Source organism: Salinibacillus kushneri (assembly GCF_900111405.1).
Taxonomy (GTDB): domain Bacteria; phylum Bacillota; class Bacilli; order Bacillales; family Alkalibacillaceae; genus Salinibacillus; species Salinibacillus kushneri.
Genome location: NZ_FOHJ01000001.1, coordinates 57,672 through 519,044 on the forward strand (window position 1 = coordinate 57,672; position 461,373 = coordinate 519,044).

The 461,373-nt window shown below is 38.5% G+C and carries 428 protein-coding genes, 2 tRNA genes, 1 other RNA gene, 11 pseudogenes and 5 riboswitches (2 of these 447 running past the window's edge); of the genes and pseudogenes, 86 read left to right on the plus strand and 356 right to left on the minus strand.

Annotated elements, in window-relative coordinates; translation table 11 throughout:
* The 3 genes from BMX63_RS00280 to BMX63_RS00290 all read right to left on the minus strand — a co-directional run.
* Positions 1 to 120, minus strand: partial view of a 3D domain-containing protein gene (locus BMX63_RS00280; RefSeq protein WP_093131605.1) — the start only. It extends 576 nt beyond the left edge of the window; only the first 120 of its 696 coding nucleotides appear in the window; it begins with the start codon at positions 118 to 120; its stop codon lies beyond the left edge, outside the window.
* A gap of 118 nt (positions 121 to 238) precedes the next feature.
* Positions 239 to 565 carry a YuiB family protein gene (locus BMX63_RS00285; RefSeq protein WP_281242697.1) on the minus strand — a complete coding sequence of 109 codons (327 nt, stop codon included), beginning with the start codon at positions 563 to 565 and terminating at the stop codon, positions 239 to 241.
* 107 nt (positions 566 to 672) lie between these two features.
* The gene (locus BMX63_RS00290; RefSeq protein WP_093130806.1) at positions 673 to 1,893 is read right to left on the minus strand and encodes an NAD(P)/FAD-dependent oxidoreductase; all 1,221 of its coding nucleotides are present in this window, start codon (positions 1,891 to 1,893) and stop codon (positions 673 to 675) included.
* A 378-nt stretch (positions 1,894 to 2,271) separates the two neighbouring features.
* On the opposite strand from BMX63_RS00290, the gene BMX63_RS00295 reads away from it, so the two are divergent.
* Complete coding sequence (locus BMX63_RS00295) at positions 2,272 to 3,261, plus strand: NAD(P)/FAD-dependent oxidoreductase (RefSeq protein ID WP_093130808.1); 990 nt, start codon at positions 2,272 to 2,274, stop codon at positions 3,259 to 3,261.
* 455 nt (positions 3,262 to 3,716) lie between these two features.
* On the opposite strand, the gene BMX63_RS00300 is transcribed toward BMX63_RS00295, so the two are convergent.
* The 4 genes from BMX63_RS00300 to BMX63_RS00315 all read right to left on the minus strand — a co-directional run bounded on the left by BMX63_RS00300 (position 3,717) and on the right by BMX63_RS00315 (position 7,151).
* Positions 3,717 to 4,946 (minus strand): dicarboxylate/amino acid:cation symporter, encoded by a 1,230-nt coding sequence (locus tag BMX63_RS00300; protein ID WP_093130810.1) that lies wholly within the window; start codon positions 4,944 to 4,946, stop codon positions 3,717 to 3,719.
* Positions 4,947 to 5,467: 521 nt separating this feature from the next.
* A complete protein-coding gene (locus tag BMX63_RS00305) occupies positions 5,468 to 5,824 on the minus strand; it encodes a HesB/IscA family protein (protein WP_093130812.1) in 357 nt (118 codons plus the stop codon).
* Positions 5,825 to 5,919: 95 nt separating this feature from the next.
* The gene (gene dapF, locus BMX63_RS00310) at positions 5,920 to 6,780 is read right to left on the minus strand and encodes a diaminopimelate epimerase (RefSeq protein WP_093130814.1); all 861 of its coding nucleotides are present in this window, start codon (positions 6,778 to 6,780) and stop codon (positions 5,920 to 5,922) included.
* Positions 6,781 to 6,824: 44 nt separating this feature from the next.
* Positions 6,825 to 7,151: a YuzD family protein gene (locus BMX63_RS00315; RefSeq protein WP_093130816.1), complete on the minus strand. Its 327-nt coding sequence runs from the start codon at positions 7,149 to 7,151 to the stop codon at positions 6,825 to 6,827.
* 167 nt (positions 7,152 to 7,318) lie between these two features.
* Between BMX63_RS00315 and BMX63_RS00320 the strand changes: the two genes are divergently transcribed.
* Positions 7,319 to 7,540: a NifU family protein gene (locus tag BMX63_RS00320; RefSeq protein WP_044163291.1), complete on the plus strand. Its 222-nt coding sequence runs from the start codon at positions 7,319 to 7,321 to the stop codon at positions 7,538 to 7,540.
* A 52-nt stretch (positions 7,541 to 7,592) separates the two neighbouring features.
* Here BMX63_RS00320 and thrB read toward each other — a convergent pair whose 3' ends face one another.
* The 4 genes from thrB to BMX63_RS00340 all read right to left on the minus strand — a co-directional run bounded on the left by thrB (position 7,593) and on the right by BMX63_RS00340 (position 12,021).
* The gene (gene thrB, locus BMX63_RS00325) at positions 7,593 to 8,498 is read right to left on the minus strand and encodes a homoserine kinase (protein ID WP_093130818.1); all 906 of its coding nucleotides are present in this window, start codon (positions 8,496 to 8,498) and stop codon (positions 7,593 to 7,595) included.
* Positions 8,495 to 9,559 carry a threonine synthase gene (gene thrC, locus BMX63_RS00330; RefSeq protein WP_093130820.1) on the minus strand — a complete coding sequence of 355 codons (1,065 nt, stop codon included), beginning with the start codon at positions 9,557 to 9,559 and terminating at the stop codon, positions 8,495 to 8,497. The genes thrB and thrC overlap by 4 nt, the downstream gene beginning before the upstream one ends.
* Positions 9,560 to 10,023: 464 nt before the next feature.
* Positions 10,024 to 10,989, minus strand: a complete 966-nt coding sequence (locus BMX63_RS00335) for a 2-hydroxyacid dehydrogenase (RefSeq protein ID WP_093130822.1) — start codon at positions 10,987 to 10,989, stop codon at positions 10,024 to 10,026.
* A gap of 30 nt (positions 10,990 to 11,019) precedes the next feature.
* On the minus strand, positions 11,020 to 12,021 hold the full coding sequence (locus BMX63_RS00340; RefSeq protein ID WP_093130824.1) for a protein kinase family protein: 1,002 nt from the start codon (positions 12,019 to 12,021) through the stop codon (positions 11,020 to 11,022).
* Positions 12,022 to 12,141: 120 nt separating this feature from the next.
* On the opposite strand from BMX63_RS00340, the gene BMX63_RS00345 reads away from it, so the two are divergent.
* Positions 12,142 to 12,651 carry a phosphatidylglycerophosphatase A family protein gene (locus tag BMX63_RS00345; protein ID WP_177167106.1) on the plus strand — a complete coding sequence of 170 codons (510 nt, stop codon included), beginning with the start codon at positions 12,142 to 12,144 and terminating at the stop codon, positions 12,649 to 12,651.
* A gap of 231 nt (positions 12,652 to 12,882) precedes the next feature.
* Here the strand turns inward: BMX63_RS00345 and BMX63_RS00355 are convergent, their stop codons facing one another.
* Together BMX63_RS00355 and hepT are read right to left on the minus strand one after the other, a co-directional pair.
* Complete coding sequence (locus tag BMX63_RS00355) at positions 12,883 to 13,653, minus strand: TIGR01457 family HAD-type hydrolase (protein ID WP_093130828.1); 771 nt, start codon at positions 13,651 to 13,653, stop codon at positions 12,883 to 12,885.
* 13 nt (positions 13,654 to 13,666) lie between these two features.
* Entirely contained in the window at positions 13,667 to 14,125 is a 459-nt protein-coding gene (hepT, locus tag BMX63_RS00360) for a type VII toxin-antitoxin system HepT family RNase toxin (protein WP_093130830.1), read from the minus strand.
* 157 nt (positions 14,126 to 14,282) lie between these two features.
* Between hepT and BMX63_RS00365 the strand changes: the two genes are divergently transcribed.
* Complete coding sequence (locus BMX63_RS00365) at positions 14,283 to 14,552, plus strand: DUF3055 domain-containing protein (RefSeq protein WP_093130832.1); 270 nt, start codon at positions 14,283 to 14,285, stop codon at positions 14,550 to 14,552.
* A 56-nt stretch (positions 14,553 to 14,608) separates the two neighbouring features.
* Positions 14,609 to 14,872 (plus strand): hypothetical protein, encoded by a 264-nt coding sequence (locus BMX63_RS00370; protein WP_093130834.1) that lies wholly within the window; start codon positions 14,609 to 14,611, stop codon positions 14,870 to 14,872.
* Between the two features lie 153 nt (positions 14,873 to 15,025).
* Here BMX63_RS00370 and BMX63_RS00375 read toward each other — a convergent pair whose 3' ends face one another.
* Complete coding sequence (locus tag BMX63_RS00375) at positions 15,026 to 15,301, minus strand: YutD family protein (RefSeq protein WP_093130836.1); 276 nt, start codon at positions 15,299 to 15,301, stop codon at positions 15,026 to 15,028.
* A 153-nt stretch (positions 15,302 to 15,454) separates the two neighbouring features.
* Here BMX63_RS00375 and BMX63_RS00380 point away from each other — a divergent pair, with 153 nt between their 5' ends.
* Positions 15,455 to 16,036, plus strand: a complete 582-nt coding sequence (locus BMX63_RS00380; RefSeq protein ID WP_093130838.1) for a YhcN/YlaJ family sporulation lipoprotein — start codon at positions 15,455 to 15,457, stop codon at positions 16,034 to 16,036.
* Between the two features lie 135 nt (positions 16,037 to 16,171).
* Positions 16,172 to 17,146 carry a M23 family metallopeptidase gene (locus BMX63_RS00385; protein ID WP_093130840.1) on the plus strand — a complete coding sequence of 325 codons (975 nt, stop codon included), beginning with the start codon at positions 16,172 to 16,174 and terminating at the stop codon, positions 17,144 to 17,146.
* Between the two features lie 173 nt (positions 17,147 to 17,319).
* On the opposite strand, the gene BMX63_RS17650 is transcribed toward BMX63_RS00385, so the two are convergent.
* From BMX63_RS17650 to BMX63_RS00490, 23 genes are all read right to left on the minus strand, one after another.
* On the minus strand, positions 17,320 to 17,430 hold the full coding sequence (locus tag BMX63_RS17650; RefSeq protein WP_143060098.1) for a MetS family NSS transporter small subunit: 111 nt from the start codon (positions 17,428 to 17,430) through the stop codon (positions 17,320 to 17,322).
* A complete protein-coding gene (locus BMX63_RS00390) occupies positions 17,430 to 18,965 on the minus strand; it encodes a sodium-dependent transporter (protein WP_093130843.1) in 1,536 nt (511 codons plus the stop codon). Before BMX63_RS00390 ends, BMX63_RS17650 begins: the two co-directional genes overlap by 1 nt.
* Before the next feature lie 189 nt (positions 18,966 to 19,154).
* The gene (locus tag BMX63_RS00395; protein WP_093130845.1) at positions 19,155 to 20,696 is read right to left on the minus strand and encodes a Na+/H+ antiporter NhaC family protein; all 1,542 of its coding nucleotides are present in this window, start codon (positions 20,694 to 20,696) and stop codon (positions 19,155 to 19,157) included.
* A gap of 113 nt (positions 20,697 to 20,809) precedes the next feature.
* A riboswitch (Lysine riboswitch) is annotated at positions 20,810 to 20,993 on the minus strand.
* Positions 20,994 to 21,055: 62 nt separating this feature from the next.
* Positions 21,056 to 21,850 (minus strand): sporulation protein YunB, encoded by a 795-nt coding sequence (gene yunB, locus BMX63_RS00400; RefSeq protein ID WP_177167107.1) that lies wholly within the window; start codon positions 21,848 to 21,850, stop codon positions 21,056 to 21,058.
* A 131-nt stretch (positions 21,851 to 21,981) separates the two neighbouring features.
* Positions 21,982 to 22,284, minus strand: coding sequence for a YunC family protein (locus BMX63_RS00405; RefSeq protein WP_093131613.1), 303 nt, complete (start codon positions 22,282 to 22,284; stop codon positions 21,982 to 21,984).
* Between the two features lie 55 nt (positions 22,285 to 22,339).
* The gene (locus BMX63_RS00410; RefSeq protein ID WP_093130849.1) at positions 22,340 to 23,722 is read right to left on the minus strand and encodes a bifunctional metallophosphatase/5'-nucleotidase; all 1,383 of its coding nucleotides are present in this window, start codon (positions 23,720 to 23,722) and stop codon (positions 22,340 to 22,342) included.
* A gap of 69 nt (positions 23,723 to 23,791) precedes the next feature.
* Positions 23,792 to 24,601 carry a sulfite exporter TauE/SafE family protein gene (locus BMX63_RS00415; RefSeq protein WP_245732658.1) on the minus strand — a complete coding sequence of 270 codons (810 nt, stop codon included), beginning with the start codon at positions 24,599 to 24,601 and terminating at the stop codon, positions 23,792 to 23,794.
* A 193-nt stretch (positions 24,602 to 24,794) separates the two neighbouring features.
* Positions 24,795 to 26,192 (minus strand): Fe-S cluster assembly protein SufB, encoded by a 1,398-nt coding sequence (gene sufB, locus BMX63_RS00420; RefSeq protein ID WP_093130853.1) that lies wholly within the window; start codon positions 26,190 to 26,192, stop codon positions 24,795 to 24,797.
* A 77-nt stretch (positions 26,193 to 26,269) separates the two neighbouring features.
* Entirely contained in the window at positions 26,270 to 26,716 is a 447-nt protein-coding gene (gene sufU, locus BMX63_RS00425) for a Fe-S cluster assembly sulfur transfer protein SufU (protein WP_093130855.1), read from the minus strand.
* Complete coding sequence (locus BMX63_RS00430) at positions 26,706 to 27,926, minus strand: cysteine desulfurase (protein ID WP_093130857.1); 1,221 nt, start codon at positions 27,924 to 27,926, stop codon at positions 26,706 to 26,708. The genes sufU and BMX63_RS00430 overlap by 11 nt, the downstream gene beginning before the upstream one ends.
* Positions 27,926 to 29,227 carry a Fe-S cluster assembly protein SufD gene (gene sufD / locus BMX63_RS00435; RefSeq protein ID WP_093130859.1) on the minus strand — a complete coding sequence of 434 codons (1,302 nt, stop codon included), beginning with the start codon at positions 29,225 to 29,227 and terminating at the stop codon, positions 27,926 to 27,928. The genes BMX63_RS00430 and sufD overlap by 1 nt, the downstream gene beginning before the upstream one ends.
* A gap of 18 nt (positions 29,228 to 29,245) precedes the next feature.
* Positions 29,246 to 30,031 (minus strand): Fe-S cluster assembly ATPase SufC, encoded by a 786-nt coding sequence (gene sufC / locus BMX63_RS00440; protein ID WP_093130861.1) that lies wholly within the window; start codon positions 30,029 to 30,031, stop codon positions 29,246 to 29,248.
* A gap of 319 nt (positions 30,032 to 30,350) precedes the next feature.
* Positions 30,351 to 30,503: a YuzK family famiily protein gene (locus BMX63_RS18890; RefSeq protein WP_177167108.1), complete on the minus strand. Its 153-nt coding sequence runs from the start codon at positions 30,501 to 30,503 to the stop codon at positions 30,351 to 30,353.
* A 226-nt stretch (positions 30,504 to 30,729) separates the two neighbouring features.
* The gene (locus tag BMX63_RS00445) at positions 30,730 to 31,605 is read right to left on the minus strand and encodes a MetQ/NlpA family ABC transporter substrate-binding protein (protein WP_093130863.1); all 876 of its coding nucleotides are present in this window, start codon (positions 31,603 to 31,605) and stop codon (positions 30,730 to 30,732) included.
* 13 nt (positions 31,606 to 31,618) lie between these two features.
* Positions 31,619 to 32,284, minus strand: a complete 666-nt coding sequence (locus BMX63_RS00450) for a methionine ABC transporter permease (protein ID WP_093130865.1) — start codon at positions 32,282 to 32,284, stop codon at positions 31,619 to 31,621.
* Positions 32,277 to 33,305, minus strand: a complete 1,029-nt coding sequence (locus tag BMX63_RS00455) for a methionine ABC transporter ATP-binding protein (RefSeq protein ID WP_093130867.1) — start codon at positions 33,303 to 33,305, stop codon at positions 32,277 to 32,279. Before BMX63_RS00455 ends, BMX63_RS00450 begins: the two co-directional genes overlap by 8 nt.
* 103 nt (positions 33,306 to 33,408) lie before the next feature.
* Positions 33,409 to 33,518: riboswitch (SAM riboswitch) on the minus strand.
* Positions 33,519 to 33,615: 97 nt separating this feature from the next.
* Positions 33,616 to 33,735: riboswitch (SAM riboswitch) on the minus strand.
* 127 nt (positions 33,736 to 33,862) lie between these two features.
* The gene (locus BMX63_RS00460; protein WP_093130869.1) at positions 33,863 to 34,180 is read right to left on the minus strand and encodes a thioredoxin family protein; all 318 of its coding nucleotides are present in this window, start codon (positions 34,178 to 34,180) and stop codon (positions 33,863 to 33,865) included.
* The gene (locus tag BMX63_RS00465) at positions 34,167 to 34,565 is read right to left on the minus strand and encodes a toprim domain-containing protein (protein ID WP_093130871.1); all 399 of its coding nucleotides are present in this window, start codon (positions 34,563 to 34,565) and stop codon (positions 34,167 to 34,169) included. Before BMX63_RS00465 ends, BMX63_RS00460 begins: the two co-directional genes overlap by 14 nt.
* A 247-nt stretch (positions 34,566 to 34,812) precedes the next feature.
* Positions 34,813 to 35,199, minus strand: coding sequence for a glycine cleavage system protein GcvH (gene gcvH / locus BMX63_RS00470; protein WP_093130873.1), 387 nt, complete (start codon positions 35,197 to 35,199; stop codon positions 34,813 to 34,815).
* A gap of 24 nt (positions 35,200 to 35,223) precedes the next feature.
* Complete coding sequence (locus BMX63_RS00475) at positions 35,224 to 35,583, minus strand: arsenate reductase family protein (RefSeq protein WP_093130875.1); 360 nt, start codon at positions 35,581 to 35,583, stop codon at positions 35,224 to 35,226.
* Positions 35,584 to 35,707: 124 nt separating this feature from the next.
* Positions 35,708 to 37,492, minus strand: coding sequence for an acyl-CoA dehydrogenase family protein (locus BMX63_RS00480; protein WP_093130877.1), 1,785 nt, complete (start codon positions 37,490 to 37,492; stop codon positions 35,708 to 35,710).
* A gap of 17 nt (positions 37,493 to 37,509) precedes the next feature.
* Positions 37,510 to 38,685: an acetyl-CoA C-acetyltransferase gene (locus BMX63_RS00485; RefSeq protein ID WP_093130879.1), complete on the minus strand. Its 1,176-nt coding sequence runs from the start codon at positions 38,683 to 38,685 to the stop codon at positions 37,510 to 37,512.
* Positions 38,686 to 38,723: 38 nt separating this feature from the next.
* Complete coding sequence (locus BMX63_RS00490; protein WP_093130881.1) at positions 38,724 to 41,123, minus strand: 3-hydroxyacyl-CoA dehydrogenase/enoyl-CoA hydratase family protein; 2,400 nt, start codon at positions 41,121 to 41,123, stop codon at positions 38,724 to 38,726.
* A 181-nt stretch (positions 41,124 to 41,304) separates the two neighbouring features.
* Here BMX63_RS00490 and BMX63_RS00495 point away from each other — a divergent pair, with 181 nt between their 5' ends.
* Both BMX63_RS00495 and BMX63_RS00500 read left to right on the plus strand, forming a co-directional pair.
* Positions 41,305 to 41,574 (plus strand): hypothetical protein, encoded by a 270-nt coding sequence (locus tag BMX63_RS00495; RefSeq protein ID WP_093130883.1) that lies wholly within the window; start codon positions 41,305 to 41,307, stop codon positions 41,572 to 41,574.
* A gap of 335 nt (positions 41,575 to 41,909) precedes the next feature.
* Complete coding sequence (locus tag BMX63_RS00500) at positions 41,910 to 42,179, plus strand: spore coat protein (RefSeq protein WP_245732681.1); 270 nt, start codon at positions 41,910 to 41,912, stop codon at positions 42,177 to 42,179.
* A gap of 384 nt (positions 42,180 to 42,563) precedes the next feature.
* Here BMX63_RS00500 and BMX63_RS00505 read toward each other — a convergent pair whose 3' ends face one another.
* Positions 42,564 to 43,430 (minus strand): DMT family transporter, encoded by an 867-nt coding sequence (locus BMX63_RS00505; protein ID WP_425441441.1) that lies wholly within the window; start codon positions 43,428 to 43,430, stop codon positions 42,564 to 42,566.
* Positions 43,431 to 43,775: 345 nt separating this feature from the next.
* Entirely contained in the window at positions 43,776 to 44,390 is a 615-nt protein-coding gene (locus BMX63_RS00510) for a metal-dependent hydrolase (RefSeq protein WP_093130889.1), read from the minus strand.
* Positions 44,391 to 44,971: 581 nt separating this feature from the next.
* Here BMX63_RS00510 and BMX63_RS00515 point away from each other — a divergent pair.
* Genes BMX63_RS00515 through BMX63_RS00530 form a run of 4 tightly spaced genes read left to right on the plus strand, consistent with a single transcriptional unit; the run spans position 44,972 to position 47,310 of the window.
* The gene (locus BMX63_RS00515; RefSeq protein ID WP_093131615.1) at positions 44,972 to 45,733 is read left to right on the plus strand and encodes a metal ABC transporter ATP-binding protein; all 762 of its coding nucleotides are present in this window, start codon (positions 44,972 to 44,974) and stop codon (positions 45,731 to 45,733) included.
* A 14-nt stretch (positions 45,734 to 45,747) separates the two neighbouring features.
* A complete protein-coding gene (locus tag BMX63_RS00520; RefSeq protein ID WP_093130891.1) occupies positions 45,748 to 46,575 on the plus strand; it encodes a metal ABC transporter permease in 828 nt (275 codons plus the stop codon).
* Positions 46,576 to 46,597: 22 nt separating this feature from the next.
* Positions 46,598 to 46,975, plus strand: a complete 378-nt coding sequence (locus BMX63_RS00525) for a fluoride efflux transporter FluC (RefSeq protein ID WP_177167109.1) — start codon at positions 46,598 to 46,600, stop codon at positions 46,973 to 46,975.
* Complete coding sequence (locus BMX63_RS00530; RefSeq protein WP_093130895.1) at positions 46,972 to 47,310, plus strand: fluoride efflux transporter FluC; 339 nt, start codon at positions 46,972 to 46,974, stop codon at positions 47,308 to 47,310. Before BMX63_RS00525 ends, BMX63_RS00530 begins: the two co-directional genes overlap by 4 nt.
* Positions 47,311 to 47,331: 21 nt before the next feature.
* Here BMX63_RS00530 and BMX63_RS17800 read toward each other — a convergent pair whose 3' ends face one another.
* Genes BMX63_RS17800 through BMX63_RS00550 form a run of 5 tightly spaced genes read right to left on the minus strand, consistent with a single transcriptional unit; the run spans position 47,332 to position 52,415 of the window.
* Positions 47,332 to 47,478 (minus strand): hypothetical protein, encoded by a 147-nt coding sequence (locus tag BMX63_RS17800; RefSeq protein ID WP_177167110.1) that lies wholly within the window; start codon positions 47,476 to 47,478, stop codon positions 47,332 to 47,334.
* 59 nt (positions 47,479 to 47,537) lie between these two features.
* Complete coding sequence (locus BMX63_RS00535; RefSeq protein ID WP_093130897.1) at positions 47,538 to 48,563, minus strand: hypothetical protein; 1,026 nt, start codon at positions 48,561 to 48,563, stop codon at positions 47,538 to 47,540.
* Entirely contained in the window at positions 48,556 to 49,746 is a 1,191-nt protein-coding gene (locus tag BMX63_RS00540) for a DUF58 domain-containing protein (RefSeq protein ID WP_093130899.1), read from the minus strand. Before BMX63_RS00540 ends, BMX63_RS00535 begins: the two co-directional genes overlap by 8 nt.
* Before the next feature lies 1 nt (position 49,747).
* Positions 49,748 to 50,677: an AAA family ATPase gene (locus BMX63_RS00545; RefSeq protein WP_093130901.1), complete on the minus strand. Its 930-nt coding sequence runs from the start codon at positions 50,675 to 50,677 to the stop codon at positions 49,748 to 49,750.
* A gap of 31 nt (positions 50,678 to 50,708) precedes the next feature.
* Positions 50,709 to 52,415: a PucR family transcriptional regulator gene (locus tag BMX63_RS00550; RefSeq protein ID WP_177167111.1), complete on the minus strand. Its 1,707-nt coding sequence runs from the start codon at positions 52,413 to 52,415 to the stop codon at positions 50,709 to 50,711.
* 198 nt (positions 52,416 to 52,613) lie between these two features.
* Here BMX63_RS00550 and BMX63_RS00555 point away from each other — a divergent pair, with 198 nt between their 5' ends.
* The 6 genes from BMX63_RS00555 (at position 52,614) to BMX63_RS00580 (ending at position 59,928) form a co-directional block, all read left to right on the plus strand.
* A complete protein-coding gene (locus BMX63_RS00555) occupies positions 52,614 to 53,810 on the plus strand; it encodes a cystathionine gamma-synthase family protein (protein ID WP_093130905.1) in 1,197 nt (398 codons plus the stop codon).
* Between the two features lie 31 nt (positions 53,811 to 53,841).
* On the plus strand, positions 53,842 to 55,050 hold the full coding sequence (locus tag BMX63_RS00560; RefSeq protein ID WP_245732659.1) for a M20 metallopeptidase family protein: 1,209 nt from the start codon (positions 53,842 to 53,844) through the stop codon (positions 55,048 to 55,050).
* 14 nt (positions 55,051 to 55,064) lie between these two features.
* A complete protein-coding gene (locus tag BMX63_RS00565) occupies positions 55,065 to 56,108 on the plus strand; it encodes a homoserine dehydrogenase (protein WP_093130909.1) in 1,044 nt (347 codons plus the stop codon).
* 172 nt (positions 56,109 to 56,280) lie between these two features.
* The gene (locus BMX63_RS00570; RefSeq protein WP_093130911.1) at positions 56,281 to 57,717 is read left to right on the plus strand and encodes an aldehyde dehydrogenase family protein; all 1,437 of its coding nucleotides are present in this window, start codon (positions 56,281 to 56,283) and stop codon (positions 57,715 to 57,717) included.
* A 49-nt stretch (positions 57,718 to 57,766) separates the two neighbouring features.
* Positions 57,767 to 58,978, plus strand: coding sequence for a M24 family metallopeptidase (locus BMX63_RS00575; protein WP_093130913.1), 1,212 nt, complete (start codon positions 57,767 to 57,769; stop codon positions 58,976 to 58,978).
* A 473-nt stretch (positions 58,979 to 59,451) separates the two neighbouring features.
* On the plus strand, positions 59,452 to 59,928 hold the full coding sequence (locus BMX63_RS00580; protein ID WP_093130915.1) for an SRPBCC family protein: 477 nt from the start codon (positions 59,452 to 59,454) through the stop codon (positions 59,926 to 59,928).
* A 483-nt stretch (positions 59,929 to 60,411) separates the two neighbouring features.
* On the opposite strand, the gene BMX63_RS00585 is transcribed toward BMX63_RS00580, so the two are convergent.
* Genes BMX63_RS00585 through BMX63_RS00595 form a run of 3 tightly spaced genes read right to left on the minus strand, consistent with a single transcriptional unit; the run spans position 60,412 to position 62,648 of the window.
* Positions 60,412 to 61,392, minus strand: coding sequence for a hypothetical protein (locus BMX63_RS00585; RefSeq protein WP_093130917.1), 981 nt, complete (start codon positions 61,390 to 61,392; stop codon positions 60,412 to 60,414).
* Entirely contained in the window at positions 61,382 to 62,260 is an 879-nt protein-coding gene (locus BMX63_RS00590; RefSeq protein WP_093130919.1) for an ABC transporter ATP-binding protein, read from the minus strand. The genes BMX63_RS00585 and BMX63_RS00590 overlap by 11 nt, the downstream gene beginning before the upstream one ends.
* A complete protein-coding gene (locus tag BMX63_RS00595; RefSeq protein WP_245732660.1) occupies positions 62,253 to 62,648 on the minus strand; it encodes a GntR family transcriptional regulator in 396 nt (131 codons plus the stop codon). Before BMX63_RS00595 ends, BMX63_RS00590 begins: the two co-directional genes overlap by 8 nt.
* A 227-nt stretch (positions 62,649 to 62,875) precedes the next feature.
* Here BMX63_RS00595 and BMX63_RS00600 point away from each other — a divergent pair, with 227 nt between their 5' ends.
* Both BMX63_RS00600 and BMX63_RS00605 read left to right on the plus strand, forming a co-directional pair.
* Complete coding sequence (locus BMX63_RS00600) at positions 62,876 to 63,811, plus strand: ATP-binding cassette domain-containing protein (RefSeq protein WP_093130921.1); 936 nt, start codon at positions 62,876 to 62,878, stop codon at positions 63,809 to 63,811.
* 11 nt (positions 63,812 to 63,822) lie between these two features.
* On the plus strand, positions 63,823 to 64,650 hold the full coding sequence (locus BMX63_RS00605; protein WP_093130923.1) for an ABC transporter permease: 828 nt from the start codon (positions 63,823 to 63,825) through the stop codon (positions 64,648 to 64,650).
* 67 nt (positions 64,651 to 64,717) lie between these two features.
* On the opposite strand, the gene BMX63_RS00610 is transcribed toward BMX63_RS00605, so the two are convergent.
* The 3 genes from BMX63_RS00610 to BMX63_RS00615 all read right to left on the minus strand — a co-directional run bounded on the left by BMX63_RS00610 (position 64,718) and on the right by BMX63_RS00615 (position 67,081).
* Complete coding sequence (locus BMX63_RS00610) at positions 64,718 to 65,878, minus strand: acyl-CoA dehydrogenase family protein (protein WP_093130925.1); 1,161 nt, start codon at positions 65,876 to 65,878, stop codon at positions 64,718 to 64,720.
* 119 nt (positions 65,879 to 65,997) lie between these two features.
* A complete protein-coding gene (locus tag BMX63_RS18330) occupies positions 65,998 to 66,210 on the minus strand; it encodes a PQQ-dependent sugar dehydrogenase (protein WP_245732661.1) in 213 nt (70 codons plus the stop codon).
* Position 66,211: 1 nt separating this feature from the next.
* Complete coding sequence (locus BMX63_RS00615) at positions 66,212 to 67,081, minus strand: PQQ-dependent sugar dehydrogenase (RefSeq protein WP_245732662.1); 870 nt, start codon at positions 67,079 to 67,081, stop codon at positions 66,212 to 66,214.
* A gap of 164 nt (positions 67,082 to 67,245) precedes the next feature.
* Between BMX63_RS00615 and BMX63_RS00620 the strand changes: the two genes are divergently transcribed.
* Positions 67,246 to 68,124 carry an SDR family oxidoreductase gene (locus BMX63_RS00620; RefSeq protein WP_093130927.1) on the plus strand — a complete coding sequence of 293 codons (879 nt, stop codon included), beginning with the start codon at positions 67,246 to 67,248 and terminating at the stop codon, positions 68,122 to 68,124.
* Between the two features lie 28 nt (positions 68,125 to 68,152).
* Here BMX63_RS00620 and BMX63_RS00625 read toward each other — a convergent pair whose 3' ends face one another.
* From BMX63_RS00625 to BMX63_RS00655, 7 genes are all read right to left on the minus strand, one after another.
* Complete coding sequence (locus BMX63_RS00625; protein WP_093130929.1) at positions 68,153 to 69,136, minus strand: acyltransferase family protein; 984 nt, start codon at positions 69,134 to 69,136, stop codon at positions 68,153 to 68,155.
* A 297-nt stretch (positions 69,137 to 69,433) separates the two neighbouring features.
* Positions 69,434 to 70,117, minus strand: a complete 684-nt coding sequence (locus BMX63_RS00630) for a SurA N-terminal domain-containing protein (protein WP_093130931.1) — start codon at positions 70,115 to 70,117, stop codon at positions 69,434 to 69,436.
* A gap of 215 nt (positions 70,118 to 70,332) precedes the next feature.
* On the minus strand, positions 70,333 to 71,268 hold the full coding sequence (locus BMX63_RS00635) for a siderophore ABC transporter substrate-binding protein (protein ID WP_093130933.1): 936 nt from the start codon (positions 71,266 to 71,268) through the stop codon (positions 70,333 to 70,335).
* A 19-nt stretch (positions 71,269 to 71,287) separates the two neighbouring features.
* Entirely contained in the window at positions 71,288 to 72,046 is a 759-nt protein-coding gene (locus BMX63_RS00640; protein WP_093130935.1) for an iron ABC transporter ATP-binding protein, read from the minus strand.
* A complete protein-coding gene (locus tag BMX63_RS00645; RefSeq protein ID WP_093130937.1) occupies positions 72,040 to 72,990 on the minus strand; it encodes an iron chelate uptake ABC transporter family permease subunit in 951 nt (316 codons plus the stop codon). Before BMX63_RS00645 ends, BMX63_RS00640 begins: the two co-directional genes overlap by 7 nt.
* Positions 72,980 to 73,933 carry an ABC transporter permease gene (locus BMX63_RS00650; protein ID WP_093130939.1) on the minus strand — a complete coding sequence of 318 codons (954 nt, stop codon included), beginning with the start codon at positions 73,931 to 73,933 and terminating at the stop codon, positions 72,980 to 72,982. Before BMX63_RS00650 ends, BMX63_RS00645 begins: the two co-directional genes overlap by 11 nt.
* A gap of 544 nt (positions 73,934 to 74,477) precedes the next feature.
* Positions 74,478 to 75,839: a GntP family permease gene (locus tag BMX63_RS00655; RefSeq protein ID WP_093130941.1), complete on the minus strand. Its 1,362-nt coding sequence runs from the start codon at positions 75,837 to 75,839 to the stop codon at positions 74,478 to 74,480.
* 349 nt (positions 75,840 to 76,188) lie between these two features.
* Between BMX63_RS00655 and BMX63_RS00660 the strand changes: the two genes are divergently transcribed.
* The 3 genes and pseudogenes from BMX63_RS00660 to BMX63_RS18790 all read left to right on the plus strand — a co-directional run bounded on the left by BMX63_RS00660 (position 76,189) and on the right by BMX63_RS18790 (position 78,901).
* Positions 76,189 to 77,331, plus strand: coding sequence for a conserved virulence factor C family protein (locus BMX63_RS00660; RefSeq protein WP_093130943.1), 1,143 nt, complete (start codon positions 76,189 to 76,191; stop codon positions 77,329 to 77,331).
* Positions 77,332 to 77,593: 262 nt separating this feature from the next.
* Positions 77,594 to 78,139, plus strand: a pseudogene (locus tag BMX63_RS18785) (protoglobin domain-containing protein); the annotation flags it as partial.
* Between the two features lie 270 nt (positions 78,140 to 78,409).
* Complete coding sequence (locus BMX63_RS18790) at positions 78,410 to 78,901, plus strand: methyl-accepting chemotaxis protein (protein WP_425441442.1); 492 nt, start codon at positions 78,410 to 78,412, stop codon at positions 78,899 to 78,901.
* A 305-nt stretch (positions 78,902 to 79,206) separates the two neighbouring features.
* On the opposite strand, the gene BMX63_RS00670 is transcribed toward BMX63_RS18790, so the two are convergent.
* The 8 genes from BMX63_RS00670 to BMX63_RS00705 form a co-directional block, all read right to left on the minus strand.
* Complete coding sequence (locus BMX63_RS00670; RefSeq protein ID WP_220083793.1) at positions 79,207 to 80,421, minus strand: multidrug effflux MFS transporter; 1,215 nt, start codon at positions 80,419 to 80,421, stop codon at positions 79,207 to 79,209.
* 255 nt (positions 80,422 to 80,676) lie between these two features.
* Positions 80,677 to 81,750, minus strand: coding sequence for an NAD(P)H-dependent flavin oxidoreductase (locus BMX63_RS00675; protein ID WP_093130949.1), 1,074 nt, complete (start codon positions 81,748 to 81,750; stop codon positions 80,677 to 80,679).
* A gap of 408 nt (positions 81,751 to 82,158) precedes the next feature.
* Positions 82,159 to 82,950: an SDR family oxidoreductase gene (locus BMX63_RS00680; protein WP_093130951.1), complete on the minus strand. Its 792-nt coding sequence runs from the start codon at positions 82,948 to 82,950 to the stop codon at positions 82,159 to 82,161.
* A 94-nt stretch (positions 82,951 to 83,044) separates the two neighbouring features.
* Entirely contained in the window at positions 83,045 to 85,213 is a 2,169-nt protein-coding gene (locus BMX63_RS00685; protein WP_245732663.1) for a TRAP transporter permease, read from the minus strand.
* Positions 85,214 to 85,230: 17 nt separating this feature from the next.
* Entirely contained in the window at positions 85,231 to 85,704 is a 474-nt protein-coding gene (locus BMX63_RS00690) for a DUF1850 domain-containing protein (protein WP_093130955.1), read from the minus strand.
* Between the two features lie 42 nt (positions 85,705 to 85,746).
* Positions 85,747 to 86,763, minus strand: coding sequence for a TAXI family TRAP transporter solute-binding subunit (locus BMX63_RS00695; protein WP_093130957.1), 1,017 nt, complete (start codon positions 86,761 to 86,763; stop codon positions 85,747 to 85,749).
* A gap of 141 nt (positions 86,764 to 86,904) precedes the next feature.
* Complete coding sequence (locus BMX63_RS00700) at positions 86,905 to 87,633, minus strand: response regulator (RefSeq protein WP_093130959.1); 729 nt, start codon at positions 87,631 to 87,633, stop codon at positions 86,905 to 86,907.
* Complete coding sequence (locus BMX63_RS00705; RefSeq protein WP_093130961.1) at positions 87,599 to 89,233, minus strand: ATP-binding protein; 1,635 nt, start codon at positions 89,231 to 89,233, stop codon at positions 87,599 to 87,601. Before BMX63_RS00705 ends, BMX63_RS00700 begins: the two co-directional genes overlap by 35 nt.
* Before the next feature lie 120 nt (positions 89,234 to 89,353).
* Between BMX63_RS00705 and BMX63_RS00710 the strand changes: the two genes are divergently transcribed.
* A complete protein-coding gene (locus BMX63_RS00710; protein ID WP_093130963.1) occupies positions 89,354 to 90,415 on the plus strand; it encodes a DctP family TRAP transporter solute-binding subunit in 1,062 nt (353 codons plus the stop codon).
* 33 nt (positions 90,416 to 90,448) lie between these two features.
* On the opposite strand, the gene BMX63_RS00715 is transcribed toward BMX63_RS00710, so the two are convergent.
* From BMX63_RS00715 to BMX63_RS00740, 6 genes are all read right to left on the minus strand, one after another.
* A complete protein-coding gene (locus BMX63_RS00715) occupies positions 90,449 to 90,703 on the minus strand; it encodes an alpha/beta-type small acid-soluble spore protein (protein ID WP_093130966.1) in 255 nt (84 codons plus the stop codon).
* A 99-nt stretch (positions 90,704 to 90,802) separates the two neighbouring features.
* Positions 90,803 to 91,105 (minus strand): heme biosynthesis protein HemY, encoded by a 303-nt coding sequence (locus tag BMX63_RS00720; RefSeq protein WP_093130968.1) that lies wholly within the window; start codon positions 91,103 to 91,105, stop codon positions 90,803 to 90,805.
* Between the two features lie 120 nt (positions 91,106 to 91,225).
* A complete protein-coding gene (locus BMX63_RS00725; protein ID WP_093130971.1) occupies positions 91,226 to 91,831 on the minus strand; it encodes a serine/threonine protein kinase in 606 nt (201 codons plus the stop codon).
* 108 nt (positions 91,832 to 91,939) lie between these two features.
* Positions 91,940 to 93,562, minus strand: a complete 1,623-nt coding sequence (locus tag BMX63_RS00730) for a long-chain fatty acid--CoA ligase (RefSeq protein WP_093130973.1) — start codon at positions 93,560 to 93,562, stop codon at positions 91,940 to 91,942.
* Positions 93,563 to 93,776: 214 nt separating this feature from the next.
* The gene (locus tag BMX63_RS00735) at positions 93,777 to 94,727 is read right to left on the minus strand and encodes an alpha/beta hydrolase (protein ID WP_093130976.1); all 951 of its coding nucleotides are present in this window, start codon (positions 94,725 to 94,727) and stop codon (positions 93,777 to 93,779) included.
* 23 nt (positions 94,728 to 94,750) lie between these two features.
* The gene (locus BMX63_RS00740) at positions 94,751 to 95,332 is read right to left on the minus strand and encodes a DUF1836 domain-containing protein (RefSeq protein WP_093130979.1); all 582 of its coding nucleotides are present in this window, start codon (positions 95,330 to 95,332) and stop codon (positions 94,751 to 94,753) included.
* A gap of 139 nt (positions 95,333 to 95,471) precedes the next feature.
* Here BMX63_RS00740 and trhA point away from each other — a divergent pair, with 139 nt between their 5' ends.
* A complete protein-coding gene (gene trhA / locus BMX63_RS00745) occupies positions 95,472 to 96,119 on the plus strand; it encodes a PAQR family membrane homeostasis protein TrhA (protein ID WP_093130981.1) in 648 nt (215 codons plus the stop codon).
* A 22-nt stretch (positions 96,120 to 96,141) separates the two neighbouring features.
* Here trhA and BMX63_RS00750 read toward each other — a convergent pair whose 3' ends face one another.
* Together BMX63_RS00750 and BMX63_RS00755 are read right to left on the minus strand one after the other, a co-directional pair.
* Positions 96,142 to 97,101, minus strand: coding sequence for an alpha/beta hydrolase (locus BMX63_RS00750; protein WP_093130983.1), 960 nt, complete (start codon positions 97,099 to 97,101; stop codon positions 96,142 to 96,144).
* Positions 97,102 to 97,146: 45 nt separating this feature from the next.
* Positions 97,147 to 98,163 carry an NADP-dependent oxidoreductase gene (locus BMX63_RS00755; protein WP_093130985.1) on the minus strand — a complete coding sequence of 339 codons (1,017 nt, stop codon included), beginning with the start codon at positions 98,161 to 98,163 and terminating at the stop codon, positions 97,147 to 97,149.
* Positions 98,164 to 98,383: 220 nt separating this feature from the next.
* Between BMX63_RS00755 and BMX63_RS00760 the strand changes: the two genes are divergently transcribed.
* Positions 98,384 to 100,042, plus strand: coding sequence for an FAD-binding dehydrogenase (locus BMX63_RS00760; protein WP_093130987.1), 1,659 nt, complete (start codon positions 98,384 to 98,386; stop codon positions 100,040 to 100,042).
* Positions 100,043 to 100,530: 488 nt separating this feature from the next.
* Here the strand turns inward: BMX63_RS00760 and copZ are convergent, their stop codons facing one another.
* The 14 genes from copZ to gltB form a co-directional block, all read right to left on the minus strand.
* On the minus strand, positions 100,531 to 100,737 hold the full coding sequence (gene copZ, locus BMX63_RS00765; protein ID WP_093130989.1) for a copper chaperone CopZ: 207 nt from the start codon (positions 100,735 to 100,737) through the stop codon (positions 100,531 to 100,533).
* Positions 100,738 to 100,765: 28 nt separating this feature from the next.
* A complete protein-coding gene (locus BMX63_RS00770) occupies positions 100,766 to 103,150 on the minus strand; it encodes a heavy metal translocating P-type ATPase (RefSeq protein WP_093130991.1) in 2,385 nt (794 codons plus the stop codon).
* Between the two features lie 48 nt (positions 103,151 to 103,198).
* Entirely contained in the window at positions 103,199 to 103,501 is a 303-nt protein-coding gene (locus BMX63_RS00775) for a metal-sensing transcriptional repressor (RefSeq protein WP_093130993.1), read from the minus strand.
* 443 nt (positions 103,502 to 103,944) lie between these two features.
* A complete protein-coding gene (locus BMX63_RS00780; protein WP_093130995.1) occupies positions 103,945 to 105,315 on the minus strand; it encodes an aldehyde dehydrogenase in 1,371 nt (456 codons plus the stop codon).
* Positions 105,316 to 105,327: 12 nt separating this feature from the next.
* The gene (locus BMX63_RS00785) at positions 105,328 to 106,527 is read right to left on the minus strand and encodes an iron-containing alcohol dehydrogenase (RefSeq protein ID WP_093130997.1); all 1,200 of its coding nucleotides are present in this window, start codon (positions 106,525 to 106,527) and stop codon (positions 105,328 to 105,330) included.
* A gap of 355 nt (positions 106,528 to 106,882) precedes the next feature.
* Positions 106,883 to 107,212 carry a chaperone CsaA gene (csaA, locus tag BMX63_RS00790; protein ID WP_093130999.1) on the minus strand — a complete coding sequence of 110 codons (330 nt, stop codon included), beginning with the start codon at positions 107,210 to 107,212 and terminating at the stop codon, positions 106,883 to 106,885.
* A 204-nt stretch (positions 107,213 to 107,416) separates the two neighbouring features.
* Complete coding sequence (locus tag BMX63_RS00795) at positions 107,417 to 108,007, minus strand: polysaccharide deacetylase family protein (RefSeq protein ID WP_093131001.1); 591 nt, start codon at positions 108,005 to 108,007, stop codon at positions 107,417 to 107,419.
* A gap of 77 nt (positions 108,008 to 108,084) precedes the next feature.
* Positions 108,085 to 108,837 (minus strand): phosphonate ABC transporter ATP-binding protein, encoded by a 753-nt coding sequence (gene phnC, locus BMX63_RS00800; protein WP_093131003.1) that lies wholly within the window; start codon positions 108,835 to 108,837, stop codon positions 108,085 to 108,087.
* 12 nt (positions 108,838 to 108,849) lie between these two features.
* Positions 108,850 to 109,605 (minus strand): phosphonate ABC transporter, permease protein PhnE, encoded by a 756-nt coding sequence (gene phnE, locus BMX63_RS00805; protein WP_093131005.1) that lies wholly within the window; start codon positions 109,603 to 109,605, stop codon positions 108,850 to 108,852.
* Positions 109,606 to 109,775: 170 nt separating this feature from the next.
* On the minus strand, positions 109,776 to 110,762 hold the full coding sequence (locus BMX63_RS00810) for a glycosyltransferase family 4 protein (RefSeq protein ID WP_093131007.1): 987 nt from the start codon (positions 110,760 to 110,762) through the stop codon (positions 109,776 to 109,778).
* A gap of 124 nt (positions 110,763 to 110,886) precedes the next feature.
* Positions 110,887 to 110,983, minus strand: a tRNA-Sec gene (locus BMX63_RS17805).
* Between the two features lie 226 nt (positions 110,984 to 111,209).
* Complete coding sequence (locus tag BMX63_RS00815; RefSeq protein WP_093131009.1) at positions 111,210 to 112,034, minus strand: aldo/keto reductase; 825 nt, start codon at positions 112,032 to 112,034, stop codon at positions 111,210 to 111,212.
* Between the two features lie 184 nt (positions 112,035 to 112,218).
* Positions 112,219 to 113,706 carry a glutamate synthase subunit beta gene (locus BMX63_RS00820; RefSeq protein WP_093131011.1) on the minus strand — a complete coding sequence of 496 codons (1,488 nt, stop codon included), beginning with the start codon at positions 113,704 to 113,706 and terminating at the stop codon, positions 112,219 to 112,221.
* 24 nt (positions 113,707 to 113,730) lie between these two features.
* Positions 113,731 to 118,245 carry a glutamate synthase large subunit gene (gene gltB, locus BMX63_RS00825; protein ID WP_093131013.1) on the minus strand — a complete coding sequence of 1,505 codons (4,515 nt, stop codon included), beginning with the start codon at positions 118,243 to 118,245 and terminating at the stop codon, positions 113,731 to 113,733.
* A gap of 339 nt (positions 118,246 to 118,584) precedes the next feature.
* On the opposite strand from gltB, the gene gltC reads away from it, so the two are divergent.
* Positions 118,585 to 119,490, plus strand: coding sequence for a glutamate biosynthesis transcriptional regulator GltC (gltC, locus tag BMX63_RS00830; protein ID WP_093131015.1), 906 nt, complete (start codon positions 118,585 to 118,587; stop codon positions 119,488 to 119,490).
* Positions 119,491 to 119,926: 436 nt separating this feature from the next.
* Here the strand turns inward: gltC and BMX63_RS00835 are convergent, their stop codons facing one another.
* Positions 119,927 to 120,487, minus strand: coding sequence for a nitroreductase family protein (locus tag BMX63_RS00835; protein ID WP_093131017.1), 561 nt, complete (start codon positions 120,485 to 120,487; stop codon positions 119,927 to 119,929).
* Between the two features lie 228 nt (positions 120,488 to 120,715).
* Between BMX63_RS00835 and BMX63_RS00840 the strand changes: the two genes are divergently transcribed.
* Positions 120,716 to 121,771, plus strand: a complete 1,056-nt coding sequence (locus BMX63_RS00840; protein WP_093131019.1) for a DNA glycosylase AlkZ-like family protein — start codon at positions 120,716 to 120,718, stop codon at positions 121,769 to 121,771.
* Between the two features lie 1,488 nt (positions 121,772 to 123,259).
* Here BMX63_RS00840 and BMX63_RS17810 read toward each other — a convergent pair.
* From BMX63_RS17810 to BMX63_RS00910, 14 genes and pseudogenes are all read right to left on the minus strand, one after another.
* Positions 123,260 to 123,439: a hypothetical protein gene (locus tag BMX63_RS17810; protein WP_093131021.1), complete on the minus strand. Its 180-nt coding sequence runs from the start codon at positions 123,437 to 123,439 to the stop codon at positions 123,260 to 123,262.
* 209 nt (positions 123,440 to 123,648) lie between these two features.
* Positions 123,649 to 124,032, minus strand: a complete 384-nt coding sequence (locus tag BMX63_RS00850; RefSeq protein ID WP_093131024.1) for a DUF302 domain-containing protein — start codon at positions 124,030 to 124,032, stop codon at positions 123,649 to 123,651.
* Positions 124,033 to 124,052: 20 nt separating this feature from the next.
* Positions 124,053 to 124,385 (minus strand): rhodanese-like domain-containing protein, encoded by a 333-nt coding sequence (locus BMX63_RS00855; RefSeq protein ID WP_093131026.1) that lies wholly within the window; start codon positions 124,383 to 124,385, stop codon positions 124,053 to 124,055.
* 92 nt (positions 124,386 to 124,477) lie between these two features.
* Positions 124,478 to 124,999: a class I SAM-dependent methyltransferase gene (locus tag BMX63_RS00860; RefSeq protein WP_177167113.1), complete on the minus strand. Its 522-nt coding sequence runs from the start codon at positions 124,997 to 124,999 to the stop codon at positions 124,478 to 124,480.
* 133 nt (positions 125,000 to 125,132) lie between these two features.
* Entirely contained in the window at positions 125,133 to 125,444 is a 312-nt protein-coding gene (locus BMX63_RS00865; RefSeq protein WP_342730824.1) for a rhodanese-like domain-containing protein, read from the minus strand.
* A 26-nt stretch (positions 125,445 to 125,470) separates the two neighbouring features.
* Positions 125,471 to 126,256, minus strand: coding sequence for a sulfite exporter TauE/SafE family protein (locus BMX63_RS00870; protein ID WP_093131030.1), 786 nt, complete (start codon positions 126,254 to 126,256; stop codon positions 125,471 to 125,473).
* A gap of 48 nt (positions 126,257 to 126,304) precedes the next feature.
* Positions 126,305 to 126,532: a sulfurtransferase TusA family protein gene (locus BMX63_RS00875; protein ID WP_093131032.1), complete on the minus strand. Its 228-nt coding sequence runs from the start codon at positions 126,530 to 126,532 to the stop codon at positions 126,305 to 126,307.
* Between the two features lie 19 nt (positions 126,533 to 126,551).
* On the minus strand, positions 126,552 to 127,685 hold the full coding sequence (locus tag BMX63_RS00880) for an MBL fold metallo-hydrolase (RefSeq protein ID WP_093131034.1): 1,134 nt from the start codon (positions 127,683 to 127,685) through the stop codon (positions 126,552 to 126,554).
* A gap of 19 nt (positions 127,686 to 127,704) precedes the next feature.
* Positions 127,705 to 128,102, minus strand: a pseudogene (locus BMX63_RS00885) (DsrE/DsrF/DrsH-like family protein).
* A gap of 18 nt (positions 128,103 to 128,120) precedes the next feature.
* Positions 128,121 to 128,639: a sulfurtransferase TusA family protein gene (locus BMX63_RS00890; RefSeq protein ID WP_425441443.1), complete on the minus strand. Its 519-nt coding sequence runs from the start codon at positions 128,637 to 128,639 to the stop codon at positions 128,121 to 128,123.
* A 67-nt stretch (positions 128,640 to 128,706) separates the two neighbouring features.
* Positions 128,707 to 129,006: a rhodanese-like domain-containing protein gene (locus BMX63_RS00895; protein WP_093131038.1), complete on the minus strand. Its 300-nt coding sequence runs from the start codon at positions 129,004 to 129,006 to the stop codon at positions 128,707 to 128,709.
* A 100-nt stretch (positions 129,007 to 129,106) separates the two neighbouring features.
* Positions 129,107 to 129,586 (minus strand): DsrE/DsrF/DrsH-like family protein, encoded by a 480-nt coding sequence (locus tag BMX63_RS00900; protein ID WP_093131040.1) that lies wholly within the window; start codon positions 129,584 to 129,586, stop codon positions 129,107 to 129,109.
* 21 nt (positions 129,587 to 129,607) lie between these two features.
* A pseudogene (locus BMX63_RS00905) lies at positions 129,608 to 129,814 on the minus strand (sulfurtransferase TusA family protein); the annotation flags it as partial.
* Between the two features lie 153 nt (positions 129,815 to 129,967).
* Positions 129,968 to 130,228 carry a metal-sensitive transcriptional regulator gene (locus tag BMX63_RS00910; RefSeq protein WP_093131044.1) on the minus strand — a complete coding sequence of 87 codons (261 nt, stop codon included), beginning with the start codon at positions 130,226 to 130,228 and terminating at the stop codon, positions 129,968 to 129,970.
* Positions 130,229 to 130,537: 309 nt separating this feature from the next.
* Here BMX63_RS00910 and BMX63_RS00915 point away from each other — a divergent pair, with 309 nt between their 5' ends.
* Positions 130,538 to 130,927, plus strand: a complete 390-nt coding sequence (locus BMX63_RS00915; RefSeq protein WP_093131046.1) for a hypothetical protein — start codon at positions 130,538 to 130,540, stop codon at positions 130,925 to 130,927.
* Positions 130,928 to 131,625: 698 nt separating this feature from the next.
* Here the strand turns inward: BMX63_RS00915 and BMX63_RS00925 are convergent.
* The 3 genes from BMX63_RS00925 to smpB form a co-directional block, all read right to left on the minus strand.
* Positions 131,626 to 131,898, minus strand: a complete 273-nt coding sequence (locus BMX63_RS00925) for a hypothetical protein (RefSeq protein WP_093131048.1) — start codon at positions 131,896 to 131,898, stop codon at positions 131,626 to 131,628.
* Between the two features lie 276 nt (positions 131,899 to 132,174).
* Positions 132,175 to 132,535: a transfer-messenger RNA gene (ssrA, locus tag BMX63_RS00930) on the minus strand.
* Positions 132,536 to 132,647: 112 nt separating this feature from the next.
* Positions 132,648 to 133,109, minus strand: coding sequence for an SsrA-binding protein SmpB (gene smpB / locus BMX63_RS00935; protein ID WP_093131049.1), 462 nt, complete (start codon positions 133,107 to 133,109; stop codon positions 132,648 to 132,650).
* Positions 133,110 to 133,294: 185 nt separating this feature from the next.
* Between smpB and BMX63_RS00940 the strand changes: the two genes are divergently transcribed.
* Complete coding sequence (locus BMX63_RS00940; protein ID WP_093131051.1) at positions 133,295 to 134,176, plus strand: GNAT family N-acetyltransferase; 882 nt, start codon at positions 133,295 to 133,297, stop codon at positions 134,174 to 134,176.
* Between the two features lie 48 nt (positions 134,177 to 134,224).
* Here the strand turns inward: BMX63_RS00940 and rnr are convergent, their stop codons facing one another.
* The 4 genes from rnr to secG all read right to left on the minus strand — a co-directional run bounded on the left by rnr (position 134,225) and on the right by secG (position 138,201).
* Entirely contained in the window at positions 134,225 to 136,516 is a 2,292-nt protein-coding gene (gene rnr, locus BMX63_RS00945) for a ribonuclease R (protein WP_093131053.1), read from the minus strand.
* A gap of 71 nt (positions 136,517 to 136,587) precedes the next feature.
* A complete protein-coding gene (locus tag BMX63_RS18235; protein WP_220083794.1) occupies positions 136,588 to 136,761 on the minus strand; it encodes a hypothetical protein in 174 nt (57 codons plus the stop codon).
* A 383-nt stretch (positions 136,762 to 137,144) separates the two neighbouring features.
* A complete protein-coding gene (locus BMX63_RS00950) occupies positions 137,145 to 137,891 on the minus strand; it encodes an alpha/beta hydrolase (RefSeq protein WP_093131055.1) in 747 nt (248 codons plus the stop codon).
* A gap of 76 nt (positions 137,892 to 137,967) precedes the next feature.
* Entirely contained in the window at positions 137,968 to 138,201 is a 234-nt protein-coding gene (gene secG, locus BMX63_RS00955; RefSeq protein ID WP_093131056.1) for a preprotein translocase subunit SecG, read from the minus strand.
* A gap of 421 nt (positions 138,202 to 138,622) precedes the next feature.
* On the opposite strand from secG, the gene BMX63_RS00960 reads away from it, so the two are divergent.
* Complete coding sequence (locus BMX63_RS00960) at positions 138,623 to 138,889, plus strand: phosphocarrier protein HPr (RefSeq protein WP_093131057.1); 267 nt, start codon at positions 138,623 to 138,625, stop codon at positions 138,887 to 138,889.
* A gap of 4 nt (positions 138,890 to 138,893) precedes the next feature.
* The gene (gene ptsP / locus BMX63_RS00965; protein WP_093131059.1) at positions 138,894 to 140,612 is read left to right on the plus strand and encodes a phosphoenolpyruvate--protein phosphotransferase; all 1,719 of its coding nucleotides are present in this window, start codon (positions 138,894 to 138,896) and stop codon (positions 140,610 to 140,612) included.
* Positions 140,613 to 140,855: 243 nt separating this feature from the next.
* On the opposite strand, the gene eno is transcribed toward ptsP, so the two are convergent.
* From eno to BMX63_RS01020, 13 genes are all read right to left on the minus strand, one after another.
* Complete coding sequence (gene eno, locus BMX63_RS00970) at positions 140,856 to 142,139, minus strand: phosphopyruvate hydratase (protein ID WP_093131061.1); 1,284 nt, start codon at positions 142,137 to 142,139, stop codon at positions 140,856 to 140,858.
* A gap of 95 nt (positions 142,140 to 142,234) precedes the next feature.
* Positions 142,235 to 143,776 carry a 2,3-bisphosphoglycerate-independent phosphoglycerate mutase gene (gene gpmI, locus BMX63_RS00975; RefSeq protein WP_093131063.1) on the minus strand — a complete coding sequence of 514 codons (1,542 nt, stop codon included), beginning with the start codon at positions 143,774 to 143,776 and terminating at the stop codon, positions 142,235 to 142,237.
* Positions 143,769 to 144,530, minus strand: a complete 762-nt coding sequence (tpiA, locus tag BMX63_RS00980; RefSeq protein ID WP_093131065.1) for a triose-phosphate isomerase — start codon at positions 144,528 to 144,530, stop codon at positions 143,769 to 143,771. The genes gpmI and tpiA overlap by 8 nt, the downstream gene beginning before the upstream one ends.
* 36 nt (positions 144,531 to 144,566) lie before the next feature.
* Entirely contained in the window at positions 144,567 to 145,751 is a 1,185-nt protein-coding gene (locus tag BMX63_RS00985; protein ID WP_093131067.1) for a phosphoglycerate kinase, read from the minus strand.
* Between the two features lie 142 nt (positions 145,752 to 145,893).
* Positions 145,894 to 146,898 (minus strand): type I glyceraldehyde-3-phosphate dehydrogenase, encoded by a 1,005-nt coding sequence (gap, locus tag BMX63_RS00990; protein ID WP_093131069.1) that lies wholly within the window; start codon positions 146,896 to 146,898, stop codon positions 145,894 to 145,896.
* A 46-nt stretch (positions 146,899 to 146,944) separates the two neighbouring features.
* Positions 146,945 to 147,961, minus strand: coding sequence for a sugar-binding transcriptional regulator (locus BMX63_RS00995; RefSeq protein WP_093131071.1), 1,017 nt, complete (start codon positions 147,959 to 147,961; stop codon positions 146,945 to 146,947).
* Positions 147,962 to 148,089: 128 nt separating this feature from the next.
* Positions 148,090 to 148,338: a glutaredoxin family protein gene (locus tag BMX63_RS01000; protein WP_093131073.1), complete on the minus strand. Its 249-nt coding sequence runs from the start codon at positions 148,336 to 148,338 to the stop codon at positions 148,090 to 148,092.
* A complete protein-coding gene (rpoN, locus tag BMX63_RS01005) occupies positions 148,331 to 149,626 on the minus strand; it encodes an RNA polymerase factor sigma-54 (RefSeq protein WP_177167115.1) in 1,296 nt (431 codons plus the stop codon). The genes BMX63_RS01000 and rpoN overlap by 8 nt, the downstream gene beginning before the upstream one ends.
* Positions 149,627 to 149,852: 226 nt before the next feature.
* Positions 149,853 to 150,002 carry a hypothetical protein gene (locus tag BMX63_RS18240; protein WP_220083795.1) on the minus strand — a complete coding sequence of 50 codons (150 nt, stop codon included), beginning with the start codon at positions 150,000 to 150,002 and terminating at the stop codon, positions 149,853 to 149,855.
* Entirely contained in the window at positions 149,980 to 150,198 is a 219-nt protein-coding gene (locus BMX63_RS01010; RefSeq protein WP_093131078.1) for a hypothetical protein, read from the minus strand. Before BMX63_RS01010 ends, BMX63_RS18240 begins: the two co-directional genes overlap by 23 nt.
* 26 nt (positions 150,199 to 150,224) lie before the next feature.
* Positions 150,225 to 150,404 carry a hypothetical protein gene (locus BMX63_RS17815; RefSeq protein WP_093131080.1) on the minus strand — a complete coding sequence of 60 codons (180 nt, stop codon included), beginning with the start codon at positions 150,402 to 150,404 and terminating at the stop codon, positions 150,225 to 150,227.
* The gene (locus tag BMX63_RS18595; RefSeq protein ID WP_281242703.1) at positions 150,367 to 150,501 is read right to left on the minus strand and encodes a hypothetical protein; all 135 of its coding nucleotides are present in this window, start codon (positions 150,499 to 150,501) and stop codon (positions 150,367 to 150,369) included. Before BMX63_RS18595 ends, BMX63_RS17815 begins: the two co-directional genes overlap by 38 nt.
* A 172-nt stretch (positions 150,502 to 150,673) precedes the next feature.
* Positions 150,674 to 150,745 (minus strand) — tRNA-Arg (locus tag BMX63_RS01020).
* A gap of 377 nt (positions 150,746 to 151,122) precedes the next feature.
* Between BMX63_RS01020 and clpP the strand changes: the two genes are divergently transcribed.
* From clpP to BMX63_RS01035, 3 genes and pseudogenes are all read left to right on the plus strand, one after another.
* Positions 151,123 to 151,710 (plus strand): ATP-dependent Clp endopeptidase proteolytic subunit ClpP, encoded by a 588-nt coding sequence (gene clpP, locus BMX63_RS01025; protein WP_093131082.1) that lies wholly within the window; start codon positions 151,123 to 151,125, stop codon positions 151,708 to 151,710.
* Between the two features lie 292 nt (positions 151,711 to 152,002).
* Positions 152,003 to 152,504: pseudogene (locus BMX63_RS18705) on the plus strand (DUF2798 domain-containing protein).
* 240 nt (positions 152,505 to 152,744) lie between these two features.
* Positions 152,745 to 153,041, plus strand: coding sequence for a hypothetical protein (locus tag BMX63_RS01035; RefSeq protein WP_093131083.1), 297 nt, complete (start codon positions 152,745 to 152,747; stop codon positions 153,039 to 153,041).
* 138 nt (positions 153,042 to 153,179) lie between these two features.
* Here the strand turns inward: BMX63_RS01035 and BMX63_RS01040 are convergent, their stop codons facing one another.
* From BMX63_RS01040 to BMX63_RS01075, 7 genes are all read right to left on the minus strand, one after another.
* A complete protein-coding gene (locus BMX63_RS01040; protein WP_093131085.1) occupies positions 153,180 to 153,434 on the minus strand; it encodes an HPr family phosphocarrier protein in 255 nt (84 codons plus the stop codon).
* 253 nt (positions 153,435 to 153,687) lie between these two features.
* Positions 153,688 to 154,635 (minus strand): DNA-binding protein WhiA, encoded by a 948-nt coding sequence (gene whiA, locus BMX63_RS01045; protein ID WP_093131087.1) that lies wholly within the window; start codon positions 154,633 to 154,635, stop codon positions 153,688 to 153,690.
* Positions 154,636 to 154,653: 18 nt separating this feature from the next.
* Positions 154,654 to 155,616: a gluconeogenesis factor YvcK family protein gene (locus BMX63_RS01050; protein WP_093131089.1), complete on the minus strand. Its 963-nt coding sequence runs from the start codon at positions 155,614 to 155,616 to the stop codon at positions 154,654 to 154,656.
* Between the two features lie 9 nt (positions 155,617 to 155,625).
* Positions 155,626 to 156,507 (minus strand): RNase adapter RapZ, encoded by an 882-nt coding sequence (rapZ, locus tag BMX63_RS01055; RefSeq protein WP_093131091.1) that lies wholly within the window; start codon positions 156,505 to 156,507, stop codon positions 155,626 to 155,628.
* Positions 156,508 to 156,527: 20 nt separating this feature from the next.
* Positions 156,528 to 156,986 (minus strand): NUDIX hydrolase, encoded by a 459-nt coding sequence (locus BMX63_RS01060; protein WP_342730874.1) that lies wholly within the window; start codon positions 156,984 to 156,986, stop codon positions 156,528 to 156,530.
* 791 nt (positions 156,987 to 157,777) lie between these two features.
* Positions 157,778 to 158,731 carry a thioredoxin-disulfide reductase gene (gene trxB / locus BMX63_RS01070; RefSeq protein ID WP_245732666.1) on the minus strand — a complete coding sequence of 318 codons (954 nt, stop codon included), beginning with the start codon at positions 158,729 to 158,731 and terminating at the stop codon, positions 157,778 to 157,780.
* Positions 158,732 to 158,812: 81 nt separating this feature from the next.
* Positions 158,813 to 159,841: a tetratricopeptide repeat protein gene (locus BMX63_RS01075; protein WP_093131099.1), complete on the minus strand. Its 1,029-nt coding sequence runs from the start codon at positions 159,839 to 159,841 to the stop codon at positions 158,813 to 158,815.
* Between the two features lie 176 nt (positions 159,842 to 160,017).
* Here BMX63_RS01075 and BMX63_RS01080 point away from each other — a divergent pair, with 176 nt between their 5' ends.
* Entirely contained in the window at positions 160,018 to 162,027 is a 2,010-nt protein-coding gene (locus BMX63_RS01080; protein ID WP_093131101.1) for a penicillin-binding transpeptidase domain-containing protein, read from the plus strand.
* Positions 162,028 to 162,468: 441 nt separating this feature from the next.
* Here BMX63_RS01080 and BMX63_RS01085 read toward each other — a convergent pair whose 3' ends face one another.
* From BMX63_RS01085 to flaG, 41 genes and pseudogenes are all read right to left on the minus strand, one after another.
* Positions 162,469 to 164,130: a glycerol-3-phosphate dehydrogenase/oxidase gene (locus BMX63_RS01085; protein WP_093131103.1), complete on the minus strand. Its 1,662-nt coding sequence runs from the start codon at positions 164,128 to 164,130 to the stop codon at positions 162,469 to 162,471.
* Between the two features lie 276 nt (positions 164,131 to 164,406).
* Entirely contained in the window at positions 164,407 to 165,897 is a 1,491-nt protein-coding gene (gene glpK / locus BMX63_RS01090) for a glycerol kinase GlpK (protein WP_093131105.1), read from the minus strand.
* A gap of 13 nt (positions 165,898 to 165,910) precedes the next feature.
* Positions 165,911 to 166,744 carry an MIP/aquaporin family protein gene (locus BMX63_RS01095; protein ID WP_093131107.1) on the minus strand — a complete coding sequence of 278 codons (834 nt, stop codon included), beginning with the start codon at positions 166,742 to 166,744 and terminating at the stop codon, positions 165,911 to 165,913.
* Between the two features lie 230 nt (positions 166,745 to 166,974).
* Positions 166,975 to 167,517, minus strand: a complete 543-nt coding sequence (locus BMX63_RS01100; RefSeq protein ID WP_093131619.1) for a glycerol-3-phosphate responsive antiterminator — start codon at positions 167,515 to 167,517, stop codon at positions 166,975 to 166,977.
* A 142-nt stretch (positions 167,518 to 167,659) separates the two neighbouring features.
* The gene (gene dhaM / locus BMX63_RS01105; RefSeq protein ID WP_093131109.1) at positions 167,660 to 168,040 is read right to left on the minus strand and encodes a dihydroxyacetone kinase phosphoryl donor subunit DhaM; all 381 of its coding nucleotides are present in this window, start codon (positions 168,038 to 168,040) and stop codon (positions 167,660 to 167,662) included.
* 7 nt (positions 168,041 to 168,047) lie between these two features.
* Positions 168,048 to 168,668, minus strand: coding sequence for a dihydroxyacetone kinase subunit DhaL (gene dhaL, locus BMX63_RS01110; RefSeq protein WP_093131111.1), 621 nt, complete (start codon positions 168,666 to 168,668; stop codon positions 168,048 to 168,050).
* 17 nt (positions 168,669 to 168,685) lie between these two features.
* Positions 168,686 to 169,681 carry a dihydroxyacetone kinase subunit DhaK gene (gene dhaK, locus BMX63_RS01115; RefSeq protein ID WP_093131621.1) on the minus strand — a complete coding sequence of 332 codons (996 nt, stop codon included), beginning with the start codon at positions 169,679 to 169,681 and terminating at the stop codon, positions 168,686 to 168,688.
* A gap of 273 nt (positions 169,682 to 169,954) precedes the next feature.
* Positions 169,955 to 170,492 (minus strand): annotated as a pseudogene (locus tag BMX63_RS01120) (acyltransferase).
* Between the two features lie 4 nt (positions 170,493 to 170,496).
* Entirely contained in the window at positions 170,497 to 171,135 is a 639-nt protein-coding gene (ppaX, locus tag BMX63_RS01125) for a pyrophosphatase PpaX (RefSeq protein WP_093131113.1), read from the minus strand.
* Positions 171,110 to 172,072 (minus strand): nucleoside recognition domain-containing protein, encoded by a 963-nt coding sequence (locus BMX63_RS01130; RefSeq protein ID WP_093131115.1) that lies wholly within the window; start codon positions 172,070 to 172,072, stop codon positions 171,110 to 171,112. Before BMX63_RS01130 ends, ppaX begins: the two co-directional genes overlap by 26 nt.
* A gap of 11 nt (positions 172,073 to 172,083) precedes the next feature.
* Positions 172,084 to 172,923 (minus strand): prolipoprotein diacylglyceryl transferase, encoded by an 840-nt coding sequence (lgt, locus tag BMX63_RS01135; protein ID WP_093131117.1) that lies wholly within the window; start codon positions 172,921 to 172,923, stop codon positions 172,084 to 172,086.
* A 12-nt stretch (positions 172,924 to 172,935) separates the two neighbouring features.
* Positions 172,936 to 173,874, minus strand: a complete 939-nt coding sequence (gene hprK / locus BMX63_RS01140; protein WP_093131119.1) for an HPr(Ser) kinase/phosphatase — start codon at positions 173,872 to 173,874, stop codon at positions 172,936 to 172,938.
* A 417-nt stretch (positions 173,875 to 174,291) separates the two neighbouring features.
* Positions 174,292 to 174,651, minus strand: coding sequence for a phage holin family protein (locus BMX63_RS01145; protein ID WP_093131121.1), 360 nt, complete (start codon positions 174,649 to 174,651; stop codon positions 174,292 to 174,294).
* 19 nt (positions 174,652 to 174,670) lie between these two features.
* Complete coding sequence (locus BMX63_RS01150; protein WP_177167117.1) at positions 174,671 to 175,777, minus strand: DUF4097 family beta strand repeat-containing protein; 1,107 nt, start codon at positions 175,775 to 175,777, stop codon at positions 174,671 to 174,673.
* A 197-nt stretch (positions 175,778 to 175,974) separates the two neighbouring features.
* Positions 175,975 to 176,643: a bacillithiol biosynthesis deacetylase BshB2 gene (gene bshB2, locus BMX63_RS01155; protein WP_093131125.1), complete on the minus strand. Its 669-nt coding sequence runs from the start codon at positions 176,641 to 176,643 to the stop codon at positions 175,975 to 175,977.
* Positions 176,644 to 176,666: 23 nt separating this feature from the next.
* Positions 176,667 to 177,017: a YojF family protein gene (locus BMX63_RS01160; protein ID WP_093131127.1), complete on the minus strand. Its 351-nt coding sequence runs from the start codon at positions 177,015 to 177,017 to the stop codon at positions 176,667 to 176,669.
* A gap of 37 nt (positions 177,018 to 177,054) precedes the next feature.
* Positions 177,055 to 179,925, minus strand: coding sequence for an excinuclease ABC subunit UvrA (gene uvrA, locus BMX63_RS01165; protein WP_093131129.1), 2,871 nt, complete (start codon positions 179,923 to 179,925; stop codon positions 177,055 to 177,057).
* 7 nt (positions 179,926 to 179,932) lie between these two features.
* Positions 179,933 to 181,915 carry an excinuclease ABC subunit UvrB gene (gene uvrB / locus BMX63_RS01170; RefSeq protein ID WP_281242704.1) on the minus strand — a complete coding sequence of 661 codons (1,983 nt, stop codon included), beginning with the start codon at positions 181,913 to 181,915 and terminating at the stop codon, positions 179,933 to 179,935.
* A 650-nt stretch (positions 181,916 to 182,565) separates the two neighbouring features.
* Complete coding sequence (locus BMX63_RS01175) at positions 182,566 to 183,063, minus strand: helix-turn-helix domain-containing protein (protein ID WP_093131133.1); 498 nt, start codon at positions 183,061 to 183,063, stop codon at positions 182,566 to 182,568.
* A 25-nt stretch (positions 183,064 to 183,088) separates the two neighbouring features.
* A complete protein-coding gene (locus tag BMX63_RS01180) occupies positions 183,089 to 184,576 on the minus strand; it encodes an AAA family ATPase (protein ID WP_177167118.1) in 1,488 nt (495 codons plus the stop codon).
* Positions 184,577 to 184,632: 56 nt separating this feature from the next.
* Positions 184,633 to 184,818, minus strand: a complete 186-nt coding sequence (locus BMX63_RS17820; RefSeq protein WP_220083796.1) for a hypothetical protein — start codon at positions 184,816 to 184,818, stop codon at positions 184,633 to 184,635.
* 10 nt (positions 184,819 to 184,828) lie between these two features.
* Entirely contained in the window at positions 184,829 to 185,545 is a 717-nt protein-coding gene (treR, locus tag BMX63_RS01185; protein ID WP_093131137.1) for a trehalose operon repressor, read from the minus strand.
* 10 nt (positions 185,546 to 185,555) lie between these two features.
* Entirely contained in the window at positions 185,556 to 187,217 is a 1,662-nt protein-coding gene (gene treC, locus BMX63_RS01190) for an alpha,alpha-phosphotrehalase (protein WP_093131139.1), read from the minus strand.
* A 24-nt stretch (positions 187,218 to 187,241) separates the two neighbouring features.
* Entirely contained in the window at positions 187,242 to 189,173 is a 1,932-nt protein-coding gene (gene treP / locus BMX63_RS01195) for a PTS system trehalose-specific EIIBC component (RefSeq protein WP_245732667.1), read from the minus strand.
* Between the two features lie 350 nt (positions 189,174 to 189,523).
* Complete coding sequence (locus BMX63_RS01200; RefSeq protein ID WP_093131141.1) at positions 189,524 to 190,123, minus strand: hypothetical protein; 600 nt, start codon at positions 190,121 to 190,123, stop codon at positions 189,524 to 189,526.
* 170 nt (positions 190,124 to 190,293) lie between these two features.
* Complete coding sequence (locus BMX63_RS01205; protein WP_093131143.1) at positions 190,294 to 191,508, minus strand: PDZ domain-containing protein; 1,215 nt, start codon at positions 191,506 to 191,508, stop codon at positions 190,294 to 190,296.
* A gap of 358 nt (positions 191,509 to 191,866) precedes the next feature.
* Complete coding sequence (locus BMX63_RS01210; RefSeq protein WP_093131145.1) at positions 191,867 to 193,348, minus strand: S41 family peptidase; 1,482 nt, start codon at positions 193,346 to 193,348, stop codon at positions 191,867 to 191,869.
* Positions 193,349 to 193,492: 144 nt separating this feature from the next.
* A complete protein-coding gene (locus tag BMX63_RS01215) occupies positions 193,493 to 194,752 on the minus strand; it encodes a murein hydrolase activator EnvC family protein (protein ID WP_093131147.1) in 1,260 nt (419 codons plus the stop codon).
* Between the two features lie 35 nt (positions 194,753 to 194,787).
* Positions 194,788 to 195,681 (minus strand): permease-like cell division protein FtsX, encoded by an 894-nt coding sequence (gene ftsX / locus BMX63_RS01220; RefSeq protein ID WP_093131149.1) that lies wholly within the window; start codon positions 195,679 to 195,681, stop codon positions 194,788 to 194,790.
* Positions 195,671 to 196,357, minus strand: coding sequence for a cell division ATP-binding protein FtsE (gene ftsE, locus BMX63_RS01225; RefSeq protein WP_093131151.1), 687 nt, complete (start codon positions 196,355 to 196,357; stop codon positions 195,671 to 195,673). Before ftsE ends, ftsX begins: the two co-directional genes overlap by 11 nt.
* A gap of 343 nt (positions 196,358 to 196,700) precedes the next feature.
* Positions 196,701 to 197,123 (minus strand): cytochrome c551, encoded by a 423-nt coding sequence (gene cccB / locus BMX63_RS01230; protein WP_093131153.1) that lies wholly within the window; start codon positions 197,121 to 197,123, stop codon positions 196,701 to 196,703.
* Positions 197,124 to 197,192: 69 nt separating this feature from the next.
* Positions 197,193 to 198,047: a YitT family protein gene (locus BMX63_RS01235; protein WP_093131155.1), complete on the minus strand. Its 855-nt coding sequence runs from the start codon at positions 198,045 to 198,047 to the stop codon at positions 197,193 to 197,195.
* A gap of 309 nt (positions 198,048 to 198,356) precedes the next feature.
* Positions 198,357 to 199,455, minus strand: a protein-coding gene (gene prfB, locus BMX63_RS01240) for a peptide chain release factor 2 (RefSeq protein WP_177167120.1) whose coding sequence is annotated in 2 segments (ribosomal slippage) — positions 198,357 to 199,391 and positions 199,393 to 199,455 — 1,098 coding nt in all. Because the reading frame shifts where the segments join, the coding sequence is not laid out codon by codon here.
* Between the two features lie 100 nt (positions 199,456 to 199,555).
* Positions 199,556 to 202,066, minus strand: coding sequence for a preprotein translocase subunit SecA (gene secA / locus BMX63_RS01245; protein WP_093131157.1), 2,511 nt, complete (start codon positions 202,064 to 202,066; stop codon positions 199,556 to 199,558).
* Positions 202,067 to 202,451: 385 nt separating this feature from the next.
* Entirely contained in the window at positions 202,452 to 202,598 is a 147-nt protein-coding gene (locus BMX63_RS17825) for a hypothetical protein (RefSeq protein WP_177167121.1), read from the minus strand.
* Positions 202,599 to 203,213: 615 nt separating this feature from the next.
* Positions 203,214 to 203,771, minus strand: coding sequence for a ribosome hibernation-promoting factor, HPF/YfiA family (hpf, locus tag BMX63_RS01250; RefSeq protein ID WP_093131159.1), 558 nt, complete (start codon positions 203,769 to 203,771; stop codon positions 203,214 to 203,216).
* A gap of 187 nt (positions 203,772 to 203,958) precedes the next feature.
* Positions 203,959 to 204,324, minus strand: a complete 366-nt coding sequence (locus BMX63_RS01255) for a DUF8042 domain-containing protein (RefSeq protein WP_220083797.1) — start codon at positions 204,322 to 204,324, stop codon at positions 203,959 to 203,961.
* 5 nt (positions 204,325 to 204,329) lie between these two features.
* Positions 204,330 to 204,683, minus strand: a complete 354-nt coding sequence (gene fliT / locus BMX63_RS01260; protein ID WP_093131163.1) for a flagellar protein FliT — start codon at positions 204,681 to 204,683, stop codon at positions 204,330 to 204,332.
* Complete coding sequence (fliS, locus tag BMX63_RS01265; protein WP_093131165.1) at positions 204,683 to 205,090, minus strand: flagellar export chaperone FliS; 408 nt, start codon at positions 205,088 to 205,090, stop codon at positions 204,683 to 204,685. Before fliS ends, fliT begins: the two co-directional genes overlap by 1 nt.
* 21 nt (positions 205,091 to 205,111) lie before the next feature.
* A complete protein-coding gene (gene fliD / locus BMX63_RS01270) occupies positions 205,112 to 206,959 on the minus strand; it encodes a flagellar filament capping protein FliD (RefSeq protein WP_093131167.1) in 1,848 nt (615 codons plus the stop codon).
* Between the two features lie 15 nt (positions 206,960 to 206,974).
* Positions 206,975 to 207,346, minus strand: coding sequence for a flagellar protein FlaG (gene flaG, locus BMX63_RS01275; RefSeq protein WP_093131169.1), 372 nt, complete (start codon positions 207,344 to 207,346; stop codon positions 206,975 to 206,977).
* Positions 207,347 to 207,581: 235 nt separating this feature from the next.
* On the opposite strand from flaG, the gene BMX63_RS01280 reads away from it, so the two are divergent.
* From BMX63_RS01280 to BMX63_RS17830, 3 genes are all read left to right on the plus strand, one after another.
* Positions 207,582 to 209,288: a methyl-accepting chemotaxis protein gene (locus tag BMX63_RS01280; protein WP_281242707.1), complete on the plus strand. Its 1,707-nt coding sequence runs from the start codon at positions 207,582 to 207,584 to the stop codon at positions 209,286 to 209,288.
* A gap of 214 nt (positions 209,289 to 209,502) precedes the next feature.
* Positions 209,503 to 209,703 (plus strand): YjfB family protein, encoded by a 201-nt coding sequence (locus BMX63_RS01285; protein WP_093131173.1) that lies wholly within the window; start codon positions 209,503 to 209,505, stop codon positions 209,701 to 209,703.
* Positions 209,704 to 209,999: 296 nt separating this feature from the next.
* Positions 210,000 to 210,167, plus strand: a complete 168-nt coding sequence (locus tag BMX63_RS17830) for a hypothetical protein (protein ID WP_177167123.1) — start codon at positions 210,000 to 210,002, stop codon at positions 210,165 to 210,167.
* A 417-nt stretch (positions 210,168 to 210,584) separates the two neighbouring features.
* On the opposite strand, the gene BMX63_RS17660 is transcribed toward BMX63_RS17830, so the two are convergent.
* The 17 genes from BMX63_RS17660 to BMX63_RS01365 form a co-directional block, all read right to left on the minus strand.
* The gene (locus tag BMX63_RS17660) at positions 210,585 to 210,701 is read right to left on the minus strand and encodes a sulfotransferase (RefSeq protein WP_143060100.1); all 117 of its coding nucleotides are present in this window, start codon (positions 210,699 to 210,701) and stop codon (positions 210,585 to 210,587) included.
* A 245-nt stretch (positions 210,702 to 210,946) separates the two neighbouring features.
* Positions 210,947 to 211,927, minus strand: a complete 981-nt coding sequence (locus BMX63_RS01290) for a sulfotransferase domain-containing protein (RefSeq protein ID WP_093131175.1) — start codon at positions 211,925 to 211,927, stop codon at positions 210,947 to 210,949.
* 90 nt (positions 211,928 to 212,017) lie between these two features.
* Positions 212,018 to 215,146, minus strand: a complete 3,129-nt coding sequence (locus tag BMX63_RS01295; RefSeq protein WP_093131177.1) for a sulfotransferase — start codon at positions 215,144 to 215,146, stop codon at positions 212,018 to 212,020.
* Positions 215,147 to 215,289: 143 nt separating this feature from the next.
* Positions 215,290 to 216,501 carry a flagellin N-terminal helical domain-containing protein gene (locus BMX63_RS01300; RefSeq protein WP_093131179.1) on the minus strand — a complete coding sequence of 404 codons (1,212 nt, stop codon included), beginning with the start codon at positions 216,499 to 216,501 and terminating at the stop codon, positions 215,290 to 215,292.
* A 224-nt stretch (positions 216,502 to 216,725) separates the two neighbouring features.
* A complete protein-coding gene (gene csrA / locus BMX63_RS01305; RefSeq protein WP_093131181.1) occupies positions 216,726 to 216,944 on the minus strand; it encodes a carbon storage regulator CsrA in 219 nt (72 codons plus the stop codon).
* The gene (gene fliW, locus BMX63_RS01310) at positions 216,916 to 217,383 is read right to left on the minus strand and encodes a flagellar assembly protein FliW (protein ID WP_093131183.1); all 468 of its coding nucleotides are present in this window, start codon (positions 217,381 to 217,383) and stop codon (positions 216,916 to 216,918) included. Before fliW ends, csrA begins: the two co-directional genes overlap by 29 nt.
* Before the next feature lie 46 nt (positions 217,384 to 217,429).
* Complete coding sequence (locus tag BMX63_RS01315) at positions 217,430 to 217,993, minus strand: DUF6470 family protein (protein WP_093131185.1); 564 nt, start codon at positions 217,991 to 217,993, stop codon at positions 217,430 to 217,432.
* A gap of 60 nt (positions 217,994 to 218,053) precedes the next feature.
* Positions 218,054 to 218,944: a flagellar hook-associated protein FlgL gene (gene flgL, locus BMX63_RS01320; protein ID WP_093131187.1), complete on the minus strand. Its 891-nt coding sequence runs from the start codon at positions 218,942 to 218,944 to the stop codon at positions 218,054 to 218,056.
* Between the two features lie 10 nt (positions 218,945 to 218,954).
* Positions 218,955 to 220,601, minus strand: a complete 1,647-nt coding sequence (gene flgK / locus BMX63_RS01325) for a flagellar hook-associated protein FlgK (protein ID WP_093131189.1) — start codon at positions 220,599 to 220,601, stop codon at positions 218,955 to 218,957.
* 12 nt (positions 220,602 to 220,613) lie between these two features.
* Positions 220,614 to 221,108, minus strand: coding sequence for a flagellar protein FlgN (locus BMX63_RS01330; protein ID WP_093131191.1), 495 nt, complete (start codon positions 221,106 to 221,108; stop codon positions 220,614 to 220,616).
* Positions 221,109 to 221,121: 13 nt separating this feature from the next.
* A complete protein-coding gene (gene flgM, locus BMX63_RS01335) occupies positions 221,122 to 221,388 on the minus strand; it encodes a flagellar biosynthesis anti-sigma factor FlgM (RefSeq protein WP_093131193.1) in 267 nt (88 codons plus the stop codon).
* A gap of 71 nt (positions 221,389 to 221,459) precedes the next feature.
* Positions 221,460 to 221,882 carry a TIGR03826 family flagellar region protein gene (locus tag BMX63_RS01340; protein ID WP_093131195.1) on the minus strand — a complete coding sequence of 141 codons (423 nt, stop codon included), beginning with the start codon at positions 221,880 to 221,882 and terminating at the stop codon, positions 221,460 to 221,462.
* A gap of 70 nt (positions 221,883 to 221,952) precedes the next feature.
* Positions 221,953 to 222,636, minus strand: coding sequence for a ComFC family protein (locus tag BMX63_RS01345; protein ID WP_093131197.1), 684 nt, complete (start codon positions 222,634 to 222,636; stop codon positions 221,953 to 221,955).
* A 1-nt stretch (position 222,637) separates the two neighbouring features.
* Entirely contained in the window at positions 222,638 to 223,882 is a 1,245-nt protein-coding gene (locus BMX63_RS01350) for an ATP-dependent helicase ComFA (protein WP_245732668.1), read from the minus strand.
* Between the two features lie 242 nt (positions 223,883 to 224,124).
* On the minus strand, positions 224,125 to 224,967 hold the full coding sequence (locus BMX63_RS01355) for a DegV family protein (protein WP_093131626.1): 843 nt from the start codon (positions 224,965 to 224,967) through the stop codon (positions 224,125 to 224,127).
* 271 nt (positions 224,968 to 225,238) lie between these two features.
* Positions 225,239 to 225,919 carry a response regulator gene (locus BMX63_RS01360; RefSeq protein ID WP_093131199.1) on the minus strand — a complete coding sequence of 227 codons (681 nt, stop codon included), beginning with the start codon at positions 225,917 to 225,919 and terminating at the stop codon, positions 225,239 to 225,241.
* Positions 225,920 to 226,056: 137 nt separating this feature from the next.
* The gene (locus tag BMX63_RS01365) at positions 226,057 to 227,196 is read right to left on the minus strand and encodes a sensor histidine kinase (RefSeq protein WP_093131201.1); all 1,140 of its coding nucleotides are present in this window, start codon (positions 227,194 to 227,196) and stop codon (positions 226,057 to 226,059) included.
* A 364-nt stretch (positions 227,197 to 227,560) separates the two neighbouring features.
* Between BMX63_RS01365 and BMX63_RS01375 the strand changes: the two genes are divergently transcribed.
* Complete coding sequence (locus BMX63_RS01375; protein WP_093131205.1) at positions 227,561 to 228,193, plus strand: YigZ family protein; 633 nt, start codon at positions 227,561 to 227,563, stop codon at positions 228,191 to 228,193.
* A gap of 344 nt (positions 228,194 to 228,537) precedes the next feature.
* Here BMX63_RS01375 and BMX63_RS01380 read toward each other — a convergent pair whose 3' ends face one another.
* A complete protein-coding gene (locus BMX63_RS01380; RefSeq protein WP_093131207.1) occupies positions 228,538 to 229,044 on the minus strand; it encodes a VanZ family protein in 507 nt (168 codons plus the stop codon).
* Positions 229,045 to 229,230: 186 nt separating this feature from the next.
* Here BMX63_RS01380 and BMX63_RS01385 point away from each other — a divergent pair, with 186 nt between their 5' ends.
* Complete coding sequence (locus BMX63_RS01385; RefSeq protein ID WP_093131209.1) at positions 229,231 to 229,794, plus strand: hypothetical protein; 564 nt, start codon at positions 229,231 to 229,233, stop codon at positions 229,792 to 229,794.
* A gap of 32 nt (positions 229,795 to 229,826) precedes the next feature.
* Here the strand turns inward: BMX63_RS01385 and BMX63_RS01390 are convergent, their stop codons facing one another.
* From BMX63_RS01390 to BMX63_RS01400, 3 genes are all read right to left on the minus strand, one after another.
* Entirely contained in the window at positions 229,827 to 230,801 is a 975-nt protein-coding gene (locus BMX63_RS01390; RefSeq protein ID WP_093131211.1) for an LCP family glycopolymer transferase, read from the minus strand.
* A 220-nt stretch (positions 230,802 to 231,021) separates the two neighbouring features.
* Positions 231,022 to 231,984 carry an LCP family glycopolymer transferase gene (locus BMX63_RS01395; protein ID WP_093131213.1) on the minus strand — a complete coding sequence of 321 codons (963 nt, stop codon included), beginning with the start codon at positions 231,982 to 231,984 and terminating at the stop codon, positions 231,022 to 231,024.
* 201 nt (positions 231,985 to 232,185) lie between these two features.
* Positions 232,186 to 233,139, minus strand: coding sequence for an LCP family glycopolymer transferase (locus BMX63_RS01400; RefSeq protein ID WP_093131215.1), 954 nt, complete (start codon positions 233,137 to 233,139; stop codon positions 232,186 to 232,188).
* 203 nt (positions 233,140 to 233,342) lie between these two features.
* Here BMX63_RS01400 and BMX63_RS01405 point away from each other — a divergent pair, with 203 nt between their 5' ends.
* On the plus strand, positions 233,343 to 233,939 hold the full coding sequence (locus BMX63_RS01405; RefSeq protein ID WP_177167125.1) for an REP-associated tyrosine transposase: 597 nt from the start codon (positions 233,343 to 233,345) through the stop codon (positions 233,937 to 233,939).
* An 89-nt stretch (positions 233,940 to 234,028) separates the two neighbouring features.
* Here the strand turns inward: BMX63_RS01405 and BMX63_RS01410 are convergent, their stop codons facing one another.
* Positions 234,029 to 234,997: a sugar phosphate isomerase/epimerase family protein gene (locus tag BMX63_RS01410; protein WP_093131219.1), complete on the minus strand. Its 969-nt coding sequence runs from the start codon at positions 234,995 to 234,997 to the stop codon at positions 234,029 to 234,031.
* A gap of 377 nt (positions 234,998 to 235,374) precedes the next feature.
* Between BMX63_RS01410 and BMX63_RS01415 the strand changes: the two genes are divergently transcribed.
* From BMX63_RS01415 to BMX63_RS01435, 5 genes are all read left to right on the plus strand, one after another.
* Complete coding sequence (locus BMX63_RS01415; RefSeq protein WP_093131221.1) at positions 235,375 to 236,364, plus strand: LacI family DNA-binding transcriptional regulator; 990 nt, start codon at positions 235,375 to 235,377, stop codon at positions 236,362 to 236,364.
* A gap of 111 nt (positions 236,365 to 236,475) precedes the next feature.
* Positions 236,476 to 237,435 (plus strand): substrate-binding domain-containing protein, encoded by a 960-nt coding sequence (locus BMX63_RS01420; RefSeq protein ID WP_093131223.1) that lies wholly within the window; start codon positions 236,476 to 236,478, stop codon positions 237,433 to 237,435.
* Between the two features lie 439 nt (positions 237,436 to 237,874).
* Positions 237,875 to 239,389 carry a sugar ABC transporter ATP-binding protein gene (locus tag BMX63_RS01425; RefSeq protein ID WP_093131225.1) on the plus strand — a complete coding sequence of 505 codons (1,515 nt, stop codon included), beginning with the start codon at positions 237,875 to 237,877 and terminating at the stop codon, positions 239,387 to 239,389.
* The gene (locus tag BMX63_RS01430; protein WP_245732669.1) at positions 239,382 to 240,356 is read left to right on the plus strand and encodes an ABC transporter permease; all 975 of its coding nucleotides are present in this window, start codon (positions 239,382 to 239,384) and stop codon (positions 240,354 to 240,356) included. The genes BMX63_RS01425 and BMX63_RS01430 overlap by 8 nt, the downstream gene beginning before the upstream one ends.
* A gap of 11 nt (positions 240,357 to 240,367) precedes the next feature.
* Positions 240,368 to 241,375, plus strand: coding sequence for a Gfo/Idh/MocA family protein (locus BMX63_RS01435; RefSeq protein WP_093131229.1), 1,008 nt, complete (start codon positions 240,368 to 240,370; stop codon positions 241,373 to 241,375).
* A 98-nt stretch (positions 241,376 to 241,473) separates the two neighbouring features.
* On the opposite strand, the gene BMX63_RS01440 is transcribed toward BMX63_RS01435, so the two are convergent.
* From BMX63_RS01440 to BMX63_RS01490, 11 genes are all read right to left on the minus strand, one after another.
* The gene (locus BMX63_RS01440; protein WP_093131231.1) at positions 241,474 to 242,301 is read right to left on the minus strand and encodes a carbohydrate ABC transporter permease; all 828 of its coding nucleotides are present in this window, start codon (positions 242,299 to 242,301) and stop codon (positions 241,474 to 241,476) included.
* A complete protein-coding gene (locus tag BMX63_RS01445; RefSeq protein WP_093131233.1) occupies positions 242,301 to 243,233 on the minus strand; it encodes a carbohydrate ABC transporter permease in 933 nt (310 codons plus the stop codon). The genes BMX63_RS01440 and BMX63_RS01445 overlap by 1 nt, the downstream gene beginning before the upstream one ends.
* A 133-nt stretch (positions 243,234 to 243,366) precedes the next feature.
* Positions 243,367 to 244,680 carry an ABC transporter substrate-binding protein gene (locus BMX63_RS01450; protein WP_093131235.1) on the minus strand — a complete coding sequence of 438 codons (1,314 nt, stop codon included), beginning with the start codon at positions 244,678 to 244,680 and terminating at the stop codon, positions 243,367 to 243,369.
* A gap of 91 nt (positions 244,681 to 244,771) precedes the next feature.
* The gene (locus tag BMX63_RS01455; protein WP_093131237.1) at positions 244,772 to 246,187 is read right to left on the minus strand and encodes a response regulator; all 1,416 of its coding nucleotides are present in this window, start codon (positions 246,185 to 246,187) and stop codon (positions 244,772 to 244,774) included.
* A complete protein-coding gene (locus BMX63_RS01460; protein ID WP_093131239.1) occupies positions 246,184 to 247,635 on the minus strand; it encodes a sensor histidine kinase in 1,452 nt (483 codons plus the stop codon). The genes BMX63_RS01455 and BMX63_RS01460 overlap by 4 nt, the downstream gene beginning before the upstream one ends.
* Positions 247,632 to 248,636 (minus strand): sugar-binding protein, encoded by a 1,005-nt coding sequence (locus tag BMX63_RS01465; RefSeq protein ID WP_143060101.1) that lies wholly within the window; start codon positions 248,634 to 248,636, stop codon positions 247,632 to 247,634. Before BMX63_RS01465 ends, BMX63_RS01460 begins: the two co-directional genes overlap by 4 nt.
* Before the next feature lie 14 nt (positions 248,637 to 248,650).
* The gene (galT, locus tag BMX63_RS01470; RefSeq protein ID WP_093131628.1) at positions 248,651 to 250,159 is read right to left on the minus strand and encodes a UDP-glucose--hexose-1-phosphate uridylyltransferase; all 1,509 of its coding nucleotides are present in this window, start codon (positions 250,157 to 250,159) and stop codon (positions 248,651 to 248,653) included.
* A gap of 350 nt (positions 250,160 to 250,509) precedes the next feature.
* A complete protein-coding gene (gene galE, locus BMX63_RS01475) occupies positions 250,510 to 251,499 on the minus strand; it encodes a UDP-glucose 4-epimerase GalE (protein WP_093131244.1) in 990 nt (329 codons plus the stop codon).
* Between the two features lie 60 nt (positions 251,500 to 251,559).
* A complete protein-coding gene (locus BMX63_RS01480) occupies positions 251,560 to 252,726 on the minus strand; it encodes a galactokinase (protein WP_093131246.1) in 1,167 nt (388 codons plus the stop codon).
* Between the two features lie 95 nt (positions 252,727 to 252,821).
* A complete protein-coding gene (locus tag BMX63_RS01485; RefSeq protein WP_093131248.1) occupies positions 252,822 to 253,922 on the minus strand; it encodes an ABC transporter ATP-binding protein in 1,101 nt (366 codons plus the stop codon).
* A gap of 573 nt (positions 253,923 to 254,495) precedes the next feature.
* The gene (locus BMX63_RS01490; protein WP_093131250.1) at positions 254,496 to 255,386 is read right to left on the minus strand and encodes a PucR family transcriptional regulator; all 891 of its coding nucleotides are present in this window, start codon (positions 255,384 to 255,386) and stop codon (positions 254,496 to 254,498) included.
* A 264-nt stretch (positions 255,387 to 255,650) separates the two neighbouring features.
* On the opposite strand from BMX63_RS01490, the gene recQ reads away from it, so the two are divergent.
* Positions 255,651 to 257,804, plus strand: coding sequence for a DNA helicase RecQ (gene recQ, locus BMX63_RS01495; RefSeq protein WP_093131252.1), 2,154 nt, complete (start codon positions 255,651 to 255,653; stop codon positions 257,802 to 257,804).
* 184 nt (positions 257,805 to 257,988) lie between these two features.
* On the opposite strand, the gene nagB is transcribed toward recQ, so the two are convergent.
* Both nagB and nagA read right to left on the minus strand, forming a co-directional pair.
* On the minus strand, positions 257,989 to 258,732 hold the full coding sequence (gene nagB / locus BMX63_RS01500; protein WP_093131254.1) for a glucosamine-6-phosphate deaminase: 744 nt from the start codon (positions 258,730 to 258,732) through the stop codon (positions 257,989 to 257,991).
* A 3-nt stretch (positions 258,733 to 258,735) separates the two neighbouring features.
* Positions 258,736 to 259,908, minus strand: a complete 1,173-nt coding sequence (gene nagA, locus BMX63_RS01505) for an N-acetylglucosamine-6-phosphate deacetylase (protein WP_093131630.1) — start codon at positions 259,906 to 259,908, stop codon at positions 258,736 to 258,738.
* 113 nt (positions 259,909 to 260,021) lie between these two features.
* On the opposite strand from nagA, the gene BMX63_RS01510 reads away from it, so the two are divergent.
* Positions 260,022 to 260,753: a GntR family transcriptional regulator gene (locus tag BMX63_RS01510; protein ID WP_093131256.1), complete on the plus strand. Its 732-nt coding sequence runs from the start codon at positions 260,022 to 260,024 to the stop codon at positions 260,751 to 260,753.
* Between the two features lie 369 nt (positions 260,754 to 261,122).
* Here the strand turns inward: BMX63_RS01510 and BMX63_RS01515 are convergent, their stop codons facing one another.
* From BMX63_RS01515 to BMX63_RS01540, 6 genes and pseudogenes are all read right to left on the minus strand, one after another.
* Positions 261,123 to 261,302: a PTS sugar transporter subunit IIB gene (locus BMX63_RS01515; protein WP_093131258.1), complete on the minus strand. Its 180-nt coding sequence runs from the start codon at positions 261,300 to 261,302 to the stop codon at positions 261,123 to 261,125.
* Between the two features lie 13 nt (positions 261,303 to 261,315).
* A pseudogene (locus tag BMX63_RS01520) lies at positions 261,316 to 261,780 on the minus strand (PTS transporter subunit EIIC); the annotation flags it as partial.
* Between the two features lie 326 nt (positions 261,781 to 262,106).
* A complete protein-coding gene (locus BMX63_RS01525) occupies positions 262,107 to 263,756 on the minus strand; it encodes a M4 family metallopeptidase (protein ID WP_093131260.1) in 1,650 nt (549 codons plus the stop codon).
* 271 nt (positions 263,757 to 264,027) lie between these two features.
* Complete coding sequence (locus BMX63_RS01530) at positions 264,028 to 264,363, minus strand: DUF779 domain-containing protein (RefSeq protein ID WP_093131263.1); 336 nt, start codon at positions 264,361 to 264,363, stop codon at positions 264,028 to 264,030.
* 442 nt (positions 264,364 to 264,805) lie between these two features.
* Positions 264,806 to 266,326: an acetaldehyde dehydrogenase ExaC gene (exaC, locus tag BMX63_RS01535; protein WP_093131265.1), complete on the minus strand. Its 1,521-nt coding sequence runs from the start codon at positions 266,324 to 266,326 to the stop codon at positions 264,806 to 264,808.
* Between the two features lie 296 nt (positions 266,327 to 266,622).
* Complete coding sequence (locus BMX63_RS01540; protein ID WP_093131267.1) at positions 266,623 to 268,329, minus strand: phospho-sugar mutase; 1,707 nt, start codon at positions 268,327 to 268,329, stop codon at positions 266,623 to 266,625.
* 205 nt (positions 268,330 to 268,534) lie between these two features.
* Here BMX63_RS01540 and BMX63_RS01545 point away from each other — a divergent pair, with 205 nt between their 5' ends.
* Positions 268,535 to 269,914, plus strand: a complete 1,380-nt coding sequence (locus BMX63_RS01545; protein WP_093131269.1) for a Glu/Leu/Phe/Val family dehydrogenase — start codon at positions 268,535 to 268,537, stop codon at positions 269,912 to 269,914.
* 94 nt (positions 269,915 to 270,008) lie between these two features.
* Entirely contained in the window at positions 270,009 to 270,596 is a 588-nt protein-coding gene (locus BMX63_RS01550) for a class D sortase (protein ID WP_093131272.1), read from the plus strand.
* A gap of 33 nt (positions 270,597 to 270,629) precedes the next feature.
* On the opposite strand, the gene BMX63_RS01555 is transcribed toward BMX63_RS01550, so the two are convergent.
* From BMX63_RS01555 to BMX63_RS01770, 45 genes and pseudogenes are all read right to left on the minus strand, one after another.
* Positions 270,630 to 271,499: a fumarylacetoacetate hydrolase family protein gene (locus tag BMX63_RS01555; protein WP_093131274.1), complete on the minus strand. Its 870-nt coding sequence runs from the start codon at positions 271,497 to 271,499 to the stop codon at positions 270,630 to 270,632.
* 31 nt (positions 271,500 to 271,530) lie between these two features.
* A pseudogene (lhgO, locus tag BMX63_RS01560) lies at positions 271,531 to 272,730 on the minus strand (L-2-hydroxyglutarate oxidase).
* Between the two features lie 27 nt (positions 272,731 to 272,757).
* Positions 272,758 to 273,150: an acyl-CoA thioesterase gene (locus BMX63_RS01565; RefSeq protein WP_093131276.1), complete on the minus strand. Its 393-nt coding sequence runs from the start codon at positions 273,148 to 273,150 to the stop codon at positions 272,758 to 272,760.
* A gap of 140 nt (positions 273,151 to 273,290) precedes the next feature.
* Positions 273,291 to 274,190, minus strand: a complete 900-nt coding sequence (gene prpB / locus BMX63_RS01570; RefSeq protein ID WP_093131278.1) for a methylisocitrate lyase — start codon at positions 274,188 to 274,190, stop codon at positions 273,291 to 273,293.
* A gap of 157 nt (positions 274,191 to 274,347) precedes the next feature.
* A complete protein-coding gene (locus BMX63_RS01575; protein ID WP_245732684.1) occupies positions 274,348 to 275,766 on the minus strand; it encodes a bifunctional 2-methylcitrate dehydratase/aconitate hydratase in 1,419 nt (472 codons plus the stop codon).
* 39 nt (positions 275,767 to 275,805) lie between these two features.
* Complete coding sequence (locus tag BMX63_RS01580) at positions 275,806 to 277,242, minus strand: SLC13 family permease (protein ID WP_093131282.1); 1,437 nt, start codon at positions 277,240 to 277,242, stop codon at positions 275,806 to 275,808.
* Complete coding sequence (locus tag BMX63_RS01585) at positions 277,223 to 278,737, minus strand: tripartite tricarboxylate transporter permease (protein ID WP_093131284.1); 1,515 nt, start codon at positions 278,735 to 278,737, stop codon at positions 277,223 to 277,225. The genes BMX63_RS01580 and BMX63_RS01585 overlap by 20 nt, the downstream gene beginning before the upstream one ends.
* A gap of 12 nt (positions 278,738 to 278,749) precedes the next feature.
* Positions 278,750 to 279,208: a tripartite tricarboxylate transporter TctB family protein gene (locus BMX63_RS01590; protein ID WP_093131286.1), complete on the minus strand. Its 459-nt coding sequence runs from the start codon at positions 279,206 to 279,208 to the stop codon at positions 278,750 to 278,752.
* A gap of 87 nt (positions 279,209 to 279,295) precedes the next feature.
* Positions 279,296 to 280,318, minus strand: coding sequence for a tripartite tricarboxylate transporter substrate binding protein (locus tag BMX63_RS01595; RefSeq protein ID WP_425441444.1), 1,023 nt, complete (start codon positions 280,316 to 280,318; stop codon positions 279,296 to 279,298).
* A gap of 235 nt (positions 280,319 to 280,553) precedes the next feature.
* Positions 280,554 to 281,240, minus strand: coding sequence for a response regulator (locus BMX63_RS01600; protein WP_093131290.1), 687 nt, complete (start codon positions 281,238 to 281,240; stop codon positions 280,554 to 280,556).
* Positions 281,241 to 281,292: 52 nt separating this feature from the next.
* Complete coding sequence (locus BMX63_RS01605) at positions 281,293 to 282,870, minus strand: ATP-binding protein (RefSeq protein WP_093131292.1); 1,578 nt, start codon at positions 282,868 to 282,870, stop codon at positions 281,293 to 281,295.
* 403 nt (positions 282,871 to 283,273) lie between these two features.
* Complete coding sequence (locus BMX63_RS18350) at positions 283,274 to 283,438, minus strand: hypothetical protein (protein ID WP_245732670.1); 165 nt, start codon at positions 283,436 to 283,438, stop codon at positions 283,274 to 283,276.
* On the minus strand, positions 283,435 to 283,887 hold the full coding sequence (locus BMX63_RS01610) for an RraA family protein (protein ID WP_245732671.1): 453 nt from the start codon (positions 283,885 to 283,887) through the stop codon (positions 283,435 to 283,437). Before BMX63_RS01610 ends, BMX63_RS18350 begins: the two co-directional genes overlap by 4 nt.
* A 569-nt stretch (positions 283,888 to 284,456) precedes the next feature.
* A pseudogene (locus tag BMX63_RS18355) lies at positions 284,457 to 284,978 on the minus strand (peptidoglycan recognition protein family protein); the annotation flags it as partial.
* A gap of 76 nt (positions 284,979 to 285,054) precedes the next feature.
* The gene (locus BMX63_RS01620; protein WP_093131296.1) at positions 285,055 to 285,324 is read right to left on the minus strand and encodes an acylphosphatase; all 270 of its coding nucleotides are present in this window, start codon (positions 285,322 to 285,324) and stop codon (positions 285,055 to 285,057) included.
* A gap of 97 nt (positions 285,325 to 285,421) precedes the next feature.
* The gene (locus tag BMX63_RS01625) at positions 285,422 to 285,724 is read right to left on the minus strand and encodes a hypothetical protein (protein ID WP_245732672.1); all 303 of its coding nucleotides are present in this window, start codon (positions 285,722 to 285,724) and stop codon (positions 285,422 to 285,424) included.
* A 237-nt stretch (positions 285,725 to 285,961) separates the two neighbouring features.
* Positions 285,962 to 286,354: an NUDIX hydrolase gene (locus BMX63_RS01630; RefSeq protein WP_093131298.1), complete on the minus strand. Its 393-nt coding sequence runs from the start codon at positions 286,352 to 286,354 to the stop codon at positions 285,962 to 285,964.
* 480 nt (positions 286,355 to 286,834) lie between these two features.
* On the minus strand, positions 286,835 to 287,665 hold the full coding sequence (locus BMX63_RS01635; protein WP_093131300.1) for an enoyl-CoA hydratase-related protein: 831 nt from the start codon (positions 287,663 to 287,665) through the stop codon (positions 286,835 to 286,837).
* Positions 287,666 to 287,870: 205 nt separating this feature from the next.
* Positions 287,871 to 288,776, minus strand: a complete 906-nt coding sequence (locus BMX63_RS01640) for a phosphotriesterase family protein (RefSeq protein WP_342730982.1) — start codon at positions 288,774 to 288,776, stop codon at positions 287,871 to 287,873.
* Between the two features lie 12 nt (positions 288,777 to 288,788).
* On the minus strand, positions 288,789 to 290,408 hold the full coding sequence (locus BMX63_RS01645; protein WP_093131302.1) for a class I adenylate-forming enzyme family protein: 1,620 nt from the start codon (positions 290,406 to 290,408) through the stop codon (positions 288,789 to 288,791).
* A gap of 545 nt (positions 290,409 to 290,953) precedes the next feature.
* Entirely contained in the window at positions 290,954 to 291,268 is a 315-nt protein-coding gene (gene rhaM / locus BMX63_RS01650) for an L-rhamnose mutarotase (protein WP_093131304.1), read from the minus strand.
* A gap of 63 nt (positions 291,269 to 291,331) precedes the next feature.
* A complete protein-coding gene (locus BMX63_RS01655; RefSeq protein ID WP_093131306.1) occupies positions 291,332 to 292,639 on the minus strand; it encodes a TRAP transporter large permease in 1,308 nt (435 codons plus the stop codon).
* Positions 292,630 to 293,142, minus strand: coding sequence for a TRAP transporter small permease (locus BMX63_RS01660; protein WP_093131308.1), 513 nt, complete (start codon positions 293,140 to 293,142; stop codon positions 292,630 to 292,632). Before BMX63_RS01660 ends, BMX63_RS01655 begins: the two co-directional genes overlap by 10 nt.
* Before the next feature lie 25 nt (positions 293,143 to 293,167).
* Entirely contained in the window at positions 293,168 to 294,193 is a 1,026-nt protein-coding gene (locus tag BMX63_RS01665) for a TRAP transporter substrate-binding protein (RefSeq protein WP_093131310.1), read from the minus strand.
* Positions 294,194 to 294,360: 167 nt separating this feature from the next.
* Positions 294,361 to 295,551, minus strand: a complete 1,191-nt coding sequence (locus BMX63_RS01670) for a Gfo/Idh/MocA family protein (protein ID WP_093131312.1) — start codon at positions 295,549 to 295,551, stop codon at positions 294,361 to 294,363.
* Positions 295,548 to 296,648 (minus strand): Gfo/Idh/MocA family protein, encoded by a 1,101-nt coding sequence (locus BMX63_RS01675; protein ID WP_245732673.1) that lies wholly within the window; start codon positions 296,646 to 296,648, stop codon positions 295,548 to 295,550. Before BMX63_RS01675 ends, BMX63_RS01670 begins: the two co-directional genes overlap by 4 nt.
* Before the next feature lie 85 nt (positions 296,649 to 296,733).
* The gene (locus BMX63_RS01680) at positions 296,734 to 297,555 is read right to left on the minus strand and encodes a sugar phosphate isomerase/epimerase family protein (protein WP_093131314.1); all 822 of its coding nucleotides are present in this window, start codon (positions 297,553 to 297,555) and stop codon (positions 296,734 to 296,736) included.
* Positions 297,552 to 298,736, minus strand: coding sequence for a dihydrodipicolinate synthase family protein (locus tag BMX63_RS01685; RefSeq protein WP_093131316.1), 1,185 nt, complete (start codon positions 298,734 to 298,736; stop codon positions 297,552 to 297,554). The genes BMX63_RS01680 and BMX63_RS01685 overlap by 4 nt, the downstream gene beginning before the upstream one ends.
* Positions 298,733 to 299,899: a Gfo/Idh/MocA family protein gene (locus BMX63_RS01690; RefSeq protein ID WP_093131318.1), complete on the minus strand. Its 1,167-nt coding sequence runs from the start codon at positions 299,897 to 299,899 to the stop codon at positions 298,733 to 298,735. The genes BMX63_RS01685 and BMX63_RS01690 overlap by 4 nt, the downstream gene beginning before the upstream one ends.
* A gap of 124 nt (positions 299,900 to 300,023) precedes the next feature.
* Positions 300,024 to 300,842, minus strand: coding sequence for an AraC family transcriptional regulator (locus BMX63_RS01695; RefSeq protein WP_245732674.1), 819 nt, complete (start codon positions 300,840 to 300,842; stop codon positions 300,024 to 300,026).
* 295 nt (positions 300,843 to 301,137) lie between these two features.
* A complete protein-coding gene (locus BMX63_RS01700; RefSeq protein ID WP_093131320.1) occupies positions 301,138 to 301,839 on the minus strand; it encodes a LutC/YkgG family protein in 702 nt (233 codons plus the stop codon).
* On the minus strand, positions 301,839 to 303,263 hold the full coding sequence (locus BMX63_RS01705) for a LutB/LldF family L-lactate oxidation iron-sulfur protein (protein WP_093131323.1): 1,425 nt from the start codon (positions 303,261 to 303,263) through the stop codon (positions 301,839 to 301,841). Before BMX63_RS01705 ends, BMX63_RS01700 begins: the two co-directional genes overlap by 1 nt.
* A 20-nt stretch (positions 303,264 to 303,283) precedes the next feature.
* Positions 303,284 to 304,003, minus strand: a complete 720-nt coding sequence (locus BMX63_RS01710) for a (Fe-S)-binding protein (RefSeq protein WP_093131325.1) — start codon at positions 304,001 to 304,003, stop codon at positions 303,284 to 303,286.
* A 44-nt stretch (positions 304,004 to 304,047) separates the two neighbouring features.
* On the minus strand, positions 304,048 to 305,721 hold the full coding sequence (locus BMX63_RS01715) for a ribulokinase (RefSeq protein WP_093131327.1): 1,674 nt from the start codon (positions 305,719 to 305,721) through the stop codon (positions 304,048 to 304,050).
* A 173-nt stretch (positions 305,722 to 305,894) separates the two neighbouring features.
* Positions 305,895 to 306,938, minus strand: coding sequence for an autoinducer 2 ABC transporter substrate-binding protein (locus BMX63_RS01720; RefSeq protein ID WP_093131329.1), 1,044 nt, complete (start codon positions 306,936 to 306,938; stop codon positions 305,895 to 305,897).
* Positions 306,939 to 307,092: 154 nt separating this feature from the next.
* Entirely contained in the window at positions 307,093 to 308,052 is a 960-nt protein-coding gene (locus BMX63_RS01725; protein ID WP_093131331.1) for an ABC transporter permease, read from the minus strand.
* A gap of 15 nt (positions 308,053 to 308,067) precedes the next feature.
* Complete coding sequence (locus BMX63_RS01730) at positions 308,068 to 309,051, minus strand: ABC transporter permease (protein ID WP_093131333.1); 984 nt, start codon at positions 309,049 to 309,051, stop codon at positions 308,068 to 308,070.
* Between the two features lie 3 nt (positions 309,052 to 309,054).
* Positions 309,055 to 310,611: a sugar ABC transporter ATP-binding protein gene (locus BMX63_RS01735; protein ID WP_220083799.1), complete on the minus strand. Its 1,557-nt coding sequence runs from the start codon at positions 310,609 to 310,611 to the stop codon at positions 309,055 to 309,057.
* An 18-nt stretch (positions 310,612 to 310,629) separates the two neighbouring features.
* Complete coding sequence (gene rbsK / locus BMX63_RS01740; protein WP_093131335.1) at positions 310,630 to 311,577, minus strand: ribokinase; 948 nt, start codon at positions 311,575 to 311,577, stop codon at positions 310,630 to 310,632.
* A 27-nt stretch (positions 311,578 to 311,604) separates the two neighbouring features.
* Positions 311,605 to 312,291 (minus strand): ribulose-phosphate 3-epimerase, encoded by a 687-nt coding sequence (rpe, locus tag BMX63_RS01745; RefSeq protein WP_093131337.1) that lies wholly within the window; start codon positions 312,289 to 312,291, stop codon positions 311,605 to 311,607.
* A 333-nt stretch (positions 312,292 to 312,624) separates the two neighbouring features.
* Positions 312,625 to 313,422, minus strand: coding sequence for a DeoR/GlpR family DNA-binding transcription regulator (locus BMX63_RS01750; protein WP_093131339.1), 798 nt, complete (start codon positions 313,420 to 313,422; stop codon positions 312,625 to 312,627).
* Positions 313,423 to 313,718: 296 nt separating this feature from the next.
* Positions 313,719 to 314,483, minus strand: coding sequence for a DeoR/GlpR family DNA-binding transcription regulator (locus BMX63_RS01755; RefSeq protein ID WP_093131341.1), 765 nt, complete (start codon positions 314,481 to 314,483; stop codon positions 313,719 to 313,721).
* Between the two features lie 2 nt (positions 314,484 to 314,485).
* The gene (locus BMX63_RS01760) at positions 314,486 to 315,979 is read right to left on the minus strand and encodes a rhamnulokinase (RefSeq protein WP_093131343.1); all 1,494 of its coding nucleotides are present in this window, start codon (positions 315,977 to 315,979) and stop codon (positions 314,486 to 314,488) included.
* A complete protein-coding gene (gene rhaI / locus BMX63_RS01765; RefSeq protein WP_093131345.1) occupies positions 315,976 to 317,196 on the minus strand; it encodes an L-rhamnose isomerase in 1,221 nt (406 codons plus the stop codon). The genes BMX63_RS01760 and rhaI overlap by 4 nt, the downstream gene beginning before the upstream one ends.
* An 89-nt stretch (positions 317,197 to 317,285) precedes the next feature.
* The gene (locus BMX63_RS01770; protein ID WP_093131347.1) at positions 317,286 to 319,352 is read right to left on the minus strand and encodes a bifunctional aldolase/short-chain dehydrogenase; all 2,067 of its coding nucleotides are present in this window, start codon (positions 319,350 to 319,352) and stop codon (positions 317,286 to 317,288) included.
* A gap of 217 nt (positions 319,353 to 319,569) precedes the next feature.
* Here BMX63_RS01770 and BMX63_RS01775 point away from each other — a divergent pair, with 217 nt between their 5' ends.
* A complete protein-coding gene (locus tag BMX63_RS01775; protein WP_093131349.1) occupies positions 319,570 to 320,583 on the plus strand; it encodes a substrate-binding domain-containing protein in 1,014 nt (337 codons plus the stop codon).
* Between the two features lie 47 nt (positions 320,584 to 320,630).
* Here BMX63_RS01775 and BMX63_RS01780 read toward each other — a convergent pair whose 3' ends face one another.
* The 14 genes from BMX63_RS01780 to BMX63_RS01845 form a co-directional block, all read right to left on the minus strand.
* The gene (locus tag BMX63_RS01780; protein WP_093131351.1) at positions 320,631 to 322,418 is read right to left on the minus strand and encodes an L-fucose isomerase; all 1,788 of its coding nucleotides are present in this window, start codon (positions 322,416 to 322,418) and stop codon (positions 320,631 to 320,633) included.
* Positions 322,415 to 323,902 carry a rhamnulokinase gene (locus BMX63_RS01785; RefSeq protein ID WP_093131353.1) on the minus strand — a complete coding sequence of 496 codons (1,488 nt, stop codon included), beginning with the start codon at positions 323,900 to 323,902 and terminating at the stop codon, positions 322,415 to 322,417. Before BMX63_RS01785 ends, BMX63_RS01780 begins: the two co-directional genes overlap by 4 nt.
* Before the next feature lie 25 nt (positions 323,903 to 323,927).
* Positions 323,928 to 324,578: a class II aldolase/adducin family protein gene (locus BMX63_RS01790; RefSeq protein WP_093131355.1), complete on the minus strand. Its 651-nt coding sequence runs from the start codon at positions 324,576 to 324,578 to the stop codon at positions 323,928 to 323,930.
* Between the two features lie 108 nt (positions 324,579 to 324,686).
* A complete protein-coding gene (locus BMX63_RS01795; RefSeq protein WP_425441437.1) occupies positions 324,687 to 325,676 on the minus strand; it encodes an ABC transporter substrate-binding protein in 990 nt (329 codons plus the stop codon).
* Positions 325,677 to 325,736: 60 nt separating this feature from the next.
* Complete coding sequence (locus BMX63_RS01800; protein ID WP_093131359.1) at positions 325,737 to 326,735, minus strand: ABC transporter permease; 999 nt, start codon at positions 326,733 to 326,735, stop codon at positions 325,737 to 325,739.
* Positions 326,736 to 326,768: 33 nt separating this feature from the next.
* A complete protein-coding gene (locus tag BMX63_RS01805) occupies positions 326,769 to 328,250 on the minus strand; it encodes a sugar ABC transporter ATP-binding protein (protein ID WP_177167144.1) in 1,482 nt (493 codons plus the stop codon).
* A gap of 249 nt (positions 328,251 to 328,499) precedes the next feature.
* Complete coding sequence (locus tag BMX63_RS01810) at positions 328,500 to 329,150, minus strand: transaldolase family protein (RefSeq protein WP_093131361.1); 651 nt, start codon at positions 329,148 to 329,150, stop codon at positions 328,500 to 328,502.
* A 23-nt stretch (positions 329,151 to 329,173) separates the two neighbouring features.
* Positions 329,174 to 330,694, minus strand: coding sequence for a xylulokinase (gene xylB / locus BMX63_RS01815; RefSeq protein ID WP_093131363.1), 1,521 nt, complete (start codon positions 330,692 to 330,694; stop codon positions 329,174 to 329,176).
* A gap of 30 nt (positions 330,695 to 330,724) precedes the next feature.
* Positions 330,725 to 331,174 (minus strand): RbsD/FucU family protein, encoded by a 450-nt coding sequence (locus BMX63_RS01820; protein WP_093131365.1) that lies wholly within the window; start codon positions 331,172 to 331,174, stop codon positions 330,725 to 330,727.
* 464 nt (positions 331,175 to 331,638) lie between these two features.
* Positions 331,639 to 332,418, minus strand: a complete 780-nt coding sequence (gene argB, locus BMX63_RS01825) for an acetylglutamate kinase (protein ID WP_093131367.1) — start codon at positions 332,416 to 332,418, stop codon at positions 331,639 to 331,641.
* A gap of 12 nt (positions 332,419 to 332,430) precedes the next feature.
* Entirely contained in the window at positions 332,431 to 333,675 is a 1,245-nt protein-coding gene (gene argJ / locus BMX63_RS01830; protein WP_245732675.1) for a bifunctional ornithine acetyltransferase/N-acetylglutamate synthase, read from the minus strand.
* 50 nt (positions 333,676 to 333,725) lie between these two features.
* Positions 333,726 to 334,766, minus strand: a complete 1,041-nt coding sequence (argC, locus tag BMX63_RS01835; protein ID WP_177167145.1) for an N-acetyl-gamma-glutamyl-phosphate reductase — start codon at positions 334,764 to 334,766, stop codon at positions 333,726 to 333,728.
* A gap of 175 nt (positions 334,767 to 334,941) precedes the next feature.
* A complete protein-coding gene (locus tag BMX63_RS01840) occupies positions 334,942 to 335,919 on the minus strand; it encodes a 2-hydroxyacid dehydrogenase (protein ID WP_093131371.1) in 978 nt (325 codons plus the stop codon).
* A 417-nt stretch (positions 335,920 to 336,336) separates the two neighbouring features.
* Complete coding sequence (locus tag BMX63_RS01845) at positions 336,337 to 337,743, minus strand: APC family permease (RefSeq protein WP_093131372.1); 1,407 nt, start codon at positions 337,741 to 337,743, stop codon at positions 336,337 to 336,339.
* Positions 337,744 to 338,028: 285 nt separating this feature from the next.
* Between BMX63_RS01845 and BMX63_RS01850 the strand changes: the two genes are divergently transcribed.
* Complete coding sequence (locus BMX63_RS01850) at positions 338,029 to 339,387, plus strand: aspartate aminotransferase family protein (protein WP_093131374.1); 1,359 nt, start codon at positions 338,029 to 338,031, stop codon at positions 339,385 to 339,387.
* A 257-nt stretch (positions 339,388 to 339,644) separates the two neighbouring features.
* Here the strand turns inward: BMX63_RS01850 and BMX63_RS01855 are convergent, their stop codons facing one another.
* From BMX63_RS01855 to sat, 4 genes are all read right to left on the minus strand, one after another.
* Complete coding sequence (locus BMX63_RS01855) at positions 339,645 to 340,958, minus strand: M14 family zinc carboxypeptidase (RefSeq protein ID WP_093131376.1); 1,314 nt, start codon at positions 340,956 to 340,958, stop codon at positions 339,645 to 339,647.
* Positions 340,959 to 341,231: 273 nt separating this feature from the next.
* Positions 341,232 to 341,777, minus strand: coding sequence for a DUF6241 domain-containing protein (locus BMX63_RS01860; RefSeq protein ID WP_093131378.1), 546 nt, complete (start codon positions 341,775 to 341,777; stop codon positions 341,232 to 341,234).
* A 265-nt stretch (positions 341,778 to 342,042) separates the two neighbouring features.
* On the minus strand, positions 342,043 to 342,672 hold the full coding sequence (locus BMX63_RS01865; protein WP_093131380.1) for an acetyltransferase: 630 nt from the start codon (positions 342,670 to 342,672) through the stop codon (positions 342,043 to 342,045).
* Between the two features lie 959 nt (positions 342,673 to 343,631).
* Positions 343,632 to 344,780: a sulfate adenylyltransferase gene (gene sat, locus BMX63_RS01870; protein WP_093131382.1), complete on the minus strand. Its 1,149-nt coding sequence runs from the start codon at positions 344,778 to 344,780 to the stop codon at positions 343,632 to 343,634.
* A 332-nt stretch (positions 344,781 to 345,112) separates the two neighbouring features.
* On the opposite strand from sat, the gene BMX63_RS01875 reads away from it, so the two are divergent.
* Positions 345,113 to 345,679: a competence protein ComK gene (locus BMX63_RS01875; RefSeq protein WP_177167128.1), complete on the plus strand. Its 567-nt coding sequence runs from the start codon at positions 345,113 to 345,115 to the stop codon at positions 345,677 to 345,679.
* A 193-nt stretch (positions 345,680 to 345,872) separates the two neighbouring features.
* Here BMX63_RS01875 and BMX63_RS01880 read toward each other — a convergent pair whose 3' ends face one another.
* Positions 345,873 to 346,586, minus strand: a complete 714-nt coding sequence (locus tag BMX63_RS01880) for a metallophosphoesterase family protein (protein ID WP_093131387.1) — start codon at positions 346,584 to 346,586, stop codon at positions 345,873 to 345,875.
* Between the two features lie 168 nt (positions 346,587 to 346,754).
* On the opposite strand from BMX63_RS01880, the gene cax reads away from it, so the two are divergent.
* Positions 346,755 to 347,819 (plus strand): calcium/proton exchanger, encoded by a 1,065-nt coding sequence (gene cax, locus BMX63_RS01885; RefSeq protein ID WP_093131389.1) that lies wholly within the window; start codon positions 346,755 to 346,757, stop codon positions 347,817 to 347,819.
* Between the two features lie 99 nt (positions 347,820 to 347,918).
* Here cax and BMX63_RS01890 read toward each other — a convergent pair whose 3' ends face one another.
* From BMX63_RS01890 to BMX63_RS01905, 4 genes and pseudogenes are all read right to left on the minus strand, one after another.
* The gene (locus BMX63_RS01890) at positions 347,919 to 348,311 is read right to left on the minus strand and encodes a reverse transcriptase-like protein (protein ID WP_093131391.1); all 393 of its coding nucleotides are present in this window, start codon (positions 348,309 to 348,311) and stop codon (positions 347,919 to 347,921) included.
* Positions 348,312 to 348,424: 113 nt separating this feature from the next.
* Positions 348,425 to 348,661, minus strand: a complete 237-nt coding sequence (locus BMX63_RS01895) for a DUF1841 family protein (protein WP_093131393.1) — start codon at positions 348,659 to 348,661, stop codon at positions 348,425 to 348,427.
* Between the two features lie 70 nt (positions 348,662 to 348,731).
* Positions 348,732 to 350,150 (minus strand): annotated as a pseudogene (gene abc-f / locus BMX63_RS01900) (ribosomal protection-like ABC-F family protein); the annotation flags it as partial.
* Positions 350,151 to 350,357: 207 nt separating this feature from the next.
* On the minus strand, positions 350,358 to 350,543 hold the full coding sequence (locus BMX63_RS01905; RefSeq protein ID WP_093131398.1) for an ATP-binding cassette domain-containing protein: 186 nt from the start codon (positions 350,541 to 350,543) through the stop codon (positions 350,358 to 350,360).
* Between the two features lie 508 nt (positions 350,544 to 351,051).
* Here BMX63_RS01905 and BMX63_RS01910 point away from each other — a divergent pair.
* The 6 genes from BMX63_RS01910 (at position 351,052) to BMX63_RS01935 (ending at position 357,298) form a co-directional block, all read left to right on the plus strand.
* Entirely contained in the window at positions 351,052 to 351,813 is a 762-nt protein-coding gene (locus tag BMX63_RS01910; protein WP_093131400.1) for an SDR family oxidoreductase, read from the plus strand.
* Positions 351,814 to 352,191: 378 nt separating this feature from the next.
* On the plus strand, positions 352,192 to 353,427 hold the full coding sequence (fabF, locus tag BMX63_RS01915) for a beta-ketoacyl-ACP synthase II (protein ID WP_093131402.1): 1,236 nt from the start codon (positions 352,192 to 352,194) through the stop codon (positions 353,425 to 353,427).
* A 26-nt stretch (positions 353,428 to 353,453) separates the two neighbouring features.
* A complete protein-coding gene (locus tag BMX63_RS01920) occupies positions 353,454 to 355,217 on the plus strand; it encodes a class I adenylate-forming enzyme family protein (protein ID WP_093131404.1) in 1,764 nt (587 codons plus the stop codon).
* Positions 355,214 to 355,702: an acyl-CoA thioesterase gene (locus BMX63_RS01925; protein WP_093131406.1), complete on the plus strand. Its 489-nt coding sequence runs from the start codon at positions 355,214 to 355,216 to the stop codon at positions 355,700 to 355,702. Before BMX63_RS01920 ends, BMX63_RS01925 begins: the two co-directional genes overlap by 4 nt.
* A 149-nt stretch (positions 355,703 to 355,851) precedes the next feature.
* Positions 355,852 to 356,193: a hypothetical protein gene (locus BMX63_RS01930; RefSeq protein WP_093131408.1), complete on the plus strand. Its 342-nt coding sequence runs from the start codon at positions 355,852 to 355,854 to the stop codon at positions 356,191 to 356,193.
* Between the two features lie 121 nt (positions 356,194 to 356,314).
* Entirely contained in the window at positions 356,315 to 357,298 is a 984-nt protein-coding gene (locus tag BMX63_RS01935; protein WP_093131410.1) for a ketoacyl-ACP synthase III, read from the plus strand.
* A gap of 108 nt (positions 357,299 to 357,406) precedes the next feature.
* Here BMX63_RS01935 and BMX63_RS01940 read toward each other — a convergent pair whose 3' ends face one another.
* From BMX63_RS01940 to BMX63_RS18800, 6 genes are all read right to left on the minus strand, one after another.
* Positions 357,407 to 359,074, minus strand: coding sequence for a methyl-accepting chemotaxis protein (locus BMX63_RS01940; RefSeq protein WP_245732676.1), 1,668 nt, complete (start codon positions 359,072 to 359,074; stop codon positions 357,407 to 357,409).
* Between the two features lie 964 nt (positions 359,075 to 360,038).
* On the minus strand, positions 360,039 to 360,836 hold the full coding sequence (cysQ, locus tag BMX63_RS01945) for a 3'(2'),5'-bisphosphate nucleotidase CysQ (RefSeq protein ID WP_093131412.1): 798 nt from the start codon (positions 360,834 to 360,836) through the stop codon (positions 360,039 to 360,041).
* Positions 360,837 to 360,925: 89 nt separating this feature from the next.
* Positions 360,926 to 361,519 (minus strand): adenylyl-sulfate kinase, encoded by a 594-nt coding sequence (gene cysC, locus BMX63_RS01950; RefSeq protein WP_093131414.1) that lies wholly within the window; start codon positions 361,517 to 361,519, stop codon positions 360,926 to 360,928.
* A gap of 13 nt (positions 361,520 to 361,532) precedes the next feature.
* Positions 361,533 to 363,311 (minus strand): SLC13 family permease, encoded by a 1,779-nt coding sequence (locus BMX63_RS01955; RefSeq protein ID WP_093131416.1) that lies wholly within the window; start codon positions 363,309 to 363,311, stop codon positions 361,533 to 361,535.
* Positions 363,312 to 363,736: 425 nt separating this feature from the next.
* Positions 363,737 to 363,799: a hypothetical protein gene (locus BMX63_RS18795; protein ID WP_425441445.1), complete on the minus strand. Its 63-nt coding sequence runs from the start codon at positions 363,797 to 363,799 to the stop codon at positions 363,737 to 363,739.
* A gap of 17 nt (positions 363,800 to 363,816) precedes the next feature.
* Complete coding sequence (locus tag BMX63_RS18800; protein WP_425441439.1) at positions 363,817 to 364,029, minus strand: hypothetical protein; 213 nt, start codon at positions 364,027 to 364,029, stop codon at positions 363,817 to 363,819.
* Positions 364,030 to 364,145: 116 nt separating this feature from the next.
* Between BMX63_RS18800 and BMX63_RS01970 the strand changes: the two genes are divergently transcribed.
* Together BMX63_RS01970 and BMX63_RS01975 are read left to right on the plus strand one after the other, a co-directional pair.
* Positions 364,146 to 364,466 carry a hypothetical protein gene (locus BMX63_RS01970; protein ID WP_093131420.1) on the plus strand — a complete coding sequence of 107 codons (321 nt, stop codon included), beginning with the start codon at positions 364,146 to 364,148 and terminating at the stop codon, positions 364,464 to 364,466.
* 345 nt (positions 364,467 to 364,811) lie between these two features.
* Entirely contained in the window at positions 364,812 to 366,284 is a 1,473-nt protein-coding gene (locus BMX63_RS01975; protein WP_093131422.1) for a Na+/H+ antiporter NhaC family protein, read from the plus strand.
* A gap of 233 nt (positions 366,285 to 366,517) precedes the next feature.
* Here BMX63_RS01975 and BMX63_RS01980 read toward each other — a convergent pair whose 3' ends face one another.
* The 4 genes from BMX63_RS01980 to BMX63_RS01995 form a co-directional block, all read right to left on the minus strand.
* On the minus strand, positions 366,518 to 367,723 hold the full coding sequence (locus BMX63_RS01980; protein WP_093131424.1) for a threonine synthase: 1,206 nt from the start codon (positions 367,721 to 367,723) through the stop codon (positions 366,518 to 366,520).
* A 76-nt stretch (positions 367,724 to 367,799) separates the two neighbouring features.
* Complete coding sequence (locus BMX63_RS01985) at positions 367,800 to 369,977, minus strand: ATP-dependent helicase (RefSeq protein WP_093131426.1); 2,178 nt, start codon at positions 369,975 to 369,977, stop codon at positions 367,800 to 367,802.
* A 114-nt stretch (positions 369,978 to 370,091) separates the two neighbouring features.
* Positions 370,092 to 370,865: a TerC family protein gene (locus BMX63_RS01990; RefSeq protein WP_093131428.1), complete on the minus strand. Its 774-nt coding sequence runs from the start codon at positions 370,863 to 370,865 to the stop codon at positions 370,092 to 370,094.
* Positions 370,866 to 371,082: 217 nt separating this feature from the next.
* The gene (locus tag BMX63_RS01995; protein ID WP_342731034.1) at positions 371,083 to 372,198 is read right to left on the minus strand and encodes an ATP-binding cassette domain-containing protein; all 1,116 of its coding nucleotides are present in this window, start codon (positions 372,196 to 372,198) and stop codon (positions 371,083 to 371,085) included.
* A gap of 23 nt (positions 372,199 to 372,221) precedes the next feature.
* On the opposite strand from BMX63_RS01995, the gene BMX63_RS17835 reads away from it, so the two are divergent.
* From BMX63_RS17835 to BMX63_RS02010, 4 genes are all read left to right on the plus strand, one after another.
* Positions 372,222 to 372,362, plus strand: a complete 141-nt coding sequence (locus BMX63_RS17835; RefSeq protein WP_177167129.1) for a hypothetical protein — start codon at positions 372,222 to 372,224, stop codon at positions 372,360 to 372,362.
* A 17-nt stretch (positions 372,363 to 372,379) separates the two neighbouring features.
* A complete protein-coding gene (locus tag BMX63_RS02000) occupies positions 372,380 to 372,631 on the plus strand; it encodes a hypothetical protein (RefSeq protein ID WP_093131432.1) in 252 nt (83 codons plus the stop codon).
* 49 nt (positions 372,632 to 372,680) lie between these two features.
* A complete protein-coding gene (locus BMX63_RS02005) occupies positions 372,681 to 373,046 on the plus strand; it encodes an RNA-binding protein (protein ID WP_093131434.1) in 366 nt (121 codons plus the stop codon).
* Between the two features lie 63 nt (positions 373,047 to 373,109).
* Positions 373,110 to 373,307, plus strand: a complete 198-nt coding sequence (locus BMX63_RS02010) for a hypothetical protein (protein WP_093131436.1) — start codon at positions 373,110 to 373,112, stop codon at positions 373,305 to 373,307.
* A gap of 470 nt (positions 373,308 to 373,777) precedes the next feature.
* On the opposite strand, the gene BMX63_RS17840 is transcribed toward BMX63_RS02010, so the two are convergent.
* The 6 genes and pseudogenes from BMX63_RS17840 to BMX63_RS18605 form a co-directional block, all read right to left on the minus strand.
* The gene (locus tag BMX63_RS17840; protein ID WP_220083800.1) at positions 373,778 to 373,933 is read right to left on the minus strand and encodes a hypothetical protein; all 156 of its coding nucleotides are present in this window, start codon (positions 373,931 to 373,933) and stop codon (positions 373,778 to 373,780) included.
* A gap of 31 nt (positions 373,934 to 373,964) precedes the next feature.
* Complete coding sequence (locus BMX63_RS02015; protein WP_093131438.1) at positions 373,965 to 374,666, minus strand: hypothetical protein; 702 nt, start codon at positions 374,664 to 374,666, stop codon at positions 373,965 to 373,967.
* Positions 374,667 to 374,828: 162 nt separating this feature from the next.
* Positions 374,829 to 375,246 (minus strand): annotated as a pseudogene (gene ssb / locus BMX63_RS02020) (single-stranded DNA-binding protein).
* Positions 375,247 to 375,290: 44 nt separating this feature from the next.
* Entirely contained in the window at positions 375,291 to 375,572 is a 282-nt protein-coding gene (locus BMX63_RS18245; RefSeq protein ID WP_220083805.1) for a DUF6018 family natural product bioysynthesis protein, read from the minus strand.
* Between the two features lie 31 nt (positions 375,573 to 375,603).
* On the minus strand, positions 375,604 to 376,383 hold the full coding sequence (locus BMX63_RS02030; RefSeq protein WP_093131442.1) for an ATP-binding cassette domain-containing protein: 780 nt from the start codon (positions 376,381 to 376,383) through the stop codon (positions 375,604 to 375,606).
* 217 nt (positions 376,384 to 376,600) lie between these two features.
* Positions 376,601 to 376,729, minus strand: coding sequence for an RAxF-45 family protein (locus tag BMX63_RS18605; protein WP_281242705.1), 129 nt, complete (start codon positions 376,727 to 376,729; stop codon positions 376,601 to 376,603).
* Positions 376,730 to 376,944: 215 nt separating this feature from the next.
* On the opposite strand from BMX63_RS18605, the gene BMX63_RS02035 reads away from it, so the two are divergent.
* Positions 376,945 to 377,712: a hypothetical protein gene (locus tag BMX63_RS02035; protein WP_093131444.1), complete on the plus strand. Its 768-nt coding sequence runs from the start codon at positions 376,945 to 376,947 to the stop codon at positions 377,710 to 377,712.
* Here BMX63_RS02035 and BMX63_RS02040 read toward each other — a convergent pair.
* From BMX63_RS02040 to BMX63_RS17850, 19 genes are all read right to left on the minus strand, one after another.
* Entirely contained in the window at positions 377,709 to 378,278 is a 570-nt protein-coding gene (locus BMX63_RS02040; protein ID WP_093131446.1) for a transposase, read from the minus strand. The genes BMX63_RS02035 and BMX63_RS02040 overlap by 4 nt on opposite strands.
* A gap of 270 nt (positions 378,279 to 378,548) precedes the next feature.
* The gene (locus tag BMX63_RS02045; RefSeq protein WP_093131448.1) at positions 378,549 to 379,988 is read right to left on the minus strand and encodes a CoA-acylating methylmalonate-semialdehyde dehydrogenase; all 1,440 of its coding nucleotides are present in this window, start codon (positions 379,986 to 379,988) and stop codon (positions 378,549 to 378,551) included.
* Positions 379,989 to 380,131: 143 nt separating this feature from the next.
* Positions 380,132 to 381,643 (minus strand): sodium:solute symporter family protein, encoded by a 1,512-nt coding sequence (locus BMX63_RS02050; protein WP_093131450.1) that lies wholly within the window; start codon positions 381,641 to 381,643, stop codon positions 380,132 to 380,134.
* Positions 381,644 to 381,670: 27 nt separating this feature from the next.
* Positions 381,671 to 383,041 (minus strand): LLM class flavin-dependent oxidoreductase, encoded by a 1,371-nt coding sequence (locus BMX63_RS02055; protein ID WP_093131452.1) that lies wholly within the window; start codon positions 383,039 to 383,041, stop codon positions 381,671 to 381,673.
* A gap of 46 nt (positions 383,042 to 383,087) precedes the next feature.
* Positions 383,088 to 383,756: a carboxymuconolactone decarboxylase family protein gene (locus tag BMX63_RS02060; protein ID WP_093131454.1), complete on the minus strand. Its 669-nt coding sequence runs from the start codon at positions 383,754 to 383,756 to the stop codon at positions 383,088 to 383,090.
* Between the two features lie 176 nt (positions 383,757 to 383,932).
* A riboswitch (SAM riboswitch) is annotated at positions 383,933 to 384,038 on the minus strand.
* 105 nt (positions 384,039 to 384,143) lie between these two features.
* Positions 384,144 to 384,899, minus strand: coding sequence for an IclR family transcriptional regulator (locus BMX63_RS02065; RefSeq protein ID WP_177167131.1), 756 nt, complete (start codon positions 384,897 to 384,899; stop codon positions 384,144 to 384,146).
* A gap of 377 nt (positions 384,900 to 385,276) precedes the next feature.
* A complete protein-coding gene (locus BMX63_RS02070; RefSeq protein ID WP_093131642.1) occupies positions 385,277 to 386,341 on the minus strand; it encodes a tartrate dehydrogenase in 1,065 nt (354 codons plus the stop codon).
* A 98-nt stretch (positions 386,342 to 386,439) separates the two neighbouring features.
* A complete protein-coding gene (locus tag BMX63_RS02075) occupies positions 386,440 to 387,444 on the minus strand; it encodes an NAD(P)-dependent oxidoreductase (RefSeq protein ID WP_093131458.1) in 1,005 nt (334 codons plus the stop codon).
* 94 nt (positions 387,445 to 387,538) lie between these two features.
* The gene (locus BMX63_RS02080) at positions 387,539 to 388,732 is read right to left on the minus strand and encodes a thiolase family protein (protein ID WP_093131460.1); all 1,194 of its coding nucleotides are present in this window, start codon (positions 388,730 to 388,732) and stop codon (positions 387,539 to 387,541) included.
* 1 nt (position 388,733) lies between these two features.
* Positions 388,734 to 389,894: an acyl-CoA dehydrogenase family protein gene (locus tag BMX63_RS02085; protein ID WP_093131462.1), complete on the minus strand. Its 1,161-nt coding sequence runs from the start codon at positions 389,892 to 389,894 to the stop codon at positions 388,734 to 388,736.
* Positions 389,895 to 389,912: 18 nt separating this feature from the next.
* Entirely contained in the window at positions 389,913 to 390,695 is a 783-nt protein-coding gene (locus BMX63_RS02090; RefSeq protein WP_093131464.1) for an enoyl-CoA hydratase/isomerase family protein, read from the minus strand.
* An 18-nt stretch (positions 390,696 to 390,713) separates the two neighbouring features.
* On the minus strand, positions 390,714 to 391,559 hold the full coding sequence (locus tag BMX63_RS02095) for a 3-hydroxyacyl-CoA dehydrogenase (RefSeq protein ID WP_093131466.1): 846 nt from the start codon (positions 391,557 to 391,559) through the stop codon (positions 390,714 to 390,716).
* Complete coding sequence (locus tag BMX63_RS02100; protein WP_093131468.1) at positions 391,559 to 393,523, minus strand: TRAP transporter permease; 1,965 nt, start codon at positions 393,521 to 393,523, stop codon at positions 391,559 to 391,561. Before BMX63_RS02100 ends, BMX63_RS02095 begins: the two co-directional genes overlap by 1 nt.
* A gap of 34 nt (positions 393,524 to 393,557) precedes the next feature.
* Complete coding sequence (locus BMX63_RS02105; RefSeq protein WP_093131470.1) at positions 393,558 to 394,568, minus strand: TAXI family TRAP transporter solute-binding subunit; 1,011 nt, start codon at positions 394,566 to 394,568, stop codon at positions 393,558 to 393,560.
* A 23-nt stretch (positions 394,569 to 394,591) separates the two neighbouring features.
* Positions 394,592 to 395,233 (minus strand): 3-oxoacid CoA-transferase subunit B, encoded by a 642-nt coding sequence (locus tag BMX63_RS02110; protein WP_093131472.1) that lies wholly within the window; start codon positions 395,231 to 395,233, stop codon positions 394,592 to 394,594.
* Positions 395,220 to 395,906, minus strand: coding sequence for a CoA transferase subunit A (locus BMX63_RS02115; RefSeq protein ID WP_093131474.1), 687 nt, complete (start codon positions 395,904 to 395,906; stop codon positions 395,220 to 395,222). Before BMX63_RS02115 ends, BMX63_RS02110 begins: the two co-directional genes overlap by 14 nt.
* Before the next feature lie 326 nt (positions 395,907 to 396,232).
* On the minus strand, positions 396,233 to 396,988 hold the full coding sequence (locus tag BMX63_RS02120) for a triose-phosphate isomerase (RefSeq protein WP_093131476.1): 756 nt from the start codon (positions 396,986 to 396,988) through the stop codon (positions 396,233 to 396,235).
* Positions 396,981 to 397,649, minus strand: coding sequence for a dihydroxyacetone kinase subunit DhaL (gene dhaL / locus BMX63_RS17845; protein WP_177167132.1), 669 nt, complete (start codon positions 397,647 to 397,649; stop codon positions 396,981 to 396,983). Before dhaL (BMX63_RS17845) ends, BMX63_RS02120 begins: the two co-directional genes overlap by 8 nt.
* 44 nt (positions 397,650 to 397,693) lie before the next feature.
* Positions 397,694 to 398,683 (minus strand): dihydroxyacetone kinase subunit DhaK, encoded by a 990-nt coding sequence (locus BMX63_RS17850; RefSeq protein WP_177167133.1) that lies wholly within the window; start codon positions 398,681 to 398,683, stop codon positions 397,694 to 397,696.
* Between the two features lie 505 nt (positions 398,684 to 399,188).
* Here BMX63_RS17850 and BMX63_RS02130 point away from each other — a divergent pair.
* The gene (locus tag BMX63_RS02130) at positions 399,189 to 400,079 is read left to right on the plus strand and encodes a 2-hydroxy-3-oxopropionate reductase (protein WP_093131478.1); all 891 of its coding nucleotides are present in this window, start codon (positions 399,189 to 399,191) and stop codon (positions 400,077 to 400,079) included.
* A 313-nt stretch (positions 400,080 to 400,392) separates the two neighbouring features.
* Here the strand turns inward: BMX63_RS02130 and dhaK (BMX63_RS02135) are convergent, their stop codons facing one another.
* The 8 genes from dhaK (BMX63_RS02135) to rpiB all read right to left on the minus strand — a co-directional run bounded on the left by dhaK (BMX63_RS02135) (position 400,393) and on the right by rpiB (position 409,575).
* Positions 400,393 to 401,394: a dihydroxyacetone kinase subunit DhaK gene (gene dhaK, locus BMX63_RS02135; RefSeq protein WP_093131480.1), complete on the minus strand. Its 1,002-nt coding sequence runs from the start codon at positions 401,392 to 401,394 to the stop codon at positions 400,393 to 400,395.
* Positions 401,395 to 401,510: 116 nt separating this feature from the next.
* Positions 401,511 to 402,329 carry a sugar phosphate isomerase/epimerase family protein gene (locus BMX63_RS02140; protein ID WP_093131482.1) on the minus strand — a complete coding sequence of 273 codons (819 nt, stop codon included), beginning with the start codon at positions 402,327 to 402,329 and terminating at the stop codon, positions 401,511 to 401,513.
* 113 nt (positions 402,330 to 402,442) lie between these two features.
* Complete coding sequence (locus tag BMX63_RS02145) at positions 402,443 to 403,813, minus strand: GntP family permease (protein ID WP_093131484.1); 1,371 nt, start codon at positions 403,811 to 403,813, stop codon at positions 402,443 to 402,445.
* Positions 403,814 to 404,031: 218 nt separating this feature from the next.
* Positions 404,032 to 404,994: a 3-hydroxyacyl-CoA dehydrogenase family protein gene (locus BMX63_RS02150; protein WP_177167134.1), complete on the minus strand. Its 963-nt coding sequence runs from the start codon at positions 404,992 to 404,994 to the stop codon at positions 404,032 to 404,034.
* Positions 404,995 to 405,302: 308 nt separating this feature from the next.
* Entirely contained in the window at positions 405,303 to 407,321 is a 2,019-nt protein-coding gene (gene tkt / locus BMX63_RS02155; protein ID WP_093131486.1) for a transketolase, read from the minus strand.
* 118 nt (positions 407,322 to 407,439) lie between these two features.
* Positions 407,440 to 408,084, minus strand: a complete 645-nt coding sequence (fsa, locus tag BMX63_RS02160; RefSeq protein ID WP_093131488.1) for a fructose-6-phosphate aldolase — start codon at positions 408,082 to 408,084, stop codon at positions 407,440 to 407,442.
* A 12-nt stretch (positions 408,085 to 408,096) separates the two neighbouring features.
* Positions 408,097 to 409,056 (minus strand): class II fructose-bisphosphatase, encoded by a 960-nt coding sequence (glpX, locus tag BMX63_RS02165; protein ID WP_093131490.1) that lies wholly within the window; start codon positions 409,054 to 409,056, stop codon positions 408,097 to 408,099.
* A gap of 27 nt (positions 409,057 to 409,083) precedes the next feature.
* Positions 409,084 to 409,575, minus strand: coding sequence for a ribose 5-phosphate isomerase B (rpiB, locus tag BMX63_RS02170; RefSeq protein WP_093131492.1), 492 nt, complete (start codon positions 409,573 to 409,575; stop codon positions 409,084 to 409,086).
* Positions 409,576 to 409,929: 354 nt separating this feature from the next.
* Between rpiB and BMX63_RS02175 the strand changes: the two genes are divergently transcribed.
* Positions 409,930 to 410,706, plus strand: coding sequence for a DeoR/GlpR family DNA-binding transcription regulator (locus tag BMX63_RS02175; protein WP_093131494.1), 777 nt, complete (start codon positions 409,930 to 409,932; stop codon positions 410,704 to 410,706).
* 141 nt (positions 410,707 to 410,847) lie between these two features.
* On the opposite strand, the gene BMX63_RS02180 is transcribed toward BMX63_RS02175, so the two are convergent.
* Complete coding sequence (locus BMX63_RS02180) at positions 410,848 to 412,473, minus strand: AMP-binding protein (RefSeq protein WP_093131496.1); 1,626 nt, start codon at positions 412,471 to 412,473, stop codon at positions 410,848 to 410,850.
* An 898-nt stretch (positions 412,474 to 413,371) separates the two neighbouring features.
* Here BMX63_RS02180 and BMX63_RS02185 point away from each other — a divergent pair.
* Positions 413,372 to 413,905, plus strand: a complete 534-nt coding sequence (locus BMX63_RS02185) for a hypothetical protein (protein ID WP_093131498.1) — start codon at positions 413,372 to 413,374, stop codon at positions 413,903 to 413,905.
* Positions 413,906 to 414,312: 407 nt separating this feature from the next.
* Here the strand turns inward: BMX63_RS02185 and BMX63_RS02190 are convergent, their stop codons facing one another.
* The 5 genes from BMX63_RS02190 to BMX63_RS02210 form a co-directional block, all read right to left on the minus strand.
* Positions 414,313 to 415,491, minus strand: coding sequence for an MFS transporter (locus BMX63_RS02190; RefSeq protein WP_093131646.1), 1,179 nt, complete (start codon positions 415,489 to 415,491; stop codon positions 414,313 to 414,315).
* 182 nt (positions 415,492 to 415,673) lie between these two features.
* Entirely contained in the window at positions 415,674 to 417,161 is a 1,488-nt protein-coding gene (locus tag BMX63_RS02195; protein WP_093131500.1) for a sodium:solute symporter family protein, read from the minus strand.
* Between the two features lie 3 nt (positions 417,162 to 417,164).
* On the minus strand, positions 417,165 to 417,413 hold the full coding sequence (locus BMX63_RS02200; RefSeq protein ID WP_093131502.1) for a hypothetical protein: 249 nt from the start codon (positions 417,411 to 417,413) through the stop codon (positions 417,165 to 417,167).
* A 396-nt stretch (positions 417,414 to 417,809) separates the two neighbouring features.
* Positions 417,810 to 418,715 carry a hydroxymethylglutaryl-CoA lyase gene (locus BMX63_RS02205; protein WP_220083802.1) on the minus strand — a complete coding sequence of 302 codons (906 nt, stop codon included), beginning with the start codon at positions 418,713 to 418,715 and terminating at the stop codon, positions 417,810 to 417,812.
* A 14-nt stretch (positions 418,716 to 418,729) separates the two neighbouring features.
* Positions 418,730 to 419,926 carry a CaiB/BaiF CoA transferase family protein gene (locus BMX63_RS02210; protein ID WP_093131506.1) on the minus strand — a complete coding sequence of 399 codons (1,197 nt, stop codon included), beginning with the start codon at positions 419,924 to 419,926 and terminating at the stop codon, positions 418,730 to 418,732.
* A gap of 314 nt (positions 419,927 to 420,240) precedes the next feature.
* Here BMX63_RS02210 and BMX63_RS02215 point away from each other — a divergent pair, with 314 nt between their 5' ends.
* The gene (locus BMX63_RS02215) at positions 420,241 to 420,900 is read left to right on the plus strand and encodes a GntR family transcriptional regulator (protein WP_093131508.1); all 660 of its coding nucleotides are present in this window, start codon (positions 420,241 to 420,243) and stop codon (positions 420,898 to 420,900) included.
* 135 nt (positions 420,901 to 421,035) lie between these two features.
* Here BMX63_RS02215 and BMX63_RS02220 read toward each other — a convergent pair whose 3' ends face one another.
* Positions 421,036 to 422,658, minus strand: coding sequence for a PucR family transcriptional regulator (locus tag BMX63_RS02220; RefSeq protein ID WP_093131510.1), 1,623 nt, complete (start codon positions 422,656 to 422,658; stop codon positions 421,036 to 421,038).
* Between the two features lie 249 nt (positions 422,659 to 422,907).
* On the opposite strand from BMX63_RS02220, the gene BMX63_RS02225 reads away from it, so the two are divergent.
* The 5 genes from BMX63_RS02225 (at position 422,908) to BMX63_RS02240 (ending at position 428,105) form a co-directional block, all read left to right on the plus strand.
* Positions 422,908 to 424,434 (plus strand): CoA-acylating methylmalonate-semialdehyde dehydrogenase, encoded by a 1,527-nt coding sequence (locus BMX63_RS02225; RefSeq protein WP_093131512.1) that lies wholly within the window; start codon positions 422,908 to 422,910, stop codon positions 424,432 to 424,434.
* A gap of 117 nt (positions 424,435 to 424,551) precedes the next feature.
* Positions 424,552 to 424,677 (plus strand): hypothetical protein, encoded by a 126-nt coding sequence (locus tag BMX63_RS18610; RefSeq protein ID WP_281242706.1) that lies wholly within the window; start codon positions 424,552 to 424,554, stop codon positions 424,675 to 424,677.
* A gap of 17 nt (positions 424,678 to 424,694) precedes the next feature.
* On the plus strand, positions 424,695 to 426,260 hold the full coding sequence (locus tag BMX63_RS02230; RefSeq protein ID WP_093131514.1) for a sodium/proline symporter: 1,566 nt from the start codon (positions 424,695 to 424,697) through the stop codon (positions 426,258 to 426,260).
* An 11-nt stretch (positions 426,261 to 426,271) separates the two neighbouring features.
* Positions 426,272 to 426,748 (plus strand): hypothetical protein, encoded by a 477-nt coding sequence (locus BMX63_RS02235; RefSeq protein WP_093131516.1) that lies wholly within the window; start codon positions 426,272 to 426,274, stop codon positions 426,746 to 426,748.
* Positions 426,749 to 426,770: 22 nt separating this feature from the next.
* Entirely contained in the window at positions 426,771 to 428,105 is a 1,335-nt protein-coding gene (locus BMX63_RS02240) for an aspartate aminotransferase family protein (protein WP_093131518.1), read from the plus strand.
* Between the two features lie 130 nt (positions 428,106 to 428,235).
* On the opposite strand, the gene BMX63_RS02245 is transcribed toward BMX63_RS02240, so the two are convergent.
* Genes BMX63_RS02245 through BMX63_RS02270 form a run of 6 tightly spaced genes read right to left on the minus strand, consistent with a single transcriptional unit; the run spans position 428,236 to position 434,514 of the window.
* Positions 428,236 to 429,672, minus strand: a complete 1,437-nt coding sequence (locus BMX63_RS02245) for an aldehyde dehydrogenase family protein (RefSeq protein WP_093131520.1) — start codon at positions 429,670 to 429,672, stop codon at positions 428,236 to 428,238.
* A gap of 25 nt (positions 429,673 to 429,697) precedes the next feature.
* A complete protein-coding gene (locus tag BMX63_RS02250) occupies positions 429,698 to 430,447 on the minus strand; it encodes an SDR family NAD(P)-dependent oxidoreductase (RefSeq protein ID WP_093131648.1) in 750 nt (249 codons plus the stop codon).
* Positions 430,448 to 430,460: 13 nt separating this feature from the next.
* A complete protein-coding gene (locus tag BMX63_RS02255) occupies positions 430,461 to 431,510 on the minus strand; it encodes an isocitrate/isopropylmalate dehydrogenase family protein (RefSeq protein WP_093131522.1) in 1,050 nt (349 codons plus the stop codon).
* Positions 431,503 to 432,732, minus strand: coding sequence for a M20 family metallopeptidase (locus tag BMX63_RS02260; protein ID WP_093131524.1), 1,230 nt, complete (start codon positions 432,730 to 432,732; stop codon positions 431,503 to 431,505). Before BMX63_RS02260 ends, BMX63_RS02255 begins: the two co-directional genes overlap by 8 nt.
* A gap of 13 nt (positions 432,733 to 432,745) precedes the next feature.
* Entirely contained in the window at positions 432,746 to 434,221 is a 1,476-nt protein-coding gene (gene panF / locus BMX63_RS02265) for a sodium/pantothenate symporter (protein WP_093131526.1), read from the minus strand.
* Positions 434,218 to 434,514 (minus strand): YhdT family protein, encoded by a 297-nt coding sequence (locus BMX63_RS02270; RefSeq protein ID WP_093131529.1) that lies wholly within the window; start codon positions 434,512 to 434,514, stop codon positions 434,218 to 434,220. Before BMX63_RS02270 ends, panF begins: the two co-directional genes overlap by 4 nt.
* A gap of 347 nt (positions 434,515 to 434,861) precedes the next feature.
* Here BMX63_RS02270 and BMX63_RS02275 point away from each other — a divergent pair, with 347 nt between their 5' ends.
* Positions 434,862 to 435,491 carry a MurR/RpiR family transcriptional regulator gene (locus BMX63_RS02275; protein ID WP_093131531.1) on the plus strand — a complete coding sequence of 210 codons (630 nt, stop codon included), beginning with the start codon at positions 434,862 to 434,864 and terminating at the stop codon, positions 435,489 to 435,491.
* On the opposite strand, the gene BMX63_RS02280 is transcribed toward BMX63_RS02275, so the two are convergent.
* From BMX63_RS02280 to BMX63_RS02315, 8 genes are all read right to left on the minus strand, one after another.
* A complete protein-coding gene (locus BMX63_RS02280) occupies positions 435,454 to 436,248 on the minus strand; it encodes a TRAP transporter large permease subunit (RefSeq protein ID WP_093131533.1) in 795 nt (264 codons plus the stop codon). The genes BMX63_RS02275 and BMX63_RS02280 overlap by 38 nt on opposite strands.
* An 861-nt stretch (positions 436,249 to 437,109) precedes the next feature.
* Positions 437,110 to 438,042 (minus strand): ketopantoate reductase family protein, encoded by a 933-nt coding sequence (locus BMX63_RS02285; protein WP_177167135.1) that lies wholly within the window; start codon positions 438,040 to 438,042, stop codon positions 437,110 to 437,112.
* Between the two features lie 834 nt (positions 438,043 to 438,876).
* Positions 438,877 to 439,788: a sugar-binding transcriptional regulator gene (locus BMX63_RS02290; protein ID WP_245732678.1), complete on the minus strand. Its 912-nt coding sequence runs from the start codon at positions 439,786 to 439,788 to the stop codon at positions 438,877 to 438,879.
* A gap of 183 nt (positions 439,789 to 439,971) precedes the next feature.
* Positions 439,972 to 440,328 carry a PTS glucitol/sorbitol transporter subunit IIA gene (locus BMX63_RS02295; RefSeq protein ID WP_093131540.1) on the minus strand — a complete coding sequence of 119 codons (357 nt, stop codon included), beginning with the start codon at positions 440,326 to 440,328 and terminating at the stop codon, positions 439,972 to 439,974.
* Between the two features lie 21 nt (positions 440,329 to 440,349).
* On the minus strand, positions 440,350 to 441,384 hold the full coding sequence (srlE, locus tag BMX63_RS02300; RefSeq protein ID WP_093131542.1) for a PTS glucitol/sorbitol transporter subunit IIB: 1,035 nt from the start codon (positions 441,382 to 441,384) through the stop codon (positions 440,350 to 440,352).
* A gap of 30 nt (positions 441,385 to 441,414) precedes the next feature.
* The gene (gene srlA, locus BMX63_RS02305) at positions 441,415 to 441,930 is read right to left on the minus strand and encodes a PTS glucitol/sorbitol transporter subunit IIC (RefSeq protein WP_093131544.1); all 516 of its coding nucleotides are present in this window, start codon (positions 441,928 to 441,930) and stop codon (positions 441,415 to 441,417) included.
* A 176-nt stretch (positions 441,931 to 442,106) separates the two neighbouring features.
* Positions 442,107 to 442,532, minus strand: coding sequence for a transcriptional regulator GutM (locus BMX63_RS02310; RefSeq protein WP_245732679.1), 426 nt, complete (start codon positions 442,530 to 442,532; stop codon positions 442,107 to 442,109).
* Between the two features lie 29 nt (positions 442,533 to 442,561).
* On the minus strand, positions 442,562 to 443,848 hold the full coding sequence (locus BMX63_RS02315; protein WP_093131650.1) for an NAD(P)H-dependent oxidoreductase: 1,287 nt from the start codon (positions 443,846 to 443,848) through the stop codon (positions 442,562 to 442,564).
* Between the two features lie 534 nt (positions 443,849 to 444,382).
* Here BMX63_RS02315 and BMX63_RS17855 point away from each other — a divergent pair.
* The 4 genes from BMX63_RS17855 to BMX63_RS02330 all read left to right on the plus strand — a co-directional run bounded on the left by BMX63_RS17855 (position 444,383) and on the right by BMX63_RS02330 (position 446,839).
* On the plus strand, positions 444,383 to 444,556 hold the full coding sequence (locus BMX63_RS17855) for a hypothetical protein (protein WP_177167136.1): 174 nt from the start codon (positions 444,383 to 444,385) through the stop codon (positions 444,554 to 444,556).
* A 464-nt stretch (positions 444,557 to 445,020) separates the two neighbouring features.
* Entirely contained in the window at positions 445,021 to 445,419 is a 399-nt protein-coding gene (locus BMX63_RS02320; protein ID WP_143060103.1) for a helix-turn-helix domain-containing protein, read from the plus strand.
* Between the two features lie 84 nt (positions 445,420 to 445,503).
* Positions 445,504 to 446,049 (plus strand): competence protein ComK, encoded by a 546-nt coding sequence (locus BMX63_RS02325; RefSeq protein WP_093131550.1) that lies wholly within the window; start codon positions 445,504 to 445,506, stop codon positions 446,047 to 446,049.
* On the plus strand, positions 446,027 to 446,839 hold the full coding sequence (locus BMX63_RS02330; RefSeq protein WP_177167137.1) for a DnaD domain-containing protein: 813 nt from the start codon (positions 446,027 to 446,029) through the stop codon (positions 446,837 to 446,839). The genes BMX63_RS02325 and BMX63_RS02330 overlap by 23 nt, the downstream gene beginning before the upstream one ends.
* Before the next feature lie 241 nt (positions 446,840 to 447,080).
* On the opposite strand, the gene BMX63_RS02335 is transcribed toward BMX63_RS02330, so the two are convergent.
* The 7 genes and pseudogenes from BMX63_RS02335 to BMX63_RS02365 form a co-directional block, all read right to left on the minus strand.
* Positions 447,081 to 448,097, minus strand: a complete 1,017-nt coding sequence (locus BMX63_RS02335) for a reverse transcriptase family protein (protein ID WP_093131554.1) — start codon at positions 448,095 to 448,097, stop codon at positions 447,081 to 447,083.
* Positions 448,091 to 448,348 carry a hypothetical protein gene (locus BMX63_RS02340; RefSeq protein WP_093131556.1) on the minus strand — a complete coding sequence of 86 codons (258 nt, stop codon included), beginning with the start codon at positions 448,346 to 448,348 and terminating at the stop codon, positions 448,091 to 448,093. Before BMX63_RS02340 ends, BMX63_RS02335 begins: the two co-directional genes overlap by 7 nt.
* Before the next feature lie 754 nt (positions 448,349 to 449,102).
* Complete coding sequence (locus BMX63_RS02345; RefSeq protein ID WP_245732680.1) at positions 449,103 to 449,741, minus strand: hypothetical protein; 639 nt, start codon at positions 449,739 to 449,741, stop codon at positions 449,103 to 449,105.
* A gap of 86 nt (positions 449,742 to 449,827) precedes the next feature.
* Positions 449,828 to 450,802: a hypothetical protein gene (locus BMX63_RS02350; RefSeq protein WP_177167139.1), complete on the minus strand. Its 975-nt coding sequence runs from the start codon at positions 450,800 to 450,802 to the stop codon at positions 449,828 to 449,830.
* A gap of 950 nt (positions 450,803 to 451,752) precedes the next feature.
* A complete protein-coding gene (locus BMX63_RS02355) occupies positions 451,753 to 452,346 on the minus strand; it encodes a hypothetical protein (RefSeq protein WP_093131560.1) in 594 nt (197 codons plus the stop codon).
* A gap of 44 nt (positions 452,347 to 452,390) precedes the next feature.
* Positions 452,391 to 452,825 carry a glycosyltransferase family protein gene (locus BMX63_RS02360; RefSeq protein WP_093131562.1) on the minus strand — a complete coding sequence of 145 codons (435 nt, stop codon included), beginning with the start codon at positions 452,823 to 452,825 and terminating at the stop codon, positions 452,391 to 452,393.
* A 9-nt stretch (positions 452,826 to 452,834) separates the two neighbouring features.
* A pseudogene (locus tag BMX63_RS02365) lies at positions 452,835 to 453,393 on the minus strand (phosphomannose isomerase type II C-terminal cupin domain); the annotation flags it as partial.
* Between the two features lie 95 nt (positions 453,394 to 453,488).
* Here BMX63_RS02365 and BMX63_RS02370 point away from each other — a divergent pair.
* A complete protein-coding gene (locus BMX63_RS02370) occupies positions 453,489 to 453,974 on the plus strand; it encodes a 2-hydroxycarboxylate transporter family protein (protein WP_093131564.1) in 486 nt (161 codons plus the stop codon).
* A 622-nt stretch (positions 453,975 to 454,596) separates the two neighbouring features.
* On the opposite strand, the gene BMX63_RS02375 is transcribed toward BMX63_RS02370, so the two are convergent.
* Positions 454,597 to 455,388 carry a carbon-nitrogen family hydrolase gene (locus BMX63_RS02375; protein WP_093131566.1) on the minus strand — a complete coding sequence of 264 codons (792 nt, stop codon included), beginning with the start codon at positions 455,386 to 455,388 and terminating at the stop codon, positions 454,597 to 454,599.
* Between the two features lie 19 nt (positions 455,389 to 455,407).
* A complete protein-coding gene (locus tag BMX63_RS02380) occupies positions 455,408 to 456,505 on the minus strand; it encodes an iron-containing alcohol dehydrogenase family protein (RefSeq protein ID WP_093131568.1) in 1,098 nt (365 codons plus the stop codon).
* Between the two features lie 97 nt (positions 456,506 to 456,602).
* Positions 456,603 to 456,705: riboswitch (SAM riboswitch) on the minus strand.
* A 159-nt stretch (positions 456,706 to 456,864) separates the two neighbouring features.
* Between BMX63_RS02380 and BMX63_RS02385 the strand changes: the two genes are divergently transcribed.
* Positions 456,865 to 458,028, plus strand: a complete 1,164-nt coding sequence (locus BMX63_RS02385; protein ID WP_093131570.1) for a pyridoxal phosphate-dependent aminotransferase — start codon at positions 456,865 to 456,867, stop codon at positions 458,026 to 458,028.
* 242 nt (positions 458,029 to 458,270) lie between these two features.
* Here BMX63_RS02385 and BMX63_RS02390 read toward each other — a convergent pair whose 3' ends face one another.
* From BMX63_RS02390 to BMX63_RS02405, 4 genes are all read right to left on the minus strand, one after another.
* Entirely contained in the window at positions 458,271 to 459,401 is a 1,131-nt protein-coding gene (locus tag BMX63_RS02390) for an alpha-hydroxy-acid oxidizing protein (RefSeq protein WP_093131572.1), read from the minus strand.
* Positions 459,402 to 459,410: 9 nt separating this feature from the next.
* Positions 459,411 to 460,082 carry a methionine ABC transporter permease gene (locus BMX63_RS02395; RefSeq protein WP_093131574.1) on the minus strand — a complete coding sequence of 224 codons (672 nt, stop codon included), beginning with the start codon at positions 460,080 to 460,082 and terminating at the stop codon, positions 459,411 to 459,413.
* Positions 460,057 to 461,094, minus strand: coding sequence for a methionine ABC transporter ATP-binding protein (locus BMX63_RS02400; RefSeq protein WP_093131576.1), 1,038 nt, complete (start codon positions 461,092 to 461,094; stop codon positions 460,057 to 460,059). Before BMX63_RS02400 ends, BMX63_RS02395 begins: the two co-directional genes overlap by 26 nt.
* Positions 461,095 to 461,240: 146 nt before the next feature.
* A protein-coding gene (locus tag BMX63_RS02405) for a MetQ/NlpA family ABC transporter substrate-binding protein (RefSeq protein ID WP_093131578.1) crosses the window boundary here: on the minus strand, positions 461,241 to 461,373 show its final stretch. The gene runs 677 nt beyond the window's last position; the window shows 133 of its 810 coding nt (coding positions 678-810); its start codon lies off the right edge, out of view — the gene reads right to left on this strand; its stop codon occupies positions 461,241 to 461,243.

The following is a 461,373-nucleotide window of genomic DNA, read 5'->3' on the forward strand; positions in this document are numbered from 1 at the left end:
ATTTTGGAACCATACTTTTAAATCTTCTGCAGATAGATTAGCAACGTTCATATACGTTGTAAATAAAGCACTCAACAGAAGTATCCCCGTAATCGTTCCTCTAATAATCTTCCTTTTCATGATAACACCTCTCTCAGATGTCATCATGTCCACTTCTCATTATTTTATACTAAAACAGCAAAACATTTATTCGTAAAAAACTCCGCTAAATCATTCTTAGCGAAGTTCTGTTCAGTGATTAAAACATTTGATACCCACGAGATCTGAGCGTCCTGATTACAATCCCCGAAACGATTGTACCAGCAAAGCCCATCGTTAAAATGACAATATCCATCATCTTTAATTGGATTAAATTTGATCCCAATTGCTTTATTGCCCAGCCTGTATTGGAGAAATAGTTTCCAAATTTGAAATCATCTACAATAAGCAAAACAATAAAGGGATAGATAAAGGCCATTACCCACGTTTTTCTTAACAGCATATTTAAAATAAAAGCAACGCCAAAAAATAACACAAAAAACAGTAGCGAGCCTATAATTAAATGCAGAATATTAAACTCACTCAATGTGTCCTCCCCCTCTATTCCTAACGCATTATGTACAGTATAAAGATACCACAAAAAAATAGCAAAGGTATCTAAAAGCCTTTGCTATATCACCTAATGAGTATGCTTTAATGGAAAAACTTAAACTTTCCTTTTTTCAATAACAGACCCATTCCGCCTAATTTTAAAAGGTAACGGTTATCAATGACTTTCTTCATCACAGATGCTGTCCAGCCATAAAGTTTTTTGTCTCCAAACACGACTCCTATTGCATCACGTTGTCCTAGTGATGCAACCGTTCCTCGATTATTAAATTCAAAGGATTCGAGTTCACTTCCATCGCGAACGAGTTCCTTAAGGTTGTGAGCAATCACTTCTGCCTCTTGCATAGCAATTTGTGCAGTTGGTGGATATGGACGACCTGTTTCTTCATTCATAATAAGCGCACAATCTCCAACAACAAATACATTATCATAGTCAGGTGCACGCATATCATCACGTACTTCAACTTTTCCACGATTTACTTCAAATCCGGATTCTTGTACGATGGAATTTGCTTTAACGCCTGCTGCCCATATAAAGTTCTTCGTTTTAATTTCTTCTTCCTGGCCATCTTTTTCAACAATAATTCCGTCTTCAGTAGCTTCTTTTACCGGTGTTCCAATTAGGAACTCGACTCCTTTTGCTTCAAGACGATTCATTGCATACTCTACAAGCTCTTCATCAAAACCTGCTAAAGCGGTAGGACCAGCCTCAACGGTTATAATACGCACTTTTTCCCGAGGTATATCATATTCTTTACATAATTCCGGAACACGGTTTGCAAGCTCACCAACAAACTCTATACCAGTGAAACCAGCTCCACCTACAGCAATCGTAATTAAGTCATCACGTTCTCCTGGCTCATTATTATAGCGTGAAAAATTATATTCAATATGTTCACGAATTAAACGGGCATTATTAATATTACTAATCATTAATGCATTCTCTTCTAATCCTTTAATACCAAACGTTGCTGTCTCGAATCCTAGTCCAATCACTAGATAATCGTATTCTAATTCGCCATTTTCCAATTGCACTTTTTGAGCTTTTGGATCAATGGATTGTACGGTATCTTGGACAAAATTGACTTTGTTAAAATCAACGACATCTTTGATTTGGATTCTTGTTTGGTCATGATGCAATGTACCAGCGGAGTTCTCATGCAACCAGGTTGTTTGATAGTGGTAGTCATGCTTATTTACTAGAGTGATATCCACTTCATTTGTACCTACCATCTTTTGAAATTTAACGGTTGTCATCATTCCGCCATATCCGGCACCTAAAATCACAACTTTAGGGTTCTTCATTTTATCACTTCCATTTGCTAATTTTGTTTTACTATATACACACCATTAGTCTTATACATACGCTTGTGACATAATTCACTTATGTAAGTATAAATATGAAGACAGAAGCGTTGTCACAAAGGTATTATAAAAATTTTCCCATGACAATAATAGAACTTTTTCATTTTATTTTCAACCTTTTTCTAGTTCAATTTTCGTGTTGAAATTCTTCTGATTTTTCAGATTCAGTATAGGATCATTTTTTAGTCATAGGGACATGTGAAAGGAATTCATTCCACCAATATGCTACAATAATGATGGAAACTCAAAATGTAATAAACTTATCCTGCATAGGTTTATAGTAATACACTTGAATTTTTGAAATAGGGGGAAATCTAGATGTCAGATCAAGTTTATGATATAACCATAATTGGCGCTGGCCCTGTGGGCTTATTCACTGCGTTTTACGGGGGAATGCGCCAGGCGAGCGTAAAAATCATTGAAAGTTTACCTCATGTTGGAGGACAGCTTTCTGCTTTATATCCGGAAAAATACATATATGATGTTGCGGGATTCCCGAAAGTTCGTGCCCAAAAGTTAGTTGATGACCTTCTGGAGCAGGCAAATCAGTTTGACCCTGAAATTGTCCTTGAACAATCTGTTGAAGCAGTAGGACAATTGGAGGATGGTACGATCAAACTAGTTACCAACAAAGAAGTCCATTATACAAAAACCATCATCATAACAGCAGGAAATGGTGCCTTCCAGCCTCGCCGGTTAAAAATTGAGGATAGCGAAAAATTTGAAGAAACGAACCTTCATTATCACGTACCTAATATGGACGCCTTTAAGGACAGGGAAGTGATGATTTGTGGAGGAGGGGATTCTGCTGTGGATTGGGCATTAATGTTAGAAAACATTGCCAAAAAAGTTACACTTGTTCATCGCAGAGATAAGTTCCGCGCCCATGAACATAGTGTAGAAAAACTCATGAACTCTTCAGTAGAAATTAAAACACCCTATGCGCCGGATGAATTAATTGGTAATGATAAAATTGAAAAGGTTATTCTTCAAAAGGCAAAATCAGAAGAAACAGAAACCATTTCAGTTGATGATATGATTATAAACTATGGATTTATATCCTCATTAGGACCGATTAAGGACTGGGAACTTGAAATAGAAAAGAACAGCATTGTGGTTAATTCTAAGATGGAAACGAACATTCCAGGTATTTATGCAGCAGGTGATATTTGTACATATCCTGGTAAAGTAAATCTCATTGCTTCAGGATTCGGCGAAGGCCCAACCGCAGTCAACAATGCCAAACAATACATGGATCCAAAAGCAAAAATCCAGCCAAAACACTCCACAAGCATGTTCCCGCAGTAGGAAGAAAAGCGAAGGCGACTGGATAGGTCTGGTGGTATAAGCAAAAGACATGGAGTGGCAGGGGGTTTAGCCACGGAATGGCTTTTGCTTATGTCCACCACGACCTAGGAGCCGCAGCTGGACAATAGAAAAGCAAAGGCGACTGGTTAGGTCCGACAGCATAAGCAAAATTCACGGAGTGGCATGCTCTTGGCCACGCAGTGGATTTCGCTTATGTCTGCTTGGACCTAGGAGCCGCAGCTGGACAGTGAAAAGCGAAGGCGACTGGTTAGGTCCGACAGTATAAAACAATATCTACAATTTCATATAAAAAGTTAAGAAAACCCCACTCCACATTTTAAATGTGGAGTGGGGTTTTACTGTTCATCAAAAAGCGTTTAGATTTTATTCTGCACGATTCATTAAAATAAATTCTTTAACACTATCCATCAGTCTACAGGAAATAATCGTTTTGATTATGCATTCAAACTGTGTTCAAGTTCCTGATCTTCGGTATGATTCTTTTCCGTACGATCTACAAGAACTGCCCCAGCGGCGTCACCAATTACATTTATAGAGGTACGGAACATATCCAAAATACGATCCACACCTGCAATGAGGGCAATTCCTTCAAGTGGTAAACCGATATTCGTGAGCACAAGAGTAAGCATAATCATCCCCGCTCCTGGTATACCTGCTGTTCCAATAGAGGCCAACGTAGCAATAAGCACAACAGATAATAATTGCGAAACACTTAATTCAATTCCATAAAATTGAGCAATAAAGAGTACTGCAACCCCTTGGTAAATGGCCGTTCCATCCATATTTATCGTAGCACCCAGGGGAAGAACACAGCTACTGGTTTTCTGTGTTACACCTAAATTTTCCTGTGAATTTTTCATGGTTAACGGCAACGTACCAGCACTACTCGCAGAGCTGAAAGCAAATAATCCGGCAGGAGCGATTCCTTTAAAGAAAACCAGCGGGCTGATTTTACCGAATGATTTAACAACTATGGAGTATGTAATCACTGCATGAAGAAGACAGGCAACCAGCACACCTAAAATAACCTTTAATAAAGGAAGAAGGACTCCTATACCATATTCACCTACTACAGGGGCAATCAGGCCAAAAACTCCAATAGGCGCCAGCTGAATGACAATTCCCGTTATTTTGTACATAACCTCCGCAAATCCCTCAAAAAAGCGATAAACCGTTTGCGCTTTTTCACCAACCAAGGAAATTGCTATACCTATAAATAGAGCAAAAAAGATAATCTGAAGGGTCTCTCCCTCAACTAGGGCCTGGAATGGGTTTTGAGGAATAATATTTAATAGTGTCTCAATTACATTCTGTTCTTCAGCAACCGGCTCTTCTCCAATAGATTCTGTAGGTATATCAACTCCCGATCCGGGCTGAAAAGCGAAACCAATGCCTAATCCTATAGTGATAGCAATGGCCGAGGTGACAAGGTAGTATAAAATCGTCTTTCCACCCATACGTCCCAGTTTCTTAATATTTCCTGTACCTGCTACACCAACTACTAGTGTAGACAAAATCAAAGGAACAATAATGAATTGAATCATTCGCAGGAATAGATCTCCTAGAGGTTGAACAACCTCAATACTTGGGCCAACGATTGCGCCTAAAACAATCGCAATGACAAACGCTACTAAAATTTGTGTTAACAAACCCGGTCTTTTCATAAAAAACAAACTCCTCTCCAATTTAATGGTATGAAAACACCTCCAAAACCTGATGTCAGAGAAGCTTTCAATGGTTACAAATTAATGGATATCCTATACTTAACCATACTTAGGAAAAGTTATCTTCGTCAAGCTTATTGTTAAAACATCAGACATTTATCACCACCATTTCCATCCCTGGCATATTCTTGTTTCGATTGCTCTTGCCCCTTTCTAAAAAATATTTTGAACATACGTAAATTATTCGGGAAGGGGTTGTCCGTTCCTTTTGTCATTATCCTATATAGTAACGTCTTTTAAAAGTTTCGATAAATCCTGTACATTTTTTACTGTACGTTTTAATCGAATTCTGTTTCCTGCCTCACGTTCCTCACCCTGCCCGATGTAAATATGCACCAAAACTCATGCTGGGTGCTGGAGCAAACGTTGCTATTCCGCAATTTTTAATCACAGAAACTCCTGAACCAAAAAAATCTGCCTAAATGCATATTGCATTTAGACAGACTTTTCAATAGCATGTATTAGCATTTTTCAGGTGATCCGGCTTTTGTTTTCGTTTTAAATGAAGAACCACATCCGCATGATACGATGGCATTTGGATTATCAATGGTAAATCCTCCACCCATCATATTCTGTTTAAAGTCAATGGTTGTTCCTTCAATAATGGGAATATCCTCTTTGCGAATCGCAACCGCAATTCCATTTATATCCATTTTTTCATCTTCATCGGTAATATCATAATCGAAGCCCAGCGCATAGGATAACCCACTACAGCCTCCACCTTTTACACCAAAGCGTAGATTTACTTTTTCCTGATCTTCTTGCTTCATCATTTCATGAATCTGTAATTTTGCATTTTCCGTGATGGTTAAAGTCATTCACTAAAACCTCCTTTTCTTGTCAGTATATTAACATGTTTACTTCTTTACTTCAATTTTTTGGTTTTCTCTATCATAAAATAAATATAAGAAGATTAGTGTTGAGACCAGTAATATTCTCCATTAGCTATCGTTTCAGCTGGTCCTCTCATCCATACGTGTCCATCACTAGCCCACTTAATCCATAAGTCTCCCCCTGTCAAATGAACACAAATTTCTTCATCTTTACGACTGTACCCATTAAGAATAGACGCCACGACTGAAGCACAGGCTCCTGAACCACAGGCTTGAGTGACACCAGATCCTCTTTCCCACACGCGAAAGTTAATTTCATTTGGATTGATCACTTCAATAAACTCGCAATTAACTCCCTCGGGGAATCGATTATCGGTTGATATGATCGATCCTAATTCATATAGTGGGCTTTTTTGAATGTCATCAACAAAAAAGACAGCATGGGGATTTCCCATAGATACAGCGGTAAGGCTTAGACTTTCTGCACCTAATTCAAAGGGCTCTGATATAACCTTCTCCTGTTCAGCTCCAATCATCGGAATGTTACTTCTATTAAGTACTGGAATCCCCATATCAACGGTAATCGAGTTTACTTCCCCATCACTTAACTCTACATAGGCCTCAACAATTCCTGCTTTTGTTTCAATGGTAAAATGAGTTGTATGAACGAATTGTTTCTCGTAAACATACTTAGCTACACATCTTAGACCATTTCCACAGGTTTTTCCTTCTGATCCATCTTTATTAAAAATTCGCATACCTATTTCAGCATTTTCTGATGGAGTAATTAGAATCAGCCCATCTGATCCAACGCCTGTATGAATATCGGATACATCCCTTGCAATCATAGGTATATCCTTTTCACTCAATGTTTCCTGAAACATATCAATATAAATGTAATTATTCCCTAGTCCATGCATTTTGGTGAATTCTATCTTCACAACACCCACTCCATCCTTACGTTAAACTAAAAGTTATTCTTATATTACATTTCTGGTTGCAGTCCTTTTTCTTCCAGTATAGAATAAATGGTTTTTAAACGGGGATTCCCTTCTCCAGCAATTTCATCATCGACTATTACTAATGGATAAAAGAATTCCTCTTCTACCACACGCCCTGCCAGCTCTTGTATTTTTTTATTTTCCGGAGGTGAAAATATATCGACATAAGAATACTTAATATTAGCGTTACCAAATTTACGAGAAATCGCAGCCTGAAGCCACTCATACGTATCCTTTGATCCTGGTGCATTTACACAGCTCGCGCAAATCTGATCGGCACCATATACCGTAACTTTAATTGGCTCTTCCATGAATGGTCCCCTCCCATAATCCATGCTATTTTTATTTTACAAAATACGCAAGAAAAGTTAAAATGATAATAATTCTCAAGTAAATAAATATTCTTCATCACATGAATAGATTTTTTTAGGTAAACGTTTTATAATAAAGATAAGAGTACGAAAGGAGAAGATGGTTGATGTTTGAAGAAGTAAATGAAGTAATTGGCAAACTCCGTCCATTCTTACTTCGCGACGGCGGGGATGTGGAACTTGTCGATGTGGAAGATGGAATTGTACGTCTACGTTTAATGGGAGCATGTGGTAGCTGCCCAAGTTCAACCATTACCTTAAAAGCTGGTATTGAACGTGCCTTAACAGCAGAAGTACCAGGAATTCGTGAAGTTGAACAAGTATTCTAAAGCGTAAACATCATAAACATAAACTAAAGCTGGTGCTAATAATTGCACCAGCCTATTTTTTTTCAACCATAACTCCTTGATCTTCAACCTTTAATATTCTCCATTCAAAATCAGGATAGACTCGATTCCATTCTTGTTCCCTATTTGCAGGCAACCCTCTCTCGCAGATACTCATCATCGTTGGACCTGCACCACTTAGAAAAGTTCCATAAGCCCCTTCATTTTTCATATATTCCGTCATTTCATGGTAATGAGGAATAAATTTTTTCCGGTAGTTTTGATGAAATAAGTCCTTTTCCATCACTTTTCCCAGTAATGCATAATCCTCCTGAAAAATGGCAGCTGTACAAACATTACCAATAGCACTTCCTTGAATCCCCTGCATAAACGGAAGTTCTTCCGGTAGTATTTCGCGGGCCATCTTCGTTCTTAATTCAAACGAAGGAATCATCGCAACAAAATCAACTTTCTCCATCCCTGTTTTTCCTATATAGTACAGATTTTCTTCATTATAGTAGGCGACAACACATCCACCTGCAATAGAAGGAGTAACGTTGTCCGGATGCCCTTCCAATTCAGAAGCGATGAGCATTTTATCCTTTAGCGATAAATCCAGATTCAGGATCTGATTAGCCAATTCAATACCAGCAACCGTAATAGCTCCACTGCTCCCCAGTCCCCGGGCAATCGGAATCTCACTGTCCACTTCCACTCGGTAAGGGGGCAATTGATCATAGCCGAACTTTTGTGCCGCAAATCGGGCACATTCATATAATAAATTGTCCTTTCCGGTTGGCAAGTGCTGATCTGAGCTATTTTTTTGCACGAACAACCATTCATCACTTTCTTCACAATGGACGGTTAAATAAAGATTTAACGCAACACCAATGGAATCAAAACCTGGCCCTATATTTGACGTACTTCCGGGTACTCTGATTTCAAATTGTTTTTTATTCATGATGTCACACGCTTTCTGATATTTTCGTAAATAACATCGGGGTCATTCGGCAATACGTTAGGCTCAAATTGATTGGTTTCAACTGCTGTATCAGGATCCTTTAAGCCATTTCCTGTTAACACACATGTTATCGTAGACCCTGGTTCAATACGTCCTTTGTTATAAGCCTTAAATAAACCAGCTATTGAAGCACAGGAAGCAGGTTCCGCAAATATCCCTTCATTTTTGGCTAACCAATGGTAAGCCTCTACAATTTCATCATCTGAAACCTCATCAATCCTACCGCCTGATTCCTGATAGGCATTGACTGCCATATTCCAGCTTGCTGGGTTACCAATTCGAATAGCTGTAGCAATGGTCTCTGGGTTTTCAATTACCTGATTACGTACGATAGCTGCTGCACCGCTGGACTCAAACCCCATCATTTGAGGCAGAGCATAGTCATATTTTTCATTGAATTCCTTAAATCCTTTCCAATAAGCTGATATATTGCCTGCATTACCAACTGGTATACATAAATAGTCTGGTGCTTTGCCCAATTGTTCACACACTTCAAAAGCAGCTGTCTTTTGACCTTCGATTCGGTAAGGATTAATCGAGTTTACCAGGGTAATAGGTTCCATTTCACTCACTTTTCGGACAATGTTCAGGGCCTCATCAAAGTTACCTTCAATGGAAACAATCTCAGCGCCATGCATTACCGCCTGAGCCAGCTTTCCTTGAGCAATTTTCCCGTTCGGAATGACAATGATACATTTTAAGCCTACCCTGGCTGCATAGGCTGCCGCCGAAGCCGAAGTATTTCCAGTTGATGCGCAAATCACTGCCCTTGATCCTTCTTCCAATGCTTTAGCAATGGCCAGCACCATTCCACGATCTTTGAATGAGCCAGTTGGATTTAATCCTTCTATTTTTGTATAAACTTTTGCATTCAGCTGTTTTGACAAACGATTAAGCTTTACTAAAGGTGTGTTTCCTTCATGAAGTGTATAGACTGGTGTATCTGTTCCAATAGGTAATAATGCTTTATATTCCTGTAGTAGACCTTTCCATATAGCCATTTTTATTCCCCCCTAATCCTGATGCATACATTTCAAAAATACATTTGTATATATATGATAGACATTATAACGTGAATGGAACAATGTATCAATAAGAAAAGTGTGAATTTTTTAAATATCAGCGTTTTCATTATCCAGGAAAACTTAAAGTAAGAAATGAAAGAGGAAATGATATATAAGAAGCATTGTTAATTAAGGCGTTTTTCGCATCGTTTGTTCCTTTGTCCTGTCGCAGGTGAAAAACAATACGCTTTGCACGATTGAGCGGTAAGTCTTCTCCGCATACGCCTGTGGCTGGAGAGGAAATCAACATCTTTGTTTAACAGACCAAACTTTTAAAAACAACAATCTTAATAATGAGGAAAAAACAGAAGAGAATGTGCCTTTAAAACATTTTAGGAATGAAGGAGGGTAAGAGCTGCTTATTTTATAAGCAAGCTCCTTTTCCTAATAAAAGATTCCCCTTACAGAATAGGGGTTATCGGTTTGTTCCCTTTCAATACCTGGTTGATATTATGTAAACATAACGTAATCATCTTTGACCGTGTTTCATACGTAGCCGATCCAATATGAGGTAAAGCCGTTACATTTTCTAATTGTAACAGGGGATGATGTTCATCAATCGGTTCATTCTGAAAAACATCCAGGCCTGCCGCTTGAATGTCTTTCTTTTTTAAGGCATTATATAAGTCTTCTTCATTAACAACACCACCTCTGGAAGTATTAATAAAGATGGCCGATGATTTCATTTTCTTAAATTCTTCCGCCTGAAACATATTTTCAGTGTCCTCTGTTAAAGGCGTCATACAAACAACAAAATCGGATGTTGTAATAAGCTCATCAAAGGATGAGTATAGCGCTCCTATTTCCTGCTCTACTTTCTCTTTACGACTACGGTTATGATATAAAATCTTCATGTCAAAACCACGTGCCCGTCTTGCAATTGCTTCACCTATTCGGCCCATTCCTACGATTCCTATTGTCTTATGATGAATATCTGCACCTGCAAGTAGAAACGGGGCCCAGTTTGTCCACTTTCCATCTTTAATAAATTGTTCTGCCTCCACTATTCTTCTTGCCGTCGCCATAAGAAGAGCAAACGTTAAGTCTGCTGTTGTTTCACTTAATACATCTGGTGTATTCGTCACAACAATCCCTTTTTCTTTGGCATATTCAACATCGATATTGTCATAGCCCACTGCTAAATTCGCAATCACTTTCAGATTTTTTGCCTGATCAAGGGCTTCACGATCCACTCGTTCTGTTAAAGTAGTAAATAAGGCATCTGCTTTTTGGACATGCTTAAGAAAAACGTCACGATCCACAACCTGAGTCTCTTCATGCCACATTTCTACGTTCCAATCGTTTTGATAAGGCTCAAAAAACTCATTAGGTATTTTTCTGGATACATATATTGTTGGCTTCATCATCATAACCTCCCTATCCTAATCCTAGCACATTCATCGGTTATTAAAAATCCAATCCATGACCTCCAAATCCATTCCTAAGCTTCTTTCCATTTCCTGAGCAGCAAACTGAAGTCCTTCCTCATAGTGATATTGATTGGCTAATCGCTTTTGGAATTCCTCATAATCGTCTTGTGTAATTTTTTCTTTTGTTAAAACTTTCTCTGTATAATCAATAAAATGAATGGGAAACGCTAATCTGGAAAATAATAGCCTCCACCCAAAAACACTAATGGGGCGCTTATTCTGATAAACATCTAACATATTAGAAATAATGGGAAAACCCTTGGCCCCTTTTTCCATTATGTAGTAACGCATCATCTCTGATAAATCACGGGATGGATGGTCATGAATGATGCGATTAGGAAAGATTACCTCTTGATGAGGAAAAGGAGAAATCCTTTCAAAGGTAAAAACAGGCTGATCATATTGATTATAAAGATTCTCCTGTTCACTTTCCTGGAGAAACTGTATAGCATTTTCTCCCATTCCTATAAAGTAAAAACAACTTTCCAGCCATAAACGTTCCCAATCCGTAATATAGGGCTTTTCTATAATCATGTTCCGAATCCATTCCAGCTGATCGATAATTTGTTCCCAATTCGTTTTCCATTGACCATACCGGTTTAAATTAATTGGTGAATACGGAAAGCCATGACCTGCCTGATGAAAGGATGTTAAAAAGGAAATGAATTGTTGGGGATCTTCACTGGATGATGGAACTGATTGAACATGACAGGTATAAATCGATGATTCTTCATTAATAGGTACAATAAATTTTCCTTCATTGGAATACAAAGGCTTTGCTACATGGGTAAAGCCGGATTGATTTAAATAATCTGCAATGACATATTGCTCTGTTATAAAATCTTCATCTATATAATCAGCGGGTATTACAATGGCATATCCATCAGAACCTTTATAAGCTGGAAAACCTAACAACTTGGTTTCATACTGTCCGTAAAATAAAAATTTTTCCTTTAAAAGCTCCCTCATATTCATTCTCCTTTATAAATAACAAATATTTCATGGCTAAAAGTGAACAAATTTTTGTTCTATCTGACTATACTAACTATATGCGATGAAATTTTTATCAATGTGTAAGGTGGGTAAAAAATGAACAAAAAACAGATGAAACCTTTAGAGAAGAAAGCAAGAACCTGGTTGGAAGAAAGAGGAGTGACAATACAGGACATCAGTGAATTGGTCCATTACCTGCAGTCACCTTATCATCAGGAATTAACGAGAGAAGAATGTGAACACCATATTGATCACGTGTTAACCAAGCGGGAAATCCAAAATGCCATCGTAACAGGGATACAATTAGATAAATTAGCAGAGGAAAATAAACTTGAGCAACCCTTACAGGATATTATCGAACGGGATGAAGGTCTATATGGAGTAGATGAAATAATTGCATTCTCCATTATAAATGTGTATGGCTCAATCGGATTCACTAATTATGGTTATATAGACAAACAAAAGCCCGGAATCCTAAAAAAGCTTAATGACAAATCCTCTGGAGAATGTCACACCTTCTTAGACGATATTGTAGGTGCCATTGCAGCTGCAGCGTCCAGTCGCCTCGCCCACACCTACGAGGATGAAGTAAATCTGGATGATTAAAAAGAGTGGAAACGCTCGTTTTGCGTCGTACGGACTAAACGACAACCTGGAAGATAAAGGCAACACGACAAACAGAGTCCAGTCAATCTTTATCTGTCATATAGAGGAAAAGGAAGTCTCACTTTGTGACCGGACACTGAAGGTCCATTGGGCCACTTCTGATGTTTTTTTATACCATAAAAAAGAAGGTCAGTACCCACTATTGGGGATACTGACCTTCAACTCTTTTAGTTACATATAATCTATCCATTCCTTTAGATTATTTACCACATACGTTGGCTGTTGATCAACGTTTTGTAAATCTTCTTTCTTCGTTACGCCTGTTAGGACAAGTAGAGTGTCTAAACCTGCTGTCATGCCCGCCTTAATATCTGTCGGATAATTATCTCCTACCATTAATGTTTCTTCTTTAGCTAGTCCTAATTTAGCTAAAGCCTGTTGCATGATAATGGGTTCTGGTTTCCCTATAAATGTAGGCTTTTGACCAGTCGCCACTTCGAGTACGGCGGTTAACGAACCATTTCCAGGAAGAAAGCCTCTTTCAGTCGGAATTGTGACATCAGCATTAGTCGAAATATATTGTGCGCCTTGATTAAGATTTAAACAGCCCTTCGCCAGTTTTTCATAAGTAATATCCCGATCAATACCTACTACAACAAAATCTGCCCCTTCATCTACAAGCTCTAACTGTTGATCACTTATAGCATCCAAAAGTCCAACTTCCCCAATAGCGTAAACGTTAGCGTTTTGCTTTTTTTGAGCCATAAATGTTGCTGTAGCCATGCTCGTTGTAAAGACTTGATCCGATTCAGCCGGAATATCCATTTCACGCAGTTTTTCTGCTACCTGATCTGGTCGTTTGGACGAATTATTCGTCACAAACAGGTGGGGAATATTTTTTTCATTTAATGCTGCAATAAACTCTTGTGCATAGGGGATTTTTTCCTTACCGAGATACATGGTTCCATCTAAATCAATTAAATATCCTTTATAATTTTTCATATAAATCTCCTTATCATACGTCTGATTGATCATCTGCTTTTCTAGAAAATGCTGTTACTGGCCCCAATTCATTTTCTAAATATGTACGAACTCTATCACTAAATGTGCTTAAAGAAGTCAAATTTTCCCTTATAATTCTTTCCATTTTTTCATGGTCGACGTTTAAATACTCTCTTACCAGTGTTTTTCTTAATTGAAATACTTCTTTATACTGATTCTGTTCTTCAGCTGGCAGAACCTTTTCATCAACTAAAATATCTATAATGTCCTCATAGCTTCCAGGATCACGCATAATAAAACCATCTATCATCATATTCCCAACGTCAATGATAGCCTCTATAACAGTTTGTGTCATACGTTCCAGAGCCATTTTCTCCACAAATGTTTCATACTGATTTTGTTGAAATTGTTGCAGAACACCTTCTACATAGAGTAATGTTCGTTCTATTTTATCCCGATCAACAAAATACATGGTAAACCCCCTCCATATCAATGGTTACCTAAAGATATATTTCCATAACATCTTATCATAAATTTATTTTGATGTTGAATCAGAACTTTTATTTAACTAATCTCTAGAATTTGCTATGATAAGGAACAAAATAGGAAGAAATAAGGAGTGTTCGAACATGCCGGAGGAAAGATTTTTTTTATATGATGAAAAAGAACAGGCAGATATACGCTATGTAAGTTTTATGGGACAGGATAGCCGCTATGATTTAGCCATTATAACAACTGATCGGTACTATGGAAAAAAACTCATCATGGACCTTCTGGGAAGTCGATTTGCTATTATTGGCGAAGATGATTTGAAAGAGGAAGGATATTTAGAGCATGCCTTCAATCTGAGTGAAATTGAAGCAGAGGAATTAAGGGAGTTTTTATTTGAAGTCATTTAGCTCCTAATGAAATCTTCCTTCATTGGCCATAATAAGATGGCAAAGGAGGTTTTTTAGTGAGCTATAAACGGCGTGAACGTGAAAAAGTTGACTATCAGGATTTTTCCAATGCTGAAGTTCAGAGAGAATATGCGGTACCCGAAGAATTACCGGATGGTCCTTATGGATCAGCGATAAATAAGCATACAAAAGTTGAAAATAAGGATGCCGTAAAAGGACAACGGCACTACACCCCTTTTAACTACGAAAATAAACACTTACATGAAGATTTACCAAGACAATTCCCAAATGCACATCCAACTCATGATGAAGAAGACTAATTAGAGAAAATAAAAACACCTGTTGACAGTTCATTGGACTGATTGCAGACTCATGCGCTAAAGCCTTAAAAATGACTCCATGCTAAGTATATAAGGGAATAGCTGCAACTTATATGTGACAAACGAAAACCCGTTGGAATTTTACCAACGGGTTTATACATCCTGCTTTTTCATCACAAAATATGCACACCCAAAATTACAATACTCATACAAATAGTCCTCTAAAGTAGAAATTTTAGTATCAAAGGAGGCTTTTGGATTTTGATCATCGTAAAAGCCTCTCATTCTCAGTTGCCCATAACCCCAATCGCCAACGATAAAATCATATTTTGCTAAAATATCACTAAATCTTTCCTTTACTGTATCCTCGTGAAAGCCGTCTCTATAATTATCTAGAACCTCGTATAATTTTCCGTGAAATTCTAACATCTTTATCACCTACTTATAGTGTATCATATTTTCCATTTTGCAGGAGAACATAATTTTTAGCATGAAGATATTTTTTTGATACAAGCTAAAAATAAGATCTAAGATAAATGACTTGGCTTAAGACCAGTAATTTTTATACAGGAGGTTTTATATATGAAAAAGGCTATTTTGCATAGTTGCTTAACTATTGCTTTACTTATTATTGCAGGTTGTGGTCAGCAGCAGGGTGCAGATAATGGGACATTGAAAGGAAAAACACCTGATAATATGAATACGCGAACCTCAGAAAAACAGCAGGATACCCAATACGGATATGTCCGTTATAACGAAAAACAGCTGGATATGAACAGAGAGGAAAATTTCGAGCCTAAAATAGACCGAGAGCAAATGGCGAATATGATAACCAAAACATTGCTTAAAATGCCATCGGTTGAAGAAGCAGCAACTTTAATTACAGATAATCATACTTTTATTGCCTATACGCCTTCTGAAGAGTCCGAAGATACTGGGAATACTACTGATCAAGTAAAAAAGACCGTCATGTCCTTCTTACCTCGATGGTACAATATTTATATTTCTACGGAATCACGGACATACGATGAGCTGCAAAGTTTAAGTAACAATACAACAACCGAGGATGGGACGAACCGGGCTGTTCAACGATTGATTGACTTAATTAAAGAAGAGGATCCAGAGGGTGGTATTCACGAAACCGAAAATCAAATAACAGATTAATCCTCAAAATGGTAAATAAGTACCCTTGTCATTGTAATCGGACAGGGGACTTCTTTTGGGATAATAATACCAATTATGTTTTCCTTTAACTATCAAACAATAGACATATGATTTGATATTATTTGGGGTGAAAGTATGAAAATCGTGCTTAAATGTTTTGCTCTCATAGGAGCTCTGGTGATTCTTCCACATATATCCTTCGCAGAAAGTGATGAATTAACTGATGAAGAAATAAAAAATATGCGCATGGCTCTCTATCAGAAAGCAGAGGCAATCTCACAGATCCCCTGGTACTATTATGCTGCAATTGATCAATATGAGCGAAATATTCATGATGAGTATGCGTCAAACACTGGGATTATAGGTATTACTTTTCCTAAAGAAATGTGGAACGGTATAACCAATCCAAACCTTAATGATAAGCAGCATCAAACAAGCACCGGCCTATTTAATGGAAAGGGTGCAGATGGTGATGGTGATAACATTACCGACAGAACGAATGATGAAGATATCATTCAAGCGATGGTAAACTGGATGACCCAACAAGGTCTATCAAAACAGGATTTAAAAATTGCCCTTTGGAAATATTTTAAACGTGAATTATCCGTACAGACCATTATGAATATGGCTAAGGTATACAAGGCCTTTCAGACACTTGAACTCGAAAATAATGCCTTTCCATTACCTAAAGGTTATAATTACAGTTATCGAAATACGTGGGGAGATCCTCGTGGTTTTGGCGGAAGACGAATTCATGAAGGTACAGATATTTTCGCTAATTATGGAGTCCCAGTACGTTCCACCTCTTATGGTGTAGTCGAATTAAAAGGCTGGAATCGGTATGGAGGATGGCGTATAGGTATTCGGGATATACACAACATTTATCATTATTATGCCCACTTAAATGGTTATGAAAAAGATATAAAGGTAGGAAAGGTTGTAAAACCAGGAGATGTTATTGGTTATGTGGGAGCTACAGGCTATGGGCCAAAAGGTACATCCGGCAAATTTCCGCCTCATCTGCACTACGGAATGTACAAAGACAATGGAGAAACCGAATACTCCTTCGATCCCTATCCTTATTTAAGGAGAGCGGAGGCGAATCATTAGCCTCGAATGTATTAGGAAGTCCCACGAAGTGACATGACTTTTGTCACGAAGTGGGATTTTCTTATGACAGCAAGGGACTGAAAGCCGCTAGTTTGCCAATAGAAGAGGCAGAGGCTACTGCTTACATGACATAAAAATGCTGCCCCACTTTAAGTGGGACAGCTAAAATTACGTTATTCTCCTTTTGATTTGGCAGCCTTTTTTGCATGAAACACACTCCAGAGCAGGCCGCCCCAAATAATTACTCCTCCAATAACGAACATTGTAATGGCGCTTGCTGTCATTATTGCGCCACCTCCTTGTCATCTGTTGTGCTTACTGATGATTCACGTTTATAATCCAGATCATGATTAGGCCATCTCTTGAGGCTGATAACAGCTCCGAGCATCATTGCCCCTAATGCGACAATCCAGCCAAAGTTAAACAGGAATTCAATTGGATAGCCTTCATATGGGTCTTCAACAACTTCATTACGGATATTTTGTAACATCATAGAGCCTAATACGATTGGAGTAATAACTCCAAGGCAGAAACGCCACCATCCGCCAAGCTGAATATCTGACACTGAATTAGCATGATTTTGCAGGTCCTTAAGTCCTCTTGCAAACCATGCAACTGCAACAACTTCAAATAGTCCAGCCAAAGCTATACCATAGTTATTAATAAAGTAGTCCACAGTATCAAGTAAAACGAGACCTCCCTGACTTGCATATGCAATCGAAATTACAGCTGCAAGACCGCCACCTACAAGTACTGAAGCGGTTCTGGAAACATTGAACTTTTCCTGAATCCCTGCAACATACGTTTCAGAAATGGAAATAAGTGATGACAACCCGGCTAACGTTAAGGAAATAAAGAATAAGAAGCCAAATAAACCTGACATCACCGGCATTTCGTTAACAATTTGCGGGAATACGGAAAACGCCAGCATAACTCCGTCTTGAACCACTTCCGTAAATTCTTGCCCGGTTGACTGGGCCATAAAACCTAAAGCACCAAATACACCAATACCAGCTAATAATTCAAAGGATGAATTTCCAAAACCAGTAATAAATGCGTTATTGGTGATATCTGATTTTTTGTGTAGATATGAAGAATAAGTAATCATAATAGCGAAACCAATGGATAAACTAAAGAAGATTTGTCCATATGCAGCTACCCATACTGATCCATTCATAATCTCACTCCAGTTTGGCTGGAAGAATTCATTTAATCCTTGAGCCGCTCCTGGAAGGGTTACAGCACGAATAACAATAATTAAGAATAAGACGGCCAGTAGAGGAATAAAGATTTTATTTGCAAGCTCAATCCCTTTCTTAACCCCAGCAAGAAGAATACCTAAAACAAACAGCCAAATAATAACAAGTGGGATTAAGATGGTTGGAACTAAACCTCCAAATGCTCCTGGATCAGTCATTTGTAGGAAATCTCCCATAAAGAATGCTGTGGTATCGTCTCCCCACGCTTGCCCAAAAGAATAATAAGAATACATAATTGCCCAGGCAATAATGGCTCCGTAATAAGTAGAGATAACGAAAGATACTAACACCTGCCACCATCCAATCCATTCAAAACCTTTACTTACGCGTCCAAGTGACCTTGGGGCAGATCCACGATACTTATGACCTATCGTATATTCCATGATAAGTAGTGGTATACCAGCCGTTAAGAGTGCGAATAAGTACGGAATAAAAAATGCGCCTCCCCCATTTTCATAAGCTGTTGCGGGAAAACGCCAGATGTTACCAAGTCCAATGGCTGAACCCATTGCGGCTAACAGGAACCCTAATCTTGTTCCCCACTGTGAACGATTTTCCATTGATAGAACCTCCTTTGTATAAATAATTACCTTTTGTCAGATAATTTTAACTTGTCTGTATTATACAATAAATAGTCCTAGTGTCAATGGATTATTTTTAAGTATTGCGATTTTAGTGTCGATTTTTCTAAAAAAATGACGAATATCATACAAAAAAAGAGCAAAACCGAAGCTTTGCTCCTTAATATATTATTGAACTATCCGTTTTAGTACCAATACAATGAATAATAATAAAAGTATAGAGGCAAATAAGGAAATCCATACATACCCTGTGAAACCTAAAATAAGATATCCAACTACTGTTACTAAAGCTGCAATAATGGCATAAGGAATTTGAGTAATAACATGATCAATATGATGTGAGCCTGCTCCAGTCGATGATAAAATCGTTGTGTCAGATATAGGTGAACAATGATCCCCAAACACAGAACCTGCTAATACAGCTGCAAGTGCTGGTAAAAACATCTCAACATCAGTCGTAACAGCAATCTGCCCTGCAATTGGAAGCATAATACCAAATGTTCCCCAGGAAGAACCTGTAGCAAAGGCCATAAATCCACAAACTAAGAAAATAATTAATGGTAAATAGGATAAACTTAACTGGGATTCTTGTACAACCTGTGCCAAATACTTACCTGTCTGGAGATTTTCAATTATCGTACCAATCATCCAGGCCAAAATTAAAATATAAATGGCTGGCAGCATGGATTTTGTACCTTCAGCAAAAACTTTTAGTGATGGTGACTTGGGCTCTCTCTGAAATATATAAAATAAAAATGCAATTAACACAGCAAGCAGTCCACCACAGAATAAGGATAAATTCACATTTGTATTTTCAAAAATCGTTAGTAATGTAGCTCCTGCTTCACTACTTTGTATCCCGGTAGTAATCATGGCTGTAACGGTACCAAGAACTAAAACAACAATTGGTACTAAGAGATGAGAAATACGTCCCGACTGAACTTCCTTAAATTGATCCTTTAAATCTCCTGGAATATCCGTTCGACTTGGATCGACTAATTCCCCGGTTTCTTCAGCACGCTTCTCATGTTTTTTCATAGCTCCAAAATCAAGTTTAAAAACAGTAACGAAGAAAACAGAAACGATAGCCACAATCGCATAAATGTTCATTGGAATCATGTGAATAAAAGAACCAAGTGCTTGAAAATTCGTTAACTCATGATCTGTAATAATGATTCCAATGGTTCCAATAATATAAGCTCCCCAGCTTGATACAGGTGATAAAACAGCCATAGGAGCAGATGTTGAATCAATTAAATAAGCAAGCTTAGCACGGGAAACCTTATGACGGTCTGTAAGTGGACGGGAAACTTGTCCAACAGCAAGACTATTAAAATAATCATCAATAAAAATGATAATTCCTAAAATAGACGGCAAAAATTGTGCACCTTTTTTCGTCTTCACTTTTGTACTCGCCCATGCCCCAAATGCCCTTGTTCCACCTGATGCTGTCATAAATGCAGTCATCATACCAAGAAAGATTAAAAACAATAGTAAATAAAGATTCCCTATATTAAGGGTACTGTCATCAATAAAAATTCCATAAAACGAATTCCAAACGGCCTTAATGGAATCAGGAACATTAAATTGATGAATAAAGAGTGCTCCAACAATGATTCCTGCTCCTAAAGACAGCAGAACCTTTCTTGTTAGTAACACTAAAACAATCATAATAAGTGGTGGAATTAATGAATAAATCGTACCTGTCATGGTGTGTTCTCTCCCTTCAATTGATAGGATTGATGAAGGAAGCTTACTGAGCATAAAAAAGGGGTAATGATTAGCAACCAATCATTACCCTGTAATAATATGTTGTCCTAATCACGATCAGTAGCGCTTCATGCAATCCGCTTTCTTTTGCATGACAGTGTAATTCCTATTCAGAAATACACCAGCGAAAATTTGGTGACCCTCATTTTCACTTCGGCAGTATTTCCCTTTCCCCAATGATCATTGTTTGTCATCCTCACATTGAGTACTGATGAAAACTGCACCTCTACCTCATCGTACTGATAAGGTTAAAGTCATTATCCACTTTTACATCTATAAATTTTATCATGACCTTAGGACTATTGCAAGGAGTCGTATGGAACGGTAACATCCGGACTGCTGCCTTCACCTCCACTTCCTCCACCATAAAATTGAGGGACGTCTCCATGAATGACACGTCTGTCTACTAATACTTTTTGGGTAAGTTTAGCTGTGTCTGTTGAAAAAGGTACTACAATACGGACTGAAACCCGCAACTCTACATATAAACTTAGAATAGCACCATTTATACCTAATGGTTCTGATTCGTCAACAATATCCGATTGAACATCACCTAAAATCATAAAATGTACAGGAATTCTTGGCCCTAAGTTAGCAAGAATGGTATTGTTTGTTGCTTGCCCAAGTGGAATTTCAGCAATGGCTGGATGCTCATCAATGTTGTCCGTATTCAAACTATCTTCTCCCTCCTGCTGGGCTTCCACATCTAGTGACTGCTCTGGGGTTACTTCTCCATTCTCCACCTTTTTCAAAAAGTTTTGTACTCTAATTGTAGTGTTTCGATGTACTTCATTTACTAATTCTGAATTCCAGCCAGCTCCTACAATATTTCCTTCGTCATCTTTCTGATATTCCACTAAATTTTCATTTTCTAATTCATCTGCTGTCCTTTTGTCTACAGCTTCATTGATGGCCCATCTGGCAACTTGTCTCGTTTTCGTTTCTGCAATATCCATTAGTGTTGGTTCAATTCCCTTGTCAATAATCCACAAACTAAAAAAAACAGTAGAAAAAAATACAATTAACGTTAAAATAAAAACTTGACCCACACGAGGCGGTCCAGTTCTACGGTGCTTGTTAATTTTCCTTTTCACGAAAAAACCCCCTCTGAAAAAATATATATGCACAATCTTCAGAGGGATTGACCACAAGTTTTAAAAAAACCATGTTGCCTGATTATATCGTATTTCTATAAAGCAATTCCTTAGGTTTTCTATAAAACAAATTATAAACGTAACAAAGCTTCTTTTGCGTTCATACCTTCTTCCCAGCCATACTTCTCTTTAGAAGCAATCGTTACCTTTTCAAGAGGTGCTTCTAGTAGCTGATTAATCGTCTTTACACCAAGAGCTCTTCCTGCAACTATTTCTCTTTCGTATAATCGATCACTTAACAAATCAACATCCAGCGCGCCACACATAATGTATCCGACTTCATTTGAAACAACTAATAAATTTGTTTTAGGTAATTTTACTTGAACTGCTGTAAAAGGTTTATCCTGAATCCATAATGGTTCAACGGTTACCAACATGCATCACGCTCCTTTCTGCTACAATGTATGTGAAAGGAGCAATAAGGTGAACCTAATTATTTAATTTTTTTACCGTTTCCCCTAAAAGATCCCGCATGAATTCGGGTAGGTAATATTCTTTATATGAGGCAGATGCTAATGGAGGAAGCAGCTTTCCAAGTGTAAACATATCCGCTGTTGCCACATCATACTCCCTTTTCTTTTCCAGTGGTAAACCATTTATCAACACTTCTTTAATATAAGACTGTTGATCGGCTACTACTTCAATACCTGAAAAAATCATCTCTCCAATGACTTCACCACGAAAACCTAAACCCTTTAATTGGAACTCCTTAAACCTTTTAGTACGTACCATTCGAATCATCTCCATAATCTCTTCACCGGTTATACGTACCTTACATGGATTGATAGGATGAGGACAAATACGGTGAAGATCACCACGAGTTATCTCTCCTTTGGGAATTCCTTCTAGAATAATCCCTGCATTAAGCATCGCAAAATCTGCATGCGTCCAAGCTTTAAGTGTATCTACAAGATGTACCATTAATTCTGTTTCCTGAAACCATTGGATATCATAAGTTTTTTGCATCGAAGCAATGGGTTTCTTTAAAATTTCTGCTGCTTTACAAGAATAGCTTGCAATCATGTTGGCAGTATCAGGATCATCATCCATATCATGAACATCAATCGCAAAGCCTTCCTTTTTCGTTAATCGTCTTTCCTGATGACTCCACACTAAATCTTTTCGCCCTACATATCGACCAAATTTACCTACTGCTCCTAATAACGTATTTTGTATTTTTTTACCATTCTTAAAAAGATGATGGGTATGTCCTCCTACAATCAAATCAATTTCCTGATAGTTCATACTAATATATTCATCTTCATTTAAACCCAAATGGGAAAGGAGCAATATCATATCACACTTTGCACTTAATTCAGGAAGGTATTGATTAAGGGCTTCATAAGGCGATCTTACATACCAGCCTAATTCCTCATAGTAAAGATTAAAGGGAGCTGTTAATCCTAATATCCCTAATTTAATTCCGCTTTCTGTTGTGAGAATCGTATAAGGTTTAAGCCAGTTGGGCACTTTCTGATCTTGTTTATGTAAATTTGCACATACGACATCGAATTGAGCCTGATTATAGAGGTTAAATAAATCCTCAGCAGGCAAAGTAATTCCTTCATTATTTCCAACTGTAACTGCATCAAACTGAGCTTCATTTAGTAAATCTACATTTGCACTTCCTAAGAATGCTTCTGTAATTGGATGGACACGGTCTAAATGATCGCCATTATCCAGGATAAAGTAAGCTTCTCCCCTTCGTTTATGTCGCTTCACTTGTTCCTTTAAATAACGGACAATCTTAGGCCAATGGCCAAAATAACTGTGTAAATCACTTGTAAAATACAAATAAAGTTGTTCTTTCATCCGAGCATTCTCCTAACATTCAAATAAAACCATCTATCATTTTCTCTTGTATGGAAAACACCTAGTTACTTACAGATTCGCATATCCATCCCATATAAGACGAGCACCAATGATTATCATTAATATGCGTAAAATCCACTCAATAGTGCTCCCTCTTAACCGTTGGCTTACAATAGCTCCAGCTGTACCTCCAATCCACGCCCCTGGTATAAAGAACCACACATACTCCCAAACAATATGACCAAGAGATATATGCGCAATAGAACTGACACTGCTGGAAATAAAAATCATAAACATGGACGTAGGTGCAGCAACCTTAGCAGGAAATCCAAATAACAGAATCATAGCTGGTACCATTAGAGAGCCTCCACCAATCCCAAATAAACCTGAGCAAAGCCCTACTGCATAAGAGATTATAAGAGCAGGTGAAATCGGATAACGATAACTGAATGGGACGTTATTTAAGTAAAAAACACGTTTGATACCTTTATTCGTTTTTAACAGAGGATTCATTTCATTCTGCTTAACAAAAAACATGAGAGATATGACAACCATTAAAATCCCAAAGTAAAGCTGGAATGAATCTTCCTGGAGATATCGATTGATGAACACACCTGTTAATGAGCCAGGAATACTTCCCGTTAAAAATAACGCACCACTTTTTAAATCGACACGTTTATATTTAAGATATGTATATGTAGATGAAAAGCCCGTAAATATCATAACTAACAGAGACATGCCTACAACGTTCTGGGGAGTAACCCAGGAAAAGAATGACAACGTTTCTGCAAGCAATAATACACCGGGAACAAAAATAATTCCCCCGCCTAAACCAGCAATACTTCCTATAAAAGACGAGAAAAATCCAATGACTAACATAGCTATATATACCAAATTTCATCCCTGCTTCTATATGTATAATAATATACCTTTATACTGTCCAACTGAATAGCTCAGATACTTCTGCTTCTCTGTTTACAGTTTACACGAAACAAATCCTTAAGGAAAAGAAAAACCCGTTTCGATTAGGTAACCAGAAACGGGTTCTTCTTCATTATGATATGGGAGGGGATTAGCCAATAGACCCTTCCATTTCAAATTTGATAAGACGGTTCATTTCAACTGCATATTCCATTGGAAGTTCTTTTGTAAATGGCTCAATGAAGCCCATTACAATCATTTCTGTTGCTTCTTCTTCGGAAATACCACGGCTCATTAGATAGAAGAGCTGTTCTTCAGAAACTTTGGAAACCTTAGCTTCATGCTCAAGGGAAATATTTTCATTTAAGATTTCATTATAAGGGATTGTATCTGAAGTAGACTCCTTATCCATAATGAGTGTATCACACTCTACATTTGAACGAGCCCCATCTGCCTTTTTACCAAAGTGTACAATTCCACGATAGGTTACTTTCCCACCGTTTTTGGAAATGGACTTCGATACAATCGTTGAAGAAGTGTTTGGAGCCAAGTGCATCATTTTAGCACCAGCATCTTGAAGCTGCCCTTCACCGGCAAAGGCAATTGATAGGGTATTACCCCGGGCACCCTCGCCTTTCAGATGTACAGATGGGTACTTCATGGTTAATTTAGAACCTAAGTTTCCATCAATCCATTCCATAGTTGCATTTTCATGGGCCTCTGCACGTTTCGTTACTAAGTTATAAACATTGTTTGCCCAGTTTTGAATGGTTGTATAACGGCAATAAGCATCTTTCTTCACATAGATTTCAACAACCGCACTATGCAAGGAGTTAGTGGTATAAACTGGTGCTGTACATCCTTCAACATATTGAACAGAAGCACCTTCATCCACAATAATTAATGTACGCTCAAATTGTCCCATATTTTCTGAGTTTATACGGAAATAAGCTTGCAATGGTGTATCCGTTTTTACACCCTTTGGTACATAGATAAAGGATCCTCCAGACCAAACAGCAGAGTTCAGTGCAGCAAACTTATTGTCTGAATAAGGAATAACTTTACCAAAGTACTCCTTAAATAAATCTTCATTTTCTTGAAGTGCAGTGTCTGTATCCTTAAATACAATTCCTAGTTTCTCAAGTTCTTCCTTCATGTTATGATAAACCACTTCTGATTCATACTGAGCAGATACACCTGCTAGGTACTTTTGCTCTGCCTCAGGAATACCAAGTTTATCAAATGTCTGCTTAATTTCATCTGGTACTTCATCCCATGAACGCTCTGTATTTTCAGATGGTTTAACGTAATAGGTAATCTCATCGAAATCAAGTTCGCTTAAATCTCCACCCCATTGTGGCATTGGTCTTGAATAAAAATGTTCCAATGCTTTCAAGCGATATTCAAGCATCCATTCGGGCTCTTCCTTCATTCTAGAAATTTCGCGAACAACATTTTCGGTTAGACCGCGCTCAGTACGGAAAATAGAAACGTCCCGATCCCGAAACCCGTATTTGTAATCACCTATCTCTGGTGCCTTCTTAGCCATGTTTCATACCTCCTTTAATTTAGAAAACCTCACTCCTAAAAGCAGCAAGAAAAACTAAAAACTCCATTATCTAATCCTTATTCCTTACTTTCCTCTCCTACACCTTTCTCCATTGCTTTCCAAGCTAAGGTTGCACATTTAACTCGTGCAGGAAATTTAGATACTCCTTCTAATGCCTGAATATCACCTATATTTAAACCTTCTGTATCTACTTTTTTTCCTTGAATCATATCGGAAAATAAGTTAGATAGCTTTACTGCTTCATCAATCGTTTTACCTTTAATAGCCTGAGTCATCATAGAAGCAGATGACATACTAATGGAACAGCCTTCACCTTCAAACCTTGCGTCCGTCACTTTTCCATCCTCTACCTGTAACTGCAGGTGAATACGATCACCACATGTAGGATTGTTCATATCCACACTTAAATAATCTTCACCATCAAAGGTACCGCGATTACGCGGGTTTTTATAATGATCCATAATGACCTGCCTATATAGTGTGTCAAGGTTATTAAAAGACATCACCAAAAAACTCCTTTGTTTTTTGAAGTCCTGTTACTAGTATATCAATATCTTCCTTGGTGTTGTAAAGGTAAAAACTTGCTCTGGCTGTCGCCGTTACATTCAACCATTTCATTAGTGGCTGAGCACAGTGATGACCAGCACGAACAGCAATGCCTTCCTGATCTAAAACTGTAGCTACATCATGTGGATGTATACCATCTAAATTGAACGTTACCAGACCAGCTCTATCTTTAGGTCCATACACCTCGGCACCATCAATCGTTTGAAATTGTTCCAGAGCATATGCTGCAAGCTCTTGTTCGTGTTTATCAATATTTTCAAGACCAATGTCTTCGAGATAGTCAATCGCTGCACCTAAACCAATAGCACCAGCAATAATAGGAGTTCCGCCTTCAAACTTCCAAGGAAGCTCTTTCCAGGTGGAATCATAAAGGCCAACAAAGTCAATCATTTCTCCACCAAATTCAACAGGCTCCATGTTTTCCAAAAACTCTTTTTTTCCGTAAAGAACACCGACACCACTTGGTCCGCACATCTTATGACCTGAAAACGTATAAAAATCACAATCTAAATCCTGGACATCTATCCTTTTATGCGGCGTACTTTGAGCACCATCTACAAGGATGATGGCTCCATTACGGTGCGCAATTTCAGCTACTTCCTTTATAGGATTAATTGTGCCCAGAACATTTGACACATGCCCCATCGCTACAATTTTGGTTCGATCCGAAATCGTTTTTTCAACAGCATCTAAACTTATCGTACCATCAGATTGTAAAGGAAGATACTTTAATTGTGCTCCGACAGCTTTAGCTGTCTGTTGCCAAGGAATGATATTACTATGGTGTTCCATTGGTGTAAGGACAATTTCATCGCCTTCAGTAAGGTTTGTGCGTGCATAACTATAGGCAACGGTATTAATGGATGTTGTGGTACCTCTCGTGAAGATAATTTCCTTTGTACTCTTAGCATGAATGAATCTTCTAACCTTCTCACGCGCACCTTCATATCCTTCAGTAGCTCGATTACCTAGTGTATGAACACCTCTATGCACGTTTGAATTGTGCATAGAGTAATATTCATTCAGTTTTTCAATAACAGGTAACGGCTTTTGTGATGTTGCAGCACTGTCGAGATAAACTAAAGGATGGCCATTGATTTCCTGATTTAATATCGGGAAATCTTTCTGAATTTCTTTTACATCCATTAGTAAACTTTCCTTTCGATAACTTCCGTAAGCTGATTCTTAACGGACTCTATAGGAAGCTGATTAACGACTGGAGCGAGGAATCCGTGTATAATAAGTCTTTCTGCTTCAGTCTTAGAAATTCCACGGCTCATAAGATAATACAATTGAATTGGATCCACACGTCCAACTGATGCTGCGTGTCCTGCCTCTACATCATCCTCATCTATGAGTAAAATCGGGTTAGCATCACCACGGGCGCCATGGTCTAACATAAGAACACGAGACTCCTGCTCAGCATTTGATTTGGAACCGCCATACTCAATTTTTCCAATTCCACTAAAGATGGAACTTGCTTCATCCTTCATAACACCATGCTGTAGAATATATCCTTCTGTAAATTTGCCATAGTGTGTAATGTTCGTTGCGAAATCCTGTTTTTGTTTTCCGCGGCCTACAGAAACGGATTTAGCTTCGGAATAGGAATTGTCACCCATTAAATAAGTGAGGTTTTCCGACACCGTATTTCCATCGTTCATTTGTCCCAATGCCCATTCAATTTTAGCATCACGATAAGCAACACCGCGACGATTTATATAAGTTGTCGTTCCCTGGGCAAAATTATCAACAGCACCATATAATACTTTGGATTGTTCAAGAGCAATCACTTCAGAAATAATATTAGAAACAGCCTGCTTATCATTGTTTTGAGAAATATAATTCTCAACATACGTTACTTCACTACCCTGATCAGCAACTAACAGAACATGATTAAACAGACCGGCTTCATTATCCTCCTGCCAAAATATCGTTTGTAATGGTTCTTCTATCACTACATTTTTTGGTACATAAATGAAGACACCACCATTTAACAGGGCAGCATGAAGTGCAGTTAAACGATTTTGATCCACTTTAATGGCATCATTCATGTAATATTTTTGTACCAATTCTGGATATTCAGTCAATGCAGTGCGAATATCAGTGAAAATAACGCCCTTTTCTTTTAGAGATTCAGCAACAGATGAAAATGCTGCATTGCCATTTCTTTGGATAATAACATTTTCGGGATCCTGATCTAAAAATACTTTGATATCTTCTGGTAATTCATCAATAGAATTTACTTTTTCTCCAGAAACATCATGCTCGAAGTTTGTGAAATTCCAGTTCTTAATTCTCGTTTTTTCCGGTTTAGGCATTGGAAGATTTTCTGCCTGTTCCAATGCTTCTAAACGAAAATTCTTCATCCAATCTGGCTCTCCACGTCCTTCAGAAAATTGGTTCACATACTGTTTATCGTATGGTAATTTCGTTTCTACGGCCATGATACCCCTCCTAACTAATTACGCATTTTGTTCTACAGTTTCGTTTTCAATGCCTAAGTCTTTTTTAATCCAATCGTATCCTTCTTCTTCTAGACGTTGTGCTAGTTCTGGACCGCCAGATTTAACAACACGACCTTGCATCATAACATGCACTTTATCTGGAGTGATGTAATTAAGTAAACGTTGATAGTGGGTAATCATTAAGCAGCCAAAGTTATCACTGCGTAATTTATTAATTCCTTTTGCAACGACTTTTAAGGCGTCGATATCAAGGCCAGAGTCAATTTCATCCAAGATGGCAATCTCTGGTTTTAACATTAGTAATTGTAAAATTTCGTTACGTTTTTTCTCACCACCAGAGAATCCTTCATTTAAGTAGCGTTGTGCCATGTTTTTATCTATTTCAAGATAGTCCAAAGCTTCGTCCATTTCTTTAATGAACTGCATTAATGGAATTTCATCACCTTCATCACGTTTCACATTGATTGCTGAACGTAGAAAGTCAGATGTTGTAACTCCACTGATCTCACTTGGATATTGCATAGCAAGGAACAGACCTGCTTTTGCGCGTTCATCAACTTCCATCTCAAGTACGTCTTTTCCATCAAGAGTTACACTGCCTTGTGTAATTTCATAATGTGGGTGACCCATAATAGAGGATGCTAATGTGGATTTACCTGTACCATTAGGACCCATTACCGCATGAAACTCTCCACCATTTATCGTAAGGTTAACCCCTTTCAAAATCTCTTTTCCTTCAATTTCTACATGAAGATCCTTGATTTCTAAAGTTGAACCTGCCATAACGATACCTCCATTTATTGTATTTAATAAAAAATGACTTTTATTCTCAATCTATTCTCATTACAATCTTATAACAAATAGTATCTGGATTCAACAATGAACAACTGCTTTATTTTGTAAGAATGTAAGTATTTTAAGTGTAGTAAAACTTGTCCTATTTTTCCCATATACACATATAGAAATTGAGAATTACATCTTTAATAACTATAACACTTTTTAACTGGAATTAAAAAATATTTAAAGAATATAAAGGATATAAAAAAAGGGCTAAGACCCAATGTTAGCTACCATTGATCCTCAACCCTTTATTTCTATTTAATTATCTAAATACTTGGCGATCCATCTCTGCAATGACCTGACGACTCTTTTGATAGCTTTGCTCTCTACGTTTTTCAACCAGTAATCTTTTGTCAAGCTTTCGGCTATACTCCATGTATCCCATTCCATGAGATTGCTGCATAGCCTTTTCCATTTCCCCAGTGTACTGTAAACCTAAACTGTCAGAAGTAATAAACCCATCATCCCTTTCTAAAATTTATGTAAGAAATTATAACATTTGATTTCTAATGAAAACAAAACGTATATTTTAATCTCTAGACATGTTAAAAGAGATGTAACTTCACTAAAGGAAATTACATCTCTCTACTTGATAAAAAACCTATCATTCTCTTGATTGCTCTCATATGCTTTTTATTATTTTATTCGTTTACAGGTACAATTGCTCCATTGTATTCTTCTTCCATATAGGTTTGAATTTCTTCAGAACGGAGAACTTCTACCAGTGTTTGAAGAGCTTCATTATCTTTATTTTCACTTGTTGTTACAACAAGGTTTGCATATGGTGATTCTGATCCCTCTAAAATCAGTGCATCTTCAGTTGGGTTCAATCCACCCTCAATTGCATAGTTCGTATTAATGGCCACAAGCACATCCTCTTCACGATCGTAATATTGCGGAAGCATAGCTGGATCATATTTTGCATCAAATTCCAAATCTTTTGGATTCTCAACAATGTCATCTATAGTTGCTGATTGTGGATCCACACCTTCTTTAAAGGAAATAAGTCCTTCACGTTCAAATAAAGCTAAAATTCGTCCATGCTCTGCAACAGAATTACTTAAAAGGACAGTTGTGCCTTCTGGAATTTCCTCTACACTTGAGATATTTTTGGAATACACACCGATAGGTTCAATGTGAATCCCGCCCAGACTTACGAAATCATAATCAAATTCTTCTATTTGCTGATCTAAATATGGCTTGTGCTGATAATAGTTTGCATCAATACGGCCCTCTGATAAATCACGATTCGGTAAAACATATTCATCATACGTTTCAATCTTCAGCTCAATACCTTTTTCCTTTAGCAGTGGTTTAGCTTTCTCTAAAACTTCTGAATGCGGTACAGCAGTAGCACCTACGGTAATTGTTGTAGTCTCTTCAGATTGTTCTGCTGAATTTTCCTCTGTCTGGTTCTCATCTGAACTTGTATCTTCCTGTGTATCATCTCCAGTTCCACATGCAGCTAATGCGAATACAAACAAGGATACAAATAATAAGGTAACAATTTTTTTCATTTTTCTCTCTCCTTTATCTCTTATCAATTTTTTTGGATAGAAAATCACCTATAAATTGGAATATAAACACAATAATCACAATGAGTATGGTGCAAGCAAACACAACGTCAAAGTCCCAGGCCTGGAAACCTTTTCGGTAAGCCAAATCCCCTAAACCGCCTGCTCCGATCGCACCAGCCATTGCTGTATAGCTTATTAAATTGATAGCTGTTACGGTGATTCCTGAAATTAAAGCTGGCATAGATTCTGGTAATAACACTTTAAATATAATGTGTCTGGTTTTTGCGCCCATCGCTCTCGCTGCTTCAACAACCCCTTTGTCCACCTCCTTTAAAGCAATTTCTACAAGCCTTGCATAGAATGGTGCAGCCCCAATAATTAGGGCAGGTAAAGCAGCTTTAGGTCCTCTAATGGTTCCCATTAACCAATCAGTAAATGGGAATAAGAGGAGAATTAATATAATAAACGGTATCGCACGAAAGACATTTACAATGGTTGCTGTAATAAAATTCAATATTTTGTAGGTTTTGCCCTGGCGATCCGTTAAAAACAACATTAAACCAAGTAAAATTCCAATAATTAATGTTCCCAGCACTGATATTCCAGTCATATAAAAGGTTTCATTTGCTGCTACTTTTAAATCTTCAATAACAACATTCGGAAATAACTCTCTAAGCATGATCTTCTACCTCCAGTTCCACTGAGGTTTGGTGAATATAATGAATAGCATTCTGAATTTCTTCCTTATTTCCATCCATATGAACATATAGGGTGCCATAGGCTCCATCTTTGGTTTGTGTAATGTTACCTTGCAAAATATTAATTTCAACATTAAATGTTTTTACTAATTTGCTAATTAAGGCTTGATTAGCCGTTTCTCCAACAAAGTGCAGGCGAAGCACCTTACCAGATTGATAGTTTTTCACAAAATAATGAATAGGGCTTTGTTCCTCTTGATCACCCATCACTTGCTGAACAAAACGCCGTGTTGTTTTTTCTTTTGGATGCATAAATACATCAAGTACTTCCCCTTGTTCAATAACCTTACCATTATCCATTACTGCAACACGTTGACAGATTTTCTTGATGACATGCATCTCGTGAGTAATCACTATAATAGTAAGTCCCAGTTTGCGATTGATATTAACAAGCAAGTCTAAGATATCGTCAGTGGTTTGTGGATCCAGTGCAGATGTTGCTTCGTCACATAAGAGCACTTTAGGATCATTAGCAAGTGCCCTTGCAATCCCTACTCTTTGTTTTTGACCTCCACTTAATTGTGATGGATAGTAATTTTCTCTTCCTGTAAGCCCTACAAGCTGTATGAGTTCATTAACCTTATCTTTCCGTTCATCCTTTGCCACACCTGCAATTTCAAGCGGAAAAGCGATATTGTCAAAAACAGTTCTTGACCATAATAAATTGAAATGCTGAAAAATCATACCGATTTTTTGCCTTTCGTTTCTTAATGACTGATTATTTAAAGAAGTCATGTCTTTATTGTCCATGACAATTTCCCCGCCTGTTGGCTCTTCAAGTCGGTTCAACAGACGAATAAAAGTACTTTTACCTGCTCCACTATATCCAATTACACCGAAAATTTCTCCTTTATTAATGGAGAGATTAAGGTTATCAACAGCAGTTACATCCATCTTATCTTTACTTTTATATATCTTTGAAAGGTTTTTAATCGAAATCAATGTTCTATTCACCCTCTTCAACTTTTCATCATGACATTTCATCTAAAAAACAAAAATTCTTCTGTTCTGGAAGAGAACAGAAGAGCTTGATATACTTTCCGTTCTCTCATCTGCCAAAGCCATAAGCCTTGCAGGATTTGGCACCTTGTCAAACAATTGTTTGATGGTTGCCGGGCTTCATCAGGCCAGTCCCTCCGCCTCTCTTGATAAGAGATTATTTATTTATATATTTCTATTCCTATGTGGCTTTACAACCAAATAAAAACCCTCTTCCATAAGAAGAGGGATAAACACAAACTGATTATCTCTCTTCTTATCTTTCAAAGTCAGCTTCCTAACTTTGAAGGAATTGGCACCGTTTCAGATTTTTTAACATCTGAAGGGTTGCCGGGCTTCATCAGGCCAGTCCCTCCGCCTCTCTTGATAAGATGAGATACATATATTATTGAAACAACTGCTATACTAGCACAAAGTGCCCAGAAACGTCAATATATTTTTTTAGCTATCTATCTGGAGTTTTCCCTTGCTATATTTCCCAGGAAATATAGCGGATTTTGTCAGATAGAATTAGTGATCGATAATAACTTTTGATACATAAATGGTACAGAATGGAAAGCATAGGTTTTATCTAAAATTTCTCCATCCTGAATAATGATTAAACAAGGAACACTTTCGATTTGATAATTCTGCATGAAATCAGGAAACAATGATGCATTCATAGTTTGAAAGTTTGGCAGGTTTTCCATACTTTCCAAAGTCTCTAACATTTTTCCAGCTACTTTACAAGTCCCACAAAAGGGTGTGTATATAAAAACATATTGTTTATAATGACTTTCCAGAATAATAGATAAGTCTTTTGGATTAATTTCCTTCATGATGATGATACCCCTTTAAAAAGTTAGAATGAGTTTTCAGGTTAGCAGAGGCTAAAATGGAAGCAAGCTCATTATCTGGCGTAGCTTCAACTTCACGAAAGGAACGATCCACATATAGATGAATAGCATGGGGCAATTCTTGTGTCAATTGTCTACGTAATCTTTTTCCCGAATCATCTTCGTCTACCAAAATATAGACATCTTTTTCATCAAGCATATGGCTATCTACAAGTTCTTCTAATTTATCCATACCTATCGTTCCATTTGTATAGAGAATCTGAAGGGGCTCGTTAAGAATTCGCTTTACCTTCTTATAATCGGAGCGGCCCTCTACTATTATAATTTTATCAAATTCATTCATTACAATCACCACATTAATGGACATTAAAGAGAGACAATAAGTTTATAGTTAAAGCTGTTTCATGCTTTTCTACTGGAATCTCCCTTTTTTAAATGTATAAAGAGTCTTTTTAATTAGGCTCTGTTAAAGACAGGTGTTGATTTCCTCTCCAATAAAATCGCTTTTCCGCGGGCGGTTTATTTCCTCTGCGGCAACAAACCATGTAAAAACCGCCTAATTTAAAAAAGGCAGTGTTTAAGCACTGCCTGTCTTTTCCGATTTGAATATAAATTTATTCTTCTTCATTTACCATTTTTTCATACGCATCAGCAGACATTAAATGATTAAGATCTGGTTTTCCATCGGGTTCTATTACAATCATCCAAGCCTTGTCATAAGGAGATTCATTCACAAATTCCGGACTATCATCCAAGTCCTCATTGATTTCTACTACTTTTCCACTCACAGGAGCATAAAGCTCGGAAACAGTTTTCACCGATTCAACACTTCCAAATGGCTCATCTGCTTCAACTTCATCGCCAACTTCAGGGAGTTCGACAAAGACTACATCACCTAATTCAGACTGGGCAAATTCGGTGATTCCGATTCGGACTTTATCCCCCTCAACTTTTACCCATTCATGCTCTTCTGAATAATATAAATCCGCTGGTAAACTCATTTCAATCCCTCCGTTTTTTCTATTTTATGCATTCCATGTTTGTTCGAATAAATCTTCTTTAAAGCCTATAGTAACCTGCTCTCCATCTGTTACTACCGGCCTTTTGATTAACATTCCATCTGAGGCCAGCCAATCAATCATTTCTTCCTCTGTTGCATCTTTTATTTTATCTTTCATACCGGATTCACGATACTTTTTTCCACTTGTATTAAAGAACTTCTTAGCGGGCAGACCACTTTTTTCAATAAGTGAAGCAAGTTCATCTTTAGAAGGTGGATTTTCAACAATATGTATGGACTCATAATTTATATCATGTTCATCCAGCCATTTTAAAGCCTTTTTACAGGTACCACATTTGGGATACTGATACACTTTTAATGACATACGATAACTCCCTTCTCCTTAATTATCAATAGTTTAACATATTCTTATTGTGATTATCACTTTTCATGAACAAAAAGTAAGCCCTCGCTACTTATAACAAGGGCTTACTATCATTTAATTGAAGTTAAACCGTGTATTTTTCTTCCTTAATAGAAAATTCAGCGATTTCACGTTTTTTCGCAATCACATTTGTAGGATCATGACGTGTGAGCTTTCTTAAAGCGGAAAGCATCATACGTAATTGGTCACCGGTTTCACTTGCTACTAGTGTTTCTTTTGCATGACTTTCAATACGATTAAAGGCTTCCTGTACAAACACTTGAGTGTAGAGAAGCTTTAGTTTGTTTTGTTCTTCACCTGTTTTATTGATGGCTTTTTCCGTACGTAGGATCGCTGACTCCATGTTGTAGATTTCTGATGCCATATTCGCGATATTAGCAAGAATTTCTTGTTCGTTTTCAAGTTTTTCACCATACTTCTGTGCCGCAACTCCTGCTGCAAGCAAACCAATCTTCTTGGCATTCGTTAGTAGATATTTCTCTTGTTCAAGGGTTTCATCTCCTACTTGTTCTGGCATCATTGTCATGATTTCTTCTTGAAGAGCAGTAGCCTTTTGTAATAGTGGGAGTTCACCTTTCATCGCTTTCTTAAGCAATGTCCCTGGAACAATTAGACGGTTGATTTCATTGGTACCTTCAAAAATACGGTTAATACGGGAATCGCGGTATGCGCGCTCCACTTCATATTCCTGCATAAAGCCATACCCACCATGAATTTGTACAGCTTCATCCACTACATAGTCAAGCATTTCTGAAGCACTATATTTGTTCATGGAACATTCGATAGCATATTCCGCAATTCCTTGAGCTACCTTTCCACCATCATTTAATTCTTCCTGGCTTAAATTTCCTAAACGCTGTTCGAATAATCCAACCGTACGATACACGGAACTTTCGTTGGCATATATTTCTGATGCCATTGTACCGAATTTTTCTTTTGTTAATGAAAAGCCTGAAATAGGTGTCTTAAATTGCTTACGTTCATTTGCATACTTAACAGCTACTTCAAATGCTCGCTTAGCTCCACCTACACCGCCAATAGCCAGCTTATAACGTCCAACATTTAAGATATTAAAGGCAATAACATGTCCTCTTCCTACTTCACCAAGCACGTTTTCTACTGGAACTTCAACATCCTCTAAAATCAGTGTACGGGTCGAGGAAGATTTAATTCCCATTTTCTTCTCTTCTGGTCCAGTAGATACTCCAGGAAACTCTCTTTCAACGATAAATGCCGTAAACTTATCACCATCAATTTTTGCATATACCACAAAAACATCTGCAAATGCGGAATTCGTAATCCATTGCTTTTCACCATTTAAAATATAATGAGTACCAGCTTCATTTAACTTTGCGGTTGTTTTTGCACCAAGAGCATCAGAACCAGATCCTGGCTCTGTTAATGCATATGCAGCCAGCTTTTCACCTGTAGCCAAGGCAGGAAGATACTTTTTCTTTTGCTCCTCGTTACCAAAAAATACGATAGGAAGTGAGCCAATTCCTACATGTCCCCCATGGGAAATAGAGAAACCACCAGCACGGGACATCTTTTCAGTAATGAGTGAAGAACTAATCTTATCAAGCCCAAGACCACCATATTCCTCTGGTACATCTGCACCTAGTAAACCAAGCTCACCTGCTTGCTTTAGTAGATTTACAGATACATCAAATTCGTGATTTTCCAAATTATCAATTTTCGGTACTACTTCACCTTCTACAAAGTCTTCTGTTGTTTTGGCAATCATTAAATGCTCTTCTGAAAAGTCCTCAGGGGTAATAATATCTTCACCCTCTAAATCTTCTACTAAAAAGCCTCCACCTTTAAATAACTTTTCTTTTGTTTCACTCATGTCTTACTTCCTCCCCATTATAATAGTTCAAATACACCAGCAGCTCCCATACCGCCGCCGATACACATCGTAACAACACCAAACTGTTCATTTCTGCGCTTCATTTCATGGATTAACGATAATGTTAGTTTTGTTCCTGTGCATCCCAATGGGTGCCCTAGTGCAATAGCCCCACCATTTACGTTCACTTTATCTTCATCCAATCCCAGTTCTCGAATCACACGTAAGGATTGGGACGCAAATGCTTCATTTAATTCAAATAGTCCGATATCAGAAAGATTTAAACCTGCAATATCCAGCGCTTTCGGTACAGCTTTTATTGGACCTACTCCCATGATTTCAGGTTCTACTCCTGCCACTGCAAAGGAATGAAACTTAGCGAGCGGTTCCAGTCCCTCAGAATTTGCTTTTTCACGGTCCATAACCAACACACTTGCTGCTCCATCACTCATTTGTGAGGAGTTACCTGCTGTAACAGTACCGTTAACGGAAAAGGCTGGTTTAAGCTTTGCTAACACATCCGTCGTAGTTCCTGAACGCACACCTTCATCCTGATTTAACGTAAAAGATTTCTCTTGAACTTTGTTATCCTCTCCCAGTTCACGAACGGTGACATCAACAGGAACCGTTTCTTCATCAAACTTACCTTCTTCCAAAGCTTTTGCAGCTCTCTCATGACTTCTTACAGCAAAGGCGTCCTGATCTTCACGGGATATTTCAAAGCGCTTTGCCACTTCTTCCGCTGTGTGGCCCATTGACATATAATAGCCAGGAGCATTTTCTACCAAATCCAAGTTAGGTTTAATCACATGTCCGCCCATTGGGATTAGACTCATAGATTCAGCCCCACCGGCAATAATCGTATCACTATGTCCTAACATAATACGTTCAGCAGCATAAGCGATGCTTTGGAGTCCTGATGAGCAATAACGGTTAATGGTGATGCCTGGTGTATCAATGGATAAACCAGCAAGACCACCAATATTTCGAGCCATGTTCATTCCTTGTTCAGCCTCTGGCATAGCGCATCCAATGACAATGTCATCTATATTACCCTCATAATGATTCGCACGCTTCAGTGTTTCTTTCACAGTCAGTGCTGCCAAATCATCGGGGCGTGTATTGGCTAGTGACCCTTTTTTCGCTCTTCCGACAGGTGTACGGGCACCTGATACAATAACAGCTTCTTTCACACTTTTTCCCCCTCTTCTTATTGGAGTATTTTTATTGACTAATTACGAAGCGGTTTTCCTTTCATGAGCATATGCTGCATTCTTTCTTGGGTTTTTGGTTCTCCTATTAAACTTAAGAAAGCTTCACGCTCTAAATCTAGTAAATATTCTTCATCTACCAGTGTTCCTTCTTTCAATCGTCCACCCGCTAATACAAATGCCAATTTTTCTGCAATCTTCAAATCATGCTCAGATGCATATCCGCCAATTTGGAGTTGCTTAGCTCCAAGGAGCATTGTCGCATAACCGGCTTCTCCTACAATTGGAACTTTATTGCGTTCAGGTGCCTTATATCCTTCTTTATCTAAAGCTAAGACTTTCTGTTTCGCATCATAAATAAGATGGTCGGGATTTCTGCTAATCGAGTCATTTTGGCTAAGGATTCCATTTTCTCTAGCTTCCTCTGCAGATGTAGAAACCTTTGCCATTGCAATTTTCTCAAACACATCATTTGCAATTTTTTGCAAGTCCAGATCTACACCTTGAGGAAGTCCTTTCAATTGTTGAATATAGTATTCTTTATTACCGCCTCCACCTGGGATAAGGCCAACACCAACTTCAACAAGCCCCATATAAGATTCAGGAGACGCTTGAACAGAGCTTGCTGGCAGGCATACTTCTGTTCCTCCACCAAGTGTCATACCAAATGGTGCTGCCACTACAGGCTTTTCACTATATTTAATATTTAGCATCGCATTTTGGAATTGCTTTACGATCATGCCCAATTCCATAAAATTGAAATCCTGTGCTTCCATGAGCATCATGCCTAAGTTTGCACCAACACAGAAGTTCTTCCCCTGGTTTCCTATCACTAGACCACGGTAGTTGTTTTCCACTTCTTCAAGAGACTTATTAATCATTTGGATAATGTCTAATCCGATGGAATTACTTTGAGAATGAAATTCCAACAAAGCAACGTCATCCCCAAGGTCAATTAAACTTGCACCTCTATTTTTCTTAATCACACCTGCTTTTTCTTTGTGTAATTTGAGATTGACTTCCTTTTTATTCACTTGTTTTTCTTTATATTCACCCTGATCGTAATAATAAATCTTACCATTTTCCTTTTTATAGAAGGATTCGTAACCATTCTCCAACATTTCTTCTATCCATTGTGGAACTTGAGCGCCTTCTTCTTTCATTCGCTCAACAGATTTTTTCACACCGATTCCGTCCCACATTTCAAATGGACCAAGTTCCCAGCCGAATCCCCATTTCATAGCGTCATCAATAGCTGTTAAATCATCTGCTATTTCTCCTAAAAGCTCAGCCGAATAGATGAGGGCTGGTTTTGTAATGGACCAGATTAAGTCTCCTGCACGGTCTCCCTTAGCAGACACAAGCGCTTTCAATTTACGTTTCGATCCTTTCTCCTGCTTAGCTGCTTCCGTTGCAGAGGTTTTTAATTTTTTACGTTCTTCATATTCTAATGTTTCAGGATTTAATTCGTAAATTTTACTTCCGTCTTTTCCTTTCTTTTTAAGGAAGAAGCCCTGGCCCGATTTTGCTCCTAACCAGCCTTTGTTCAGCATTGAATGAATGAATTCAGGAATTTCAAAAACTTCCTTTTCTTCACCTTCCACCTGGTCATAAACGTTTTTAGCAACATGTGCAAATGTGTCGAGACCAACAACATCTAATGTGCGAAAGGTTGCACTCTTTGGACGGCCAATTAACGGACCGGTTACTGAATCCACTTCTCCAATGCTAAACCCGCCTTTTTGCATTTCTCTAACCGTAACAAGAAGTCCATAGGTACCAATTCTGTTGGCGATAAAGTTTGGCGTATCCTTAGCTTCTACGACTCCTTTTCCTAGTACATCTTCTCCAAAAGTCTTCATAAAGGATAGAACATGTGGGTCTGTTTCTTTATTCGGAATCACTTCTAAAAGCTTCAAATAACGTGGCGGGTTGAAAAAGTGTGTACCCATAAAGTGCTTTTTAAAGTCTTCGGAGCGTCCTTCAGCCATCGCCTCAATAGAAATACCAGAAGTATTTGAGCTTACTACCGTACCCTCTTTTCGATATTTTTCAACCTGGGCAAAGACTTTTTTCTTAATATCCAAGTTTTCAACAACAACTTCAATAATCCAGTCCACATCTTGTAATTTTTCCATGTCATCTTGCATATTCCCAACTTCAATAAGGTCAAGACTTTTTTTGCTGGTAATTGGTGATGGTTTTTGCTTTAAGAGTTGCTTTTTACTCGATTCACTCATTCGATTTCTGACTTTAGGGTCTTCAAGGGTTAACCCCTTCTTTTTCTCCCCTTCTGTTAACTCACGAGGTACAATATCGAGCATTAATGTTGGTATTCCTAAATTAGCCAAGTGTGCAGCAATTCCAGATCCCATTACGCCTGACCCCAATACTGCTGCGCGCTTGATTGTTCGCTCCATGCTAGTTCCCCCTATCTCTTTTGAATGAACACTCATTCATTTTCGCTACGAAAAAAATAGATAGTTACCTATCTAAGTCTTAATTTCACTATAAAATATATTCAGATTTTTCGCAACGGTTTTTTTCTCAAAAAAATGTGACATCCTATAAAGAGAAAAGCTTTAGAAGGAGGAATTTTAAATGGCACAGGAACAGCAGAATAATCAATACCAGCAAACCAATGCCATGCCTGCACCCCCAAATATGATTAGTACAAAAGATCATGTTTATTTATCGGATATGCTGTCATGGAATTTAATTGCTAGTAAAAAGGCACATTTTTTTGCCCAGCAATGTCAAAATCAAGAAGTTAAGACTGCTCTGGAAGCAGCTGGGGAAATGCATCAACGTCATTACGAGAAGATATTGCAGTACTTAAATCAAAATCCAAGTCCACAAGTGAATCACTGAGAAATATGCCAGGTGGGCTGAAATAATATACTCGATGGCTGTTGGAAGGATTATTGTTCTCCTCTTTTACAAGTAAAAATCAGCAAATAAGTAAATTTATCACTTATACACTTAGAATGTTTTACATGTTTTTTAACGAACAAAAGGGTCTTCTTTCATATGAAGTGAATGAATCCAGGTAATTTAACTTGGAGAACAGCATAAAAGAAAGGATGGTATATATGACAAATGAGAATCAGCTAAAGCAGCAGGCCCAAAGAAATTTGCAAATTCAAAGCCAGCAGCAAAGTCAAACCATTTCCAACCAGGAAACTCAGGTACCAAAAACCCCCCAAATGAATGAACGGGACTTTGTCAATGATATGCTTGCCACCGAAAAATACATGACCGCTTCCTATAACACCGCCATGAATGAAGTCAGTAATCAAGGTCTATATCAGGATGTTTCACTAATTTTCAAAGAAACGCAAGACTGTCAGCGCAACCTGTTCGACCTCATGTTTAAAAATGGATGGTATAGCCTGGAAGTTGCAGATCAGCAGAAAATGCAACAATCCTATCAACAATACGCAGGCGACAAAAACCAATTCCCTTATTTGCAATAAGAAAAGCGGAAGGGCCTTGATCAGCCCCAATCGTATAAGTAATCCCATGGAATGGTGGTTTTACCATGTAATGGGGTTGCTTATATCGACTAGGGGCTAGGCCCTGGAGCTGGACATAGAAAAGCGGATGCGACTGGTTAGGTCCTACAGCATAAGCAGAATTCACGGAGTGGCACGCTTTTCGCCACACAGTGGATTCTGCTTATGTCTGCTTGGACCTAGGAGCCGTAGCTGGACAATAAGAAAAGCGGAAGAGCCTTGATCAGCCCCAATCGTATAGGTAATCCCCATGGAACTTGCCTACAGAATAGAATAATTTAATGATAGTAAATAACCGCTCAGGAATTTGAGCGGTTTTTCCTTTTATTTATATTCTTAAAGCCTTTACTTTATTTCTACAGGCTTACTCTTTTGCACTTGTATCTTTTTCCTTCCTTTGTAATTCACCACAATAATGCCCAACGCAACCATAGCAATAGCCATTAATATATACATATTCAACTGCTCCTCTGGTATAAAGATTGAAGACAGAACAGTACCTGCAACTGGAACAATAAACTTATACATACTGATAATACCTGCGTTGTTATACTTAAGGAGTGAATACCATAGCGCAAAGGCTATAGCCGAAAGAAAAGCAGAATAAATAAGTAATCCCCAGCCAAAGGAAGTAAATACTATAGCTCCCTCCGATAATTGGGGAACTCCTATTAATAACATAAGAATGGAGCCTAAAGACAACTGCCAGCCCGTTACAGCAAATGGATGTATTCCGACAGCCAATTCTTTTGCCATAATCGTTGCAATGGCACTTGTGAATCCGGATAAAATCATAAAGCCCTCACCGTTCCATTGAAAGCTAAGCTGAAACTCCTGACCCCAGTTGGCAATAATGATGCCTGAAAATCCTGCAACCAGTCCGATAGCCTTTTTCCAATTTAAACGATCACTTTTATAATAAAAATGTGCCAGGAGTACGGTAAGAAACGTTCCGCTTGAGCTGAGAATCGCTCCTTGCATTCCTGAAACGTTTGCTAATCCATTATAAAAGAAAAAATATTGAAGTGCTGTCTGTACAATACCCAGAATAATCAATATCAAAAATTGTTTACGCGAGACCAAAATACTTTTAGGATTCATTACTACTAAAAATAATAATACAATAAGACCTGCTAATAAAAAGCGCATTCCCGCAAAAACAATTTTGGCAATAATATCATCGGCAGCCATTTGCATTTCCGTATAGCTTATTTTGAGAACAGGAAATGCACTGCCCCAAAGAATGGAACAAAAAACGGCTATGCCTATAACAGACCATTTTGTTTGAAATAAGCCTTTCATGCTGTCATCTCCTCTTAATCTATTAAGTCAAATAAAGTAATCTTATGACATGAAAAGGATGTAAGCAAGAAATATGTTTGTCCATTAGAAAAACACGTGCGAAAAGGTATTCACACGCGTTCACCCATCCTTAGTCTATGTACTCCCCAATCCAATAACGGGATTTCCAAGCCATTATCTTCTCTAAATTGCCGTTTCCTTATCTACAGAAATCTGGCTTATTTCCTAAAGGAAGGGGCTAAGTTTTCATTCCATCTACACTTGAGTAAACAATAACCAAATATTAGCCAAAACTAATGAAAAAACGATGCCCCTCTCAGCTTGGGATCCCGTGTGGAAAGTAAATAAAAAGCGATAATATTTACGATGAAGCGGATAAAAAAGGGGTACACCACGTTTAGTGATAAAATCACCAAAAATATGTGATAAAACTCCTATTCCACACCCCATCTGTAAATAAAGGGGTATAGTAAACCAAATAGATAGAAGCTGAAAATAGATTCCCAGCATCGCTACAAATAGTAAGGAGTGTGTCCATGTACGATGACTGCTAAAGACAAAGAAAACTGGAATAATAAGCGCTAATAAAAAGATTGCCTCTGCATTTATCCACGACCAGAATCTTTCTGAATCTACTAAAAAGAAGCCAATCAAACCTATAACCAATATCGAAGCGATTGAATACATGTATCTCCCCATTTTAGATTTCATCGAATCCATATCTGGGAGCAATGAACCTATCATGATAGCAAAAAAATATCCGATATACTCTTTTTCACTTTGAAGGGAAAAAGGTAACGTACTGGATATTGCTGTTATGGAGGCAACTCCCCAAGTAATTCCCATAGCTTGATGTCCGCTTGCTAGCATTTCTCATACATTCCTTTCTAACATAAGCACCTACGCAGGATTATATTCTGACATTATGTTTTTTTCAATGTCAGAAACTCTCAGAAAGAATACCGGACCTTCTCTATTGGATTAGATCCTGTATCCTTCTACACTTCATAATGAACTCCCTCTCCCCTATCAACACGGATTAAATCTTGCTAAACGATTGTTCCCCTTATGTATTTTGCCTTACGGGCTTATCAGCAAATAATAAATATACTCACTGTATCTCCAGCTACTGTAACTCCTGAGGTCATAAGAAGAATCCATTTGTCAAAAAATATATTACTCAGCGGATTCTATTTAGGAGTTGAGAGCTGATCAGCAGCCTATGCTTTTAAACAAATCGTAATCATTATGATTTACAAATTGGATGGAGTTCGTTAAAATAAAAAAAGTTTTATAATGAATGATATATCGTTACGTTGATTAGGATAGAGTTAGACTTAGATCATAACGAGGAATGAATCAGGAATGTTTCCATCACTTATTTTTCTCCCGACTATTCTTTAATATAGGGTGGATGATAACGGATGAATGCTAAAAATGGAGGAATAGGAATGGACTCAACAGCCCCTGTACTATCAGTAAATCAATTAGATTATAAGTACGAACAACAAAATGTGCTTGAAGGTGTAACCTTCTCAATTCAAAAAGGATCTTTTGCAGGTCTGGTTGGGCCTAATGGATCCGGGAAAACCACACTTATTCAACTAATCCTGGGTCTCTTACGGTTACAGGAGGGAAACATAGAACTATTCGGAACCCCTATTCAGAAGTTTAAAAACTGGAATAAAATCAGCTTTGTTTCTCAAAAAGCTAATACATTTAATCGGGGATTCCCAGCTACTGTGTATGAAGTAGTGGCAATGGGCCTAACCGGAAATATCGGGTATTTTCGTTTTTTTAATCGATTACATAAAAAACAAATTTACCAGGCAATTGAAAATGTAGGAATGAGTGATTATGTCCATCGTAATATTGGAGATTTATCTGGTGGTCAACAGCAAAGAGTATTTATTGCAAGGTCCCTCGTAAGTCAACCTGAACTCCTTATATTAGATGAGCCAACTGTTGGGGTTGATACTGAAAATGTGGAGCGCTTTTACAAGATGCTTGCCCGGTTAAATAAACAGGAAGGCATTACACTTTTGTTAGTCTCTCACGATATTGGCACAATTACTTCCTATGTAACAGATTTATTATGTCTGAACAAAACCATCCATTATCATGGAAACCCCTCTGAATTTTATCAAAAATCCGATGAGGAAATTTCAAAATTTTACGGTCACTCCATGCACGCTATATCTCATGACCATTAACAGGAGGAACAGGAATGTTAGAAACCTTTTTAGAATTTGAATTTTTACGCAATACCTTTTATACGGGTTTATTAATTGGGCTCATTGCACCTCTTCTGGGAACCTTTATAGTCGTGCGACGTTTATCCTTAATCGCAGATGGACTATCGCATGTAACGCTTTCAGGAATTGCCTTTGGTCTATTTTTAGAGAAGAAAATTGCATTGTTAGCCATATCACCGTATTACGCAGGAATTGGATTTTCAATTATTGGGGCAATGATTATTGAATATTTACGCAGTATTTATCAATCTTTTCAGGAAATAGCTATTCCGATTATTTTATCCGTAGGGGTTGGGCTGAGTGTTATTTTTATTTCCTTAGCAGATGGTTTTAATACCGATTTATACGCTTATCTATTTGGTTCCGTTGCGGCAGTTAGTCGCCACGATTTATACTTTATTTTGGGAATTACATTATTTATAGTTGCTGCTGTATTCTTTTTTTACAAGGAATTATTTGCTGTTTCCTTTGATGAGGAATATGCCAAGGTTGCTGGCATACATGCAAAATATGTTCACTTATTATTTATTCTGTTAACAGCACTTACGATTTCAGCTTCTATTAGAATTGTTGGAGTATTACTCGTTTCAGCACTCATGACGCTACCTGTAGCTTCGAGTATTCGAGTGGCTAAAAGCTTTAAACAAGCGATATTTTATAGTATTATTTTTGGAGAAATTTCCGTTATTGCCGGACTCATTAGCGGCTATTATTTTGAAATCCCTCCTGGTGGTACAATTGTTGTATCGTTGGCGATTATTTTAGGGATTACATTACTCTTTAAATCAAGAAAATCTTAGCTGTCCGGAAGGTGTGTTACATGTGTCAAAGCTAATTTGGATAGGCATTTCAATAGGAGGAGGAATCGGTGCAAGTTTACGCTATGCGCTGTCTTTAATCATTGATTATTCAGCATTTCCGTGGGCGACACTAATTACGAATTACATTGGGTGTTTATTATTACCATTCATTCTTTTGCTTCCCACTTTAGATCCCAATCTAAAAAAAGTGATTGGAACAGGAATGATTGGTTCCTTTACAACCTTTTCTACCTTCTCTACTGAAAGTATAGAGCTGCTTCAAAGTGGTCATAGTCTATTGTTTTTTCTATATATTTTCGTAAGTATAGCGGGGGGATTATTTTTTAGTGGAATAAGTTATACATGGATGTCAAAACAGTTTGGAAGTGAGCGGTCATGATGGGAGTTTTTCTAGGAGGATGCTTTGGAGCCTTCTCACGTGCCTGGATAAGTCATTGGCTAAACCAAAACGATTTTCCCTGGGGGACCTGGATTGTCAATATCTTAGGATCCATTTTACTAGGTTTCATTCTTGCTTTTGATTTTCAAAATCACTGGTTACATATCTTTGGTATTGGTTTTTGCGGTGCGTTTACCACTTATTCAACCTTTAGTTTAGAAACGATTAAGCTAATTGAACAAAAAAAATGGATACAATCCTTTGTTTACCTGGGTACGTCTATTGGAGTAAGCCTTATTATTGTGATGAGTATATTTTATTTCTTTACGACATAAAAAAAGGAAGACAGGGTATCACTAGTCACCCTCTTCCTCTTTCACTCTGCTTTTCAGTTGTTGTCTTTTGGCATCCAAATCTTCTTTTAACTGTTTGACCTCCTTCAGTGAAATATCTTCTTCCCCATATCTGACCCTTTGATACAAATCCACATCAGATAAAGTCAAATCAACACGGTAAAACCAATCCTCTATCGTCTCATAAGGCTTGCGTCCGTACCCTGACTTTATCGCAAATTGTTCAAATTGATAAAATAATCGGCGTGCCAGGTGATTCGGCTTTCTGGAAAAACGCTGAAAAAGGGAGCGACGCAAACGATCCCGATTGTCACCATCTCCGTAATCAGAAAAATAAACGTCAGTCTGCTTTTGTTTTGCCTTATAGCCAACGAGCTCCCGTTAAAAAACTTCTTTGTAAGATATAGCGCCGTGACAACCAACAGAAAAAAACCAATCCAAATCAGCACATTTACAGACTGATTGATAACTGCTTGTGCATCTTCACCTAAAAACTGATACTGATTTTGATTCATATTTTCGTCTATTTTACTCATGGAAGACTGTTCAGATGGCTCTACATCTATATTGGTAATTCCTGTTAAATCAATTCCAAACCCAACTACCCTTAAAATGTATGTTAGAAATACCGCTAACCAATGAAGTAGCGTTTTAAAAATAGACCGAACAGGTTCAAAGAATAATAGAAATAGAAAGCTTATAAACAAAAAGATTAGAGAAAGCAGTCCAGGAATCTTTATCATCTGAGTAAAGGTCAACTCTTGTTCTGTCTTTTGTTGATGGGATATATAATGTCTGGTATAAAAGCCTATAAACAGAAGAAAAAATTGTACCATGGCCACCCAGATTACATCAGGATTTGAGAAAATAAGTGCTTCTGCAACTGCCAATAAAAAGGTCGTAAGCAGGATTGCTGTCTCCTTTTCAGTACTTCCTTCTTTCAATTGGTGAATGAATACAAAAATAAGTGTAAAGCCAAGTACAATGGCAACAAACCACGAAAGCTTGAAAAAATACATACAAACAAAGATGACAATTGGAATCAATAATATATATGGAGCATAGGTCGTAACCCTTTGTCTAATTTCAGCCAACAATACACCTAACAAGAAGACAGCAATTATGTATTCAGGAAATAGCAAAGGGGCATTTATAAGGTAATTAATCGGCATAAAGATAAGATAAATGATGATTGTGACCTGAAGAAATGAAAGGACTTGGTTCCATTTATCCATACTGCTCACCTGCTTTAAGTACTGGTACCATATATGCCCCTGATTGAGTTTCCTTTACATGGTAGACTTTCACACCCTGGTTCTGCCATTTTAATAGATAGGACTGGTTTTCTTCATATAAATCCCCAAAGCAGACAACAGTTTGTGGCTGTTCTAAACGTTGATCTACCCGAAGAAATAATCGAGAGGTATGAATAAGGTTCTGATTATTCGATACCTTTGCCAGCATTTCCATAGCTTTTTTCAAATGCTCTTTACCTTCTCCGGATTGAAGGTTGCCTTGATTGGTATTTAAATATAGTTCAAATGAAACACCCTTATTCGTCAAATACTGACAGACATAGGCGATATAGGATAATCGGTTTTCCATACTTTCATCCCAATAAATATTACCTAATCGAGTCCTGGCACTGAGATTAACAATCAAAACCCAGGAATGGTCCCTCGTCTTTTCATACACCTTTGTCTGCAGGGATTGTCTTTTGGCTGAAGCCTTCCAATGAATTCGTTTAAAAGGATCTGTTGGTTGATAATCCCTTGTTCCCACTGGTTGCAACACATCCTCGAAGGGTGAAAATCGCACCCTTTGTTCCCCTATCGTCTCATAGTTTGTTTCCTCTATCCCATAAACAGGTAAAGACGATGGATAAACAAGAATTTCTGTTTGATAAAAAGGGCGAAACCTTAAACTAATCGACCGAAAATTAATAAGATGAGGATATTGATAGTGAATATTGGTAATTTGTGTAACCCCTCGTTTATAAGCTTTTATTGGGATTATTAGCTTAGTCTCACCTCTCGAGAGAATAGATAAGGGTATTTCATAATGATCTTTTCCCTTCACTTTAGTAGCCTTGAATCTCAAAATATCTATTATATCGTGAATCAGGAAAGAGAACGTACCATTAACCACAGGAAGTAAGGAGTGGTGAGTAAAATTAAAATCAATAGTCGTTTCTTGTCCAGGAAAAAGGCGAATTTGTTTTTTTGAATGGTTTAATACTAAGGATTTGCCTGCTATCCGGTGATATCGCCTACTTAGGATAATAAAGATTATTAACAAGCCAACAAGTAAAAATAATAGGGACTGCTTGAAAATTAAGCTAATCAAAAAGGTGATTATACTGATAATGGCGAGAAGTTCATAATACTTACTTTGGTTGAATTGCTTTTCCCATTGCATATTAATCTCTTTCTCCAATCTCTACTGGAACTTCAATGAACTCCAATATATCAGCAACCACTTGTCCTGAATTTTTCTGCAGCGATGCTTCCATTGACAAAACAAGACGATGAGCAAAAACATAAGGAGCCATTTCCTTTACATCCTCAGGTCTCACATAGTTTCTTCCTCTTATAAGAGCAAGTGCTCCTCTTGTACTTATTCCCAACTCAATGTCAGCATGCTGCCGTGTTTGTCGTACAATATTTAACAGATACTCTGTTACAGTTTCCCCCAGCCGAATCTTTTTGACTTCCTCTTGCATAATGAAAATCTCATCCTTTAACAGACTTGGCGATGTAATATCATTTAAAGGATCATCCATCCTGTACTTATCTAAAATTTTCTTCTCAATATCCAAAGAAGGATAATCCATATTTATTTTCAGCAAAAATCGGTCCAATTGCGCTTCAGGAAGAGGAAAGGTACCCTGGTTTGATTCAATTGGATTCTGGGTAGCAATCACCATGAAGGGAGGATCCAAAAAGAAAGTCTCCCCATCTATAGTTGTCTGGTTTTCTTCCATTACCTCTAATAGACTGGACTGGGTTTTGGGTGTAGCCCGGTTGATTTCATCGGCTAATAATATATTGGTCATCACCGGACCTACTCTTAATTCAAATTCCTGTGTCTTTGGATTATAAAATTGAAGACCTGTAACATCACCAGGCAGAACATCCGGAGTGAATTGCACCCGCCCATATTGACCAACCACCACTTGCGCAAAGCTCTTTGCAAGCTTCGTTTTTCCAGAACCAGGCACACTTTCTAAAAGCACATGACCATTTGCTAATAGGGCAGTAAATAATAATTCAATCGCTTCATCCTGCCCCATGATAACATTTTTTATCGTATCCATACTTTGAGTTATTTTTGCTTGAATTGAATCCATAATAGCCTATCCCCCTGCTCTTCTATATCATTTAAATGACTTCATTTCGGTTATCCAAAATCCCTAAAGTCCAAAGCCTTATACAAAGATTAATCAGAAACATATCATCAGGTTTATCCAAATCACAATCTGTTAACGATTCAATTTTTCTTAGACGATATAGTAAAGATTGCCTGTGTAAGTTTAATTCTCTGGCAGTTTGACTCACATTCCCCCGGTTTTTATTGTAAACCGAAAAGGTATACACAAGATTAATTCCCCGCTCCTGGTCATATTTTAATAAAGTTCCAATCGTCTGATCTGTAATATTCCTAAGCTCTTCATCATGAACAAGATTCATTAGTGCCCGGTCCACTCGTGTATCCGCGTACATATTTTGAAATCCGGGCCCTTTCTGACGACGACCAATTTCTAAGGCCTTCTGAGCCTCCTGATAGCTCTCATAAAAACAGCGAAGTCCAGCGGTTTTACTTATCCCCCAGCTGAAAATAAGCTCCGGCATAAATTGATTTAAGCGTTTCTCCAGATGGTAAAAGAATTGGTCCACCGTTTCTGTGACTTGATGGTGACTAATTTCCAAAAAGATAATAAAATGATCACGCTGAAAGGTAATCATCGTTTGACTGGCAATCGATTTTCCAGAATAATAGATTTCATCTTCTATTCTTCTTGTAATCGTCTGTTCCCAATGCTCATAAGTAGATTGGTCCAGATTTTTTTGAAACACTTCCATAAAGTTTTCAGGATAACCAATCACACATACATAAGGCAGATTGACGTTATACTTTAAGGATTTCGCCCTCGAAAGCACCTGATCCCAGGAAGTATCCTTTTCCTTTGCCAAACTCCACACAAAATCGTCTCTTAGCTTTAGTTCAGTCTCAATAATGGTATTTTCCTTTAAAAAGCAAAGGGCTATCGCTGTAACAGCATGCTCCAGTAAATGAACAGTCTGCTGTCCTAATAAATAATCCACGTCATCATCAGTTAAGCCCTCAACAATGACAAATCCCTGTATTTCACTGGCTGATTGGACCAGAAATTGTAATATATTTTTACCTTCAATCGACATCACCCGCGCATTTGGAGAGGTACTATATTGATTGTTGTTTTCAAAAGAAGTAACCATATAACTATAATCCTCTGATTGCAAAAATTCTGTCCATGTTCTCTCCAGTTTAGCTGCACCTTTGCTTTTTCCTTTCACACGTCCCCTAGTATCAGTAATGATAACTCCTTTATCCAGCTTCTTTTCAATATAATCGGAAACATCATAAAAGCTGCCATTTTTTAAAATAAGGTTAAGCAATTCCTGTTGAATTTCTTTATTCTGCTCAACCAAACGTTCTTCTTCCTGCTTTAACGCATTAAGTACGATTTGTATAATGTCAGCGAAGCGAATTTCCCAGGGTAATAAAATAATCGGAAAATCATGGTCATTGGCAAAATCAATCATCCGTGTCGGCAATTCATGAATGTAACGGCCAATCGCAATGGCAAGACCTGACGCCTCGGATTCAATCACTTCTCTTACAAATTGAAATAATAATTCCTCATCATCTTTACAGCCTACTCCTGTTGTTAAGACGAATTCATTTTTTCTTACAAAGTTTTCAACAGGCATTTCAATTACAGAAATCCATTCAACAATGGAATCACTGATGGTATGATTCGCTGTTATAACCTTACCCTTATTAAGCAAATCCAGCTGAAAAATCTCTTCCATCGCAAGTCTCACTGGGATACCTCCCATCTTCTTTTATAAAAATGACAAAAGAAAAAAGAATAATTTCATACAAATTTGCGAATATTCATTTTTTTCTTTGTATAATATCATAAAAATATATCGATTTATAGATAAAAAGCATTTAACAAACACGTTAAACACTTTTTATAAAATCTTTTCATTCACAAATATGAAAGGAGAGGTTGACTCATGACAAAGATTCATAACCTGACAAATGCAACAAAAACCGTATGGGCTGGTGAAAGAGATTACCTGGCTCATGGAGCAACACAAGTTCCAGTTGTTCACAGTGTTTCCTTTGGCTATGAAGATGTAGATGAATGGTTTGAAGTAGCTATTGGGGAAAAAGAAGGACATATTTACGGCAGAAATACAAATCCGACCGTGCAGGCTTTCGAGGATAAAGTAAAAATTTTGGAAGGAGCAGAAAGTGCTACCAGTTTTTCAACAGGGATGGCAGCCATTAGTAACTCCTTATCTACTTTTTTAAAGCCTGGTGACCGGGTTGTATCAATTAAGGATACTTATGGTGGAACAAACAAAATCTTCTCGGAATTTTTGCCTAAGCTTAATATTGATGTCGAACTATGCGAAACAGCTAATCATGAGCAAATGGAAACAGAAATTGCTAAAGGCTGTAATCTTCTTTATCTTGAAACACCTACAAACCCAACCGTTAAAATCACGGATATTAAGCGAATGGTAAAAGCCGCTAAAGCTGTAGATGCCCTTGTGTTTGTGGATAATACCTTTGCCACACCAATGAACCAGAATCCACTGGCTTTAGGGGCTGATCTGGTCATTCATAGTGCAACGAAGTTTTTAGGTGGGCACGCCGATGCTCTTGGCGGAGTCGTGTGCGGCAGTGAAGACTTAGTAGAACAAATCTATCATTATCGTGAAATTAATGGAGCCACACTTGACCCTATGGCTGCTTATCTGCTACTACGAGGAATGAAGACTCTTCATTTACGTAATGAACGTCAATCGGCCAGTGCGATGAAAATAGCCAACTATTTAAAACAGCATGAAGCTATTGATGCGGTCTTTTATCCAGGGCTTGAGACCCATCCAAATCATGATATTGCCAAAAAACAAATGAAATATTTCGGTGGCATGTTGAGTTTCTCCCTTAAGGAAGGACTCGATGGTGTAAGAGAATTCTTACCCAGACTTCAATATGCCAATCGGGCTGCAAACTTAGGATCCGTTGAAACAGTTGTTGGTCCAGCCCGTACAACAAGTCACGTCGAATGTACACCAGAAGAACGTAAAGCACTCGGTATTCCAGAAGGCTTAGTTCGATACTCCGTAGGAATTGAAGATGTGGATGATTTACTAGCAGATTTAGAAAATGCTTTATCCTACATTGCCGTAAAAAACTAAATCAACCGTACTTCAAGGAGTGATGTGCTACATGAGTCTATTAACAGAAGCACAAGCCATTAAAGATGAATTAATCGATATTAGACGAAAGCTGCACCAGTATCCAGAATTGAGCTTTCAAGAATACGAGACGACAGCCTATATTAAAAACGTTTTAAACACCATTAAAGGAATAACAGTTCAAACAGGTAAAGACGAAATCGGACTAAATACAGGCGTAGTCGGCTCCATTTCCAGTGGAAGCGGACCGACCATCGCCATTCGTGCTGATATTGATGCTTTACCCATATTAGAAGAAAATCAGCTAGCCTATCGTTCACAAAATAAGGGTGTTATGCATGCATGTGGCCATGATGCTCATACGACAATCGCCCTGGGTACAGCTAAAATACTCGCCCAAAAAATGAGGCAGGGAGAACTTTCTGGTAAAATCATATTTATTTTTCAACCTGCTGAGGAAGATACAGATGATCATGGGTTCACAGGAGCCCCTTACCTGATGAAGGCAGGTGTATTAGAAAATGTCGATGCAGCTATTGCCCTGCATATGAATCCTGAAGAGTCCGTCAGTACAGTAACTTTAAGCGAAGGGTACAGCATGGCAAGTGTCGATACCTTTCGAGCCGCGATTAAAGGTTCGGGTGGGCATGCTGCATATCCTCACCTTGTTAAGGACCCGATTAGAATGTTAGGCAGTATTTTACCTGCCATCCAGAGTATTACAGCTCGAACCATTTCACCACTGGAATCTTCAGTTATATCTGTAACCCATATCGGAACGACTCCATCCTATAACGTCATACCAAATGAGGTTATACTCCAAGGAACCATACGAAGCTATCATCCTGCTATTCGTAAGCAATTAAAAATAGAACTGGAAGATACACTAAAAATCTCGGAATCTATGGGTGGAAGTTATGAGTTAAACATCAATCATGGGGAGCCTGTACTCTATAATCATCCTGCTATTACAAACTGGTATGAGCAAACGATCCAAAGTCTTCTCCCTTCTTTTACCATTAAGCACGAGCCATTTGGTATGGCTGGAGAAGATTTTAGTCATATGGCTGAGACTGTTCCAAGTGCAATGCTATTTCTTGGAGCCAAAAAAGACAGCCTGCCAAACCGCGGGCTTCACATGCCTGAATTTGATATTGATGAAGAGGCACTTATTTACGGTGTAACCATTCTATCCGAAACAGTGTGCCGGTTTTTAAAAGGTGAATATTCACTTGAATAGAGGGAGGGAATAACATGAGCCATAAAATTGCCTTTATCGGATTTGGTGGAGTCGGTCAAGGATTGATGAACATATTAATAAATAAGGGAAAACAGCTAAATGAAGGTTTAGGCCTGGATATCGAAGTAGTGTCCATATCGGATATGAAAAAAGGAGCGATTCACCATCCTAATGGCCTCGATTTAGCTAAAATCGCCAGCATTATGGATAACTCAGGCCAGTTAGAGGATTATCCAGATACGGAAGGACTTATAAAAGGCTGGGATAGTTTAACGACGATTGAAAAGTCTAATGCAGATACCATTGTCGAAATCACCTATACCGATGTTCAAACAGGTCAACCAGCCATTGATCATTGTAAAGCTGCTTTCGAAAATGGGAAAAATGTCGTGATGAGCAACAAAGGACCGGTTGCGATTGCTCATGATGAACTGAGTGAGCTTGCAAAAGAAAAAGGAGTGCATTGGGGTTTTGAAGGTACGGTCATGAGTGGAACACCTGCACTTCGAATGCCCCTTGTCTCCTTAACAGGAAATGAAATTCAGGAAATACGAGGGATTTTGAACGGAACAACCAATTACATTCTTACACAAATGGAAGCCGGGAAGACGTACGAAGACGCTTTAAAACAAGCTCAAGAGTTAGGATATGCAGAAGCAGATCCTACCAGTGACGTAGAAGGATATGATGCTCTTTATAAAGTCGTTATTTTGGCCAATGTAATTATGGATATTCCATTAACAAAGGAAGATGTTATCTGTGAAGGAATTTCAAGCCTGACAATTGATGATATTGAGCAGGCAAAGCAGGAAAATAAACGTTGGAAAATGCTTGGTCGAATTACCAAACAGGATGATCAGGTCTACGCATCTGTAAAACCAGAAACAGTAGATATGACAGACCCTCTTGCTGGTGTTCAAGGAGCCATTAATGCCATTACCTATGAATGTGATTTATCAGGCCCTATTACCTTGATGGGGGCTGGTGCTGGAATTATCGAAACAGGATACTCCCTTTTAATTGATCTCATTAATATCGAACGAAATGTGATTCAATAACCTTCAATCAGTGGGAGGATTCACTCATTAGCAGGAGACCTATTAGCATGATACTGGCCGTCTTCTACTACTCCTTCTTATCATGAATTCTCTTAGATTTACGGCCAGTTCACATGATAAAAATAATGTTTAGTGTATAGATGAAGGTTTTTTAAGAAAGGAGTGTCAAATCATGAAAGCACAAGTTCAGCAAGTCAAAATGTGTATCGGTGGAGAATGGGTAAATCGTAATCAAAAGATTGACGTATTGAATCCCCAAAATAATGAACTTATTGCAAGTGTACCTTCAGCAAGTAAAGAAGACATGATCAACACTATAGAAGAAGCCAAAAAAGGAGTAAAGATTGCTGCAGAGATTCCCGTTCACAAACGCATTTCCATCTTAAACCGTGCCGCCAGCCTTTTATCAGAACGAAAGATTGAATTTGCAGAAACCATTGCAAAAGAAGGAAGTAAAACCATTCGAGAAGCAGAGGGAGAAGTCAACAGAGCAATTGAAACACTGCAAATCAGCGCTGAGGAAGCAAGACGGATTAAAGGAGAAACCATATCTTTTGATCAGCGGCCTGGTAGTGAAAATCGTGTTGGTTATTACTACCGTTTTCCAATCGGACTCATTGCCGCCATCACTCCTTTTAATGACCCTTTAAATCTTGTTGCCCACAAAGTTGGCCCTGCTGTAGCAAGCGGGAATGCATTAATTGTAAAGCCAGCCTCTACCACTCCATTAAGCGCACTAAAACTTGCTGCATTGATGGAAGAAGCCGGTTTACCAAAGAAAGTACTCAGTGTTATAACCGGTCGCGGAAGTGAAATTGGGGATTTACTAATTGAAAATGAAGACATTCGAATGATTTCTTTTACCGGTGGAGTTGAAACAGGTCAGGATATTACCGCTAAATCTGGTGTGAAAAAGCTTGGTATGGAGCTGGGTTCAAATTCTCCGGCTATTGTGTTAAGTGATTCCGACTTAGATCAGGCTGTTGAGTCAACTATTTCCGGATCCTATGCTGCAGCCGGCCAAAACTGTATTGGTGTTCAACGTATATATGTGGAGGAAGATATTTATGAAGACTTTAAAACCAAATTTGTTGAACGGACAAAAAATTATGTAATAGGAGATAAACTTTCACCAGACACGGACATGGGGCCTCTCATTACAGAAAAAGAAGCATTGAGAGTTGAAAACTGGGTAAATGATGCGGTTGAAAATGGAGCACATTTACTCTGTGGGGGAAAGCGTAGTGGTGCCTTTTATGATCCTACTGTGTTAGAACAACTGCCTGAACACTGCATTCTTGCTACGGAAGAAGTATTTGGTCCCGTAGTCATCTTATACGCTGTATCGGACTTAAACGAGGCGATTGAAAAGTCAAATAATGTTGATTTTGGTCTGCAGGCTGGAATTTTCACAAAAAATCTGGAACGCGCTTTCCAAGCGATTCATAAACTAAATGTAGGCGGAGTTATGGTCAATGATAGTAGTGATTATCGAATTGATGCCATGCCATTCGGAGGTGTAAAAAACTCAGGTATTGGCCGGGAAGGAATTCAATTTGCTATCAATGAAATGACAGATCCTAAGGTGGTTTGCTTCAATTTATCTTAAACTTTGGCCATATAAGGTCTCTTTAAGCTACAGGAAAGGAGTGACGAGGATGTTTAAGGTGGAAGAATACAAAGAAAGAATGCATCAAACAAAGCAAAGAATGAATGAGCAAGGAATCGAAGTCTTATTACTGGTTAACCCTTCAAATATGAATTATTTAACTGGATATGACGCTTGGTCCTTTTATGTTCATCAAATGGTTATTGTGATGATTGATGAAGAGCAGCCGATTTGGATCGGCAGAGAAATGGATGTCAATAGTGCCCGTATCTCGACGTGGATAAACAATGATAATATTATACCTTATCCCGATGACTATATACAATCCGACGAAAAGCATCCTATGGAGTTTGTAGCAGATATTTTAAAGGAAATTGGGCAGGCCAACCGACATATAGGTGTAGAAATGGAAACCCATTATTTCAGTGCTCTTTCCTATCTAAAACTGGTCCATGAATTACCTAATGCAACTTTTAAAGATGCTAATCAGCTTGTCAATTGGGTGAGATGCATTAAATCTCCACAGGAAATTGCCTATATGAAACAAGCAGCTCAAAATGCTGAATTAGCCATGCAAAGAGCCTATGAAACGATTGATGCCAATGTAAGAGAATGTGATGTTGCCGCAAATATATTTCAAGCACAATTAAGCGGGAATGCAGAGCATGGGGGTGATTATCCAGCTATTGTTCCGATGATTCCATCTGGACGAAAAACCGCTGCTCCACATTTTACTTGGACTGATGATCGTTATCAACAAAATGATCCTGTGATTATTGAGCTTGCGGGTTGTTATAATCGCTATCACTCACCTCTGGCTCGAACGATGGTTATTGGTGAACCACCACAGCAATTAGCAGAAACCTCAAAAGTGATTGTGGACGCTCTTAAGCAAACGTTAGATTTTATTAAACCAGGTGTTACAAGTGAGGAAATTGAAAACGTTTGGCAAAGTGAAATCGCCAAACACGGGTTTCATAAACGTTCCCGTCTAGGTTACTCTGTCGGCTTAAGTTATCCGCCTGATTGGGGAGAGCATACCATCAGTATTCGCCCTGGAGATCAAACCGTCATTCAACCCAATATGACATTACATTTAATTCCTGGATTATGGTATGAAAAATTCGGAGTTGAAATTAGTGAGGCCATTCGGATTACGGACAACGGCTGCGAAACTCTGGCGAACTTTCCGAGAGAACTGTACGTAAAAAATCCAACTCCTCCCCTTTATGTCAACGGAACTACTCTGCCAAAATATTAGAGGTGAGACATACACCTAACCGGTTCCGTTTCAAAGGAAATCACACACTATTTCGCACGTGAATTCACAATCGAATTCACGTGTTTTTTATTTCACTTTGAAATCAATAAATACAGGAAATTCCACTTGATGATAGCACTATAGATTACATTACTATTCACAGGGTCGGACATAAATAGTGCGGTGGGTGTAAATTGCTTGTCATTTTCGTGTGAATTTTTATTTAATCCAAGGTTAAATGGGGATTTAAGGTAAAATCAATAGAAGACTACTAACGTTGAGAAATTGTACTTAAAGTACGGGCCGTTTAGGTTAACAAGGAAATCAACTATACTATATTTATTATATATAAATTTACATATTATCAGGATATGGATTAAAATGGAAAAGGTAACACCATTTTTAATGTTCAAGAAGGGTACGCAGATAAAGCGATGAAAATGTAATACATTTTAAAATAGGAGGTAATATTCGTGAGTAACGATGGTAGGCTCCATGAAAAAGAAGGAAGACAAGTTTTGGTTTTTGAACGTAAATATCCATTTAGTCCCGAAAAAGTATTTCGTATGATAACGGACCCTGATTACTTCACTCAGTGGTATCCATTTGCAACTGGAGAGATGGATCTTAGTGTTGGTGGAAAGATAAAGTTCGATGATGGTGAGGGAGCAACCTATGAGGCAGTTATTACCGAATTAAATCCCCCATATTCCTTTCGTTTTCGGGAAATTGATGACTTGTTAGATATAAGCATACATACAACAGATCAAGGATGCACCTTGACATTTAGTCATACGTTTGATGATCGAGCAATGGCGATATATATAGCTGCAGGATGGCATAGATGCTTAGATGTCCTTGGTCAATTAATCCATGGTCGTACAATAGAATGGGAAGATAATGCACTTGAATTACGTGAATACTACAAAAAAAGGTTTAATAAAACATAAGCATTTTTTAGTTCCCTCACATGTTAGCCTGATTGCACGATAAGTAATACGATTAACAATAGTTGGTTGTTTATATGTTTTTGGAATTTACACATGTAGATTGAAGAGCTTATTCAAAGCTATAATCCCACAATCGTTATTGTTGGGCATGTCCATGCATCGCAAAAATAGTTACAACAATATAGTTAACTTAACTATGAAGCATGGAAGATAGAATCAGTACATTTGTTTATTGAACAAACGGGTAACGTTAGTTGAAGAAGCAATAACACACAGGACTTCCTTAATAAATTGGAAGTTCTGTTTTGTTGTCGAAGACAGTTTTTCAAAGTGAATTCGTTGATCGCTGTCATACTAACAGTTGAAATACACAGAGCCTCCCGCAGAAAGCCTAGTGTATTTCAACTGCGACAAGGCAGAGTAACAAACTTTACGAAATCTGCTTTGTCTAAAAATCAACATGAAACTTTAACTGAGCCTTTTTTAAGAAGCTCTGACAAGCAGTCGTTTCGTAATAATCCATGAAAAAACTAAGGCAACAAGTGCTCCAATCCAATAAAAGATTAAATGTATGCCTTCACTTGCATGATATGGAACAATACCGGACAATAGAAAACCTCCAAGTAATGCTGAACAAACGGGAATCCCTATTTTAAATACTGGGTGCAGTCCGTAAAAAACAAGAAATTGACCACTATGCTCGGCAGGTACCCTTTCAAATAATTTTAAACCTGCAAAAAAGAAAATGATACCTCCCATTACAGGATAAAGGAGTTCCACCCATTCCATTGTCGTTCCTGTTAGATAAGTTGGCCAGAAAACATGCATAATCTCTTTAGGAAAATCGAAGTGACCTAGATGATGAATTTCCCAGAATTGCGACAATATGTACATAACCCCAACTGGGAAAAATAGAAAAATAATACTAAGGGCAACCTGTGATTTCATCTCTCCAGCAATAGTCCCAATAAACATGGCAAATGTAAATAATACAAAATAAGCCAGGAAAGGGGCTACAAAAGTTGATAATAAATCAAGTTCATTTAACATATAGGAAAATTCAGAATTCCAGATCATAAAATATCCAATCCAAAAGCTAATCACATACGATACTAAAACACTTACTAAACCTAAAAACGTTTTCGTTAAGAACATGGATGGTTTTGAGTACGGAAGAGCAAGGGAAAAATCATGCCTTTTTGAATTTCGCTCCAATCCTACCAAAACCCCGGCTAATATGAAAATAAGTCCAACAGAAATTACAATCAAAAAATTACCTGTAAAGGCAGAAGTAATTTCATAATCCATTCGGTTTTGAAAGAAGCTTTCATATTGATAGTCTTTCCATTCTTCCATTTTCATACTAATAAAAACCGGAAACTGTATTAAATAGACTACCAGAATAGCCCAAATAATTACTTTAGCATGTTTCCATTCCTTTATAAGCAGGGCTTTAGGAAGCATATGCATCACCTCCGAGTTTGGCTACAAAAATATCTTCTAATGATAAAGGCAGTTCTTCAAATAATAGAGGTTCCTCATTTAAAAGCTGCTCAACAAGAATATCATCAGCCTGTTTAACTAATAGTACATAGACCCGACCTGATTTGCTCAAAATCTGCACTTGTTCTTTGAGCTGATCAGGTATGTCATATTCATAGGCTACTTGAATTTTTCGATATTGTTGTTTTAATTGATCCATTTCCATTTCTGTTTCTACACTGCCGCCTTTTAAGACAACAATATGGTCAGCCAGTGCCTCTAATTCGTCCAAACGATGAGAAGAAATGACCACTGACACTTCACTCTCTGCCACTTCACCAGCAATAAATCGCAGGATTTCCTTTTTCACAATTACGTCAAGTCCATCAGTTGGTTCATCTAAGAGGATATATGCAGCTTTTGTAGCAAACGCTAAAATCAACGAAAATAAAGCCTTTTGTCCCTTTGATAAATTTCTAATCTTACCTGTATTTTTCATCGAGAAACGGTTCAATAATTCATAGAAATAGACTTCATCAAATTTAGGATATATTTTTTTGTATAATTTCACAATTTCTTTACTATTGTATTGCTTTAATGCATCACTGGTATCTGGTACAAACACTAAATCCTGTTTAACATCAGGGTTCAATAAAACATTTTGCTCATTCAATAAAATACTCCCTTCTGAAGGTTTAAGAATTCCCGCCATTGTACGTAGAAGAGTAGTTTTTCCTACACCATTACGCCCAACAATTCCCGTAATGGTTCCCGGTTTTACTTGAAGCTGGATATGATTAAGTACCTTTTCACTTCCAATCCTTTTTGTTAAGCCCTCAATTTTAAGCATCCCGATGTCCCCCCATTTCCTTATAATATTCCTCCACCCATTTTGTTATCTCATGCAATTGAATACCAGCATAAATACTATCAATGACAACTTTTTTTACTTTTTCTTTTACGTGATGTTTTTCCTGATTGCCAATCATCTGGTCCAGACGATTATTAATATAAGTTCCATAACCCTGATAAGTTTCAAATATCCCAAGCTTTTCCAGCTCCTTGTAAGCTTTACTTACAGTATTTGGATTGATCATTAACTCCTTGGATAAACTCCTTATGGAAGGGATTTTTTCACCTGGTTTCAAAATCCCCTGAGCAATATGCTCACGAACTTGTTGGATAATTTGCTCATAAAGGGGAGTATTGCTCCTTGGGTCTAATAAAAGGTGCAACATATTCACCTCCAAATGCGTAATAAGTGTACTATGATATATAATACACTTACTTAATAAAAGTATGACATACCTGTATAAACTATTCAATAATCAAATAAATACTAAGCTGCTCCTCATTTTTTACTTATGATGTCATGTCTCCCCCTGAGGTGTTTTATATTTTGACTTCTTTCCTGATAAAGTAGATAATGTTTAATAGTTATTTTTTCCATATGGAGGTCATTAATTTGGAATCTATTATTTCCGTCCACAACTTAACCAAAAGCTATAAGAATGTTGAAGCGGTGAAAGGAATCAATTTTGAAGTAGAGGAAGGAGAGATTTTTGGTTTTCTTGGGCCTAATGGTGCCGGAAAAAGTACAACGATTAATATGATTTGTACCATGTTGAAGCCTACCTCAGGCAATATTGTGATTAACGGGTACGATGTAAGCAAGGATAAAGACGCTGTCCGTGGAAGTATCGGGATTATTTTTCAGGAAAATACCCTTGATGAAAAACTGACCGCCCATGAAAATCTCATGCTTCACTGCCGGTTTTATAATGTACCTAAAGACAAACGAGAAGAACGAATTCAGGAAGTATTGGAAATCGTAGACCTGGTTGAAGAAAAAAGTCAGCGTGTCGAAACCTTTTCAGGTGGGATGAAGCGTCGCTTGGAAATCGCACGTGGCCTTCTTCATTATCCGAAAGTTTTATTCCTGGATGAGCCAACAGTAGGATTAGATCCACAAACCCGGGCTCACTTATGGGAATATATTTTGCGTTTAAAAGAAAAAGAAGGCATTACGATGTTCCTTACCACACACTACCTGGATGAAGCTGAAATCAGCGATCGTGTCGCCATTATGGACCAGGGAGACATCATTGCCATCGATTCCCCAACTGCTTTAAAAGATCAGCTTGGTGGCGATATTATTGAACTATCCACGGAAGACAACGAACAGGCATTAAAAGAGATTCATGAGAAAGTAAAAGAAGCTGAAGTAACCGTGGATGAAGATACGATTCATCTGAAAGTTGCAAGCAGTGATGCATTTATTTCATCTTTTATCAAAACATTAAATATTCCGATTACCAGATTAAATATTCGGAAACCAACATTAAATGATGTATTCTTAGCGTTTACAGGTCGAAAAATAGGCGAAACGGTGAAAGAATAGGAGAGGATAGAATGGAAGGAATTATTGCCATTTGGCAAAGAGATTTACTTAAGTTTTTTCGCGATAAGGCACGATTATTTGGATCTTTTACCATGCCCATATTATTTTTATTAATTTTTGGTGGAGGAATGAGCGGCTCCATGGAAACGATGATGGCAGGAAGTATGCCAGAAGGTGCCGGAGAGTTTAACTATGTAGAATTCGTATTCCCTGGAATTGTTGCCATGACACTTCTTATGACCTCAATCTTTTCAGCTATGTCTGTTATAGAGGATAAAGATTTTGGGTATATGAAAGAAATTATGGTATCGCCTATTTCAAGAGTCAGCATTGCAGTTGGGAAAATGCTTGGTTCAGCGACAATTGCCACCATACAGGGAATTATGCTCTTTTTACTTATCCCTTTATTGGGACTATCCTATGATATTATGGCGTTAATTCAGGTAATACCCTTCATGTTTCTATTAGGATGTGCTTTGTCTTCACTTGGATTGTTATTTTCAAGTTTAATTAACTCGACCCAGGGCTTTCAGTTAACTGTACAAATTCTGGTCATGCCCATGATTTTCTTATCAGGTGCCCTTTTTCCTGTTAGTAATATGCCAGCATGGATGGATTTTATCGTCAAAATCAATCCTGTAACCTACGGTGTCGATGTGATGAAAAAGGTGATGGTAGACATTGAGAATATGTCTTCTACTGTAATGGATGCAATGGGGCTTAATCTTACTTTATTCGGAAGGCAGCTAACCATTTTTGAGGAAGTTATATTCATTGTGATTTTTGCCTTTATTCTTGTCTTCCTTGCAACCGTAAGCTTTAAACGGGCAAATGCATAAACGAAAAAATCAAACACAAATCCCGTATCCTCTTATTTTAAAAGGATACGGGATTTGTGTTTGGACGTTATTTAGCATCAATAGCCTTTCTTGCCAGCATCTGAATCACAGCGTCTTCCATCGGGGGATTGTGTAAACCTGCCCGTACATCCCGATAATAACGTTCAAAATTGAAATGCTTAGACAATCCTCGTCCTCCTACAATTCTCATCGCTAAATCTACCACTTTACTTGCCGCGTTTGTTGCCGCTACTTTGACTGCAGATAGTTCCGGACCAAGTTCCATTTGTTTTTCTGGGAATTGATCCCATTTTTCCGCTACAGCATACATAAATTGACGAGCTCTTAAAAGCTCAAAGTCCATTTCTCCAATCTTTTGTTGAATGTGGGGAACCTCGGAAATAGGTGTGTTTAAGCTGTTTGGCTGATAACTTTTGGCAAATTCAATGGCCTCATTCCGTGCAGCAATAGCAATCCCTAAATAGCATGCCGGGATATGCAACAACCAGCCTTTTGGCTTTTTCGATTGCTGTTTCATTTCCACCAATTGATCCTGATGTACCCTCACATCCTCTAAGAGCAAATCATCACTAGCTGTGCCCCGCATACCTAATGTATCCCATGTATGCTTCACATTCACTCCCGGAGTTATAGCAGGAATAAGAAAGGATCCAATCTCTTCCTGATCCTCAACGTAAGCAGTCACAATATAATAATCCAGAACACCAGCCATTGTGGCAAAATTTTTATGTCCATTTATGATATAGTTATCACCATCTCTAACAGCACGTGTCTCTGGAATTCCTCCTCTTGATGGACTTCCGGTAGCAGGCTCTGAAGCGATACGATTTACAATTTTCTTTTCTTCGCTAACTTCTTTAGCAAAACGGTCAAATACCGATTCATCCCAGAGGTCATCTTCTGCCAGTTCTTTTACAACACCTAAATGCCAGCCCATTGATAATGCAGCAGACCCATCCCCTTCGGCTAACTTTTCCTGAACGAGAAGCAATTCATAAATAGAAATTTCCTTGCCACCATATTTTTTCGGCAATGTTAACGTAACATAGTCTGTTTCCTTCAGATCTCGTAAATTTTCCTTAGAAAAAGCGGCTTGTTCATCTGTTTCTTTTGCTCTTTCCTTAACTCGTAGTGCTAACTTTTCTGCCAGCTTATACAATTCATTCTGTTTTTCTGTTTTAATAAATGGAGAAAATAAGTCTGACAATTGGATTCCTCCCTCAAAAGGTATTGGAGTTCATTTTATTCCGATTGGTTTAGTTTGAATTACAATTTCTATTTTAAATGATGTTATGAAAAGGCACAACTTCTTATCATTTTATTGTGTTAACTTTCTGTTTCCATTTGCAATTGAATGAGTTTATCGTCACCTTCTTTTGGAGTTCCCCGGCCATCCCTGTTATTTGTAATCGTATAAATCGAATCGTTAAGGATAAAGATATCACGAAGTCTGTCCCTTCTATCGTATATGACACGCTCCTCCTTCGTTCGTAAATCAAATTCAATTAAATGGGACCCTCTTAATGTAGCGATATACAATTTATCCTCTCTGATGGCTATTCCAGATGGAGCCCAGGTTGTGTTCCCTGTGTTGATAATAAGGGGTTATCATACTTGGTTCTTCTTCATCCCCCTGAATCACCGGCCACCCGTAGTTATTACCTGCTTCAATCAAATTGAGTTCATCATGAGCCGTTTGTCCATGCTCTGTGCTAAAAAGCTCTCCATCCTCATTCCAAGCGAGACCTTGAGGATTTCGGTGTCCATAAGAATATACATAGGAATTTTGAAAAGGATTATCACTCGGTATGCTTCCATCTACATTCATTCTTAAAATTTTGCCAGCCAGAGAATCGAGATTCTGAGCATAATCGGCATTACCAGCATCCCCTGTAGTTACATACAGGTTCTGGTCCGGGCCTATTTTTAGACGACCACCATTATGTATCGAGCCACCTGGAATATCATCAAGTAAAACATCCATTTCCACCCATGCATCATCCTGCAATTGTAATCGAATCACTCGATTCCGAAGTCTCCCGTCCTCCTGATATGTATGATAAGCAAAAGCTTCGTTTGTCGTATCAAAGTCGGGGAGTAAAATAAATCCTAACAGCCCTCCTTCACCTTCATGAACAATCTCTTTTGTTACGTTAAGGGGCTGTAACGTCACCTCTCCGGTTATTGCATCAATTCTTTGGATAGAACCTTCACGTTGACTTAAATAAAACGTGCCCTTATGCTTCGTAATGTTCCATGGGATGTTTAAATTTTCTGCGATGACTTCTATATTAGAAAGCTTATTCGTCTCAACAGCTTCCTCATTATCCTTAAGGGTTTGCGGGGGTTCTTCTTCATTTTCACAAGCTGTTAACATCATGATGAGAAGAACTATAGCCATTCTTTTCATACATGAAACCCACCTTCTTCATAAAAGTTTTCTACAAGTATAATTAGGCAAAGACACAAAAAAATCCTTTAATCCCACATGCTCTTACACATACTACTAAGAGGATTACCCAAAACATTGATTTAAATCCTAGCATAAAACTTCAAAAGGAAGGATGAAACAACATGGATCAATCTTCACAAAACCAGCCAAATGCATTTCCGCCTCAGCACCAGCCTCAGCAGCCCGGTATTGAATCCTTAATGGTCCCAAGTCCGATTATAGAAGATGTTCAATATCAGGGATCTGGTAAATTAAAAGATAAAGTGGCCATTATTACAGGAGGAGATAGTGGAATTGGAGCAGCTGTTGCCATCGCTTTTGCCAAGGAAGGTGCTCATGTGGTGATTCCTTATATTTCAGACGATGAGAATGAAGATGCTCAGCGAACGAGGAAACGAGTTGAAGAGATTGGGAGAGAATGTCTACTAATTACCGGGGACTTAAAGGATGAAGCCCAATGTCAAAAGGCCATCAGCCAAACGATGAATCATTTTGATCATATCGACATTTTAGTTAATAACCATGCCGTTCAGTTCCCGCAAAAAAACTTTCTTGATATCACAGCAGAGCAGTGGGATTTAACCTTTAAAACGAACATTTATCCTTTTTTTTACTTAACAAAAGCTGCTCTTCCTTCTATGCAAAAGGGAGCTAAAATTATTAATACTACATCTGTTGTGGCGTATGAGGGAAATGAACAACTCATTGATTATACGGCAACCAAAGGGGCAATTTTAGGTTTTACAAGAGCCCTTTCACAAAATCTGGCTAAGCAGGGAATTCATGTTAATGCTGTTGCACCAGGGCCTATTTGGACTCCACTTATTCCATCCAGTTTCACTGAGCAGGATGTCACAACCTTTGGCCAAAATGTTCCACTCAGTCATGCTGGACAGCCGTATCAATTAGCTCCGGCCTATGTATACTTAGCTTCTGATGATTCTTCCTATGTATCCGGCCAGGTCATTCACGTAAACGGTGGGAAAATGGTTAGTTCTTAAAAAAGTGGGTAGACTTTGAGCTACCCACTTAGTTATTAAAGATTCGATATGGTTCTATAAGAGGTTTCGTTGATTTCGTTACAGGGCGTGAACCCAGCAGAATCGTTAAGGTAATCGAAAGGACTAAAAAGAGCCATAGCTGTCCCGTCTGTGTTATTCTTTCAAAAATAGGTGTTAAATCAAGTATTTTGATTACTAAACCATGCAATAAATAGATATAAAGTGTTCTTCCTCCGAGATCGGTAAAGGCAAATCTCCGGTTTGGGATCAAGGAAAGCACACTAAAGGTTGATAAAAAGACAACTCCATATATAAACAGACGCATCCACACGCCGTAGGTCTCATCTACACCAATATCTGTATAGGAGGATGAAGCTAATAACCAATCCGTAGTTAAGTCACTAAGAATGGTATGATAAGAAATAAATAATCCGATTAAAAGGAAAAGGGCAGCTTTTTGATAAGTCGGGTCTCTTAAAGCTGCAAAATGCTCTTTTTTCAGTTTATACCCCAGTAGAAAAATCGGGAAAAATACAAAGGTTCTAGATAAGCTTAAATACGTTCCAACCATTGGAACCATGCCAATAAATAATCCTATAAGCAAAGCTATAGTCAGTGCATATGGTATTCTTGCAAAGACAAGTAATAAAAGATGCCATCCTAATAGGCTTAATAAAAACCATAAGGTCCATTCTGGATCAAATAGGGTAAATCCTTCTTCTCCTTCAACCACAACAAAAAAGCAGGAAAAAATTACTTGGAAAATGAGATAGGGTAACAGTAATTTTTTTGTGAGTTTTTGTATATACCCTTTTTTAAATACATTCTTCGCAAAATAACCGGCAATCAGGATGAATCCAGGCATATGAAAAGTATAAATAAATTTATAAATGGTATTTAAAAGCTGATTATCGTGGCGATAAGGACTAATCATATGACCTATCACCACAAGGAAAATCAGAATAAAACGTGCGTTATCAAAATAAGGATCACGCTTTGTGTGGGTCCCCATCACTCTCACCTCATTAATGTTAAAATTAAGGTTCCTATATAATCTACGTTAAAAAGGCTAAATCAGATAGGGTTCAAGCCTTTACACTTCTATTACATGCTAATTAATTCCCGGTTACATTTTAATCCAAACGGGTTTAAGCAAAATTAAGAAATAAGCCCATTTTGACTGCTTCAAAATGTGACCTTTATAGTATGACTAGAATGATCAGGTTCTTCCTAATCGTATGCCAAAAGGTTTATATTATATTTGAGGTCGGTTAAAAGCGGAAAAAGTATGGGAGGATATCCCATACTTTTATAGTAATAGTTCGACGTCATTTTTTTCTTTTAATTGTTCAACAAGTTTACTAACTTTCTCATTTTGCTTTTGCTGCTTCAACTGTGTTACGATACTGTCTTTCACATCTTCAAGTTTTACTTCTTCTTGTGACATCTGTTTCATTTGTTCAAAGTAATCTTGAATTTCTTTCTCTGTCGGTTCACTTGTTTCTACTTCTTCATTGATATATTTATCAACAGCTAATTGTTCTGAAAGGTTATTTTTTAACTGTTCTTCTGTCAAATTATTCTCTTTCATAGCCTTTTGAAAAGCTTCTTCATTATCAAAATTAGACTTATACTGCTTGTCAAATTGTTCGTTAATTTCTTTTTTGGTTGGTTTAAAGCCTTGATTCTGTGCCTCTTGTAATAAGAGTTCCTGTCCAACTAATTGGTCTAATGTTGCCTTTTTCATTTGATCTTCAGAGATATCCTGGCCTTGATAAACTGAGGAAATTTGCTCATAAATCATATTAAAGTCTTTTCCTTTTAGTTCTTCCCCATTAACTTTTGCTACTGTTTTATCTTCATCAACCTGTTTTGTTGCATTTTCTTCCTGGTTATTATTTTTATTCTCTTCATTCTCTCCGCCTGAACACGCTGCTAGAAAAACGAGAAGAATCGCTGCTAAGCTTACTAATGCTTTTTTCATCAAAATCATATTCACTCCTCTTTTTAGTTTGCAAACCCTATTCAATCATGTTTGCACGCACGAATCAAGTCACGTAAAATTCAGAAAAGATGGGGAATAGCATCATGACGCCCTGGACAGGCGTTATTTACAAATGTTTTACATCTATGTATCAAATCATTAAAAAAGGACTGTTTTAGCTTATGTATCCTTCCTGAAGCCAAACAGCCCTTTTATTTTCCTTTTTACTCTAAACTGCTTTTAATTTCCGATATCATTTCAGAAACAGACATCAATCCACCACCTGATAAATACCAGTAGTTTGGATCTAAGTATGTGATTTTGTCATTTTGATACGCTCTTGTCTTTTTCACAAGCTCATTATCTAATGCTTCCTTTGCCATCACATCTCCACCAATAGCTGCCGTGCGATCAATAACATAAAGATGCTCTGGATCTTTTTCTACTAGATACTCAAAGCTTATACTTTGCCCATGTGTAGATACCTCAATGTCCTCCGCTACTGCTGGAAGGCCAAATACATCATGAATGATTCCAAAACGCGATTCTGGACCGTATGCACTAAGGCTTCCTTCATTTGATAGCACGATAAGGGAATTTTCGACACTTTTAGCTGATTCTTTTAATTGACTTATGGAATCTTCTATTTTGGCAAGTTCTTCTGAAATAAACTCTTCTTGTTCAAAGACTTTCCCTAATACATTCATATTTTCTTTGAAGGACTCCATGTATCTGGTTGTATCTACACCTAAGTAAATCGTAGGCGAAATATCACTTAATTTTTCATATAAATCCTGCTGCCTTCCTGAAATAATAATCAGGTCCGGGTTGATTTCTGCGATCTTCTCAAAATCTGGCTCCTTTAAGCTTCCTACATTCTCATAATCGTCAGACTCATATTTAGATAGATAAGGTGGCAGGCTAGCTTGAGGTACACCGGCTACCTCCACACCCATTTTGCCCAGGGAGTCTAAAATTCCATAATCAAATACAACCACTTTTTCCGGATTTTTCGGAACATCTGTATTTCCCAGTTTGTGTTCAACCGTCATCGTATCCGATTCTGATGCCTGAGTAGAATCGGAATCATTCCCCCCACATGCCGCCAGAAAAAGAATTGACATAAAAAGAATCAGTAAACCAACTTTTCTTATATTCATACATCATCCTCCTCACTATTTATGAAAAATATACACATATCTTATTTCCATCTATGTTTTCAATCGTAAAGTCCATTCCATATACTTCTTTTAAAACAGATGGTTCAATCATCTCATCTGTTGTTCCTTCTTTGACCAGCTTTCCGTCTTTCAAAGCTACAATGTAGTCTGAATAACAGGAAGCAAAATTAATATCGTGTATAACAATGACAATCGTTTTTCCCAAATCATTGACCAGTTTTCTTAGCGTTTTCATAATTTGTACGGAATGCTTCATGTCCAGGTTATTTAAGGGTTCATCTAAAATGATATATTCTGTATCCTGCGCAAGCACCATCGCTATGTAAGCCCGCTGCTTTTGACCACCACTCAATTGATGTAAATACTTATCCTGCATATCCTCTAAACCCATGTAGGCAATCGCGTCATCAACAAACTTCCAGTCCTCTTTTGTTAAACGTCCTTTTGAATATGGAAAACGGCCAAAGGATACGAGCTCCTTCACACGTAAGCGAATATTAATAAAATTGGATTGCTTTAAAATGGCGATTTTTTTGGCGAGATCATTGCTTTTACAACGACTAATTTCCATTCCATCAATATAGACCTCACCCTCATCTCTTGCTATTAATCGAGAAATCATGGATACAAGTGTACTTTTTCCTGCCCCATTTGGACCAATAAAGGAGGTGATTTTTCCCTTTTGAATGGTTAATGAGACATCTTCAACAACCGGTTTATCTCCGTACTCTTTTAAAAGATTTTTTAACTCTACCATTTTTTACTCTCCTTTAACAAAAGATAGATAAAATAAACACCGCCAACAAAATTCACAATCACACTTAAGGTTGTGGAGAATGTAAAGACTCTTTCCACCAGTAATTGGCCGCCGATTAACGCAATGAAGCTAATCAAAATAGCTCCCGAAATCAAATAATTGTGGCGATAGGTTCGCATAAACTCATGGGCAACATTGGCTACAAGTAACCCCAAAAATGTAATGGGGCCTACAAGAGCTGTTGAAATCGAAACCAAAACTGCAATAACAATGAGTAAACGTTTGATAACATAATCATAATTCACACCAAGATTAATAGCCTGATCTCTTCCCAGGGATAGAACATCTAAATACCTTAAAAATTTCATTCCATACAAAGTCATGACCACAAGTCCAATGCCAGCTAAGATTAAAACATCCTCATTGACATTGTTAAAGCTTGCAAACATCCGGTCCTGAACAACTAAAAATTCATTAGGATCCAGTAATACCTGCATAAAGGTTGAAAGACTTTCAAATAATGTGCCAATCACAAGCCCAATTAAAAGAAGAAAGTAAATAGTCTGTTGTTCTCCCTTAAATAGAAGTTTGTATAATAGGCCTGCAAAGACAACCATAACCCCCACAGAAAGGATGAAATTCATATTTTGATTAAGCATGGTTAGATTCATAGAGCCGAATGCAAAAATAAGAAAGGTTTGTATCAGCATATAAAGCGAATCTAATCCAAGAATACTGGGGGTTAGAATTCTATTATTGGTGATCGTTTGAAAGACGACTGTTGAAAATGCAATCGCAGCTCCTGTTAAAACAATCGCTACTAGTTTGATAACTCTCCTTGATAAAATATAGCTCCAATTTCCAGAGATATCTGTAAATAAGAATATGGAAATAAGCATCATGCTTAGTCCAGCTAAAACGGAGATCTTTGTTTTATAGCCCATATGTCTTTCTCCTAACTAGTAAGTAAACAAATATTGCACTTCCAACGACACCTACTGTAAGTCCTATAGCAATTTCATAAGGATAGATAATCAAGCGACTTAAAATGTCACATGCCAGAACAAATATCGCTCCTAGCAAGGCTGTATGCGGAAGATTGTTTTTTAAATGATCTCCCCGAGAAATCGTCACACTATTCGGTATAACAAGACCGAGGAAAGGAATCATTCCCACTGTCAGTACAACTACAGCGCTTACCATCGCAACAATGGCTAATCCTATATTTACGACTTGCCGGTAATGTAACCCTAAATTTTTAGCAAATTCCTCCCCCATTCCAGCAATGGTAAATCGATTGGCAAAAAAGTAAGCAATTAACAGTAGTGGAATACTGAGAAATAATAATTCATATCGACCTTGAATAATTAAGGAAAAATCTCCTTGCAGCCAAGAAGACATATTTTGTATTAAATCGTTTTTATAAGCAAAAAAAGTTGATAATGAACTCACGATATTTCCAAACATCAAGCCTACTAATGGAATAAAAATCGTATCCTTAAATTTGACTTTGTCCAGGATTTTCATGAATATAAAGGTTCCTAACAGGGCAAATACAAATGCAACAAGCATTTTCTGCAACGGACTGGCTGAGGTAAATACCATCATTGATATAAGAATTCCAAAGCGGGCAGAATCCATCGTTCCCGCTGTTGTTGGTGATACAAATCGGTTTCTTGTTAGCTGCATCATAATTAATCCCGCAACACTTAAACTCATGCCGGCAATAAGAATACTAATTAAGCGTGGGATTCTACTAACATATAAGATTTGTATCTCTTCACTATGTAGTCTGAATAGATCTAATGGTGATACCTCAGATACCCCGATAAACAGCGATATTACGGACAGGATTAGAAGTACAATTAGTAAATATCTCTTTTTCATATAAATTCCTCATTATAAATGAATTAAAATCATTGTAATCTAGATTACATGTAACGCCATTTTGTTTCGCCCACATTAGAATGGTTTTAAATAATGAAAATGAGATTCATTATCAATTAGACACCCTCATTATAGCTCATTGAGAATGATTGTCAATACCGATTCAGGGGAATATTTTTGGTTATTTTGTCGGATGAAGCTCCGCACGAGAGGTTATGGGAATGATTTGAGAAGGTAGGGTACAAGGAGATTGGGATGATTAATTCCCGGTTATCCGGCTCCATTTTTTTATGTAGAATTAAATTCTTACAGATTGAATTCGTGTATTATAGAATGAATGGATAAATTTCACGATTAATCTTTTTGCAATCAAGTTTAATTCGCTTTTTCAGAAGCTCAATAGCAAAGTGTTTATGGACAATTAGTGAAAAAGAAGCTTACTTATCTAATGAAGCCAATATTCCAGAACCACCTTCCTCCCAAAATAAAAAAGCTTCCAAAAATCCATACCATTGGAAGCTCAAACTTATCGATTTTTAAGCGTTTACAGAAAGATTAACCATAAAATAAAGGTAAACACAAAAGCTACGATTCCTTGTAATAATGTAGCTGCTGTTTGTGCTTTATAGGCTTGTGTTACACTCATTCCGCTGAACTCTTTTACCACCCAGAAATAACTGTCATTCACATGGGAAACGACCATCGCCCCTGCCCCAATAGCCATAACAACCAGTGCAAGCGGAACAGCCCCTGCTATACCAATCTCGACAAGTATAGGAGCTACGAGCGTTGACGTAATGACAATGGCAGCAGTCGATGAACCTTGTGCCGACTTTAACCCAGCAGCTATCAGGAACGGAATAAACAAGAACATAGCTCCCGAGAAGAAGGCATTTTCCCCCAATCCTTGTATATATTCAGCAACAGAGGTCGAACTGATCACATTCCCAAAGGCACCACCAGCACCTGTTATAAGCAGAATCGGAGCTGCTTCTTTTAAACCAATTCCTATCCATTCAGAAAGGGTCTCTTCATCAAATTTAGGTAATAATAGAAACGCAAATAGTACACCCGCCAATAAAGCAACCACAGGAGAACCTAAAAATAAGAAAATATCAAAGATCGTACCAGACCATCCAGCAAATGTAATAACAGACCCAAATCCAATTAACAGAATGGGCACCACAATGGGGGTAAATGATTTTGCTGCTGAAGGCATCTCCCCAAATTGGTTGATAATGGTCTGATAATCATATGCAGCTTGTTCCTTATCTTCTCCTTCAATTTTAATTTTTGTACCGACTTTAACTGACCAAATATATCCGGTAATTATGGTTGGAATCGCAATAAGAAGCCCCATTAAAATAATGGTTCCCAGATAATTTTCCGCACCAATATTACCTGCTGCAGCTATCGGTCCTGGTGTAGGTGGTACGAGTGTATGCGTAGCAAATAAACCCGTTGCTAATGCAACCGCCATGGATGCAACTGCAACCTTTGCTCTTTTTGCTAATGCTTTTTTAAGAGAGGATAAAATGACGTAGCCCGAATCACAAAAAACAGGGATACTAACAATCGAACCAATCAAACTCATGGCCAGTTGAGGGCGCTTCTCTCCCACCAGCCTCAAAACTACTTCAGCCATTCGAAGTGCGGCACCTGATTTTTCTAAAATAATTCCGATAACCGTCCCAAAAACAATGACCAGACCAATACTGCTCATTAATCCACCAAATCCACCATTCACAGCCTCTACAACATCTAGTAAAGGTAACCCAGCTAGAAGACCAATACCAAAAGAAGCCAGTATGAGTGATATAAACGGATGTAGCTTCCATTTGGCAGTAGCAAAGATGATAAATAAAACGCCTAATACGATCAATACAATAAGACCAAATCCTCCCATGCAAATCCCCCCTTCTTATTTTGTAAATGAATATGTTTATTCCTAGTATTATATTCTATGTTTCTCCTATCGGCAGTCATAAGCAAAAGCTATTATACGGCTAAGGGCATACCACTCCATACCTTTTACTTATACGGCAGTACCTAACCGGTCGCCTCCGCTTTTTTTGTCTAGCTGCGGCTCCTAGGCCCAAGCAGTCATAAGCATCATCCTCTCCGTGGCGAAAAGGCATGCCACTCCGTGTATTCTGCTTATGCTGTAGGGCCTGAACAGTCGCCTCCGCTTTTCTTTGTCCTCTTAATCGTTTACAATAATGGGAAAGGAGAAGTCACTAGAAGGTGGTATGGAAATGAAGATTATATCTATTGAACCGACACCGAGTCCCAATTCCATGAAGATTATATTGAGCGAACCTTTACCTGAAGGAGAGACGCATAACTATAGACCTGATGATGATTTAGGAGACGCTCCAGCCTTTATACAGGAATTGTTTAAAATTGAAGGGGTAAAAAATGTTTACCATGTGGCTGATTTTCTTGCGCTTGACCGGAAACCAAAGCTGTCATGGGAAGAAATTTTACCACAAGTACGTGAAGTATTTGGAGAATCTGACACGGTTGAACAATCCGAGCAGGAAGATGCTATAAATCGAGAACCATTTGGTGAAATCAGCGTATTTATTCAAATGTTCCGTGCTATACCGATGCAGGTGAAGATTGAAGACGGGCATGAGGAAAAACGATTTGGTTTACCTGAACGATTTATGAATGCTGTAATGAAGGCTTCTGCTGACAGTCCGAATTTTGTTATGGAAAGAAAATGGGTGGAGCAAAATCCACGCTATGGTGCTCCTGAAGAAGTCGGAGAAGATGTAGTAGAAGAATTATCAGCCAGTTATGACGAAGAACGCTTGGAGGAACTTGCCGAACAGGCTCTTAACCCAACACCGAAAGATGAGGCAACTGAGACCATAAAGAAAAACAAAGTATCCTTAGAAACCCTTGATGATCCGGATTGGAAAGTACGTTATGCTGCTTTAGACCGGATGGATGATCCTACGGTTGAAGATTTACCGGTTTTAAATAAAGCACTTGATGATGAAAAAATGTCTGTCCGGAGAATCGCAACAGCATACTTAGGCATGATTGAAGAACGTGAAGCCCTTCCTTATCTATATAAAGCACTAAAGGATAAAGTCGTTACGGTTCGTCGTACAGCTGGGGATTGCCTATCAGATCTTGGATTTAAGGAAGCGATTCCGGAAATGATAACAACATTAAAAGATCCTAGTAAAATAGTAAGATGGAGAGCAGCTATGTTTTTATATGAAGTAGGTGATGAATCAGCACTTCCTGCCTTGAGAGAGGCAGCTGATGATTCCGAGTTTGAAGTACGCCTGCAAATCAACATGGCGATTGAACGTATTGAAGGTGGTCATGAAGCGAAGGGTTCCGTATGGCATCAAATGACCCAGGCAACAAATAAAAAGTAAGCATCACCAACAACGAAAATAAACCATAATAAAAGCGATGCTTAATCACAAGCATCGCTTTTATTAATTTCTCAGTAAATTACTCCAGTATAATAGTAGATTTAAATTATTTTACGGTTCATGACAGTCTTAAAGGTCTTAAGCCAATATTTATATTCGAATGATTTGTTAAACATTCCATCGACAAAACCGATGAATAAGGATGGGAGGCTTCATAGGAAAAATGAATCAAACTTATACATAGTAGAAATGAGGAAAAAGAATGATTAAGCAACTTTTTACAGCACAAAGTAAAGAAACTGCAACTGCCTTTGAATTTAGAGATGATTTTCAAGGTACTATTCAAGTCCAAAAAAATAGTGATTTGGATAAGCAATTAAAAATGATTGATTTTGGGACAGAGGATTTATCGACTTTAAAATCTTTACAGCCTATTATTGAACAACATGTGGACGAGATTGTTACACAATTTTATAAAAATTTAGAGCATGAACAATCTTTAATGTCAATCATAAATAATAATAGTTCAGTAGACCGCTTAAAAAAAACCTTAACGACACATATTGTCGAAATGTTCGACGGCAAAATAGACCAATCTTTTGTTGAAAAACGAAATAAGATCGCCTATATTCACGTTAAAATCGGACTAAAATCAAAGTGGTACATGTGCGCATTCCAAGACCTCTTACTCTCATTAATGAGCATAATCGAAACCTACATCCAGGATCGAGATTCCTACATAAGAGCCGTAAAAGCGACAATAAAAATGTTAAATATCGAACAACAGTTAGTGTTAGAGGCATTTGAAGATGAAAGTGAACGTATTCGACAGGAAGAGGAAGACAAAAAGAATGAATTATTGGAAGATATTGATAACACAGCTAAGTCACTAGCATCCGTATCTCAACAAACCAATGCTTCAACCGAAGAGCTTTCATCAAAATCAGAACAAATTTTATCTGTTTCTACAAAAGGTGCGGAAATTTCCCATCAGGTCCAGAGTCAGTCATTAGAAGGAAAAAATGAGCTAGAATCGCAGCAACAGCAATTAAATGATATTCAGAGCAGTATCAGTCAAATGCTAGAAGAAATGAGTAAATTAACAGAGATATCAGACGAAATCCGTAACATTGTCGATATCGTGACAGGTATTGCAGAACAAACAAACCTTTTAGCCTTAAACGCAGCGATAGAGGCAGCACGTGCTGGTGAGCATGGAAAAGGATTCGCAGTTGTTGCAGATGAGGTAAGAAAATTAGCCGAACAAACTAAGGAATCAGTATCGAACGTATCCGAACTTATCCAAACAACCAATCACCAAATTGAAAGTGTCTCCCATAATGCAACAGATATTGACCACTTAATTTCAAACAGCACAGAAAACATGGAGGAAATCAACCAATCGTTTGATAAGATTGTTTCAGCGATGACTCAAAATAATGACTATAATACAGCTATCGAAAAGGAACTTGAGAATTTCACTCATATTATTCAGGATATGAACAGTGCCATCACGAATGTCGCTGAGTCATCAAACCAACTTCATAACTTGACGGATAAAACAAAATAAGAACAAAAACACAGATCCCCGGGTAAACCTAGTTTAAGTAAACTATCTACAAGCTACAGGCGCAGACAGAAGCATGGTTAGACTTGTAAAAATGTATCCGAAGCAATTGGATTCAATGAATTATTGTACGGAGAATGGTGAAAAGGATAATCGCCTGTCATGCCAAGTAAAGACTCCAATCTGATCCACTTCGGTTACGTTCAAGCTCTTTCGACTTTAGACATTAAAGAAAGCTCCCATGACTTTAAAAAGAGATGAGAGCTTTTTTTAGATAATGTCACATAACGGAAATAATCTGTGCGGCTTTACGCTATCTTTTTTTGGCCAACCAACAGAAAATAAAATCCTGTACCGAGCAATGCACATATGACGATTAAAATGCCCATCGGTACCGCCGTTGTACTGCCCGCTATGCCGACGAAGGGAGCCACAATCCCAGCACATGCAAATCGAGTCACGCCAAGCAAAGCGGAAGCGCCCCCTGCATGCTGAGATTGATCCTGCATCGCTAGTGAGAATCCGGCCGTGTTGACGATACCCATGCTCGAAACCACAAAAAACAGAAACACACATACAAGGGCAAGACCGGTACCGGCAAGAATGACTCCCAACAAACAGAGACTGCTGATGACAGCCAACACCAGGCCAGCGATTAAAAGGCGCGTATCACTCACATGCCCAGAAAGGAAACCGGTAATCTGAGTGGCCAGCACAATACCGACACCGTTGACGGCAAAAATAATACTGAACATCTGAGGGGAAGCACCAAAAACCCCCTCCACGATAAAAGAGCCGCCAGAGATGTAAGAAAACATCATCGCAAAGATGAAGGATTGAGATAGGACATAGCCCATGAATTTACGGTTGGTCAGTAGCTTTCCAAAGGTACGGACCATTTCCCGAATTCCGCCAGTGTTCCGTTTTTCCGATGCCAGTGTTTCAGGAAGAGAAATCGTAATAATCAAAAACAGTAGAAAACCGACCCCTCCCAACACATAAAAAATCCCATTCCAGTCAGTTACTCGCAATATCTGGCCGCCGATTATCGGGGCAAACACCGGGGCCGCCCCGTTGATCATCATTAACAGCGAGAAAAATTTGGTCATCTCAGAGCCATCAAACAAATCGCGCACGACTGCACGAGAAATGACAACACCCGCTGCCCCCATCATCCCTTGCAGGAACCGCATCACAATCAAAACCCAGATGGAAGGGGAAAGTCCGCTCAAAGCCGAAACTGCAGCATAGCAGAAAAGAGTGAACACCAGCGGCGTGCGTCGTCCTTTGGCGTCGCTGAGAGAACCGAAAATCACCTGTCCGATCGCGAGTCCGAAAAGGCAAGCCGTTAAACTCGCCTGACCGAGAGAAGTAGCGGCCTGCATATCCCTGGTCAATGTCGGCAAAGCAGGTAAATACATATCAATCGATAAAGGGCCGAGCGCTGTCAAGGCTCCCAATAATAAAGCCATCCCGAAACGGGCTGACTTTTTATCCATATTTAATGACGTTGTCTGTTCCATTTTTATATCTTGCATATCAACACCCTTATAGGTTTTCGCACCTGCCACATTGGCTTCGTTTCGAAATCCGTTCGGGTTACCGGAGCCTCCTTTACCATATAAACTTTTCTGAATTATAATTAGGAAACAAGTTTAAACTAGCCGATTCTATTTTTCAACTATTCTGCTCTCTTTCACTTTTATTACTGGCGAGAATATTTCAGCCCCCATTCATTTCACCAATCCCAGTGTTAATAAGTATTAAAAATACACTCTCTAACTATTAAGATCCTCTGCTTCTTTGATCACTTTCTTCATAAGTGATTTCACTGTTAGGTTTGTCGCAAGCCTTGGACTCTGCCCAGACCAGAGAGACATATAATTACGATTTTGTTGCAAAGCTGATGCTTTTCTAATTCCTTTTGTCAACGTATTTTGAACAGGAAATCCCGGTAATGATGCTTCCTTTGCCTTCATTTCTGATATGTATTTATTTTGTATTCCTCTTGCCCATTTTCCCGAAAATGAACGGGTCAAAACGATTTGATCTTCCCGGGCATGACGAATTTCTTCTTTATGTATCTCTTTAGCGCCACTTTCAACACAACTTAAAAAAGCCGTTCCCATCTGTACACCTTTAGCTCCTAAGCATATAGAAGCCATCAATCCTCTACCATCCATAATTCCTCCTGCAGCAATCACTGGAATACGAACGTGATCAACAACCTGCGGGATAAGTGCCATCAAACCAATTAAACTTTCCATATGATCCGTGATAAAGTTCCCACGATGTCCGCCTGCTTCACTCCCTTGTACAATAACGATATCCAATCCACTTTTCTCAATTTCCATGGCTTCTTTAACCGTTGTAGCTGTACCTGCTAATATAATTCCCTGTTTTTTTAGACTCTTAATAACATCCTTCGAAGGAATACCAAATGTAAAAGAACAAATGGGTACTTTATCTTCCATAATCACATTTATTTGTTCGTGAAACGATTCTAAAATATTATTAAATGACGGGACTTCAACGTTATCCTCACCACCAATATTTAATTGATCACGAATAGGTTGCAGGGCGTGTTTTGAGGATTCTATTTCATTATGTGTAACAGTAAATTCAGCTGGAACAAATAGATTTATTCCAAAAGGACTGGATGTTAAATTCCTGATTTCTCTAATTTGTTCTCTCATTTGAACAGGGGTCATATACCCTGCCCCTATCATCCCTAATCCCCCGGCATTGGAAACCTCCGCTACCAAATCAGAAGTTGTTACTCCGCCTGCCATCGGTGCTTGTATAACCGGGTATTGAATACCTAAACGTTTCGTAACTTCATTTTTTAACATTTTACCACCTCGATATTTGTGGATTTATTTTAATTCTTATACCTATTCTTCACAAACAAAATGGATTCTTCTTTTTATGCATACAATCAGCCGCAGTATTTCAATAGAAGAATGTAATTCGGAACCTGTTGAGTTTTTATATAAAGGACTCACCTTCTGCATCATCTAAATGTCGCATAAAAAATCTGGATCATCATTTTTTTAAATTATGGATGACTTTCTCTATTTTGGATATTTCTGCTTTAAAATCTCCCTTACTTGATTAATCCATTTTGTACGTCTATAACAAGTAATCCTTTCAATTTCTTCACCTACGATCCCAAATAGAAAAGCTGGCAATCAATCTTTTGACCAACTACCAGCATTTTAAGCGTTATATCATAAAGTTGTAAAAATTTTTAAAACTATCTATAGTGCCTTCACTAACCCGCCATCAATTACCAGTGACTGCCCCGTCATATATGTATTTGCTTCAGATCCAAGAAAGACAATCGCTTTTGCAAATTCATCCGGTTCACCGTATCTTTCCATTGGAATGGCTTTCTCCATCCTCACTCTTTGTTCTTCGACGGATATCCCTTGTTTATCTGCGTTAACTTGATCTAAATGGGTTACGCGGTCGGTTGCGATTCGACCAGGTCCAACCGTGTTAATGAGAATATGATATGGGGCAAGCTCCTGGGATAAGCTTTTTGATAGTCCTACAATACCTGCGCGGAAAGTATTCGATAATATCAGGTTATTTAAGGTTTGTTTAATGGATGAAGAGGCAAAATTGATGATTCGTCCACTTCTCTGCTCCTTCATATAAGGGAGAACTTCTCTTATCGCACGGATAAAGCTTAAAAGATTTAATTCAAAGGCCTGTTGCCAATCTGTATCATCAAATGCTTCAAATGTTCCAGCAGGTGGTCCTCCGGCATTATTTATTAAAACATCAATCGTTCCACTCGTCTGGGCAGAGTTTTTAACCAAATGCTGTATCTCATCTGGTTGGGTGATATCACAAACCGTGGCGTACACATGGTCATTCCCTGTCTCTTCCTGAATATACTTTTTCGTTTCTTCAAGCGCATCCGGATTGCGACTGGAAATATGAACATGAGCCCCTTCCCGTGCAAATTCTAATGCAGTAGCCCTACCTAAACCTTTACTGGCTGCCAAAACTAATACTGATTTTCCCTTTAAACCAAAATCCATCACAGTATCTCCTTTCACTTATCCTTTAAAAGGGCAATCGAAGCCATAATAAGCTAAGTTGCCCCTCACATTTATCGTAGCATATATCTATAACCTATTGCCCTGATGAAATCGCAGACTGGTAATCAACATTTCTTCGGTTATATCGATTGGTTAACAGAATCAATAGAAACACCAGTACACCAATTAAGTCGGTGAGAATACCTGGATAAATCAGAAGAAGCGCTGCTATACCGGAAATACATCTCATCCAAACAGGTACCGTATGGTAGATGAAACCTTCCATCATGACAGATAATAGAAACACGCCTAAAATAGATGTAATGGTGATAATGATGATATTTAAAAAGGTAGCATCAATCATCAGCATTTCATGAGAAAAGACGAACATAAACGGCACAATAAATCCTGCTATCGCCAGCCGCATAGCCTGAAAACCAGTTTTGTTCGGCTTCCCGCCAGCAATTCCAGCACCAGCAAAGGCAGCGAGCGCAACAGGTGGAGTGATATTAGCAAAAATCCCAAAGTAAAACACAAACATATGGGCAACAAATACGCCTACCTCATTTGATCCGGCTAATTCCTGATATAAAGGAAGCTGTAAAAGAATAGGTGCTGCCATAGTACTGGTAATAATATAAGTAGGAATACTAGGTAAACCCATCCCTAAAATAATGGATGTAAGCATCGTCAGAACCAATGTTATACTTAATTGAATAATCGGACTTCCTACCATTTCTCCAATACTTACTATACTATTGGCAATCTCTATTGCAACACCTGTTAGGGATGCCACTCCAACAATAATTCCGACAGCCCCGCAGGCAATACCGACGGGAATCGTTGTACGAGCCCCATCTTCTAGAGCCTGAACGCACTCTTTGACACCCACTTCTTCAGCTTCAATTTTCAAATGCTTCCTCCATAAATTAATGCATATCGGAACAGCAACAATAATTAATAACTCCCACCAGTTTTCTCTTAAATTTGGCAGACCATTACCAGTCAGAATAGCAGTTATTTGCGGCCGGAAAATTAAAAATAAGGATAGGAGTCCGATAATCCCTGTCATCTTTTTCGTTCCGGAAATCGCAATGGTAGCTATAATGGACCAAAAAGCTGCGTAAAATGGCGTTTTTCCAGAAAACAATAAATAAAGTAAGAAAAACATCGGTATTAATAAATGGCCTCGTGCCATCAGCACTTGTTTTAATCCTGGCAGCTTACTTTTCGGCATTCCTGTTAATCCTCGTTTAGAGGCGCGAAAATGAATTTGCAGAAGAATCCCTAAGTAAAATAAAAAAGCTGGAATAATTCCTGCCAAGATAATATCTGTATAAGGCATAGATAAGTTTTCAGCCATGATAAAAGCTGCTGCCCCCATTATTGGAGGTAATATTTGACCACCGACACTCGCAGCAGATTCCACAGCACCGGAAAATTCTTTGTTATAGCCAATTCTTTTCATTAAAGGGATGGTAAAAGATCCTGTTGTCACCACATTTGCAATGGCCGAGCCATTAATCGAGCCCAAAAAACCACTGGACAAAACGGCTACTTTTGCTGGTCCGCCCTTTGTATGCCCCGCAATAGCAAGTGCTAAATCATTAAACATTTGTCCCATACCGGATCTGGAAAGGAAGGCTCCGAATAAAATGAATAAAATAATATAACTAGCAGAAACACCAATTGCGGTTCCTATAACCCCTTCAGTAATAAAAACAAGATGAGAGATAATTTGCTTGGATACCGACTCAATTACGGGTGCAGTTAGCTGAGGATAGATAGCCAATTTTACATAAAATCCATATATTAAAAACCCTAAACATAATGTAGCTAATCCCCAGCCTGTTACCCGTCTGGTCATATCAAATAACAGTAAAAGAATGACAATCCCGACGATAAAATCAAGGCTGGTAATTTGACCACCTGATTCAATAATACGATCAGCGGTTACAAGCATATAGACAACAACTGCTAACGATACAGCTGCTGTTATATAATCATAAAAAGGTATGCCCTTCTTTTTCCCTTTTTTACGAAAAGGATATAACAGAAACCCTAATGCCATTAAACTATATAAGTGGATGCTCCTTTGCCGTATATCAACCAGGGAACCTGCAAAAGAAGTATATAGGTGAAACAAGGATAACAAAACCGCCAAAATCGTAATAAACAGTAAAATAGGCTTAGCGATAGAAGTTCGGGTATTACTTTCACGATCATAATCCTGAATATTGTTATTTTCAGTTTCCGGACTCACACTCTCACCTCTTTCCATTATCTCATCATAAGAAAAATTGCTTTACTAAAACTGACTTTGTCTGTTTGGATATGATAGGATGTTTGAGCATCTAACTTCAGACGGTCATTATGATACTTCATTTGATAATTGGTATCCTTTCCTGTTCGAATTGCCAGTTCTTCACCAATTTCCCGGTTAATTCCGACCATATATACCCATCCATCTTTTACATAAGTGTCTGTCCCTGCAGAGCTTGGTACACCCGCACCAAAGGTTTTAAAACGAGTAGAATTCATTGTGATATCATTTCCTTCAATAGAAAAGAACTCCTCCCATATTTCCTTTTCAACAGAATGCTTCCACTGGACAGAAAAATTTATTTGATCACGGTATATAAAAGCATCAATGACAGTCCCTTCCCTTGAAACAGTAAAAACCTGAACGGGAAATATGAAAAGAACCCCTATCAAAATCGTAACACCTGCTCCTGCTATGAATTTCTTCTTCATCTGAATGTAAAGGGTATCGAATGTTCGATACCCTTTCCTCTCTTACTCTAGCAATCCATTTTCTTCATAAAATTTCTTTGCTCCTGGATGTAAAGGAGCAATCAGATCTTTAGCACTTTCTTCACGCGGCAATTGTGTCAACGCTGATACTGCAACTTCATCTGTACCGAGATATTCATAATAACGTTTGGTGATGTCATAAACCATATCCTCACTTAAATCAGGGGATACAATAATCATGTTTTGAATTCCGACTGTCTGAACTTCACTCTCTAAATTATATTGTGCTTCATTACCAGCTTCAATCGTAAATGGCTTATAAAACGGATAAGTTTCCATTAATCGATCTGCGACATCTCCTTTAATTTCTACAAAATTCACGTCATGCTGTTGCATAATATCCGTAATATTACTGTTTGGAACACCGGAAGTGAAGAAGGCAGCATCTAAGTTACCGTTTTTCATTTCCTGAACACTATCGGCGTATCCAGTGTGTGTAACTTTATCTAAATCATCATAGGTCAGGTCTATGGCTTCTAAGACTTTTTGAGCACTTTGTTCGACACCGGAACCGACTTTTCCAACACCGACACGCTTTCCTTCCAGATCTTCAATCGACTCAATTCCGCTATCAGCCATAGCTACTACCTGAACTACATTTTGATACATACCGGCCACAGCCTGCACATCTACCTGATTTCCCTCAAATTGCCCAGTACCTTCAATAGCGTCATAGGCAACATCGCTCATGACGATAGCCATTTGGTTGAGACCATCTTGTATGTTTTGAATATTGGCAACCGAAGCACCTGTTGATTCAACAGTTACATTCCCTACGAATTCACTTTCTTCAAATATAGGCTTTAACGCCCCGCCAATTGGATAGTAGGTACCAGATGTTCCCCCCGTTCCAAGTACTATGGATTGACTATCTGAGCTACCAGAATCTCCATCTGAACCACTATCAGATCCATCAGAACTAGTCTCACTGCCTCCTCCACACGCTGCTAATATCAAAGATAATGCAAAGAGAAGTACAAATAATAATCGCTTACGCATGAGGATTCCCCCCCTTTTAATTTTTAGAAAATAACAGCAATTCTCTTTATAATGTTAACGCTTACAAAGTAGTTTGGAAATATTTCGTACATATTGAACATTTTGTTCATTTTGGTCAATAGCGGCCCCTGCTACCGTGTTTTATCTTTCATCGCCTACTAAAAAATAACGATTAACTGGGCGTCCTACTTCCCCATAACGTAAGTCAATCTCCACTTTTCCTGTCCGTTGTAAAAAATCTAAATATCTTCTGGCAGTAACTCGGGCTATTCCAATCCCATCAGCAGCTTCTTCAGCAGAAATGGAAGTGGATTGCTTTTGTAAGAACGAAATAATTTGTTTAAGGGTCTGTTCATTTAGTCCTTTCGGTAATTCATCGATAGATAATAGATGAGCTTGGTTTTTGCAGTGCTTTCGATCAGTAGATAATAGTAAAGGTGAAAAGCTGTCAATTTGCTGTTGATTCAATGCCTGTTTACTAGATAGTTTCCGAACATAGGTCCGATAATTTTGGAGAGCCTTTTGAAGGCGTTCAAATTTAAAAGGTTTGATAATATAATCAACAACCCCATTATGAAGCATGGTTCGAAGTGTTTCTTTATCATTGGCTGCTGTTATTACAATAATATCTGCCTGAACCTGCTGGGCTCTCAATTGCTGAATGACTTCAACTCCGTCTTTTACAGGCATAAAAATATCTAATAGAATCAAATCAGGATGTGTTTTAACGACCTTATCCACGGCCTCTCTTCCATCCCTTGCATCACCAATCACCTGGAAACCGTCCACCTTTTCAACAAATTGTTTATTTACTTCTAATACCATTGGGTCGTCTTCAATAATAAAAACTTTCACCTGTTCTTTCATCATATACAGCCTCCTTTTTCACTTCCATCGGGAATCTGATGACAAAGCTTGTCCCTTCTCCTCTATTGGAGATTAACTGAATATCACCTAAGCCTTTTTCTACTGCATTTTTTACTAGATATAACCCATAGCCTGCTTCCTCTTCCTCTTTTGTTGTAAATCCTTTTTCAAAAATCCTTTTTTCATCGCGTTTTGGTATCCCAATTCCATTGTCTTCTACATGAATTTGACAGTAACGATGATCCTGATAAATAAGGATATGAATCCATTTTTCAGGCTGATTCAATTTTTGCAGGGCCGTAAAGGCATTTTCAATTAAATTGCCGAGGATTAAGACGAAATCATGTTGATCTACTAATGGGGGATATTCATTCAATTGACTTTCCTTACTAATAGTCACCGAGATATTTAGTTCCTTTCCCCGTCCGACTTTGCCAATTAAGAGTCCTGCAATACTGTAATCTTTGATACGACTACCCAAAAATTGAGTTAGCTCCTGTTGTTTATCTGTTATATTCAACACTTCATTCAAAGCTCGTTCCGTTTGTCCTAACTGAATTAAACCAGCAATGGTATGCAATTGATTTAGATACTCATGTCTTTGAACACGTAAAGCGTCCACAAATGAACGAACGCCAGTAAGTTCCTCAGCCATTTTTGTAAGATCCGTCCGATCCTGGAAAACAACAACGGCCCCTGCTACTTGGTTGTTAATTCGAATAGGAACCCGACTGCACATCATGAGTTTGTCACGAAAGCGAATTTCTTCCCGATACCTTTCCCCATTCTCTTTTATAAATCGAACAAATGGCTTTTCATCAATCACTTTCTCCACATTCCTGCCTTCAGGATTATCATGAACATCTAAAATCTCCTTGGCTTTAGCATTAAATATGATAATTTCCCGGAATTGATCAATGGCAATAATCCCTTCATTCATAGCCTGGAATGCGGCAGTACGTTCAACCAGTAATTGAACAATCTCATAAGGCTCTAAATGATAGGTTTGTTCTTTTATATGTCTGGCTAATAGCCATGAACCAACCATGCCAAAAGCAGATATAATGATGATGATTGTAAGAATTTCATTTTTTAAACGAAGCAGCAATTCCCAAACAGAAGGCATCATATTTCCTGTAATAACAACACCGATTTGCTCATGCTGCTTATTCATAATTGGAACAAATGAACGAATAGCCTTCCCAACTTCACCTTCTGCTTTGGAAACATAACTATGCTCAGCAAAGGCTGGTCCCTCGTCCTTTCCGGAAGATATCGTACCTAACTGCGTATCATTTGGATGTGAAAAGCGAATACGATTCATATTCAAAACCACAATATAGCTGGCGTTATTAATAGTTCGAATACGTTCTACTATCGGATTAATAGATTTCCAGCCCTCGGATGTTGTAAGATTTTCCTGAACTTCTGGCAGATTTCCAACCGTTCTTCCAATCGTTAAACCACGTTCACCTAATTCTTCCTCTTTGGCCTGGATAGCCTCTCCAATTAAGATCATTCCACCAATAAGTACAGAGAAAAGCACAACCCCAAACGAGAGAATTGTGATTTTCCAGCGAATGGGCATTCGTTTTAAGGACATGCAGACCGTCCCCTCTTTCTGAATTAACCCTATTTTACCATTATTCTGATAATATGCTAGAATAGAGTTACCTTAGCGAGACTCACAACGAAATGAAAACGCTTTTAATAGGAGGGATTTATGAAGGCCTGGAGTTCTACCCTACTCTTTTTATTGGCCGGACTTGGGACCATTATCTTTTTCAGCTTAGATTTAAGAGAATTAGCTTCCAGCTATGAATATGATGATGAACAACAAACATTAAATAGCAAAATCGTCATTCGTTTTAGTCATGTTGCTGCGGAAAACTCTCCTAAAGGAAGAGCTGCCCGTCGCTTTGCTGACCTTGTCCATGAGCGAACAAATGGAAAGGTGAGTGTAGAAGTTTACCCAAATAGCATTTTATATCATGATCAGAATCAATGGCAGGCTTTAAAAGAAGGGAAAGTGGAAATGATTGCTCCTACTACATCAAAGGTTGCCCAACACATTCCCAGCTTTCAGGTATTAGACTTACCTTATGCCTTCCCTAACCATGAGGCTGTAGATGAAGCTTATAAAGGGGAAATTGGTCAGGCTTTACTGGAGGATCTAGAAAAGGAACATGTTAAGGGATTAACCTTTTGGCACAATGGATATAAACAAATCACCAATAACAAACTCCCTTTAGGTACACCGGAGGACTTTTATCGATTACATTTTCGAACAATGCCCAGTCCCGTTTTAGAATCACAATTTCAAGCCGTCCACGCAAGTACGAGTACTCTTCCTTTTAACAAAACCTACGAGAATTTAGAAGTTGAATTTATCAATGGTCAGGAAAACACCATATCAAATATTTACACAAAAAAGTTTTATGAAGTTCAAGATTATTTAACGCTAAGTAATCACGGCTACTTAGGTTATGTCGTCATTGTGAATGAAGATTTTTGGGATGGTCTATCTCCAGAAATTCTAGATGCGATCAACCAGGCTCTTTCAGAGACAACAGAATGGGTCCGAAGACATTCGATTGAAATCAATGATCAGCACATGCGAAATCTAAGAAGGTTAAATCAAATGACGATTCAGACGCTCTCACCTATTCAAAGAGCTGAATGGAAGCAGGCTTTTAAACCAGTGTATAAAGAAACGGAAGAACGTATTGGAGAGGAATTAATGGATAAGATTTATAAACTGCAAGATAAATATCAAAATCATTAGGGAGCTATCAAAACTAATGATAGCTCCCTCTGTTTATTTCCTCTTGCTATATTGCTCTTCAGCCATTTTAATCATATCCCGTACCATATTCCCGCCTATCTTTCCACCAATCTTACCAGCATCTTTCGCCTTTATATTACCGTTATCACCCTGATTTAGCGGAATCCCCTGTTCTTCTGCTATTTCATACTTTGCATCATTGGGATCATTGGTATGAGCGACATTTGCTTTAAGATGGTCTAATCCTTGACGGGATCCTGGTACAAGAATGTTGTTATTTCTGGCCATTACAATCTCTCCTCTATTTTAGATTCGAGCATGACCTTTCAAGGGAATATAACATATTCCCTTTATTATGTTTTGCGATTTTCACTATTTTATCATGAATTAATGGTGGTGATGACCTTTTTTCGGATTTGTAATAACAAACTCCTCTTCTGGTACCTGGAAAAATTGAATCCAGATTCCGTCCAGCCATTCTTCTTCCTGCTTACTTAATAGGATTTCTACATCCTTATCTGTTTTTACAATTTCATCATCTTCTTTAGGGGTATCTATACCTATATCATAATGGGCATGATCACCATGTACATGGGAAACACTAACCCTAATCATTTTACCTTCTGCTTCTTTCGTCGCTAACATACGTTTTACTTCTTTACCTGCTAGCCGGTTCATTTTCACTTCCATGTTAAGTCCTCCTACTATGTCGTATGTTTATATTATAGTCTTTCTTTTGAATAAAAATAAAGAAAAACGTAATTTTCACGTATAATTCCTTTACTATGTGTCCTTGAATCTTGATATAAATTAAAACAATGATTGAGGAAGAAGATTATAGCGATACAGACGTATAATCATTTCCAGTATGATTTTGGGGAATTTTTTGGGGAAGTATCTTAATTGATAAAATTTTTTATAGGATGCTTTTAAATCCTCCCATTGATTACATTCTTTTTCCTGTTTAAAGCGGGCAACATCGATTAATTTAATGCTTCCATCATTGGTAAGTATAATATTTTTCAAATGGGTGTCAGTGGGATTTAACCCTTTCATTTTGGTGTACTCCAACGCTTCGTCAACCTGTTTCACCATTTCCGGAGTAATTTCAATACCCTTTCGGAGACAGTCGTAAAATGTGACACCCGACAAAAATGTCAAAACAAAATAATTAGCGCCTTCTTCATAAATTTCAGGAAAAAATCGGGAGTTGTCTAATTCGTTATAAATGCTAACCTCCTGTTGCGCTAAATATTCATAGGCTGGATAAAAAATTTTCACCGCCCATTGTGTATGAGCAATTCGAAATACGACAGCACTTCTTCCTTTCCCAACAAAGATGAGGTCATCAGGATAGGAACGAATCTTGGTTTTATAAAATTTCACAGCCTCTACCAATTCCGATATATCTTTCATTCTGTTTATCCTCTCCGTTTATCAATCAGCCCAAAAAAGAAAAGTATGTGATGAGTAACCACATACTTTTTGTTTACCATATATTTATTCATTTTTCATGTTATTTGCTCAGGCATTTTCCATTAGGTGGTCCTTTAATTCATCACGAAGCGACCGCTTCAGGAACTTACCTACAGATGTCTTCGGTAATTCATCCATAAAGATAACGTCATCAGGAAGCCACCATTTAGCAAACTGAGGCCGCATATAATCTAACAGATCTTCTTTACTCACTTGGCCTTTATAACCGTCTTTTAAAACTACACATGCAACAGGTCTTTCCATCCATTTCGGATGTGGCACTGCAACAACTGCGGCCTCGAACACACTTTCATGAGCCATAAGTACATTTTCTATATCAACGGAAGATATCCATTCTCCCCCACTCTTGATTAAATCCTTCGTACGATCAACTAATTTAATGTTACCCTCTTCATCTATAGTAGCTATATCTCCTGTATGGAGCCAGCCATCCTGGAAAGCATCCTTGGTTCTTTCATCATTGTAGTATTCATCTGCAATCCATGGGCCTCTAACAAGCAATTCCCCCATTTCTTTTCCATCCGCTTTCACTTCACCACGGTCATTCACTACTTTTGCTTCAAGTCCTGGTACAATTATCCCTTGCTTGGAGCGAACATCCAGCTTCTCTTCTTCAGGTAAATCCTGCTGATAGCTTTTTAATGTTGCTGTTGTCACAACAGGAGTGGTTTCCGTTAGACCGTATGCATGGAGGAATGGTATCCCGTGCTTAGATTCAAATGCACGTATGATACCACGCGGGGCTGCCGATCCCCCACATACTACAGCTCGCAAACTGCTCATATCATAATCTTTCTGTTCTAATTCGTTTAACAGCCCTAACCACACCGTTGGAACACCAGCCGTTAATGTTACTCGTTCTTCTTCAATAAATTCCGCTAGCCGTTTTGGTGTAAACATTGGGCCAGGTAGTACCTGTGTAGTTCCAAACCATGTGGAAGCAAAAGGAAGTCCCCAAGCATTCACATGGAACATCGGTACAACTGGCATGAGTACATCAGATTCTGATAATCCTAATGTATCACTTAAACCTAATGCCATACTGTGAAGAACAAGGCCACGATGAGTATATTCCACACCTTTTGGTTTTCCGGTTGTAGCAGAAGTGTAGCAAATAGCTGCGGGGGCATTTTCATCTAATAAATACGTATTGTAATCGTATTGTGAATCACCCTCAGCAACAAGATCTTCATAGGAATAAACAGGAGATAGGGTTGTTGAAGGTAAAGTTTCTTCATCTGTCAAAATGACATAAGCCTTTACAGTTTCCAGTTTATCCTGGATTTTTTCAACTACCGGAACAATATCGTCATCAATTAAAAGTACTTTATCTTCTGCGTGATTCAAAATATAGCTTAAATGTTCCTGGGATAGTCGGAAATTTGCCATATGCAGAACGGCTCCCATGCAAGGAACGGCAAAATAAGCCTTTAAGTGACGGTGGTGATTCCATGCCAGTGTGGCCACGCGATCGCCCTTCTGGATTCCCAGCTTTTCTAATGCACTTGATAAAGCACGTGCTCTCTTTCCAACATCTTTATAAGTAAGTCGATGGATTTTAGAGCCTGTTCTGGAAATAACCTGTTTTTTACTAAAATACTTTTCTGCTCGCTCAATTTTTTGAACTAAGGTCAAAGGGGTGTTCATCATATTTATCAGTCCTCCAGTCCATTAAAATAGTGAATATTCTGTAAATTGTAAATAAAAAAATATACACAATCAGTAATTTGCGCCGCAATTTAATTGTATGCGTTTCCATTATGGATTGCAATAGGAAATAGGGTATACCTCAATCAATGAAGGATGAACAGGTAAACGTGAAAAAGCCAACCACTTTTGATATCGAAAAATGGTTGGCTTTAATTTATTCAGCCAGATGTTCTTCTATAAACGTTTTTACTTTTTGTTGGAATTTTTTAGGCGCAACAGTAAATGCTTTTGTGTGGCCTGCATCAGGTACAATCCATATCTCTTTCTCTCCTCCTGCTGCTTCATATAAATCATGAGCCATATCTGTAGGGACAAGTTCATCTATAGCACCATGAATGATGAATAAAGGCTTTGTATTTTTCTTCACTTGTTCAATCGCTGAACCCTCTTCAAATGTATAACCTGCACGTATTTTGGTTAACATACTGGTCATATCCAATAAAGGAAAAGAAGGAACACCGTACAAATATTTTAACTGATGAGTTAATTCTTCCTTGACTGAGGTATATCCACTATCGGCAATAATTCCTTTCACTTCCTGTGGTAACTCTTCTCCACTCGTCATTAAAACCGTAGCTGCACCCATGGAATTCCCATGCAAAAAGATTTGCTCGGCATCTTTTTGTTCTATTAAAATATCAATCCAGCCTAAATAGTCCTTACGATCATGCCACCCGTATCCAATATAATCTCCTTCACTCTCGCCGTGACCTCGTGCATCAGGCATGAGAATATCAAAACCTTGATCATAATAAAATTTTACATAATCATCCATTTGTTCCTTATGACCTCGATAGCCGTGCGCCAATATAACTGCCTTTCCGGTTGATTGCTCATTTTCCAGGAAATCAGCTTTTAAACGTAAATCATCATAAGAATTATGTGTAATCGTTTCAAAGGTTTGCTGCTGATACCATTGTTTCGCTTCCTGAAGGATATTATTTTCCGCTTCAACATTTGCCGAAGCAGGCTCTGCACCACGATACAGCTCTACTTCCTTTCCTCGTTTTACCGCCTCCCCATAAAAATAATTGACTGCAAATCCTGATCCAATTACAATAAGTCCTAATAAAATACTAAAGATAATAATTAATTTCTTCTTCATCTCGTTCCCTCACCCATATATATCTATTTATTATTCTTTTTCTCAGCTATCTCGTCCACTAATTTTTCAGCTGCCCGCCGGTAAAAGTTACTCATATTCACAAATGATGTGATTAGCAAAACCTTTTCAAGGTAAGCCAAATCTTCCTCATCCAAGTTATTCGTAATATCCTCAACAGCCTTTGCACTACTTTTGGTATGATTTAAAAAGGTATCAGCATTCTGCTCGGATAGATGAATGTAACTCCGGTAAAAGCTGTCCAAGTCAAAGCCATCATCTACCACTTTCTGATTAAGCTTATCTAATACCGTTTTGATGTCGCTTATAGACAGTGCTCCCTTTAACTGATAAATTAAACTGATTAAGAGTACATGGGCCTGCGAATATTTTTTATTCGTTATGGGGAAAAACAATTTCCCTTTCGCATAATTATTGATCATCGTTTTCGTCAACACTTTTTCATCATCATTTCTCTTTGTATCCTGATACTTCTTTTCAAATAATTGAATGACTTGATCCATATATAAATCTAAATCAGGTATATCTTCAGGGGTTAAATGATTATATAATTGCAATTCATCAATTAACTTCTCAATATCTTCCACGTCAATTCCCTCATTATCATGTCATTTTGTCCCTCTATTATAAGGGAATACTTTTACATAGTAAAGGTTGACTATATCTTGTTATAGGTATATTATTATATGTAGTAATCAAAACTACTTATTGTTTCGGAGGGATTTTTTGGGTGCCTATATTCGTGAGCCAGTAAATGGATTTACCCATTTATTTGGAGCCATTTTTTCATTTGTCGGTTTACTTGCATTAGTCATTAAAGCAGCTATAAATTCATTTTCCGCTGTTGATATTATGGCTGTCATTATTTTCGGAGTCAGTATGATTCTCTTATATTCTGCTTCAGCTACTTATCATATGGTTGTGGCGAAAAAACACGTCATCGCGTTTTTAAGACGAATTGATCATTCTATGATTTTCGTTTTAATAGCAGGAACATATACTCCATTTTGTCTGATTAGTTTAGAAGGTACGATGGGATGGATATTGTTTATTATTATTCAAAGTCTCGCCGTTTTTGGTGTTGCCTATAAGCTGATTTTCTTTCATAGCCCAAGATGGTTGTCTACATCTATTTATATTGCTATGGGCTGGATGGTCATTTTCTTTTTCTCCCCACTATCCAATGTAATTGGCACAGGGGGAATGACTCTATTAATGGTAGGTGGAATTCTATATACCATTGGCGGAGTGATTTATGGGACAAAGCCTAAGTTCTTAGAGTTTAAACATATGGGCTTTCATGAGATTTTTCATATCTTTATTTTACTCGGCAGTCTGGCCCATTTCTTATCCGTCTATTTTTATGTTTTGTAAAATGATGACAAAAAACGAACCCCTATCTCTGGGGTTCGTTTTTAGGTATAAAGACCTTTTTCAACTGCTCCGCGCCTTCTCTTAAGGCCTGCTCTGATTCAGGGGAAAATCCGATAAAATTCCCAAAGCCATGAATGAGTCCTTCATAATTTTTATAGAATACATCAACCCCATTAGCCTTTAACTCATCAGCGAATGCTTTACCTTCATCTCGTAACGGGTCATACTGAGCAGTTAGTAGGGTAGCTGGTGGCAGTTTCCCTAATTTTTCAAAGAAAATAGGGGATGCATATGGCTGATTGCGTTCTTCTGGATCATTAAAATATTGCTTACTGAACCACTGCATCATTTCCAAGGTGAGAAAATATCCATCAGCATTTTCGACTAAGGATGGAGGTGGAGTATCTCCTTTAAATCCTATAGAAGGATACAGAAGAAATTGATGAATGATGTTAGGTGTTCCCTGTTCATAAGCCTTCATACAGGTTACTGTGGCCAGATTCCCACCGGCACTATCTCCTCCAACTGCAATTCGATTCACATCTATATTTAACTCTGATCCATTATTGACCACTTCAACTAAAGAATCATAGGCATCATCCACTGCAGCCGGAAATTTATGTTCAGGAGCTCGTCGGTAGTGAACCGAAACCACCACACACTTAGCCCGATTTGCTAATAAACGACAAATCGAATCGTGACTATCTAAATCTCCTATTACCCAGCCCCCTCCATGATAGTAGACAAGGCAAGGGTACGGATCCTCCCCTTCATTTGGAATATATACCCGTACCGGAATGTCCCTTCCCTCAAGATGTAAAACTCGATTTTCCACCTTTTTCACACTTTCTCCCCCTTGGTCTATGGCCAGCATCTCTTTTTCCTTTGCGCGGTACTGCTCTGGGGTAATCTGGTCCATATCCATTTTAGGTAAGGACTTCAATTGATCCAAGAAGGCCTGAATACTTGGTACCACCGTCATTTTCCTCTCCTCCTTTTTTTACCATTTTATTTAATGAAAAAGGTTTTATTCTTCATGAGTGACCTTCACCATTTGTTTGCCTAAATTTTCACCTTTAAATAAGCCAATAAAAGCCTGTGGGACGTTTTTGAACCCTTCCACAATCGTTTCTTCGTACTTTAACTTTCCCTCTGATAGCCATTTACCAAGATCTTGTGCGGCTTCTTTAAAATGGGGTGCATAGTCACTTACAATAAATCCTTTCATCAATGCCCGGGTTTTAATAAGCTTGGGTTGAATACGTGGCCCCATATCCTCTCGAAGACTTGTAATATTGTATGAAGATATCGCACCACATACCGGAACTCTCGCATAATCATTTAATAGACTCGTAACAGCATCGGATACCGCTCCACCGACATTATCAAAATATACATCTACTCCCTCTGGACAAGCCTGTTTAATCGATTTAAATAGATTCTCTGTCGTTTTATAGTTTATGGTTGCATCAAAACCAAGCTCTTTCTCCAGATATGCTGTTTTCTTATCAGAACCGGCAATTCCTATAACACGGGCTCCCTTTAATTTGGCGATTTGACCAACTATCATTCCAACAGCACCTGCAGCACCTGATATGACAACAGTCTCTCCTTCTTTTGGCTGTCCGATATCCAACAGTCCAAAATAGGCAGTTAAACCTGTAGTACCAAGTACACCCAAATAAGCTGATAGAGGAGCAAGATTTTCATTCACCTTTCGAACCTTTGATGAATCTACAGCGTTATATCTCTGCCACCCAAGCATTCCCGTAACCTTATCTCCATTCTTTAGTTTGTCACTTTTCGACTCAATGACTTCTCCTACAACTCCCCCTGAAATCACCTCATTGACTTCAAATGGTTCAACGTATGATTTTGCCGTGCTCATTCTCCCTCTCATATATGGATCCACAGATATATAAAGCGTTTTCACAAGTGTTTCTCCTTCTTTTAAATCAGGGACGTTCACCTCCTTAAACTCAAAATTTTCTTCCGTTGGGGTTCCATTGGGACGGGATTTTAATAAAATTTGTTCGTTTTTCATTTTCCTGCTCCTTTCTAAATGCTAAAAAATGACTAAAATAGTTTTATAAAATGTTCTCCCTATATAACTTCTTTGCAGATGTCTATTCTCCTTTAATTAATAGAACATTTCGAACAATCATTTGCATATTGCAGGTAAAAACGCTTACAGGTCGAATAAAGACATAAACACAAAAATATACATTAGAAAAATAACTCGTTCTTTTAGGAGGCAAAATAAAATGAACTATGATGCAATCGTTGTGGGTGCTGGACTAGCCGGGTTAGTTGCTACGGCGGAGTTAACCGATGCCGACAAACGCGTTTTGCTTCTCGATCAGGAGCCTGAAGCATCCCTGGGTGGTCAAGCCTGGTGGTCTTTTGGCGGCTTGTTCTTTATCGATTCTCCAGAGCAGCGTCGTATGGGGATTAAAGATTCAAAGGATTTAGCCTGGCAGGACTGGTTAGGAACAGCCGATTTTGATCGTGAAGACGATGAAGATTATTGGGGAAGGAAATGGGCTGAGGCCTATATTGATTTTGCCGCTGGTGAGAAGCGGAAGTGGTTAAGGTCCTTAGGCGTCCGCTTCTTTCCTGTAGTAGGCTGGGCTGAGCGTGGCGGTTATTTAGCGGAAGGGCACGGGAATTCCGTTCCACGTTTTCATATTACCTGGGGCACAGGTCCAGGGATTGTAGAACCTTTTGAACGCAAATTGCGTGAAGCGATTAAAAAGGATTTAGCAGATTATCGTCCCCGGCATCAGGTAGATGAACTTATCACAAAAAACGGTGCCATAGTAGGTGTAAAAGGTTCCATACTAGAGGAAAGCAAGGCAGCACGTGGCGAAAAGAGCTCTCGTACGGCTGTTGGGGAATTTGCATTTCAAAGTGAAGCAGTAATCGTTTCAAGTGGAGGTATCGGAGCTAATTTTGACTTAATTCGCAAAAATTGGCCTTCGCGACTTGGTAATCCACCCCAAAATATGATTGCAGGTGTTCCCGCTCATGTGAATGGTCGAATGCTTTCCATCGCAGAAAAAGTTGGAGCTCGAATGGTTAATCGCGACCGCATGTGGCATTATACGGAAGGGATTAAGAATTGGAATCCCATATGGCCTCAGCACGGCATCCGAATTCTACCGGGGCCGTCCTCTATCTGGCTAGACGCACTTGGGCATCGACTTCAAGTTCCAAATTTACCTGGATTTGATACACTTAGTACTTTGCAAGCCATTCTATCTACAGGCTATGATTATTCATGGTTTATTTTGACACAAAAAATTATTGAGCGTGAATTCGCCTTATCGGGGTCTGAACAGAATCCTGATTTAACCGGCAAAAGTATTCGTAAAGTGCTCTCCAGAGTTCTTCCTGGTCCTTCTGATCCTGTCCAGGCATTTATGGATAAGGGTGAGGATTTTATTGTAGCAAAGGATTTGGAGGAACTTGTAAACGGAATGAATCATTTAACAGGAGAACATGTACTGGATTACGCTCACATAAAGCGACAAATTGAAGCACGAGACCGAGCTATTGACAATCCCTTTTCAAAAGACCTACAAGTTACCGCCTTACGTGGAGCTCGTAAATATCGCGGGGACCGGAGAATTCGCGTAGCGAAGCCCCATAAAATTTTAGAACCGAAAAATGGGCCGCTTATTGCTGTTCGTTTAAACATTTTAAGTCGTAAAACCCTTGGTGGGCTTCAAACCGATTTATCAGGTAGAGTACTAAATGATGATGGCGAACCAATTACTGGACTTTACGCAGCAGGGGAAGTGTCTGGGTTTGGCGGCGGTGGTGTCCACGGCTATCGTTCATTAGAGGGAACCTTTTTAGGTGGATGTTTATTTTCGGGAAGGAAAGCCGGCCGGGGAGTTATAGAGGATATCGGAAAATGAGGGGATGAAAAACCATTCTAAAGCCTTTTTCAAGGTCACGGAGTGGTTTTTTATTATGAACTAAAAACAATTTACTTTGAATTCTGTTTTTTTAATAAAGAATTCGGTCTGTTGGAAGAGTAATTCTGTCTCTTTTTAGCATCATTCCGTCCCTTGTAGGTAATCAAGTCCGAGATGGTAAGGGGATTTTTTATATTGTTGACTTAACTGGGGATTCTTTCGCTTGCATTTCTATATCGGTCTCCCGCACTCCTATTTACGTCTGTTCGTAACCGAATTCCTTCATTTCCTACAATTATTCGGTCCAGATAAAACAATCATTCCTAATCCAGTTATTATTCTGTCTCTTCACACCTGAATCAAGTCTCTCCCCCTTATTATCCGGTCAATAAAGCATTTAAGTCACTTCCATAGCACCAATTATTCTAGGACAGTAAAAAGGGAGTCTGTCCCACTCCTGGTGGTTCAGACTCCCTTCTATAAATCGACTAGGCTACAACATCATAGCCCTGCTCTTCAATTGCATCATTCATCGCTTCAACGGTAACCTTGGAATCATCATAGGTTACCTCAACTTTCCCCGTGCTTAAGTCAACCTCAGCTTTGGATACCCCATCCAGGCTTTCTAAAGCACCTTTTACGGATTGTACGCAATGTCCACATGACATTCCTTGTACGTTTACTGTTGTTTGCATAATTTATGACCCCTTTCTACATTTAATTTTATATTTTAACTCGCTTCAATCGAAGTGAGTTAGAAACAACACTTACCGAACTTAAAGCCATCGCACCGCCGGCAATCCATGGCGCCAATAGTCCCATGGCTGCAATTGGGATTCCGGCACTATTGTAAGCTAATGCCCAGAATAGATTTTGACGGATATTTTTAATGGTAGCCTTACTCATTTTAATGGCCTTTGGAATCAGTAACAGTTCGCCACCTAAAATGGTCACATCAGCAGCCTCAATCGCTACCTCTGTACCGGTTCCGATGGCGATTCCGATGTCTGCTACAGCTAGTGCAGGCGCATCGTTTACACCATCTCCTACCATGGCTACTTTATTTCCTTGAAGTTGAATTTCTTTTACCTGATTTGCCTTTTCTTCCGGTAATACTTGTGCAATCACTTGATCAATACCAACCTGATTTGCAATGGCTTCTGCTGTTCGTCTATTGTCACCTGTTAACATAATGACTTTAAGTCCAAGCTCTTTTAACTGACCAATAGCATCAATGGCCGTGTCTTTAATCGTGTCTGCTACAGCTACGATACCCTGGTATTCTCCTGCTACAGCAATGAGCATAGCGGTTTTTCCGTTGCTTTCGTAATCGACTAAATGCTGTTCTGCGTTGTTTACATTTACATGATTTTCTTCCATAAGTGTTCTCGTTCCAACTAGAATTTCCTTACCTGAAATCACTGCCTTAATACCTCTACCAGGTATCGCTATAAAATCATCGGCATCCTCTAAGTTTACGTCCCGTTCCGTCGCATACGAGACAATGGCTTCTGCTAAAGGATGTTCGGATCCTTTTTCCGCACCTGCTAACAAACGCAGTGTTTCCTCATCGCCCGTAAAGTCTGTTACTTCTGGTTTACCTTTTGTGATGGTTCCGGTTTTATCCAAAATAATGGCATCCAAATCATGTGTACGTTCTAAATGCTCTCCGCCTTTAAATAAGATGCCATTTTCAGCCGCTTTTCCTGTACCAACCATAATCGAAGTTGGTGTTGCTAAACCTAATGCACAAGGACAAGCAATGACTAATACAGCGATGGCTGCAACTAGAGATGATTCAAAGTTACCTGGGGTGACCAGGAAGATCCAAACCATAAAGGTTAATGCTGCAATTCCGACTACAATCGGTACAAAATAACCCGAGATTACATCAGCCAGGCGTTGAATAGGAGCCTTTGAACCTTGCGCATCCTCCACTACTTTTACAATGGAAGCTAATGCTGTATCTTTTCCAACCTTTGTTGCTTCCATTTCAATCGTTCCGTTTTTGTTCATCGTGGAGCCGATGACTTCAGCATTGACCTCTTTTTCAATCGGAATCGATTCACCTGTAATCATGGATTCATCGACAGAGGTTCTCCCCTTTACAATCGTACCGTCTACAGGTATTTTCTCACCTGGCTTAACCATGAGTCTATCCCCTGTCCCCACCTCTTCAACAGGAATCATCATCTCTTCTCCATCTCTAATGATCCGTGCCTGTTTCGCCTGTAAATTCAATAGCTTGGAGAGTGCAACCGTAGTTTTACTTTTTGCACTCGTTTCAAGATATTTTCCAAATAAAATCAGCGTAATTAAAATCGCACTGGTTTCAAAATAGAGGTGAGGGGTATAAGCCGTATTTCCGATTGTTTTTAATGCTTCATAAAGACTGTAAAAATAAGCCGCACTTGTTCCTAATGCAACCAGTACATCCATATTTGCACTGCGGTTTCTTAAATTTTTATAGGCGCCAACGTAAAATTGCCAGCCTATAATAAATTGAACGGGTGTCGCCAATACAAATTGGAACCATGGATTCATAAAGATTTCGGGAATCGTAATACCGAATAGGTGTACAAGCATGGTAACCAACAAGGGGACAGATAATACAGCTGATGTAAGAAGCTTTGCTTTCATATGCTTTAGCTGTTTTTCCTTCTGTGTCTGTTTACCTGCCTGATCTTCTTTAACCTTGGCATCGTAGCCAAGTTTTTGTATTTTCCCAATAAAATCATTTTCCTCGATTAATCCCGGTGTAAATTCTATGGATGCACTTTCAGTTGCCAGATTAACACTTGCCTGTTTTACACCTGTTTGTTTATTTAAAACCTTTTCAATTCGATTGGAACAGGCTGCACATGTCATTCCCATGACATCCAACTCAGCTTTTTCCGTTTGAACCCCATAGCCTAATTTCTCTATTTTTCCCGCAATATCATCAAAAGATGTTGTAGATGGATCATAATCGACACTAGCCTTCTCTGTTGTCAGATTTACCTGAGCATCGACGCCGTCCATTTTATTGAGCACTTTTTCGATTCGGTTTGAGCAAGCTGCACAAGTCATCCCTGTAACACCGAGGGTTGTATGCTCTTGTTCGCTCATGCTTCTCCCTCCTTTGCGATACATGAACTGGAACCATTTCCATGAATTTTATTTAGAGAATTGCTTCATCACTTCCATTAGTTCATCTATGGCTTCATCTCCATTACCTGACTTAACCGCGTCACTGACACAATGCTTCGTATGGCGTTCAGCTATAGAGAAGCCGACCTTTTTTAATGCTGCATTTATCGCACTAATTTGAACCAGAATATCCGGACAGTATCTATCCTCTTCAACCATTTTTTGTATGCCACGCACTTGACCCTCTATTCGTTTCAGACGATTAACAACCGCCTGTTTTTCCTCATCCGTTCTAGGGGTAACAGGATGGTCATGCAGGAATTCTCCCATTCTCTACCACTCCTTATCCTTTATAGTTATACTATACCCCCCTAATGTATTTGCTGTCAATCAAAATGACTGAAATCTTCTTACAATTATGTTTTCCCTTTTTAAGCAAAATAAAGCATATGCAATAATCCCCATTTAAACTTAAGCATATAAAATGACGCCCTATCCTTCATAGAACTGATGAAGGACAAAAAGGAGCAGAAGGACTTGAGAAATGTCCTTCACAGAGCCCATGAAGGACAATATAAGGACAGAAGTTCAAGGAAATGTCTTTCATAACGCCGATGAAGGACAAAACAAAACACAAATGTGAGAAAATGTCTTTCATAGTATGAATTTAGTAGTAGGTATTCAACAAGCGGGGGTTCTGTCATTCAAAAAGGATCGTCCTGGGTTTGGACGATCCTCTTATACAATATTCATCGTGAATCTTGTAAAATACTTTACTTAAGAAACCATTTAATCTTTTTTAGACCGTTTTTCACGTTCGGATATCGGAAAGGAATGTCAAATAGATTGGTTTGCTTTACGACACTTTTCTTGTGTGAAAAGGTATCAAAGCTTCCCTTCCCATGATAAGATCCGATACCACTGGACTTCACGCCACCAAACGGTAAATAAGGGGATACAAAATGATAGACCGTGTCATTAATACATCCCCCACCAAAAGAAATGTTATTAAGTACCTCCGATTGAATGTCCTTCTGGGCTGTAAACAGGTAAAGAGCAAGCGGGTGGGGATGCTGATCAATGCCTTCAATGACATTTTCTAAATCCTGATAGTCCATCACAGGTAGAATCGGACCGAAAATCTCCTCCTGCATGACTGAATCATCCCAGGAAATATCAGTTAACACAGTGGGCTCTATGGCGAGATTTTTCGAATCAATTTGTCCTCCCATAAACGTTTCTCCGTCCCTTAAAAATCCCTTCAGCCGTTTAAAATGCTCTTCGCTCACAATATGTGTGTAATTTTTGTTGTCCAAAGGATGATCTCCATATAAATGACGAACACCCTTCTTAAATTCTTGTAAAAATTCTGTTTTGACGTTTTCATGAACATATAAATAATCCGGTGCTATACAGGTTTGCCCTGCATTCGTAAACTTCCCCCAGGCAATGCGCTTTGCAGCCAGTTTAATGTTTGCGTCTTCATGAACAATACATGGACTCTTCCCACCTAATTCTAACGTGACAGGCGTTAAGTTTTTTGATGCGGCTTCCATGATAATTGTTCCTACCGGGATACTTCCGGTAAAGAAAATGTAGTCAACGTTTTCAGCTAAAAGGGACTGGCTCGTCTCAACGCCTCCTTGAACAACCGAAACAAACTCCTCAGGAAACAGCTTTGAAATCAGACGATTCATAAAATCCGAGGTCTCCGGTGTATATTCTGACGGTTTAATAATCGCTGTATTTCCTGCTGCGATTGCACCAATTAAGGGAGCTAATGCGAGCTGAAAAGGATAATTCCAAGGCGAGATAATCAAAGAAACCCCGTATGGTTCAGCATAAACATAACTTGAAGAACCAAAGTGTGTAATGGGGGTTTTGACTCTTTTTGGCTTTATCCATGAGCGCAACCGCTTTAACGTGAATCCGATTTCCTCCAAAACAATGCCGATTTCCGTAGAATAAGCGTCAAATGCTGATTTATTTAAATCTATCTTCAGGACGTTCATAATTTCCTTTTCATTTTCCTGAATGGCCTTTTTAAGTTTTTGCAGCATCTCCATTCGAAAAGAAACCTCTTTTGTCTTCCCACTACGAAAAAATTCCCTTTGCTTGCGGATAAGTGATTGATTGTTTTCCAATCTTCTCCCTCCCTATTCCTGAATCACATGATATAAGTATTCCATATCCTTTTCAGAAAAAATCTTAGGAACTGGATAAATTGGATTGGCCTCTGACAGCGCGCGTTTTATCATGATTGAAAGGTCTTTTTCTTTAATCCCGCTTATTTTGTCTGGGATATTCATCTTCTTATTAAAGTTCTTAATCTCTTCAATAAATTTTTTTGCTTTTTGTTCTTTATCATCTGATGGGTCACCTATGTTCACTAAATCTGCCAGGTCAGCTAAAGGGGGATACACTGAACGTCCGTAATATTCAAGAACATGAGGCAGGATGACTGCATTTGCTAAACCGTGTGGAACAGCATAAAACCCACCTAGGGTATGAGCAATCGCATGCACATTTCCAACATAAGCTCGTGTAAAGGCCACACCTGCTACATAGGCTGCCCGCTGCATATTGGTACGGGCTTCCATATTTTTACCGTTAGAATATGCTTCATAGAGGTTTTCAAAAATAAGTTTTACGGCTTCTCGACTGCATCTTTTCGCTTTTTCGGAAGCACCATGGTTTGTGTAAGCTTCAACTGCATGGGTTAACGCATCCATTCCTGTTGTGGAAGTAATGTGTGGAGGAAGATTTTTAGTGAGTAGGGGATCGAGTACAGCAAAGTCTGGAATAAGAGATAAATCCATGATGGCATATTTTTCATGTGTATCCGGATTGGATATAACCGTTGCAACCGTTGCCTCACTTCCTGTTCCAGCTGTGGTTGGAACAGCAACAAGAGGAGGTGTTTCTTTACGCACCCTTAATAGTCCCTTTAATTGTGGGAGGGTTTTACCCGGCCGGGCTATTCTTGCTCCAACTCCCTTGGCACAATCCATAGGGGAGCCTCCACCGAAGGAAATTATTCCCTTACAGTTGCTTTCTTTAAATATTTTTAAAGCGGTTTCAATATTTTCAATAGTTGGATTAGGCACTACTTTATCATAAATAACATATTTAATTCCTTCTTCGCGTAGCTCCTTAAGCATATTATCCATTAATCCAATTGAGCGGATCCCTTCATCTGTAACAATTAGGACTTTAGTAAGGTGTTTTCTTTTTAATAGGGGTGGGAGTTTTCCTAAACTATTTTCCCCTTCTAATAACACAGGCTCACGCCAGGGTAAAAAACGGGTAAATATACGACTTGCAGCTTGATATATTCTGCAAAACATCTTATACATAAATGCCCTCCTTTTCTTCATCATGAGTAATGGAATAGTAGAGTAAAAATACACGCCGAATGAAAGCGCTTTATAATAAATAGAAAATACGTTCGAACATCCCCCCTCACTTATCTTAAATAACACTGCAAAATAGATTTTTCATAATAAAAACCTCTTCATTTAAATATATAAATCATTTTCATACTATTCAATCACTTATTATGTATATTTAGCTCCCAGAAGATTAAAAAAAGGGGTACATTTATCGGGGGAATTCTTTGGAAACTAGACAAAAAACGGGTAAAAGCAATAAAAAAAGAGTCCAGCTTAATCAAGCTGAACTACTTCACCATTCTTGAATACCATATAACTCCTAAGCAATTGGTGTCCCATTGGGAACTGGCTGATCAGGCTTCAAAAGCACCACGTCACCGTCCTCAGGTACACCACCTATTACTAGCACTTCTGACTTATAGCCTGCAATTCGCATAGGAGGAAAATTGACAACAGCCGCAACCTGGCGACCAATAAGCTGTTCGGGCTCATATCGTTTCGTAATCTGAGCTGAGGACTGTTTACTGCCTAATTCACCAAAATCAACTTCAAGCTTAATCGCTGGTTTTCTGGCTTCTGGAAAGGGCTCTGCCTTTTGCACAGTACCAATGCGGATATCCAGGTTTTGAAAATCATCCAATGTGGCCATAGACTTCTCTCCTTTGATTATTACTTAGGATTAATCTTTCACCATCTTATGGAATTTTCCCTGCCAATAAAATAAATTCCTTTAACTATTTTCCACCTTTAACCTCCAAACACATATTCCTGGAGGCCTCGATAACTAACGTATCCAAATACTTTCTGGAACGGCTAACATTTAAGAGAAGTGAATTCCAGCGGTATTCTTGAATTACAGAATGGTAAATTGATACCCCTTTTCTTTAATAATCCGAATCATTTCAGGAAGGGCTTCAACCGTCTGTTTAAGTTCATGTAGTAGAATAATAGCTCCATCTTCTAAGTTTTCCGTTACATTTGAAATAATCTGTTCAGAATTCCCTTTCAATTCCCAATCAATACCTGCAATTCGCCACATAACCGATGTTAATCCCAACTGGTTTGCTGCTTTTATTGTATCCGCATTATACTGGCCAAATGGTGGCCGGAAATAGGTAACTTTCTGTCCAGTTATGCCTTCAATCTTTTTGACACTTTCGGCTAACTGTTTGTATTGTTTGTTAAAATCTAATGTTGACAGATCTGGGTGATTGATGGTGTGAGTTCCTATTTTATGACCTTCCTCAACAAGCCTGGCCCAAGGTCTTTCCTGGTATAAAAGTCGAGTCTGCCAAAAGAACATAGCAGGTACCTCTTCCTCTTTTAAAATATCAAGAATTTGCGGCAGCACTTTGCCAGGACCATCGTCAAAAGTTAACACAACCGTTTTTTCATCAGAAGAATTGATACTCGTTAATACATGACTATCCTTCGAGTCGTACACGACCCTTGACTGATCAACTACTCATGGACTTTTCATCATTCTTCATTCTCCTCTCTTTTGTTATAAGTGGCTGATTATTAAGGCTGTTTTGCTGTTTCATAATAGGTGAGATGGAACTCTTCATCCTGGAAGGAATCTGGATGATCATCAAAGATTACTTTTCCATTCTTTAGTGCAATGATCCTTGTTGCAAACCGTTTTGCCAAGTTCACATCATGAACATTAATAATCGTAAGTAGTTGGTGACGGTTATGCATTTTTTGAATTAAGCGAAAGATATGACTAGCTGTACCAGGATCTAAACTTGAAACGGGTTCATCCCCAAGAAAGGCTTTTGGGTGTTGCAGTAAAGCCCTTGCTATACCAACTCGTTGTTTCTGTCCACCACTCAGTTTTTCAACTTTACGGTACATCTGATCTGTTAGCCCCACATCAGCAATAACCTTCTTAGCATGATTTATTTCCTCTTTATTGAATAGTCCAATGATATTTTTATATGTTGATCGATATCCAAACAGTCCGGTTAGAACATTTTGTAAAACGGTAAGTCTGGGAATTAAATTAAAGTGTTGAAAAATCATTCCCATTTCTCTTCTTATTTTACGCAAGTCCTCTTCAGATAACGATGACAACGGTTGATCTTTCCAATAAACAGTGCCACTTGTCGGATCTTGTAAACCATTTATACAACGGATTAATGTTGATTTTCCAGCCCCGCTTTTTCCGAGGATACAAACAAATTCACCCTTCTGAAAGTGTAAATCGATGGAAGATAGCGCCTCAAAATCACTATCTTCATATTGAACAGACAAATCTTTAATCTCGAGCATTTTGCTTCCTCCTTAAATGACCTTATTCCGAACGAAGCTGCCAAATAAATCGACGATGATGACGATAACCATAATAATCAAAACATCTAAAGAAACAGAAGAATATTGGAAGGTTTTAAAATCATTAAATAAGCGCTGCCCAATTCCTCCCCCACCAATAAATCCTAATATGAGCGATGTTCGAATGGCCACTTCAAAGCGATAAAAATAGTGTGATAGTACGTTCGGCCATATTTGTGGAAGAATACTGAATAAATAAGCAAATCCTTTCTTGGCTCCTACTGCCTTCATCGCTTCCTGAGGACCTGAATCAGACGCCTCAATGAGTTCAGATATTAGCTTACCCAGCACTCCAATATTATGAAACATTATGGCAAGGACCGCCGGAAAAGGGCCAAGACCCAGGGCAGTTAGCAAAATTAATCCAAAAACAATTTCAGGAATCGATCGAACAAAACTTAGCAAAACTCTTGATAGGTGATAGAAGAATCCTGATGGTGATGTGTTTCTGGCAGCGACAAAACTAAGGGGCAAGGCAACAATAAGTCCAAAAAGACTGCCCAGGAAAGCCATTCCAAGTGTTTCCAGACTATCTTCAAGCATATGAGGTAGCTTAGCGTAATCCATCGGGAACCATTCACCTAGGAAATCAACCATGTTACGAAAATCTCTAAATTTTGATAAGTTAAACTCCGTAAGCTCCATACTGAAGTAAATCAAAACGCCTAATATGATTACCGTAATAATATTTCTACTTTTGAACCACACAAAGATCAACTCGCTATTCTTTATTTCTTACCTGCTTCACACAATGAATACTTTCAAGGCCTTGTCCTGCGCCTAAGGTTTGGGTTACCATAACGTTCTCTTATAATACTAGTTCATAGTAGTAATAGTCAGAAAAAAGAACTCGATCACGAGCTCTCCATTCACCCGTTTTATTCCTGCATATAAATGCTTAATAGGTATTTCGCTTCATAACTGCCTGAATGTTTATCTCTAACATATTCTTCTGCACGATTTCCGATGTGCTGTGTCCATTTCTTATGGTTCATTAGCTGTTCTGCATAATCGAGAAAGTGGCTTTCATTCGAGAATATCAGCCCGTTTTGCTGATGGGTTATAATGCTTTTATTTCCTTCATTGTCCGAAGCAAGCACGGGAAGACCAAATCCCATAGCTTCCAAAATAGCGGAGGATTGCCCCTCCGAATCCGAAGTATTAATGACACTATCGGTTTTTGCATAAATACTTCCCATATGTTTGTGATCTACTTGACCAAAATAGGTAACCCAGTCACGGTTTTCTTCTACCAATTCTTTTACAATTGCCCCCTCTTGTTCTTCAAGAACAGGCCCCACAATCCATAGTCTGGTCTGGGGATATTTAAAATGCAGTTTTGACAGCATCTTTATTGCAGAGGGAACATTTTTGATTTTTCTAATACCTGCTGGAAGTGTAAATACAAAGGTATTGTCTTCTTTTTGTACTGGAAAATCCGATTCTGAAAATTCACTCGTCCCTTGTGGCAAAATAAATACCTTATCTGATACAGATGGAACTTCTTTTTCCAAAATATGCTTTCCTTTTTCATTAAAAACGTGTATGGCTTTGGCACCCTCCAGACAATCCATTACTTCAGCACGCGTTTTGGAATCAAATAAATAATAATTCAAGTCTGTACCCGTTATTGTAATCATATAAGTTTTGGGTATGTCGTTTATTTTCTGCATAAAGCGATAAAACTTGTATGCATGAAAGCCGTGTACCATATCTGCTTCTGGAAGCGCAGTAATGCCTTCATCTGTAATTGAAACAATTTCTGTTGTAACTCCTAGCTTCTCAAGACCATCAGCAATACGCTGGACCGTTACGGTATTTCCGCGAGGCTGATGAAAATGTGGAGTGGCTAAAACTACTTTCATGACCTATTCATCCTTTTAAGTGTCTCATTCTGAAGAGCTATTGATTTAGATATTATATTTAATTTATCAAAATAAAAAAAGCCGTAACAATGAAAGCCATTGACGACTTAAAAACGAAAATGATTGGCGGGACTGTGTGGGAATCGAACCCACCGGAGACGGCACGCGCCTCCCTCAGGGTTTTGAAGACCCAGGGGGACACCAGTCACCCATCCAACCCCGTAAAGAGCACATTATTTTAATAGCTTCAAAACTCACAAACGTTATTATACATATATTTAAGTTTGTGTTCAAATGATTCAATCTAGACATTTACAATAATAAATCGAAAAAGGCATTGCTCCTGTAATATGCTCCTCTAAGGGGTAGAGAGATTAAATAAAAGAATCTGTTTCCTTTGGGGGTGCATATCACCTGAAACAATGCCTTTTAAAATACTTTCAAATATTATCGTTTATTCATATCATTTGGATGTGGTCCATTACGCCTGTTTTGATTTAGCTGATTAATTTCATCCATTTCCTCAGCTGTAAGCTCAAAATCAAACACATCAAAATTCTCTTCTATTCTGGATGGAGTTACTGATTTAGGAATTACTATGGTTTTATTTTGCAGATGCCAGCCCAATACAACTTGAGCGGGGGTTTTTTGATGTGACTCAGCAATTCTTTTCACTACCTCATCTCGCAATGCTTCGCCACCTTGATCAAGCGGACTCCAAGCTTCTACAAAAATATCATGATGAGCACAGAACTCTTTTAGTTCGTTTTGTGCAAGAAAAGGATGGCATTCAATTTGATCCAGTACGGGTTTAACCTCACATTCTTCCATAATGCGTTCTAAATGTTCTTTTTCAAAATTACAAACCCCAATTGCTTTTACTCGGCCATCATGATAAAGCTTTTCTAATGCTTTATAGGTTTCCACATAGTCATCAAACTCAGGTGTTGGCCAATGAATCAAATATAAATCTACATAGTCAAGCCCAAGTCTTTCCAGGCTTTCATCAAAAGCACGAATAGTATTTTCATATCCCTGGTCACTGTTCCAGACCTTCGTTGTAATAAATAAATCCTCACGTGGAACGCCAGAGTCTTTAATGGCCTTTCCAACGCCTTTCTCATTCTGATAAATCATCGCTGTGTCAATTGATCTGTAGCCAACCTCAAGGGCTTTCGATACAGCTTCTGTTGCCTGATCATTTTCTACTTTCCAGACACCAAAACCAAGCTGCGGCATCTTTACGCCGTTGTTTAACGTTACATAGTTCATCTGATATTTCTCCTTTCTAAGTATTGACAGTTGTACAAGTATATTTTTTCTAAATCATCCTCAAAAATACCATATATATGTAGGCATGTCATTTCTAAGCAACTGCTGGTGTTATGTTAGAATGGCCATTTTAACATCTATGAATAAAAAATCCCGCCTTGGGTGGCGGAATTTTTTTTCTTTACTATACAACCTTCTTAGTCGTTTCTTCCGTTAAATAGTCATGCACCTGCTCAGCAACTTCACGTCCTTCACGAATCGCCCAAACAACAAGACTCTGTCCCCGACGTGCATCACCTGCAGCGTAAACACCTTCTTCACTCGTACGATAGTCTTTCATTCCGTCTATTGTCCAGATGCGTCCGCGTTCATCGGTTTTTAATCCAAAGTGTTCTAAGACCTCTTGTTCAGGTCCTGTAAAGCCAATCGCAACTAAAACCAGATCAGCTTCCCAGACTTGTTCAGTTCCCGGTATTTCTTTTGTAACCAGCTTCCCGTCTTCATAAACTTTCTCTACATTTAGCGTATGCAAAGCTTTTACATGTCCCTGTTCATTTTGTTCAAAGCGTTGCGTTAAAATTTCATACTTACGTGGATCTTCCCCTTGGACGCTTAATCCCTCTTTATAGCCATAATCTAATTTAAATGTCATTGGAAATTCTGGCCAAGGATTGTCATCCGTTCGTTCCTCAGAATTTTTCGGGTGTTTACCAAACTGAACGACACGCTTACAATTTTGACGAAGAGCAGTAGCGACACAGTCAGCACCTGTGTCACCACCCCCGATAACAACTACGTTTTTACCTTCAGCTGAAATTGGCGTATCTTTTGGATCGGTTTCAAGTGCTTTCGTAGCAGCTGTTAAATAGTCCATCGCAAAATGGATTCCACTACTATCACGGTTTTCTAAAGGAATATCACGCGGATCTTGAGCACCAGTACACATGATGACCGCATCATACTCACGATTTAATTCATCACGTGTAATATCAACACCAACCTCTGTGTTACAAGCAAACTCAATACCCGACTCTTTCATCACATTAATTCGACGATTAACGGTATCCTTTTCTAATTTCATATTTGGAATCCCATACATCAAGAGTCCACCAGGTCTGTCATCTCGTTCAAAAACCGTTACACGATGGCCTTGTTCATTAAGCTGATCAGCAGCTGCCAAACCAGCTGGTCCTGAACCAACAACAGCTACACGTTTTCCTGTACGACGAGCCGGAACTTTCGCCTGAACCCAGCCATTGTCAAAACCTCGTTCGATAATCTCGTTTTCAATCGATTTAATGGTAACCGGATCATCATTAATTGCAAGAGTGCAGGAACCTTCACAAGGAGCAGGACATACGCGGCCGGTGAATTCCGGAAAATTATTCGTTTCTTCCAAACGCGCGAGTGCCTCCTGCCAGTTTTCTTCACTTACAAGTTCATTCCACTCAGGGATAAAATTATTAACAGGACAACCAACATAATCACCATCCCACTCGGCACCTGTGTGACAAAAGGGTGTACCACAGTCCATACAGCGTGAGCTTTGGCGTTTTAACTCGTCATCATCAAAACGAAGGACGTATTCTTCCCAGCTCTTAATACGCTCTATGGGGTCCCGCACTTCCTGGTCTTTTCGGTTAAATTCCATGAATCCTTTTAAATACCCCATGTTGTTCCCCTCCTTTTGTCATTATTATTGCACCACTTTTTCCTGCGTTGTACTTTCGTCGTGCGATAGCATGGCTTTATACTCCTCCGGTATAATTTTCACAAACTGATGTACGACTGTTTCCCAATGATTTAATAGATATTTCGCACGCTTACTTCCTGTATATTGCACATGCTTTAGCAGCATATCTTTAACTTCATTTCTATCATCCTGATTATCAAGTTTCTCGAATAAAACGAATTCTTTATTACACTTTCTTTTAACTTCTTTGGCATCATTTGCCCAGATGTAGGCAATTCCACCCGACATACCAGCTGCAAAGTTTTTGCCAATACCCCCAAGAACTACAACACGACCGCCTGTCATATATTCACATCCATTATCACCAACACCTTCGACAACGGCACGCGCGCCGCTATTACGAACCGCAAAGCGTTCACCTGCACCTCCATTGATATAGGCCTCACCACTTGTTGCACCAAATAAAGCGACGTTACCAATTATGACTTCTTCCATACGATGTAAAGCTGACGGTAGATTTGGCTGAAAAATTAATTTACCTCCTGATAGTCCTTTCCCGACATAATCATTTCCATCGCCCTTAACATGCATAGTCACACCATTTGGTACAAACGAACCAAAGCTTTGACCGGCTGAACCTGTAAAATGCAGGTCTATCGTATCCTCAGGTAAACCTTCTTCACCGTACCGTTTGGAGACTTCATACCCAAGTGTAGTTCCAACGGTCCGATTCTTATTCTCAATTGGTAAATCTAATTGTACAGTTTCACCATTTTCTATTGCTTCTTTCAACTGTGGAATAAGCTTAGACGTATCCAGATGATGTTCATCAAAAACATTTATTTCTGGACGTTTGTTGTTAAGCCAGCTTGCATCTGTTGTATTTAACAGTGGGCCTAAATCAAGCTGTTTGGCCTTTGGATGATCAGCTTTCTTCTGACTCACGGTTAATAAGTCCGTACGACCTATTAATTCATCCAGGGAACGTACACCAAGCTGTGCCATAATTTCACGCATTTCTTCTGCGACAAAGCGCATGAAATTGACAACATGATCGGCCTGGCCTGCAAACTTATCACGTAGCTCAGGGTTTTGAGTAGCAATACCTACAGGGCACGTGTCTAAGTGGCAGGCACGTATTAAAATACATCCCAGTACAACCATTGGAGCTGTTGAGAAGCCATATTCTTCCGCTCCAAGGAGGGCTGCTTTAATCACATCACGACCAGTCATAAGCTTCCCATCTGTCTCAAGTCGAACGCGCTCACGTAAACCATTTAAAACTAATGTCTGGTGCGCTTCAGCTAATCCTAACTCCCACGGTAAACCTGCATGACGTATACTTGTTTTAGGTGAAGCCCCTGTACCGCCTTCATAACCACTGATTAAAATAACATCGGCTTTCCCTTTCGCAACACCGGCTGCAATCGTTCCAACACCAGACTTCGCAACCAGTTTTACATTCAAGCGTGCATCCGGATTAGCATGCTTTAAGTCATAAATTAATTGAGCTAAATCCTCAATGGAATAAATATCATGATGCGGTGGTGGTGAAATTAAACCAACACCAGGCGTAGATTTTCGGACTTCTGCAATCCAAGGGTGTACTTTTTTACCAGGAAGATGACCACCTTCACCTGGTTTAGCACCTTGGGCCATTTTAATTTGAATTTCATCCGCATTAGTTAAATAATAACTCGTAACACCAAAGCGACCAGAGGCGACCTGTTTAATTGCACTTCTTCTAAAGTCACCATTCTCATCAGGGGTGAAGCGACTAGGATCTTCTCCTCCTTCACCACTATTACTTTTACCACCAATTCGATTCATCGCTATCGCCAGCATTTCATGTGCTTCCTGACTGAGTGCACCGTAGGACATCGCACCCGACTTAAATCTCTTCCATATAGTTTCTACTGACTCGACTTCTTCAATAGGAATAGATTTCGACTCATCAACTTTAAAATCCAACAAGTCACGTAAGTATGTTACTTTTTCATTTTCGACAAGCTTTGAATACTTTTCATATAAAGTTTTACTATTCATCCGTGCGGCATGCTGAAGCGTATGAATCGTTCTTGGGTTAAACGCGTGATACTCCCCGTCATGACGCCACTGCATATCACCACCAGATGGTAATGTCGAACGATTTTCATAATAAGCAATACGATGTCTGGTTAACGACTCTTCGGCAATTGTCTCTAATCCAATACCACCAAGCTTAGACGACGTACCATAGAAATATCGATTTATGACATCACGATTAATTCCAATAGCTTCAAATGTCTGTGCTCCACGGTAACTTTGAATCGTTGAAATCCCCATTTTCGACATCACTTTTACAATCCCGGAAGTTGCAGCTTCCCGGTAACGCGCAATAGCTGTTTCATAACGATAACCTTCTATAAATTCATCGTCCACCAGCTTTTCAATCGAACGATATGCTAGATATGGATAAATAATATCAACGCCATACCCAATTAAAACAGAGAACTGATGAACATCACGGGCTTCAGCCGTTTCCAGAATTAAGCTTGCTTTCGTCCGCAATCCTTTACGAACCAAGTGATGATGTAATCCACTCACCACTAATAGTGATGGCATTGCCACACGATCAATCGACATATCACGATCGGTTAACACAATTAGTGATACACCTTGTTCAATCGCATTTTCAACCCGCTGAAAAAGCGATTCTAATGCAGCCCCCATGCCAGCTGTTCCACGGGAAACAGGATAAGTAGTTGACACACGCTCAAACCGGAAGTCACTTCGACTATTATGAATTACCGCATCAAACTCTTGCTTCGTTAAAATTGGTGTATATAAACGAATCCTTTTACAATGCTCTGGTCCATCATCTAAGAAATTATGGCGTGGACCAAGATAAGAAGTAGTGGACGTCACCCCTTTTTCACGAATCGCATCAATCGGTGGATTCGTTACCTGGGCGAATAATTGCTTAAAATAGTTAAACAACAATTGTGGTTGTTCTGATAAAACAGCTAATGGTGTGTCATTCCCCATTGAACCGATGGGGTCTTTTTTTTCCGTGACCATTGGAACAATGTTTTTCATCATTTCTTCTTTCGTGTAACCATTCGCTAACTGAAATGGAAGAAGCTCATCCTTAGGTAGGTCCTCGGAGAAATCACTCTCCGGTAAACCTTTTAACTGAACTTGCGAATCATTCAACCATTCACGATATGGAAATTTTGTTGCAATTTCACGCTTAATATCTTCATTAAACAGCACATCGCGCTTTTCTAAATCAACTAAAATCATCTCACCTGGAGCAAGACGTCCTTTTTGAACAACTTGTTCTGGTTCGATATCAACAACACCTACTTCAGAAGATAAAACAATACGATTATCCTCCGTAATATAATAACGCGCGGGACGGAGTCCATTACGATCAAGTGATGCTCCAATTTGCTTACCATTTGTATAAGCAATTGCTGTTGGGCCATCCCATGGTTCCATAATGGTGCTTAAATATTCAAAGCACGCACGTTCAGGGTCCTTCATCTGTTCATTTAAATCCCAGGCCTCAGGCACCATCATCATTGCCGTTTGAGACATTGTACGACCATTTGTTACTAAGTACTCAAATGCCTGATCAAGCATACCTGAGTCACTGGAATCTTCATCAATAATAGGTAAAAGCTCCTTGTGGCGCTCTTCATAAACATGAGAAATGGCAGCTGTTTCACGCGCCTTCATCCAATTTATATTTCCTGTAATCGTATTAATCTCACCATTATGCATTAACATACGGTTAGGATGTGCGCGCTCCCAGGACGGAAACGTATTTGTACTATATCGGGAATGCACCATACCAAATGCCGTTTTAGCCTTTGAATCATTTAAATCTAAATAAAATCGATTCATCTGTTCCGGTGTCAGCATTCCTTTATACACAATAGTCTCTGGCGATAAACTCGCAAAATAAAATGGACCCTCTTTAAGCTCATCCATTTTAGAAACACGTTTTTCAATGATGCGACGGACTAAGTAGAGGGATTGTGTGAATTTTTCTACTGAATGCGTCCCTTCAGGCCTTTTAATAAAGACCTGACGAATATATGGCATCGTAGATTTAGCTGTCTCTGAAAGCATGGAATCATCAACAGGAACCGTTCGCCACCCGATTAAATCGTGCTTTTCCTCTTTTATTACTTGTTCTACAACAGACTCAGCCTGCTTTCTTAAATGCTCCTGTTGTGGTAAAAACAGCATACCAACAGCATACTCACCTTGTTGGGGCAGCATTTGATTCCATTGTTTGCGAAACAGCTCATCTGGAATTTGCATCATGATACCTGCACCGTCACCTGTATTAGGATCTGATCCCCGACCACCACGATGCTCTAGTCGACAGAGGATCGTGATTGCATCTTGAATCATTTGATGCGTTTGATTCCCATCTATACTTGCAATAAAGCCAATACCGCACGCATCACTTTCAAACTTGGGATCATACAACCCTTGTTTTTGTGGAAGTACTGTTCGAATCATTGCCTCACCCCATCCTTTCCATTGGATTAAATAAAGAAAACTTGAGTACATTAAAGGGATCTTTAGAAACCCTCATGCTTTGTGCAAGCTATACGGCGCCGGAAATTGTCTAGTTGCACTTATACTATCTTCCGATTTATCTGATAAATTTTTGATAGTAAAAAATAAACTCGCAAATGCGAGAATGCCATATAATTTTCGGTAAATTAAAATTTATTAAAAAAATGGTAAAAGTCCGACAGGTATTTAAATCATATAATTTTTTTGTTATGCTTTCAATATATATATTCGATACTATTAATCGCAAAATGAGATAACAGTTGGATAAAGGGTGATATGATGGAGCTTAGGCAAATTAAATATTTTATAAAAGTGGCGGAATTAGAACACGTGAGTGAGGCTGCTGCTGAATTACACGTCGCCCAATCAGCTGTTAGCAGACAGATTGCCAATCTGGAAAATGAACTTGGAGTTAAACTGTTCTTACGTGGGGGAAGGAAAATTCAACTGACACCGGTAGGAGAAATTTTCCTTGAACGGGTGAAATCGGCGATGGTTGAGTTTGAAAAAGCAGAAAGAGAAATATATGAATACTTAAATCCAGAAAGCGGTAATATTCGGCTCGGATTTCCAACAAGTCTAGCTGCCAAGACGTTGCCAAATGTAATCTCAGCCTTTCGAAAAGAGCATCCGCAGATTGGATTTCAATTGTATCAGGGAACAGTCAGTGAATTAACAGAAGCGGTTATTTCAGGTCAGATCGATATTGCCTTCGTCTCTCCTGTCCCGTCCCACCATGAGGAAGTTAAAGGTCATATCTTCTTTACTGAAAAAATGATGGCCTTATTACCCAATAATCATGAATTTGCTAACGAACCCTATTTACGTTTAGTCCAATTAAGATATGAACCGTTTGTGATTTTCAGGCAAGGCTATCATATTCGGGAAATTATTATGAAGGCTTGTTCCCAGGTTGGTTTTCAACCAAGGATTGCCTTTGAAGGAGAAGATGTTGATACCATTAAAGGACTAGTCTCAGCTGGCCTTGGTGTAAGCTTACTCCCTGAAATTACACTAAATGACCTGCCGATGCGTGATACAAAGCCGGTTGAAATTATTGAACCAAATGTCTCACGAACAGTCGGTATTATCCTGCCATCAAACCGGGAAGTTGCCCCATCTGAACAAGTCTTTTTTCAATTTCTACAATCTTATTATGAAAGGCTTAACAATTTTGGTTATTAAGAAGAAACGTGCAATGATTTATGTATTTCAACATCTCTATTTTAGAGACAGCATCTATGGTTATTATTAAATTCTAAATTTCTGTTGCTGGTGATGTTGTCCAATATCGATAGGAAAGGAAAGACAAAAAGCAATTTTAGTATATTGTCTTTAGGTAGTCGGTTATTTAAACGGCTTAAATGGCAAGGGGAGTTAAAGTAGTTTTATTGTGAGGAAACAAAATTAAAAACTGGATAGAGATTTTTTGCCCAAATCCCCCCTTGCTCAAATACTGGTTGAATACAATCTCCACTTGAATAACCCTGTATTCACCTGGTACTTCTATACTGATATACAAATGATTTAAAAAGCTCTTGATGTGAGTGTAAGTATAGAGAATTAGGCATTTTGGGTAAGTTATCTAAAGGAATCTGTCAATTAGAGATTCTATAAAACTTTAGTCAATCCATGTTGTTACTTCCGAAATTGGTTTTCTTGTCTTCTTTTCGGGTTCTATTTCTGGATATCCGATATAGAGAAGGCCAACCAGCTCACTATTTTCATCCAGTCCAAAAGCTTGCTTCATTCTTGGATGATACATAGGTGCACCACTACGCCACATCGCACCAAGCCCCATACCATACGCACCTAATAGCATATTTTGGATGGCAGCATGTGTAGCAGCACAATCTTCCCTTCGTTCTATCTCATTTTGACTTCTAAAAGAAACAGCCACTGCAATAACGACAGGTGCCCGTCTTGCCTTTTTTTGCTGTTTAGAATCAATTAACTCTTCTGAAGCGTCTGTATTATTTTCTAAAGCAATATCTCTATACGCATCTCCCAATACTTTTCGTCCTTCTCCTGTCATAACAAAAAAGCGCCAAGGTTCTGTTAAATGATGATTGGGGGCCAAAGTTGCCAATCTAAGTAATTCCCCTATTTTCTCTTTTTCCAGTTGATCTTGTTTCACTTTTGCGATACTTTTTCTAGACTCGATGCCTTCCAGTAAATTCATCTCTATTTTCTCCTCCCACTTAGCTTGCTAAATATACTATATTATACATTCTATAAAACTTTAAACACAAAAATGAACCTTTTGACATTTTTCAATTTTTTATTTTTACTGTTGTTTTCTATTCATTACCAAAATTTCTAAAAATTTTTAGCGACTTTCCACAAAATGGAGGGTTATTATGGTAAATAAAGAAATAGGTTAAAAAGAGGATTAAGGAGTTTTTATATTATGGAGAGGGTAGATAAACAGACGATTCTGTATGAACGAATGAAGAAACAAGGATTACTTGAGCCGTTGGAAGACCCAGCAGATTTTGACGGATATAAAAAGCTATTCAAGCTGCTACAGCCTGTAGCTCCTGTTCACAACTCAAGGCCAGGTGATCCGCCCAAATTAGTTCATCGTACTTTATTTAATGACTCTTTAGTCACTTCAACACTTCGCCAAAAACATCAAATCGTGAAAGCTAGATTTCAAGGCGGCCGCGTTGGCTATGTGTTTGAAGAAGATTTAAAGCTGTATACTCGTGTCTTTCAAAAGCCACTTAAAAGAATAGATTCTATTCATGAAGACATTCTTGGAACCATTCGAAATATGAGTGGTATTTCAAAGGATAAGCTAAAAGAAGAATTAAGTTACTCTGCCAAAGACATTACTAAGGCATTAACGAAATTGCAAGAAGCTTGTCTTGTCTATGAGAATCAAATTGATACGGATTGGGATACTGGGTGGTTTGATTTTTCTGAAGAATGGTTTGAGGTGCCGGAACAAACAGATGAGAGTGTGGAAAAGGTTTTATTGAATTTCCTTGATTCTATGGTCTTTGCTAACTTAGATCAAATAAAAAGTTGGTCGCATTTGAAAAAGAACTTATTAAAACGGATACTGCAACAGCTGATAGCGAAAAAATTAATGGTTGAAGTCAGTATTGAAGGTTTAGGGACTGGATATATGAGGACTGATAAAGTGGAATTTGCGCACCGGAAGGTTCCAAAATCGGTATTTATGCTTGATAAGTCAGATATTCTAGTCAGGACCCATTTAGATGAGCTTAAGACTCTTTATAAAGGGCAGGAAGTCTTGCAGTATCTGTTAATTGATGGCGAGTTTCAAGGAGCAGTTCTTGGCCATTGGCGGATTGGACCTCATGATATTGATGATGTAACGCTATCCCTTAAACCTGAGCAGGCAAATATTAGAAAAGATGAAATCATCAAGGCTATCCGTCAATACTATACACCTAAAAGGACAAAAATCCTTAAATTTAATGGAGAAAACATTTAAGCTACCATATAACTCTATTTTACCGGGATGGTGTTTTCTAACAGTTAATGGACATTCACTACCAAATCATTTAACATAATATCCTCACGCAAAAAGACACACGTGTCGATCACAGTAAAATACACGTGTGTCTTTCGATTTAAACTTTAAATGTAATACTTCACAATATGTCATATTGAAGGATAATTTTACCGCAAGTTATTAAAATCTTAGCATTGCCATTCCGGCAAGATTATGGTTCAAGTTACAACTGTGACTTGAACCATATTTTTGCCGAGTATTGAAGGATATACAAAGATTGGTATAACAATATTCTCAACTATAAATTTCCGCACTATTCCTTTGAAAGTGAGCTTGATTATCCAAATTACTTATACGTTAATACTATATTTAGGTACTTTAGGCAAGCTTATCCTTCTCTACAGAACTTCTAGCAAAATATGATGTAGCGTTATAAGGACAAATGATCTATATTAATAATTTATAAACTAAACTCCCAATAAAAAATAAAATGCTCTTAAATAAAATAATGGTACACTTTTATTCCCTTCTAATAGATACAGTTAATATATGCTTCCCTGCATTTTTCATTAGCAGATGCTATCCTAGTTATTAATTTTTCACTGAGTTCTCCTACTTTCTTTTAAACTTTTTCACCACAAAATAATCAACATTAATCATATAAGTAGTCTCCTACACCAATACTAAATATTGCATTGTATATATTTGTACTGCACATTAAATAGATCTGATGTTTTTTCGTCTTTCTTATTCAATATTAGCACCCTAAACAAAAAAGACGCATTATGAGATAAACGTGACCGATTGTTTAAGAATGATTGCTAGTATTAATAAAGAAAAACATATCTTCCCCCTATGCCCCCAAAAAACACATTCACCTTCAGAGGGTTAATGTGTTCTCTCATCTTTGAAAAACGTACCTTTCTCACCACATTGGTGGGCAGGTATAATTTTATCTACTTTACCTTGGTTCATTTGGATGTATCAAAGTAAAAAAGCAAGCAGAAACCTTTTTATATACTAGTTTTCTAGTGTTAATCATCTCCTCTTTTTTTGACTTCTTAGGTGCACAGTCCGGGGTTTATTAATATGAGGTTGCCCCTTGGATGCCATACCTCCCTTGGGATTAGACACTCATACCTGTTACGGTAATTAGCTTGATTGAGTTTAAGTCAGATATATCCCCACTATTAAAAGGGTTATTTTTTCTTTACTAGGTGCGTTTATTGTCGAACCATTATTTGTTTTTTCAACTTTTATGAACCGATAAATAATGGGAAAACTATTACTCAGTATCGATTTATTTTAACCAGTATCTTGTAGCACACTGTCACAGTAGAAGAGGAAATTTTGATTCTTACTGGATTAAAAAAAGGTAAGGAGTCTATAATAAAATATCTAACTTCTGTTTCGTTTTTCTATTTTATTTTAACTAATAAGATATCTTAACGTAGTTGTTTTACATCATTACATTTCAAAACTGAAAGCTTCTGTCATTTCTACATGGGAAAATAATTGTATTAAGAAAATAATTTGTAGAATATAAATATTATTCCTACCAGGAATATCACCTTTTGTAAAGGTTATAGCAAATCCCAATACTTCTTCATCAAATCCTCCCCTTTTATTACGAATATAAAAATGCAAAGGAAGAGAGGGAATCCCCTCTTTCCTTCCGTTTATTCTATATTCAGTTTTTCTAATATTTGATCTGGGTAAAAACCAACTACCCAATGTCCATTAACATTCGTTTGTGGTACTGCCAACATCCCTATTGCATTTACTACGTCCTGTTGAGCTTCTTCATTAACAGTTAGGTCTACTTCTTATTTTTATATTGAAGGGTATTTATTAAATTAAACAGCTCGATCAATACACTCAATCAATCGGTTTTCAATATCTTCTGCTAATTCCTTCACAGCAGTGTCGTTAATCATTTCAATTAAAGCAGTTGGTCGTGGCATACCAATCTTTGTTTTTGTGTTGTCTTCGTACACAACAATTTTACAAGGTAGGAAATAACCCACCATCTTGTTTTCCGTTAGAACTCGTTGTGCCTCTTTTGGATTACATACCTCTAATACAAGAAAGGGGTCATCAAGCTCTAGTCCCTTTTCTTCCAATTTATCTTGAATATTGAACTGCCACAAAACACCGAACTGTTCTTCTTTTAAACTTTCCTCAAGTGACGTAACCGTTTCATTTAATGTTTTATTCGTCTCAACTGTATAATGAAACATAAAATCTCTCCTTTTGTTTTTTAATCTACCCTATCAACGGATTCCGATAAATATTTGTCTAAATCACCTTGCCAATCATTCATCCCACCAACCATATCTTCAACATCGAAACCAAGTGCATTTAGAATCCCGCACGCGGCTTTACTTCTGTTTCCTGAACGGCAAACAACAACATAACTTTTTTCTTTGTTTAACTCACCCTTACGTAATGCTAACTGACCTAATGGGATATGTTTTGCACCTGGTATTTTTCCTTGTACAACCTCATCATTTTCCCTTACGTCCAAAACAAAAACGTTTATTCCCATATTCAACCTTTCAGCAACCTCTGACGGTGTTACTTTTTTGTTCATCATGACATCCCCTCATAGGCAAGATATTCATTGAAATTAGCACTTTTTATTCGTTGCTCGAATTGCGTAACCAAACGACTTTAGTGGCTGGACTACATCAATCTCAAATCATGGTTTTTTAATACTTTAGACATATGATGAGATGAAATTTTTTCATCTATAGATGGGCCCATATCAAACTCATTTTTTTCCCATTCAATAATTACGATTTGTCCCTGGTTTTTAAGGACTCTTTTAATTTCCTTTTTAACCTTTTCATGGCTATTTACCTCATGAATAGCAAAGGCAACAAAAGCTTTATCAATCATATTGTCATCAAGTTTAATAGTTTCTATATCACTAACGACGTAATGAATATTTGTAACTTTATTTAAATCAGCGTGTTCTTTTAATTGATCCAACATCTTTTGTTCAATATCTACTGCATACACTTTTTGTTTTGTTTTCCGCGCTATCTGTAATGTGAAATACCCATTCCCTGCACCTAAATCAGCAACTTTGTCTGTTTCTTTTAATTCCAAAAATTGGATCACTTCTTCAGAAGGTAATAACTTTTGTCTCTTCTCACTCCACAAAACGTGTGCATGTTCTGGGTTGAAACGCTTATCACTCATATGTCCTCTCCCCTTTATGTAGGAAATGAGGGAGTAACTTCCCCCTTTGCCATTTCCTTCAAAGCCTCTCATTAACTATTCAAAAATCGGTTACACCCAGCTACTCATTCCGCCTTTAACATTTGTAATATCCTTAAAGCCATGTTTTTTTTAATATCTTAGCTGCCTTCATACTCCTTACTCCACTTTGGCGAATCACAACTACTTCTTTATCTTTTTGCAGTTCTCCAAGTCTATTCTTTAACGTATGAAGAGGAATATTACGAAACGGTTTACGGTGATTACTACGATATTCGCCTTGTGTTCTCACATCAACAAACTGCACCTTATTATCCTTGAATTTATCTTTTGCTTCTTTCGATGTGATGTGCCTCACACCCTTAACTGGCACAAAAAGTTCCCAATAAACAAAATTGCAACCATAAATAAAATTCCTTGTTTCCACTGTTCTCGCCCTATGATTCCTGTCGATTAGCTTAAAATATCAAACCATATTTTGATGGCAGTCCCAAGGATTAAAATTGCTAAAATCCATTGGAGTACCTTTGTATTGACTTTCTTCCCCGCATTGGCTCCCAACGGAGAGGCAATTAGGCTTGCAATAATCATGATAATCGCTGGAAAATACAACACTTGTCCAGTTAGAACCTTACCAGTTGTTGCACCTATCGATGATACAAAGGTAACAGCTAACGATGTTGCAATTGTCATTCTTGTTGGTATTTTTAATACTAACAACATAATGGGTACTAATATAAATGCCCCAGCTGCACCGACAATTCCGGCACCAATACCTACTAATAAAGCTAGAAACACTGCTAACCACTTATTGAATGTCACTTGATCAAGTGAAATGTCATCAATTCCTTTTGTCGGAACAAACATCATAACAGCAGCTATTGTTGCTAGTACACCATACAAGAAGTTAATTCCCGAACTCGTCATAAAATCGGAGCTATAACCACCAATAAAGCTTCCGATTAAAATACTCGTTCCCATATATAGAATGAGTGTTTTATTTAAATATCCACCTTTTCGATATGCCCATACTCCTCCTAAAGTTGCAAATAGAACTTGTATTGCACTTACTCCGGATACTTCATGAGCAGTAAACGCTGTTAATCCGACCATGGGTGGTATATAAAGTAGCATCGGATATTTAATGATAGATCCACCAATTCCTACCATTCCTGAGATAAAAGAACCAATGAAACCGATAAGAAAAATGGTTATAATAAATAGTAAGCTGTATTCCATGTCATATCATCCTTTAAAGTAAAGGGGTCTCACTAAATGGGCTCCCTTTTATCCTTTTTTGACCCAAAATTTTAATACGCCGTCTTCTTCCGTATCTTGAATCAATTCATGGTTACCTGATTTCACCCAAGCAGCCAAGTCGCTTTTAGCTCCTTTATCTGTCGCGTGAATTTCTAATATTTCACCTGAATTTAGCTCTTCAATTGCTTTTTTCGTTTTCACAATTGGCATTGGACATGCCAATCCTTTAGCATCTAGTACTTTATTTGCATCCATCATATTTCCTCCTTTAGGTTTATTCGTGTACCGCACAGCGGTTAGGACCAATTTCCATTTCTCTTTGTTCTTCATTCTCTGGATTGATCTTACCCATGTTCGTTTTTCGGATATCTTCGTAAGCATTTGGTTGCGGTGGGAGATTTTCTGTTACCATTTTTCTAAATTCACCTTCATCATCCACTTGTAATCCTGAATTTACTTTGTAAAGATGACCCAAGCGAGCCGATACTAGTCCACCTTCTCCAAGTTCTTTCGCAAATGAATAGTGCGCAGGTAGAACAAGCAAGTCTTCGGACAATTCTTTGTATTTGTTATAAAGCGTGTTTCTTAAATCAGCTACCCAATCTTCAGCTTTACCTGCAAGGTCTGGTCGGCCAATTGATTCAACGAATAATATATCTCCAGTTAAGAAATATTGATCATCGATAATGAAAGAAGTACTACCAATTGTGTGACCTGGTGAATAAATTGGCTGGACTTTTACGGTTGTATTTCCAACTGTAATGTCTCTTCCTTCTTCAACAGGTGTATAATCAAACGTTACTTCTGTCGCATCTTTTGGTGGTAAGTAGTAAGTTCCACCAACTTTTTCAGCTAGTTCACGTCCACCTGAAATATGGTCAGCGTGCAGGTGTGTATCAATTAAGTGTTTAATTTGTACATCTCGTTCTGCAGCAAATGATTCATAAATACTGATCATTCTATTTGTATCAATAATGGCTGCATCTCCATTAGACTCAACGAAGTAAGACAAACAACCTTTTCCTAAACGTACAAATTCATAAAGAGCCCCGCCATCTTTCAAATCACCAACTTTTACTGGTTCTAGGTGTTCACTCCAAGCTTTCATGCCACCTTCTAAGTTCATCATGTTGGTGAAGCCTGCTTCTTCCTCAAGCATTTCAGCTATCATTCTTGATGAACCGCCTTTTGCGCAAACTACAATAATTTCCTTATCTTTTGGTAATTTGTCAACGATTGGATCAACACCATCTAGTAGGTTGAAATATGGTTCATTTATGACTTCAACTTTCCCACCTTCAATTTTCCAATCATCAAATTCATCTGTATTCCGTACATCTAAGATAAATATCTCTTCATGATTTACGATTCTTTTCGCCAACTCACTGGTTGTCATTTCTTTTGGCATTTTTTATTCTCCTCCTCAGTTAAAACGTAAGTAATGTATTTGCATCTTTCGCGTATTCGATAAAGGGAGTCGCGCCACCCACTTCAATTCCTTCAACAAATGCATCTTTCTCTAAGCTCATAATATCCATTGTCATTTGACATGCGATTAAATTTAATACCCAACTCTAGAGCCATAGATACCATTTCTTCTATAGTTGGCACATTTTCACGTTCAAAACCTTCTTGAAAATGTTCGTTTCCCTCTGGAAAAGGAAGGTTTTTATGTTCCTCTTTAAGAATTAAATTTAACCCTTCAAAGGTAAAGAAGATCCCTCTCTGCATCAGAAGCGGCAGCTGCTAGCGCTACATTAAACACTTTATATGCGTCAAAACGCCCTACGTTTGCTGCAATAATTGCTACTTTTGTATTAGCCATAAAATATTCCTCTTAAAATTAATTTTTATTTAGTGGTCCTTCCCACTTGGTCATTCCAGGAACCACATTTTTCACATTTGTAAAACCTTTTTCCGTTAACTGTTGTGCTGCTAAGTCACTTCGATTTCCTGTGCGACAGATAATATGAAGTTCATCATCTTGGTTTAATTGCTCAAAACGTTGTTCGAGCTCCCCTAATGGAATGTTGACTGCTCCTGGAATATGACCAAAGGCAAATTCAGCAGGTTCACGAACATCCAAAATTGAGATTTTTTCATTTCCTTCAATTTTTTTACGCAAATCATCTAAATTCACAACTTCTTCATGTTTTGTTTCTTCTTTCGCTTCTTCCTCACTCGCTTTACGTAAAAAATGTTTCAACACATCACCATCTTCAATGGTACCTAGATACTGATGGCCAGAGCTGTCAGCCCAAGCCTTTAAGTCAGCTGTAGAACCTTTATCAGTAGCTTGAACCTCCATGACTTGACCTGGCTCTAAATTTGTAATAACTTTTTTTGTTTTTACAATTGGCATTGGACATGCCAAACCTTTTGCATCTAATACTTTATTTACTGAAATATCCACAATATATTTCCTCCTTTTATTTCTTTACTTCGTCTTTCCACTCAAGCATTCCGCCAACCATATTAATCACATCATATCCATGCGCTTCAAGAAACTGGCCAGCATTTCCACTTCTATTTCCTGAGCGACAGACCATTATGTGATTACGATTTCTGTCGATTTCATTTAGGCGCTCTGGCAACTCACCCAGTGGAATATGCTTTGCACCTGGAATTTTCCCATGTGCTACCTCTTCATGTTCACGAACGTCAATAATGCTGATATTATCGTTTGTTTTTAGTTTGTCCGCCAGCTCCTCCGGAGAAATTTCCTTCACCCTTTCCACCTCCTATGATTTCTTCTTATACTCCCCCGTGTATTTTAGGAAGACCCACAAAAATCATACTACAGGGGGTATATTTTCATTTAAAAAAATTTTAGATGAATAAGTTAATATCTCCATCTTCGGCATCACCAATATAAGCAGCAACACCTGCATAATCTAATCCATCAATAAGCTCTTCTTTTTGAAGTCCTAAAAGGTCCATTGTCATTGTACAGGCTATTAATTTCACATCTTGTTCCTGCGCCATTTCAATAAGTTGAGGTAACGGCATGGCGTTGTGTTTTTTCATAACATCCCTTATCATTTTTGGCCCCATACCAGCAAAATTCATTTTTGAAAGTCCCATTTTATCTGCACCACGAGGCATCATTTTTCCAAACATTTTTTCCATAAAGTTCTTTTTTACTGGTACCTGCTCTTCTTTACGAAGCGCATTTAATCCCCAAAATGTATGGAAGATCGTCACTTCATGATCATATGCAGCTGCACCGTTTGCAATAATATAAGCAGCCATGGCCTTGTCATAATCCCCACTAAATAATACAATAGTTGTTTTCTTTTTCTCAGTCATGATGATTGCCTCCTCTTTGATTTAAGCTTTTTGTACCCGAAATTTAAATATACCTTCTTCTTCTATATCTTTTAATAATTCATGACCACCTGATTTTACCCAAGCTGTTAAATCGACTTTGGCACCTTTATCTGTTGGATGAATTTCTAAGACTTCACCTGATTGAATTTCTTCAATCGCTTTTTTCGTTTTTACAATCGGCATTGGACATGCTAATCCTTTTGCGTCGTTTTTTAATGTTCATCATAAATTTCTCCTTTATATATAAAATACTAATACGGGTAGGGGTATGTTTAACTTTTAAAAAAAATGGGGTTAAATAAGTTTAACCCAACGGTATTCACCTTAAATTATACACTTAACTTTGTCAAACAGAAAACTTTATCTACTTTTGACAAGTAGATTCACGGCTTCATGGATAAGGTCTTCGGAAGATTCACCTGTTTCCATTTCTTTACGAATACACTGTTCAAGGTTTTCACTGACGATCACGGCAATTGTTCGGTCTAAAGCACTTCGAACAGCAGACATTTGATTCACTACGTCACGACATTCTTTGTCTTCTTCCATCATTTTTAATAATCCCCGGACTTGACCCTCGATTCGTTTTACTCTGTTTTTTACTTTTTCATCATACTTCATAAGGACACCTCCTCTATACCTTTTAATTTTATTATTGAATTCATAACCAAAGTGACATTTTAAAAAAGTTTCTTTCTAGCTGAATACATTTTAGCTTGATTAGGGAATGTATAAATGAATATTATGAATTTTTTCCAATAAAGTAGTTTGATAATCAGTTTAGTTAAGATTTTACTCGTGTTTTTAAGTTTAAGCAAAAATATTCGCCCTTAACTAATTCGTCATCATATTTTATACCCCTATAGGTATATTGTCAACCCTGTTGATTACTTTTCATTTAATAACCCTTCCATAGGAGGATTGTATAAATTGAAATATAAGATATTCGCCGTATTGTTTACTACTCTTTTATTAACTAGTTGCATGCAACAACTTGGACCGAATTCTGCGGAAGATTTAGGTCAGGGGATGATGAATGAGGTTTTGACACCAGAATTATTCTCGGAAATGATGATGACAACTGAAATGCAGAATACAATGGTTAAGATTATGGCATCTCCAGAAATGCGTGACCAAATGGTTAAAATTATGTCCGAAGAAGAAATGAAACAAACAATGGTAGAAATCATGAGTACTCCCGAAATGAGAGAGGTTATGAGTAATGTTATGACCTCACCTGATATGCGCAATCAAATGATTGAAATGATGAAAACCCCAGAGATTGTCGATATTATCACAGAGACTTTGAATGAACAATAAACCCTAGATATAATATAGGAGGCAAGCATACAATCCTTTCAAGAAATAAAATCAATAAGAGATACAGAATCCTTTATTAAATCCTCCCATTAACTTTTATTTATCTATCCAAGGAAAACTGTAGCGTTTGCCATGCTTTACTTCCACAAATAGGGGCAATTATGGATAACTATCCAAAAATTAGGTCAGATATCCGTTAGTCAAAAATAAACGGTTACTTTTCTATTTTTACTGTACCAGTATTAATACTGTTTATTAAGGTAAAGAATATTTTAGAGAAGCTCGATTTGTCCATGTAGAAGAATTTGATAAAAGATTAAAGAGGATATATGAATCTTACTACTCCTACTAAATCTTTTAATTGAATTTTTTCACATGCGTTTAGGGACTCATTTCCATGTTCAGTATGATGTACTATATAGTTTATAATATGCTATTATTAATTCATACTTTTTTATAGGATTTCTGAACTTTATGGAAGTGACAGATGTGAAATTCTTGAAATGGATAATCGATGAAAAATGCCCCCATTGTAAAAATAAATTAGATAGTTCAAAAACATTCAGTTTTGTAGGTAAGATTTCTAAATATTGCTCTAGCTGCTCGTATAGGAAAGAGTTCCATCCAGGACTTCAAACTGTAGTAGAGACAACGAAAAAATGACTAAAATTGAACCCCTAAGAGCGGAGCAATGGCTTTTAGGGGTTTTTACTTAATTCTAGATGATTCACTAACATGCTACGCCATCTATTCATTGTTTTTGTTTGAACAGCACAATATCCGTTTTCTTTTAAATATTGATGTTGTTTTTTCATTAGCTGGAGAAGCAATACCATGCTTTCTATAATTGTGTACACCCCATCTAACCAACTATAAAATTTCTTATCATCAAGTTCATATTCAATTTTATATCCAATTACCTTTTTACCATCCATGGCAGTAATAACTAATAATTTAGGTTTACTTCTCATTTTGTTGATCAAATCATCCTTTCAAATCAGTAAAATTGGAATAGACAAGACTTTGAATATTGATTGCCACATAATCGGCTCAATTACTAATAATTAAATTGTTTTATAGTTAATGTTAATGTACTTATAAATAAAGCTGTAAACATTTTATTGTTTACAGCTTTACCACTCCATTTTGAAGCATATATTTGCCATGAGTTTTTTGAAGCATAGCATTGCCATTCCGGCAAGATTATGGTTCAAGTTACAAACATAAAAAAACCACCATATTATGTATGGTGGAGACGGTGGGAATCGAACCCACGTCCAGAGATATCGTCACTCAGGTATCTACGTGTGTAGTCGCTATATTGTCATTCGCCAGCTTTTCAGCCTAACGACTGGCTTCCAAGTGGCTAGTCTGATTGGAATTCTTCTGTCAGCCTCAGACGGCGACTAACAGCATAGCCCACTTGATTTGAGACCCTTCAATCTGCCACATGGGCGATAGCAGGAAGGATCCTAGCAGAGCTTACGCTGCTGCTAGAGTAGTGTTATTATTGTTTCCAGTTATATTTAACTGAGTAACGTTTTACGAGACGTAACCTCGACACGCAACCCAAGCTCGATCTATCCCTGTCGAATCCGTAACGTCCCCGGATTTAGTAAAGATAGTGGCTTGAGTTTGCCAATGTCGTCTCTTTCAACGACAATTCTTATTATAACACATCAGCATCTCTTTTCAACAGAATTACTACTGGTACATCCTGTTAATACTGGTTTTTCATCGCGCGTTCCATATCCCGTTTTGCCTGCTTGCGTTTTAAGGTCTCACGTTTATCATATTTCTTCTTACCCTTACCGAGACCAATTAAAACTTTTGCTACACCATTTTTAATATACATTTTTAAGGGAACTAAGGAATAACCTTCCTGCTGCGTTTTTCCAACTAACTTGTCAATTTCTTTTCGATGGAGTAACAGCTTCCTGGTCCGTACAGGATCATGGTTAAAGCGATTTCCCTGTTCATACGTGGAAATATGCATATTATGGAGGAACACCTCGCCTCGGTCAACACGGGCAAATGAGTCTTTTAAGTTAACCCGGCGATCACGGATCGATTTAATCTCCGTTCCTTGTAATACAATTCCTGCCTCATATGTTTCTTCTATAAAAAAATCATGGTTGGCCTTTCGATTTTGCGCAATGACATTCCCTTGACCTTTTGGCATAGCAAAACCTCCTATTCGTGACATACAAAATATTTTACCAAAAGCAGCCCTTTATGAAAAGAAATCTTCATTGTTCAAGGGGTTGAAGCGTTATTTTCATACAATTGCAAACCTTTTTATAGACTTATTTTACGTCTTTATGAGAATATAAAGGAGGAATCTATACATAGGAGGATTCATCCATCATGACGAACCAACTGTTACAAATTCGCAAGTTAACAGAAAATGATTATGACCTGTTAAACAGGATGGAAACAGGCATTGAAGATGATTATGTAGTACGAATCTTTCCTAAACTGATTAATAGTCATCAACATGAACTATACGGCTTGTTTCACGGTGAGCAAATGCTGTCTGTTGCAGGGTATTCCATTTATTTAGATCAATATGCTATGTTAGGAAGACTCAGAAGTGACAAGCGTTTTTTAGGAAAGGGACATGCGACGGAATTGCTCAAAGCTATCATTAAGGATTTGAAGACCAGGCCAGATGTTAAATGGATTGGAGCTAATACAGAAATCCATAACAAACCTGCCTTAAAAGTACTTGAAAAACTGGGGTTTCCAGCTCACCCACCCTTATATCCAGTGAAATTGTACAGAGGAGAAACGGTTCAAGGGACACCCGGACCTAAATGGGAAAAGCTTCAGACAAAACAGGAAAAGCGTCATATTTTAAACTTATTCTCAGATAGTGATTTTGAAGTCTTCCCTTATGAATGCTACTACCCGTTCCCCTATCAGGACGGTTTTCTTAGTGATGACGATTTAGAAGAATCCTTGTTTTTTGCAAATAAAGATCGTACCCGCTTTTTTATCATGAAAGAGGACCAAAAGAAGGAGCTCTATGCCATGGTAATGTATCCATGGAATGATCACTTTGAACAGGCAGGATTCTGGGATACGGTGATGAATCAATTGCAGACGACTTTTACTGAGCACCGGTTATGGATTGATTTTATGGAAGAAGGACTGGAGCGGGCCAAAAACTTAGATACATTTGAAATCCGGAAGCCATGGGTTTTACATGGAGTCTGGAAGGATATTGAAGGAGAACGTTTACCCTGAATCCATACGTACGAAGGGGACTTAGTCTTAATTTAAGTCCCCTCTTTTTTATTTCTTCTTTTTTCCTTTTTTTGGTGCACTTTGATAGAACGGCTTATGCTTTGACTTTTTATCTTTTTTAGAGCCGTTTTTACCCTCTTTTTTCTTCGGTTTCTTTTCCTTCGCTTTGATTACTGTAGGCCGATCTTTAACTGGCTTTTCTTTCCGAGGCTTCATACCGACAATTTCAAAATCAATGTCACGTTCGTCGATGTTTACATTGATACAACGAACGGTAATTTCATCCCCAATTCTAAAGACATTACCTGTTCTTTCCCCAATCATGGCATAATGACGCTCTTCAAAATGGTAATAATCATCCGTTAAATAACTGACGTGGACAAGTCCTTCTATCGTATTTGGAAGTTCAACAAACATGCCAAAACCGGTAACAGAGCTAATAACTCCATCGAACTCCTGTGCAATCTTCGTCTGCATATATTCACATTTCTTCAAATCATCGGTTTCCCGTTCAGCGTCAACAGCCCGTCTTTCCATAAAGGACGTATGTCTTGCAATGTCCGGCAATTTCTCCTTCCATTTTTCTCTGGTTTCATCATCCATCTTTTCATCAATTAGATAAGTACGGATTAAGCGATGGACGATTAAATCCGGGTAACGTCTAATTGGTGATGTGAAATGGGTATAAAACTCCGTTGAAAGCCCAAAGTGCCCTAAGCTTTGCGGGTCATATTTCGCCTGTTGCATGGAACGAAGCATCAGTTTTGAAATCACCATATCTTCTTGTGTACCTTTTACTTCTTCAAGTACCGATTGTAAAGCCTTGGGATGGATTTCGTTGGCTGTTCCACGCACAACGTAACCAAGATTAGCAATAAATTCAAAGAAGTGCTCCAGCTTCTCTGGCTTCGGCTCCTCATGAATTCGGTGAATAAACGGAACCTGCATCCAGTGGAAGTGCTCCGCTACCGTTTCATTGGCAGACAGCATAAATTCCTCAATGAGTTTTTCACCGACGGAGCGTTCCCGTAATACGACATCTGTAGCTTCTCCTGCTTCATTGACTTCAACCTTTGCTTCTTTAAAATCAAAGTCAATCGCACCACGTTCCATTCGTTTGGTACGAAGAATCTGTGCTAAGTCCTCCATATCTTGAAGCATTGGTGTAATGTGGCCATACTTCTCCTTTAGTTCCTGATCGTCATTGACCAAAATTTCATTCACGTCATGATAGGTCATTCGCTCCGTTGTTTTGATAACACTTTGAAAAATTTCGTGGTCGACAATTTCCCCTTTATCTGTGATTTCCATTTCACAGGATAAGGTTAGACGATCAACTTGTGGATTTAACGAACAAATTCCATTTGATAACCGGTGCGGAATCATCGGGATTACACGGTCCGTTAAATAAACACTGGTTCCACGCTCTAATGCTTCTTTATCAATAGGTGTATTTTCTTTAACATAATAGGATACATCCGCAATATATACCCCAAGTTTATAGTTGCCGTTGTCCAATTTCTTCACAGTAACGGCGTCATCTAAGTCCTTAGCATCTGCACCATCAATCGTAATGATTAGCTCATCACGGAGGTCACGCCTGTTCTCAATCTCTGAGGGATCAATCTTATCAGGGACTTGATTGGCTTGCTCCATCACTTCATCCGGAAAATCAGCTTTTATTCCATGCTTGTAAATGACAGATAAAATATCAATACCAGGGTCGTTTTTATGGCCAAGAATCTCAACAACAGCCCCCTCGGCACTCATGCGGTCCTCTGGGAACTTCGTAATCTCGACAATAACCTTATGGCCATCTACTGCCCCACTTGTTACACCTTTAGGAATAAAAATATCATTTGGAATCCGTTTATCATCCGCAATGACAAAGCCAAAGTAACCATTATCCTGATAAGTTCCTACGATACGATTGGTATTCCTCTCCAGTATGCGAATCACCGTTCCCTCAGGACGCTGACCACTAGCACCACCAGATTCAATCCGGACCAAAACCCGGTCGTTATTCATAGCAGAATTTAAATCGCGATGATTGATAAATACGTCATCTTTTTCCTCTTCATCCGGAATTAAAAAGGCAAAGCCTTTTGCGTGCATTTGAATCGTCCCGCGAATTAAATTCATTTTTTCCGGTAAGCCATAACGATTTTTTCGTGTTCGAACAAGTTCCCCTTCCTGCTCGAGTTCATTTAACGTTTTTACTAAATCTTTAAATGAATCTACATTTTCATCTAATTCGAGTACTTCTTCAATCTCATGTACAGAGAGTGGTTTTGCATTTTCATTAAAATATGAAAGAATTTTTTCTTTTAGTGTACTCATATTATCACCTTCCTTTTGAAGGGGGAATGTTTATAAAAACATGTGCTTTTCTGCCTGTCCAGGTGCAGGATCTAGATGTAGCCGGAAAAAGTATTCCCGATATTGTGTAACCCAAAACGCGCTACTCTTATCCCGCTTGATTTGTTTGTCACACAACTTGTACAGAAGAGTAATAAGCCAATATAAACGATACGAATGGCTTGAAGGACAATTTCCGTGGTTTTTACCGAGTTTGTGTCTTTCATTACTTATATGAAAGACATCCTGCTTGTGTTGCCCCGCTCTTTTGTCTTTCATAAAGCTTATGAAGGACATTTTATTTAAGTTATGGTTTCCTTTTGTCCTTCATAAACCTTCACAGAGGTCCCTAAAAATCTAATAGGTCGTCTTGAAAGACAATTCCCCTAGTTTTAACCGAGTATTGGTCCTTTAGTTCCGATATGTTGGACATCTAAGTAACCAAATGTATGCTACTCTACGTATTCTGCATATGCGGTCAGACTCGCCTCCGCTTTTCTTTGTCCAGTTTGGGCTCCTAGGTCGTGGCGGACCTAAACCAAAGTTATTCCGTGTTGCCACTCCTTTGGCTTATACCGTCAGACCTGACCTGTCGTCACCGCTCTTCTTACTAGTATGTCCAATCCAGGGATTCTAGAAACTTATAAATGTCTTCATATAATTGTTCTTTTTCGTTTGATAGGGTGATGACATGGGTTGAGTCTTCATACCATTTGATTTGTTTTTCGTCGGTTTCTACTTTTTCATGAATGTAGTTGGCACTTTCCGGGTTAATCATTTCGTCTTTTCCGGCCTGGACGACAAATGTTGGTGTATAGATTTCATCAATATGATCATGAACGTCGGTTATAAATTCTCCAAGTTTTTCAAATGTATGTGTGGAATTTTCCATCAGCTGTTTGACTTCATCCGTAATTTGGTCTTTATCCTTTTCTTCCAATTGTTTATATTCTTTAGCAAACTGCTGAAAGCCTTTTGATAGCTGCGAGGTATTGTCAAAGAACATAGGGGCACACATTGGAACAACTCCCATAATGGGTTCGGAATAAGCGAGTTTCAATCCCATAACCCCTCCTAAGGACAACCCGGCAACAGCAATTTCATCATACCCCAATATACGTAAGTTATGCAGGGCCTGCTGTACATCCTCCCACCAATCATCTGTATCATACTTGATCAGCTCTTCAGGCGGGGCACCGTGACCACGATAAATTGGAGCATGAGTAGTGTATCCCTTCTTTTGCAAGTAACGACCTAGCATACGCACATCAGCGGAATGTCCCGTAAACCCATGGAGTAATAAAACCGCACGTTTTCCACCTTCAAATGTAAAAGGTTCCGGTGTTTTAATTTTCATGTTTGTCATCTCCTCTTATATAATGTTTACTTTAACATTTTCTTCGCACAAAAAAACAGCAAGTAATGCTTGCTGTTTACTGAACAATATAGCCTAACGCAAATGTAATCACGAAAAAGAGAATCCCAGTCACAATGGTTGCACGGTGGAGAACCGCATCAATTCCACGTGCCTTTTGTTTACCAAACAACTGCTCAGCACCACCGGAAATCGCACCGGATAGACCAGCACTTTTTCCAGATTGTAATAATACGAGAACAATCATGATTATAGCGTCAACAACGAGCAACGTAACCAAAGTACCATACATTTTATTTACTGCACCTCCAAATATAAAGCAGGACGATATGATATGAAATAAATGTGGTATAAAAGCCCTTATTCCCTGTCCATCATATAGTTTTGTATCTCTACTAAATGTAGCATAAAAAAATATACGTAGCAAGGTGAAACCACAGAACCGAAAAATAGAACAAATGGTGAACAAAATGTCATTTTTTGAAGAAATTTAAGTAATTTTAATTGATATTCAGAACAGGCTTGCGATAAAATGATATAAGTAAATGCACGTTTGAAAACTGAATTCAATCTTCTCTTTCACATGGGTTTAGAGGAAAAATGAATAAGAATATTTATGCATGAGTAGATGACACTAAAACTAGACCTAAATTTGTAGTCAAAATTGAATTCTGTAACAAACGGAAGAAACAAAGATATAGGAGGACAACACAATGGTAGAAAAAACTTTTAAAATCACTGCATCTGAAGGTGTTCATGCTCGCCCTGCAACTCTTTTAGTACAAAATGCAGGTAAATTCAATGCTGATATAAATATGGTATACAATGACAAGACGGTTAATTTAAAGTCCATTATGGGGATTATGTCTCTAGGTATCCCAAGTGGCGCAGAAGTAAAAATTACAGCTGAGGGGAACGATGAAGAAGAAGCACTTAATGCATTAGCTGACGTGATGAAAAACGAAAACCTGGGGGAGTAATTTTATGAGTCAATTAACAGGCATTGCAGCCTCTAACGGGATTGCAATTGCAAAGGCTTACCGATTAGAAACTCCGGATCTATCGTTTGAAACGAAAAAGGATCAAAATCCTGAAGAGGAGATTAAACGATTAGAATCCGCAATTGAAACATCAAAATCTGAGTTGGAGAAAATCAAAGCTCACACTCAGGAAAAGATGGGCGATGAGCATGCAGAAATTTTTTCCGCTCACCTGCTCGTTTTGAGTGATCCTGAATTAATTCAGCCAATTGAAGATAAAATTAAATCAGACCAAATCAATGCTGAAGCAGCTTTAGATGAAACAGCAAACATGTTTATTACCATGTTTGAAAATATGGATAATGAGTACATGCGTGAACGTGCAGCCGATATTCGTGACGTGACTAAGCGTGTTATGGCTCACTTACTCGAAAGACCATTTCCTAATCCAGCCCTTATCAACGAAGAAGTGGTCGTTGTTGCACAGGATTTAACACCATCTGATACAGCTCAATTGAACAAGCAGTTTGTTCAGGGATTCACAACAGATGTGGGAGGACGTACTTCTCACTCTGCCATTATGGCTAGATCCCTGGAAATTCCAGCTGTCGTAGGAGCAAAATCCGTAACTCAGGATATTAAAGATGGGGATATCATCATCATTGATGGTCTTGATGGGAAAGTGTTGATTAATCCAAGTGATGATGAGCGTAAAACATATGAACAAAAGCAAGCTCAGTTTGAAGAGCAAAAAGCAGAATGGGCTAAATTAAAAGACGAGCCTTCTGTAACCGCTGACCAAAAACACGTAGAATTAGTTGCAAACATTGGTACACCTGATGATGTTGACGGGGTTTTACGTAATGGCGGCGAGGGTGTTGGTCTATACCGTACAGAATTCCTGTATATGGGTAAAAGCAGCCTGCCTACAGAAGATGAACAATATGATGCCTATAAAGAAGTACTAGAAGGGGTAGGAAGTGACAAGCCTGTTGTTGTTCGTACCCTTGATATTGGTGGAGATAAAGAGCTTGATTATCTCGACTTGCCTAAAGAATTGAACCCATTCCTAGGATTCAGAGCGATTCGCTTCTGTTTAGAACGTGATGATATTTTCCGTACTCAATTACGTGCCTTATTACGTGCAAGTGTCCATGGTAACTTGAAGATTATGTTCCCGATGGTTGCTACGATTTCTGAATTTAAGCAGGCAAAGGCCATTCTTCTTGAAGAAAAAGAGAACTTGAAGCAAGAAGGCATAGAAGTTTCTGAAAATATTGAAGTGGGGATTATGGTCGAAATTCCTTCTACTGCTGTTATTGCAAAACAATTTGCAAAAGAAGTGGACTTTTTCAGTATTGGAACAAATGACTTAATTCAATACACTATGGCAGCCGACCGTATGAATGAAAAAGTATCATACTTATATCAACCATATCACCCAGCCATTTTAAACCTAGTAAACAATGTCATCGAAGCTGCTCATGCAGAAGGTAAATGGGCTGGTATGTGCGGTGAAATGGCTGGAGATCCAGTTGCGATTCCAATTCTATTAGGCTTAGGTCTAGATGAATTCAGTATGAGTGCAACTTCCATCTTACCAGCACGCTCTCAGCTTCTTAAGCTATCTAAAGATGAAATTGCATCACATAAAGATGAAATCTTATCTAAATCAACTGCAGAAGAAGTAGTTGAGTTTGTTAAGGAAATTACGGAATCATAAAAATATATGAAGCCGGCAGATGAGATTCTGTCGGCTTTTTTATATGGACTTATAGTAAATTTTAGTCTTTTATCAATTTTACAGAAAGAACCTGTTTTCAATAGATATATAAACGCTGTTCGTTAATTCATTTTATAAATTTGTCATGTGAATGCTGAGGTAAATGATGAACAAAAAGCTATATCATTCAGCAATAGTAAAAAACGGCACCCAATGGGATGCCGTTTTATCTTAAAACTATACTTAATCTAAATTATAAAATGCCTCTGCACCTGCGTAATTTGAAGTAGCCCCTAGGATGTCTTCAATTCTAAGCAACTGATTGTACTTCGCAACGCGGTCGGTACGGGATGGTGCACCTGTTTTAATCTGCCCTGCATTGGTAGCAACGGCGATGTCTGCAATGGTTGCGTCTTCTGTTTCACCTGAACGGTGGGAAATGATTGCCGTGTAACCTGCTGTTTTCGCCATTTCAATGGCTTCAAAGGTTTCCGTTAATGTACCGATCTGGTTAACTTTTACAAGGATAGAGTTTCCGACACCTTGTTCAATTCCTCGGCCAAGACGCTCTGTGTTTGTTACAAATAGGTCGTCACCTACAAGCTGGACGCGATCACCAATACGCTCAGTTAGTACCTTGTGACCTTCCCAGTCATTTTCATCAAGGCCGTCTTCAATAGACACGATAGGGAATTTATTTACAAGCTCTTCATACCACTGAACCATTTCTTCGGAGGTACGAACAACGCCTTCACCTTTAAGATTATATTTTCCATCTTCATAAATCTCAGAGGAAGCTACGTCCATAGCAAGCTTCACTTGTTCACCTGGCTTATAACCTGCTGCTTCAATTGCTTCTACAATGGTAGAGAGCGCTTCTTCATTAGACTTCAAGTTTGGTGCGAAACCACCTTCGTCACCGACACCTGTATTATAACCTTTAGAGCCCAATACTTTCTTCAAACTATGGAAAATTTCAGCGCCCATGCGAAGAGCTTCTTTAAAGCTTGGAGCACCTACTGGCATAATCATAAATTCTTGAATATCTACGTTGTTGTCCGCATGCTCTCCACCGTTTAGAATATTCATCATTGGTGTAGGAAGCACTTTAGCGCTGAATCCACCTAAGTATTGATAAAGTGGAAGGCCAACAAAATCTGCTGCTGCATGAGCTACAGCAATGGAAACACCTAAAATCGCATTAGCACCAAGGTTTCCTTTATTATCCGTTCCGTCCAATTGGATCATAAGTTCATCAATGTCAACTTGACGAGTGGCATCATAGCCGATTAATTCTGGTGCGATTATTTCATTTACGTTACTTACAGCATTGGAAACGCCTTTACCTAAGTAGCGGTCTTTATCTCCATCACGTAGTTCAACCGCTTCGTGTTCACCTGTGGAAGCACCACTTGGTACCAGTGCTGAACCATAAGCACCAGATTCTGTGTAAACTTCTACTTCAACGGTAGGGTTACCGCGTGAGTCTAATACTTCACGTGCATAAACGTCTGTAATATATGGCATAATTTTTCTCTCCTTTTTATTCATCTCATGTATCTTTTGAAAATAGCCTTTTGTTAAGAGGATTTACATTCCTGCTTAACCTGGGATGCTTACCCTTAGGATTTCTTAATTAACGATTCGCCTGTCATTTCAATTGGTTTTTCTACATCCAATAAGTCTAAAATCGTTGGGGACAAATCGCCTAGAATACCTTCTTCTCGTAATTCTACACCCTCTTTTGTCACAATAACCGGAACGGGATTTGTGGTATGAGCTGTCATAGGTTTATCATCCAATGTAATAACCTCATCAGAATTACCGTGGTCGGCTGTAATAACGGTATGACCACCTTTTTCTAAAATTTTGTCCACAACTCTACCTAAACATTCATCCACTGCTTCAATGGCTTTAATCGTGGGCTCAAGTCTTCCTGAATGTCCTACCATGTCCGGGTTAGCGAAGTTTAGCAGAATAACGTTATGATTATCTTCTTCGATATCCTTTACAAGTGCATCCGTTACTTCATACACACTCATTTCCGGCTTCAAATCATAGGTTGCAACCTTAGGGGAATTAATTAAAATACGATCTTCACCTTCAAAGGTTTCTTCACGTCCCCCACTCATGAAGTAGGTAACATGTGGATATTTTTCTGTTTCAGCAATTCTAAGTTGAGTTAATCCTTCTTTGGAAACCACTTCACCAATGGTATTCTTTAAATTATTTGGACCGAAAGCAACGTTGGCATCAATGTCATCACTGTATTGGGTAAGCATGACAAATTGCACATTCTTTGGTGCCTTTTCCCCTAAATCAAATCCAGCAAAATCAGGATTGGTGAAGGTTCGTGTCATTTGAGAAGCACGATCAGGTCTAAAGTTATAAAAGATAATGGCATCTTCATCATCAATCGTTGCAACGGGATCTCCATTGTCATCGGTCATAACAGCCGGGATGACAAATTCATCAAACACCTCATCCTCATAGGCATCTTCTAAAACTTCATGAGGATTGTTGAATTTTGGTCCTTCCCCGTAAACCATCGCACGATAAGCAAGTTCTATACGCTCCCAGCGCTTATCACGGTCCATCGCATAATAACGTCCGGAAATGGTCGCGAATTGTCCCACACCATATTCTTTCATTTTTTCTTCTGTCTGATTAATGTACGTAGATCCTGTTTTAGGACCAACATCACGTCCATCAAGAAATGCATGTACATATACTTTTTCCAGACCATTATCAGCTGCCATTTTAAGCAGAGCAAATAAATGTTCAATGTGGCTATGAACGCCGCCATCAGATAGCAAACCAAAGATATGAAGGGCCTTATCCTTACTTTTTACATGCTGAACAACATCATTAAATTGTTCGTTTTGGAAAAAGCTTTGATCTTCAATCGATAAGTTTATACGGGTTAAGCTTTGGTAAACGACCCGGCCTGCACCAATATTCAAGTGACCAACTTCAGAGTTCCCCATTTGCCCTTCAGGAAGTCCTACAGCTTTCCCGCTTGCTTGTAACTGAGTATGAGGGAACTGGTTCCAATAACGGTCAAAATTAGGTGTATTGGCTTGTTTAACCGCGTTTCCTTTCTCCTCATCCCGTAATGCAAAACCGTCTAAAATGATTAATGCTGCTAATTTATCTTTACTCATGTTTACCTGCCTCCACTAGTTTTAAGAAGGAGTCAGCTTCAAGACTAGCGCCTCCTACAAGGGCACCGTCAATATCTGATTGAGCTAATAGCTCATCAACATTCGCTGGCTTTACACTTCCGCCATATTGTATACGAACAGCATCTGCTGCAGATTCAGAAACGGCTGATTTTACAACTTCACGAATATGAGTACAAACTTCATTTGCCTGCTCAGAAGTTGCGGTTTTACCAGTTCCAATCGCCCAAATAGGTTCATAGGCTAAAACAACCTGCTTGACCTGCTTCTCAGAAAGACCTTCAAGAGCTGCTTTTACTTGCTTTTCAACATGAGATTTTGTCTCATTGGCTTCTCTTTGATCTAACGTCTCTCCTACGCAAACAATTGGTGTAAGCTCATGATTAAATGCTGCATGTACTTTTTTATTAACCGATTCGTCTGTCTCATTAAACAGTTCACGACGTTCTGAATGTCCTAATACTACATACTCTACGCCTAAATCCTTCAGCATAACTGGACTTACTTCACCTGTGAAAGCGCCATTGTCTTCAAAATGCATATTTTGTGCAGCAATTTTTACATCTGTTCCTTTTGCCTGTTCTACTAAAGCAGGAAGAGAAACAAATGGAGCACAAACGACACTTTCCACTTGCTCTGAAGCAGGAACATTTCCTTTTACCTCACTCAAAAACTGCTCGGCTTCAGAGACAACTTTGTTCATTTTCCAGTTACCGGCAATAATTTTTTTGCGCATCCTATCACCTCATCAGTAAATTCGTTTCAAATCCTGTTATTCTTTATCATTCAAGGCAGCTACCCCTGGAAGTACTTTACCTTCCATAAATTCTAGAGATGCTCCGCCACCAGTTGAGATATGATCCATCTGATCAGCTTTTCCAAACTTTTCTACGGCTGCTGCTGAGTCTCCGCCACCTATAACTGTATAGCCTTCTGTCTGGGCGAGTGATTCGGCAACGGATTTTGTACCATTAGAGAATAATTCAAGCTCAAACACACCCATAGGTCCATTCCAGATGACAAGTTTGGAATCTTTCACAACTTGATCATATTTCTTTCTTGTTTCTGGTCCAATATCGAGACCTTCCCAATCGGATGGGATTTCATCAATAGAAACAATTTGGGTGTTCGCCTCTTCAGAAAAATCATCAGCTACAACAATATCGATTGGCAGATATAAATGAACGCCTTTTTCTTCCGCTTTCTTCATAAAGTCCTTCGCCATATCTATTTTGTCTTCTTCTAGTAATGATTTTCCGATTTCATAGCCTTTTGCTTTAATAAATGTATAAGCCAGGCCTCCACCAAGAATCAAATTATCCGCTTTATCAATTAGATGATCGATAACCCCAATTTTATCCTTAACTTTTGCCCCGCCAATAATGGCTGTGAATGGGCGATCTGGGTTTTCCAATGCATTTCCTAGTACTTCTAATTCTTTTTCCATGAGAAATCCGGCTACTGCTGGCAGGTATTGAGCAATTCCTTCTGTTGAAGCGTGGGCACGATGAGCGGCACCAAATGCGTCGTTCACATATAAATCAGCTAAATCAGCAAATGCCTTTGCAAGTTCAGGGTCATTTTTCTTTTCTCCTGCTTCAAAGCGTACATTTTCAAGAAGAACAACATCTCCATTTTCCATTTCGCTAATCGCCTGATTTACTTCTTCACCATAAACCTGATCTGTCTTCGTTACCGGCTTATTTAAACGGTCACTTAATGTTTGAGCAACAGCATCCAGGCGTAATTCATCTACGACTCCACCTTTGGGACGTCCCAGGTGACTGGCCAAAATCACTTTAGCCCCGTTACCAACTAAAAAATCGATGGTTGGTAAAGCTGCTTTTATTCTCGTTTCATCCGTAATTTCACCGTTATCCATCGGTACGTTAAAGTCGACACGGCAAAAAACTTTTTTCCCTTTCACATCAACATCACGGATTGTCTGCTTTTTCATGACAATGCCCTCCTTTGTTGAGCAATATGTATCTTAGATTACAAACATAATGAAAAACACCACAAGGAGGAGGGTGTTTCCCTTCCTCCTCCTTATGTGTTCTATATCCTGTTAGGAGAGGTTGTTTTTTCCTCTTTTCGTATTATAGACCTTTGTTAGCAATATATGCAGCTAGGTCTACACAACGGTTGGAGTAGCCAGATTCGTTGTCATACCATGAGATCACTTTAACCATGTTATCTTCAAGTACTTGAGTTGTTAGAGCATCGATTGTAGAAGAAGCTGTATTTCCGTTATAGTCACGGGAAACTAAAGGCTCATCAGAGTATCCAAGGATTCCTTTCAATTCACCTTCAGCAGCTTCTTTAAGAGCAGCATTCACATCTTCTGCTGTTACATTTTCATCTAGCTCTGCTACTAAGTCAACAAGAGAAACGTTTGGTGTTGGAACACGCATGGCCATACCATTTAGTTTTCCTTCAAGTTCAGGAAGTACTAAGGAAACAGCTTTTGCTGCACCAGTTGTAGTTGGGATAATGTTTTCTCCTGCTGCACGTGCACGACGGTAATCTTTATGTGGTAAGTCAAGAATTTGCTGATCATTTGTATATGAGTGAACAGTTGTCATTAATCCACGCTTAATTCCAAATTTGTCATTTAACACTTTAGCAAATGGTGCTAAGCAGTTTGTTGTACAAGATGCATTGGAAAGTACGTGATGACTTTCTGGATCGTATTGATCTTCGTTAACACCCATAACGACTGTTAGATCCTCTTGCTTAGCTGGAGCAGAGATAATTACTTTCTTTGCACCTGCATCAAGGTGTTTCTTCGCATCATCACGTTGTGTGAAGCGACCTGTAGATTCAATTACGATTTCAACTCCTAAATCGCCCCATCCTAAGTTAGCTGGATCTCTTTCAGATAGTACTTGAATCGTTTTACCACCAACAACCAGGTTTTCTCCATCAACGCTTACTTCCTGGTCAAGCTTGCCATGAACAGTATCATATTGTAGAAGATGTGCTAGCATATTAGCATCAGTAAGGTCGTTGATTGCTACAACCTCTACATCATTGTTATTAAGTGCTGCACGGAATACGTTACGACCAATACGGCCAAAACCATTAATACCTACTTTTACCATTTATAATTCCTCCTTAGAATTTTAAATCCTTTTTTATATGAAAGGGTTACCCCTTTACTAACTTTTCTGCCGCAGCTTCATCAGTAATTAATACATTACTTCGGCCTTGTTTGAAATAAGATTCAATAGCATCTGCTTTCGATGTACCACCTGCTACAGCAATGACTTGTTTTATCTTTTGCAAATCCTCCATTTGCAATCCAACTGTCCGTACTTTGTGTACAATTTTTCCGGATTTATCAAAATAATATCCAAAGGCTTCACCTACACCATGATCTTCCTTGATTCTTTTCAACTGGTCTTCAGGTGTTTTTCTTCTTTCGGCCATGGTTAGTGCCTCACCAATACCGTGTAACACAATATCGGCATGTTGAATTTCGTTGGATATCTCTTTTACAGCTGGTTCCTCGATTATGGATTGATAGGCTTTTTCACTTATAGGATCTGGTACATAAAGAAGTCGATATTCACCTTGGGCTTTATTAGCCATCTGTGCGCAAATGGTATTGGCCTGATTCTCCAACTGCTCACCAAGACCACCACGTGAAGGAACAAACAAGCAATTCTTTTTGTTTAAAGGAGTCATGGATTCAGCTACAAGCGACATCGTACTTCCACCAGTCACCGCAATTGTCATATTATCTTCCAGGACACCTTTTAAATAGGAAACACAAGCTTTTCCTAACTCTTGTTTTACCCTTCTTTCATCATCACTATTACCGGGGACTACGATTACTTTCTCAAGCTGAAACTTTTCTTTCACTTGATTCTCAAGCACTTTTAAGCCGGAAATTTCCTGCATAAGCTGCTCCAATTGCTCTGTAACCTTAGAACCCTCCGTTGTCATATGTATTCCCTTTGAAGTAATCTCCACAAAGCCCTGCTGCTGGAAAAATTCAACTTCTCCACGCACGAGTCGCTCCGCAAGCTTAGCCTGCTCAGCTAAACTTCTGCGACCAATGGGCTGAAGTAACTGAATACTTTTCAATAAATTTGTGCGACGTTCCATAAATTCCATTACTTCAGGGAAAACTTTTTGTTGTAAAGATATCAGGTCTTTCATAAAAAAGCCCCTTTAGAATCTTTTTGGGATTATTCCGTCCCAGTGTGGACTATTTTGTCCCGATTGGTGTAAAAAAATACATCAACTTCTTCACTATTTATTTTATCAATCCGTAATCTAGTATGCAATTATCTTAGCTTTTTGTCAAAAACTTTTCTTATTTGTTGAAAATTCATTTGTGATCCATCGATTTCTTCTTCATCAACCTGAATAACCGGGATAGAAATCTGGTATTTCTCAAGGAGTTCATCATCCTGGTAAATGTCCTTCTCCTCGATATCAAAATCATACTCCTCTTGTAAAAGCATCAATAAACCTCTGGCTTCATCACAGAGAGGGCACTGCTCTTTCGTATAAAATATAATGTTTTTACTCATTATGCATTCTCCTTTTTCGTCTGTTGGATGAAGGCAGTTTAAGCTCCAAACGATATTTAGCTACCGTACGCCTGGAAATTTCGATGTGAAACTCATGTTTTAGTAGCTCAGAAATTTTCTGATCTGATAAAGGCTTTTGCTTATCCTCATAATCAATCATTTCCTTTATTAATATCTTTATAGCATAAGCACTAATTTCCCCTGTGTTTGACTTGAGTCCAGACTGAAAGAAAAACTTTACAGGAAAGACTCCGTGTGGTGTTTGTAAATACTTTTCCTTCACGGCTCGACTAACAGTGGACACGTGCAAGTTCAGTTCTTCTGCTATTTCTCTAAGAACTAAAGGCTTTAAACGTTCTGGTCCTTGATCAAAAAATAATATCTGGTGTTTCACAATGGCTGCAAAAACCCTCTCCAGACTATCCGAGCGCTGTATTAAGGCTTTTTGCAGCCATTTTCCCTGTTGGGTATACTTTTGAAAAAATTCCTTTTCCTCCTGGCTCAGGTCATTTTGATTTAAAGAATAATCATAAATAGTAACAGAAGGTCTGTTCCATTTGGTTAACGCAACCTTCCAAGTCCCTTCACTTTGATATACCTCTCCATCTGGAATAATAGTAGATGATGTTCTGCCAGCAACTAATATACCTGGTTTTGGATATAACGCCTGAATATCCTGAATCGCCTCTTTAATTTCCTTTTCAGAAACGCCATATTCAAGCACCATTTCCTCTATTCGATAATCAGCCACCCATTCCAAATGGTTTGTTACGATGTCAATCGCCAAGTGATTGGGGACAGGCTTGCGACGAAGCTGGAGAGCTAAGCATTCCTGCAGAGTTCTCGCGCCAATTCCAGCTGGTTCCAGGCTTTGAATAAGCTCCAAAGCCTCTTCAATCATTTCTTCGCCCGTATGAAAAGCTAATTGCCAATCCGTTAAAGCAACGGTTAAATAACCATTTTCATCTAAAGAATCAATACCAAACTCCACTATTTCCCTGAATGAGGGAGACAAGTCTTTATCGATTAATTGCTCTTTCATATAATCAGCCAGATCCTGTTCTTCATCAATCCAAAAGCTTTCATCAAATCCCATTCCTTGTTTCGGACGTGTATAATCTGATGTAAAGCTCTCTGTTTCTATTTCAATAAGGGGGTTTTCCTTCATTTGCTCTTCCAGAAATTGCTGCAACTGAAATCCATTGTATTGGAGGATTTCAATTGCCTGCCCGAGCTGCTGGGTCAACTTCCAGGTCAGCTTTTGTTCCTGGGTTAATTTTGGCTTCATCATTATCCCCCCTCTAAAGAATAAAAATTTATGACTACATTAAGTATAACAAAAAGTTTAGCCTTCAAAGAGAAAAAATAAGTATAAAAATTCGACTGGATAACAAAAAAAGAGGCTGATTCAAAACTTTGAATCAGCCTCTATATAACTTATATTTGTATAAGGGATTTTTAAACTTTTTTTATGTAAAAGACAGCTTACTCAAAACGAGTGCTGCCTTTTTTATTTACTCCACTGGAACAAATTTAGTAGGAGCTTCTGATTTTATATAATCATTCTTACTGGCTAAAAATACGTAGCTTTGAACACCGTTTGATCCTAAAATTGTATTTACCTTTATCTCCACTTTCACTCTAAACTGTAAAATTACTTCCATCACCTACCGGCAACACTTCATATCTTCCCTCTGGTAAATCCGTTCCTACAAAAAACTGACCAGCACCTAACTCTTTAGGTTCGCCTTCTGCTTTTTCCACTCCTCCTTGTAATTCTTGCAATTTGTCTTCAGCAGAGGAAATCTCAGAATCTAATTGCGACAAGGTTTCTTCACTTTTGTTAATATCAGATTCCATTTGTTCCTCATTATTTTCAAGTTTTGTTAAGTGGTTAACTTTTCTTCATTATCTTTAAGTTTTTGTTCTGCCTTAGATATTTCATCGTTTAAAGAATCGAGTTCTTCAGTTCTGGAACTCGGTGTATTCTCTAACTCGGTTAAATCAGATTCTTTTACTTTTATCGTATTAACGCCCTCTTGATCCGTCTTTCTTCTCGTTATCAATTTTAACTTTGTTTGCCGAACCTCCTGAACTGTATCCTATTCCGCATCCAATAATAACCGATTCTACATATACATAACCCCATTCAGCTTTTTGCATCATACTCTATCCTTTAAAAACATTGGTTGTGTAAAAAATGTGTAAAACAAGTCGAAATCATATTTTTTAGTTTAACCCTTAACGAAATACAAAAACACCGCCAAACGTTGATAAATCAACATTATAGCGGTGTTTGTCAATTTTATATTTCAGTTTTCCGAACTATAGCTAGCGCCCTCGAAGGGAATCGAACCCCTATTACGAGAACCGGAATCTCGCGTGCTATCCGTTACACCACGAGGGCAAAATCTTTAATTATAAAGAAAACGACATGTTTTATTATACGGTTCAAACGTAAAAAACGCAAGTAACAATCAAAATTCGTAAACACAGCAAAACACAAATGATTTCAAAAGAGAGTTATCCCTTGTATATCACTATATATTATAGGAGAGGATAGTAGGGATTCGTTTGTACCTTCATACATATAATGATTTTAAGCGTCTGGCAGGAATGTAAAAATAAACCAAGAAGAAGAGAATTGAGAAAGTGAAAGTTTTCGTTTGACCTTTATTGACCAATTAGGTATGATAAACATGACAACAAAAGAATTCACAACTCCATCTGACTCTTAAGATAGTCAGACAACAAATACTTAGTGAAATAAGGAGGATACATTTTATGAATTTAATACCAACTGTTATTGAACAAACCAATCGCGGTGAACGTGCTTATGATATTTACTCAAGACTGCTTAAAGACCGTATCATTATGCTTGGAAGCGGGATCGACGATAATGTCGCAAACACCGTTGTAGCTCAAATGCTATTCCTTGCTGCTGAAGACCCTGATAAAGATATTTCCTTGTATATTAACTCACCAGGTGGTTCTATTACTGCAGGAATGGCTATACATGATACAATGCAATTTATTAAACCTAATGTATCAACGATCTGCATTGGAATGGCTGCATCTATGGGTGCTTTCCTGCTTGCAGCTGGCGAGAAAGGAAAACGTTATGCTCTTCCAAACAGTGAAGTAATGATTCACCAGCCACTTGGCGGAACCCAAGGTCAAGCGTCGGATATCCAAATTCACGCTGAACGAATTCTGGAAATGCGTAAAAAATTAAATCAAATTCTCTCCGATCGCACAGGTCAGCCACTTGAAGTCATTGAACGTGACACAGATCGCGACAACTTTATGTCAGCGTCACAAGCAGTAGATTATGGCCTAATTGATCAAGTAATGGAAACGAAAAATTCCTAAAATAGAGCCTTAAATCTCATGTCAAAAGGGTTCTGTTTTAAGTGTATATAGCCTATATAAAAAATGGGGATCGTCTTAAATCATAAGACGATCCTTTTTTAATTAAAGCTCTATTTAGTTTAACAACAAAATCCAAGTTTGCTCACATAAATTCAATTTTTTCAAGACTGGAATTCATTTAAAAACGTGTTTAAAATTGAATAATCAGTGTGTAGAGATATTGGTATGAGTTTTACTAACCAAAAATATATGTCGAATGATACGTCTGCCATCTTTTTCGGAGGGTGAAAATATGTATAGGGAAGATAGACTGCCTCAAACCCCAAAAGAGGGCATAATATTTATGTTGATTATTTCGATTATTTCAGTCAACACTATTGCACCAATTATTATGGGGATGGAATTCGGTTTCAGTAAGGATAATTACTAGGAAACCTTAAAGGTTATTCCGATTATGTGGATTATCGTCATTATATTAGTAAGATTTGTTGCGGGGCCATTAGTTGGTAAAGTGATGCCAAAATTCGTAGAAAAAAAAGATGGATTTAATGCCAGAGTGTTATTAAATACTTTATTGAATGTTACAGTCTTATCTATTATTCTTACAATTATCGGAACTTGGGTTGGTACGAAACAAATAAGCCTTGAACCTTTTCAGAACTTTTTTCACAGTTGGTTTAGAAACTTTGGTGTAGCATTTTGGATTGAGTTGTTAATTGCACAGCCCATTGCAAGATTTGCAATGAAAAGATTACATTCAACAAGCCCGTAAAGAAAAGGCTGTTAATCTTTAATAAGTATTAAACATAGGCCTTAGCCGATAGTTTTCTTCCTTTTTCAGCTTGTTCAAAGCAAACGTGGAACGTAACCTATGATGATTTCATTGTTTACTTCGCTGGTTCCATTGTATGTATTCCTAATGAATGGTTTGCTTTTTACCGTTTGGTTTGCAGGAAAATAATACGAAATCATTAATAAAAATAAATAAACGTTCCGGCTAGTGCAAGTCAAATAGGCAAGGAGTGGCGAAATGAATGCGTGTTGTAGGGTATTTTATTGCATTAATAGGTGTAATGGCGACCGCTCTGCTAAACGAATTGAAAACGAAAAAGTTGAAATATAAAGTGTGGGGCATAGCCCTTATGGTGCCCATTTCCCCAGCTTTTTCTTTTTCAGTTGGATTGACCTATGCAGGCATTATTGGAAAATGGTTGGGGTGGATTGATGATGTTTTGTGTTTTCGCAATTATCTTCTTATTAGGGCTTATTATATTGTTGGTCGGTGTTTTTATGAAGGAAGAAACCATAAAACGTTGAATAAATCGACTTAAGAGTACTTTAAGGTGACGTACTGACTGTAGAGTAGGAGAGAAAGGAAATACGACGAAAGGAATGGTGTCGATGTTTAATTTATCGTACGGAGAGAGCCCTTGATTTCATGTCAAAGGCTCTTTTCGGTTATTTCAAAATTATTCCTGCGTAACAAATGTTGTTAATTCATGGATAACATCCTGCTCATCAGAACCTTCAGCTTGTAATACAATTTCTTCTCCGCTGGCAACTGCAAGGCTCATTAGCCCCATAATACTTTTGGCGTTTACTCGTTTTCCATCTTTCTCAATAAAAATATTAGCTGAAAATCGATTGGCCTCCTGCACAAATTTTGCTGCAGGTCTTGCCTGTAGACCAGTCGATAATTGAACCGTAACCTTTCGTTCAACCATTCTGTATTCTCCTCTCTGCTCTCCATTAACTAAAAAACCAGAAAAACGATTTATGTATCATCTTTATCTAAATGAGAATCAGTACATGAATATAGAAAGAAACGCTTCAATTTGAAAGCGTTTTAATTTAAAATCATTATATCATGGAAAGATGAAAAAGGAAACGGAAAAATAAAGGGGAACTTTCATTTAGAAGCATTCTCCTATCTCTATTTGAAATTCCATAGACTTATTTTCCCGCTACCCTGGAAACCTACATTTCACTTATTTCCCCGCGTCTAACTTTATCAGAAAACTCATCTATCTTTTTCAAACGATGATTAATACCAGATTTACTAATTTTTCCGGTTGAAACGAGTTCACCTAATTCTTTAAGGGAAACATCCTGGTGCTTTAACCTTAATTCCGCAATTTCACGTAATCGATCAGGCAAGGCTTCCAACCCAACCGTTTGCTCAATATAACGAATATTTTCAACCTGTCGGAATGCGGCACCAATGGTTTTATTTAAATTTGCTGTTTCACAATTCACAAGTCGATTAACGGAATTGCGCATATCTCTCATAATACGTACATCTTCAAATTTAAGTAATGCCTGATGAGCTCCTAAATTAATCAATAGCTCTGTAATCTTGTCTGCTTCTTTTAAATACGTAATATATCCTTTTCTTCTCTCAAGTGTCCGTGCATGTAAATCAAACATATTCATGAGCTCACACAATGCGTCATTATGATCTTCATATAATGTATAAATCTCCAAATGATAAGAGGAAGTTTCGGGATTATTTACAGATCCACCTGCCAGAAAAGCACCACGTAAATAGGAACGTCGACAGCAGGTTTTTTTCGTATACTTTTCAGCTATTTTTCGATTAAAGGTAAAAGGATTTTCCAGAATCTCCAGCTGTTCCAAAAAAGGCTGCACTTCTTTTTTCAGCCGTACAATATAGACGTTATTCTTCTTAAGGCGCATTTTCTTACGGACCAAAAGTTCAATAGGATGTTCATATAACTTTTTGATTAAGGTGTAAATACGCCGAGCGATGGCAGCATTCTCCGTTTGAATATCCAAAATATATTCCTGATTCGATATCGAAACAGATCCATTCATTTTAATCAATGCGGACAGTTCCGCTTCTACACAGCATGAATCAACTTCAACCTTCGTTAATTCCTTTTTTATATCTGATGCAAATGACATATCCCGCACCCCCTTTTTTCATTTATTTTCCATTAACGAGTATAAGAGTTTTGCGATTTTATCAGTATCATGACGTAATTTTACTTTGGAGTGATCAATGATATCTCCCTCAATAATCTCAAGACCCATCTCAAGCAGGCGTTGTGTATCATATACAACCGGCTTGGCATTTTCTTCTTCATAAAGCTTTTGGACATCGTGCTCAATAGGGGCATTGTGTACAACGATTGAATCTACACAAGACTTTCCTACATGGTCATGAATGGCCTGTACGTGATCAGCGGCAGTAAACCCTTGTGTTTCACCGTCCTGGGTCATTACATTACAAACATAGACCATCTTTCCAACCCTTTTCTTTAATGCTTCACCAATCTCCGGAATAATAATATTCGGAAGTATACTTGTATAGAGACTTCCTGGAGCTATAACGATTAAGTCAGCAGCTTTGATAGCATCTACCGCTTCAGGTAAGGGCTCAATATGATCAGGACTTAAAAACACCCGCTTAATCGGTTTATTTACTAGAGGTATTTTAGATTCACCGGAAATAATCGTACCATCCTCCATTTCAGCATGGAGGTACATATTTTGATTCGCAATCGGATAAATACTGCCCTTTACATTTAATACTCGAGAAATTTCTTTAATCCCTTTATAAAAGTCACCAGTAATAGATGTCATTGCTGCAAGCAATAAATTCCCTAATGAGTGCCCTGAAAGACTATTTCCATTTTCAAATCGATGCTGAAACATTTTTAAAATCATCGGTTCAGCATCCGACATGGCTGCAATCACATTACGTATATCCCCAGGAGCCGGAATAGCCATTTCACTTCGCAAACGACCCGAGCTTCCTCCATCATCAGCTACCGTTACAATGGCAGATACGGATAGAGGATAGTCTTTTAGTCCACGAATTAAAACGGGCATACCTGTCCCGCCTCCGATTACCACCACATTTGGTTTTCGCTCATCTCTCATAACCATTTGCTATCCTTTCTTTTTATCTATCTCACGATGCGTAACGTATGTGTCAAAATCTTCACTGAAATAATCAGCTATTTTTTCGGCAATCGCAACAGACCGATGCTGCCCGCCTGTACAGCCTATCCCAACAACTAATTGTCTCTTTCCCTCTTTTTTATACTGTGGAAGCATAAATGCTAACATATCTAACAGTTTATTCATGAAGGTTGCAGTTTCCGACCATTTAAAGACATAATCAGCAACCTCAGTATCCTTACCTGTTAAAGGACGCATTGATTCTACATAATGGGGATTAGGAAGAAAGCGAACGTCAAAGACTAAATCAGCATCAATCGGCATACCATGTTTAAATCCAAACGACACCACATTCATCGAAAATACATGCTGGGACTGACCTTTAAAGGCTTGCAGGATTTCTTCTCTTAGTTCCCGCGGCTTTCGTTCTGATGAATCAATAATAATTTGCGCCCTTCCCTTTAGCTCATCCAGCAAGTTCCTCTCTTTTTTTATACCCTCTAATGGTAATCCATCGGGGGCAAGAGGGTGGGATCTCCTTGTTTCTTTATAACGGGAGACAAGTACGTCGTTATCGGCCTCCAGAAATAAAATTTGCTCAGAAATCCAATCTTCCTTTCCAACCTGAACAAGAGTATCAATTAATGAGTCAAAAAACTCTCTTCCTCTAAGGTCCATCACAACAGCAACTTTAGGTGTGCGCTGGTGGTTTTCCTTCATTAATTCTAAAAACTTAGGAAGCAGTGCAGGTGGCAAATTATCTACACAAAAGTATCCTAAATCTTCAAAGCTTTGCACAGCTACGGTCTTCCCTGCACCCGACATGCCTGTAATGATAACCAATTCAACCTTTTGTACCTCTTCACTCATTCTTTCTGCCCCCTTTCTACTTAATCGACTTGAAATGAAAGCAATTCATCATCAGATGTATATGTAAACGTACCATATAAAACATCATTACGATTCATAATATGCTTATAAATCACTCGATCTCCTTCAGCCATATCTTTGTTCATAACATCACTTAAGGGAACCCATTCCAGTTCTCCTTCTCTACAATAATCCGTTAGCTTACCATCAAATTCATAACTGGAAAAGGTAAACATCATCCATTCCCTAATGGTTTGGTTATTTTCTTTGATTACAAATGTAAAAACACCCTTTAATTCCGGTTTAATTAACGTTAGTCCGGTCTCTTCAGAAAATTCCCGTTTCACCGATTGCTGTATATGTTCACCAGGCTCCATTTTCCCACCAGGTGCTGCATACCAGCCTCTTCTCGGCTTTTTTAACATTAAAATATGGTTATTATGCTGCAAAATACAGTTTGTCACACGTTGCAAATTCATCACCTCAAATGGGAAAGCCACACTCCGTAACAAGTCACACAAGGTACAACAAATTCCATTTAGGTGTGTCCTCCCCCCACTATCTCTCCTTTTATTATACTACGAAAAAATACGAAAACCAACGAAGGCGATACGAAACCCTGTTGTTGATAATGACCAGGCTTGCATTCGTTTTACTGTGGTAAATGTATCCTGGTGTATGCATTGGGTGATATGATAAGGATGAAGGACAAAAGCTCTAGATTACATACAAGAACTGTCCTTCATCATGGTATTGAAAGACAAAATTCAGGAATTACGAACGAAAATGTCCTTCATAATTGTTATGAAAGACAAAATATAGAGAAAAACATTAAATTTGTCCTTCATCACGGCTATGAAAGACAAAACTTAGGAGAAACCAGCCGAAAGTGTCCTTCATGATCCTTTCTTGCGGGGGACTTACAAAAGCCTCCAGACCTGGTCAGTCGCCTTCGCTTTTCTACGGTCCAGCTCCGGTGCTCCTAGGTCATGGCGGACATAAGCCAAAGCCATTCTGCGGTTAAATCCGTGTCACTCCATGTCTTCGTCTTAGACCGCAAAACCTGATCAGTCGCCTTCACTTTTCTTACTACAAAAATAAAGCACAGGCTAAATTCATCGCCTGTGCCTAAAAATTGAATCTATCTTTTAAAAGGGGGTCAATTTTTCTTAATTACATTGTACCCTAAAATTATTTCACACACATTACAACAGCATTAAAAGGAAGTTACGTTTAAATAAAGGAATATTACACAGATAGTCCATCTGTACTACTGTTCAACCTTTAATTCCTCTAACAGATTTTCTACGTATTCTTGTGCACATTGTGCAGCTATACTTCCATCACCAGTCGCCGTTACAATTTGACGTAAGTCTTTTTCACGGATATCTCCTGCTGCAAATACGCCAGGAATTTTGGTTTCCATGTTTACATTGGTTTCAATGTAACCTTCTTCATTTGTGATACCTAAGTTCTTAAATGGTTCATTAAGAGGAAGCATGCCAATGTAGATAAACACTCCATCTACATCCTTTTCATACGTTTCCTCTGTTTTATTATTATAAAGGGTAACACTGCCGACTTTCCCCTCTTTACCATTTATTTCTTGAACCTCTGTATCCCAGATAAAGTCTATTTTTTCATTATCGAAAGCTCTTTGCTGGAGAATCTTTTGTGCCCGTAACTCATCACGGCGATGAACAATGGTTACCTTATCGGCAAAGCGAGTTAAATAAACGCCTTCTTCTACTGCGGAATCTCCGCCACCAACTACGATTAGTTCACGATTCCTAAAGAATGCACCATCACAAACTGCACAATAAGATACACCACGTCCTCCGAGCTCTTCTTCTCCTGGTACTCCTAATTTCTTATATTCCGCTCCTGTTGAGATAATAACTGCGCGGGCTTTATATTCTTTATCACCAGCTAAAACGGTTTTATATTCTTTCCCGTCTCTAATTTCCTTTATATCTCCGTAGCCATACTCAGCTCCAAATTTTTTCGCATGTTCAAACATTTTATTAGAAAGATCCGGACCTAAAATATGGTCAAAACCTGGATAGTTCTCAACATCCTCTGTATTAGCCATTTGTCCACCAGGAATTCCTCTTTCAAGCATCAGCGTGTCTAAATCCGCACGCGAAGTATAAACAGCTGCTGTTAAACCTGCTGGACCGGCTCCTGCAATAATGACATCATAAATCTTATCTTCTGAAGCCACACTTATCATTCCCTTCGAAATACATTTCTTTACCCTTAGTATTATCGTATTAAATCAAGATTTAAACGTCTATTGAAATGCTCATTCATCCACATCAATCGAAAGTTGTTTTCCAATTTCTTTTAGATAGGGATGACGTGAACACCCTTCTTTCCATATTTCAACGGCTTTTGAATACATCTCGACTTTATATAACACAATGCTATACCATTTATAATAAGAAAGATGATTCTGCAGATTATTTTTCGGCAGATGTTTAAAACGTTCATAGGCTAGTTTATAATGCTTTGTATGAGCAAAGGCTGCTGCAATTTTTAGTCGTTGTTGATCATGTATAGGATAAACGTTTTCTAACCATTCTATGTACTGGTTAGATTGTTCTTGTTCGCCCATTTCAGCATAAAAAATAGCTAAATTAACAATACTATGAATACTGTTTGGATTCTCTTCATAGGCTTCTTTTTCAATCTCCAGTGCCCTTTTATACTCACCGGAAAAAAACAGTGCCCAGGCAAAATCATGCTGTGCGACTACATAATCCGGGTATCTGGCAATCATGTGCTCTAATATTGGAAGAGCCTGGTCCCAATCCTGATGTTCAAGATAATAAAAGGCTGATTCCTGATAAGTTAACAGTTCGTCTTCTTCATCAAAAATCCACTCATCCCCATCTTCTTCTAAATCATCATTATAGATTTTTAATAAATTTAAAAGCTCCTTCGCTTCATTGGCAAATTCACCATGTGGAGCATTTTGTAAATACGTTTCTATATTTTTTTTCGCATCCTGAAATAGACCAAGATGAGCATAATTATTAGCAATTAAATAATAGCAATCCACATAAGAATCACCAAAGTCTTCAAGAACCTTTGTAAGCATTTGGTTGGCTTGATCATAGGCTTTGATTTCAGTATATAAAACAGATAACTGGCTTGGATAAAGCGGGTTATCTGGTTCTAATTCAATCGCACGTTTTAACCACTTCTCAGCTTTTTCAAATTCATGTTTTCGAAAAGCTTTTACTCCCAGGGAAAAATAAAACTCCCCTTCCAATAAGAACGGGATGACATTTAATTGATCATCAAATTGGTATTTCTCCGTATTCGTCATGAAGTGCCTCCTATCAACACATATACCACTAAAAAGTATAACACATTCCATAAAGGAATAAAATGACCATGAATTTGGTTTTACAACAAATCTCCTATCTATTGTTAAATCCTTGAAGCTCTTAAAACTTAAAAGTAAAATAAAGATAACACTACTCATAAAAGGATGTGGCTGGTATGAAAAAGAAAATCATTTTGTTTTCAGCCATTTTGTTATTAACCATCCTGGGTGCATGTAAAGATGATCAGGTGACACCTGATGAGCGATTAGCTGATTACATAAGCCTATGGAATGAACAAAAATTTGGCAAAATGTATGAAGATTATCTATCAACAACCTCCAAGGAAAATTATTCAAAGGAGAATATGGCTGAGCGATATAAGGACTTATATGGTGATTTAGATATTCATAATATTGAAGTTGACTTTGAGAAACCATCAGAAGATGACGAACCAGCTTATGAAGACATGGAAGAAGCCTCATTTCCCATACACGTGAAAATGGACTCCATTGCTGGTCCTATTTCGTTTGACCATGAAATGACACTAGTAAAAGAAACACGTGATGATAAAGACAATTGGTATGTAAATTGGGACACCACTTATATTTTGGAGGAACTCGAAAAGGGAGATGAAGTCGGACTTGATACAACAGAAGCCCCGCGTGGGGAAATTTTTGATCGTAATGATAATGGATTAGCCATTAACGATACACTCCCTATGATGGGAATTAAGCCCTCAGCCATGGAAGGACATGAGGACGAAACAAAAGAAGCGGTATCAGAACTTCTGCACATAGATGTAGAATATATTGATCAAAGACTTAATCAGGATTGGGTAGAACCAAATTTGTTCGTTCCGCTTCGTACCATCAATCCAAATGATAAAGAGTTATTTGATAAACTTATGGAAATACCAGGTGTTTTTTACCAGGATCAAGTTGGCCGTTATTATCCACTCGGTGAAGCAGCGACCCATTTAGTGGGATATGTGGGGGAAATTACAGCTGAGGAATTAGAAGAGTACAAAGATGAAGGATATTCCAATCAGGACCAGATTGGAAAACGAGGACTTGAATTGCTTTATGAAAAAGAGCTAAGAGGTGAACCTGGAGCAGAGATTTACATTAAAAAATCTGATGGAGAAAACGTTACGGTTGCTTCCCAAAAGGCGAAAAAAGGGAAGGATATCCATTTAGCAATCGACGCTGAGATTCAACAGACTATATATGAAAAAATGAACCAGGAAAGAGGTACTGCCGCTGCGATCAACCCAAAAACAGGGGAAACACTGGCACTGGTTAGTTCTCCATCCTTTGATCCCAATGGATTAACATCCAATTACTATACTGAATTAATGGAAAACGAAAAGAATCCATTACTTAATCGCTTTACGGCCTTATATGCACCAGGGTCGACCTTTAAACCCGTAACAGCCATGGTTGGTTTGTCCACGGAAACCATTACACCTGATAAAACGCGGGATATTAAAGGGGAAACGTGGCAAAAAGAAGGTTGGGGCAATTATGAAATCCGCAGAGTAACCGATCCTGGACACCCTGTAAATCTGGAAGATGCATTTGTTTATTCAGATAATATTTATTTTGCTCAAACCGCCCTAGAAATAGGTGGTGAGAATATGGTTTCTGGACTGCAAAATTTTGGATTTGCTAGTGAATTTCCATATGAGTATGGCATCCCACAATCTGAGATTTCCAATAGTGGTCAGCTTGATGAAGAAATCCTGCTCGCTGATACAGGATATGGGCAAGGTGAACTGCAAGTGAGCATTTTACATCTAGCCACTATGTATACGCCGATTATGAATGAAGGGAATCTCATGAAGCCACAACTGTTGGCTGACCAGGAACCGGAAATCTGGAATGAGGGGTTAGTAAGTGCTGAAAATGCCGATATGATTAACCAGGCGCTGCGAAAAGTTGTAGCTGGAACGAACGGAACCGCACGGGGCGCAGATATACAACAGGTTCCTATTGCAGGAAAAACAGGAACGGCTGAATTAAAAAGCAGTCAGGATGAAGAAGGAATCGAAAATGGTGCGTTCGTTGCCTATGACTCGGAAAACCAGGACTTTCTCATAGCTATGTTACTGGAAGGAGTTGAAGAAGAGGGCGGCAGCGCAATGACCGTAGAACGTGTGAAGGAAATTTTCAAAGAACTGTATTAAATCGTGAAAGTAGCAGCCTCATGGGATGGGGCTGCTTTTTGTTTTTCTAATAGCATGATGGCAGGACAGTTGTTAATGCTGGAATAATCTTGATTTAGGGGGGTGAGCCTGTCATGGAAAATTAACCGGGTGTCAACAGAATTACAGTAATAAGCTGGCTTCATGATTTTTTATAAAAAGGCCTTCTCTTTTGTAGATATCGTCCGTTGGAAATCACATTAATCTTAAGAAGGTTAGGTTCAGAGCGTATTTCCCAAATATTCGTCTTGTTTTAAATTGGTCATTGATCATAAAACTTACGAATTATATATAAAATCAAAATCATTTAACGAAATGGGTTCTTTAATCCTTAATCCCCCTCATTAAATCGCCACTGCACACCGGATTCCAACTGGCACACCTAAAAAGGCTGACCACTAAAGGGTCAGCCTTCATCATGCTCTACTCACTATCCTCAACTGGATGTGTAGCTTCATACATGAGTTGATCAAGTTGTTCGGTATATTCCTGTATTTGTTCATCTAACCAGTTGAATTGCTTCGCCATATAAGCCATTACAGCGTCTTTGTGTTCGCGTACCCAGTTGATATCGAAGAATAAAGCACCTGTACGTCTTATGAAGAAGTCCACTGGTTTGTAAACAAGTTCGTATTCAATACCATATCGAAGCATGGCATATACAATCGGGTCAAGATTTTCAGCTTCGGCTTCATCTTGTTCCTTTTGATAGATTTCATAAATATAATCAATATTAGATCCATAGCGCTTTACTAATGTTTTAGCGACTGCTTCATCCAGACCTGCTTCTACTCCTTCATGAACCTTTTGAGCTATAAATTTCTCAAATCCTGCTGAACCACCTACTTCACCACCGGAGATAGGTAATTCTTTCGTCTGTGTACCCGGGAATGTTCGATCTTCTTCTTTTTGTAACTGTTCTCCGACTAAATCAACAATACTTTCAGCCATTTTACGGTAGCCGGTCAATTTCCCGCCTGCGATGGATATAAAGCCTGAATCAGAAACAAAAATTTCATCTTTACGTGAGATTTCAGAAGGATCTTTACCTTGTTCATGAATTAGTGGACGTAACCCAGCCCAGCTTGACTCTACATCCTCTGGTTTAATTTTTACAGCAGGGAACATATAATCAATAGCTTTTAACACATAGTCCCGGTCTTCTACTGTCATTGTCGGATGGGCAATATCACCTTTATAAACGGTGTCTGTTGTCCCTACATAGGTTTTGCCTTGTCTCGGAATAGCAAAAACCATACGGCCATCAGGTGTATCAAAGTAAATAGCCTGTTTTAACGGGAAACGCTCGCCGTCAAATACCAGATGGATTCCCTTTGTAAGCTGTAACGTTTTTCCCCGTTTAGAACGGTCTATTTCACGTAACGTATCAACCCACGGACCTGCAGCATTTACTATTTTCTTAGCAAAGAGCTGGTCTGTGCTGCCGTCGATTTGATCTTCTACTTCAATCCCAACTACTGTGTTATTGTCATAAATGAGATCAGTAACTTTAGTGTAGTTTAATGCAAGGGCACCCTTTTCAACCGCTTTTTTCATAACCTCAATCGTTAAACGGGCATCATCGGTTTTATATTCTACATAATACCCTGCACCTTTAAGATTGTTTCCATTTAAGAGAGGTTCACGATTCATTGCCTCTTCTGATGTAAACATTTTTCTTCTTTCACTCTTTTTTACACCAGCAAGAAAATCATAAACACGTAACCCAATATTTGTAGATAACGGACCAAAAGTACCACCCTTGTAAAATGGAAGCATCATCCATTCAGGCGTTGTAACATGAGGGCCATTTTCGTATACAATAGCACGTTCCTTACCTGTCTCAGATACAACACCAATTTCAAATTGCTTTAAATAACGAAGCCCACCGTGCACGAGCTTTGTAGAACGACTGGATGTACCAGCGGCAAAGTCCTGCATTTCTACTACTGCAACCTTCATTCCACGTGTTACAGCATCAAGGGCAATACCTGCACCTGTAATTCCCCCTCCAATAACGAGTAAATCAAGGGATTCATCCTTCATTCCAGTTTTTATGTCTTTACGGTTTAAACTTGAAAACATCGCCCATCGCTCCTTTTTATTCAACAAGCTCTATTGTTTAGGCTATCCAGCCTTTAAAGACGGATACTAATAAAAAAGAGACCACAAATTGCCCCTATACATTATATAGAGCACTTGTGGTCTCTCAGGAATCTCCGTCCAATTTATTAACTTATCTTTATTATAACATGTGTATCACTTTATGGAAAGTCATTTCCACGGATAAAAAGCGGACAGGGCCCCTATGTGGGGCAAAGGAATTATGGAAACAACCATCTTTAAAGCAACGAACATGGATTACTTAAATGCTCGGGTTGCAGCAACCGCTTTCTTCCAGCCATCATATAGCTCGTTACGTTTTTCTTCAGGCAGGTTATCTGTAAATGTACGTTCAACTTTCCATTGTTTCGCAATTTCTTCTTTATCATTCCAATAACCAACAGCTAAGCCAGCGAGATAGGCAGCACCTAATGCTGTGGTTTCATTGATTACTGGACGATCTACTTGAACGCCTAAAATATCACTTTGGAATTGCATAAGAAAGTTATTTTTAACTGCTCCACCATCTACACGGAGAGATTTTACATCAATACCTGAATCGGCCACCATCGCATCTACAAGATCTTTAGACTGATAAGCAAGAGACTCCAGCGTAGCACGTACAAAATGCTCTTTGGATGTACCGCGGGTTAAACCAAACACAGCTCCCCGTGCTTCACTATCCCAGTATGGTGTTCCCAAACCAACAAATGCTGGTACAACATAAACACCATCTGTAGAATCAACCTTAGTAGCATAATCTTCACTTTGTGGTGCATGATCTATGATTTCCAAGCCATCACGTAACCATTGGATAGCTGAACCGGATACAAAGATACTACCTTCTAAAGCGTACTCCACTTTGCCATCTACTCCCCAGGCAAGTGTGGTTAATAGACCATTTTTGGATTGCACACCCTCTTCTCCTGTATTCATCAATAGGAAGCCACCTGTACCATAGGTATTTTTAACCATACCCTCTTCAAAGCAGGCCTGACCAAATAATGCAGCCTGCTGGTCCCCAGCGATTCCGGCAATGGGTACCTCATGACCGAAGAAGTGATAATCTACTGTATTGGCATAAACTTCGGAGGACTGACAGACTTCAGGCAGCATGCTCTTTGGCACTGTTAAAATATCAAGCAGTTCGTCATCCCATTTTAAATCATAAATATTAAACATTAACGTACGGGAAGCATTTGAATAATCGGTGACATGAGCTTTTCCGCCGGATAGTTTGTATACGAGCCAGCTATCAATAGTTCCAAATTGCAATTCACCTTTTTCAGCCTTATCTCTTGCACCTTCTACATTATCCAAAATCCATTTTACTTTTGTACCAGAGAAGTAAGGGTCCAGGAGCAGACCGGTTTTTTCTTTAAATAAGTCATTATATCCCTGTTCACGTAATTCTTGTACAATATCCTCGGTTTGACGGGATTGCCAGACGATAGCTTTATAGATTGGCTTTCCGGTATTTTTGTCCCAAACAACCGTTGTTTCACGCTGGTTGGTAATTCCGATTCCTGCAATCTGATCCGGCTCTACATCTGCCTTGCGCAATACCTCTGAAATACAAGATAGAACCGATGTCCAGATTTCATTCGCATCATGTTCCACCCAACCTGGCTTTGGAAAGAATTGTTCAAACTCCTTCTGTGCTGTTTCGACAATTTCCCCTGCATGATTAAACAATATCGCTCGCGAGCTTGTTGTTCCCTGGTCTAAAGATAGAATAAATGTACTCATCAATATCTCCTCCTTATAATGATTGTGAAGCATTATTTTCAACTGGAGCTTCATTAGCTTTTTTTAATTCTATTCCAGCTGCCGCAATTAATATAACAGCCACAATTACACTTACTGCCCAAAACGCTCCAGAATACTCACTAGTAAAAACGGCCTTGTAGAATAACGCACCATAAATACCGCCTAAAGCTGGACCTATTACGGGAATCCATGCATATCCCCAATCTGAACTTCCTTTACCTGGAATAGGAAGTAAAGCATGGGCAATTCTTGGACCTAAATCACGTGCTGGATTAATCGCATAGCCGGTTGGTCCTCCCAGAGACATTCCAATCGCAACAATTAATGCACCAACAACTAATGGATTCAATCCTTCTGTAAATTCATTAGCTCCAATAAATAGTAAACCCATTACGAGAACAAAAGTACCAATTAACTCCGTTACAAAGTTCGATAGGGGACTGCGTACCGCTGGATCGGTTGAGAATACAGCCAACTTTAAGCCTGCTTCTTTCGTTTCTCTCCAATGAGGCAAGTAAGCAAAATAAACGATAATACCTCCGATAAATGCGCCAATTATTTGTGCTGAGATATACATTGGTACCTTATCCCAGGGGAAATCTCCAACCGCTGCAAAACCTAATGTAACAGCAGGATTAATATGTGCTCCTGATACATTTCCTACAGCGAAAACGGCAAATGTAACACCAAGTCCCCAGCCAAGTGTAATTAATACCCAGCCGCCGCCTTCACCTTTTGATTTATTTAATACATTACTAGCAACAACACCACCACCGAATATAATGAGAATCATGGTGCCGATAACTTCCGCAAGAAATTCAGTCATCTCCAACACTCCCTTATACTATTTTAGGAACTAAGATTTAACAAGTTGTTAGCACGTGCTGCGATAGAGAAAAATAAAAACCACACTTTAACTACATACTTCTCCAAAACAAGAAATATGGTACAAAGTGTGGTTCTCATAATCTCCATCACGATAATTAACTTGTTATCTATTATAATACATGTCTATGAAAACGCTGTCAACCATTATTTTTTCTTTTCTTTATATTTTTAATCCCAAAGATCCCGGTTTGAGGTTGTTACCGCCACAGCACCATTGCCTAAAGCTTCTTCAATATCCTGATTCGTGCGGATAAGTCCTCCTGCAATAATCGGGATACCTGTTTGTTCGTGAACTTCTTGTATAATTTTCGGGATAATACCTGGTAAAACTTCTATACAATCCGGCTTCACTCGATTACATATTTTCAAATTATGTTCTAACGCATGACTATCAAGTACAAATAAACGCTGGACAGCGAAAATTCGATGCTTTTTAGCTAATGTAATCACATTTCCTCTAGTAGAAATAATGCCGTCAACTTTCACTTCATTAATTAAAAACTCAATTCCATACTCATCTGCCTTGAGTCCCTGTACCAAATCGGCATGAATAAATACTTTTTTCTTCTGTTTGTGAGCATACTTGACTAAACTGCGTAACTGCGAAATCCTTGTCTCTAAAAACACCAGAAATTCGTGTTCGCTTTCCAGCATTTTCTCAAAATCTTTTATATTCCGAAGCGCTGGGACAACGTTGCTTTTAAATTCAATCAAAAAGACACCCCAATCTTACTGAACACTTTTTGTATAGTTTGTTTCTATTCCAATTAAAAAATTCTCTTACACATAAAGAATCCCTCCAAAGATGATAATCTATTCTATCCATCCTTGGAAGGGATTTGCTTTAACTATCTTATGTTTGGTCGAAAACATTCCGGGCAGCTTTCTCAACTTCTTCTAACGTTTTGCCCATTCCAGATTCCACAGCCGCAACGTAAGCGCCTTCTAATAAAGGGGCTTTCACAACTTTTACCTTTTCATAATCTGTCATTTCAACTGCTAACTCTGCGTTCATCATGGCACTTCCAAGGTCAAAAAAGAGTAGTACACCTTTTTCATTATAGGCGTTTTCGATGGCGTTTTGGATTTTTTCCACATTGGTACCAATGGAACCATCATCGGTTCCACCTGCCAGCTCAACTGGTACATCTGGAACCATTTGCCGGATAATATCTTTAATTCCTTCTACCACCTTGGGACTGTGTGAAATTAAGACGATTCCTACGTTTGACATAATTCGGTTATGCTCCTTCCTCCAGCACCTCTGAAAGGGCAGCAAAAATATAATAGGAAGACACAGATCCAGGGTCTAAATGACCAATAGAACGTTCCTTTAAGTATGCAGCGCGGCCTTTAGTAGCCTTGAGATCCTGGGTTGCTTCCATTGCCTTTTCAGCTGTAGATTCTAGTTCCTTCGCTTCGAGATTATCCTGTTTTTGGAGAAAATCAACAATCGGTTCCCAAACATCTATCATCGTTTTTTCTCCTTTATTCGCTTTCCCTCGCTCTTTTACACCATTTACAGCTTCCACAACAGCCTTCTTAAATTGAGGGTAATCAACCGTTTCAATCCCTTTTAAAGCTGTAGACATTTTTAAAAAGGCTGTACCATATAATGGACCAGATGCACCCCCCACTTTAGATAATAGGGTCATAGAAACATCTTTTAGTACATCTGACACATAGGTATAGTTTGACGATGATAGTTTATTCACCACTTCCTGAAATCCACGAGCCATATTCAGCCCATGATCTCCATCACCAATCGCCTGGTCAAGAGAAGTTAGATACTCTTTATTGGATTGTATCTTTTCATTCGTTTTTTCCATCCAGCTGATAACTTGTTTAATTTGCAGTTCCATATATAAATTCCTCCATTCTAGCGACGAAATGCCAGCGCCTTCGATTGTACTTCAAGAAGATCCTTTAACTCTTGATCGACTTTCAGCAATGTTACAGAGCAGCCTGCCATTTCCAGCGATGTCATATAATTCCCTACAAACGTTTCATAAACCTTAAACCCTTTATCAGAAAGAATCTCACTTACTTTCCTGTTAACAATATATAGTTCCATCTCCGGCGTTGCGCCCAGACCATTTATCATTACAGCCACTTCATCACCACTGGAGAGGTTCATATCATCTAATACTTTTTGAGTAAGTTCTGTTGCCAACTGATCAGCGGTTGTAATTGCTTTACGTTCGATGCCTGGTTCCCCATGAATACCAATACCAAGTTCCATTTCTTTATCCTCTAAAACAAAGCTTGGTTTTCCAGCAGCAGGTACAGTACATGGTGTCAAAGCCATCCCGATGGAACGCACATTTGCGACAACTTTATCCGCAACAGCCTTTACTTCCTCTAATGAACCACCTTGAGCAGCCTTAGCACCTGCAATCTTATGAACAAAAACTGTTCCTGCAATTCCACGGCGGCCCGTTGTAAAAGAACTATCCTCCACTGCAACATCATCGTTTACAACGACCTGCTGAACTCTGATTCCTTCAGCCTCAGCCATTTCTTTCGCCATCTCAAAATTCATTACATCACCGGTATAATTTTTAATAACTAAAAATACACCCTGTCCACTATCCACAGCTTTAATCGCTTCAAACACCTGGTCTGGAGTTGGTGAAGTAAACACTTCGCCCGCGACCGCTGCATCTAACATACCTTCTCCTACATAACCAGCATGGGCAGGCTCATGTCCGCTTCCACCATCACTTACCAGACCGACTTTGTTGGACACAGGTGCATCTTTTCGTGCAATCACTGTTGTATTTGGTAACTGCTTCACATCGTTTGGATGCGCAGCAACAAAACCTTGTAACATTTCTTCTACTACTAATTCAGGGTCATTCACTATTTTTTTCATCATAAAAAATCCTCCTCAAAGATTTTGAATGCTCACACCTGCATTCAAATCATTGAACTCTATAACCCTACCGCTTACCTTCATTCTATTATATTAGTTGATGAAATACTAGGAATTTTTTAACAATTTTATTGACATTATGGTGAAAAATTAGACATATATAGGTAGGTCAAAGAGAGGGTAAATAAATGAGGAGATTAGGCGAATTACCCAATTAGTCAATAAAAAGAACTGGTTAATGAACTACAAACATAAAAAGTTCACTAACCAGCTTTAAACGTCGTCCTGATTCAAAAAATCATCCTGTTTCTTCCGTTCGTCCATTTCCTCCTTGGTATAAATCACCTGCATAGGATTGCCTCCTACAAAACTCCCTGCAGGTACATCTTTATGGACAACCGTACCAGCTGAAACAATCGCATGATCACCTATTCTTACACCGGGAAGGATAGTGGAATTAGCCCCAATCATGACCTCATTTCCGATTTCAACCTCACCAAGTCGATATTCCTTAATCAAATATTCATGAGCTAGAATAGTCGTGTTATATCCTATTACCGTATTTCGCCCTACGAAAATTTTTTCAGGAAACATAACATCTAACATCACCATTAAAAGCAAAGGATGTCTGATCGCCAACGTGCATCCTCAATAATCTGCGATACATCCAATTTTTCATGGATAAAAAAGGGGTATACCGTGCCGCCTGGATAACGATAAAATTTTTGACGACCTTCCAAAATGGAACTGTCTTATAAACATGCCAAAGCGAATTAGCTCCCTGGACACGGTATCGATTCGTCCGTCTCACATCATCACTTCCCTACGATCGTTAACAAATCACGCATATTATCAAGCATATAATCTGGATGTAAGGATTCTAAAGTCTTTCGTCCTTTTATTGTCCATGCTACACCAGCTGTTTTCACACCCGCATTTTGACCTGCGAGGATATCATGGGTGTTGTCTCCTACCATAATCGCTTCACTTGCCTTCGCATCTAAAGCTTTTAATGCCTTATATATGGGTTCAGGATGAGGTTTTTCATGACTCACATCATCTAAACCAATAAGGACATCAAAATAGGAATCCAGTTTCGTAACCTTTAGTCCCCTTTTTGCCGTTTCAGCGATTTTAGTCGTTACAATCCCAAGCTGATAACCATCCTGCTTTACTTGCTGAATGGTTTCCAAAACACCATCATAAGCAACTACAAAGGAATCATGGTGTTCTAAATTGTGTTTTCGATACGTATCAACCATTTCATCTACTTTGTCTGGCATAACTGTTCCAAAACTGTCCCATAAGGACGGGCCGATAAATTTGTAGACGTCTTCCCTTCCGTATTGACCCGGCACATATTGTTCTAGCGTGTGTAAAAAAGATGAAATAATTAACTCATTTGTATCGATTAAAGTTCCATCTAAATCAAATAGAAGTGTACGAATGCTCATGCGCTGTCGTTTCCTTTCCTTTGTTAATTTCTGTGCGGCGGTTCCAGATAAATCCTATTGTTGCTGTGAGTATAATAGCAGTAACCAGTCGAATCAAAAGAAGTGGCCATAGTGGGATTCCCAGTGGTGCAAAGACTAAGGTATCCTCTACTACAGCGTGACACGAAACAAGGAAAATTAACACAAGTGTCATGTCTTTTTTGGAAATTCCATCTTCTTTTACAGCCTGAATCATCAAACCAGCGCCATAAGCGAGCCCTATCGTTAATCCTGTTACAAGTGTCATCGACGCATTACGCTGTACACCTAACAGTTTGGTAAATGGAGCGAGCCAATTAGACATCACCGTAAAGTAGCCTTTCTCTCTTAACCACTGCATTACTATCATTAAAGGAATCACAATCAAAGCTAACTGTACAATCGCAATAAAGGCTGTTTCCAGTCCTAAATATAAAATGCCTGCCCATGTCTCTGGCTCAGGTCCACTGGAAATTAGTCCATACTGTGCCATTTCCTGACCGCCACTCCAAAACAAATGAATGATAACGGCAGAAAAGACAGCCAAACCAATTCGAATACCAGATATCAGCCACCAGCTTACGCCTACCTTGGATGCAATGGAGGATTCAATTAGTAAGTTATGAGAAAAGGAAAGCATAATGGCCAAAATAAAAACTTCTTTAACCGTAAAATCAAAGGTGATAATTGCGCCAATACCGGCATAAAGATTTGAGAAATTTCCTAATACAAGAGGTACTGCAGCTTCCCCTGGCAGCCCTAATAAATTCATAAAGGGCTCTAACCAGCCAATAATTACGGGAAAAAATGGCGTATGGCCAATGATTGTAATAATCAATGTAACAGGAAAAATGATCTTTCCTAGCATCCACGTTAATGATAATCCGCTTTTAAGTCCACGTTGTAAAATTCCCGACACGACCTAACCTCCTATTTTTCCGATGGTAATTGACCATTATAGTGTACATTTGCTAACCCCTTTTTTCGACGATAAACCATCGCCAAAATACTGATAACAATTAATAATACAGAAATAAGCTGGGCTACACGGATATCGGTTCCCATTACATATAAACTGTCCGTACGTAATCCTTCTATAAAGAAACGACCAAAGGAATACCATATTAAGTAACTAAAGAAAATTTCCCCGCGTCTAGGATTAACTTTACGCATATAAAGCAATACCAAGAGTCCTAATATATTCCAAACCGATTCATAAAGAAAGGTTGGCTGGTACATGACACCATCTATAATCATTTGATTGGTTATAAAATCAGGAATATATTGAATAAAATGGTTGTAGGCTTCTTCAGATACAGGCCCCCCGTGAGCTTCCTGGTTCATAAAGTTCCCCCAGCGGCCAATTGCCTGACCTACTAAAAGACTTGGAGCCGCAATATCAGCAAGCGTAAAAAAGGATATTTCTTTTACTTTGGCAAAAAGAAAGGCGGTTAAAACAGCACCAATTAAGGCGCCATGAATCGCTATGCCTCCTTCCCAGACAGCGAATACCTTCCACCAGGGTTCACCTACATAACGGTCCCATTCAAACGTGACATAATAGATTCTTGCACATATAATGGCTGCAGGAATAGCAAAAATCAGTAAATCTACAAAAATATCTTCTTTTAAGCCCAATCGTTTTGACTCACGAGTTGCTAACCACAAACCTAGTGCGGCACCGGTAGCAATAATGACACCATACCAATAAATGGAGATTGGTCCTAATTCAATAAAGACTCGGTCGTAGGGTTGTATATTGAATAGCATGTTTTCCTCTCCTTATTCTTCAAATTTATCATCATCAGAATCGATCATTTGCGTTAGACGTTGGCTAAAGTCCTTTGCCGCATTTATCCCCATCCGTTTTAAGCGAAAATTCATCGCTGCTACTTCAATAATGACAGCAAGGTTACGTCCAGGGCGAACAGGAATCGTCGCTTGAGGTAACTCAACGTCCATAATTTTCATCGTATCTTCATCCAAACCAAGCCTATCATACTGTTTGTCTTTATCCCATAATTCGAGATTGATAACCATGGTAATTCGCTTATGACTGCGAACAGCTCCGGCACCAAATAAAGTCATTACATCAATAATTCCTAGCCCACGAATTTCCAGTAAGTGTTCAATAAGCGGTGGTGAATTACCAATCAGGGTATCAAAGTCTTCCTGACGAATTTCCACACTATCATCAGCAACCAGCCGATGTCCTCTTTTCACAAGCTCCAAAGCAGTTTCACTTTTTCCGACGCCACTTTGACCTGTAATGAGTACGCCTACCCCGTAAATATCTACAAGGACCCCATGAATAGCAGTAAATGGGGCAAATTTTGATTCTAGATAATTGGTCATACGACTGATTACACTTGTCGTTTTAAGTGGAGAACGCATAATCGGAACTCCAGCATTCTGTCCGGCTTCAATTAGTTCCTGAGGTACTTCCATTCCCCGCGAAATCACTATCCCCGGAGTTACATCCGTACAAAGTCTCTTAATCCGGTCAGTTTTCATTTCATCCGATAAATCGTAAAAGAAGGATACCTCTGTTTTCCCTAAAAGTTGAATACGCTCTGCTGCATAATGCTTGAAGTAACCAGCCATTTCTAAGCCTGGTCTTGATATATCACTTTTTACAATTTCACGATGAATTCCGTTTTTCCCTGCAATCAGTTCCAAATTAAATCGTTCAATAAGATCCTTAGTACGTACTTTCGCCATATGTATATTTCCTCCTAAAACGTTCCCTTGCTGCTACTTATTTTAGCACGATTTAACGTATATTTTACACTAAAGCTTCAGGATTCACAAAAAGATTACCGTAATAAACAGCACTAAGCTGCTTGCAGGTTACCGAATATAAACATGTATAGAAAAGTTCTCTTCAAATAGAAAACAGCCTGTATTTCTAGAGGCTGCTTTCTCCTGTTTCCTTCTATTTTGGATGTTTTCTAAAAGGTTGTTGTTTTTAAAAAGTGAATTCGTTGATAGTGCGCAAGCAAGTGAAATACACGGAGACTCCAGGGGGAGACGTGAGACAGGTGTGACCCCGTAGCGAGGAGACTTATCTCTCACCAGCCAAGATCGTAGTGTATTTCACCTGCGGAAGGCAGAGCAACAAATAATATGAAAATGCCTCTATTTTTTAAATGCATCTACGACAAGTTTTTGGAGTAATAAATTTAAAACAGATAATACGATAGCTGCTAAAATAGCAGTACCAAATCCTTCAATGACAAAGGCATCACCAATAATTGCCTGGGTAATCATTAACGTTATGGCGTTAATGACAAATAAGAACAATCCTAACGAAAAAATCGTAATGGGCAGGGTGAAAAAAACAAGAATCGGTTTTACAATTACATTTAACAGCGACAGAATTAAGCTCGCAAGAATGGCAGTTACAAAATCCGTTATGATAAGACCCTCAAATAATTGAGCAACAGCAATCAATGCAATAGCATTTAATATAATAGATAAAGCCCAATTTTTAATCATGGTATCACTCCTTGAAAGATTAATTTAATGGGTTTACGTTCACTTTTCCCGTTTTCGTTTCCGCCTCGAGATAAAGGGTTGGAGTATTTCCATCTGTTTCAAAATGCATGGACTTTTTGAGTACTTCTTTTTCGCTACTCACTAGTCTGTGATTAGGCAAATAGCATTGGACATTTCCGATGCTGGATTTTAACTCCCCATCTACTGACTTATCGGTTGGAACAAACAACGAAATAGAACCTGTAGTGGATTTGAAATAGGCGTTTTTCGTCTCCATACCCCGCAAATATCCTTTAATACTTCCGTTGATCACCTGGCTTTCGATTTCTTCCCATTCTCCATCCACATAAATGGAGCCATTTAAAGTTTCAATTTCACATTCCCTTCCTGTAACGTTTTCCGCTCGAATATTACTATTTACAGACTTAATATCCCATTTCTCGCCTGTCATATTCTGCAGATTAATTTTTCCATTTGACGTTTTAACTTTCAGCTCAGGAACGTTTAAATCCCGAAGATTAATAGAGCCATTAAAGATTTTTATGGAAGACGCCTGATAGATATGCTCTGGAATCCATATTCGAAAATCTGCTTTCATCTTCTTCGTATCTAAAATGACCTTTAATTGCTGACTCTCGACCTGGGCGGACAATTCCTTTAATAGCATTTCTTTCGCTTGCTCTTGATTATCCACTTTATAAACTTTTGCTTTACATTCAATCCGTATATCAGGTTCATCCCAGGTTTGAACTTCTACACTTCCGTTCTCAATATCCATTAAAAATGATGAGATAGAGGTATTAGGATATTGAAAAATGTGTGATACCTGCTTATAAGGGCCAAAGTTAAAATCAAAGTCAGTTTTTTTAATTTTTTCAACGGTTGCATCAATAAAATCAAATATTTTTTCCTTCGTTGAGGACTGCCTCGTGGAATGGGTACTCTCTTGCCGATTTTGCCCCTCATCCTCATAAACAACTGTACCAGGGATTGAAGATTGGGTTTTATCGCCCTTTTCTTTTACCTGTTCAGCATCCTCTAGTGCCTGTAACAGCTCTTCAGCCTCCTCAGCTGATAACTTCCCCTCTTCAATCAGCTTTAAAATCCGCTTTCGTTCCTGTTCCATCATAATTCTCCTTTCGATATAAGGACACACGCTTTTTTAAAGCTTTTTGTTCATTTTCTATCAAGTTGATTGGTGCGGTAGTTCGCGAGACCTCTCCCGGATCCGGTCGCGAAAAGCGTATGTTAAACAAAGCCTATTTTAAAAGTACATCGTACATGAACAAGCTGTAAGAAAAAATCAGCGTACGAAAACGCTGATTAGTTTTCAAATGTCCACTTGTAAAATTCTTCCTGTTTAAATCGCTTCATAACTTCCTCATATTGTCCTTCAAAATCAGAGCTACCCTTCATTTTCGGGAACATCCCTTCAAATTGAGAACGATGGGCCTGTATTGCTTGAAGTTTGACTTCAAATTCCTCCTCAACATTGTTTACAATTTGAGGCTGGCCAAGCTTTTCATAATGACCATTTGTAATTGCTTGTGCCCATACTTCAGGTCTCTTCTCTTTTTCCATACGTCTGACAGCCTCAACAGCAGCAGCCCCCATGGCATCATGATCCGGGTGAACAGCTTCCCCAGGGTAATGAGTAATCACAAGTGTAGGCTTTATTTCATCCAAATAGCCTTTTATATGCTCTGCTATTTCATCTCTTGATTCAAATTCAATTGTTTTATCTCGATATCCTAACATTTTGATATTCACATCTAATATTTTACAAGCGTCCAGAAGTTCCTTTTTTCGAATATCAGGAAGTGTTTCACGGTTGGCAAAAAACGGGTTCCCCATATTTCTTCCCATCTCACCAAGGGATCCACATAAATATGTAACAGGAATACCTTCTTTACGAAATTGCGTCATCGTACCCGAGCTTCCAAACGCCTCATCGTCAGGATGGGGATAAATGACAACGACATGTTTATGCACGGCTATTCTCTCCTCTCTCCTATTTAATAACGAAATGGATTTTTGCTGATCTGGAGGGCAACCATTAACCGCCCCTCAGAGTCATGACCAGCCAGGAGTAATTCTCCATTCTCATTCCATTCCCAGTCAGTTACACCTTCAGCGTAAATCCAGCCTTTCTCCATTTTAAGCCCTACACGAAAAGCATCTTCTGCATCCACGATTTTAGCCCGTGTATATCGGACTTGTGCATTCCGAATGTAAGCACCCACATTGTGGTTGCGATTAAAATGTTTGGCATATGCCCCATTTGTTGTTTCTACATGGACATATACATCCTGCTCTGCATACTGATCTAGGGCTTTTTGTACGTCAGCCCGTTCAATTGCTTTCATCCTAAATCCCCTCTCATTAGCTTTCCTGTTACTTATCTTATGATGTTACCTTCTCATTAAGTCTTTCGTCCATACGCTTTCGATCACGTTCCAATATTGGTTTTAAATATTTCCCGGTATAAGAGACGTCTTCCTGATCTGCAACCTCTTCTGGTGCTCCAGTTGCTACAATTTTGCCGCCACCTTCTCCTCCCTCCGGACCTAAATCAATTAAATAATCAGCCGTTTTAATAACATCTAAATTATGCTCAATAATCAAAACGGTATCTCCATTTTCGACTAAACGTTGAAGAACCGTTAACAGCTGCTTAATATCGTGAACATGCAATCCAGTCGTTGGCTCATCTAAAATATAAAAGGATTTTCCGTTTGAACGGCGATGAAGCTCACTTGCAAGCTTCATACGCTGGGCTTCTCCACCAGATAAAGTCGTTGCCGGCTGTCCAAGCTTGATGTAACCAAGACCTACATCAGCAATAGTTTGTATTTTCCGTTTGATCTTAGGAATATTTTCAAAAAAGTCGAGCGCTTCTTCTACGCGCATATCTAGAACATCCGCAATCGTTTTACCTTTATATTTAACCTCTAAAGTTTCACGGTTATAGCGTTTTCCATGGCAAACTTCGCATGGAACATACACATCAGGTAAAAAGTGCATCTCAATTTTAATAATTCCGTCTCCATGACAGGCTTCACAGCGTCCACCTTTCACATTAAAACTAAAGCGTCCCTTTTTGTAGCCGCGTATTTTGGCTTCATTGGTTTGAGCAAATACATCACGAATATCATCAAACACTCCCGTATATGTAGCTGGATTCGAACGAGGCGTACGCCCAATTGGGGACTGATCAATATCGATAACTTTGTCTAAATGATCCAAGCCATTAATCTCTTTATACTTTCCTGGTTTCAGTTTACTTTTATAGAGCTTCTGAGAAAGAGATTTGTACAAAATTTCATTAATAAGTGAGCTTTTCCCTGATCCTGAAACACCGGTCACCACATTTAAAAGACCGAGTGGAATTTGGACATCCACATTTTTTAAGTTGTTTTCCTCTGCCCCAACGATTTCGATAAAACGATTGTTTGGGTTTCGACGTTCATTCGGCAGTGGAATAAATTTCTTTCCGGATAAATACTGTCCAGTTAAGGAATTCCGGCTTCGCATCACTTGCTTTGGCGTTCCACTGGCTACAAGTTCTCCCCCATGTGATCCTGCTCCAGGACCGATGTCAATGATATAATCTGCCTCCAGCATGGTGTCTTCATCATGCTCTACGACAATTAATGTATTATCTAAATCCCGCATTTGTTGTAACGTGGCTATCAGGCGATTATTATCCCGTTGATGCAAGCCAATCGATGGCTCATCTAAAACATATAGCACACCGGTCAAAGCCGATCCAATTTGAGTGGCTAACCGAATCCGCTGGGCCTCGCCACCGGATAGAGTGCCTGCTGAACGGGACAAGGTTAAATAGTCCAAGCCAACATTTTGTAAAAAGGTTAATCGATCCGAAATCTCTTTCAATATCATTTGAGCAATTTGTTCTTCTTTTTCCGAAAGTTTAAGACCCTGGAAAAACTCTCGGGCTTCCGAAATGGAATAGTCTGTTACATGACTGATATGTTTTTCATCAATTTTAACAGACAGCGCCTCTTCACTTAATCGATGACCATGACAAGTCGGACAGGATTTGTGAACCATGTATTTTTCCATTTGTTCCCGTACCCAATCTGACGTCGATTCCCGGTAACGTCTTTCCACGTTCCGTATAACACCTTCAAAATATATATGATTATCCCGTGCCTGTCCTCTATCATTTGTATATTGAAAATGGATACGCTCTTTGCCGCTCCCGTATAAAATTTTATTCATTTTTTCTTTTGGAATGTCCTTAACAGGTACATCCATAGGAATATCGTAATGCTCACATACACTAGCCAGTAATTGTGGATAATATTGAAACCTGGATGGCTCCCATGGGGCAATGGCATGCTCATTTAATGACAAATCCCAATCCGGAATAACTAAATCCACGTCGACTTCCAAATTCGTGCCAAGACCATCACAGGTTGGGCACGCTCCAAAAGGACTGTTAAAGGAAAACATACGTGGCTCTAATTCATCAATGGAAAATCCACAGATTGGGCAGGCGTGTTTTTCACTAAATAACAGCTCTTCATCACCAATCAAATCAATAATAACTTTCCCATCCCCATGCTTAAGGGCCGTTTCAATAGAATCACTTAACCTGGAGACTACACCGTCTTTTACAATAATTCGATCAATGACTACTTCGATGGAATGTTTTTTATTTTTATCCAGCTCAATATCCTCGGTCACTTCATGCATTTCGCCGTCAACACGGATACGTACAAAGCCTTCCTTTCTTAAATCTTCAAAAACTTTTGCATGCTCACCCTTTCGTCCTGAAACTACAGGAGCTAAGATTTGCAGCTTAGTGCGCTCTGGATACTCCATTATACGGTCAACCATTTGTTCAACCGTTTGTGAAGTGATTTCAATCCCGTGCTCCGGGCAATAGGGGTGCCCGACACGTGCGTATAATAAACGCAAGTAGTCGTATATTTCTGTTACAGTTCCAACTGTAGAACGGGGATTTCGACTCGTCGTTTTCTGATCAATCGATATAGCTGGAGACAAGCCTTCAATCGCATCCACATCAGGCTTATCCATTTGTCCTAAAAACTGTCTGGCATAGGCTGATAACGACTCTACATATCTTCTTTGGCCCTCTGCATAAATCGTATCAAAAGCTAACGAGGATTTTCCTGAACCGGAGAGTCCGGTCATGACAACAAGCTTATTCTTAGGAATATTTACATCTACATTCTTTAAATTGTGGGCTCTGGCACCTTGTACCTTAATTGATTTCATCGCCATGTTCCAATCATCCTTCCGCCTTTAACTCCAAAATAATATCTCTTAATTCAGCTGCACGCTCGAAATCTAAATCCTTGGCAGCCTGCTTCATTTCTTTTTCCATTTGATCAATCGTCTTCTGTTTCTCTTCTTTAGAAAGGTTGGTTAACGATTGTACTTTGTTGGATTTTTCCTCTTCTTCTGCGGCTGTTGTTGCCTTAATGACGTCATGAATATCCTTTTGAATGGTTTGAGGAACAATGCCATGCTTTTCATTATAAGCAATTTGCTTTTCTCTTCGTCTGTAGGTTTCATCAATAGCAATTTGCATGGAATCCGTAATCTTATCAGCATACATTATAACCTTACCTTGAGCATTTCTGGCCGCACGCCCTGTTGTTTGAATTAAAGAACGCTGTGACCTTAAGAAGCCTTCTTTGTCCGCATCTAAAATCGCAACCAGCGAAACCTCAGGGATATCCAGTCCTTCTCTGAGCAGGTTAATACCGACAAGGACGTCATATTTTCCCATGCGCAAATCACGAATAATTTCAATTCGTTCAAGCGTCTTAATTTCTGAATGGAGATAAGCAACTTTAAAGCCGACATCCTTCAGATAATCGGTTAAATCCTCAGCCATCTTAATGGTTAGGGTTGTAACAAGTACCCGTTCATTACGCTCAGATCGTTCTTTCACTTCACCAATTAAATTATCAATTTGACCTTTAATAGGGCGAACGTCAATCTCTGGATCCAGTAATCCAGTTGGCCGAATAATTTGCTCGGTCATCTTAGGGGTATGCTCTAACTCATAAGGACCTGGTGTGGCCGAAACAAATATGGACTGATTAATATGCTTTTCAAATTCTTCAAATTTTAATGGACGGTTATCCAGTGCAGACGGCAAACGAAAGCCATGGTCTACTAACGTTTGTTTCCGAGCCTGGTCTCCGTTATACATTCCGCGAACCTGAGGGAGCGTTACATGAGACTCATCCACTACAAGGAGAAAATCATCTGGAAAATAATCGAGCAATGTATAAGGAGTCGCTCCTTGTTCACGAAAGGTCAAATGACGGGAATAATTTTCAATCCCCGAGCAAAAACCCATTTCTCTCATCATTTCCAAATCGTAATTGGTCCGCTGTTCTAAACGCTGTGCTTCCAACAGTTTATTATTTGCTCTCAGATGTTCTAAACGTTCTTCTAATTCTTTTTCAATATTAGCAATCGCACGCTTCATTTTTTCTTCGCGGGTGACGAAGTGGGAAGCCGGGAAAATGGCGACATGCTCCCGGTCACCAATGATTTCTCCTGTTAAAGCATCTACTTCACGAATACGATCGATTTCATCACCGAAAAATTCAACCCGCAAACAGTGCTCTTCACGAGATGCAGGAATGATTTCCACCGAATCCCCTCGCACTCGGAATGTTCCCCGCTGAAAATCAATATCATTTCGAGCATACTGAATATCAACTAAGTCACGGAGCAGCTCGTCACGGTCTTTTTCCATCCCTATACGTAACGAAACAACCATTTCACCATATTCTTCCGGTGAACCTAAACCATATATACACGAAACACTCGATACAATGATTACATCTCGGCGTTCAAATAGAGCCGATGTCGCAGAGTGACGTAATTTATCAATCTCATCATTAATGCTGGCATCTTTTTCAATGAAGGTGTCTGTCTGTGGAACATAGGCCTCAGGCTGATAATAATCATAATAGCTGACGAAATATTCCACCGCATTATTCGGAAAATACTCTTTAAATTCACTATACAGTTGTCCAGCCAATGTTTTGTTATGTGCAATCACAAGGGTTGGCTTATTAACTTCCTTAATAACATTTGAAACGGTAAAGGTCTTTCCGGTACCCGTAGCACCCAGTAACGTCTGATGCCTGGTCCCTTTATTGATTCCATTTACTAACTCTTTAATAGCAGTAGGCTGATCTCCTTGAGGACTATATTTCGACTCCAACTCAAATTGATTCTCCAACATTGAACCTCCATTCTCCGACAACAATTATCTATAGTATAACAAAAAACGAACAAACATTCTATTTATTTACATTTCTTTTATCATCTAATAATAGGATATGTTTTTTTGCAGTGTATTGCAAAGAAGAAAGGCGGGCGGTACTGATTAGAAGTCCAGACTGTAAAAGATAAATATTCTATGATTACATAAAGGAATGCTGAAGCGCTTCTTTCTGTATGATGAATGATTCTGTCTCATTCGGCATTTTTTCTGTCACTGATCGATCTCATTCTGTTAAATAACCCAGGATTTCTGTCACCCGATTTATAGGAAGGCTACCTTCTGTCTAAAGGATAATGATTTCCTTCAGCAATGAGGGGAATTCTGTCAGCCGAGCTTATTTTTATGTTTTCTATGCAAATCATTCTGTCTAATCAGGAACTATTCCGGTCTGAACTAAAGAATCCTGTCCCAACTCTGATTCATTAAGTCTATTTACCTTAGATTCCTGTCGACTCCCTACGTAATTCTGTCTACCTTATCCTCGGTAGTTTCCTCGCCATAAAAGCAGTCACCTAATGTACCAGCTTCCAGCCAATAACTCCAGAAAAACAAAAAATCCCCAGGCAAACGCACCAGAGATTTTAAAAAATCATCCTATAAATCTTTTATTAATCCGATTCTTTCACATAATCCAGCAATCTACGGATGAGATGGGCCCGGTTTTTTACCTCCATTTTTTTCAGTAACTGACTTACATGCTTTTTCACCGTAATCTGGCTTACCGAGAGTCTGTTGGCTATTTCACTATTGGTCAGTCCTTCCACAATTAATTCAGCAACCTCAAATTCTCTCGGTGAAAAGGGGAGACTCTTTTTCGGCAGATTTAAGTTTGTCGGTTCAGCTAAACTTGCGGCTAATTCATCTAAATAAGAGACTAATGGAGGTCCACGTACATCCAGCAAATAGGTAGGTGAAGGGACATTGGGGCCATAATCAAAATGGGTAGCACCCTTTACTTGTTCAAATCCCAATCGCTTCAACATCTCCTGATACATTTTTAAAGGGGTAGACGTAAGAATTCGCCCTCCGGATAACAGTAGCGGCATTAGGCTATATAATAAAAAGGAACGCCTCACAGGATCCTCTGGGTTATGGACATCAATCATCCGGATAAACCAGCCCCCTACCTCATTATCCGCAACCTTCCATTCGCTTAGCTCCTTTATTGACAGTTGATGAAAATAACTTCGAGAAACCGGGAACTTCTGTAAAAAAGTTGCGGTTTATAGGAATGACAATGGACATTCCTACTGTATTTCCTTTTTCATCCTTTAACATTTTAAAAATATCATAGCCAAGCTGTTTCAATGTTTGAACATCTATTAATTCGTTCTCTTTTTGATTATGCTCACTGGAAACCCGAAACGAATATTGATCATCCGTCTTGGGATTATAGTAGTCTACTTCATACTTAGGCGCATGTTCTTTACGATTTTCAAAATACTTTACAACATCTAAAAAGTTTTGCTTGTTGCCTGTCTCCAATCTATACTCAGTGCCTTCTGCCATATCAAACAAAGAGGAGGCAATCAAAGCATCTCCAAGATGGTAGACAAATTCCGAAATATATAACTCTAGCTTTGTCTGCTTGGAGCTTGAAAATATCTTTTGCCGATAATATGCCGCTGCCCTTTTGGATATTTCATCATATCGCTGTGGGTGGCGGTGTTTAAAGTAATGATTCATAATCTGCCGCACAAAAGGGTCCAAAAACCAGCCATTCTTCCCCTGTTTGATAAAGGATAGCTTCACTAAATAATCAAATTGTACACTGGATACTTCCTGATTTTTAATATAGGAAAGACTTTCTTCATTAAAATCATGAAGTATAGTTGAAATTTCCAACAGAGATCGAAATTCTGGATTTCTGTCCATTTCTTTCAAAAAGGTTTGTACGAGATATTCCATTACATCAAAGGCTTCCGTTAATTTTAGTTTATCATTTTGTGTTTTCTGCAATTTAGCGGTAAATAAAGAAAGTGCAAGTGGATGCCCTTTCGTAAAATGCCATAGCTTATAAAGGGCTGAGGATTGATGACAGCCGCGGAGTTGTAAATAGAGCTTCACTTCTTCAAAGGTGAGCTTCTTTAATTCCAAGGTTTTAATTCCCTGCTGCCAAACCGGTGAAGAAAGCCATTCACCATGAAGCGAATGACGTCCTGACAAAATGATAAGGATGTGTTCAGGAACTTCAGCGATAATATGCTCCTGAATCCATTCTGCAATAAGATTCTCCTCATCATAATGATCAATAAATAAAATAAAGGAATGGTTCTGACTTTGCCCAAAGCCCGAGAAATTTTGAGGGGAGTTCATTTCCTTTAGAATATCGATTAATGATTTCGAAAATAAATCAGGTATGGCCTTCAATCCTCGACAATCCAGGGTGAGAAAAGACTGGTTATGATTCGGTAGACGATGACAGAGCATCCTTACCAAAAGTGTTTTCCCAATGCCTGCAACACCATGGATATAAACCATACGATAAGGAAATTTTTCCGGATACGTAATGATTTCCTCCAATTGCCTTAATTCCTCATCCCGTCCAATGAATAAATCCAAATCTTTGTTATTATAGAAGGGTGTTCGGTTTTGCTGGTTCGAATTTTTAAAGGCCATAATGACGGAAAGACCACCTTGTAAAATATTGAATATTTTGAAAATATTATAACACATTAGTTATAACGAACACCACCGGGAATTCGGTGGTGTTTTGTCGAATGCGCACTATTTTCTTTTATATACTCTCGCGTCATATAGCTTAATGTAAAAGAAGCTGGATGATTTTGATCATGAGGATAATATCCGTTTAAACGTTCTTCCCCTTCTATTTTCACATCTTCCGAAAAAGCTGCCTCCAAGAGACAGCTTTTAGTTTTTCACTCGTCTGGCAAAATCAACAAACCGAAACTTATCAGGACGATGCCGTGATTCAGTAAACTGAAATAGACTTGTATCCTCTAAATAAACCAGACTTTTGATTACCACAACATTAAAATATCCCTCTAAATCGAGGAGCTGATAATCTTCCTCTGTTGGTTCTTCCACTGTTATTTCCTTTTCGGCAAATCCAATGTTTAAGCCCAATTCATGTTCGATATAATCATAAATGGAATGTTCACAAGTTTCTTTGGAAGGAAGCGGGACATACTCGGATAGAAAATAATCCTTATCGAGAATAATTTTTTCGTCCGATATCTCCCTTACACGTACAACCTTCCAAATTTGGCTGTTTTCTGTCGCTTTGAGGATTTTATGAATATCCGAACCCGCTTCCATTACATTCATTTCTTTTACCACCGTCTTACTATTAAGCCGTAATTTCTCGGTTAATTCTTTATAACTGACAATTCCGGAGACAGGAAAGGAAAATTTATTCAAATCAAGCACAACTGATCCTTTTCCTTGTATTTTTTGGATATAGCCTCCCTGTGATAGCAGATTCAGTGACTTTCGTATCGTTTCTCTTGATGTATCATAAGCCTCCGCCAGCTCATTTTCAGATGGCAAAAGTGTGGAAGCAGGTAACGTATGTTCTCTGATTTTTTGTGCTAGGTCTTCATAAATAGAAAGATATTTCTTTTTCATTCTCCATCCCTCATGCTTTCACATGATACACAATCGATTCGTAAGGTCTTAGCTGTAATGAGGCTAATGTTGCGGACGAATCGTCATAGTTGGAAATAAGAATCTTCGCAGTTCCTTCAACATGAACAGGAAGTTCTACAGTCGTTTCTTCCCCGTAGAAGTTGCTTACGACAATCAGTTTCTCATTCTCCAAATTGCGTGTATATGCGAAGATTTGTGGATCATCTTCCAATACTAATTGATAATCTCCATACGTAATAATATCATACTTTTTACGTAATTGAATCAATTGCTGGTAATGATAAAAGATAGAGTCTGAATCTTGCATCGCCTTTTCCGCATTTATTTCCTGGTAGTTGTTTGCTACTTCAATCCATGGGGTACCCTTCGTAAATCCAGCTTTTTCATCACTCGTCCACTGCATTGGGGTGCGTGCGTTATCCCGGGATTTTTGCTGAAGAATAGCCATAATTTCTTTATCAGCCTTTCCATCCTGCTTTAACATCTCATAAGCGTTTAGCGACTCCACATCCCGATATTGATCGATTGATGTAAAGTCAGGATTGGTCATACCGAATTCTTCGCCCTGATAAATATAAGGGGTTCCCTGCATCATATGAATCGTGGTTCCGAGCATCTTCGAAGATTTATCATGATAGTTCTCCACATCTCCAAAGCGGGATACAACACGAGGCTGATCGTGATTACACCAGAACAGTGCATTCCAGCCACCACCTTCGTGCATGCCCTTTTGCCAATAGGACAGAATTTTTTTCAATTCTACAAAATCAAAAGGGGCTTTTGTCCATTTTTCCCCATTTGGATAATCGACCTTCAAATGATGAAATTGGAAGGTCATATCTAGTTCCTGACGTTCTGGATTAGTATATAAAACACAATTTTCAAGCTTAGTTGATGACATTTCCCCAACGGTCATCATGTTATAAGGAGAAAAGGCATTTTGATTTAGTTCATGTAAATATTCATGAATACGTGGACCGTCAGTATAAAATTTACGGCCGTCGCCTGTATCATCATGAGGAAAATCCTGCTTTTTAGAAATAAGGTTAATGACATCAAGACGGAAACCATCGATGCCTTTTTCGGCCCAGAATCGAATCATTTCATAAAGCTTTTCACGTACCTTGGGATTTTCCCAGTTGATATCGGCTTGCGTAACATCAAATAAATGGAGGTAGTATTGTCCGGTCTTTTCATCATATTGCCAGGCAGGACCGCCAAATTTTGACTGCCAATTGTTAGGCACATCACCATCAACAGGGTCTTTCCAAATATAAAAATCCCGGAATTCATTTTCTTTAGAGGAAGCTGCCTGTTGAAACCATTCATGCTCAGTTGAGGTATGATTAATAACCAAATCCATAATCAGTTTCATTCCACGCTTATGGGTTTCCTCTAACAATTCTTCAAAGTCCTCCATCGTCCCGTATTGTGGCTCTATGGAATAATAATCACTAATATCATAACCATTATCTTTTTGCGGGGATTGATAAACCGGCGTCAACCAAATGACGTCGACACCGAGTTTATGAAGATAATCCAGCTTTTGATTAATCCCCTGAATGTCTCCTATACCATTTCCGGTCGTATCATGGAAACTTTTTGGATAGATTTGGTACACAACCGCTTTTTTCCACCATGTCTCAGACACGTGTCTCACTCCTGTTGTTCTAAATTAACGAAATTTTCTTCTTGCAATGATGTAGGTAATTACAAATGGAATAATAAGGACAATGACAATTCCAATTAAGAACGACCATAACCCGGATTGAATAGATAATGGTGCAGGAAGACCACCAATACCAACCGAGCTTGCCAAAACATCCTGGAACGTAATAAAGGCTCCGGCGATTGCTGTACCGGAAATCGCCGCATAAAACGGATATTTATATTGAAGGTTCACACCAAACATAGCCGGTTCTGTAATACCAAGCATTGCAGAAACTCCGGACGTTCCAGCCAAACCTTTTACTTTTTCATCTTTGGCCGCTAACATTATGGCAAATACGGCTGCTCCCTGGGCAATATTCGATAGGGCAAGAATAGGCCACAGGAATGTTGTGCCCGTACTTCCGATAAGCTGCAGGTCCACTGCAAGGAAGGTATGGTGCATACCTGTAATAACCAATGGCGCATAAAGAAATCCATATAGCAGTCCACCGATAATAGGAGCTACTTCAAATACCCATACGACTCCATCTGTAATCCATGTACCAACCGTATAGGTTACGGGTCCAATAATAATAAACGCGAGAAAACCAGTTACCAATAAAGCAACAGGCGGTACGATTAATAGCTGTAAAGAATCCATTACTCGCTTTTCGAGCCAAACTTGAATTCTTGCTAATACCCATGCTGCTACTAATACTGGTAGAACTTGTCCTTGATAACTTAACTGATTTACTTGAATACCAAATAAATTCCATGTTTCCCCTTCTCCTTGGGCAAAGTCACCGGCAGGCGTTAAATCGGGATGAACCATTATTAAACCTAATACGATACCAAGAAGCGGATTTCCACCAAACCGTTTGACAGCCGACCAGCCGATTAATGCTGGCAGGAATGTGAAGGCTGTATTAGCGATAATATTAATCATATCTGCAAGTCCTGACCAGGAAGGGAACATTTCAATAATGGATTCATCCGTAAAGATTGGATTTACTAAAATGTTATTAATCCCTAGCAATAAACCAGCCGTTACAATAGCGGGTAAAATCGGGATGAAAATATCAGCTAATACTTTTACACCACGTTGTAAGGCATTTTGCTTATTCCCTCCAGCAGCTTTCACATCCTCTTTTGATGCTTCTTCAATTCCAGTTTCTCGAACCATGGCTTTATAAACATTATCTACCGTACCTTGTCCAATAACGACTTGATATTGGCCATTAGCAGAAAATTGTCCCTTAACTAAATCCATGTTTTTCAGTTTTTCTTCGTCGACTTTATCTTCATCTGATAAAGCAAAGCGAAGTCGAGTTACACAGTGAGTGGCTGCTGCAATATTGTCCACCCCGCCTACTGCCTCAACGATTTCCTTCGCTTCATCACGATACTCACTCTCCTTTTTATTGGATGGTTTTGCTTCGTTTTTTTCAACAGTTTGCTCTACAGTTTCCTCTTCACCTTTTACTTTTGCCTGTAGGAAAGCCGTTTCTCCAGCTATTGCTTTTTCCTCTTCCGTTTTTTCAAACACGTCCAGAACATCGCCATTGGTAATGACTGTAGGTGAAATGGAGCTTTCCGCTTTTTCCTTAATAAAGTCTAAGTCAAAGGTTATAAGGGAATCACCAATCTTTACTCGATCTCCTTGTTTAACATGGGCCTCAAAACCTTCACCATCTAAGGCAACCGTTTCCAAACCAATGTGAATTAACACCTCTACCCCTGATTCACTACGCAGACCTACTGCGTGTTTGGTAGGAAATAATTGTACAATCTCCCCGTTTACAGGTGAAACTACTTTTCCAGCAGTCGGCTCAATGGCCAAACCATCCCCCATCATTTTTTGAGCAAATGTGGGATCTGGAACATTTTCAAGATTTTTAATGACACCACTAAGAGGTGCATATAACGTTTCCCGATCGCTTCTTTCTTTATCTATCACCAGAAAGACCTCCTAATAATCAATTCCTAATGGTAATAACTTGTATGTACAGGTTACATTTTAAAGTATAACTTGTATGTACAGGTTGTGCAAGGGTTTTCATGAAAACGTTTAAAAATTCCACACCTATTTAGTTCATTTTAGGTTTTCCTATTAAAAGGAATTCATGCAGGGTGAATAGGCAGAGCGAGCTGTAGTGAGGTAAATAAATTTACGTTCCAGCAAATAAATTAAAATCACGGCTAATAAAGTACTCGGAAATGTCGAATAAATAAATGCAAAAAAGCCTGGATATACATTTATCCAGGCTCAAAATGCTGAAGTAAATACCAGTCAAAGAGGATTTCTTACTACTTAGGCGCTCCAATTTGAATATTTGCTGTAATTTGGGTTTCATTTTCCGTATCCGGTATGAGGGAACCAGAGAAATATCCTTTTTCTTTTTCAGACTGAATAGTGTACATGCCATCGATTTGAGTCTCTGCCATAATGGTATATCCATTCGCTTCTGCGTACGTTTTCAATTCATCATATGCCCGCTCCATATCCCCTTCAAAGAGATACGTAATCGAATCGATTTCTCCACCGCTTTTAGTATGATCACTCATTTCTGAAACACTAATAACATTTGCATCACTTGGTAAAGGAAAGTCATCAGGAAAGCTTTCGGGCAAAGTAAGGTTTTCTCCTGATTGACTGTTGAATGAGGATTCTCCATCTGATGAGGATATAGTGGCTGTTTCTCCGTCTGATGACACTTCAAACCTTTCTTCATTTCCATCTGATTCCTTCATTGAAACATCTACATTTCCGTCCGAAGCATCCTTCATGTCGATTTCCATTTCCTCTCCATTTTCCCCTGGAATCGTAATGGAGCGACATCCGATAGTAATAAACACAACCAGTATACCCAAAAAGCTTAATAGCATTGCTTTTTTCATTATTTCCATTCCCTTCCTTCTTATTTCTCAAATAACATATCACGAGGAAAGAAATGAAAAAATTATACTTTGGTATACTTTCTTTGCTTAAGTAGGAAAAAGTCAGATTACCAGCCAAGATATTTAAAAAAATGAGTCAAGTGCTGCGGACACTTGACCCATGCAATATTGTATCATCCTTATCCAACATGATCTGGAAAATCCTGATACAGCCGAAATCTAGGTTTTTCTTTCACAAAAATCAATCCTAATTCATGATGATCCCCCTGATACATTGGACCTTGAACAAAGCGGATTTCTCCATCTACATTTCGAACTTCAAGCTTACAAAAAGTCCGACTTTCCTGAAGGGCATCATAAAATTCATTTTCATTTGAAACTGATATCTGGTGAACCTTCTCCACTCTTTCACCTGACTTGAGACCCATCTTATCAGCAGGAGAATCCTTGATAACAGCTAATATAATGAGTCCCTTAGGATGAGGAGTGAAAAGGCCCGGTTTTTCCAAATCCAGAAAACGTACATACAATTGGATAAGAGCCCGTCCGACAAAAGCGGTAGCTATACCAATATAAATAAAAATCGGATCATAGAAACTTCCTGCGGCAAAAATACCGGTAATAAGCCCCAGGGTTAGAACCCATTTTCCAAATAATCTGCCGCCTTGATTGGAAAAGTGTCCTTGAAATGCATGCTGAACACCTATCAGTAATGGAAATACCATTAATCCATAGCCCCCATCACCTAATGGAAACAGCGGCCACCAGGAAAATAGACTATCAATCACACCATTCGGAACGGGTACAAGCAAAGGCACAACACTTAAACGTTTTACATGATGTTTTCCAATATACTTTCCCCGTTTTCCCTTAATTAATTTAGGATAAGCATATTCTTTGTTTGTCGTAAACCATAAGACAGACTCAATGACCAGAAAAACAGCTGTTAAGGCTAAAAGAAGCGGAAGACTGGTTCCTGAGAGTTCGTTCATCCACCCATTTGGTAATAGATTAATCGTGAGGGAAAATTCACGAATCAAACCAAGAATTAAAATTATCGTACTCATAACATAGCCCGCTGAGAGAAAATACAGCCTTCCTGTGACAGTTCCTATAATAGATAACACAGAAATCATTAATAGAACCGGGTAGGATAATACACCACCTGAAATAATCAACAAAGCAGATAAAATCACACCACTAACCAAGCTAATCAGCCACGTTCTACTCCACTCTGTACCGAAGCCATAAACACTGGAACCAAAATCGTTCCGTTCTTGTTTCCTTCGATAATAGGATGTAATTATGGTTAATAAAATAGCCCAATATAACAGAGGCTGTCCAATCAGCCAGATGAAACCTTCTCCTATTTCTATAAGCCATTGATTTATCATGTTGTACCTCCGATATGAAATGCATTCGTTACTATAAATTCTACAAAATATTACTGTTTCCTGCTAGTCCCAGTCTTCGGATTTAATAGATTTAACATATGTCAAACAAAAACTATCGGCTGAATCCTGGTACCACAGGTTTAAAGACAATCAAAGTATAAAATATTTATTTACTGGAACATAAGCTTGAATTAAAAACTTCCTTAATTATTATTGAAAATGGTGAAAAAGGACGAAACAGGTGAAATTTCATTTTTTAAAGGTTCAATCCAACCGAGGACAAACCACTTCTTAAGCCCTTGCTAAACATAAAACAGCCTGCCACTTTGCAACGTAGCAAGCTGTCGTTTTATGGTTTTTACTGTTCATATAATACTTCTAAAGCTTTATTTAATTGACGGTCATTTTCTTCCGCTGATACGGCTTCAACGACCTGTGCTTGAATTTGTTCCCCAGTTTCCTGGTTCACCTTTCCAGTAACCTCTAAATCATGATCCTTTTGAAAGGCTTCAACAGCCTGGGCAGTCTGTTCACTAAAGTATCCATCCGTACGACCAGGATCATAACCAATTCCCTTTAACATCGTTTGAATGTTGGCGACATTCTCATTATTCATATCCAGGGTCAGAGGATTTTCAACTTCGACCGGTGTTGTATAAAAGAATTCCGGCTGTTGGACTTTCACCGTTGGCTCAATTCCTTTTTCATTGATCCATGTACCATCTGGAGTCAGCCATTTATACGTTGTAATTTTTATTTGACTTCCATCCCCCATATCAAGGGTTTTTTGTACAGTACCTTTCCCATATGATTTTTCTCCAACAACTGGATAACCTGCCTCCAGCATAGCAGCAGCTAAAATTTCAGAAGCTGAAGCACTTCCCTTGTTTGTCAGAACAGTAATCGGGTAGTTCTTTTTCTCTTTCGTACCGGAATAGTACCTTTGTTTTTCGCCGTTCTTCTTCTCAAAAATCACGTAAGGCTGATCTTCAGGAATAAAATTCTCTAAAATGGTTTCAACCGATGTAAATAATCCACCTGGGTTGCCTCTTACATCAATGACCAGACCTTCTATTCCCTTATCTTCCAAATCAGAAAGAGCTTGATTAAATTCCTCGGCTGTTTTTTGTGAGAATGAGGTAATTTGAATAACACCTGTTTTCTTTCCATTTTGATTTTTCACTTCAGGATAAACGGTTTCCACAGGGATATCATCACGAACCACATTCACACTGATGGCATCCGATACGCCCGGTCTTTGAATGGTTAGTTCAACCTCTGTTCCCTTTTCTCCACGTATTTTAGCAACGGCTTCATTCAAGTCAAAACCATCAAGACTTTCTCCATCGACTTCCAATATTTGATCTTTCGGCTGAAGACCTGCATCTTCTGCTGGGGAGCCTTTAATAGGAGACACAATCGTTACATGTCCATCGCGCATACTCACCTCTGCTCCAATCCCCTCAAAGGACGATTCAATACTATGGTTAAATTGCTCAACCGTTTCTTTGTCCATATAGACACTATGAGGGTCACCCAGCGAATCAAGCATTCCCTGAACGGCACCTTCAACCAATGTTTTTTGTTTCACATCTTCTACATAATTGTTTTCAATTACAGAGTAAGCACGCATGACCTTGGAAAAAGCATTCATATCACTAAATTCCTCGATTAATTCTTGCTTTTCTCCATCTGTACCTGCATTGGACTGCTGGCTGCCACCATCTGCCTGTTCTGTTTGACCAATACCTATAACCTCTACACCTACATAAGTCAATACAGATCCCAGAACAATGGAAACAATGATTAAAGCAGCCAGATAACTTTTTTTAACGTTCATCTTTCTCACCTCGAGTAACCACTCTTATAGTTGTGGAAATTTTTTTGCATCTGAATGCTTTATAATATGTAAAGGCATCCCACCGTAATATGTGCGATGCCTTTAATCTTACTATATGATACTGTCTCCGTAAACATGTCCACTTTAGAAGCCTATATACTTACGAGGATTAACAGAATTAGATTTACTGTAGTTCCAAGGTCCTTCATGCAATTCAAAATGTAGATGCTGGCCTGTTGAATCACCTGTATTGCCCATATATCCAATTACTTGTCCCTTTTTAACATACTGATTTTCTGAAACGGTATATCTGGACATATGTGCATAGATTGTTGTGAATTCCTGCCCATCTATATTATGTGTGATGAATACCACATTTCCATAGGACGATGAATGATAGGCACGAAAAATGATTCCTGAAGCTGAAGCAATAATCGGTACCGATCCACCTTTGGCAATATCCATACCATAGTGGGTTCCCCCACGTGTACCATACTCATCTGACACATAACCCTGAGCTGGTCTCGTAAATTGTCCGTTTGACACTGGAGGTGTACCACTTGAAGATGATGTCGATGGCTGTGGTTTATTAAGCTGTTCTAATTCCTGCTTTTTCTTTTCAATCAAACGCTTCTGAGCACTTTTTTGATTTTTTAATATTTCCTGTTCTTCCTGCAAGGACATCTTATGGTCATGAAGCTCCTGCTCTTCTTTCTCCAATTGAGCCATTAGATTTGCTTTCTCTTTTCGCTGCTTGTCCAATTTGACTTTCATTGACTCAAGCTCGTCTTTTTTCGCTACTAGCTCATCCTGCTTTTTTTCTACTTCAGCCTTATCACTTTCAAGCTGTTCTTTTTCAGCTCTTTGTTTTTCCAGGATTTGCTTATCTGAATCCATTATCTTGCTAACAGCATTACTACGTGATAAAAAGTCCCCAAAGTTTTGAGCTCCAAGTAAAACCTCTAAATAGCTGATAGATCCTCCATTCTTCTGGAGAGTACGAAGACGATTCTTTAAAAGCTCGTCCCTTTCCTTAATACGCTTTTTCGCTTCTTTAATGTTTTCTTTTAATTCCTTAATGTCTTTTTTTGTCTGACTAATCTCTTGTTCTGTATTTTGAATATCCTCTTCTGTATTCGCTACTTTTTGGTCTATCTCCTGAATTTGAGCATTAATTCGTTCCTGTTCAGCTTGATTTTCATCAATTTTTTCCTCTGTCTCTGATTCACTCTCTTCCAGATCTTTCTTTTGCTTATCCAGATTTTCCTGCTTTTCTTTAAGATCGTTTATTTCTTGTCGAAGGTCTCCTTTAGATGTTGCAAAAGCCTTCTCACTATCTGAAAATGAAAAGCTGACCATCATTAACATTAATATACATATAACGGAAAAAGTTCGTTTTTTCAAGGCCCCGTCTCCTCTCCTAAGCTATCAATTCATATCTATACTTTGAGGAATTTCCGAACACTCATCACACTTCCCCAAACGCCAATGAAAGCACCAATGCCTAATAAAATCAAAGATACTTGCCAAACGAATGGACTAAAGGGTATCAATTCAAAGAATGGTACGAATGTTCGATCTTTCATATTTTCATATAAGTAATAATAACCACCAATCACCAGAATAATGGGTACAATAGAACCGAGTATTCCCATTAATAATCCTTCGATAAAGAATGGCCAGCGAATAAAACCATTGGTAGCCCCAACAAGTTTCATAATACCAATTTCTTCACTTCTTGCCATGATGGTGATTTTAATGGTATTTGAAATTAAAAAGGCTGCCGTTAAAACGAGTGCTGCTATTAAACCAATGCCTATGTATCTGGCATATTCGTTAAAGGTAAAGAGCTTCTGAATGACATTATTTCCATATTCTACAGAGGAAACATGGTCAAAGGATTTAATCTTTTTGGCTACATCAAATGTGTCCATGGGGTCAGCCGTTTTTATAATAAACGCAGCATTTAACGGATTATCCTGATTGACCATAGCCATCGCTTCTCCATCAGCACCTAAGCTTGACATTAAGTTTTCCAGCTCTTCCTCTTTTGAGGAATATTCAATCGTAGAAATTTCTGAAAGCTTCGTGATTTCCTTTTCTAGCGCATCGATGTCTTCCTGGTTAGCTGCTATATCAATAAATGCCCGAATTTGAACATCTTCTTCTACTTTCTCAGACATTTCGTTTAAGTTCAGCATTATCACGAGGAAAACACCAACTAAAATGAGTGTTGTCGTAACAGAGGCAACAGAGGCAAAAGTCATCCAGCCGTTACGCAGGATGTTCTTGCTTCCTTCTCTGAGGTGACGCTTTAAAGTTCTAGCTTTCATAACCGTAGTCACCTCTCTGTTCATCACGAACAACTCGTCCATGTTCGATTGCTATAACCCGTTTCTTCAATGTATCCACGATGTCTTTACTGTGGGTAGCCATAATAACCGTCGTCCCTCTAGCATTGACTTCTTCAAATATTTTCATAATCTCCCAGGATGTATCGGGATCTAAGTTTCCTGTAGGCTCATCTGCAATCATTACTTTAGGACTGTTAACAATTGCACGAGCTATGGCAACACGCTGCTGTTCACCACCAGATAATTCTGCTGGCTTAAAACGAGCCTTATTTTTCAAATTCACTAAATCCAGAACATCCATCACTTTTCGACGAATTTTTTTCGGTGAATCTTCTATTACTTCCAAAGCGAAGGAAACATTTTCATAGACTGTAAGGGCAGGTAAAAGCTTAAAATCCTGATACACTACTCCAATCCCTCTTCGCAGCATTGGAATCTCTTTTTCTTTTAGTTTGGCTACGTTGTGATTGTTAATCAGTACTTCACCATTTGTAGGCTTCACTTCACGATACATTAATCGAATAAACGTTGATTTTCCAGCACCACTGGGACCAACGACATAAACAAATTCTCCCTGTTCAACTTTTATATCTATTCCTTGAAGAGCTGTAACACCATTGTGATACGTTTTTTGTACGTCTTTCATCTCAATCATGAGTTATACCACCTATGCCTCTCAAGTTGTATTGTCGTCGTAGCTGTGTTTTGTTTTATCTATTTATTGTATTAAAGTTCGATAAGAAAACATATCGTACATAATCTACTTATGTAGCGATGTAGAAAACCCAGTTAATTTAGCATCTTTGTTTACTCTGTTACCTATTATAACATCAATCTACAAAATTTTTAGAGGTATTTTTATTACAGTTATATTTCAAATGTCACATTTTGTCGAATTTGAGGAGTATGGAAAGGAAAAGAGAGGTCAGATATGTAGGAAATAGGGGAAAAGAAAAACCTGAAAAATGGGTGAACCAAATTTCAGGCTGCTTGTCCTTTTATTCTTTTTTTGTGGCTAACCATGATGCAACTGTGTTTGCATCCTCGTCACTAATGTTAACCGGGGGCATTCCACCCTTACCATTTTGAATAATTTCTACAATTTCATCCTTAGAGTATTGGGAACCGATTGTTGTTAAGTCTGCTGAATTTCCTTGACCGGTAAGATCTGCACCGTGGCAGGTTGCACAGTTGTTTTGAGCAATTTTTTCAGCTGCTTGCGTATCTACATTTCCTTCACCTTCATCAGCAGTACCCTCGTCACCTGCATTATCAGTACCTGTGTCACCATTTTCATCTGCTTGCTGCTCCGTACCTGCATCGTTGTTACCTGTGTCTTCACCAGCATTGTCATCGCCGCCGCCACAAGCTGCAAGTACTAGAATAGAGCCAAATAGAAGGGCTATTAATGTTTTTTTCATCCTTACTAATCCCCCTTTACAAAATAGTTGAAATGCCATATATTGCACTTCATGGATATTATAACCTATTCATTGCTTTTTAAAACCCTCGCCAAGTACCTCTGCTGCTGACATAGCAATTACGAAAGCCTCTGAATCAACTTTGTTCACGGTTTTTGTCAATTTGGTGAATTCTTTTTGATCGACAACACACATAATGATGCTGCGATTTTCTCGCGTGTACCCGCCTTCTCCACGAAGGATAGTAACTCCGCGATCGATTTCCTCAAAGATAGTTTTCCTCATCTCTTCTAAATTATCCGTTATAATCATAACGTTTTTCGAAGTGGTAAAGCCCACCTGGATAATATCAATCGTACGACTCGTCATAAATAAACCGACTAAAGCGTATAAAGAGTGTTCAATATTGAATACAAAAGCTGAAGCTGTCACAATCGTTCCATCAAAAATCGCAATACAAATACCAAGGGAGATCCCTGTGAATTTATGTAAAATAGCAGCCGCTACATCAATTCCACCAGTAGAGGCTCGGCCCCGGAAAACAACTCCCAGTCCTGCACCTACTAAAATACCTCCGAAAACAGATGCTAAGAGTGGATTTAATGTTGCCGGATCCCAGTCTCTTGTTACATAAACAAAAATCGGCAGCATAATTGTGCCCAGAAAAGACTTTAGTCCAAAATTAGCTCCAAGAATAAGAACTCCTGCAATAAACAAAGGAACATTTAAAAATCCCTGTACAAACGCAGGCTCCCAGCCAAACAGTTCTTCCGTTAACGTACTGACACCGGCCACACCGCCGGATGCCACGTCATTCGGAAGCAAAAATAAATTAAAGGAAGCAGCGATAAAAAACGAACCTAAAATGACATAAAAATATTCTATAGCAATCAGCTGCTTACTATTCAATTCGCGTTTCCCCATGATGGAAGCACCTCTTTTTCATCTGACAATTCTTATACCGCTAAGGACTATACCACACGAAGAAAGGGCTGTAAACGCCGTCAAATTAACGCTTTACAGTAGTAACGCGATGAATTGGACAGGCTGTTTGAGTTCATGCTGGGAATAAGTTCTCTTCAAATAAATGATTTTCCAAACGGGTTCATTATTTATGAAAAATATCGTTTATGGACAGATATCCTAAAAGTCATGATCAAGCTTAATCTTCCCTTTTATAAACCAAAAAACCAGAGAGTTATAACACCCTCTGGTTCCCCATAAATCTATTCTCTACATTTGTGAACGTAAATATGCATCAATGAATGGGTCAATGCCCCCATCCATCACGCCTTGGGTGTTGCCAATTTCTACATTGGTACGATGGTCTTTTACCATGGAGTACGGATGGAATACGTACGACCTGATCTGGCTTCCCCAGCCGATTTCTTTTTGTTCACCGCGAATTTCATCGAGCTCTGCTTGTTGTCTTTCTATTTCTTTTTGATAAAGCTTAGATTTCAGCATTTTCATGGCTTGTTCACGGTTTTTAATCTGGGAGCGCTCAGATTGGCAGGTTACAACGATATTCGTTGGTAAATGAGTAATCCGAACGGCTGAGTCGGTCGTATTAACGTGCTGACCACCTGCTCCACTGGAACGATACGTATCAATTTTTAAATCCTCAGATTTGATGTCAATTTCAACATCATTGTCAAATTCCGGCATCACATCACAGGAAGCAAAGGATGTGTGACGTCGGCCGGATGAGTCAAATGGTGAAATCCGCACTAAACGGTGGACACCCTTTTCAGCTTTTAAATATCCATAGGCATTGTGACCTTTAACAAGCAAGGTAACACTTTTTACACCAGCCTCGTCTCCTGGTAAATAGTCCAGCGTTTCTACTTTAAAATCCTTACTTTCAGCCCAGCGTGTATACATACGAAGCAGCATACTTGCCCAGTCCTGAGACTCTGTACCCCCTGCTCCTGGATGCAGCTCCAAAATGGCATTGTTCTTATCATAAGGCTCACTTAGAAGCATGTATAATTCGAATTCATTTAGATCATTAGTTACATTTTGAACTTCTTCTTCTAATTCTTGCCGAAGTTCAGGATCATCTTCCTCTTTAACCAGCTCATAGTTGACCTCAAGATTCGCTAAATTTTCTTCATTCTTTTCAAAGGACTGTACAAGCTCCTTTAGACTGTTGACTTCCCCAATAACTTTTTGAGCTGTTTCCTGGTCATCCCAAAAACCCGGGGCGGTCATTTCCTGTTCAAGCTCAGCAATTCGCTTCCGGTCTTCCTCTAAGTCAAAGAGACCCCCTAAAGTCATCGAGTCGTTTATTCATTTTGTCCATTTCCTGTTTAATATCCGTTAAATCCATTATCATCACCTCTAAAACAATCTAATTTTATACAAGCTATAGCCCTGACAATTCAAGAGACACCCCACAATTTTTTGCTTGGAGTGCCTCTCAATTTATTTTATGCTCCATGACAGTGTTTGTATTTCTTGCCGCTTCCGCATGGGCAAGGATCATTACGACCTACAGCCTGCTGTTTCACATAAGGCTTACGTTTCTTCTCCTTTTCTTCACCGCCGCCTGATACGGCTTTGGTACCCTTAACAACCTCCTGGCGCTGAAGGTTTTCACGAATTTGGGCTTTCATGATGTAACGGGAAACTTCTTCTTCAATATCCGCTACCATTTGCTCGAACATGGAGTAGCCTTCCATTTGATACTCGCGTAATGGATCGGTTTGACCGTAAGCACGGAGATGGATACCTTGACGAAGCTGATCCATCTGGTCAATATGGTCCATCCATTTCGTATCAACCGTGCGTAAAAGAATGACCTTTTCAAATTCACGCATTTGTTCTGGAGAAATTTCCTGCTCTTTCTCATCATATTTTTGCTTAATCATGTTATTAATCTGCTCAGTGATTTCTTCCGGTTCCAGTCCCTTTATCATGTCTTCTGAAAGTTCATTTTCCCCAAGAAGATTACTGTTCATGTAGGAAACAAGCCCTTCCAGATTCCAATCTTCAGGGACATCTTCTGCAGTATATGAACCGACAACCCGATCAACCGTGGAGTGAATCATACCCTCTACAATTTCACGTAAATCATCGGAATCAAGCACATCATAGCGCTGTTGATATATGATTTCACGTTGCTGACGAAGCACATCGTCATACGCAAGCAAGGTTTTACGAGCATCAAAGTTGTTTCCTTCGACTCGTTTTTGAGCAGATTCAACCGCACGGGAAACCATCTTACTCTCAATCGGCTGATCCTCATCCATACCGAGACGCTCCATCATCGATTTCATATTATCGGAACCGAAGCGGCGCATCAATTCGTCTTCTAAAGATAAATAGAACTGGGATAAACCAGGGTCCCCTTGACGACCTGAACGTCCACGGAGCTGGTTATCGATACGGCGTGATTCGTGTCGTTCTGTACCAATAACGGCTAACCCGCCAAGCTCAACGACACCATCACCCAATTTAATGTCTGTACCACGACCGGCCATGTTGGTTGCAATGGTAACGGCGCCTTTTTGACCCGCCTGCAGGATAATCTCAGCTTCACGAAAATGGTTTTTCGCGTTTAGCACATTATGCGGAACTTTTGCTTTTTTCAACATTTTAGAGATTAATTCAGAGGTTTCCACCGCAACGGTACCAACCAGAATAGGCTGTCCCTTTTCATGGCGTTCTTTAATATCATTAACAACCGCTCGGAACTTCCCTTCCATTGTTTTATAGATATAATCCGGACGATCATCACGTGTAATAGGCTTATTCGTAGGAATCACCACAACATCCATATTATAAATGTTACGGAACTCCTCTTCCTCTGTTTTCGCCGTACCCGTCATACCGGCAATCTTCTGATACATGCGGAACAGGTTCTGGAAGGTAATCGTAGCAAGTGTCATGCTTTCCTTTTGAATCTGCATACCTTCCTTCGCTTCAATCGCCTGGTGCAATCCATCACTATAGCGACGCCCCTTCATCAAACGACCGGTAAATTGGTCAACAATGACGACCTCGCCATCCTGTACCACATAATCTGTATCACGCTGCATAATTACATGGGCTTTTAAAGCCTGGCTAATGTGGTGAGTGAGAGACACATTGGATAAATCATATAAGTTGTCTATATTAAAGAAACGCTCTGCTTTGTTGTTTCCTTCCTCGGTTAGCTGTACGTTTTTCGTCTTCTCATCATACGTATAATCTTCTTCATTTTTTAACGTGCGGACAAATTGATCAGCACGAAGATACATATTTTCCGAACGGGAGGCTGAACCGGAAATGATTAGTGGTGTACGAGCCTCATCAATTAAAATGGAGTCCACCTCATCAATGATGGCATAATTAAGTGGACGCTGAACCATTTGCTCTTTATAAAGCACCATATTATCGCGTAAATAGTCAAAACCAAATTCATTGTTGGTTCCATACGTAATATCCGCGGCATAGGCTTCCTTCTTTTCTTCCTTGGACATACCATTGGAATTAAGGCCAACTGTTAATCCAAGAAATCCAAAGAGCTCCCCCATATCCTTCGCGTCACGGTCTGCCAAGTAATCATTGACCGTAACGATATGAACACCTTTACCTGACAAAGCGTTTAAATAAGCAGGCATGGTGGAAGCAAGGGTTTTCCCTTCACCTGTTTTCATCTCAGCAATATCACCATTGTGAAGCGCAATTGCGCCAAGAAGCTGTACATAGAAAGGACGCATGTTTAATACACGTCTTGCCCCTTCACGAACAACCGCATAAGCTTCTACTAAAATATCATCTAATGTCTCTCCTTGTTCGAGACGCTGCTTAAATTCTTCTGTTTTTGCTTTTAAGCCCTCATCAGACAATTTCTCGATTTCAGGCTCCAGTGCTTCAATTTGATCTGCTTGTGCTTCTAGTTTTTTAAGTTGACGTGAATTTCCATCACCAAAAACCTTTTTTAATAATCCTCGCATACATTCGCACCTCTATTTAGTAAAATCACGCTTTTAAACTAGTCCTCACTACATCATAACACTAAAAGATACGTCATGACAACAAAATGCCCATGCTCAAGGACAAAGGAAGCCATTTTCATACCCAGCAAGAATAAAAACAGGAAGCACATGTTTAGCGAAGTACTGACTGGGCTAAAGCCGTAGGGGACAAAGGAAACATGACTTAGCGTAGGTGAAGGAAGCCTCTCTTGGCGCTGGAACTGAACGTGGCCACATGCACTGAGCTCCAATCCAGAAAAAAGAGCAGCACAGTGGCTGCTCCATACATATAGAAACGTATTCATAAGGAAAGGAGGGGAGCAAGGTACGTGCATACTCTTGCCTAAAAACGTGGATTAAGGGGTTAAATCTTTTTTACATGCCTTTTTTCCAAATCCGTCATACGTTGATTTATTTTAGCAACATATTCAACCAACTGTGCTATGTATTTTTCATGCTGCTTGATTCGGTTCTCTTGTCTTTGGCATTGGGGGCAGGTTTGATTTGACATGAATACGCCTCCTTTTAGTTCGATGATTTAGTTATACCATGAATCAACAATAGAGAAAAATTTCCAAAATCAACAAATGATGTCGTATTTTGCTCAGAATAGACCAAAAATCCCCAAATTTCATGTTATTTCTTTATGTTTGTTCTTTCAAAATTCAATTTTAGACAAAGTTTCATTTATTTTTTCGGAACCTGACTTTGTGCCGTTTTCTGGTTATCCTGTTGCAGTAGAATACCCTTTGTTTTGAGGGCTGAGTGTGATTTTGTGTGTATTTAAATGGCTGCGTGGAAGCCATCATACGAATAATCACTCATTAAGGAACAGTTCTTAAAATGTTGTAAAATAATTTTCTTAAGCCATCATGTTTGTAGGATGAACTTAAAATAACTAAAAAATATAATATCGTGCTGTTTAGAGCAACCCTACGTTTAACAATAAGTTTATTTGCAGACAGTCAGCCCTTATTCGCCATTTACGGTTTGTTAGCTTATCCCATACATTTACTTGTCCGCGCCAAAATCTCAAAAGACTCAAGGCTTTAAAGACTTAACCTGTCAATGACAAAAAAGATCCTGCCCAAATAGCAGGATCTTTCTAGTATAAGGATGTATTCAATTAACTAGGTTCAATTAAACCGTAGCGTCCATCATTTCTTCGGTAAACCACATTGGTATCACCTGTTTCCGCATTGGTAAAAACGAAAAAGGTATGTCCAAGCATATCCATTTGCAGGATAGCTTCTTCAGATGCCATAGGTTTTAAATCAAATCGTTTGGTACGTACAATTTCAAAATCATCGTCTTCTTCATTGGATGTATCTTGATTAAAAATCTCTTTTTCCATCTCTGCAAAGGCATATTTTGCTGCACCATGCTGACGGAACTTTCGATTTATTTTTGTTTTATGTTTACGAATTTGACGTTCTAATTTATCTACTACCAGATCAATTGCTGCATATAAGTCGGAATGATGTTCTTCTGCTCGTAATAGGAGGTCCTGCATAGGTATGGTTACTTCAATGCGCTGTTCCCCGTCATAAACACTGAGGTTCACATTCACATCAGAAGTGATTTTGCTGTCGAAATACTTTTTCAGCTTGCCGATTTTCTTCTCTACATACTCCTGAATTGCATTTGTAACTTCCAGATTTTCGCCTCTTATGTTAAAGTTCATAAGAAGTTCCTCCTTTCATCCTTATGTATTGTTTATTCTACGATTCCACCTAAAATTCCTCTATAAACTAAAAAGTTTCTTTTTGAACAATATGTGTCATAGATTGTCAGTTTTTGGTGAATCACAATAAAAAACTCCTACCATGGTTAGACATGATAAGAGTTTTATAGGAATTTTGTTTTACTTTTTAATGGGAAATGAAAGGCTCAATACGATGATCCATAACCTTCTTCCACTCAAGAAAGGCGGGAATGACTTCATCAGATAATAGAGTTGCTTTATCCACATCATTCTCAAACCACTTCGACATGGATTGGACTAGGTAATCAAATTGATTAAGCGTCTCAATATTTAGTAAGGGGACGAGCTGATCATGGCTTGCATGAAGCTGTTGCATGCCTTTTACTAAGTCTGCAAATAAAGTTTCTGCAATATCCGATTCATTAACGTCCGTCATTTTATCAAGATGCTCCAGGGCTTCACTCATACCCTCCAATAGCTCATGATACTTTTGTAAAAACTCCACTTGCTGCACGTCTAAATTTGCCACCATTTCACCTAATTTCTTTTATCAAAAAACATTCCATCGACCGTGGAGACATTTTGATAAGGATTTATGTATTTCTGGTTGTTACGTTTTTGCGTTTGAATCTGCTTCATGGACCCTTTTAGCTGGGCGAATTGTTTTTGAATCGAGGTTTCAATTTCACGATCCATGCTTACAATCTCTTTTCCAAGCTGCTTCTCTTCATCGGAATAAGGAGGTTTTACTTGATTCATGATGTTCTCTCTTTTGTTAAGAAAGTCTGTCATGCTTTGTAGTAAATCTTCCTGATCCCTGTCTAGATCCTGTTGATACAGAAAGTTGTAAAACTCCGATGTGATTTTATGCAGTTCTTTCACTACACTCATTATGCATTCCCGCCTTGACCGTATTGGTGCTTTCTGGTTTTCTGAATAACTTCTTTCCAGGTATCACGAAATTCTGTAACTAATTCTGAAGACTCATCTAGGATTTCCAAGTCATTGTTAATATTCGCTTCCATTAAACGACGGTTAATATAATCATATAAAGGCATCATTTGATCTGAGATATCACTATTTGGATCCAGTGTAACCATCAATTCCTGTATTATACGCTGTGCTTTTTGGATATTTGTATTTTTCAACTCATAGTTTTTTTCAATGATATTCTTTTTGGCTTGTCTAATAAACTTCAAGCATCCATTATAAAGCATTAACGTTAATTCTCCAGGTGACGCGGTATTAACAGAGTTATTCTGATACGCTTGTTGTCTGGATGCATATGGATTGGCCATGATTGTTTCACTCCTTCACGATTACATTCCACCACCGAATTGGTTAGATAAAAAGGCGGATTGCTGGTTCATTTGTTGTATAGCTTGTTCCATTTGTGAAAATTGACTCCAATAGCGGTTTTCAACCTGTACCATTCGATCCTCAAATCGGGCAATACGATCATTCAGGTCCTCCAGTCGTCTACCCATGGTGTAGGACTGAAGGGTGTCGGTTGATTTTCCGGCTCGTTCATCAATCCGGTCCCTGACGTTTTGAACGGCATCATCAATCCGGTTCATTATGCCTCTACTGTCACCTTCCGCATCATTACTAAAAAGTTTATAGACTGCGTTTGAATCTTGAGCTAAAGCTTCTTTTAATTTGGATTCATTAATCTCCAATTTCCCACCATCAAGATAGTTAGAGGTTGTTGTAATCCCAATTTCAGAAAGGTGAGAAAATTCATCGCCTGTATCCACTTCAGCATACCAGGCACTCCTCATTTCGGATAATCCAGAGGATAAAATGTTGTCTCCTTTAAGAAGTCCACTTTTTGATTTTTCTTCCCAAAGTTCGATTTCATGCTCTGACATATCTTCTTTTTGTGCATCTGTTAACGGTTTATAATCCCGGTATCGTTCTTCTGTAAGCTTTCCATTTATTTTATCGATGGCTTCATTGTATTTTTCTACAAACTCTTTAATATTTTCGAATGCAGTTTCTGTGTCATCTTCAACGCTTACTTTAGATGTTCCAGTTGAATTTATTGTATATGTCACACTATTAATCGAAAACGTATTAGAAGTTCTTTCTGTATTCAGACCATCAATAGTAAATTTTGCATTTTGTCCTGGTGACTCTGTAGCTGTATCAGCTGTCATCCCTAGTACGTTTGTTAAAAAGTTTCCTGACATCCCAATTTCCGGTTCACCATCAGGGCTCAAATTTCCCGTTTCTGTCCGTTGAAGGCTGACTTTGTCAGAGTACGAATCATAAAAAGCGGAAACCCCTACATCAGAATCACTGATTTCAGTCATAATTTGATTCAAGGAAGTAGTTCCATCAAAAGTGAAGTTATATTCACCATCTTGATCTTCATTATCTAAAATAACGTCTCCGTTTGAATCATACGTTTTAAAAGCAAAAGATACCGTATTATGTTCATAATCGAAGCTTTTAATCGTACTTTCAGCATCGAGGGATTCTCCAAACTTCATTTCACCTGTATCGGTATTAATATAAACCTCACCTTGTGCTGGAGAAGCGGAATCAATAGAGTCGGTTCCGGTTGTAATCGTATAATTCGTTTCTCCTCCATCACCATTCACAACTGTAACTTGATTACCTTCTATAGAGGAGGCTGTTATAGCACCTTTATCAAGCTGAAAAGTATCTCCCCCACTATCACCTACAGAAATATCATTTTGTTTATCATAAAGACTAGATTCCCAACCGAAAGCGGAAGTCCCAAATTTACTTTGCTGCTCCCATAAACTCGCATCTGGATCAATTTTATTATTAGAATCAGTTGAAATTCCTTTCGTTTCATCACCTTTATAACTAATATTATAAGCCGCCTTAGCAACCTGACTAACATCAATGGTATGAGAGCCGTTAGCAGCGTTTGACCCTGCGGTAGACTCAACTGAATCACCAGTTACACTTACATTTTTCGATTGATATGTACTCGACAATCTCATATCAAAGCCTAGGGAATCAAGCTCTAATAACTGAGTATTCATTTCCCGGTAAGCATCACGCCTCCAGGTCATCCACGTACGATCCTGCTCCATCTTTTGCAGCGGCATACGTTCAGCTTCCATTAAGTCATTAACAAGCTTATCAATATCCATACCAGAAGCTAGTCCGCCAATACGCATATCTGACATTTTTAATCACCACCATTACACTTTTTCATCAACGATAAATCCCATAAATTCTGCCATTGCTGCATACATATCCAGCATTTTTTTAGGCGGGATTTCCTTAATCACTTCATCGGTTTCCTGATCTACAATCGTAACATAGTAATCTTCCAGTTTTTCATGGAATTCATAACGAATAGACGTATGAATGGGTTCTAAAAACTTGTTTAATCCTTCAGTAATATTCTTTGCCTCATCACGGCTTATCGATGTTACATAGGAATCTTCTGCTTTTCCGTTTTCATTTCGTTTCCCATCTGCATTGGTACTTTCTATCGTTGGAGAAGTAGCTATGCTGTGTTCGGACCGCTGCAGGAGTTGGGACCCAGATAATACTTTACCTACATCCATTTTCAGCAACTCCTCAGATTAATCTCTTTACTAGTATTATCGGTTATGATTTTAATAGTTTTAGTCTATGACAGAAAATCATTGGCAGATGAAAGATTTGACGTTTTAATAAAAAACCCTTACGATTCTTAAGTATGGTCCAAAAGTTGCATATGTAGGAATAAATAGGAAATAGTCAAATTCTACATAACTATCATTTTATGATCATGTAGATTCTATCAACGTGGAAAATGAGGTGTGCACATTGCTCAAACGACTATTCAGGTTCAAAAGACTTAAGACCAAAATCCTTCTTAGCTTTTCAATTATCATGGTACTTGTCCTCATATTAAGTGGATATAACTTTTTTGCCATAAAACAATCTAATCAGGAAGTAAACCAAATTTTAAAAGAAGAATTACCTATCCTTCAAGTGAGTAAGGATTTATCATATAACATTACTGAAAGAACTGCTTTAGTACGTGGTTTTTTATTGTACCGGGATAATTCCTTCCGTCAGAACTTTGAAGATTATCAGGAACAAAGCGCTGCCCTTGAAGAGGAAATGCTGTCATTAAGCAATAATAAAGAGACCGAAAAACTGGTTGAACAGACCCGAGAGTGGGATACCATTTTACAAGATGTTTTTGCCGCCTATGATAACGATAATGAAGATGAGGCGATGCACATCATGACCACCCAGGTAAAACCTCGAGCAGAAAAACTGATACGTGATTTAAATGAAATGTCTTCCAACCAGGATACTGTCATTGAAGACACTGGAGAAACCGTGATTACTTCAGGACATACAGTATGGCTTGCAGGAGCGATTATGTCTATTCTCATTATAATCATTGGAATCACAGTTGCTTTACTCACATCACGAAATATTACGAAACCCATTACAAAAGTAATGGATAGAATGAAAGCTATTGCATCAAGAGATTTAAGACATGAACAGTTGGATATTCAATCCAATGATGAAATTGGACAATTAGTCGAAGCTGCTAATCAAATGAATGACAATACACGAGAACTTTTACAAAATATCAATTCCGTATCCGAAACAGTGTCCAATCAAAGCAGTAAGGTAACACAATCTGCTGATGAAGTGAAACAGGGCTCAGAACAAATTGCCTCCACGATGGAAGAAATTGCATCTAGTTCTGAAACGCAGGCAACCCATGTTCAAACGCTATCTTCAAACGCCTCTTTATTTACCTCTAATGTTCAAGAGGCCAATGCACAAGGTGAACATATGGAGCAGACTTCTAACCAGGTGTTACAAATGACCGAAGATGGAACTAGACTTATGGAAGACTCTGTGCAGCAAATGAAAAATGTTGATCAAGTTGTTCAGTACTCCGTAGAAAAGATTCAGAAGCTAGATACAGAATCACAAAAAATATCAAATCTCGTTACGGTCATTCATGATATTGCAGAACAAACCAATCTCTTAGCCTTAAATGCTGCGATTGAAGCTGCACGCGCCGGAGAACATGGACAAGGATTTGCAGTGGTGGCGGATGAAGTAAGGAAACTGGCTGAGCAGGTCGCAAATTCCGTAACGGATATTACCGAAATTGTAAAAACTATTCAAACCGAAACAAGCGGAGTAGTAGAATCGTTAGAAAATGGTTACTCAGAAGTCCAAAAAGGAACCAATCAGATCCAAACTACTGGTCAAACATTTAACCAAATCAATCAAGCTATGGAAAAAATGGCAAATAGTATCGATACTGTGGCCAATCACTTATCAAGTATGGCATCAAATAGCCAGAAAATGACATCTTCCATTGAAGAGATTGCTACCTCAGCTGAAGAAGCGGCATCAGATGTAGAGGAGGCCTCTGCTTCGGCACAGCAAACGAATCGTTCCATGGAAGAAGTCTCAGCAAGCTCAGATGAACTCGCGAAATTGTCAGATGAATTACATAACCTGGTCCGAAAGTTTAAATTGTAGAGAGGTGCCTGTCACCACCCGAATTTTGTCGTATTATATTGTATAGAAGAATCACCTTTCAGTTAACATCATAGTCGAAACATAAACTAAGTGAATAATCCATTTGGGAAGATACCAGCGTTAGCTACTTATGTACATTATGAAAATATTTGGCAATTTATCTTTTCTCCATCTCCTAAGTCTACTATAATCAAACGAAAGGAGGTTTTACATAATGGATATTGTCGCGTTATCAATGGGGCTAAGTCAGACAGGCCTACAGCAGGATGTAAACTTATCTTTGATGGATAAAACGATGAACCAGGCTGAGACAAAAGGCCAGGGCATGATTAAGATGCTTGAGGAATCGAGTGTGAAAACCATGCAGCATTCTGTTCAGCCTCATTTAGGGGGTTCTGTTGATTTAAAAGCATGAAAAAAAGCGTCCATTCCAGTTTTTGGTTTGGACGCTTTTTATTGACTAATAATTTTGTACCTCTAAGTTACTTAAATAGACTTGAGAATTAATCCATAACCTTTCGTGATTTGAATTACTTCTGCATAAATTTTTTAGCAGTCGAAAAATAATTACATGCAACTGATGTAAATTTAAAAGTAAGTTTGCACAACCTTTTGGTGCATAATTATCCCCATTATAAGTCCTTCCTCAAAGACTTATATTGCAAAACAGTAAGAGGATTCTTTAAAAAGTCTCCTTCTCCAAGCCCATTAATGGAATTGAAGAATGATGAACTTTTGAAAATGCTAAAGGAGTTTTATAAATCAACACCAGCAAAAAAGGCAAAAGAAATTCTGCAAGTGGTAAAGGAACATGGATGCTGGGAGAATAAATACCAACAAGAAAGAATTAACTTAATCAAATCTTATATTGGACATTAAATTATTTGGAATAGAATATAGAAAACTTAGAACAGCAAATGGACATAATTATTGAAGAAACAAGTAGCTGATTGAAAAGCATACGGGGTGTTGATATCCTCATAGCGGCAACACTCATTGCCAATATTGTTGACATAAATAAATTTTCAAAAAGTAGCAGGAATTGTCCTTTTAGAGAACAGTTCAGGGGAAAGCACGAATCAATATGCCAGCAAGCTAGCCAAGAATTCATCTGAAGTTGTTCTCATGAATTCCTTATTAAAACATATATAATGCGGACCATGAATAATTTTCCTGTTCACGTTTATTGTGTGGTCTTTTTGGTAAAGACTCTGACCATTTATGAATAAGTTGTTTAAACTGTGCTTTTTTTCGTCTAATTTACTTGATTCGTATAAAATAATTAAATAAGTGCTGTTACAAAATCAGTTCATAGACTGGTGAAATATTTGGATGCAGGCCTATTAAATCTACTAACAATGTTGTTCCTGATCTACCTGCACCACCAATAAACATTGGAGAGAACATGTCCATATTGACATTCCTCTCATAGTAAAATTATATATCTGTCCTTGCACTAGTTTTTTATAAACAAGGAATTGCTTGAGTTAAGAAACATGGCTGCACTTCTATGGAGTTTCACTCATGTGCTATCTTAATTCTTATAGTCAATAAAGCTTATTCACTACTATGGCCTTCTCTGACGCTAATTTTTAAATATGATTTGTGCTATCGGCTTAGGCTTGTGGCATTTTGTTGAAGCACTTTAATTTCCTTAGCTAGAACTCTTGGTATAAATGATTATTAAAAATAGTGTAATACTTTTGAATTTCTTTGATCACATTCGAAGAAAGTTCGTTTTTATATTTAAAAATTTGATCCTTAGCTATTCTATTTATCTTGTACCCATTTCCTTTTTTATTTAACTGACCAATATAATTGGATACATCATTGGTCCAATTTAAATTTAAATTCTCATATATCTCTTTAAATCTTCCATTTGGATTTTCACATAAATCTTCGTGTTTTACTAATATCCAATTAGGGTGATTTTTAATTTGTTTTTCTAAAACATAATAAAACGCACCAATTTGCATGCTCATCTGTGAAATATGCGAATTAGCTGAAGCTAAATGTTCTTTAAACGGAAAAAGATAGTCTTCCATCAAATAATCCTGATAAAAAATATTTCGTAGCGAATCAGGCATTTTTAGTTTTAAATAGCTAGAAATAACACTAGCGGGGTGCCTTACAATAATAACAATTCTCGTACTAAAATTATTATCTAACCACTGTAAAGAAAGCATATTGTGAACTGATTTTACAATAGGAACCGTCTTACTGTTAATAGAATTAAAGGGAGGCAATCCCATTGTTTTAACTGTGTTGTTTTTATTCCTGTCACTAGTTTGCACAAAAAAATCCTTGTGAATAAATCCACTTTTTTTTCCAATTTCCCTTTCAAGATTAAATGGATTAATGGGTAATGGTTGCCGGAAAATTTCCGATAACTCCTTTAAATGAACAATATTATCTGTTAGTACACTACTCCATAACTTATAATAAAGTGAATTATTATCATTACTTCTTAAATAAGGATATCTATGAAGTCCATCCTTTAAAAAGAATGCTTGAGCATTTGCCTTTTCATTATCTGGTTCATGAATATAAACCGCATTAGGTGCTTTGGATAATACATTACCAAGCCATGTCGAACCACTTCTAGGGATGCCACTTATCAGCACAGGTCTTTTAGTCATACCACACTACCTCCAATGGTACCTAGATTAACATTTTTTACTATAGGGCTATTTTTCACATTTTTTAAAATATAATCTTTAATAATTTTCTTACCAATCTATATTATTCTCGTATCCTAAATCAACTAATAATTGCCCTCCAATTTCCTTAAAAACTTTTTTATCTTTCTGTGTAAAATCTATCTGCCAACGTTTTTTTGATTTTGTGTAAATCTGTTTAGATACTTGATTTGTACTAGATTCATTAGGTTCATACCCACGATCTACATTTACATAATTCAAAACTTGATCTGACCATGTTTCATCTAAAAAGACTAATACATCTTTTATAATTTTTTTAGGCTCAGTAATTAAATCTTCATACTTTATGAACATAACTTTTCCTTTTAGTATTGGGTCTCTTGAGTCTTGAATACTTTTAGTAAGTACTTGCTTCCAATAATCTGTGGCATTTCTTATATTTTGAACATATGGTAATGGATTACCCTGGAAATCATACCAATCCATTGTTACTAAAGAAGATGCTACATCTCTTCCGTCCCGAACAACATGAATAAATTTTGCGTCCGGAAATATTTTGACTAGTTCTTTCATGATTAATACATTATGAGGAGTCTTTTCCACAATTCTATTTGCGTTACTTTCCATTTTGAATTTTTCAAAGAAACTACTTATAAAATTATTAAAGGATGTATTTATATCCTCTATATCCAATCCATATGCTTTTCTAATGTCTTTGATAGAAATCATTTGATTATATAAATTTGCGATTTGTTGTAGCATTTTAAATTCAGGACCTGAACATAGATTTGGGTGGGCATTCAACATTACTCTCAACAATGTCGTGCCAGATCTTCCAGCTCCCCCTATAAAGATTGGAGAAGCGTTTTTTGGATAATTTAATTCAGCATTATTGTTTAAAATAGGTTTTGTTCGGAAGTGTGGATTAATTTGATTTAGTTTGGATTCAACTTCTTCTAAAAGTTCATACTCATTCGACAGCTTTAAAACTCTTTCATACATATCACTAGCCTTACTCATTTGATTTTCTTGTTCATAAATAAATGCTAAATTATAAAGACTATCAATATGATTAGGGTTAATCTTTAATCCTTGTTTTAATATCCTCTTAGCTTCTACAAAATCCCCCTTTTTCATTAAAATAACTGCCTTTATAGAATATAAGTCTTCATCATTAGTCTCTGTTTGTAATGCTTGATTGACTATGTTTAAGGCCTCATCAAAATAATCTTTTGAAAGAAAATCAATGATTTGTCCTTTAATAATAGCTTTTCTATCATTAATTTCCTCACTTTGATGATTAGAACTTAAAAACTGATTTAACAGATATTCTACGCCCTGCTTCACTGGAGGATATACAGCCAATGCCTTTCTTAAATATCTAATATAGGAAGTGTCATCTACTCCTATTTGTGATTTAGCTTTCAACATATAAATAAAAAAAGCGTCTTCTTCACTTTTTACATCATGGACTTTTTCTTCCTCTATTATATTGGTGTTATAGTATTTTTTTACAAAAGAAATACCTTCCCCAACAAAACGATTAAATAAAGATTGATATAATTCATCATTTGTTTCATTATTAAGAACCAATGCATAACGTAGTAGAGGTTTATTTATTCTAATCTTTTCTAAGTCATCTTCAAATGGATAGGATTGAAGATACTCATAAATAACCTCACTTAGATTTTCATATTTCTCTGATAAATATTTGAAATAATTGTTTATAGTTGATTCTTTAACATCTAATAACAAATCATATATAGGATAGTTTTGCAGTAGTAAATAATATAATATGTCGCCGTAATAATTAGGTGAATTTGAAAAATCTATTGTTCTTAGATCACTAACCCATTGAAGAGTAAGATTTTCTTCCTTAATGATTTCCATACGGATTTTATTCAGTAAATTATAGCTTGAATGTCCATCGGTAAAATTCTCAATAATTTTTTCCTTTTTTTGATTGTCTTCCATTTGAAATAATGCATTTTCCAGTTTTTTATAAAAATAACTAGTCACTTCATCACTAGTTTCAGTAAGTTTCTCATCTTTAAAACTTACTAAGCCGCGATAGTCTTCTTGCTCAACATAAGTTTTAATAACGATAGGAATGATACTTCTGATATTTTGTGATTCTTTAATTTTATTAGCATAATCTTTTGCTTTGGAATACTCTTTATGCTTTTCATATAAAAAACAAAGATTAACATAAGCTTCTTCTACATTCCCGATGGTATAGTGAGTTACAGTAGTATCTATTCTACCAGGGGCAATATTATATTCTTCTTGTATTATTAAATATTTCTCGTAATTTTTAATGGCTTCACTATATTTTCCCATAGCCATTTGTGCTTTACCTAAGTAAAAGTAAAAGTCCATCAAACCATCTTTCACTTTAATTGCTTCCTTACAAATCTGTTCAGCTTGAAATATTTTTTTATTATTTAATAGCCCCATTACAAGGTCAGAGTAAATGTACATCATCCTTGAAAGGTCAATTTTTTTCCTCTTCGCAATTTCGTATGCTTTTTCAATATACTCAAGTGCTTTTTCATTCTCTTTATGCATTCCATAAGTGTTAAATAGTTGATGAAGATAGTAAATATTATCTGGATCTTTTTCTAACTCTTGATGCAATAGATCACTATTTCGAGTAAACTTTCTTTCCATTAACTTTTTATCTGTAGCTAGATATCCGTAATGAACTAGGGTCAATTCCATAAGAAAAGCTGGTTCCTCTTTAAGTGGTTGTTCATGTATAGCTCCGACATACTTAAAATTCTTCTTATTTTTAAACATTCTAGCTACTGTGGAAACATTATACTTGCCTTCTTCCTCTCGAATAATATTTTTAATGTTTACATAAACACTATTAAAATTCTGGTCTCTACCCTTTTCAAAAAAATCAATTAAGCTTTGTTGATTAGTTATTATTTCGTCACCATCTATAACAAAAATCCATTCTCCCTTAGAATAACTAATTGATTTATTACGCATGGCAGCAAAATCATTATTCCATTTATGATAATAAACATGTTCTGTATATTTCTTTGCAATTTTAGGTGTATCATCTGAGGATCCTGTATCAAGTACTATAATTTCACTTTCAACCACATCACTAACAGGTTGAATGCTCTGTAATACATTTTCAATATATTTAGATTCATTTTTTACCATCATGACAAAGCTTAATTTCATTTCCTATATCCTCCGTTATTTTTATCCGATTAAAATAATATGATTTACTCCACTATCTCTTTTTAAAATCATTCTTAAGCTAAAAATGACTTTAAAAAGAGATATTAGATATAACTAATATCTCTTTTTAATTCCAAATAATATTATTGTAAAAGTTGTAGAACTCCTTGAGGCATCTGATTCGCTTGTGCCAACATTGATTGTGATGCTTGAGAAAGAATAGAGCTCTTGGTTTGATTCATCATCTCTTTTGCCATATCTACATCACGGATACGAGATTCAGCAGCAGTTAGATTTTCAGATGATGTACCTAAATTATTAATAGTGTGATCTAATCGATTTTGGTATGCACCTAAATCAGAACGTTGTGCTGAGACTTTTTCGATTGCGTCATTGATTGCAGTAATAGCCTGAGAAGCCTTTTCATGAGTGGATACATCAAGTGCGGCTTCTACATTTTGATTATCTGTCCCGTCAGTAACATTATTAGATGAAGTAAAATTCCCTTGATCAGCATCACCAGATAAACCTAAAGCTGATGCCCTCATATCACCAATTTGAATAGACATACTTTGCCCTTCGTTTGCTCCAACTTGGAAAGTAGCACCAAAAGCAGGACCATGACCTTCAGTTTCAGTACTTAAGTCACTGTTTGTTATATCTCCTGATAATTGTGGTGAAGTTGATGATTCTTCTCCTGATACTTGAGTTAATGTAATTTCATCACCTGAAACACTGGCAGTATACTCATTACTCAATGCTGTACCATTAATTGCTGATTTTAAAGCATCTGCATCAGCAAAACCATTCGAAGCTGATCCTCCTGATGTTTGTGTAAATTCTATACCGTTAATTTCAAATGAATCTCCACTAGATAGTGAACTAACATCAAAAGTGAATTCTCCTTGTACAGCTTCAAGTTGATTTTCAGAGTCTTCCCCACCATCCAATAAACTTTGAGTGTTAAATTCAGTTGTATTACCAATCCTGTTAATTTCAGAAGTCAACTGATTAATTTCCTTTTGAATTTCGCCACGATCTGTTTCAGTATTTGTATCGTTTGATGCTTGTGTTGCAAGCTCACGCATACGTTGAAGAATACTATGTGTTTCATTTAAAGCACCTTCAGCTGTTTGAATCATGGAAATACCATCTTGAGCGTTGGTTTGTGCTTGATCCAAACCTCGGATTTGTCCACGCATTTTCTCGGAAATTGCTAGACCTGCAGCATCATCAGATGCATTGTTAATACGTAGTCCTGAAGATAATTTCTCCATTGAACTTTGTTGTGAATTGTTTGCTGCACCCAACTGACGATACGTATTAAGCGCCGCAATATTGTGATTAATTCTCATTATAAAATTCCTCCTTGAATTTTAGTCTGCCACGTCCTTGTGGCTTGATTTTTTTATACTAAAGTCGGCCGCCTTTAGTAATAAATTTAACTACATTTCTTATATCGACACGATTAACTACTTGTTTAGCCTTATTTACAAATTTTTATAGCTTCCCAGATAAATTTTTTATCCACAAAAAATGCCTGATATCTATGTGGTATCCACTAATATCAAGCATGACCTTATTTCCCTGACAACAAATCAATTGCACTTTTAGTTATCCGACTCGCCGCTTTATTTTCCTCCTGAATCATTTGATAAATTTCCTGCCTATGGATATCAACATCCTTAGGTGCATCAATCCCCAATTTAATCTGATCTCCATCCACTCCAACAATTTTCACTTCAACATCATCGCCAATCTGAATTGATTCACCGGCTTTTCGTGTAAGAACTAGCATGGGCTACTCCCTCACTTTCTGGCTGAAGTGGGTGTTTCGTTTTATAGCGCTGATCATTCAGCACAATTTGTTTTCCTTTGTTATTTCGTACATTAATAACAACAGGTGCCTGTAAGTTTAAGGTTGAGTTTTTCAATGTATCCTGTAAAGTAACAATGGAATAAACACTTACATCCTCAGGCTTTTCGATATCTAACTGACTAATGGTTCCATTATCAAGATCAAATTCATAATCCTGATAGGTAAAATAAGGTACTGTTAGCACAAAAGCTAATTCTCTGGTTTGAATGGACTGCAATATTTGAAAAGCTTTATTGTCAGGTAATTTTAGCACGATAAACTTTTTTTCGTCCTGGAACCCTGGAAGTCCTGCCTCGAAATGGATTAGACTCTCCTCTTTAATCTCCATTTCACCAAAGTACAATGTATCTACCTTCATCTTCCACCACTTCTTTTCTTAAAAATTTTAATCAATAACAACGCTTTTAAACCTGTATGGATACAAAATCAATGTTTAGTTCAGGTTGCTGCTTCAAATTCGTTTCCACTTGACCCGGCTGATAATGAATAGCTGGTTTTTGCGGCTGTACAGAAATTCTTGGTTCATTTGGTTGAACGTTTGTCGTTACTTCAGCAGGTTCATAGTTTATTTTTACTGCATTGGGGGAGGGAATCCAGCCAATATTAAATTCCTTCATCGGTTCATAAGCATTTGCAACAGCTTGACTAACAATAGGATTGCCCCCATTTTCGATTTTCATAAGCTGATCTCCTTCACCTGCCCGTCTAGCTGTTCCCTCTAAGACAGACTGACGCCCTTGTTGGCCTAAGTTTTCCGCAAATTCAACCGGATTAACCATCCCCATATCCCGCCAGGCCTGTGTTTGATCAATTGTCAGCTTACCAGGTCTAGTTTGGATTTTCATATCTGCTTTTGGCTGTTCAATGGTTTGTATAGCTTTCCGCTGTTCGATGGATTGCTGTCCAGGGATGGAGTTGATTTCGATATTTGCTTTTTGTGATTGAATTCGAATTTGTGGTATCTTCATGTTCTCACTCGCTTCACTCATTCAAATATGGAAAAAGCTATCTGATTATAGGCAGATAGCTTATCTTAGAAAATCCATTAATGTTGGTTGAATAATACGTGCACCTGTTGATAAGGCAGCACGGTGTACACTCTCTTGTGTTTTTAAGTTCATAATTGCTTTTTCAACATCCACATCTTCCGTATCAGATAGCACTTGTGTGGTAGTGACTTCTTGGGAGTTCAACCGGTTTTCAATCATATCTACACGATTCATACGGGCACCTAAGCTTGCTCGTTCATTGACCACATTATTGGTGAAATGATCCATACTTTCAATATACTCGCCTAGTTCTTCATCTGTGGCACCTTCTTCTAAATCAGTAGCGAAGTCTTCAAGTTCATGAATAACCGACTCGCCTTCATGATTAAAGATGTTAGATGGATTCGTGTTCGCTCTTATCTCCACACCATCAGAAACCGTGATATTGACAGCATCGTTATTTTCACTGCCTGCAACGAGATTACCCTCTTCATCAAATCTTGGGTTGGTGGTATTCGTTCCATTAAAAATATATTTATTATTAACCTTTGTATTCGCCAAATCAATCATATGATCTTTAAGCTGACGAACTTCCTTTGCGATATTGCCACGCTGACCCTCTTCATAGGTGTCATTATTTCCTTGGACAGCCAGTTCTCTTACTCTTTGGAGCGCCTTTGTCATCTTATCCATTGCAGCATCTGAATTATCCATCCAATTATGTACTTCTCCCAAATTCCGTTGATACTGCTGAATTTCAGTTAACTCTGTACGGTAATTGACTCCTTTCATGGCAACAACCGGATCATCAGAGGGCTTACTTACTTTTTTCCCAGTATAAAGCTGCTCCTGATATTTTCCCATTCGCTCATAGCTATTACTTAAGTTTCGCATAAAATTGTTGGAAAGCATAGATTGAGTTACACGCATATTATTTCACCTACCTTCCTACAAGTCCCATTTGATTAATGACTTTGTCGAGCATTTCATCTACAACTGTCATATTTCGAGCTGCCGCGTTATAGGCATGCTGGAATTTGATCATGTTGCTCATTTCTTCATCTAAAGAAACACCACTAACGGATTGACGCCTTGTCTCCACCGCTTGCTCCAGTGTTCCCGCATTTTCAGCCATACGATTCGCTTCCTGTGCCTGAACACCTAAATCACCAATAATACCTTCATAAAATGTCTCTACGGATGTGTTTTCTCCTAACAGGTCTCCCATTACCTCATCCTTTACGTTAGCGAGCTCCTGTGCATTTTCTCCGTTACCTAAATATGACTGTCCGTCTTCTGGTTCGATTGGATCCCCGTTTTCATCCACTAATAATGCTGCAGCAATATGATCCTCATCGTCTTTAATGTCTTGCGTAACATCCATCTGGGATGCATAACCAATAGAATTGTCACCTGTAAAGGACGAATCAACTGCAAAGAATTTCCCGCCTTGTTCATTTTTTAAGGTCCGTCCATTCTCATCCATATGCTGCTCATTAAAGGCCGTCGCAAATGCATAAGCAAGTTGGTCAATATCTGCGAGCATATCCGTATAAATCCCTTCATTGTCACCATTTGCATTCTGATAACCATGAGACTCAATTAATCCCTTTAATTTTCCGTTTGATGTGAAGTCGGTAGGATTAATGGAGTTACCTCCTGTAAGCTCTCCATCTTCCATTTCACCACCGATAACCAAATTACTAACTACTCTTTGGCCATTATTATCAGTAAATTGTGCATCGATACGATTCGTTTCATTATCATTATTTATCAGCATATTACCAGGCTTTGTGTTGCCCGAAGCATCAGTTAGTGCAGATAAAGGCTGCCCCTCACTATTTGCAAGCTCAATCGAAGCAATCCCCTGCGCAATATCCTTTGCACTATCACTGCTTTCATGATATTCAACGTTAATATTTACCATACTGGAGAGTTCATCAATCAGATTGTCCCGTTTATCATACAAATCGTTCGGCAAATATCCATGGGGTTCTACCGCTTTAATTTGATCATTTAAATCCTTAATCTGGCTTACAACCGAATTAATATCTTTCGTCGTAACATTGATTTCATTTTCTAAATCCTTTTGTACAGCCGTTAAGGAATCAGCTATGTGATTAAACGTATCGGCAACAGCAATACCACGCTGCTGAACAACCGAGCGGGCGCCTGCATCCTCAGGATTCCCAGCAAGATCATTTAATGATTGCCAAAATTGATTCATCGTGGAGGAAAGACCTGTGTCACTTGGCTCATTCATAATCTGCTCCATTTGACTTAACGCATCCGCTCTTGATTCCCAATAGCCGCTTTTATTATGCTCTGCCCGATATTGTAAATCAATAAACTCATCACGCACGCGCTGAACGGATCCTGCTTCAACCCCTTGTCCAATCTGACCAGGAATTTCCGGACGATTTCTACCCATGGCCGGATATGGACTGGTTTGCTCAAAATTGACTCGCTGGCGGGAATAACCAGGGGTATTGGCATTGGATATATTATGGCCTGTTGTACTTAAGGCACTTTGTTGAGTAAATAAGGCTCTTTTTGCTACCTCTAATCCACTAAATGTTGATGACATTCACGTTTCCTCCTAAGCTTTTGAGTCAAAAACGGACCTGTTCGCAGCAGCACTTCCGTATTGTTGATGATCACCATAGTTCATACTCTTCATGGATGGCTGGAGCATCTCTAAGGAAAGCTCCACAAATTGCAGGGATTGCTGTAATAAATCCTGATTCAGTTTCTCCTGTTGCTTCAGATCTGCAACCGTCATAACCAAATTTTCAAATATCGAATTTAGTTCTTCCTTTTCCCTGCCATCATCTAAATAGTACAGCATTTCTGAAACGGTCTGTTCACGATCTGCTAATCCTTGCTGAGTAAACCATTTTGCAGTCAATGCCGCTCTCTTTTCCTCTAGTTGACCGACAGCTTGTACATGCTTGTTTTCATTGACTAATAGTTTTTGGAAGGCCTCGATGTTCCCTTCCTTTAGTAATTCGGTTTTCTCATTGGAAAGCTTTAATAAACTTTCATGCATTGACAAAAGCTTTGACATAATGGTTATGACTTCATAAGCTGACAAGCTGTCGTCCTCCTTACCCTTTGTTGGACCAGAAATCAATCATTTTCTGTGCCGTTTCCTGGTAGTTTACTTTATAATTCCCCGTCTGTACGTCATGCTTGATCTGCTGAATCTGCTTTTGACGGGCTTCTTTCACTTCATTTCCTTTCAGCATTTCCTTCGCCTGATTAGAAATTTCAAGCTTATCCTCTGATTTCTTTGACTGATTTACGGATTGTTGTTTCTGATATTGTTTTTGATAAGGATTTAAATGAACTGAATTTGATCCGTCAATTTTCATGATTTTCACCTCTTTAGTTAACCGTTCCGTTCTTCTATCTCTTTTATCGGTTATCAAAGAAAAAAGTTTAATTATCGACGATTAAATTTTTTATCGACCGTAAAATAAGTCTGGGCTGATTCCTGTTTTTGTCTTTTCTCGATGGATTCGACTGCCTGTTCCTGATCTAAAGCATGTTTTAACTGATCACGACAATTTCCACAAATCTTTCCTTCCTGAATCGGATTCCCGCAACGCTCACATCCATAGGTCAGATTAGGAAATTGTGCAGGCTGCAGTCTTTTTTCCTTCACAAATTTCATAATTAATCGTTCCTCAACACCAGTACCCTCCGAAACCTCTGTAATGGTCGCACGGCGATTTTCTTTTTTACGAATATAAGCATAAACCGTTTCAAAGGCTCTTTCTTCTTCTCTATAGCAGTTATCACAAACTTTGCGTACACCCTTTACAAATAATGCACCACAATTTGGGCAATTGGAGAGTTCACCCATAGCAGTTCCTCCGATCCTAATTTCTATAATTCCATTATATCTATAATATCGGTCAGGAACAAAGAATTCTTTAGCTGCGGATTAAGGTAAAACTGTAAACCTTAGGGCACCCCGCAGATTTTAGCAGGAATGCAGCCCAATGTAGTGTGGTACCTGTTGTATAAAGATCATCGATGAGGAGGACCGGGGTATCCATCCGGTGTTTGAGTTGAAACGGATTCTTTGACTGTAATCGCTCGGCGCGGGACTTTTTGGCCTGTTTTTCATTTCGTACTCTTGCCAGGGCATGAATCATCGGTAAACCCAGTAAGCCTGCCAGAGCCTCAGCTTGATTAAATCCTCTTTCCTGTTCTCTCGTTTTACTTAACGGAATCGGTACTAATGTAAGGACTTGTTTATGAAAATTGTCCTTAAAACGCTTTTCCATTCCCGCTTTAAACATATTGACTAATTCATAATCTCCCCGGTATTTCCATTTTGCCATGATATCTTTCATAAAAGGGGTATAGGAAAAAACAGAAACATTTTGGATTAAGGACTCTCCTAGGGTTGGATGAGACGTCCATGTCCGGCAATCTCTGCATACTTCGCCATGTTCAGTTGGCTTCGAGCATGTGGGGCAGACTGGACCTTCTATGTAAGGGAGCTTCTGCTGACAGTCTTCACACAACTTTCTGTCCTTCCCAAAGAACTGAAAGACATTCTTCCACGTAATATCCGGTATAATTTCTTCATGACACCATAGACAGAACATCCTATTTCCTCCTTGCAAGTCGATTCATCATCGAAATCATTTTTTTGGCCCCGATGATGGCATTTGTCCTTCCTTGATGAAAAAAGATAACATCACCGTCAGGGTCATCGGCATTTCTTCCAGCCCGTCCGGCAATTTGAACGAGTGCTGCTTCATCAAACACTTTGTGGCCCGCATCAATCACAGCCACATCTATGGAAGGAAACGTTACCCCGCGCTCTAATATCGTTGTAGTAATTAATGCATTTCTTTCACCATTACGATAGCGATTGATTTTATCAATTCGGTCCGGATCTTTTGCATCCACACATTCAATTTTTGTGATTTTCGCTAGCTTATGGGCGATTTCAATAGTAGGGGTGAATAGCAAGAAGCGTCTTTGCTGCTTTGTTTTACCCTGAATCCAGGATCTAATAGAAGGAGGAAGTATATCTTTTTCGAGTGTTTTCGATAAGCGGTAGGTAGAGACAAAACGCGGAGTTGGAAGGGGATAACCATGATATCGTGCTGGCACAAATACAGTAGGAATGAGCTTAAGCTTTGCTTTCCATTTCAGCCATTTTCTCGGAGTAGCAGTTAAATAAACGAGACTGGAAGAGGGCTTTCTGGCTCGTTCTGAAGCAAAGGACAAGGATTGATCAGCGTGATAAGGGAAGGCATCCACTTCGTCAATAATCATCACATCAAAAGCTTCTTCATAGCGAAGCAACTGATGGGTCGTAGCTATAATAAACTGGGCGCCTTCCATCTTTTCTTCAGATCCGCCATACAGTGCAGAGATGGTAACTTCAGGAAAAGCCCGATGAAAGCGTGGTACTAATTCACGAACAACATCTGCTCTTGGGGTTGCCAGACAAATGCGATCACCTCTACTAATTGCAGCGGTTAATCCTTCAAAAAGCATCTCGGTCTTTCCGGCTCCACAAACGGCCCAGACAAGTAGCGGTTCCCGTGTAGTCATCGCTTCCAGAATTCTTTGTGAGCAGTTTCTTTGAAATTTTGTTAATCTACCATCCCAGTGACACGGATTTTCTATACGAGGACTTTGGGTTTGGGGACCAGTCCACCTGTATAACGCTTCAAAGCTGCTTACTCGACCCATTTCAATACATTTGCGGCAGTATACAATAGGAGATGGTTTCTGTGGAATTTTTCCAAACCAATGATTTTTTCGATTGCCACATCGCTTGCAAACATACCCAGTAAACGATTCTTCTATGCCAGGGGTTTCCTGTAAATAGTTCATCAGTTGAAGTTCCTCAAAATTTTTATCTGTTAGAGGAAGCTCCTGTCGTAATAAAAGTTGAGCTTCGCAAAATGAAGCGATGGAATACAGTGGATCTTCTGGGGTGAGTGGGGACATTGGAGTTTTTTTAGTCTGAGGATTCAATTTTAAACACTCCTTTATTGGGAGAATTAAGAGGATAAAGTTAGGCAGACTCCAAAGAAGGATTCAGAGTCTGCAATGTAGTATAAAAATATAATAGCTTATTTTTCGTACCAGGTAAGTCCTAGCGCGCCTTCACCTAAATGAGTTCCAATAACAGGGCCGAAATAGCTGATTTGACAGGATACGTTGTCATATTTGCTTTCAAGCTCTTCCTTCCATTGCTTTGCTTCATCTTCACGCTGGGAATGAATGACGCATGCTTCAAGCTCCTTACCTGTTGTTGCTGCTTCATCGAATAGCTCGCGCACACGATTTAGCGCTTTTTTACGTGTACGGATTTTTTCAAACGGTTCAATTTGTCCATCAACAAAATGGAGAATAGGTTTTACCTGAAGGAGGCTTCCCAGCATGGCTTGAGCCGTATTTAAGCGCCCCCCTTTATGTAAATTGGTTAAATCATCCACCATAAAGTAAGCCTTGTTTGTCGCTTTCACCTCATCCAGGCGTTCAATGATTTTTTCTGGAGAGGTATTCTCTTCGGCAAGCCTTGCAGCCTCAAGAGCCATAAATCCCTGTGCCATACAGCTAATCTCAGAATCATATGCATATACATCAATTTCTTCAACAATTTCACCAGCCGCAATCGTTCCTTGTAAGGTTCCACTGATTCCACTGGAAAGATGAACGGCAATCACAGCATCATAATCTTCACTTAATTGCTCAAGCTTTTCCCTCACCATTCCGATAGATGGCTGAGAGGTCTTCGGCAGCTCTTCCATATCACGCATTCTCTCGTAAAATTCATCTGCCTGAATATCTACTTCCTCCTGATAGGATTCATTATCAACTATCACATTCAGGGGAACCATATAAATATTCCACTTATCACGGAGCTCTTTTGGAATATAAGCTGTACTGTCTGTCAGCACCGCTGTTTTCACCATTCCACTCACCCTTTCTCCCATATCTCAATTACCTTTCTCTTATTGTTCCTTTTATATGTACGTTATATCTTTCTAATATTTTACACATATTTTAATTAAATTGCATTAGTGAAGGGATAAATTTAAAAGAAAAAGTAGATTTTGATAGATTTGCGGGGCATGGGGAATTTATGTGGTTGGGGGATAGGGAGATAGGAGGACTACATAGGCCATTCCAGAAAAACAGACCCTATTCCCAGGGTCTGTTTTCTTCAATCATTATTTTCATTTACTGTACTTCCACCCAGCCATTTTTAATCGCCTGTACAACGGCCTGGGTCCGGTCATTCGCATCCATTTTCTGCAGTATATTGGATACGTGGTTTTTTACCGTTTTTTCACTAATGTATAAGGATTCGGCTACGCCTCGATTACTTTTTCCATCTGCCAAGAGCTGTAATACCTCGCATTCACGTCTCGTAAGCAGATGAAGCGGCTTTCGATATTCTGCCTTTTGCAATGCATTCGCCCCGTTATTTCCATTAGCTAATCGGCGGTATTCTAATACTAAATTGTGTGTAATTTTCGGATGCAAATAAGATCCGCCATTAAAAACTACTTTAATGGCATTAATGAGTTCATCCGTTTCCATTTCTTTAAGTAAGTACCCTTGAGCACCTGTTTTCAAGGCGTGTGTAACGTAGCCTTCATCATCATGTATAGACAGAATAATGACTTTCACATCTGGAAATTGGTTTACTAGATTTTTAGTTGCTTCAACTCCATTAATGGAAGGCATGTTAATATCCATCAAGACCACATCCGGATGATGTTTTCGAACTAAGTCGATGGCCTGGTTACCATCATCACCTTCAGATACAACTTCGAAATCTTCTTCAAAATCTAGGATACGTTTGATGCCTTCACGAAAAAGCTTGTGATCATCAATTAATACAATTCTTGCCCCCACTTCTCCTCGACCTCCTGAAATACAAATTACTTCCAATCCGGATATGTGTATAACTAGCTTAACTGATTAGATTTTCTCTCTATCCTTCTATTATACATGAGTATGGTCAAACAATCTAACCCTATTTGATGGTTTTGTTAGTTTTTCAAAGGAACCTGAATAACAATTTTCGTTCCTTTTTGAGGTTCTGTTTTAAATTGAATCGTTCCTCCCAGCATTTCAATTCGTTCCTTCATGCCTATTAAACCGAATGAGGATTTCTCTTTTTCTTCAAAATCAAAGCCTTTACCATTATCGATAACAAGAATATTCACCTGATTCATCCTCAATTCAAAATGGACTTGAATAAGACTGGCTTCAGCATGTTTAACCGCATTTTGGACCGCTTCCTGGACTAAACGAAAAAAGGCCGTTTCATATTTTGAATCAAGCCGTTCCTCCTGGCCTCTCGATGTAAATTTGATATGTATACCACTGTGATCGGAAACAGAATCTAAATATTTTTTCAAAGTTGGAAACAGCCCTAAATCATCTAATGCCATCGGTCTTAAATCATATATAATACGGCGCACTTCATATAGCGCTGAACGTACTAGCTGCCTTACCTGCTGAACTTCTTTAATGGCTTCCTCCAGCCCTCGTTCCCGGAAGGTTCGTTCAATTAAATCAGAACGAAGCATAACATTGGCGAGCAATTGAGCAGGGCCATCATGAATTTCTCTGGATAGTCTTCTGCGTTCTTCTTCCTGGGCGTCTATAATTTTTAGCCCAAACGTCTCCTTTTCCTTAGCAGATTCCAGCTCATCGTAAACACCCTGCAAGTCATCCGTTAAATAGTTTAATACTACAGAAATCTTACCCAGTAAGTTTTCTGCCCGGTCTACAGTATTCGATATGGATAGCAAGCGTCGTTCCAATTCATCACGTCTGTTTTTTAACTGTTCCTCTTTCTCTCTTAACACAAAAAGCTCTGATTGAAGCTTATGGGTTTCATCATAAACCGCCTTAACTTCTGCCTCCTGGTATTTATCAAAGTTTTTGCTTACTTCAGAAAGACGAACCCGGGACTTATTCACCTTTTTTTCCAGTTCATCACTGGTTTCAATAACCTTCACCGTATCACGTTTGACTTGTTCTAACTCTTTTTCTACCTGCTCATACTCTTTACGAGATTGTTCACCAATCTCAAAAATTTCATCCTTACTTTTGATTACAACAGTAACCATCTCGTCTAAAATGTTATTCAATGCGTTTGACTCGACTTTAGAACTAGTCATTTCCATTCCTCCAACTATATATTACGAATGACCTATATATTATATAGGGGTTATGCTTAAAATTCTTTTTCATTTATATGTTTACACACCTATGCTATTCTTTATCATAATGCTATTATTTCAAGTCCATCACGACAAATTTCTTAATAGGGAAGCTCTGTTAAACATAGGTGTTGATTTCCGCTCTAGTGCGCTCGCTTTCCACGGGCTGCCCGGGGAGCCTCCCCGACATTCGGCTGCGGTATTCCCGTTGTTTACCGGTCCACCCACAGGAGTCTTGCGCACTTCCACTCCCATTAACTTGGTAGAAAATCAACAATAAGCTTTAACACAGCAAATAGGTAAAAGAGGAGGTATTAGTCCTTTGTTAACTAAATATTTTACTATAAAAGAAGAAGGCTCGCACGAAATCATTATACAAAAATCCAGATTTATTGGTTATGTAAAGCGAACGGAATCCGAACAAGATGCCCAGGCGTTTATCCAGCAAATCAAGAAAAAACACCATGATGCCACGCATAATTGCTCTGCTTATATGATCGGAGAAAACAACCAGGTTCAAAAAGCTCATGATGATGGGGAACCAAGTGGTACAGCAGGGGTCCCCATGCTTGAAGTTTTAAAGAAAAAAGATTTAAAGGATACAACTGTTGTCGTAACCAGATATTTTGGTGGTATAAAACTTGGTGCCGGGGGTCTTATCCGCGCTTATTCCAATGCCACATCTGAAGCCATTGATGATGTAGGTGTTGTCATCCGACAGCTTATGAAACAAATAAAGGTTACAGCTGACTATACCCTTTTAGGCAAGCTTGAAAACCAATTACGTTCATCCCCTTATTTGTTAAAGGATATCGAATACCTGGAAAAAGTTACGTTGAACGTATATGTGAAGTCAGGTGAAGAAGAGGAATTTTCGGATTGGATAATCAATCTAACAAGTAATCAAGTGGATATTACCGAAGGAGAAGAATCCTACATGGAGTTAGATGTCTAATGTAACCGACAGCATTTCCCGGGAAATGACAAAATGATAATCATGCGGTTTCATTGGATAACGATAGTATTATTTTATTTTAAAAATTTTAAAGTAATACTTTTTTCGTGTATTTTTTACATTTTTCCTAAAAAAAAGGGCTGCCTTGTAACCAAGGCAGCCAAATACAGTAGCGTCTAGTTATTCCATAAAATGATCGAGGATGTTTTTATTGTATTATATTGAGGCCATTTGGGCAATGATTTTGGGGTTGAGAAAATTTATAAGAATCAAGGTAAATATTTATCATTTTAGAGAGGATTTTCTCAACTTTATCCATTCTAAGGAAATAACACACTATTTTTTCAAGTTATTTCTTTAATTTTCCTCTTTTTCCTCAAATAATTTGAAATTAGGACAAAAACCAACATACCAAATAAGCCTCCAGTCGCATCTATGAAAACATCACCTATATAGGGTGTTCGGCCAGGTGTCATTCCTTGATGAATTTCATCAAAAACTGCATACGTAACGGTTAATAGAAACGAACAAAAGAGAATCCACTTAGTTGCCAGCCTGGTCGCCTTTTGGAAAGCTACTACAAAAAGGAGAAAAAGAATAAAATATACACCAAAGTGAGCTCCCTTGCGAATAAAAAATTCGACAAAACCATTAATTCCTAATGCTTGAACACTAACCTCACTGTCATGATAGACAAAAGATATCTCATTTGCTATGGGTTGTAAGAAAGAAAAATCTGCATATTCGCTAAAAAAGGGTTTCAAGTCCTGCTCTTCATAGGGCTGTGATGAGGAGTAAAAGATTACGCCCATCCAAATAATTGGTAAGCCCCAAAGCCACCACTTTCTCATTCTATCTAACTCCTATTCCTTCTATTTCTTCATTCATTGTAGCAAACTTTTTTCGCGGCCATGAATATTTGTTCATCCTTTCATATGTGTTTTTTCTAAAACTTGCTTCATCACTGTATAGACCTTGTATTTGCTGTACATAATGGTGGGTATAGTAAATGGTTTTCTATACAGGATGGTGGTTAGATGAAGAAATTAGCGTTGACAGGTTTTTTATTTTTGTGTGGTGTGGTTTTTTATTATACGGACCCTATGCACCTGTTTTCACTGGCTGATGATAAACTTAGTGACATTATCAATGAAGACTATGAAATCGATTCAAGTGAAGATAGCTCTAACTCGTCCAAAGAACATCACCAACAGATTATGAAGCCATCTAATGATATTTCTTCAGAAGATAAGTCGGCTCAATCTATCATTGATAGCTATACAAGCACTTTGCACAATTTGAAAAAACAAGTAGAAGATAAACTCGACAAATTGCTTGAAGAGGCTTATCAGGAGTACGAGCAGGGAGAAGATGCAACGAGTCTTCCAGCATTATATTTAAAATACAATCAAGCCATTCAGGAATTGGAACAAAAAACAGATCAATCCTTTCAGGAAGTGTATCAGGAGCTCCAAAATGAATTAGAAGCCAATGGGTATGATCCTGGTAAAGCAGAATCTGTTAAAGAGGAATATGAGAAGATAAAAAAAGAAACACGCTCCGTTATGACAGAGCGTGTAATGGAAAAGTTTGAAGTATAACTAGTTTTTTGACTAATATATAGGTGAATTATTTACTTTTGTTCGTTAAATTCATCAATCATGGTCTGAGCCTTTTCAATTTCTTTATCCGGCATGACCATATACCAGGTTGGTCCAATCCATTTTCCTGTTCCGGTCATTTGATAACTGGTCTGGTTCTGTCGTGCATTTCGATAGTTTCTAAAAATGCTTACCATTTCATCAAACGTCATGTTGGTGTTCATATTTTCACCCAATACATCTAAGACATCATCAATTCGTGTGACTGATCCGATGCTGGCTCCTTTATCAATAATGCCTTGAATAACTAATCGTTGACGTAAATTACGTCCAATATCCCCTGCTGAATCCTGTTTACGCATACGAACATAGCCCAGAGCTTGGTCACCATTAAGCTGGATTTCACCTTTTTCATAACGGTAGCCTTTTTGGTAATAACCTGCATCTACCCATGATTTCGGGTTGTTTACAGTAATTCCACCGACAGCATCCACTAGCTCAGTGAGTCCTTCCATATTCATTTTCACATAGTAGTCCAGCTCGACATCTAAGAAGTTTTCAACAGTTGCAACGGTCATATCAGTTCCGCCATTTTCCGATTCGGACTGCATAACCCCAAATGGATAGGAATGATTAATTTTATCCTTTTCACCATACCCGACAATATCTGTATAAGTGTCCCTGGGAATACTAATCATTTGCATACTGTCAGTGTTCGGATTTAAGGACAACACAATTAATGTATCAGCACGGCCAATATCATGCTCTCGTTCATCTACTCCCATTAGTAGAATATTCAGTGTGTCCTGACCATCCTTTACCTTATCTGGATTATTTTCTATATTTCCAATCGTTTCATGGATATCGTCATCGACTGTGTTTTTTACATTTTGATAAATGCTAAACACATACGCTCCAACAGCCAGAAGAAGGACAATACATATAACCAAAAAGATTTTTAATCCTTTCTTTCTTTTTGACTTCAATCGTTCTGTTCGTTTTCCCATTATGATGACACCTCACCTTTTATTTAACTTTATGAAAATCATGGTGCCAGGATTTAAATTAAGAAAACCGTTATTAAAAAAGAAAAGCGGGGCGACTGATCAGGTCCAACGGCATAAGTAAATAAACGAAGTAGCATGCTTTTTTGCCACGTAGTGGATTATGCTTATGTCTGCTTGGACCTGGGTGCCCCGCTCGCAGCTAAAACAACGGTTTTTATATTTAAGACTGAGAATTAAAATCTGTAATCATATCATGAACTTTTTGTTGTTCTTCCTCTGAAACCATAAAGTACCAGATAGGACCGATGTATTGTCCTTCACCTTGCATTTGATAATTATTAATATTTTTTCTTGTATTACGATAGTTTTTGAAAATATCCTTCATCTCATTAAAGGTCATATTGGTACTTACATTCTCTCCCATGACTTCAAGGATATCATCAATTTTTGTCACAGATCCTACACTTGCGCCTTTATCAATGATTGCTTCGATTACTAAACGTTGACGTAAATTACGTCCTGCATCACCTTTTGGATCCTGCTTACGCATACGAGCGTAGCCTAATGCTTCGGGTCCGTTTAGTGTAATTTCTCCTTTTTCAAAGCGATACCCTTCAATATAGGCCTCCCCATTGTCCACCCACTCTATAGGGTTATCAACGGTAATTCCTCCAACAGCATCAACTAAATCACTTAACCCCTGCATGTTGATTTTTACATAGTAATCAAGGTCTATATCCAAAAAGTTTTCGACTGTAGCGACTGTCATATCTGATTCACCATATACATAGGAATGATTGATTTTATCCTCTTTTCCGTAACCAATAATAGGGACATACGTATCACGAGGAATACTAACCATCTGAAGACTGTCCGTATTAGGATTTAACGACATAACAATAAGGGTATCTGCACGACCTGTATCGTGACTTCTTTCATCCACACCCATAAGCAATACATTTATTGTCTCCTGTCCTTCTGAAGCTTTTTTCTCAGATATATCATTAGAAATACTCTCTACTTTTTCATGAATGTCTTCTTCTACTGTATTTTTTACCTGGAAATAAACATAACTGGCATAAATACCTGCGACTAAAAAGATTGTGGCAAGTATCCAGAGAAATATTTTTAAGGGTCTTTTCCTTTTCTTCTGTGCCCGAATATGTTCTGTTCTTTTCCCCATCTATTAGACACCTCATTTAAAATTTAACTACTTTCTTCTACAAAATTAGACGAATATCACTATAATATGTTGCCACTTTTTTTTAATTTAAGCAAGGAAATTTATGTTCGATTTAGGCTTTAAAGCATGCGAAAACAGGCCAAAAACATACACAAAAAATGGGCTCCCGATTTAAGGGAGCCCGCCCGCTTCACCAGTTCCTTACTTTTTCTGGTTAAAATCGGTAATCATATCATGAATTTTATCTCGTTCTTGTTCGGAAACAATGAGGTAATAAATATTATCGATTTTGGTTCCATTTCCCTTTACTTGATAGGAAGTACTATTTTGACTGGCACTTCGATAATTTGAAAACAAGTCTTTCATATCTTCAAAGGTCATGTTCGTCTCTATATTATTTCCTATAACTTCAAGAAATTGATCAATTTTAGGAATGGATCCGATTGATGCCCCTTTATCAATAATGGCCCGGATAACCTCTCTTTGTCTTTCGTTACGTCCAAAGTCACCATTAGGATCCTGATATCTCATGCGAACAAAGCCCATCGTTTGCTCGCCATTTAGATTCAAATCACCTTTCTCATAATGGAATCCTTTCTCATAATAACCAGAATCATACCAATCCAACTTATTATGAACCGTAATACCTCCTAGAGCATCTACCAGTTCAACCAGACCTTCCATATTTAATTTCGCATAGTAATCAAGTTCGATGTCAGCAAAATTTTCGACTGTGGCAATGGTCATGTCTGAACCACCGAAAGCATAAGAGTGGTTAATTTTGTCCTCAATTCCTTTGCCTTTTATTAGTGTGCGACTGTCACGCGGTATACTAATCATTTGCATTTTGTTAATGTTTGGATTGATTGACAAAATAATAAGCGTATCGGCACGCCCTTGATCATGTTCCCTTTCATCTACACCCATTAGTAATATATTAACCGGTTCCTGATTGGATATTTTTTCTTTTTGTTCAGGTGTAAGTTTAATACTGTCCACCGGCTTATGAACTTTGTTATCTACAGTATCTTTTACATCATTATATATATTATAAGCATAGGTACCTGTTCCGGCGAAAAGAACTAGAAGAATACCTAATATAATTTTTAGATATTTTGATTTACGTGATTTTTTGCGGTCTTCACGACTATTCAATCGGTTCACCTCATTTATTTAATTAAAGGCCGAGGATAAGACTTTTTCCCTACAGTTTATTATTCTACCATTTTATAGGAAATGAAACAATATACATTTTCACTTTAGCACTTTAAAGTGTGTGGGGACAGTCCCCGAATTTTATAAAGGAATATGTAGATTTTTGTAGAAATATACAGTAGTAATAAAAGGAGGTGATGTTTTTGCCGAGGAAGTTGAGAGTTTGGCATACTGGAGAAATTTATCATATTACTGCCAGAGGGAATCGTAAAGAGAAAATTTTTATTGAAACACGAGATTACTTAAAGTATTTACACTATCTTTCCGATGCACAAGAGAACTTGGATTATAATCTGCATGCTTACTGCCTTATGCCTAATCATGTTCACTTACTTATTGAAATGAAGCAAATTCCAATTAGTCAAGTTATCAAAAATGTCCATACACGTTATGCGATGTACTTTAATTTTAAATATGAAAAAGTTGGACATCTTTTTCAAGATCGTTTTAAATCTAAAATTGTTCACTCTTCTGAATACCTTCTCAAAGTTTCCAGTTACATCCACTTAAATCCTATTAAAGCAGGTATATTAAATAAAGCAGAAAAGTACCCCTGGAGCAGCTATTACTACTATCTTCACAAGCAACCCCCACTCCAATCTACCGCATCTAATCTTCCCCTTGTAACAACAGAAAAAGTATTATCCTATTTTCCCGATTCCAGCCCATTTGACTATCAGACATTTGTAAATAGCAATAAAGAAAAAGATGAAGGTGAATTATTAGAGGTAGAAAAGTAACAGCAGAAATCTAATAAAGCCGTTGCAAATAAGCAACGGCTTTATTTCACTTTAACACTTTAATGCTGTACAAAATGTGGGGACTGTCCCTAAACCCACCACATCTCTCCAACAGATTCTTTTACCATCACGGGCTTAAGTGTTTCGACTGCTTTCGTAAACCCTTCTTCTACTGACATGAGCCCGTCTTCGTGTTCAATGCTTACTACATGATCATAGCCATATAGCCTGAGAGCACTAATCATGTCTGCCCATTCTTTGGAGTCATGCCCAAATCCGACTGTACGGAAATACCAGGCCCGCTCCTTCATATCAGAGTAAGGAGTCATATCTGTGAGACCATTCCGATTCATATTGGGCTGATCAATGATGGTATCCTTGGCATGAAAATGGTGAATGGCATTCTCCCTACCTAAAATTTTTATGGATTCAACAGGTTCAATTCCCTGCCACCACATATGACTGGGATCAAGGTTTGCTCCTATAGCCGGGCCACATGCTTCCCGTAATCGGAGTAAAGTTGCCGGTGTATGTACGGAAAAACCACCATGCAATTCCAATCCTATTTTTACATTATACTGTTCTGCAAACGCAGCCTTCTCTCTCCAATAGGGAATAATTTTTTCTTCCCATTGCCATTTCAATATCTCCTGATAGTCGTTTGGCCATGGTGAAACAGGCCAATTTGGATATTTTGCATCCTCATGATCCCCTGGACAGCCCGAAAATGTATTAACCACAGGTATCCCTAATTGATTAGCTAACATAACCGTTTTATCAAACAATCGGTCCCCCTCAGTGGCTATATGTTTTTGGGGATGTAAAGGATTTGAATGGCAACTTAAAGCGCTTACAATTAATCCCTGCTTAGACAGACTGTCCTGAAAGTCCTGCAACTTCTTACTGTCATTTAAAAGCTCATCAATTTTACAATGGGCATCACCAGGATACCCTCCTGTACCAATTTCTACTGCTTCGATTCCCTTTTCCGCCACATAATCCAGCATAGCTTCAAAGCTCTTATCGGAAAACAAAACCGTGAACACACCTAATTTCATCCCTGGCCCTCCTTTTAATTTTCAGAATTAACAGAATTGTAATCCATTACATTATAGATTAAAAGATTTTGCTTAAAAAATCAACATACCCATTTAAAGTTTCTTTTTTATTAACGATGAGGATTTTCACAATCTGTCCTTTGTTTAACACCTGTACTCAGAGTTTTTAAGCATTCCTGTCATACTTCAATCGTGTAAATTAACATTTTCCTCCTTCTTTTAACTCAAAAAATATGCAACATCCCATTGACAAACAATTCACAAAATTATATATTTTATGTGTAATCGATTACAAAACATCTCATATTTTATTCAGTTTACGAAAACGTAACCTTACATACTTAGACTCCATTCACTTTAAGAAGGAAGGAAGCATCATGGCAAATATTCAGGAAGTGGCACAGAAAGCCGGGGTTTCCGTCGCAACGGTTTCCAGAGTACTTAATCAACATCCTGCTGTCACTGCGAAAACAAAATTAAAGGTTGAAACAGCCATTAAAGAATTAAACTACGAACCTAGCATGCTGGGGAGAAATTTACGGAACTCAGAAAGCAGATTACTCCTTGTCTTAATCCCTACAATCTCAAATCCATTTTACACTGAGATTATTAACGGGATTGAAGACACCGCCATCATGAATGACTACAATATCCTCCTATGCGATACAGACTCAAACCCACAACGAGAAAATATCTACTTCAACATGGTAAAAAACAAATTAGCTGACGGAATTATTTCAATGGATCCTGCCGTTGACATGGAAAAATTAAATGGCTTAGCTACTCAATATCCGATTATTCAGTGTAGTGAGTATGATGAAAGAGGCACCATCCCTTATGTAACGATTGATAACAAGCTCGCTGCCTACCGAGCAGTTAAACATTTAATTAAGCTTGGTCATGAAAAAATCGCACTCATTAATTCAGACGAAAAATTCTTATATGCAAGAGAACGTAGAGCAGGATACGAAAAAGCCTTAAAAGAGTTTGGGTTACCTGTTCAGGAAAAATGGATTTATCACACGCATCAACTTGAATTTGAGTATGGTCAGCAGGCAATGAAAAAACTCTTACAACGCGACGAAAGACCTACAGCCATTTTTTCTGTATCTGATACTCTTGCCATCGGTGCCCTGAAAGAAATCAACGCACATGGACTAAACGTACCAGAGGATATCGCCATAGTTGGCTTTGACAAGATAAGTTTTTCCAACATGACCAATCCAACTTTAACGACAGTGTCTCAACCTATGTACAAAATGGGATGTACCGCAGCAACTATGCTTATTGACAAGATTCAAGAAAGGCAGGTAGAAAGTATTATTTTAGATCATGAATTAGTCATTCGCGAGTCTACTATGGGCTAAGGTAGAAGAATAACGGGCATTTATCATGTAGATGCCCATTATTTAACTTAAGTTATGAAAACGATTACGAGTAAATATTTTACATTTTAAATTTATAAAGGGGGAATTTTTATGAAAAAATGGATGACCATCACGATTATTATTTTGTTGACTATAGGAATGATAGGTTGTTCAAGCGATAGTTCTGGTGGTTCCAGTGATGATGAGGTTGTACTCGGCCTTGCCCTGCCATCTGCCACACACGGATGGATGGGCGCTCTCATCCAAAATGCGGAAGAAAAAGCTCAGGAATTAGTTGATGCTGGTAAGATTGATTCCTATGAATTTACAACAGCCGAAAACCCAGCGGAGCAAGCAAACAATGTTGATGACTTAATCGCTCAAGGAGTAGATGCGATTGTCATGCTTCCAATTGAATCTGAAGCCTTGTCTCCGGCAGGACAAAAAATTGCTGATGAAGATATTCCATTAGTAATTGTCGATCGTGAACTTACCAATGATGCCGCAGATGTCGTAGTAAAAGGAGATAACACAGGAATTGGTGTCAACGCAGGGGAATACATCGTTGAACAGTTAGGTGGAAGTGGAAAGGTTGTAGAAATTGCAGGACCATCCAACTCTGTCACCCAACAGCGCAGTGATGGTTTCCGACAGGCGATTGAAGGTACGGACATTGACATTGTCGCCTCTCAATCAGGTGAATTTTCCACCGAGGCCTCCCTACAGGTGATGGAAAACATTTTAACAGCCCAGTCTGAGATTGATGCCGTTTATACACAAGATGATGGCATGGCTCTAGGAGTACTTCAGGCAATAGAAGAAGCCAATCGCACAGACATCCAATTCATAACCGGAGCTGCCGGCAGCAAAGAGGTTTATGAAAATATCCAGGATGACGGGTTAATTAAAGCCACCTTCCTCTACTCCCCTCTTATGGCTAGAGATGGTGTTGAGATTGGTGGGGACCTGGCGAATGGTGAAGAGCCGGAAAGCAGTGAGGTCATCCTCGAAGCAACACCGGTTACGAAAGAAAATGTAGAAGAACATTATGATCCAGATTCTGTCTTTTAAAAAGGCTGTTTTCTAAAAGATTGTTGTTTTTGAAACAAAATTTATAAAGTGCGACATAGTGTAAAAATCTACTTCCCAGGTTGAGTGCTTAACCGACCGCAGCCCGAAATACACTTCGCTTTCCGCGGGTCACATCAAGGTCTTACTAAAATAAAAAACTTCTCAGTGATTGGAGCGGAGGACTGTCGACTCCTACGGGAGGAAAGGCATCGATGAGACCCCGCAGAGCGATAGCACGAGGAGGTTTACCAGCCCCCGCGGAAAGCGACTGACCGCAGCGGAAATCACGTTGCTGTTGCGTCGCATTTTGTAACAACTGCGTGGTAAAAGAACAACAAAGTTTACGAAAGGAGCTTTTAAAAAAGATAAATAGAAAAAATACGATAGATATAACGGTATCTATCGTATTTCCTATTTTTAAGATTTAGGAGGAAGCAGCATGGGGCAAGATACCGTTTTGGAAATGAAAGGCATAAAAAAGTCCTTTAATCAAGTAGACGTTTTACATGGGGTTGACTTTTCCTTACAAAAAGGTGAAATACACGCACTTCTTGGCGAAAACGGCGCTGGCAAATCTACATTGATGAATATCCTGGGAGGAATTCATCAACCAGATGAAGGGGAGATTGTTTTAAATGGCCAGCCCATCAGCATGGATACTCCCCGCACATCCCAAGAGCAGGGAATCCGTTTTATTCACCAGGAACTTAATGTTGTCACAGATTTAACCGTTTATGAAAATCTGTTTCTTGGAGCGGAAATTCGGAATAAATGGGGAATGCTAAATGTAAAAGAAATGTGCAATCATACAGAGGAAGTCTTAGCCAAGCTTGGTATATATGTAAATCCTAAAGCGTATGTTAGAGACTTGGAAACGTCTTACAAACAGATGATTGAAATTGCCAAAGCTCTATTAAAGGATTCTCAACTTATTATTATGGATGAACCTACAACCTCTTTAACAGACAATGAAGTTGGTCGTTTATTTGCATTTATGAAATCCCTAAAAGAATCAGGGATTTCTATCATCTATATTTCTCACAAACTAAAGGAAATTCAAGCGATTTGCGATCGATATACAGTCTTACGTGATGGCTCCTTTGTTGGAAAAGGAACCATAGAAAATACGGATTTAAATGATATTACAAAATTAATGGTCGGGAAGTCTGTGTCTACAGATGCTCTCTATCACCGAAATGCGATTGGAGAGCCCATTTTACATGTACGAGATCTAACCAGTGACGGGAATTTCCAAAATATAAACTTCTCGGTCTCTAAAGGAGAAGTGGTCGGTTTTACAGGGCTTGCTGGTGATGGGCGTACCGAACTGTTTGAAAGTATTTTTGGATTTCGAAAAAAGAATCAGGGTACGATTGAGGTTGGGGGCCAATCGGTTAAAATCAATCATCCAAAAAAAGCATTACAGGCGGGAATTGGTTTCGTTCCGAAAAACCGAAAAGAGAATGCCATTGTAAAAGACTTAAGTGTCATCGAAAATATGAGTTTATCTTCAATTAAACATTTCGAGAAAAAAGGATGGATACAAGCCAGAAAGGAACGCCATAAGTTTGAAGATTACCAGAGGGAATTAAACATTAAAGTACACAATCCCAAAATAACCATCGATTCTCTTAGTGGCGGAAATCAGCAAAAGGTCGTCATCTCCAAATGGCTGGAGGTAAATGCTGATATTTTAATTTTTGACAATCCTACTCAAGGAATTGATGTTGGTGCTAAAAATGAAATCTATCAACACATTATGAACTTAGCTGAACAAGGTAAGGCGATTATCGTTCTATCATCTGAAGCCCCAGAAATATTACGGATATGCGACCGGATTTTCGTTATGTACCAAGGTGAACTAACAGGTGAATTTAACCGGGAAGATGCAACAGAAGAATTATTAATGGAGTATGCAACCGGGGCTAAGAAGGGGGAGAAACAGGTTGGCTAATATCAGGACTAGGACGAATGAAGACCGGACTTTATGGAAGGGAATCAACCTCAATTGGATTTGGAGCGAATACAGCGTCCTTATTGCATTTATCATCATTTTTGCTGTAGCGACGATTATGAATGACCGTTTTCTTCACTTTCAAAACCAGATGAATATTCTAATGCAAGTATCAACCATCGGCGTTATTGCACTTGGAATGACCCTAGTGATGCTATCAGGGGGCATTGACCTATCGGTTGGATCCGTGCTTGCCATGGCAGGTGTGTTTTCCATTTTATCATTAAATGCATCTGAGAGTATTTTGGTTGGGGTTTTGACTGCACTCGCCGTAGGAGCACTGGCTGGATTCATTAATGGATTGCTGGTCGCAAAAGGCAAAATCGCCTCATTCATTGCTACACTTGGTATGATGGCCGGGGCCCGGTCGATTGCTTTGTATTTGGCAGACGGTGGTAGTCAGGCAGCTGAAGTAGGTGGCTTTATGTACATCTCCAATAGTGCACTTGGTGCCATCGATACACCTATTATAATTTTTCTATTTTTAACGTTAATCATCTACATTGTGATGCAAAAAACCCGTTTCGGACGTTACGTTTATGCATTAGGCAGTAATGAAAAAGCGACCCTCTTATCTGCCATTCGAGTAGACCGGATCAAAATTGGAGTTTATACACTTTGTGGCTTATTGGTCGGTGTCGCTGCTTTAATTGAAACGTCACGGTTAAATTCCATATCATCCTCCAGTTCAGGTAATCTTTATGAGCTAGATGCAATTGCTGCGGTTATTATTGGCGGTACACGTATGACGGGAGGAAAAGGAAAAGTAATCGGAACTTTTTTCGGGGTACTATTACTAGGTGTGTTAAACAACATGATGAACCTGATGAACATCTCCCCTCACCTACAGGGACTTGTTAAAGGACTCATCATTATCATCGCTGTGCTTTTCCAAAAACGAGATTGAGGAGGTCTATAATGAACTCAATAAAAGTAGGGATCATCGGATGCGGGTCAATAACGAGATTTCGTCATGCACCTGAATATGCCGACAACCCATATGTAGATGAAATCATATTTTATGATCGGAATACCGAACGTTCACAAGCTTTAGCGGATGAATTTGGCGGTCGTATCGCAAAGTCTGTTGAAGAGCTTTGGAATGATCCAGAAATTGTAGCTGTCAGTGACTGCTCTTCAAATGAGACACACCACATTATCACTTCGACTGCTCTTAGGAAAGGAAAGCATGTTTTATGTGAAAAACCACTGGCTGTTAGTGTGGAAAAAGCTGAACAAATGATTAAAGCTCAACAGGAGTCAGGAAGAAAATTAATGGTTGATCATAATCAGCGCTTCTCCAAAGCACATCAGAAGGCAAAAGAATGGATTGCCTCTAAAGAGCTTGGTGATGTATTAACCTTTAAAACATCATTTGGACACCAGGGACCGGAACACTGGGGAGTCAACCAATCGAACGCTACATGGTTTTTCAAAAAGGATCGCTCCCATTCAGGGGTAGCAGGCGATTTAGGCGTACATAAAATCGACCTCATTCATTATTTGTTAGATGATGAAATTGTGGACGTTCAATCCTTTAGAGGTGCATTAGATAAAATGGATGAAAACGGGAATCCCATTGAAGTCTGTGACAATGTGGTAAGTGTGTTGAGAACCAAAAAGGGGCGATTAGGAACGGCTTCCTTTTCCTGGACCTATTATGGATCAGAAGATAACTCCACAACCATTTATTGTAAGAAAGGAATCTTGAAAATCTACCATGATGCTCAAAATCAATTAATTGTAGAAACAAAGGATGGAGAAATCATAAACTATCAGCTTGAACCTATTCAAACGAACGATAACCAGACATCTACAGGTGTTATCGACGCATTTGTTGATGCCATCATTCATGATAAAGAACCAGCTGTAACCGGTAAAGATGCCCTTAGCTCATTAAAGGTACTGGAACAAATGCTAAAATAAATCAATCCCAGCCCTAACAAACGGCTGGGATTTTTCCACTTTTATTGTACAAACCCATCCTTTAACGCTTTAAAGCATGTGGGGACTGTCCCCACAGATTATCCTTTAACCGATCCGGCTAATAATCCGCGTACGAAGTATTTTCCAAGAATCATATAGACGAGTAAGGTTGGAAGAGCTGCGATAAAGGCTCCGGCCATTTGGACGTTCCATTGAACAATTTGACTTCCTGATAAGTTTTGCAGTGCAACCATTACAGGCTGCTGATCTGACTGCGTAATGGTGACGGCGAATAGAAATTCATTCCAAATATTTGTAAACTGCCAGATTGCCACTACCACGAAACCTGTAATCGATAACGGAAGAATAATATGACGGAAAATCCCTAAGAACCCAGCTCCATCAATCCGGGCCGATTCGAGCATCTCATCAGGGATATTCGCATAAAAATTCCGAAACATTAGTGTTGTAATCGGAAGCCCATAAATGACATGGACAAAGATAAGCCCCCAAATTGAATTATATAACCCTATGGTATCAAGAAACTGAATTAACGGAATTAAAATACTTTGATAAGGAATAAACATCCCAAATAGAATAAATGTAAATAGGGTTTCAGACCCTTTAAATTTCCATTTGGACAGAACATAACCATTCATCGCTCCCAACAAGGCTGATAGTAACGTTGCCGGAATAGCCAAATAGAAGCTATTTAAAAAATTGGGGCCAAGCTCTTCAAAAGCCCGCACATAACTGCTAAAGTCAATCGAAGTTGGTAACGCCCACATTTGTGATAAGGAGATTTCATCAAGTGGCTTTAAACTCGTAACCAAAATGACATAAATAGGCATTAAGAAAAATAGAGCCAGTACAATGAGAATGAAATATTTTAATAGTCTAGCAAAGTAATGAGATGTTGTCGTCATTATGAATCAGCCCTCCTATTGTTCCACAAGTAAGGGACGATAAAGATAGCAACTGCAAGCAACATGACAATCGCAATTGCTGCACCGTGCGCATAATAATTCCCTCTAAATGTGGTCTCGAACATATACAATCCAGGAACGTCTGTTACAAAGTTCGCTCCAGGTCCTGTCATTGCATAGATCAAGTCAAATATTTTCAAAGAAATATGGGCCATCATAATGACCACGCTAGCCGTAATCGGACGTAATTGTGGTAGGATAATTTTACGATATATTTGAAGCTCACTTGCCCCATCCATACGAGCTGCCTCTCTTAATTCTTCAGGAATTCCCCGTAATCCTGCAAGATACATAGCAAGGGCAAAACCAGTCATTTGCCAGGCGGATGCAATTACAATGGAGATAATCGCTACGGGAACCCCAAATTCAATCTGTCCCCATTGAAAGCCTGCCAGAATATTTGTATCGGTATACCATAATGGCTCAATACCAAAGGTTTTCAAGAAATTATTAACACCTGTAGAAGGGTTTAACAGCCACTGCCAAACCACCCCGGTAACAACAAAGGATAAAGCCATAGGAAATAAGAAAATATTACGGAAAAATGATTCACCTTTAATTTTTTTATCAAGCAAGATTGCTAAACATAGTCCGAGGAGAATGACTGCCCCGATAAATAAAATCGTGAAAAAGAGCATATTTCTTAAATCGGATTGAAAGCGGAAATCACTAAATAAGAACAAATAGTTTTTCAGGCCTGCAAAGGAGAAATCCGGAACTATGGTATTCCAGTTACTCAACGATACATACCCTGTCCAGCTAATAAATCCATAAACAAAAATGATAATTAACACAATAGAAGGCGTAAGAAATCCGATTGCCAGCCATTGATCTTTACTGAATTTTTTTCTTTTTTTCTGTTTGGTTCCCATCACGCTTGCCTCCTTAAGTGAAATCAATCAGGAGATTCCAAACCCAAATAGTCTATGAGAAAAGATATACACCCCATACGGTCTTGACCATGGATGGGGTGTATAAAGGGGAGTATCAATGTAAATCCTGTCATTAAAATTCTGAAGAGGCATTTACTAATGCATTCACTAACTGATCCACATCTTGTTGAGTTACAAAAATGTTAACCGCCTGGTTCATTTTTGTAAGGAATCCTTCAGGAGCCGCTGAACCGTGTGCAATACTTGGCGCTAACGCTTCAGCATTCTGGAAATCATCCATTGTGTCCTTTCCATATTCATCATATTTAGACTCATCTGCGTCTACGCGTGCCGGAATTGATCCTTTTAACGGATTAAATGTATCCTGCCCTTCAACAGAAGCAAGAACCTTTAAGAATTCTTTTGTTTCTTCTTCATTTTCAATTCCTTTGGGCAAACCAAATGTATCAGTAATGACCATAAACAATCCTTCTGTTTCAGGAGTTGTAATATAGCCAAAGTCTTCGTTAACAGTTAAGTTCAAATCATTGCTGAAATAACCTTTTGCCCAGTCCCCCATAACTGTCATCGCTGCATCACCTTCTGCAACTAACTGAGCAGCATCCTGCCAAACACGGGATGCATGGTCATCGTTAATGTAATTAAGCATTTCACCAAACAATTCAACGGACTCTACTACTCTTGAATCATCAAATGCTACATCACCCGTAAATAGTCCTTTATAATCATCAGGACCTAGCTTAGCGAGCAAAATGTTTTCCAAGATTTGTGTAGCTGGCCAGGAGTTTTTATCCCCTAAAGCTAATGGGGTTACACCAGCAGCCTCTAATTCCTCAGAAGCAGCTAAAAACTCGTCAAAAGTTGTAGGGACTTCTATATTATTTTCCTCAAATACTTTCTTGTTATAGAAAATCACATTACCACGATGAATGTTAACAGGTATGGAATAGATATTTCCTTCATCACTTACTAAGTCAATTAAATCCTGAGGAAATTTATCCATTAAGTCATTTTCCTCATAAAAGTCGTCTAATGGTTGCATTTTATCTGCTGCCACCCAGCTATCATTCAATTCGGCTCCACCGTGTACCTGGAAAGTGGATGGTGGATCGTCCCCTTGCATACGGCTGGCAAGAACGGCTTTCGCATTGGTACCTGCTCCGCCTGCAACCGCCGCATTTTCTACGTCAATGTCTGGGTGCTTTTCCTTAAATAAATCAATTAATGCTAGTAATCCATCTTCTTCACCTGCACCTGTCCACCAACTAAATATCTCTACGGTTGTGCCTTCTCCCTCACTGCTGTCTTCACTATCTGATCCGTCATCTGAGTTTGCGGAATCAGAACTGCATGCAGCAAAGATTAAGGATGTAAGAATAAGTACAGTCAAAACCCAAATCTTTTTCAATTTGTGTTCCCCCTTCATCTATAAATGATAACGTTTTCACCAATCATTATACTAAGCTTTGAAACTGAATCGGACCTTTAATTTCTACACTATTTTATGAATTTCTTCACTATTTTAAGATTTGCTTTTGGAATTGTTTAGGGGATAGATGTTCATGCTTTTTAAATACACGGCTAAAATAATTGGGGTCTTTATAGCCCACTTTAAAGCTGATTTCCTTCAGGCTGAAGGCATTTTCCTTTAGTAACTGTTTGGCCCTTTCCAGGCGAATATCGGTCATATAATCAACAAACGTCTGCCCGGTTTCCTCTTTAAACATATTCGAGAAATAATTTGAACTTAATTCCACATGCTGAGCAACTTCCTCCAGTGAAATGGGATTCTGGTAATGCTCTTCTATATACTCTTTTGCCCGCTCAATATAACGATAGGACTGATGGAGTTGCTGTATTTCCAGACAGCAGTATTCGACGAACTTCTTCCACTCCTTTTCATCCTTATCGTCAGTTAAATGAATATCGGTCATATCAATTCCCATGGCCTCAAGTTTATGCTTCACTTTAAAGTAAAGCTCCTGCGTTTCTTGAGGATTTAGAATGGATAGAAGCTGTTTAATAGCCGCTTTCGCCTCCTGCACATTACCCATTTGAAGGTCAGATAAAAACTGATCTGTATTTATGGCTGCCTTATTGTGTCCTTGTTTTTCCCGATAATAGCCGTATCCTACCTGCTTTGAGCTTAGTAATTGTTTACTGGCTTTCACGGCTTCATAATATGATGTCGAAAAATCCTTAAGCTGTGAATAAGGAAATCCTATCCCAATATAAACATCAGCTTCCAGGAGTAGATGAAGGGTACGGGCTAAGCTTAGCATGTCACTCTTTTGTAAATGCTCTACAGATAAGAGGAGCATTGTCAACTGATCATTCTGTTTATGAATGATGATATGATCCTTATTTCGTTGTTCAACATAGGCATGAACCCTTTCCCAATTTTCATCATCGATTGGTTCCAGCACAAAGAAACAGCCGCTTTTTACATCGGAAAAGTGCTCCCGTTTCAATCTCCGTAAAGTTTCATCAATTTCATATTGCATAATTTTTAATAAAAAATGTTCCTTGGCTAAACGTTCTTCTCTTTGCTCCGTCTGTTTTTCCTGTTGAATTTCCGTTTGAATACGCGATATCGCCTTTATCGTTTCCTCCTTTTTACTTGGCTTTAAAATATATTCTTTTACACCCAGTTTCATCGCTTTTTTCGCATACTCAAAAGAATCGTAGGCAGAGGCAATAATAAACTTCATTTGAGGAGCCTGCTGCTGAATAGTCTTTATGGCTTCCAGGCCATCAATCCCTGGCATTCTTATATCGACAATCATAAAATCCGGATGGAACTCGCGGGCCTGTTCAATGGCTATTCTTCCATTTGGTGCTTCTTCGACCGTTAAGTCAGTAAAGCTTTCCTCCAAAAATTTACGCATCGCCTTACGCTCTAAATATTCATCCTCCACAATGATCGTTTTCATGCACCTTCTCCCCCTTTCCGGATTGCCATAGCTTCGGGAAGTTTTAATCGAATCGTAGTCCCAGCATGCGCCTTTGTATCAATTTCTATGACATCATCCTCCTGATAAAACAGTTGTAGCCTGCGTATGACGTTTTTTAATCCTAATCCTGTGGAATGTCCTACATGTTGATCCTGGTGATCTTTATGTGACAGATTCAGAAACCCTTCCTTTTGTTGCGTGGTCATCCCCACGCCATTATCGGAAATTTCTACCATAACCGTCTGACCTTGACGATATACACACAAGGAAATCATACCGCCGTCTTCTTTTTTCTCAATACCATGGATAAAGGCATTTTCAACTAAAGGCTGCAGCGTCAAACGCGGGACAGGAAGATCAAGGCATGACTCATCGATGTTCTGTGTAAACGTCATACGATCAGCAAAGCGGGTTTTCTGGATATAAAAGTACTCCTCCACGATCTTCACTTCATCCCTCAGTACAACCGATTTGTCTAAATCACCTAAACTATGACGCAGAATAGTAGATATCGATTCGATTAATCTCGTCGTAGATGTGGCATCTTCCAAGTAGGACATTCGTGCAACCGTATTGAGGGTATTAAACAAAAAATGAGGATTGATTTGATTTTGTAAATGCTTTAATTCAAGCTCTTTTAACAGACGGTCGAGCTCAGATTTTTCTTTAATTTCCTGAAACAGGCCCTGAATGTTCGTTCGCATTTGATTAAAGGTATTCCCTAGTAATTTCAGTTCATCATTAGATGTAATTTCTATATCTGGTCCGTCTAGCTTACCACTGGAAACCTCCCGTGCTGTATGCCACAACGAACGTATGGGACGGTTGATCCCTCTTGAAAACCAAAGGGCTGCCCCAATTGCCAGGAAAACAGTTGTTAAAAATAAAAAGATGGTAAATGATCTGAAAGCTTCATTCCGTTTTGCCAACTCCTGATAAAAATCCTGATATTCTGTAAGCTCCAAATCGATTAATTGAAGGGTTGTCTCCTGAATATAATTGGATGTCTCACGCGCTTCCTGTAAATGATGCGTATATTGCTCAAGATCATTCTGCAGCACAAAACCGGCCGTCATTTCCGTTTCTTGAACAAGGGTTTCAATCATATGAATATGTTTATCCAGCTGGGTTTCTTCTACACTGGTTAACTGTTCCTTTAAACGATTTTTTTCCTCTATAATCTCTTTCCTGGTGTGATAGTAAGTATTGAAGTCTTCCTTTTCACCAGTTAACACAAATTGATTCACCTTATCATATAAATCGATAGACTTCTGAGAAACACGATTCAATATCAAAAACCGTTCAATGCTTGTATGATATTCGTTTAAAAGACGATCACTGCTAAAATAAATCAGAACAGATACGACATTAAAAAGAAGGACAAACACAAAAAAATAGGCCATTAATTTACTTCGTATGGACTTCATTGCTGCAGGCCTCCTCTGTACACGCCTTCGTGGATATCCTCTTGATATAAAATGGAGGAAGACGTATATTGTACAGGCTCAATGTAATCATTGTTGCCTGCACGTAAAAGCAGTTCAATTCCTCTTTTCCCCATATTGTAGGGTTGCTGAACAATTGTCGCATCAATCATCCCATTTTCCATTAAATTCAAGGTCTTCGGCAGGGTATCAAAGGTAACAATATAAGGATCCTCATCCATATTTACCTGTGTGACGGCTTGAGATATCCCAATTCCTGCCAGAACATTCGTCCCAAAAAAGGCATTAATCTCAGAATGCGCTTTCAAAGCTTGATAGGTTGTCTGGGCAGCTCCTACTTTAGAAATATTTGATTCCTCTATCGTTACAACTTTAATCCGTTCTTCCCCTTTTATTGCCTGTTGAAAGCCTTCCATACGTCTTTGCTGATTAGGTGATTCCGAGCGTCCGATGATGATGGCTACACGCTGCTTTCCTTTTGTACGACTAACAAAGGCTTCTCCTGCCAAATATCCGGCGCGAATGTTATCTGTACCTACATAGGCATTACGTTCACTCTCCGGATTATCTGCATCAACTGTAACAACTGGAATTCCCTTTTCACGAGCAAGATGGACCAGTTGTTTAAAACGTTCCCCTTTTATTCCTTGCGTTAATATCCCATCTACTTTGGCATCAATAGCTTTGTCTAGCGTACGTAGCTGCTCATCCTGGTTCGTTTGTGCTCCTCCAATGTATTCGAGATAGGCATTATGCTGTTTAGCCATTTCCATAGCACCATCTCTAACTAAGGACCAGTACTCACTTCCTTTTTCCTCAGGAATCAGGACAAAATGATGATCATAATCATGGGCATTGGTGTCTCCCATTCGATCTACATGAAAGGTCTGCTTGCCAAAATAAATCATATAGGCAAATAATAGAATAAAAACGATAATTCCTACGATATATCCAAGATAAATGGAAACATTTTTCATCATCATCACCTTGCCCTGTATCAAAGCGTTTGCAAAAATCTCCGAAAAGCCTGTTTTCCTTCAGCATTCTTCTTAAATACTCCCGCATGCTCTAAAACGACTTGAAAAATTTGGCCTACTTCATCCATAAGCATATCATGAATATTTTCTACTTTTGACAGGTCATACTTTTCCATAAGGCGCAGTGCCCATTCTCCATGCTTTTCGGTAGCCTGATCCTCATAAATGAGATCAATTGCATTTGGTTTCGCTAAATAAGTGGCCAGTTTTTCAAGCTCCCCCTTCAACCGGCCTGGTAAAACAGCAAGACCCATCACTTCAATCAATCCGATATTTTCCTTCTTAATGTGATGGACTTCTTTATGGGGGTGAAAAATGCCCAATGGATGCTCTTCACTGGTTCGATTATTCCGAAGAACAAGGTCCAGCTCATAGTGCCCATCACGTATCCTTGCAATCGGTGTAATCGTATGATGACGCTCACCATTTGTTTCACATAATATCCCTGCTTGAAGGTCCTCATAATTTAACCAGGATTGTAAAATGTGATTAGCTGCTTCCGTTAGTTCATCCTTAGAATGGCCTTGAAGACGAATCACAGACATCGGCCAGTGTAAAATCCCTGATTTTACAGCTGGAAATTTATCCAGTTCAAAGGTTTCTTCATACTCAGCCTTTGCCATCGGAAATTCGTGCTGTCCCCCCTGATAGTGATCATGATTCAAAATCGATCCCCCAACAATCGCAATATCCGCATTGGACCCTAGGAAAAAGTGGGGATATTGCTCGACAAATGACAAAAGCCTGCTAAAAGCTGCCTTCGAAATGTACATAGGACGATGCTCTTCAGAAAACACAATCGCGTGCTGATGGTAGTACACATAAGGTGAATACTGAAGATACCATTGCTCCCCGTCTAACTTCACAGGAATAATACGATGATTTTGCCGGGCTGGGTGCTGACTGCGGCCAGCATAGCCCACATTATCCTTACATAATACACAAGCTGGATAGTTGGCTTTCTCCTCTTTTGCCCTGGCAACATCCCGTGGATCTTTTTCAGGTTTAGATAAGTTGATGGTGATTTCCAGATCTCCATATTTCGTCCTGCTTACCCACTGTATATTCCGGTTTACCCGCTCTGTACGAATATAATTGACGTCTTGACTTAACTGGTAAAAATAATCCGTTGCTTGTTCAGAACCATATTGCGCTCGAATCCCTTCGAATTTATGAATAACCGTAGATGGATGAGGAACAAAAATGCCCATTAATTTCGTGTCAAAAAGGTCGCGGTTCGTCACGGTATTGGGAGCAAATCGCTCGTTCTTAGCGGCCCAATCTAAAATAGACTCCAGGATAGGGGTTGGGTTCGTGAGTTTTTCCTCATTGACCTCAGCCTCTTCCCGATCCTGAAGATTCAGAGCCTCCAGGAGCTGATTACGAACAAATTCCACATCCCATTTTTCGATCAGCCCTTTTTGAAGTCCATAATGGATTAAACGCTCCAGTTGTTCATAAATAGTCATTCTCATCTGAAGACTCCCTTCCCTATGGGATTTCGCTCATCTTCTTAATTCCTTTCAAGTTCATTTTTTCTTCCTTAGGTTAAAATCAGGAAAAAGATGTAATGTGAATAGAACTTTTTTAAATGCTACATTTGTGATAAAAGGGATGTTATTTTATGAACATTTACTAGCCGAAATCCTGTGATTAATTGCTGCAGATTGCAGGTTATTTTCAGGGAACTCACCCTTAATTTGCAGAATATATAGCTTTTTGCCTCAATCTATTTATCTGCCTATTGAGACCATTTATTAGCCAATGATTCTGTTTATTTGCCAATTAGCAAGCTCCCTGGTGCTGCCTAACCTACAACTCATTCTTCATACCCACTTGGATGGTTCTGGAACCAATTCCAAGAAGATCCAATCATGTCCTGCAGGTTTTCATACCTTGGATTCCAGCCTAGTAATTCTTTCGCCTTTTGAGAGGAAGCAACCAGTTTAGCTGGGTCTCCTGCACGGCGTGGAGCCACTTCAGCCGGTATATCCTTACCCGTTACCTCACGTGCAGTTTCAATAACTTCTTTTACACTAAAGCCCTGGCCACTGCCTAAATTGAAAGCTCCACTTTCACCGCCTGCTTTTAAATTCTCAAGTGCTAAAATGTGGGCATCCGCAAGATCTGTTACATGAATATAATCCCGAATACAAGTACCATCTGGCGTATCATAATCATCCCCGAAAATATAAATTTTTTCCCGCTTGCCTAAAGCAACCTGCAAAATAATCGGGATAAGATGAGTCTCTGGATCATGATCCTCACCAAGCTTTCCATCCATATGAGCTCCCGCCACATTAAAATAACGCAGGACGTTATATTTTAATCCATGAGCATGAGCCGACCACTTCATCATTTTTTCAACCGCAAGCTTTGTTTCACCATATGGATTGGTGGGTTCAGTTAAATCTGATTCTAAAATCGGAATATTTTGGGGTTCGCCATATACAGCTGCTGTGGATGAGAAAACAATCGTATTAACGTCATGCTTTTTCATCGTTTGAAGAAGTTTCAGACTTCCATAAACATTGTTTTCATAGTATCTTAATGGATCCTCTACACTCTCTCCTACAAGAGAATTAGCCGCAAAATGGATGACCGCTTCGATATTATTTTCTTCAAAAACATGATGTAAAAAGCTTTCATCACGTAAATCTCCACTATAAAATTTTGCCTCATGAAGTACGGCCTTCTCATGACCTTTTTCAAGATTATCAATAATAATAACTTCGTAGCCTTTTTCGATAAGTTCCATCGCCGTATGACTGCCAACGTATCCAGCACCACCGGTAACTAAAACGGACATAACTGATTCCTCCTATTTCTAGTCCTGATTCAAATGTTTTACATCTGTCTATGCTTTATTTTAGAGTTCATGTGCCCCATCCGCAATGGAAACCGTGTAAAAGGATGGCTCTATTCCTGTTTTTTCTTTATATCTCCGAGCTACATTTTGGAAAAATTCCTCCTGCTCACCTGTTTTCACAAGATTGACTGTGCAGCCGCCAAATCCGGCCCCGGTCATCCGTGCTCCAAGCGCACCTTGCTCCCATGCTGCTTCTACTAATGTATCCAGTTCTATTCCGGTCACCTCATAGTCATCTCGTAAAGAAATATGGGACTCATTCATTAATTGACCAAATTGCTCCAGGTTTCCCTTTGCCAATGCCTCATGAGCCCTGCGAGTACGGTCATTTTCAGAAATAGCGTGGCGAGCCCTTTTCCGATCAAGTTCATTTGAAATGAGATACTCGGATTCCTGGAACTCCTGAAGTGTCAAATCACACAAATATTCGATATCATGCATTTCCTTCAGTGCGGTTAACGCCCGTTCACATTCCAGACGGCGCTCATTATATTTGGAATCCGTAAGCCCCCGTTTTTTATTTGTGTTAGCAATGATTAAAGACCAATTATCAACTTTTATGGGGCTATAGGAATAATTCAGATTCTTACAATTTAACAAAACAGCATGATTCTTTTTCCCAAATCCAATTGAAAATTGATCCATAATTCCACAGTTTACTCCGACAAAATCATTTTCTGCTCTTTGAGCCATTTGGACAAGTTCCTTCATGTTCAAGCCGAAATGATAAAACCGATTTAACAGAACAGCTGTCGCTATCTCAATAGAAGCGGATGAGGAGAGACCGGCTCCATTGGGAATATTTCCTTCAAACACCACATCAAACCCAGAAGGAAACCTGTAACCGGATTGCTGGAATTGAGCAATTACACCTTTAGGATAATTCCCCCAATCATGCTCGTCCTGGTAGCGAATCGCTTGTAAGTCCAGTTCTATTACCTTTTGCTCGGGAAAATTGACCGAATACATATGAATTTTTTGATCAGACCGTTTTTGTGCAATGGCATAGGTGCCAATATTTAGCGAGCACGGAAACACATGCCCACCATTATAATCTGTATGCTCCCCTATTAAATTTACTCTACCTGGCGCAAAAAACTCACGGGTCTTTTCTAATTCACCAAACAGTCTATTAAATGCTGTTTTTCGTTCTTCCACGTTGTTCACCTACCTATTACACGTATAGTCTGACAACCCCTCGTCCATCCCTTAATGGATGAGGGGTTGTTTCTATCTTCTATCCGCAAGATGATTGATTGGCTTTAGCGTATACGTTCCTCTGTTTCTTTATCAAAGAAATGTGCCTTACTCATATCAAAAGCGAGTTTAATAGATTCTCCTCCCTGCAAATCTGTACGTGAATCCACACGCGCAACAAATTCCTGATTACCTGTCTTTGAGTAAAGAACCGTCTCTGAACCCATCAGCTCTGCTACTTCTATATTAGCATTTAGAGTTGTCTCTGGTGATGACTCAAGAAAAGCCGTTTCATCGTGAATATGCTCTGGACGAATGCCTAAAATAATGTCTTTTCCTGGTCCTTGTTTTTCCTTTAATACCTTCATTCGCTCGTCCGGAATCTTTACTTTTAAATCCTCAATTTGTAAAAAACCGTCCTCTTTTAACGTTCCTTCAATAAAGTTCATGGCAGGAGAACCAATAAATCCGCCTACAAACATATTATTGGGCTCATCATAAACCTCTTTAGGTGATCCAAGCTGTTGGATTACACCATCTTTCATCACAACCAGTCTTGTCGCCATCGTCATAGCTTCCGTTTGATCATGGGTAACATAAATCGTAGTTGTTTGAAGGCGCTGATGCAGTTTTTGTATTTCTGCCCGCATTTGCACCCGCAGCTTAGCATCCAGGTTAGATAAAGGCTCATCCATCAAAAATACTTTTGCATCACGTACAATCGCACGACCTAAAGCAACACGCTGACGCTGACCACCTGATAGAGCCTTAGGTTTCCGTTTTAGATAATCCTCAAGACCAAGAATTTTCGCTGCTTCCTGTACGCGCTGATCAATTTCACTTTTACTAAATTTGCGCAGCTTTAATCCGAAAGCCATATTGTCATACACATTCATATGCGGATAAAGGGCATAGTTTTGGAATACCATTGCAATATCCCGGTCCTTCGGGGTTACATCATTCATTCGCTTTTCATCAATATACAAATCACCATCGGTAATTTCCTCAAGCCCCGCAATCATACGAAGTGTTGTAGATTTACCACATCCGGAGGGACCCACAAACACAATGAATTCCTTATCCTTGATATCTAAATTAAAATCCTGGACGGCCTCGACATCACCATCATACACCTTATACACATGATCTAATTTCACATCAGCCATTATTTATCCTCCTTAAATATGTAAACGCTTTATAATTTAGTTATTAGTCTACTGAATTTCTGTTGAAAAAGATATAGCCAATCTGCACAAAAATATTGGATAGATTTGTGCACGATGTTCTTCTGGGGGTGTTTCCAAAATAAAAATCCCTTTCTCTATCATTCTTTGATCTGAATGAATAAAGAAAAGGATTTAATGAAAGATCCAATTTAAAGTTCTCATTAGATTCGAACTGCCTCCGTTTTATTAAATTTAGATTATCATATCTTCACCTCTAATTTCACAAATGATTGTTATAATCTTTTTGAACCAATAATGAGCTCCATTTCATAGATATTCATTTCTAAGGCTCCTTTCCGTTTTGACTGATCTATTTTATCCGTTTATCTTTCACCATTTGTTCTAATTCATAAATGGTATACTGCATCTCTCTCACCTCTTATCTCTTGATGACTTCAGTATACCGGCATCATGTTAATTGCATAACGGCAGGCAGCACGAAATCTCCTCAGACTAAAGGCCGAAGATACAATCAGACTATTGAAGGGAATGTAAAAATGTGAAAATGCTGGACTATACGTCCAGCATTTTCAAAGCCAAATAGGTAGTAACCGCTCCTTCAAATGTTCTAATGTCTATGTTTGTGATTTCTATAAACTTATCAATTCGATACTGAAGACTATTCCGGTGCATGTACATTTTCTTTGCAGCCTCAGTCACATTTGAATTGGACTCCAGATAGGTTTGAATGGTTTGTAATAGCTCTTTCTCTTCCCTCACTTCCTTAAGGAGTATGGCGGATACATATTCCCTTTCATCTTTATCTAAGTGATTCACCAATAAATAAGGAAGGATATCCTTAACATACATCACATCTTTAGCTAACCGTTGAAAAGAAAAACAGGCTACTTTTTTCATCCATTGAAATTGATACTTGACACTCTTAACATCCGTCATTCGTTCGCCAACAAAAAAGTGAAGGTTCACGTACAAATCACTCATTATCGTTTCAATCACTTCATCTAAATCAACCATTTCATTCTCTTTTTCGTGAAATTCCTCTACGATAACACCTGTATCGTGGCTTAACCAGAGCAAAGGCATTGGTTCAAAAAAAATCGCTTTTAATCCTTCTTCAATTAAAGATAAATCCCCTGTTCTGCAATCGATTTCAAAAAAAATCAAACGAAAGGTATCAATATCCAGCATTTCCCCAGCTTCTTCTCCAAATAATGCCTGTTCCCAAAGCACTTCCCTTTTGGTTCGTGCCCGCTTGGTTACCTGAACCCTTGTAAATATAGCATTTAAAACGGTTTCGTCGTAATCACTTAATTGTGTTCTCTGAATTCCAAAAACCCTTCCATCTTCCCGTTTAAACCAGTTGTAGGTCGAATAGTCAACCTCTAAATCCGGTTCCCACAATACAAGTGAAGGATACAACGCCCTCATTTTTTTCCAGTTCATTAACCTCTCCCCCTTTCGGCTATGCAGGTGCCCACAGCATGGAATAAAGCATAAAAGATCTTTTATTTATCAAATAAATGTAGATTTCTTACGAGTAATCCTTTTATTTTCATACGAAAACAAGCAGGAATTGTAGAATTATAGTGACTATACGTTATACATAAAACAATGATAGAATAAAGAAAGCTATTTAGCACAATGGTTATGGTTAACAAACGATTTCTACTATTACCTTACCAGAATTACAGGAGGCTGCTTGAAGAAATGTTAAAAGAAGCTAGACATGTTTTAAATGAACAATTTGGTTATACTGAATTTCGTACAGGACAAAAAGACATCATTCAACATATATTAAACCAACAAAACACACTTGGTATTATGCCTACAGGTGGGGGAAAATCTCTTTGCTATCAAATCCCGGCCCTGATTTTACCTGGTACCGCCATCATCATATCCCCGTTAATTTCTTTAATGAAGGATCAGGTTGATGCCCTTAATGCAAACGGGATTTCGGCTACGTTTATTAATAGCAGCTTATCCGCTCAGGAAATCGATGAACGATTGCAGGAAATTCAGGCGGGAACATACCAAATGGTCTTCGTAGCCCCGGAACGATTTGAGTCTCACTTCTTTTTACAAACCATACATTCAACCGAAATCTCTTTAATTGCTTTTGATGAAGCTCACTGTATTTCACAGTGGGGTCATGACTTTCGGCCAAGCTACCGGTCTATTATACCCATTTTAAAAGAACTCAATGAACAAACACCTCTTTTAGCCCTTACAGCAACAGCAACAAAAGAGGTCGCTGATGACATTACCCAATTACTGAATATTCCCCGTGAACATACGGTATTTACAACCTTTGCACGAGAAAATCTATCCTTTCAGGTGCTTAAAGGAATCAATAAACGAGATTTCATTCTTCATTATATCAAAAGACGTTCTAACGAATCAGGCATCATTTATACTTCTACTCGAAAAGAAGTCGATCAGCTCTATGAATTCTTAAAAAAGCAAAACATATCCGTTGCGAAATATCATGCAGGACTTTCAGAAGAGGAAAAACAATCAGCCCAGGAGCAGTTCATTTTAGATAACATTTCAATCATGGTAGCCACCAACGCATTTGGAATGGGAATTGATAAATCGAATGTAAGATTTGTCATTCATCACAATATGCCCCGCAATATTGAATCCTATTATCAGGAAGCAGGCAGAGCAGGAAGGGATGGGGAAGAAAGTGAATGTTATTTATTGTTTTCACCACAGGATGTTCAAATCCATAAATTTTTAATTGAAGAAACCAATCTTAATGAAACGCAAAGAACTCATGAATACGCACGTCTACAACAAATGGTGCAATACTGCCATACTGAAAACTGCTTACAAGCCTATGTACTGGAATATTTTGATGATCCCAACCCCTTACATCGGTGTGAAAAATGCAGCAATTGTACTGATAAACGAAAGCAGGTAGACATCACTCAGGAAGCCCAAATGATCTTTTCCAGTGTAAAACGAATGCAAGAAAGATTTGGAGTTACCCTGGTAGCGCAGGTTTTAAAGGGCTCAAAAAATAAACGAATGAAAGAGCTTGGCTTTAACCGGCTCTCTACCTATGGTCTGATGAAAAACAGGCGGGAAAAAGAGATTGTAGAACTGATTAATTATTTACTGGCAGAGCAATATCTAAAACTGACTGATGGAAAATATCCTGTCGTACAACTCACACCAAAAGTGGTTCCCATCTTAAAAGGAGAGACCAAAGTCTATAAAAAGATGACTGAAGTAAAAGAACAGAAGACAGAAGGTAATGAAGAACTCTTTGAAATTCTACGCTCACTCAGAAAACAGCTGGCTGATGACGCGAATGTTCCACCATATGTAGTTTTTTCTGATGCTACATTAAAAGAAATGACTATGTATTACCCAACTGATGAAACGAGTCTGTTAAATATAAAAGGAGTCGGTCAATCCAAATTAGAAAAATATGGGGAGCCTTTTTTAGAAGAAATCCAAACTTATGTGGAAAACAACGATGTGGAAACGAAAGAGAAGAAAGAATCCATCACTCCCGAAAGCTCGGATAAGACAGGTGAATCTAATGAAGACACGCCAAGTTATTTGATTACATATAAGCTATTTCATGAACAAAAGCTTACTATCGATGAAATCGCCAAAAAGCGTAACCTTTCACCAAACACCATACAAAACCATATTATTCGAAGTGCAGATGAAGGCCACCCACTCAACTGGCATGAAATTTTTTCTGCTGAAGAGGAGAAGCAAATACTTGAAGTAAAGGAACAAGTGGAAACAGATCGCCTTAAACCCATTAAAGATGAGCTGCCAGATAAAATTGATTATTTTACGTTAAAGGCTGTATTGTTTAAAAATCATTTATATACAATATGAGTGGATAGGAAATGAGGCTGAAACAAAGGGTTTTGATCAAAGATAACCTTGAACGAAACAGAAATTAGGATGGGAAGCTGTATAAGTCGTACCGGAAAAAATCCTTCTCCTAAAATCGTTCATGTTCCTCTTTGGATTAATCGCCTTTGGTGTGTTCCAACCTCATTTCTTTCACAAACTTTGTTTACTGATATACATGCTCCCCAATATGGACACAAGCATCTTCATCCGCAATAATTGTTACATGTGGATGTTTTTTTAATGCGGATGCAGGAAAATCTTCTCGTATATCACCGCTTAGTAATCTGGCCAAAGCAACTGCCTTTTTCTTACCCGAAACCAGCAACAAAATTTCTTTACTCTCCAAAATGGTTTCAATTCCCATTGTTATTGCCTGTCTTGGGACAGCCTCTTTGGAATCAAAAAATCTTGCATTGGCTTCACGCGTACTTTCATTTAACTCCACGGCATGAGTTCGGCTGGAAAAAGGTGTGCCTGGTTCATTAAAACCAATATGACCATTTAACCCGAGTCCTAAAATTTGAACATCAACATAGCCAGCCTGCTCAATTAACCTTTCATAATCCCTGCATTCCTGTTGAAGGTTAGTCACAGTTCCATTTGGAAGATGAACATTCTCTTTTGAAATATCAATATGGTTAAATAATTTCTCATTCATATAATAATGGTAGCTATTGGGATCCTTCTCCTCCAGGCCAACATACTCATCTAAGTTAAAAGTAGAGACATCCCGAAAAGAAATGAATCCTTTTTTATATTTTTCTATCAGCTGTTTATATAGACCCTCTGGAGTTGAACCCGTTGCCAGTCCAAGAATTGGGTTTTTCAACGTTTGAAAATGATTCAATAAGTATGCACAACCCTTTTCACTCATGGTCTGATAATCTTTTACCTTGATTAGGTCCATTGTTCATTCTCCTTTGTATGCAATGTTTCCACGGCAAAGACTGTATTTAATATTTAAATCATCATCGACAAGTAAAATATCTGCGTCTTTCCCCTCCACAATACTTCCTTTTCTGTCAAAAATACCGATTTGCTTTGCAGGATTGACAGCAGTCATTTTGATAATATCCCTCATATGGACTCCCTCTAATCCAAGCATGTTTCTGGCACCGTCATTCATTTTTAAAATACTTCCTGCGAGTGTTCCATTCTCTAATACAGCTTTCCCATTTTTTACTTTTACTGGTTGACCACCTAATTCATAATCACCATCAGGTAACCCTTTAGCCCGCATTGCATCTGTGATCAGAATCAACCGGTCACTTCCTATATTTTGATAAATAATCTGCAGCATTTCTGACGATACATGAATGCCATCAGCGATAAGTTCTGCCTTCAACTCTTCTAGCCGAAACGCTGCCCCGACAGCACCAATATCCCGGTGATGTATACCATTCATCTGATTACAAAGATGAGTCATTTGATGCAGGCCATCATTAACCGCCTTTTTAATCCCCTCATAATTTGCATCCGTATGACCTGCCGAAACATTGACACCGATTTGATTTAGGTGGTGAATAAAAGACCCGTCCCCATCATGTTCAGGAGCCATCGTTATGGTTCGAATTTTTTCTCGAGATAGTTCCTGCCATCTATTAAACGTTTCAATATCCGGCTTTATAATATATTCTTGCGGCTGTGCACCTGCCTTTGATTTTTCAACAAATGGACCCTCAAGATGCACACCAATTACCTCAGCATGTTTAGCCTTTTGTTTATAATTTCCTACATTCGCTAAGGCTTTCTCAATACTTTCAAACGATTGAGTGATTGTTGTAGCAAGAAAGCTGGTGGTCCCTTCCTGAGGTAGGAAAGAAGCCATGGTATCAAGTGAACGCTCTGTTGCGTCCATAGTATCGGCACCATCTGCACCATGAATGTGACCGTCAATAAATCCGGGGATCGCATTTAAATGAGAGCCTTCTATAATCACTGCATCTTCCGTTATTGTCTGAATTCCTTTATCCAAGGAATCAATGGCTTTAATTGTTCCGTCTTTTATCAGGATTCCTCCATTTGAAACGACTTCATCCTCTTTATAAACCCTTACATTTTTTATATAAATAGAACGATTAATCAATGTTACTCTCCCCCCTCTATCCTATCTAGTGGTCTAGTCCTTTTAATGTACATTTCCTAATATTTTTGATAAAATTTTGTACCAAAGTCTTACATATAGGGGATGTTATGATGATTGATAAAAATTCACCCATACCCATTTATTATCAGCTAGAACAGAAAATAAAACAATTAATCGAAAGTCAAAAATTTGTACCTGGAGATTTTCTTCCATCTGAGCGAGAGCTGGCTGAAAAATATAACATTAGTCGCATGACCGTAAGACAGGCCATTAACAACCTAGTTACTGAAGGCCTTTTATACCGGGAAAAAGGCAAAGGAACCTTCGTCTGTGATAAAAAATTTGAACAAGATCTATCCGGTCTAACCAGTTTTAGTGAGGAAATGTATAATCGTGGTTTAACCCCATCAAGTCAATTACTAAATTTCCAGCTCATCTATGGAATTCATAAAATTACTTCCATTTTAAACATTGAATCATCCGATTTAGTTTATGAAATAAAACGAATTCGCTTTGCAAATGACGAACCTGTCGCCCTGGAAACAACCTATACACCACAAAAAAGAATAGGTACATTAGATGATGACAATATGGACAGATCCTTTTATGAAATAATGGAAAAAAATCGAAATTTCAACATCGCTTACGGTGAGCAATCCATTGAAGCTTCCCTTGCGAATGATGAAGAAATAAAATATTTAAAAATTCATAAAGGAGATCCTGTACTCATTATAAAACGCACCACGTTTTTACAATCAGGTAAACAACCGATTGAGTACACGAAATCCGTTTATAGAGCAGATAAATACAAATTTAATATAAGAATGCCACGAAATTATTAGAATGTAATGAATTTATCTATTTGCTCATTAAAAAATCAATAAAGCTGGACCTAAATGACCTTTATCCTAGTATAAACCCAAAGGGATTTTTCATGCTTTATCCTTTGTTAAATATATTGTAACGCCACACTTTAGGAAAATCAATCTAGAAGTATACTTGTCTATACCAGTTAGTTTGATTGTATTTCTTCGACTACAGTCACACAAGCATCAGACGAAAGGAAAGACAAATATGTTTTTTGGTTTGATGTGGCTGGAATCAATGATAGTGGTAATTTTTGGTCCGGAGAAGGAGAAAAGGGAGTTACCGGTATGTATTTAGCTGGTTTCTTCCCCACGATATTCTCATTAGACGATTTAGCACAGGGTTCATAGATCAGATTCATGAGAAACAGATAGAGAATTGGTATGGATTTCCTTGACCTTATATATTTTATTTTGATCCACCTGATCTATATCTTTTCCTTCAAGTCTTAAGCGGGTAGCACAATTGTCTACGGATGCTATATTTTCATCCCGATCCAATGCATCATAGATGATTTCAGCCATTACAGCATATTTGTAGACCAGAATAGATAAATGGCCAAACAAACAGCATTACAATGGATACTCCAAGCATGGTTGCTGCAGTCAAAATAGGCACAAGGCGCTTACCACTAAAGAAAGCAAAGGCGTCTGGCAGCTTCACATGACTAAACCTATTATACAAAGCAGCTGCGATAATCCAGATATCATACCAATAAAAACGTTTTCTATGTTATCAAACGCCATGTTCACTTCATCCAGTTCAATTTGTAATAAGGTGGCTACATTATCTGAAGCAAGTACTGTTGTAATAACCGGATAACCAACCAAACCACTTATTGCAGCTGGTCCATCCTTTGCTCTCGTCATACCTATGGCAACCCCAACGGCAAATAAAATGGGAATAAAGTCCAAAATCGCACTACCTGCACTAATGAGAAAGCCGGCAATAACATTTCCAGCCCCCTCATCCTTCAGGGTCAATTAAGTAACCAATCCCCATTCATATAGCCGCTGCTGGTAATACTGCAACAGGTAACATGAAGGATTTACCAAGATTCTGTAAATATTTCATCATAAAACATAACCTCCTTTACCATGATATGAGTCTGCTTTCATTCTTTTGAACCCTTATAGGTTTAATTCCACGCTTCCATTCCTTTAAATGGGACAATCACATATTTACAGCAATGCAATATAGTTGTCTATACGAGTTTTTGTTAACAAAAACTGGCTTCTTTTTAAATAATTAAACCGAAACAATCATTTAAAAAGAAGCCTCTATCCTTTTTATCTATAAAATAATCCTTAAATCAACACGAATAAATTTTAATAGATTCCTACCTGATCGAATCCACTCTCAACAGCAGTTACTTCCTCACTATTTTCTCCGTATAAATCTACAGCAGATTGAACAATAGCGTTACGTGCATCACTGAAGTTTGATGTTGGTGTTAAGTATGTGGCGATTGCACGATAATAAATATCTCCCAGCTTGTCCTTTCCGATTTGCTCACCTATTAAGTAAGCTGCATGGTTAGTAATAGAGGAGTTAATATGAACACCGCCATTGTCTATTTCAAGTGGCAAGTCGTAGAATTCATCCATATGTTTTGGATACTGTCCATCTCCATATGGGGTAGCCTCTTCTGATACTGGGTACTTGTCCGGATTACTTAAACTGCGTAAAGAAGTGCGACCATCCTCTTTGGCTGCTGGAGCCATAATATCTTCTCCCACTTCCCAATCATCCTCATCAATAAGGGCTCCAAACACGTCTGCAAAAGATTCATTTAGTGCACCAGATTGGTTTCTGTAATTTAGATTTGCAGTGTGTGTGATGACACCATGCGTCATCTCATGGGCAGCCACGTCAAGACCTGCTGATAGTGGAACCATATATTCTCCATCTCCATCACCATAAGTCATGTAACGACCATTCCAAAATGCATTGTTATAGTCTTCTCCAAAGTGAACGTAGGAAATAATAGGCATACCGTTATCATCCAGAGAATTTCTACCATGTTCATTTAAATAGTAGTCATAAACTTTTTCTGAATTATAATGCGCATCAACTGCTGGGCTTTCATAATCAGATACCCATGCATTACTATGATTCTCAAAGATTTCATCCGTATTATAATCGTATGTGTAAATGCCTTCTAAATTCTGATGAACTTCATCGTATAATTTAAATGTGGTATCCTCCCCTGCTTGCGTTTCTTTTGTAGTATGAAGCGTTCTTTTTTCTCCATGAACACCTTTGCCAATACCGTTTATCGGTTTTGTTTTCAGATTATCGGCATGCAATAAGGCATTATACTGATCGATAACCTCCCCAGTGTTGGCATCCACAAACACAAACCAATTTCCAGGTTTATCGCCTAAGAAATTCAGGTTTACTTTGTAGGCTAATGAATTATCCTCCACAAATGGATAAACGACTAGTTCTGATGTAGGTTCAAAAGTTAGTTCTTCCGGTGCATCAACACTTGATTTCGCAATATTTACTGCCTCACCTTTTGTAAGCGCAGCTTTGGTGTCCACATTATCATTTGATACGGTTTTGTTGTGATAACCATTAACAGATACAACCTCATTGTTTTCATTAAAATGAACGATAATTTCAGTACCTTCTACTGGCACATCCTCTTTTGTCTGCTGGAAGCGAACATGAGTCATACCCAGGTCATCTTTTTGGACATCTTTCACCTGTAGATTTTTAGCTGCCTTCTGGATTCCAAGCTTTTTTTCGTTTTCAGCAAGGTAATCCAGCGCGCTGCCAGCATTACTGGCATTTTGCTTTTTAGCAAATTTTTCCTTCACGAATAGGGGAACATTCGCATTTTCGTTCCACTTCTTTTCTACCTCTGCTTGAATGGAATCTTGAGAAACCTGTTGTTGAGCTAAAACACCATTTACCGAACCTAATAATAATGCCGACGACAAAACAACTGGTAGTGTATACCTCTTTTTCAAATAAATACCTCCTTTGTCTTAATTGCTTATTATTATAGAATAATAGATTCATAATTTCATGATTATTTAGAATTGTTTTTATCTTATAGACTATTAAATATATACTAGATTAAAAGTCTTAATAAATTTCGATATTTACCATTTCTATCGCTATTTTGTCGTCCTGACCTAAAATAGAAAAAGCCTCTCCCTTTATAAAGAATGTACTTTATAGGAAGAGGCTCTTTACGTTTTGTAAAATGGAAAAGAACATCTGTGAAAATACAGATGTTCACTCTATGACCTTAGACCTTGTTAAAAACCGCTTTCCTTCAGGTCCCTCTAAGGAAAACATCCCGCCTCGGCCATCAACAACATCAATAATAAGCTGGGTATGCTTCCAATATTCATATTGATCCTTGGACATGTAAAAGGGTGTATCTCCAATGCTACCTAATTTCACATCGGCGTTTCCTACACGAAACTCATCACGCGGATAGCACATTGGCGAACTTCCATCACAGCACCCGCCCGATTGATGAAACATTAAAGGACCGTGCTGTTCTTTTAAGCTTTCAATCAATTCAAGTGCGGCGTCTGTGGCCACTACTTTTTCCTTCTCTACCATGTTTCACATCCTTTCTGGTAAAAAACCTATTAAAGCTAAAAGCTTAATTGAAGAATAGTGTACTGGAAATGATAGGGGAATCTGGGGATTAAGCAGGATTTTAGAGAATGAATCCTTTCATACAGGAATTACTTTTATCTTTAGAATAATCCATCTTATGTTCATAGGATCTAAGAATGTTTTCAAACGTCTTTTGCCAATTATTGAACCTCTTTCTAATGTTATTAATCGTAAAATGTATGAATGAAGAATTTTATACAAGGACTAAACATGAGGATAACGGACTGCACTAAATTTCGTAGATTTATGCTTATTATACTTGTATTCAACCAGTCAGCAGCAACTACAATGAAACTAACCTCTTCAATCAAGCAAAAGCTTCAATAAACATGGGGGAGTCGCCAAAAGACAAACTCCCCCCTTAAAGACACACAAGGCAAGCTTAGAACAATCCTTGAGCATCCTTACTATAGCTTGCGAGCAAATTCTTAGTTTGTTGATAATGTGAAAGCATCATTTGATGATTTTCGCGCCCAATTCCGGACTTTTTATAGCCGCCAAATGCAGCATGGGCAGGATAAGCGTGATAGCAATTGGTCCATACACGTCCTGCTTCAATTCCTCTGCCAAATCGATAAGCCTTATGGAAATCTCTGGTCCAAACACCAGCACCAAGGCCATAAAGAGTGTCATTGGCAATATCGAGCGCTTCTTCATCATCCTTAAAAGTTGCAACCGATAAAACCGGTCCAAAAATTTCTTCCTGGAAAATGCGCATACGGTTGTGCCCTTTAAAAATCGTTGGTTTTACATAAAACCCTTTTTCAAGCTCTCCATCCAGGTGATTACGGTCTCCACCAACAAGTACCTCTGCTCCCTCTTGCTTCCCAATATCTAAATACGAAGTGATTTTTTCCATTTGCTCGGTTGAGGCCTGAGCTCCCATCATTGTTTCTGTGTCGAGAGGATGACCAATTTTGATCTCGTTTACTCGGTTTAATGCTTTTTCCATGAAGTCATCATAAATCGACTCATGGATTAATGCCCGGGATGGACACGTACAGACCTCCCCCTGATTCAAGGCAAACATAACCATTCCTTCAATAGCTTTATCTAAAAAGGCATCATTGTTATCCATTACATCATCAAAGAAAATATTTGGTGATTTACCACCTAACTCTAAAGTAACAGGAATAATATTCTCAGAGGCATACTGCATAATGAGACGACCTGTAGTTGTCTCTCCTGTAAAGGCAATTTTCGCAATACGATCATGAGAGGCTAATGGTTTACCTGCTTCCACACCAAATCCATTTACAACATTAACCACGCCCGCTGGAAGTAAATCATGAATAAGCTCCAGGAGAACATGGATAGAAGCAGGCGTTTGTTCAGCCGGCTTTATTACGACACAATTTCCGGCAGCAAGTGCTGGAGCCAGTTTCCATGTTGCCATTAAAAGCGGGAAATTCCACGGTATAATTTGCCCAACTACACCAAGTGGCTCATGGAAGTGATAGGCGACTGTATCATCATCAATTTGACTAATACCGCCTTCTTGAGCACGAATGGCACTAGCAAAATAACGGAAATGGTCAACAGCTAGTGGTATATCTGCAGCTAACGCTTCCCGCACTGCTTTACCGTTATCCCACGTTTCGGCAACAGCCAGCCTTTCCAAATTCTCTTCCATACGATCTGCAATTTTGTTTAAAAGATTGGCTCTTTCAGTCGGAGATGTTTTCATCCAGCTAGTGGCTGCTTCATGGGCAGCATCCACCGCAAGATTGACATCTTCTGCTGTTGAACGGGCTATTTCACAAAACACTTCACCTGTTACTGGGGTAACATTTTCAAAATACTTCCCCTTTACCGGTGGCTTCCATTCACCACCAATAAAATTATCATAACGCTCCCGAAATTCTACCACTGCACCTGGACGATTAGGTGCTTCATATTTCATGTACAATTCCTCCTTTTTTAAAATCGTATACAAAATAGATGTAATAACTTGGACAAATGTTGATCTATATTACATATATTAGGTAAAAATAAGGATTATGCAGAAAATGAGAAAGTTGATTTATTTATACGTACAACTTTTCATTGAGGGTGTGGTGTGCGACTTTTTCACAACGCTATGTTTTACCTCTCTTGTGAGGAAGCCTTAAGAAATGGAATCCAAACAAAAAACGGGCCTTATCGTACGTGATAAAAGCCCGTTTTATAATTCGACAAAATTCGGGTGGTGACAGGCACCTATAACACTGCTTCTTTCATTTGCTTGAGTCTTTCTTCACTTTCTTCTCGTGTTTTTCCTTTTACACCAAAATAGAATTTAATTTTAGGCTCTGTACCTGATGGGCGAAGACAGAACCAGCAGTCATCTTCCAGTAAAAATTTCAGTACGTTCGATTTTGGAAGCTGAATGGTTTCTTTTTTTCCATCTGCTAAATACGTACGTTCTGAAGCTGCATAATCCTCAACAGCCAGAACTCTTAATTCTCCAGCCTTTTCAAGTGGATTATCCCGGAAGTTCTGCATCATGTTTTCAATTTGTTCCGTTCCGGCGATTCCTTTAAGGGTAATGGAATGCAGATCCTCTAAATAATAGCCGTGACGTTGGTAAATATCTTCAAGGGCATCAAAAAGAGTTTTTCCTTTTGATTTCCAATAGGCTGCAATTTCACTAGCCATCATTGCAGATTGAACAGCATCTTTATCCCGGGCAAAATCACTTATTAAGTATCCGTAGCTTTCTTCGTAACCAAATAAGAATTCATGTGCACCCGTTTCTTCATACTCACGAATTTTTTCTCCGATAAATTTAAAGCCAGTTAGTGTGTCTAAAGTGTCTATGCCATAGTTTGAAGCAACTGCTCGTCCTAATTCTGAAGTTACAATGGTTTTGATCATTAAGCCATTTTCAGGGAGGGGATTCGTTTTAGCAAGAATATAATCGAGCATCAAACTTCCCAGCTGATTCCCGGTTAAAACCGTATACTCCCCATCTGAACCTTTTACAGCTACTCCTAAGCGATCTGCATCGGGATCTGTACCAATTAATATATCTGCATCGGTCTTTTTCCCGTATTCAATAGCTAAAGTAAAGGCCTGATGCTCTTCAGGATTTGGTGATTCAACGGTTGAAAACTCCGGGTCCGGTTTGGCCTGCTCCTCTACAATCGTAACCTGATTAAAGCCAAGCTGCTTTAATCCTGCTTTGACGAATTGATGAGCCGTTCCATGCAGTGGTGTAAAAACAATCTTTAAATCTTCTGCCTGATCTTGAATAACCTCAGGATTTAATGTAATGGTTTTTAAGTGAGCCAAATACGCTTCATCAACTTTTTCATCAATCCATTCTAATAATCCCTGTTCTTCCAATTTAGACTGCTCTAAAGCATCTACAGCCAGTTCGTTTTCTACCGCATTTACCTCATACACGATATCCTCAGCCTGGACAGGTGGAACTTGTCCCCCATCTTCATTATAGACTTTAAATCCATTATATTCTGGTGGATTGTGACTAGCTGTAATCACAACTCCAGCAGCTGTTCCAAGATGACGAACAGAAAAGGAAAGTACTGGTGTAGGACGTAAAGAAGTAAATAAATACGTTTTAATCCCGTGTGCCCCCATAACCTTTGCTGTTTCCAGTGAAAATTCCGGAGACATATGTCTGGAATCGTGGGCCACAACAATCCCCTCCTTCTTTGCATCTTCCCCTTGCTTCTCTATGTATTTCGCCAAGCCTTCTGCCGCTTTACGAATGGTATAGATATTCATACGATTGATTCCCGGACCAAGCTCGCCTCGCATGCCTCCTGTCCCAAATGTTAGCGGTTTATAAAAAGCTTCTTCTAATTGAGCTTCGTCCGAAGATAATTGATCTAATTTTTGACGTAAGTTGCTATCAAGTTCTTTAAACTGATTCCATCTTTTATAATGGTCTTGCCACGCCATCCAATCTCCTCCTGCATAAATCTTTATGATAGATATAATAATTTTCCTCGATCCGTACCTTTATTTTAGCATTTGTTGACAACTGTCACCACCCCGCGAATATTGTCTATGAGGATTATAAAATTCTTAACTTTCTGAAGAGACATACAGCTTAAATCATGCTACCATACATATAATGAAAGATATAAGATTGGAGGACGTTATAATGGCCATTAAAACCGAAGCAATCGTTCAGCATTCATTGGATGCTCTTCTGGAGGACGAAACCTTTTTACCCACAGTGAAAGGGGATGCAAGAAAACAGGCTTTCACCTCTCTTGCAGCAATTCTGTCCACGCCCAATCATATACATAAGGCTTTTCTTCGTATTGGTTTAGAAGACAAAAAAATTGTCCGTGTACCCGCTTTTAGAGTTCAGCACAATAACACACTGGGGCCTTATAAAGGGGGCATTCGTTTTCATGAATCGGTAAAAGAAGAAGAAGTTACAAATTTAGCCGCCCTTATGACATTAAAAAACGCCCTGCATGAAGTCCCTTTTGGCGGTGGAAAAGGCGGCGTAGTTATCAATCCAAGAGACTTCTCAGAAAAAGATCTTCATAAAATTGCGGTAAAATATGTGCATTACTTTAGTGATGTCTTAGGGACAGATAAGGATATTCCCGCGCCAGATATGGGAACAGGAGAAAGAGAAATGGACTGGATGATGGCTGAATATAAAAGCATCAAACCAGGCGAGCCTTATCGCGGGAGCTTCACAGGTAAAAGTGTTGTAAATGGAGGTTCCTTAGGACGCCGAGAAGCAACAGGTAAAGGGGTATATTTTACATTCCGCTATTTACTTCATGATTTTGTCAAAGAGCAATACCAGCTTTTATCCAACACAGATAATCGCTTTGCCAAGACCGCTCTCAACACCGCAAATCGTCCACTCAAAATTGCTGTACAAGGATTTGGGAATGTAGGGTCTATTGCAGCATTAGAAGCTTATCAATGTACCTATCTTCAAAATAAGGTGGTTGCTGTTAGCGACCGTCATGTCACCCTTTATAATTCAGAAGGACTGAACATCCCTGGGTTAATAGATTTTACCAGCCAGCAACACGGAGATTTACCCATAACAGAAAAACAGCTCGAAAAGGCCGGAGTAAAAGCCGATATCCTCCATCGGGAAGAAGTCTTGTATTTAGATGTTGATGCATTGTTTTTAGCAGCTCTGGAAGATCAAATTCACGAGGACAATGTAGAACAAATTAAGGCCCCCGTCATTGTAGAAGGAGCAAACGCGCCAGTGACAAGCGAAGCCGATAATGTATTAAGTGATAATGGGGTTATTATTATTCCTGATATTTTAGCCAACGCCGGTGGGGTTATCGTATCTTATCTGGAATGGCTGCAGGGTCGTGAAACCCAATTTTATACAGAGGAACAGGTCTTTAAACTTCTCTATGACAAAATGCAGAAAACCATGGATTCCATACTGCCTCCATTCTTTAATGATCCATATCCTCTAAGACAAAATTGCTATATCCATGCGGTCATGAAACTATCGACCATTTTATATCGACATGGAAAGCTCTATTAAAATATAAGGGCGGCATTCACGCCGCCCTCCATTAACTAAGAAATAACAGAAGAATAGAAATTCAACTTTGTACATTATAGGGAGGTGAAACCTATTGAAAAGAATAAAACTGACAATTGGAATTTTATTTATATTAATCGGTCTTAGTTTTATCGGTTATCCCCTCTATTATCAATGGTCTCAGTCACAGGAAATAGATGAGCTAACTTCTGCCATACACGCGATTTCTACTGGTGAAGAATTCGATAACGCCACGGTTGCACCTGAATTAAAAGAAGAAATCGAAAAAGGAGTACTTCACCTGAAGATCCCCACAATTGATTTACATCAGCCCATACTCTCTAAAACCAACAAAAACACCTTAAACGTAGCCTTAACACAAATCAAACCCAATCAGACTCCAGGTAAAGGGAATTTTACAATCGCCGGGCATCGAAGCCTGAAAGACGGAAGACATTTTAATCGTCTGCCAAACGTCCAAAAAGGGGAGACAGTCATTTTAGTTGATGATAATACGAAATATCACTATAAAATCACGAAAATATTTGAAGTTGAACCAGAGGAGACAGATGTATTAACAGACGTTAAGGAAAAGCAGCTCATCACGCTTGTAACATGTACAGCTACAGGGAGAGACCGAATCATTGTACAAGGGGAATTAGTGGAAACAAAAGAGGGGTAAAAAAGATCCCCCTGCTTCTTATAATAGGAGGGGCTATTGTTTTACATCCTCTACCCTGTTTTCTAATAGGGCAAATCCATCTATCACACAGGAAACCACATCCCCATCCCGAATTACTACAGCTCCTGGTGTACCGGTTGAAATAATGTCACCCGGTAATAACGTCATCACTTTTGAATGAAAAGAAATCAGATTCCATGGCGTAAAAGTCATGTTGGATACGATATTTTTGCGATGGAGATTACCGTTAATCCTTGTGGAAACTTCTAATTGGTGAACATCCTCTACTTCATCTGTTGTCACAAGCTCTGGTCCAAAGCTGAAAAAGGTGTCAAAGCTTTTGGAACGGGTTAAATATCGAGGATTCCGCTGTAATATATCTTCTGCCGTCATATCAATAACCGTTGTATACCCTGCAACATAGTCGATAGCCTCTTTTTCAGTGACATTCCTACACTCTTTTCCTATGATAATGCCCAGTTCTGCTTCTGCTGTTGTCCGTTCGGATTGATGTGGAATTTGAATCGTATCATGAAGTCCAATGATAGCTGTATCTGGTTTCATAAAGCTTGCAGGCTCTGAGTTAGGCGCCATTTCATGTAAATCTGATGCATGCTCGACATAATTAAGACCAATCCCCCAGATTTTCCTTGGATGTCGATAAGGCGGGGCAAATGTAACATCACTTTTTGATAAACGTAAAACATTCTGAAGCTTATCCTGGTTGATATTTTCAAACCATTCAGCTAGCGAAGTAAGCTTTCCTGATTCTAATAAGTGGTATAGATTCACAGGCCATGTCGTATTAAACACCTCATTCAGTGTTTGAAGCATCACTACCTGATTTCCCATTATAATAGCAGCTGTTTCTTCTCCCTGATCTTTTACCGTAGCCAACCGCATATCTCTACTCCTTTCTAAATAGATGGATTTTTCACCAAACAGGTTCTTTTACCATCATTTGGCGGACAACTTCTTTACCGATTTCTAAAGATGCAGTCGCAGCAGGTGAAGGTGCATTGCATACATGCAGGCTTCGCTTCCCATGGATGATTTCAAAATCATCTACAAGGGTGCCATCAGATCTTAATGCCTGAGCGCGCACTCCAGCTCCTCCTGGTATGACATCATCGGATTGAATGTCCGGGATTAATTTCTGAAGCTCTGACACAAACTTTTTCTTAGACAATGAACGGGCCATTTCACTAACGCCTTCCCGCATATATTTTCGTGCCAGATGCCAAAAGCCTTTATAGCGAAAAACATCCCAAATATCCTTCCGATCCCAATCGGTAAAGGCATATCCTTCCCGTTTAAAACTCAATACCGCATTGGGTCCTGCCTCTACCTCCCCATCTATCATTCTCGTAAAATGAACACCCAGAAAGGGAAAATCAGGATTAGGAACTGGGTAAATTAAATTTCGAACCAGATGCCGTTTTTCAGGTTTTAGCTTATAATATTCCCCGCGAAAAGGGACAATTTGAACATCAATAAAATAGCCCGCTAAATAGGCAATTCGATCACTATGAAGCCCAGCACAATTGATTAAAAATCGTCCGTTAAAGGTATGCTGATCTGTCTCCACTGTAATTCGATCGGTTTGTTCGGTAATGGTTTGGACAGTCTCTCCACACCGTACATCGCCACTTTGTTTTCTGATTAGATCCGCTATCTTATAGGAGACTTGCTGATAATTCACAATACCGGCAGAAGGAACCTTTATAGCTTCTACTCCACGGACATTTGGTTCCATTTCACTCAACTGATGTCGATTCAGCTTTTTAATCGTTAAACCATTTTGTATACCCCTTCGATATAAATGGTCCAATTGCTTTGTTTCTTCCTAGTTCGTGGCCACAATCACTTTCCCACAAACGTCATAATCGATTCCCTCTTTTTGACAAAAATCTACCATCGATCGATTACCCTGTTTAGCCAAACGTGCCTTCAAACTACCAGGTTTATAATAGATTCCTGAATGTATAACCCCACTATTATGTCCTGTTTGATGAGAAGCAAGTTCCTGCTCTTTTTCCAGAATCAGCACTTTTTTTGATGGATATTGCTTCGTTAAAGATAAACCAACGGATAATCCAACAATGCCGCCTCCAACAATAATAAAATCATACATAGTGACCACCTCCTTATAAGTCCTAATTTAATCCTTAAAATGGAGCGCTAATTCCTCACGAATCGAATCAGGGATTGGTTCCTTAACTTGTTTCTCTACATTAAAATTCACATACGCAGCCGTTCCCTTTGCACATAATCGTCCATTCTGCCAAAGCTCTTCATATAACTGCAGACTTGTATTTCCGATTTTTTCTACCCATGTATGGATCTCAACACTCGTTCCGAAATAAATTTGGTCGGTATAATCAATATTGGTGTTTAATATAATCATCCTCCAATTTTCAAATGACATATCAGGTGTAAAGAGCCTAAAAATTTCATTCCGTCCAGCCTCAAACCAGACCGGTACCACGGTATTATTGATATGCCCGACACCATCAGTTTCAGACACACGAGGTTCAATTACTGTTTTATACATCGTTATTCCATCCTTTAATTCCCTTATTTGAATATTCTATAAATATATCTTCTCTAAAATTCCTGTAAATCCTTTAATGAGATGAAAGGTGTAATAGACAAAATAAGGGGGCACAATAGCCCCCATATCATTACACCTGATTATTCTAAAATTGTTTTAGCAATCTTATAATCTAATTCCTCATATTCATAATAATTTATCGTATCATATAGTTCTTTTCTAGTTTGCATATCATTAATTGAGTCTATTTGAGTACCTTTTTCAAGGATTTCCTGATATACTCGTTCATAAGCCTTAGCCGCCACCCTCATAGAGGTTACAGGATATATAACCATTTGATAACCAAATTTCTCAAATTCCTTTGCTGTATAATAGGGGGTTTTACCAAATTCTGTCATATTCGCTAATAGTGGGACTGAGATTTCCTGTTTTAAACGTTGAAATTCCTCTTCATTAGGTAAAGCCTCAGGAAAAATGGCATCAACTCCTGCTTCTTCATAAGCTTTAGCACGCTTAAGTGTACTATCAATACCTTCTACTCCATAGGCATCCGTTCTTGCAACAATAACTAGAGTTGGGACAGTATCTCTTATTACATGAATCTTTTGAACCATTTCCTCTGTGGTAACCAGCTTCTTACCATTTAAATGACCGCATTTTTTTGGCGAATCCTGATCCTCTATTTGAACGGCAGCTACATTTGCCTCAAGCATCTCCTTTACTGTACGAGCTACATTTAGAATACCGCCAAACCCGGTATCGATATCTACTAATACAGGTAGGTTAGTTGCTCGAACTAAATCCTTTGCCCGATCTGCCATTTCTTCTGATGTTATCACCCCTAAATCCGGTAATCCTCTACTTGCTGTATAAGCAGCACCAGATAAATATAGTGCTTCAAAACCTGTTTTCTTTGCCATTAAACCAGCCATTGCATCATGCGCACCAGGAATTTTTAAAATAGATTTTTGATTAATTTTTTTTCGAAATTTCCCAGCTAATTCCTCCTGTGTTAACGATTTGTGTGTTAACCAAGTCATGGAAATCCCTCCTATTACGTATTGTGTAAAAATTGATGTTTTACACATTTTGCGTTCTCCCTGCCACAGTTGACATACACTGCTCTTTACATGACCCCACACGATGTGGGGAAATAGGTTTGGACAGGAAGTACCGAACTTAATCAAGCCTCCTTTTTTAAATGACCATCATTTTTATATATTGATGTACAGGAATTGTCTTTAACTTATTACTATTTTCACATAACTCAAAGATTTGCTTTGCTTGTTGTTTAGGAAAATGGCTTTCAAGGTTTTGACTGAATTTTTCTAGTAATTTAGGAATACCCTCTTCTCGTCGAAAACGATGACCCAGAGGATATTCATAGGCAACTTTATCGGTTGATGTTCCATCCTTAAAGAAAACTTGAACGGCATTGGCAATTGATCGTTTTTCCGGATCCAAATAATCTTTACTGTATTGCTTATCTTCAACAATCTCCATCTTCTCCCTTAAAGTATCAATTCGGGGGTCTGCTGCCGTTTCATCTTCGTAATGATTGGCTGTAATATGACCAAAAAGAAGACCAATTGCTGTTATATACTGAATGCAATGATCCCGATCTGCCGGATTATGCAATGGACCCGTTTTATCAATAATACGTATAGCTGATTCCTGGGTTGTGATAACTATCTTATCAATTTCTTCGATTCTCTCTTTTACTTTAGGGAATAATTCTACAGCACATTCTGCAGCTGTTTGCGCATGAAATTCGGCTGGATAGGAAATTTTAAATAGAATATTTTCCATAACATAAGAACCAAATGGCCTCGCTAATGTAAGTTCTTTACCACCAAATAAGACATCCTGAAACCCCCAGTCTGGGGCTGATAGAGCTGTTGGATAACCCATTTCTCCATAAACCGCCATAAGAGCAAGACGAACACCCCGACTTGTCGCATCACCTGCAGCCCAGGATTTTCTTGATCCGGTATTCGGAAAATGACGATAGGTACGCAAGCTAGAATTATCAACCCAGGCATTCGATACGGCATTCATGATTTGCTTTTTCGTCCCACCCAACATGGTGGTCACAACAGCTGTAGTAGCCACCTTTACAAAAAGGACATGATCGAGTCCTTGACGATTTAAACTATTATCCAGAGCTAAAACACCTTGAATCTCATGTGCTTTTACCATAGCAATAAGAACATCCTCTACGGTAAGGGGACTTTTGCCCTCTGCTATATTTTGACGACTCACATAATCTGCTGTTGCTAATATCCCTCCCAGATTGTCAGAAGGATGCCCCCATTCAGCTGCTAACCATGTATCGTTATAGTCTAGCCAACGGATGATACAGCCAATATTAAAAGCCGCATGTACAGGATCCAGTTCATATTGAGTACCCGGAACTCTGCTCCCATTCGGGACAATTGTTCCTGGCACAATTGGACCTAAATGCTTCGTACATTCTTGATACTGAAGTGCTAAAAAGCCACATCCCAGCGTATCCATTAAGACATAACGAGCCGTTTCCAGCGCCTCGCCACTTGTAATCTCTCCATCTAAAACATAATCTGCAATCTCCTCTATTACTGAATCTGCTATTTCCATTTGTTTTTTTACTGTTTTACTCATTTTTATCCCTCCATTCTACCAATAATACAATGCTGCTATAACAGCTACTATCATCATTAAAAAGCTGGAGAAAGTCCCCATCACATACTGTTCTTTTTTCGAAAGCACCCCGGTTTCAAAAGCATAAAAAGTAGTAGGCGAATGAATAGGTATAACCGTCATTCCTCCTATAATTAACAGCACTAATAGGGCCAAAGCTATTGACTGCACACCGATTAATTCTGCATATGAAATAATGATAGGAAAAATGACAACTAATGCAGATGATGGTACCGTAAATAAAAACCTTATAATATATACAAGCAATGCAATGATGACAACTTTTATCGCTTCTCCAGCTTCAGTTGGAATAAACATGATAAGTTGACCGGCTAACACTTCTGCTGTTCCATTATTATCTATGAGTAGAGCCAAGGAAAAGGAAGAGCCTAAAAGTAAAAAATTTTCCCAATCATAATTTCGGATCAACTGATTATCAATAAGCCCAAAACTAGGTAATGAATAGATTACTACTAATAACATAGGTGGTAACACAAGTGGAACATGTTGTGGATTAGTAAAAATCCAAACAAAAATCATACAAATAAAGGTTCCAATTACGACCCAGAGTTTTGCTGGTATGGATTCTGATTGTATCGATTGGGACTCCTTTTTCTGCGTCGCTGTTTTCTTCTGATCTACAACTGGTGTTGTTTTTTTAAAAAATTGCCAGGCTAATACCATCAAAATTATTAAGCCTATCCAAATGGGCGGAGCCATTTTCAGCAACCATTCTATCCAGCTAATTTCAGCAATATGGTAATCTCGAATTAGCTGCCAGGCTAAAACAGCAAGCCCACCTCCTGTAAAAATAATCATTGTAGCAGTCTGATTAAAGATTCCCAAAATATAAGCACAATATTTTTTAAATAAGCTTTTCTCACTATATCCATAATACTCATTTAATCTTTCAACTAGTGGGAACAGAATCTTAAACCGTGCAACAGCTGACGGTAACACTATAGGTAAAACTAGCATGAATAAAGGTAACCCGATAATAATGATATGTGCACCACCTTTACTCATTTTCATGATCATTCGAGCGATTACCTTATCGATTCCAACCCTTGTTAGTGCCTGACTAATTAACGAAAGGACGAAAATAAAATAAAGAGCTGGAGACAAAAAGCCTGCAACCGCTTCTTCCACTGTATCGGTCAACCCAAGTATAAGCATACTAGATAAAACCAACATAGATACTGCTCCTGATGGCAAAGGACCCAGCGTCCACAAATAAATGGCAAAAACTAACAAACCTAAGGTTAATTGCTGCTCACTCGAAAATGAGTCAAGAAAGGTAGATTGTGATAACAAAACTATTCCCAGTAAACATGAGGATAGCAAACCTCTGTTTACAATTAGCTTCCACTTGGCATATGGTATAGGCTCTTTCTTATAAACTTGTGGTTTCATTGGAATCTTCACTTTTTCTACTTATAAAATATTTAATAATGGGTACCAGGAATGAAAGTAAGGCAACAATTAATAAGGCTAAGGAAATTGGATTTTCTATAAAAATCATTAAATTTCCATTGGATATGGTAAGAGATTGCCTAAAGGACTGTTCCATCATTCCACCAAGAATAAAAGCCAGGATTAATGGTGGTGCCGGAAAAGAAAAAAGTCGCATGACAAAACCCAGAACCCCACATATTAAAAGTAAATATAGATCAAAAGGATTAAAACTTATCGAGTAAACACCTATTAAACTAAACATGATAACCAATGAAATCAATAACGGACGTGGAATCCGTAATATTCTAGCAATATATGGGATTAGTGGTAGATTTATGATTAATAAAAAGATATTTCCAATATACATACTGGCAATAATACCCCAGAAAATCTCTGGTTGGTCAGACATTAGTAAAGGCCCAGGCTGAACACCAAGAACCATAAAAGCACCTAGCATAACAGCTGTTGTCCCAGATCCCGGAATCCCCAAGCTTAATAATGGAACAAATGCACCACTTGTCGCTGCGTTATTAGAGGCTTCCGGAGCCGCTAAACCTTTAATAGATCCTTTACCAAATTGATGTGACTTTTTGGAAATACGTTTTTCGGTCACATAACTAATAAAGGATGCAATCGTTGCCCCTGCCCCTGGTAATATACCTAGGATAAAGCCCAAAAAAGAATGACGTGACATTGGTCCACTCATCTCTTTTACATCAGATTTGCTTAATTTCAAACTGCCAATCGATTTATTTTGAGATAGCGACTGATCTTTACGGTTGAGAATTAATGTACAAACTTCAGTTAGAGCGAACAGCCCTAATGCAATAACAAGAAAGTCAATCCCTTCAAATAAATTGGGATTCCCAAAAGTGAAGCGCTGCGTACCAGTTTGTCCATCAAGTCCTATGGTTGCAACCATAAATCCTATAGTTGCTGAGATAAGTGCTTTAATAGTAGAGCATTCAGACAAACTGGATATAAGAGTTAGCCCCATCAGCATCAAAGCAAAGTAAGCAGGTGGACCAAATGATACAGCTACACTTGCAAGCACTGGTGCAAAGAGCATTAAAAGAACAACACTAACCGTACCACCAGCAAATGATGAAATCGCAGCAACAGCTAATGCCTTCCCCGCCTTACCTTGTTGAGCCATTGGATATCCATCAAACGATGATGCAACTGTTCCTGAAATCCCCGGGGCATTTAATAAAATGGAGGATGTAGAGCCACCGAATACCGCACCATAATATACACCCGCCATCATAACAAGGGCAATAGTCGGGGCCATTCCATATGTAATCGGAATCATAATAGCAATCGCACTAATAGGGCCCAGACCAGGAAGCATACCAATGAATGTACCAACAAATACCCCCATTAACACAAAGAGTATTCCTTCTACACTTAAGGCTACTTGAATTCCTGTCATAATTCCTTGTAAAGCATCCATATGCTATCCTCCTTAAATTGGCAAGATTCCTTGTGGCAACTGAATTTTTAGCAAGAAGACAAAAATAGTATAGGTTGATATCGAAAAGATGATTGAAACAAGAGCATTTATTATGTGCTTTTTATAGCCTAAAATTAATGAACAAAAGAATACAAATAGCGATGTCATCAACACGAAACCTATGATTTCAAATAACCAAATATAAAGAAAAAGCATACCGCCAACCGTTAATAAACCCCCCATATCCCTCTTCGGTATATTACGTCTTTCTTTTTGTTCTTCCGTTTCCGTGTTCTTGGAAAAGTAAAGTACGATAGAAAGCATAGTTAATAAATATCCTAATCCCTTTGGAATTACGTCAGCATCAACGGCAGTATAAGCAAAGGATGGCAGTTGATAGCTCATGATTAAGTATCCTGCAGATATAACAAACAATACTACCGCAATTCGCTGGTTTATCCTTTTTAACATAGTTGGTCACTCCTAAAAGATTTGATGATAGTCAAAAAAGAAATATATAGAAGTCAATGAAAACTCATTGACTTCTACAAGCAAGCATTATTCAGATAATCCTAACTCTTCCAGTAAGCTTGCAATGGACTCTTTTTCCTCATCTAAGAACTTCTTATATTCTTCAGAATTCATATATTGTTCATCCCAGCCATAGTTAGCTCGAATTTCTGCAAATTCCTCAGAATCACTTAACTCTTTAAACTTTTGTTCATAATAATTAACAGCTTCCGGATCCATGTTTGGTGGTCCAAAGAATCCTCTCCAATTAACAAATGTTTCATCGATTCCTTGTTCAATAGCCGTAGGAAAAGTACTTAGAACTTCTCCTTCAAGGCGTTCTTCTGCCGTAATACCTAAAACTTTGATTTCCCCAGCTTTTACTTGCTCAACTGTTTCAGCTACACCAGTAGAATAAACATCAACACTTCCATTTAATAGGGAGGTTAATGCTCCACCATCCTGGTCTGATACGTATTTAATTTTAGTTGGATCCACCCCGGCTGCTTTAGCGATTTTTACAAATTGAATATGGTCCATACTTCCCGGTGAAGAAGCACCTACTACTGAGATACTGGAAGGGTCTTCCTTCATATCTTCAAATAAATCATTTAAATCATCCCAAGGAGCATCCGCTCTAACAGCAAAAGCTCCATAGTCTGCAATAATATTTGAAAGTGGTGTAAAATCTTCATGGCCAAACTCTGATTGTCCATTTAATGGAACTAATAAAAGTGGAGGAGAAGATACAAATAAATTGTACGGACTTCCATCTTGTTTATGAATATCTGCCCACGCTACGGCTCCACCGCCTCCTGGCTGGTTTTCCACACCAATATCCTGTTCAATAATCCCTGTTTCATTAAAGACTTGAGCCGCCATACGGGCTGTTGTGTCCCAACCACCTCCAGCCCCGGCAGGAGCTACAAATTCAATGGTTTGTTCTGGCTGCCAACTATCAGAGATTTCTGATCCAGAATCTTCTGTTGAATCAGAATCGGTTGTTTCACTTGTGTCCGGATTTTCTGATGAATCTCCAGAACATGCAACAACAAAGAACATAAGTAGCATAAATGCAAAAAACGTAAATACTTTTTTCATGTTCAAAGTCCCCCTTTTGATATTTCTTATTTAGAGATTCTTCCAATCCCTTTCCACTCATCCACCAATTTAGTTTAAAAATTCAGATATGTAAACGTTGTCATAATAATGTTTATTAAACACTTTTTGTTTATTTTATACATTTTGTTCACGGTTCAACGTTTGTTCTCATTAAAAAATGCTTAAAACCCATCCTAAGTCATAATCAAGATGTTTTTCCATAAAGGTAATATTTTCGTTCTGGTCGGCCAACAATACCATACTCTAATTCAGCTTTTCCTTCATCAACTGAAATTAAATATTCTAAATAGCGCCTTGCCGTAGTACGGGAAGCACCCATTTTATCTCCCATTTCTTCCGCTGTTATCCCTTTACTCGTTTCATTCAATATATTCCTTACCTTTTCTAACGTAATAGGATCTATCCCTTTTGGTGTTTTCTGTTCTGTAGTTGTTTTCATTGCTGTATATCCAAAATATTTGTCCAAAAAAGATTGATCGAATTCCTTTTTCGTTTCTAACGCAGTTCTTGTTTTCTTGAATTTCTCTATTGCTGTTACAAATCTTTCGATGTTAACTGGCTTAATTATATAATCAAATACGCCATTTAAAATTGATCGTTCTACCATGTTTTTTTCCGTTGCAGCTGTAATCATAATTATTCCGGTTTTCGGATTATTTTCTTTAATATTATGAATTAAATCCGTACCTAAAACATCAGGCATATAGATATCCAATAGTACTAAATCTACTTGATGATTTTCTACTAATTCCAATGTCTCTTTACCATTTAATGACTTTCCTATTACTTGAACACCTTTAACTTTAGCTAAGAATTCTTCATGAATTCCAGCTACCCTATAATCATCTTCAGCAATCACAATATTTAACATGGTAATCCTCCTAAACTTAACCATTAGAATAGTTATGCAAAATAATCTCTCTCTATTTGCCGGGGAGAAAAACAGTAAATACAGCACCACTATTTTTTTGGTTTTGGACTTCTATCGTACCCTGCAGTTCCTTTACTACTTCCTGAACATTTGCCAGTCCAAATCCTCTTCCCTGGTTATTCTTCGTAGAAAAGCCTCTATAAAATATATTTAAAAGGTTATTCCAATTTATTCCTTCTCCACTATCAGCAACTTCTAAAACAATATCATTCCCTTCATCTGTAGCAAAAAATGTCACTTTACCATTCTTTTGATTTTCTACAGCCTCAATAGCATTATCTATTAAATTACCTAATATCATAATCAGACTAGCCATATGGATATGTTCGGGGATTTTGTCTAAATTGGTCATAGAATCAATTTGTAAGTCAACCTTTTTTTCGGATGCTTTTCCCATTTTACCTAGTAATATGGCTTGTACAGTTCGATCTTTAACGTGATTTACTAGTCCTCGCGTTTGATGGTCATGAGTTTTGGATTCTAATTGAATGAACTTAATAGCCTCATTATAATGTCCTAGTTGTAACAATCCGGACAAAACATATAATTTATTCGTGTACTCATGTGTTTGGGCGCGTAAATCTTGTGAATACTGTTTTACCTCTGACAATGTATTAAGCATTTCCTGAAGTTCAGTTTTATCTCTAAAAGAAGAGACAACCCCAATGATCTCTCCCTTTTCCACTATTGGAATATGATTGACCACTACCATACGATTTCTTAAAAACAGTTCATCATTTTGAATTGACTTACCCGAATGGAGAACATCATACATTTTTATATTTGGTAAAATGCTTTCAACATTCTTATACATACTAACCTTTGTGAGTCCTAACATATTTTGAGCCGATTCATTCATCATTGTGATCTTTCCAGTTTCATCAATAGCAATGATTCCTTCTTTAATCGATTGCAGGATTGCATTACGTTCCTGAAAAAGGGAAGCAATTTGGCGGGGTTCCAGTCCAAACGTATCCTTTCTTATACTTCTGGTAAGGTGAATTCCACCAATGATACCTAATAATAAGACAATCAGAGAAACACTCCCCTGTTTGATTAACTTATTAAATATAGCTATTTTAATATCCTCAATCATAAAGCCAACTGAAACAATTCCAATAATTTCCCCCTTGTCATTAAAAATAGGTGCTTTGCCACGAAGGGATGGACCAAGTGATCCTACTGCTTTCGATGTGTAATATTCACCGTGTACTAGTGCTTTATCATTATCACCACCAACCATTTTTTCACCTATTTTGTAGGGCTGCGGATGGGAATAGCGTACACTCTGAGTATTCCCTACAACCACAAACTCAGCACCTACCATTTCACAAATATGCCTTGCTATGGGTTGGATGACCTTGGATGGTTCTTTCATTTCAAATGCTTGTTTAATAGTAGGCATAGACGAAACGGTTTTTGCCACTTGCAGGGCACGTTGTCCCATGTTTTCTTCAGTCTGTTGTGTTTCAAAATATGCATTGACAGCAGTAATTAGTATAATGATAAATAAGATTAACGTGATGATAAGTGTTAAAATTTTCGTTTTTAAGGAGACTCTTTTCATCATGATAGACGCAGTATCCTCTCTTTCTTAAAAGGTAAACATATGATTATATACACTAAATTATCACAATTATTTGTTAATTTATAGAGAGTATACCCTTAAGAAAATTTAGTAAGATAATGGACCCATACAAATATCCCGAGTTTTTAATAAGCAATTATCTCCTGTTGGAATTTGAACTGTCTTTGCATAGTCGCTGCTTTTTGCTTAGACTCATGACTTTAATCAAACGCAAAAGCCATAGGTGGTTTAATTAACTTTATTTTTTAAATTATTATTCTATTTTTCCTCTCTCACACTGGTTAACGCTTTTACCATAAAAGTTATCTGCAGATACCAAATTTTTATGGTTTCTTAATAACAATAAAAAGCCCAAACCACTGTGATTTGGACTTGAAAAATACCACTATTTCAATTGTTTCTCTAAATATTCAATCGCTGCCTCGCGATTTCCTAACACTTTTTCTTCGCGTTCTTCATCCTTTTTCAATTTTGCTAATGCCCCTTCATAGACCTCATCAATCCGATCTTTAGGCACACACACGATTCCATCCTCATCTCCTGCAATCAATCACCTGGATGAATGACAACCCCATTACAAGAAGTCGGTTCATTGATGGTTCCATTTCCATGTTTGAAGCCTGCAGCAGGTGTAGCTCCCGTACAGAATACCGGAAAATCCAAATCACGAATGCCTTGAATATCACGTACAGCTCCATTAATGATTGCTCCTGTAAAGCCCATCATTTGCGCGAGCCCCATAATGAAATCGCCAGCTGTAGCCCGGTCTATATATCCCCCTGCATCAACAATCAAAACTTCATTAGGTCGAGCATCCCGAATGGCTTGTAACACAAGCTTATTATCCCCGGGTGGAATTTGAACTGTTTTGGCATACCCCACTACTTTTTGAGTTGGTTTAACCGGTTTTATACCCGGCCATAGATGATTATAGCCTTTTAGACCATCTGAAACGGCCGTTACAGGAATGTCTTTAAATTTTTGAATCCACTCTGCCACTTCATCATCTCCTCTGTTAAAAATTCACTTATGAATAGGTTCTGTTAAACATAGGTGTTAATTTCCGCTCCAGTGTGTTCGCTTTCCGCGGGCGGTCCGGGGGCTTCCTCGGCATTTACCTACAGTATCCCGTATACTGATCTTCCCGCAGGAGTCTCGCGGGCTTCTACTTCACTAACTTAGTAGAAAATCAACAATAAGCTTTAACACAGCCTATGAATAAAAATTCGCTAATCTTTGCCTAATTCCTTTCTTAAGGAAGATGTATTCCCTACCTTTTACTTACCCTTTTTATAGATTTCCACATACTTCTCTGCAGCCGTAATGTACCAGCCGGAAATTAATTGATACATAGGATAATCGTCAACGATAAGCTTACGTTTTACCGTGAAAATATAATTTTCCTCTACGATGGGGCCAGTTTTATCTTCCCAATTCGGCGAGCCATACGTATGGAGGCCCTCTATTCTGATTTCTTTTACATCTTTAATTCTAATTTGCTTTACATCAGTTGGAACTTCTTGAACGCTATTATTCTCTTTATTTTTGGCAGGAATTTCTTTCAACTCCCTGGTAACATCCCTAATAAAATCATCAAAGGCTATCCCATATTGATTTAATGCATTATGGGGATCTGTTCTGCGAGATGGATCCAGCGTAGCATGAGCGACAATATCTGTTTGAGGATTTAACCCGAACTTTTTACACAAATAAGCATGATACCAGACGTAGCGCTTATAAGCCTCCTTAAAATCAATATTCCCGCCATAGCAAAGCTCAACCCCTATAGCAGCATGATTAGCATCCTTACCAAAACGCTGATTATCTGTTTTTACATTGTAGCGCACATGCCATGCTTTTTCTCTTAATGGTATCATTTCCATAATAGTACCATCGTCTATAAATGTGTGTGCTGAGGCACTTGGCTGCGTGTAGTTAAAATAATCCCGATTTCCACTAGCCGTAGAACCTGGATTTCCCGTATCATGGGCAACAATAAAAGCTACTGTTTGAATGGCTTGTCCACTTCTTGCGGGACCTTTTTGAATATAATTTTTCGTAATGGAAAACTTCTTACGATCAAATGACATAAAAATTCCTCCCTTCAATTATCACTTTTATAATCGAAAGGAGGAGAAAATAAGTGTTTCCTGTCTAAGAAAAATCTTACTCCATACGAAAGTCCTGATAGCCCTTTTCTGTTTCTGATTGATCTACTTCCATGTGGTCGACACGAATAAACGGACTTAGACCATTCTTTACTTCTTTCAAATAGTCTTCTACTTTATCGGCAGGACCTTCTACTTCCATTTCTACATTCCCGTTCGCTAAATTACGTGCATAACCCTTTACGCCATATTCATTTGCTTTTCGCCAGGCTGATGCGCGAAATCCGACTCCCTGGACTTTTCCGCTGACGATTGCGTGTGCGTGCATATGTATCACCTCTGTTTTTAGTAGAAGTATACGATAGAAAAAAGGGGATTCTCAAGCTGAGGGCATGATTTTCCCTGTAATCATCATATCTTTCTTCTTATAGACCGCTCATCCTGAGGATTTCTCCTACATTAAAACCTACCCAACCCCCGATAAAAGGAAAAGCACTCACAGGAAAGTCCAATCTTGCATAGTCAAAATCTGTAACAAATATAAACACTGTAAAAATAATACTCACAACACTGATAATGACAAACTCAGTCACAGTTTTTCGCTTCCAGCGCCTCTCCCCCATATGGTCTCTGTCAAAAGCCTTCACAAGTCGGCTTGTCTTTGTATCAATCGTCTTTCCTGTCTTAAGGGTATACAACGTACTTGCTGTAATAATCCAGAGAACCACGCAACATAAAACAGCAAGGACGGAAACTCCCCTCTGCATAAACAGCAAAAAAAATGAATAACAACAGCATCACGAGATTGTATTGGACTAAGTGTATCTTTTTTAAACGCTTAACTTCTTGTATATCCCATTCTGCTTCAGCCATTTTATTCTCCTATTCTATTTAGAACTAGTTCATATTGTACCCTTACCCTCTTTTTTGAATAAGAATCTCTAATGCAAGTCAATGTGAAAAAGTTATTGATTCTTTTTTATAAAGTCTTTTATGAAAATCCTATCTTCTTCATAAGAAAGAGACAAATATTGAATGTCTTCAGTTGATTTCCAGTCCACATCATAAATTATTTCATCAGGGTCCTGTATTGTTGGTTTTCCTCCAACAATCCGTACGTTAAAATAATGCACTTCACCATATTGACTTTCTTTTTTGAATAATGGGCGTACGATTTCAGCACCGTACCCCGTTTCTTCCTTTACTTCTCTAACACAACACGTTTCAAAGGTCTCTCCCGTTTCTATACCTCCAGAAGGTACTGACCAGCGTTTTGGTTCATCAATGGTTCCTTGGAGTACCATTAAAACACGTTCATTTTTAACACATACACCTGCTGCACCATACCATTTCCCCATAGTTATCTCTCCAATCTTCTATTTTTTTATTATTAAATATGGCAAACATTGGTGTTGATTTCCTCTCTAGTGCGCTCCCCTCAACTTGGTATGAAAATCAACAATAAGTTTTAACACAGCCTTAAATATAAACAATCCTTTTTCTTCGTTAACTGTATATCTCCTGTTTCAATATTAACACAATATTCCATAAATTGATGATGTTAAACGAAAAAGACGACCAACTTAATGATTGCCTTTTTTAATTCTCAACTCTTAGTTTAAATGAAAGCATTCACTATATCTGTGTTACAGCCAAACTTTCGGAGAAGAATTTATGACTAATTACTTGGATTGTCCGCGAACAAAGAGATTTAGGCGTGAAAGTAATGAAGCACAAAAGAACATTGAAAAGTTTAAAATAGATACTGGAAAGAAGAAGATTACTATTACTTATTTGGGAAAAATCTCTTAATAAGTAATCTGATTTAATCATTCCTTTTATTCAGACGCCTCCTTCTGTTCATTAAAGAGAGGAGGAAGATCACTGCTTTTGAGTGGAAATTCAGGCTTTCTTTTTTCTAAGAATGATTGAATTCCTTCTTCTGCATCGGCATTTTTACCTGCCCAATATAAAAATGCTGACTCCTTCAAATGAGAAGTGTAGGGATGTTTTGTGCCCTGCATTTTCCAAATGAGCTGCCTTGCAAAGCTATTAGAGGTGGCTGCGGTATTGTCCACTATATCTTTAGCAATTTCTAGCGCTTTTTCCAAGGGCTGTTCGTGTTCATACTGGACCAGTCCTGCCCCAAGAGCTTCCTGAGTTGGAATATATCTTCCCGTATATACCCATTCCAGAGCCTTTCCGATACCGACTAATCGAGGCAAAAACCATCCCGATGCTGCCTCAGGACCAATTCCCCGCCTTGCAAAAACAAAACCGATTTTGACATCCGGCTTCACAATTCGTATATCCATAGGCAGTGTCTGCGTTAAGCCAATCCCCACAGCTGGTCCATTAATAGCAGCGATAATAGGCTTTTTCAAATTATAAACCACGAGACTAATTTGACCGCCGCCATCACGATAGTTCTCCATACCTTCATCTGAAGCAAAAGTAGCTCCACCCTCACTTAAATCCATCCCTGCACAGAAAGCTTTTCCTTCACCTGTGACAATGATGACACGTACATTGTCGTTTTCATCCGCTTTTTGATAGCAATCCATAAGCTCATCCTTCATCTGTTCCGTATAAGCGTTCATTTTTTCGGGACGGTCTAAAAATATGGTCAGGATTCCATTATGTAATTCTGTAAGAATGGTTTTATACAAACGCGTTCACTCCTTCTATGAAAAAATTTTTAACGGATGAAAAGGTGCAAGGGTGAAATACCCTCACACCTGAAATGATTATTATCGTACGTTAGTCGTTTCCTCTTTCCCTTTAGTACCCTTATTTGCCTCACTGCCTCCAAAGATTCTATTTGGATTTTTGACGAGCATTGTGTCTATCTGATCGTCCGTTACGCCACCCTTTTTAAGGGTGTGGGATAATATTTTCAAAGATATTACCTGGATGCCAGTTTGCAACCAGTCCTTTTAGATCATCGGGAAATTCCGGAGATTTTCCTAACCAGTGATTTACCGTATCATGAGACATAATCAACTGATCGGCATATCCCAGTCCAATTAATCCAATTAAGGTTCCCACACGGTCTTTATCCATCGGTGCCCCAACAAATCCTTGAATTCCAAATCGGTCAAAGGCAACAAATACGCCCTGTTCCAATGTACGAAGATGATAATTAATATCGGTGTTTCCATCCATATGTCCAATTTGGATACGACTAGGATCTGCACCTTCTGATACAAGTAGCTCTGCCTGTTCAGGGCCCATCGTTCCTTCCTGGGTATGGGTGATAATGGTAATGCCTGTCTCTTTTTGTACCTTACCCGCCACTCTAAAGAACATTTCCTCGTAATCGGAAATCGTATCTTTACCAGATCCTAATTTAATGACGCCAGGCTTAATTCCCGTCTTTCCAATCCCCTTCGTAATTTCGGTCATAAACATTTCATAGATTTCATCTTCAGCCTGCCCAAGAGTCTGTTTAAACTTAAAGTAAGCAGGGGCACCCTCCCCTTCATAATAATAGCCTGTTGAACAAATGATATTTAAGCCGGTTTTTTCCGCAATTTCCTTTAATAGCTCAGGGTCTCTTCCGGCTTCATTTGGTGTCGCATCAACAACTGTTTTGACTCCATGTGCCTTAACTGTTGCGGCCACTTCCATTCCTACACGCAAAATTTCGTCCTTATCAACAGGATAAAGGGAATTTCCATAAAAACCTGGATAACCAAAGAAGAAATGCTCATGCATTAATGTTTTCCCTAACTCATCCACTGGTACAGGACCTAACACCGTATTTACTTTTTGACTCATTCTAACTCCTCCTTAATTTTTACTTACTTCCGGAATATAACGCAGTTCTGTTTTGACTACCTTTCCGTTCGGATTTCTCGGCAGTACATCCATAAACTCTACATATTCTGGAACTTTGAACTTGGCCAGTCGATTTCTCACGCAATCCTTAATCTCTTCTTCTGTAAGGCTCGCACCATCGCGGAGCACAATGCAGGCTTTTACGACTTCACCATACTTTTCATCTGGAACACCTACAATAGCTGCCTCGACAATTTTCTGATGCGAATACAATACATCCTCAACCTCAACCGAGAAGATTTTTTCTCCACCCCGGTTTACCATATCTTTGATACGATCCATGATTGTTATAAAACCTTCGCTGTCCATTACAGCTAAGTCACCAGTGGAGAACCAGCCATTTTCAAATGACTTGTTTGTTGCCTTCTCATTATTCCAATACTTTTCAATCACCATGGGGCCTTTAAACAACAACTCTCCAACCTCTCCTGGAAGTAAATCATGTCGATTTTCAGGATCAACCACCCTAGCCTCATTAACAGGCGTTGTTACCCCAACAGAACTGACATGATTTAACTGATGCTCATCAGGCATAATCGTAACCGGAGAGGTGGTTTCCGTCAGACCGTAAGTATTATGCAATTCAATGTCTGGCACCCATTTTTTGAGACCTTTTAAGGTTTCACTTGGCATAGGTGCACCGCCAAAACCAGCGACTCTAAAATGAGATACATCGTATTTTTGATAATCAGGCTCTTGTAATGTCATGACGTATACCGTGGGAGATGCAATAACGTGTGTAATGTTTTCGTTCTGAAGAATTTCTAGAAAAGGTGTGGGTTTAAACATCGGCATTAAGACCATTTTTCCACCCAAGCTCATAAAAGTCATGAGCTGGGCAGCTAAACCTGTAATATGAAAGACAGGTACTGCAATGACTGTGGAATCATTAGAGGAAAGGTTGTAGCAATACTTGTAATTTAAGATGGTATGAATCATGTTAAAATGAGAGATTAATGCACCTTTAGGTCTGCCTGTTGTACCAGAGGTGTACATGATAAAAGCAGGGTCATGCTCATGAACCACTTCATAGGTATGCTCTTCAGCCGGTTGGTTGGTGAGTTTCGAAAAGGGAATCGTTCCATCTGGTGGACTTGGGTCAGTGATAAAGAACGTTTCCACTGGGATACGATCGATCAATTCCTTAATATTTGGCCACCATTCCTGATTAGCCATCAATACTTTGGCACCAGAGTTTATTAACATAAACTCTAACTCACTGGATTTTAATTTTGTGTTTAACGGAACGGCAATAGCGCCAATTTTCAGAGTCGCATATACGCCTACAACAAACGGAATCCCATTCATTAATAGAAAGGCGACCCTATCCCCTTTTTTGACACCATACTGCTGTTTAAGCTGATAAGCAGCAGTATTCACCTGTTTCTGCAATTCTCTGTATGTGATTCGCTCGTCTCCATGTATAAGCGCAGTTTTGTCCGGAAACTGTTTTGCACTTTCGGACAACGTTTCTGTTAGATTACTAGGTCTTTCCTTGTACGTTTTCATATTGATCCCATGAACCGATTCTTCATGAACCCGTGGAGCCATATCCTTCCAAAATTTCGGCACGTTTACCCTCCTTTTGTGAATGTACGGATTTATCCGCACAGAATGTTTGTATTTAGCTTATGATAGATTTGATTTTCACCTCCTATACTTCACCAGCATTTTAAAAAATCTCTTATCTCCCCAGTATTGATCTTCTGCTTTGCCTGATCCTTCTTCATTTCTTTCAAAATATCTGTGTAGTGTGAATGGAGGTTTTGCACTTTGTTCTTTACATTTTTTCCGTTTTTTCTTTGAAGGACAATTCAAACCCTTTGGTAAACGTTTTCATTTTTATGGATGAAAAATGATATGGAACTATGGAAGTTGTAAATAATTAGGTAATTGTCTGAAAATTATGTTATTTATACTTTAGCAAGGGCGAAGTTGAATTTCAAGTAGTTTTTTGAATTTAATTTTAATTTTGAACTAAATTAGCAAAAATTAATACCTAAAAAAGGCACTCCTCTAGGGAATGCCTTTATTTACGTAAGGGAATAGGTATTTTGGATATTTATTATCGATTTCACTTATACCCACTGACATATTTTATACACATGTACACTGCATCAATCCATATGAAATACTTCCTTCAATTCCTTTGAAACAGGACTTCTGTCTATATTTGTTTCCATAATATCCTTCATGTAATTCCACCACTTTTGATTAATCCTTGTTTTGTCCATCTGCTTCCACTTTTCTTCATCTTCTATTTCTACGTAGCCAAATAATAGATGACTATCTTCATCTAAAAATATTGAGTAATTTTTCGCACCATGCTTTCGAAGTTCCTGAACCATTTCGGGCCATAAAGCTTTGTGACGTTTTTCGTATTCTTCATGCTTATCTGGATAGACTTTCATGACAAAAGTTTTTCTAATCACAATTCTCATCCTCTTTCAATGTTTGATAGATTATGACTTGTTATTTCATAAGGAATAGAATGCCTAATCGATTAACCCAAACAGCTTAGGTAAAAATAGACTTATTTCAGGAATAAAAGCAACCAAAAGCAGAGCAATAATTAATGGTATATAGAAAATGAGAAGTTTGGGAATGATTTTCTCTATCGATACACCGCTTACACTACTTCCAACAAACATTACTGTACCAATTGGTGGTGTTGTCACTCCAATTGCCAAAGCCATTCCCATAATCATGCCAAAATGCACTGGATCTATTCCCATTTGTGTAGCTACAGGAAATAAGATAGGTGTAAAGATTAGTAGTGCTGGTGCTATATCCATAAAGGTTCCCACAATAAGCAGAATCAACAGCATAATTAATAATAATAGAGCAGTATTATCCGTAACCGATAACATCGCATTGGTAAGAGCTTGAGGAATGCCTGCATAAGCAAGAATCCATGACATGGCAGTTGATGCACCGATTAAAAGTAAAATCATACCAGAATATAGTACCGTTTCCTGTAAAACTTTTGGAATATCTGAAAGATGAAGCTGTTTATAAAATAGACTCAATACTGTTGCATATAAAACAGCTACAGCAGCACCCTCTACTGCCGTAAAGATACCACCAGCTATTCCACCGATTACGACTACAATTAATAATAGACTAGGAATCGATTGTAATACAGTTTGAGCTACTTCCCTTTTATTGGTTTTCTTAGCGACTGTATAATTAGACTTCTTAGCCAAAAAATAAGCTACAATCATAAGGAGAACAACCATTAAAAGACCTGGTAAATAACCTGCTATAAATAAAGCCGCAATAGAGGTTCCCCCGGTAAGTAAGGAATAAATAATGGGCATGGCACTTGGAGGAATAATTAAACCTGCTGGTGCAGATGCAATATTTACTGCTGCAGAGTAGGACGAATCGTAGCCTTCTTTCTTTTGTTCTGGATGCATGATTCTTCCCATTGTTGCTGCTGCAGCGATGGCTGATCCTGAGATGGCACCAAACAATGTATTACCAATAATATTGGTATGAGCTAGTGAACCAGACATTCTGCCCCCAATTAACTTAGCTAAATTAATAAGTCGTTCGGCTATCCCACCATTATTCATAATGCTTCCTGCAAGCATAAAAAAGACAAGTGCTAACAGGACGGTACTATCTACACCCGTTATCAATTGTTGAGATATAGCTAGTAAAGAGGACTGTATCGGTAGCAAAAATAATGCTGCAACAAAGGTAGCGATGGCGATACTAACTGAAATGGGAACGCCAATGAAAAGGAATAGGAAAAATAACCCAAACAAAACGATACCTGCTAAAGTCGTTACATCCACTCATGTTCACTCCTTTCAATAGAAACAGAAGAGAAAGAATCCATTTCCTTTCGATTCATGAAATGGAAGACTTGATAAAAAAGAATAATCACACCTGAAACAGGTAAAATACCGTAAATATATCCCATCGGTATACCTAAAATAGGAGATAATTCAGCCATTGTTGCATTAGCGATTGTGTATCCACCAATCATGAGTACAAAAAAGGCAAACGCAAACACAAATATATCAATTAATCTAAGTAGCCATTTGTGCGTTTTTCCATGCATTTTTTCTCTAAAAAATGTAAATGATAAATGTGCGTCCTGACCAAAGGCATAAGCTGTTCCAATGATAGCAATCCAAATCAGAGAAAACCTTAACACTTCCTGTGTGATAATACTTGGATCTTGTAACACAAAACGCGTAAACACCTGCCAAATTGCACCTATCACTAAAAATATAATAAGAATACTGGCTGCAATCAGTAATACGGAATCAAGCCAGCGTTTTATTTTTTCCAAAGTAATACCTCCTCTTAGTCATGGTTTATTCTAAAGCTTCTATAGCCTCTAAAACCTTATCGACCTCAGGGTTGTTTTGTCTTCGTTCTTCAATAAGCGGCTTAACTTTCTTGCGGAATGGGGTCTGTTCAGGATGGGTGAATTCTACATTCAGTTCTTCTTTTGCCTGTTTAATTCCATCTTCAATCATTTTTGTCCAACGTTTATTATGATCCTTTGTCGTTTCTCTTCCTGCTTCTAGTACAGCCTGTTGTTCACTTTCACTTAACTTATCCCATGAAGAATCACTCATGATCAAAAAGTCTGGTATTCTAGTATGTTCATCAAAAGAAAATTGCTTTGCAACTTCTCCATGATTTGCATCGACTAGTGCGATTGGGCTACTTTCAGCCCCATCAATAATCCCTTGTTGAAGGCTTGTATAAACTTCAGTTGCAGACATTGGTGTAGGGGACGCTCCAAGCAATTCCATCGTTTCAATAGATGTTACGTTATTCATCACTCGAATCTTTAATCCTTTTAAATCATCTGGTGTCTTGATTTTTGTATTCGCTGTATAAAAACTTCTTGCTCCTGCATCATAGTACGTAATTCCTCGCAATTGTGCTTCTTCCAACCCTCTATACATTTTTTGTACTGTATCCGTTTTCATAAATTGATGAAAATGTTCATTGCCCTGAAATACATATGGCAGACTGAAAACGGAAAACTGTTTGTCAAACTTCTCCATTACTCCTCCATTTACTTTTGTCATATCGATGACTCCATTCTGGACAAGTTCCAGGACTTTGGTTTCACCGCCCAAAACCCCTTCAGCAAAAATTTTAACCTTAACACTTCTACTTGTTTTTTCTTCAACTTTTTTGGCGAATTCCTCCAGGCTTTGGTAAACTGGACTTGCATCATTATGAATATGTGCAAGTGTTAACGTAGTTGTTTGATCTGCTGATACTTGGCCACCACTAGCAGCTTGTTGTGAACACGCTCCTAATAACAATAAAACCAAAATCACGCCAGAAAAGAAGCAACCTTTAATAAGTCGGCCCTTCATCCACTGTAACCCCTTTCAATTTGAAGTAAATTCAGAAATATCATAATTTAATGGTCTTAACTTCATTTTAGTCACTTATTCCTATCTGGGTCTTATTATTTTAGGAATTTCACTCTCATTTTCAGAACCAACATCATTACCCTAATACGATCATTAGACACACTCCATTAAGTATTAAAACTGAATTTCTCTGGTATCTGAACGGTTTTATAGTGGTGAGCCCATTTTATATTTCGTTCACTAGGAAGTTGATTGCTTTTGTAACATTCATAAAGAACCTCAGCTAAGTTAGACACATAGGTAAGATTCGTATCGGTATTCTTTCTTATATAAAAGGAAGGAAAGGCTGGAATGGCAGGATTAATTTCATGCATATATTTCATCCCAAGTAAATGTGGATAGGCAGCTTCAATACTACAACGAATGCTCTTATTCCCTTCGACAACAGCCTGAATGCAAACATCCAGCTTATTCATATGTTCCTCTTCAGGATCCCCATAGGACTTTTCCATACCATTATTAAACATGGCTTTGATTGGTTTACCTGCATAATATCTAATCGATGCCTTTTCAAATTCTAATTCAAAATGAGGTCCATACTCCTCATTAACAGCATGAGAAGCATAATAATAGAGGTCAACAGATTGGTCCGTCTTGGCACGAATCGCACATGTATCAAAGGTTTCGATTGGATTAGCCCGATATAACTCTATATCTAAAGATTTTAATCTGGCACTTTGCTCTTCCTTTGACCCCAATACATAGAAAAGATGATGAAAAAAGTGGGCCGCAGCATTATTGGCAATGCTATCAAATACAGGCTCTCCATTGGGACTAAATCGTTTCCCCGCCCAGTTCGACCGATTATAATACTCCTCAGTCCTGGGCCAGAGAACAATGGTTTGGCCTTGGACAGGTGCGCCAAATAAACCATTGTTGATGTCCTGCTTAAGACGATGGACAGAATCACTAAAAGACCAATTAAAACCAATTGCAAGAAAACGCCCCGTCTCATTTCGGACTTGTCGCATCTTTACTGCTTCCCCCAAAGAACCTGAAACCGGCTTTTCACATAATACGTGACTTCCATTCTTCATAGCCGTTATGGCTTGGTTTGCATGAAAATGAATAGGAGTTGAAATGATGGCTAACTCTGCCTGATTCTGCTCATAAAAAGATTCAAGTGAGGTATAAATAGGAATGTTCATTTGCTGAAAAAGGGTGTAAAAGGAGCTGCTTTCAGGATGAATATCCACAACCCCTTTAATCCAATCAAGTCGATTGGTTTCTTGTAATGCTTTAAGATAGATTTCTCCATAGCCAGCTGTTCCAACTAATACAATCCCACAAGTCTTCATCTGCTTTCTTCCTCCTTATAACAACATTGATCTGCCTTTTGTTGTGCTAGTAAACTAAGCTCGGCTGCCTTGAAAGTGTGTCTTTGTGACATTGTCGTTGACGTATGATGAACTACATCATGAGCCAATCTATAAAAATAAGGAAATCCTGTTTTTCCTTTTACATCATATCTTCTTTCGCCACCGTGATTTACTAAGTAAAGTCGCTCTCCCGTAGACTGCTCTGTAATATCTACATATTTTCGCAGCTCAATATACCCATCCGTTCCAAGAATAAAGGTGCGGCCATCACCCCAGTTACTAAGACCTTCTGGCGTAAACCAATCAATTCGAAAGTAATGAACCGAGCCATTGTCCCCAATTAAATGGGCATCACCATAATCTTCAAACTCAGGAAATTGAGGTAACGATTTATTCTGAACAGAACTACTTAGAATCGTTGCATCTTTAGCACCGGTAAACCAGAGAAACTGTTCAATTTGATGGCTTCCAATATCACAAATAATGCCACCATAGGTCTCCTTCCAAAAAAACCACTCAGGTCTTTGATCAGCATTTAACCGGTGCGGCCCCATACCTAATACCTGCACAACATCACCTATGGCTCCTTGATCAATCAACTGTTCCGCAAAATTTGCACTTTCTACCTGCAGTCGTTCACTATAAAACACAGCCCAATTCAAACCTGTTTCACGAACTTTTTTTTCAGCTGCTTTCAATTGGCCTAGTGTTGTAAATGGAGCCTTGGCTGAAAAATAATGTTTTCCATAATCAAGTGCTTGCAGCCCAATTTCACAGCGTTTAGATGGGACAGATGCACATGCTATCAGATTTACCGATTTATCTTCTAAGATTTGAAAATATGATTTTGCTTCCTTCACTTCTGGAAATACTTTTTGAAAAGCCTTAACTTTATCCGCATCTTCATCAAAAACCCAGCGAATACTGACGCCAGCCTCTTTCATTCCATGACACATGGCATAAATATGTCCATGCTCTAAGCCAGCTACACCCATTAAAACCTTATTCTGGCTTACAGGAACCTCTTTATGATGTTTAGGCTCAAAGTTTATATAATGAGTAGGATTAAAAGTCAACACAATCGCTCCTTTTTTCTGCTTTGGATGAAGGAACAACAAAAGCGGAGCAATCGATGCTCCACTTTTGTCTTGTAGCTACACGCTACACATATTCGACAAAGCGTCTTTTCATCAGCTTCAAGGTTTCATCTCCAGGCATATCCCAGATTTCCTGATTAATAACTTCCACCTCTACTGCGTCAGAATATCCATTTTCATCTACAGCCTTACGAATACGGGGTATATCAATAACACCGTCTCCCATCATCGATCTTCCCTTAAAAATATCAGGTAGTGGTACTTTCCAATCTGATACATGAAAACCGAGAATGTTTCCTTTAGCACGTTCGATTTCTTCATACAGAAATGGGTCCCACCATACATGAAATACATCTACAATAACCCCTACTTGTTTGGAACCCAATGATTCTTGTAATGTGTTAGCTTCTCCTAACGTTGTAATGACCGAACGATCGGCAGTATACATAGGATGAAGAGGCTCTATTCCAAGTTTTACACCATACTGTTCTGCAAAAGGAATAATCGATTCAATTCCTTCTTTTACCCATTTACGACTTTCTTGCAAATTTTTATTGGGTGCCGGTCCGCATACAAGGACAAGCACCTTGCTTCCTAATTCTGCTGCCTCTTCAATTGCACGTTTATTATCATCTATGCGGTCTTGACGTTCAGAAGATGTAAGAGCTGGGAACATTCCACCACGGCATAAGCTTGAAACCTCAAGGTTAGCCGATTCAATTAAGTTCTTACTCTTTTTCAATCCAAATTCAGCAATTTTATGCCGCCAAATCGAAATAGCAGGAATTTCGTGACGTACACAGCCTTCTATTGCTTCTTCTAAAGACCAATTTTCCGTTGTGATTTGGTTCAGACTTATTCTGTTAACATCTATTTGTTTGTTCATTTCACGGCCTCCATTTGCTGAACTCCCGCTAATTTCAGTAGAGGTTTAAACCGTTCAGCTGCCTGTTCAGGATCCATCAGTACTCCTGCCTGATTCGCCATTTCAAAAAGTTTTGCAAAATGGATGATAGATCTTGAACTCTCAGCCCCTCCAACCATACGAAAATGAAGTTGATGTCCATTCAAGTAGGCTAAAAATACAACACCCGTTTTATAAGCGAATGTCGGTGTTTGAAATATATGACGAGCAAGGGGGACAGTTCGATCTAATTTTTCTCTGAATTGCTTGCGATTGCCTTGATCTAAGTCCTGTAAAGCTGATGCAGCTGCTGGAGCAATAGCGTCAAAAATTCCTAACAGAGCATCACTGTACCCCTGTTCATCGCCTTCAATTAAGGATGGATAATTGAAATCATCTCCTGAATACATCCTTACCGTTTCCGGCAAACGTCGACGCATTTGAATTTCCTTGTCTGCATCCAATAACGATATTTTGATGCCTTCAACTTTATCAGCATGAGTTTCAATAATACGCAGACAAACCTCCATTGCCTTATCTAAGTCATGATATCCCCAATATCCTGATAAATTCGGGTCAAACATATCTCCTAGCCAGTGAATAATGACAGGCTGAGACACCTGGTTCAGAATTTTGTCATAAACATACTCATAATCCTCAGGTGATTGTGCGCAGGCAGCAAGTGCACGGCTAGCCATCATTATTACCTTACTGCCCGCCCCTTCCACATAGGATACTTGTTCTTCATAGGCTTCCACAACATCTTCAATTGTGACATTGGTTCCTGGTTCTAAGTGATCTGTACCTGCACCGCTTGCTATGTTTCCTCCTACACTTTTAGCTTCCTGGACTGAACGAGTAATGAGTTCTTTTGCATGTTTCCATTGTAGCCCCATTCCTCGTTGCGCCGTATCCATTGCCTCAGCTACAGATAAGCCTAGTGACCATAGATAATGTCTATACTTCATGGTTAACTCCCAGTCAATAACCGGCTCTCTAACTGGGTCATTACTTCCAAAAGGATTTGCAACAACATGTGCAGCTGAATAAGCTACACGGGATGTAAAAGAACTTCCTTCAGGATTTGCCAGTCCATTCATTTGGGTTAATTCATAACGATACGTGCTTCCATCCTGTTTTGGTAAATAAATCGAAGTGCTCATACCAATTGTCCCCTTAATGTTAATTCTGGCACTTCCAGAAAACGTCGCTCTTCAGAAGATTTCAATGCTAAGTTAGCAAGCTGCATACCTTTGGCTCCTTCTAATAAATCCCATGCGAACGGGGCATCTTCCCAAACATACTTCAGAAACATTTCCCACTGTATTTTAAAAGCGTTATTAAATACTTGATTAGCAGGAATTTCTTCCCATTGTGTCTGATAATCAATTTTGTTTTCTATGTCCGGGTTCCAAACTGGTTTTGGTGTATTGACACGATGCTGTGTCTTACATCCTCGAAGACCTGCAACAGCACTTCCCTCTGTACCATCCACTTGAATGGTCAGTAAGTCATCACGATCAACACGAACAGCCCACGATGAATTCACACTGGCAATTACACCATCTTCCAGTTCCAGAAGAGCATAAGCAGCATCATCTGCTGTGGCATCATATTGTCTACCCTGTTCATCCACTCGTTCTGGAATATGGGTTACGGTTAATACAGATAAGGATTTGATGGATCCAAAAAGATGATCAAGCACATAACGCCAATGTGGAAACATATCGACAACAATGCCACCGCCTTCTTCTTTTTTATAATTCCATGACGGTCGTTGTCCCTCTTGCCAATCCCCTTCAAATACCCAATATCCGAATTCCATCCGAACCGAAAGAACTTTTCCAAAGAATCCAGCATCCAATAATCGTTTTAATTTCATAATTCCTGGCAAGAATAATTTATCTTGAACTACCCCATTTTTTACACCTGCTTCATCTGCAAGCTTTGCTAATTCCATGGAACCCTCTAATGATGTGGACGTTGGTTTTTCACAATAGATATGTTTGTTAGCTTTAATGGCTCTCTTAATTGCAGCCTCTCTCAAAGAAGTAGTTTGAGAATCAAAGTAAATCAAATTATAATCATCTTCTAGTGCCACTGATAAATCTGTAGTCCAGCGTTTTATATCATAGTTTTCAGCAAGTGTTTTCAGTTTTTCTGGGTTGCGACCAACAAGGATAGGGTCTGGTATAAGAAAATCACCACCTGCGAGCTCGACTCCGCCTTGTTCACGAATCGCAACAATAGAACGAATTAGATGTTGTCTTGTTCCCATCCTACCTGTAACACCATTCATAATAATCCCGATATAATGTGTAGTCATATCATTCATTCCCTCCTTCTTTCATTACAACAAGTGTAACTTCAACTTAAAACAGCGTCTTATTAGAAGGGGAAATATATTCTCAATTTCGGAATTACTTTACATCAGATTATGCTTATACCACTTACCTATTTATATGGGATTCTCGATACATGTTTGGTGGAACTCCTGCGTCCCTTTTAAACAAACGATAAAAGGTAGGGAGTGATTCAAATCCAACTTCAAAACAAATCGAAACAATATCTTTATCAGTTTCAACCAGCATCTGCTTTACTGCGCCCAGCCTTACTTTAGTTAAGTACTGTATCGGAGTCATGTCGTAGTATTCTTTAAAAATACTCTGTATGTATCGCTTACTCATCCCCATCCGGGTAGAAAGATCTTCGGCATTTTTAATTTCAAAATAGTGGGTTTCAATAAAATGCTTCAATCGTTCAACACGTAACGTATTCATATCCATATGGGCAGTAGTTTCCTGGGACGAACGTGCAATAATAAAAAGTAATTCAGCCATATAAATCCGTAAAGCCATATGCCAGAAGGGATTATACTGAGATTGTTCATATAACATTTTCCGAAGCAGTTGCCGTAGCTCACTGCTATCAAAGATACTTAATTTATGTACCCGTGCCTTATAAAATACTTCCTTAACCAATTGATTGTTTACTTCCTCACTTAAAGCGTTTGCATCAAATTCAAGTACTAACACCGTCATCTTTGATTTTGCTGCGATGGAATGCTTTGTTTTCGGAGGAATAATAATAAAATGGTCTTTAACAATATGAAACGCCTGATGATTCAGCGTACAAATACCTTCTCCTTCCAGAGAGTATAAAATCTGATGCGTTTGATGGTCATGAGGTTTCACTTGACCCTTCTCATTATGTTTACTTTCATAGAGAGAAATAATTGCAGACTGGTTCATACTGATTTGCTTATTCATACCATTCCCTCCCCAGCCAAATGACTGCTGTTGAAATTAAATAATAATGATAGTAAAAAAATTATTCTTCTTTTGTATTAGTTTATCATAATTCATTTTATTTTGAATTTTTTTACATCGAAAAATACTATTTGAATAGTGGATACAGGACAGATGATAAAAGGGGAAGGATAGAGGTGTAATCCTGGATTTCCGGTTCGATTTAGAAATAAGCATCTTGCTATAATCGTTATATCAGGATTATAGCAAGATGCTATTTAACTACAGAAGGACTTTCTCTGTTTTACAATCAGAATCAATCATCAACAATAATATAAGTAGCTTTAATAGGCCCGTGTACACCAACTATTAAATTCATCTCAATATCCGCACTGTTACTAGGACCTGAAATAAAATTCACACATGATGCAACCTGTTCGCCATTAGCCACTTTCTCTTCAATCATTTCTGCCGCCTGTGTCATCCTCGGTACTATGGTGTTTTTTGGAATAATGGCGATATACGTTGACGGAAGTAGACTTACAGAACGACCCTTACCGGCATCACTGAACAAAACCACCGTACCAGATTCAGCTAATGTGATATCACTAAAGGTAATCCCTAAATTCGCCTGTTCGGTAATCCTGATGTTTTCATCCCCCAATCGAGGATCCCATACGTGAATATTTAGATCTTCCTGTGTCTCTAGATTAACCTGAAAATCCTGAAACCTAGGATCATCCCATGTAACAACCTGGCCACCACCATTGTCTTTAATCATATCCTGAATGGTGCTGGAAAGCTGTTCTTTATTCGTTTCAAGAACCTCTGTATGAATACTTTTACATTGCTCTTTAAGTATATCAACCAATTCATCCTGACTGGCATCCTTCAATACATTCCATTGGGGCTGATGCTTCCATTCAGGTCTTTCAACAGTATCCATGATTCGCTCACGACCCAATTGTCCTGCCACATGATTGAGAAAATGCTTCTTATTCATTATTTTACCAGCCATCACGATTCCTCCCTTTGCCGCTTTTTGTACCAATCTCGGAATCGTTGTTTTCCTGGGGCAGGGAAGTCCCGAGCTGTAGTCCAGCTTTTTAACGGGCCAACACCTTTACTAATCACTTCATCTTTCACCATTGGTTTCATTACTTTCGGTGCCAGTTTTGTTCCAATATTATACATTGTTGGTGATGCGGTGCCCATACCGAACGCCTTCATACTTATGTTTTCGAATACAGGGGCTTCTCCTTTTTCTTCCACAATTTTTTCCCGATGCCTGATTAACAGTTCATGTAACGGGATTTTTACTGGACATGCTTCCGTACAAGCCCCACAAAGGGACGATGCATAAGGAAGCTCTTTATGATCCTCATAGCCTCCTAATAGAGGTGTTAAAACAGCGCCGATTGGTCCAGGATAAATGGAACCATAAGCATGCCCTCCAATATGACGATAAACCGGGCAAACATTAATACAAGCTGCACAGCGTATGCAATGAAGGGCAGATTGAAATTCTGTTCCGAGAATTTTCGATCGCCCATTATCTACAATGACCAGGTGAAACTCCTCTGGTCCATCCACATCATCCTCTTCCTTAACGCCCGTTAAAGAGGTTATATAGCTGGTTAGTTTTTGCCCTACTGCGGCTCTTGTTAACAGACTGACCAGCACTTCCATGTCATTCCATGTTGGAGCAACTCGCTCCATCCCCATAACGGTAATCTGTGTATCAGGAAGTGATGTGACCATCCTCGCATTTCCTTCATTTGTGACCAGTGTAACCGTACCTGTATCGGCTACTGCAAAATTACATCCCGTAATCCCAATATCCGCATCTAAAAATTCTTCACGTAATTTTTCTCTTGCAAAGAGTGCTAATTCTTCTGGTTTATCTGTTTTGGAATAGCCTAATTTGTCGTGAAAAACTTCTCGAATCTGCTCTCTATTCTTGTGAAGGGCTGGCGTTACAATATGAGATGGGGGATCGACATCATCGTTTTGTAAAATCCATTCTCCTAAATCTGTTTCCACTACTTCTGCCCCGATATCCTTCAAGGCATCATTAAGACCAATCTCTTCACTTACCATCGACTTGGATTTCGCTATTTTTTTTGCTTCCTTCTTTTTCACTACATTTGTAATATAGTTGTTTGCCTCTTCAGCTGTTTGTGCAAAATAGACATGGCCGCCTCTTTCTGCAACCTTTTCACTTAACAAATCAAGATAATAATCGATGTTTTCCAGCGTATGAGTACGGATTTCCTCACCTAGATTACGCCATTCTTCCCAACCTCCCAACTCTTCAGCGGCATTTAAACGACCGTTTCTGAACCTGGTTTGTGCAGACGAAACAGCCCCGCGCATAAAGGTATCAGATAATCCTTCCTGAACCCGTTCATCAAACTTCTCTGCTCCAATTTTCATACTCATAACAAACAGGATCCTCCTTTTTAACCCTGACGGTTTAAAATTGAGGCTATATGCATAACTTTAACCGGTTTATTCTCTCTACTGATTCTTCCACCAATATTCATTAAACAGCCACAATCTGCGCCAATCAGGATATCTGCATTCGCTTCATCAACATGCTTAGCTTTCTCCGCAACCATTTGTTCTGATATTTCAGGCATTTTTACAGAAAATGTTCCTCCAAAACCACAGCAATCATGAGCGTTTGGCAGACTGACTAACTCTAAGCCTTCTACTTGTTCTAATAGCTTAAGAGGAGCCTCCCTTTCATTTAGTAGCCGTGACATATGGCAAGATGTATGGTAGGTAGCTTTGGCATGGTAAGCAGCTCCTACATCTTCAGTTTGTAAAACATGAACAATAAACTGAGTAAGCTCGTATGTTTTATCCGCTAACGCTATGGCCCTGTCCTCCCATTTAGGATCACCCTTAAATACATTGGGATATTCCGTAAACATGGTGGCACAGGAGCCAGATGGAGTGACGACATAATCAGCATGTTCAAATACCTCAATCATGTGCTTCATCGATTTTCTGGCATCACTAACATAGCCACTATTGTAAGCTGGCTGCCCGCAGCATGTTTGGGCCTCTGGGAAGTCTATGTCACAACCTAATTTTTCTAACAACTCTACGGTGTCCTTACCGACATCTCCGTAAAAAATATCTGAAAGACAGGTTATAAATAGGGATACTTTCATGCTCTCATCACTTCCTATTTAAATATTTAAAGATTAGTAGATTCTTATTCACTAGACTGAGACCTTATTAATTTTAATCGACTCATAACATCATTCTCTCCGCGTCCGAAATAGTCATGCAGCTTATTGTATTCCTGATAAAGCTGTTCATAAACGGCGACATTTTCAGGGATTGGTTCGTATGTTTCGTCTTTAATTCTGGCCATATTTTTTGCCGCATCAACAATGGTGTTATAACCTCCGTGATCAGCACCAGCAGCAACAGCACCAAACATCGCCGCACCAACAGCCGGGGTCTGCTTGGAATCAGCTACTTTAATGGTACGGTTCGTGACATCTGCATAGATTTGCATTAATAATTTGTTTTTCTGAGGCAGACCACCACATGCATATAATTCATTTACAACCACGCCGTTTTTATGGAAGGCGTCTACAATTTTACGGGTTCCGAAAGCCGTTGCTTCTAATAGTGCACGGTAGATTTCCTCAGGTTTCGTTTGCAGGGTAGCCCCAACTAATAAACCACTTAACTCTGTGTTGACCAGCACAGATCGGTTTCCGTTCCACCAGTCTAAAGCTAATAACCCGGACTGCCCTGGTTTATAATTAGAGGCTTCACGCTCCAGCCATTGATGAACATTGATTCCCTCAGATTCAGCTTCTTTTTCAACATAATCAGGAACAGCCTGATTTACATACCATGCAAAAATGTCACCAACAGCTGATTGTCCAGCTTCGTAGCCATAATACCCAGGGATTATTCCATCTTCTACTACACCGCACATTCCCTCTACATTTAATTCTTTTTCCCCGAGTACCATATGACAGAGGGAGGTTCCCATTGCCATCACCATTTTTCCAGGTGAGACTACGCCTACTCCTGGTACAGAGGCATGGGCATCAATAATTCCAACAGCAATAGCCGTTTTCGGGCTAAGCCCTATCAAACCAGCCATTTCCTGCGTGATTTGACCTGCTGACGTACCAAGAGGAACGACATCACCCTTAAGCTTCGTTTCTGCTAAATTTTCCATTCGAGAGTCAAGAGCTTTGAAGAAATCATTATCTGGATAACCTTCTTCTTTATGCCAAACAGCCTTATAACCTGCTGTACAGCTATTACGAAGCAAGCGCCCCGTTAACTGTGAAACAACCCAATCGGCTGCTTCTACAAATTGGTCGGCTTCATCGTACACTTCTGGTGCTTCATCTAGAATTTGCCACACCTTTGCTAACATCCATTCCGATGATAGCTTCCCACCATAACGAGGTAGAAACTTTTCTCCTCTTTTGGCTGCAAGATTATTAATCTGATTCGCATGCTCCTGCGCTGTATGATGTTTCCATAGCTTCACCCAGCTATGAGGATTCTGTTTCCAATCATCATCAAAACAGAGAGGATCTCCATTCGTATTGACGGGCAGCATCGTACAGGCGGTAAAATCGATACCAAGACCCACAATATCTTCCGGATCAATTCCTGAATTTTTAACAACTGCTGGAACAGACTGTTTTAATACATCTAAATAATCATTAGGGTGCTGTAAGGCCCATTCAAATCCAAGTTCAACCTCTGATTCTGGCAATGCTTCATCAATGACTCCATGTGAATATTCTGTTACGTAATCTGTGATTTCTCTTCCATCATCTAATGATACTAAAACGGCACGCCCTGATTCTGTACCAAAATCGACTCCGATTGCATATTTCTTCGTCATCACTTAACCTCCATTACTCTATGATAGTTTTAGTCGTACCTGAAATCATTCAGGATGAATTATAATTTATTTAAAAACCTCCTTTAAGACGATATGTGTTAGCGGGGAGTTAATTTAGAGGAAAAATGGAAGGAATGCCCCGAGAGATGAGCTCGGGGCATCCTATTCCAACTTTAGAAATTATAATCACCAGCATTTTCTTTGGTGAAGTCTTGTGGAGGTCCCATAATGACGGTTTTACCATCATCAACTACAGAAATTTCACCTACACCTTCTATTTCCTGGCCATCTTTCGGCATTTCACCTTCAGCAAGCATCTTACCTAATGCAACCGTTAAGTATCCTAGTTCTTCCGGATTCCATAGAACAGCCGTATCAAGGGAACCATCTTCAAGGAATGGCTTAGAATCTGTAGGTAATGCGGAACCTACAACTGAAATTTCATCTTGAAGTCCTTCTTCCTGTACAGCCTGAGCTGCACCTAAAGGAGCTGGTGTAGAAACAGCTAAAACTCCTTTTAAGTCAGGATAGGATTTAATTAAATCGAGTGTTTTCTGATAAGCTACCTGTTGCTTCTCATCTGTAGGTATTTTTTCGGTTACAATTTCAATACCTGAATAGTTTTCATCAAACTCTGCTTTTGCAGCATCAATCCAGGCATTCAAGTTAGCTGCTGCTAGACCACCTGTCAAAATGGCAATTTCTCCAGATTCTGTTCCCATAGCTTCTACTAATTTTTGGGCCATGTGACGACCAAATTCTTCATCGTCTACCTGTTTTACGGATAGATCTACTTCATTAGCTGGAGTATCCCAGTCCATAACATGAATACCTTGGTCTTTTGCTTTTTTTAGTACAGGGTCAACAGATGCTGGGTCGTTTGGAGCAACCGCGATAACATCTACATCTTGAGAAATGAGATTTTCAATTTCCTGTACCTGCTGAGAAGCATCGGCTTGAGTAGTTCCTGTATAGTTTACATTTACACCTAGTTCTTCCCCTGCTCTTTCAGCACCTTTTTCAGATGCATTAAAGTATGGAATACCTACAAGCTTAGGCACAACAGCAATGGAAAATTCTTCGCTTCCTGAGTCACCGGAATCTCCACCATCCGAGTTTCCGCTATCATCTGAGCCTCCACCACTTTCTGAAACACAGCCAGCTAAAATTCCGATAAAAAAGATGAGTGACAATAAACTTAAAGTAAGCTTCTTCATGCTTTTCCTCCCCCTTTAGAGTTAATGTTTTATGTTTAACCTGGGGAATTTCCCAGGATCAAACCACTTAGATAACGCTTACAATAGGTCGTTTAAAGGATTTACTTAACATTCATTCAACCACCCCCTTAACATACTCTCTTTAATTTACCAATTAGGATACTGAAGAGACACGGGATTCTTTTTTGCTCTTCATTTTGTCAGAGAAAAAGTTTAAGGTCAGAACAAGTATTAAAATTCCTCCAATAAATACATCTACAATTGCACTGTGGACACCCAGCAAATTTAATCCATTAGAAAGCGTTTGGAATATAATAACAGCATAAACGGTTCCAATAACCTTGCCATATCCTCCATGGATATTCGTTCCACCAAGTACTGCAGCTGCAACACTTTGTAACAGATAAGAGGAACCTAAGTCTACTTTTACCGAATTATAGCGGGAAGTCATAATGATTGCCGAAATAGCAGCTAATAACCCAACGTATAGATAAACTTTCATCAGAACGCGACTGTTTCTAATTCCTGAGAACAGTGTCGCAATCTCGTTATTTCCATACATATATATGCTTCTGCCCCAACTCGACTTATTTAATAAGACACCTGTCAAAATAGCAAAAAAGATAAAAATCAAGATGGATAAAGGAACAACACCCATATAATAGCCATTTCCTATTAAACTATAGGTATCTCCAAAACCGGAAATAGAATTTCCTTTTGTAATGGCTAGAATAACTCCTTCAAAAAGAACCATCGTCCCCAATGTTACAAGAATAGGAGGCACTCCAATCTTAGAAACGACAAAACCATTAAATGCTCCACATGCAACACCAAAAATGATAGCAACTACAATGGCGGAAATAATTGAATAACCATTCGTCAACATTAGGGCTGCCCCGACACCCGATAAGGCCGCAACATATGTGATGGAAAGGTCTATTCCTCCTGTAATAATGACAACCATCATCCCAAGTGCTAACAGTCCAAATTCCGGTAATTGAAACAGGAAATTACTTAAATTATTTGATCCAAGAAAACCTGGTGCAATTAAACTCATTAATATAAAGGTTCCTAGAGCGATAAGACCTAAAATACTTTCCTTTGTAAGCTTCATTTGATTATCCCCCCCCTATACTTCTACTTCGATTTTAGCCAATTTAGCCTGCTTTCGCTTATAACTAATGTGGTCATAAGAAACAGCAAACACGATAATTGCTCCGGTAACTACTTTTTGCCAAAAAGTATCAATACGGGCTAGAATCATTCCATTTTCCATAATGGCCAGTAGTAATACACCTAAAAGCGTTCCGTGAACGGTACCTCGACCACCATGGATATTCGTTCCACCCAAGACAACTGCTGCAATAACCATTAATTCAAGTCCTAATAACCCATTAGGATCGACTGCTGTCGTATAGGCGGTCTGTGCAACTGCTGCTACTCCACAAAGGAATCCCATATAAGCAAAGACAAAAAGTTTCACTTTCTTATAATCAATACCAACGCGGACAGCCGATTGCTGATTTCCGCCTATCGCCAAAACTGAGCGACCAATAAATGTATGTTTTAAAATATACCATGTAAGAATAGCTACGATAGCCAGGATGTAAATCAAAATCGGTATCCCAAACAATTCAAAATCAGAAAAAGCGAGAAAGGATTCAGGGAAGTTAGTACTATTTAAGTACCTGCCATTAGTAAAGTAAAGAACAAGGCCATTGATAATATTTAAAATACCTAATGTTACCACAATAGCCGGGATATTGATCTTAGAAACCAAAAATCCATTTACAGAACCAATCACTAAACCAATAATGGGCGCGGCGATAAAAATAATGACAAGGGATAGCCAGCTATCCGGCAGATAACCAAACAAACTGCCAATGATAACCGCAACAGCAGTAGTTACAGCTGCAACGGATACATCAATGTCACTCGTAATGATAATTAACGTCATTCCTATGGCTAATATACCCATAACAGTATTGGCTTCAATGATATCGATAAAATTTCCAATCGTTAAAAAGACAGGACTGACAAAAGACAGAATGATGCTTAAAACGATGATGATGGCTATGATACTAAACTCTTTTTGTTTAAATAACGATTTCATGCCTTATACCTCCTGACTGACCTGGCCTGATTGAACAGAAATATCAGGTGTTTTCACATTTCCTAGTCCTTGTAAAGAATAATTCATAATCATTTCCTGAGTTGCATCTTTTATATCAAGTTCTCCTGAAATACGACCCTTACGCATAACAAGAATTCGATCACTTACAGCTAAAATCTCAGGTAATTCGGAAGAAATCATGATTACGCCAATACCATCATCCGCAAGCTTTCGCATAAGTTTATGAATTTCGGTCTTCGCCCCGATATCAATCCCATTTGTGGGTTCATCAAATATAATCACATTTGGATCAGTCGAGAGCCATTTACCAATGACCACTTTTTGCTGATTACCTCCTGAAAAGTTTTCAGCAGGATGGTCCGGTAATGCTGGTCGAACATCAAGGGTTTCGATATACTTGTTAGCAAGTTCTTTTTCTTTTTTGCGATTAATTAATTTAAACTTATTTCTAATCCGCTTGATAATAGGTAATGAAATATTTTTCGTAACGGACTGTTCCAGCACAAGTCCTTGTATTTGTCTTGCTTCAGGGATATAAGCAATTCCGTTTTTTACAGCTTGCTCGGAGTTCTTAATCGAAAGCTTCTTATCAAATAATTCAATCGTACCTTCATCAGGATTATTTACACCAAATATAGCCTGAGCTAATTCTGTACGTCCTGAACCTACCAATCCAGTAATTCCAAGGATTTCTCCTTTTTTAAGTTCAAATGAAATATCTTTAAAATTTCCTTTTTTCGATAGATTCCTCACCTTAAAAATGGTTTCTCCAGCTTTATTTTCTGACTGATTTTTCTCATAAGTTACACTTCGACCAACCATTAGCTGAATAAGTTTTGGTTCATCTACTTCATTTGCATCATAAGCCCCGACAAATTTCCCATCACGCAGAACTGTAAAACGATCTGCAACCTTAAATAATTCTTTTAGTTTGTGACTGATAAAAATAATCGAAATACCTCTGTTTTTTAAATTTTCGATAACCTTATAAAGCTTTTCGACTTCCCCTGATGAAAGGGATGAAGTGGGTTCATCCATCACAATCAATTTAGAATCGAATGCTAAAGCCCTTGCTATCTCTACTAACTGCTGTTGAGCAATGCTAAGCTGTTCAACAATAGCATTAGGGTTTATATCGACATCCATCTCCTTTAAGGCTTCATTCGCTTTACTCTTAATGGCTTTCCAGTCTATTTTGCTCCATGAACCTTTATTGCTGTCCTGACCGATGTAAATATTTTCAGCTACAGATAAGTTTGGAAATAAACTTAAATCCTGATAAATGATTGAAATTCCTTTCATCGTAGCGTCAATTGGTTTTTGAATTTCGGCTTCTTTCCCCTCGAAGTAAAATTTTGCACCTGGGTCCGGCTTATGAATTCCTGCTAATATCTTAATAAGTGTCGATTTACCAGCTCCATTTTCACCAATTAAGGCATGGACTTCTCCCGGCTTCACTTCCAGTTCAACTTTATCTAACGCTTTGACACCAGGAAAGGTTTTACTAATATCCTTCATTTGCAATAAGTATTGACTCACATTCTTTCCCTCCCCTTGTTACACGGTTTTCTTTAACTGATGTTTAGTTAATCCTCTCTCTCTGCAAAAAGCATTAACTTCATCAATGGTTGGAATTCCAACTTGTGCACCTAGCTTGGTGACTTTCAGTGCTCCCACAACAGTTGCAAAGCGTGCAGCTGAAAACGTGTCGTACCCATCAGATATAGCACATGCCAAAGCACCCGCAAAGGCATCACCTGCCCCAACACTGTCAACTGCTTTAACCGAAATAGGTTCGATATATTCCCAATTGCCCTTTTGGTAAACAACAGAACCATGGGCCCCCATCTTAATAATAGAGTTTGATACACCCATTCCTTCAAAGATCTCAGCTGCTTCTAAAGCGCTATCAATATCTGTCACGTCAACTCCTAGCATATGGTACGTTTCTTGTTGATTAGGAGTAATAATGTCTGCATAGTCCAAAGCCTTCACTGTAATCCCTTCGGCTGGAGCCGGATCCAGTACTACATACATTCCCTTTTCTTTTGCCATTTCCATGGAGCGAATGACCGTTTCCTGTGGCACCTCCATTTGTACTAATAGAACATCACTGGCATCAATCTGATTGAATGCGCTTTCAATATCGTTAATACGTAAGTCATCGTTTGCACCTTTTAAAACGAGCATTGTATTTTCAGCAGTCTGATCAATCGTAATTATGGCTGTTCCTGTAGCAAATGTTTCAGAGCGTTTAATAAAATGGGTATCAACCTTTGAATCTTGTAAACTATGAATCAATTTATCCCCATAAAGATCCTGGCCAACTGCTCCTATCATATTCACCGGTTTTCCTAAACGAGCAACAGCTGTGGCCTGATTGGCCCCTTTGCCTCCAGGAAAGTATTCAATTTTTTTACCAAATATCGTTTGACCTCTTTCAGGATAAACATCGGTTACTGCAACTGTATCAATATTGATACTCCCCACTACTGTTACGCTCATACAACCATCCTTTGTCCCCAGAAAATTTTAATATAAATTCAATTTTTCCTTCCTGTTACTTAAGAGCAGATTCAATTCATCCATCGCCTGCTCCAATGTCTTATCCTTTTTAAACAGGCTGGATGTACCACAGACTAACATTTCTGCTCCTCTATCCATTACTTTTGGAATCGTTTCATAACTTATATTTCCATCAACTTGAATCTCAATTGATAGGTTTTTTCCATTAATCATTTGATGGAGCTCACCAATTTTATCCATAGCTAACGGTATAAACTTTTGTCCAGCAAAGCCCGGATTAACTGTCATTAATAATACATAATCAATGGTATCCCATATATAATCCAATACGGTTAGTGGAGTTGCAGGATTTAATGCTATCCCCGCCTTCATTCCACGATCTCGAATAGACTGTAAAGTTCGCTGTAAGTGTGTTGTTGCTTCAGCGTGGACAGAAATCATATCTGCCCCAGCTTCCGAAAACACATCAATATAGTTTTCCGGCTCTTCAATCATAAGGTGTGCATCAAACGGAACCTTTGTCAGTGGACGCAATGACTTCATAATATCCGGCCCTAAAGTGAAGTTTGGGACAAAGCGGCCATCCATCACATCAAAATGAAAAAAATCAACATCCTTGCGATCTAAACGCAAAATATTATCTTTTAATTCCCCCATATTTGCACACATTATTGAAGGCCCTATTTTCACCATTCAACCCCCCCCTTTTTTGTCTAACCCTTTAACACTTATAAATATATATAACCCCCTATTGAAACCGTTGTCATTTACATTCAAAAAAATTCAAGAAATGTCCAAAAACTTTTAGTTTGATTTTAGTATACCAACCAAAACTGTGGTTTTCAACAATAAATTTTGGGTTTTGTGTTTGTTATCAAATAAAAATATCCAAAACAAAACTGTATACCAAATATAATGTGTAAAATCCCTATATAAGGACTAAAAAAGACACAAGCCAAAAATAGCTCATGTCTCTTATGAATAATAAATATGATTTTCATATAAAGAATTAACCTTGACCTCGCTTTACTCGTCTGCAATATATGCTTTAATCCCCAAATTATTTAACTCTTTTATCTTTTCAATAGAAACTTTATTATCCGTAATAAGATAATCGACATCCTGGAGATTACACAATCTTATCAGGGATTTTTTTTCAAATTTACTATAATCCACTAATAAGTATAACTTTTCGGATATATCTAAGAACTGTTTTTTTACTAATGCCTGCGCTTCGTGAATTTCGCTTACACCTCTTTTAAAATCAACTCCCATACATGAGAAAAAGAATTTATCAACATGATAGTCTTTTATAACCCGTTCAGCAAAATTACCAACAAGTGACATGGAACCTTCTGAAGCATAACCACCTATTAAAATAACTTCAATGTTTTCTTCTTTAACAAGTTCCATTGTAACGGGGATGGAATTTGTAATGATTGTTAATCCTTTATCTTTTAAATATTTGGTCATTTGCAAGCCTGTTGTACTTGCATCAATAGCAATAATATCACCATCATCAATAAATGAAGCGGCCTTTTTTGCAATCATTTCCTTTTCTTCCATATGGGTTTCCTGTCTTCTTAATACCGGGATTTCTACGCCTTCTTCCATTTCACGTTTGACTGCTCCACCATGAATTCGATTTAAGAAGCCGTCTGTTTCTAGCTTTTCTAAATCTCTTCGTATGGTTTCTTCACTCACACCAAACTTTTTACTTAACTCATTTACTCTAACAGCACTATTCTGGTCAACTAAATCTGTAATTTTACGTTGACGCTCATTTAAAAATATCGAGGCGTTTTTATTCACACCATTCCTCATTGTCATACTCCTTTATGTATAAGTCAACATCATCCACAAATCAAACAAATATATAAGTGAACAAAACCAAATATAATGCGGGTTTCATTTTGTTTTTGTGGCAAATAATTCTGTTTTAGGTGGCTTTATTTGACATTCAAATGACGAAATCTATAAACCAATCTTTCTGACACTCTTATAAAACTATCCTTATCATATCGAAAATACATAGAAGATATCAACAGAAACAAATATTTCTTTATAAAAAAACACTCTTATTCCTAAAGAAAGAATAAAAGTGTTATAACTAGCATGAGTTATACAGTAACGACCCGGATATTATTTTCCCTTAATAATTGTAATGTTTCACTTGAGACAGTTTGATCGGTAATCACATAATTTAACTTATCTAAAGGGTGAATATGCGAAAATGAACGTACTCCAAACTTAGTGTGATCAACCATTACATATATAGAATCTGATATGTCGCAAATCTTCTTTTTAATTCGTCCCTGCTCTTCATTTGATTCACTGATTCCATAACCTAAATCAAACCCTTGACAGGATATAAATGCCTTGTGGACATGATAAGTATTCAAAGATTCTTCGGCTAAAGGACCGACATAAGAAAGAGAACGAGAAGTTAGAATACCTCCTGTAGATATGACCGTAATATTTGATTTTAAGCTTAACTCTAATGCCACTTTAATCGAATTGGTCAAAACAGTTAGGGGTATGTCCGGTAATATTTTAGCCATATACCAGGCTGTTGAACTCGCATCTAATATAATTTTATCTCCTTCATTGACATGTTTAACAGATTCAGCTGCAATCGATCGCTTTTCTGTTACATTTTTAATTTCTCGTTCCTTATAGGATGTCTCAGTCGCTTCCTGCTGCGAATTTAGACTAACTGCTCCACCATGACTTCTCTCTAGTTTATTTTCTCTTTCCAGCTTTTCTAAATCCCGCCGAATGGTTTCTTCTGTAACGGAGAACAATTGACTTAGTTCAGACACTCGAATACTTTTTCGTTCATTAACAAGTTCCGCAATTTTCTGATGCCTTTCAGCGACCAACATAACTAGTTCCTCTCTTTCGACTGCTCATCAAGTATAACTTTAAATCGATTATATGCCTGCTCCCACTTATGACTATCTTCCTTTTCGTATTTCTTAATTGGAAAAGAGTTTCTCACAATATTTCGAGCTTCCTGGAGATTTTCAATTCGATTAAGGCCCTGATACTGCATTAAAATGTTCCCAATTGAACTGGCTTCTATTGGTCCAGCATAAACAGGTCTATGAATCGCATTAGCCGTAAATTGGCATAAAAGGCTGTTCTTGATACCGCCACCTACCATATGCAATTCGGAAAATGATACTCCTGTCAATTCTTCAAGACGTTCTAAAACAAATCGATATTTAAGAACCAGGCTTTCCAAAATACATCTCAGGATTTCACCCTTAGTTTGTGGTACATATTGATTGGTTTCCTGACAATATCGTTGAATTTCCTTTGGCATATGGGCTGGTTTAATAAACATAGAATCATCTGGGTTTACAAAGGCTCTGAATGGGTCCGCCTGTTCAATAAGCTCTTTCTGTAACTCAAATGATAATCTTTCTCCTTCTAATTCCCATATCCGGGTACTTTCCTGCAGTAACCACAGTCCCATAATATTTTTTAATAGTCGATACGTATCATTTACGCCGCCTTCATTGGTAATGTTCCATTTTAACGTTTTTTCATTAATAACAGGATCAGGTACTTCTGTTCCAAGTAGAGACCATGTACCACAGCTTAAGTAGGCAAAGTTCTGATCTTTAATCCTTGGAACAGCAGCCACTGCAGAGGCCGTATCATGTTCACCCACGGCCATAACCGAAAGTGAGCTTTGGATACCAAGTTCATCACGAATATCTGGTAAAACCTCTCCTACCATCGTTCCAGGCTGTATGGTATCTTTGAAAATTTTTGAAGGCAACCCTAATTTTTCAATAATTTCATAGTCCCAATTCTGCATTTCCGGATTAAACAGCTGAGTCGTCGTAGCATTTGTAAATTCACTTTTTTGCTGTCCTGTTAAAAAATATTGTAACAAATCCGGAATCATAAGTAGACTGTCGGCATTTTGCAAGGCGGTATTATTAGCCGTTTTCATGGCATACAAATGATAAATCGTGTTAATATCCATAAACTGAATGCCGGTACGATGAAACAATTCTTCTTTTGGAATGATGGTTAAAACCTCATCCATTATATCACGGGTATGACGGTCTCGATAATGGTATGGATTTGCCAGCAATTCACCGTTTTTATCCAGAAGTCCAAAATCAACTGCCCACGAATCAATTGCTAGACTTTCAATATTTGTAAATCCAATTTGATGTGCTTTCAAAATACCTTGTTTGATTTCAGTAAACAAGTTTAAAATATCCCAATGTAAATGACTGCCTACTTGGACAGGCTTATTTTTAAAACGATGTATTTCCTGAATAGTGAGATAACCGTTATCGATCTGTCCGATAACTGCTCTACCACTGCTTGCACCCAGATCAAATGCTAATACAGTCACCAGCTAGCCCCGCCTTTTCCGCGTTTTAGAATTTTTTCGCCGTATTCGCTTTCAAGATAAGCAGCCATCGGATCTGCCGGAACTCCCATTTCTTCCCGTACAACACGCAGCAATGGGGTAACATCAAATTCGAAGGCTTTTCTCACTGCATGTTCAGCTGCAAGTACATCTTGTTTTTCCTGTGCCTGCTGTACTTCATCTAAGTTAATGAGAAGGGCTTTGGCATACAGTGTTTGCACATTTGTAATCGAACGAATCATAGCAGGTATTTTAGCTTCCAGATTGTGGCACTGATCAAGCATATACGCAATACTCTTAGCATTTTTCTGAACTCCAGCATCCTCGTCATATAGTGCCGACACAATTTGATAGAAGGTTAAAAACAGTTCATAAGGATTTAGAGAGCCGGCAAATAAGTCATCATCAGCATATTTTCTACTATTGAAATGGAAGCCTCCCAGTCGTTTTTCATCTAGTAAGTAAGCGACAATATGCTCAATATTTGTTCCCTGAGGATGATGCCCTGTATCGACTAACACCTCTGCTTTTGGACCAAGCTTTTGTGCCATGTTATAGGACATACCCCAGTCAGCCAAATCAGTATGATAAAAAGCAGGTTCAAAGAATTTATATTCAATAAGCATGCGCATGTCTTCATCTAAGGCGTTATACATTTCCGATAAACATTCATACATCCAATGCTTCCGTTTTCTAATATCAGCCTGCCCCGGATAATTGGTTCCATCGGCAAACCAAAGACTCAGTTCTTTGGATCCAACCGTCTTTGCAATGTCAACACATTCCAGTAGATGATCAGTAGCTTTACGACGAATATCCGGATCAGAATTGGTAACGCTGCCAAATTTGTACTCATCATCCTGAAATAGATTAGGATTGACTGCTCCCAGATGGACACCATGTTGCTCAGCATGCGCTTTCAATTTTGTGAAATCATCCACGTAATCCCACGGAATGTGAATTGCTACCCCGGGACTAATCCCTGTATGCTTCTGTACCTGTGCAGCATCTTCTATTTTCTCAAAAGGATCTCTTGGTACACCTTCCTGCTGGAATACCTTAAACCGGGTACCTGAATCTCCATACCCCCATGAAGGTGTTTCAATTTTTATCGTTCTTAACTTTTCTTTCACCTCATCCAGATTAATCCCTCGGTCTTTTTGCTGCTCCTCAAACAAGACATAATGTTTATCTGCCATGACCAGTATTCTCCCTTCTTATTAATAGGTGGAAACCCCATGCGGAAAGGGGCTTCCTTAGATTATAAGTTTAGTAGGTTAGCAGAACATTAGCGCGTAAATGCCGCTGAAACTCCACCATCTACTGTCACCATACAGCCTGTTGTTTTAGAAGATTTGTCAGAGGATAAGAACGCAATGGTTTCCGCAATATCCTCTGGAAGAATATTTACATTTAATATGGTTCTCTTTCGGTAGTGCTCTTCTAATTCATCTGTTCCAATTCCATAGGAGGAAGCACGTTCTTCTTTCCATTTTGAATCCCAAATTTTGGACCCACGGATAACAGCATCAGGAAGAACAGAGTTTACACGAATTCCAAGTGGTCCGCCGTCGACTGCAATTGTTCTCGCTAAATGAACCTCTGCTGCTTTAGCCGTACTGTATGCAGCCGCGTTTTTACCTGCATAAATGGAATTCTTAGAACCGACAAAGACCATATTTCCACCTGTTTCCTGATCCTTCATAAGCTTAAATACCTCACGTGCTACCAGAAAGTAGCCCGTTACAAGTACATTTATATTTAGGTTCCACGCATCCATCGTCGTTTCTTCAAATGGACTGGAACTTGCAAGACCTGCATTATTAACAAGAATATCAATACCACCATAAGTAAGGACAGATTGTTTTATCGCATCCTTCACATCCTCTTCTTTTGTTACGTCCATTTTTACTGCTGCAGCACGGCTTGGTCCATACTGACTATTAATCTCGTTAGCCAGCTCCTGCGCACCTTCTAAATTGATGTCTGCAATGACTACATGCGCACCATCTGAAACCAGGCGATAGCTTGTTGCCGTTCCAATACCGCCAGCTCCTCCGGTTACAAACGCCACTTGTCGGGAGAAGTCTGCTTCAGGTGGAGCAAGGCTAAGTTTATATAACTCCAGTGGCCAATACTCTACTGCAAATGATTCTGATTCATTTAAAGATACAAAGTTTCCTAGAATACTGGAACCACGCATAACCGCAACAGCACGGTGATATAAGTCCCGGCTTACATAGGCGGCCTTCATGTCTTTTCCTGTATTAATCATTCCCACACCTGGGATTAAGATGACACGTGGTGCCGGCTCAGCCATATTATCCCCTTCTGTTTTATTCCGATTGAAATACGCATTATATTCCTCTTCAAAGGATTTAATTCCTGATTTCACTTTCTCAATGAGGCTGTCAGTGTCTCCGCTTTTTGGATCCCATTCTACAAATAATGGCACACGCTTTGTATGCACAAGATGATCTGGGCAGGCAGCCCCTACACCCGCTAATTCTTTTGCGTCTTTACTATTTACAAAATGGAGAACAGCTTCACTGTCATCATAGGTTGCAAGCATTCTATTATTTTGACTTACTTGTCCTCTTACAACTGGCAACACTTTAGATAAAACTTCTTTCCTCTCTTCAGCAGGAAGAGCTTCGTACTTATTACCACCAAACAAGGTGTAATTCTTTGCTTTTTCCTCAATATAATCCTCTGCCTCCTGAATAATAGAAATCGTCTTTTCATAGCTTTCCTTGGAAGTTTCTCCCCATGTAACAAGGCCGTGCTTTTCCATAATAACGAGCTCCGCCTGAGGATTATTTTGAACCCCTTCCGCAATCATTTTGGAAAGACTGAAACCCGGGCGAATATAAGGAACCCAAACGAAACGGTCTCCATATAATTCTTTCGCAATGTCCTTCCCGTTATCTGCACAGGCTATACTAATAATGGCATCTGGATGAGTGTGATCTACATGTTTAAAAGGCAGGAAGGCATGGAGTAAGGTTTCTATGGATGAACGTGGATGTTTAGCATCAATCATAGTATGTCCTAGATACTCAACCATTTCTTCATCCGTCATTTCATCTCTCTCCAAAAGTGGACGAATATCTTCCATTTTAAGACCTGTAAAATTGTGGGCCTTCATCGTTGCGAGGTCAGAGCCACTACCCTTCACCCACATCACTTCAATTTCATCACCTTTGAAGTCTTTGATGAATGTTTTAGCTGAGGTATTTCCTCCGCCGAAGTTTGCTATTGAACGATCAGAGCCTAATAGATTTGATCTGTAAACCAATTCATATAAAACGCTTTCAAAAATTGATTCATTATCTTGCCATTTGTTTTTTACCAAACAAATCCCTCCCTTTTTTCAGTATTTTCATCTTAACATGTTTTTGTTTATTTTTGAACACTCTTTGTTTATTTTTGTTTTTTACAATATCAGATATCATCCTTATTTCTAGTTTAAAATATCTCAAACCCTTTTTATAGACTTTTTGTTACCGATATCATAAAATAGAATTACATAAATAATACGTATTTAGGAAGAAAGAAGAGGAGAAATGTGAATGACGACAATATATGATGTAGCCAAAAGAGCCAATGTTTCAGCCATGACCGTATCGAGAGTAATCAATAACGCTTCTTCCATTAAAAAGGAAACACGTCTGCGGGTGGAAAAAGCCATTAAAGAGCTGGATTATATTCCCAATCGCTCTGCCCAAAGTTTGACGTCAAAAGATACTAGACTTCTATCTTTAATTGTTACGGATGTTACCAATCCCTTTTATACAAGGATAGCTCGTGGTGCTGAGGATAAAGCCCATGAGGAAGGATATCAGCTTGTCTTTAGTAATTCGGATGAAAATATTGAAAAGGAATCTTCCTATATCCGTTCTGCCATTTCCAGAGGAATTGATGGAATTCTCTTTACACCATCAGGGGATGACTCCAGGAAGAATATTAAATTTATTCAAAAGCATAATATACCTGTTGTTTTAATTGACCGTTATTTGGATGGTATTGAGCTGGACTCCATTATTGGTGATAATCATACGGGAACAAAAAAATTAATGAATCATCTATATGAATATGGCCACAGAAAAATTGGTTTTGTAACTGGTCCGAACTCCGTTTCAACAACAAGAGAACGTATGGAAGGGTTCAAAAGTTTTATAGAGGAAAACCATTTGCCTTATAATCAAAAGTGGGTTTTTACTACCAATCTAACAAATATGAAAACATCTCATTTTATTAAAGACTTATTAACCCTGCCAAAAGAGGACAGACCAACAGCCATATTTTGCACAAATAACTTTCTGGCAGTCGATTTAATGAATAGCCTAAATAATATTGATTTAAAAGTTCCGGACGATATTTCCATTGTTTGTTTTGATGATCCCCAGCCCATCCCTATGCATAATTCATTTTTCACCGTCGTTTCTCAGCAGCCCTATGAATACGGATATATAGGGTTGTCAATGCTGATTAATCGAATCGAAGGGAAGCAAAAAGAAGAGCAAAAAAGAATCGTCTATACACCAGAATTAATGATTAGACATTCGACAAAAATTATAAATTAAAAAAGGATCGAAATCTAATAGATTTCGATCCTTTTTTCGCATATTTATTACCGATATAAAGGACCAAAATTTTGACAGGAGCGGTAATCCGCACCCTCTTGATCCTTCGTACCGAACATTTCCCAAGCACTTGGTCTGAAGATTTTTTCTTCAGAAACATTATGCATGTTTACCGGAATACGTAAAATGGATGCCAATGTAATCAAGTCTGATCCAATGTGATCATAACTCATAGAGCAATGATTGGAACCCCAGTTGTTCATGACAGAGTATACATCCTTAAAGGCTCCATCCCCTGTTAAATTTGGTACAAACCAGGTAGTAGGCCAGGTTGGATCCGTTCGATCATCCAGTGTATGATGAACTTCTTCTGGAATATCCACCGAATAACCCTCTGCAATTTGGAGGACGGGTCCGATACCCTTAACTAAATTAATTCTTGCAATGGTTACAGGCATACCGCCTTTTGTCAAGATATCTGTTGACCATCCGCCACCTCGGAAATAATCTGTTGAAGCTGGTCGCCATAATGTGGAATCAAGCATTTTCTTTACTTCTTCATCCGTTATTTCCCAATAAGGCTTAATAACAGGACTTCCATCTTTCATCTGTTCACCTGTTCCATCTAAAGCTGCTGCACCTGAGTTTAGTAAATGAATAATGCCATTTTCCGCTTTTCCTGTTAACGTTTGACCTGTTACCCGCTTAACGGCTTCCGGACTCCAATAGGTACGTACATCCGCAAAGACTTGAGCAGTATTGGTCAGAAGGTGACCAAATAACATGGTTGCTCCATTTAAAGTGTCATTTTCTGTAGCAACTAGAAAGGGTGCACGGGTACCATTCCAATCAAATGAAGTATTAAGGATGGTCTCCATAAAGTCTCCATTCGGAAAATGATCCGTCCACTGACGTTGTCCCTGAAAACCAGCAACAATTGCATGATGGCCCTCTGCTTCCTCTTCATACCCCATTTCAGCTAACTTAGGATTTCCTATCATTAAGTCACGGGCAATCAGCGTCATTTTAATATTGGTTTCCCAGTCCTGTTCCTTTTGTTGTCTGGACCGCTTAAAATCATCAGGATTATTGTCAGGACCTTCTTTACAATTCTCCCTCACCCAATCCAGAGCCTTGGCAAATTCATCTTTATCATAAATTTCCTCATTTAATCTTCTTACAAACTCCGTCATATCAATGTATTCATTTCGCATTCCCAGGTAATCCTGAAAAAAGTCCTCGTTAACCATGCTGCCACCAATACCCATAGATACAGAACCCATAGATAAGTAGGATTTATCCTTCATCATGGCAGCGGCCAATCCTGCTTTCGCAAAGCGAAGCAGTTTCTCCTGAACATCCTCTGGAATAGAATCATCATCTAAATCCTGGACATCCTTTCCATAAATGCCGAATGCAGGTAGCCCTTTTTGATTGTGCGCAGCTAATACGGCTGCTAAATAGACTCCTCCTGGCCGGTCACTTCCGTTAAATCCCCAAACAGCCTTGGGTATTGTTCGATCCATGTCCATCGTTTCCGACCCATAACACCAGGATGGGGTCACAGTAATCGAAACACCCACCCCTTCCTTTTTAAACTTCTCAGCTGTTTTTGAGGCTTCTGCAACTCCACCAATTGTTGTATCAGCAATTACACATTCCACAGGCTCACCATTATAATAATTCATGTTTTCAGATAAGAAAGAAGCAACAGCTTTTGCCAAATTCATCGTAATGTCCTCTAATGATTCACGGACGCCTTTTCTTCGGCCATCAATCGTAGGTCTGATACCAATTTTTGGTAAATTTCCGTAATATCTGTGCTCTGTAGTCATAAATGATTCCTCCCCTGCTTTATTAAGTCTGTAAACCTTTCATACGCCTGCTGCCATTCACCAGGATTTTCCGGTTCATAAGTTGTTGTCGTAAAGGATGAAGCTACCAGGCTTCTTGCTTCAGCTAAATTGTTTATTTCCCCCAAAGCAAGTAATTGTCCAATCGAATTCCCAATTGAACTTACCTCAATCGGACCAGCAACCACTTGTCTCTGGGTGGCATTAGCTGTAAATTGACAAAGCCACTCATTTTGTATACCTCCGCCTCCCATATTAATGACGTGGATCCTTTTGCCTGTTAATTGCTCCATTCGCTCGATAACCCAGCGATATTTTAAAGCGAGACTTTCAAGGATTACGCGAAGGATTTCCCCCTTTGTTTCTGGAACACTCTGATGGGTTTCTTGACAAACGTTTTGTATCTTTTTCACCATATCAATAGGGTTTAAAAAAACATCTAAATCTGGATTGATAAAGCTTTGAAAAGGCTTCGCCTCTTTTACAAACGCTGCTTCTTCTGTGTAGGAAATGCCACTGCCTTCTTTTTCCCAAACCTTTTTACATTGCTGGATTAACCATAATCCCATGCTATTTTTTAGTAGTCGGTAATCTCCATCCATCGTGCCTTCATTTGTAAATCCCCATTCAAGAGATTGCTTGGTGATGACAGGTTCTTTCACTTGAACCCCTAGTAAAATCCATGTTCCACAGCTCATAAAGGCTGAATGATCATCTTTTAAAGGCAATGCCGCTAAGGCACAAGCTGTATCATGTCCCGCACCTGCAATAACTGGAACAGGATTGATATTTAATTCCTGATTAATTGACTCCAATGTTGGTCCCAGCACAGTCCCTGGCTCAACCACAGGTGCCATGATACCTTTTGGAATTTGAAAAGTATCCAGCAATTCCTCATCCCAGGTTCTTTGTTCAATGTTCAACATAGATGTCGTGGTGCTAATCGTAAACTCATTTGCTTTCACTCCAGAGAATAAGTAACTGACAAGATTAGGAGTGAGCAGTAAAGAATTAGCCTGCTCCAGTAATTCAGGATTACGCTCTTGAATGGCTGCTAATTGACAAATCGTATTAATCGGAGCCGGTTCAACACCTGAAATCCCAAACCATTCATTGGCAGACAACTTTTGCAGAACAAGATTTATTCCTCTAAATGTCTGACTATCTCGATAAGAAAACGGATTTCCTAAAATCTCACCCTGCTTTGTCAGGAGGCCAAAATCCACTCCCCACGTATCAACAGCCACACTGGAAATATCCCCATGTCCTTGTTTTACACTTTTTAAAATTCCTGTTTTCATCTCATCAAAAATTTTTAAAATATCCCAATAATAATGACTGGTCAAGAAAACCGGTTCATTTTTAAATCGATGTACTTCTTCAATCTCTAAATGGTCTCCACTAAATTTACTTAACATTAAGCGTCCATTAGATGCGCCTAAGTCAAAGGCCCATACTTTTTTCATTTATATACACCCTCCGGACGATTGGTTATTTTGAATCCTTGAGTAATTCCTGTCGATATTTTTCGGAGGACAGATTGCGAAGATCCTCACATTCCTCCTCTGTTAATATTCTCGGATTTCCGACAGTCTGACTAATGGTAAATACTTTGGCGGATTCTTCAGTTAATTGCATAAAAAAGAAAGCTTCTTTCATCGTTTTCCCGACTGTTAGCACACCATGATTTCTCATAACGACTACATCGTTTTGTTCGATAACCTCACCAACAGCATCAGCCAGTACATGTGTGGTAGGAATTATATACTCTAAATAGGCAATGCTGTTAACCATGGCAGGAAAGTCAGGGAATAGGTTAGGGATATTTTGTCCAGTAGACGAAACGCCAACTGAATAACTGGGATGGGCATGAAGTACAGCTGTTATATCAGGGCGTCTTCGGAAACATTCAAGATGCATCAATAGTTCTGAAGAAGGTTTTATGTCATCTAACACTTCACCTGTTTCTATATTGACTCGCACCCATTGATTGTCCTCTACTTCCTGAAGATCATAACCACTGGGGGAAAGGTACATTATGTTGCCATCCCGCATGCTTAAGTTTCCACCTGCCCCGACAACAAGGCCTGTTTCCACAACCTTCTTGGCATATCGATTTAAATCACGAATCACATCTATCATTTAATCCTCTCCCTTCTTTATATAAAGGGGCTAAATAGCCTTTGATATCGATAACATAGATACTTCATAAAATGGAGGAAGCTCTTATTGAGCAACCTCCAGATATTTTTATTCGTAAATAACTTCCTGAATTTCTTCGTCGTCTATATTTTCCTGATCATACCAGTAATATCCTGTATCAACCACTTCAGGAAGTTCCTTCCCATTAATGGCTTGAACAGCTGCTTTTACAGTTTCATATCCAATCCCTACAGGATTCTGAGTAATCGCACCAGCCATTGTTCCATCTTTAATGGCATCAATTTGTGCTTTTCCAGAGTCAAATCCAACAATCGTGATGTCTCCTTCTGCTCCCATTTCTTTGACAGCATTAACAACACCAATAGCTGAACCTTCATTAGAACCGAAAATACCATCTAAATCCGGATGAGCTTGCATCATGGTTTTCGCAAGGTCAGTAGATTTCAAATGGTCTCCTCCACCATACTGAACATCTACAATTTCGATGTCAGGATATTCTGACTCCATTTGCTCCAAAAAGCCATCACGACGATCTACCCCTGTTACACTCGTCTGGTCGTGGACAACTAATGCTACTTTACCTTCTCCACCAATTAACTCCGCCATATGATCAGCCGCAGCAGCTGCAGCAGCTTTGTTATTGGTTGAAGCTGTAGTTAACGGAATATCACTATCCACACCAGAGTCAAAAGCAATGACTGGAATTTCTTCCGATTCAGCCTCCTCCAGTAATGGAGTAGCTGCTTTACTATCTAGGGCAGCAAACCCAATTGCATCAGGATCCTTATCAAGAGCTGACCTCAACATTTCAATTTGTTTATCTACCTGTGATTCAGATTCAGGTCCCTCAAACGTAATTTCTACATCAAACTCCTCTGCTGCCTGCTCGGCACCTCTGTTAACAGCTTGCCAGAATTGGTGCTGAAACCCTTTTGAAACGACCGCAATATATGGCTTATCACTGTCGCCTCCTCCTTCACTATCGCCATTTGAACTTCCAGCTTCATCTTCTCCGCAAGCTACTAAAACAGCAGTAACAAAAAACAACCCAAACAGTGTTACAAACAATTTTTTCACTGAAATTCCCCCTATTTTAAATTTTTATGAAAGCTCCATAAGAATGGAGTTAACACTAAATTAAGTATTCCTACGACGTAGAATGTCTGCATAAACGGCAAAGATTACAACAATTCCAATCACAACATCCTGCCATTCTTGTGGAACAGAAAGAATCCGCAAACCATTTGTTAAAACACTCATAATTAGGGCTCCAATAACGGTACCAACCATGGTTCCTTTACCACCACTAAGAGATGTTCCACCAATAACCACAGCTGCGATGGCTTCTAACTCGTATCCCATACCTAAAGCAGGTTGTGCTGAATTCAAACGGGCCGCCATGACCACACCCGCAACCCCAGTAAAAAGACCTGCAATCGAATAAATAATAATTTTCCACCTGTTTACATTTACCCCTGAAAGTCGTGTTGATTCTTCATTACTCCCTATCGAAAAGGTATATCTTCCTATAACTGTTTTATTTAAAATAATATAGCCAATCGTAGCCATTAAGAAAAATATGAGAACCGCATTCGGAATCTCTATTCCAGGAATAATCGAACCTAATGCAACCTGGGTAAATGCAGGCGTATCACTAAAGTAAATCGGTCTTGTTCCAGATATAACAAGGGCAAGACCTGCTGCAATCATCATCATGGCTAAGGTTGCAATAAAAGGCGGGATTTTCATCTTCGCTACTGCTGAACCTACTAGAAATCCAGACAGTCCACCTGATAAAATTCCTAATAGAATCCCAATTGGAATAGGCAATCCCAAAAATGTAATAAATACACCTGTCATAACCGAACATAACGTCATTGCTGTTCCTATAGATAAATCGATTCCTCCCGTTATTATGACAAGGGTTGTTCCAAGGGCAAGAATCCCTATCACAGATGTAGAAAGTAATATATTCATAATGTTAGAGAATTCCATGAAGTTCCGTGAGGTAATAGAAAAAAAGAGTATGAGCACAATTAAACTAGAAAAAGCTAGAATTTGCTGCAATGCTCCTGATTTAAATGGTAATTTGCTTTTCCGTTTCTCTATACCCGGGTTACTAACTTCTGTTTTCATTTTTTAAACCCCCAATATGTTTGTAGTGTTGTGTTAACCAATTCTTTGTGTTGCGTACGTCATAATCTCTTCTTGTGTAGCGCTTTCATTTTTGAGTTCTCCAGTTATTCTCCCTTCACACATAACAATTACACGGTGGCTCATCCGTAAGATTTCCGGAAGTTCAGAGGAAATCATGATAATCGCTTTTCCTTGTGCTGCAAGATCATTTAACAGTTTATAAATTTCACCTTTAGCACCTATATCAATACCTCTAGTAGGTTCATCAAATATTAAAATGTCGGAATCTCTGGTTAGCCATTTTCCAATAACCACTTTCTGCTGATTTCCACCTGAAAGAAGCCTTACTTCCTGGTTTACACTTGGCGTTTTAATATTCAGCTGTTCTACCATTTCTTTTGACTGCTGCTCCATAGCTTTTTGTTTTGTCAAGCCCACACTACCAACAAATGAATCCATACTCGCAATACCAATATTTGTTTTGACGTCCATATCAAGCATTAGTCCGAACCGTTTTCGATCCTCGGATAAATAGCCAATTCCATGTTTAACAGCTTCCTTAGGTGATTTTATTTTTACTTGTTTTCCATTTCGGTAAATCTCACCGGAATCGATTGAATCTGCCCCAAAAATGGCTCTTGCTACTTCTGTTCTTCCAGCTCCCATCAGCCCGGCAAATCCCAGTATTTCACCTTTTTTCAATTGAAAATTAATGTCTTTAAGTACTCCCTCACGATTGAGATTTTTTACCTCAAGCAAGACTTCATTAGAACCGGTTATTGATTTTGGCTCTGATGATTCATAGATTTCCCTTCCAACCATAAGAGAAATAATTTTATCAATTGTTGTCTCATCTGTGTCCACGGTGTCGATATATTCACCGTCACGCATAACTGTTATACGGTCTGTAACCCTTTTTAATTCTTCCATTCGGTGGGAAATATAGATAATCCCGACTCCATCCTGTTTTAATTGCTCAACGATTTTAAAAAGTGTTTTAATTTCAGAATCCGTCAGAGCTGCTGTTGGTTCATCCATTACAAGTACTTTCGATTGAAAGGAAAGTGCTTTAGCAATTTCAACCATTTGCTGTTGAGCTACCGATAGATTGGAAATATATTCAGTAGGATCCAGATTAAGATTTAATTGCTCAAATAACTCTCTCGCTTCTTGATTAAGTTTCTTTTCATCTACAAATAGTTTGAAAAATTTTCGAGGTTCTCTTCCGATAAAAATGTTTTGGGCAACTGTTAAATCCTGTGCCAAATTTAATTCCTGATGGATAATACTAATTCCCAACTCTTGTGCTTCCTTCGTATTGGCTACATTTATTTCTTCACCCTGATAAATAACCTTTCCCTCATCCTTTTCATAAATTCCGGTTAATATCTTCATTAACGTTGACTTACCTGCTCCATTTTCACCAACAAGAGCGTGAATCTCACCTGCCTTTAACTCAAGCTGAACATTAGTCAGAGCTTGCACACCGGGAAAGCCTTTATAAATTCCCTTCATTGTTAATAAACTCACCGCTATCACCTTCTCTCACATATATTGTTATCGGTAACAAAATGAGGTAAAAAAACAACTGAAAACCACCCACATAGATTTCATAGTCTACAAAAGTTTTCATTTCAGATCATCTTCACACAGCGTTTGTAAGCACTTTCATAGTACTTTAGTACGTATTCGATTGTTGCCATAAATTATAGCGAATAAGCAGGAAAAAATCAATATATTTTTGTAAAATTTTTAATATTAAAACTATTTGTTTTGGATATAGTTTTGCCAGTCCTCGTTAAATTGATCTAACCCCATATCCGTAAGAGGAGATTGAAACATCTTATTCAATACATCATAAGACATCGTCACCGCATCTGCACCTGCATGAACTAAATCGACAACCGTTTGAGGACTTTTAATGCTTGCACCTATTATTTTGGTTGAAGAGTTTAGATTTTGAAAGACAGATTTAGCCTCTTTAATAAATCTTTTTCCATCCAGACTATAATTGTCGGTTCTGCCTACATAAGGACTGATATAGGCTACGTTTGCCTTTGCCGCCAGAATCACTTGTGAGAGCGAATAAACAAGGGTGAAATTCACTTCAATGTTCTTTTTAACAAGTTCACCAGCTGCTACCAGCCCCTCAAAATTCATAGGAATTTTAATAACTGTATCCTTTGTCCAGCCACTCATTTCAATGGCTTGATGGTACATTTCTTCAGCATTCTCACCTGTTACCTGACACCACACCTTACCATCTATTAGCCTTCCAATTTGCTTGATTTTGGTTTCGAAGGATTCGCTTTGTTTAGCAATAATACTTGGATTGGTCGTAATTCCATCTAAAAATTGAAGTCTTGATACTTTTTGAATTTCTTCTGTATTTGCTGAATCTAAATATAATTCCATACGGATTCCTCCTGATTATCCAATTATTTACTTAACTCCTTATAGATTGGAACCAAACTTTTATACGACTTTACAAATAATGGATACACTTTATTGTAAACCTCTAAGTTGTCCTGATTTGGAGTATAATGATGTTGTTGTTGAACCCATTTCTTGGATACACTGAAATCCTTAATTAATCCTGTACCTACTCCACCAGCTATGGCAGCGCCCATTGAGGTAATCTCATCTAATAATTGAGGAATTCGAATGTTGACACCGTATATGTCCGCTAGCATTTGTCTCCAAAGAGAACTTGTTGCTCCACCTCCGAAAACCCACATATCTTTAGCACGAACTCCATTTTCTCTAAAAGTATCTAATATAACTCGTAAATTCATCGTAATTCCCTCAAGTATTGCCCGGACCATGTCCCCTCGATTATGTTTAATATTTAATCCGATAAATGCACCTTTTGCCTTAGGATTCCACCAGGGTGAACGCTCTCCCATCATATAAGGTAAAAAAAGTAACTGATTGGAACCAGGCTGAGATGTAGATGCCTCTCTGTTCATCAGATCATAGATGGTCTCATTTGGCTCTAGGTGATTCTCCTCATTACGGAAAATCCTGTCTCCCATCCACTGGAAGGAAGCACCGGCAGCCTGCATCGTACCACATGGCAAATATTTACAATCATCCAGATGAACAAAAGTAAAGGTCCTCATTTCTTTATCGTAAATCGGTTCTGTACTACTTAATGAAATCCAGGATGAGGAACCAATATAATTGAAGATGTCGCCCTCATCAACAATGCCTGCACCTACTGCAGCACAACTTCCATCACCACCGCCCATAACAACAGGAGTATCAGGAGATAAACCTGTCTCTTCCGCAGCCTTCGAGGTCACTTCTCCAATTATGTGTGATGAAGGGTACAGATCGGGAAGCTTGTCAATGTCGATTTCCCACTCTTCAATAATTTCTTCTGACCACTTTTTATTCGAAATATCCAGCAAATTCATACCGCTCGCATCAGAAAAGTCTGTTCCGAATTTACCTGTCAGTTTATATATAAGATAATCTTTGACATGTAAATGCTTATAAGTAGCTTGATAAATTTCAGGCTGATGATTTTTAATCCACACAATTTTTGATCCAGAGTAAGAAGAACTAATTCGATGACCCGTAATTTGATAAACTTTTTCTAAACCTAATCTATGACGGAGATGATCAGCTTCCTGTTCAGCACGCATATCAGCCCAGATTATGGCTTTACGTAGGAGGTTTCCATTGTAATCTACTGAAACAACTCCCTGCATTTGCGCACTAAAGGAAACGCTTTCAATTTGACTGGTACGGATACCGCTTTGCTCAATGAGTTGTTTGGTTGATACACAAACAGCTTGCCACCAATCTTCAGGTTCCTGTTCAGCCCAACCCACTTCAGGATAATAAGTGGGGTACTTGTAGCTTATACTAGCTATTAACTCCCCGTATTGACTATATAAAGTCGCTTTATTCCCTGTTGTACCAATGTCATGCGCTAACAAAAATCTGGTCATTATGTTATCCTCCCTCTGAAAGCAAGTCGCTTACCGATTTCCTATCCCATCATCTGTAACGACTCCTTTTTTAATAATCATATTTGCGTACAATGCCTCTTCTCCAGAGGAAACAACAGCAAATGCCTGTTTTGAACGCTCATAAAAGTCATATCGATCCAGAAATTGAAATTTTTTAAACTGAGGTTCATATTTTTGAATAACAGACAGATATTCTTCCCAAATCGTCGGCTTTACGTTATCCCCTTCCACAACCTGCATGAGTGAAACAGCATGTGTACTATATGTATCCAAAGGAAAAAACTTCATAATTCCGTTTAATAAATCTAATGTTTGATGTCCATCTGCCCTTACTACTCGCTGCGAATAGGTCTCGGCTGGAAAATTCCCATCTGCCAGTACAATCTCATCTCCATGACCCATTGATAATAGCGCTTTCATTAAATCAGGAGAAATAACCTTTGGGATTCCCTTTAGCATAATACACCTCCTCAATAATTGTTAGCGATAACAAAAGTGTAAACTAGTTTCCTTGATTTATCAAGATTAAATTCAGAAAAATAAAAAAATAGGAGTTCGGATTCCTTCCCTGAAACTCCTATTTACTGGCAAATCCATTATTATCAATTTGTAATCACCCGCACTAGCTCAGCTCATTTCCCTCTGCCTGCTCATTTGAGAAAATAGAAGCTCCTGGTAAATAGATTTGACTGTTGAAAGATTACAAAAAGCCCACAATTAAGCCTAAAAACGCACCTATCGTCCCACCGACCACGAAAGATTTGAAAGAAATATTTTCAGGATCAATCATTCCCGAACTCCCCCTTTCGAAGAAGCTGTACTTGATCCAAACACCTGGAACTTTTTGTATCTTTCTTTCTCCTCGTATTCTAACATATTTACTAAATTTTAAGACTTATAATCTTCAAATTTTCTCTATAAAATTACAACACTACCTGAGTTCCAACTGAGCGCCCCTCACTAAAAGAAATAAGACTATCCTTCTCTGTACCATCTAATATGACGACTTTCGGTACTTTATACATCAGAGCATCAAAGGCGGATTGGATTTTAGGAATCATTCCCTCTTTTATCACTCCCTCTTCAATCATTCCTTTAGCTTCAGCCTCCGATATATGTGTCAGTACTCTTTTAACACCATTCTCCTCTCGATATATCCCTGGAATATTACTGACAAAACAGAGCTTACCTCCTAAAGCTTTGGCAATTGCAGCTGCAGCTATGTCACCATTGATGTTATACCGTTCGCCATTGGATCCAATACCTAAAGGTGAGATGACAGGAATCAAATTATCCTGGATAAGGGGTTGTAATACATCTTTATTAACTGATTCTACTTGCCCAACCAAGCCCAGCTTCCTATTCTCTACTTGTTTGGCTTGTAATAAATCACCGTCAACACCGCTTATCCCGATGGCTCGCCCACCAGCCTGCTTAATGTTTCGTACCACTTGTTTATTCACCTTTCCACTCAATACCATTTCCACAACATCAAGGACCTCACTTGTCGTTTTCCTCATCCCATTTACAAAAGTCGTTTCAACGGCTAAGTCCGAAAGCATCTGGGTGATCAGCGGGCCTCCACCATGAACAATAATCGGTTGCCATTCCTTGCTTTCCTGTAATTTGACGACATCCTGATAAAACGCAGAAGGGAGTTCTTCTAATACACTTCCTCCGAATTTAATAATCACGGTATTCATACTCAGCACCACCTATGTTCGATAAGATGCGTTAATTCGTACATATTCATAGGATAAATCGCAGCCCCACGCGTTTCCTCTTCCTACTCCTTGATTAAAATCAACAAAAAGTGTGACATGCTCCTCCTTCAATTCTTGTGTAGCTTTACCTTCATCATATGGTAGAGGCAGTCCATTTTCCACAACCTTGACCGGGCCAATAGAAACGGTCAAATCATCAGGATTCAATGGGGTACCACTATATCCAACAGAACAAACAATTCGTCCCCAATTTGGGTCCTCACCATGAATTGCTGTTTTGACCAAATTAGATGAAATAATACTTTTAGCAATTTGGCGAGCCACATGGTCATCCTCAAGACCACTTACCTGCACCTCAATCAGCTTCGTAGCACCTTCTCCGTCTCTTGCAATCTGCTTGGCTAACGACTCACAGACAAAGCGAAGTCCCTCAACAAAAGTCTGCCATTCCAAGTGGTCCTTCGTTAAGAGGTCGTTTTGGGCTAGACCGTTGGCTAATAACAGCACCATATCATTGGTACTCGTATCCCCATCTACGGAAATACAATTAAAGGTTTCATCGGTGACTTCTTTTAAGGCTGCATGTAAATCTGAGTGAGGGACATTCGCGTCTGTTGTAATAAAACTAAGCATGGTTGCCATATTTGGATGAATCATGCCCGATCCCTTTGCAGCTCCACCAATCGAGATGGTTTTCCCACCTATATTCATTTGAACCGCTACATTTTTTGTGAACGTATCCGTAGTTAATATTGCCTTCTCAAAGTGGTTGGGTTCATTTTTCTTAATGGCTGCAGGAATCTGGCTAATTCCCGAATTAACTTTTTCCATTGGCAATAGCTCCCCGATTACACCCGTAGAAACGACCGCACCATAATGCTCTTTAATGTTTAACATATCAGTAAAGTTTTTGCGCATTTCATAGGCATCCTGAATGCCCTGTTCTCCAGTACATGTATTGGCCTTACCTGAATTTACAATAATCCCCTGAAGTTTACCTTCCTGAGCGATACTATCCTGAGTGACGTGTAATGGGGCACCTTTAATCAAATTGGTTGTATAGACACCAGCAGCTTCTGCAGGAACCTCAGAATAAACCCAGCCTAAATCTTTTTGTTTAAATCGTATTCCACAGTGTAATCCTCCAGCCGTGTATCCTTTAGGAGTGGTTACACTTCCCGTTTCTAACACATGGAGATGCTCCAGTTTTTCTGCCACCTCATAAAATGTGCTCACCGTTCTCTCACCTCTCCTCACAAAAGTTGTATTACTTTTTTTGGTTTCAATTATGGATAAACGGGGGAATACTTAAGACCTTCATCTATATCCCAGCCGTTTACTAGATTCATATTCTGAACTGCCTGACCTGAGGCACCTTTAACCACATTATCAATGACTGATACAATCGTAAGCTTTCCAGTACGCTTATCTACCGTTACACCAAGATCACAATAATTCGAACCATAGACCTCCTTGGTAGAAGGCAAGCTTCCCTCTGGACGCACTCTAATAAAAGGCGTGTGATCATAGTACATGTCATAGGCATGAATAAGATCATCAGTAGTTATAGTTTCTTGTAAATCTGCATAAATCGTACACATAATTCCTCGCGTCATTGGGATAAGATGGGTCGAAAAGGTGACTTGTACCGTATCCCCACTAACTTCAGTAAGAATCTGCTCCATTTCCGGTATATGCTGATGCTTACCGAGTCTATAAGCTTTTACATTTTCATTCACTTCTCCAAAGAGTGTTGTAAGAGAAGGCTTACGACCTGCTCCAGATACACCAGACTTCCCATCTATAATAATAGATTTTGTCGATATAAGTTTCTTCTCCACTAATGGAATAAGAGCCAATAAGGCTGCCGTAGCATAGCATCCGGGGTTGGCAATTACCTGTGCATGCTTGATGGCTTCTGGATATACATCAGCCAATCCGTATACAGCTTCTGACAAATATTCTGCATTTGTATGCTCCGCCTGATACCATTGTTTGTAAACGTCTGGATTATTCAGCCGAAAATCGCCAGAAATATCAATGCAAGGGATTCCCTTCTGGGTGAAAGAGGGTAGCCAATCCTTGCTTACCCGTGCCGGCGTGGCAAAAAAGAGAAAGTCCACTTGGCTTGCCACCTTATCTACATCTAAAGCTTCAAGTTGCTCTTCATAAATGGCTTGTAGATGTGGATATAATTCCGTTATCGGGGTTCCACTTGTTGAATGTGAAACAATAAGATTTAGTGTCACATGTGGATGTTCATGAAGAAGCCGTATCAATTCAATTCCGCTATAGCCATTTGCGCCAATAATTCCAACCCTCAAAATCCTTCACTCCTAATATTTTTAATTTTTCGGATAATTATACTTATTTATTAATATTTATGCAATAGGTTTTTTGAAAATTTTAAAAAACGATGTAAATTAGGAGAGACCGTTCATGTACTAATCACCAAATAAAAATATTCTTAAAATCTATTCTTCCAAATAAACAGAAGGACTATCATTTTAATTTTTCCCAAACTTCAGGGTTCAGTAGATTTGGAGGTTTTAATCCACTTAAACCTGCTCTTAGGTTTTCATCTGCTAATTGCGACATTTTTAATTCTGTCTCATAAGTGGAAGATCCAATATGCGGTAAAGTAACAACGTTGTTCATTTTAAGCAGTTCACTATTCGCATCAACCGGTTCCTGCTCATAAACATCCAATCCTGCAGCCCGAATATCTTTATTTTTTAATGCATCTATTAAATCCTGCTCCACAATCGTTTTTCCCCGTGAAACATTGATAAAAATAGCGGATTTCTTCATTAATTGAAACTCTCTTTTTCCTATCATACCTTCTGTTTCTTTGGATAGTGGTGTAATCAGACAGATAAAATCAGAATGAATTAATAAGTTATCCAGTTCCATATAGGTAGCGTTGTATCTCGATTCCACATCTGATTTTCGTGTACGGCTGTAGTATAAAACATCCATATCAAGTCCAAAATGTGCACGCTTGGCTATCTTGGTTCCAATCCTTCCCATACCTATGATGCCAAGCTTTTTATGATGCACATCGGTTCCGTAGTAGTCTTCTGATAAGGTTTTAGTCCATTTCCCGGTTTTCACAAATTGATCCAATTCAGGAATTCTCCTGGCAGCAGAAATAATTAGTCCTAACGCTGTATCAGCAACAGTATTTGTCAATATACCTGGTGTATTCGTTGCCAGTATATTACGTTTTGTCAATTCGGGAATATCTAGATTGTTGTATCCAACCGAAACGTTGGATACGATTTTTAGATTCGGTGCTTTTTCCAAAAGCTGTTTATTTACAACCAGCTCCAATCCAATAATTCCGTGTGCATTAGAAAGGAATTCCAGAAATTCCGCGTCTTTATGGGGATTAATATCTTTAAAAAAGCGAACCTCATAATCGTTTTTCAATCCATCCAATACAGGTTTCTCCACTCGTTCATAGGCAAGAATTTTCATTCATGATACCCCCATCCATTTAAAAAAATCTGTATTATTTTATAAATCAGGGTCTATTCGGATAAAGTTAAACGTCAATCATTGGAGTGTTGCCCATAGCCCATTAGCTAAGCCAATCAGGATGCTAGTGTCCATTATAGATCTCAGCATATTTTCTTTTAGAAACTCTTAGAAATCCTATATTAGATAAAGGTAGTCTTAAAGCTTATTGTTGATTTTCCGCCCAGCTGATTGGAACAGAAGTACGCGGGGAAGAGTGGTATACGGAACCCCCCTAAGGCGTATGCGAAGGAGGCTCCCAGACCGCCAGCGGAAATCAACACCTATGTTTAACAGAGCCTAAATAAAAAGCTTGGAATAGATGATGAGGTGAACTCTATTCCAAGCTTAAATAATGAAACCAGCATTGTGAACGCTTCAAGCAATTCGATTGATTTCATCATTCATATGTTTATCTGCATTGTCTTTACCGTACTTTCTGATTGAATAGTTATATAAAATAACACCTAGCAAAGTCCAAAAACCAACAATAATCCATTCTGTAACACCTAGTGCAGATGGCATACCCGGTAAATATAAGATGGTCACACCACCTGCCATGATTGCAGCAATCCATCCTAATAAAGAACCACCAGGTAATTTAAATGGACGGTTCATCTCTGGAGATTTTTTTCTTAACATAATAAATGAAATAGCAACGAGCAGCCAGGCAACAACAAGACCAATTCCACCAGCATCAACAAACCAAGCGAGAGCAGGTCTTCCTAATAAAGGAGCAGCTGTGGATAACACGGCAATTAGTAAAATAGCCTTATAAGGTGTCTTATATTTGGGGTGTAATTCCCCTAATGATTTTGGTAAAATTCCGGCTCTTGCCAAAGCAAAAATTGCCCGGCTCCCTCCTACATAAAATCCTAACCAACTCGTTAATATTCCGCCAATACCGCCAATAACAAGAATATTCCCCATTAATTGACTACCGCCAAATGCTGTGGCCATTGCATCGGCAGTTACAAGATTGGATTCAGCTATTGCTGATGGATTGAGAACTCGGGATACTCCGAAAATAACTGCTACATACCAGACAATCGCTAAAGTGACTGAAAAAACCAATAGTTGACCAATTCTCTTTTTGGGTAAATTAATTTCCTCAGCAGTCTGTGGGATAACATCAAAACCTACAAACATAAACGGTGTCATAATAACGACTGTTAAAATCCCCGCCATCCCTTCTTCAAAAAGTGGCTGCATACTTTGCACATTACCTGCCATTGTACCTCCTGTAATTAATAAAATACCTGATAAAATAATTAAAAGCATAAAAATGAAGGTTACAGCAGATGTAAATTTAATGCCCCGATAATTAATCCATGCAATAAGAATAGATCCTAAAATCCCGATTCCTGCCCACGTAACCGTTACATCCCATCCAGCAATCGTATATAAATACCCTTGACTAAAATCTGGCACCAGATATTCAAAGACGGTTGGAAACGCAACGGCCTCAAAAGCAACAACGGAAACATAACCAAAAATAATAGCCCATGTAGCTATAAACGAAGCAATTCTTCCCATAGCCTTAAACGTATAAACATGTTCTCCCCCAACCAGGGGCATTGAGGAAGCTAACTCAGCGTATGTAAGACCTACTAATAGAACTAGAACACCCCCGATTAAAAATGCCAGGATGGCTCCAATTGAGCCAGCCTCTGTAATCCAAAGGCCTGTTGTAACAACCCAGCCCCAGCCAATCATTGAACCAAAAGCGAGTGCAAGTACATCCTTATTTCCTAAAATTCGAAGCAGTTTCTGATTTTCTCCCATTCAAACCCCTCCAATGGAAAAATATCTTAAAAAAATACATTTCTTCTTCAAGTAATGATGAATTTGCTTTCACTTTTATCCGTCTTCCCGATAAACAATGTTTGAACATAAGTATATTGATTTAACAAAAAAGTGTCAATTAATTTTTTGTATTTTTAGAATTATTGACATATTCAAACAACTATGATTAATTATAGATATCTTATTCTGCCGACCATTAATTTCACATACAAATTCTATTCCAACAGCTTTTTCTTTAAAATTTAATGGAAGGGGAGTCTTACAGTGAAAACTGGTACTGAAAGCAAATCGTTACTGGAAAAAGATGAGAAATATTTATGGCATGCAATGAAAAAATACAATCCTGAGGGTACTTTAATTAGTGCAAAAGCAGATGGCGTGTGGATTACCGATGTTAATGGCAATAAGTACATGGACGGTCTGGCAGGGCTATGGTGTGTAAATGTTGGTTATGGAAGGGATGAACTAGCCGATGCTTCCGCTAAACAACTGAAAGAGATGCCTTATTATCCAATGACCCAGAGCCATATTCCAGGAATTCTGCTAAGTGAAAAATTAAACGAATGGCTGGGTGAAGAATATGTTATTTTTTATTCCAATAGCGGATCGGAAGCAAATGAAACAGCCTTCAAAATAGCTCGTCAGTACTATCAGCAAACAGGACAGCCTAATCGTTATAAATTTATATCACGTTACCGCTCTTATCACGGAAATTCCTTTGCAACACTTGCTGCCGGGGGACAGAATCAGCGAGCATATAGATACGAACCGCTTTCTTCAGGATTTGTTCATGTTTCTCCACCTGATTGTTATAGAAGTCCTTTTTCAAGTATAGATGGTGAATGCTGTATTCAAGCAGCTGAAGAAATTGATAAAACCATCACCTGGGAGATTCCAGAAACCGTTGCAGGAGTCATCATGGAGCCCATTATAACGGGAGGCGGTGTGCTGATTCCTCATGATCAGTACATGAAGCGCGTTCGGGAAATTTGTGATCAGCATGGTGCATTATTGATATCGGATGAAGTTATAAATGGCTTTGGCCGGACCGGTAAACCCTTTGGATTTATGAACTACGGTGTAAAACCAGACATTGTAACGATGGCGAAGGGACTGACCAGCGCCTATATGCCTCTTGCAGCAACAGCGGTAAAGCGGGAAATCTATGAAGCTTTCATATCCAATGATGACGAATATAATCATTTTCGTCACGTAAATACATTTGGTGGCAGTCCTGCAGCATGTGCTGTTGCCATTAAAAACCTTGAGATTATGGAAGAAGAAAATTTAGTGAAAAATTCAGAGGAACTGGGTACATGGCTCAATGAGGAACTTCAAGATTTAAGGGATCACCCTAATATAGGAGATATCCGTGCTAGAAAAGGGCTGCTTGCAGGAATCGAATTAGTGAAAGATAAACAAACCAAAGAACCGATTGAAGAAAATCGTGCCGCTAAAGTCGTTGCAGGCTGCAAAGAAAAAGGAGTAATTATTGGCAAGACAAGTGATACTGTAGCAGGCTATAACAATATTATAACGTTGTCACCACCATTATCCATTACGAAAGAAGAACTTCAATTCCTTGTTGACATTCTAAAAGAAAACTTGCGAGCGGCTTTATAAAGCTGTCAGACACTCAAGAAATTTTTCAGGAAAGAAGGATTGATAGGATTAACAGTATTCCAATGGAAATTAAAAATAATGAGAATCGCATAAAGTATTCCTGAAAATAGGCAGGATTTGTATTACAGATTTTCACTATTACAGTTTAGTGAGACAAGAACCCATAACAGAAAAATCCCCCTGGAGAATAATGATTTTCTGCAGGGGGATAAGATAAAAACAATGACAAGATCTTCCTCTAAAAAAGCCTTCTAACTCTACTCATCCCTAGTCGTCGGATCACTAATCCGGTTGGCAGACTCCGGAATATCATCATAAATCTGAGTATCTATTTCATGAATAGAACCGTCTGCTAGTCCTTTAAATACTTCAAATAATGGTTTCGTTACGGTTTCTTTTAGCATTCCATTTTGTTTTTGGCCCAACGTTTGGCTTTGGCCTTTAATTTCCATTAACATAATGGATGCATCATTCAATGCGAATGCTCCTAAAGCTGTACCAGGAAGGTTTACATCAGGATATTTTTGAATGGCTCCAAAATGGGAATTTCCCTTTTGTAAAGTCCTGACTGTAAGTGCATTAATCTGTTTACCTAAAGTAAGTACATCTTCATCCACTTCATAGGATTTGCCAGTAAATGGATCCTCATAGCTTTCTGTTGCGACAACGGCTGCAACTTGAAGAGGAACACTACGATTATCCTCATCAGAAAGTGTATTAAAGCCACGATGATGTACATCAACATAGACATCCGGTTGAAATTCTTTAAATACACTCGTCACAGTACGTGCTTCTGCTGTTACATATAACCCACCGTAATCACTATTATTTGTTGCATCATTATTGAGAAATTCAGCAACCTCTGTTTTGCTTGTATCTTCTATTTTAAAGTCAAGGTTTGGATTGTAATCCCTGTTTTGGTCATATCCTGGAATTCCATATACGACTCGTCCATCATTATTTTTAGCCCGTTCGCTCCCATCTTCATTGTAATACCATGGGAATTCTGTATCAGCTGGTAATCCGATTTCTTCTGGACTCCACGTTTGATGAGTATAACGAGTCGGGTACCAACTGTCTTCATATTGATTATCTGCACCTTCAGGATTGATACGAGGCATAATCCATATGGATACTTCATCTAAAATCTCTTTCACTTCCTTTCCATTGGAAGAAAGCTTTTGTATAACCTCAAGAACAGCCTCTGTACTGATTTGTTCATTTCCATGGATTTGTGTTGTTATCATAATTTTCTTCTTATCTGGAGAGTTATCCCCAAATTTCACAACATATAGAGGTTCACCTTCCTCCTCATCTGTTGTATATCCGTCCGGGGATTGGTTTGAATAACCAGCAATATCAAGCTGCATTTTTCCTTTTGATTTTTCTTCTAACCGCTGAAGCTTTTCGTATAACTCTTCATTACTCATGTAGCTTGATAGTGAAATGTTTTGGTCATCCTCGATATAGGGACCATTGGGGATAGACTGAGGATCTGCCGAAACACTTGCAGCCATCGACAGCGTGAATGCTAATGTAGTAGGAACAACTACTTTTGACAATCTTTTCATATCTTTTTATCCTCCTCTATAAAATACTAGGTTCTTTTATAGATTAATAGAAGTAGACATGGAAATTTGTCATAATAGCTCGCAAAGAAACCATAATTTTTCCTTGTTTTTCAGTAAACTTCCTGAAAAATAGACGTTTCCCATATCTTTTGAAGGATGTTTATTGAACTAGAATTTTATTGAAATAAGAAGTTAGACTTAGTAGATTGTGTAGATAAAAGCAAAAGATTGTCGAACCAATCGATCATTTCCGACATTTTCTTGATCGTTTTTTTACTTCTGACTCTCTATATACGCCTGCTCTTCTTCAGCACTTAAAATGCCTGTTGCCTTCCCAACCGTACCGTTCTGAAGCTCCCAAATAGCATTATGATCTTGATCCACTTCAGTGAAATCCCTCTCACTCCATTTAACTAGAATATCTCGATAAACAGCTTCATGAGTGACCTCTACCTGATCCAGAGCACTCAACAGCCATTCCACTCTCTTGGGATGCAATTCATAAAACCCCCATTTTTTCGACGCTTTAACCTTTTGGTGAGACATGCCGTGTATAAATTCCTGAAAATGTACATCTCGTAATTCCGTCTTTTTTTCCTCTGTTCCAAATGGATTTAGTGATTGTTCAGCAAAAGTTTGCAGATCCTTTTCGGTAATGGTTCCTTTAATATCCTCTCGTTCTTCTTCTATCTTTTCCTGAGCCTGATTATCCGCTGACTCTGAACCATCAGCAGTAGTCGTCAACCCATAATAAACTCCTATAAAGGCTCCACCAATAAAGAGAAAAATAATCCCGATAATAATCCATGCTTTTTTCATCTACTTATCGACTCCTTTAGAAAACGAACCGTAAAGATTTTTCTTAATATTTCCATTATATTGTATCGAAAACATTCTATGAAGCCAATCTATTAACTCAGGGATTTAGAGAATTTTTCTTCCACCGTAAAAATGAGGAGTTGAATAAGCAATATGGATAAAGTGACAGTAAAATTACATGTCGCATGAATCACATCATAGGGCCCTAAACGAGTATTGTTTAGGGCTGGAAAATTTTTACACAACTGAATGCAACTACTTCCTTTTAAAGGTTATTTGGTAGAGTAATTTTTGCTGGTGTTCCAAACACTGTACACTGGTTCGGGACATCCTCAATAACAGTTGCTCCAGCACCAATAATGGACCAATCACCCAATTTCTTACCCACAATAATGGTAGCAGAGGCACCAACATGGACACCTTCGCCTAGTAGATTCATTCCGTTTAGAGCAGCATTAGGGGAAATATATGTATAATCACACACATCATTATCATGCTCCACGATGGCTCCTGTATTAATAATGCAATGATTGCCAATTACTGTATCAGCCTGAATAACTGCATTTGCCATAACCACCGAACCATGTCCAATTTTAGCGGTAGGACTGATAATCGAAGAAGGATGAATGATAGTTAAATATTTTTCGGTGGATAAGCCCAGCTTATGCATGATTCTTTTCCGTTCCTGATTATCCTTTATCGCAATCATGACCTTCATATTGGGGTGCCACCATGTATCAAAACTGGAAATGGGTCCATACATCTTTCCATCTTGAAAAAAATCATTTGAATAACGATCATCTAAAATAGTCCTGATTTCTATCGTATGAAATCCTGAAATAATATCCTGAATGACCTTTCCATGTCCACCATCTCCAACAATCATAACCTTCATATTTACCCACCCTTTGACCCTTAAAATTTTTCCATCGAAGTTGTCCTCGTCTTTTCTTTGATTGATTTTTAGGGGGTTGCACCCGTGGAAACGGCTTAATTACAGTGGAATTGTATTCTTAAAATAATATTATGTGAAATAAGAGAGATAATGCCCATATAATCAAGCTTCTAGTTCCGTTCACGTAACCGTTTCACTGTCCAGGATATCTGTGCGATGACAGAAATCCAGATTCATAAATTGTACCTCTACCATTTAGTATTGATCTATATATAGAACAAATGGTGTAAAAAATAAAACGACATAGGTCTCATCGCTTCAATAATTTAAATATATATTCACAGATTTTCGCAGAAAGAACTCATGAACTTTATAAAGAACATAATTTTATAATACATGACTATTGGTGTAATCTCAATAATTTATTTCCTATTTAACAGTGTACTGTAGGCTTTGTTAAACAGAGAAGTTGAGTTCCGCCCCAGAGCCCTTGCTTTCCACGGGAGGCCCCGCGAGCCTCCTCGGCATACGCCTGTGGGGGTTCACCTTTACGTTCTTCCTTGAGGAATATTGTTGAAAGAGTGGCGGGGTTCATTCATATATCTCTTACCATTGGAAATACTACTATGTAAAATGTCGAAGGAGGTAAAGTGGTGCTTGAATCCTTAGGTCTTCTGGCTACCATATCCGGTTTAAAATATATCAGAAAAAAGATTGTACCCACTACTTCAAAAGATAAGCTGAAAAAAAGCAAAAATGAATTTTTTCATTAGTCAAGCTGCAAAACAAATTGTAATGAGCTCATTTTATAGATCGACCTATTCCGGAGCAGCATTTTCAACGTTTTTAATGACTTTATTAGATGATCAATTCCTTATTTCTCACTGTTTTCCGAAATCTTTTTCCATAAAAGAAAAAAGCTACAAAAACATGTGCTGTTTCTGTAGCTTTTTTGATTTCTATTCTTGCATCCCTTTTATCAATACTGCTGCAACTTCCGGACGGGAGAATTCTTTTGGTGGTTTTTCGCCATTACGCAATAAACCACGAACCTTTGTACCACTTAGGTGTACATGATTTTCTTTGTCATGCGGGCAAGTTTTGGCTGTTGCCATGTTTTCACATTTTGTGCAGTAGAAAGCATGTTCAAATTTGAAAATCGTAATTCCAAGTTCTTCTTCAAATTGACTGATAAATTCCTGTGCTTCGTACGTACCGTAATAATCGCCAACTCCAGCATGGTCACGGCCAACAATGAAGTGAGTACACCCATAGTTTTTACGCACAATAGCATGAAGAATGGCTTCTTTAGGACCTGCATAACGCATAGCTGCTGGATAAATAACAAGGCGAGTGCGATCTTCCGGATAGTAGTTTTTCAAAATCACCTGATAGCTCTCCATACGTACATCTGCAGGAATATCATCAGACTTGGTTTCTCCTACAAGCGGATTTAACAGCAAGCCATCCACTGCTTCAAGTGCACACTTTTGAATATATTCATGGGCTCTGTGGACAGGATTACGTGTTTGAAAGCCAACAATCGTTTCCCAGCCAAGCTCTTCAAACATTTTACGAGTTTCACTTGGATCCATGTAAAAGTCAGTGAAATCACCGTGATCCGGTCGATTTAACAGTGTAATGGGACCTCCAAGATAAACATCACCACGCTCATAAAGCTTTTTCACTCCGGCATGTTCTTCGTCTGTCGTGCCATACACATTTTGGGCTTCCAGCTTTTTGTCATATGTAAATTTTTCTTTTAACGTAAGCGTACCATAAATAACACCATCTTCACCTTTAAGAGCAATTTCCTCGCCAATCTGATACCCATCAGCCTCTTCATTGGTTACTGATAGCGTAATCGGAATACTCCAAACGGTTCCATCCGCAAGTCTTGTATTCTGAACAACACTCTCATAATCAGCCTGTCCCATAAAACCTTTCAGCGGACTAAAGCCACCGATTCCTATCAATTCAAGGTCTGAGATGGCCCAAGGCGTGAGTGTTAAAGATTTTAAGTTTTCCGCTTCTTGTAGAGCAGCTTCTTTTTCACTTCCCTGAAGTTCTCTGTTTATTAGCGTTCCTCCATGCGCTTCAATAGCCATAATGAAAACCTCCACATTTGTCATTCTTTATCAGTTTTTATCATATCATAAAATCCAACATTTTGCTTTTCTTATTTTATCCAATAAAAAGGACAAAGCATAAAATATAGGAAAATTAACGTTGTTTTTTATTACTCACCTTTTATACAAATTTTAGAAATTTTATGGATTTTTTTAGTTAATTAGTAGTAAAATAGACTTATGCAAAAATACTCACTTTTATAATTTCTATTTTTTAAAGATTGCTGCTAATCTGTTGATAGTGAGGAAAGATTGGGCAAAACAGAAGACAAGTTGAACCCTATTATAATATAAGAAAAGGAGATATGTGTATGGAAGAGAAATTTTTATCTGATTACTCCATTTGTGAAAGGACCATGATGATAAAACCTATTGATCATCCAGACTTTTATAGTATAGTATTCGAACCCAACCATAAAATTTACGTAAAGAAACCACCCTTTGAAATGATTCAGCAGGCCTGTATTGACAATGGGGAAACCTACAATAACAACAGGCAAACTGTTATTTATCATACAGGGTACAAGCAAAAAGTTCCCATACATATCAGCATCTCCAGAAAGATTTACACTTTTCCTACTCACTCACCTAAACATATCGATTGTGAATGGATTTTCTACCGACATGTAAAAAATATTCAACCGATTTTATCTTCAGAGAATACACTTTACAACTCCATGATTACATTTAAGAATAACCTCACTCAAAAACTCCGAGAGTCAGATTTCACTTTAAAAAGACAGATGAATCGCACATCCACATGTATTTTGAAACTATCTGAGACTGTACAAATACGAGAACAACAGGATTACTCCTATAAGCTTCCTTTGCTTATCAAAGAGGCGATGAATAACTACTTCAAAAAATATAGTGAATAGTAATAGTATGAGACAAGGGGACATTTCGTTTTCTAACTTGCATGACTAGAAAAAGCATGTATAATCATTGGGATTATGCATGCTTTTTCGTTGATTACGTATGTGCTTATGCCTGAATAGATGTTCTCCAGTTTATAATACTGCACCAAAATATATCAGGCACTTGCACGTAACTGAGGTTAAGATAGATGCTTTATTGCCCAAGAACCTGCTTAATAAAATTAGGATTGGGATACCCTGCCTCATTAACCTTTTGTATAACCTGACTCACATCGTATTTCACACGGTGAATGCCAACAGTAAAGTCTGCCCCCTCTCCCTCTGCAATAAGATAGGACGCATGGTTCAGGCCATCAAACGGCAGTCCCACACTTCCAAGGTTTGCAACTGTTTTTCCATTTATGTAGCGAACATAAGGAAGATGAATGTGGCCATAAAGATAAAGGTCTGCTGATGCTTCACTCATAAGATTGGCTTCCACGACTTCATCCGCTTCAGTAGGTTTTATCATTTCAAAAAGACTTGTCGGAGTAGCATGGAAAACGTGAATTTTTATTTGATCAGTTAGTTCAATCGTGGCACCAGTTGGGAGGTTCTCAAGATACGTAATGTCCTCATTTGACAGCTTGTCCACCGTCCATTGCTGCTCCGTTCTCATCATTTCGATGGCCTGGTCAGGAACCTCTCCATCCCGAATGCCACGCACAACCCATTCGTCTGCATTCCCCTTAACTACCATTGTGTTCAACGATTGAACAAGCTCAAGGGCACGCTTTGGTTCAGGTCCGCGATAACATAAATCACCAAGAACTACAACCTGATCTACATCTTTAGCTTCTATATCCTTCAAAACAGCATCTAATGCAACAGCATTTCCATGGATGTCAGAGATAAAAGCAATTTTCATTGTTGGACCTCCTTTGTATTTTATTTTATCAATTTCGTCCAAGGAAGGCTAACCAGAATAAGTAACAACTCATTAGGCCCGTTTAATCCATTTCTCTCCATAGTCATAATATCCGCTCAAATGGAAAATTTAATGGTTAAAGGATTATACACTGGAGGTTTATGACCCATGATGAATAAAGTGTTTATAGGTCTTGCGGTAATTGGAATCCCCATTTCAGTTATAGGTGCACTTATGCATTGGCCATCCGTATTCATGTTTATCGTTTACTGTGTAACCATTATTGCACTTGCCAGTATTATTGGGAGAGCAACAGAGAGCCTGGCCATTGTCATGGGACCGAGAATAGGCGGTTTATTGAATGCTACATTCGGTAATGCGGTAGAACTGATGATTTCGATTTTTTCACTAAAGGCGGGACTAATTAGCATTGTCCTTGCATCTTTAACCGGTTCTGTAATAGGAAATTTACTACTTGTTGGTGGTCTATCCTTCTTTATAGGCGGTTTGAAATTTAAGCGTCAAAAGTTTAATATCCATGATTCACGCTTAAATGCGGGGCTGCTTATTTTTTCTGTTATTGTTGCTTTTGTCATCCCTGAAGTTTTTTCAGATACTATGACGAATCATGAAACCATGATTCTCAGTATTGGGGCTTCCATTATCTTGATTCTTCTATATATCGCAACATTACTTTTCAAGTTGGTCACACATCGCGGAGTTTTTCAAAATAGTGAAGAAGGCGGGGAGACTAAAGGAGCGGAAGAAACGCCTGAATGGGGAAAATGGACAGCGGTCATCATTCTCGCTATCGCTACCATTACAGTTGCTTATGTATCCGAGAATCTGGTTCACACCTTTAACGCTGTTGGCGAGGCATTTGGTTTCTCTGAGCTATTCATAGGGGTCATTATCGTTGCCATCGTTGGAAATGCAGCAGAGCACGCTTCGGCTGTCATTATGGCCTATAAAGACAAAATGAATGTAGCGGTTGAAATTGCAGTTGGTTCTACATTACAGGTGGCCATGTTTGTCGCTCCGATTCTGGTGTTACTTTCCCTTCTGTTCGCAACAAACATGCCCCTTGTGTTTACCTGGCCCGAATTGATCAGCATGATTACAGCCGTGTTTCTACTCATTATTATTTCGATAGACGGTGAATCCAACTGGTTTGAAGGCCTGGCCTTGTTAAGCGCCTATCTCATCATGGGAATAGGATTTTATTTGCTGTAGTGAGACAGGGATTTTCTTAAGGGAATAGCATGAATGGCTCATCTCCCTATTTAAGAGTGAGCCTCTCTTTCTTCCTAAAAAATAAGAGGAGAATACCAACTATTCTCCTCTAACAATTGCCTTTCGTGCTAATTCATCCGCATGCTTATTTTGCTTTTCAGGAATCCATTTGATAAAAAAGTAAGGAAATAAGGACGACTTTTCTCTTATTTCCTGTAACAATGGCAGGAATGTTTTGTTTTTTGTAAAATCAGCCTCAATTACATCCACAACAATCTTAGAATCCGAACGAAAGGATAAAATCTCATCAGGAAACTTCTCCTGGCAGATTTCTAAGGCTCTAATAACTGCTATAAATTCAGCTTCGTGATTAGATAAAGATGCTAAAGAATAGGAGTATTCGTAGTTTGTTCCTTGGGCTTTAATATAGATTCCCGCTCCAGCCGGTCCGGGATTTCCTCTTGCTGCTCCGTCTGTGTAGACTTCAATCAAATGTAACGCTCCTTTTGTGTTTGTTTCTTTCTCTTGTCCAGAAAAAGCTGTAAACTAAACCACTGTGAAACATTTTGTGAAACAAGATTTTTCGGGTGGTGACAGGCACCACCTCAAGTAAGCTTTGCGAGCTTGCTGCAATACCTTTCTTCATCAAATGGTGTTCCTTGTTTCATTACATCGTACATTTCCTCTACTAAAACTGTTGCGATTTTCTCTTTTGCTTCCTGTTCTTTATAGCCTGAGTCAATTAAGCGATCTAATGTCACCCTCGTACATTCAGGTTCATTGATGTTAAGCTGGTTATCAATCACTTCAATTAATTTACTTTTCATTCGCTGGTTGGCCATTTTCTTTCCTCCACGTTTATATTTCCAACATATTTTATCAACTATAGATTTTCAATACAACTAGCCCTTTTTACTTGTCTTCCAATTCGGCAAGTTGTTTTTTAATACTTCTGATTTCCTCCCAATATTCTTCGTCATCAACGGTGTGCTCTTCGCTAGTCATCAATTCAATCATGCGCATGTTCAACTGGTTCCATTTATTTTGATTCGTCTGCTGATTTGCATCCACTCGATTTTCAATATGCTGCAAGAATTCATCATAAGTTCCCTGATAATCAATGATGTGCTTTTCCCCCAAATAAAGAATGCGATTTGCTACTTTTTGCACAAAATACCGATCATGGGAAACAACCAGCATCGCACCTGGATAGGATTGTAAAGCTGCTTCTACCGTTTCTCTTGTATCAATATCCAAATAATTCGTCGGTTCATCTAAAATAAGTAAATTTGCATCACTAAAATAGAGTCGAATCAAAGCCGCACGACATTTTTCTCCCATGCTTAAATCCCCAACCTTCTTATACACCGCTTCCCTTCTAAATAGAAAAGAGCCAAGGATTGTTCGTGCTTCTGTCTGTGTCATTTCAGGTAAATCCAACAAATTTTCCAATAAAGTTGCATCTTCATCTAATCCATTTAATTCCTGGTCAAAGTAGCCGATCTTCGTATTGGGATTCACGAATATAGAGCCTTCTATCGGTTTAAGACGATTCATAATGAGCTTCAATAATGTAGATTTTCCTGCACCATTGGGACCTATAATAGCGATTCGATCCTGACGATGGACAAAAAACTGGAGATGATCAAAAATGATATGTTCATTAAATCCAAAGGTAAGTTTGTCAATGTGTAGCATGGATCGTGCTGAGAAACTGCTACTATCTAATTTCATATTAACCTCTTTATCATCCTTAGGCTTTCGAATTCCTTCACTCTCCAGATGCTCAAGTTCCGATTCCTTTGCTCTAAAACGCGAAATATTCTTATTTGCTTTAGCCCTTAAAAAGTCATTTTGTCCCGCTGAACGGTGAGCCTTATCAAACCATTGCTGGTACCGGCGAATGGAGACTTCCAACTCCTGTTTTTTCTTTTTGTACTTTTGGTATCTTTTTTCTTCGGTTTTCGCCTCAATTTCCTTTTGTTCTTTAAATCTTGTGTAATTTCCTGGATACCTTTTACAGCCTTTCTGATTTAATTCATAAATCGCATGAGCCGTCTGATCTAAAAAATGCCGATCATGAGAAACATACAAAATCGCCTTTTGATAGTTATTCATCCAGTTCTCGAGCCACCTGATGGTTTCCTGGTCCAGATGATTCGTCGGTTCATCCATAATAATAAAAGCTGGATTCTGGACAAGAACTTTTGCCAGTTGTACTTTTGTCTTCTGACCACCACTTAACGATTGAAAAGGAACTTCCCAAAGTGAAGCGTCCACACCTAATCTGGTTAATATTTTATCTGCTTCAACTTCCCGCTCATAGCCACCATGTTCTAAAAACGTTTCATATTATGCTTGATATTTATTTACCGCTTCGTCATGCGGGGAAACCTTCATCACCTGCTCAAGTTTTATGAGTTCTTGCCTGATTTTAAACCATTTGTGAAATGCACTTAAAACAAATGCCTTTGCAGTGAAAGAATCAGGAACTTCCGGAGACTGTTCAAGCCAAACCCACTCTATAAGTCCAACATGTCACTGAATATGACCTTTATCAAACGAGTCTCTCTCCATCAGTCCTTTAAGCAGCGTGGTTTTTCCTATTCCATTACGTCCATATATCGCCAAATGTTCACCTTGCTTAATCTCTAAATGAACATTTTCAAACAGTACCGATCCACTGATTTCCTTTTTTAAATCTTTCGCGTGAAATATAAACATAACCTCACCTCAGTGAAATATAAACATAACCTCATATAATAAAAAAATCACAAGCTTCTGCCTGTGATGTTGACATACGAGTACCCGGAATCAGTTAAAGATCCAATAATCAAGATGCTGTTTATTTTTCCATTTTGCACACACGTATCCCGTCTCATCCACCAAGGCAGATTAGCGTTTTACTATTCTTTTGCTTATTGAGATAACGTGTCATGCTTCATGATTCTATTATTAACCTCCGTTTATAAAGCGATTTACTATTATTAAATCATAAAAGTACATTGACAACAATGAAATTGTGGATAGATTGAAAATACAGCCTTAACACCGGTCAAGATTAGATACATTATGTACCTATTAACATAACCTTCACACATTGGCTTTATTCAATGATCAAGAATCTCCCTTTTGTAATACGAATCGCTCTTTATTTTTCCATCCATGTATTCAAGTGGTATATTGGATATAGACTACTTGAAATAAGGATTGAACCAAAAGGAGGCAAAACATGAATATATCAGGAAATACCATTTTAATTACAGGCGGATCAGCTGGTATCGGACTGGCCCTTGCTAAACGCTTTTTGGAAACAGATAATAAAGTCATTATCGTGGGCCGTCGTAAAGAAAAATTAAATGAAGCAAAAGCAAAATATCCAAAATTACATACAAAGGTTTGTGATGTTTCAAAAGAGGATGATCGAAAGGTCCTCTTTGAGTCGGTTAAAAAAGAATTTCCTAATTTAAATGTTCTCGTAAATAATGCCGGAATTCAGCAAAGAGTAAATCTTTTAAAAGCTGATCAGAACTGGGACTACTATCGCAAAGAGATATCGATTAATGTGGATGGTCCCATTCATCTTTCTATGTTATTTACACCACTCATTACGCAACAGGAAAGTGGCGCCATCATTAATATTTCCTCCGGTTTGGCTCTAAGACCGGGTGTTTGGGTACCTATCTATAGTGCAACTAAAGCAGCGATACACTCCTACACCACTTCATTGCGTTTGCAGCTATCTCAATCAAATGTAGATGTGATTGAAATATTGCCACCAGCCGTTAACACAGACCTAGGGGGATCTGGATTGCATACAATGGGTGCACCTTTGGATGAGTTTGCAGACTCCATTTTCGAAAGAATCAAACAGGGTGATTTGGAAATCGGATACGGAGATGCAGAAAAGCGACTCCATGCTTCAAAAGAAGAAATTGACGAAGGAACAAAACAAGCCTGGGAGAACTTCCTAAAAAACAATCCGGACTTTTAGGTAATTCCCTCTATTCGTCATGTCCCAATGGAAATGGGCATCAAAAGGTGTTAAGATGATGAAAAATAATGGTTCCCAGGGGGGGATTAAACTTTTTAACTGGCTTATGAAGCATCCATTCATGTCAATCTGGGATACCGAGCAAAAGAGATAGGTTTTGAACTAATGAGTGCATTGTAAAACCTAAAAGCTGGCAGAACCACTAAAAGCCATAGCAGATTTCATAAAACAACTGTCCATAATGATCAGACGATCAATCTTAATAAGTCTGCCAATAAACACATCCTGTTTCACAGACATTGAAAAGCTGATAGTGATAAGCTGGTGCTGGTGATTTAGACTCCCGGGTAGTGTGAATGTACAGAAAGGAGCATCACATTGAAACGTAGAGTAGTTGTAACTGGATTAGGTGCTGTTTCTCCATTAGGAAATGATGTGGATACCCTTTGGAAAAATATTAAAAATGGAAAATCTGGTATTAAAAAATTAGATTCTGAGGAATTCCAGGATATCAATACGAAAATAGCTGGATCCATTAATGATTTCCCTGCCGAACACTATTTAGATGCGAAAGAGATAAAAAAATATGATGTCTTTACACAGTATGCGTATGCTGCAGCTGTACAAGCCTTAGAACAATCAGGGCTGGATGTGGAAAAAGTAGATAAAGACCGGATTGGTGTTTATATTGGATCAGGAACTGGTGGTCTTCAGACTGTCTTAAACAATCATCAAACGATGCTGGAAAAAGGCCCGAAACGGGTTTCACCATTTCTGATTCCAGCGATGATTAATAATATGGCCTCAGGTTTCGTAGCCATTAAAACAGGATTTCGCGGACCAAGCTTTGCCTCTGTTTCAGCCTGTGCAACAAGCAACCACGCGATTGGGGAAGCTTATCTGAATATTGCCCATGGCTATTCAGATGCGATTTTGGCCGGAGGATCAGAGGCAACTATCACCAGACTTTATTTTGCAGGGTTTTCTAAGATGCGGGCAATGTCCGTTCAAAACGATACACCGGAAAAAGCCTCCCGTCCATTTGATGCAGATCGTGACGGATTTGTCATGGCAGAGGGTGCCGGGGTTTTATTTTTAGAAGAGTACGAGCATGCCAAAAAACGGGGCGCACCGATTTTTGGTGAAATTGTCGGCTATGGAAGTACGACCGATGCTTACCATATCACCGCACCGGATTATCAAGGGGCAGCTAAGGCCATGAAGCTTGCAATCGAACGGGCAACTATTTCTCCGAAAGATGTGGACTATATCAACGCCCATGGAACAAGCACGCCTACCGGAGATATTTCTGAAACGAAGGCAGTGAAAGAGGTTTTCGGAGATAATGCTTACGATGTAAAAATCAGCTCTACCAAATCCATGACAGGGCATTTATTTGGTGCAGCTGGTGCCATAGAATCGATTCTTACATTAAAAGGAATGGCAGCTAACATTTATCCACCAACCATCAATTTAGACAATCCAGATCCGGAATGTGATTTAGATTATGTACCCAATAAAGCTGTTAAAGGAAGCATAAACTTCGCTTTATCAAATGGATTTGGTTTTGGTGGTCATAATGCTGTACTTGCGTTTAAGAAACACCAGTTATAATCGTAAATAGCTAAGGGGGATTACATATGCAAACAACTGTAAATCAGAAAAACGTGGCCGAGCGACGTCAAGCACTTGAAAACCGTTTTCCAATATGGCCGCGGGATACGATTGCCAGCCATTTCGAAAAAGCATGTTCCCAATATAAAACGAAACCCTTTCTTTACATATCAGACGTAGAGGTTACCTATCAGAACCTTTGGGAGAAAGCTGTCAAATATGCTAAAGCCTTTTTAAAGCTTGGCGTTAGAAGACGAGACCATATTGCTGTATTAATGGATAATCATGAAGACTATCCATCCTTACTGATTGCTTCTTCCATGATTGGAGCCGTTTTTATTCCCTTAAATGCAATGCTGGCTAAAAATGAGCTCAGCTATTTACTACAACAATCGGATTCACGATTTTTAATTGTGCAGGAAACTATCAAAAACAAAAAGCACGGAATGGCCATCTCAGAACTACTGAACACCCCAGAATTTATGGAAAATAGTCCATTAGAACAGGTTATCAGCATTCCAAACGAAGATGCTAACCCAGTAGATGATCGTTTTCAAACCTGGCATGACTTTGTAAAAGGAGCACATTCTATCCAGGATTATAAATTAAAAGAAAAACGAAATCTAGCCCGTTACCCTGATGAAGTAGCCATCATCATGTACACATCAGGTTCAACCGGAAATCCAAAAGGTGTAATGCTCACCGATGATATGTTATTAAGATGTGCCTACAGTACTTGTATAAGCAGAGCCATTGAAGAAGGACGGGTGACCTTTGCGCCGCTACCATTCTATCATTGCTTTGCCATCATTGAAGCGATACTAGCCATGTCTTTTGTCGGTGGATCTATGATATCAGCCCTTGGCGCATCACCACTTGCTTCTCTGCAATTAATGGAAAAATATAAAGCCAATGATTATCTTTGTGTCCCATCTACACTTGTTCCGTTATTAAATCACCCACGTGTTTCGGAATATGATTTATCTAACCTTTTTGCGATGTGGTGCGGGGCTGCAGCTGCCCCCATTCCAGTATGGGAGAAAGCTGTAGAGGTTTTGGGACTATCTGAAGTCATCACAGGTTACGGGCAAACAGAGGTTTCATCATCAGGGGTCACGACGGAAATTGGTGACCCAGTCGAACGAATTTCCTCCCGTGTAGGGCGTCCGAAGCTCGGTGGTGTAAGTGGCATGCCTGAGTTTAATGGGAGTACAGTTGAATATAAAACGATTGACCGGGACACCGGAGAGGATTTGCCTGAGGGCTCTATTGGTGAGCTTGCCGTAAGAGGTGTTACGGTCACCCATGGATATTACAATAAACCTGAGGAAACAGCGAAAGTCATTGATAAGGATGGATGGTTGCGAACAGGAGATGTTGGACGAATGGACGAAAATGGCTATATTCAGCTGCTTGGCCGAAGTAAGGAACTATATAAAGTATCAGGGGAGCTCGTATCTCCTCGTGAGGTCGAAATTGTGATTTCCCAGCATCCTTCCGTCAATCAGGTAAACGTAATTGGTGTACCAGATAAGGTCACAACAGAAGCTGGCGCAGCATTTGTAGAGGTGAAATCTGGAGAAAAATTAACACGTAAGGATATTGTAGAATGGTGCTCCTCTCGTTTAGCACGATTTAAAATCCCTCGTCACGTCTGGTTTGTAGAGCCGGCGGATTGGCCCATGACCAGTACAGGCAAAGTGCAAAAATTCCGTTTACAGGAAATAGCGGAGGAACGTCTAAAAACAAGAAAGAGGTCATGGTATTCAAAAGGAGAACTGAGAAAATGACAGATAGATGGTATCGGGAATACATGCGCGTTCAATACAAAGATACGGACCAGATGGGAATTGTTCATCATGGAAATTATGTAAACTGGTTTGAAATCGGACGTACGGAATGGATGCGTCACTTTGGGATATCTTATAAGAAGATGGAAAGCATGGGTCTCCTTCTGCCCGTTTTGAATCTGGATATTCAATATCAAAAGTCTGCTCGATTTGACGACTGTATAGCGATTTATACAAAAATCGACCAGTTTTCACCAGTGCGGTTAACCTTTGCCTATGAAGCCAGAAAAATAAGCAATGAAAACTTAGAATCAGATAACAACCATACTTTAATAATGAACCCAGGGGAAATAGAAAAGCCAGAAGGTGAACTTCTTGCCAAAGGAACCACCACACATATGTGGGTAAATCAGGAATGGAAGCCTATTCGAATTCATAAAGCTGCCCCAGAAGTCTATGAAAGGTTAGCAAAAAATAGGACATAAGTCTACTTCCCACCCCTTTAAATATGAGACATTTATCCGATAAATAAAGTAGTTACTCTTGCTTTGATAGCAAGGTAACTACTTTTTTCTTTTATCCAATTAACTCTTTAGCTCAAGTTAGCCACTCATATAAGGAAAGGAGAAACAGCATGGAAAAATATTATATTAACATTGTGCATGGAAAAAAAACGATTGAAATGGAAGTACGAGGAAGTTTTACAGAAGAAGACGTACAAAGGTTTGCGCGAGATTATCAAAATGCGGTTTCCAGCATTACAACAGATGAGTATACGTTAGAAGTGGATTGCACAAACATGGAAATTTTAAGACAGGAAATGATTCCACAGCTGGAAGGTTCTATGCAAATGTATAAAGAATCCGGGTTTAAAACCGTCCAATTTAATACAAAATCCAACGCCATCTTAAAACTGCAGATTCATCGTCTGGCACGTAATATCGGGTTGAAGAATTCGAAGGTTGTGGATGTTTAATCATTAAAAACCTCTGAACTAAAGGGAACCATTTATTTTAATTTTGGAAGATAAAGTAAGTTTATTCTCAGTAATTGATGTACTCAGAACAGTAATTAGACGAAGGAGAGAATCATACAGAATGAGCAACATTAAAATTAAAGCAGTCGACATATATCATCCAGAAAAAGTAGTAAACAACGATTATTATATTGAGCATTTCAAAGAGAAAAAAGATATTTCCCATTTCTTAGAGATAATGGGAAGAGACAAACGCTACGTGATTGATAATGAAGAGGAAAATGGTTTAACAATGGGAATTGAAGCAAGTAAAAAAGTTCTTGAAAAAGCTAAATTAACCGGTCAGGATATTGACCTCATCGTTTTTAGTACACAGGTCCCGGAAACAACTTTCCCAACAAATGCGACCTATGTGCACCATGCCATCGATGCTAAGAATGAAACGATCATAATGGATTCCAATGCAAATTGTGCTGGTATGACCCTTGCAGTAGAACAGGCTTCCTATTATATGAAGGCTAATCCACGTGTTAATAAGGCTCTAATTATCGGCTCTGATTACAACACGCTTGTTAGCAACCCTAAAGAGGAAATTACCTATGCATGTTATGGAGATGCTGCAGCTGCAGTTATTTTAGAAAAGACCGAGGAAGATACAGGCTTCATTGATTCTATTTATTTTACCGATTCTATTAACCGCGATATGATTAGATTCCCTAAAGACGGTCTAACGAAAAGTATTTTAGAAGATAAAAGTGTTTCTGCGATAAGCTGGCTCCCATTTGATGGAGGGATTTGTTTACCACCAACCTATGAAATGATTAGTACCCTTTTAGAGCGAAACAATCTAAACGCAAAGGATATTAAAGCTTACTGTTTATCTCAATTTGCTCTAAGCAATATCCTGAAAATTCAAGACCACTTTAATCTTGATGATGAACAGATCGTCTATGTTGGTGATCGGTTTGGATACACAGGTACGAGCAGTCCTTTCATTGCTCTGCATCAAGGAATTGAATCTGGACGTATTAAGCGAGGAGACTACGTTTTATTTTGGACAGTCGGAGCGGGATATGAATTAGTAGCTACTTTATTTAAGTATTAAACCACTAATGTAAGATTAAAAAAGCCTTTTGATTACTTATAATAGTAATCAAAAGGCTTTATCTTTTTTATGGTTAGCTTTTCAAGTAATGAGATTAATTCAACTAATTTACAGTTTAAAACGGCGTACAAGACTATTTAATTCTTCTGCAAGTCTTGATAATTCCTCAGAACTGGATGTTACTTCCTGCATTGAGCTATTGGTTTGTTGAGATGCAGCGGCTGATTCTTCTACACCTGCTGCAGCCTCTTCGGATACAGAAGCAATCTCATTAATGGATGTATTCATGTTTTTACTTGTATGAGACATTTCAACCAGATTATCTGTGATAAATTCAATACTTGAAGCCATTTCATCAATGGCGATACTGATTGTTTCAAACGTTTCTTCGGTGGATTGAATCTGATTTGCACCTTTTTCTACCTCATCATATCCGTCCTGTAGTGATTCTACTACGTTTGAAGATTCCGATTGAATACTGCCTACAATGCCCGTAATTTCTGTTACCGAGTTAGAAACTTGCTCTGCTAATTTACGAACCTCATCAGCTACTACAGCAAACCCTTCGCCGTGTTCTCCAGCTCTGGCTGCTTCAATGGCAGCATTTAAAGCTAACAGGTTTGTCTGATCGGCTATATCTTTAATAACCGTGACCAGTTTAGAAATCTGATTGGATTGGGCATCCAGTCCTTTCACTTTTTCTACGGCTTGTTCTACTATCGTGTGAATAGATTGAATTTGATTGACAGACTTGTTCATAAGCTGTCTTCCATCGTTTGTCATTTCCAATACTTGCTTCGATGCATCGTAAATTAATTCACCATCTTCATTTGCCTCATCTACTTTAGTAGAGAAACTGCCTGCGTTGTCCGCCAGGCTGCTTGCATGATTTGCCTGCGTTTCAGAACCTGATGCAATCTCCTCCATGGTAGTAGAAATTTTTTCTGTGCCCGTCATAACTTCATTTGCTGACTGTGTTAGCTCTTCACTATGACTTGATACCGTTTCGGATACTGAATTGATTTTTCCTAACAGGTCTCTCATATTACTACTCATATCGTTTGTGGCTATGACAAGATCTCCGATTTCATCTTTTGTTTTCGCTTCTAGATCTTCACCTGTTAAATCTCCGTCTGCTATATTCTTCATGCGGTCCTTAACCGTTTTCAGCTGTTTAGTCATTCTTTGAGAAAGAAGGAAAGCAATCGTAATACTCATTACTACAATTAAAATAGTTATGGCTAGAGTTGTAATCACATTTATATTACTTGCATTGACAATGTCATCTCCAGTAGTATTAATGAGTCCTTCTTGCTCATTTGCCAGTTCTTCAAAAGACTGTATTAATTCATCAGAAAGGGGCTGAACCTTTGTTTCCATGATTTGCAAAGCTTTCTCTTTATTTCCATTATCATACTCGGCAAAAACCTGATCGGTGAAAGTCCCCCATTCTATTTTCTGATCAATAAGCTCCTGTACTCTCTCAGAGTCACTAAGCTCTACTAATTCATTTTCCAAAGCAATACTTTCTTCAATACCAGACTCAAATTTGTCTCTGTACTCCTGTTTCTCATAAAGTAAAAAACCTCTTAATAGATTGGTTCTTTGCGACATATTTAATGCTATCTTTTCATCCTTAATTAATACATTTAATTGCTTATCCGTTAAATCTTCCATTTCAGTATTCGTATTTTTATTAAGAGTTATCGTTGTAATGCCTAATATTAAGACGAGTACAATGATTGCTGCAAATGCTGTTAAAAGTTTTGTTTTCATACTCTTGAAGTTGAATAATTTAAATATTTTCATTGATACACCTCTATACTTTTCTAGTTGTTGATTATGCTTAAAACGTGACTCATTTTTTCTGACGGAGTTCTACTTTATCAGCCTCTTACTATGCGTGAAGGAAGGTTAAACACCTTATTCAGGGAAAAATCAGATTCAAAATTCACCTCACATTAATTTACATAAAACCTTCTAAATCAGTCAGGCTTACATGAAAATGGAAGCATTCCACACTATAATTATCGACCTGTATGCCATAGATTTAATAGAATTTATGCGAAATTTTTAATTTTAACTGTGTACCGGGTTAAGTTTTTATACAATTCACCCTCTGCAACAAACTGTTTACTTTCAACTAAACCACCCTTATTCCGTCTTTTTGAATAAAGAATTGCTCTCCAATTTCTAAATCCCCCCATTCTCTTTCGGGTTATTGACATTCTTTATACGCTTCCTCTTCATGTTCATTCACCACCAACCAGATCTTTTTAAAAAAATCAACCTGAATGAAAGGTTGATTTAATCGTTTTTTACCTTTTCATTAAGGATTCTTTGAGTAATATATTCCCCTCTGAAATTGGAATGAACAAACGGGTTAGATAGAGACGGCACTGCTTAAGTTAAAGGCTGTGTTTAAGCTTATTGTTGATTGATCTACCAAGTTGATTGGAACGGAAGCGCGATAGACTCCTGTGGGAAGAGCGATATACGGAAGACCCCGCAGTCGTATGCCAAGGAGATTCTAAGCTCACCCACGGAAAGCTAGTGCACTGGAGAGGAAATCAACACCCTATGTTTAACTCAGCCAGAATAAAAGAAGATATCTATGGTTATAAAATAATTGGAGCTGGATATGGGGGAGAGAGATGAATCCATTTTAGCTACCATTGTGTTCTTCAGACATAAAAAAATGGAGAGAAGGTATCCTATCTTCTCTCCATTTTTTATGATTTTATCTTTTGACTAAAAACCATCCGTTCTTCAAATTCTCACGATTATAATAAAATCTCTCCTGATCTTCATGTCTCAATACCTTTCCACCAGAAGCTTCAACAATAGCCTGTCCAGCCCCCGTGTCCCATTCCATGGTTGGAGCATAACGCGGGTAGTAATCAGCTTTTCCTTCCGCTAAGAGACAGAACTTCAAGGAGCTTCCTGCTGAAACTACATCGACTTCCTGTCCATCTTTTTTCAAATCATCAATAAACGCCTGGGTATCATCAGACATGTGAGAACGACTGGCTACGACGTTGATGACATCTGTTTCTTTCGCATTCGGAAGCTTTTCACTTTTCCGTATCAGGTCAGCTTCGTCTTCTACGGTTCCTTCCGATACATTCTCCAATTTAAATGCTCCGTGGCCTTCCTTTCCAAAATAAAGGGTATCTAGAGCAGGAGCATAAATGATGCCCATTACAGGATATTTGACTTCAATAAGCGCTATATTGACTGTGAATTCACCATTTTTCTTGATGAATTCCTTCGTTCCATCAAGTGGATCCACAAGCCAAAAATGCCCCCAATGAGCACGCTCATCATAAGGGATTTCAGCTCCTTCTTCACTTAATACCGGAATTTCAGGATATGTAGATTGCAACCCATCCATAATCGTTTCGTGAGAGCGTTTGTCAGCGATAGTAAGTGGAGAGTTGTCTTCCTTTACTTCGACGTCAAAGTCCTCTTTATAAACCTTCAAGATTTCCTGTCCTGCTTTTAAAGCAATATCCATTAATTTTGATAAATCAGCCATGAAGTTGTAAATCCTTTCTGTATTAGATTATATGGGCACAGAATCTGTATCCGCGCCCATTCGACAAATTTCGGGTGGTGACAGGCACCCTATATGTTCTCCTTCAAATACTCCACAATCTGCTGTACGGATTCTTTCAGGGATTGTTTATCGGTTTCAACGGTGATTTCTGGATTGGATGGTTCTTCATACGGTGCGTCAATGCCGGTGAATCCTTTTATTTCACCTGCTCGGGCCTTTTTGTATAAACCTTTAGGGTCGCGGGATTCACACGTTTCTACACTTGCTTTTACAAAAACTTCGATAAATTCACCATCTCCTAATAATTCCCGTACATTGTCACGGTCCTCGCGATATGGGGAAATAAAGGCAGTGAGTGTCACTAATCCTGCATCCACCATTAACTTGGAAACCTCACCAATACGGCGAATATTTTCTTTACGATCTTCCGGGCTAAAGCCTAAGTTTTTATTTAAGCCGTGACGAATGTTGTCTCCATCCAGACGGTAGGTATGAATACCTTGTGCATGAAGTTCTTTTTCTAACTCAACAGAAACGGTAGACTTACCTGATCCAGATAAACCAGTAAACCATAAAACAGCACCTTTGTGTCCGTTTAATTTTTCCCGTTCTGCTTTCGTTACTTTAGAATCGTGCCATACAATATTTTCTGATTTCGTCATGTCTTATATCCTCCTAAAACCATACTAAATTTACAATAATAACTGTAGTAATCATTACAATGATACTTAAAGGTGTACCTACTTTCGCATAGTCGGTAAATGTATATCCACCTGGACCATAGACAATCAGGTTGGTTTGATAACCAATGGGTGTCATGAAGCTTGCAGATGCTGCGATGGCAATAAGAACCGCAAATCCCATTGGGTCTACGTGTAAATGGTTTGCCAGTTCCAAGCCAATAGGGAGCATTAGTACGGCCGCCGCACTATTTGTAATGATTTCTGTAAAAACATTTGTTAACAGATACATTAAAAATAATATTGCCATAATACCTAAAGGCTGTCCAACAGATAATAGACCATCTGCAATCCACTTTGCCAGTCCTGTTTTTGTCATCGCAACGCCTATCCCAAATGAACTTGCAATGAGCAGTAATACATTAAATTGGATATTTCGCTTCGCTTCTTCTGGAGTGATTATTCGCGTTCCTAATAAAATCAGTGCCGCTAGTGCCATAGCTTTGAACATCGACAGCCATCCAAGGGTAACCATCATAATCATGGTGATTAAAAGCCCTACAGAAAACCAGCCTTTTTTGGGATGTGTATTTAATGATTTTGGTGTATCAAGTGGCGATACCACATAAAAGTCATTCGATTGCTGGTAGTTTTCAATAAAATCCGGTCCTGCCAATAATAGTAATGTATCCCCGGGTTTTAATACAATATCCCCAATTTTACTATGAATCCGTTCATTATTTCGATGAACCGCAATGACACCTGCATCATACTTGGAACGAAATTTGGACTGTTTAATCGATTTCGACAAGAGTGACGATTGATGGGAAACCACAACCTCGACCAATTGAGAAGTGCCGTTCCGTAAATCATTGAGCTCTATATTGGTTCCCGTTTCTACATATAGCCCCTTTATACGCTGCAAATCAGCTAGAGTCGAAATGAGGCCTGCAAAAATAAGCCGGTCCCCTAATTGAATCGTTGTTGTAGAGCGTACAGGCGAAATCCGCTCATCTCCACGGATAATTTCAATTAAGTAAAGCCCCTTAAGATCCCGCAGACCTGCCTCCTGTACACTTTTATTCACATGAGCAAAATTGGAACCAACAACCATTTCTGCAATGTATTCTCTAGATTCCTCTTTCACCTGCTGTTGAAAGCCCTTATGCTCAGGAAGGATTTTATACCCAACTGTAAATAAGTAAGCCATTCCAATGACCGTAATGGGCAGTCCTACTATTGCAAGCTGATAGAAGGAAAATCCATCAAATCCATAATCAAGTAACATCCCGTGTACCACTAGATTTGTAGAAGTTCCCATTAAGGTCATCGTTCCTCCCAAAATCGTGGCATAGGACAATGGAATTAAAAATTTCGAGGGAGCAATCCCGTGATCCTCACACCATTTCTTAATCAAAGGTGTAAAGGTTACAACAATCGGGGTATTATTTAAAAAGGCAGAGAATAGGGATGAAGGAATTAGAAATCGAAACATAGACCCATTTCTACTCTTCCCTCTATCCAGCCAATTACTCATGGCCCGATCTACAATCCCGCTCTTTTGAACTGCACCTGCCACAATAAATAACAGGGCAATTGTAAGCATTCCTTCATTAGAAAAGCCCTGGAGTGCTTCTTCAGGTGTAAGTATTCCAGTAATTAATAAAATCGTTAGTGCAGAAAAAACAACCATATCCGGCCGCGCTACTTCAAAAAGCAGCCCGCTCAGCATGGCTATAATGATGATTAATACAAAAATCATTTCAAAAGACATAGCTATGCCCCTTATTAGTTACATATACTCTATTTTACCATAAACCGACATATGGAAATAGACGAATTTTTGTATGTGGAGGAAATACCCAGGGGTGTAGGGAATTTCAAATTTATAGTCTTTTTGGCTTCCCTGACAACCATTTCCCAGCCAAACTGAAACAGGAAATCACTGATTCGTTCGATACCAATATTTTTTACTAACTGTTCCCGCAAGATTCTTAATGATGATGACGGCGTGACAATATATTCCTTTCTTCTACTGCGACCGATTGTTTTAAACTTTTATCCGTCACTATAACGCTCACGGTGTCATCTCTCCCACTTGTTTGATAATCGTAATCTTCCATAAAATGTTGAGACAAGGGAGAGTTCCCTGCCTGGACATTTTTGTTATGCGTAAGTTTTTTCCTCCTTTGCCAGCTCCTACGCAACCCCGATGATCCAGTCCTCCTGGCCATCGACAGCACCCATTTCACTGATTTTCATCAAGATATCACGAGGATCTACGCATACTCCTTTTCAGCTCTTTCCGCAAATAATAGGAAACTTGAGTAGACACCCGTATAACCTAATGTAAGACTCAATAAATCAATTTGTACAGGCCCTCTCCACTCACCATGGAACTGATCTCTAATTTCATTTTTCACACAACGCAAATGACGTGATCTCAAAAGATAGTAAGAACCTACTAGAATACTAAGTAAGGAGATGTACATAATTTAAATTCGACAACATTCGGGTGGTGACAGGCACCAGGACATAATCCGTATGACAATACTAACCAGTTATGGTATTATTATGTTATATTATAGGAAGTTTGGAGGTGGGTATTATGTCTGTATCAAGAATTTTAAAATGGGTGACTGGAGGATTAGAAGCTATTCTAGGGATTCCCGCATTAGGTGGCGCAATTATTATTAGTCTATTATGGACTCCTCTTCTTGTTATGCTAGTTTTACATATTATCACACTAGTTATGACTAAAAAGGATGGCGGACAATCTACAGGTAGTGTTTTAGGTATTATAACTTCATGTATTGGTTGGATTCCTGTAGTAGGAATGATTATGCATATTCTATCAGCAATCTTCTTAATGATTAATGCAGCACAATCAGACCAAAAGAGTACTACTTCAGAAAGTGCAATATCTTAGTAACCTAAACCAAGGCTGGGAACATAACCAGCCAAAATAACTTAAAAAGGTTCCCATCATAGATTTATTGATGATGGGAACCTTTTTAAGTTAAATCATTTTCATTAAATTTTGTTAATTTGGATTAATAGCAGTGTACATTCAAAAGTTCACCGTGATGAACAAAAATCCCAATATTTCCTAGTCCCTCTTTTACCATGTAAAGGAGATGTACATAATTTAATTTCGACAACATTCGGGTGGTGACAGGCACCAGGACACTGGGACTTTCAATCGAGTGACATAAATCCCTATTCTTGATAAGATATGGTCATTAATAATTAAAACCTTGAGGAGGTTTTACATATGCCGAAAGACGAAGACTTAGAAAAAGCAACAGGTGAAGCGACCGTTCAATCGTTAGAATTCCGGCTGGGTGCTTTTGGTGCAGCCATCCCCCTCTTGTTTTTTGTGGTATGGGCTATTACCATTAGTGTCCTTCAGCTATCGTCTGAGGTTGGACTCGTTCTAGGTGCCGTTATAGGGTTAACCTTGGGGCTCTTCTTCTGTAAAAGTAAATGGGAGAATTTTGCCCAGGGATTATTTGATGGACTGGCACAACCTGTTGGTGTCGTTGCCATTGTTGCCTGGTTTTATGCGGGGATGTTTGCACAGGTTTTACAGGTTGGCGGACTTGTCGAAGGGCTTGTTTGGGTTGGATCCATTACAGGACTTAGTGGTGGACTATTCGTAGCCTTAACCTTCCTTTTATCTGCAACCTTTTCTACCGCTGTTGGAACCGGGTATGGAACGACAGTAGCTTTTAGTACGTTGATGTATCCAGCCGGCATTGCGGTTGAAGCTGATCCTGTCTTTATGTTTGCAGCGATTCTTGCTGGTGCTGTTTTTGGTGATAACCTGGCACCTGTTTCCGATACGACGATTGTATCGGCAGTGACACAGGATGCGGATGTTCCTGGTGTTGTGCGTTCTCGTTTTAAATATGCTATCGCAGCAGCCATTCCAGCAACGATTCTGTTTGCCATATTTGGAGGTGGTGGAAACATCCAAGGTGATGCAGGAGCCATCCAATCCATGGCAGAATCAACGAATCCAAATGGTCTAATCATGCTTATTCCTTTTGCCTTAGTGCTAATTTTAGCGTTGCGAGGCCATCATTTGTTGACATCTTTAACTTGGGGAATTGTATCAGCCATTATATTAATTGCAATCTTACAAATTCAGCCGCTTACGGCAATTCTAAATTTCAATCCTGACTCGGACATGATTGTTGAAGGTGCTTTAGTATCAGGTATTACCGGCTATTTTAATATGGCCATTCTCATTCTCTTAATCGTAGCAGCCGGGCACCTGTTAAAGCTTGGCGGAACCATGGAAGTGATTACGAAAGCATTAATTAAATGGATAAAAGCTTCGATTCGAAAAGCAGAATTCTCGATATGGTGTCTTGTTGCGTTATTAAACAGTGCAATTACGATTAATACAGCAGCTGAAATAGCAGCGGCCCCATTTGTGCGAGAGCTCGGAACAAAGTATAAAATCCATCGCTACCGCCGGGCTAATATGTTAGATGCCATCACTTCAGCATTAGGTTACATTTTTCCATGGGGCGCTCCTGTCCTGTTGGGATGGTCGACGATTCAAACCATGCAGGAGCAGTATGAATGGCTGCCTGTAGTCGATCCAACATCGGTATTCCCATTTGTATTCCAGGGCTGGTTCCTTGTAATCATCATGCTCATAGCAGCATTAACTGGATGGGGATTGCGTTATGAAGGAAAAAATGGAGAGGAATTGCGAGAGCCGCCGCAGGATTAAACGAGTAATAAGGGGTATGCCATTTATATGGTCATACCCCTTTCTCTTCGTTTACCTTGAAAGTCAAAATGTCAATCTGTGGGGACTTTGTTTTTTCCTCCTAATTGTTAGGAGAACCAATCTGATTGTTAGCACTCGTTTATCTCTGACCTATACATCTCTGCTTCTTTCCTATATTGAGATAGATATTTACGACTGATTAAATGTGACAAAACGCTGCTGCTGATAAGGAACTAGATTGTATCTCCCTTTTCTAACATTTTTGGAGAAACCTTTACGGATTGAGGATACTTTATACCTGACCCAGTGTTCAAGCCTACCACAGTTTCATTTTGCTCAATCCATCCTTGTTTACGTAATCTTCGGATAGCTGCAAAAGTAGCAGCACCTTCTGGACAAACAAAACTTCCTTCCAATCCTGCTAATTTTTCCTGTTCAAAAATGATAGATTCATCATCTACGGCAATAGCGCAGCCGTCCGTATTGTATATGGCATCCAGTACAAGAAAGTCACCTAGAGCTTTTGGTACGTTGATTCCGAATGCAAGTGTAGAAGAATCCTTCCAAAACTCCGATTCAGTCTTCCCTTCTTCCCAAGCTTTTACAATAGGGGCACAGCCTGTTGACTGAACGGCAACTAATCTAGGTAGTTCGCCTTTTACCCAGCCAAGTTTCTTTAACTCTTTTAATGCCTTATAAATTCCAATAAGACCGACTCCCCCACCAGTAGGGTATACGATGACATCAGGAAGCTTCCACTTGAGTTGTTCGGCAATTTCCAATCCCATCGTTTTCTTACCTTCGATTCGGTAGGGTTCCTTTAAGGTAGCAGCATCAAAGAGGTTGTAATCTTTCACCGCTTTTCCTACAATTTTTCCAGCATCACTAATAAGGCCATTTACCAAATAAAGATTGGCTCCAGATAGTGCTACTTCCTTTCTCGTAATTTCAGGTGCATCCTTTGGCATCACAACTGTAGACTTTAAACCAGCTTTTGCACTATATAAAGCCCATGCAGATCCAGCATTCCCATTTGTTGGCATTGCCAGTTCTTTTACTCCGACTTCTTTTGCCTTAGATACACCAACAGCTGCTCCCCTTGCTTTAAATGTACCTGTAGGAATTAGTCCTTCATCCTTCATAAAAAGATTTTCCATACACATTTCTTCACCAAGATTTGATAAAGAAATAAGAGGGGTCATACCTTCTCCCATCGAGACGACATTCTCACTATCTTCAACGGGGAGAAGCTCGTGATATCTCCACAACGAATCATCTCTTGATTTCAATTCTTCCGCTGTTAAATTCATTTGTAATGTTTCCAAATCATAATCTACTAAAAGAGGAGTACCACAGGAACACAATTGATGTTGTTCCCTGGTATTAAAACGTGTTCCGCATTTTGGACAATAAAGATTTGAAACATAACTGTATTTCATAAGAATCCCACTCCCTATGGATATCATTTAAAAGAATATGAAATGAATACTATCAACAACTGCCTTAAAGTCAGGTCTATACTTTCTCCAGAAGGCCTATTTCCAGACACTTCTTCACAGACAACTGCTTTGAAAACTTTGGAAATCGAATTTCAATTATTCCATCATCACAGGATATAATCTCACCAGATCCGAAGACGCGATGTTTAACGAGGTCCCCCTTCTGTAACCCATCTATATTTTGAATTGCATTAGGATTAACAGGAACCTTGGACTTTCGTGAGGTTCTTCTTTGAATTGGAACCTTTTCCTCCGTTTGCTCAATCACCTTAGATGGATGGATAATCCGCCTTACATCCTCATAAAACCGGGAAATCCTCATCTTTTTCCCATACTTCCTCTGATGCGTCAAAAGCTCCAGATATTCTTGTGCTCTTGTCATCCCGACATAAAATAGCCTGACTGCTTCCTCCAGCGGTTCATAAACGCCCTCTTTCGCCCGTTCTAAATCTGACTGCGCCGGAATAACACCATCAATGAGATCAATCATATACACTTTTGGGTATTCCAGCCCTTTTGCACTATGAAAAGTTGAAAAGGTTACCGCGTTTTCATGCTTATTACATTTCGATGAAGCCATAAGAGCATCTAAATGTTTTATCCGTTTTCCAAACTCGGCGACGCTGGCAACGGATTTCGAGATTTCCTCTAAGGTGTTTAAGATGTCCAATAAATGATCCTTATTGAAGCCGAGTCGTTTACTCATATCCTTCAAAACATCGTCATATCCAAGATCCTTGCGTATTGTTCGTATGGCTTGAGCTGGATTCATAGTCTTCATTTCTATGAAAATTTCTTTGCCCTTTTTGATTTTTATCTTCTGAAAATCTTTGAAATTGGTATAGTTGAGTAAATTGTCAAACACAGGCTCTCCATTCTGAATCCTCTTAAGGTCTTCCATATGAAATTTTGATAAATACCAATGAAACTTTCCGTACACTCGCTCAAAAATATCGGTCCGTCTTATATCAAAGGCTAATCGCATAAAATTTAGGACATCTTTTACAATCCAATGGCTAAAAAACCGGTTGTCAGGGTCCTTCATATAGAAAGGAATTCGGGCTCGTTCAAAGGCATCAATTAAGGGAATGGATGAGGAGTGATTCCGGTACAAAATCGCAACATCTCTATAGTTTTCTAAATGAGAGATATTATCTACTAAATAGTCTGACTGCTCCCGAAAATCCTGAAGTGTTGTTAATTGAACCTGATTCTTTGCTGGATTTTCTGTAAACATCTGTTTATCATACCGATTTTTATTTCGCTTAATAAACTGGTTTGCTATATTTACAATCTCTTTGCTGGACCTGTAGTTTTGTTCCATTTTCAGAACGGTTGCATCAGGATATACCTTTTTAAAGTCAAGTAAGTATTGAGGTTCAGCTGCCCGCCACATATAAATTGACTGATCATCATCAGCCACAACACATAGATTGTGATGTTTCCCGACAAGCTTCTCAATAATCGAATGCTGAACCAGTGATGTATCCTGACTTTCATCCGTGAGCACATAGTCATACTTCTGCTGATACTTTATCCGCAGCTTCTGTTCCGTTTTAAGTAAGCGGTTCGCAATCGTGAGCATGTCATCATAATCTACGAACAATCGGTCGGGAAATGATGTCTTATAGGCTTCATACTGCTTCATGATTTCTCCTGCTTTTGGTACATTACACCCAACAGACGCCCATTTTTCCTCAGGGATTAATCGGTTTTTGATATAGCTGATATACGTTATGAGCTCTTCCAACTGATCATCTGTAATCATCTCATTATGTATCGATTGAAAGATTCCACGCAGAATCCTCTTCTTATTTAACTTACCTTCCCCTTCAATAAGCTGATATGTGGTCCCTTTCTGGTAGAAATACTCTCGTACCACCTGAAAAGCTAAACTATGAATGGTAGAAAAATCAACCGGGGGAAGATAGGGGAAAAACTGCTGAAACCTTTCTTTCATATCATTGGCCGCAGCCTTACTGAAGGTGACAGCTTTTATTCGGGAAGGAATCGCACCTTTAGCTTCAATTAAATAACCTATCCTCATGATAATCGTTGTGGTTTTGCCTGAACCAGGCGAGGCCAACAGCAATAGCGGACCATCTGTACGTAACACCGCTTGACGCTGCACCTCATTCAGTGAAACGCCCAATTCGGCATTCTTTCTATTAAAAAAAAGATTTCCTCTAGTCATAACCCTTGCTCCCTCTATGTTCCTAGCATGTTCTTTACTAATCGTATCATAGAGGATAACCGGTGGGTATGTGTAAAATTTATCATTCGACAAAATTCGGGTGGTGACAGGCACCTATCCAGCTTTCACTTCTTCTTCCTCTTCTTTCGGCTTCCGACCAGACAGGAACCATCCCCCTATTGCGGTAGCTAATAAAACGCTCCAGAAGATGGTGGTCCATACGGCTCCATGCGGGAACTCGTGCGGCAATACACCAATGTCTTCGTGGGCAAGGGTAATAACACCCAGTTTTACACCGACCCAGGCGACGATTAAGTATGCGGTTGTTTCCAGTCCCGGGCGATCATTTAATAGTTTAACAAACCAGGTAGCGGCATACTTAATCAGAATAAGACCCGCAACACCAGCTAATACGATAACTGCGAATTTTGCCCCATCCATTCCCCCGAAAGTTGGCAGTGGAGAGTCCGGAAGAGCCAGTGCAAGAGCAACCGCAGCTAAAATCGAGTCAATCGCAAAGGCAAGGTCGGCAAAGCCCAGCTTGGCAACGGTCGGCCAGAACCCTTTCCCCTTAGAAACCTCTTCTTTTCCATCGTCTTCATCTTCATCTGAACCACTAATGATATGCTTGACCCCTAAGTAGATCAGGTAGGCAGCACCAAGAGCCTGTACCTGCCATACATTCGCGAGGAACGAAATAGCGAAAATAGCCCCAAATCTAAAAACAAAAGCAAACATCACACCATAATTAATCGCACGTTTTTTCTGTTCACCTGGCAAATGCTTCGCGATAATGGCTAATACAAGGGCGTTATCCGCTGACAATAATCCCTCAAGGCCAATAAGTACTAATAAAGTCCATCCATATTCTATCCATATAGATTCCAAAATGCCCTGTCTCCTCTCTTGCTAAATTGGTCTATTTTTAGCACATAAAAATAGACCTCTGCCCTAAAGCAAAGGTCTTGCTAACAACGATTACGTCGCCAGTAATGCCGAGAGTCTCAACTCTGTAATGACGACAATTACTGCTAAAGCTACTCCCCTTAAATCTATTATTATTTTATCAATAAATTGTTTATTTGTATAGGAAACCATCACTGACTTATCCATTACCTAACTGATCACACAGTTCTCCCCATTGCTTTTCCAATTCTTCTTTTTCTTTATATAACTGCTGTACTGCCTCTAAGTCTTCAACGTTCAACAGCTTTTCATCCAGCTCAAGAATGTTTTCTTCCAATAAAAGTAATTTGCTTTCCAGATTTTCATTCCCCTCACGTGCATTCCTTACCAAAGGCTTCGATGGTTCAGAAATTCGGTTCTTTTCCTCCACACTTTCTTTGGCCGTTTTTTCCCTTAATTCCCTCATTTTCTCCTTGGCCCAATTATAGTCCCCCTCAAAGCCGTGGATTTTCTTTCCTTCAATCCAATAAATTTTGTGAAATAACTTGTTAAGAAAATACCTGTCATGAGAAACGGCTAAAATGGTGCCATAGAAGTCTCCCAGGGCATCTTCCAGTACTTCTCTTGATTCAATATCCAAATGATTCGTTGGTTCATCTAAGATTAGCACATTGATATCCTGATACATTAATTGTGCTAATCGTAAGCGCATCCTTTCTCCCCCACTAAGGTGTGAAACCTTCTGGAAAACGCTGTATCCATAAAACATGAAGCCTGCCAGATTATGTCTTGCTTCTCCTTCCGTTACGCGTACTTCCTTTCTGAAAGCCCCAATCACCGTTTCATCTCCTATATCGTAGAAAACATTTTGCGACAGATAACCCATTTTTACATTGCTCCCTAGCCGAACTTCCCCTTCATCAGCGATAAACTGTTGCAGAATTAATTTGATTAGGGTTGATTTTCCTGTTCCATTTTCTCCAATGATAGCGGCACGTTCCTGGTACTTGATATGCATGTTTACCTGTTCAAATAACAGCTGATCACCAAAACCCTTAGAAACATCTGAAAGCATAATGACATCATTTCCGCTCCGGTCCGATGCATCCATCTCCAGATTCATTTTTTTCCGATTTAATACCGGGCGCTGTAGTTTTTCCATCTTTTCTAGGGATCTTTCCATATTTTTGGCCCGTTTATGCAACGCAGCATTTGGTGGATTAGCCCTGTTCGCCCAATCTTTTAACCGTTTAATCGCTTCCTTCATCTTTTTGATTTTCTTTTGCTGTTCTGAATGAATTTCCAGAGTTATCACCAGAAGACTTTGATTTTGGCAAAATGAAAAAGTTTGCTAAAAAAGATAAGTTAATAGAAACCATGTGGAATGATTTAGGTGGTACTCATGATGCTCTACGAATTGTCTTCAACTCAGAAGTATTAGGAGATTCTCATATGGAGCATATTTATCAAACACTTTAAGGAAAGGATGAAACAAATTGAACTGTCAATGCACATTCACAAAGGACACCAACCGACGCCTTATACATGATGAAGGTGTGTTCTTTAATGAAATAAGTGGAGAATACTATGATTCTAAAATTCGCTTAATTATTGATTGTTTAAAGGAAGGTATGTCTAAAGAAGAGGTTCGAATTGCATGTGATGTTGATAGTGATAGTAATGAGGCAGGATACATCTTTTGGACAACATTTGAGGAAGACTCCTGCGCCATTTGTAGTTTTAATTAGATTGAAACCGAAAATGTAAGAGTTAAACAATGAAAGGTATGTGATTGAAATGTTACAAACAAAAATTAGTAGAGAAGAAATTAAAGAAATTGCTCGAAAGATTAGCACGCAAAGCCAACTTCCAAAGCAGTATTTTGACTTAGGAACAATACTGCTAGTTAATGTATCGTTTCATAACGATCCTGATCATTTTTGGGAGTATGAGGTATTCAAACTTGATAATAAAGGGAACGCTTATTCATTTGAATCAGTTACGGTTAATATGCGAAATGATGAGGGAGATTGGTTGTTTTCATGGCTTCTCAACTGGGAACGAGAAACTTTTGACATCCAATCAGCGGTAAGCCTTTATACGAAAATGAATACGTACCTGCTAATCAAGTGCAGCAGTTTAAAAGAGTATTTGACAAAATAAACTATGGTTAAACTCCGTACACGAACGAAAGTGTGGGCGTACAACTATTATAGGAGGGTAAAGATGGCTACTGTATATGTATACACTGATCATGGTTGGGTAGATGAGGACGACGTATTTACACCTATAACAAAACATATTAAGAAGAATGTAAAAGCTATCCCAATTGAAGTTGATGATGAGCTGACTAAGAAATTGCAAAATGAATTGCCAATGGTAGTGGTAAAAGGGAAATATTATTATATCCAAAGCGTTAACTAGAGGTACACAGTGATGGAACTATTTAATTACATTATTTAGGAAAGGGCTCAAGATCTATTAAATTAGTAAAAAAAGAGGACTTAATGATGAAAGCTGATATTATTACCAAGGAAGATACAAGGCACAAGTCAAAACATAAAAAAAGACCTCGTATATTTAACAAAAAATAAAAAAATCCTAGTTTGAAAAGTAGATTTAAGCAATGAGATCAATAAAAGGCTATTGGTCTCATTGCTAATTATATTCGAATAAATGTAATACTATATAGACTACATATACTTTATTCCTCAGTTGGTTCTTAACGAATGAAAATCTCCCACATCCGGCTCTATACTACTTATAAAGACAGTTGAAGATAATTAAACACCAGCAATACTAATCTACTTCATCCCCCTGAGTACCTTAGAGGGATGAAGTTTTTATAAAAAAGAGATAAAGGAAATCTCATATCCTTTATCTCTTTTATTAGGTCAATTCCTTTTTTTATTATTATATTTTGTCCCAAACACTGACAACATAATCGATAACACAAATATTGCAACAATACTTACACCATTAGGTATTACTGTGTACCCCATCATACTCGCTAATAGTAGCAAAGCAAACAGTGCAACTGCAAATGACATAACCCTTAACATCTTCATCAAGTATCACCCTTTACTGAAGAGCTTTTTGGAAGCAATGACCAATTACGCCTCCACTAATAAAGCTTAAACCATAAAAGCACGGTGCACAACCCGCTCCCCAAGTTACACCACATGCTCCACCACAAATAGCACCAGCAAGTGTAATTAATGCATAAGATACACCTTGTGAATCTAGGCAGTCAGAAAAAGTATTCCATCTATCTCCTAATGTTTCAGCATTGACTTTGGAAGGGCCAACACTAACATTAACAGGAGATTCAGTAGTTACAGATTGAAATGCTTCTTCCGGCAATTTCATTGTTTCGTTCTTAACAAGTTCCCCATTTTCCCATGTCTTGATTGTACCTTTTTCATCTTCCTTGTTAGCTTCCAAATTGATTTCCATTACACCATTAACCCGATTATTATTTTTTAACTCGATAACCACTCCTTTAAGTTGGAATTCAGGATTTTCAACTTCTATAGGTAAAAAGATGTATCTAGTTTTTGAGTCAATATGTACTTTACCAAATGCTTGGTTAAAGTTAACTTCATTATTTGATTGAACTTTGATAGACTCTTTTTTAATTTTTGAACGAATTTTCCTTATATCTTTTGTAAGTTGTTTGTTTTCGATCTTTTTAAATGCTTCCTCCGCTTCATCGTATTCCTTCAAAACTGTTTCCATTTTAGAATTCAATTTCTTAATTTCTGCACTTACCCCACCACACATTTAACAAAGTCTTGAATAAATGCTCCTGTATTATCTTTCATTCTTTTGCGACGTAGTGCCATAAAAAAAACCCTCTCTTTGTGAAAATTAAAAAAGAGAAGGCGAAATAAGTCTTCTCTTAAATACACTCATACCTTTTAAAATGGTAAGTCCGTTCGCTGTTCAAAACGGTAAATCATCCTCTAAATCAATTGGATCTCCTTCATTTTCCAAAGTATTGTTTTTTGGTTGTGATGGTTGCTGAGACGATGAATTTTTCCCTTTTGAATCGAGAAACTGAACACTTTCAGCAACAACCTCGGTTACAAAAACACGTTTACCATCGTTTCCCTCAAAATTACGTGTTTGAATGCGACCATCAACTCCAATCATATCTCCCTTTTTCGTATAGTTTGCTAGATTTTCAGCGGGTTTTACGCCACACAACACAATTAATAAAGTCTGCATCCCGCTCTCCGTTTTGATTCGTAAACGGACGGTTAGCTGCAACTGTGAAATTACAAACTGCAACTCTATTGGGTGTATAGCGTAAGTCTGGATCCTTTGTTAATCTTCCTACTAAAACAACCCTATTCATCATAATGTGTTCCTCCTCCAAATTTGTTAAGTAACTTTCGCTGTTGATTAATCTTCCAAATCAAAGAACCAATTCGCAAAACGTTTCACTCTTGATTTGAGCTTTTGTTCCCCGACATGTGGTCCTAATCGGAAGTGTTCTTCTCCATCCAATTTCCAATAGACTTGTTCACCTGTTTCTCTCATAATCGATTCAACAAATAGACTGGCTTCTTGCAACGCTTTAGGCATTGAACGACTCTTACAATGATATAAGCGTCTTTTACCATCTTTAAAACGTATATCAGCCTTTAATTGTAAGAGTTTACGGCGAACGCTTGTAAATTGTATTGCCTTTCCGTTGTCAAGGTGATAGACGCGTTTAACTTCTCCCTTTTTTGGTTTTGTTTGTTTCTTTTACAAATCCTGAAAAATTTGTATAGTATGAATGGATTTCTCCATCTTCCAAGTCCACAATCTTGTTCACAACCTCATCAAGAAAATAACGGTCGTGGGAAATTAAAAGGACTGTGCCGCTATAATCCTGCAGAAACTTACCCAGCCATTCCACTGCCATTAAATCCAAATGATTAGTAGGCTCATCCAATAACAGCAAATCAGGTTCCTGCAGCAGCATAAGCCCTAGACCAACTTTGGTTTTTTCGCCACCACTTAACTGGGAAAATGGCTGATCCATGAGAAGGTGAATATTTAAACCATGTGTAATTTTTTCGATCCTCGATTTGATTTCATATCCACCGTGCAGCGTGAACTGGTCCTGTAGATTCCCGTATTCAACGACAAGCTTTTCTAATTTAGTCGAATCGGTCTCCACTCCCATTTCATCCTCCAGCTTTTTCATTCTTTCTTCCATCTCCAATAATGAGGAAAAAGCTGATTTTAATACATCCTTGGTAAGAGTCGTATCATGGTAATCTGGAATTTGTTCTAGAAAACCAATACGACACCCTTTTTTCCAGTGGATTTGCCCTGCATCTGGAGGTTCCTCACCAGCCAGCAAACGAATCAAAGTCGTTTTTCCACTGCCGTTTGGGCCCACTAAACCAACACGGTCTTTTTCTTTTATTTCCATTGACAGATGCTCAAAAACAGCGTTTCCTCCATACGTCTTCGCAAGTTTATTCGCACTGCATACAATCATTATGTTTTCCTCCTTGAACATACATCATTTTTACTTCCATAAAGATAAAAAAAGCCATGAGAAGAAGTCATATCTTCCCATGGCTGTCACCAGACCAATGTTAATCTCATTCTGAGTGGTCACTTTTACGTTCTGCATTCATAAAAAAAGAAGAGCATGAAAATACTCTCCCTCAATCATTCTTAAATCATATGGGTAAGAGATGTTTCTCACTGTTTTAGCTTGCTATCGAGTTGTTAAAAAAAGACATACTTATCCCGTTAACAACTGCAACAGCAAATTTCGCACGGACAAAATAAAGGAATTCAGACAAATATCCGTGCACTAAAACAGCCTGATTAAACATCCTCCCCACCTCCGTTTCATTAAAGTTATTACTATTATATAAATAATAAGTTTCCGATTCAAGCGTTATTCCAAAAGTTCAGAAAATAGAGGTTTACAGCTTCTGTCATTCATTCGACAATATCCGGGAAGTTTCGGGTGGTGACAGGCACCCAGGAATAGGACAATCATCTCACCTCATATACTAAATCAACTACATATAAGGTGGGTTTATACATGAGGCATGTCAGGCTTACACATTATCGGTTAGTGGCATTTCATTTAGAAAATATAGATCGTAAAAAAGCCCGTCAATACGCCGCAAAAATCCATAATGCCGTCAATCCGTATATTATCGTCGAAAAGAGATTGGATGGAAAATATAATGTCATCGGCGGATTCAAATATGTCTCGGCCTTAAAAATGCTGGAGAAAAAAACGGCTCTGCTCTGTTTTGTTGTAAGGCCTTTTAGATCCGAACAGGAAAGAAAACTGGCCATTCTAAATCATTGCGTGAAGGATAATGAGGATAAAAAATACTGGGAGCTGTTGATTCATGAACTAAAACATGAATGGAACATGGACGATGACTCCATTGCGGAATCCATGGATGAAGATGCATCCAAAATAAGGCAACATTTGTTCCGGCAAATCATTCCTCATTCTTACATAAAAGAGGCTAATAAACTAGGGATTAAACCACTAATTCAAGCCATTTTCCTTAACAAATTGTACAGCTATCAGGAGAAATGCCTTTTAACTGAGCTCTTCCTATACACACCTGAAGACACTCGTATAAACGGTAATCATCTATTTCTTTATCGGAAATACCGGGAAAAATACATCCTTTTCGATGACTTTTATAAGGCAAAAAAGCAGGTTCTACAAGCGCTGAACCCTAAGAAGCCAATAGACGAATACTGGCAAATCATCCCTCATCCAAAGACACTGGAAGATTATTTAGCTGACTATGAAGTTTATAACTTGTACACCCAAATGTACTAAATTTTGTTCGACATTTTTCGGGAATCTTCGGGTGGTGACAGGCACCAATTCCGGTATTTTTCCCGGGACCCAGAAAAATAATCCAACAATACCCCTGTATTCATGAACGGTGGTAGCACATTCTGTTCATTGAGAAAATAGGGTAAACTGCTCCAATGATAGTCTTCTATTCTATCAACTATATTAGCTTTAAGAGGATTCTGGTGGATATAGCGACTGACTTCCAACATACCTTCATCTGTTTTAAGCACTTTATCAAAATAGCGCTTCTCAAATACGTGGCCTGTAAGCTTATATTTGTAATTGAAATAATCAGCGTAGCGTTTATTAGTGAAGGCCATTACCTTTGAAATGGGCTGGTCTATAGAACGCAGCTGCAGATGGACGTGATTTGTCATCAAACAATAAGCAGCAAGTTCAAAAGGAAGCTTTTCATGCACTTGTTCCAAAATATAAAGAAAAGAAATAAAATCCCCACGCTCGATAAAGAGAGGATCACGCCGATTCCCCCGACAAACAATATGATAAAAGAAATCAGGTTCCCAAACTCGTCTCTTTCTCCCCATTATCTTCACCTCATCAACTAGTTAAAGTCTGGTTTAGCCAAACCAGCAAGATTTGAAGAAATTATATTCCTTACTTAAAAGGAAAGCATCTGGGGAAAAAGTAAATATAATAAAGATTCTATTAGAAAAATTTAACAATAAGAGGAGAACAGAACAGTTTGCTTAAGATTTCCTATAGATATTTAGTATTTTATAGAACTTTTTCAGAATCTCTTTTGTCCGTGAAACATTTTGTGAAACAAGATTTTTCGGGTGGTGACAGGCACCACCCTAAACCCAGCGAGTGGTCATAACCTTTTGTCTCGTGTAAAAGGCTAGTCCGTCTTTTCCATTGGCGTGAAGATCACCATAGAAGGAGTCCTTCCAGCCTGAGAAAGGGAAAAAGGCCATTGGTGCCGGTACACCTATGTTGACTCCTAACATGCCGGCATCAATCGTTTCACGGAATCTTCTGACGGCGCCTCCATCCTTCGTAAAAATGCAGGCCCCATTTGCAAAACGGGATTGATTGGTTAATTCAACTGCGGAATCAAGGTCCCTTACCCTGGCAATCGATAAGACAGGGGCAAAGATTTCATCGCGCCAAATTTTCATCTCTGACGTTACTTCATCAAAAATCGTTGGGCCAACAAAAAAGCCATTTCGCTGTGCTTCCTGATCTTTACGGCCATCACGGACAAGTTTCGCTCCCTCTTGTTCACCAGACTCAATATATTCCAACGTTCGTTGTTTATGTTCCTCTCGAATAACAGGACCAAGAAATACCTCCTCGTACAAGCCATTACCTATTTTGATATCATTGGCTTTTTGAACGAGTAATGAAATCACTTCATCAGCCACCGCTTCCTCAACTGCAACTACCGAAGCCGCCATACAACGTTCACCGGCAGATCCAAATGCTGCACTCACAATTTGTGTGGTTGCATGATCTAAATTTGCATCACCCAAAACAATAGAATGATTTTTCGCTCCAGAAAGCGCCTGAACCCGCTTTAGATTATCCGTACCTCGTTTGTATACGTATTCAGCAACTGGCTGTGACCCTACAAATGAAATAGCCGCAACCTTTTGATGGTCTAAGAACCCATTTACGACATCATGGGACCCATGAACAATATTAAAAACTCCTTTTGGAAGCCCCGCTTCTTCTAAAAGTTCCGCTAATCGATTAGCAAGTAAGGGGGTACGTTCGGATGGTTTTAATACAAATGTATTCCCCGTTGCAATCGCCATGGGAAACATCCAACATGGAACCATCATGGGAAAATTAAAAGGGGTAATGCCACCAATCACCCCAATTGGATAGCGATAAACACCTGACTCCAGACCAGCAGCAATAGATGGCAGTTGTTCTCCCATCATTAAAGAAGGAGCACCAGCAGCAAATTCAACATTTTCAATTCCACGTTGAACTTCCCCTTGTGCCTCCTTAAAACTTTTTCCGTTTTCAATCGTTACGATTTCTGCTAGTTCATCCCAATGATCAACCAGCAGTTGCTGATATTTAAATAGAATGCGAGCCCGTTTTGGAACTGGAACCTCCTTCCATTCCTGAAACGCCTTAAAAGCTACCTCAACAGCCTCATCCACATCCGCATGGGAGGATATCGGAACTTCAGCAATAACCTCGCCCGTTGCCGGATTATATACCTTTTCTGTTTTCTTAGACTCTGATTCAACCCATTCTCCGCCTATATAGTTTTTTAGCATGGTGCCTGTCACCTCCCGAAATTTGTCGAAACTGTTAAAAATACCATTTACGAAGACTCAATCCAACCACAACTAAACATGTTACAAATCCATAGAGCCATACGGAAAGCATTGTATTTACAAAAATGGGTACTCCTCCTTCCTCAATTTGCTTTTGAATTTTCTTCCTCAGCCTTGTAGATTATTCGAGGCTGTGGTTCTTTCAACACGTGAGCCAAAATCACAATGGTAACGATTCCGATAATCGTGGAGACCGCTCCCGCAGACATGGTACTCTCTATTATCCCTCCAAAATAGATGACTAGATACGAGATTAAACCCACAATCATCGATACCTCAGCCGCTCTTGCAGGTGCTTTCTTCTTCCCATAAACGGCATACAGAATCGGTCCCATCGTCCCTGCTGCAACACCTGAGACTCCAATCCACAGCACATCCCCCATAAAAGCTGGTGGCTGCAGAACAATAAGAAAAGCAATCAATCCAATCAACGGAACGGATAGACGACTGATTTGCAGGGCCATTTTTTGCGCCTTTTGTTCACTGACATTCACGATTTTCCTTTTCACTAAAACTTTTAGAAAAATATCGTTAGCAAAAACCGTTGATATGGAAACAAATAAGCCATCCGTTGTCGACATGGCAGCTGCAAGGATAACAACTCCAAAAATCGCTACAATCACAACAGGAAATGCCCATACCATATATTCCATTAACGCCAAGTCAGAGGTTGTAACATTTTCACCTAATGCTGCTCTACTAAACAGGCCTCCAAATAAAACAAGAAGGGACAAGGCAGCGGTAATGACATAAGTTAAAATCATTTTCCCCAGATCTTTTTCGTTTTTCAATCCTAGTACTTTATTAAACAGGTGTGGAGCTGAAGCAAAAGCCCACTGGATGACAATGGCACCAATCACAAGAGCCATAGAATGAAAATGAGTTGATTCTGGATTAAATACCTCTACTAAATGCACACTCTGATTCGTTAAGTCATTTGTAATCCCTGTAAAGGTTGCGGAAATACTACCCTCCCAAAAGATCACAATACCTGAAACAAATACAAACAAACCTGCAATCGCCATCATGACAGCCTGAACCGCATCCGTATAAATATCGGCAAATGCTCCTCCTGCAAACACGTAAATGACGACAATGGCTGCGATTAAAACGAGACTTCCCATATAAGACATATTAAGTAGATATTGGAAAATTATTGCTCCAGCTACAAATTGTGCCGCGATGTAAAAAATGTTAAATAGTAATATCAGGCCTGTTCCAACGCGTATGATGTCACTCTTGTAAAAATCCCCCAGCCAATCTGGCAATGATAGAGACTTTTGGCCTTTATTCAGCTTGCGAACCTTTTTCGCTACCATTAAAACGCCGATGGGTCCTCCACCAATCATCGCTAAAAAGAGCCAAAGATTTGAATAACCCCAGGCGTGGGACCAGCCCGGATAGCCTAGAAATGTAGCTGCACTTAAATAGGTCGCAGCAAAGGAAAACCCTAGTACATAAGGCCCCAAGTTTGCACTGCCAATCGCAAAATCTCCAACACTTGTTGTCTTTCTGGCACTTAATATCCCTAATACGAACATAATGACTAGAAAGAATCCAAACCCGACCCACGTATAAAGCGTTAACGTATCCATTTTCCTCTCCTTTCCATATGAAATGGGTTAAGTATAAACGGTTCTCAGCTTTTTAGCAGGATGATGCTTTGGTAAATGAGCTTTACCCTTTCCAAACATATTTTCCCGTAAGGTTTTCCCTTCGTATTCCGTTCGATAAATGCCTCTTCTCTGTAACTCAGGTACCACATAATCAACAAATTCCTGAAGTGTACCAGGTGAATAGGTTTGGGCAATATTAAAACCATCTACATCGGCATCAACCGCCCACTGTTCCATCTTGTCTGCAATCTGTTCAGGTGTACCTATAAACTTCACAGTACCGTTTCCTAACCCATGATTTTTAACCGCTTCTCTTAACGTCCATTTCTTATTCGGGTCTTTTGCATACATATCCAGATTGCCTTGAACCGCATCCGTTTCCATATCCTCTATATATTGATCAGGATCATATTTAGAAAAATCAATCCCGGTATGACCGGATAAAAGGGAAGCAGTGCCTTCATAGCTAACATGGTTCGTTAAGTCCTCAAGCTTGGCATACGCCTCTTCCTCCGTTGATCCTATGATTGGTAAGATCATTGGGAAAATCAGGACCTCATCCGGGCTACGGCCCTGAAGCTTTGTTCTTCTCCGTATATCGGCTGAGTACTGCTTTAGCGCATCTAATGAATGATTTTTCGTAAAAACGGCCTCAGCGTGTTTAGCTGCAAAATCTCTTCCTCTTGGAGAGGCTCCTGCCTGAAATAATACAGGAGTACGTTGTGGTGATGGCTCGACTAAATGAGGACCAGGGACATTAAAAAACTCTCCTTCATGATTGATTAAATGAACCTTCTCAGGGTCGGCAAATGCATCCTGTTCCTTGTCATAAACTACACTATCCTTCTCCCAGCTCTGCTCCCATAACTTGTAAACCACCTCAAGAAACTCATCCGCACGATCATATCTAAGATTCTTCGGAAGACGTCCTGAAAGCCCAAGATTGATAGCCTCACTCTCCAGATAGGAGGTAACCACATTCCACGCAATCCGCCCATCCGTTAAATGATCTAACGTTGACAACTGTCTGGCTAAAGCATAGGGTTGTGCATAAGTAGCGGATATGGTAGGTGCAAACCCAAGATTCTCTGTCACCGCCGCCATCGCTGAAATAGGGATTAGCGCATCATGGGCGGGGAGCTGAACAGCACCGCGAGTTGCCGCATGATGAGAGTTTTCATAAACGCTGTAAGTCCCAAGAACATCAGCAATAAAAAGAGCATCAAACTTTCCCCGCTCCACAATTTGAGCAACCTCTACCCAATAATCCAGACGATTATGGTCAGTCCCTTTGTCCTTTTCATGTTTCCATAAACCGGTTGAATGAGGGGACGGTGAGTTTTGTATAAATCCATTTAAATGAATCTGTTTACTCATACATTTCAAACTCCTTATCGTATTATTTTAGTTATGGTTACGCTCCCTACTTTTCATCATAAGCATTTAAGGCATTCACACTGTGCGCAATAGCAGAGCCTGCCTTTAAAGCAACCGCAACAAAGATAGCTTCTGAGATTTCCTCCAAACTCGCACCTGTCTTCTTCGCGTTTTTGGTATGAAGATCTATACAATACGCACAGCCTGTTGTATGAGCAGATGCAACGGCAATTAATTCCTTCTCTTTTTCTGTCAGTTCTTTCGTTTTAATCGCTTGCTGATCAAAATCGAGAAAAGCTTTAAAACTATCGCCGCTTAGTTCGGAAAACTCTTTCAATCGATTAAAATAGGATGCCTTATACAGTTCCTCATCTCCATTCCCATCAAAAGCATTCAATGCATTAACTCCATGAGCTATAGCAGACCCTGCTTTTAATGCTGTTGCGACAAAAATAGCTTCTGAAACCTCTTTCTTTGATGCTTCCTGTTTCTTTGCATTTCCAACATGAAGTTCAATGCAATAAGGGCATCCTGTAATATGGGCGACACCAACAGCAATTAACTCTTTTAATTTAACGGATAATTTTCCCGGTGCCAGGGCTTTATCGTTAAACGCAAAAAACGTTTTAAATGCTTCTGGTGCATATTCTTTTAATTCTTTGATCCGGCTAAAATAAGATTTCTGATATAAGTTATCTGTTTTTGTAATCGTCATAAAAAATCTCTCCCTTTTTATAAATAAATTTCTTCATCGTGACCTTTTCACTAATACCAATTGCTCATATCAATTTACTTGGTTTAATACGAATATCAGTCTTTGAAACAAAGCCCCCTTCTTTTAGGAAATTAAAAAAACCTCTGCCGATGAGGAAGAGGTTAAAAGACAACATCATCTCATCTTTCAAGCGAATGCTTGCTGGAATTAGCACCTTGTTACAAAAGTAACGGTTGCTGCGGGATCAAAGGACCAGTTTCCTCCCCCGACTCTTGATAAGAGAAAAATAATGTAATTTTTAAAGTGTAAATATCATATCGAACACAAATAAAACTGTCAAGTGTTAATATTATAATTTTTCTGATTTTTTGGTGCCTGTCACCACCACTACCAATACCCCAGTTCTCTTGAAATCCTCTCTGCCGTTTTTCCGGTTTCTCTTAAAATCATTTCTTCTCGTTCTTTTGAATAGTCGGTAATCGGGATGCTGACGCCCAGGGCAGCGATGGTTTCACCGTTAAAGTCTTTTATTGGATAGGAGAATCCCATGGTGTCCCTGTAGTGCTCGGCTTGACTGATGGAATAGCCCTTCCGTTTAATTTCAGCCAGTTCGCGCTTTAACTCTTCTACATTCTCTATAGTATTTTCAGTAATCTTTTCGAATTCGATGTTCTGCAGATAGTTATCACGATCATCATCATTCATATGGGCAAGTAATAGCTTAGGAGCTGAACCGGCATATAAAGGAGATCGTCCTCCGATTTGTATGACAAGCCGGACAGGTTTTGTACTATCCAGTTTTTCTACATAAACGGCTTCATCTCCCTCCACAACTGCCATATGTACTAACTCATTCAGCTTTTGATTTAATTCTCTCATATAAGGAAGAGCTAATTTACGATATTCTAACTGTTCACTGACGCGCTTCCCTAACTCCAGTAATTTTAGGCCCAGTCGATACTTAACGTCATGACTTGACCGCTTAACTTTCACGAGTAATCCTGCTTCTTCCAATGAACTAACCAGTCTGAACACGGTAGTCTTGGGAAGATTTGATTCCTCGACTAATTCATATAACGTCATTTCAAGTTTGTCTTTAAAACAATCTAATAACTTAATCGCTTTTATTAAACTACGACTCATAGTATACATTTCACCCTAATTTATTGAAAGATTTGATAGGCTAACCAAAATTTAAAATATATACATAGATAAAGGCACAGAGAGTAACAGCCAGAAATTTCCCATTCCATCGATACGCTACATGGTTTTCTGGAAGATATAAAGATGAAGCCCAAAAAGTTATCACAGGTACTTATTTGGGTAAAACTATCAAGAATACCAAAATACAGGGAAGTTGTAATAGTAGGTTCATTATACCAATATTTAGAAATTATTGTAAAACATTAAGGCGACTCATACTGATAATCATTAAAAAACGAAACATGAATTATCCAGTTTTCCTATTATTCCTCAAATGTAAGGATTACTCAGTCTATTCGTCCTACAATCAAACCGTATTAGCTAGTCAATAGCTTAATAAATCGATCTCCAACCTCTGCTGTTGTTGCCTCTCCGCCAAAGTCGGGAGTTAATTTTTCATCTTCATCCATGATTTGTTGAATCGTAGAAACGATTTTTCTTCCCCATTCCTCTTCACCAAAATGGTCCATCATTTGGGCAACAGACCAGATAGCGGCCAAAGGATTTGCTATCCCCTTTCCAGCAATATCAGGTGCTGATCCATGTACGGGTTCAAACATGGATGGGTACGTACGCTCAGGATTAACGTTAGCTCCTGTGGCAAGCCCTAAACCACCAGCAATAGCTGCACCAAGATCTGTCAAGATATCACCAAACAAATTAGAGGTAACTACAATGTCAAAACGCTCAGGATTCATGACCAAAAACATACTTGCTGCATCCACTAAATACGAGGCAGTCTCAACGTCTGGATAGTCCCTTTTCACCTCTTCAAAGACGCTGTCCCAAAAAACCATTGAATAATTGAGCGCATTCGCTTTGCTTACACTTGTAAGAGACTTACCCTGACGCCTGGCCTCTTCGAACGCGTACCGAATAATCCTCTCTGTTCCTTTTCTGGAAAAAACACCGGTTTGCAGTACGACTTCTTCAGGCTCACCCTTATAAAGCCAATTTCCCTCTCCGGAATACTCTCCCTCACTATTTTCTCGTACGACTAATAAATCAATGTCTTTAGCAGCCTTCCCCTTTAAAGGAGATAGTCGTTCATTCAATAGTTTTACAGGACGTAAATTGACATATTGATCAAAGCCCTTCCGAATTTTTAACAACAAATCACGTAATGATACATGGTCAGGAACACCCGGATATCCAACGGCTCCTAAATAAATCGCATCAAAATGCTGTAATTGCGACAATCCATCATCATCCATCATCTTGCCATTTTGTAAATAGTATTCACACCCCCAAGGAAACTGTTCAAATGTAAAAGAAAGATTTTTATCTTTTTGTTCAATGGCTTTTAAAACCTTAACTCCTTCAGCTACAACCTCAGGACCAATACCATCTCCAGGTAATAAAGCTATTCTTTTCTCCTTCACCATAATCATAACCTCCACTATTTTTTGATGGTCGTCTTTTCATTAGAAGGATTGGCGGTTCAATGATTTCCTCCACCCTGGTATGTATAATAATCCCTTTACCTCTTCCTTTCTACCATTTGCAGTACTTCTTGATTGGCAATGGTCGGGACACTCTCTCCATCAATCGCTTTAAGTAGATTTTCAGCAATGACAATAGATGTTTCCCGGGCTGCTTCCACACTTATTCCTCCGATATGAGGTGTAACAGTTATATTATCTAAAGGATAAAAAGGATGATGCTTTTCAGGAGGCTCATTGGCAAAAACATCAATTCCTGCCCGGGACAGTTTTCCACTTTCTACTGCCTTCACTAAATCCTGTTCGTGAATGACCTCTCCTCTGGCTGTGTTAATGAGGACAGCCCCCTTCTTCATTAAATTTAAATAAAACTCATTGATCAGCTGATTTGTATCGTCTGTCAACGGAATGTGAACACTAATGACATCCTTTTCTGTAAAAACATCCTCTAGAGAAGTAGTCAGTGTCACTCCCAGGCTTCTCGCAATCTCTCTTTTTTCCCTATTTATATTTCGTACATAGGCCGTAACATTCATTTCAAAACCGAAGCTCATTATTTTCGCTACCCTTTGTGCAATCGAGCCAAAACCAATAAGCCCCAAATTTTTCTGGTAGAGTTCGCGGGTGTATCTCCCATTTCGATAATCAAAATTTCCCTTTTTTGTTTCCCTATTAAAACGGACAAGGTCTTTCATAGAAGCTAAAATCAGACAAATAGCGTGTTCAGCTGTAGCTCGTGCATTGATTTTAGGTGCATGTAAAACCGCTATTTCTTTTCTGGTAGCATAGTTCACATCGATATTATCGAGCCCTACACCAGCTCCGGAAATGGCCCTTACCTGATGACAGGCATCTAAAATGTCCGGGGTAATTTTAGCAGGTGCACGGAGAATAATTCCATCGACCTGATGATGATTAAGAAACTCTATAATGGCAGGCTTTTCAAATTGATTAAACTTGGTAACCCTTGCATGGGCATTTAACATCTCCTCTCCCGCCTGATGATACATCGGAAATAACTGTAAAATATGCTTTTGTGTCATCGTCTACACCACCCTTCCCATCATATTCCCAGAAGCGAATCTACCTTTATAAGGGTGAAAAGACTGGCAACTAAAGAATGCCAGTCACTTCCTATTATTGTAGATATTCAATTATCGTCGAGATGCCCTGTCCTCCACCAATACAAAGGGTAACCAGGCCATATTTTTCTCCTCGTTTTTCCATTTCGTGTAATAGTTTTGTCGTAATAATCGCTCCAGTGGCCCCTATTGGATGGCCAAGTGCTATGGCTCCACCATTTACATTTACCCGGTTCAGATCCATCTTCGCTTCACGAATAACAGCAATAGACTGGGCTGCAAAGGCCTCGTTTAATTCAATGATTCCGATATCATCTATGGACAAATCCGCTTGCTTTAATGCTTTAGCTGTCGATTCCACCGGACCAATTCCCATAATGTCAGGAGATACACCACTAGTCGCTTGTGCAATGATTCTGGCTTGTGGCTTGATTCCGTATTCATCTGCTTTTTCCTTATTCATCATTAATAGAGCTGCAGCACCATCATTCCGTCCACTAGCATTTCCAGGTGTAACGGTACCACCCTCTTTAAATACGGCCGGCAGTTTGCTTAATTTTTCTAACGATGTCAGTCTTGGATGTTCGTCTGTATCAAACGTAAACGTATTTTTCCTCATCTTGACTTCAAAGGGTACAATTTCATCTTTAAATCGGCCTTCTTGGATGGCTTTATCTGCAAGCTCTTGGCTGCGCTGGGCAAATGCATCCTGTTCCTCCCGAGAAATCTGGTATTTTTCAGCTAAATTTTCTGCTGTTAACCCCATCGTCAGCTCTCCATATTCTTCTCTCGGTTGAGAACATGGCTGACTTTCTGTATTCGGATCAACTAAGACACCATTTCCAGCCTTATAACCATAACGGGCATTTCGCAGGTAAAATGGAGCTGTACTCATGCTTTCCGCCCCACCGGCAACAACGACATCAGACAATCCCAGTTTAAGCTGCATATCAGCGTTATTTATCGCTTGTAATCCGGAGCCACATTGCCGGTGTACTGTATAACCAGACACACTTACAGGTAGGCCAGCTCGTAATGCTGAAAGTCTTCCCAGGTTAGCCTGATCCTGACTTTGCTTCGCCTGACCCAAAATGACCTCATCTACTTCAACTTCATTTCCATATCTATTAAGAACTTCTCGGATGACTTTTTCTCCTAAATAATCAGCCGTAACATCCTGTAATGCTCCCCCCATTTTTCCTACCGCCGTACGAACAGAGCCAATAATATATGATTCTTTTAATTCCATATTATCCTTCCTTCCTCTTTAGTTCGCGAATGAGCTCTCCAGCTATGATATTTCGTTGAATTTCAGATGTACCTTCATAGATTTTTGTAATACGAGCATCCCGGTAATAGCGTTCAATCGGATAATCCTTCATATATCCAATACCTCCATGAATTTGTACAGCGAGGTCAGCCACTTTGTTATAGACTTCTGACCCATATAATTTAGCGATTGCCGCTTCTTTTACTACACGCTGCTTTTGATCGGTCATCCATGCCACGCGATACGTTAACGATTTTAACGTTTCAATCTGCAAACTAATATCAGCCAGCATGTTTTGGATGGTTTGAATGTCCAAAATAGGTTTCCCAAACTGCTCTCGTTCTTTTGCATAGTTCAAGCAATGCTCCAGTAATTTTTCACAAGATCCAAGATTTCGGGCGGCAAGACCAGCACGGCCATTGGCAAGTACTTTTAATGCATTTACATAACCCTGCCCTTCTTCTCCAAGTACATTTTCAACCGGAACCTCCATATCATCAAAGAATAATTCAGCAGAATGGGAGCCTCGAAGACCCATTTTTTCTTCTACTTTACCTAAAGAAAACCCGGGAAAGTCTTTCTCAACAATAAAGGAGGTAATTCCCTTTGCCCCCTTCTCGGGATCTGTAATAGCCATTACCGTAAAGACATCCGCATCGACAGCGTTGGTAATATAGTGCTTTGATCCGTTTATAATATATTTATCCCCTTTTTTCACGGCCGTCGTTTTTAAATTCGCTGCATTAGATCCTGCAGATGGCTCCGTTAAGGCAAAAGCTCCAATCCATTCACCTGTTGCCATTTTCGGTAAGTATTTTTGTTTCTGCTCATCCGTTCCAAACTCGACAATACCAACCGTCCCAATCCCTGTATGGGCACCGATTAATGTGGTAAAACCATTGTGTGTTTTACCAAGCTCCTCGAAAATCGCGCATTTATCCACCATATCTAAGCCTAAGCCACCGTACTCTTCCGGAATACTTAAACTAAATAACCCCATTTCCTTCGACTGTTCAATGATTTTTTCCGGAATTTCATTGTTTTCTTCAATTTCCATTGCAACCGCTTCAACTTCTTCTTTAACAAATTTCCGTACATTCTCCCGTAAGAACTCAATTTCTTCTGATAATGAAAAATCCATAGTAGATGTCCCCTTTTCTTATTTGTTTCGGAAAGATGCCTTACGCTTTTCTATAAATGCTTTCGTACCTTCCTGTTTATCCTCTGTTCCAAACACAACGGCCTGAGATAATTTTTCCAACCACATGGCTGTACTCTCATCCATATCAAACCCTTTGTGAACGGCCATTTTAGCTAAGTGAATTGCAATTGGTCCTTTCTTTAAGATCTCACCTGCAATTTCTTCAGCTTTTTTTGTTATGTCGTCTTCTTCAGGTACGTAATAATTAGCTAATCCAATTCGTTCTGCCTCTTTGCCATCAATCATTTTTCCCGTTAAAATCATATCCAGTGCACGCCCTTTGCCGATTATCCGTGCCATACGCTGCGTTCCACCAGCTCCTGGTATAATCCCTAAATTGAGCTCAGGTAAGCCAAACTTTGCCCTGTGACCTGCGATACGAATATCACATGCCATGGCCAGCTCACATCCACCTCCCAGTGCATAACCTTGAACAAGAGCAATGGTTGCTTTCGTTGAATTTTCAATTTTAGAATAAAGTCCTTGCATACCTGGAATCATGGCTTCTAAAGGTTCTTTCTCATATAATTGTTTAATATCAGCACCAGCAGCAAATGATTTTTCACCTGCGCTTTGGATGATTATGACTTTGATATTCTGATCGTTTTCTGCCTGACCTATTGCCGCATCGATTTCTGAAAGCATAGCTGAATCCAGTGCATGGCGAACTTCCGGGCGATTAAGCGTTAACCAGAAAACACCATCTTCTTTTTTGACATCAACATTTTGATACGGATTCATGATCTCAACCCTTCTTTTCTAAAAATAGTTGTAAAACCCTTTTCCAGATTTTTTACCGAGACGACCTGCCTTCACGTATTTTGAGAGAATAGGTGAAGGACGGTATTTTTCACCTAACGTTTGATGTAGGTATTCCATATTACGAAGACGGGAATCCAGACCCACTAAATCAGCCAGTTCGAGGGGCCCCATTGGGTGATTTAATCCCAGCTTCATCGCTTTATCAATATCTGCTGCACTAGCAACGCCTTCCATAAACATATTCATCGCTTCATTGCCTATTAAACAATTCATTCGAGACGTCACAAATCCAGGAAATTCATTCACTTCAACCATTTCTTTATTCAGCTGCTCTGAAATTTCCTTTACCTCATTCACCGTTTCATCCGATGTATCCAAGCCGCGAATGACTTCAATCAACTTCATTTTGTGTACAGGATTAAAGAAGTGCATGGCAACCACTTTATGAGGACGGCTTGTTTGCGCACCAATCTCAGTTGGACTCATGGTTGATGTATTTGTCGCAAGAATCGCTTCTGGCTTACATATTTCATCGAGCTGTTGGAAAATCGTAATCTTTAAATCTATTTTTTCAAGAACAGCTTCCACGATTACATCCGAATCTTTTGCTGCCTTTATTAGATCTGTTTCATAATAGAGATTTTCCAGTGCCTTTTGATACACTTCTTCTGTTATAAACCCTTTATTACAGCTGTTTTCCAGAAGAGATTCGATATCATTTTTAGCCTTGTTTAGCACCTCCTCTTTAATATCATTCACATAAACTTGATAGCCTGAAATCGCAAATGCATAAGCAATGCCTTTGCCCATAACTCCTGCACCTACAACAGTAGCCTGATTCATCACGACATCTCCTTTGCACCATTTGTATGACCTATTCGTAGATCCTTTCTACCCTTCTTTTGAAGGAAATAGACGCTTATCAAAACGATGACACCAATTATATCCGAGTATATTCCAGGGATAATCATTGCAATTGCCCCTGCAAACAGGATTAGTCTTTCATACCAAAAAGCGTGTCTGAGCATCCAGCCTTCTGCAGCACAAGCAATCCCTACGACTCCAATAAGGGCTGTAATAACTGACAGGATAATTTGGGAAGATGATCCAATTAATAACAGCTCATCACCATAAACAAATAGATAAGGTACAATATATGCTGTGATTCCTAACCGGACAGCCGCCATTCCTGTCTTCATCGGTTCAGCACCTGCAATACCTGCTCCTGTAAATGCTGCCAGTGCTACTGGTGGTGTAATAGCTGACAAGGACGCAAAATAAAAGACAAATAAGTGAGCAGCAATTGGGGCTACACCCAGCTCAGTTAAGGCTGGAATGGTTAAAGGAACTTGAACGATATATGCCGCAACAGTTGGCAGCCCCATACCGAGAATAATACTTGCAATCATCGTAAATAGGAGCGCTATCAGTAAAATACCTCCTGATAATTCAATAATGAGACTACTAAATTTCAGTCCAATCCCCGTTAAACCGATCATGCCTATAATTAAACCTGCAGCAGCACAAGCAATAACGGTTTCCAGTGAAGCCTTTGCCCCAAGATCCAATGCTGTTACAATTTGCTTCCAGGAAAGTCTGGTTGCTGCTTGAATAGCTGCCACTAAAATGGTGCTTATAATGGCATAAAGTCCTGCCTTCATAGGTGAACTACCACCCACAAGCAATACCACAATTACAACTAAAGGAATTAGGAAATGAAAACCTTTCTTAAAAATCCCCCATGTACTTCGTAAATCTTCTTTTTTTAGTCCAACCATTTTATTTCGTTTAGCTCGTAAGTCTACTTGCATAAATAGTGAAAGGTAATAAAGAAGGGCTGGAATAATGGCAGCTACAGCTAATTCCATATAAGGAACACCTAAATAAGCCGCAATAATAAAGGCTGATGCCCCCATAATTGGTGGCATGATTTGGCCACCAGCAGACGAAACCGCTTCCACAGCGGCTGCAAAATAGTTTCTGTAGCCGGTTTTCTTCATTAAGGGAATTGTAAACGCTCCTGTTGTCGCCGTATTAGCAACCGCACTTCCGGAAATCGTACCAAGAATAGAACTTCCAACAATAGCTGTTTTAGCAGGACCACCCCGGTATTGTCCCATTGAGGAAACAGATAGATTGATAAAGAAGTTTCCAGCTCCTGAAACCTCTAAAAACTTTCCAAACAAAACAAATAGAAAGATAAAGGTTGCCGATATACCAAGTGCCGTTCCGAACACACCATTTGTTGTGTAGAATAAGTGGTCCATGATCCACATCGTTGTAAATTCACGGTGACCTAATTCTCCTGTAATCAAATGTCCAAAGAAACCGTAAGCAAGGAATATAATGATCAGCACAACCAGCGTATTCCCTATTACTCTTCTTGTAGCTTCCATTAATGTAAGCATCGCGATAAATCCAAGTACCATTTCAAAGGTGGTTAATTGTTCAATATAGCTCATACGAGATTGAATCTCCTGGGCATTAAAGACAAAATAGGAATAAGAGATTACGGATGCCACCATTAGCAGCCAATCAAACCTATTGACTTTTTCCTTAGCTGCTTTTTTAGTCGGCCTGTAAATAGCAAATACAAGAACCAATGCAAAACCCAAATGGGCGGAACGTTGAAGGATTGACTCAAACACCCCAAACAGTCCTGTATACAAATGAAAAATAGACATGGCAATGGCTACTATGGATATAACTGTGCTTACAAGGCCTTTCAGTGTACGTAATTTCTCATTTGTTACGTCCGCCTGATTCTCTTGAATATTTTCCAAGTCTACGTGTCTGTTTTCCGCCATATCATCCCTCCTCCAGAAAGGAGCATAGAACAAGCTATTCCAATGCTCCTATTTCCTTGTAATATTCTTCAGCACCTGGATGAAATTCTCCTACACTATTTTTTACTGAGTACTCTGCATTAAAGTCGCTCATTACACTTGAGATATTTGCCCAATCCTCTTTTTGTTCAAATATCATTTTGGTTAATTTATATACAGCATCTTTACTCATCAAATCATTATTCGCTAATAATACCGTGTAGCCTGCAGTCGTTAAGATATCCTCAGATTGATTTGGATACGTACCGGCTGGAATGGTATGTTTGAGATACCCTTCATTTTGTTCGTGGAGCGAATCAACTGTCTCTTGTTTTAGCGGAATAATACGAATTCCTAAAGTTGTATCCAATTCCTGATAAACGGCTACAGGTGCTGACAACATTCCTGCAATAGCATCAATATGTCCGTCACGAAGTAAATCGGCACCATCAGAAGTTCCTACATATTCAATTCCTTCAAGATCATCATAGCTCATGTCGTTTAATTCAAGGACGTCCTGAAAAGCGAGTTCCCCACTATATCCCTTAATACCTGGACTAACGGTTTTCCCTTTTAAATCTTCAACGGAATAAATATCTGAGTCGGCGCGAACTGCTATATGAAAGACATTCGGGTAGAGTGTAGCAATCGTACTTACATTTTTAATCGGCTCATCAAAAGCGTTTTCCCCATTCAAGGCTTCTGGTACCGTTTGACCATTACTAAATCCGATATGGTATTTTCCTTGTCCTAAACCTAGCAAGTTCGAAATGGATCCTCCTTCTACGATTGTTGTGGATGAGTCTGGGAATATCTCCCCCATTTTATCTGACATGGCTCCTGACAATGTATACCAGAAACCGCCTTGTGTAGCCGACCCAAACGTTATTTCACTTGGCACTCCGCTTTCGGCAACACCACTTTGACCGGAATTATCCGTGTCTGATTCGCCTGATTCCGAAGAACAACCTATTAAAATACCTGCCAAAAAAATGGCGCCTACAAGTAACCCAACAAATTTTTTCATACCAAAATCCTCCTAAAAATCGTTTAAATCTTAATTTTTTCTTTGAATTCAGTGCCGGTAATTTCCCGAAGTTCTGCCATACTTATATCTGACAACTTTTCAATCAGTACCGGGCCATCTTCTGTAAATTTAAATACTGCGTGCTCTGTAACTAACATTTCAGCCTTCCTTACTCCACTGCTTGGGAATGTCAGCTTTTCAACTAATTTGGGCTGATTGTTTTTTGCTTGATGAGTTGAGGCTATGATAATCTTTTTAGCCCCTGCCACAAGATCCATCGCACCACCAACACCTAAGATTTTTTTGCCAGGAACAGCCCAATTTGCAATCTCCCCATAACGGTCGACTTGAAGTGCCCCTAAAACTGCGGCGTCCACATGACCGCCCCGAATGACGACAAAGGAGTCCGCGCTATCAAATAAGGAAGCTCCCGTATCCATTGTAATCGGTTTCTTACTTGCGCTAATTAAATCCATATTCACATGTTCTTCATCTGGCGTTGGCCCAATTCCCAGCAATCCATTTTCTGATTGCAGATACACTTTCTTGCCGTCCAAATAATCTGGAATTAAAGTGGGAATTCCTACACCAAGATTAACTACTGCACCTTCTGGCAATTCTTCAACAACTCTTTTGGCAATCTTAACGCGATCAGACTGATTCAACGTAGACACCTCCCTTTTTGACATATTTACTTTCAACCAAATAATCTACAAATAAGTGAGGTGTAACAACGTGGTGAGGATCAATTTCTCCGGCTTCAACGATTTCGTCTACTTCAGCAATAACCGTTTTTGCCGCTGTTGCCATAAGTGGGTTAAAATTCCTTCCTGTATGGTCATAGATGAGGTTGCCTAATGTATCCGCTTTCAAAGATTTGATAATAGCTACATCGCCTTTGATAGCCTTTTCAAAGATATATCTTTCTCCATCAATAACCTTTTCTTCTTTCCCGTCAGCAATCTTGGTTCCTACTGCTGTTTTAGTATAAAAACCGCCAATTCCAGCACCACCGCACCGAATCGCTTCTGCCAGTGTGCCTTGTGGAACTAATTCAATTTCAAGTTCTCCTCTATTCCAGGCTTCCACTGCGTCCCGATTTGTGGTGAAGTATGATCCAACAGCCTTTTTTAAATTTCCAGCTAAAAGTAATTTTCCAAGCCCTCTGCCGGCTTCTCCCAGATTGTTACTTACAACCGTTAGATCTTTTTTATTCGAATCAGCAATTTCATCAAGCAATGTCAGAGGGGTTCCTGATAGACCAAACCCTCCTACAAGTAATGTGTCTCCGTCTTTAATGAAATCGAGAGTATCACTTGATTTGATCAACTTCTTCATGTTTTGTCCTCCCCATAGTAAGATTACCATTTTAAAAGACTCTGGCTTGCAGAATATCACCAGCCTTTAAATTCTTTTGTTCCAAAATACGGAATTATTATTCTGTTTTTGTCTACCTTAGATTATAATTAAAAAAATGTTAGAATTCAATATAATTTTTAGATAATTTTTTTGGGTGCCTGTTTTGGGGGGTGCCTGTCACCACCCGAATTTTGTCGAATCTACCAAAATATTTTGGCCTATCCCCGCCATTAAACGGAAATAGGCCAAAATTTTAGCTATGAAACAATCTGTGAAACAAGATTTTTCGGGTGGTGACAGGCACCTCAAAGTTTTGTAAGGATTTCTTCAAAGCTTTTTGTGTTCCAGGCCGCCCTTCCTATAAATAATCCGTTAACATCTTGACTGTTAATATAATCTAAGAAATTATGTTTACTAACACTACCTCCAAAAAGTAGAATAACCTTATATCCCGCCTCCCCAAACATCTCAACTAATGTCTGGCGTATGAAACGGTGAATGTGTGCAACGTATTCCGGATCAGCGGGGGTTCCTTTTTCCCCTATAGCCCAAACAGGCTCATAGGCTACCATTACTTTGTCAGCCTGCTCTTTGGTTAAGTCTTTTAAGCAAACTTTTAATTGCATGGCTAAAGTTTCTTTTGAAATGTTGTTGTTTTTCTGTTCGATATTTTCACCAATACAAACAAGTGGTGTAAAACCATAATGCAGCCCTGCATGGACTTTTTTATTGATATCACGATCATTCTCATTATAGTATTGCCTGCGTTCTGAATGACCAAGTTCTACAATATCGATCCCAATTTCCTTTAGCATTTTAGGTGAAATTTCTCCTGTAAATGCTCCTTCATTTTCCCAATGCATATTTTGCGCACCAAGGTGAATCCTCGAATGCCTTACTTCTTCTTTTATAGGAACTAAAGCGGTATAAGAAGGTATGATAAATAACTCAATACTCGTGGAGAGCTTTTCGGATATTCTTTTCAATTCTTTTGTATAGGTTAATCCATCAGCAATACCCTTTGTCATCTTCCAATTCGTTCCGATCCATAGTTTATTCATTTGTGGGTGCATCCTCCAGCCATTCTCTCATCGACTTAAATATAATGAATACCGATGTGGCACCAGCATCTTGATAGCCAATTGCGCGCTCTCCCAGTGATTTAGCTCTTCCAAATTTGGCTACATATTCCTTTGTATTTTCCACACCCAATTCTGCGTGTTTTTCGGCAGTTTTTAAAGCATCTAATAAACTTTGAGACTTATTAGCACTTTCTTTCAATCCTTCGACAGCAGGTTCTAGTGCATCGATTAGCGTCTTATCTCCAAGACTAGCTTTGCCTCTTACTTTAATCGCCTCTAAAGATTTATCAAAAATCTCAGCAACTGTATAAGTATCAAGCTCATCACAAGGATCTAAATTTTTGACTCCTCCCATAAACATGGTTCCAAATATTACCCCAGATGCACCACCCATTGACTGTACCATTGACATTCCGATTGTTTTAAACACATCATTTATTGTTGTGAATTCTTTTTTGTTTAAATTTTCTTCAGCTGATTTAAATCCTACAGACATACCAATTCCATGATCACCATCACCGATAGCGCTATCAACCTTTGTTAAATAAGGCTTATTTTCTATCACTTTTTCACCAACATATAAAAACATATCTTTTACCTGTTTAACATCTAATGTATTCGTTCTCTCTTCAGTAGTCATTACTATTCCTCCCAACCCATCTTTATAAAAAATCACTTATAAACTTACTTATGATAATACGGAGAATTTGCTGGTGCGTCATATAATTCTTTTAATTCATCATCTAATTTCAATAGACTGATAGAGAAACCGCCCATCTCTTGTGTGGTACAATAGCTATTTGCATCCATGTCATATACGTTTATGCCTTTTTCATTGAGAATTTGAGCTACTTTACGATTCACAATGAATAATTCTAATAATGTTGTTGAACCAAGACCGTTAATGAGTACACTGACTTCATCGCCTTTTTCAATATGACTTTCGGCTAGCAACTTATCCATGAGCTTTTCTGTTAATTCATCAGCAGGAACTAATTTTGACCTCTCCATTCCTGGTTCACCATGAATGCCCATACCTAATTCGATTTCATCATCTGCAAGGGTAAATGTTGGATCACCCGAATCCGGAATCGTCCCAGGTGATAAGGCAACACCCATTGAGAATGATTGATCGCTTGCTTTTTGAGCAACTTTTGTCACTTCATCTAATGAAAGCCCTTTTTCTGCTGCAGCACCTGCTACTTTTAAAACAAAAACATCACCAGCAATCCCTCGGCGATCTTTTTTTCTGTCATATGGTGCTGATGCTACATCATCTGCAACGGTTACCGTACGTGTTTCAATATCCTCCATTTCCAAAAATTCTGCAGCCATATCGAAATTTAAAACATCCCCTGAATAGTTGCCATAGATAAATAGAACACCTTTTCCTGTATCAACTGCTTTTGAAACTTCCTGTACCGTATTTGGGCTGGGTGCAGCAAAAACGTTTCCAATCGCAGCACCATCTGCTAGACCTTCTCCTACAAAACCGAGAAATAATGGTTCATGCCCACTACCACCCCCAGTAACGATAGCTACTTTATCCTTTCCTTCTTTATTTATGATTCCGTTTACATTTTCAAGCTTTCTAAATTTGTCACTATTTGCAAATATAAATCCTTCTATCATTTCCTTTACAACGTTTTCGGGGTTATTTATTACCTTTTTCATTTTAGTCCCTCCAGCACCTTTCAAATAGTGTTTGTTTTTAAATTCTTTTAATTACTTTCGTTTTATATAATTATAACTTTTAGTTTGATTTGCGTCAATTATTTCTATATTAAGTTAACTTCAAGAAATTACTATTCTTAAAAGGATTATGAACCTGAGAAACCTCAATTTGCCGTTTAATAGATACTTTTTTATCAGTCCTTAACTATGTTATGTAGGATTCTAATTAATGTTTGCTATTTGTACAACCTTGCTATAAAAAGATGGCTATAACCCATAAGGTTCATATTTTGATGTACACAATCCTGAAAAGTGTTTACCTACTTTGCTTCAACTGATTTTCATTAATCTTTATCTGTCAACAACAGGAGATATATAAATATAATTACGTTTTATAAGAAAGTATATGAAACTATTTGAAAACAATTAATATTTTTATATACATTCGTTTTATTTTATTATAAAATTAATTTGAAAATAACTTTAACATTGGGGGTATTCATAAATGAGAGTAGGATTTGTTGGGTTAGGTATTATGGGAAAACCGATGGCTAGTCATATTATAAAAAATAATTTTGAAACCTATCTTTTTGATTTAAATACAGATGCTGTTAACGAATTAGCTACGGAAGGCGGACATGCATGTAGCTCAAATAAAGAAGTAGCGGAAAATAGTGATATCATTATTACAATGCTACCTGCTGCAAAACATGTATCTGAAGTATTATTCTCAGAAGATGGTCTTGCTAAAAATAGTAAACCTGGGAACACTATTATTGATATGAGTTCTGTAGCGCCTGAGGATTCAAAAGAATTCGCAAGTAAACTAAAAGAGTATGACATTTCCTTTATTGACGCACCTGTAAGCGGAGGTGAACCAATGGCAATTGAAGGTAGACTAGCCATTATGGCTGGTGGAGAAGAAGAAACCTTCAATAGGGTGTTCCCGTTATTTAAGGCTATGGGAGATAACATTGTACTTATTGGAGCGAACGGAACTGGTTCTGCAGCCAAACTAGCTAACCAAATTATTGTAAGTACCAATCTTGCCGCATTATCAGAAGCTAGTGTTTATGCAAGTAAAGCCGGTATTGATTTAAATAAACTTTTTGAGGCCATTCGTGATGGACTAGCAGGTAGTGCCGTTATGGATGCTAAAATGCCTCTAATCATTGAAAGGAATTTTGAACCAGGCGGACGGATTGAAACGAATTATAAAGATTTAGGGAACATACAATCATCAGCAAATGCAATAGGTGTACCCCTTCCTGTTACGAACTTAGTAAAAGAAATTTTCAGTTCTCAAATTGCAAATGGAAATGGCAAAATGGATCATTCTTACATTATTAACTTTTTTGAAAAAATGGCCAATCACCAAACACCAGAAAGCCATTAATTGTAAAAAGGTTTATATCAGTGGGAATCTCTCCCACTGATATATGAAAAGGTACGCAAGACTTCATAATATTTTTACAAGTAAAATATTCCATAGAAAAAGACATTGCTATGATTGCAATGTCTTTTTCGTTGGCTATATTATTTTATCGGAGTTGCTAATAGGATCATAGCATTCCTGTATCATTCAACCTGTTTATAAACCCTTTAGAAAAAACAAAAAGTGGTACCAGATTTTGTGCAGCTATTCTTCGATTCCCTAAGCAACTGAAGCGTTCAAATAAAACCTTCTCTAATACTCATTTGGATTCTCCTTATTTTTGTACGAACATTGGGCAATCAACAGGATAATCGACCATTTTTTTCATCTTATCATCTAACTTAGTGAGTGTAATGGAGCAGCCACCCATTTCTAATGATGTAATATAATCACCAACATAGGAACGATAGATATTAATTCCTTTTTCTTTTAAAGACTGTTCAACTCTTCTAAACATCGTATATAGCTCCATGCGTGGCGTAGATCCCAAACCATTAACGAGTACGGCTACATCTTCTCCCTCTTTTAAAGTCATATCTTTATAAATCTCATCCAGGAGTTGATCCGCAATACGATCCGCTGATTCTAATGGCGCTTTTTTAATCCCTGGTTCCCCATGGTGTCCCAAACCATATTCAATTTCGTTATCGTTAAGTTCAAAACTTGGTTCCCCTGTTTGCGGCAATGAACATGGGCTTAATCCTACCCCCATTGATCGTGTATATTCATTAGTCTTTCTAGCTATTTCAGCAACCTCCTTTAAGTTATATCCAAAATCAGCAGCTGCACCTGCCATTTTATAAACAAAGAATTCACCTGCAATCCCACGGCGTTTTTCTTTTTCTTCCTTTGGAGCTGAGGCAACATCATCTGATGCAACCACCATTTCAACATCAATATCCTCCATCTCAGCCATTTCCGCTGCCATACTGAAGTTCATGACATCACCTGCATAATTTCCATAAAGGTAAACAACACCAGAGCCGTTATCAACTGCTTTTGTCACCTCTAAAATGGGCGCTGGAGGTGGAGATGAAAAAATATTACCAATAGCCACTCCATCTGCCATCCCTTCACCAACATACCCCATGAATGCTGGTTCATGCCCTGAGCCACCACCAACTAAAATACTAACTTTACCTTCATCCTTTGGTCTAGCTGTTACTAATGCACGATCATTTGCTTCCAAACGTTTAATGTAGTCCGAATGGGCTTTCGCATATCCGTCAATCATTTCTTCAACCACATTTTCAGGATCATTAACAAGCTTTTTCATTCTCCACACTCCTTCTTATCCAAAGGCTTCTTGTAATTTAAGCATTCTTTAGAATAAAGCCAACGTAAATATAAACCCTGATATTTAAAAAGATTTTCCTATCACGTCTATGGTCACTATTTTACGATGGAAGTGAGATTATTCTTTACGTAATCTCCAAGTTCTACGATTACTTGACTAGTGTCAGATTGTTCAGAGCCAGTTTCTTCTTCCAAAATAATCCATCCATCGTAATTGCTGTCTTTTAGAACTTGAGTACATTGGATGAAATCGATATCACCTTGCCCCATCTTCATCCATTCACAATTTTTGGTAGCATCCTTATAATGAACATGCTTAATTAGCGGCTGAGCTTCTTTAAAAATTTCTACAGGATCCATACCACCAAAAATAATGTGTCCAGCATCCGGAGTATAACCCATATATCTAGGGTCTAATCCATCAAAAAGTACGTCATAATCTTCTTTAAATCTCCAGTATGATGTCTTATATGAAATAGGATGAAGTGATGTTGTAATACCATGCTCTTCAATAGCACGTTTTCCTAGTTCATTTGCTCCTTTTATGATTTCTTTTTGTCTTTGTAAAAGATTATCACGGTTTTTTCCCACTCTTGAAGGCACATTCATAATAGCTCCAGGAAAATGTTTTAAGTACTCGAAATAGTAGTCTTCTAATTCTCTTTCTTTCTGAGAAGATTCTCCACCTACAAAAGCGTGTGGGATGGTTAATGCTGCTAACTTGAGGCCTCTTTTGTCAAGTTCTTCTTTCAATCGTTCAGGTGAATTTGTATATTTTCCTAATAGCGATATCTGAACGTCTAATCCTGTAAGCCCACCATTTTTCACATCATCCATAACTTGTTCCATTATATCTGCTTCTTCATCATAATCCAGTACCCACGTTGATCCTTGACATCCAAAATCAATAGCCATTTTTATTCCTCCTTGATGTTATTTATATATTATCTGCCCTTTTACTAAAGGATAGATATTTTACAATTGGTGTACGCTTTAAGAATTCTCTATAACTTCATAATAGAGAGAGGTTAAACAAAGAAACTTATTATCAAACTTACTAAAAAGCCTACTAACGCAACAATCGTACTCATCGCTGTCCACGATTTAAGCGTATCTGCTACACTCATTCCAAAATAACGGTTAACCATCCAGAATCCAGAATCATTAACATGGGAAGCAATGGTTGAACCTGAAGCAACCGCTATTACTAGTACTCCCATGAACGGTTCACTAACGGACATTGTACTTACAATTGGGCCAACGATACTGGAAGTGGTAACCATTGCCACAGTTACTGAACCAATAGAAATCCTTAGTAGTGCTGCTGTTAGGAAGGCAAATACAACGATTGGAAGATCTACTTGCTGCATTGTATTTGCTAGCACATCACCTATACCAGAAGCAACAAGTACTTCTCCAAATATTCCACCAGCACCAGTGATTAGAATAATGATTCCTGCAGGTTCAAGTGATTTTGTTGTTATTTGCTGAATTTCATCTCTCGTATAGCCTCTCTTAGTACCCAAAATATAGAATGTTAACAATGTGGTAATGGTTAAGGCTATGTATGGATCCCCAATAAAGGTTAATATCGTTCTAATTGTTGAACCTTCATCAAATATAAATGGCGAAACGGTATTAAATAAGATCAAAACTAAAGGTAATAATATAAGGGATAAAACGGTTCCAAATCCCGGCAGCTCTTTTTGATTTTCCGTTGATGGTTCTAATTCAGCTAGTGCCGCAGCTTGTTCATCCATCATTTCGGGAACATTTATATGAATTCTTTTCGAAATAAATTTACCAAAAAGAGGACCTGCCAAAATCATAGCTGGTATACCAGCTATTAATCCGAATAAGATAACCCAACCTATATCAGCTTCTAAAACGGACGCTGCCGCAATTGGCCCTGGTGTAGGTGGAACCATACCATGCGTAACAAGAAGTCCAGCTAACAATGGAATTCCGTAGAATAATAGCGATTTTTTTGACTTATTAGCTAATGTATATAAAATAGGAACAAGAATAACAAGTGCTACATCAAGAAATACTGGAACAGAAATAATCAAACCAGCTACACCAAGTGCCCAAGGTGATTTCTTTTCACCAAATTTGTTAAGCATCGTTAAAGCTAACTGTTCAGCACCTCCTGAAACCCTGAGCATTTCACCAAACATAGCACCTAAACCAATGACAATAGCAATAAATGCAACTGTGTCTCCCATACCCTTTTCAAAAGTAGCTATAATTTCTTGTGGAGACATTCCAACGCCGAGTCCAAGCAGTATACTTACCAAAATAAGAGCTACAAAAGCCTGCAGTTTTGTTCTCATAACAAGGAGTAAGAGCAAACCAACAGCTAGTGCAGCGGCAATGATTAGCCAAACTGCAGAATCCATCTTATTCCTCCTTCATTTTTACATAATATTCTTAAAACTTATAGTAAACTCTGGTTATTAGAATTATGTTTTTTCTTTTTTGAAAGACTAATTCGTAAAAGAGGAAAGGAATAGATTATAAGATTTTGTTGATAGAATTATTGAACTCTCCTCCAGCTCTATTCCGCTTCTCCCCTTAATACTCATTAGTCATAAATACTTTTTAAAATTTCTCTTAATTATCTGTAGGTAACTTCCTTTGTTTCTTCCATGTCTTTCTTTATCCAGTGAATAAGTTCTTTCTCACGCTCATGCTCCATTTTAGCTGTCTGCTCAGGTGACCAACCATAAAATCCTTTACCCGTTTTCGGACCGTAATGACCATTTTCAACTAATTTGTCCATCGTTGGGAAAATATCCTTTTTATCACTTAAGTCCTGGAAAAGGTATGATGTAATGGAAGAATTTGTGTCTAAGCCTCCCATATCCATCGTCATAAATGGCCCTGTCACACCAAAACGACGGCCAAGACTATAACGAATAGCGGCATCAATATCTTCCATGGAGGCGATTTCATTTTCAAGGATATATTGAGCTTCTCTAAAAATAGCGTACTGTAAGCGGTTACCAACCTGACCTAATACATCCTTTTTAACAAAAATTGGTTTTTTATTCATAGATTCAAGCAATGTAAATGCACGCTCTATTGTTTCATCCGATGTATGATCACCACGTACAACTTCTACTAACGGCATTAAGTGAGCAGGAAGCCAAAAATGTGTTACAACAGTACGACTGGGATTGTTTGTATGTCTAGCAATTTCAGTTGCACTAAGTCCAGATGTATTACTGGCAAGAATTGTGCTTTCATCACAAATTTCATCTATTTGTTTAAAGAAGTTTTGCTTTAATTCCAGATTTTCCGGAATGGCTTCAATTACGAATGTGGCTTCCGAAACACAATCTTCTAATGAGTCAGTATAGGTGATTGCCTTTTTAATTTGTGCTTTTTTATTCTCATCAAAGATGTCATAATCTACTAAGACATCCAGTTTCGCTTCCACTCCAACTTTAGCTCGCTCTATATCCGTTTCGTCTGTCCCCCATACTTTTACGTCAATTCCAGCCCAGGCAGCGGTTAAAGCAATAGAGTGTCCCATGATTCCTGAACCTGCGATAGATAGCTTTTCCTGATTAGACATTATTTTAGCCCCTCTCAATTAAATTTTTATACTCCATAGAATACTCACTTCATTGAATGAACTTTTGTGATTTGTAATCGTTTTCTTTTATCTTTATGGGTTCATATTATCATTTATTTTCATAATGTCAATATAAATCATTGTTTTTAACTGTTTTAAATTCAAATATATTTTAAACGAAAACAAACAATAACAATTAAAAATATGACTGTTAGATATATCAAAAAAGAGCTCATGTATATTTTAACAGGACAGGACACGAAACCAGACGAATACCTCTTCGTTTCGTGTCCTTTATGCATGTTGTGTTAGTTTAATAAACTTTCAACATGTTCCATTACATTTTCTACGGTAAATCCATATTTTTCGATCAAGGTGTCGCCATTTCCCGATGCACCAAAGGTATTTATTCCCAAAACTTTCCCTCCATCTCCTACAAAACGATCCCATCCAAATGGAGAGGCCATTTCAATGGCTAGGCGTGCTTTAACATTTGGTAGGATGACAGAGTCTTGATATTCCTTACTTTGTTTTTCAAACCGATCCCAGGATGGCATACTAATAACACGAACATCGATATTGTTCTCTTTTAACTCCTGTTGCGCCTTTACTGCTAATTGCACTTCAGAACCTGTGGCAAGAATTTGGGCATCTGGTACTTGCTTTTCTGCATCACTAACAACATAGGCTCCTTTTTTGACACCTTCATAAGCATTTTCTTTAGTGCTTTCCAGAGTTGGAAGCTTTTGTCTGGTTAAAACCAATGCTGTTGGTGTATCCTTTGATTCCATCGCTAATTTCCAAGCTGCCTGCGTTTCATTACCATCAGCTGGGCGAATGAGTGATACACCTGGCATTGCGCGATACGAAGCCAGATGTTCTACAGGTTCATGGGTTGGGCCATCTTCCCCTACAGCAATAGAGTCATGCGTCCACACATACGTAACCGGTAATTTCATGAGTGCAGAAAGTCTTACTGCGGGACGTAAATAATCACTAAAAACAAAGAACGTTCCACCAAACACCTTTAATCCTCCGTGCAAAGCCATCCCATTTAAAGCTGCTGCCATGGCAAATTCCCGTACACCAAACCATATATTCTTACCGGCAAAGTTGTCTTTTGAAAAATCACTCTGTCCTTTAATGGTCGTTTTATTTGATCCAGCCAGATCAGCACTGCCACCAAAAATATTTGGTATCGTCTTCGTCAGTGCATTGATTACCTCTCCAGAAGAGGCACGTGTGGCCAGTGAGTCACTGCCTGGTTCATAAACAGGTAGATTCTCATCCCAATTATCGGGTAATACATCGTCTATGGCCGCTTGTAATTGCTTACCTTCTTCAGGATAGACTTTTTTATAATCCTCAACTAATTGATTCCATTCAGCCTCCTCCTGTTCACCCTTACTCACGACCTTCTCATTAAAATCATTATAAACTTCCTCAGGTACATAGAAGTTTTCATGTGTCCAGTCGTAATTCTCTTTTGTCAATTTCACTTCATCTTCACCAAGCGGCGCACCGTGTGAAGCAGAGGATCCGGATTTATTAGGAGAACCATAGCCAATAACGGTTTTCACCTCAATGAATGTAGGTTGATCTGTATTATGTTTGGCTTGCTTAAGGGCTTCTTGTATATCACTTAAATGATTCCCATCTTCTACACGTAAAACCTGCCATCCATAGGAGCGAAAGCGGTCCCCAACGTTTTCAGAGAATGATCTGTTCAAATCTCCGTCAAGCGAGATATCATTCGAATCATAAAGGACCACTAATTTCCCTAAACCTAAATGTCCTGCCAGTGATGCGGTTTCATGGGAAATCCCCTCCATCAAATCCCCATCACCTACCAGGGCAAATGTGTAATGATCTACTACGTTAAACTTTTCTTTATTATAGATTGTCCCTAAATGAGCTTCTGCCATTGCCATTCCAACCGCAGTAGCGATCCCTTGACCAAGGGGGCCTGTTGTCGTTTCTACACCATCCGTATGATGAACTTCAGGATGTCCCGGTGTTCTGGAACCCCATTGACGGAAGTTTTTTAAATCCTCCATCGTTACATCATAGCCTGATAAATGAAGTAAACTGTATAATAGCATTGATCCATGACCCGCAGACAGCACAAAACGGTCACGATTAAACCATTTGGAATGCTTTGGATTATGACTCATAAAATCTGTCCATAGCTTATAAGCCATTGGTGCTGCACCCATGGGTAAACCTGGATGCCCTGAATTAGCCTTCTCAATGGCATCAATGGATAAGGTACGAATTGTATTTATGGATAATTGTTCAATAGATGCAGTTGTGGTAGTGCTGGTCATTGCTCCTCATCCCCTCTCTTATATGATGTAGGAAATTACCTTTAATAGAAATTACCGGGACCGGGAGAATTCAAATGCTCTGCCAAATCTCCTTTAGTACTAATAGATTGGCGAAGCTTTACTTTGGAACTTTCTCCCAATCTGCCAAGAATTTTTCAATACCATTGTCTGTTAATGGATGTTTCCATAGTTTTGGTAATAGTGATCCTGGTATAGTCGCAATATCTGCACCGGCTCTTGCCGCCTTTTCGAGATGCCCAATCGTTCTCACACTTGCTGTAATAATTTTCGCATCATAGTTATAGTTTTTTAAAACGACTTTAAGATTTTGAATAAGTTCAATTCCATCTTCCCCGATATCATCAACCCTTCCAACAAATGGGCTAACATAGGTTGCACCAGCTTTTGCCGCCATCAATCCTTGAGCTACAGAGAAAACCAATGTAACATTAGTCTTAATTCCTTCTCCAGATAAAATATTAACGGCTTCCAAACCTTCTTCTGTCATGGGTATCTTTACAACAACATTGGGTGCCCACGTTGCAATATCTCTTGCTTCCTCCACCATTTCATCTACTGTTTGACCAATCACTTCAGCACTTACTGGGCCATCTACAATGCTACAAATCTCTTTTATGGTTTCTTTAAAATCTTTATTTTCCTTAGCAATGATAGAAGGATTTGTCGTTATTCCATCCACTAGACCTAGTCTATTAATTCTCTTAATCTCTTCAACATTGGCTGTATCTAAGTAAAAATCCATAAATAAAACCTCCTATTCTAAAGTTTTAACTGTTTGTGACAGGGGAGATGTGCATTTTACGTATCTTATCTTTTTTTCGTTGCCATTTATTAATGCCGAATGAGTGATGTAGTTGTTATCATCCGTTTTAATCCCATCCACAAGCAGATTGTTTGTTATACCTGTTGCCACAAATAAGCAATCATCTGTACTGACTAATTGATTATGATGTAAAATAGCGTTAGGATTATTTATCCCCATTTCCTTACATCTGATAAACTCATTATCATTTTGTGGCATTAGTTTCGCTTGCATTTCTCCACCCAAACAGCGAACCGCAACGGCCCCTAAGACTCCTTCAGGTGCACCGCCAATCCCAAGAAATAAATCAATATCCAGGGTTTCAATACATGTAGATGTGCTATAAATAACATCCCCATCATGAAACAAATGAACCTTTGCACCTGTATTTCGGATTCTATCAATGATATCATGATGTCTTGATCGATCTTGTATAAGAACATTTAACTCTGAAATCGCTTTCTTGTTAGCTTTGGCAACTGCAGCTATGTTCTCTTCTATTGGCTCGTTTAAATCAATTTTCCCTTTCGCTCTTGGGCCTACTGCTAGTTTTTTCATGTACATATCTGGGGCATATAATAATGTTCCTTTAGGAGCTGCTGCTATGACGGCTATCGCATTACTTTGGCCGTTTACTGTAGGGGTCGTTCCCTCAATGGGATCTACTGCGATATCGACTTTATGTGATCCACCAGCTCCCACCCTCTCTCCAATGTAGAGCATCGGTGCCTCATCAATCTCCCCTTCTCCAATGACAACAGTAGCCTCCATCTTCATGTTGTTTAATGCTTCGCGCATAGCGTCAGTAGCAGCCCCATCAGCTGCTATTTTATTACCACTGCCAATCCATGGCATTGATGCTATTGCAGCTGACTCTGTTACTCTTAGAAAATCTAATATCAAATTTTGCATCAGGCACGCTCCTTTTAAGTTAACCTCTCAGTTAACACTACAATTACTGCCCTTAACTGCCTCTTTGTAATTTTGATTAACAAATTCTTGTTCTTTTTCTACAATTTTATCTACTTTACGTTTTGATCCTTCTGCCCATGCAACATTTAAATAAGCATCCACTACTTTTTTCGCAACTTCTGATCCAATAATTTGCGAACCCATTGTAAGAATTTGTGCATTATTGCTTAGTTGTGCACGTTCAGCTGAATAGATATCATGAGCAAGCGCCGCACGAATTCCAGGGTATTTGTTCGCTGTAATACATACACCAATACCTGTGCCGCACATCAAAATGGCACGGTCTACTTTTCCTTCAGTAACAGCCTGGGATACTTCAAACGCCACATCAGGGTAATCTACTGCATCAGAAGTGTGACATCCATAATCCACTACCTCATGCTCTGTATTAACTAAATGTTCCTTTATGGTTTCCTTTAATTCAAATGCATTGTGGTCACTGCCAATTGCCAGTTTCATAAAAATTTCTCCCTTCCCTTTTTGTAATATACAAATTCATTTACATTCTCATTTTATTATAATCTTTCGTTTATTTCAATCATTTATGCTCATTTGATTTCGTTTTAAAAATAAACGACAAAATATGAACGTTAATCAGCGTGTATCACTTATATATAAGGACATATCTACTATCCATTCCATATATCCATTTAATAAAAATAAAAATCATTTATTCTGTTTATTTTCATTTTTCTTCGTGATATGATAAATTAGGTAATCATGTCCTATTCGTGTCTTCCGGTTTGACTCTGACTCGGGCCTTTACCGGAAACAAGTTTGTGAAAAATAAAGTTAAATAGCCGAGGTGAGTATATGGGTAAAATTTTCGCTGAGGAGAGGCGGAATTTAATTCTAACCCAACTCCAAAAAGAAAAACGCTTAACCGTAAAAGAATTAGCTCAATCCTTAAAAGTATCAGAAGCCACCTTACGTTCAGATTTAAATATAATGGAAGAAGAGGGGTTATTAACGAGAACACACGGGGGAGCGGTGCTTAATGAAAGTATTCCACCAAAAAATAACTTCTCTGACAGAGCAATGAAAAATATTGAGTCTAAAAAATCTATTACAAATATAGCAATAAATCTGATTTCTTATAAAAGCAGTATTTTACTCGACGCTAGTACAACAGCTCTCGAATTAGCCCACAAATTAAAAAGTACAGATATGAGACTTACTGTTGTAACCAACGGATTATCAACAGCTATAGAATTAAAAGAGAACCCAAATATAAACGTTATATTAATGGGTGGTATTGCAAGAATGGGATCAATGGCTTTAGAGGGCCCTCTTGGTACTGATATTCTAGATAAAATTAATATTGATATTATGTTTACATCAGCTAGCGGATTTACAATCGAGGAAGGTCTTACTGATTTTAACGTTTATGAGGTAGAGCTAAAGAAACAAATGGTTAAAAAGGCAGATAGAGTTGTTGCACTTCTGGATCATTCCAAAATAGGGAGCAGTTCTATTTCAAGTTTTGCAACAACTGAACAGATTGATACGATTATTACGGATGAAACGATTTCTGATGAAATGTTAAATGAACTGGATTCTTTTGATGTTGAGGTAATTATAAAAGAATAAAAGCAGGTGCCTGTCACCACCCGAATTTTGTCGAATTGCCCAAAATATTTTGGCCTATCCCCATCATTAAACGGGGATAGGCCTATTTTTAATCCGTGAAACAATCTATGAAACAAGATTTTTCGGGTGGTGACAGGCACCCTAAGCTTCCAAAGCTCTTTCACGCAGTTTAAATTTCTGTACTTTACCACTTGCTGTCATGGGGTATTCTTCTGTGAATTTAATGTATTTTGGGATTTTATGTCTTGAGATTTTTCCTTTACAGAATTCTATGATTTCTTCTTCTGTTACTTTTGCATCTTCTTTAGGAATGATCCAGGCCATTACTTCTTCACCATATGTGTCATCAGGGATTCCAATGACCTGGACATCCAGAACGTCTGGATGCGTGTATAAAAACTCTTCAATTTCTCGGGGATAAATATTTTCACCCCCACGAATCACGATGTCTTTGATTCGTCCTGTAATTTTTACATAGCCTTCTTCGTCCATCATGGCTATACCACCCGTATGAAGCCAGCCCTCTTTGTCAATGGTGTTTTTCGTAGCTTCCACATTGTTATAATACCCCTTCATCACAAGGTATCCTCTTGCACAAAGCTCACCGGATGTATGAGGAGGTACTTCTTCATTCGTAGCAGGATCCACAATTTTTACTTCTACATTCGGTTGGGCTTTTCCGACTGTACTTACTTTAAATTCAATAGGATCATCTGTTTTCGTTTGTGTAATAACAGGAGAGGATTCGGTTTGACCGTAAGCAATGGTGATTTCTGAAATTCCCATCTTGTTCATGACAGAACGCATAACCTCAATCGGACAGTTTGATCCTGCCATGATACCAGTACGTAAATGACTCAAATGATATTGATTAAATTGAGGATGGTTTAGTTCAGCAATAAACATGGTTGGTACACCGTGCAATGCCGTACATTTTTCTTTATCGACAGCTCTCAAAACGGTCTCTGCATCAAATTGCTCTACCATGACCATTGTAGCCCCTTGTGATACAGAAGCTAACGTACCCATTACACACCCAAAACAATGAAAAAGAGGAACGGGAATACACAAACGATCTTCAGCAGTTAAATTCATTCTTTCCGCTACTTGTTTCCCATTATTCACAATATTGTAATGGGATAACATAACGCCTTTTGGAAAACCAGTCGTGCCTGATGTATACTGCATATTAATCACATCATCATAATGTAAACGATTCTTTTGCAGCAAAAGGCTTTCATCAGAAACCGATTGCCCTTTTTCTATCACTTCATTCCAGGTATAACAGCCCTCGTAGTTTTTTTCACTAATCACAATAATATTTTTTAATTTTGGTAGTCTGCTTGACATCAGGTCTCCTTTTTCACTATCTTTTAATTCCGGACAAATTTCATGAAGAATATCGATATAGGAAGTGCCTTTATAGGATTCTGCTAAAATCAAGGTGGTTGTGTCAGATTGCTTGAGAAGGTAATCCAGTTCATCAGCCTGGTAATTCGTATTTACGGTTACCAATACGGCCCCCATTTTACCAGATGCAAATTGCGATAAGATCCATTCGGGTTTGTTATCTGCCCAAATGGCAATATTCTCATCTTTCTCAATCCCTAAGGACAAAAATCCTTTCGCTGCCTCATTAGCTAACTCATCCAATTGGTTATACGTCCACCTTAGATTTCGCTCGGGGTACACCACGGCTTCACGGTCTGGATGAGCTTTGGCCTCCTTCTCCAGTAGTTCACCAATCGTTAATTCCAATAATGACATAATAATGGAGCCTCCTTATTATTTATGAACAACCTAAAATGGAATACAATCGTTTATTCTCTTAAATAACTTCCCTACTATTGCAAATGAATAGTTAAAAATAAAATGTTGTAATCGCTTACATATTTTCTTATGATTTCCATTTACGAATTATTCACCGTAATACATCAAAACAGCTAACCTTAATCCTTTTAATCTTTCAATCTTAAAATTTATGAAATGAACAAGCCTTATCCTTTTAGAAAATTATATTCTCTTTGGTATCTTATCATAATTTTCTAAAAATTCAATATATAATGGGTGATCGAATTCTAATACAGTAGAAGAAAAGAGTTTAAGCAAAGTGGTGGATGGTACAACCTGTAAAAAATGGATTTAGTAAGGCAGAAGTGCAAGATTGGGATTGATTGGTACCAGATATAGAAATGTAGAGGAAAAATTTGCTGACGAGCTAAGAAGTTCTGTTTACCCGATTACATATGGATGGGCCGAGTCTGATCAATAAGTAATGAGAAACCCCTTTTAGCATAGGTAGTTCCATTTCGGTGGAGAAACATACAAAATAGCATTCTAATTAGCAGACTAAGATTAATTTGTTATTTTTCCTTATATATCAACGATTATGTAAAATAACACTTGATTTAGCATACAAAATTACAACCCAAATAGCATATTGGCTATAGCTGTTGTCAACGTACTATTAACTATGTTAAATGGTGTGCTATATGTTAATTTTTTACAAACCAAGTAGGTAATTGTAATTTTATGTTAAAATAAATATAGAGTTTGTGAAGGATTGTTCTTTAACTAACGGCAGGTTAGTGCAAAAGCCATAAATAACTGAGGTTATACATCCGACCATTTGGTTGAGAACAATTTTATATAAAGGTGGTTTAACATGAATTTTATTGCATGGATAATTGTAGCGTGCGAAATTGGATTTTGGATTTTCATTATTGCAGGGTTAGTGACAAGATATATTTTTAACAAGAAAAAAGCAGGTCTTTTTCTATTGGCTATGACTCCAATTGTCGACCTTGTTCTGCTGGTATTCACCAGCATTGATATATATCGTGGAGCAGATATAACATTGGCACATAGCATAGCGCCTATCTACCTAGCCATATCCCTTGTTTATGGAAAATCTATGATTCAATGGGCAGATGAACGTTTTTTATATTATGTGAAACGTGATGGCCCAAAGCCAAAACGGAGAATTGGAATGGATTATGCAAAACACAGTATGAAAGGCTCCCTCCAACATATCTTGGCATACATAATAGGTGGAGCACTCCTACTGTTTATAATTTTCTATATTGGGGATAGCAGTAAAACAGAGATACTATGGCGAACGCTAAAATTATGGGGAATCATAGTATTGATTGACAATGCGATTTCCATCACTTACTTTATTTGGCCTAGAAAAATGTAATGAAAACAACAATAATAGCTAGTAAAAGAATAGACTATTCCAAAATTGAATATGATTATAGGTAAAACGTGAAAAGATGTACTTGAATTAACGGGTGCTTTGGTTGAGTAAGATAATTGGAATAATAGAACGCTTGGATTTTAATCTATCTACCCAAAGGGGCGCATATCATTTCATATCCAAGCGTTTTGGTTTGCTATTTGTATTGTTATTTATGCTGATAAACAAAGTGTGATTTAGTATGTTATTTTAGATTTTTCTCCACGATATCGGAACTACTTACTTTTAGCAGGCTCCTTCATTCTATTATATGTTGGCTTTTCCTAGGATTTATTCGAGAGGTTTATAAACTAGTTCATAACAAACATACTATTTCTATCCTTTTGCCATTCTTATTCTTCCTATCTTCAATCTTTTATTTTATGCAAATGCTTGAGTACTAGCATCACTAAAACCATGATGAAAGCTATTAATAACCAGCCAAAGGTATAAGAATGCGTTTGATCAATGATTAGACCAAAGATGGGTGGAAGTAAGATAACTCCTAAGGATCCAAATGAGATACTGAAACCACTCGATAGACCGGCTTGCTCTTTTGGAACGAGCTCCGAGGCCAGATTCATCCATATACCATTGAAACCGGAGACGGCCAATCCAAAAAGAAAGAATAAGGGTACTAGCAGCCAATAAGGGGTTCCAACTGGAAGAAAAGCAACAATAGTACTAGCACATAATGTAATAATGACAATAATCCCCATTACTTTTAGCCTTTCACCACCAAACACACGGTCACTAATCAGTCCCCAACCAATTCTACCTAGTGAGCCGCCAACTTCCGAGATGACTAGTAAGAAACCTGCTAACACTAAATTGACACCGAGCTGTTGATGGGTGAAAAGCACTAAGTACGTATTTAGTGTCATTTGTGATCCGTTTATTCCCATAGCACTAATACTAATTAATAATAATGGTTTATGTCTCATCATGGCTTTAATAGCCGTGAAAGTGTTTTCGGATGTATCCTTTTTCTTTTCTACTGATTTTACCTCTACTGGATCCCTGTAAAACAGGAAGGCAATGACTCCTGCAGCAATCAGTCCAAAACAGGCAATGGATACAACGATTCTCCAGCCGTACGTCTCCGCTAGCGGTAGCAGTAAGATAGCAGATAAGGCTGAACCGAACGTAATTCCCATTTGTTTAATTCCCATCGCTGTACCTCTTTGGTTTTGAGAATACCAATAAATAATACCCCGATTCGTTGTCGGGTGCATTCCGCCGTAACCGATACCGCCCATTACAATGATCAGTAAAACAAGCCCATACACATTTTGAATCGTCATCAGGAAAAAACTAATTCCTAAACAAGCCGTAAAAATGAATAAAAGTGGCCGAGAACCGAAACGGTCAGCAAAGAAACCAGTCGGGATAGAAGAAATCGCCTGTCCTAAAAACAAGGCAGATGGCAAAAGGCCGACTTGCGCTTTTGTTAAACTTAAATCTTCTTCAATCAGTACACTAAGTGGACCAAGACTCCGTCCGATAACTGCAACCATAATTTGTGCTAAGACTAACCAAAATAACATCCTCCAATGTCCAGGTATAGGATCGTTTTCTACTTGAACAGCAGAGTTTCTCAAAATGAATCATCTCTTTTCCTACCTATAATTCGTGTCCGTTAGATTTTCCAATATTAACAGTAATCCAAGTAAAAAAGCATTGGCAACATGTAGTGGGACAAGGAACCCTGCTGTCCCGCTGTCAACGCCTATAATTCAATAAGTTGATTTGCTTCATTTTCTTGTACCATGGAAACATTCATCATTAAGCTTCCAATCAGGCAGATTATGACATTTAACAGTAGCCCCCATAATCCACTGGCAACACCAAGGAAAGAGGGCCCTAATATAGTCATCAAAGAAGCGACAATAGTACCAGCAAGCATACCTGTAAAAACTGCTTTTGGATGAAGACGCTTCCAATATAATCCTAATATAAGACCTGGAGCAATTTGAATCAATAGTTCAAATTTTAATACGAAAATTTGATAAAGAGTGCCTGGCGGGAACCATGCGATAAGAATGAGAATACCAACTGCCACTACACCGACTAATTTTCCCACTAATAATTTTTTGTATTGTGAGGTTTTGGGATTAATATAATTTCCGTATAAATCATTTGAAACAATCGAAGAAAAAGTAAGTAACACCGAATCGGCAGTTGATACAATCGCTGCTATAACCCCACCGAATAGCAAAACCATTGACCAGTAGAAGATGATGTTCTGGTTTGCGACAACACTGGCCATCATTCCTACTAATTGCTCAGATTCAGCGGTCGATAATTGTGGAAAAGCACTGATACCGATAATTCCGATAATAAAAACGACCCCGGCAGTTAAAAAAGGCATCCAGGCCATTCTGCTGAAAGAACGTTTTAAGGTGCGCTCACTTTCAGCCGAAAAAATCCTTTGAATAGCATGTGGATAAACAGAAGCTCCAATCCCAATTAACACCAGTAAACTAAACCAATTTATCACACTCGGTCCATCTGGGATACCCAGTTTTTCCGGTGAATAAGCCTGCATATAATCGGCAGAAGTAGGTAAACCGCCAAAATAAATAATGGAACCAATTAATAACATGAAAACACCGAATAAGAGTGCTATCCCCTGCATTGTATCCGTATAAGCTACGGATCTCATTCCACCAAGCCAGCCATAAATCAGCATGATTATGACAAAGAAAACAACGCCAACCTGATAAGGAATGGTTCCACCTGTTAAACCGGATACCCCTTGTCCAATAGCAATCAATTGTTCCAGTAAATAATTCCCTAACCCATACAGCATAAGCAAAGAAGCTAAAATCGTGATAGATTTGGAATGATAACGTTTTTCAAACCACTCAGCAGGTGTTACCAATTGATATTTTTTCCCTAAGGAATATAATCTGGGAGCAAATAATAAGTAGGCGACTATAATCATAATGAAGAAAGGAACAGATACTAAATATTCATATCCTTGGCGATAAGCTGAAGGTGGATAGCCAACGACAGTATTTCCACTATATTGGGTCGCAAAAAGGGTAAAAAATAGTACGATGACGCCAAGTCCCCTGCCACCAAGATAATACTCATCCATGCTTTGATGTATATTTTTATTTTTTAAGTAAGTAAAAAGGCCAACTCCAAGCATAATCAATCCATAGACTAACAGAATTAAAACACCCGCCCAACCAGAAAATGCTAAATCCATAGATTAGTTATCTCCTTTCTTTTTTGCTTCTTCTTTTTCTTCTTCTAACATCCAATGAAACTTAATGACATACGACAAAAAAGCTGACAAAAGGATTGACCCAATAATAATAATCAAAGCCCAGAGTGGAATTCCGTAAACCAAAACTTCCCCAAAACTTTCCGGGAAATACCACGGAGTAATGAGGGCAAGTAAAATTCCAAATCCAATCCACAACTTACCATTATTAATAGGTTCCTTTTTTTTATCCATACTGTCTCCCTCCTAATAAATCAAAATATTCACAATTATAAAGGTGTATTTTAACCTGTCATATAGATTAAAGAATAGATTTATATAAAGTTGGACATGGATACGATTACTCATGACGTTTACTGGATTGCTTTCTATTCATACCCGGGTGGAGTATTTTGTTATACAATTTCATTAGCAATTACCATTTTGGTGTAACCATTCTAATACATTTATCATGAAAATGATTCTCGGAAACTATAATCTATCAATGCCCAAACCGCTTCCCCGCTGTAAGAAACCTAATCCGAGGTCTCACTTTTAAGCTATCGATGAAAAAAGTAATGATGTTCAACTGCAGGACTCATCCATACCTTAGAGTCTCCTCAACCAGTGACAACAGTTCTTCTGAAAGTTTTATACAGGATGTAGATCAGTGATTTTACCCGCTTTAATCACTTGTCCAGCTACCTCATGCCCTAAAATCGTCTCTAAGTATTTCGAAACGCCAATTAGACAATCTAAATCTACCCTCATTTCATAATCCATAAAGGCAAGCATATGAACAAGATCCTCAGTACAGATGTTCCCAGTTGCCCCTGGAGCAAACGGGCAACCACCTAAACCTCCAAGGGATGCATCAAATCTTCTCACCCCAGCATGGATTCCTTCAATGACATTTGCAAGTCCCATCCCACGAGTGTTGTGGAAATGCAAGGTCAGTGGTAAATTCGGCCATCGTTCCAGCACTTTTCTGCAAAGTTTATACACTTGCTTCGGATTCGCCATCCCTGTCGTATCTGCTAATGTAATACCCATGACTCCTAACTCAAGATAGTGATCAACTAACTTTAGTACGCGGTCTTCATCAATATTGCCTTCGAAAGGACAGCCAAATGTGGTTGCAAGTGTCCCATTGACTGCAATATCAGTACCTGATAGATAGCTAGCAATATCACTGAAACCCCTAAACGATTCGTCTACAGTTCGCCGCACATTTTTTTGATTATGGGTTTCACTTACTGAAACGACTAGATTCACCTCATCCGCCTTACATATTGCCGCACGTTCTGCCCCCTGTACATTGGGAATTAATGCGGTATACGTAACGTCTTTTTTGCGATTAATACTCATCATGACTTCTTCCGCATCTTTTAAATTAGGAACTGCCTTAGGAGATACAAACGAGGTGACTTCAATTTTATCAACACCCGCATCACTTAACCGATTGATCAAATCAATTTTTTGTTCTGTTGGTACAAACTGATCCTCAATTTGCAATCCATCTCGAGGTGCAACTTCCTGGATAGAAATACTCTCCAAATCCATCACCTCCATTAAATAATTCCTTTTTCTTTTAGTTCTTGAATTTTATTCTCATCATACGCAAGCCATTTTTCCATGACTTCATCCGTATGCTGTCCAAGTTCAGGACCAAGCCATTTTATGTCTCCAGGAGTTTTACTCATCTTTGGTACAATCCCTGGTATTTTTAGACTCTCTCCATTGTTCATTTTAAAGGGTTGAATCATTTCTCTATTCCAATAATGCGGGTCCTTAACGATGTCTTCTATACTATATATAGGTCCAGCTGGCACCCTTGCTTTATCCAGAATATCTAAAGCTGTTTTGATATCTAAAGTTTTCGTCCATTCTTCAATTAATCCATCAAGGTAATCCGCATGAGCAGCACGGCCGCTATTGCTTTGGAAACGTTCATCTTCACTCAACTCTGGGTGGCCAATAGCTTCCATCAATCGCTTAAAAATAGCATCACCATTTCCACCAATTACAATATATTTCCCATCTTTACATAAATAGGTGTTCGACGGTGCAATTCCTGGAAGGGACGAACCGGTACGTTCTCGAACAGCACCCATTTTGTCATACTCAGGTAGTGCTCCTTCCATCAAACTAAATACGGCTTCATATAATGCAACATCAATCACTTGCCCTTTTCCTGTGCCATGAATATCTCGATGATAAAGAGCCATCATTGCCCCTATCACTGAATACATAGCAGCTAAGGAATCTCCCAAGCTAACGCCGACTCGGGTTGGTGGTTGATCAGGATATCCAGTTAAATAGCGAAGCCCGCCAATGGATTCCCCAACACTACCAAAACCTGGTTTATCTTTATAAGGACCTGTTTGACCGTACCCGGAAACCCGAACCATAACCAGGCCAGGATTGATAGCCGACAACTCGTCATAGCCAAGATTCCACTTTTCCAATGTTCCTGGTCGAAAGTTTTCAATGAGGATATCACATTCTTTTACCAATGCTTTAATGATTTCTTGACCTTCTTCACTCTTAAGATTAACCGTAATCGACTTCTTGTTTCGTGATTGTAATCGCCACCAAAGTGATGTTCCTTCATAAATATGCCGCCAATCACGTAACGGATCACCTTTTCCAGGTGGCTCGATTTTTATGACATCTGCACCAAATTCCGCCATCAATCTACCAGCAAAAGGACCAGCAATTAAACTTCCCATTTCTAAGACTTTAACTCCTTCTAAACTTTGACTCATGCTAAACACTCCTTTTACCATATAAATGTAAGACATCCCCAATTTCATTGATTGACTGAAAGAAAAAGTATTTTGTTAGCGCTTTCTTATTTTTGGTTAAAAATGATATAATTTCCTTCACCTTTTATCCAAAACTGCATAATATTGAATTTTCTGAAACTTCCGTCTTATTTTATCAATTTGTATACAAAATGGCAATACCTTTTAAAAACTTTTAATACCCCATTTGCTCTGTACTGTTATATCAACATTTATATGCAAAAGATATTGTGAGTAGTATTTTATTTGTATACAATAAGAAAGAGGTGTTAACAATGGATGCTTATCAATATATCAAAAAAGCAATTTTACATGGAGAATTTCCCCCGAAAATGCGACTCACTGAAGAATACCTGGCAAAAGAAATACAAATAAGCCGGACGCCAATTCGGGAGGCGCTTAAAAAATTAGAATCTGAAGGGTTAATCGTATCCTTAAAGAGGGGCGTTCGAGTTCGTCATTTTACAAAAAAAGATATTCTTCAAATATATGACTTAAGGAAGCTTTTGGAGGGATACGCTGCTGCACAAGCCTCCATTCATAGAACAGATTCTGATCTCGAGGAAATGGAGGGCGCCAACGAAGAATATGGAAATGTTATTCATCATCATTTTAAGACTGGTGATTCGACCATTGAAGACATATTAGAACGTAATCAAAGATTTCATGAATGCATTATAAAAGCTTCACAAAACCAGCATATTTACTCACATATATCAAAGGTTGTTGTTTTACCATTGATATTCCGTTCTTTCTATTGGTTTAATGAAGATCAAATGAGATATTCCTATAATGTTCACAACACCATTCTTAAGGCGATAAAAGAAAAAGACATGGAACGTGCTCGTGCATCGATGCATGAACACATTTACCATGGTAGAGACCAAGTTTTATTACATATTCATGATGTTGATCAAGAATATTCACCAACGTAATATAGTAGTATACTTTTATAAATGGTACTAGATAGTTAAACAGGCTTAACTATGAATCGATTGTTTGTATTCGTCTCTATCAAAAGACTGGAGGATAATTCCAGATAACCAAGACTAAATGAATCGACCAGGCTGCTACGGATTAATGGAAGGTAAATCACCTGTTTGTTCCATCTTTCCCTGATAGTGATAAGCATAAATGGTGAATTCAATCATAATACGGTTTTCAGGGAGCATAAAATCATCGCCCAGTAATTCCTTGATTTTCGTTAGACGGTGATAAAGGGTTTGTCGGACAATATATAGCTCTTCGGCAGTTTCTTTTTTTGATCCCATATTTTTTAGATAGGAATGAAGTGTAAGAAGCAGATTACCGTTATGATCTTGATCATAGCGTATTAGGGATCCAATATAATCTTCTATAATTTCTTGAAGTTCTTTTGTATTTTTAAGCTGATCGATGATTCGATAAACATGTAATTGTTTATAATATGGCTTCTCTAAAGGCAAGTATGTATTTTGGAAGGTTAGTGTAGATATAGCTGTTTTGTAGCTTTCCTTTAAATGATGATAGTTTTCAACGGTTTTTCCGAAGCTGATCCATTTAATAGAGGTTATTTTATCAATGCGACTCATCCGTTTTAGTTGTTTTACTGACTTCGTTAACCGGTAAAATAAAGATGATGATTTGTGCTGATTGATGAGTAAAATGATAAGATAGTGTTCATTTAAGTCCATCGCAGTGACAAAATAAAAGCCGCTTTGAGTAAAAATGCCTCGCGCATTCATCATTACATAGTTTACTGATTGTTTATGTTCCTCATTGTCCTGACTACCTTTATCGTTGGAAGTCGGAACAATACCAATCATAGCTTCTCCTAATCGAATATAGGGATGTAGCTGAAGAAGTTCCTCAACAACTTCCTGATGGGATAGCTTTCCTTTAATAGCATCTAAAATCCATAAATTATATGGAACGGTTCTTACAGCTCTTTTTTCAAATTGATTCCATATATACTGATTGATAAAGGCTGCACATCGCCCCAACGCTAGACTATCAAATCTATTAACCTGCTCTTTTGACTCTAATACATATAAATTCCCTATCTCCTCCTGGAAAATTGTGAGGGGCTGACTGGTGACATTTTTCTTATCGTTTGCTATATTATTTAACCATTCTCTCTTCGTTTCATTACGAATTGGAGGGAAAAACCAGCTTTGTCCGTCATTTAGCACAACCGTTACGGATTTGTTCGTATATTTATGAAGGATTCTTAAAAAATCCCCTATTTTCCTCCCATTTAATAATGCTTTATTCAAACTTTTATATATTTCTTCTAACGTAAGCCACATTTTTTGCTCATAACCCAGGACCATTTCTTGTATATCTTTGGTAATATCAACGAACTTAACCTCATGTGAAAAGGTGATGATGGGAAATTGATGCTGGTCTGCAAGCTGACACATCTTGGGGGGAATATTTTTTATATAAGTTCCTAGTTCAACACATAAGGCGGAAGCATCATGATCGATAAGCTGCTGTAAATAGTTGAGGCAATTTTCATGATTATGATCCCAGCTAACTCCTGTCGTTAAGATAAATTCCTGTCCATTAAGTAAATGGCCAAACTTTTCAATTTCTACTATATGAGGCCATTTAATTACGTTATCTAACCCTTCATGCCCAGCAACAACGCGTGATGATTGAAAATAGGGTCTATGTAACACATCTTCCACAGTTACCTCCGCTTTATTCACGTTTGTGTGAAACCTCCCTTATCTTCTAGGCTCTGTTATGCATAGGTGTTCATTTCCGCAAGTGCGCACACTTTCCGCGAGTGGTCCGGGAGCATCCTCGGCATTAGCCTGCGGGATATACCGCTCCACCCCCAGGAGTCTCGCTCACTTCCGCTCCCATCAACTTGGCAGAAAATCAACAATTAGCTTTAACACAGCCTTCCTTTAATGGGCAAAATGTTTATATAATCACAATCAAATTTTAACACCATGTCTAATGATGTGCAAATTTTTAGAATATACAATAAATTTACAAAGGAGGGAATTGAATTGGTTCAAACACAACAAAAATATGACAAGTTAAAAAATTTCGTTGGAGGTCAATGGATTGAAGCGATAAGTGGAAAGTATGAAAATGTACCGAACCCTGCAACAGGTGAAATCCTTGCAGAAGTCCCCATTTCAAGTAAAGATGACTTAGATCTTGCAGTAAATGCTGCAAATAAAGCATTTAAGCAATGGAGTCGGACGCCGGTTCCCAAAAGAGCACGAATCATGTTTCATTATCAGCAATTGCTGCAAAAAAATCATGATGAATTAGCCAAAATAATTACGAAAGAAAATGGAAAAACATTACAGGATTCGTACGGTGAAGTTCAACGGGGTATAGAATGCGTGGAATTTGCCGCTGGAGCTCCTGAATTGATGAAGGGTGAGGTGCTTCCGGACATTGCAAATGACATTGAATCGGCCATGTATAGATATCCCATTGGTGTAGTTGGAGGAATTACCCCCTTTAATTTCCCTATGATGGTTCCATTATGGATGTTTCCTCTTGCCATTGTGTGTGGCAACACATTTGTATTAAAGCCTTCTGAACGTACTCCATTACTAGCTAGAAAACTGGCTGAACTATTACAGGAAGCTGGTTTACCTGATGGCGTACTCAATATTGTTAATGGAGCCCACGATGTGGTAAATGGACTACTGGAACACGATAATATTGATGCCATTTCCTTCGTTGGTTCTCAGCCTGTAGCAGAACATGTATATAAAACAGCTGCAGCGCATGGTAAAAGAGTACAAGCTTTAGCTGGAGCTAAAAATCACTCTATTATTATGCCGGACTGTGATATTGAAAAAACAGTAGATGGTGTGATAGGAGCAGCCTTCGGAAGTGCTGGCGAGCGGTGCATGGCTTGTTCTGTTGTTGTTACAGTAGGAGATGTGTCAGATCGCTTTATAGACGCATTACTGGACAAAACCGATCAAATTAAAACAGGAAATGGTCTTGATGATTATACATCTTTAGGACCTTTAATTCGAGATTCCCATCGTGATCGGGTTGTAGATTATATTGACAAAGGTGAAAAGGAAAATGCAAAACTGCTACGGGATGGCCGAGTTGAAATGCGTCAGCACGATAAAGGCTATTTCCTTGGAGCGACAATTTTTGATTATGTTGAAAAAGATATGAAAATCTGGCGTGATGAAATTTTTGCACCAGTATTAAGTATCGTTCGTGCTAAAAGTTTAGAGGAAGCCATTGAGATTACCAATGCTTCAGACTTTGCCAATGGAGCAGTTATTTATACCAGGAGCGGGAAAGCGGTAAGAGAATTTAAAGAAAACATTGATGCTGGAATGGTTGGTGTGAATATTAATGTTCCGGCTCCAATGGCATTTTTCCCTTTCTCAGGCTGGAAAAATTCTTTCTATGGTGACCTGCACGCTAACGGAAAAGATGGTGTTAACTTTTATACTCGTAAGAAGATGGTCACAAGCAGGTGGTTTTAAGTTTTTAAGTACCTTTCCGGGAGGGGATTCATACCTCCCCCTGCCTTTGACCTATTAAAATGACTATCCATTATTAAGTCATAAATGTTTCTTGGTCCTATTGAAGGAGGTGAAGAGATGTTTAATTTGCCAACCTCGACTCTGCTTGCTTTCTTTCCATGGCCGGTATTATTTATCGGATCGGCCATTGTTCTTTACTTTGTCTTCAAAAAACAGGATGAACTCGAAGAACAGGATGAATAAAAGGAGGAGGACGTTTTATGGACTCTGATGGTATCGTATTTATTATCTATTTGTTAGTGCTTATGACAGTTGGACTTTTATTTACACGTCGGGCTTCCCAATCACCTGATCACTATTTACTGGGGAATCGTGGTGTTGGGGCTTGCGCAACTGCGATGACTATGCAAAGCAGCTCCATGAGTGGATATATGTTTATGGGGGGACCAGCTTTAGCTTTTCAGCATGGATGGTATGCTCTTTGGTATGCAATTGGAGATGCAGGAGGAGCCATTGTTAATCTCTCCGTACTGGGAAAACGAATGAGACGAATGTCTGAAAAGCTTAGTGCTCTGTCTCCAATTGAGTACTTAGAAAAACGGTTTGAAAGCCCAATGGTGAGAGTCATTGCCTCTATCATCTCTATTATCTTTATCTTAGCCTATGTTTTTGCCCAATTTATTGCTGCCGGAAAAGCCTTAACTCAATTAACTGGTTTTTCCTATGAAATGGCATTAATTATAGGGGTTGGGGTTATTGTGATTTATACCGTTGCAGGAGGATACTTAGCTGTAGTGTACACCGATTTTATACAAGGGATTATTATGGTGATTGGCGTACTTGGTATATCCATCTTAGCCTTCAATCACATATCCTTCTCAGACTTAAATGCCCAGCTGGCATCCATTGACTCAACCTACTTAAGTATATGGGGCAAAGATTTGGCTTATTACGGACAATGGGGTGTTGTCATTGGAGCTATCCTCATTTATCTAGTCGGCTATATGGGACTGCCACATGTCGTAACCCGTCATATGTCCATGAAAAGCACGAAAACGGTAAAAGGAGCTATTATGTGGGCTGCTACATGGAATCAGCTCTTTATCTTTATCCCCTATGTATTAGGGCTAATTGGAATTGTGTTACTCCCTAATCTAAGTGATCCTGAAATGGTTATTCCCGAGCTTACCTATCAATTCTTTCCAGGCTTTTTGGCAGCATTACTCCTCTCAGCTATCATGGCAGCCATTATGTCAACATCTGATTCTCTCTTAATGCAAGCCGGTACCATTTTATCACGGGATGTGTACCAGCGATTTATCAACCCAAATGCCAGTGAAAAGAAAGCGGTTCTCGTTTCAAGACTCTGCATTTTAATCGGTGGTCTAGTAGGAATAGCCATTGCGATTTATGAACCACCCGCTGTTGCAGCCCTTGTTATCTTTTCATTCGGTGTACTAGGAAACAGCTTTCTCGTTCCATATGTTGCCTCGGTTTATTCTAAAAAGGCGAATCATGTAGGCGCCATTTGTGCCATGATTGGCGGTGCAACAACTAACATTTTATGGACAACATTGGAGTTTGAAGGGGCTACAGGTGTTCATCCATTCCTGGCAGGTTTAATTGTCTCCTTTATCGGAATGGTTATTGGAAGCCAATTCGGAAAGAAACCATCAGATAAAATGAAGGAGGCTATTGATGATTCCAAAGGGAAAAAGGCTCTTCCTTCCAAAATGGAAAAAAGGATTGCACACGACCTATCTCCTGAATCTAACAATATCTCCGAGTTTTTGGCTAATCAATCGCTGACTACATTAAAATCATAGAGGTGTATCAAATGACAACGGAATTTAACGTATTACCCCATTCTATCCGTTCAAAGGAAGCACTTCAGAAGATTACCAGTTTAGATAGAAAAAACAACTATACCATAGACCAGAAAGTTTTTTACCCTTATCAATTCGTTTCCTATCATATAAAGGTTAAAACCTTCCTAGTAAAAGAAGGGTATCTCGGATGTACGATTGATATGATTAGTGGTCGTGAATCTGTTATCGACAGTAAGCCAACGTTTTTTAAGAAAACTTTATGTAAAAAGGAACGTATTCAACCTGTATTAACCAGAGAGAAGGCTGAAAAACAGGCGATTCAATATTTTCAAAGACAGACTGCGAAAAGATTAAAATTTTTGGCTTTACCCAGATATTCTTTAACGGATAGTCATTTATTCTATCGCCCTTATTGGATTATATCTTCCAAGAACCATCGCTTTATTGTTGATGGACTCTCAGGAAGATTTCACCCTTTAACCTAAGTAGCTCAAAGGAGGATTTAAGATGCTTAAGCATGATAATCAATTAATCTCAAAGGATGCTCAGTATGTGTGGCATTCCATGAAACCATACAATCCTGAAAGCACAATGATAGCAGAAAAATCAAATGGATCCTGGATTGTAGACCATAACGGCCGTCGTTTTTTAGATGCTATGGCGGGTCTTTGGTGTGTGAATGCCGGCTATGGCAGAGAAGAACTGGCACAAGCAGCTTATGAACAATTAAAGAAGCTTGCTTACATCCCACTTGTCCAAACCCATGAACCTGCTATTAAATTAGCGGAGAAAATCAATGAATGGCTCGATGATGAATATGTAATTTTCTTCTCCAATAGCGGATCAGAAGCAAATGAGGCTGCTTTTAAGATTGCCCGACAGTATCACTATCACAATGGGAGCCCTGCAAAATATAAAGTGGTTTCACGTTACAGATCCTATCATGGAAATTCTTTTGGAGCTCTTGCTGCAACCGGTCAAGCTCAGCGCAAATACCAATATGAGCCCCTTTCACCAGGTTTTCTCCATGTAGCCCCACCAGACACCTATCGTGATGAAGAACCGATTCAGCGAGCGGAAGAGATTGATCAAATCATGACCTGGGAGCTTAGTGAGACGATTGGGGCCGTTATTATGGAGCCAATCATTACAGGGGGCGGTGTCATCATGCCGCCAAGGGATTATATGAAACGTGTGCAGGAAATTTGTAAAAAGCACGATGCCCTTTTCATTGTGGATGAAGTGATTTGCGGTTTCGGACGCATGGGTGAGAAGTTTGGTCACCAGCTATACGGAGTTAAACCAGACATTGTCACCATGGCAAAGGGAATTACCAGCGCCTATCTCCCCCTTTCGGCAACAGCTGTAAGAAAGGATATTTATGAATCCTTTAAAGGAAGCGGGGAATATGACTTTTTCAGACACGTGAACACGTTTGGAGGAAACCCTGCAGCCTGTGCAGTTGCTTTAAAAAACATTGAAATTTTCGAGAGAGAGCAGCTGGTTGAACGCTCAAAAGAAAAAGGAAAATATCTGATTAACAGTCTGCTTACACTTGAAGAACACAAAAATGTCGGGAATGTACGCGGTGAAGGACTGCTCGTAGGAATTGAACTCGTGGAGGATAAAAAGTCTAAGAAGCCACTTAACGAAAAAGATGTCAATCAAATCATTCAAGAATGTAAAAATCGCAATATCATCATTAGTAAAAATGGAACAACCGTTGCAGGATATAATAACATTTTAACCCTCTCTCCCCCATTAAACATTGCGGAGGAAGATTTAAACTATTTGATTCATCAGCTTTCGGAAGTCATCTGGACCGTTTTGCCAAAATCATAATAAAGTCTAAGGGAGGATCTTACAACAACTAATCCTCCCTTAGACTTTTTATTGTCGTATTCGGAAGTGAGTTTACCAATGATGATGGGGTTATAGCTACAGGATAATAGCTGGACCCTATGATTTTTCTTTAATCATATTTTATCGCTACATTTTTTACTTTAGTATAATTATAGAGTGCAATAAAGCCTTTCTCCCTTCCGAAACCACTCTTTTTATATCCACCAAAAGGCATTTGTATGCCTCCGCCTGCACCATAATTATTAACAAAAATCTGTCCTGCCTCAATCTTGCTGGCTAAATAATGAACACGACTTATGGTTTCCGTCCATATACCTGCCACTAAACCATAATCTGTACCGTTTGCTAATTGTAGCGCTTCCTCGGTATCTTTAAAAGAAAAGACTGTTAAAACCGGGCCAAAAATTTCCTCTTGAGCTAATCGACTATTAGGGGATACGCCATCAATTATTGTAGGTTCCAGGTATAATCCGCCACCCTCAACATTAGCAGATTTCCCTCCTACTACAATTTCTCCTTCCTTTTTCGCTAATTCTAAATAATTTATAATTCGGTCATATTGACGTCTATTTAAAATAGGGCCAATATCTTTATCTTCAAGAGCACTACCTATGGAGAGTTGCTTAAAACGATTTACAACATGCTTCAAAAATTCCTCTTTAAATGATTCTTCTACTAGTAATCTGGATCCAGCAGAGCAGGTTTGACCTGCATTTTGGATAATGGCTTTTACAACACCATCAACAGCTTTTTCTAAATCGCAATCTCCAAAAACAATATTTGGAGATTTCCCTCCCAATTCCAGCGTGGTAGGAACAACATTTTCATTAGCAGCTTTCGAAACAGTAATGCCTGTTGCAACAGATCCTGTGAATGTAAGGTGATTTATGCCAGGATGCGAAGAGAGGCTTGCCCCTGCTTCCGTACCATAACCTGTCACATGGTTAAAAACACCAGGCGGGAGATGAAGCTGGTCAAAGTATTCAGCCATTTTGCATGCTGTCATGGGGGTATCCTCTGCACTCTTAACTACTACCGTATTACCTGTTGCAATAGCAGCTGCAACACTTCTGGAAAGGATTTGTATGGGATAATTCCAAGGAATTATATGAGCCGTAACTCCAATGGGTTCCCTTGTAACATAATCGATTAGTCCATCTTCAACGGGAATCGTATCCCCCATTACTTTATCAGCTGCCCCTCCATAAAATTCAAAATAACGAATCGCTGCATCAATATCGGCATAACCCTGTGTCAGTGGTTTTCCAACATCTTTTGACTCAAGTCTTGCTAACCGATCACGATTATTTTGTAATTTTTCCGCCACTGAATACAAGATTCTGCCGCGTTCAAATGGTTTAATCTTTCTCCATCTCTCACTTTCAAATACCTTTCTGGCTGCATTCACCGCAGCATCGACATCTTCTTTAACTCCTCGTGGGATTGTAGCCATCATTTTCCCTGTAGAAGGGTCAAATACATGAATTTTTTTCGCATTGGAACAATCTACCCATTTCCCATCAATGTACATTTTTAATTCTTCCATATGGCTCACCCTTCTGATTTACATCTTATATCCCTCGGCCTCCATCTACATGGAGAACACTACCCGTAATCATTTTAGCTTCCTTAGATAATAAAAATGATACTGAATTTGCAATATCCCCTGGTGTCAACAAATTTCCAAGGGGAACACTTTGTCTGAAGATATCCTCTTTCACTTCTTCAATGTTCGCTCCATCTGCAGCAAATTGTTCAAGCATGTCTGTATCACACGGTCCAGGGTGCAGGACATTAGCATTAATTTTAAAGGATGCCAATTCTAGCGCTAAAGCTTTCGTAAATGATTCAACTGCACCTTTCGAGGCCACATAGGCTTGAAGTCCCGGTCTCGGCCTCGTAGTGGCTACGGATCCAATATTAACTATACTGCCTTGTTGTTCCTTTTTCATATATTTCACAGCTTCTCTGCACATTAAAAAGGTCATCGTCATGTTAATGTCTATCGTTTTGTGCCATGACTCTAAACTCACATCCTCAATAGGTGTAGAAGACTGGGCGATTCCTGCAGCATTGACGAGTCCCGTAATGGTATCAAACTTTTCAACCGCTTTGAGAAACGCTTTTTCTACAGCATTTTCTTCTAATAGATTTGCCTTTATCGATAGAAAATTTGATTGATTATGATGGTTGTCTAATTTATCAACATTCATATCACAGCCTACTACGTTTGCCCCTTCAGCCAGTAAGGTCTCAACAATTTCCTTGCCCATACCACCACCGGCGCCAGCAACGACAACAGTGCTATCCTTAAAAAGCATGATATCCTCTCCATTAACGATATAGTTTTTTAATGAAGGCATTACCAACATCTTTTGTCGTAGCATTGCCTCCAATGTCCGGTGTTAAGGTCTTATTTTCCAGTAATAATTGTTCAATGGCGAAAACTACATGATCATGTAAATCCTTCCGTCCGAGGTGATCTAGCATTAATGCTACGGACCAAATTTGTGCAAGCGGGTTGGCAATCCCCTTCCCCGCTATATCTGGCGCCGATCCGTGTACAGGTTCAAACATAGATGGAAATTCTTTTTCCGGGTTAATATTCCCAGATGGTGCCATACCCAACCCACCTACAATGGCTGAACCCAGGTCTGATAAAATATCCCCAAATAAGTTAGACGCCATTACCACCTGAAAGCGTTCCGGTCGTTCCACAAAATATGCAGCTAACGCATCAATATAAATCTTTTCATACGCTAAAACCTCATTCGCAAAAATTTCTTCAACAACTTGATCCCAAAATCCCATTACATGAGTAATTGCATTAGACTTGGTCGCATTTGTGACCTTGGTATAATGATGTGCCTTGGCATACTTCATAACATACTCCGTTAATTGTGCTATCCCCTGTCTTGTCATAATCGTATTTTGAACAGCTAATTCACGTTGATCTCCTTGAAACATAAGTCCTCCCACATCTGAATATTCACCTTCTGTATTTTCACGGAAAATGACAAAGTCTATTTCTTCAGATAATCGGAGAGGGCTCTCTATTCCCTTGAGCAACTTAACCGGACGTAAATTGACATATTGCTTAAAGTTTTTTCGGATCGGCATAATGAATTCCCAAATGGTTACTTCATCAGGAACTCTACTATCTCCAATTGCCCCAAAGAGAATAGCATCATATTCTTGTAAGATTGCCTGACCATTGTCAGGCATCATCCGGCCATACTTTAAATAATATTCAGAGCCCCAATCAAAAATCTCATAATCAAGCGTAATCGACTCTCTATCATTGATTACACGAATGACTTTTAACGCCTCTTCCATCACTTCCTTACCGACACCATCTCCTGGTATTACGGCTAATTTATACATTTTTACTAATCCCTCTTAAAAAGTTTAAAGCAGCTTTTCGATAAATTTCAGTCGTCTCACCAAGCTCATTTAATTCAACATATTCATTGACTTGGTGTGGAATATTTCGATCTCCGGCACCTATCGTTACAATAGGCACACCATGGAGGTGAAGGAATGTACCATCTGTAGCACCGGGAACTCCATTATAGACAGGACCTTTTCCTAATACTTCCTTCACTGAAGCATGAACAGCTTGAACAACAGGGCTCTTTATGTCTGTCTCTGTTGGAGGACGATCTTCAATTACATCTAAACTCGCTTCAAAATTCTCATCCTGTTCTTTTAACTCAGTAAATGTATTTTGTATCTTTGTGAGGAGTTCGTTATGATCTTGGTTAGGAACCGTTCGAATATCTAATGTAGTCATACAACTTTCGGGAATGACATTAATTTGTGCATCACCTGTAATGGGTGCTTTTAGAACAGTGGGTGTAATGCTTGGCCCCTTTAGAAATTCATGTTCACCATGAATCTTTTGCTCTTCTATTTCCAACTGTTCAAGAGCTGTAATAATTTTTGCCATACGCCAATTTGGATTTATGCCGCTCCAGGAAATTGCACCGTGTGCCTGCTTACCTTTTACAGTGATTCTAATTCTAAGTGCACCCCTCTGGGCAATACAGATTTGATTCTCCTCTGGTTCACAAATAATAGCTCCATCAACATCATCAGCCCAGCCCTTTTTAATAAAGTGCTTTATACCTATCATCATGCCTTCCTCATCTACTGGAATACATAATATCATTTTCCCAGTAAACTCTTCCTGATCCTCAAGTAAGGACTGAACAGCCGTAATCATACAAGCTAAATTGCCTTTTGTGTCATTTGTACCTCTGCCATACATTCGTCCATTAACGATTTGTGCACCAAATGGATCATACTTCCAGCTGGCATGATCCCCCTCCGTAACAACATCGGTATGACCCTCAAATAATAGGGTTTTTCCTGGCTTGCCAGAATCTATTACTCCAATGACATTTGGTCTGCCAGGCTCAACTTCTTCAACATAAGTCTCGATTCCCAGATTTTCTAAATAACCAGCCACAAAACTGGCCACCTTTTGTTCGTTACTATTTGGATCCTCAGGTCGATAAACACTGGGAATACGCACTAATTGCTGGGTTAATTTGACAACATGTTCATAGTCTCTTTTCAAGCGTTCTTTTTTTGCTAACTTCATATAAACTCCCCTTTTATGAGTTATGATTAACCGTTTGTTCTTTCAATGGAAAATAATATGGCTGTTGTTTAAAGAGCAGACTAAAGAGAACAAAAACGATTAACGAAACAAACACAGGAATCGTAACCGTATCTACACCCAATAAATCTCCGTAAGCTTGATTATAAAAATGAATCCCAATGTAGGAACTAATTCCAGCCACCATTGATGCAATCGCTCCATATTTATTGGCATACTTCCAATATAGACCTAAAACAAGCGGCCAAATAAAGGCAGCCTCTAAACCGCCAAAGGCAAATAGATTTAAGAAAATCAATAACTCAGGTGGATTAATCGACAACAGAAAAGCAATAACTCCTATTATCCCTGTTACGCCCATACTTAATTTCTTTACCATATTTCTATTTGCATCCGGCTTTATATAATTGATATAAATATCTTTTACAACAGATGAACTGACTAATAAAAGAAGAGAATCAACCGTAGACATCATCGCTGCTAGAGGTGCGGCCAAAATAATACCGGCAAGAACAGGAGGCAGAACTTCAAGCGCAACCATTGGGATAACCTGATCAGCAACCTCGATACCTGGTAATACCGGGCGGGCAAGTACACCAATCAAATGCATATTCAACATGATAAATCCAACAACAATCGTTCCAATCATTAAAGCACGATGCATGGACTTTGAATTTTTGTAAGACATCGCCCTAACAGCTACCTGAGGCAAAGCAACTACCCCTACTCCAACCAGAATCCAAAAGGAAGAAACATAGAGATTCGTTAGCTGGCCATCTTGTCCATATGGAGTAACTAAATTAGGGTTTTCTGCCATTAAATCTGCAAAAATATTATTCAATCCACCTCCAGCTACGACAACTGCAATAAGTAAAATAAGGGTTCCAAAAAACATCACGATACCTTGAATCGTATCGGTTAATGCAACCGCTCTAAACCCGCCAATAGTTACATATATTAATACTGAAATGGAGAAGATAAATAGTGCTGATACGTAGGAAAGACCTGTTAATGATTGAATTAAATAAGCTCCACCAACCCACTGGGCTACCATTGCCGAAAATAAAAAGATAATTATACTAATGGCAGAAATCATAACAACAGATGTACTTTTATACCTTTTTCCCAAAAAATCTATTAATGTGACGGCTTTATAATGTCTGGTAACAATCGCAAACTTTTTTCCTAATATGAGTAATACAAAATATCCAGTAGCCACTTGAGTCATGGCAAGCAGTACCCACCCAAGTCCAATTGAGTATGCCGCTCCTGGTCCTCCTAAAAAGCTTGATGCACTGCCATATGTTGCGACCATCGTCATAGCTAAGATTAGTCCACCAAACTCACGGCTTCCAATAAAATAATCACTTAGGAAGGAAGATGAACTGGCCATTTTACGATTGGACCAGATACCAATTACAAATACGATAGCGACAAAAATAAGTAATGGAATAATAACAGCCCAATTCATGCAGATTTCACCTCATCACTTTCATCTTCCTCATCACCAAAGGACACCTCGACTAATGCAAATTTCACAACGCCCCAGACCAATATAACCATTACGATAAATCCAACAATACAGCTATAGAAAAACCAAGCGGGGAACCCCAAAATAAAGGTATACTCATCCGGAGATTTTGATCCAAAACCATAAGCAAACCCATACCACCAGATAATGTTGAATACTGCCAAACCACAACCTATCAAAGCTTCTCGATGAGCAATTTTAAACCTCTTATCTTCCTTAGCACTCTGGCTCATTCAAAAACCTCCCTCTATAAAATAGTCGTTTGTTTTATTTTATTATCAGAATATTAAAAATTAATTAGACAAAGTGTTAAACGTAATGGGGGATAATGTGACGAGTAGTCTAGGTCAATGGTGAGTAGCGGGGGTAAGACGGTTGAGGGGGATTGTAACCCAGCAACTCCCTCAGCACTTATCCCCTTCTATAAATCATGCTCAAATTAGCCAGATTAAAATTATCCTTCTGGCAGAGACAAAACCCGTCATTTGTCTATAAAGCGTACCAGGTACCATTCCGTGTGCAAATCACCACCCTCTCCCTTATAATAAAACCATAGCAACATATGGATGGAGGTAACTCAATGCACTCAATTTTAGATCAAATCCAGCTGAAATACCAGACTCTGAGCAAAACCGAAAAAAAAGTGGCAGATTATGTGATAAAGCATAATAAGGATTTGTTAAATATACATATTCAGGAACTAGCGGATAAAATTGATGTATCGGTAGCGGCCATTACTCGCTTCTGCAAAAAAATTGATGCGGTCAGTTTTGTCGACTTTAAAATTTTGCTTCGTGATGCAGTGGAAGAAAACTATGAAGCGGATGATGCTATTACAAAAGTGAATCAAATTTATGAATCCGTTATTAAATCAACCAATTCGCTTACTAATATCGGGTCATACAAAAAAGCCTGTGAATGGATGTTACAGGCTAGTCGGATACATATTTTCGGCATCGGCAGTTCTGGCTTGTCTGGACAGGAGTTTAAAGCACGGCTGTCCAGGATGGGATTTGCTGTTGATACGCACACGGATTCACATGCAATGATTATTGCGTCCTCGATTCTTTCATCAAACGATCTTGTGATTGCGATTTCCAGTTCAGGACAAACGAAAGAAATTATTGATGGCATTGAAATAGCCAAACGAAGAGGAGCCAAGGTCATCTCCATCACCAGTTATTCGCATTTGCTGCCCCATTTCCCGTAATTGTCGCCACAAGAGCACTGGAACCAACCGATGACAACGCAGGACCGCCAGTTTTATTTCCGAAAAGGCCGAATGCAAAATCGGTAAAAAACTGTCCGCCCCCGGATTTCATTAAAAAAGATCCGAAAATGACAAACAGGATAAGGACTGTTGAACTTACGTAAATAGGGGCACTGAATATTCCTAATGTCCCGTTGAACATGTGATCAACCATCCTGTCATACCCTACCCCTGGATGTGCCAATGCCCCAGGAAAATATCTGCCTAAGAAGATGTAGGCAAGGAAGAATACACCAATGGCAGACATCAAAATACCATTTGTTCTCCTCGTAGCTTCCAGTACGAGGACAATAAAAATTGTTCCAAAAGCAATGTCACTATTATTGATATTTCCCTGTCTGCTTTGAATCGCTTCTGCCCCTGTAATCATATAGAAGGCTGTTACTATGGTCAAAAGCACGATAAAAACATCCATGACACCAAACTTTTTGCCCTTTTTATAAGGAAATAACAAAAATATTAATAGCAGCGCCCATATAACATGGACACTTCTTTGCTGCCAAGATGATAAAGTCCCAAAGCCGGCTGTATAGACATGAAAAATGGACAGCCCAATGGCAAGCAGGCTTATAATAAGCATGAAAATTCTAGAGCGATTCCATGTTTTATTTCTCTGTTTCCAAATCTCTTCAATAAACGCCGGCTTCTCCTTAATTGTCGTATCAAGCTTTTGAGTTTGGATCGTTTGGGTTCCCATTTTTTAATCACCTCCAATATGAAATTAATTCGACCATAGTGTACGGCCACGACACTGACAATTTTCCCCATAATTAAGTCACTAGCCTCTACAGCTAATAATCGTGCAGTTTTTTTGATAGCGTTTTCATAATTAAGCGCAAAATCACCAATGTATTTCTTCAACAATCGCTCACCAGGATGTACCGCTCCTATTTACAAGGATATCAATTTTACCATAGTTATTTGTGACAGATGCTCTTCCGTTTTATCCATGCGACTGCACTTTCTGAAAAATTTTAATGACTGTTCTATCTGTTAAATTTCATCGATAACCGTGACCCTCATAAACAAACACCTTCTTTTTTCGTTTGCTTATTAATGATGCAATTTGCATGCCAAAGTAAATAATAACAGTTCTAAAAAACGGCAAAAAAATAACTGCTGAGCGCAGTTTAATGAACATTCGTAATATTTGTTTTCTTGAGAAGAAAAAGGATTTAATGGTGATTCCACCCGCCTAACAACTCTAATAATTCAAAAATAAATCAATATTATTAATTAACGCGGATTTGACGATTCAAAAATGATATAGGGATTCATCTTTGAATTGGCCGATATTGACGTAGGTAATTCCTATACTGCTAAGAAAATGTTACAGATAGCCAATCACAATTAATTCTATCACCATCAACCGTCTATCTAATATAAAGGAATTGAACCCTTTCTTTTTTAATGGACATCACCAGTAAAATTAAATCGCATCTCCTTTAAACATAATCAGTCACAAAATTACAAACGTTGCTGTCACTTTATTATTTACTACGAGATTTAGACTGCTCATTGATAGGCTATTTTCAATATCTCTCCTCGGATATCAGAACTACTTCATCTTCATGTGGGACTTATTGGCTTGGTCTATGAAACTTAAAACACTATAAATGGACTGTAAGGCTGGAGTAGACACATCTAGCAGATTGGCCTGTCTGACAATATATCCGCACATGGCTTCCACTTCCATCCTCTTTCCACGGAGGCGGTCCTGCAGCATGGATGTTTGATGATTTCTCGCCTTCTCGGCATTAGAAAAAATCCTGGCTTGAGTTGGTTCGGGGTCAAAAGAAATGCCTTTATGAATCGCGACATTAATGACCTCGGAGCAGATTGCTGATGCAGTTTTGTTTAACTGCTTATCATCTAAGATTTGCCCAACCCGAGCGACTGCAGCAGCGGATAACGGGTTAAAGGTAGCGTTCCATAATAATTTTTGCCATTTCCTTTCAAGGATGTGCCTGGATTGCACAGTATCAATACCCGCCTGATTAAATTTTTCCATAATGACTGCACAGTCATCCGTTGCTGATGAATCTAATTCTCCTATTACAAGTTTGACTCTTCCTTGTTGACGGATCCTGCCCGGAGCTTCTACGGAGGCTTGAATATATGTAGCTGCTGATAACAATCGCTCCTTGTCAAATACATCCTCTAATATTTCTTCGTTTTCAACGCCATTTTGCATCGTCATGATAAGTGCACTGTTCTTTAAAATGTTCCTCAGTTGTTTAGCGACTTCTTCGGTATCATTTGATTTGACACACAACAATACCAAGTCTGATTTTGCCAGATCACTTAAACGGTCGGTAAACGTTCCAGGAACACGGAATTGACCATGCTCCCCCGCAATCAATAATCCTTCCGTCTTCATCGCAGCCAGATGATATCCTCTAGCTAAAAAAGTTACATCATGTCCCGCGTTATGGAGCATTCCGCCAAAATAACTGCCGACTGCTCCTGCTCCTGCAACACCAATCCTCATTTCCATTCCTCCCCTTTGTTTCCATTCAAGTTATCATTATTTTATCACTCTTTGTTATAAACCAGACTATTTTTTCTGTATTAAAAAGGCTTGAAGAACCAAGCCCTTAAGATAAATAAAGATTTATCTTCTTGACGAAATAATAGAATCAAAATCCATACCAAGCCTGTAATCATAAAAAGGAAGGAACCAAAAAAGAAAAGTAACTAAGAATTAATGTTCCTGGGACAATGGTTACAGATAAAACAAATAATAGTATACCGAAAAACAGGTACATGTGCGGGAGTATTTATTTATTCATTTTATACCTTCCTTTAATAAAATAATAATCTCTTAATATCTACTCATTTGAACATGTGGTTGAGGTTCATGTTCGTTAAATTTATTCTCATGTTCAACCGCTATACTTAACACCCTTTTAGTAATACTGAAAGACGGCGTAAGTTGTAAAGTGCTTTCTTGGTGAGCATAATGACCATAAGCATCATAGTCAGTTAGCGTGCTTACGTTTGGCTTTATCTCGTATCATATAAATATCATACTCATACAACGGATTAATACTACCATCATCTTTTAAATTTTAAGTAATCCATGTTTGGCAGAAAAGATAGTAAGAAGTAATGCTGCATTCATGTTTTGAAGTGAATTAAAACAACACTATGGATAACCGGGAGTAAGTGTTTTTTACAGCAAAATCAAATGTGCTATACAAATAAAAAAAGGAATATACTTACAATAAAAAGAACTCGACGTTCATTTGTAAGAAATGAATGTCGAATTCTTTGTAATGAAGGTAGAGAGAGAAACTATAGACGAGCTACTCCGTCTCCAGAGCTAATCTAACAGAGCTTTAGCCGTATTCTCATCTGTAATTAAAACATCAATTAAATTACCTATTAAAGAGCTTCTAATAGCCTCTATTTTTTCACTTCCACCCGCAACACCAATAACAAGTGGTATATTCTTTAGTTTCTCTAATGCCAATGTGATGACTTTTTCATTCCAAACATTTAAAGCTGTATTACCATCGGGATCTATAAAGTTATAACATATATCGCCTACAACATTTTCGAAATCCACCTCTTCTTGTTTCCCTTGGTGTAAATAAGACTTGACCATGGTGGAATGTTCCGGTGTACCACCAATACCTACCAAGGCAACATCGGACTCCGTTGCCTTATCAAAAACATTTTTTATCGTGGACTGGTTAAAAATAATGTCTTTCGCTTCCTTAGAATCAACTAAAACCGGAGCATGTAGTAGACTATATTTAGCATTCAAACAATCCGCTAAAGTGGCTACAATATTATTAGAGTGAATATCTACTTGTTCGTCACCCATACCACCTACCAATGGTACAATCGATAAATCAGGAAAATGTTGATTGGGTTGCATTGATTTAGCGACTTCATTTAAAGTCGTGCCTGAAGATACTCCAAGTGTTTGACCATCTTTTAGGATTCTCAGCAAATATTTACTTGCAGCAATTCCCAATCGCCCCTTAGATGTCTCCTGATCATTACTGCTCACACATACAACTTCTCTTAAATCGTACCTACGTTCCACTTTTGATTCCAAAGCCAGGAAAGGATGACTTTCATCATCGTGAATAATAATTTCCACAACACCGGTCTCTTTTGCTTTGGTAAGGTATTTTGATATTAAAGATCGACTAACCCCGATAGACTTGGCAATAGTTGATTGTGTTGCGCCTTCTTCATAATACATATGCGCGATTTTAACCATCAATCTTTTATCATTTAAAAATGACATGTTCAATTCATCCATTCTATATTTACTAATAAAAATTATTGCTATTAAGGTTTTAGGTTCAAGCTTAATTAAGCTTGAACCTAAATGATTCTAACTATTATTTTAACCATCAATATAATTTAAATCTATACATATACGGAAACAAAATGGAGAACTTTATGTTTCAAATACGATTGTATTTCCTTCATTAAATGTAGGAAATTGCGATGGACTAACAAACACCGCACCAGGTAACACATTATCTGCGGGCTCCTTAAAATAAACGGAAATGTGTCCTAGTTCCTTTAAGTTATCATTTGCTGCTGACCCAACAGCGGTAATGGTATATGTTTGATCTCCAATTCGTAAAGTACCACCTTCTTGAATAGGTTGATCCGAAGTCTCTTCTATTTCATGAATCACTGACATTTCTCTTAATTCATCTGGTGCTTGTGGCCCAAATAAAATAACTACTTTCTCTTCTTCAAAGCTTGGCACTAAAGCACCGATTTCTTTTATGGTTGATTTATACATTTATGCTCCCCCCTATTAATCTTATGATGAATACATTCCAAAACTAGCAAAGTAGGCAATCACTACGGCTAACACACCTGTAATTAAACGACTGTATAATACAGCAGGCACTCCATATTGTACCGTATCTGGTTCCGCTTCCCCTAATGATAAACCAACTGGAATGAAATCCGCCCCTACTTGACCATTGATTGCGAATAATGCTGGTAAAGCAAATTGTGGTGGAATATTCCCCATTCCAATTTGGCTACCAATTAGTACACCAATAACTTGGGCAATAACGGCACCTGGTCCTAATACTGGAGATAAGAATGGTAATGTACAAATGAATACAATAACAATTAATCCCCAAAGAGAACTAGCTAGTGGTGATAAAGAGTTAGCAATTAAATCACCAATTCCAGTGTAATTAATGATACCGATTAACATACTAACAAATGCCATAAATGGAATGATATTTTTAATTAGCATATCAACTGAATCACGACCTGCTTGATAGAACGTTCCTGTTACATTTCCGATTCCTTTTGAAAATCTCATTAAGAAATTATCGTTATTACCTTTGTGTTTATCTTTAACTTGTTGATATTCTTCTTTAAATTTTTCTTTATCTGTTGTGTTAAAGCTTGATTCATCCGCTTGCTCTGCAGCAGTCGCTTGTTCCGCTAAAGCTTGATCACTTTCTTCACTAGATAATTCCACTTGTTTCTCCGTTACCCCTGATACAAAAATATCTTCTTTAATATGTTTAGCAAGAGGGCCGGACGGGGATGATGATAATATATCAACGGTAGGTATACGTTTCATTGGATAGAGGCCAATTCTTGCTGTCCCTCCGCAGTCAATCACAACACACATCATTTCATCTTCTGGTATAGAGTTTTTAAACCCATCTACCGCTTCAGTACCTGTTAATTCTGCAATTTTTTCAGCAACTGGGTGTATCCCACCACCAGTAATCGACACAACTTTTGCTTTCTTTCCTTTTGGTTCAATTCTTAAACCAGTTCCCCAACCACCAGGGCCTTTATTTACAAAAACAGCCTTATTTGCCATTGTCCATCAGTCCTCCTAAATAGTATACGCTTACATTCTCGCAGCCAAATATTTCGTAATTTGTTCCGTAATAATCCCTCTTAAAAACATAACTACTATACCAACTAGGAAAAATCTAACTGCTATTTCAGAGGTTGCATAACCTGCTTGCTCTAACCCGTTCGCAATCCCTAAATAAACAAATAGTTCGCCGGCGTTCGCATATGGAAATAAAGCGGTAACCGGATGTAAAAACGATACTAAGGAGTCAAAAAAAGCAGGTTTTTGTTTCTCTTCAACAAATCGTCCAAACGTATATGCCATTGGATTTGTTAGAAGTAAAATCGATAAGATCGGCATTACCGTATATCTTAAAATTGTATACTTCGATGCAAACTTAATTGCCTTTGTCACTCTTTCTTCACCAATAAATTTAATCAGTGCATAAGTGAATGTTAATAATACTAAGAGGGTCGGAACAATTCCTGTAAATAAGCTCATAAACTGTTCCCCACCAGCATTAAACATTCCAATAAAGTGTTCTCCAAACCACTGAATCCATTCCATTGATTTACACCCCTTTTGCATTTCTCATTCAACTTTATTTAAAACATTAACTTCCTTCTGTTTTAAAATATTTTTTTATACAAAAGGAAGCTATTTTCCCGTTCTATTTCCCTTTTTATTATCTAAATCATCCATTAATAGTAGAGAAGACCTCTCACCTATTCTCTAAAGTTTGATTAGTCCTGACTTTTTTTCGAAATAGATATTAGAGCATTTTCAGCAGCTTGATGAAGTGCCACGCTTAAAGCAGGAACCCTCTTACGCTTGTATTTGCCTGTAGCTTGAATGGATGCATGTAAGCTATCAAGCAATTCGCCAACATGACTACCTTTGTACTGTTTTATTTCCTTAAAAGTTGAGAGGATACTAACACCATGCACCGCTTGGCATTCTTTAATAATGTAGTTTTCATCCACGACAATCATTGCAATGGATCCCGCACCTAATTTTCTTTGTGCTTTTCCTGAGAATAGGTGAATCCCTTTTGTTCCTTTATATTTTCCAATCATCGCTTCCATCGAATTCTTATAATGTCGTACTTGAATAAATGTTAAAGCATACTGCGTAATAAGAAGTCCGCATGCGATTAGGACGAGCCCCATCACGCCCTCCCCCTTCTCTTATTAAATGACTATTTAGATAAACTTAATTCCTTATTTTTATTATCTGGAAACAATTGATTTTGCAATGACCTTAGTTTCCAAACCGTTGTAGTTGGATCTAATTCAACATCATCTTCGGTTAAAAATTGACCTTCTTTAACATCTTTTTTCGCAACTACATTTCCACTAATTAGCCCAATTGGAATATGACCATTCACATTCATTTCTTCATGTGTTTCTAATACTCCTCTAACAGAGTAACCGCCAATACCGTCAACTTGCTCACCAGCTTTGATATCTCTTTTCGCCACAGTTACTGTTTCTGAAATGGGTGCTCCTAACGGATGAATAGATGTATCGTGTTGCAGAACTGCTTTTGCAATCGTGATTGGCGTTTCTAAACTAGCAAGGTGATAAGGTCTGTATAAGGTATAGTGTGGTCCATGGTTTTCATCAACCTTTAATAGATAACGAAGTTCTTCGTCTACAGGCTCTAGCTCACTTTTTACAATGACAAACACACCTGGAGCTAAACCGTTTACATAATCAACAACACCTGTTTTATTTAATACCCCTCCATTCTCTTTTGTGTTCAAAATATCAGCAACATTATCTAAATTCGCCTCAACTCCGTGCATTCCAACTTTGTCAGGTACTAGACCAATCGCATTACTTAATAAATTCATTTCAGCCATAGTTTTCGTCCCATCTTGGAAAGCGGCTAACATATGAGCACTCATATTCTTTTGATTCGCTTCATCAGCACATGTGTCCGGATTTGCTGTTGGCTTAAGTGGATTATTTTTCCCTTTTCCTGCCACAACGACTTCTAGTCCCATTGTTTTAGCAAATTCATATAATTCTACAATTGCGGCTGGCTCATCCCCAGCAGAACCTGAGTAAACTAATCCAGCTGACCTAAATAGTTGATTCATCGCAGATCCAATTGTAATATCTACTTCTACATTTAATAACACAAGGTGTTTTTGAGATCGAAGGGCTTCTAACGAAATATTTGCACCTACTTCTGGAACACCCGTTGCATCAACCACCACTTCCACATTTGGTGACTGAATGACTTCACGATAGTCACTCGATATAACTGTATTTATCTTTCTTTTTTCTTGAGATAAATAAAAATTTTTGGCTCTGTTAGCATTTTCTTCATTTACATCACAAATCCCGCCTACAACCATTCCAGGAATTCTTGATATTTGCGAGATCAAACCAAAGCCCATTTGCCCAGCTCCAATAATCCCCACTTTAATTGGTTGTTGTTCCTTGTCTCTTTCTAAAAGCTGTTGATAGATTGACATATTCATGTTCCTCCCCCTAAATTATTAACAAATCTTTTGTTTGCGCTTACATGATAAGTCCATTTACTATTTAAGAACTAAAAAACTACAAAGTTAGTTAACAACTACTAATTAGAACTTTAACATATGTTACAAATAAAAACAAACGTTTTATTACAATCATTTGTTATACTTAATAATTTTTGTTATATTTTGGTTTTGATTACCTCATCAACACCAACACCATGGCCTTACTACTCGCCAGGCATTTCGACAATGATACAATCGAATTAAAGCAAGAACGAGGACTCTACATAAGAAACACCCCCTCTTAGATTATTCTAAGAGGGGGTGTTTGGGTAATTTACTGAAAGGGATGGAAATTTCTTTAGATTTATACGATCAGCAAGATCTAAACCCTAACCTCCACTCACTATTGTCCTTCTGTAAGAGAAACCCTGCCATTTGTCCATAAGTGGTACACCGGTATAGTTTTCAAAAAGTTCTATCCAGAATATCCATAGACATAAGAAAAAACATGGAGGGGTTTTATGATTGCCAAGACAGAAGAGAATTTGGTTTCCTGGTGCGAACTTACATATTACTACTCGTGGAGTAAAACGGACAACTTTAATTCATGATGATGTAGATTACTTGGAATGCTTAAGAATTTTAGAAGAGTCGCCAATTTCCCTTTTCTTCTTTAACCAATTCCATAAAATGAAATAAAATGGCTCACCACCTAGATATAGATGAGCCTAATAATGATTACTTTTCATATTTAAAATAACGTTTATGTTAAGTCCTTAAGTATATGTAAATAGTCCGGCTTAATATTTAGCAAATAATAAACTTCAGTAGAAACCCATATGCAGTGGCTAGTGCCCACTTTCTACACCCATATCCAAGACACTTCTCATGAAAACAGATTGTCCAATCGGGACAGAAAACTGACAATCAAACTCTAATCTTTTTCCTATATTATAGTACCACTTGTATTCCGGGACACTGCACCTGTCCCTATGTCCCGCAAAAAAACTCCACCTTAATTCCAAACACTGTAAAAACATCACCAACATGCTGTGTCTAGTCTCTATCTCCCAATAGATAATTTAGAAAAAAGGGAGATAGTTTTGACAGATCAGGAATTAAAGTTGGTGATTGGTAGATTTCTACATAGGAAGAGAATTGAAATGGAAAAGGAAATCAATGATTATTCCATAGAAGAGATAGCTTATCAAGCATGGATTCATGACAAAAGTTTAGGGAGAATGAAACGGGGCGAAACGATGCCTTACGTATTCAACCTAATTCATCTATCTAAAACCTTACATATCTCCTGGGAATTCCTGGATTATCTAGAAAGAAATGATAACATCACGAAAGGATTAGGCCGATATCTTCGGATGAAACGGTATGATACTGGAAGAACCAAACGGAATATAGCTCAATTGGCACGTCTTAATGAGAATTACCTCAGTGATATTGAGCGTGGCAAAAAGATGCCTTCTCTCAAAGCCCTAATTAAGCTATCCTACCATCTGCATATCCCATGGGAATTACTTGATGAGATTAAGAAGAACATGAATTAACCCCATTCTCCCCTCTTATCCTCCGCACCAGCCTCGAGTTTCGATTTGTTCAACCTCAATATCCCCACAAAAGGAGTGTCCCCAATGACTGAAATTGTGAGCAACTACCGCATTACCCCCTCCACCATCACCTTACTGCCCGCCAGACATTTCGACTATGACACCACCGTATTAGAAGAAGGCCGCGAACTTTATGTAAGAAAATCCCCCTTGCAGCTTATTAAGCGGGCCTGTCTCGAGGCTGGGTCATCTTATGATGGGAGGAGGCAGTACATTATGTATCAAACCAGCTTCCGTCACAAGGTCCCCATTCCTATTTATCCCGACCAGCAAATTTATACTTTTCCGACTCACTCACCTAATGACTTCAACTGCCAATGGATTTTTTATCCCCACATTGACTCGCTCATCTCCAATCGCACGGCTTCGAAAAAAATCCATCCATCAATTATCCGATTTAGAAACGGGGATGAACTTCCTCTAAAGGAATCTTTTTACCTGCTCGAAAGACAAATCCAGCGAACGGCGATCTGTATGCTCCGTTATCAATCTGCTATTCAAAATCAATTCCCATCCAAAAATGATAGAAACGAAAGGACGATCCATAATGAATTATATTCAAGAGATTAATGCTTTTTATACGTTAGGCGTAACCAATCCTGTCTCAAATTCTGCCGTAAGTCTTTGGCATGCGTTAATGCACATTAACAATCTGACTAGATGGAGGAAAACATTTACGGTCGCTGCTACGGTTTTAAAAACGAAATCCGGGTTAAAGGATAGTGCGTTTAAGCGGGCGCGAAAGGAATTGGTGGACAAAGGGTACATTCACGTTCGATCCCGGGGAGGAAATCAGGCTCCGGAGTATCAAATGGTCAGCCTGCTGGCCATTATGGACCACAGTACGAACCTCAATGCCGACCACACGATGGACCAGAGTACGGACCAAAGTGAGAACCACAGTGCGGACCCATTAATAAAAGAAAGAAAGACGAAAGAAAACCAAACCAATCCTGCAACAACAAACGCAAAATCGGCATCCGTAATTTTCTTTGAGGAAAATGCAGGTGAACTGCCTGCCTATATTCAACATGATATCCAGGAATGGGCTCGGTCTGTTGGTGATGAACTGGTTATCCATGCTATAAAAAGAGCCTTAGAGCGGAATAAGGCGAACTGGGGGTATGTGAAGAGTATTTTAAAAAGCTGGGAGATAAAAGGGATTACCAGTGTTGAGGAAGCAGAGGGAGAGGAACGGACTTATCAAAAGCAGAGGTCTAAACCGCGAGTATCACGGAAAAAGGAAGTACTGCCGGAATGGTTTGATGTGGAGAAGGAAAAAGAACCTGTGGCTGAAAAAGGACGAAGGGATATTGAGGAAGAAAGAAAGGAGCTTGCTGCGCTCCTGGCGAGGGTGTAAATCGTACCTAGGTACCAATATCAGATACCTCATCAAACCACATACACCTCAAATAGCCCCTACAAAATCACTCAATGTCCTTCTATTCACGGACAAACCCTGATAATTGTCCATAAGGGGTACCGGTTACGGATAGCGCAACTAACGCATAATCCAACCATTGTTATCTTTTAGACCCACCTTTGACAGAAAATAGATTTAACTATCACATGTGGACTTATAAATATTTCATTTGATTTAACTATTTCACGAAAAATTCATATTCACTCTTTAAAACATCCCTAGATGATCCCTTAACTGAGTGAGTTATAAAATTACGCTTTATATCTTTTACTACAGTAGTTATATATGGCATTTGCCTATTGGGTTCAATTCTATTAATCGACTTTAATTGTCCTTCCAGTTTAAGAACAAGTTGTTTAAACTGAATGTAGTCATTAAATGTATTAATGGAATAATTATGAATAGCCTTAAAATTATTAAACATTTTTCTCTGTAGTTTATTTGGAGCTTTAAGTAAGCCAGTGCACGGATCAATCACAACGCCTGTAACAGTTTTATAGTTATAGGGGTTCATTCGATGGATCTTACTAGGATGAAGTTGTAAATCGTACTTTTTAACAATTGAGTTAATATGTCTTAAAAAGGACTTTGGAATTCTCTTATGGCTTGAAAATGTCATGTCATCTACAAATAAAGTAAAATGAATATCATTTTGCTTACATAAATTGTATATCCCATTAAACAAATCAAAATATGATAGAAAGGATAGTATTGTACTTGTAGGAAAACCTTGAGGTATATGACGTAGTGCAGTTTTACTATCAAGGGGATACGTTGTTAATTGAGTAATAATCTTAGCCACATCAGGGCTAGTATGAAACTTATGTAAAAGCAGACCATAAACATAACTATCCCGAGTACTTGGAAAAAAGTTCTGAATATCAGCAGTTTGAATATATGGTTTCTGTCTATGTATTAAGGCATTATCTAGAAAGTCTCTCTTGGGTATGCCCGCATATACATAATCAGGGATATTAGTTTTACATAACATTTTATTTAACCGTCTTAAAAGTGACTTATAATGTTGATCCGTATTAAAAAGCGTTCTTACTTTTTTGCCTACCTTTTTCTTAAAAGGGTAGACCGTATATCTTTCTTCAATTCGGTTAAAATTTTCAACATCTGTCTTAAGTAGACTGGCTAATCTTCTTTTATTGTGTAGTTCAAATAGAGAATGTGGTTGTGAAATTAACATTGGCTACCTCGCATTCTTTTTTGATTGTAAAAGAAGCTAGAGAGAATATTTTTTATTGAATCTATTCCCAAATGGAAGACTTCTTTTAGAAACAATAATCGAATAAACAGAATAATAGTTTTAGCTAGTAAAGCGGCAAATTCAGGAACAAAGTTCTCTATGAATAAATTTTTCACTCGCTTATAACTAGAACTTTTTCTATCTCTGTTTTTTCGGCGATACTTACGATTTTTACAACGAGATTCCTCCAACGTTGCCCCTCCTTTTAATATTAAATTGGCCAAAAGGCCCCTCTGCTCGTTAATATTATTGGGAAGGTATTTTTGAGACAAGTATCGCTCTCTCTAGCATCCTCTAGCCAAAAGTCCTCTGCTCAGATCATTTATGATGAAATTCTTATACTACTATGAACTTATAGGACCTTAGATTAGGGACCGTTACGGTAAACGGATAAAAGCCCCCGACTGATAGCGCTTCATGAACAAAATTGTGTTCAATCCACTAAATTTTTGCAGAGGTATTGTCTCAATTTTCGCAATTTAATTCTACCATAAAAATGCAATTCTGTTAAATTAAATCTATCTGTTTTATTAGAATTACATTTTTTACTTTCCTCTGTTAATAAATCAAGCACTTCCAGCCTTTTCATAAGCTAGGAAATTCTTTTCTGTGCTTACCAACTAATCCCTCAGTACTGCCCTTCTCAAACAGACAAAACACCTATTATCCATAAGTAATACCGGGTACCTGCGCTCAGTACTCCTTAAGATATCGTTATCTGAAGAAGATAAGAAAGGCTTATTTATTTTGACTTTTTTCACTATTAATCTACTAAATTATCCCTTTCTTTTGTACAATAATAGAAAATAAAATGGTGTTATTCGATTAGTGGGATGACTGACAAATGCGGAAGGTTTTGCCTGAAACAAAATGCAGATTACACTGTTTAGCGTGGCTGGATTCATAAGGGGTGTCGGGTAGGGATACTTAAATTTACTTTCTTCGTTAGATGAGCATATCATCCCAGCCTGCTTTTTTATACAGCTCTTTTTGTTTTGCTTGAAGTTTATGTAGTTCCTCAATATCCTTACTATGGATCTCTTTTTGTTTATCACCAAACCAACTATAAAACTCCGTAACTTGATTTGCATATCCGTCTACAACATCCTTTAAAATTATACGGTCTTCCGGAATTGATTCTAAATATTCTTTTGACTTTGATGTCCACTTATCCCATTCCTTTAAGCTTTTTGCATCTAACGTTATTGAATGAGATATTCCAGCACCCATGTTGAATGACAATGTAGCACCTGCAATCGGTAGAGTTTTATGCAAAATATAATTCCTTAAGTCTTGTACAAATTTTGAAATAGGAATATCTATAAAGTTTCCCTTTATTTTACTATTATAATCTTTCTCAAATTCAGTTCCTTTATATTCTTCATTATAAAAAACTCTTGTATGATCTACTAAGGTTTTTGCTGCAGCTAAAAAATTATGGAGTAATCTTGTAATCTCCCTGAATAAATCATCTAACTTCTCTCTATTAGAAGACAAACTTAATGCTAAATCTGAATTAGAAGCGTATTCATCAAGTAACTTACTTAATTCTATTTGATTTACTTGAAATATTCTGTATGACAATTGAAGTGTCTCAATCTTATCAATTATCCTCCGACCCTCAGAGGACAATATATGTGAATGCCATTTATCTTTACCTCTTTCAGCTCTTAACTTAACAAGTTATTCTTTAGTACTGATTTTTTATTAAAGTACTCAACCAAATAATTTACGTGTTGATTTAGCTCATATACATCCTCAAGCAAAGGAATATTTCCATTATCATGTGAAAAGTCATTTGCTAAATTAATAATTCTCTGCTCTAAAACATCATTCAATGGATCATTAAATTTTTTCAAATGTCTTTTTAGATCTCCTAAAAAATTTTTTTCATAGTGTTTTTTAGGAAGGCTGTATTCATAAAACAAACAATAATATTTAAGTAATGACTCTAATATTGTCCTAAGTATATTCCCTGAGCTTCTTATTTCATCATGTTCATTTTCATATAATTTATCTAATTTAGATTGTACAGTTAAAATGCGTTCCTTAGCATGCATCAGTGTAGAAAGTAATAATAGCTTTTGAGAACGTGATCTATGAACATCTCCCTGCTTAGGCTTTAATAAGAAACTGAAAAATGGAAGGTTATATAGTAGACATTCATGTACATAATTGTTTTGAATAAACTTTATTTCAGTATGTAATTCTTGATCATTATCTTGTATTCTAAATTGATCCTCTTTTAATTTATTTATCCCCAAGAATTTTTTAGCGTCCTTCAACTTTATTACAGTAGGCATAACTAAAACCATTAAATGATTGTTTGACTTTATAAATTTTAGCTGTTGTATATTACTTAGAGAATACAAATAATCCGCACCAAAGATATCTTGCACCATACCTTCAAATCCTCTTGGTGGTCTTTCTTTAACAAAATCTCGCCAGATGATTTTTACATAAGGTTCATGATATTCAATTGAACTGACATTATCATAGTCAGTTAGAGAAAAATGGTCTACTATAACCAATCCATCTGTTTTTATTATTAAATTATTTAAGAATTCATAACAATTCTTTGTACCATAAATATTATTCGGACAGCCAACATTCTCCCAAGCATCCAAAAATGCTTGTTCACTCATTTGATACTTTTTACTATCCAAATTTCGTCTATCCTTTCATATGAATTTACAATCTAGAATAATAAGCAAAGTTTATACAAGCCAAGGACCTTTGTATTCCTGTAGCATCCAGTTCATTAGATGCTTGCGATTAATTAACTTAATTGATATGAACTTGCCGCTTTTTTTATCTTTTTCGGTAAAAACTATTGGTGGCAACTCAGATTCATCCCTAGGCCTTACTATAAATAAACATACGATAGATTTGTTCAAAAACTTCTTTAGAATGATAACATGTATGGCTGATAAATAGAATATAAAGGTCTACAACATTAGCCGAGTATGGATAATATCACATTAACACATAGGGACACCGTGTCATTCACCCTACTCCAACCTAATCCAACCTATTGTAACTGCTAAATAAAGTAGACAGTTTTCGCTAGATAAAAATGAACACTTTTTCAATAGCCCTAAGGCTTGAAAATGGGATCCCACAGGAGATGAATATTACCCTCAAAATGAACCACCTCTGCTACAAATTTGGACCGCTTATGAAACGATTTTAAGCCACCTCTGCCATTTAAAGATCCAGGACTTTTGACCTTTTGACCCTTTTTAAAACTTCAGAAAACGATCTTTACAAGGAGAGGTGGTAATGGTAGGCATACAGGTCAGGCAAGCTCCTAGCTGCCGTTTCTTGCAAAAACCATTACCACAAAGGCTCCTTGTCAAGATCCTAATGTGAAACATAACTAATTTGATTAGAATAATATACTCATAATATTATTGGCTCAAAAACATGGCAAGGCTGGCTCTACTTGATGGCGATTTTCAGGAGACAGATAGGTACCCACAATTTAATGCTACCCTCTTCACTAGACAATTGGCCATTAATTACTAGCAGAATATAACTATCAAAGAATACCATAAACAAAAAGCCAGCAATCCAAACCCTTTGCTTTCAGAATTTAATGATTTATTACTTTGATTATATCCCTTGTCACTCTCTGAACCTCATTCCCCCACTGACCAATATCCTGCATCCTTAATTCCTGAATCAAACCCGAATCAACCTCCACACCCAAAAGCTCTCCCCAACTAACCAACCTTACATGATTAATCCCCTTCAAAAACTCTATAGTATTCCGATCCTCATTCAATTCATTCCGATCAAGTACCAGCAATGACTTTCTATTCACTACTGCTTCACTTACCTTACTCCACCCTGCTTTAGAAATCACAATATCCGAAGCTGCAATGTAATTTTGAGATTCAGTATAGTTGAGAGGAACTTTAAAAACATTCTGCTTGTTGATTTTCATATTACTAGAAACCAGGAAAACACAATCCTCACTATTCCATATAGGGAGTTTGTCCAGTTTTTCTATATCTATCTTCATACCTAAGCCAAAATACACAATCGTTTTATCTCGGTTTGGATTAACTGTATTTATAATTTGATCAACTTGTTCAGGGTCTGTTTGTCTGGCGATAAATCCAGTACTTCTGCTCTTTCCCCAATCTGGTTCGTCACTTACGGCCAATGAGATAAAATCGTCCATACTTTGATAAGAATGATAATAATGAGATAATTTATCCTCATCTATTAATCTTTGTATGCCGTATACCAGGTGAAATTTGAAACACCTATTGATGGAATGTTTAATTCTTTTGCTGGTATAAAGGGTAATGGTGATATATCGGAAATCACTAGATCTACATGATTTTGTTTTAAAAAACCCTTCTCAACTCTTAATGTCTCTTCCCAATCATTCATAAAAGCCTGGTACTGATGATTAATCTCATTAGCATCCGGCTTCATACTGTTATTTTGAAGAACATATCCTACATCTGTGTTCACTTTTCTAAACTCAACATTATAACTAGTTAAGGACTCTTTTAGGAAGTCCATAGCAAAAGAATTGCAAATAATCATTCTCAAATCTTCGCCATATTGCTGAGACAACTCCCGTATTATTGCAATACTTCTGGAAGCATGGCCAAATCCGTAATCAGAAATATAAAAAGCAACAGTTTTCATAAGGATCACCTATGAAATAACTGTTGCCTTTGATTTTTGAAAATGGGCAATGACGTCATTCCACTCAAAATATATGCGGTTAAAGTCTTCAGCACTAATTCCTGCGCCTGTCTGAACTTCTATAAATTCCAGTTCTGAGATAGCTCGTACACCATGTTTTTTTCCAGCAGGTAGATGAATAACGTCTCCAGCTTTTACTCTAGTGATTTGGTTATCTAAGGCTAATTCTCCTTCGCCTTTTACAATGGTCCATACTTCATCTCTTAAATTATGGTAATGGTAGCTGGAATTCTTTCCTTCTTCTATACAAATCCGTTTGGGTTACCATCTCTTGTTCATCATCGTATTTCGTATAGTCCAATGTTCTTGACCATCCCCAAATCCGTTCTTCATACATCGGTGGCTGATCGAAATCCTTTATAAGACCCTTTACTTTTGGACTGGATGCTTTGTCACTAACTAATATGCCATCAGGACTTGCAGCTACCACTAAATCTTTGCCTCCCAGCACTGTAACAGGGATATCCAGTTCATTAATTAAATGAGTATTTACTGAATCTTCACTCATACGTGGTACAGGGTACAGATATTCCAAAACCTCTTTCAACACTAAATCTAAATCATTAATTCATACTGTCCTTTACAAATGGACAAATCGCCCAATTGTCCATAAGTAGTACCGGGTACGGATATTCAACTTTTATAAACCTTGGTGTAGGATTAATTGTTGCAGGAACCGTTTATGGATTTGCCAGTATCATTGGAATGTTGGTACCAATCATCCACTCATATGCCTGGATGATTCTAACTACAGCTTTATTAAAGATTTTTAATATTGTTCCAAAAAGAGTAGAGAATGCAGCTAGAGACTGGTATATGTTTATTAACAAAACCATGATTCCTGCCATTTTAGTTGCAGTGAGTATCGCATTAATTAATTTGGAGGAATTGCTTAGTGTATTTACCGACTTATCATACTTTACAGTTGTCGTTGCAACCATATTATTTGCTGGAATAGGATCAGGTGACGTTGCTGTTCTAGGTGCTAGCGAAAGAATGAATCTTATGGCATTTGCCCAAATGTCTTCACGACTAGGTGGAGGGTTAATATTAGTGATCATGTCCTTTTTAGTTCCATTACTATTGTAAAAATTGATATTCTTATATTCACCATAGTAATCATGAATCACTAGATAAATAATGATATTAAGCTCTCTGTAATTTTCTACAGAGAGTTTTCTTTTTTACATGATGGATTGTAATATTTTAGTGCAACACGTAAAAATTATGGCTAAAATAAAACATGAAATAACAGCTTCGTGTACAATGTAGGTAACCACACAAACATAAACACGGAGTACTGTTATATGAGCTACAAACATTACCACATTTGAAAGAGCGCGTATAGAAACGCTAAAGAATCAAGGAATGTCTATATCTTCATTAACAAGAACTAAATCAATAAGATACAATGGACATAATCTTTTTTCTTCTGATAATTCAATAATGTCGGGTTTTTCTTTTTAAATTTCCTGAATGACTAACATGTAATTTATATACTTCCGCAGCGTTGCTTTCCCCTGTAGCCACTTCTCCGACACGTTTTTCTCTAAATCAGGAATAGATATATCCCCTTCACCTGTTCCAATTCCTCTATTGCCATTAGCAAAGCTATTTTAGCCTTCTTTAAATTTGGCATTTGATAACACTAAAATCTCGTTCTTCTCTTTCCTTTAGAACGTTAACACAAAATATACCAGGGATGAGACCCTTAGTAAAGCTCACTTCGACGGTCGCTAAAAATAGGAATGGTTGTTCGTACTTTATCTACTTGGTCTATGTCAATTTCGCTGTATAAAATGGTTTCTTCTTCACCGGCTTCGGCCAAAATCTCTCCCCATGGGCCGACTACGATGGAATGACCGCCAAAGGTATTATTGGGGTCAGCTCCGACACGATTACAGGCGACCACATAGCATTGATTTTCAATTGCGCGACTAATTAACAAAGCACGCCAATGATCGATACGTGGTTTAGGCCACTCTGCAACGACGTATAACACTTTCATTTCCCCCAGCGCATGCATACGCACCCACTCAGGAAAGCGAATATCGTAACAAATTAATCCTGCAGATGGTACACCTGCTAGTGAAAACCAGCCATTCTCGTTACCTTCTACTAAATACTTTTCTTCGTCCATTAGTCGGAACAAGTGAGCCTTGCTGTATGCTTTCACCTTTTCTCCAGCTGCATTGACGACCAGCATTGTGTTTTTCACTTCCAATGGTTGCTTCTCGGACTGATTGGCAATCGATCCACCCACCACATGAACGTTATACGCTTTTGCTAAATCAGCTAACAAGTCCAAACTGTCTCTTCCTTCTGTATCCGCAATGGTATCGAGGCGCTGCAGATCATAGCCAGTCGTCCACAGTTCGGGTAACACCACAACATCCGCTTCATTTGTCGCCGCTTGCCCAACCTTTGTTTTCACTTTTTCACCGTTTACCTGTGGATTTCCATAAGCAATATCCATTTGAATTAACGCAACATTTAATGTCATGATTTTATCCTCCTATCTCCTATGAAACAGGTCTTATATTGTTTTTTACATACTTTTCTAATCGCTGGATACTTTGTAGGACATCATGCTCTGTTGTCGGTACATTCATAAGATGGATAGACTCCTCAGGAATGGTAGCTTTTGCAGATATCGCTCTCATTGCTTCTTCCACATTTTCGTGAACACCTAGTTCCTCAAGTGTCGTTGGTAGCTGTAACTTCTTATAGAACGGAAAGAGTTTTGCCACTTCATCCAACTTGTTTTCTAGTGCTAATTGAACAAGAATACCATAAGCGACTTTATCCCCATGGAGAATTTTATGAGTTTCCGGAATGGTTGTTAGCCCGTTGTGAATGGCATGTGCTCCAGCAATTCTACCGTACGCATCGCCGTAACCACCAACCATTCCTCCTGCCATAACGATGGTTTCTGCCACTTTAATTAAAGCTGGTGTGACTTGATGATTTCGCACACTTTCCATGGCTTCTGATCCTTTATCCAGCAACACATCCCTACAGAGCTTAGCCGCATGAAGTGCAATATCCAATGCTAACGGCTTTTGCTCCATTTTCGCCGTTAATGCATCTGCTTCATACCACTTCGCAATCGTATCCCCAATGCCAGCTCGCAAATATTTAAATGGAGAGGCAGCAATAATGCGCGGTTCCAGGAGTACCATGTGAGCTGCTTTGGAAAAAATAATATAATGTAAAAAGTTTCCATACTCGTCATAAAATACACTTAGCGGGGTCCAGGGAGAGCAATTGGATGCCAGCGTCGGAATCAATACGACGGGAAGATCTAATTTATCTCCTGTTGCTTTGGCTAAATCCAACACCTTTCCCCCTCCAACACCAATCACCACATCAGCTTGGCTTTTCCTTAATTCTGTTGCAACTCTTTCCACTTCTTCATGAGTACAATCTCCCTTATAGGGAACACGAACAACGGTGTTATCCAATGATATATAATCTTTAGCAGCATACCAGGATTTCTCCCCATGGATAATGGCTGGCTTCTCTAATTTATGCTCGGCTAATTTCATCGTTAACTGTTCTAATATTCCTTCCTCACATTGATAAAAATTCGGTGCTCCCCGTACATGTAATGGATTCATTACTCATTACTCCTTTTTCTTATCCTTTGGACTTTTAAGTTTACAGCATAAAAAAAACTCTCCCAATTAGAGGAAGAGCGTATCCTTAGCACTTTTCCTCTTATCTCCCAACTAACGTTGAAGGATTTAGCACCGTGTACAATCATGTACCGGTTGCCGGGTTTCATCGGGCCAGTCCCTCCACCTTCTCTTTATAAGAGTTTTTATGAAGATACGAAATTATGGATTATTATCCCACTTGATACACATCCTGTCAATCTGATGACAAAATCTTTTGCCAATTTAAACTTTACAAAAATTATTGGAATAGATATGATTAGTAAATAATTCTATTCGTTACGTTCTGGGAGATGAGAAGATTGAGAACCTTTCAGCAATCAGAGATGCTAAAAAGATTACCTACACAATTCTTTGAAGGACTTGTAAAAAAAGTAAAAGAAAAGCAACAGCAAGGGCACGATATCATTAATTTAGGCCAAGGAAATCCAGATTTACCGACACCACCTTCAATCATTAAAGCACTACAGCAAGCGGCGGAAGATCCGTTTACACACCAATATTCGCCTTTCCAAGGTTATGAGCTTTTAAAAGAAGCAGTTTCCACCTTCTATAAACGGGAATACGGAGTAGAAGTCGATGCGAAAAAAGAAGTTGCCATCCTTTTTGGTTCCAAAGCTGGACTGGCAGAAATTAGCCCTTGCTTATTAAACCCAGGAGATATTGCACTTCTGCCAGACCCTGGTTATCCTGATTATATGTCTGGCATTGCTCTAGCAAATGCTGAATCTGTATTTATGCCTTTACTAGAAAAAAACAACTTCTTACCTGACTATACAGGTATTCCAGAAGATATAAAAGATCAAGCGAAATTAATGTTCTTAAACTATCCTAATAATCCGACGACAGCTACTGCATCACAGGAGTTCTTTGATGAAACGGTGGACGTGGCGAAAAAACATAACCTTTGTATCGTGCATGACTTCGCGTATGGGGCGCTCGGTTTTGATGGAAAAAAACCGCAAAGCTTTCTCCAATCAGAAGGGGCGAAAGATGTTGGGGTTGAAATGTATACGTTATCGAAGACCTATAATATGGCAGGATGGCGAGTAGCCTTTGCAGTTGGAAATCAATCCGTGATTCAAAGCATTAATCTGTTGCAAGACCATATGTTCATGAGCTTATTTGGAGGCATCCAATATGCTGCAATTGAGGCCTTAACTGGGGATCAACAGTCTGTACGTGAACTTGTGCAAACGTATCAAGAAAGAAGGGATCGGTTCATTAAAAAACTACAAGAGGTGGGCATCGAGGTAGAAGCGCCAAATGGAACCTTTTTCGTGTGGATACGCGTTCCAGCAGGCTATACTTCCGAAGAATACGCTAATTTACTTCTTGAACAAGCACACGTTGTTGCTGCGCCAGGAGTTGGTTTTGGAAATTATGGCGAAGGATACATACGCCTCGGTTTACTAGCAGATGCAGAACGATTAGAAGAGGCAGCCATTAGGATTGGTAAGCTGTAAGATGCCTTTTAGCTATTATTTTAAGTATTACCAGGAAGATAATCTAAACAAAACCATCGGATGTAACTATCACCCGATGGTTTTTGTATTGTAAACGTTTAATGCTATTATCTTGGAAGCTACTCCTGCACTTAGTATACCCTATTATTCTTACATCTCCTTTTATGGATCAGTAGTTAACCAATCCTCGGAAATAGTGTTTTACCGAAATAACCCTGTACATATCATAAAGGGTCATTGGTTCAACGTATATTTACGAAGCCCGGCAATTGACAGGTACGAATCGAGCTTTTGCCAGCGGTTGCGAGAGTGGTATCAATATCGGTTAACAGGTGGTTGAACAATTCCTCTACTCCGTCTTGGCCATTGTGGGCTAATCCGTATACATATGGACGTCCAATTAATACGGCATCAGCACCTAAAGAAATGACCTTCACAACATCAGGTCCACGGCGAATCCCACTATCAAATAAGACCGGAATCTTGCCATTTACAGCTTCTACGACTTTCGGGAGTGCATCTAGAGAAGCTACTGCACCATCCAATTGCCTTCCACCGTGATTCGAAACAATAACACCATCTACCATGTATTCTATAGCCCGTATTGAATCTTTCGGGTGGAGTACACCTTTTAAAATAATTGGTAGATTGGTATGTTTGCGCAAAAAGGCTAGATCATTCCACGTTAGTTTTGGGTGAAAGGTAATTTTCACTAACTCATCGATTGCAGCATCCCAGTTTTCCTCTGGTGATTCATTTAAACGACTGCGGAAAATTGGGTCTTGGAAGTAATTTGCCAAACCATATCCTTCTCGTACAGGGAAAAATTGATTCGTCAAATTAGCCTCCCGAAAACCTAATGCTGGGGTATCAATGGTGATTACAATTGCAGAGTAGCCCGCTTTCTCCGCTCGCTGCACGAAACTTACCGTTAGCTCTGAATCCTTACTCCAATATAGCTGAAACCATCTCGGTGTATCTCCAAGTGCATCCGCAATTTCTTCCAATGTATACGTGGAAACGGTACTAGCTACATAGGGGACTTGATATCCTTTAGCTGCTCTTGCTACCGCTAATTCGCCTTCTGGATGGGCCGCTCCTAAATGACCTACTGGAGCTAGTAGAAATGGCGTTTGAAAGGTTTGCCCAAGTACCGAAATGGATAAATCACATTTTGATACATCATGTAAAAACTCTGGAACAAGTTTATATTTTTTGAATGCCTCTTCATTTGCCCGTAACGTTTCCTCATTACCCGATCCACTTTGAATGTACGTAAACACTTCATGGGTGAGCTTCTTTTGGGCCTGCTTTTCTAAGTCCTTATAATGATAGGTTGGTGATAATTTGCTTTTTACAGCCTCATTTGACATAGAACCCCCCTAATCTTTTTTGAGTTTTGCCGCAACGACGTTCCCTAGTGATTGAAGCCCCTGAACTAAAATAATCAATACGGCCACGGTGGTATACATAACAGAAGGTTCATAGCGCAAATGTCCAAATCGGTAGGCTAAATCCCCAAGTCCACCTGCACCGACTAAACCAGCCATTGCTGTTGCACCAATTAAGCCAATTGTCGCAATAGTTAACCCTAATATAATCGAAGGTCTTGCTTCTCGAACCATCACATTCCAAATAATATCTTTGGTCTTAATGCCCATTGCCTCATAAGCTTCCACGACACCACGATCCACCTCTAGTAAAGACGTTTCCATTAAGCGGGCAATATATGGTGCCGTAAAGACAACGAGTGGAACAATAACTCCTTTTACCCCAATTGTGGTTCCGACCACAAATTTTGTAAACGGAAGCATAAAGAAAAGTAAAATAATAAATGGAATAGACCGAATTACATTTATAATAATGTTAAGAAACCTATTTAAAAAGTGATTTTCCAGACTCTTGCCTGGTCGCGTTAACACGAGTAAAATCCCCAATGGTAGCCCAATCAAAATAGATATCACTAAAGAGATGGAAACCATTTGAAAGGTTTCGATGAGGGCAACCCATAAATATGATCCCCACTCCTCAAGAAATGCGTTTACTTTGCTCATACGTCATCACCTCTTCTGTTTGAATACCTTTCTCTTGTAAGTAGTTAATGGCCTCTTTAATTTCATTATCTGCTCCCTTAAAATGGACAAGTAAACTACCAAACGGATCTTCTTTTAATTGCGTAATATTTCCTGATAAAATATTTGGGAAAATATCAAATCGTTTGGTAATAATAGCTAAAGCTGGTTCTTCGCTTGAATCTCCTGTAAATTTCAACGAATAAATTTTGCCTGTTTCTTTTAATGATTCAATCATTTCATCGGACAATTGATGGTTAAAAATACCATTCACAAATTTTTTCGTTGTCCCATGTTTTGGTGACGTAAAGACATCAATAGTTTTCCCTTTTTCTACCACCTCTCCATTTTCCATTACCGCAACACTATCACAAACCCGTTGAATAACATGCATTTCATGAGTAATCAACAGAATCGTAATGCCCAACTCTTTGTTGATTCTTAATAACAAATCAAGAATAGCGTCGGTTGTATCGGGGTCAAGTGCACTCGTTCCTTCATCACTTAATAAGACTTCTGGTTCATGGGAGAGCGCTCGTGCAATCGCCACTCTCTGCTTTTGTCCACCTGATAATTGTGCTGGATAAGTGTCCGCCTTATCACTTAACCCGACAATACTTAAAAAACGGTTTACCCGCTCTTTAATATCTTTCTTTGGCACCCCTGTAAGCTTTAACGGAATCGCAACATTATCATAAACAGTTGCTGTTTTTAATAGATTAAATCCTTGAAAGATCATTCCAATCTTCCGTCTTGCTTTTAACAATTCCCCAGCAGATAGGGAAGTTATATCTGTGCCATCAATACTTACCGTACCTGATGTCGGTTTCTCTAATAGATTCACATTTCGAATCAATGTACTTTTACCAGCACCACTATAACCAATCACCCCAAAAATTCCCCCCTTTTTCACCTCAAGGGAGACATCTTTCAAGGCCTCCACAGACCCGTTTTTTGTTTTAAATGTTTTTGAAAGGTGGTCAATCTTTATCATGTAAAATCTCCTTTCTTCTTACTTTTAAAAACTTGATATTCGCCTCTCGTGATACACCACCGTTTTTCCTTAGGTCTTAAAATCATCAATATTCTGTCATAACGTGTAAAAAGAAAAAGCCGCATTGAGCAGCTCCATACCTTATGTTACCAAGAGGCTACAACTGAACCAGCAAATTCCTCTTCAATAAATTGCTTCACTTTATCAGAATGGTAAGCATTAATTAACGTGTCAATGACCGGATCATCTTGGTTTTCACTACGTACAGCGATAAGATTA

Coding starts and splice junctions, on each gene's coding strand:
- BMX63_RS01415 (WP_093131221.1), top strand. CDS start 235,375: ATGGCAAATATTCAGGAAGTGGCACAGAAAGCCGGGGTTTCCGTCGCA.
- BMX63_RS01435 (WP_093131229.1), top strand. CDS start 240,368: ATGAACTCAATAAAAGTAGGGATCATCGGATGCGGGTCAATAACGAGA.
- BMX63_RS01350 (WP_245732668.1), bottom strand. CDS start 223,882: ATGAACTATTTACAGGAAACCCCTGGCATAGAAGAATCGTTTACTGGG.
- BMX63_RS00290 (WP_093130806.1), bottom strand. CDS start 1,893: ATGAAGAACCCTAAAGTTGTGATTTTAGGTGCCGGATATGGCGGAATG.
- BMX63_RS00450 (WP_093130865.1), bottom strand. CDS start 32,284: ATGCTTAGAGAGTTATTTCCGAATGTTGTTATTGAAGATTTAAAAGTA.
- BMX63_RS00985 (WP_093131067.1), bottom strand. CDS start 145,751: ATGAAAAAGCAGACAATCCGTGATGTTGATGTGAAAGGGAAAAAAGTT.
- BMX63_RS02260 (WP_093131524.1), bottom strand. CDS start 432,732: ATGAAGTTAGCAAAAAAAGAACGCTTGAAAAGAGACTATGAACATGTT.
- BMX63_RS18890 (WP_177167108.1), bottom strand. CDS start 30,503: ATGGAAAAGGCTATGCAGCAATCTCATGGAATGGGATACATGGAGTAT.
- BMX63_RS02045 (WP_093131448.1), bottom strand. CDS start 379,988: ATGCTAAAAAACTATATAGGCGGAGAATGGGTTGAATCAGAGTCTAAG.
- BMX63_RS02375 (WP_093131566.1), bottom strand. CDS start 455,388: ATGACATTAAATGTTGCGTTAATTCAAATGGATATTGCTTATGGAAAT.
- BMX63_RS01290 (WP_093131175.1), bottom strand. CDS start 211,927: ATGACTAAAAGACCTGTGCTGATAAGTGGCATCCCTAGAAGTGGTTCG.
- BMX63_RS01440 (WP_093131231.1), bottom strand. CDS start 242,301: ATGACGACAACATCTCATTACTTTGCTAGACTATTAAAATATTTCATT.
- BMX63_RS00690 (WP_093130955.1), bottom strand. CDS start 85,704: ATGAAGAAGAAATTCATAGCAGGAGCAGGTGTTACGATTTTGATAGGG.
- BMX63_RS17660 (WP_143060100.1), bottom strand. CDS start 210,701: ATGGACATGTTCTCTCCAATGTTTATTGGTGGTGCAGGTAGATCAGGA.
- BMX63_RS01205 (WP_093131143.1), bottom strand. CDS start 191,508: ATGATAAATCAATGGCTTATAGAAATAGGAGAAGGTTTCATCTGGCTG.
- BMX63_RS01450 (WP_093131235.1), bottom strand. CDS start 244,680: ATGAAGGGGGAACACAAATTGAAAAAGATTTGGGTTTTGACTGTACTT.
- rapZ (WP_093131091.1), bottom strand. CDS start 156,507: ATGAGTGAAGAGGTACAAAAGGTTGAATTGGTTATCATTACAGGCATG.
- tkt (WP_093131486.1), bottom strand. CDS start 407,321: ATGACCAGCACTACCACAACTGCATCTATTGAACAATTATCCATAAAT.
- BMX63_RS01680 (WP_093131314.1), bottom strand. CDS start 297,555: ATGAACAAACAAATAGATGTTAACAGAATAAGTCTGAACCAAATCACA.
- BMX63_RS01630 (WP_093131298.1), bottom strand. CDS start 286,354: ATGGGGAAATGGTATGGTGCAGCAGGTGTATGTGTTAAAAATGAACGT.
- BMX63_RS00705 (WP_093130961.1), bottom strand. CDS start 89,233: ATGTCCTTAAAACGAATGCCCATTCGCTGGAAAATCACAATTCTCTCG.
- BMX63_RS01785 (WP_093131353.1), bottom strand. CDS start 323,902: ATGAAAAAAGTATGGGCCTTTGACTTAGGCGCATCTAATGGACGCTTA.
- flgL (WP_093131187.1), bottom strand. CDS start 218,944: ATGCGTGTAACTCAATCTATGCTTTCCAACAATTTTATGCGAAACTTA.
- fsa (WP_093131488.1), bottom strand. CDS start 408,084: ATGGATTTTTACTTAGATACAGCCAATGTTGAAGAGATTAAGAGAATT.
- BMX63_RS00555 (WP_093130905.1), top strand. CDS start 52,614: ATGACAAAGATTCATAACCTGACAAATGCAACAAAAACCGTATGGGCT.
- BMX63_RS00355 (WP_093130828.1), bottom strand. CDS start 13,653: ATGAAAAATTATAAAGGATATTTAATTGATTTAGATGGAACCATGTAT.
- BMX63_RS00675 (WP_093130949.1), bottom strand. CDS start 81,750: ATGTTAAAAAATGAAGTTACGAAACGTTTAGGTATTCAATACCCGGTT.
- BMX63_RS01975 (WP_093131422.1), top strand. CDS start 364,812: ATGCCGAAAGACGAAGACTTAGAAAAAGCAACAGGTGAAGCGACCGTT.
- BMX63_RS02050 (WP_093131450.1), bottom strand. CDS start 381,643: ATGGATACGTTAACGCTTTATACGTGGGTCGGGTTTGGATTCTTTCTA.
- BMX63_RS02185 (WP_093131498.1), top strand. CDS start 413,372: ATGAATTTTATTGCATGGATAATTGTAGCGTGCGAAATTGGATTTTGG.
- BMX63_RS02400 (WP_093131576.1), bottom strand. CDS start 461,094: ATGATAAAGATTGACCACCTTTCAAAAACATTTAAAACAAAAAACGGG.
- BMX63_RS02145 (WP_093131484.1), bottom strand. CDS start 403,813: ATGGATTCTGCAGTTTGGCTAATCATTGCCGCTGCACTAGCTGTTGGT.
- BMX63_RS01750 (WP_093131339.1), bottom strand. CDS start 313,422: ATGAGGAATGGTGTGAATAAAAACGCCTCGATATTTTTAAATGAGCGT.
- rnr (WP_093131053.1), bottom strand. CDS start 136,516: ATGAGTACACTAAAAGAAAAAATTCTTTCATATTTTAATGAAAATGCA.
- BMX63_RS02085 (WP_093131462.1), bottom strand. CDS start 389,894: ATGGATTTTTCATTATCAGAAGAAATTGAGTTCTTACGGGAGAATGTA.
- BMX63_RS01895 (WP_093131393.1), bottom strand. CDS start 348,661: ATGGCCAACCAGCGAATGAAAAGTAAATTAATTGAAGTGATTGATAAC.
- uvrA (WP_093131129.1), bottom strand. CDS start 179,925: ATGGCGATGAAATCAATTAAGGTACAAGGTGCCAGAGCCCACAATTTA.
- BMX63_RS01670 (WP_093131312.1), bottom strand. CDS start 295,551: ATGAAGACTTGTGGGATTGTATTAGTTGGAACAGCTGGCTATGGAGAA.
- BMX63_RS01775 (WP_093131349.1), top strand. CDS start 319,570: ATGACGACAATATATGATGTAGCCAAAAGAGCCAATGTTTCAGCCATG.
- BMX63_RS01805 (WP_177167144.1), bottom strand. CDS start 328,250: ATGAAGGGAATTTATAAAGGCTTTCCCGGTGTGCAAGCTCTGACTAAT.
- thrB (WP_093130818.1), bottom strand. CDS start 8,498: ATGAATAAAAAACAATTTGAAATCAGAGTACCCGGAAGTACGTCAAAT.
- sufC (WP_093130861.1), bottom strand. CDS start 30,031: ATGGCAGGTTCAACTTTAGAAATCAAGGATCTTCATGTAGAAATTGAA.
- BMX63_RS01080 (WP_093131101.1), top strand. CDS start 160,018: ATGAAAAAGAAAATCATTTTGTTTTCAGCCATTTTGTTATTAACCATC.
- BMX63_RS00880 (WP_093131034.1), bottom strand. CDS start 127,685: ATGCCAAAAGAAATGACAACCAGTGAGTTGGCGAAAAGAATCGTAAAT.
- BMX63_RS17835 (WP_177167129.1), top strand. CDS start 372,222: ATGAAAAAGTTTGCTAAAAAAGATAAGTTAATAGAAACCATGTGGAAT.
- BMX63_RS01455 (WP_093131237.1), bottom strand. CDS start 246,187: ATGAAAACGATCATTGTGGAGGATGAATATTTAGAGCGTAAGGCGATG.
- treR (WP_093131137.1), bottom strand. CDS start 185,545: ATGAAAAAGAAATATCTTTCTATTTATGAAGACCTAGCACAAAAAATC.
- BMX63_RS01465 (WP_143060101.1), bottom strand. CDS start 248,636: ATGATGATGAAAAATGTTTCCATTTATCTTGGATATATCGTAGGAATT.
- prpB (WP_093131278.1), bottom strand. CDS start 274,190: ATGACTTGGTTAACACACAAATCGTTAACACAGGAGGAATTAGCTGGG.
- BMX63_RS01880 (WP_093131387.1), bottom strand. CDS start 346,586: ATGAAAATTGCTTTTATCTCTGACATCCATGGAAATGCTGTTGCATTA.
- BMX63_RS02035 (WP_093131444.1), top strand. CDS start 376,945: ATGAGGCATGTCAGGCTTACACATTATCGGTTAGTGGCATTTCATTTA.
- BMX63_RS00630 (WP_093130931.1), bottom strand. CDS start 70,117: ATGATTTTGATGAAAAAAGCATTAGTAAGCTTAGCAGCGATTCTTCTC.
- BMX63_RS00755 (WP_093130985.1), bottom strand. CDS start 98,163: ATGAAAAACGAACAAATTTTATTAAAATCCCGTCCCAATGGAACCCCA.
- BMX63_RS01395 (WP_093131213.1), bottom strand. CDS start 231,984: ATGGGGAAAAGAACAGAACATATTCGGGCACAGAAGAAAAGGAAAAGA.
- BMX63_RS00515 (WP_093131615.1), top strand. CDS start 44,972: ATGGACTCAACAGCCCCTGTACTATCAGTAAATCAATTAGATTATAAG.
- dhaK (WP_093131480.1), bottom strand. CDS start 401,394: ATGAAAAAGCTTGTTAATGATCCTGAAAATGTGGTTGAAGAAATGATT.
- BMX63_RS02215 (WP_093131508.1), top strand. CDS start 420,241: ATGGATGCTTATCAATATATCAAAAAAGCAATTTTACATGGAGAATTT.
- fliD (WP_093131167.1), bottom strand. CDS start 206,959: ATGTCAGATATGCGTATTGGCGGACTAGCTTCTGGTATGGATATTGAT.
- BMX63_RS01085 (WP_093131103.1), bottom strand. CDS start 164,130: ATGTTTTCAAGTTTAAACCGTAAAGACATAAAAACTGGAATGAAGGAT.
- BMX63_RS00465 (WP_093130871.1), bottom strand. CDS start 34,565: ATGTCCATTAATGTGGTGATTGTAATGAATGAATTTGATAAAATTATA.
- BMX63_RS00925 (WP_093131048.1), bottom strand. CDS start 131,898: ATGAGAAGTAAACCTAAATTATTAGTTATTACTGCCATGGATGGTAAA.
- BMX63_RS02195 (WP_093131500.1), bottom strand. CDS start 417,161: ATGGATTTAGCATTTTCTGGTTGGGCGGGTGTTTTAATTCTGTTAGTC.
- BMX63_RS01595 (WP_425441444.1), bottom strand. CDS start 280,318: ATGCTACTTATGTTCTTTGTTGTTGCATGTTCTGGAGATTCATCAGAA.
- BMX63_RS01145 (WP_093131121.1), bottom strand. CDS start 174,651: ATGATTAAAAATTGGGCTTTATCTATTATATTAAATGCTATTGCATTG.
- BMX63_RS01640 (WP_342730982.1), bottom strand. CDS start 288,776: ATGAGTCAAAAAGTAAATACGGTGTTAGGTCCTGTACCAGTGGATGAG.
- BMX63_RS01490 (WP_093131250.1), bottom strand. CDS start 255,386: ATGAACTGGAAAAAAATGAGGGCGTTGTATCCTTCACTTGTATTGTGG.
- BMX63_RS01410 (WP_093131219.1), bottom strand. CDS start 234,997: ATGAAATTAGGTGTGTTCACGGTTTTGTTTTCCGATAAGAGCTTTGAA.
- BMX63_RS02295 (WP_093131540.1), bottom strand. CDS start 440,328: ATGTATAAATCAACCATAAAAGAAATCGGTGCTTTAGTGCCAAGCTTT.
- BMX63_RS02360 (WP_093131562.1), bottom strand. CDS start 452,825: ATGAAAACTGTTGCTTTTTATATTTCTGATTACGGATTTGGCCATGCT.
- dhaL (WP_177167132.1), bottom strand. CDS start 397,649: ATGACTACTGAAGAGAGAACGAATACATTAGATGTTAAACAGGTAAAA.
- BMX63_RS01845 (WP_093131372.1), bottom strand. CDS start 337,743: ATGGGAGAAAATCAGAAACTGCTTCGAATTTTAGGAAATAAGGATGTA.
- BMX63_RS01035 (WP_093131083.1), top strand. CDS start 152,745: ATGCGTGTTGTAGGGTATTTTATTGCATTAATAGGTGTAATGGCGACC.
- BMX63_RS18240 (WP_220083795.1), bottom strand. CDS start 150,002: ATGGAAGTAATTTTACAGTTTAGAGTGAAAGTGGAGATAAAGGTAAAT.
- BMX63_RS01425 (WP_093131225.1), top strand. CDS start 237,875: ATGGGGCAAGATACCGTTTTGGAAATGAAAGGCATAAAAAAGTCCTTT.
- secA (WP_093131157.1), bottom strand. CDS start 202,066: ATGCGAGGATTATTAAAAAAGGTTTTTGGTGATGGAAATTCACGTCAA.
- BMX63_RS01955 (WP_093131416.1), bottom strand. CDS start 363,311: ATGTCTTTTGAAATGATTTTTGTATTAATCATCATTATAGCCATGCTG.
- BMX63_RS02200 (WP_093131502.1), bottom strand. CDS start 417,413: ATGGATAAAAAAAAGGAACCTATTAATAATGGTAAGTTGTGGATTGGA.
- BMX63_RS01235 (WP_093131155.1), bottom strand. CDS start 198,047: ATGGGGAAACGCGAATTGAATAGTAAGCAGCTGATTGCTATAGAATAT.
- BMX63_RS01515 (WP_093131258.1), bottom strand. CDS start 261,302: ATGGCTGAAATCATCTATGATGCATTGGATCGGGATGAAAATATAGCA.
- BMX63_RS01935 (WP_093131410.1), top strand. CDS start 356,315: ATGAGCAACATTAAAATTAAAGCAGTCGACATATATCATCCAGAAAAA.
- BMX63_RS00510 (WP_093130889.1), bottom strand. CDS start 44,390: ATGCTAGCAAGCGGACATCAAGCTATGGGAATTACTTGGGGAGTTGCC.
- BMX63_RS00570 (WP_093130911.1), top strand. CDS start 56,281: ATGAAAGCACAAGTTCAGCAAGTCAAAATGTGTATCGGTGGAGAATGG.
- BMX63_RS00835 (WP_093131017.1), bottom strand. CDS start 120,487: ATGAATTTACTGGAAGGCATCGAGTCTAGAAAAAGTATCGCAAAAGTG.
- BMX63_RS01180 (WP_177167118.1), bottom strand. CDS start 184,576: ATGGCCTTTAAAAATTCGAACCAGCAAAACCGAACACCCTTCTATAAT.
- cysC (WP_093131414.1), bottom strand. CDS start 361,519: ATGACGAAATCAGAAAATATTGTATGGCACGATTCTAAAGTAACGAAA.
- BMX63_RS02335 (WP_093131554.1), bottom strand. CDS start 448,097: ATGTTAATTTCACAACCACATTCTCTATTTGAACTACACAATAAAAGA.
- BMX63_RS01315 (WP_093131185.1), bottom strand. CDS start 217,993: ATGAAGATACCACAAATTCGAATTCAATCACAAAAAGCAAATATCGAA.
- BMX63_RS00410 (WP_093130849.1), bottom strand. CDS start 23,722: ATGAAAGAACAACTTTATTTGTATTTTACAAGTGATTTACACAGTTAT.
- ftsX (WP_093131149.1), bottom strand. CDS start 195,681: ATGAAAGCTAGAACTTTAAAGCGTCACCTCAGAGAAGGAAGCAAGAAC.
- BMX63_RS02390 (WP_093131572.1), bottom strand. CDS start 459,401: ATGTCAAATGAGGCTGTAAAAAGCAAATTATCACCAACCTATCATTAT.
- BMX63_RS01910 (WP_093131400.1), top strand. CDS start 351,052: ATGAATATATCAGGAAATACCATTTTAATTACAGGCGGATCAGCTGGT.
- BMX63_RS02065 (WP_177167131.1), bottom strand. CDS start 384,899: ATGAGTCGTAGTTTAATAAAAGCGATTAAGTTATTAGATTGTTTTAAA.
- BMX63_RS02245 (WP_093131520.1), bottom strand. CDS start 429,672: ATGGAAGAATTAAAAATGTACATTGATGGGAAATGGGTAGATTGTTCC.
- BMX63_RS00725 (WP_093130971.1), bottom strand. CDS start 91,831: ATGAAAGATATATCGGAATTGGTAGAGGCTGTGAAATTTTATAAAACC.
- BMX63_RS02270 (WP_093131529.1), bottom strand. CDS start 434,514: ATGAGCCAGAGTGCTAAGGAAGATAAGAGGTTTAAAATTGCTCATCGA.
- BMX63_RS00645 (WP_093130937.1), bottom strand. CDS start 72,990: ATGGGCTATAAAACAAAGATCTCCGTTTTAGCTGGACTAAGCATGATG.
- BMX63_RS01345 (WP_093131197.1), bottom strand. CDS start 222,636: ATGTTCTGTCTATGGTGTCATGAAGAAATTATACCGGATATTACGTGG.
- galT (WP_093131628.1), bottom strand. CDS start 250,159: ATGACTATTTATGAACAACTGGAGCGTTTAATCCATTATGGACTTCAA.
- BMX63_RS00815 (WP_093131009.1), bottom strand. CDS start 112,034: ATGAACTATGTAACGTTAAACAACGGCGTAAAGATGCCGCAGCTTGGT.
- BMX63_RS01920 (WP_093131404.1), top strand. CDS start 353,454: ATGCAAACAACTGTAAATCAGAAAAACGTGGCCGAGCGACGTCAAGCA.
- ppaX (WP_093131113.1), bottom strand. CDS start 171,135: ATGAGCATTCGTACACTTCTATTTGATTTAGATGGAACTTTAATCGAT.
- BMX63_RS02210 (WP_093131506.1), bottom strand. CDS start 419,926: ATGAGTCAAAGTTTAGAAGGAGTTAAAGTCTTAGAAATGGGAAGTTTA.
- BMX63_RS02120 (WP_093131476.1), bottom strand. CDS start 396,988: ATGAATAAACTATGGATCGGAACGAATTGGAAGATGACAAAGGGTATT.
- sufD (WP_093130859.1), bottom strand. CDS start 29,227: ATGGCCGTAGAAACGAAATTACCATACGATAAACAGTATGTGAACCAA.
- BMX63_RS00305 (WP_093130812.1), bottom strand. CDS start 5,824: ATGACTTTAACCATCACGGAAAATGCAAAATTACAGATTCATGAAATG.
- BMX63_RS02240 (WP_093131518.1), top strand. CDS start 426,771: ATGCTTAAGCATGATAATCAATTAATCTCAAAGGATGCTCAGTATGTG.
- csrA (WP_093131181.1), bottom strand. CDS start 216,944: ATGCTAGTTCTTACACGAAAAGCCGGTGAATCAATTCAGATTGGCGAT.
- BMX63_RS00640 (WP_093130935.1), bottom strand. CDS start 72,046: ATGGTAGAGTTAAAAAATCTTTTAAAAGAGTACGGAGATAAACCGGTT.
- BMX63_RS00785 (WP_093130997.1), bottom strand. CDS start 106,527: ATGTATAAGATGTTTTGCAGAATATATCAAGCTGCAAGTCGTATATTT.
- BMX63_RS01540 (WP_093131267.1), bottom strand. CDS start 268,329: ATGGCGTGGCAAGACCATTATAAAAGATGGAATCAGTTTAAAGAACTT.
- BMX63_RS00735 (WP_093130976.1), bottom strand. CDS start 94,727: ATGAAGAAGAAATTAATTATTATCTTTAGTATTTTATTAGGACTTATT.
- BMX63_RS00605 (WP_093130923.1), top strand. CDS start 63,823: ATGGAAGGAATTATTGCCATTTGGCAAAGAGATTTACTTAAGTTTTTT.
- BMX63_RS00595 (WP_245732660.1), bottom strand. CDS start 62,648: ATGTTGCACCTTTTATTAGACCCAAGGAGCAATACTCCCCTTTATGAG.
- gltC (WP_093131015.1), top strand. CDS start 118,585: ATGGAGCTTAGGCAAATTAAATATTTTATAAAAGTGGCGGAATTAGAA.
- BMX63_RS18790 (WP_425441442.1), top strand. CDS start 78,410: ATGCTAGAAGAAATGAGTAAATTAACAGAGATATCAGACGAAATCCGT.
- BMX63_RS01530 (WP_093131263.1), bottom strand. CDS start 264,363: ATGGTAGAGAAGGAAAAAGTAGTGGCCACAGACGCCGCACTTGAATTG.
- BMX63_RS02255 (WP_093131522.1), bottom strand. CDS start 431,510: ATGTATAAATTAGCCGTAATACCAGGAGATGGTGTCGGTAAGGAAGTG.
- BMX63_RS00960 (WP_093131057.1), top strand. CDS start 138,623: ATGGTAGAAAAAACTTTTAAAATCACTGCATCTGAAGGTGTTCATGCT.
- BMX63_RS00890 (WP_425441443.1), bottom strand. CDS start 128,639: ATGCCAATTGTAAAAACAAAAAAAGTTATTACAAATTTAGAGCCAGGT.
- BMX63_RS00390 (WP_093130843.1), bottom strand. CDS start 18,965: ATGGAAAATCGTTCACAGTGGGGAACAAGATTAGGGTTCCTGTTAGCC.
- gcvH (WP_093130873.1), bottom strand. CDS start 35,199: ATGAGTTTACCAGCGGATTTATATTATTCAGAAGAGCATGAATGGGTA.
- BMX63_RS01980 (WP_093131424.1), bottom strand. CDS start 367,723: ATGAAATACAGTTATGTTTCAAATCTTTATTGTCCAAAATGCGGAACA.
- BMX63_RS00625 (WP_093130929.1), bottom strand. CDS start 69,136: ATGGGGACCCACACAAAGCGTGATCCTTATTTTGATAACGCACGTTTT.
- BMX63_RS00670 (WP_220083793.1), bottom strand. CDS start 80,421: ATGGAACAGACAACGTCATTAAATATGGATAAAAAGTCAGCCCGTTTC.
- BMX63_RS00530 (WP_093130895.1), top strand. CDS start 46,972: ATGATGGGAGTTTTTCTAGGAGGATGCTTTGGAGCCTTCTCACGTGCC.
- BMX63_RS02130 (WP_093131478.1), top strand. CDS start 399,189: ATGAGAGTAGGATTTGTTGGGTTAGGTATTATGGGAAAACCGATGGCT.
- BMX63_RS02280 (WP_093131533.1), bottom strand. CDS start 436,248: ATGGGAACCCAAACGATCCAAACTCAAAAGCTTGATACGACAATTAAG.
- BMX63_RS01585 (WP_093131284.1), bottom strand. CDS start 278,737: ATGGATGCTTTACAAGGAATTATGACAGGAATTCAAGTAGCCTTAAGT.
- gpmI (WP_093131063.1), bottom strand. CDS start 143,776: ATGAGTAAAGATAAATTAGCAGCATTAATCATTTTAGACGGTTTTGCA.
- tpiA (WP_093131065.1), bottom strand. CDS start 144,530: ATGCGCAAAAAAATTATTGCCGGTAACTGGAAAATGAACAAAGTTGTC.
- BMX63_RS01905 (WP_093131398.1), bottom strand. CDS start 350,543: ATGTTTATATTTCACGCGAAAGATTTAAAAAAGGAAATCAGTGGATCG.
- flgM (WP_093131193.1), bottom strand. CDS start 221,388: ATGAAAATTGACGGATCAAATTCAGTTCATTTAAATCCTTATCAAAAA.
- BMX63_RS01050 (WP_093131089.1), bottom strand. CDS start 155,616: ATGAGAGATGAGCGAAAACCAAATGTGGTGGTAATCGGAGGCGGGACA.
- BMX63_RS01210 (WP_093131145.1), bottom strand. CDS start 193,348: ATGAACGTTAAAAAAAGTTATCTGGCTGCTTTAATCATTGTTTCCATT.
- glpX (WP_093131490.1), bottom strand. CDS start 409,056: ATGCAAAATTTGATATTAGATTTTCTAAGAGTAACAGAGTCAGCTGCA.
- BMX63_RS18610 (WP_281242706.1), top strand. CDS start 424,552: ATGTTTAATTTGCCAACCTCGACTCTGCTTGCTTTCTTTCCATGGCCG.
- fliT (WP_093131163.1), bottom strand. CDS start 204,683: ATGAGTGTAGTGAAAGAACTGCATAAAATCACATCGGAGTTTTACAAC.
- flgK (WP_093131189.1), bottom strand. CDS start 220,601: ATGTCATCAACATTTAGTGGATTAGAGGTAGCAAAAAGAGCCTTATTT.
- rbsK (WP_093131335.1), bottom strand. CDS start 311,577: ATGAGCGTAACAGTAGTGGGGAGTATCAATATTGATACAGTTGCAGTA.
- BMX63_RS01060 (WP_342730874.1), bottom strand. CDS start 156,986: ATGAATTTGCAACGTGTGACAAACTGTATTTTGCAGCATAATAACCAT.
- BMX63_RS02380 (WP_093131568.1), bottom strand. CDS start 456,505: ATGAATCCATTACATGTACGGGGAGCACCGAATTTTTATCAATGTGAG.
- BMX63_RS00810 (WP_093131007.1), bottom strand. CDS start 110,762: ATGAAAGTAGTTTTAGCCACTCCACATTTTCATCAGCCTCGCGGAAAT.
- BMX63_RS01590 (WP_093131286.1), bottom strand. CDS start 279,208: ATGTTAAAAAGGATAAACCAGCGAATTGCGGTAGTATTGTTTGTTATA.
- BMX63_RS00480 (WP_093130877.1), bottom strand. CDS start 37,492: ATGAGTGAAACAAAAGAAAAGTTATTTAAAGGTGGAGGCTTTTTAGTA.
- BMX63_RS02350 (WP_177167139.1), bottom strand. CDS start 450,802: ATGAGTGAACAAGCATTTTTGGATGCTTGGGAGAATGTTGGCTGTCCG.
- copZ (WP_093130989.1), bottom strand. CDS start 100,737: ATGCAAACAACAGTAAACGTACAAGGAATGTCATGTGGACATTGCGTA.
- BMX63_RS01420 (WP_093131223.1), top strand. CDS start 236,476: ATGAAAAAATGGATGACCATCACGATTATTATTTTGTTGACTATAGGA.
- dhaK (WP_093131621.1), bottom strand. CDS start 169,681: ATGAAAAAAATAGTGAATGACCCTGAATTAGTAGTAGAAGAAATGTTA.
- dhaL (WP_093131111.1), bottom strand. CDS start 168,668: ATGGAACTGCAAATTAAACAAGTTATCAGCTGGATGGAAAAAACGAAT.
- BMX63_RS00820 (WP_093131011.1), bottom strand. CDS start 113,706: ATGGGGTATTTAAAAGGATTCATGGAATTTAACCGAAAAGACCAGGAA.
- hprK (WP_093131119.1), bottom strand. CDS start 173,874: ATGGCGAAAGTACGTACTAAGGATCTTATTGAACGATTTAATTTGGAA.
- BMX63_RS01580 (WP_093131282.1), bottom strand. CDS start 277,242: ATGAAACCACAAGTTTATAAGAAAGAGCCTATACCATATGCCAAGTGG.
- BMX63_RS02285 (WP_177167135.1), bottom strand. CDS start 438,042: ATGAGGATTGGTGTTGCAGGAGCAGGAGCAGTCGGCAGTTATTTTGGC.
- BMX63_RS17825 (WP_177167121.1), bottom strand. CDS start 202,598: ATGTCAAATCAAACCTGCCCCCAATGCCAAAGACAAGAGAACCGAATC.
- BMX63_RS01710 (WP_093131325.1), bottom strand. CDS start 304,003: ATGAAAGTATCCCTATTTATAACCTGTCTTTCAGATATTTTTTACGGA.
- BMX63_RS00560 (WP_245732659.1), top strand. CDS start 53,842: ATGAGTCTATTAACAGAAGCACAAGCCATTAAAGATGAATTAATCGAT.
- BMX63_RS00615 (WP_245732662.1), bottom strand. CDS start 67,081: ATGAAAAGAATGGCTATAGTTCTTCTCATCATGATGTTAACAGCTTGT.
- BMX63_RS00495 (WP_093130883.1), top strand. CDS start 41,305: ATGGCACAGGAACAGCAGAATAATCAATACCAGCAAACCAATGCCATG.
- BMX63_RS01865 (WP_093131380.1), bottom strand. CDS start 342,672: ATGAAGGTTATGATTGTTGGAGATGGTGGACATGGAAAGGTCATTCAG.
- BMX63_RS00380 (WP_093130838.1), top strand. CDS start 15,455: ATGAAAAAGGCTATTTTGCATAGTTGCTTAACTATTGCTTTACTTATT.
- BMX63_RS00460 (WP_093130869.1), bottom strand. CDS start 34,180: ATGAAGGAAATTAATCCAAAAGACTTATCTATTATTCTGGAAAGTCAT.
- BMX63_RS01385 (WP_093131209.1), top strand. CDS start 229,231: ATGAAGAAATTAGCGTTGACAGGTTTTTTATTTTTGTGTGGTGTGGTT.
- dhaM (WP_093131109.1), bottom strand. CDS start 168,040: ATGTCAAACGTAGGAATCGTCTTAATTTCACACAGTCCCAAGGTGGTA.
- BMX63_RS00320 (WP_044163291.1), top strand. CDS start 7,319: ATGTTTGAAGAAGTAAATGAAGTAATTGGCAAACTCCGTCCATTCTTA.
- ftsE (WP_093131151.1), bottom strand. CDS start 196,357: ATGATTGAGATGAAAGACGTACAAAAAACGTATCACAATGGTGTTACA.
- hepT (WP_093130830.1), bottom strand. CDS start 14,125: ATGTATTTTGTTGATCGGGATAAAATAGAACGAACATTACTCTATGTA.
- BMX63_RS00295 (WP_093130808.1), top strand. CDS start 2,272: ATGTCAGATCAAGTTTATGATATAACCATAATTGGCGCTGGCCCTGTG.
- BMX63_RS02330 (WP_177167137.1), top strand. CDS start 446,027: ATGAATTATATTCAAGAGATTAATGCTTTTTATACGTTAGGCGTAACC.
- BMX63_RS02310 (WP_245732679.1), bottom strand. CDS start 442,532: ATGGGGCTCGTCCTAATCGCATGCGGACTTCTTATTACGCAGTATGCT.
- BMX63_RS02175 (WP_093131494.1), top strand. CDS start 409,930: ATGGGTAAAATTTTCGCTGAGGAGAGGCGGAATTTAATTCTAACCCAA.
- BMX63_RS01840 (WP_093131371.1), bottom strand. CDS start 335,919: ATGAAAATTCTTGCCTATGAACGAGTGGAGAAACCTGTATTGGATGGA.
- BMX63_RS02325 (WP_093131550.1), top strand. CDS start 445,504: ATGACTGAAATTGTGAGCAACTACCGCATTACCCCCTCCACCATCACC.
- BMX63_RS01620 (WP_093131296.1), bottom strand. CDS start 285,324: ATGCACGCACACGCAATCGTCAGCGGAAAAGTCCAGGGAGTCGGATTT.
- BMX63_RS01855 (WP_093131376.1), bottom strand. CDS start 340,958: ATGAAAAGATTGTCAAAAGTAGTTGTTCCTACTACATTAGCATTCACG.
- BMX63_RS01510 (WP_093131256.1), top strand. CDS start 260,022: ATGATTGATAAAAATTCACCCATACCCATTTATTATCAGCTAGAACAG.
- BMX63_RS17840 (WP_220083800.1), bottom strand. CDS start 373,933: ATGTCATTTGCAGTTGCACTGTTTGCTTTGCTACTATTAGCGAGTATG.
- BMX63_RS00590 (WP_093130919.1), bottom strand. CDS start 62,260: ATGCTTAAAATTGAGGGCTTAACAAAAAGGATTGGAAGTGAAAAGGTA.
- BMX63_RS02190 (WP_093131646.1), bottom strand. CDS start 415,491: ATGTTATTTTGGTTAGTCTTAGCACAAATTATGGTTGCAGTTATCGGA.
- BMX63_RS00620 (WP_093130927.1), top strand. CDS start 67,246: ATGGATCAATCTTCACAAAACCAGCCAAATGCATTTCCGCCTCAGCAC.
- BMX63_RS02060 (WP_093131454.1), bottom strand. CDS start 383,756: ATGACGATTACAAAAACAGATAACTTATATCAGAAATCTTATTTTAGC.
- BMX63_RS02230 (WP_093131514.1), top strand. CDS start 424,695: ATGGACTCTGATGGTATCGTATTTATTATCTATTTGTTAGTGCTTATG.
- nagB (WP_093131254.1), bottom strand. CDS start 258,732: ATGGACCTAATCAAGGTAAAAGATTATCAGACCATGAGTGAAAAGGGT.
- BMX63_RS00875 (WP_093131032.1), bottom strand. CDS start 126,532: ATGGATGCAAATAAAGTACTAGATGCTAAAGGATTGGCATGTCCAATG.
- BMX63_RS00650 (WP_093130939.1), bottom strand. CDS start 73,933: ATGAAAAAGAGATATTTACTAATTGTACTTCTAATCCTGTCCGTAATA.
- BMX63_RS00585 (WP_093130917.1), bottom strand. CDS start 61,392: ATGCTTCCTAAAGCCCTGCTTATAAAGGAATGGAAACATGCTAAAGTA.
- ptsP (WP_093131059.1), top strand. CDS start 138,894: ATGAGTCAATTAACAGGCATTGCAGCCTCTAACGGGATTGCAATTGCA.
- BMX63_RS00340 (WP_093130824.1), bottom strand. CDS start 12,021: ATGAGGGAGCTTTTAAAGGAAAAATTTTTATTTTACGGACAGTATGAA.
- BMX63_RS02005 (WP_093131434.1), top strand. CDS start 372,681: ATGTTACAAACAAAAATTAGTAGAGAAGAAATTAAAGAAATTGCTCGA.
- BMX63_RS01390 (WP_093131211.1), bottom strand. CDS start 230,801: ATGGGAAAACGAACAGAACGATTGAAGTCAAAAAGAAAGAAAGGATTA.
- recQ (WP_093131252.1), top strand. CDS start 255,651: ATGTTAAAAGAAGCTAGACATGTTTTAAATGAACAATTTGGTTATACT.
- BMX63_RS01755 (WP_093131341.1), bottom strand. CDS start 314,483: ATGTTGGTCGCTGAAAGGCATCAGAAAATTGCGGAACTTGTTAATGAA.
- BMX63_RS01700 (WP_093131320.1), bottom strand. CDS start 301,839: ATGGCTGGTAAAATAATGAATAAGAAGCATTTTCTCAATCATGTGGCA.
- smpB (WP_093131049.1), bottom strand. CDS start 133,109: ATGCCAAAAGGTCAAGGGAATGTCATTGCGCAAAATCGAAAGGCCAAC.
- flaG (WP_093131169.1), bottom strand. CDS start 207,346: ATGGATGTAGGTAAAGTATTATCTGGGTCCCAACTCCTGCAGCGGTCC.
- BMX63_RS02320 (WP_143060103.1), top strand. CDS start 445,021: ATGGAAAAGGAAATCAATGATTATTCCATAGAAGAGATAGCTTATCAA.
- BMX63_RS02090 (WP_093131464.1), bottom strand. CDS start 390,695: ATGAATCCGTATCAAAATGTTGATGTCAAAAAAGAAGATGGTGTTTTC.
- BMX63_RS02105 (WP_093131470.1), bottom strand. CDS start 394,568: ATGAAAAAATTTGTTGGGTTACTTGTAGGCGCCATTTTTTTGGCAGGT.
- BMX63_RS01565 (WP_093131276.1), bottom strand. CDS start 273,150: ATGTATAAAACAGTAATTGAACCTCGTGTGTCTGAAACTGATGGTGTC.
- rhaI (WP_093131345.1), bottom strand. CDS start 317,196: ATGGCAGATAAACATTATGTCTTGTTTGAGGAGCAGCAAAAAGACCGA.
- whiA (WP_093131087.1), bottom strand. CDS start 154,635: ATGTCATTTGCATCAGATATAAAAAAGGAATTAACGAAGGTTGAAGTT.
- srlE (WP_093131542.1), bottom strand. CDS start 441,384: ATGGCAAATAAGGCTGTTTTTGTAAATAAAGGCCCTGGTGGTTGGGGA.
- BMX63_RS00300 (WP_093130810.1), bottom strand. CDS start 4,946: ATGAAAAGACCGGGTTTGTTAACACAAATTTTAGTAGCGTTTGTCATT.
- BMX63_RS01285 (WP_093131173.1), top strand. CDS start 209,503: ATGGATATTGTCGCGTTATCAATGGGGCTAAGTCAGACAGGCCTACAG.
- eno (WP_093131061.1), bottom strand. CDS start 142,139: ATGCCATATATTACAGACGTTTATGCACGTGAAGTATTAGACTCACGC.
- glpK (WP_093131105.1), bottom strand. CDS start 165,897: ATGAGTACATTTATTCTATCTTTAGACCAGGGAACAACAAGCTCGCGA.
- gltB (WP_093131013.1), bottom strand. CDS start 118,245: ATGATTCGAACAGTACTTCCACAAAAACAAGGGTTGTATGATCCCAAG.
- BMX63_RS01695 (WP_245732674.1), bottom strand. CDS start 300,842: ATGAATAAGCAAATCAGTATGAACCAGTCTGCAATTATTTCTCTCTAT.
- xylB (WP_093131363.1), bottom strand. CDS start 330,694: ATGACCAGATTTTTGTTAGCGCATGACATTGGTACAACAGGGAATAAA.
- BMX63_RS00660 (WP_093130943.1), top strand. CDS start 76,189: ATGAAGATTATATCTATTGAACCGACACCGAGTCCCAATTCCATGAAG.
- BMX63_RS00345 (WP_177167106.1), top strand. CDS start 12,142: ATGAACAAAAAACAGATGAAACCTTTAGAGAAGAAAGCAAGAACCTGG.
- BMX63_RS01000 (WP_093131073.1), bottom strand. CDS start 148,338: ATGAGTAAAAACATTATATTTTATACGAAAGAGCAGTGCCCTCTCTGT.
- BMX63_RS02225 (WP_093131512.1), top strand. CDS start 422,908: ATGTCTAATGATGTGCAAATTTTTAGAATATACAATAAATTTACAAAG.
- BMX63_RS00910 (WP_093131044.1), bottom strand. CDS start 130,228: ATGAAGTATGATGAAAAAGTAAAAAACAGAGTAAAACGAATCGAGGGT.
- BMX63_RS01985 (WP_093131426.1), bottom strand. CDS start 369,977: ATGACTAGAGGAAATCTTTTTTTTAATAGAAAGAATGCCGAATTGGGC.
- BMX63_RS18595 (WP_281242703.1), bottom strand. CDS start 150,501: ATGCAAAAAGCTGAATGGGGTTATGTATATGTAGAATCGGTTATTATT.
- BMX63_RS00385 (WP_093130840.1), top strand. CDS start 16,172: ATGAAAATCGTGCTTAAATGTTTTGCTCTCATAGGAGCTCTGGTGATT.
- hpf (WP_093131159.1), bottom strand. CDS start 203,771: ATGAACTTTAACATAAGAGGCGAAAATCTGGAAGTTACAAATGCAATT.
- BMX63_RS00750 (WP_093130983.1), bottom strand. CDS start 97,101: ATGACGGTGGTACCAAGTATTCAGGCCTTCTTGGATCAATTGAAGTCC.
- BMX63_RS00395 (WP_093130845.1), bottom strand. CDS start 20,696: ATGACAGGTACGATTTATTCATTAATTCCACCACTTATTATGATTGTT.
- panF (WP_093131526.1), bottom strand. CDS start 434,221: ATGAATTGGGCTGTTATTATTCCATTACTTATTTTTGTCGCTATCGTA.
- rpe (WP_093131337.1), bottom strand. CDS start 312,291: ATGGTGAAAATAGGGCCTTCAATAATGTGTGCAAATATGGGGGAATTA.
- lgt (WP_093131117.1), bottom strand. CDS start 172,923: ATGCTATTCAATATACAACCCTACGACCGAGTCTTTATTGAATTAGGA.
- BMX63_RS02235 (WP_093131516.1), top strand. CDS start 426,272: ATGACAACGGAATTTAACGTATTACCCCATTCTATCCGTTCAAAGGAA.
- BMX63_RS01665 (WP_093131310.1), bottom strand. CDS start 294,193: ATGAAGGGCCGACTTATTAAAGGTTGCTTCTTTTCTGGCGTGATTTTG.
- BMX63_RS18235 (WP_220083794.1), bottom strand. CDS start 136,761: ATGAAAGACACAAACTCGGTAAAAACCACGGAAATTGTCCTTCAAGCC.
- BMX63_RS01200 (WP_093131141.1), bottom strand. CDS start 190,123: ATGGAAATAATGAAAAAAGCAATGCTATTAAGCTTTTTGGGTATACTG.
- BMX63_RS02010 (WP_093131436.1), top strand. CDS start 373,110: ATGGCTACTGTATATGTATACACTGATCATGGTTGGGTAGATGAGGAC.
- BMX63_RS00375 (WP_093130836.1), bottom strand. CDS start 15,301: ATGTTAGAATTTCACGGAAAATTATACGAGGTTCTAGATAATTATAGA.
- BMX63_RS00335 (WP_093130822.1), bottom strand. CDS start 10,989: ATGATGAAGCCAACAATATATGTATCCAGAAAAATACCTAATGAGTTT.
- exaC (WP_093131265.1), bottom strand. CDS start 266,326: ATGAAATATGAAGCACCTAATCGTCCAGGTGCAGTGGTAGAATTTCGG.
- BMX63_RS00365 (WP_093130832.1), top strand. CDS start 14,283: ATGCCGGAGGAAAGATTTTTTTTATATGATGAAAAAGAACAGGCAGAT.
- BMX63_RS01600 (WP_093131290.1), bottom strand. CDS start 281,240: ATGTTAAATATTGTGATTGCTGAAGATGATTATAGGGTAGCTGGAATT.
- BMX63_RS01150 (WP_177167117.1), bottom strand. CDS start 175,777: ATGGAACAGGAACGAAAGCGGATTTTAAAGCTGATTGAAGAGGGGAAG.
- BMX63_RS00490 (WP_093130881.1), bottom strand. CDS start 41,123: ATGGAGCGAACAATCAAGCGCGCAGCAGTATTGGGGTCAGGCGTAATG.
- rpiB (WP_093131492.1), bottom strand. CDS start 409,575: ATGAAACTGGCAATTGGCAGTGACCACAATGCATTTGAATTAAAGGAA.
- BMX63_RS17850 (WP_177167133.1), bottom strand. CDS start 398,683: ATGAAAAAGGTAATAAATAACCCCGAAAACGTTGTAAAGGAAATGATA.
- BMX63_RS02140 (WP_093131482.1), bottom strand. CDS start 402,329: ATGGCTATTGATTTTGGATGTCAAGGATCAACGTGGGTACTGGATTAT.
- BMX63_RS02250 (WP_093131648.1), bottom strand. CDS start 430,447: ATGCTTTTTAAGGATAGCACTGTTGTCGTTGCTGGCGCCGGTGGTGGT.
- BMX63_RS01555 (WP_093131274.1), bottom strand. CDS start 271,499: ATGCGGTTGGCTACGGTAAAAGATCAGGGAGAAGAAACAGCTGCTATT.
- BMX63_RS02015 (WP_093131438.1), bottom strand. CDS start 374,666: ATGTGTGGTGGGGTAAGTGCAGAAATTAAGAAATTGAATTCTAAAATG.
- BMX63_RS01715 (WP_093131327.1), bottom strand. CDS start 305,721: ATGACGAAGAAATATGCAATCGGAGTCGATTTTGGTACAGAATCAGGG.
- BMX63_RS00900 (WP_093131040.1), bottom strand. CDS start 129,586: ATGACTGAGAAAAAGAAAACAACTATTGTATTATTTAGTGGGGATTAT.
- BMX63_RS02150 (WP_177167134.1), bottom strand. CDS start 404,994: ATGTCTAATCAGGAAAAGCTATCTATCGCAGGTTCAGGAATCATGGGA.
- BMX63_RS01940 (WP_245732676.1), bottom strand. CDS start 359,074: ATGAAAACAAAACTTTTAACAGCATTTGCAGCAATCATTGTACTCGTC.
- BMX63_RS00710 (WP_093130963.1), top strand. CDS start 89,354: ATGAAGGCCTGGAGTTCTACCCTACTCTTTTTATTGGCCGGACTTGGG.
- BMX63_RS00535 (WP_093130897.1), bottom strand. CDS start 48,563: ATGGATAAATGGAACCAAGTCCTTTCATTTCTTCAGGTCACAATCATC.
- BMX63_RS01380 (WP_093131207.1), bottom strand. CDS start 229,044: ATGAGAAAGTGGTGGCTTTGGGGCTTACCAATTATTTGGATGGGCGTA.
- BMX63_RS00770 (WP_093130991.1), bottom strand. CDS start 103,150: ATGAGCGAACAAGAGCATACAACCCTCGGTGTTACAGGGATGACTTGT.
- BMX63_RS01300 (WP_093131179.1), bottom strand. CDS start 216,501: ATGAGAATTAATCACAATATTGCGGCGCTTAATACGTATCGTCAGTTG.
- BMX63_RS00730 (WP_093130973.1), bottom strand. CDS start 93,562: ATGATGAACACCCCTTTGACCTTAGTTCAAAAAATTGAGCGAGCAGAA.
- BMX63_RS01875 (WP_177167128.1), top strand. CDS start 345,113: ATGGAAGAGAAATTTTTATCTGATTACTCCATTTGTGAAAGGACCATG.
- BMX63_RS00940 (WP_093131051.1), top strand. CDS start 133,295: ATGACGAACCAACTGTTACAAATTCGCAAGTTAACAGAAAATGATTAT.
- BMX63_RS00545 (WP_093130901.1), bottom strand. CDS start 50,677: ATGGATTCAATTCAAGCAAAAATAACTCAAAGTATGGATACGATAAAA.
- BMX63_RS00700 (WP_093130959.1), bottom strand. CDS start 87,633: ATGATGAAAGAACAGGTGAAAGTTTTTATTATTGAAGACGACCCAATG.
- BMX63_RS00950 (WP_093131055.1), bottom strand. CDS start 137,891: ATGAAAATTAAAACACCGGAACCTTTTACATTTGAAGGTGGAAAACGT.
- BMX63_RS01175 (WP_093131133.1), bottom strand. CDS start 183,063: ATGATTGATGTCCATAACCCAGAGGATCCTGTGAGGCGTTCCTTTTTA.
- BMX63_RS00655 (WP_093130941.1), bottom strand. CDS start 75,839: ATGGGAGGATTTGGTCTTATTGTATTGATCGTATTAGGCGTTTTATTT.
- BMX63_RS02100 (WP_093131468.1), bottom strand. CDS start 393,523: ATGGCGGAAAACAGACACGTAGACTTGGAAAATATTCAAGAGAATCAG.
- cax (WP_093131389.1), top strand. CDS start 346,755: ATGATGAATAAAGTGTTTATAGGTCTTGCGGTAATTGGAATCCCCATT.
- BMX63_RS02040 (WP_093131446.1), bottom strand. CDS start 378,278: ATGGGGAGAAAGAGACGAGTTTGGGAACCTGATTTCTTTTATCATATT.
- BMX63_RS00520 (WP_093130891.1), top strand. CDS start 45,748: ATGTTAGAAACCTTTTTAGAATTTGAATTTTTACGCAATACCTTTTAT.
- BMX63_RS00995 (WP_093131071.1), bottom strand. CDS start 147,961: ATGAAAGACCTGATATCTTTACAACAAAAAGTTTTCCCTGAAGTAATG.
- BMX63_RS02275 (WP_093131531.1), top strand. CDS start 434,862: ATGCACTCAATTTTAGATCAAATCCAGCTGAAATACCAGACTCTGAGC.
- BMX63_RS01040 (WP_093131085.1), bottom strand. CDS start 153,434: ATGGTTGAACGAAAGGTTACGGTTCAATTATCGACTGGTCTACAGGCA.
- gap (WP_093131069.1), bottom strand. CDS start 146,898: ATGGTAAAAGTAGGTATTAATGGTTTTGGCCGTATTGGTCGTAACGTA.
- BMX63_RS01780 (WP_093131351.1), bottom strand. CDS start 322,418: ATGACTACAGAGCACAGATATTACGGAAATTTACCAAAAATTGGTATC.
- BMX63_RS01075 (WP_093131099.1), bottom strand. CDS start 159,841: ATGACGAATACGGAGAAATACCAATTTGATGATCAATTAAATGTCATC.
- BMX63_RS02355 (WP_093131560.1), bottom strand. CDS start 452,346: ATGGACGATTTTATCTCATTGGCCGTAAGTGACGAACCAGATTGGGGA.
- BMX63_RS02075 (WP_093131458.1), bottom strand. CDS start 387,444: ATGACACAAAAGCATATTTTACAGTTATTTCCGATGTATCATCAGGCG.
- fliW (WP_093131183.1), bottom strand. CDS start 217,383: ATGAAGGTAGATACATTGTACTTTGGTGAAATGGAGATTAAAGAGGAG.
- BMX63_RS01365 (WP_093131201.1), bottom strand. CDS start 227,196: ATGACTAGTTCTAAAGTCGAGTCAAACGCATTGAATAACATTTTAGAC.
- fliS (WP_093131165.1), bottom strand. CDS start 205,090: ATGGCCAATCCATATGCATCCAGACAACAAGCGTATCAGAATAACTCT.
- BMX63_RS02055 (WP_093131452.1), bottom strand. CDS start 383,041: ATGAGTAAACAGATTCATTTAAATGGATTTATACAAAACTCACCGTCC.
- BMX63_RS02180 (WP_093131496.1), bottom strand. CDS start 412,473: ATGTCATTATTGGAATTAACGATTGGTGAACTACTGGAGAAGGAGGCC.
- BMX63_RS01730 (WP_093131333.1), bottom strand. CDS start 309,051: ATGAAATCGTTATTTAAACAAAAAGAGTTTAGTATCATAGCCATCATC.
- BMX63_RS01930 (WP_093131408.1), top strand. CDS start 355,852: ATGGAAAAATATTATATTAACATTGTGCATGGAAAAAAAACGATTGAA.
- sat (WP_093131382.1), bottom strand. CDS start 344,780: ATGGCTATTGAAGCGCATGGAGGAACGCTAATAAACAGAGAACTTCAG.
- BMX63_RS01800 (WP_093131359.1), bottom strand. CDS start 326,735: ATGAAAACAGAAGTTAGTAACCCGGGTATAGAGAAACGGAAAAGCAAA.
- cccB (WP_093131153.1), bottom strand. CDS start 197,123: ATGAAAAAAACATTAATAGCCCTTCTATTTGGCTCTATTCTAGTACTT.
- BMX63_RS01810 (WP_093131361.1), bottom strand. CDS start 329,150: ATGGAATTATATTTAGATTCAGCAAATACAGAAGAAATTCAAAAAGTA.
- BMX63_RS02115 (WP_093131474.1), bottom strand. CDS start 395,906: ATGAAGAAGTTGATCAAATCAAGTGATACTCTCGATTTCATTAAAGAC.
- BMX63_RS02395 (WP_093131574.1), bottom strand. CDS start 460,082: ATGAGCAAAGTAAACGCATTTCTTGAGGAGTGGGGATCATATTTATGG.
- BMX63_RS00680 (WP_093130951.1), bottom strand. CDS start 82,950: ATGGATTTTGGTTTAAAGGGAAAATCAGTATTAGTTTTGGCAGCCAGT.
- BMX63_RS01820 (WP_093131365.1), bottom strand. CDS start 331,174: ATGCTAAAGGGAATCCCAAAGGTTATTTCTCCTGATTTAATGAAAGCG.
- BMX63_RS00860 (WP_177167113.1), bottom strand. CDS start 124,999: ATGAGTGATAAGCGTTTCAACCCAGAACATGCACACGTTTTGTGGAGT.
- BMX63_RS01010 (WP_093131078.1), bottom strand. CDS start 150,198: ATGGAATCTGATATTAACAAAAGTGAAGAAACCTTGTCGCAATTAGAT.
- BMX63_RS00430 (WP_093130857.1), bottom strand. CDS start 27,926: ATGGATGTAAAAGAAATTCAGAAAGATTTCCCGATATTAAATCAGGAA.
- BMX63_RS01970 (WP_093131420.1), top strand. CDS start 364,146: ATGTCTGTATCAAGAATTTTAAAATGGGTGACTGGAGGATTAGAAGCT.
- BMX63_RS00575 (WP_093130913.1), top strand. CDS start 57,767: ATGTTTAAGGTGGAAGAATACAAAGAAAGAATGCATCAAACAAAGCAA.
- BMX63_RS01295 (WP_093131177.1), bottom strand. CDS start 215,146: ATGAAATTAAGCTTTGTCATGATGGTAAAAAATGAATCTAAATATATT.
- sufU (WP_093130855.1), bottom strand. CDS start 26,716: ATGTCTTTTAATAACCTTGACACACTATATAGGCAGGTCATTATGGAT.
- BMX63_RS02030 (WP_093131442.1), bottom strand. CDS start 376,383: ATGATTGTATGCAGTGCGAATAAACTTGCGAAGACGTATGGAGGAAAC.
- BMX63_RS01860 (WP_093131378.1), bottom strand. CDS start 341,777: ATGAAAAAAGCATGGATTATTATCGGGATTATTTTTCTCTTTATTGGT.
- BMX63_RS01685 (WP_093131316.1), bottom strand. CDS start 298,736: ATGAGCACTTCGATTTATTTACCAAAACAGGATGGAAGCACGTATCGT.
- BMX63_RS18800 (WP_425441439.1), bottom strand. CDS start 364,029: ATGTACATCTCCTTACTTAGTATTCTAGTAGGTTCTTACTATCTTTTG.
- BMX63_RS01575 (WP_245732684.1), bottom strand. CDS start 275,766: ATGGAAATAGCAGATTCAGTAATAGAGGAGATTGCAGATTATGTTTTA.
- uvrB (WP_281242704.1), bottom strand. CDS start 181,915: ATGTTGGAGAATCAATTTGAGTTGGAGTCGAAATATAGTCCTCAAGGA.
- phnC (WP_093131003.1), bottom strand. CDS start 108,837: ATGCTCGAGATTAAAGATTTGTCTGTTCAATATGAAGATAGTGATTTT.
- BMX63_RS17830 (WP_177167123.1), top strand. CDS start 210,000: ATGGAATTGAAGAATGATGAACTTTTGAAAATGCTAAAGGAGTTTTAT.
- BMX63_RS01095 (WP_093131107.1), bottom strand. CDS start 166,744: ATGACTGAATTTCTTGCGGAAGTTATCGGCACCATGATTCTCATTATA.
- BMX63_RS00635 (WP_093130933.1), bottom strand. CDS start 71,268: ATGAATATAAGAAAAGTTGGTTTACTGATTCTTTTTATGTCAATTCTT.
- BMX63_RS00695 (WP_093130957.1), bottom strand. CDS start 86,763: ATGCGTAAGCGATTATTATTTGTACTTCTCTTTGCATTATCTTTGATA.
- BMX63_RS01160 (WP_093131127.1), bottom strand. CDS start 177,017: ATGAAAGCAATTGAACGGGCTGACGTACAAAAAGCCCTAGATCAGTAT.
- rpoN (WP_177167115.1), bottom strand. CDS start 149,626: ATGAAGCCAAAATTAACCCAGGAACAAAAGCTGACCTGGAAGTTGACC.
- clpP (WP_093131082.1), top strand. CDS start 151,123: ATGAATTTAATACCAACTGTTATTGAACAAACCAATCGCGGTGAACGT.
- BMX63_RS01485 (WP_093131248.1), bottom strand. CDS start 253,922: ATGGCTGATGTGAAATTAGATCATGTGTATAAGGTGTATGATGGTGAT.
- BMX63_RS02315 (WP_093131650.1), bottom strand. CDS start 443,848: ATGTCAATCTATCAACAGCTTTTAGAAAGAGACAAGGAACAACAACCA.
- BMX63_RS01545 (WP_093131269.1), top strand. CDS start 268,535: ATGGCCATTAAAACCGAAGCAATCGTTCAGCATTCATTGGATGCTCTT.
- BMX63_RS02080 (WP_093131460.1), bottom strand. CDS start 388,732: ATGGAATTAAAAGAATCATATATTATTGGCTCTGTTCGTACGGCGGTA.
- BMX63_RS01255 (WP_220083797.1), bottom strand. CDS start 204,324: ATGGTGGCAAATTTAGACGTGCAGCAAGTGGAGTTTTTACAAAAGTAT.
- BMX63_RS00445 (WP_093130863.1), bottom strand. CDS start 31,605: ATGAAAAAAATTGTTACCTTATTATTTGTATCCTTGTTTGTATTCGCA.
- BMX63_RS17650 (WP_143060098.1), bottom strand. CDS start 17,430: ATGACAGCAAGCGCCATTACAATGTTCGTTATTGGAGGAGTAATTATT.
- BMX63_RS00565 (WP_093130909.1), top strand. CDS start 55,065: ATGAGCCATAAAATTGCCTTTATCGGATTTGGTGGAGTCGGTCAAGGA.
- BMX63_RS01925 (WP_093131406.1), top strand. CDS start 355,214: ATGACAGATAGATGGTATCGGGAATACATGCGCGTTCAATACAAAGAT.
- BMX63_RS00715 (WP_093130966.1), bottom strand. CDS start 90,703: ATGGCCAGAAATAACAACATTCTTGTACCAGGATCCCGTCAAGGATTA.
- BMX63_RS01690 (WP_093131318.1), bottom strand. CDS start 299,899: ATGACTACACATTATATCGGGATTATTATGAATGGTGTTACAGGTAGG.
- BMX63_RS01790 (WP_093131355.1), bottom strand. CDS start 324,578: ATGATAGATGTGATTCGTGATTTAAATCGATATGCCAAGAAGGTTGTG.
- secG (WP_093131056.1), bottom strand. CDS start 138,201: ATGTATGGTACTTTGGTTACGTTGCTCGTTGTTGACGCTATAATCATG.
- BMX63_RS00760 (WP_093130987.1), top strand. CDS start 98,384: ATGAACTATGATGCAATCGTTGTGGGTGCTGGACTAGCCGGGTTAGTT.
- galE (WP_093131244.1), bottom strand. CDS start 251,499: ATGTCCGTTTTAGTTACCGGTGGTGCTGGATACGTTGGCAGTCATACG.
- BMX63_RS00500 (WP_245732681.1), top strand. CDS start 41,910: ATGAATGAACGGGACTTTGTCAATGATATGCTTGCCACCGAAAAATAC.
- BMX63_RS00415 (WP_245732658.1), bottom strand. CDS start 24,601: ATGTTAGTCATTGGATTTTTCTCGTCTTTTATAGGAAGTATTGCTGGT.
- BMX63_RS01705 (WP_093131323.1), bottom strand. CDS start 303,263: ATGAGTATGAAAATTGGAGCAGAGAAGTTTGATGAACGGGTTCAGGAA.
- BMX63_RS18605 (WP_281242705.1), bottom strand. CDS start 376,729: ATGTTTAATCAGGCTGTTTTAGTGCACGGATATTTGTCTGAATTCCTT.
- thrC (WP_093130820.1), bottom strand. CDS start 9,559: ATGGCTATATGGAAAGGTCTACTACAGGAATATAAAGCATTATTACCT.
- BMX63_RS01605 (WP_093131292.1), bottom strand. CDS start 282,870: ATGATGAAAAGAGTCTCCTTAAAAACGAAAATTTTAACACTTATCATC.
- argB (WP_093131367.1), bottom strand. CDS start 332,418: ATGAATACCGTGATTATTAAATTCGGAGGAAGTGTATTAGAAGAACTC.
- BMX63_RS00775 (WP_093130993.1), bottom strand. CDS start 103,501: ATGGGAGAATTCCTGCATGACCATCCTGTTACCCCTAGAACGGATGAG.
- BMX63_RS02290 (WP_245732678.1), bottom strand. CDS start 439,788: ATGGTTAAAATCGCGCATATGTATTATGAAGAAGGCGCAACACAATCA.
- BMX63_RS00475 (WP_093130875.1), bottom strand. CDS start 35,583: ATGTCATTAAAAGTGTATCAGTATCCCAAATGTGGTACCTGTAAAAAG.
- BMX63_RS00870 (WP_093131030.1), bottom strand. CDS start 126,256: ATGGAATACAGCTTACTATTTATTATAACCATTTTTCTTATCGGTTTC.
- BMX63_RS00855 (WP_093131026.1), bottom strand. CDS start 124,385: ATGAACAAAAAAGTAACACCGTCAGAGGTTGCTGAAAGGTTGAATATG.
- BMX63_RS00850 (WP_093131024.1), bottom strand. CDS start 124,032: ATGTTTCATTATACAGTTGAGACGAATAAAACATTAAATGAAACGGTT.
- srlA (WP_093131544.1), bottom strand. CDS start 441,930: ATGGAATGGATTCAGTGGTTTGGAGAACACTTTATTGGAATGTTTAAT.
- BMX63_RS01725 (WP_093131331.1), bottom strand. CDS start 308,052: ATGAAGCTTACAAAGGAAAGTATTTTAGGTCTTATCGCTCTAGGAACC.
- BMX63_RS02095 (WP_093131466.1), bottom strand. CDS start 391,559: ATGAATCAGGCTACTGTTGTAGGTGCAGGAGTTATGGGCAAAGGCATT.
- BMX63_RS01340 (WP_093131195.1), bottom strand. CDS start 221,882: ATGGGTGAACTCTCCAATTGCCCAAATTGTGGTGCATTATTTGTAAAG.
- sufB (WP_093130853.1), bottom strand. CDS start 26,192: ATGGCTAAGAAGGCACCAGAGATAGGTGATTACAAATACGGGTTTCGG.
- BMX63_RS00315 (WP_093130816.1), bottom strand. CDS start 7,151: ATGGAAGAGCCAATTAAAGTTACGGTATATGGTGCCGATCAGATTTGC.
- BMX63_RS01445 (WP_093131233.1), bottom strand. CDS start 243,233: ATGGGAACCAAACAGAAAAAAAGAAAAAAATTCAGTAAAGATCAATGG.
- BMX63_RS01720 (WP_093131329.1), bottom strand. CDS start 306,938: ATGAAGAAGCTTACTTTAAGTTTATTGTCACTCATCTTTTTTATCGGA.
- cysQ (WP_093131412.1), bottom strand. CDS start 360,836: ATGGCTGATTTATCAAAATTAATGGATATTGCTTTAAAAGCAGGACAG.
- BMX63_RS01460 (WP_093131239.1), bottom strand. CDS start 247,635: ATGAAGTCCATACGAAGTAAATTAATGGCCTATTTTTTTGTGTTTGTC.
- BMX63_RS00540 (WP_093130899.1), bottom strand. CDS start 49,746: ATGCAATGGGAAAAGCAATTCAACCAAAGTAAGTATTATGAACTTCTC.
- BMX63_RS00840 (WP_093131019.1), top strand. CDS start 120,716: ATGGAGAGGGTAGATAAACAGACGATTCTGTATGAACGAATGAAGAAA.
- csaA (WP_093130999.1), bottom strand. CDS start 107,212: ATGGCCACATTGGATGATTTTCAAAACCTGGATATCCGCATTGGTACT.
- BMX63_RS00720 (WP_093130968.1), bottom strand. CDS start 91,105: ATGGAAGTGAAAATGAACCGGCTAGCAGGTAAAGAAGTAAAACGTATG.